This window comes from Pseudomonas kilonensis, assembly GCF_001269885.1.
Lineage (GTDB): Bacteria > Pseudomonadota > Gammaproteobacteria > Pseudomonadales > Pseudomonadaceae > Aquipseudomonas > Aquipseudomonas kilonensis.
This window is the reverse complement of sequence record NZ_LHVH01000024.1, coordinates 115,344-569,303: the sequence shown is the minus strand read 5'-3', so window position 1 is coordinate 569,303 and position 453,960 is coordinate 115,344. Positions and strand designations below refer to the sequence as shown.

The 453,960-nt window shown below is 61.1% G+C and carries 414 protein-coding genes, 1 tRNA gene and 8 pseudogenes (1 of these 423 cut by a window edge); 204 read left to right on the top strand and 219 right to left on the bottom strand.

The features are described from left to right. The 6 genes in view from AD662_RS18885 to AD662_RS18860 are tightly spaced (at most 20 nt apart) and all read right to left on the bottom strand, a layout consistent with a single transcriptional unit that may run on beyond the window. On the bottom strand, positions 1 to 1,219 hold the 5' portion of the coding sequence (locus AD662_RS18885; protein WP_053189404.1) for a GumC family protein. 374 nt of this gene lie to the left of the window's left edge; 1,219 of the gene's 1,593 nt are visible here — the first part of the coding sequence; the start codon lies at positions 1,217 to 1,219; the stop codon falls past the left edge of the window. 17 nt (positions 1,220 to 1,236) lie between these two features. Further along, on the bottom strand, positions 1,237 to 2,259 hold the full coding sequence (locus tag AD662_RS18880; RefSeq protein ID WP_018602644.1) for a polysaccharide biosynthesis/export family protein: 1,023 nt from the start codon (positions 2,257 to 2,259) through the stop codon (positions 1,237 to 1,239). 20 nt (positions 2,260 to 2,279) lie between these two features. After that, positions 2,280 to 2,924 carry a CpsD/CapB family tyrosine-protein kinase gene (locus AD662_RS18875; protein ID WP_014337506.1) on the bottom strand — a complete coding sequence of 215 codons (645 nt, stop codon included), beginning with the start codon at positions 2,922 to 2,924 and terminating at the stop codon, positions 2,280 to 2,282. Continuing rightward, positions 2,925 to 3,671, bottom strand: coding sequence for a sugar transferase (locus tag AD662_RS18870; RefSeq protein WP_053189402.1), 747 nt, complete (start codon positions 3,669 to 3,671; stop codon positions 2,925 to 2,927). Beyond that, positions 3,668 to 4,726: an NAD-dependent epimerase gene (locus AD662_RS18865; RefSeq protein ID WP_053189398.1), complete on the bottom strand. Its 1,059-nt coding sequence runs from the start codon at positions 4,724 to 4,726 to the stop codon at positions 3,668 to 3,670. The genes AD662_RS18870 and AD662_RS18865 overlap by 4 nt, the downstream gene beginning before the upstream one ends. Beyond that, positions 4,723 to 6,087: a UDP-glucose dehydrogenase family protein gene (locus AD662_RS18860; RefSeq protein ID WP_033062449.1), complete on the bottom strand. Its 1,365-nt coding sequence runs from the start codon at positions 6,085 to 6,087 to the stop codon at positions 4,723 to 4,725. Before AD662_RS18860 ends, AD662_RS18865 begins: the two co-directional genes overlap by 4 nt. Before the next feature lie 376 nt (positions 6,088 to 6,463). Between AD662_RS18860 and AD662_RS18855 the strand changes: the two genes are divergently transcribed. The 6 genes from AD662_RS18855 to AD662_RS29550 all read left to right on the top strand — a co-directional run bounded on the left by AD662_RS18855 (position 6,464) and on the right by AD662_RS29550 (position 13,921). Next, the gene (locus AD662_RS18855) at positions 6,464 to 8,161 is read left to right on the top strand and encodes a sulfatase-like hydrolase/transferase (protein ID WP_018602652.1); all 1,698 of its coding nucleotides are present in this window, start codon (positions 6,464 to 6,466) and stop codon (positions 8,159 to 8,161) included. 1,047 nt (positions 8,162 to 9,208) lie between these two features. Next, positions 9,209 to 9,877: an ABC transporter ATP-binding protein gene (locus tag AD662_RS18850; protein ID WP_046064579.1), complete on the top strand. Its 669-nt coding sequence runs from the start codon at positions 9,209 to 9,211 to the stop codon at positions 9,875 to 9,877. Then, positions 9,877 to 12,345, top strand: coding sequence for an ABC transporter permease (locus tag AD662_RS18845; protein ID WP_082308760.1), 2,469 nt, complete (start codon positions 9,877 to 9,879; stop codon positions 12,343 to 12,345). Before AD662_RS18850 ends, AD662_RS18845 begins: the two co-directional genes overlap by 1 nt. Then, on the top strand, positions 12,335 to 13,408 hold the full coding sequence (locus AD662_RS18840) for a lipocalin-like domain-containing protein (protein ID WP_053189394.1): 1,074 nt from the start codon (positions 12,335 to 12,337) through the stop codon (positions 13,406 to 13,408). The genes AD662_RS18845 and AD662_RS18840 overlap by 11 nt, the downstream gene beginning before the upstream one ends. Before the next feature lie 65 nt (positions 13,409 to 13,473). Next, positions 13,474 to 13,716, top strand: coding sequence for a hypothetical protein (locus AD662_RS18835; protein ID WP_053189393.1), 243 nt, complete (start codon positions 13,474 to 13,476; stop codon positions 13,714 to 13,716). A 31-nt stretch (positions 13,717 to 13,747) separates the two neighbouring features. Next, on the top strand, positions 13,748 to 13,921 hold the full coding sequence (locus AD662_RS29550; RefSeq protein WP_162843737.1) for a hypothetical protein: 174 nt from the start codon (positions 13,748 to 13,750) through the stop codon (positions 13,919 to 13,921). 514 nt (positions 13,922 to 14,435) lie between these two features. On the opposite strand, the gene AD662_RS18830 is transcribed toward AD662_RS29550, so the two are convergent. The 6 genes from AD662_RS18830 to AD662_RS18805 all read right to left on the bottom strand — a co-directional run bounded on the left by AD662_RS18830 (position 14,436) and on the right by AD662_RS18805 (position 21,580). Beyond that, positions 14,436 to 14,954, bottom strand: a complete 519-nt coding sequence (locus tag AD662_RS18830) for an Hcp family type VI secretion system effector (RefSeq protein ID WP_018608738.1) — start codon at positions 14,952 to 14,954, stop codon at positions 14,436 to 14,438. 298 nt (positions 14,955 to 15,252) lie between these two features. Next, positions 15,253 to 16,629 carry a 2-oxoadipate dioxygenase/decarboxylase HglS gene (gene hglS, locus AD662_RS18825; RefSeq protein ID WP_053189391.1) on the bottom strand — a complete coding sequence of 459 codons (1,377 nt, stop codon included), beginning with the start codon at positions 16,627 to 16,629 and terminating at the stop codon, positions 15,253 to 15,255. An 88-nt stretch (positions 16,630 to 16,717) separates the two neighbouring features. Continuing rightward, positions 16,718 to 17,938, bottom strand: a complete 1,221-nt coding sequence (glcF, locus tag AD662_RS18820; protein WP_053189389.1) for a glycolate oxidase subunit GlcF — start codon at positions 17,936 to 17,938, stop codon at positions 16,718 to 16,720. Position 17,939: 1 nt separating this feature from the next. Next, a complete protein-coding gene (gene glcE, locus AD662_RS18815; RefSeq protein ID WP_053189387.1) occupies positions 17,940 to 18,998 on the bottom strand; it encodes a glycolate oxidase subunit GlcE in 1,059 nt (352 codons plus the stop codon). Next, positions 18,998 to 20,497, bottom strand: coding sequence for a glycolate oxidase subunit GlcD (gene glcD / locus AD662_RS18810; RefSeq protein WP_053189386.1), 1,500 nt, complete (start codon positions 20,495 to 20,497; stop codon positions 18,998 to 19,000). Before glcD ends, glcE begins: the two co-directional genes overlap by 1 nt. A gap of 153 nt (positions 20,498 to 20,650) precedes the next feature. Further along, on the bottom strand, positions 20,651 to 21,580 hold the full coding sequence (locus tag AD662_RS18805; RefSeq protein ID WP_018607077.1) for an alpha/beta fold hydrolase: 930 nt from the start codon (positions 21,578 to 21,580) through the stop codon (positions 20,651 to 20,653). Positions 21,581 to 21,876: 296 nt separating this feature from the next. On the opposite strand from AD662_RS18805, the gene AD662_RS18800 reads away from it, so the two are divergent. Continuing rightward, a complete protein-coding gene (locus AD662_RS18800; RefSeq protein ID WP_053189384.1) occupies positions 21,877 to 22,962 on the top strand; it encodes a diguanylate cyclase in 1,086 nt (361 codons plus the stop codon). 85 nt (positions 22,963 to 23,047) lie between these two features. Continuing rightward, a complete protein-coding gene (locus AD662_RS18795; protein ID WP_053189382.1) occupies positions 23,048 to 24,286 on the top strand; it encodes a M20/M25/M40 family metallo-hydrolase in 1,239 nt (412 codons plus the stop codon). A gap of 196 nt (positions 24,287 to 24,482) precedes the next feature. Here the strand turns inward: AD662_RS18795 and AD662_RS18790 are convergent, their stop codons facing one another. The 3 genes from AD662_RS18790 to xthA form a co-directional block, all read right to left on the bottom strand. Continuing rightward, the gene (locus AD662_RS18790; protein ID WP_053189379.1) at positions 24,483 to 24,815 is read right to left on the bottom strand and encodes a DUF6124 family protein; all 333 of its coding nucleotides are present in this window, start codon (positions 24,813 to 24,815) and stop codon (positions 24,483 to 24,485) included. 489 nt (positions 24,816 to 25,304) lie between these two features. Next, the gene (locus AD662_RS18780; protein WP_053189376.1) at positions 25,305 to 26,639 is read right to left on the bottom strand and encodes a substrate-binding domain-containing protein; all 1,335 of its coding nucleotides are present in this window, start codon (positions 26,637 to 26,639) and stop codon (positions 25,305 to 25,307) included. Positions 26,640 to 26,870: 231 nt separating this feature from the next. Continuing rightward, a complete protein-coding gene (xthA, locus tag AD662_RS18775; protein WP_003203684.1) occupies positions 26,871 to 27,683 on the bottom strand; it encodes an exodeoxyribonuclease III in 813 nt (270 codons plus the stop codon). A 177-nt stretch (positions 27,684 to 27,860) separates the two neighbouring features. Between xthA and AD662_RS18770 the strand changes: the two genes are divergently transcribed. From AD662_RS18770 to AD662_RS18740, 7 genes are all read left to right on the top strand, one after another. Next, positions 27,861 to 28,511 (top strand): GNAT family N-acetyltransferase, encoded by a 651-nt coding sequence (locus tag AD662_RS18770; RefSeq protein WP_018607088.1) that lies wholly within the window; start codon positions 27,861 to 27,863, stop codon positions 28,509 to 28,511. 65 nt (positions 28,512 to 28,576) lie between these two features. Continuing rightward, positions 28,577 to 30,304: an autotransporter assembly complex protein TamA gene (locus tag AD662_RS18765; RefSeq protein ID WP_053189373.1), complete on the top strand. Its 1,728-nt coding sequence runs from the start codon at positions 28,577 to 28,579 to the stop codon at positions 30,302 to 30,304. Then, positions 30,301 to 33,987, top strand: coding sequence for a translocation/assembly module TamB domain-containing protein (locus AD662_RS18760; protein WP_053189371.1), 3,687 nt, complete (start codon positions 30,301 to 30,303; stop codon positions 33,985 to 33,987). Before AD662_RS18765 ends, AD662_RS18760 begins: the two co-directional genes overlap by 4 nt. Positions 33,988 to 34,226: 239 nt before the next feature. Further along, positions 34,227 to 34,700 carry a MarR family winged helix-turn-helix transcriptional regulator gene (locus AD662_RS18755; protein ID WP_018607095.1) on the top strand — a complete coding sequence of 158 codons (474 nt, stop codon included), beginning with the start codon at positions 34,227 to 34,229 and terminating at the stop codon, positions 34,698 to 34,700. Then, positions 34,697 to 36,166, top strand: a complete 1,470-nt coding sequence (locus tag AD662_RS18750) for an efflux transporter outer membrane subunit (protein ID WP_053189369.1) — start codon at positions 34,697 to 34,699, stop codon at positions 36,164 to 36,166. The genes AD662_RS18755 and AD662_RS18750 overlap by 4 nt, the downstream gene beginning before the upstream one ends. Before the next feature lie 15 nt (positions 36,167 to 36,181). Beyond that, positions 36,182 to 37,378, top strand: coding sequence for an HlyD/EmrA/EmrK family protein (locus AD662_RS18745; RefSeq protein ID WP_024617937.1), 1,197 nt, complete (start codon positions 36,182 to 36,184; stop codon positions 37,376 to 37,378). A gap of 243 nt (positions 37,379 to 37,621) precedes the next feature. After that, the gene (locus tag AD662_RS18740) at positions 37,622 to 39,151 is read left to right on the top strand and encodes a DHA2 family efflux MFS transporter permease subunit (RefSeq protein ID WP_053189367.1); all 1,530 of its coding nucleotides are present in this window, start codon (positions 37,622 to 37,624) and stop codon (positions 39,149 to 39,151) included. Positions 39,152 to 39,302: 151 nt separating this feature from the next. On the opposite strand, the gene AD662_RS18735 is transcribed toward AD662_RS18740, so the two are convergent. Both AD662_RS18735 and AD662_RS18730 read right to left on the bottom strand, forming a co-directional pair. Further along, on the bottom strand, positions 39,303 to 40,052 hold the full coding sequence (locus tag AD662_RS18735) for a UDP-2,3-diacylglucosamine diphosphatase (RefSeq protein ID WP_053189365.1): 750 nt from the start codon (positions 40,050 to 40,052) through the stop codon (positions 39,303 to 39,305). Continuing rightward, on the bottom strand, positions 40,049 to 40,552 hold the full coding sequence (locus AD662_RS18730; RefSeq protein ID WP_018608900.1) for a peptidylprolyl isomerase: 504 nt from the start codon (positions 40,550 to 40,552) through the stop codon (positions 40,049 to 40,051). Before AD662_RS18730 ends, AD662_RS18735 begins: the two co-directional genes overlap by 4 nt. A gap of 249 nt (positions 40,553 to 40,801) precedes the next feature. Here AD662_RS18730 and AD662_RS18725 point away from each other — a divergent pair, with 249 nt between their 5' ends. From AD662_RS18725 to AD662_RS18715, 3 genes are all read left to right on the top strand, one after another. Then, the gene (locus AD662_RS18725; RefSeq protein WP_018608902.1) at positions 40,802 to 42,499 is read left to right on the top strand and encodes a glutamine--tRNA ligase/YqeY domain fusion protein; all 1,698 of its coding nucleotides are present in this window, start codon (positions 40,802 to 40,804) and stop codon (positions 42,497 to 42,499) included. Between the two features lie 21 nt (positions 42,500 to 42,520). Beyond that, on the top strand, positions 42,521 to 43,903 hold the full coding sequence (cysS, locus tag AD662_RS18720; protein WP_018608904.1) for a cysteine--tRNA ligase: 1,383 nt from the start codon (positions 42,521 to 42,523) through the stop codon (positions 43,901 to 43,903). Positions 43,904 to 44,105: 202 nt separating this feature from the next. Continuing rightward, positions 44,106 to 44,561 carry a DUF2214 family protein gene (locus tag AD662_RS18715; RefSeq protein WP_018608906.1) on the top strand — a complete coding sequence of 152 codons (456 nt, stop codon included), beginning with the start codon at positions 44,106 to 44,108 and terminating at the stop codon, positions 44,559 to 44,561. 190 nt (positions 44,562 to 44,751) lie between these two features. Here the strand turns inward: AD662_RS18715 and csrA are convergent, their stop codons facing one another. Continuing rightward, the gene (gene csrA, locus AD662_RS18710; RefSeq protein ID WP_003179932.1) at positions 44,752 to 44,946 is read right to left on the bottom strand and encodes a carbon storage regulator CsrA; all 195 of its coding nucleotides are present in this window, start codon (positions 44,944 to 44,946) and stop codon (positions 44,752 to 44,754) included. Between the two features lie 247 nt (positions 44,947 to 45,193). Between csrA and AD662_RS18705 the strand changes: the two genes are divergently transcribed. After that, a complete protein-coding gene (locus AD662_RS18705) occupies positions 45,194 to 45,559 on the top strand; it encodes an SPOR domain-containing protein (protein ID WP_024617931.1) in 366 nt (121 codons plus the stop codon). Between the two features lie 157 nt (positions 45,560 to 45,716). Here the strand turns inward: AD662_RS18705 and AD662_RS18700 are convergent, their stop codons facing one another. After that, positions 45,717 to 46,406 (bottom strand): endonuclease, encoded by a 690-nt coding sequence (locus AD662_RS18700; RefSeq protein ID WP_053180560.1) that lies wholly within the window; start codon positions 46,404 to 46,406, stop codon positions 45,717 to 45,719. Positions 46,407 to 46,411: 5 nt separating this feature from the next. Then, positions 46,412 to 46,690, bottom strand: a complete 279-nt coding sequence (locus AD662_RS18695; protein WP_033033092.1) for a DUF1654 domain-containing protein — start codon at positions 46,688 to 46,690, stop codon at positions 46,412 to 46,414. 218 nt (positions 46,691 to 46,908) lie between these two features. Between AD662_RS18695 and AD662_RS18690 the strand changes: the two genes are divergently transcribed. The 8 genes from AD662_RS18690 to AD662_RS18655 all read left to right on the top strand — a co-directional run bounded on the left by AD662_RS18690 (position 46,909) and on the right by AD662_RS18655 (position 54,465). Then, complete coding sequence (locus AD662_RS18690; protein ID WP_018608922.1) at positions 46,909 to 47,355, top strand: hypothetical protein; 447 nt, start codon at positions 46,909 to 46,911, stop codon at positions 47,353 to 47,355. 146 nt (positions 47,356 to 47,501) lie between these two features. After that, positions 47,502 to 48,458 (top strand): sugar ABC transporter substrate-binding protein, encoded by a 957-nt coding sequence (locus AD662_RS18685; protein ID WP_018608925.1) that lies wholly within the window; start codon positions 47,502 to 47,504, stop codon positions 48,456 to 48,458. A gap of 58 nt (positions 48,459 to 48,516) precedes the next feature. Further along, positions 48,517 to 50,070, top strand: coding sequence for a sugar ABC transporter ATP-binding protein (locus AD662_RS18680; RefSeq protein WP_018608927.1), 1,554 nt, complete (start codon positions 48,517 to 48,519; stop codon positions 50,068 to 50,070). Next, complete coding sequence (locus AD662_RS18675; RefSeq protein ID WP_018608928.1) at positions 50,067 to 51,044, top strand: ABC transporter permease; 978 nt, start codon at positions 50,067 to 50,069, stop codon at positions 51,042 to 51,044. The genes AD662_RS18680 and AD662_RS18675 overlap by 4 nt, the downstream gene beginning before the upstream one ends. Before the next feature lie 3 nt (positions 51,045 to 51,047). Further along, positions 51,048 to 52,067 (top strand): LacI family DNA-binding transcriptional regulator, encoded by a 1,020-nt coding sequence (locus AD662_RS18670; protein WP_053189363.1) that lies wholly within the window; start codon positions 51,048 to 51,050, stop codon positions 52,065 to 52,067. Positions 52,068 to 52,090: 23 nt separating this feature from the next. Next, positions 52,091 to 53,005 (top strand): ribokinase, encoded by a 915-nt coding sequence (rbsK, locus tag AD662_RS18665; RefSeq protein WP_053189361.1) that lies wholly within the window; start codon positions 52,091 to 52,093, stop codon positions 53,003 to 53,005. Continuing rightward, positions 53,002 to 53,406 carry a D-ribose pyranase gene (rbsD, locus tag AD662_RS18660; protein WP_053180551.1) on the top strand — a complete coding sequence of 135 codons (405 nt, stop codon included), beginning with the start codon at positions 53,002 to 53,004 and terminating at the stop codon, positions 53,404 to 53,406. Before rbsK ends, rbsD begins: the two co-directional genes overlap by 4 nt. Positions 53,407 to 53,436: 30 nt before the next feature. Then, the gene (locus tag AD662_RS18655; protein WP_003203636.1) at positions 53,437 to 54,465 is read left to right on the top strand and encodes a nucleoside hydrolase; all 1,029 of its coding nucleotides are present in this window, start codon (positions 53,437 to 53,439) and stop codon (positions 54,463 to 54,465) included. A 47-nt stretch (positions 54,466 to 54,512) separates the two neighbouring features. Here the strand turns inward: AD662_RS18655 and AD662_RS18650 are convergent, their stop codons facing one another. Then, positions 54,513 to 54,710, bottom strand: a complete 198-nt coding sequence (locus AD662_RS18650; RefSeq protein ID WP_018608935.1) for a hypothetical protein — start codon at positions 54,708 to 54,710, stop codon at positions 54,513 to 54,515. A gap of 128 nt (positions 54,711 to 54,838) precedes the next feature. Between AD662_RS18650 and AD662_RS18645 the strand changes: the two genes are divergently transcribed. Both AD662_RS18645 and AD662_RS18640 read left to right on the top strand, forming a co-directional pair. After that, positions 54,839 to 55,144 carry a hypothetical protein gene (locus tag AD662_RS18645; protein ID WP_003203632.1) on the top strand — a complete coding sequence of 102 codons (306 nt, stop codon included), beginning with the start codon at positions 54,839 to 54,841 and terminating at the stop codon, positions 55,142 to 55,144. Positions 55,145 to 55,305: 161 nt separating this feature from the next. Continuing rightward, positions 55,306 to 55,620: an I78 family peptidase inhibitor gene (locus AD662_RS18640; RefSeq protein WP_003203630.1), complete on the top strand. Its 315-nt coding sequence runs from the start codon at positions 55,306 to 55,308 to the stop codon at positions 55,618 to 55,620. A gap of 67 nt (positions 55,621 to 55,687) precedes the next feature. On the opposite strand, the gene AD662_RS18635 is transcribed toward AD662_RS18640, so the two are convergent. Then, entirely contained in the window at positions 55,688 to 55,900 is a 213-nt protein-coding gene (locus tag AD662_RS18635; protein ID WP_007905882.1) for a cold-shock protein, read from the bottom strand. A gap of 289 nt (positions 55,901 to 56,189) precedes the next feature. Beyond that, the gene (locus tag AD662_RS18630) at positions 56,190 to 56,492 is read right to left on the bottom strand and encodes a hypothetical protein (protein ID WP_018608945.1); all 303 of its coding nucleotides are present in this window, start codon (positions 56,490 to 56,492) and stop codon (positions 56,190 to 56,192) included. A gap of 371 nt (positions 56,493 to 56,863) precedes the next feature. Between AD662_RS18630 and thrS the strand changes: the two genes are divergently transcribed. From thrS to AD662_RS18585, 9 genes are all read left to right on the top strand, one after another. Continuing rightward, positions 56,864 to 58,786: a threonine--tRNA ligase gene (gene thrS / locus AD662_RS18625; protein ID WP_014337550.1), complete on the top strand. Its 1,923-nt coding sequence runs from the start codon at positions 56,864 to 56,866 to the stop codon at positions 58,784 to 58,786. Further along, the gene (infC, locus tag AD662_RS18620; RefSeq protein ID WP_169432615.1) at positions 58,786 to 59,337 is read left to right on the top strand and encodes a translation initiation factor IF-3; all 552 of its coding nucleotides are present in this window, start codon (positions 58,786 to 58,788) and stop codon (positions 59,335 to 59,337) included. The genes thrS and infC overlap by 1 nt, the downstream gene beginning before the upstream one ends. A 60-nt stretch (positions 59,338 to 59,397) precedes the next feature. Then, positions 59,398 to 59,592, top strand: a complete 195-nt coding sequence (rpmI, locus tag AD662_RS18615; protein WP_002553160.1) for a 50S ribosomal protein L35 — start codon at positions 59,398 to 59,400, stop codon at positions 59,590 to 59,592. Between the two features lie 30 nt (positions 59,593 to 59,622). Next, entirely contained in the window at positions 59,623 to 59,979 is a 357-nt protein-coding gene (gene rplT / locus AD662_RS18610) for a 50S ribosomal protein L20 (protein WP_002553161.1), read from the top strand. A gap of 109 nt (positions 59,980 to 60,088) precedes the next feature. Then, on the top strand, positions 60,089 to 61,105 hold the full coding sequence (gene pheS, locus AD662_RS18605; RefSeq protein ID WP_003203624.1) for a phenylalanine--tRNA ligase subunit alpha: 1,017 nt from the start codon (positions 60,089 to 60,091) through the stop codon (positions 61,103 to 61,105). A 36-nt stretch (positions 61,106 to 61,141) separates the two neighbouring features. After that, positions 61,142 to 63,520, top strand: coding sequence for a phenylalanine--tRNA ligase subunit beta (gene pheT, locus AD662_RS18600; protein ID WP_053180549.1), 2,379 nt, complete (start codon positions 61,142 to 61,144; stop codon positions 63,518 to 63,520). Positions 63,521 to 63,523: 3 nt separating this feature from the next. Beyond that, complete coding sequence (ihfA, locus tag AD662_RS18595; protein ID WP_002553164.1) at positions 63,524 to 63,826, top strand: integration host factor subunit alpha; 303 nt, start codon at positions 63,524 to 63,526, stop codon at positions 63,824 to 63,826. Continuing rightward, the gene (locus AD662_RS18590; protein ID WP_003179985.1) at positions 63,807 to 64,163 is read left to right on the top strand and encodes a MerR family transcriptional regulator; all 357 of its coding nucleotides are present in this window, start codon (positions 63,807 to 63,809) and stop codon (positions 64,161 to 64,163) included. The genes ihfA and AD662_RS18590 overlap by 20 nt, the downstream gene beginning before the upstream one ends. 90 nt (positions 64,164 to 64,253) lie before the next feature. Further along, positions 64,254 to 64,330 (top strand) — tRNA-Pro (locus AD662_RS18585). 99 nt (positions 64,331 to 64,429) lie between these two features. On the opposite strand, the pseudogene AD662_RS18580 reads toward AD662_RS18585, so the two are convergent. Next, positions 64,430 to 64,678 (bottom strand): annotated as a pseudogene (locus AD662_RS18580) (tyrosine-type recombinase/integrase); the annotation flags it as partial. A gap of 173 nt (positions 64,679 to 64,851) precedes the next feature. Here AD662_RS18580 and AD662_RS18575 point away from each other — a divergent pair. Next, on the top strand, positions 64,852 to 65,370 hold the full coding sequence (locus AD662_RS18575; protein ID WP_053189359.1) for a DUF1993 domain-containing protein: 519 nt from the start codon (positions 64,852 to 64,854) through the stop codon (positions 65,368 to 65,370). A gap of 276 nt (positions 65,371 to 65,646) precedes the next feature. Here AD662_RS18575 and AD662_RS18570 read toward each other — a convergent pair whose 3' ends face one another. Beyond that, complete coding sequence (locus tag AD662_RS18570; RefSeq protein WP_018609127.1) at positions 65,647 to 66,609, bottom strand: GlxA family transcriptional regulator; 963 nt, start codon at positions 66,607 to 66,609, stop codon at positions 65,647 to 65,649. 95 nt (positions 66,610 to 66,704) lie between these two features. Between AD662_RS18570 and AD662_RS18565 the strand changes: the two genes are divergently transcribed. From AD662_RS18565 to arsJ, 7 genes are all read left to right on the top strand, one after another. Beyond that, entirely contained in the window at positions 66,705 to 67,148 is a 444-nt protein-coding gene (locus tag AD662_RS18565; protein ID WP_018609128.1) for a tautomerase family protein, read from the top strand. Positions 67,149 to 67,242: 94 nt separating this feature from the next. After that, entirely contained in the window at positions 67,243 to 67,590 is a 348-nt protein-coding gene (locus tag AD662_RS18560; protein WP_018609130.1) for an ArsR/SmtB family transcription factor, read from the top strand. Between the two features lie 38 nt (positions 67,591 to 67,628). Further along, the gene (locus tag AD662_RS18555) at positions 67,629 to 68,687 is read left to right on the top strand and encodes a flavin-containing monooxygenase (protein WP_024617914.1); all 1,059 of its coding nucleotides are present in this window, start codon (positions 67,629 to 67,631) and stop codon (positions 68,685 to 68,687) included. Positions 68,688 to 68,819: 132 nt separating this feature from the next. Further along, positions 68,820 to 69,191 carry a metalloregulator ArsR/SmtB family transcription factor gene (locus AD662_RS28720; protein ID WP_024617913.1) on the top strand — a complete coding sequence of 124 codons (372 nt, stop codon included), beginning with the start codon at positions 68,820 to 68,822 and terminating at the stop codon, positions 69,189 to 69,191. A 47-nt stretch (positions 69,192 to 69,238) separates the two neighbouring features. Next, positions 69,239 to 69,955 carry an arsenical resistance protein ArsH gene (gene arsH / locus AD662_RS18550; RefSeq protein ID WP_014337583.1) on the top strand — a complete coding sequence of 239 codons (717 nt, stop codon included), beginning with the start codon at positions 69,239 to 69,241 and terminating at the stop codon, positions 69,953 to 69,955. Between the two features lie 74 nt (positions 69,956 to 70,029). Then, positions 70,030 to 71,034 (top strand): ArsJ-associated glyceraldehyde-3-phosphate dehydrogenase, encoded by a 1,005-nt coding sequence (locus AD662_RS18545; protein ID WP_053189358.1) that lies wholly within the window; start codon positions 70,030 to 70,032, stop codon positions 71,032 to 71,034. Between the two features lie 9 nt (positions 71,035 to 71,043). Further along, positions 71,044 to 72,264 (top strand): organoarsenical effux MFS transporter ArsJ, encoded by a 1,221-nt coding sequence (gene arsJ, locus AD662_RS18540; protein WP_053189356.1) that lies wholly within the window; start codon positions 71,044 to 71,046, stop codon positions 72,262 to 72,264. A 99-nt stretch (positions 72,265 to 72,363) separates the two neighbouring features. On the opposite strand, the gene AD662_RS18535 is transcribed toward arsJ, so the two are convergent. Next, positions 72,364 to 73,803: a hypothetical protein gene (locus AD662_RS18535; RefSeq protein ID WP_018609142.1), complete on the bottom strand. Its 1,440-nt coding sequence runs from the start codon at positions 73,801 to 73,803 to the stop codon at positions 72,364 to 72,366. A gap of 423 nt (positions 73,804 to 74,226) precedes the next feature. Here AD662_RS18535 and AD662_RS18530 point away from each other — a divergent pair, with 423 nt between their 5' ends. Then, complete coding sequence (locus tag AD662_RS18530) at positions 74,227 to 75,267, top strand: zinc-dependent alcohol dehydrogenase family protein (RefSeq protein WP_053189353.1); 1,041 nt, start codon at positions 74,227 to 74,229, stop codon at positions 75,265 to 75,267. On the opposite strand, the gene AD662_RS18525 is transcribed toward AD662_RS18530, so the two are convergent. From AD662_RS18525 to AD662_RS30185, 5 genes and pseudogenes are all read right to left on the bottom strand, one after another. Continuing rightward, a complete protein-coding gene (locus AD662_RS18525; protein WP_053189352.1) occupies positions 75,264 to 77,285 on the bottom strand; it encodes a DKNYY domain-containing protein in 2,022 nt (673 codons plus the stop codon). The two genes, AD662_RS18530 and AD662_RS18525, sit on opposite strands and share 4 nt — an antisense overlap. A 209-nt stretch (positions 77,286 to 77,494) precedes the next feature. Further along, positions 77,495 to 77,581 (bottom strand): small membrane protein YohP, encoded by an 87-nt coding sequence (locus AD662_RS30250; protein ID WP_442087941.1) that lies wholly within the window; start codon positions 77,579 to 77,581, stop codon positions 77,495 to 77,497. A gap of 81 nt (positions 77,582 to 77,662) precedes the next feature. Next, positions 77,663 to 77,926 carry a hypothetical protein gene (locus AD662_RS18520; RefSeq protein WP_003203536.1) on the bottom strand — a complete coding sequence of 88 codons (264 nt, stop codon included), beginning with the start codon at positions 77,924 to 77,926 and terminating at the stop codon, positions 77,663 to 77,665. A gap of 680 nt (positions 77,927 to 78,606) precedes the next feature. Continuing rightward, positions 78,607 to 79,374 carry a methyl-accepting chemotaxis protein gene (locus AD662_RS30190; protein ID WP_371914652.1) on the bottom strand — a complete coding sequence of 256 codons (768 nt, stop codon included), beginning with the start codon at positions 79,372 to 79,374 and terminating at the stop codon, positions 78,607 to 78,609. 93 nt (positions 79,375 to 79,467) lie between these two features. Further along, positions 79,468 to 80,550: pseudogene (locus AD662_RS30185) on the bottom strand (HAMP domain-containing protein); the annotation flags it as partial. A gap of 293 nt (positions 80,551 to 80,843) precedes the next feature. On the opposite strand from AD662_RS30185, the gene AD662_RS18505 reads away from it, so the two are divergent. Continuing rightward, positions 80,844 to 81,887, top strand: a complete 1,044-nt coding sequence (locus AD662_RS18505; protein ID WP_018609153.1) for a GlxA family transcriptional regulator — start codon at positions 80,844 to 80,846, stop codon at positions 81,885 to 81,887. Between the two features lie 478 nt (positions 81,888 to 82,365). Here AD662_RS18505 and AD662_RS18495 read toward each other — a convergent pair whose 3' ends face one another. Then, positions 82,366 to 82,767 (bottom strand): hypothetical protein, encoded by a 402-nt coding sequence (locus tag AD662_RS18495; protein ID WP_053189347.1) that lies wholly within the window; start codon positions 82,765 to 82,767, stop codon positions 82,366 to 82,368. A 462-nt stretch (positions 82,768 to 83,229) separates the two neighbouring features. Further along, on the bottom strand, positions 83,230 to 83,952 hold the full coding sequence (locus tag AD662_RS18490) for a pirin family protein (protein ID WP_018609161.1): 723 nt from the start codon (positions 83,950 to 83,952) through the stop codon (positions 83,230 to 83,232). A gap of 332 nt (positions 83,953 to 84,284) precedes the next feature. Between AD662_RS18490 and AD662_RS18485 the strand changes: the two genes are divergently transcribed. Continuing rightward, positions 84,285 to 85,235 carry a GlxA family transcriptional regulator gene (locus tag AD662_RS18485; RefSeq protein ID WP_053180506.1) on the top strand — a complete coding sequence of 317 codons (951 nt, stop codon included), beginning with the start codon at positions 84,285 to 84,287 and terminating at the stop codon, positions 85,233 to 85,235. A 183-nt stretch (positions 85,236 to 85,418) separates the two neighbouring features. Next, positions 85,419 to 86,909: an ATP-binding protein gene (locus AD662_RS18480; RefSeq protein ID WP_053189345.1), complete on the top strand. Its 1,491-nt coding sequence runs from the start codon at positions 85,419 to 85,421 to the stop codon at positions 86,907 to 86,909. On the opposite strand, the gene AD662_RS18475 is transcribed toward AD662_RS18480, so the two are convergent. Continuing rightward, positions 86,871 to 89,660 (bottom strand): ATP-binding protein, encoded by a 2,790-nt coding sequence (locus AD662_RS18475; protein ID WP_053189343.1) that lies wholly within the window; start codon positions 89,658 to 89,660, stop codon positions 86,871 to 86,873. The genes AD662_RS18480 and AD662_RS18475 overlap by 39 nt on opposite strands. A gap of 371 nt (positions 89,661 to 90,031) precedes the next feature. Between AD662_RS18475 and AD662_RS18470 the strand changes: the two genes are divergently transcribed. The 7 genes from AD662_RS18470 (at position 90,032) to AD662_RS18440 (ending at position 96,823) form a co-directional block, all read left to right on the top strand. After that, positions 90,032 to 90,853: an alpha/beta fold hydrolase gene (locus AD662_RS18470; RefSeq protein WP_018609170.1), complete on the top strand. Its 822-nt coding sequence runs from the start codon at positions 90,032 to 90,034 to the stop codon at positions 90,851 to 90,853. Between the two features lie 130 nt (positions 90,854 to 90,983). Then, positions 90,984 to 91,937, top strand: a complete 954-nt coding sequence (locus AD662_RS18465; protein ID WP_018609171.1) for a LysR family transcriptional regulator — start codon at positions 90,984 to 90,986, stop codon at positions 91,935 to 91,937. Next, positions 91,934 to 92,347: a DoxX family protein gene (locus tag AD662_RS18460; RefSeq protein WP_053189341.1), complete on the top strand. Its 414-nt coding sequence runs from the start codon at positions 91,934 to 91,936 to the stop codon at positions 92,345 to 92,347. Before AD662_RS18465 ends, AD662_RS18460 begins: the two co-directional genes overlap by 4 nt. Continuing rightward, positions 92,340 to 92,966, top strand: coding sequence for an antibiotic biosynthesis monooxygenase (locus AD662_RS18455; RefSeq protein ID WP_053180498.1), 627 nt, complete (start codon positions 92,340 to 92,342; stop codon positions 92,964 to 92,966). The genes AD662_RS18460 and AD662_RS18455 overlap by 8 nt, the downstream gene beginning before the upstream one ends. A gap of 120 nt (positions 92,967 to 93,086) precedes the next feature. Then, a complete protein-coding gene (locus AD662_RS18450; RefSeq protein WP_053180496.1) occupies positions 93,087 to 94,925 on the top strand; it encodes an amidohydrolase in 1,839 nt (612 codons plus the stop codon). Between the two features lie 148 nt (positions 94,926 to 95,073). After that, on the top strand, positions 95,074 to 95,703 hold the full coding sequence (gene ycaC, locus AD662_RS18445; RefSeq protein ID WP_014337664.1) for an isochorismate family cysteine hydrolase YcaC: 630 nt from the start codon (positions 95,074 to 95,076) through the stop codon (positions 95,701 to 95,703). A gap of 241 nt (positions 95,704 to 95,944) precedes the next feature. Next, positions 95,945 to 96,823 carry a LysR family transcriptional regulator gene (locus tag AD662_RS18440; protein WP_053189339.1) on the top strand — a complete coding sequence of 293 codons (879 nt, stop codon included), beginning with the start codon at positions 95,945 to 95,947 and terminating at the stop codon, positions 96,821 to 96,823. Between the two features lie 56 nt (positions 96,824 to 96,879). Here the strand turns inward: AD662_RS18440 and AD662_RS18435 are convergent, their stop codons facing one another. Together AD662_RS18435 and AD662_RS18430 are read right to left on the bottom strand one after the other, a co-directional pair. Then, the gene (locus AD662_RS18435) at positions 96,880 to 97,356 is read right to left on the bottom strand and encodes a PA2171 family ribosome-binding persister protein (RefSeq protein WP_003203396.1); all 477 of its coding nucleotides are present in this window, start codon (positions 97,354 to 97,356) and stop codon (positions 96,880 to 96,882) included. Between the two features lie 197 nt (positions 97,357 to 97,553). Beyond that, positions 97,554 to 98,663: an NAD(P)/FAD-dependent oxidoreductase gene (locus AD662_RS18430; protein ID WP_053189337.1), complete on the bottom strand. Its 1,110-nt coding sequence runs from the start codon at positions 98,661 to 98,663 to the stop codon at positions 97,554 to 97,556. 360 nt (positions 98,664 to 99,023) lie between these two features. Here AD662_RS18430 and AD662_RS18425 point away from each other — a divergent pair, with 360 nt between their 5' ends. Beyond that, the gene (locus tag AD662_RS18425) at positions 99,024 to 99,491 is read left to right on the top strand and encodes a GNAT family N-acetyltransferase (protein ID WP_053189335.1); all 468 of its coding nucleotides are present in this window, start codon (positions 99,024 to 99,026) and stop codon (positions 99,489 to 99,491) included. A 136-nt stretch (positions 99,492 to 99,627) separates the two neighbouring features. Here AD662_RS18425 and nuoN read toward each other — a convergent pair whose 3' ends face one another. The 13 genes from nuoN to AD662_RS18360 all read right to left on the bottom strand — a co-directional run bounded on the left by nuoN (position 99,628) and on the right by AD662_RS18360 (position 114,568). After that, positions 99,628 to 101,091, bottom strand: coding sequence for an NADH-quinone oxidoreductase subunit NuoN (gene nuoN, locus AD662_RS18420; protein WP_024617386.1), 1,464 nt, complete (start codon positions 101,089 to 101,091; stop codon positions 99,628 to 99,630). A gap of 7 nt (positions 101,092 to 101,098) precedes the next feature. Then, on the bottom strand, positions 101,099 to 102,631 hold the full coding sequence (nuoM, locus tag AD662_RS18415) for an NADH-quinone oxidoreductase subunit M (protein ID WP_014337671.1): 1,533 nt from the start codon (positions 102,629 to 102,631) through the stop codon (positions 101,099 to 101,101). Positions 102,632 to 102,670: 39 nt separating this feature from the next. Continuing rightward, positions 102,671 to 104,524, bottom strand: coding sequence for an NADH-quinone oxidoreductase subunit L (gene nuoL, locus AD662_RS18410; RefSeq protein WP_024617388.1), 1,854 nt, complete (start codon positions 104,522 to 104,524; stop codon positions 102,671 to 102,673). Then, a complete protein-coding gene (gene nuoK / locus AD662_RS18405) occupies positions 104,521 to 104,829 on the bottom strand; it encodes an NADH-quinone oxidoreductase subunit NuoK (protein WP_003180046.1) in 309 nt (102 codons plus the stop codon). The genes nuoL and nuoK overlap by 4 nt, the downstream gene beginning before the upstream one ends. A gap of 4 nt (positions 104,830 to 104,833) precedes the next feature. Further along, positions 104,834 to 105,334, bottom strand: coding sequence for an NADH-quinone oxidoreductase subunit J (nuoJ, locus tag AD662_RS18400; RefSeq protein ID WP_003203382.1), 501 nt, complete (start codon positions 105,332 to 105,334; stop codon positions 104,834 to 104,836). 9 nt (positions 105,335 to 105,343) lie between these two features. Beyond that, positions 105,344 to 105,892, bottom strand: a complete 549-nt coding sequence (gene nuoI / locus AD662_RS18395) for an NADH-quinone oxidoreductase subunit NuoI (protein WP_003180051.1) — start codon at positions 105,890 to 105,892, stop codon at positions 105,344 to 105,346. A gap of 11 nt (positions 105,893 to 105,903) precedes the next feature. Beyond that, positions 105,904 to 106,911, bottom strand: coding sequence for an NADH-quinone oxidoreductase subunit NuoH (gene nuoH / locus AD662_RS18390; protein ID WP_014337673.1), 1,008 nt, complete (start codon positions 106,909 to 106,911; stop codon positions 105,904 to 105,906). Further along, positions 106,908 to 109,622, bottom strand: coding sequence for an NADH-quinone oxidoreductase subunit NuoG (gene nuoG, locus AD662_RS18385; protein ID WP_053189333.1), 2,715 nt, complete (start codon positions 109,620 to 109,622; stop codon positions 106,908 to 106,910). The genes nuoH and nuoG overlap by 4 nt, the downstream gene beginning before the upstream one ends. Positions 109,623 to 109,759: 137 nt before the next feature. Next, positions 109,760 to 111,115, bottom strand: coding sequence for an NADH-quinone oxidoreductase subunit NuoF (gene nuoF / locus AD662_RS18380; RefSeq protein WP_018609199.1), 1,356 nt, complete (start codon positions 111,113 to 111,115; stop codon positions 109,760 to 109,762). Then, positions 111,112 to 111,609, bottom strand: a complete 498-nt coding sequence (gene nuoE, locus AD662_RS18375; protein ID WP_018609201.1) for an NADH-quinone oxidoreductase subunit NuoE — start codon at positions 111,607 to 111,609, stop codon at positions 111,112 to 111,114. Before nuoE ends, nuoF begins: the two co-directional genes overlap by 4 nt. Before the next feature lie 2 nt (positions 111,610 to 111,611). Continuing rightward, positions 111,612 to 113,396 (bottom strand): NADH-quinone oxidoreductase subunit C/D, encoded by a 1,785-nt coding sequence (nuoC, locus tag AD662_RS18370; protein ID WP_018609203.1) that lies wholly within the window; start codon positions 113,394 to 113,396, stop codon positions 111,612 to 111,614. 73 nt (positions 113,397 to 113,469) lie between these two features. After that, a complete protein-coding gene (locus AD662_RS18365; RefSeq protein ID WP_013693708.1) occupies positions 113,470 to 114,144 on the bottom strand; it encodes a NuoB/complex I 20 kDa subunit family protein in 675 nt (224 codons plus the stop codon). Positions 114,145 to 114,154: 10 nt separating this feature from the next. After that, positions 114,155 to 114,568: an NADH-quinone oxidoreductase subunit A gene (locus AD662_RS18360; RefSeq protein ID WP_003203367.1), complete on the bottom strand. Its 414-nt coding sequence runs from the start codon at positions 114,566 to 114,568 to the stop codon at positions 114,155 to 114,157. A 799-nt stretch (positions 114,569 to 115,367) separates the two neighbouring features. Between AD662_RS18360 and AD662_RS30180 the strand changes: the two are divergent. Both AD662_RS30180 and AD662_RS30175 read left to right on the top strand, forming a co-directional pair. Beyond that, positions 115,368 to 116,405, top strand: a pseudogene (locus AD662_RS30180) (methyl-accepting chemotaxis protein); the annotation flags it as partial. Further along, on the top strand, positions 116,391 to 117,308 hold the full coding sequence (locus tag AD662_RS30175; protein ID WP_408003947.1) for a methyl-accepting chemotaxis protein: 918 nt from the start codon (positions 116,391 to 116,393) through the stop codon (positions 117,306 to 117,308). The pseudogene AD662_RS30180 and the gene AD662_RS30175, both read left to right, overlap by 15 nt. A gap of 112 nt (positions 117,309 to 117,420) precedes the next feature. On the opposite strand, the gene aceA is transcribed toward AD662_RS30175, so the two are convergent. The 9 genes from aceA to AD662_RS18305 all read right to left on the bottom strand — a co-directional run bounded on the left by aceA (position 117,421) and on the right by AD662_RS18305 (position 128,851). After that, the gene (gene aceA, locus AD662_RS18350) at positions 117,421 to 118,746 is read right to left on the bottom strand and encodes an isocitrate lyase (protein ID WP_018609214.1); all 1,326 of its coding nucleotides are present in this window, start codon (positions 118,744 to 118,746) and stop codon (positions 117,421 to 117,423) included. Positions 118,747 to 119,202: 456 nt separating this feature from the next. After that, positions 119,203 to 119,964, bottom strand: coding sequence for a secretin N-terminal domain-containing protein (locus tag AD662_RS18345; RefSeq protein ID WP_014337680.1), 762 nt, complete (start codon positions 119,962 to 119,964; stop codon positions 119,203 to 119,205). Between the two features lie 302 nt (positions 119,965 to 120,266). Then, a complete protein-coding gene (locus AD662_RS18340; RefSeq protein WP_018609216.1) occupies positions 120,267 to 120,692 on the bottom strand; it encodes a GNAT family N-acetyltransferase in 426 nt (141 codons plus the stop codon). Further along, positions 120,685 to 121,851 carry a ribosomal protein uL16 3-hydroxylase gene (locus tag AD662_RS18335; protein ID WP_014337681.1) on the bottom strand — a complete coding sequence of 389 codons (1,167 nt, stop codon included), beginning with the start codon at positions 121,849 to 121,851 and terminating at the stop codon, positions 120,685 to 120,687. The genes AD662_RS18340 and AD662_RS18335 overlap by 8 nt, the downstream gene beginning before the upstream one ends. 84 nt (positions 121,852 to 121,935) lie before the next feature. Next, positions 121,936 to 123,306, bottom strand: a complete 1,371-nt coding sequence (gene purB, locus AD662_RS18330) for an adenylosuccinate lyase (protein WP_053189330.1) — start codon at positions 123,304 to 123,306, stop codon at positions 121,936 to 121,938. Between the two features lie 322 nt (positions 123,307 to 123,628). Next, the gene (gene hflD / locus AD662_RS18325; protein ID WP_018609221.1) at positions 123,629 to 124,252 is read right to left on the bottom strand and encodes a high frequency lysogenization protein HflD; all 624 of its coding nucleotides are present in this window, start codon (positions 124,250 to 124,252) and stop codon (positions 123,629 to 123,631) included. Further along, entirely contained in the window at positions 124,249 to 125,373 is a 1,125-nt protein-coding gene (mnmA, locus tag AD662_RS18320) for a tRNA 2-thiouridine(34) synthase MnmA (RefSeq protein ID WP_018609223.1), read from the bottom strand. The genes hflD and mnmA overlap by 4 nt, the downstream gene beginning before the upstream one ends. Before the next feature lie 59 nt (positions 125,374 to 125,432). Continuing rightward, positions 125,433 to 125,879 carry an NUDIX hydrolase gene (locus AD662_RS18315; protein WP_018609225.1) on the bottom strand — a complete coding sequence of 149 codons (447 nt, stop codon included), beginning with the start codon at positions 125,877 to 125,879 and terminating at the stop codon, positions 125,433 to 125,435. Positions 125,880 to 126,625: 746 nt separating this feature from the next. Next, on the bottom strand, positions 126,626 to 128,851 hold the full coding sequence (locus tag AD662_RS18305) for an NADP-dependent isocitrate dehydrogenase (protein ID WP_018609229.1): 2,226 nt from the start codon (positions 128,849 to 128,851) through the stop codon (positions 126,626 to 126,628). Between the two features lie 482 nt (positions 128,852 to 129,333). Here AD662_RS18305 and icd point away from each other — a divergent pair, with 482 nt between their 5' ends. After that, on the top strand, positions 129,334 to 130,590 hold the full coding sequence (icd, locus tag AD662_RS18295) for an NADP-dependent isocitrate dehydrogenase (protein ID WP_018609234.1): 1,257 nt from the start codon (positions 129,334 to 129,336) through the stop codon (positions 130,588 to 130,590). 77 nt (positions 130,591 to 130,667) lie between these two features. On the opposite strand, the gene AD662_RS18290 is transcribed toward icd, so the two are convergent. Further along, a complete protein-coding gene (locus AD662_RS18290) occupies positions 130,668 to 130,937 on the bottom strand; it encodes a cold shock domain-containing protein (protein ID WP_018609236.1) in 270 nt (89 codons plus the stop codon). A 226-nt stretch (positions 130,938 to 131,163) separates the two neighbouring features. Here AD662_RS18290 and clpS point away from each other — a divergent pair, with 226 nt between their 5' ends. Both clpS and clpA read left to right on the top strand, forming a co-directional pair. Beyond that, entirely contained in the window at positions 131,164 to 131,526 is a 363-nt protein-coding gene (gene clpS / locus AD662_RS18285; RefSeq protein ID WP_003180089.1) for an ATP-dependent Clp protease adapter ClpS, read from the top strand. A 29-nt stretch (positions 131,527 to 131,555) separates the two neighbouring features. Further along, complete coding sequence (clpA, locus tag AD662_RS18280) at positions 131,556 to 133,826, top strand: ATP-dependent Clp protease ATP-binding subunit ClpA (protein WP_024616766.1); 2,271 nt, start codon at positions 131,556 to 131,558, stop codon at positions 133,824 to 133,826. Positions 133,827 to 134,845: 1,019 nt separating this feature from the next. On the opposite strand, the gene infA is transcribed toward clpA, so the two are convergent. The 4 genes from infA to trxB all read right to left on the bottom strand — a co-directional run bounded on the left by infA (position 134,846) and on the right by trxB (position 137,673). Continuing rightward, on the bottom strand, positions 134,846 to 135,064 hold the full coding sequence (infA, locus tag AD662_RS18275; protein ID WP_002553999.1) for a translation initiation factor IF-1: 219 nt from the start codon (positions 135,062 to 135,064) through the stop codon (positions 134,846 to 134,848). Between the two features lie 122 nt (positions 135,065 to 135,186). Next, positions 135,187 to 135,894: an arginyltransferase gene (locus AD662_RS18270; protein ID WP_014337689.1), complete on the bottom strand. Its 708-nt coding sequence runs from the start codon at positions 135,892 to 135,894 to the stop codon at positions 135,187 to 135,189. Positions 135,895 to 135,951: 57 nt separating this feature from the next. Next, positions 135,952 to 136,632 carry a leucyl/phenylalanyl-tRNA--protein transferase gene (gene aat / locus AD662_RS18265; protein ID WP_018608514.1) on the bottom strand — a complete coding sequence of 227 codons (681 nt, stop codon included), beginning with the start codon at positions 136,630 to 136,632 and terminating at the stop codon, positions 135,952 to 135,954. A gap of 81 nt (positions 136,633 to 136,713) precedes the next feature. Further along, a complete protein-coding gene (gene trxB / locus AD662_RS18260; protein WP_018608516.1) occupies positions 136,714 to 137,673 on the bottom strand; it encodes a thioredoxin-disulfide reductase in 960 nt (319 codons plus the stop codon). Between the two features lie 308 nt (positions 137,674 to 137,981). Here trxB and AD662_RS18255 point away from each other — a divergent pair, with 308 nt between their 5' ends. From AD662_RS18255 to cysG, 6 genes are all read left to right on the top strand, one after another. Further along, positions 137,982 to 140,387: a DNA translocase FtsK gene (locus AD662_RS18255; protein WP_018608518.1), complete on the top strand. Its 2,406-nt coding sequence runs from the start codon at positions 137,982 to 137,984 to the stop codon at positions 140,385 to 140,387. A 58-nt stretch (positions 140,388 to 140,445) separates the two neighbouring features. Continuing rightward, positions 140,446 to 141,069 (top strand): outer membrane lipoprotein periplasmic chaperone LolA, encoded by a 624-nt coding sequence (gene lolA, locus AD662_RS18250; RefSeq protein ID WP_003203330.1) that lies wholly within the window; start codon positions 140,446 to 140,448, stop codon positions 141,067 to 141,069. Between the two features lie 228 nt (positions 141,070 to 141,297). Continuing rightward, positions 141,298 to 142,623 carry a replication-associated recombination protein A gene (locus AD662_RS18245; protein WP_018608521.1) on the top strand — a complete coding sequence of 442 codons (1,326 nt, stop codon included), beginning with the start codon at positions 141,298 to 141,300 and terminating at the stop codon, positions 142,621 to 142,623. After that, a complete protein-coding gene (gene crcB / locus AD662_RS18240; RefSeq protein WP_018608522.1) occupies positions 142,620 to 142,994 on the top strand; it encodes a fluoride efflux transporter CrcB in 375 nt (124 codons plus the stop codon). Before AD662_RS18245 ends, crcB begins: the two co-directional genes overlap by 4 nt. Before the next feature lie 15 nt (positions 142,995 to 143,009). Then, a complete protein-coding gene (gene serS, locus AD662_RS18235; protein ID WP_018608524.1) occupies positions 143,010 to 144,290 on the top strand; it encodes a serine--tRNA ligase in 1,281 nt (426 codons plus the stop codon). Beyond that, positions 144,291 to 145,685, top strand: a complete 1,395-nt coding sequence (gene cysG, locus AD662_RS18230) for a siroheme synthase CysG (protein ID WP_053189328.1) — start codon at positions 144,291 to 144,293, stop codon at positions 145,683 to 145,685. It begins immediately after the preceding gene. A 137-nt stretch (positions 145,686 to 145,822) separates the two neighbouring features. Here the strand turns inward: cysG and AD662_RS18225 are convergent, their stop codons facing one another. From AD662_RS18225 to AD662_RS18190, 8 genes are all read right to left on the bottom strand, one after another. After that, positions 145,823 to 146,827 carry a glutathione S-transferase family protein gene (locus AD662_RS18225; RefSeq protein ID WP_018608528.1) on the bottom strand — a complete coding sequence of 335 codons (1,005 nt, stop codon included), beginning with the start codon at positions 146,825 to 146,827 and terminating at the stop codon, positions 145,823 to 145,825. Positions 146,828 to 146,915: 88 nt separating this feature from the next. Continuing rightward, positions 146,916 to 147,917 carry a glycosyl transferase family protein gene (locus tag AD662_RS18220; RefSeq protein WP_018608531.1) on the bottom strand — a complete coding sequence of 334 codons (1,002 nt, stop codon included), beginning with the start codon at positions 147,915 to 147,917 and terminating at the stop codon, positions 146,916 to 146,918. Next, positions 147,914 to 148,249 (bottom strand): TusE/DsrC/DsvC family sulfur relay protein, encoded by a 336-nt coding sequence (locus AD662_RS18215; protein ID WP_018608534.1) that lies wholly within the window; start codon positions 148,247 to 148,249, stop codon positions 147,914 to 147,916. Before AD662_RS18215 ends, AD662_RS18220 begins: the two co-directional genes overlap by 4 nt. Beyond that, complete coding sequence (tusB, locus tag AD662_RS18210; protein ID WP_003203312.1) at positions 148,246 to 148,539, bottom strand: sulfurtransferase complex subunit TusB; 294 nt, start codon at positions 148,537 to 148,539, stop codon at positions 148,246 to 148,248. Before tusB ends, AD662_RS18215 begins: the two co-directional genes overlap by 4 nt. Then, the gene (gene tusC / locus AD662_RS18205) at positions 148,539 to 148,901 is read right to left on the bottom strand and encodes a sulfurtransferase complex subunit TusC (protein ID WP_014337699.1); all 363 of its coding nucleotides are present in this window, start codon (positions 148,899 to 148,901) and stop codon (positions 148,539 to 148,541) included. The genes tusB and tusC overlap by 1 nt, the downstream gene beginning before the upstream one ends. Continuing rightward, positions 148,901 to 149,293, bottom strand: coding sequence for a sulfurtransferase complex subunit TusD (gene tusD / locus AD662_RS18200; RefSeq protein ID WP_013693700.1), 393 nt, complete (start codon positions 149,291 to 149,293; stop codon positions 148,901 to 148,903). Before tusD ends, tusC begins: the two co-directional genes overlap by 1 nt. A gap of 235 nt (positions 149,294 to 149,528) precedes the next feature. Further along, positions 149,529 to 149,864: a DUF6388 family protein gene (locus AD662_RS18195; RefSeq protein WP_053189325.1), complete on the bottom strand. Its 336-nt coding sequence runs from the start codon at positions 149,862 to 149,864 to the stop codon at positions 149,529 to 149,531. A gap of 2 nt (positions 149,865 to 149,866) precedes the next feature. After that, positions 149,867 to 150,127 (bottom strand): hypothetical protein, encoded by a 261-nt coding sequence (locus AD662_RS18190; RefSeq protein WP_014337702.1) that lies wholly within the window; start codon positions 150,125 to 150,127, stop codon positions 149,867 to 149,869. A gap of 142 nt (positions 150,128 to 150,269) precedes the next feature. On the opposite strand from AD662_RS18190, the gene AD662_RS18185 reads away from it, so the two are divergent. Further along, on the top strand, positions 150,270 to 150,620 hold the full coding sequence (locus tag AD662_RS18185) for a hypothetical protein (RefSeq protein WP_014337703.1): 351 nt from the start codon (positions 150,270 to 150,272) through the stop codon (positions 150,618 to 150,620). A 128-nt stretch (positions 150,621 to 150,748) separates the two neighbouring features. Here AD662_RS18185 and AD662_RS18180 read toward each other — a convergent pair whose 3' ends face one another. Further along, a complete protein-coding gene (locus AD662_RS18180; RefSeq protein ID WP_053189322.1) occupies positions 150,749 to 151,180 on the bottom strand; it encodes a GNAT family N-acetyltransferase in 432 nt (143 codons plus the stop codon). A gap of 298 nt (positions 151,181 to 151,478) precedes the next feature. Between AD662_RS18180 and ggt the strand changes: the two genes are divergently transcribed. Both ggt and AD662_RS18170 read left to right on the top strand, forming a co-directional pair. Continuing rightward, positions 151,479 to 153,206 carry a gamma-glutamyltransferase gene (gene ggt, locus AD662_RS18175; protein ID WP_018611585.1) on the top strand — a complete coding sequence of 576 codons (1,728 nt, stop codon included), beginning with the start codon at positions 151,479 to 151,481 and terminating at the stop codon, positions 153,204 to 153,206. Between the two features lie 40 nt (positions 153,207 to 153,246). After that, the gene (locus tag AD662_RS18170) at positions 153,247 to 153,780 is read left to right on the top strand and encodes a cysteine hydrolase family protein (RefSeq protein ID WP_018611588.1); all 534 of its coding nucleotides are present in this window, start codon (positions 153,247 to 153,249) and stop codon (positions 153,778 to 153,780) included. A 95-nt stretch (positions 153,781 to 153,875) separates the two neighbouring features. Here the strand turns inward: AD662_RS18170 and AD662_RS18165 are convergent, their stop codons facing one another. Both AD662_RS18165 and AD662_RS18160 read right to left on the bottom strand, forming a co-directional pair. Further along, positions 153,876 to 154,736, bottom strand: a complete 861-nt coding sequence (locus AD662_RS18165) for a CAP domain-containing protein (RefSeq protein ID WP_053189321.1) — start codon at positions 154,734 to 154,736, stop codon at positions 153,876 to 153,878. A 239-nt stretch (positions 154,737 to 154,975) separates the two neighbouring features. After that, complete coding sequence (locus AD662_RS18160; protein ID WP_053189319.1) at positions 154,976 to 155,941, bottom strand: EamA family transporter; 966 nt, start codon at positions 155,939 to 155,941, stop codon at positions 154,976 to 154,978. 1,354 nt (positions 155,942 to 157,295) lie between these two features. Here AD662_RS18160 and AD662_RS18155 point away from each other — a divergent pair. Then, positions 157,296 to 158,426 (top strand): sensor histidine kinase, encoded by a 1,131-nt coding sequence (locus tag AD662_RS18155; protein ID WP_018611597.1) that lies wholly within the window; start codon positions 157,296 to 157,298, stop codon positions 158,424 to 158,426. Positions 158,427 to 158,522: 96 nt separating this feature from the next. Further along, positions 158,523 to 159,614, top strand: a complete 1,092-nt coding sequence (locus AD662_RS18150; RefSeq protein WP_018611598.1) for an SMP-30/gluconolactonase/LRE family protein — start codon at positions 158,523 to 158,525, stop codon at positions 159,612 to 159,614. A 161-nt stretch (positions 159,615 to 159,775) separates the two neighbouring features. Here the strand turns inward: AD662_RS18150 and AD662_RS18145 are convergent, their stop codons facing one another. From AD662_RS18145 to AD662_RS18130, 4 genes are all read right to left on the bottom strand, one after another. Continuing rightward, entirely contained in the window at positions 159,776 to 160,162 is a 387-nt protein-coding gene (locus AD662_RS18145) for a DUF1850 domain-containing protein (protein WP_053177754.1), read from the bottom strand. After that, entirely contained in the window at positions 160,159 to 162,186 is a 2,028-nt protein-coding gene (locus AD662_RS18140; RefSeq protein ID WP_018611600.1) for a TRAP transporter permease, read from the bottom strand. The genes AD662_RS18145 and AD662_RS18140 overlap by 4 nt, the downstream gene beginning before the upstream one ends. A 79-nt stretch (positions 162,187 to 162,265) precedes the next feature. Next, positions 162,266 to 163,216: a TAXI family TRAP transporter solute-binding subunit gene (locus AD662_RS18135; RefSeq protein ID WP_053177752.1), complete on the bottom strand. Its 951-nt coding sequence runs from the start codon at positions 163,214 to 163,216 to the stop codon at positions 162,266 to 162,268. Between the two features lie 238 nt (positions 163,217 to 163,454). Continuing rightward, positions 163,455 to 164,453, bottom strand: a complete 999-nt coding sequence (locus AD662_RS18130) for a LacI family DNA-binding transcriptional regulator (RefSeq protein WP_018611602.1) — start codon at positions 164,451 to 164,453, stop codon at positions 163,455 to 163,457. A 167-nt stretch (positions 164,454 to 164,620) separates the two neighbouring features. On the opposite strand from AD662_RS18130, the gene AD662_RS18125 reads away from it, so the two are divergent. From AD662_RS18125 to AD662_RS18115, 3 genes are all read left to right on the top strand, one after another. Next, positions 164,621 to 165,796 carry a Gfo/Idh/MocA family protein gene (locus tag AD662_RS18125; RefSeq protein ID WP_053189317.1) on the top strand — a complete coding sequence of 392 codons (1,176 nt, stop codon included), beginning with the start codon at positions 164,621 to 164,623 and terminating at the stop codon, positions 165,794 to 165,796. Next, complete coding sequence (locus tag AD662_RS18120) at positions 165,793 to 166,872, top strand: sugar phosphate isomerase/epimerase family protein (protein ID WP_053189315.1); 1,080 nt, start codon at positions 165,793 to 165,795, stop codon at positions 166,870 to 166,872. Before AD662_RS18125 ends, AD662_RS18120 begins: the two co-directional genes overlap by 4 nt. Positions 166,873 to 167,081: 209 nt before the next feature. Then, complete coding sequence (locus AD662_RS18115) at positions 167,082 to 168,314, top strand: nucleoside permease (RefSeq protein ID WP_053177748.1); 1,233 nt, start codon at positions 167,082 to 167,084, stop codon at positions 168,312 to 168,314. Positions 168,315 to 168,332: 18 nt separating this feature from the next. On the opposite strand, the gene AD662_RS18110 is transcribed toward AD662_RS18115, so the two are convergent. Further along, positions 168,333 to 168,989 carry a polysaccharide lyase family 7 protein gene (locus tag AD662_RS18110; protein WP_053177746.1) on the bottom strand — a complete coding sequence of 219 codons (657 nt, stop codon included), beginning with the start codon at positions 168,987 to 168,989 and terminating at the stop codon, positions 168,333 to 168,335. Between the two features lie 246 nt (positions 168,990 to 169,235). Between AD662_RS18110 and AD662_RS18105 the strand changes: the two genes are divergently transcribed. Beyond that, positions 169,236 to 169,571 (top strand): hypothetical protein, encoded by a 336-nt coding sequence (locus tag AD662_RS18105; RefSeq protein WP_018611607.1) that lies wholly within the window; start codon positions 169,236 to 169,238, stop codon positions 169,569 to 169,571. Positions 169,572 to 169,737: 166 nt separating this feature from the next. On the opposite strand, the gene AD662_RS18100 is transcribed toward AD662_RS18105, so the two are convergent. The 4 genes from AD662_RS18100 to AD662_RS18085 all read right to left on the bottom strand — a co-directional run bounded on the left by AD662_RS18100 (position 169,738) and on the right by AD662_RS18085 (position 173,953). Beyond that, positions 169,738 to 171,501 (bottom strand): L-lactate permease, encoded by a 1,764-nt coding sequence (locus tag AD662_RS18100; protein ID WP_018611608.1) that lies wholly within the window; start codon positions 171,499 to 171,501, stop codon positions 169,738 to 169,740. A gap of 253 nt (positions 171,502 to 171,754) precedes the next feature. Continuing rightward, entirely contained in the window at positions 171,755 to 172,090 is a 336-nt protein-coding gene (locus AD662_RS18095; protein ID WP_053189313.1) for a DUF6124 family protein, read from the bottom strand. A 545-nt stretch (positions 172,091 to 172,635) separates the two neighbouring features. Next, positions 172,636 to 173,016, bottom strand: a complete 381-nt coding sequence (locus AD662_RS18090; protein ID WP_053189311.1) for a RidA family protein — start codon at positions 173,014 to 173,016, stop codon at positions 172,636 to 172,638. 133 nt (positions 173,017 to 173,149) lie between these two features. Then, the gene (locus AD662_RS18085; RefSeq protein ID WP_053189309.1) at positions 173,150 to 173,953 is read right to left on the bottom strand and encodes an MBL fold metallo-hydrolase; all 804 of its coding nucleotides are present in this window, start codon (positions 173,951 to 173,953) and stop codon (positions 173,150 to 173,152) included. A 91-nt stretch (positions 173,954 to 174,044) separates the two neighbouring features. Here AD662_RS18085 and AD662_RS18080 point away from each other — a divergent pair, with 91 nt between their 5' ends. Beyond that, positions 174,045 to 175,013 carry a GlxA family transcriptional regulator gene (locus AD662_RS18080; RefSeq protein ID WP_053189505.1) on the top strand — a complete coding sequence of 323 codons (969 nt, stop codon included), beginning with the start codon at positions 174,045 to 174,047 and terminating at the stop codon, positions 175,011 to 175,013. A 6-nt stretch (positions 175,014 to 175,019) separates the two neighbouring features. Here AD662_RS18080 and kefC read toward each other — a convergent pair whose 3' ends face one another. The 4 genes from kefC to AD662_RS18060 form a co-directional block, all read right to left on the bottom strand. Next, on the bottom strand, positions 175,020 to 176,846 hold the full coding sequence (gene kefC / locus AD662_RS18075) for a glutathione-regulated potassium-efflux system protein KefC (RefSeq protein WP_053177734.1): 1,827 nt from the start codon (positions 176,844 to 176,846) through the stop codon (positions 175,020 to 175,022). A 1-nt stretch (position 176,847) separates the two neighbouring features. Continuing rightward, positions 176,848 to 177,369 carry a glutathione-regulated potassium-efflux system oxidoreductase KefF gene (gene kefF, locus AD662_RS18070; RefSeq protein WP_053189307.1) on the bottom strand — a complete coding sequence of 174 codons (522 nt, stop codon included), beginning with the start codon at positions 177,367 to 177,369 and terminating at the stop codon, positions 176,848 to 176,850. A 177-nt stretch (positions 177,370 to 177,546) separates the two neighbouring features. Continuing rightward, positions 177,547 to 178,893 (bottom strand): ATP-binding protein, encoded by a 1,347-nt coding sequence (locus AD662_RS18065; RefSeq protein ID WP_053189305.1) that lies wholly within the window; start codon positions 178,891 to 178,893, stop codon positions 177,547 to 177,549. After that, positions 178,890 to 179,600, bottom strand: a complete 711-nt coding sequence (locus AD662_RS18060) for a response regulator (RefSeq protein ID WP_024617406.1) — start codon at positions 179,598 to 179,600, stop codon at positions 178,890 to 178,892. Before AD662_RS18060 ends, AD662_RS18065 begins: the two co-directional genes overlap by 4 nt. Positions 179,601 to 179,979: 379 nt before the next feature. Between AD662_RS18060 and AD662_RS18055 the strand changes: the two genes are divergently transcribed. From AD662_RS18055 to AD662_RS18040, 4 genes are all read left to right on the top strand, one after another. Beyond that, on the top strand, positions 179,980 to 180,768 hold the full coding sequence (locus AD662_RS18055) for an MlaA family lipoprotein (protein ID WP_053189303.1): 789 nt from the start codon (positions 179,980 to 179,982) through the stop codon (positions 180,766 to 180,768). Then, positions 180,761 to 180,997, top strand: coding sequence for a hypothetical protein (locus tag AD662_RS18050; protein ID WP_018611618.1), 237 nt, complete (start codon positions 180,761 to 180,763; stop codon positions 180,995 to 180,997). Before AD662_RS18055 ends, AD662_RS18050 begins: the two co-directional genes overlap by 8 nt. Positions 180,998 to 181,151: 154 nt before the next feature. Beyond that, the gene (locus tag AD662_RS18045; RefSeq protein ID WP_024617408.1) at positions 181,152 to 182,453 is read left to right on the top strand and encodes an Nramp family divalent metal transporter; all 1,302 of its coding nucleotides are present in this window, start codon (positions 181,152 to 181,154) and stop codon (positions 182,451 to 182,453) included. A 69-nt stretch (positions 182,454 to 182,522) separates the two neighbouring features. Continuing rightward, positions 182,523 to 183,002, top strand: coding sequence for a VOC family protein (locus tag AD662_RS18040; protein WP_053189301.1), 480 nt, complete (start codon positions 182,523 to 182,525; stop codon positions 183,000 to 183,002). A gap of 218 nt (positions 183,003 to 183,220) precedes the next feature. On the opposite strand, the gene AD662_RS18035 is transcribed toward AD662_RS18040, so the two are convergent. Beyond that, on the bottom strand, positions 183,221 to 183,622 hold the full coding sequence (locus AD662_RS18035) for a RidA family protein (RefSeq protein ID WP_053177725.1): 402 nt from the start codon (positions 183,620 to 183,622) through the stop codon (positions 183,221 to 183,223). Positions 183,623 to 183,754: 132 nt separating this feature from the next. Here AD662_RS18035 and AD662_RS18030 point away from each other — a divergent pair, with 132 nt between their 5' ends. From AD662_RS18030 to AD662_RS18015, 4 genes are all read left to right on the top strand, one after another. Beyond that, positions 183,755 to 184,684: a LysR family transcriptional regulator gene (locus AD662_RS18030; RefSeq protein WP_053177723.1), complete on the top strand. Its 930-nt coding sequence runs from the start codon at positions 183,755 to 183,757 to the stop codon at positions 184,682 to 184,684. Next, a complete protein-coding gene (locus AD662_RS18025; protein WP_053189299.1) occupies positions 184,681 to 185,418 on the top strand; it encodes a CPBP family intramembrane glutamic endopeptidase in 738 nt (245 codons plus the stop codon). The genes AD662_RS18030 and AD662_RS18025 overlap by 4 nt, the downstream gene beginning before the upstream one ends. Before the next feature lie 96 nt (positions 185,419 to 185,514). Beyond that, a complete protein-coding gene (locus AD662_RS18020) occupies positions 185,515 to 185,919 on the top strand; it encodes a hypothetical protein (protein WP_053189297.1) in 405 nt (134 codons plus the stop codon). 238 nt (positions 185,920 to 186,157) lie between these two features. Then, positions 186,158 to 186,550 carry a GFA family protein gene (locus AD662_RS18015; protein ID WP_014337739.1) on the top strand — a complete coding sequence of 131 codons (393 nt, stop codon included), beginning with the start codon at positions 186,158 to 186,160 and terminating at the stop codon, positions 186,548 to 186,550. A gap of 5 nt (positions 186,551 to 186,555) precedes the next feature. Here AD662_RS18015 and AD662_RS18010 read toward each other — a convergent pair whose 3' ends face one another. The 4 genes from AD662_RS18010 to AD662_RS17995 all read right to left on the bottom strand — a co-directional run bounded on the left by AD662_RS18010 (position 186,556) and on the right by AD662_RS17995 (position 191,141). Then, the gene (locus tag AD662_RS18010) at positions 186,556 to 188,004 is read right to left on the bottom strand and encodes an aldehyde dehydrogenase family protein (RefSeq protein ID WP_053189295.1); all 1,449 of its coding nucleotides are present in this window, start codon (positions 188,002 to 188,004) and stop codon (positions 186,556 to 186,558) included. A 204-nt stretch (positions 188,005 to 188,208) separates the two neighbouring features. Next, on the bottom strand, positions 188,209 to 189,390 hold the full coding sequence (locus tag AD662_RS18005; protein WP_053189293.1) for an NAD(P)/FAD-dependent oxidoreductase: 1,182 nt from the start codon (positions 189,388 to 189,390) through the stop codon (positions 188,209 to 188,211). A gap of 220 nt (positions 189,391 to 189,610) precedes the next feature. Beyond that, positions 189,611 to 190,015, bottom strand: coding sequence for a RidA family protein (locus tag AD662_RS18000; RefSeq protein WP_053189291.1), 405 nt, complete (start codon positions 190,013 to 190,015; stop codon positions 189,611 to 189,613). After that, on the bottom strand, positions 190,005 to 191,141 hold the full coding sequence (locus AD662_RS17995) for a DSD1 family PLP-dependent enzyme (protein ID WP_018601256.1): 1,137 nt from the start codon (positions 191,139 to 191,141) through the stop codon (positions 190,005 to 190,007). The genes AD662_RS18000 and AD662_RS17995 overlap by 11 nt, the downstream gene beginning before the upstream one ends. Before the next feature lie 95 nt (positions 191,142 to 191,236). Between AD662_RS17995 and AD662_RS17990 the strand changes: the two genes are divergently transcribed. From AD662_RS17990 to AD662_RS17930, 13 genes are all read left to right on the top strand, one after another. Then, complete coding sequence (locus tag AD662_RS17990) at positions 191,237 to 192,121, top strand: LysR family transcriptional regulator (RefSeq protein WP_018601253.1); 885 nt, start codon at positions 191,237 to 191,239, stop codon at positions 192,119 to 192,121. A gap of 722 nt (positions 192,122 to 192,843) precedes the next feature. Next, on the top strand, positions 192,844 to 193,512 hold the full coding sequence (locus tag AD662_RS17985) for a haloacid dehalogenase type II (RefSeq protein WP_003203206.1): 669 nt from the start codon (positions 192,844 to 192,846) through the stop codon (positions 193,510 to 193,512). A gap of 36 nt (positions 193,513 to 193,548) precedes the next feature. Beyond that, positions 193,549 to 194,823 carry an NAD(P)/FAD-dependent oxidoreductase gene (locus AD662_RS17980; protein WP_053189289.1) on the top strand — a complete coding sequence of 425 codons (1,275 nt, stop codon included), beginning with the start codon at positions 193,549 to 193,551 and terminating at the stop codon, positions 194,821 to 194,823. An 85-nt stretch (positions 194,824 to 194,908) separates the two neighbouring features. After that, positions 194,909 to 196,552, top strand: a complete 1,644-nt coding sequence (locus tag AD662_RS17975) for an ABC transporter substrate-binding protein (RefSeq protein WP_053189287.1) — start codon at positions 194,909 to 194,911, stop codon at positions 196,550 to 196,552. 43 nt (positions 196,553 to 196,595) lie between these two features. Further along, on the top strand, positions 196,596 to 197,552 hold the full coding sequence (locus tag AD662_RS17970; RefSeq protein ID WP_003203201.1) for an ABC transporter permease: 957 nt from the start codon (positions 196,596 to 196,598) through the stop codon (positions 197,550 to 197,552). Next, positions 197,549 to 198,424, top strand: coding sequence for an ABC transporter permease (locus AD662_RS17965; protein ID WP_053189285.1), 876 nt, complete (start codon positions 197,549 to 197,551; stop codon positions 198,422 to 198,424). The genes AD662_RS17970 and AD662_RS17965 overlap by 4 nt, the downstream gene beginning before the upstream one ends. A gap of 1 nt (position 198,425) precedes the next feature. Then, on the top strand, positions 198,426 to 200,270 hold the full coding sequence (locus AD662_RS17960; RefSeq protein WP_014337749.1) for an ABC transporter ATP-binding protein: 1,845 nt from the start codon (positions 198,426 to 198,428) through the stop codon (positions 200,268 to 200,270). Beyond that, a complete protein-coding gene (locus AD662_RS17955; protein ID WP_014337750.1) occupies positions 200,267 to 200,575 on the top strand; it encodes a (2Fe-2S)-binding protein in 309 nt (102 codons plus the stop codon). Before AD662_RS17960 ends, AD662_RS17955 begins: the two co-directional genes overlap by 4 nt. After that, positions 200,557 to 201,933, top strand: coding sequence for an FAD/NAD(P)-dependent oxidoreductase (locus AD662_RS17950; RefSeq protein WP_053189283.1), 1,377 nt, complete (start codon positions 200,557 to 200,559; stop codon positions 201,931 to 201,933). Before AD662_RS17955 ends, AD662_RS17950 begins: the two co-directional genes overlap by 19 nt. Then, complete coding sequence (locus AD662_RS17945) at positions 201,930 to 203,084, top strand: NAD(P)/FAD-dependent oxidoreductase (RefSeq protein WP_053189281.1); 1,155 nt, start codon at positions 201,930 to 201,932, stop codon at positions 203,082 to 203,084. The genes AD662_RS17950 and AD662_RS17945 overlap by 4 nt, the downstream gene beginning before the upstream one ends. Then, a complete protein-coding gene (gene argE / locus AD662_RS17940; protein ID WP_053177701.1) occupies positions 203,081 to 204,238 on the top strand; it encodes an acetylornithine deacetylase in 1,158 nt (385 codons plus the stop codon). The genes AD662_RS17945 and argE overlap by 4 nt, the downstream gene beginning before the upstream one ends. Positions 204,239 to 204,770: 532 nt before the next feature. Beyond that, a complete protein-coding gene (locus AD662_RS17935; protein ID WP_053189279.1) occupies positions 204,771 to 206,228 on the top strand; it encodes an NAD-dependent succinate-semialdehyde dehydrogenase in 1,458 nt (485 codons plus the stop codon). 40 nt (positions 206,229 to 206,268) lie between these two features. Then, a complete protein-coding gene (locus tag AD662_RS17930) occupies positions 206,269 to 207,348 on the top strand; it encodes a tartrate dehydrogenase (RefSeq protein WP_018601232.1) in 1,080 nt (359 codons plus the stop codon). Positions 207,349 to 207,754: 406 nt separating this feature from the next. Here AD662_RS17930 and AD662_RS17925 read toward each other — a convergent pair whose 3' ends face one another. The 3 genes from AD662_RS17925 to AD662_RS17915 form a co-directional block, all read right to left on the bottom strand. Beyond that, positions 207,755 to 208,462, bottom strand: coding sequence for a cupin domain-containing protein (locus AD662_RS17925; RefSeq protein WP_018601230.1), 708 nt, complete (start codon positions 208,460 to 208,462; stop codon positions 207,755 to 207,757). Between the two features lie 43 nt (positions 208,463 to 208,505). Beyond that, positions 208,506 to 209,363: a GNAT family N-acetyltransferase gene (locus tag AD662_RS17920; RefSeq protein ID WP_053189277.1), complete on the bottom strand. Its 858-nt coding sequence runs from the start codon at positions 209,361 to 209,363 to the stop codon at positions 208,506 to 208,508. Positions 209,364 to 209,706: 343 nt separating this feature from the next. After that, the gene (locus AD662_RS17915) at positions 209,707 to 210,633 is read right to left on the bottom strand and encodes a 2-hydroxyacid dehydrogenase (protein ID WP_053189275.1); all 927 of its coding nucleotides are present in this window, start codon (positions 210,631 to 210,633) and stop codon (positions 209,707 to 209,709) included. 288 nt (positions 210,634 to 210,921) lie between these two features. Between AD662_RS17915 and gabT the strand changes: the two genes are divergently transcribed. From gabT to AD662_RS17900, 3 genes are all read left to right on the top strand, one after another. Beyond that, positions 210,922 to 212,214: a 4-aminobutyrate--2-oxoglutarate transaminase gene (gabT, locus tag AD662_RS17910; protein WP_053189273.1), complete on the top strand. Its 1,293-nt coding sequence runs from the start codon at positions 210,922 to 210,924 to the stop codon at positions 212,212 to 212,214. 87 nt (positions 212,215 to 212,301) lie between these two features. Next, positions 212,302 to 212,958: an HAD family hydrolase gene (locus AD662_RS17905; protein ID WP_053189271.1), complete on the top strand. Its 657-nt coding sequence runs from the start codon at positions 212,302 to 212,304 to the stop codon at positions 212,956 to 212,958. Positions 212,959 to 213,003: 45 nt separating this feature from the next. Further along, a complete protein-coding gene (locus AD662_RS17900) occupies positions 213,004 to 213,492 on the top strand; it encodes an Lrp/AsnC family transcriptional regulator (protein ID WP_003203167.1) in 489 nt (162 codons plus the stop codon). Between the two features lie 264 nt (positions 213,493 to 213,756). On the opposite strand, the gene AD662_RS17895 is transcribed toward AD662_RS17900, so the two are convergent. From AD662_RS17895 to AD662_RS17885, 3 genes are all read right to left on the bottom strand, one after another. Further along, entirely contained in the window at positions 213,757 to 214,710 is a 954-nt protein-coding gene (locus AD662_RS17895; RefSeq protein WP_053189269.1) for an alpha/beta fold hydrolase, read from the bottom strand. Positions 214,711 to 215,009: 299 nt separating this feature from the next. Beyond that, positions 215,010 to 215,657, bottom strand: a complete 648-nt coding sequence (locus tag AD662_RS17890; RefSeq protein ID WP_053189267.1) for a VOC family protein — start codon at positions 215,655 to 215,657, stop codon at positions 215,010 to 215,012. A 352-nt stretch (positions 215,658 to 216,009) separates the two neighbouring features. Then, positions 216,010 to 216,810 carry a DUF6630 family protein gene (locus tag AD662_RS17885; protein WP_053189265.1) on the bottom strand — a complete coding sequence of 267 codons (801 nt, stop codon included), beginning with the start codon at positions 216,808 to 216,810 and terminating at the stop codon, positions 216,010 to 216,012. Positions 216,811 to 217,026: 216 nt separating this feature from the next. Between AD662_RS17885 and AD662_RS17880 the strand changes: the two genes are divergently transcribed. Next, on the top strand, positions 217,027 to 217,776 hold the full coding sequence (locus tag AD662_RS17880) for a substrate-binding periplasmic protein (RefSeq protein ID WP_053189263.1): 750 nt from the start codon (positions 217,027 to 217,029) through the stop codon (positions 217,774 to 217,776). 40 nt (positions 217,777 to 217,816) lie between these two features. On the opposite strand, the gene AD662_RS17875 is transcribed toward AD662_RS17880, so the two are convergent. Further along, the gene (locus AD662_RS17875) at positions 217,817 to 219,205 is read right to left on the bottom strand and encodes a surface-adhesin E family protein (protein ID WP_053189261.1); all 1,389 of its coding nucleotides are present in this window, start codon (positions 219,203 to 219,205) and stop codon (positions 217,817 to 217,819) included. A gap of 622 nt (positions 219,206 to 219,827) precedes the next feature. Here AD662_RS17875 and AD662_RS29350 point away from each other — a divergent pair. Next, entirely contained in the window at positions 219,828 to 221,060 is a 1,233-nt protein-coding gene (locus AD662_RS29350; protein ID WP_139213150.1) for a hypothetical protein, read from the top strand. Then, the gene (locus AD662_RS17870; RefSeq protein ID WP_139213149.1) at positions 221,053 to 222,096 is read left to right on the top strand and encodes a hypothetical protein; all 1,044 of its coding nucleotides are present in this window, start codon (positions 221,053 to 221,055) and stop codon (positions 222,094 to 222,096) included. Before AD662_RS29350 ends, AD662_RS17870 begins: the two co-directional genes overlap by 8 nt. Before the next feature lie 77 nt (positions 222,097 to 222,173). Here AD662_RS17870 and AD662_RS28690 read toward each other — a convergent pair. Continuing rightward, positions 222,174 to 222,497, bottom strand: a pseudogene (locus tag AD662_RS28690) (helix-turn-helix transcriptional regulator); the annotation flags it as partial. Between the two features lie 457 nt (positions 222,498 to 222,954). Beyond that, positions 222,955 to 224,415: a fatty acid desaturase gene (locus AD662_RS17860; protein ID WP_053189504.1), complete on the bottom strand. Its 1,461-nt coding sequence runs from the start codon at positions 224,413 to 224,415 to the stop codon at positions 222,955 to 222,957. A 171-nt stretch (positions 224,416 to 224,586) separates the two neighbouring features. On the opposite strand from AD662_RS17860, the gene AD662_RS17855 reads away from it, so the two are divergent. Together AD662_RS17855 and AD662_RS17850 are read left to right on the top strand one after the other, a co-directional pair. Continuing rightward, entirely contained in the window at positions 224,587 to 225,252 is a 666-nt protein-coding gene (locus tag AD662_RS17855; RefSeq protein ID WP_053189502.1) for a hypothetical protein, read from the top strand. Then, positions 225,246 to 226,361: a hypothetical protein gene (locus AD662_RS17850; protein ID WP_053189259.1), complete on the top strand. Its 1,116-nt coding sequence runs from the start codon at positions 225,246 to 225,248 to the stop codon at positions 226,359 to 226,361. The genes AD662_RS17855 and AD662_RS17850 overlap by 7 nt, the downstream gene beginning before the upstream one ends. Here the strand turns inward: AD662_RS17850 and AD662_RS17845 are convergent. After that, a complete protein-coding gene (locus AD662_RS17845) occupies positions 226,349 to 227,104 on the bottom strand; it encodes a lipase family protein (RefSeq protein WP_082308766.1) in 756 nt (251 codons plus the stop codon). The genes AD662_RS17850 and AD662_RS17845 overlap by 13 nt on opposite strands. A 167-nt stretch (positions 227,105 to 227,271) precedes the next feature. Then, positions 227,272 to 228,150 (bottom strand): metal-dependent hydrolase, encoded by an 879-nt coding sequence (locus AD662_RS17840; RefSeq protein ID WP_053189255.1) that lies wholly within the window; start codon positions 228,148 to 228,150, stop codon positions 227,272 to 227,274. A gap of 88 nt (positions 228,151 to 228,238) precedes the next feature. On the opposite strand from AD662_RS17840, the gene AD662_RS17835 reads away from it, so the two are divergent. The 4 genes from AD662_RS17835 to AD662_RS17820 are packed head-to-tail and all read left to right on the top strand — an operon-like array spanning position 228,239 to position 232,297. Further along, positions 228,239 to 229,168 carry a fatty acid desaturase family protein gene (locus tag AD662_RS17835; RefSeq protein WP_053189254.1) on the top strand — a complete coding sequence of 310 codons (930 nt, stop codon included), beginning with the start codon at positions 228,239 to 228,241 and terminating at the stop codon, positions 229,166 to 229,168. Continuing rightward, on the top strand, positions 229,168 to 230,769 hold the full coding sequence (locus AD662_RS17830; protein WP_053189252.1) for a GH3 family acyl-acid amido synthetase: 1,602 nt from the start codon (positions 229,168 to 229,170) through the stop codon (positions 230,767 to 230,769). The genes AD662_RS17835 and AD662_RS17830 overlap by 1 nt, the downstream gene beginning before the upstream one ends. Next, positions 230,754 to 231,839: an aromatic ring-hydroxylating oxygenase subunit alpha gene (locus tag AD662_RS17825; protein WP_074849723.1), complete on the top strand. Its 1,086-nt coding sequence runs from the start codon at positions 230,754 to 230,756 to the stop codon at positions 231,837 to 231,839. Before AD662_RS17830 ends, AD662_RS17825 begins: the two co-directional genes overlap by 16 nt. Before the next feature lie 53 nt (positions 231,840 to 231,892). After that, the gene (locus AD662_RS17820; protein ID WP_018601181.1) at positions 231,893 to 232,297 is read left to right on the top strand and encodes an acyl-CoA thioesterase; all 405 of its coding nucleotides are present in this window, start codon (positions 231,893 to 231,895) and stop codon (positions 232,295 to 232,297) included. A 108-nt stretch (positions 232,298 to 232,405) separates the two neighbouring features. Here the strand turns inward: AD662_RS17820 and AD662_RS17815 are convergent, their stop codons facing one another. Both AD662_RS17815 and AD662_RS17810 read right to left on the bottom strand, forming a co-directional pair. Further along, positions 232,406 to 234,574: a TonB-dependent siderophore receptor gene (locus AD662_RS17815; protein ID WP_053189251.1), complete on the bottom strand. Its 2,169-nt coding sequence runs from the start codon at positions 234,572 to 234,574 to the stop codon at positions 232,406 to 232,408. Positions 234,575 to 234,738: 164 nt separating this feature from the next. Beyond that, entirely contained in the window at positions 234,739 to 235,113 is a 375-nt protein-coding gene (locus AD662_RS17810; protein WP_053189250.1) for a tautomerase family protein, read from the bottom strand. 107 nt (positions 235,114 to 235,220) lie between these two features. Between AD662_RS17810 and AD662_RS17805 the strand changes: the two genes are divergently transcribed. Beyond that, complete coding sequence (locus tag AD662_RS17805) at positions 235,221 to 236,108, top strand: LysR substrate-binding domain-containing protein (protein WP_053189248.1); 888 nt, start codon at positions 235,221 to 235,223, stop codon at positions 236,106 to 236,108. 102 nt (positions 236,109 to 236,210) lie between these two features. On the opposite strand, the gene AD662_RS17800 is transcribed toward AD662_RS17805, so the two are convergent. Continuing rightward, positions 236,211 to 236,660, bottom strand: a complete 450-nt coding sequence (locus AD662_RS17800; protein ID WP_053189246.1) for a GNAT family acetyltransferase — start codon at positions 236,658 to 236,660, stop codon at positions 236,211 to 236,213. A gap of 20 nt (positions 236,661 to 236,680) precedes the next feature. On the opposite strand from AD662_RS17800, the gene AD662_RS17795 reads away from it, so the two are divergent. Both AD662_RS17795 and AD662_RS17790 read left to right on the top strand, forming a co-directional pair. Next, positions 236,681 to 237,076 (top strand): cupin domain-containing protein, encoded by a 396-nt coding sequence (locus tag AD662_RS17795; protein ID WP_235862415.1) that lies wholly within the window; start codon positions 236,681 to 236,683, stop codon positions 237,074 to 237,076. A 1,091-nt stretch (positions 237,077 to 238,167) separates the two neighbouring features. Then, the gene (locus AD662_RS17790; protein WP_053189244.1) at positions 238,168 to 239,220 is read left to right on the top strand and encodes a hypothetical protein; all 1,053 of its coding nucleotides are present in this window, start codon (positions 238,168 to 238,170) and stop codon (positions 239,218 to 239,220) included. 300 nt (positions 239,221 to 239,520) lie between these two features. Here AD662_RS17790 and AD662_RS17785 read toward each other — a convergent pair whose 3' ends face one another. Continuing rightward, positions 239,521 to 240,687 carry an MFS transporter gene (locus AD662_RS17785; protein WP_053189243.1) on the bottom strand — a complete coding sequence of 389 codons (1,167 nt, stop codon included), beginning with the start codon at positions 240,685 to 240,687 and terminating at the stop codon, positions 239,521 to 239,523. 94 nt (positions 240,688 to 240,781) lie between these two features. Between AD662_RS17785 and AD662_RS17780 the strand changes: the two genes are divergently transcribed. Further along, on the top strand, positions 240,782 to 241,675 hold the full coding sequence (locus AD662_RS17780; protein ID WP_018601169.1) for a LysR family transcriptional regulator: 894 nt from the start codon (positions 240,782 to 240,784) through the stop codon (positions 241,673 to 241,675). A 14-nt stretch (positions 241,676 to 241,689) separates the two neighbouring features. On the opposite strand, the gene AD662_RS17775 is transcribed toward AD662_RS17780, so the two are convergent. Together AD662_RS17775 and AD662_RS17770 are read right to left on the bottom strand one after the other, a co-directional pair. Beyond that, entirely contained in the window at positions 241,690 to 242,385 is a 696-nt protein-coding gene (locus AD662_RS17775; protein WP_053189242.1) for an HAD family hydrolase, read from the bottom strand. 85 nt (positions 242,386 to 242,470) lie between these two features. Continuing rightward, positions 242,471 to 243,232, bottom strand: a complete 762-nt coding sequence (locus AD662_RS17770) for an SDR family NAD(P)-dependent oxidoreductase (protein ID WP_074849721.1) — start codon at positions 243,230 to 243,232, stop codon at positions 242,471 to 242,473. 37 nt (positions 243,233 to 243,269) lie between these two features. Here AD662_RS17770 and AD662_RS28685 point away from each other — a divergent pair. Then, positions 243,270 to 243,676, top strand: a pseudogene (locus AD662_RS28685) (GNAT family N-acetyltransferase). Positions 243,677 to 243,766: 90 nt separating this feature from the next. Here the strand turns inward: AD662_RS28685 and AD662_RS17765 are convergent. Both AD662_RS17765 and AD662_RS17760 read right to left on the bottom strand, forming a co-directional pair. Continuing rightward, positions 243,767 to 245,350 carry a GMC family oxidoreductase gene (locus AD662_RS17765; RefSeq protein ID WP_053189239.1) on the bottom strand — a complete coding sequence of 528 codons (1,584 nt, stop codon included), beginning with the start codon at positions 245,348 to 245,350 and terminating at the stop codon, positions 243,767 to 243,769. Positions 245,351 to 245,414: 64 nt separating this feature from the next. Then, positions 245,415 to 246,188, bottom strand: a complete 774-nt coding sequence (locus tag AD662_RS17760) for an alpha/beta fold hydrolase (protein WP_053189237.1) — start codon at positions 246,186 to 246,188, stop codon at positions 245,415 to 245,417. Positions 246,189 to 246,276: 88 nt separating this feature from the next. Here AD662_RS17760 and AD662_RS17755 point away from each other — a divergent pair, with 88 nt between their 5' ends. Then, positions 246,277 to 247,716, top strand: a complete 1,440-nt coding sequence (locus AD662_RS17755; RefSeq protein ID WP_053189235.1) for an HD domain-containing phosphohydrolase — start codon at positions 246,277 to 246,279, stop codon at positions 247,714 to 247,716. A 23-nt stretch (positions 247,717 to 247,739) separates the two neighbouring features. Here AD662_RS17755 and AD662_RS17750 read toward each other — a convergent pair whose 3' ends face one another. Then, complete coding sequence (locus AD662_RS17750) at positions 247,740 to 248,657, bottom strand: LysR family transcriptional regulator (protein ID WP_053189233.1); 918 nt, start codon at positions 248,655 to 248,657, stop codon at positions 247,740 to 247,742. A 198-nt stretch (positions 248,658 to 248,855) separates the two neighbouring features. Here AD662_RS17750 and AD662_RS17745 point away from each other — a divergent pair. The 3 genes and pseudogenes from AD662_RS17745 to AD662_RS17735 all read left to right on the top strand — a co-directional run. Further along, a pseudogene (locus AD662_RS17745) lies at positions 248,856 to 249,110 on the top strand (response regulator transcription factor); the annotation flags it as partial. Positions 249,111 to 249,202: 92 nt separating this feature from the next. Next, positions 249,203 to 249,535 carry a nuclear transport factor 2 family protein gene (locus tag AD662_RS17740; RefSeq protein ID WP_018601152.1) on the top strand — a complete coding sequence of 111 codons (333 nt, stop codon included), beginning with the start codon at positions 249,203 to 249,205 and terminating at the stop codon, positions 249,533 to 249,535. Further along, entirely contained in the window at positions 249,529 to 250,305 is a 777-nt protein-coding gene (locus AD662_RS17735; RefSeq protein ID WP_018601150.1) for an SDR family oxidoreductase, read from the top strand. The genes AD662_RS17740 and AD662_RS17735 overlap by 7 nt, the downstream gene beginning before the upstream one ends. Before the next feature lie 165 nt (positions 250,306 to 250,470). Here the strand turns inward: AD662_RS17735 and AD662_RS17730 are convergent, their stop codons facing one another. The 3 genes from AD662_RS17730 to AD662_RS17720 all read right to left on the bottom strand — a co-directional run bounded on the left by AD662_RS17730 (position 250,471) and on the right by AD662_RS17720 (position 252,159). After that, positions 250,471 to 250,857: a hypothetical protein gene (locus AD662_RS17730; RefSeq protein ID WP_053189231.1), complete on the bottom strand. Its 387-nt coding sequence runs from the start codon at positions 250,855 to 250,857 to the stop codon at positions 250,471 to 250,473. 44 nt (positions 250,858 to 250,901) lie between these two features. Further along, the gene (locus tag AD662_RS17725) at positions 250,902 to 251,156 is read right to left on the bottom strand and encodes a hypothetical protein (protein WP_043042465.1); all 255 of its coding nucleotides are present in this window, start codon (positions 251,154 to 251,156) and stop codon (positions 250,902 to 250,904) included. Between the two features lie 85 nt (positions 251,157 to 251,241). Next, the gene (locus AD662_RS17720) at positions 251,242 to 252,159 is read right to left on the bottom strand and encodes a LysR family transcriptional regulator (RefSeq protein ID WP_053189229.1); all 918 of its coding nucleotides are present in this window, start codon (positions 252,157 to 252,159) and stop codon (positions 251,242 to 251,244) included. Positions 252,160 to 252,244: 85 nt separating this feature from the next. On the opposite strand from AD662_RS17720, the gene AD662_RS17715 reads away from it, so the two are divergent. From AD662_RS17715 to AD662_RS29345, 9 genes and pseudogenes are all read left to right on the top strand, one after another. After that, positions 252,245 to 253,036 carry an NAD(P)H-dependent oxidoreductase gene (locus AD662_RS17715; protein ID WP_053189227.1) on the top strand — a complete coding sequence of 264 codons (792 nt, stop codon included), beginning with the start codon at positions 252,245 to 252,247 and terminating at the stop codon, positions 253,034 to 253,036. Between the two features lie 128 nt (positions 253,037 to 253,164). Beyond that, a pseudogene (locus AD662_RS17710) lies at positions 253,165 to 253,618 on the top strand (helix-turn-helix domain-containing protein); the annotation flags it as partial. 275 nt (positions 253,619 to 253,893) lie between these two features. Continuing rightward, positions 253,894 to 255,861, top strand: coding sequence for an ATP-binding protein (locus AD662_RS17705; RefSeq protein ID WP_053189226.1), 1,968 nt, complete (start codon positions 253,894 to 253,896; stop codon positions 255,859 to 255,861). A 573-nt stretch (positions 255,862 to 256,434) separates the two neighbouring features. Continuing rightward, the gene (locus AD662_RS17700; RefSeq protein ID WP_053189224.1) at positions 256,435 to 256,890 is read left to right on the top strand and encodes a hypothetical protein; all 456 of its coding nucleotides are present in this window, start codon (positions 256,435 to 256,437) and stop codon (positions 256,888 to 256,890) included. Between the two features lie 97 nt (positions 256,891 to 256,987). Beyond that, positions 256,988 to 257,233 (top strand): hypothetical protein, encoded by a 246-nt coding sequence (locus tag AD662_RS17695; RefSeq protein ID WP_053189222.1) that lies wholly within the window; start codon positions 256,988 to 256,990, stop codon positions 257,231 to 257,233. Positions 257,234 to 257,322: 89 nt separating this feature from the next. After that, on the top strand, positions 257,323 to 258,987 hold the full coding sequence (locus AD662_RS28675) for an ATP-dependent nuclease (RefSeq protein WP_082308757.1): 1,665 nt from the start codon (positions 257,323 to 257,325) through the stop codon (positions 258,985 to 258,987). 965 nt (positions 258,988 to 259,952) lie between these two features. Continuing rightward, positions 259,953 to 260,921, top strand: coding sequence for a hypothetical protein (locus AD662_RS17680; RefSeq protein ID WP_053189217.1), 969 nt, complete (start codon positions 259,953 to 259,955; stop codon positions 260,919 to 260,921). Between the two features lies 1 nt (position 260,922). Then, entirely contained in the window at positions 260,923 to 261,468 is a 546-nt protein-coding gene (locus AD662_RS17675) for a hypothetical protein (RefSeq protein WP_053189215.1), read from the top strand. Between the two features lie 220 nt (positions 261,469 to 261,688). Continuing rightward, positions 261,689 to 261,850 (top strand): hypothetical protein, encoded by a 162-nt coding sequence (locus AD662_RS29345; RefSeq protein WP_156334919.1) that lies wholly within the window; start codon positions 261,689 to 261,691, stop codon positions 261,848 to 261,850. Between the two features lie 483 nt (positions 261,851 to 262,333). Here the strand turns inward: AD662_RS29345 and AD662_RS28670 are convergent, their stop codons facing one another. Beyond that, positions 262,334 to 262,543, bottom strand: a complete 210-nt coding sequence (locus AD662_RS28670; protein WP_235862414.1) for a hypothetical protein — start codon at positions 262,541 to 262,543, stop codon at positions 262,334 to 262,336. Between the two features lie 127 nt (positions 262,544 to 262,670). Then, positions 262,671 to 262,943 carry a hypothetical protein gene (locus AD662_RS17665; RefSeq protein WP_053189211.1) on the bottom strand — a complete coding sequence of 91 codons (273 nt, stop codon included), beginning with the start codon at positions 262,941 to 262,943 and terminating at the stop codon, positions 262,671 to 262,673. A gap of 446 nt (positions 262,944 to 263,389) precedes the next feature. Between AD662_RS17665 and AD662_RS17660 the strand changes: the two genes are divergently transcribed. Next, positions 263,390 to 264,061: a DUF2268 domain-containing putative Zn-dependent protease gene (locus AD662_RS17660; RefSeq protein ID WP_053189209.1), complete on the top strand. Its 672-nt coding sequence runs from the start codon at positions 263,390 to 263,392 to the stop codon at positions 264,059 to 264,061. On the opposite strand, the gene AD662_RS17655 is transcribed toward AD662_RS17660, so the two are convergent. Together AD662_RS17655 and AD662_RS17650 are read right to left on the bottom strand one after the other, a co-directional pair. Continuing rightward, on the bottom strand, positions 264,015 to 264,536 hold the full coding sequence (locus AD662_RS17655) for an HIT family protein (RefSeq protein ID WP_053189207.1): 522 nt from the start codon (positions 264,534 to 264,536) through the stop codon (positions 264,015 to 264,017). The genes AD662_RS17660 and AD662_RS17655 overlap by 47 nt on opposite strands. 114 nt (positions 264,537 to 264,650) lie before the next feature. Beyond that, positions 264,651 to 265,517 (bottom strand): LysR family transcriptional regulator, encoded by an 867-nt coding sequence (locus AD662_RS17650; RefSeq protein WP_053189205.1) that lies wholly within the window; start codon positions 265,515 to 265,517, stop codon positions 264,651 to 264,653. Positions 265,518 to 265,619: 102 nt separating this feature from the next. On the opposite strand from AD662_RS17650, the gene AD662_RS17645 reads away from it, so the two are divergent. The 3 genes from AD662_RS17645 to AD662_RS17635 all read left to right on the top strand — a co-directional run bounded on the left by AD662_RS17645 (position 265,620) and on the right by AD662_RS17635 (position 267,846). Then, the gene (locus AD662_RS17645) at positions 265,620 to 266,537 is read left to right on the top strand and encodes a DMT family transporter (protein ID WP_053189203.1); all 918 of its coding nucleotides are present in this window, start codon (positions 265,620 to 265,622) and stop codon (positions 266,535 to 266,537) included. Between the two features lie 380 nt (positions 266,538 to 266,917). Continuing rightward, on the top strand, positions 266,918 to 267,361 hold the full coding sequence (locus tag AD662_RS17640) for an antitoxin Xre/MbcA/ParS toxin-binding domain-containing protein (protein WP_053189498.1): 444 nt from the start codon (positions 266,918 to 266,920) through the stop codon (positions 267,359 to 267,361). Beyond that, positions 267,358 to 267,846: an RES family NAD+ phosphorylase gene (locus tag AD662_RS17635; protein WP_053189200.1), complete on the top strand. Its 489-nt coding sequence runs from the start codon at positions 267,358 to 267,360 to the stop codon at positions 267,844 to 267,846. Before AD662_RS17640 ends, AD662_RS17635 begins: the two co-directional genes overlap by 4 nt. Positions 267,847 to 268,268: 422 nt before the next feature. On the opposite strand, the gene AD662_RS17625 is transcribed toward AD662_RS17635, so the two are convergent. From AD662_RS17625 to AD662_RS17580, 10 genes and pseudogenes are all read right to left on the bottom strand, one after another. After that, a complete protein-coding gene (locus AD662_RS17625; protein WP_053189198.1) occupies positions 268,269 to 268,811 on the bottom strand; it encodes a hypothetical protein in 543 nt (180 codons plus the stop codon). A gap of 665 nt (positions 268,812 to 269,476) precedes the next feature. Next, positions 269,477 to 270,550: a protein-glutamate methylesterase/protein-glutamine glutaminase gene (locus tag AD662_RS17620; RefSeq protein WP_053189196.1), complete on the bottom strand. Its 1,074-nt coding sequence runs from the start codon at positions 270,548 to 270,550 to the stop codon at positions 269,477 to 269,479. A gap of 2 nt (positions 270,551 to 270,552) precedes the next feature. Beyond that, positions 270,553 to 271,050, bottom strand: a complete 498-nt coding sequence (gene cheD / locus AD662_RS17615; protein WP_053189194.1) for a chemoreceptor glutamine deamidase CheD — start codon at positions 271,048 to 271,050, stop codon at positions 270,553 to 270,555. Next, a complete protein-coding gene (locus AD662_RS17610; protein ID WP_053189193.1) occupies positions 271,047 to 271,883 on the bottom strand; it encodes a CheR family methyltransferase in 837 nt (278 codons plus the stop codon). Before AD662_RS17610 ends, cheD begins: the two co-directional genes overlap by 4 nt. Next, entirely contained in the window at positions 271,880 to 272,416 is a 537-nt protein-coding gene (locus AD662_RS17605; protein ID WP_018606024.1) for a chemotaxis protein CheW, read from the bottom strand. The genes AD662_RS17610 and AD662_RS17605 overlap by 4 nt, the downstream gene beginning before the upstream one ends. Before the next feature lie 39 nt (positions 272,417 to 272,455). Continuing rightward, positions 272,456 to 274,114 carry a methyl-accepting chemotaxis protein gene (locus AD662_RS17600; RefSeq protein ID WP_053189191.1) on the bottom strand — a complete coding sequence of 553 codons (1,659 nt, stop codon included), beginning with the start codon at positions 274,112 to 274,114 and terminating at the stop codon, positions 272,456 to 272,458. Positions 274,115 to 274,147: 33 nt separating this feature from the next. Next, positions 274,148 to 276,250, bottom strand: coding sequence for a chemotaxis protein CheA (locus tag AD662_RS17595; RefSeq protein ID WP_053189494.1), 2,103 nt, complete (start codon positions 276,248 to 276,250; stop codon positions 274,148 to 274,150). A gap of 39 nt (positions 276,251 to 276,289) precedes the next feature. Next, positions 276,290 to 276,574, bottom strand: a complete 285-nt coding sequence (locus AD662_RS17590; RefSeq protein ID WP_018606018.1) for an STAS domain-containing protein — start codon at positions 276,572 to 276,574, stop codon at positions 276,290 to 276,292. A gap of 15 nt (positions 276,575 to 276,589) precedes the next feature. After that, the gene (locus AD662_RS17585) at positions 276,590 to 276,958 is read right to left on the bottom strand and encodes a response regulator (protein ID WP_003203044.1); all 369 of its coding nucleotides are present in this window, start codon (positions 276,956 to 276,958) and stop codon (positions 276,590 to 276,592) included. A gap of 11 nt (positions 276,959 to 276,969) precedes the next feature. Beyond that, positions 276,970 to 277,911, bottom strand: a pseudogene (locus AD662_RS17580) (methyl-accepting chemotaxis protein); the annotation flags it as partial. 708 nt (positions 277,912 to 278,619) lie between these two features. On the opposite strand from AD662_RS17580, the gene AD662_RS17575 reads away from it, so the two are divergent. Together AD662_RS17575 and AD662_RS17570 are read left to right on the top strand one after the other, a co-directional pair. After that, entirely contained in the window at positions 278,620 to 279,966 is a 1,347-nt protein-coding gene (locus AD662_RS17575) for an MATE family efflux transporter (RefSeq protein ID WP_139213147.1), read from the top strand. A gap of 271 nt (positions 279,967 to 280,237) precedes the next feature. Further along, the gene (locus AD662_RS17570) at positions 280,238 to 280,897 is read left to right on the top strand and encodes an HAD family hydrolase (RefSeq protein ID WP_053189492.1); all 660 of its coding nucleotides are present in this window, start codon (positions 280,238 to 280,240) and stop codon (positions 280,895 to 280,897) included. A 255-nt stretch (positions 280,898 to 281,152) separates the two neighbouring features. Here the strand turns inward: AD662_RS17570 and ppnN are convergent, their stop codons facing one another. Next, complete coding sequence (gene ppnN / locus AD662_RS17565; protein WP_018606010.1) at positions 281,153 to 282,526, bottom strand: nucleotide 5'-monophosphate nucleosidase PpnN; 1,374 nt, start codon at positions 282,524 to 282,526, stop codon at positions 281,153 to 281,155. A 218-nt stretch (positions 282,527 to 282,744) separates the two neighbouring features. Here ppnN and AD662_RS17560 point away from each other — a divergent pair, with 218 nt between their 5' ends. After that, positions 282,745 to 283,278, top strand: a complete 534-nt coding sequence (locus AD662_RS17560; RefSeq protein WP_018606008.1) for a DUF3087 family protein — start codon at positions 282,745 to 282,747, stop codon at positions 283,276 to 283,278. Between the two features lie 15 nt (positions 283,279 to 283,293). On the opposite strand, the gene AD662_RS17555 is transcribed toward AD662_RS17560, so the two are convergent. From AD662_RS17555 to AD662_RS17530, 6 genes are all read right to left on the bottom strand, one after another. Further along, positions 283,294 to 283,857: an ATP-dependent Clp protease proteolytic subunit gene (locus AD662_RS17555; RefSeq protein ID WP_024619643.1), complete on the bottom strand. Its 564-nt coding sequence runs from the start codon at positions 283,855 to 283,857 to the stop codon at positions 283,294 to 283,296. 117 nt (positions 283,858 to 283,974) lie between these two features. Continuing rightward, positions 283,975 to 285,030, bottom strand: a complete 1,056-nt coding sequence (locus tag AD662_RS17550) for a DNA topoisomerase IB (protein ID WP_018606007.1) — start codon at positions 285,028 to 285,030, stop codon at positions 283,975 to 283,977. A 343-nt stretch (positions 285,031 to 285,373) separates the two neighbouring features. Continuing rightward, positions 285,374 to 286,453, bottom strand: coding sequence for a molybdenum ABC transporter ATP-binding protein (gene modC, locus AD662_RS17545; RefSeq protein WP_053189186.1), 1,080 nt, complete (start codon positions 286,451 to 286,453; stop codon positions 285,374 to 285,376). A gap of 3 nt (positions 286,454 to 286,456) precedes the next feature. Further along, positions 286,457 to 287,137, bottom strand: coding sequence for a molybdate ABC transporter permease subunit (gene modB / locus AD662_RS17540; RefSeq protein WP_053189184.1), 681 nt, complete (start codon positions 287,135 to 287,137; stop codon positions 286,457 to 286,459). After that, a complete protein-coding gene (gene modA, locus AD662_RS17535; RefSeq protein WP_053189181.1) occupies positions 287,138 to 287,890 on the bottom strand; it encodes a molybdate ABC transporter substrate-binding protein in 753 nt (250 codons plus the stop codon). It lies immediately after the preceding gene. A gap of 347 nt (positions 287,891 to 288,237) precedes the next feature. Then, positions 288,238 to 289,308, bottom strand: coding sequence for an NAD(P)H-dependent flavin oxidoreductase (locus AD662_RS17530; protein WP_053189179.1), 1,071 nt, complete (start codon positions 289,306 to 289,308; stop codon positions 288,238 to 288,240). A gap of 150 nt (positions 289,309 to 289,458) precedes the next feature. On the opposite strand from AD662_RS17530, the gene AD662_RS17525 reads away from it, so the two are divergent. Further along, positions 289,459 to 289,947, top strand: a complete 489-nt coding sequence (locus AD662_RS17525) for a GyrI-like domain-containing protein (protein ID WP_053189177.1) — start codon at positions 289,459 to 289,461, stop codon at positions 289,945 to 289,947. Here the strand turns inward: AD662_RS17525 and ada are convergent. From ada to AD662_RS17505, 5 genes are all read right to left on the bottom strand, one after another. After that, complete coding sequence (gene ada / locus AD662_RS17520; RefSeq protein WP_053180352.1) at positions 289,911 to 290,984, bottom strand: bifunctional DNA-binding transcriptional regulator/O6-methylguanine-DNA methyltransferase Ada; 1,074 nt, start codon at positions 290,982 to 290,984, stop codon at positions 289,911 to 289,913. The genes AD662_RS17525 and ada overlap by 37 nt on opposite strands. 87 nt (positions 290,985 to 291,071) lie before the next feature. Further along, on the bottom strand, positions 291,072 to 291,752 hold the full coding sequence (gene alkB / locus AD662_RS17515) for a DNA oxidative demethylase AlkB (protein ID WP_053180349.1): 681 nt from the start codon (positions 291,750 to 291,752) through the stop codon (positions 291,072 to 291,074). Beyond that, entirely contained in the window at positions 291,739 to 292,455 is a 717-nt protein-coding gene (locus tag AD662_RS17510; RefSeq protein WP_053189175.1) for a 2OG-Fe(II) oxygenase, read from the bottom strand. The genes alkB and AD662_RS17510 overlap by 14 nt, the downstream gene beginning before the upstream one ends. 270 nt (positions 292,456 to 292,725) lie before the next feature. Continuing rightward, a complete protein-coding gene (locus tag AD662_RS29540; RefSeq protein WP_018605991.1) occupies positions 292,726 to 292,896 on the bottom strand; it encodes a hypothetical protein in 171 nt (56 codons plus the stop codon). Positions 292,897 to 292,925: 29 nt separating this feature from the next. After that, the gene (locus AD662_RS17505; RefSeq protein ID WP_014337810.1) at positions 292,926 to 293,228 is read right to left on the bottom strand and encodes a DUF1883 domain-containing protein; all 303 of its coding nucleotides are present in this window, start codon (positions 293,226 to 293,228) and stop codon (positions 292,926 to 292,928) included. Between the two features lie 202 nt (positions 293,229 to 293,430). Here AD662_RS17505 and AD662_RS17500 point away from each other — a divergent pair, with 202 nt between their 5' ends. Together AD662_RS17500 and AD662_RS17495 are read left to right on the top strand one after the other, a co-directional pair. Then, positions 293,431 to 293,781 carry a hypothetical protein gene (locus tag AD662_RS17500; RefSeq protein ID WP_018605987.1) on the top strand — a complete coding sequence of 117 codons (351 nt, stop codon included), beginning with the start codon at positions 293,431 to 293,433 and terminating at the stop codon, positions 293,779 to 293,781. A gap of 110 nt (positions 293,782 to 293,891) precedes the next feature. Next, positions 293,892 to 294,122: a hypothetical protein gene (locus tag AD662_RS17495; RefSeq protein ID WP_018605985.1), complete on the top strand. Its 231-nt coding sequence runs from the start codon at positions 293,892 to 293,894 to the stop codon at positions 294,120 to 294,122. Here AD662_RS17495 and AD662_RS17490 read toward each other — a convergent pair whose 3' ends face one another. Together AD662_RS17490 and AD662_RS17485 are read right to left on the bottom strand one after the other, a co-directional pair. After that, positions 294,123 to 294,404: a hypothetical protein gene (locus AD662_RS17490; protein WP_014337812.1), complete on the bottom strand. Its 282-nt coding sequence runs from the start codon at positions 294,402 to 294,404 to the stop codon at positions 294,123 to 294,125. A gap of 115 nt (positions 294,405 to 294,519) precedes the next feature. Next, positions 294,520 to 294,735, bottom strand: coding sequence for a hypothetical protein (locus AD662_RS17485; protein WP_018605984.1), 216 nt, complete (start codon positions 294,733 to 294,735; stop codon positions 294,520 to 294,522). A gap of 234 nt (positions 294,736 to 294,969) precedes the next feature. On the opposite strand from AD662_RS17485, the gene galU reads away from it, so the two are divergent. The 4 genes from galU (at position 294,970) to ahpF (ending at position 300,070) form a co-directional block, all read left to right on the top strand. After that, complete coding sequence (gene galU, locus AD662_RS17480) at positions 294,970 to 295,809, top strand: UTP--glucose-1-phosphate uridylyltransferase GalU (RefSeq protein ID WP_003182953.1); 840 nt, start codon at positions 294,970 to 294,972, stop codon at positions 295,807 to 295,809. Between the two features lie 387 nt (positions 295,810 to 296,196). Further along, positions 296,197 to 297,552 carry a glutathione-disulfide reductase gene (gene gorA, locus AD662_RS17475; protein ID WP_018605982.1) on the top strand — a complete coding sequence of 452 codons (1,356 nt, stop codon included), beginning with the start codon at positions 296,197 to 296,199 and terminating at the stop codon, positions 297,550 to 297,552. A gap of 268 nt (positions 297,553 to 297,820) precedes the next feature. Further along, on the top strand, positions 297,821 to 298,384 hold the full coding sequence (gene ahpC, locus AD662_RS17470; protein ID WP_014337814.1) for an alkyl hydroperoxide reductase subunit C: 564 nt from the start codon (positions 297,821 to 297,823) through the stop codon (positions 298,382 to 298,384). Between the two features lie 123 nt (positions 298,385 to 298,507). Continuing rightward, positions 298,508 to 300,070, top strand: a complete 1,563-nt coding sequence (gene ahpF / locus AD662_RS17465; RefSeq protein WP_053189173.1) for an alkyl hydroperoxide reductase subunit F — start codon at positions 298,508 to 298,510, stop codon at positions 300,068 to 300,070. A gap of 243 nt (positions 300,071 to 300,313) precedes the next feature. Here the strand turns inward: ahpF and gloA are convergent, their stop codons facing one another. After that, positions 300,314 to 300,835 carry a lactoylglutathione lyase gene (gene gloA / locus AD662_RS17460; protein ID WP_018605977.1) on the bottom strand — a complete coding sequence of 174 codons (522 nt, stop codon included), beginning with the start codon at positions 300,833 to 300,835 and terminating at the stop codon, positions 300,314 to 300,316. Between the two features lie 195 nt (positions 300,836 to 301,030). Between gloA and AD662_RS17455 the strand changes: the two genes are divergently transcribed. Then, the gene (locus AD662_RS17455) at positions 301,031 to 301,558 is read left to right on the top strand and encodes a DUF4946 domain-containing protein (RefSeq protein WP_018605975.1); all 528 of its coding nucleotides are present in this window, start codon (positions 301,031 to 301,033) and stop codon (positions 301,556 to 301,558) included. 111 nt (positions 301,559 to 301,669) lie between these two features. Here AD662_RS17455 and AD662_RS17450 read toward each other — a convergent pair whose 3' ends face one another. The 3 genes from AD662_RS17450 to AD662_RS17440 form a co-directional block, all read right to left on the bottom strand. Continuing rightward, positions 301,670 to 302,035 carry a histone-like nucleoid-structuring protein, MvaT/MvaU family gene (locus AD662_RS17450; RefSeq protein ID WP_013693615.1) on the bottom strand — a complete coding sequence of 122 codons (366 nt, stop codon included), beginning with the start codon at positions 302,033 to 302,035 and terminating at the stop codon, positions 301,670 to 301,672. 211 nt (positions 302,036 to 302,246) lie between these two features. Further along, positions 302,247 to 303,791 (bottom strand): EAL domain-containing protein, encoded by a 1,545-nt coding sequence (locus tag AD662_RS17445; protein WP_053189171.1) that lies wholly within the window; start codon positions 303,789 to 303,791, stop codon positions 302,247 to 302,249. A 234-nt stretch (positions 303,792 to 304,025) separates the two neighbouring features. After that, on the bottom strand, positions 304,026 to 304,889 hold the full coding sequence (locus AD662_RS17440) for a LysR family transcriptional regulator (protein ID WP_053189169.1): 864 nt from the start codon (positions 304,887 to 304,889) through the stop codon (positions 304,026 to 304,028). 227 nt (positions 304,890 to 305,116) lie between these two features. Here AD662_RS17440 and AD662_RS17435 point away from each other — a divergent pair, with 227 nt between their 5' ends. Both AD662_RS17435 and hppD read left to right on the top strand, forming a co-directional pair. Next, entirely contained in the window at positions 305,117 to 306,061 is a 945-nt protein-coding gene (locus AD662_RS17435) for a DMT family transporter (protein WP_053189167.1), read from the top strand. Between the two features lie 248 nt (positions 306,062 to 306,309). Further along, positions 306,310 to 307,386: a 4-hydroxyphenylpyruvate dioxygenase gene (hppD, locus tag AD662_RS17430; RefSeq protein ID WP_018605953.1), complete on the top strand. Its 1,077-nt coding sequence runs from the start codon at positions 306,310 to 306,312 to the stop codon at positions 307,384 to 307,386. 177 nt (positions 307,387 to 307,563) lie between these two features. Here hppD and rarD read toward each other — a convergent pair whose 3' ends face one another. The 3 genes from rarD to AD662_RS17415 all read right to left on the bottom strand — a co-directional run bounded on the left by rarD (position 307,564) and on the right by AD662_RS17415 (position 311,190). After that, the gene (rarD, locus tag AD662_RS17425) at positions 307,564 to 308,448 is read right to left on the bottom strand and encodes an EamA family transporter RarD (protein WP_053189165.1); all 885 of its coding nucleotides are present in this window, start codon (positions 308,446 to 308,448) and stop codon (positions 307,564 to 307,566) included. 218 nt (positions 308,449 to 308,666) lie between these two features. Continuing rightward, entirely contained in the window at positions 308,667 to 309,686 is a 1,020-nt protein-coding gene (locus AD662_RS17420; RefSeq protein ID WP_053180325.1) for an aldo/keto reductase, read from the bottom strand. A 193-nt stretch (positions 309,687 to 309,879) separates the two neighbouring features. Further along, entirely contained in the window at positions 309,880 to 311,190 is a 1,311-nt protein-coding gene (locus AD662_RS17415; protein WP_018605945.1) for an MFS transporter, read from the bottom strand. A 181-nt stretch (positions 311,191 to 311,371) separates the two neighbouring features. Between AD662_RS17415 and AD662_RS17410 the strand changes: the two genes are divergently transcribed. The 5 genes from AD662_RS17410 (at position 311,372) to AD662_RS17390 (ending at position 317,431) form a co-directional block, all read left to right on the top strand. Beyond that, entirely contained in the window at positions 311,372 to 312,496 is a 1,125-nt protein-coding gene (locus tag AD662_RS17410; RefSeq protein ID WP_018605943.1) for a sugar diacid recognition domain-containing protein, read from the top strand. A gap of 304 nt (positions 312,497 to 312,800) precedes the next feature. After that, positions 312,801 to 313,937 carry a glycerate kinase gene (locus tag AD662_RS17405; RefSeq protein ID WP_053189163.1) on the top strand — a complete coding sequence of 379 codons (1,137 nt, stop codon included), beginning with the start codon at positions 312,801 to 312,803 and terminating at the stop codon, positions 313,935 to 313,937. A gap of 83 nt (positions 313,938 to 314,020) precedes the next feature. Then, positions 314,021 to 315,205 (top strand): pyridoxal phosphate-dependent aminotransferase, encoded by a 1,185-nt coding sequence (locus tag AD662_RS17400; RefSeq protein WP_018605901.1) that lies wholly within the window; start codon positions 314,021 to 314,023, stop codon positions 315,203 to 315,205. Between the two features lie 218 nt (positions 315,206 to 315,423). Continuing rightward, positions 315,424 to 316,125 carry a response regulator gene (locus tag AD662_RS17395; RefSeq protein ID WP_018605899.1) on the top strand — a complete coding sequence of 234 codons (702 nt, stop codon included), beginning with the start codon at positions 315,424 to 315,426 and terminating at the stop codon, positions 316,123 to 316,125. A gap of 4 nt (positions 316,126 to 316,129) precedes the next feature. Next, positions 316,130 to 317,431 carry an ATP-binding protein gene (locus AD662_RS17390; RefSeq protein WP_053189161.1) on the top strand — a complete coding sequence of 434 codons (1,302 nt, stop codon included), beginning with the start codon at positions 316,130 to 316,132 and terminating at the stop codon, positions 317,429 to 317,431. Between the two features lie 68 nt (positions 317,432 to 317,499). Here the strand turns inward: AD662_RS17390 and AD662_RS17385 are convergent, their stop codons facing one another. Both AD662_RS17385 and pncA read right to left on the bottom strand, forming a co-directional pair. Continuing rightward, positions 317,500 to 318,141, bottom strand: a complete 642-nt coding sequence (locus AD662_RS17385) for a DUF1345 domain-containing protein (protein ID WP_053189159.1) — start codon at positions 318,139 to 318,141, stop codon at positions 317,500 to 317,502. Between the two features lie 41 nt (positions 318,142 to 318,182). Next, positions 318,183 to 318,836: a bifunctional nicotinamidase/pyrazinamidase gene (gene pncA / locus AD662_RS17380; protein WP_053189157.1), complete on the bottom strand. Its 654-nt coding sequence runs from the start codon at positions 318,834 to 318,836 to the stop codon at positions 318,183 to 318,185. Positions 318,837 to 319,237: 401 nt separating this feature from the next. On the opposite strand from pncA, the gene AD662_RS17375 reads away from it, so the two are divergent. Continuing rightward, a complete protein-coding gene (locus tag AD662_RS17375) occupies positions 319,238 to 321,316 on the top strand; it encodes a putative bifunctional diguanylate cyclase/phosphodiesterase (protein ID WP_053189155.1) in 2,079 nt (692 codons plus the stop codon). Between the two features lie 6 nt (positions 321,317 to 321,322). Here AD662_RS17375 and AD662_RS17370 read toward each other — a convergent pair whose 3' ends face one another. Beyond that, a complete protein-coding gene (locus AD662_RS17370) occupies positions 321,323 to 322,423 on the bottom strand; it encodes a DNA alkylation repair protein (protein WP_053189153.1) in 1,101 nt (366 codons plus the stop codon). Between the two features lie 303 nt (positions 322,424 to 322,726). Here AD662_RS17370 and AD662_RS17365 point away from each other — a divergent pair, with 303 nt between their 5' ends. Beyond that, the gene (locus AD662_RS17365; RefSeq protein ID WP_053189151.1) at positions 322,727 to 323,035 is read left to right on the top strand and encodes an RcnB family protein; all 309 of its coding nucleotides are present in this window, start codon (positions 322,727 to 322,729) and stop codon (positions 323,033 to 323,035) included. On the opposite strand, the gene AD662_RS17360 is transcribed toward AD662_RS17365, so the two are convergent. Both AD662_RS17360 and AD662_RS17355 read right to left on the bottom strand, forming a co-directional pair. After that, positions 323,032 to 323,355, bottom strand: a complete 324-nt coding sequence (locus AD662_RS17360; protein ID WP_014337835.1) for a protealysin inhibitor emfourin — start codon at positions 323,353 to 323,355, stop codon at positions 323,032 to 323,034. The genes AD662_RS17365 and AD662_RS17360 overlap by 4 nt on opposite strands. Continuing rightward, positions 323,355 to 324,416 carry a M4 family metallopeptidase gene (locus tag AD662_RS17355; RefSeq protein ID WP_018605883.1) on the bottom strand — a complete coding sequence of 354 codons (1,062 nt, stop codon included), beginning with the start codon at positions 324,414 to 324,416 and terminating at the stop codon, positions 323,355 to 323,357. Before AD662_RS17355 ends, AD662_RS17360 begins: the two co-directional genes overlap by 1 nt. A gap of 146 nt (positions 324,417 to 324,562) precedes the next feature. On the opposite strand from AD662_RS17355, the gene AD662_RS17350 reads away from it, so the two are divergent. Continuing rightward, positions 324,563 to 324,904, top strand: a complete 342-nt coding sequence (locus AD662_RS17350) for an FKBP-type peptidyl-prolyl cis-trans isomerase (RefSeq protein WP_003202944.1) — start codon at positions 324,563 to 324,565, stop codon at positions 324,902 to 324,904. A 12-nt stretch (positions 324,905 to 324,916) separates the two neighbouring features. On the opposite strand, the gene AD662_RS17345 is transcribed toward AD662_RS17350, so the two are convergent. After that, complete coding sequence (locus AD662_RS17345) at positions 324,917 to 326,053, bottom strand: cytochrome P450 (protein WP_053189149.1); 1,137 nt, start codon at positions 326,051 to 326,053, stop codon at positions 324,917 to 324,919. A gap of 82 nt (positions 326,054 to 326,135) precedes the next feature. Between AD662_RS17345 and AD662_RS17340 the strand changes: the two genes are divergently transcribed. Beyond that, a complete protein-coding gene (locus AD662_RS17340; RefSeq protein ID WP_053189147.1) occupies positions 326,136 to 326,891 on the top strand; it encodes an ArsR/SmtB family transcription factor in 756 nt (251 codons plus the stop codon). Positions 326,892 to 327,099: 208 nt separating this feature from the next. Here AD662_RS17340 and AD662_RS17335 read toward each other — a convergent pair whose 3' ends face one another. Beyond that, positions 327,100 to 327,894, bottom strand: coding sequence for an AraC family transcriptional regulator (locus tag AD662_RS17335; protein WP_014337838.1), 795 nt, complete (start codon positions 327,892 to 327,894; stop codon positions 327,100 to 327,102). A gap of 109 nt (positions 327,895 to 328,003) precedes the next feature. Here AD662_RS17335 and AD662_RS17330 point away from each other — a divergent pair, with 109 nt between their 5' ends. Next, positions 328,004 to 328,933 (top strand): DMT family transporter, encoded by a 930-nt coding sequence (locus AD662_RS17330; RefSeq protein ID WP_018605874.1) that lies wholly within the window; start codon positions 328,004 to 328,006, stop codon positions 328,931 to 328,933. A gap of 215 nt (positions 328,934 to 329,148) precedes the next feature. Here the strand turns inward: AD662_RS17330 and AD662_RS17325 are convergent, their stop codons facing one another. The 5 genes from AD662_RS17325 to AD662_RS17305 all read right to left on the bottom strand — a co-directional run bounded on the left by AD662_RS17325 (position 329,149) and on the right by AD662_RS17305 (position 335,394). Next, complete coding sequence (locus tag AD662_RS17325; RefSeq protein ID WP_053189145.1) at positions 329,149 to 330,168, bottom strand: branched-chain amino acid aminotransferase; 1,020 nt, start codon at positions 330,166 to 330,168, stop codon at positions 329,149 to 329,151. 257 nt (positions 330,169 to 330,425) lie between these two features. After that, positions 330,426 to 331,808, bottom strand: coding sequence for a dihydrolipoyl dehydrogenase (gene lpdA, locus AD662_RS17320; protein ID WP_053189143.1), 1,383 nt, complete (start codon positions 331,806 to 331,808; stop codon positions 330,426 to 330,428). An 18-nt stretch (positions 331,809 to 331,826) separates the two neighbouring features. Further along, positions 331,827 to 333,098 (bottom strand): dihydrolipoamide acetyltransferase family protein, encoded by a 1,272-nt coding sequence (locus AD662_RS17315; protein ID WP_018605868.1) that lies wholly within the window; start codon positions 333,096 to 333,098, stop codon positions 331,827 to 331,829. After that, positions 333,099 to 334,157, bottom strand: a complete 1,059-nt coding sequence (locus AD662_RS17310) for an alpha-ketoacid dehydrogenase subunit beta (RefSeq protein ID WP_018605866.1) — start codon at positions 334,155 to 334,157, stop codon at positions 333,099 to 333,101. It lies immediately after the preceding gene. Position 334,158: 1 nt separating this feature from the next. Then, entirely contained in the window at positions 334,159 to 335,394 is a 1,236-nt protein-coding gene (locus tag AD662_RS17305) for a 3-methyl-2-oxobutanoate dehydrogenase (2-methylpropanoyl-transferring) subunit alpha (RefSeq protein WP_018605865.1), read from the bottom strand. A gap of 192 nt (positions 335,395 to 335,586) precedes the next feature. On the opposite strand from AD662_RS17305, the gene bkdR reads away from it, so the two are divergent. Then, positions 335,587 to 336,075 carry a Bkd operon transcriptional regulator BkdR gene (gene bkdR, locus AD662_RS17300; RefSeq protein WP_003202929.1) on the top strand — a complete coding sequence of 163 codons (489 nt, stop codon included), beginning with the start codon at positions 335,587 to 335,589 and terminating at the stop codon, positions 336,073 to 336,075. A gap of 227 nt (positions 336,076 to 336,302) precedes the next feature. Here bkdR and AD662_RS17295 read toward each other — a convergent pair whose 3' ends face one another. The 7 genes from AD662_RS17295 to AD662_RS17265 all read right to left on the bottom strand — a co-directional run bounded on the left by AD662_RS17295 (position 336,303) and on the right by AD662_RS17265 (position 343,542). Beyond that, positions 336,303 to 337,172, bottom strand: coding sequence for an aldose 1-epimerase (locus AD662_RS17295; protein WP_053189490.1), 870 nt, complete (start codon positions 337,170 to 337,172; stop codon positions 336,303 to 336,305). Positions 337,173 to 337,387: 215 nt separating this feature from the next. Beyond that, a complete protein-coding gene (locus tag AD662_RS17290; RefSeq protein WP_018605859.1) occupies positions 337,388 to 338,668 on the bottom strand; it encodes a TRAP transporter large permease in 1,281 nt (426 codons plus the stop codon). Beyond that, positions 338,668 to 339,195: a TRAP transporter small permease gene (locus AD662_RS17285; protein WP_018605857.1), complete on the bottom strand. Its 528-nt coding sequence runs from the start codon at positions 339,193 to 339,195 to the stop codon at positions 338,668 to 338,670. Before AD662_RS17285 ends, AD662_RS17290 begins: the two co-directional genes overlap by 1 nt. Before the next feature lie 77 nt (positions 339,196 to 339,272). Continuing rightward, positions 339,273 to 340,241, bottom strand: coding sequence for a TRAP transporter substrate-binding protein (locus tag AD662_RS17280; protein WP_018605855.1), 969 nt, complete (start codon positions 340,239 to 340,241; stop codon positions 339,273 to 339,275). Positions 340,242 to 340,297: 56 nt separating this feature from the next. Beyond that, on the bottom strand, positions 340,298 to 341,203 hold the full coding sequence (locus AD662_RS17275; RefSeq protein ID WP_053189141.1) for an SMP-30/gluconolactonase/LRE family protein: 906 nt from the start codon (positions 341,201 to 341,203) through the stop codon (positions 340,298 to 340,300). 42 nt (positions 341,204 to 341,245) lie between these two features. Next, entirely contained in the window at positions 341,246 to 342,067 is an 822-nt protein-coding gene (locus AD662_RS17270; RefSeq protein WP_053180299.1) for an NAD-dependent epimerase/dehydratase family protein, read from the bottom strand. A 173-nt stretch (positions 342,068 to 342,240) separates the two neighbouring features. Beyond that, positions 342,241 to 343,542 carry an OprD family porin gene (locus AD662_RS17265; protein WP_053189138.1) on the bottom strand — a complete coding sequence of 434 codons (1,302 nt, stop codon included), beginning with the start codon at positions 343,540 to 343,542 and terminating at the stop codon, positions 342,241 to 342,243. Positions 343,543 to 344,635: 1,093 nt separating this feature from the next. Between AD662_RS17265 and AD662_RS17260 the strand changes: the two genes are divergently transcribed. Then, on the top strand, positions 344,636 to 345,256 hold the full coding sequence (locus AD662_RS17260) for a TetR/AcrR family transcriptional regulator (protein ID WP_003202912.1): 621 nt from the start codon (positions 344,636 to 344,638) through the stop codon (positions 345,254 to 345,256). Between the two features lie 61 nt (positions 345,257 to 345,317). Here the strand turns inward: AD662_RS17260 and AD662_RS28660 are convergent, their stop codons facing one another. From AD662_RS28660 to hydA, 4 genes are all read right to left on the bottom strand, one after another. Continuing rightward, positions 345,318 to 346,391, bottom strand: a complete 1,074-nt coding sequence (locus AD662_RS28660) for an RHS repeat-associated core domain-containing protein (RefSeq protein WP_082308756.1) — start codon at positions 346,389 to 346,391, stop codon at positions 345,318 to 345,320. A 241-nt stretch (positions 346,392 to 346,632) separates the two neighbouring features. Then, entirely contained in the window at positions 346,633 to 347,907 is a 1,275-nt protein-coding gene (gene preA, locus AD662_RS17250; protein ID WP_053189133.1) for an NAD-dependent dihydropyrimidine dehydrogenase subunit PreA, read from the bottom strand. Then, complete coding sequence (locus tag AD662_RS17245; protein ID WP_053189131.1) at positions 347,908 to 349,275, bottom strand: NAD(P)-dependent oxidoreductase; 1,368 nt, start codon at positions 349,273 to 349,275, stop codon at positions 347,908 to 347,910. Positions 349,276 to 349,456: 181 nt separating this feature from the next. Beyond that, the gene (gene hydA, locus AD662_RS17240) at positions 349,457 to 350,896 is read right to left on the bottom strand and encodes a dihydropyrimidinase (RefSeq protein WP_053189129.1); all 1,440 of its coding nucleotides are present in this window, start codon (positions 350,894 to 350,896) and stop codon (positions 349,457 to 349,459) included. A gap of 613 nt (positions 350,897 to 351,509) precedes the next feature. On the opposite strand from hydA, the gene AD662_RS17235 reads away from it, so the two are divergent. The 4 genes from AD662_RS17235 to AD662_RS17220 all read left to right on the top strand — a co-directional run bounded on the left by AD662_RS17235 (position 351,510) and on the right by AD662_RS17220 (position 356,482). After that, complete coding sequence (locus tag AD662_RS17235; RefSeq protein WP_053189127.1) at positions 351,510 to 352,994, top strand: NCS1 family nucleobase:cation symporter-1; 1,485 nt, start codon at positions 351,510 to 351,512, stop codon at positions 352,992 to 352,994. Positions 352,995 to 353,144: 150 nt separating this feature from the next. Further along, positions 353,145 to 354,428 (top strand): Zn-dependent hydrolase, encoded by a 1,284-nt coding sequence (locus AD662_RS17230; RefSeq protein WP_018612803.1) that lies wholly within the window; start codon positions 353,145 to 353,147, stop codon positions 354,426 to 354,428. 84 nt (positions 354,429 to 354,512) lie between these two features. Beyond that, positions 354,513 to 355,997: a PAS domain S-box protein gene (locus tag AD662_RS17225; protein ID WP_053180284.1), complete on the top strand. Its 1,485-nt coding sequence runs from the start codon at positions 354,513 to 354,515 to the stop codon at positions 355,995 to 355,997. Between the two features lie 239 nt (positions 355,998 to 356,236). Beyond that, on the top strand, positions 356,237 to 356,482 hold the full coding sequence (locus AD662_RS17220; protein WP_053180283.1) for a DUF1652 domain-containing protein: 246 nt from the start codon (positions 356,237 to 356,239) through the stop codon (positions 356,480 to 356,482). 158 nt (positions 356,483 to 356,640) lie between these two features. Here the strand turns inward: AD662_RS17220 and AD662_RS17215 are convergent, their stop codons facing one another. Both AD662_RS17215 and AD662_RS17210 read right to left on the bottom strand, forming a co-directional pair. Further along, positions 356,641 to 358,026, bottom strand: coding sequence for a sensor histidine kinase (locus AD662_RS17215; protein WP_053189124.1), 1,386 nt, complete (start codon positions 358,024 to 358,026; stop codon positions 356,641 to 356,643). Further along, positions 358,004 to 358,687, bottom strand: a complete 684-nt coding sequence (locus tag AD662_RS17210; RefSeq protein ID WP_018612795.1) for a response regulator transcription factor — start codon at positions 358,685 to 358,687, stop codon at positions 358,004 to 358,006. Before AD662_RS17210 ends, AD662_RS17215 begins: the two co-directional genes overlap by 23 nt. Before the next feature lie 276 nt (positions 358,688 to 358,963). On the opposite strand from AD662_RS17210, the gene hcnA reads away from it, so the two are divergent. From hcnA to hcnC, 3 genes are read left to right on the top strand one after another with little or no spacing between them, the layout of a single operon-like run. Next, positions 358,964 to 359,290 (top strand): cyanide-forming glycine dehydrogenase subunit HcnA, encoded by a 327-nt coding sequence (gene hcnA / locus AD662_RS17205; RefSeq protein WP_018612793.1) that lies wholly within the window; start codon positions 358,964 to 358,966, stop codon positions 359,288 to 359,290. Next, positions 359,287 to 360,696, top strand: coding sequence for a cyanide-forming glycine dehydrogenase subunit HcnB (gene hcnB, locus AD662_RS17200; protein ID WP_053189121.1), 1,410 nt, complete (start codon positions 359,287 to 359,289; stop codon positions 360,694 to 360,696). Before hcnA ends, hcnB begins: the two co-directional genes overlap by 4 nt. Continuing rightward, the gene (hcnC, locus tag AD662_RS17195; RefSeq protein ID WP_018612789.1) at positions 360,689 to 361,948 is read left to right on the top strand and encodes a cyanide-forming glycine dehydrogenase subunit HcnC; all 1,260 of its coding nucleotides are present in this window, start codon (positions 360,689 to 360,691) and stop codon (positions 361,946 to 361,948) included. Before hcnB ends, hcnC begins: the two co-directional genes overlap by 8 nt. 200 nt (positions 361,949 to 362,148) lie before the next feature. Here the strand turns inward: hcnC and AD662_RS17190 are convergent, their stop codons facing one another. Beyond that, positions 362,149 to 362,760: a glutathione S-transferase gene (locus tag AD662_RS17190; protein ID WP_053189118.1), complete on the bottom strand. Its 612-nt coding sequence runs from the start codon at positions 362,758 to 362,760 to the stop codon at positions 362,149 to 362,151. Positions 362,761 to 362,790: 30 nt separating this feature from the next. Beyond that, positions 362,791 to 363,714: a MurR/RpiR family transcriptional regulator gene (locus AD662_RS17185; protein WP_014337867.1), complete on the bottom strand. Its 924-nt coding sequence runs from the start codon at positions 363,712 to 363,714 to the stop codon at positions 362,791 to 362,793. Between the two features lie 313 nt (positions 363,715 to 364,027). On the opposite strand from AD662_RS17185, the gene AD662_RS17180 reads away from it, so the two are divergent. The 14 genes from AD662_RS17180 to AD662_RS17120 all read left to right on the top strand — a co-directional run bounded on the left by AD662_RS17180 (position 364,028) and on the right by AD662_RS17120 (position 381,166). Further along, positions 364,028 to 365,965, top strand: a complete 1,938-nt coding sequence (locus AD662_RS17180) for a bifunctional 5-dehydro-2-deoxygluconokinase/5-dehydro-2-deoxyphosphogluconate aldolase (protein WP_018612785.1) — start codon at positions 364,028 to 364,030, stop codon at positions 365,963 to 365,965. 207 nt (positions 365,966 to 366,172) lie between these two features. Then, entirely contained in the window at positions 366,173 to 367,066 is an 894-nt protein-coding gene (gene iolE, locus AD662_RS17175; RefSeq protein WP_018612783.1) for a myo-inosose-2 dehydratase, read from the top strand. Continuing rightward, a complete protein-coding gene (gene iolB / locus AD662_RS17170; RefSeq protein ID WP_018612781.1) occupies positions 367,063 to 367,872 on the top strand; it encodes a 5-deoxy-glucuronate isomerase in 810 nt (269 codons plus the stop codon). Before iolE ends, iolB begins: the two co-directional genes overlap by 4 nt. Positions 367,873 to 367,902: 30 nt before the next feature. Beyond that, positions 367,903 to 369,405: a CoA-acylating methylmalonate-semialdehyde dehydrogenase gene (locus tag AD662_RS17165; RefSeq protein ID WP_018612779.1), complete on the top strand. Its 1,503-nt coding sequence runs from the start codon at positions 367,903 to 367,905 to the stop codon at positions 369,403 to 369,405. Positions 369,406 to 369,440: 35 nt separating this feature from the next. Continuing rightward, the gene (locus AD662_RS17160; RefSeq protein ID WP_053189116.1) at positions 369,441 to 370,262 is read left to right on the top strand and encodes a TIM barrel protein; all 822 of its coding nucleotides are present in this window, start codon (positions 369,441 to 369,443) and stop codon (positions 370,260 to 370,262) included. A 166-nt stretch (positions 370,263 to 370,428) separates the two neighbouring features. After that, a complete protein-coding gene (gene iolD / locus AD662_RS17155) occupies positions 370,429 to 372,360 on the top strand; it encodes a 3D-(3,5/4)-trihydroxycyclohexane-1,2-dione acylhydrolase (decyclizing) (protein WP_053189112.1) in 1,932 nt (643 codons plus the stop codon). 31 nt (positions 372,361 to 372,391) lie between these two features. After that, positions 372,392 to 373,402, top strand: a complete 1,011-nt coding sequence (gene iolG / locus AD662_RS17150) for a bifunctional inositol 2-dehydrogenase/D-chiro-inositol 1-dehydrogenase (protein WP_018612774.1) — start codon at positions 372,392 to 372,394, stop codon at positions 373,400 to 373,402. A 234-nt stretch (positions 373,403 to 373,636) separates the two neighbouring features. Then, positions 373,637 to 374,689, top strand: a complete 1,053-nt coding sequence (locus AD662_RS17145; RefSeq protein ID WP_053189109.1) for a Gfo/Idh/MocA family protein — start codon at positions 373,637 to 373,639, stop codon at positions 374,687 to 374,689. 142 nt (positions 374,690 to 374,831) lie between these two features. Next, a complete protein-coding gene (locus AD662_RS29535) occupies positions 374,832 to 374,984 on the top strand; it encodes a hypothetical protein (protein WP_162843736.1) in 153 nt (50 codons plus the stop codon). 51 nt (positions 374,985 to 375,035) lie between these two features. Continuing rightward, positions 375,036 to 375,962 (top strand): sugar ABC transporter substrate-binding protein, encoded by a 927-nt coding sequence (locus tag AD662_RS17140; protein ID WP_018612769.1) that lies wholly within the window; start codon positions 375,036 to 375,038, stop codon positions 375,960 to 375,962. 77 nt (positions 375,963 to 376,039) lie between these two features. Continuing rightward, positions 376,040 to 377,593 (top strand): sugar ABC transporter ATP-binding protein, encoded by a 1,554-nt coding sequence (locus tag AD662_RS17135; RefSeq protein WP_053189106.1) that lies wholly within the window; start codon positions 376,040 to 376,042, stop codon positions 377,591 to 377,593. 34 nt (positions 377,594 to 377,627) lie between these two features. Next, positions 377,628 to 378,650: an ABC transporter permease gene (locus tag AD662_RS17130; RefSeq protein ID WP_018612765.1), complete on the top strand. Its 1,023-nt coding sequence runs from the start codon at positions 377,628 to 377,630 to the stop codon at positions 378,648 to 378,650. Between the two features lie 327 nt (positions 378,651 to 378,977). Then, the gene (locus tag AD662_RS17125; protein ID WP_003180518.1) at positions 378,978 to 379,382 is read left to right on the top strand and encodes a TraR/DksA family transcriptional regulator; all 405 of its coding nucleotides are present in this window, start codon (positions 378,978 to 378,980) and stop codon (positions 379,380 to 379,382) included. 116 nt (positions 379,383 to 379,498) lie between these two features. Continuing rightward, positions 379,499 to 381,166 (top strand): methyl-accepting chemotaxis protein, encoded by a 1,668-nt coding sequence (locus tag AD662_RS17120; protein ID WP_408003941.1) that lies wholly within the window; start codon positions 379,499 to 379,501, stop codon positions 381,164 to 381,166. Between the two features lie 234 nt (positions 381,167 to 381,400). Here AD662_RS17120 and AD662_RS17115 read toward each other — a convergent pair whose 3' ends face one another. The 3 genes from AD662_RS17115 to AD662_RS30170 all read right to left on the bottom strand — a co-directional run bounded on the left by AD662_RS17115 (position 381,401) and on the right by AD662_RS30170 (position 382,329). Then, complete coding sequence (locus AD662_RS17115; protein ID WP_018612759.1) at positions 381,401 to 381,637, bottom strand: DUF2789 family protein; 237 nt, start codon at positions 381,635 to 381,637, stop codon at positions 381,401 to 381,403. An 87-nt stretch (positions 381,638 to 381,724) separates the two neighbouring features. Further along, complete coding sequence (locus AD662_RS17110) at positions 381,725 to 381,955, bottom strand: hypothetical protein (protein WP_003202853.1); 231 nt, start codon at positions 381,953 to 381,955, stop codon at positions 381,725 to 381,727. Positions 381,956 to 382,092: 137 nt separating this feature from the next. Continuing rightward, a complete protein-coding gene (locus AD662_RS30170; protein ID WP_024619513.1) occupies positions 382,093 to 382,329 on the bottom strand; it encodes a hypothetical protein in 237 nt (78 codons plus the stop codon). 428 nt (positions 382,330 to 382,757) lie between these two features. Here AD662_RS30170 and AD662_RS17105 point away from each other — a divergent pair, with 428 nt between their 5' ends. The 3 genes from AD662_RS17105 to AD662_RS17095 all read left to right on the top strand — a co-directional run bounded on the left by AD662_RS17105 (position 382,758) and on the right by AD662_RS17095 (position 384,915). Continuing rightward, on the top strand, positions 382,758 to 383,207 hold the full coding sequence (locus AD662_RS17105) for a hypothetical protein (RefSeq protein ID WP_003202850.1): 450 nt from the start codon (positions 382,758 to 382,760) through the stop codon (positions 383,205 to 383,207). A gap of 119 nt (positions 383,208 to 383,326) precedes the next feature. Further along, the gene (locus AD662_RS17100; RefSeq protein WP_053189099.1) at positions 383,327 to 384,337 is read left to right on the top strand and encodes an ABC transporter substrate-binding protein; all 1,011 of its coding nucleotides are present in this window, start codon (positions 383,327 to 383,329) and stop codon (positions 384,335 to 384,337) included. Between the two features lie 140 nt (positions 384,338 to 384,477). After that, positions 384,478 to 384,915: a DUF3995 domain-containing protein gene (locus AD662_RS17095; protein ID WP_018612752.1), complete on the top strand. Its 438-nt coding sequence runs from the start codon at positions 384,478 to 384,480 to the stop codon at positions 384,913 to 384,915. 177 nt (positions 384,916 to 385,092) lie between these two features. Here AD662_RS17095 and AD662_RS17090 read toward each other — a convergent pair whose 3' ends face one another. The 7 genes from AD662_RS17090 to AD662_RS17060 form a co-directional block, all read right to left on the bottom strand. Continuing rightward, positions 385,093 to 385,455 carry a Na+/H+ antiporter subunit G gene (locus tag AD662_RS17090; RefSeq protein ID WP_018612751.1) on the bottom strand — a complete coding sequence of 121 codons (363 nt, stop codon included), beginning with the start codon at positions 385,453 to 385,455 and terminating at the stop codon, positions 385,093 to 385,095. Beyond that, complete coding sequence (locus AD662_RS17085; RefSeq protein ID WP_018612749.1) at positions 385,452 to 385,730, bottom strand: K+/H+ antiporter subunit F; 279 nt, start codon at positions 385,728 to 385,730, stop codon at positions 385,452 to 385,454. The genes AD662_RS17090 and AD662_RS17085 overlap by 4 nt, the downstream gene beginning before the upstream one ends. Then, positions 385,727 to 386,215 carry a Na+/H+ antiporter subunit E gene (locus AD662_RS17080; RefSeq protein ID WP_018612748.1) on the bottom strand — a complete coding sequence of 163 codons (489 nt, stop codon included), beginning with the start codon at positions 386,213 to 386,215 and terminating at the stop codon, positions 385,727 to 385,729. Before AD662_RS17080 ends, AD662_RS17085 begins: the two co-directional genes overlap by 4 nt. Continuing rightward, the gene (locus AD662_RS17075) at positions 386,212 to 387,897 is read right to left on the bottom strand and encodes a monovalent cation/H+ antiporter subunit D (protein WP_053189096.1); all 1,686 of its coding nucleotides are present in this window, start codon (positions 387,895 to 387,897) and stop codon (positions 386,212 to 386,214) included. Before AD662_RS17075 ends, AD662_RS17080 begins: the two co-directional genes overlap by 4 nt. After that, complete coding sequence (locus tag AD662_RS17070) at positions 387,894 to 388,238, bottom strand: Na+/H+ antiporter subunit C (protein WP_003202835.1); 345 nt, start codon at positions 388,236 to 388,238, stop codon at positions 387,894 to 387,896. The genes AD662_RS17075 and AD662_RS17070 overlap by 4 nt, the downstream gene beginning before the upstream one ends. Continuing rightward, complete coding sequence (locus AD662_RS17065) at positions 388,238 to 391,162, bottom strand: monovalent cation/H+ antiporter subunit A (RefSeq protein ID WP_033062886.1); 2,925 nt, start codon at positions 391,160 to 391,162, stop codon at positions 388,238 to 388,240. The genes AD662_RS17070 and AD662_RS17065 overlap by 1 nt, the downstream gene beginning before the upstream one ends. Positions 391,163 to 391,458: 296 nt before the next feature. Then, positions 391,459 to 392,463 carry a DMT family transporter gene (locus AD662_RS17060; RefSeq protein ID WP_174553547.1) on the bottom strand — a complete coding sequence of 335 codons (1,005 nt, stop codon included), beginning with the start codon at positions 392,461 to 392,463 and terminating at the stop codon, positions 391,459 to 391,461. Between the two features lie 12 nt (positions 392,464 to 392,475). On the opposite strand from AD662_RS17060, the gene AD662_RS17055 reads away from it, so the two are divergent. Both AD662_RS17055 and AD662_RS17050 read left to right on the top strand, forming a co-directional pair. Further along, positions 392,476 to 393,039 (top strand): helix-turn-helix domain-containing protein, encoded by a 564-nt coding sequence (locus AD662_RS17055; protein WP_024619854.1) that lies wholly within the window; start codon positions 392,476 to 392,478, stop codon positions 393,037 to 393,039. Between the two features lie 15 nt (positions 393,040 to 393,054). After that, positions 393,055 to 394,497: an FAD/NAD(P)-binding protein gene (locus AD662_RS17050; protein WP_053189091.1), complete on the top strand. Its 1,443-nt coding sequence runs from the start codon at positions 393,055 to 393,057 to the stop codon at positions 394,495 to 394,497. Positions 394,498 to 394,678: 181 nt separating this feature from the next. Here the strand turns inward: AD662_RS17050 and AD662_RS17045 are convergent, their stop codons facing one another. The 3 genes from AD662_RS17045 to AD662_RS17035 form a co-directional block, all read right to left on the bottom strand. Next, positions 394,679 to 395,794 carry a Gfo/Idh/MocA family protein gene (locus tag AD662_RS17045; RefSeq protein WP_053189088.1) on the bottom strand — a complete coding sequence of 372 codons (1,116 nt, stop codon included), beginning with the start codon at positions 395,792 to 395,794 and terminating at the stop codon, positions 394,679 to 394,681. 234 nt (positions 395,795 to 396,028) lie between these two features. Next, entirely contained in the window at positions 396,029 to 396,796 is a 768-nt protein-coding gene (locus tag AD662_RS17040) for an SDR family oxidoreductase (protein ID WP_018612731.1), read from the bottom strand. A 24-nt stretch (positions 396,797 to 396,820) separates the two neighbouring features. Next, positions 396,821 to 397,888, bottom strand: a complete 1,068-nt coding sequence (locus AD662_RS17035; protein ID WP_053189085.1) for a phosphotransferase family protein — start codon at positions 397,886 to 397,888, stop codon at positions 396,821 to 396,823. Positions 397,889 to 398,086: 198 nt separating this feature from the next. Here AD662_RS17035 and AD662_RS17030 point away from each other — a divergent pair, with 198 nt between their 5' ends. Then, positions 398,087 to 398,482, top strand: a complete 396-nt coding sequence (locus AD662_RS17030) for a DUF4280 domain-containing protein (protein WP_003202818.1) — start codon at positions 398,087 to 398,089, stop codon at positions 398,480 to 398,482. 195 nt (positions 398,483 to 398,677) lie between these two features. Here AD662_RS17030 and AD662_RS17025 read toward each other — a convergent pair whose 3' ends face one another. From AD662_RS17025 to tssB, 10 genes are all read right to left on the bottom strand, one after another. Then, positions 398,678 to 399,220, bottom strand: a complete 543-nt coding sequence (locus AD662_RS17025) for a toxin-antitoxin system YwqK family antitoxin (protein ID WP_053189083.1) — start codon at positions 399,218 to 399,220, stop codon at positions 398,678 to 398,680. Positions 399,221 to 399,233: 13 nt separating this feature from the next. Next, complete coding sequence (locus tag AD662_RS17020) at positions 399,234 to 401,243, bottom strand: type VI secretion system Vgr family protein (RefSeq protein ID WP_053189080.1); 2,010 nt, start codon at positions 401,241 to 401,243, stop codon at positions 399,234 to 399,236. An 18-nt stretch (positions 401,244 to 401,261) separates the two neighbouring features. Then, a complete protein-coding gene (locus AD662_RS17015) occupies positions 401,262 to 401,705 on the bottom strand; it encodes a hypothetical protein (RefSeq protein WP_053189077.1) in 444 nt (147 codons plus the stop codon). A 55-nt stretch (positions 401,706 to 401,760) separates the two neighbouring features. Further along, positions 401,761 to 404,304: a type VI secretion system ATPase TssH gene (tssH, locus tag AD662_RS17010; RefSeq protein ID WP_053189074.1), complete on the bottom strand. Its 2,544-nt coding sequence runs from the start codon at positions 404,302 to 404,304 to the stop codon at positions 401,761 to 401,763. 1 nt (position 404,305) lies between these two features. Next, positions 404,306 to 405,331 (bottom strand): type VI secretion system baseplate subunit TssG, encoded by a 1,026-nt coding sequence (gene tssG, locus AD662_RS17005; protein WP_024617955.1) that lies wholly within the window; start codon positions 405,329 to 405,331, stop codon positions 404,306 to 404,308. Then, positions 405,295 to 407,085 carry a type VI secretion system baseplate subunit TssF gene (gene tssF / locus AD662_RS17000; RefSeq protein WP_053189071.1) on the bottom strand — a complete coding sequence of 597 codons (1,791 nt, stop codon included), beginning with the start codon at positions 407,083 to 407,085 and terminating at the stop codon, positions 405,295 to 405,297. Before tssF ends, tssG begins: the two co-directional genes overlap by 37 nt. Continuing rightward, on the bottom strand, positions 407,069 to 407,512 hold the full coding sequence (tssE, locus tag AD662_RS16995; RefSeq protein ID WP_053180243.1) for a type VI secretion system baseplate subunit TssE: 444 nt from the start codon (positions 407,510 to 407,512) through the stop codon (positions 407,069 to 407,071). Before tssE ends, tssF begins: the two co-directional genes overlap by 17 nt. Positions 407,513 to 407,525: 13 nt before the next feature. Beyond that, positions 407,526 to 408,023, bottom strand: a complete 498-nt coding sequence (locus AD662_RS16990) for an Hcp family type VI secretion system effector (protein ID WP_024617958.1) — start codon at positions 408,021 to 408,023, stop codon at positions 407,526 to 407,528. 231 nt (positions 408,024 to 408,254) lie between these two features. Next, positions 408,255 to 409,736, bottom strand: a complete 1,482-nt coding sequence (tssC, locus tag AD662_RS16985) for a type VI secretion system contractile sheath large subunit (protein ID WP_018605729.1) — start codon at positions 409,734 to 409,736, stop codon at positions 408,255 to 408,257. Positions 409,737 to 409,766: 30 nt separating this feature from the next. Then, the gene (gene tssB, locus AD662_RS16980) at positions 409,767 to 410,327 is read right to left on the bottom strand and encodes a type VI secretion system contractile sheath small subunit (protein WP_018605731.1); all 561 of its coding nucleotides are present in this window, start codon (positions 410,325 to 410,327) and stop codon (positions 409,767 to 409,769) included. Between the two features lie 224 nt (positions 410,328 to 410,551). Between tssB and AD662_RS16975 the strand changes: the two genes are divergently transcribed. Genes AD662_RS16975 through tssA form a run of 5 tightly spaced genes read left to right on the top strand, consistent with a single transcriptional unit; the run spans position 410,552 to position 418,076 of the window. Continuing rightward, on the top strand, positions 410,552 to 411,013 hold the full coding sequence (locus AD662_RS16975; RefSeq protein ID WP_053189068.1) for a hypothetical protein: 462 nt from the start codon (positions 410,552 to 410,554) through the stop codon (positions 411,011 to 411,013). Positions 411,014 to 411,064: 51 nt separating this feature from the next. Beyond that, entirely contained in the window at positions 411,065 to 412,396 is a 1,332-nt protein-coding gene (gene tssK / locus AD662_RS16970; RefSeq protein ID WP_053189065.1) for a type VI secretion system baseplate subunit TssK, read from the top strand. An 18-nt stretch (positions 412,397 to 412,414) separates the two neighbouring features. Next, positions 412,415 to 413,176, top strand: a complete 762-nt coding sequence (locus tag AD662_RS16965; RefSeq protein ID WP_018605737.1) for a DotU family type IV/VI secretion system protein — start codon at positions 412,415 to 412,417, stop codon at positions 413,174 to 413,176. After that, positions 413,173 to 416,997: a type VI secretion system protein gene (locus AD662_RS16960; protein WP_053189060.1), complete on the top strand. Its 3,825-nt coding sequence runs from the start codon at positions 413,173 to 413,175 to the stop codon at positions 416,995 to 416,997. The genes AD662_RS16965 and AD662_RS16960 overlap by 4 nt, the downstream gene beginning before the upstream one ends. Next, positions 416,994 to 418,076 (top strand): type VI secretion system protein TssA, encoded by a 1,083-nt coding sequence (gene tssA, locus AD662_RS16955; RefSeq protein ID WP_053189058.1) that lies wholly within the window; start codon positions 416,994 to 416,996, stop codon positions 418,074 to 418,076. Before AD662_RS16960 ends, tssA begins: the two co-directional genes overlap by 4 nt. Here tssA and AD662_RS16950 read toward each other — a convergent pair. Then, a complete protein-coding gene (locus tag AD662_RS16950) occupies positions 418,073 to 419,026 on the bottom strand; it encodes a 2-hydroxyacid dehydrogenase (protein WP_018605745.1) in 954 nt (317 codons plus the stop codon). The two genes, tssA and AD662_RS16950, sit on opposite strands and share 4 nt — an antisense overlap. A 1,362-nt stretch (positions 419,027 to 420,388) precedes the next feature. On the opposite strand from AD662_RS16950, the gene AD662_RS16945 reads away from it, so the two are divergent. Both AD662_RS16945 and AD662_RS29340 read left to right on the top strand, forming a co-directional pair. After that, positions 420,389 to 421,669: a serine/threonine transporter gene (locus tag AD662_RS16945; protein ID WP_018605749.1), complete on the top strand. Its 1,281-nt coding sequence runs from the start codon at positions 420,389 to 420,391 to the stop codon at positions 421,667 to 421,669. 137 nt (positions 421,670 to 421,806) lie between these two features. Beyond that, on the top strand, positions 421,807 to 421,995 hold the full coding sequence (locus AD662_RS29340) for a nucleoid-structuring protein H-NS (RefSeq protein WP_156334916.1): 189 nt from the start codon (positions 421,807 to 421,809) through the stop codon (positions 421,993 to 421,995). A 556-nt stretch (positions 421,996 to 422,551) separates the two neighbouring features. Here AD662_RS29340 and acnB read toward each other — a convergent pair. After that, the gene (acnB, locus tag AD662_RS16935; RefSeq protein ID WP_018605753.1) at positions 422,552 to 425,161 is read right to left on the bottom strand and encodes a bifunctional aconitate hydratase 2/2-methylisocitrate dehydratase; all 2,610 of its coding nucleotides are present in this window, start codon (positions 425,159 to 425,161) and stop codon (positions 422,552 to 422,554) included. A 408-nt stretch (positions 425,162 to 425,569) separates the two neighbouring features. Here acnB and AD662_RS16930 point away from each other — a divergent pair, with 408 nt between their 5' ends. Further along, entirely contained in the window at positions 425,570 to 426,040 is a 471-nt protein-coding gene (locus tag AD662_RS16930) for a DUF1289 domain-containing protein (protein ID WP_018605754.1), read from the top strand. Positions 426,041 to 426,207: 167 nt separating this feature from the next. On the opposite strand, the gene AD662_RS16925 is transcribed toward AD662_RS16930, so the two are convergent. Further along, the gene (locus AD662_RS16925; RefSeq protein ID WP_053189052.1) at positions 426,208 to 427,071 is read right to left on the bottom strand and encodes a universal stress protein; all 864 of its coding nucleotides are present in this window, start codon (positions 427,069 to 427,071) and stop codon (positions 426,208 to 426,210) included. A gap of 178 nt (positions 427,072 to 427,249) precedes the next feature. On the opposite strand from AD662_RS16925, the gene AD662_RS16920 reads away from it, so the two are divergent. The 3 genes from AD662_RS16920 to AD662_RS16910 all read left to right on the top strand — a co-directional run bounded on the left by AD662_RS16920 (position 427,250) and on the right by AD662_RS16910 (position 429,993). After that, positions 427,250 to 427,858 (top strand): MiaE family protein, encoded by a 609-nt coding sequence (locus tag AD662_RS16920; RefSeq protein WP_018605756.1) that lies wholly within the window; start codon positions 427,250 to 427,252, stop codon positions 427,856 to 427,858. A gap of 140 nt (positions 427,859 to 427,998) precedes the next feature. Beyond that, the gene (locus AD662_RS16915; protein ID WP_024619205.1) at positions 427,999 to 428,706 is read left to right on the top strand and encodes a winged helix-turn-helix domain-containing protein; all 708 of its coding nucleotides are present in this window, start codon (positions 427,999 to 428,001) and stop codon (positions 428,704 to 428,706) included. Next, on the top strand, positions 428,707 to 429,993 hold the full coding sequence (locus tag AD662_RS16910; RefSeq protein WP_018605758.1) for an ATP-binding protein: 1,287 nt from the start codon (positions 428,707 to 428,709) through the stop codon (positions 429,991 to 429,993). It abuts the gene before it with no gap. Positions 429,994 to 430,023: 30 nt separating this feature from the next. Here the strand turns inward: AD662_RS16910 and AD662_RS16905 are convergent, their stop codons facing one another. The 4 genes from AD662_RS16905 to AD662_RS16890 all read right to left on the bottom strand — a co-directional run bounded on the left by AD662_RS16905 (position 430,024) and on the right by AD662_RS16890 (position 433,324). After that, positions 430,024 to 430,812 (bottom strand): MipA/OmpV family protein, encoded by a 789-nt coding sequence (locus AD662_RS16905; protein WP_053189049.1) that lies wholly within the window; start codon positions 430,810 to 430,812, stop codon positions 430,024 to 430,026. Between the two features lie 101 nt (positions 430,813 to 430,913). After that, positions 430,914 to 431,402, bottom strand: coding sequence for a GFA family protein (locus tag AD662_RS16900; RefSeq protein WP_053189046.1), 489 nt, complete (start codon positions 431,400 to 431,402; stop codon positions 430,914 to 430,916). Positions 431,403 to 431,603: 201 nt separating this feature from the next. After that, positions 431,604 to 432,218 (bottom strand): DNA-3-methyladenine glycosylase family protein, encoded by a 615-nt coding sequence (locus AD662_RS16895; protein WP_053189044.1) that lies wholly within the window; start codon positions 432,216 to 432,218, stop codon positions 431,604 to 431,606. A gap of 23 nt (positions 432,219 to 432,241) precedes the next feature. Beyond that, on the bottom strand, positions 432,242 to 433,324 hold the full coding sequence (locus AD662_RS16890; RefSeq protein WP_053189041.1) for a bifunctional transcriptional activator/DNA repair enzyme AdaA: 1,083 nt from the start codon (positions 433,322 to 433,324) through the stop codon (positions 432,242 to 432,244). 145 nt (positions 433,325 to 433,469) lie between these two features. Here AD662_RS16890 and AD662_RS29960 point away from each other — a divergent pair, with 145 nt between their 5' ends. Further along, positions 433,470 to 433,958: a hypothetical protein gene (locus tag AD662_RS29960; RefSeq protein ID WP_018605763.1), complete on the top strand. Its 489-nt coding sequence runs from the start codon at positions 433,470 to 433,472 to the stop codon at positions 433,956 to 433,958. Positions 433,959 to 434,028: 70 nt separating this feature from the next. Here AD662_RS29960 and AD662_RS16880 read toward each other — a convergent pair whose 3' ends face one another. Further along, positions 434,029 to 435,483, bottom strand: coding sequence for a TrkH family potassium uptake protein (locus AD662_RS16880; protein WP_053189038.1), 1,455 nt, complete (start codon positions 435,481 to 435,483; stop codon positions 434,029 to 434,031). Positions 435,484 to 435,657: 174 nt separating this feature from the next. Here AD662_RS16880 and AD662_RS16875 point away from each other — a divergent pair, with 174 nt between their 5' ends. Next, entirely contained in the window at positions 435,658 to 436,245 is a 588-nt protein-coding gene (locus tag AD662_RS16875; RefSeq protein ID WP_053189035.1) for a LysE family translocator, read from the top strand. A gap of 204 nt (positions 436,246 to 436,449) precedes the next feature. Here the strand turns inward: AD662_RS16875 and AD662_RS16870 are convergent, their stop codons facing one another. Continuing rightward, complete coding sequence (locus AD662_RS16870) at positions 436,450 to 437,274, bottom strand: helix-turn-helix transcriptional regulator (protein WP_053180223.1); 825 nt, start codon at positions 437,272 to 437,274, stop codon at positions 436,450 to 436,452. 138 nt (positions 437,275 to 437,412) lie between these two features. Between AD662_RS16870 and AD662_RS16865 the strand changes: the two genes are divergently transcribed. Continuing rightward, entirely contained in the window at positions 437,413 to 438,375 is a 963-nt protein-coding gene (locus AD662_RS16865; RefSeq protein WP_053189032.1) for a GGDEF domain-containing protein, read from the top strand. 195 nt (positions 438,376 to 438,570) lie between these two features. Here AD662_RS16865 and fabI read toward each other — a convergent pair whose 3' ends face one another. The 8 genes from fabI to gloB all read right to left on the bottom strand — a co-directional run bounded on the left by fabI (position 438,571) and on the right by gloB (position 449,348). Continuing rightward, a complete protein-coding gene (fabI, locus tag AD662_RS16860) occupies positions 438,571 to 439,365 on the bottom strand; it encodes an enoyl-ACP reductase FabI (RefSeq protein WP_014339032.1) in 795 nt (264 codons plus the stop codon). 19 nt (positions 439,366 to 439,384) lie between these two features. Further along, on the bottom strand, positions 439,385 to 440,995 hold the full coding sequence (locus tag AD662_RS16855) for an ABC transporter ATP-binding protein (RefSeq protein WP_014339033.1): 1,611 nt from the start codon (positions 440,993 to 440,995) through the stop codon (positions 439,385 to 439,387). A 1-nt stretch (position 440,996) separates the two neighbouring features. After that, on the bottom strand, positions 440,997 to 442,016 hold the full coding sequence (locus tag AD662_RS16850; protein WP_053189029.1) for an ABC transporter permease: 1,020 nt from the start codon (positions 442,014 to 442,016) through the stop codon (positions 440,997 to 440,999). A 1-nt stretch (position 442,017) separates the two neighbouring features. Further along, on the bottom strand, positions 442,018 to 443,091 hold the full coding sequence (locus AD662_RS16845; RefSeq protein ID WP_018605768.1) for a microcin C ABC transporter permease YejB: 1,074 nt from the start codon (positions 443,089 to 443,091) through the stop codon (positions 442,018 to 442,020). Positions 443,092 to 443,095: 4 nt separating this feature from the next. Then, positions 443,096 to 444,949 (bottom strand): extracellular solute-binding protein, encoded by a 1,854-nt coding sequence (locus tag AD662_RS16840; RefSeq protein ID WP_018605770.1) that lies wholly within the window; start codon positions 444,947 to 444,949, stop codon positions 443,096 to 443,098. Continuing rightward, positions 444,946 to 446,778, bottom strand: a complete 1,833-nt coding sequence (locus AD662_RS16835; RefSeq protein ID WP_053189026.1) for an extracellular solute-binding protein — start codon at positions 446,776 to 446,778, stop codon at positions 444,946 to 444,948. The genes AD662_RS16840 and AD662_RS16835 overlap by 4 nt, the downstream gene beginning before the upstream one ends. A 254-nt stretch (positions 446,779 to 447,032) precedes the next feature. Next, positions 447,033 to 448,481, bottom strand: a complete 1,449-nt coding sequence (locus tag AD662_RS16830) for a transglycosylase SLT domain-containing protein (protein ID WP_053189022.1) — start codon at positions 448,479 to 448,481, stop codon at positions 447,033 to 447,035. A gap of 99 nt (positions 448,482 to 448,580) precedes the next feature. Further along, positions 448,581 to 449,348: a hydroxyacylglutathione hydrolase gene (gloB, locus tag AD662_RS16825; RefSeq protein ID WP_053180213.1), complete on the bottom strand. Its 768-nt coding sequence runs from the start codon at positions 449,346 to 449,348 to the stop codon at positions 448,581 to 448,583. Between the two features lie 65 nt (positions 449,349 to 449,413). Here gloB and AD662_RS16820 point away from each other — a divergent pair, with 65 nt between their 5' ends. From AD662_RS16820 to AD662_RS16805, 4 genes are all read left to right on the top strand, one after another. Next, complete coding sequence (locus tag AD662_RS16820) at positions 449,414 to 450,172, top strand: class I SAM-dependent methyltransferase (protein ID WP_018605776.1); 759 nt, start codon at positions 449,414 to 449,416, stop codon at positions 450,170 to 450,172. An 89-nt stretch (positions 450,173 to 450,261) separates the two neighbouring features. Further along, on the top strand, positions 450,262 to 450,714 hold the full coding sequence (gene rnhA / locus AD662_RS16815) for a ribonuclease HI (protein ID WP_003180633.1): 453 nt from the start codon (positions 450,262 to 450,264) through the stop codon (positions 450,712 to 450,714). Positions 450,715 to 450,955: 241 nt separating this feature from the next. Further along, positions 450,956 to 451,717 (top strand): DNA polymerase III subunit epsilon, encoded by a 762-nt coding sequence (gene dnaQ / locus AD662_RS16810; RefSeq protein WP_018605790.1) that lies wholly within the window; start codon positions 450,956 to 450,958, stop codon positions 451,715 to 451,717. 301 nt (positions 451,718 to 452,018) lie between these two features. Beyond that, positions 452,019 to 452,633 (top strand): GNAT family N-acetyltransferase, encoded by a 615-nt coding sequence (locus AD662_RS16805; protein ID WP_018605792.1) that lies wholly within the window; start codon positions 452,019 to 452,021, stop codon positions 452,631 to 452,633. On the opposite strand, the gene AD662_RS16800 is transcribed toward AD662_RS16805, so the two are convergent. Then, on the bottom strand, positions 452,599 to 453,492 hold the full coding sequence (locus tag AD662_RS16800) for a LysR family transcriptional regulator (RefSeq protein WP_018605793.1): 894 nt from the start codon (positions 453,490 to 453,492) through the stop codon (positions 452,599 to 452,601). The two genes, AD662_RS16805 and AD662_RS16800, sit on opposite strands and share 35 nt — an antisense overlap. Positions 453,493 to 453,579: 87 nt before the next feature. Continuing rightward, a complete protein-coding gene (locus AD662_RS16795; protein ID WP_014339045.1) occupies positions 453,580 to 453,813 on the bottom strand; it encodes a hypothetical protein in 234 nt (77 codons plus the stop codon). Between the last annotated feature and the right edge of the window lie 147 nt (positions 453,814 to 453,960).

Genomic DNA, 453,960 nt, shown 5'->3' with positions numbered 1-453,960 from the left:
TCTGCCGCAGCTTGCTTTGGGTTTCCTGCAACTGGTGGATGCGCCCCTTGAAGGTGGCGATACGCTCGATCTTCTGATTGATCACCGAACTGACCACCGCCAGGTCGGTGGTGCGCTCCTGGATGCGGTTGTTCACCACTTTCAGGAACTGCTGGCGTGTGCGGATGATCTGCTCCCGGGCCAGCAGCATCGGTTCGCTGCCGGGCTGGAAGATCGCCAGGTCATTCATGTAGCGGCTGACCTGGCTGGTCAGTTGCTCGCCCAGTTGCCTGATTTCCCGGTCTTCGAAGGCAATGTTGTCCACGGTGGTGGTGAAGGTGAACGGGAAGGTGTAGTCGTTGAACCGCGAGCTGTTCGCTGCGGCGAGACTGGTCTTGAGGTAATCGAGCCAGCGTTGGCTTTGCAGCAGGCGATCCTGGTACAGGTTCAGGGCCTGTTCTTCGGTGTTGATGGCGTTCAGGCGGAAAGTGATTTCTTCCTTGGGGTCGGATGAACCGATGTTTTCCAGCAGCCCCAGGCGGGTGCCTTCCAGGCCGTCGAGACGGGTCTGGTATTGGGCTTTCTTCTGCTCATAGAACGTCTGCGGCATTTCGATCGATTGCAGGTCCTGGCGGCTGCTGAGGTAGTTCTGCAGCAGTTGCGCCACGAACCGGGTGCCTTGGGCCGGGTCGCCGAAACTGTAGACGATGGAGATGACGTTGGAGCCGGGCAGGGTCTCGATCTTCAGGTTTTCGATGGCCTCTTCGGTCAGCGTATCGAGCACGGTGTCGCGCACCGGATCGACCTCTAGCCCCAGGCCATCGCGCAGCGGGTTGATGACGTACTCGCGCAGCGGTCGGGTGATGTAGAGCTTGAGCGGTTCGCTCACCCATTTGTTGAAAATGCCGGGGCTTGGGGTGTATTCGCCCTGGTCGCGCAGGGTGCTGATGGTCTGCCGGATCAACGCCGGCGAGCGCAGGATATTGCTCTCGGTTTCCATGTCCGCCAGGGACGGCGGGATGAAGGTCGCGTTCTCTTGGTTCAGCGACGTGGTGGCGTCGCCCTGGGAGAGTTTTTTCGACTGGACGATCACCTGGGCGGTGATATCGAAGCTCTGCTTGAGCATCAACGGCAGCACCAGGGCGATCACGGCGAAGATCAGGAAAACGCGCTTCACCCACTGCTTGTTGGCGAAGAAGATCCTGAAAAACTCATGCAAATAATTTTCCTTGGGGTTCATGATCGGTCACCTGAGTTTCAGTTGTCGCTGCCTTTGTTGTCGACGCGGTAGCCGAAGCCGAACCCGACGCCCTGGAACAGCACTACGTCGGCCAGTTGCCTGGCCGTTTCGCCGGCTTTGGCCAGTCCGGTCTTGGGCACGTACAACATGTCCTCCGGCTGCAGGTAGGCGATCTGCGAGGCGTCGCCGCTCAAGGCCTTTTCCACGTCGTAGTGACGGGCTTCGACCTGGTTGCCGTTGCGGCGCATGATCATCACCGAGTCGAGCCGGGCCTTGACGTTCGTGCCACGGGCCAGGGTCAGGGCTTCGAGAACCGAGATCGGCCGGCGGATCGCATAGGCGCCGGGTTGGGCCACTTCACCGAGTACATAGATCTCGTTGCCGGCGGTGGACTTGAGCAGCACATCCACGGTCATGTGGCCGGGCAGTTGGGCGTAGCGCTCGTTGAGGAGGGTCTCCAGCTGGGTGACGGTCATGCCTTGCAACGGCACCGAGCCAATTTCCGGGAAGCTGGCGTAGCCATCCCGGCCCACGATGATTTCCCGACTCATGCCCGTGGCCGGGTGGGTCAGGGTGTTGCGCAGGTTCGCCTCGCCGGAGAGCGGGCTGGTCACCAGGACGGTCAATTGGTTGCGATTGGGTTGGAACAGCATCTTCTGGTCATAGGCACGCTGCACCGCCAGGCGCGCCTCGTCGGTGGTCAACCCGGCGACTTTCACCGAGGTGTTGGCCCCAGGCAGTTCGATACGGCCGTCGGGCATCACCTGTTGCGTGCCATTGAGCTGGCTGGCGGCGGTGAAGTTCAGGGCAACCTGGTCGCCCGGTTGCACTCGATATGCCTGGGAGGAGGTCGTGCCGATGTGGAAGATCACATCCAGTACATCCTGGGGCCGCAAGGTCTGTTCGACCTTGGGCATGTCGGTGGCCTGGGCATTGGCCGGCGCAGCCGTGAGGATCTGCACCGGCATCGAGCGGGTATCACTGGTACTGGAGCAACCGGCAAGCGGCAGCAACAGCAGGACAAGCATTCTGGCGTTCATCTCGTCATCCTTTTGCAGGCTTACAGGTTGTTGTAGAGCCACTTGGGCATGTAGTACTTGCGGCGGTTGAACACGCTGCCCACCACCTTCGCGCCGGCCTGGGACAGGCGTTGGCGAGCGGCCTGGGCCACTTCCCAGCGGGTGTCTTCACCGCGCACCACCAGCACCACGCCGTCTACCTGGGTGCTGAGTACCAGCGTGTCGCTGGCCGAATACACTGCGTCGGCGTCGATCACCACAAAGCGGTACTGCGCCGCCAGTTGCCTGAACAGTGGGCGCAGTCGCTCGGGGCTCAGGTGCTCGGCATTGCGGCCCAGGCGCCCGTGGGGCAGCACGTCGAAGGGCAGGCTGGACGCTTGCACCACGCAGTCCTGCAACAAGGGCGGGGCGAGGCTGTTGAACAACAGGTCGGTGAAACCGCGCTCCTTGTGCAACGACAGCTGCTGGCTGAGGTTGCGCGGTGACTGGCTGGCATCCACCAGCAGCACGCGACCGTTGCTCATCTGCGCCAGTTGAGCGGCCAGCGCCATCGCGCTGGTGCTGGTGCCGGTGCCGGTGTTGGCGGCCGTCAAGAGCAGGATCCGCAGGGAAGGGTCGAGCACGGTCGAGGTCAGGTTGGTCTCGCTCGGGCTTGCTATGGTCAGGATATTGGTTGAACCGTCCATTTAACTCGCTCCGTGGCCGCTGAAAACTTTGAAGGGGGTAATCATCAGGATCTTCAAATCCAGCCACAGGCTCTGTTCAGCGATATAGCTGAGGTCCAATTCCACGCGCTGGTCGAAGTCGATATTGCTGCGCCCGGAGATCTGCCAAAGGCCGGTCATGCCGGGGTAGATGCTCAGGCGCACAAGATGGTTGTCCTTGTAGCGATAGGCGTTGAACGAGGTCGGCCGCGGGCCCACCAGGCGCATGTCGCCGGTCACTACATTGATCAGGTTCGGCAGTTCATCGAGGCTGCTTCGTCGCAGGAACCGGCCGATGGGCGTGATGCGCGGATCGTTGTCGATCTTGAAGTCGATGGCTTCGGCGCCGTGTTTGTTGAGGTGGCGCAGCGACTCCTTGAGAGCCTCGGCGTCGGCAACCATGGTGCGGAACTTGTACATGCCGAAGACCCGACCGCGATACCCGGTGCGCTTTTGCACGAACAACACGGGACCGGGGCTGGAGAACTTCACCAGCAGCGCCAGGCCCAGCAGCAGCGGGCAGAACACCAGCAGGATCGCCAGTGCGCCGAGGCAGGCCACTACGCGGTTGGTGCGCGAGACCGTCCAGGGCCGGCCGCTGTCGCGACCGGTCAACCAACCACGGCCCTGGCGGTGGATGGCCGCGTCCAGGCGCCTGCGGTGCTCCGGATCGACGCGCTTGTCGCGTCCCGGGGCGTTGATCTCGATGACTTGCTCATGTCGGGTCATAGACTCCTCCGCTGAACTTCAGCCGCGAACGGCGTATGGGCGATGGGTACTGCGTAGTAATCGAGGAACCACTGGATGAAACGACCCAGGCCGTCGTCCAGTTCGATACACGGCTTGAAGCCGGTGGCCCGTGCCAGGTCGCTGGCATCGGCGCAGGTGTTGAGCACATCCCCCGCTTGCAGGGGCAGCAATTCGATACGGGCGGTTCGTCCCAGGTGTTTTTCCAGCAGCGCGACATAGCTGCGCAGCGCCACCGGGTGCTGCCCGCCGATGTTGTAGATCTGCCAGGGCGCGCGGCTGGTGGCCGGGTCCGGTTGTTCGTGATCCAACAGTGGCGTGACCTGGGGCGCACGTTCGATCAGGCGGGCGATGCTTTCGACGATGTCGTCGATGTAGGTGAAATCGCGTTGGTGTTCGCCGTGGTTGAACAGCTGCAGCACGTGGTCTTCGGCGATGGCGCGGGCAAACTGGATCGGCGACATGTCCGGCCGGCCCCAAGGGCCGTACACCGTGAAGAAGCGCAGGCCGGTGCAGGGAATGCCGAACAGGTGGCTGTAGCTGTGGGCCATCAGTTCGTTGGCTTTTTTGCTGGCCGCGTACAGCGACAGCGGATGGTCGACGTTGTCCTGCACCGAATAAGGCGTGCGCGAGTTGGCGCCGTATACCGAACTTGAGGAGGCGTAGATCAGGTGCTTGACCGGATAGCGGCGGCAGTTTTCCAGGATGTTCAGGAACCCGGTGATGTTGCTGTCGACATAGGCCTGCGGGTTCTCCAGGGAGTAGCGCACGCCGGCCTGGGCCGCGAGGTGAATCACGACGTCCGGGCGCCGGGCCTGGAACAGTTCATCGATGGCCGGCGCGTCGGCCAGATCGATCCGCGCCAGGGGAAAATCGCCGGCCTGGTCGTTTACCCAGGTCACGCGGTCGTGCTTGAGCTGCGGGTCGTAGTAGTCGTTGAAATTGTCCAGCCCGCACACCCGATGGCCGTCGCGCAGCAGTCGCAGCACGACGTGGGCGCCGATGAAGCCGGCTGCGCCGGTGACCAGGATGTTCACGCTTGTGGCCCTGGTGTCGGAGTACCGGGCACGGTGTGGCGCAGCCCGATACCGCGATACAGCAACCCGGCGGCGGCCAGGTGTTCGGGGTTGTACAGGTTGCGGCCATCGATGATCACCCGGGCGCGCAACTTGCTGGCCAGCAGGTCGAAGTCCACCACGCGAAAATTCTTCCACTCGGTGCAGATCACCAGGGCGTCGGCATCCTCCAGAGTGTCGTCGCGGGTGGCGCAGAGGTTCAGGTCCTTGCGATAGCCGTAGAGGCGCCGGCATTCGGACATGGCTTCCGGGTCATAGGCATGGACTCGGGCGCCTTCGCGCCACAGCGCTTCCATCAGGTAGCGGCTGGGGGCTTCACGCATGTCATCGGTGTTGGGTTTGAACGCCAGGCCCCAGATGGCAATCGACTTGCCGGCCAGGCCCTCCTGGAACTGTTTCGCCAGTTTCTCGAAGAGGATGTGCCGCTGGCTGTCGTTGACGTCGGTGACGCTGCGCAGCAGGCGCAGTGGCATGCCGCTTTGCTCGGCGGTGTGCAGCAGGGCCCGCAGGTCCTTGGGGAAGCACGAGCCGCCGAAACCGCAGCCGGGGTAGATGAAGTGATAACCGATGCGTGGGTCCGAGCCGATGCCTTTGCGCACCGCTTCGATGTCGGCGCCCAGCCGTTCGGTGAGGTTGGCCAGTTCGTTCATGAAGCTGATGCGGGTGGCGAGCATGGCATTGGCGGCGTACTTGGTCAGTTCGGCGCTGCGGTTGTCCATGAACATCAGTTTTTCGTGGTTGCGGCAAAAGGGCGCGTAGAGCTCCGTCATCTGGTCGCGGGCCAGCGGGTCGGCGGTGCCGACGATGATCCGGTCGGGGCGCATGCAATCGGCCAGCGCACTGCCTTCCTTGAGAAACTCGGGGTTGGACACCACGCGCACGTTCAGCTGTTTCAGGCCTCGCCGCGCCAGTGCCTGGCGAGCGCATTCGGCCACTTTGTCGGCGGTGCCCACCGGCACCGTGGACTTGATGACCAGGGTGCGGTCGCTGTCCATGAAGTCGGCGATTTGCTGGGTGACGGCCAGCACATGGCTCAGGTCGGCCGAGCCGTCTTCATCGGCGGGGGTGCCGACGGCGATGAAAATCAGCTCGCCATGATTGACCGCGTCGCTGGCCTGGGAACTGAACGACAAGCGTCCGGCTTTGATGTTGTCTTCGAGCAAGCTGGACAACCCCGGCTCGCTGATGGTGGGTACGGCTTGTTGCAGTTGCTGGATTTTTTTCGGGTCGATGTCGATGCACAAAACGCGGTGTCCGACGTCGGCCATTGCGGCCGCCTGGATTAGCCCGACATACCCCGTACCAAATACGCTCACGTCCATTTTTGGCGCGCCTCGCAGACCGAATGATGTAACTCGGATGAAACTGTTTAGAGGGGTATAGCGCAGCTTCAGAAAAGCGTGTCAGCAAAATGACAGTTGTCAGTGTTGGCAATTCAAGTGAAGTCGGGCCTTTTGATATCAAGTCCTTGACTGTCTTAATAAAGTGGCTGTTTTATTGGGCTTTACGGGAATTTGACAAAGCGATAAACGGTAGTAATCCATAGATTTTTACATTTTGTGACGGCATTTCGTGTCATTTTTGGGGTAACTTTTTTTTGACGCATGGTTCGGGTGAAGCATTTCTTGCGCTTTGAACATCGGCTGCTAACGTGCAGGAACGAAGCGCTTTCGACAGTGCGATCCGGTCGAGGAAAACATGGCCCGTTACCTCAAGGAACTGCTGCTGGTTCTGTACCTGCTCAAGGGATACGACTATTACCTCGACCGTCTCGACGCGTTGGGCTTGGGCTTGGCAACCTTGCTGTTCGGCACCATGTTTGTGCTGTTGGTGCTGGCGCTGTGGATGAGCGCCTACATACGCCAGACCTTGGTGAGGCATGTGTTTGCCTTGGCGATGTTTTTTTCAGCGGTGTTTTTCGAGGTGTACACCCGGGTCACGGACAGTTACCTGACCTATAGCCAGTTCGTTTCGCTGGTGTACTCGGGAGGATTTATCCAGGAGGCGGCCTATCAGTACCGCGAGGTGATTATCAGCGCGGTGATCAGCGGCTTGCTGCTGTTGTTCGGCATCGCGCTCAAGCCTCAAAGGTCGCTGCGGTTGCCCGGCTACCTGCCCATGGCGGCGCCCGTGTTGGGCGTGTTGTTGCTCAGTGGCGTGTTGTTCGTGCGGGCAGGCGAGGGTGCACGCGGCCTGCCGGTGATGTACACGCCCTTGGCCTATTTGAATCTGTTTGCCTACGAGTCCTTGCACAACACCGTCGGCCCCCGGGAGCCGGTCACCCTGGTACGACGATCGTCTATGATCGAGCAGGATATCGTGCTGATCATCGATGAAAGCATTGGCGGCAATTACCTGGATATCAACACGCCGTTCGGCGTGCACACCGGCCTGAAGACGCCGCCCGAGGGCGTGGATGTCTTCAATTTCGGCTATGCGGCCTCCATCGCCAATTGCAGCGCCGACACCAACGTCACCCTGCGCTACGGCGGCACGCGCACCGACTACGTGCGCATCAACAGCACCCGACCGTCGATCTGGCAGTATGCCAAGAAGGCCGGTTTGCGTACCGTCTACATCGACGCCCAGCGCACCGGCGGCTACCTGCAGAACCTGATGACCGAACTGGAAAAACAGGACATCGACGAATTCGTCCAATTCGACCAGGCCAGCGTGCGCGACCGTGACATGGCGGCGGCGGCGAAGTTGATCGAGCTGTTGGGCGACAACCAGGCCGAGCTGGTGGTGGTCAACAAAGTGGGGGCGCATTTCCCGGTACACGACAAATACCCCGACGACTTCATGAACTACCGCCCAGCCTTGCCGCGAGGGCAGTTCCAGGACGTGGTCGACACCGGCAGCCGCGACGGCTTCAATGGCCAGAAAGATGATTGGCTGTTGTACCGCAACGCCTACCAGAACACCTTGCTGTGGAACGTCGGCGAGTTCTTCAAGCGAATCTTCCAGCAGGCTGATTTGAGCCATGCGGTGTTGATCTATACCTCCGACCACGGCCAGGACTTGCACGAGCGCGGCAACCCCGGGCTCAACACCCATTGCGGCGGTGACCCGGTGGCGGAGGAGGGGTTGGTGCCGTTGGTGGTGATCCAGGGCGCGCAGTTGCATGCCCTGGACTGGCGCCGAGCCTGGGCACAGAACAAAGATCGCTCCAGCCACTACAACATCTTCCCGACGCTGTTGCAGTTGATGGGGTACGAGCCGGCCGGGGTTGAATCGGCCTATGGGAAATCCCTGAGCCAACCAACCGATGATGATTTCACTTTCAACTATCGCTTTAATGCGCGGTTGGGGGCGAAACCGGCTTGGAAACACATCGACTTGGGCGACATCGTGACACCGCAGTCCGGCCAGGTTGAGATGGCGGAGGGGCATTGACTGGTGCTGAGCTCTTGTTGATTGAGTACATATCCATTGCTGCGGTAACGGCCACTTAGGGTTTCGCCCTTACGGCGACTCACTTTTTTTCAGACGCCAAAAAAAGTAAGCAAAAAAGGCTTGCCCCACCACTTGGCACCTCGCCTAGGCTCGGTGTGCCCGAACGAAGGCATTGCTCCGTGGGCCGCCGCGAAGGGCCATCCATGGCCCAGCGCGGCTAACCCGGCATCCATGCCGGGTTGCCCACTGCGCAATGCCTGCGTTCGGCCAGCGTGGTTAACGGGGCGCCGAAATCAACGTCCACCGCGAGGCGGCCTGGTAGCCGACCTGGCTCTCCTGGTCGTACACCCGTCAAATCTGTGGGAGCAAAGCTTGCTCGCGATAGCGGTGGCTCAGTCACATGGATGTTGGGCTTGCTGGCCTCATCGCGAGCAAGCTTTGCTCCCACAGGGGACTGGGTGCACATGGATTTTGTGCCTGCTTGATCCAGTGTGGGAGCGGGCTTGCTCGCGAAGGCGGCTCCATTGCCAATGAAGAGGTTGAATGTGCCGGCCTCATCGCGAGCAAGCCCGCTCCCATAGGAGAAACGCGGTCCCACCAAGAACCAGGTCGGCTATAAGGCCGCCTCGCGGTGGACGTTGATCTCGGCGCCCCGTTAACCACGCTGGCCGAACGCAGGCATTGTGCAGTGGGCATCCCGGCATGGATGCCGGGATAGCCGCGCTGGGCCATGGATGGCCCTTCGCGGCGGGCCCACGGAGCAATGCCGGAGTGAGGGCATGCCGAGCCTAGGCGAGGCACCGAGTGGTGGGGCAGAAGCGCTTTGGTTACTTTCGACTGGGCCGGCTTCCGCGCTTTTCGAAAGTGACCCGCCGTCAGGGCGGAACCATAAGTCGCCGTTACCGCAGCAACGGATATACACCCCCACCCGACGAGCAAATACCAAGGCTCGCCAGCGGCATGGGGGACGCACAGCAGTATTGGCCGATGGGGCCAGCCCCTCAACTCCGCTATCCTGACCCCCACGTTCATCCATCGAGCCTTTTCATGCTTGAAGTCCGCGATGTTTTCAAAAGCTACCCCACGCCCCAAGGCCCATTACCGGTGCTGCAAGGCATCGACCTGACGCTGATGCCCGGCAGCAGCCTGGCGCTGATGGGAGAGTCAGGCAGCGGCAAGAGCACCCTGCTGCACCTGGTCGCCGGGCTGGACAAGGTCGATCGCGGCAGCATTCGCAGTGGCGAGTATCGGCTCGATGGCATGAGTGAAAGCCAGTTGGCGAATTGGCGACGCACGGAAATCGGCCTGGTGTTCCAGCAGTTCAACCTCATCAGCAGCTTGTCGGTGGAGGACAACCTGGCGTTCCAGGCGCGTCTGTGCGGCCGTTATGACGCAGCGTGGCAAGCCCATCTGGTGCAGCGGCTCGGGCTTTCAGCGCTGCTGCGGCGTTATCCCGAGCAACTGTCCGGCGGCCAGCAACAGCGGGTGGCGCTGGGGCGGGCGTTGGCCTCGCGACCGCCCTTGTTGCTGGCCGATGAACCCACCGGCAGCCTCGACGAAGCCACCAGCGACGAAGTCCTGCAACTGCTGCTGGAACTGCTGGAGGGCAGCCCCACCAGCCTGCTGATGGTGACCCACAGTCCACGGGTGGCGGCTCGCCTGGCCCAGCGCGTGGTGTTGCACGGCGGGCAGTTGGCGCAGGTGGCCCAGGGGTGATGATTTTTCGCCAGACCCTCAAGGCCCTGCTCAGCCATTGGCGCCAGCACCCGGTGCAATTCTTCAGCGTGCTGACTGGCCTGTGGTTGGCCACCAGCCTGCTCACCGGCGTGCAAGCGCTGAACAGTCAGGCCCGGGACAGCTACGCCCGGGCCAGCCAATTGATCGGCGGCGAACCCCAGGCCAGCCTCAGTGCACCCGGTGGCGGCACCTTCCCCCAGCAATGGTTTGTCGAGCTGCGGCGTCAGGGCTGGCCAGTGTCGCCAGTGTTGCAGGCTCGAGTGCTGCTCAAGGACCACGAGGATCAGCGCCTGCAACTGATGGGCATCGACCCGGTGTCGTTGCCGCCCGGTGCCGCGCTGGCGGGGCAGGCGCGGGAGATGACCGAGGTGGTGGCGTTCTTTACCGACCCCGGCCGTACCTGGATCGCCCCGCAAACCTTGCAAGCCCTGGGGCTGACCGAGGGTGACCGACCCCAGAGCGTCGATGGACAATCCCTGCCACCGCTGCATGCCCAGGAGGACATGGCGCCGGGCGTGCTGTTGATGGACATCGGTTTTGCCCAACAGGTACTCGGGTTGCCGGAGCAACTGTCTCGACTGTTGTTGCCTGCCACGTTCAGCGCCGCATTACCGCAAGCGTTCAACGGTCGCCTGCAACTCAAGCACGCTGATGAAGAAAACAACCTGTCGCGCCTGACCGAAAGTTTTCACCTGAACCTCGATGCCTTGGGGTTTTTATCCTTTGTGGTGGGTCTGTTCATCGTTCACGCGGCCATCGGCCTGGCCCTGGAACAACGCCGCAGTCTGTTGCGGACCCTGCGCGCCTGTGGCGTCAGTGCACGGGTGCTGGTCACCAGCCTGACCATCGAACTGGGCGCGTTGGCCTTGCTGGGCGGGATCGCCGGGGTGCTCAGCGGCTATTGGCTGGCGAGCGTGTTGTTGCCCGATGTCGCGGCGAGCCTGCGGGGTTTGTACGGCGCCGAAGTGGCCGGGCACTTGAACCTCAGCCCGTGGTGGTGGTTCAGCGGTGTCGGCCTGAGCCTGCTCGGTGCACTGCTGGCCGGCGCTGACAGTCTGCTGCGCGCGGCGCGCCTGCCCTTGCTGGCGCTGGCCAACCCCCAGGCCTGGCATCAGGCCCATGCCCGCTGGCTGCGACGCCAGGGGTGGGTGGCGACAGTGGCGGTGTTGATTGGCGCATCGGCGTTGATCTGGGGCGACAGCCTGGCCAGCGGTTTTGTCCTGATGACGGCCTTGTTGCTGGGCGCGGCGCTGGCCTTGCCGGTGTTGCTCAACAGTGCGCTGAAGCGGTTGTTGAGCCGCAGCCGCTCGGTGCTCGGGCAGTGGTTTCTTGCCGATTGCCGCCAGCAATTGCCGACACTGAGCCTGGCGTTGATGGCCTTGTTGCTGGCGCTGGCGGCGAACATCGGCGCTGGCAGCATGACCGCCGGTTTTCGCCAGACGTTCAGCAATTGGCTCGAGCAACGGTTGACCGCCGAGTTGTACATCAACCCGCAAACCCCGGCCCAGGCAAACGAACTGCACACCTGGCTCAAGCAGCAACCGGCGATCACTGCCGTCGTTCCCCTCTGGCAAGTGTCGGTCCCGTTGCAGGGCTGGCCGACGGACATCCACGGCATCATCGATCACCCCCACTATCGACAGCATTGGCCGCTGCTGGAATCGGCCGGCGACAAGCCGTGGGAGCAACTGGCCGCCGCCGACACCCTCATGCTCAGCGAACAACTGGCACGGCGTCTCAAGGTGAGTATCGGTGATCAGTTGACCCTGCCGACACCTCAGGGGCCATGGGCACTGCGCATCGTGGGCATCTACGCCGACTACGGCAATCCCAAGGGCCATGTGCTGGTCAATGCCGACCACTTGCTGGCGCACTGGCCGAACCTGACGCCGAACCGTTTCAACCTGCGCATCGAACCGTCCGCGATCCCGGCGCTACTGACAGCGTTGCAAGGCCGGTTCAGCCTGGATGACAGCCGCATCGTCGACCAGGCCCGGCTCAAGGGCTGGTCGACCCAGGTGTTCGAACGCACCTTCGCCGCCACCGCCGCCCTCAACAGCCTGACCCTGGCGGTGGCCGGCGTGGCGTTGTTCATCAGCCTGCTGACCCAGAGCCAGAGTCGCCTCGGTCAGTTGGCGCCGCTGTGGGCGCTGGGGGTGACGCGTCGGCAGTTGATGCTGCTCAACCTCGGCCAGACCTGGCTGCTGGCGTTGCTGACATTGGTCCTGGCGTTGCCGCTGGGCATCGCCCTGGCCTGGTGCCTGGACACGGTGATCAACGTGCAGGCCTTCGGTTGGCGCCTGCCGTTGCGGGTGTTCCCGTTGCAACTGGTGCAGTTGCTGGCCCTGGCGATGCTCGCCACGCTACTGGCATCGGCCTGGCCGCTGTATGCGCTGTACCGCACGCAGCCGGCGGATTTGCTGAGGACCTTTGCCCATGAAGATTAGAGTCGGCGTGTTGTTGCTGCTGGCGTTGCTCAGCGGTTGTGATGACTCCGCGCCAGCGCAAAAAGGCTTTGCCGGCCTCGGCGACCAGGCTGTCGCGTTCACGCCGGTTGTGCCTGGGCGGGTGTTCAGTTTCCCCGCCGACCATGGCCTTCATGACGGTTTTCGCATCGAGTGGTGGTACGTCACCGCCAATCTCCAGGACGCCCAGGGGCATGAGTTCGGCGTGCAATGGACGTTGTTTCGCAGCGCCTTGAATGCCGCGCCCCAGGCCGGTGGCTGGCGCAACCAGACCATCTGGCTCGGCCACGCGGCGGTCACCTCCGCCACCGTGCACCATGCCGCCGAGCGTTATGCCCGAGGCGGGGTGGGGCAGGCCGGGGTGCAGGCGCTGCCCTTCAAAGCCTGGATCGACGATTGGCAATTCGGTACCCAGGCTTCAGGGGCCGAGCCGTTGGCGGACATGCAATTGAAGGCGCGCGACCCACGCTTCAGCTATGCATTGCGGCTGACGTCGAGCCGGCCGCTGGTGTTGCAGGGCGAGCAAGGTTTCAGCCAGAAATCCGAACAGGGGCAGGCGTCGTACTACTACAGCCAGCCGTTCTTCCAGGCCAGCGGTGAATTGGAAATCGATGGCCAGCGTTACACGGTCAGCGGCCCGGCCTGGCTCGACCGCGAATGGAGCAGCCAGCCCCTGACCGCAAACCAGACCGGCTGGGACTGGTTTTCCCTGCACCTGGACAACGGCGAGCACCTGATGCTCTACCGCATGCGCCATAAGGAGGGCGCGCCGTATCTCACCGGCACCTGGATCGACGCCCAGGGCCAAGCGCAAACCCTGCACGCCGGGGAAATCAGCCTGGTGCCCCAGGACACCGCCAAGGTCGCCGGGCGCTCGATGCCGATAGGCTGGGCGATCAAGATCCCCAGCAAACAACTCGACATCACCCTCCACGCGCTCAATCCCAATGCCTGGATGAACCTGCGCATCCCCTATTGGGAAGGACCGGTGCGACTGCGTGGCAGCCAGGGCGGCACCGGTTACCTGGAAATGACCGGCTACTGAGAATCGCCGGAACTCCCCGCGAACGTCGACCCTCATAGTTTATGAACGTCTCGCAGGAGCCCGTCATGAGCGATGACCTCAAACTTGCGTCGCTGGCCGATTGGCAGCGATTGTTCGACGACCAGGCCTACTGGCAGCAGTCCCCCGATGCCCACTTCACCGAGCTGATGCGGGTGGCCAATGACCTGTTCGGCCAGGGCGCCATCGACCTGGCGCAGTGGCAGGCCTTGAAGACCAGGGCCGAGCAACTGCACCAGCGCTCTCCAGATGCCAACGTCGCTGAAGAAGTCGCCGACCCTGACGCCTGACCTCAGGCCTGAAAGATTCAAGGAGTTCGCCATGCAGCAACGCCCCGACCAAACCCGGCAAAACCCCGACGCCCCGGCATTGCCTGGTGAAGTGGAACGCGATAATGACGCCTTGCGGTCCAATGACCCGGCCAAGCGCAAACAACAGCACGGCGACCCTGAGGCAGGGGATACCGATGCACAGAAAACCGGTCGGCGTGGCTGAGGTTTGTCACGTCGACCGGCATTAAAAACAGTTTTTTAATGACTGTTTAATTTTCCTGCATGGATAACTTTTTTGTATTTGTCCATGTTTTGTATAAGTGTTTACGCCGCTAGCGCAGGAGTTGCCATCCAAACACTGTTGGCTGGGAGCTTGCCCGCTGGATGCGAAGAAGATATGTGTACGCTGCGTAGGAGCTGTCGAGTGCAACGAGGCTGCGATCTTGCCCCAGGCACTTGAGTCCCAAGCGAAAGATCAAAAGATCGCAGGCTTCGCCAGCTCCTACAGAAATATGAAAGGCTTCAATGTTAAACAATTATTTAAACAGGCTCGCGGACATATTCTGAAAGTTCCATTATTATTATTCGCGTTCGCCCAGTGTCAGGCTCTTTACCAGTGCATGGATTGCCGAGGCCATCGCACTGGGCGAACACCACCCTGAATCAACAACTATCGATTATTTTCAACTGCACATCGACCCGCAGAATTGGCCGATGCGTGAGTGGTTACCTCCGATTCAACCAGCGGCCGGCGAGCGCCAGTCATCGGAGCCCGAGGTGCCGCTGACTTCGTGGGTCCAAGTGATTTTGCGGTATGTGAAGTGCACGTCCTCCAGATGGGTGAAGTGTGAATTTTCTGGGTTCTGGCAGTTGAGCATGTAGTCCTTGATATCGACGATGATCGCGTCCTCCAACGTGGTGGTGTAGTAGTGCTCTTGGCTGCCTGCGGCCGAAGTGCGGTACCACTGGATCTTGACTTCCTTCAGCCGTTCGCCGCTCGTTAGGGCGACCTGAAGCAGTGGCGAAGCTTTGTCGAATACCTTGGTGATGATCAGGGGTTTGTGTATGCGCTGACCGGTTGGCTGGCCGGACTGCGGATCGCGAGGGATGGTCACTTGGTGCTCGAAAGCCTGCACCATGACCTGATCTTCATGACCCTCTTGGTAGGTGTTGCCCACTGAATCGGCGGTAAACGCACCGGCGGTGATCAGACCTTGTTTGGTGCCCTCAACGGACATGTACGCGGGAGTTGCCAATGGATGCTCTCCTTCCTGGATAACGATAGGACCTGGGACGGGAGTCGCCCCGAGGTGGCCTCACGGATATCAAGAGCTATGCCATCTTTTAAAAACCTATATATATCAATAGGTTGATCTTATATCGGGAAGCGTCTCCCTGCAGGCAAGCGAGAAAGCGCTCAAAGGCTTGCCCGGCCCATTGCAGCGCCTCGCGACCCGATCAGACACCGCGATACCCGGGTCGGCAGGCCAAGAAAGGCGCGCCGCGCGCACGCCTATCAGGCAGTTTTTTGCCGTTTTGTCCTTCGGCTTATTCCTACACGCCCAATGCAGCCCTGCACTCATCGATGGAGCGCTGTTGTGTCTGGGCGTATAAACCCAGCTCATCAATGGTCGCTCGCCCCAGCGCCTCTTCGAAGGCCTGACGGTTGGACTGGCCGGCAAAATGACTCTGGGCGGCATCGCCGAGGTTCGACTGGAAAATACCGGCGGCACTGACGGGCAGGAAGTCCTCGTACATCAAGGGTTCGGCGTGCAGGTATTGCTGCTCGAGCAAGTGCTCCAAGGAGGCCGCTTGTGCAAGGGTGCCCTTGGCGGCGAGGCCCTCGGGCGTGACGAAATAGCGGAAATACGCCAATGCCTGTCGGCGCAGTTCGTCGTGGTTGTCAGGGAATTCGACAAAGTGTTCGGCCATCAGTTGGTTGTAGCGTTCGGCGTTGGCTTCGTTGGGAAACGCCCCCAGCGCATCGCGCGCGGCGTTCAGCAATCGATCGTAGAGCGCGCGGCCCTTGGGCGTGAGGGCCGCGCCACGTTGCTCGATTTCACCGAAGCGGGCGCTGTGGCTGCCTTGGGTCTGGGTCTGGTCGGTGAAGGCGACGGGTTCGTCGAGTGCCTTGAAACTGGTCTGGCGCAGCAGGATCGGGCATTGGCGACGGGGTGGGCCTTCGATCACGGCCTTGGGGGTAATGCCGTGCACGGGCATACGGGCCTGGACGATGTCGATGTCCAGGGTACGCGGTGTCAGGTGATTGATGTGCGGGCCCTTGAACGCCACCACATCGGCGATCAGGCGATGTTGGGCGCTCAGTTGCCGGTACTGTTCGGCGGTGACGGTGGCGCTGTGGTGCCAGCGAAAGGTTTCCAGAGCCTGTAGGACGAAGTCCTCAGCCTGGGATTCGCTCAGGCCACCCTGGTGTTCGGCCAGCTCAATGAGCTCAAGGGCCCTGGGGGTGAAGATCTGCCGTTTGGCCAACACCGACTCGGCAAAGGCCCGAAGCTCGGCGTTCTCGATCAGTTCCAGGCGCAGCAGCGAGGTAAACACCCGGAACGGACTGACCTGCAACGCGCTTTCGTGCACGGCGCGGAAGGCGGTGGAATGCACCGGCACCCCGGCAGGCGTGAGGTCGTAGTAGCCCACCGGCTGCATGCCCATGACCGCGAACAGGCGCCCCAGGGTCGCCAGCTCGGCGGCGGTGCCGACGCGGATCGCGCCGTGGCGTTCCAGGTCCAGGCGCTCGAGTTCGCCGGTGCTGCGCAGGTGTGCGGCCAGGACCGGGTCTTCGGCCAGCACTTGGGCGTTGGTGTGTTCCACCAGCTTCATCAGCGCGCCATACAGCGGCACCTCGTCGCGGTACATGTCGGACATCGCTCTGGAGAAGCGTTGGCGGATCAGGTCGGGGCTGACGAAGCTCATCGTAAGAATTCCTGGCGAGGGCTGTGGGAAAGTTGGACGAAAGATCGCAGCCTTCGCCGGCCCCGGCAAACGAAGAATCTTCAGGACTTCATTCTGCCAGGGACTGATCCACCAGCTCGATCCAGTGCCGCACGGGCGTGCGACCGGCGCCGTCGAGGTGGTTCTGGCAGCCGACGTTGGCGGTGACGATCAGCTCCGGCTGGCCGCTTTCCAGCGCATTGAGGCGGTTGTCGCGCAATTGCCGCGCCAGGGCGGGCTGGGTCAGCGAATAGGTGCCGGCCGAGCCGCAACACAAATGGCCGTCGGGCACCTCGGTGAGGTTGAAACCCAGTCGCGTCAGCAGCGCCTCGATGCTGCCGCCGAGTTTCTGCGCGTGCTGCAAGGTGCAGGGGCAATGCACGGCAATGCGCTGGTTCCTGGCCGCGCAGATCTGTTCCAGCGGTTCCTTGCCGAGCACTTGCACCAGGTCCAATGCCCGTTCGCTTACTTGTCTGGCCTTGGCGGCATAGCTGGGGTCATGTTCCAGCAGGTGCCCGTAGTCCTTGATGAACGCGCCGCAGCCGCTGGCCGTCTGGACAATGGCTTCAGCACCGTTTTCCAAGTGCGGCCACCAGGCGTCGATGTTCTGTCGGGCGCGGTCCAAGCCGGTGGCCTGGGCGTCGAGGTGATAATCCAGCGCGCCGCAGCAGCCGGCCTGCGCACAAGGGATCACGCTAACGCCGAGTCGATCCAGCACCCGCGCTGCCGAGGCATTGGTGTTGGGCGACAGGCCCGGTTGCACGCAACCTTCGAGCATCAACACCGTACGCCGATGCCGCAGAGGCGGGCGCTCGCCGTGAGGCGGGGAAGGGCGCGGCAACTTCGCGGTCAGGTTCGTCGGCAGCAGCGCACGGAACACTGTCCCAAGGCGCAGCAAGGCCTTGAACCGCTCGGGGCTGGCGGCCAGGCTGCGCAGCCCCAGGCGCAGCGCGCGTTGGCCGGTGGCGCGCGGTACAGCGTGATCGACCACCTCCCGGCCGATGTCCAGCAGGTTGTGGTAATCCACGCCGGACGGGCAGGTGGTTTCGCAGTTGCGACACGACAGGCAGCGATCCAGGTGCAGTTGGGTGCTGGCCGTCGCCGGCTGGCCTTCGAGCACCTGCTTGATCAGGTAGATGCGTCCGCGCGGGCCGTCCAGTTCATCGCCGAGCAATTGGTAAGTGGGGCAGGTGGCATTGCAGAAACCGCAATGCACGCAACTGCGCAGGATCCGTTCGGCTTCGTCGGCGCGGGGCAGATTTTTGCTTTCCTCACTAAACCGAGTCTGCACGCTAGAACTCCGGATACATCCGACCAGGATTGAACAGCCCCAAGGGATCGAGCTGGGCCTTGAGTTGCCGGTGATAGCGCAGTAGCGCCGGGGCCAGTGGCTGGAACGGTGTGTCGCTGGCCCCCTGACGATAGCAGGTGGCATGGCCGCCGACTTCATGGGCCAGGGCTTGCACCGTGTCGGCCTCGGTTTTCAACCAGCGTTGGGCGCCGGCCCAGTCGATCAACTGCGCGCCGGGCAGGGTGAGCGGCCCGGTATGGTTGGGCAACGACAGACGCCACAGGGGCAAGCCTTCATCGAAGAAGGCCAACTGATGTTCATTGAGTGCCGTCCAGTATTGATCGTCGATCACCTCGCCACCGAAACGCTGATGAGCGGCACTGACCGAGCCTTCGCCACCCTCCAGGCGCAGGTGCAGGCAGTCGCCGTCATGGCTGGCGGCGCTGATGGGCAGCGGCTGACGACCCCATTCGGCGAGTTTTTCCAGGGCCTCGGCGCTGTCCAGTTCCAGGCGGATACTCAGGCTGTGACGGGGTTTGGGCAGGACCTTCAAGGAGACTTCGGTGATCACCCCCAGGCAACCGAAACTGCCGGCCAACAGGCGCGAGAGGTCGTAGCCGGCGACGTTTTTCATCACCTCGCCGCCGAAACGCAGCAACGTGCCGTGGCCACTGATCAGGCGCGTGCCCAGGACAAAGTCACGCACCGAACCGGCCCATGGACGACGCGGCCCCGACAGCCCGGCGGCGACCATGCCGCCGACCGTGGCGTCGTCGCCAAATGTTGGCGGTTCGCAGGGCAGCCGCTGGCCGGCGGCGTCGAGGGCGGCAAGCAGTTCCCGCAGCGGGGTGCCGGCCCGGGCCGTGATGACCAGTTCGGTGGGGTCGTAGTGGACGATGCCACGATGGACGCGGGTGTCCAGCACTTCGCCGGCCACTTCGCGCCCCAGGAAGGCCTTGCTGTTCGAACCCTGGATACGCAGCGGCGTGGCGTTGGCCCGGGCGCGATTGACCTGTTCGAGCAGCAGGTCGCTGGCGTCCTGGTCGGCTTCGCGGCTCATCAGAAACGCTCCAGTTCGGGAAACGGCAGTTGCCCGCCATGGATGTGCATGGCACCGAATTCAGCGCAGCGGTGCAGGGTCGGGATGTTCTTGCCGGGGTTGAGCAGGCCTTGGGGATCGAACGCTGCTTTTACCGCGTGGAACAGGTTCAGTTCGTCGCTGTTGAATTGCGTGCACATCTGATTGATTTTTTCCCGGCCCACACCGTGTTCGCCAGTGATGCTGCCGCCCACCTGGACACACAGTTCGAGGATTTTCCCGCCCAGGGTTTCGGCGCGCTCCAGTTCGCCGGGCTGGTTGGCATCGAACAGGATCAGCGGGTGCATGTTGCCGTCACCGGCGTGAAAGACGTTGGCGACGCGCAGGCCATGTTCGGCACCGAGGCTGGCGATGCGCTGCAGCACCTCGGGCAAGGCGCGTCGCGGGATGGTGCCGTCCATGCAGTAATAATCCGGCGCCAGGCGACCCACCGCCGGGAAGGCGTTCTTGCGCCCGGCCCAGAAGCGCAGCCGTTCGGCCTCGTCCCGCGCCTGGCGCACCTCGGTGGCACCGGCCTGCTCCAACACCTGGCGGACCCGTTCGCAATCGTCATGGACATCGGCCTCGACCCCGTCCAGTTCACACAGCAGGATCGCTTCGGCTTCCACGGGATAGCCGGCGTGGATGAAGTCCTCGGCGGCGCGGATCGCCAGGTTGTCCATCATTTCCAGGCCGCCGGGGATGATCCCGGCGGCGATGATGTCGGCCACCGCTCGCCCGGCCTTGTCCACCGAATCGAAACTGGCCAGCAGCACCTTGGCGACCTGGGGCCGGGGCAGCAGTTTGACCGTCACTTCGGTGATCACCCCCAGCAAACCTTCGGAACCGGTGAACAGTGCCAGCAGGTCCAGGCCCGGCGAATCCAGGGCTTCGCTGCCCAGGGTCAGGCGTTCGCCTTCAATGGTGAGGATTTCCAGTTTCAACAGGTTGTGCACCGTCAGGCCGTACTTGAGGCAGTGCACGCCGCCGGCGTTTTCCGCGACATTGCCACCGATGGAACAGGCGATCTGCGACGAGGGATCCGGTGCGTAATACAGCCCGAACGGTGCCGCCGCCTGGGAGATCGCCAGGTTGCGTACACCGGGCTGAAGCCGCGCGGTGCGGGCGTCGGGGTCGATGTGCAGGATCTGGTTGAACCGCGCCATCACCAGTAACACGCCACTTTCCAGGGGTAGGGCGCCGCCGGACAGACCGGTCCCGGCGCCCCTGGCGACCACGGGCACATTCAGCCCATGGCAGAGCGTGAGCAGCGCCTGCACCTGCTCGACTCGCCTGGGCAATACCACCAGCAGGGGCGTGGTGCGGTAGGCCGACAGGCCATCGCATTCATAGGGCTTGAGGTCTTCCTCGCGGTGCAGGATCTCCAGGTCTGGAATCTGTGTCTGCAAGGTGTGAAGCAGGGCTTGTTTGTCCACCTTGGGCAAGGGGCCGTCGAGGTGTTCGTCGTAGAGGATGTTCATGAAGTCGATACCTCTGATTCGGCTCGAATTCCTGTGGGAGCGAGCTTGCTCGCGATGGCGGTGGATCAGCTTGCATCCACGTTGAATGTGTCACCGCTATCGCGAGCAAGCTCGCTCCCACATAGGGTTCATTTTGTTATTTTTGCATCGCAGTCACTGCCCCAACCCCTTGAGAAACTCCCGGTACAGCGCCGCGGTTTTCCCCGGTCGTTCGACCATGGGCATGTGGCCGATACCGTCCCAGATTTCCACCCGCAAATCGGCGATGCCCTTGCTCCACACCGGCACGCTGCTGACGTCGATCAGCCGGTCCTTGCGTCCCCAGAGTAGCAGCGACGGGGCGCTGATGTCGGCCAGGCGCGGTTCCATCGGCGGGCTGGCGCGAAAATCGACGAAGATCTCCGCCAGTTCATCGCGGCGCCGTTCGTAACGTTCGGCCATTGCCGCCAGCACCACGCTGGGCACCCAGGGCGGGGAGGCCATGGTCATTGCGTAGAACGGCGCGAAATCGTCCCGCGAGTCGACGAGGAACGGGTTATGCCCGGCGGCCAGGTGGCGTTCCATGTCGCTGGCTTCGGGGGCAGTGACGCCGGCCGGATCGATCAGCGCCAGGGTCAGCACGCGCTCGGGCGACGTGGCCGCCAGCCATGCGGCGAGGTAACCGCCCATGGAATTGCCGATCACGTGGACCTTGTCCAGGCCACAGGCGTCGAGCAATTCGATCACCCGCCGGGCCTGGGTCGGGATGTCATAGCCGCCGCCGGCCTTGAAGCCGGTTTCGCCATGGCCGGCCAGATCGGGCACCACCACCCGGTAGTCGCCGACAAAATGCCGGGCAAAGCGCAGCCAGAGATTCTTGTCGGCGCTGTAGCCATGCAGCATCAGGATGCTGCCGGACGCTTCATAGGGCCCACCTTGCCAGGTCGATACGGTCATCTCGCTGATGGGGACGGTGATCTTGTGCAACCGGTAGAGACGTGCCTCCAGCGCCATGCCCATGTCGTACAGCACATGGCCGATGCCTGGATACGTCAACCAGCTCCAGGCGATAAACACGGCAAGGACTACCCACAACACCAGCATGTTTTGCTCTCCATGGGTCAGGACAGAATGTGATCGGCCAGTCTGAGCCGACGGGTCAGATACCGTTAAGTGAAGCTGAAACCCGAGCACATCGCGATGACATGGCGCATTTGCTTTGCTACTTGCTATGACAGCCGCCGGATGACTCATGTATAGCCAAAATCCGCAGCAGGGCCCGACATTTGAAGGAGAATAAATACCCCTTCATTCAATGGTGGCTATTTGATGCTGCCCTGATAGACTCCAAGCTACCCCCCGTCCCAATGACTTGGGAAACCCGCGGTGCAGAGGTTCTTATGCAAAAAACGGGAAAAAAGGGACGGACGCTGGCCAGGAGGCTTTATATATCGCGCATTCTGGGCCTGACGCTGGGGTTGCTGTTGGTGAGTGTTGCCGTCTTTCCCCTCGAACCGGCGCCGTGGGTCTGGGGGTTCATGCTGTTCAACGGCCTGCTCTGGCCACATTTGGCCTACTGGTGGGGCCGGCATTGTTCGAGGCCGTACTACGTCGAACACCTCAATTTACTGATCGATGCGGTGCTCGGTGGCTTCTGGGTCGTGGCGATGCAGTTCAACCCGCTGCCCACGGCCGTCACGCTGGCGATGATGGCGATGAACAACGTTGCCATCGGCGGCCTGCGTTTCCTGCTTATCGGGGTGCTGGCCCAAGTGACGGGCATCATCGTGGGTGTGCTGATCTTTCCGCTGACCAGCGTGCCCATGACCAGCCCGGCGCAGATCTATGCGTGTTTGCCGTTGCTGTGCCTGTACCCAATGGCGCTGGGTTGGTTCTGCTATCGCCAGGCCTACATCCTGGGCCGGCAAAAGCGCGAGTTGTTGGCCCTGAGTCGCACCGACAGCCTGACCGGCTTGCTTAACCATGGCGCCTGGAAAGATCGCCTCAACGAGGAGTTCCAGCGCTGCCAGCGTCACCCGAATGACGGGGCAGGGCGCGGCGCGATTGCGCTGATCGACATCGATCACTTCAAGGCCATCAATGACACCTATGGCCATGTCGCCGGCGACATCGTGTTGCGCCAGCTTGGCAAGATGCTCAAGCAGAACCTGCGCGCCGCCGATGTGGTCGGGCGTTATGGCGGGGACGAGTTCTGTGTGATTCTGCCGGACCTGACGCTTCACAATGCCGTGCAGGCCATGGACGGGTTGCGCGAGCGTTTTGCGACGCTCAGCTATGAACAGAACCCGGCGCTGAAGGTGAGCCTGAGCATTGGCCTGGCGGCCTTCAACCCGGCTTATGGCGATGCGACCCATTGGCTCAATGATGCCGACCAGGCGCTTTACGAGGCCAAGACCGGCGGGCGCAACCGGGTCACGTGTTACCGGCATCGGCAGGTGTTGGAGGCCTCGGTCATTTCCCCTTGAGGTGGCCACCTGCGGTCTAGAGCCTTGGCCCATTGTCGGGTAGGGTGCCTATGGCACTCTTTCGATACGGAACAAGGATGAAATCATGATGATGACCGCTCTTCGCTCCCGTCTGGCCGTCAGTCTTGGCCTGAGCCTGGCCCTCGGCGCCTTCGCCCCCGTTGCTCTCGCGCAGCCCCATCAACAAGTCCTGAACGACGCCGAACAGTACAAGGGCGAGGCCCTGAAACTGCTCGAACGGTTGGTGAATATCGACTCTGGCTCAGGCTATGTGCCGGGGCTGACCCAGGTCGGTGATATTGCGATCGATGAATTGACGAAGTTGGGCGCCACCATCGAAAAGGTGCCTAACTCGGACGGCACCCAGCACATCCTGGCGACCCTCAAGGGCACCGGCAAGGCAAGAATCCTGCTGATGGCCCACATGGACACGGTGTTCAAGGAAGGCTCGGCCGCCGAGCGTCCCTTCCACATCAAGGATGGCCGGGCCTATGGGCCGGGGGTGATGGATGACAAGGGCGGCATCGTTGCCGGGATCTACGCTTTGAAAGTCCTCAAGAACCTCGACTTCAAGAATTACGCGCAAATCACCTTCCTGCTCGACGCCAGCGAAGAAACCGGTTCGGACGCCGCCACCGACCTGATCAAGAAAACCGCCAAGGCCCATGACGTGACCCTCAACCTCGAGCCGGGTCGCCCGGCCGATGGTTTGGTGGTGTGGCGCAAGGGCAGTGCCACGGCGCTGGTGGAGGTCAAGGGCAAGGCGTCCCACGCCGGTGTCGCGCCGGAACTGGGGCGCAATGCGGCGATGGAAGCCGCGCACCAGATTCTGCAACTGGGCAAGCTCGGCGACGCGGAAAAGAAAACCACCATCAACTTCACGGTGATCAAGGCCGGCGACCGGACCAACGTGATCCCCGACCAGGCGAGCGCCAAGGCGGATGTGCGGGCGGCGGTGCCGGAAGAGTTCGACCGCATCGAAAAAGACCTGGCCCGGGTGTCACAGGACAAGTTGATCGCCGACACCGAAGTCACCACCAGCCTCAAGCGCGGCCTGCCACCGATGCCGCAGACGGCGGAGTCGGACCGGTTGATGGCCATGGCCCAAGGCATCTATGGCGAACTGGGGCGCAAACTGACGGAAGAAGGCAGCGGTGGAGCGGCGGATGCCAGCCTGTCGGCCGGGGTCGGTACGCCGACGTTGGATGGTTTCGGCATTGTCGGTGGCAACATCCATACGCCGGAGGAATACGCTGAGGTTGAGAGTGTGGTGCCAAGGATCTATCTGCTGTCGCGGATGATCATGGAGCTGGCGGGGCGCTAACGCGCTGCCCGTTCTTTAAGGATCGAATGTGGGAGCAAGGCTTGCCCGCGATGAAGACGACGCGGTCTCCTGGGGAACCGAGGAGCCTGCATCGCGAGCAAGCTTTGCTCCCACAATGAATCCCCTCGCCACAAAGCAGGGTTCGCGTTGGCCTCTGGAGATGTTCTTAAGAGGCCAGTTCCATGTGGTGAGTCGGCTAGCGGGCTTCGACGTTGTCCAACGCTCGGTTTGCCAGCTGTCCACTCAATTCGATCAATTGCTGGATGCCCAGGGCAATATGGCGCCTTGAGCCTTCCAGATCGAAGGCCAGGTCGCTGAGCATGGCGTTGGCCGAGGCCAGGTTTTCGCTGAGGTTGGCGAGCAGGGTTTCGGTGTCTACACCATGGGCGACGGTGAACAGTTGGCCTGTATCAGCCTCGGGTTTGCTGGGTTTGGGCTTGAGGTAGTAGTCGAGGGCGCGGTCGGCGGCTTTGTCGAACGCTTTTGATGATGGATCAGTATCCGGTGGGTTCGGTGTTGGCTTGAACATGGATTGAAACTCCTTGGTAATTGGAGCCGCAACCTTTTGCTACCAAACATTAGGTGGCGGCTATACGCAGGTTGGTAGACCGGGTACCAAGGCAAACCCAGCGCGCCCAAGGGCGCCCCGCGCACAGCCGCCATAATAAATATGCCGGAGCCGTGCGCCTTAGTTTTACCCGGGCTACCAAACCCGATCGCTGATTCGTCAGCGACCCGGAAACGATAAAGCCCTGGCCCCAAGGCACACAAGCCGGCGGATTCTGGCGTAGTTGTAGGCAATGGCGCAAGGTGAGGCCGTTTGGTCTTACGCCGAGATTAATGCGATAAACATCCAGGCTTTTGTGGCGAGGGAATTCAGCGAAACGTCGCACCGCCCCGCTGTGGGAGCAAGGCTTGCCCGCGATGAAGATGACGCGGTCTCCTGGGGAACCGAGGTGCCTGCATCGCGAGCAAGCTTTGCTCCCACAGGGATTTGTGTTGCGCCGTTTGACCAGGTTCAGTAAACCCAAACCTCAACTCGCCGATTCCTGACCCGCCCTTCATCCTCACTGTTGGCCGCCACCGGCATCAATGCACCGAACCCCCGTACCTCTCGCAGTGCCACACCGTATTTGACCAGTTCACGCCGCACCGCCATGGCCCGCAGTTTGGACAGAAGGTCGGCCCGCGCCGGGTCGTCCTTGGCGTCGCCAAAACCCACCAGCGTCACGCGTCGATCGGTTTTGCCATGCTGCTTTATATAGTCGAGCACGCGGCCCAGGTCTTGATGGGCCTTGTTGTCCAGGCTGGCGCTGCCTTCTTCGAAGCGGAAGTTCACGGTCAAGCGTTGGGCGTGGCGGCTCAGGGCCTGGTAACCCTCGGGCATCAACGCATTCGGTGTGACGGCCATGGCCTGGACGGTCTGGGCGATAAACCCGTTGGCGGCGACGATGGCCTGGCCTTTGTCGCTTTGGGTGAACGCCACCAGCGCCTCGGCCCACGGATTGGTTCCCCAGGGTGGCAAGTAGAAGAACAGGCGCCGGGAAAGCGGGTAGTCCTCGGTGGCGATCAGGTGGTTGAGCGGCAGCATGGGTTGCGAAGCGCCGTCGACAATCGCCAGTGCCTTGGCCTGGCGCACATAGGGCAAACCGATGAAGCCGATGCCTTGCGGGTCCTGGCTGACAGCGTCGGACAACTGTTCGCTGGATTCGAAGCGCCGTGCTGAAGGATCCAGCCGTTTGCCCTGTCGGCCGAGGACCAGTTCCTTGAAGGTATCGTAGGTGCCGGACTGTTCATCGCGGGCATACAGATGAATCGGCCCACCGACGCCGCCCACGGCCTCCCAGGTTTTCACCTCGCCACTGAATATCCGCGCCAGTTGCACGGTATCGAGCTGACGCAACGGGTTCTGCGGATGAAGAATAATCGCCAGGCCATCAATGGCGATGACCTGCTCGGCGGTGGGACTTTTCAGGTCGCCCAGGGACGACAGTTCCTTCAGCTCGCTGTCCTTGATCGGTCGCGAAGAGGCGGCCAGGTCGGCGTTGCCCTGCTTGAGGGCGGCGAAGCCGGTGCTGGAGCCGTGGGCCGCGATGTCCACTTCCACCCGCCGGCCGTCGACGGTCTGGCCGACGATGCGCTGTTCGTTGTCGTGACCGGTGATTTCGCTGCTGACCCTGAGCAGCCCCTGATCTTCCATCAACCCCCTGACCAGGGCCGGCCCGAGCGCCGCGCCGATGGTGTTGGAACCTTGGAGGCGCAGGGCCAGGCCCTGTTCGGGAATGGGCAAACTGCCGGCCGATGCCATGAACGGCAGCCAGAGGCCGATGAAAAAGACAACGCGCAGCCGCATGCCGACACCTGCTGAACCCGAGGAAGTGCCGGAAGATTAAGTCAGTCAGGTTACTGAAAGGTGACAGGGTTGCGACTTGTCAGGCGCGGCAGGGCAATGGGGTCGCAGAATCAGAAAGTTTCTGTGGGAGCAAAGCTTGCTCGCGATGCAGGCGGCACGGTTCAACTGAAAGGCCGTGTCATCGTTCATCGCGAGCAAGCTTTGCTCCCACAGGGGTTTTGTGTGCGCCAGTCAGCTCAACTGCAGCCAGATCGGCGCATGGTCCGACGGTTTTTCCATGCCCCGCAGTTCGTAGTCCACGCCGGCGTCCTTGACCCGTGGCAGCAGGCCATGGGAGGTGAGGATCAGGTCGATACGCAGGCCGCGCTTGGGCTCGTCCTCGAAACCGCGGCTGCGGTAGTCGAACCAGCTGAAGCGGTCGGTGACGTCCGGGTTCAGGTGACGGAAGCTGTCCACCAGGCCCCAGTTCTTCAGGCGGGCCATCCATTCGCGTTCTTCCGGCAGGAAGCTGCATTTGCCGGTTTTTAGCCAGCGCTTCATGTTGTCCGGACCGATGCCGATGTCGCAGTCTTCCGGAGAAATGTTCACGTCGCCCATTACCACCACCGGCTGGTCGTTGCTGAAGCGGCTTTCCAGCAATTGCTGCAAATCGCTGTAGAAACGTTCCTTGGCCGGGAATTTGGTCGGGTGGTCGCGGCTTTCACCTTGTGGGAAATAACCGTTCATGATGGTCACCGGCACGCCGTTGGCATCGGCGAAGGTGCCCCAGATGAAGCGCCGCTGGGCGTCCTCGTCGTCGCCCTCGAAGCCCTTGTACAGGCTCAGTGGCGCCTGGCGCGAGAGCAGGGCGACGCCGTAATGGCCCTTTTGCCCGTGGTAATGCACGTGGTAGCCCAGGGCCTGCACCTCGGCCAGGGGAAATTGTTCGTCGTGGACCTTGGTTTCCTGCAGCCCGATCACGTCCGGCTGGTGCTTCTCGATCAGCGCCGCCAACTGATGGGGGCGGGCGCGCAGCCCGTTGATGTTGAAGGAGACGATCTTCATGGTCGGCTGTCCTGGCAAAACTGCGATGCTAGCTGACATGTCGGAACACGGCCAGCGTGGCAGTAGGACAAATGCACTGCTAATGTCCTTTGCATGTAGGAACGATCACGACCCTATCGGGTTCGTACTCAATAAGAGCAGGGCCTCACCGAGCCTCGCCCCAGGAGATCCAACGCCATGCCCGAGACTGCAACCGCCATCGCCGACATCCATATGCTCGACAGCGGTTATTCCCGTGAAGCCCGTTCGTTGCTGTACCAGGCCTATCGCCACGAGCCGACCTTCAGCTACCTGTTCGAATCCGAGCGTCCCGGTTATGAACAGCGGGTACGGGCCACGGTGCGTGAGCTGGTCAAGCAGCATTTTCTCCAGGATTTGCCGGCCATCGGCTTGCTGGTCAATGACCGCCTGATCGGCATCGCCCTGATCGCTCCGCCGCAGCGGCGCCTGGGCATCACCGAAAGCTGGGCCTGGCGCCTGCGCATGGTCTTGAGCACCGGTTTTCGTTGCACCCGGCGCTACCTGGAATACCACGCGGCAGTGCTGGCCTGCCTGCCGTCGGATGCGGTCCATGTATTGCCGCTGCTGGGGGTACACCCACAGTTTCAGGGCAAGCATTTCGGCGAACAGTTGCTTGAGGCGGTGCATAACTGGTGCGCGGCGGACGAGCATTCCCAAGGCGTGGTGCTGGACACCGGCAACCCGCGTTACCTTGAGTTTTATAAACGCCAGGGTTACGAGGAAATCGGCGAAGTGGCGGTAGGACCGATCCGCGAGCATGTGTTCTTCCACGCCAACCCGCAGGTTCTGCAAAGCGCAACGGCATAATCGGTCGAACTTTTGCGAAATGTCCGGCTCTATCAGGCACCTACGCTCGTGATAGCATCCGCGCCATGAACCTCTCAGGAAGAATGACCAGTGGCGCGCTCTTGCTGTCCCTCAGCTGCGCGGCGCTGGCAAACAGTGAATTGGAAGTACGGGTCAAGCCGTCCAACGATGAACTCAAGGCCAACGTAGAAGGTTACATCGGCGGTGTGGGTGATCGTGACGAGGAGGCCTTGCTGCGCTTCAGCCGTGGCGCCGAGGAGCAGGCGCGCAAGGCAGCCCAGGCGCTGGGCTACTACCAGCCGCAGATCGACAGTGAGGTCAAGGGCGGCAAGGACTCACGCCTGGTGCTGACCATCGACCCCGGCGAGCCTGTGCATTTGCGCAACGTCACCGTGCGCATCGACGGCCCCGCAGCATCGCTCAAAGCCTTTCGCGTACCCAGCAACGCCGCCCTCAAGCCCGGCGCGGTGCTCAACCATGGCCGTTACGAAGACGCCAAGCGGATCATCCAGAACCAGGCCTCGCGCTATGGTTTTTTCAGCGGGCGCTTCACCCGGCAGAAGCTGTCGGTTGACCCCCAGGCGGGCATCGCCGACATCGAACTGATTTACGACAGCGGCCCGCGCTATGCCTTGGGCCCGGTGAGTTTTGAGGGCAACACGCCGTTCGACGAAGATCTGTTGCAGCGCATGGTGCCGTTCAAGGCCGGCACGGCGTACGACTCCGAACTCATTGCAGAGCTCAATCAGGCCCTGCAATCGAGCGGCTATTTCGAAGGCGTGCGCGTGGATGCCGCGCCCACCGCCGCCACCGATAACGTGATCCCGGTGGCGGTCAAGCTCGAAACGCGCAAGCCGCGCACCATGGGTCTGGGCCTGGGGTTTTCCACCGACGTCGGGCCCAGGGCCAAAGCCAACTGGACGCGCCACTGGGTCAACCCCCAGGGCCACAGCTATGGCTGGGAAGCGGAAGTGTCGGCGCCCCGGCAGAACGTCGGCCTGTGGTACGACGTGCCACTGGACCCGCCGCTGACCGACAAGATGCGTTACGCCGGCGGTTATCAATATGAAGAACTGGCCGGCACCGACAGCCTCAGCAAGCTGCTCACGGTAGGGCCGGAATGGCACAGCAAGTTGCCCAGCGGCTGGCAGCGGGTGGTGTCGCTCAAATGGCAGCGCGAGGAGTACCGCCTCGGCGACGATGCGGGCCTGAGTACGCTGCTGATGCCGGGCGTGAGCTATTCCTACCTGCGCAGCGACAACCGCATCGATCCGCACAACGGCTACCGTTTGCAGTTCGACACCAAGGTCGCCAAGGAAGGGCTGGCTTCGGACAACAACCTTTTATACGGCACCGCCATGGTCAAGGGCCTGACCACGGTGTTCGACAAGCATCGCTTGCTGGCGCGGGCGCAGATCGGTGGCAGCGCCACCAATGGCTACAAATCCATCCCGCCGTCCCTGCGCTTTTTTGCCGGTGGCGACCAGAGCGTGCGGGGCTATGACTACCAGAGCCTGTCACCGGAGAACGCCGAGGGCGACCGTATCGGTGGTCGTTACATGGTCGCCGGCAGCCTCGAATATCAATATTCCATCGCGGAAAAATGGCGGGTGGCGACGTTCATCGACCAGGGCAACTCGTTTAACAGCCTCGAATTGCCGAGCCTCAAGACCGGCGTGGGCGTCGGCGTGCGCTGGGTGTCGCCGGTGGGCCCGATCCGCCTCGACCTGGCCCATGCGATGGACGACGACGGTGGCATCCGCTTGCACTTTTCCATGGGGCCTGAGCTGTGATGCGTGCTTTGAAGATAACGCTGCTGGCGCTCGCCGGGGTGCTGGTGGCGGTCGTGCTGGCCTTGAGCGTTGTGCTGGGCACGGCATTCGGCAGCCGCTGGGCCCTCGGCCTGGTGCCGGGGCTGACCGTGGAGAATTTTCAGGGCCGGCTGGGTGGGCAGTGGAGCGCCGATCACCTGCTGTGGCAGCAGGACGCCAGTCGGGTGGAGGTGGATCGGCTGATATTCGCCTGGTCGCCGCTGTGCCTGGCACGCATGACCCTGTGCATCGAACAGCTCAAGGCCGACCAGGTCGCCTTGCAATTGCCAGCCTCTGCCGATGAGCCGAGCAGCGGCCCGATCAGCTTGCCGGACCTGGACTTGCCGCTCGCCATCGAACTGGGCGATGTGCAGGTCGGCAGCCTGTCGTTCAACGGCAGCGAGCAGCTCAAGGGCCTGCAATTGGTTGCCCATTGGACCGCCGAGGGCATGCGGATCGATTCGGTGCAATTGCAGCGCGATGAGCTGAGCCTGAAACTCTCCGGCCTGCTGAAACCGGGCGGCGACTGGCCGTTGAACGCCGAGGGCCGGTTGACCTTGCCGGCGCCGGGCGCCACGCCCTGGGCGCTGGACCTGAAAGTCGACGGCAACCTGCTCAAGACCCTCAACCTCAAGGCTGACAGCAGCGGTTACCTGCAAGGCCAGTTGAGCGGTGAACTGCAACCGCTCGCGGACAACCTGCCCGCCAAGGTGCACATCAGCGCCGACGGCTTCAAGGCCAGTGCCGATCTGCCCGACACGTTGTTGCTCAATCAGCTGGAATTGACCGGCGAAGGCGATCTGAAAAACGGCTATCAACTGCTCGGCAAGGCGACGCTGCCCGCCGAAAAAGGGCCGGTGGCGTTGTTGCTGCAAGGCACGGTGGACGCCAATGGCGCGCAGATCGCCGGCCTGGATCTGGATGCTGGCGAGCAGCAAAGCCTGAAGCTCAGCGGCCAATTGGACTGGCGCGAAGGCCTGCGCGCCGAGGCGAAAGTCGCCTGGCTGGATTTCCCCTGGCATCGCCTCTATCCGCTGATCGACGAGCCGCAGGTGACGCTGCGCCGCTTCGACGGCGAAGTCTCCTACACCGATGGCCAATACCTGGGCAACTTCCAGGCTGCGCTGGACGGACCCGCCGGGGCCTTCAGCCTGGGCAGCCCGTTCAGCGGCGACCTGACGCAAATCCACTTGCCGCAGCTCGAGCTCGCGGCGGGACAGGGCAAGGCCGAAGGGCACCTGAGCCTGCAATTTGCCGAGGGCATTGCCTGGGACACGGCGCTGCAACTGTCGGCCATCAACCCGGCGTATTGGCTTGGCGAGTTGCCTGGGACCCTGGCCGGGCCGTTGCGCAGCAAAGGGATGATGAAGAACGACCGCCTCGATCTCGACGCGGACCTGGACCTCAAGGGCAAACTGCGTGGCCAGCCAGCGCTGTTCCAGGCCAAGGCCAGCGGCGCCGGCGAGCAGTGGAAGCTCAGCGCGCTGGACATTCGCCTGGGGGATAACCGCATCAACGGCAGTGCCAGCCTGCAAGAGAAGCTGACCGGCCAGATCGACATCAAGCTCGCACGCCTGGCTCAGCTCTGGCCGCAATTGCGCGGCCAAGTCGTCGGCCGTGTCGACGTGGCCGGCACGCTCAAGGCCCCCCAAGGCAAGCTCGGCCTGCAAGGCACGCAACTGGCCTTCCAGGACAACCGCCTGCAAAGCCTGAACCTGGACGCAACCCTCGACAGCACCCAGCGCGGCAAGCTCGACCTCAAGGCCAGCGGCATCCGCGTCGGCGAAACGTCACTGGGCGTGCTGACGGTCAGCGGCCAGGGTGATATCAAACAGCAGAAGCTCAACCTGGACCTGCAAGGGCCGCAGCTCGACACGACCCTGGCCCTCGATGGCGCGCTCGACCAGGGCAATTGGCGTGGGCGCCTGGCCAGCGGTGACGTGCAGGCCGGCGGTCAAGCCTGGCGTCTGCAAGCTCCGGCGAAACTGGAGCGCCTGGCCGATGGCACGCTCAACGTCGGCGCGCATTGCTGGCGTTCCGGTGAGGCCAGCCTGTGCGGTGAAGACCAGCGACTGATGCCGGAGCCGAAGCTGCGCTATCACCTCAAGCAATTCCCCATCGAAAGCCTGGCCCAGTGGATGCCCAAGGATTTTGCCTGGCAGGGCCGGCTCAACGCGGACCTGCAACTGGACCTGCCGGCCAGCGGTCCGAATGGCCGGGTCCTGGTGGACGCCAGCGGCGGTACTTTACGGATTCGGGACAAAGAGGGCGATAAGGCGCAATGGCTGGACTTCCCGTACCAGACCCTGACGCTCAAGAGCCGCCTGACCCCCAAGCGCATCGACACCGACCTGAATTTCGTCGGCGCCAGGCTCGGCGAACTGATGCTCCAGGCACAAATCAACCCCATACCGGCCAGCAAACCCATCAGCGGCTCGTTCCGCCTGACAGGCCTGGACTTGTCCGTGGCCCGGCCATTCGTACCAATGGTGGAAACCCTCACCGGTCACCTGAACGGCAGCGGGACCTTGTCCGGTGGTTTGCTCGCGCCCCAGGTCAACGGCAACCTGCTGCTCAGCGATGGCGAAGTGTCTGGTCCGGAACTGCCGGTCAGCCTCGAAGCCTTGCAGATGCGGGCAATGATTACCGGCGAAGCGCTGCAGCTCAATGGCAATTGGAAAAGTGGCAAGAGCGGGCAGGGCAGCTTGAACGGCAACATCGGCTGGGGCGACGCCCTGACCATGAACCTGGCCCTCAAGGGCTCGCAATTGCCGGTCACCGTCGAGCCTTATGCGGTGCTCGACGTGGCGCCTGACCTCAACATCACCATGCAGGGTGAGCGGCTTTCCATTGCCGGCAAGGTCCTGGTACCCAAAGGCGAGATCACCATTCGCGAACTGCCGCCGTCCACCGTCAAGGTCTCGGATGACACGGTGATCGTCGGCCACCAGACCGAAGAGGGCAAGGCGCCGCTGGCCATGGCGATGGACATCGACGTGATCGTCGGCCAGGACAAACTCGCGTTCTCGGGTTTCGGCCTGACCGCCAACGTGCAGGGCCAGGTTCACATCGGCGACAACATGGACACCCGCGGCGAGCTCTGGCTCAACGACGGTCGTTATCGGGCCTACGGGCAACGGCTGACGGTGCGACGGGCGCGGCTGCTGTTTGCCGGGCCCATCGACCAGCCCTACCTGGACATCGAAGCGATCCGCCAGACCGACGACGTGATCGCCGGCATCCGCTTGAGCGGCAGCGCCGAGCAACCGGCCACGCAAATCTTCTCGGAACCGGCCATGAGCCAGGAGCAGGCATTGTCCTACCTGGTGCTGGGCCGGCCGCTGAGCACCACCGGCGAGGACAACAACATGCTCGCCCAGGCGGCGCTGGGCCTGGGGTTGATGGGTAGCTCGGGGGTGACCACCAGCCTGGCCAATAACCTGGGGATCGAGGACTTCCAGCTCGACACCCAGGGCAGCGGCAATGCCACCAGCGTGGTCGCCAGCGGCAACCTGTCGGAAAAACTCAGCCTGCGCTACGGCGTTGGTGTGTTCGAACCGGCCAACACCATCGCCCTGCGCTACAAGCTCAGCAAGAAGGTCTACCTCGAGGCCGCGAGCGGCGTCGCCAGCTCGTTGGACATCTTCTACAAGCGCGATTTCTAACCCTTCCCCCAACCCCCTGTGGGAGCTGAGCTTTTGTGGGAGCAAGGCTTGCCCGCGATATAGGCAACTCGGTCTATCAGTCAAACCGAGGTGATGCTATCGCGGGCAAGCCTTGCTCCCACAGGACCAGCTCCCACACACTTTATGTGAATAGCAAGCTAACTATTTGATTGACATTCGCTGCCTAAGCAGTAATATCTCGACATACATTCACTGCCTAGGCAGCAAACGGTGGTCAGATGAAGCATTTCACCCCAGACAACTTTCACAACTGCCATCTCGGCATGCTGCTCGGCCGTACCGCGCTGCTCAAGGACCGGATCATCGACACCCACATGGAACCCGTCGGCATCACCGCCGCGCAGTTCAAGGTGTTGATCATCATGGCCCAGTACGGCATCGAGACGCCGGCCGAGCTGTGTCGCTACCTGTCCCTGGACAGCGGCTCGATGACGCGGATGCTCGATCGCCTGGAGCAGAAAGGTTTCCTGGCCCGTGAACGCTCCGCCCAGGACCGCCGGCAAGTGCGCCTGGTGCTGACCGAAGCCGGCCAGGCCCTCGCCGATCGCCTGCCGTTTATCGGCGCCGAGGCCATGAACCAGTTGGCCTGCGCCATCAGCCCCGAGGAGCTGCAAACCCTCGAACAGATTCTCAAGAAAATTCTGCTCGCCGCCGGTGATCCCATCGCCGTGTCGCGAATGGGGGGAAAATGAAGCGTAAAACCTTGCGTACCCGATTAAGCCTGGTGGTCTTGGCCATGAGCCTGGCGGGCTGTGCCAGCTACAGCGGCCTGAAGACCGAAGGCGTGAGCCTCGAGGCCCAGAGCCTCAAGGCCGGGCAATCCCTGAACGGTGTCACGCTGTCTCCGGCCGCGTGGCCAAAAAGCGATTGGTGGAAAAGCCTTGGCGACCCGCAACTCGACGGCCTGATCCGTGAAGCCCTGCGCGATAGCCCGGACATGCAGATCGCCAGTGCCCGGGTGCATCAGGCCAGTGCCGCCGCCTACGCCGCCAACGCGGCGCGCCTGCCGACCCTGGATGCCAGCGGCGGCGCCAGCCGTTCGCGCCTGTCCCGTGACCAGGACCCGCAAGGGCAGGGCGGGGCGTACAGCACCTTGCGCACGTTAGGTGTGGACTTCAATTACAACTTCGACCTCTGGGGTGGCCAGCGTGCCGCCTGGGAAGCCGCCCTCGGCCAGGCCCGCGCCGCCGAGATCGATCGCCAGGCCGCGCAACTGACCCTGGCCGCCGACGTGGCCCGGGCCTACAGCGACCTGGGCCAGGCCCACATTATTCATGACCTGGCCGCCGAGGACCTCAAGCGCACCCGGCAGATGCTCGACCTGGGCAAGCGCCGCCTCACTGCCGGGATCGACAGCGAATATCAATTCCAGCAGACCGAAAGCCTGGAAGCCAGCGCCGATGCAACCCTGATCGACGCGGAGAAACGCCTGCAAAGCGCCAAGATCGCCCTGGCGGTGCTGCTGGGCAAAGGCCCGGACCGCGGCAATGAAATCGCCCGGCCCAACGTGCTGCAAGCCAGCGCGGTCGCCTTGCCGTCGAACCTGCCGGCCGAGTTGCTGGGGCGGCGTCCGGACCTGGTCGCGGCACGTTGGCGGGTCGAGGCGGCGAGCAAGGATATCGAGGCCGGCAAGACCAACTTCTACCCCAATCTCAACTTGAGCGCAGCCGCCGGAACCCGGTCGTTGCTGGGCGATGCGATGTTCGGTTCGGCCAGCCGCTTCTTCAATGTGGGGCCGACGGTGTCGCTGCCGATCTTCGATGGCGGCCGCTTGCGGGCGGACCTGGATGCCCGGGACGCCGATTACGACCTGGCGGTGGCGCAGTACAACAAGAGCCTGGTCACGGCCCTTGGGGATGTCAGCGACACCATCAACCAATTGCGTGACATCGCTCGCCAGATCGGCGCCCAGCAACATGCCACCGATATCGCACAGAGCTCCTACGACACGGTGGTCCAGCGCTACGGCTCGGGCATCGGTAATTACCTGGACGTGTTGAGCATCGAGCAGCAATTGCTCCAGGCCCAGCGCCAACTGGCGAACCTGAATGCCGACCAGATCGATTTGTCGATCCAACTGATGCAGGCCCTGGGCGGCGGTTTCGACGCCCAGACCCTGGCAGCGGCCACCCCGGCCGCTACCACGCCAAATAACTGATTCGAGGTACTTGTCATGGCGACTGCCGAAACGACTCAATCCGAACATGCGCAAGACAGCCACCCACGCAAGCGCAAGGTCATGCTGCTGACACTGACGCTGCTGGTCATTCTTTCGGGCCTGGGCGTCTGGGCCTGGTACGAACTGTATGGTCGCTGGAGCGAAAGCACCGACGATGCCTATGTGAACGGCAACGTAGTGGAAATCACGCCGCTGGTCACCGGCACCGTGGTGAGCATCGGGGCCGACGACGGCGACCTGGTGCGTGAAGGCCAGGTGCTGGTGCAGTTCGACCCGAACGACGCCGAAGTCGGGCTGCAAAGTGCCCAGGCCAACCTGGCCCGGACCGTGCGCCAGGTGCGTGGTTTGTACAGCAATGTCGATGGCATGCGGGCGCAGGTCAATGCGCAAGAGGCCGAAGTGCAGAAGGCCCAGGAAAACTACAGCCGACGCAAGAACCTGGCGGCCGGCGGGGCGATTTCCAAGGAGGAACTGTCTCACGCCCGCGATGACCTGACCTCGGCGCAGAACGCCTTGGCCAATGCCCGGCAACAGCTCAAGACCACCAGCGCCTTGGTGGACGATACCGTGGTGTCGTCCCATCCCGACGTGCAGTCCGCCGCCGCGCAACTGCGCCAGGCCTTCCTGGCCAACGCCCGCAGTACCTTGATCGCACCGGTCACCGGTTATGTCGCCAAGCGCACCGTGCAACTCGGCCAGCGGGTGCAGCCGGGCACGGCGTTGATGGCGGTGATCCCGCTGGATCAGCTGTGGATCGACGCCAACTTCAAGGAAACCCAACTGCGCGACATGCGCATCGGCCAGCCGGTGGACATCGAAGCCGACCTGTACGGCAGCGATGTGAAGTACAGCGGCACCATCGACAGCCTCGGCGCCGGGACCGGCAGCGCGTTTGCCTTGCTGCCGGCGCAGAACGCCACCGGTAACTGGATCAAGATCGTCCAGCGGGTGCCGGTGCGCATTCACATCAATGCCCAGGAGCTGGCCAAGCATCCGCTGCGCATTGGCCTGTCGACCCTGGTCAACGTCGACCTGCACGACCAGAGCGGCCCGGTACTGGCCCAGCAGCCACCGCAGAAAGCCTCGTTCAGTACCCAGGTCTACGACCGGCAGTTGGCCGATGCCGACGCGATGATCGCCCGCCTGATCCATGACAACAGCGCGGTGGCCAGCAAGACCGCGCAGCGCTGATCGCAATTGCAGGCCAGCCTCTGAAATCTGTGGGAGCAAGGCTGTGTGGGAGCAAGACCCTGTGGGAGCAAGGCTTGCCCGCGAAACAGTCACCTTGATTTCTGAAAGACCGCATCGCCTGTTTCGCGAGCAAGCTTTGCTCCCACACAGCCTTGCTCCCACAGGGTTTAAGGATCTTGCACCCACAGGGGTTGGGTCTTGTCCCAAGGGATTTCGCCACCTTCGCTTCATAGGATTCTCGCAATGAGCAATAACGCGTCTTTCACGCCGCCCAGCCTGTTGCTCAGCACCATCGGGCTGTCGCTGGCGACGTTCATGCAGGTGCTCGACACCACCATTGCCAACGTCGCCTTGCCGACCATTTCCGGCAACCTGGGCGTGAGCTCGGAGCAGGGCACTTGGGTGATTACCTCGTTCGCGGTGAGCAACGCCATCGCCTTGCCGCTCACCGGCTGGTTGAGCCGGCGGTTTGGCGAGGTGAAGCTGTTTTTGTGGGCGACGATGCTGTTCGTGCTCGCGTCGTTCTTGTGCGGTATTTCCACCTCGATGCCGGAGCTGATTGGCTTTCGCGTACTTCAAGGGCTGGTGGCCGGGCCGTTGTATCCGATGACCCAGACCTTGCTGATAGCCGTGTACCCGCCGGCCAGGCGCGGCATGGCCCTGGCGTTGCTGGCGATGGTCACGGTGGTGGCGCCGATTGCCGGGCCGATCCTCGGTGGCTGGATCACCGACAGCTATAGCTGGCCGTGGATTTTCTTCATCAACGTACCCATCGGCGTCTTCGCGGCGATGGTCGTGCAACAGCAGCTCAAGGCGCGACCGGTGGTCACCAGCCATCAACCAATGGACTACGTGGGGTTGATCACGCTGATCATCGGCGTCGGCGCGCTCCAGGTGATTCTCGACAAAGGCAACGACCTGGACTGGTTCGAATCGAATTTCATCATTAGCGGTGCGCTGATTTCGATCATTGCCCTGGCGGTGTTCGTGATCTGGGAAATGACCGACCGCCACCCGGTGGTCAATCTCCGCCTGTTCGCCTATCGCAACTTTCGCATCGGTACCATTGTGTTGGTGGGGGGCTATGCCGGGTTCTTCGGCATCAACCTGATCCTGCCGCAGTGGTTGCAGACCCAGATGGGCTACACCGCGACCTGGGCCGGGCTGGCGGTGGCGCCCATCGGCATCCTGCCGGTGCTGATGTCACCCTTCGTCGGCAAGTACGCCCACCGGTTCGACCTGCGTGTGTTGGCCGGGCTGGCGTTCCTGGCCATGGGCCTGAGCTGCTTCATGCGCGCCGGGTTTACCAATGAGGTGGATTTCCAGCACATTGCGATGGTGCAGTTGTTCATGGGCATCGGCGTGGCGCTGTTCTTCATGCCGACCCTGAGCATTCTGATGTCGGACCTGCCGCCGCACCAGATTGCCGACGGCGCGGGGCTGGCGACGTTCCTGCGGACCCTGGGCGGCAGCTTTGCCGCGTCCCTGACCACCTGGATCTGGATCCGCCGGGCCGACCAGCATCACGCCTACCTGAGCGAAAGCATCAGCACTTTCGAGCCGGCCACCCGCGAAGCACTCAACCAACTCGGTGGCGCGAGTGCCCCGGCTTATGCCCGGCTTGAGCAGGTCCTCAACAGCCAGGCATACATGCTCTCCACCGTGGATTACTTCACGCTGCTGGGGTGGGCGTTCATGGGGTTGATCGTGCTGGTGTGGCTGGCGAAGCCGCCGTTTGCGGCGAAGGCGGGGCCTGCATCGGCGGGGCACTGATCCACACACAACACCCTGCGGGAGCGTACCTGTGGGAGCAAGGCTTGCCCGCGATGCAGGCGACATGGTTCAACTGCAAGACCGTGTCATCGTTCATCGCGAGCAAGCTTTGCTCCCACAGGCTCGCGCCCACAAAGGAGATCTGCGGGCTTTAGGTGCTTGGCAACGCCAACTGCGCATTACCGAACCCAAATGGCGCCAACGCAAACCCTTGTTCATCCACCTGCAACGCCCAGCCTTGCTTGTCCCAATCCCCCAGCACGATGCGCCGGGCGGCGTGTTCGCCCAGTTGCAGCTTGTGGATGGCGGGGCGGTGGGTGTGGCCGTGGATCAAGGTCTTCACGCCGTATTGCTGCATGATCCGCGGGATCTCTTCGGGCGTGACGTCGACGATGTCATTGGCTTTCATGCGTGTCTGCGTGCGGCTTTCGTTGCGCAGTTTGCGCGCCAGTTTCTGCCGGCTGCCCAGCGGCAGGTGCCGCAGGACGAACAGCGTGACCGGGTTGCGCAGCCAGCGCCGCAGCTTCATGTAGCCTTCGTCGCGGGTGCAGAGACTGTCGCCGTGCATCAGCAGCACCGGCTCGCCATTGAACTGCACGACACTCGGGTCCTTGAGCAGGGTGCAGCCGGCCGCCTTGCAAAAGGCCTGCCCCAGCATGAAGTCGCGATTGCCGTGCATCAGGAAGATGGCCGTGCCGCTGTCGCTCAAGTCGCGCAGGGCCTGGCAGATGGAACGCTGGAACGGCGTCATGGCATCGTCGCCGATCCAGGCTTCGAAAAAGTCGCCCAGAATGTACAACGCTTGCGCCGAGCGGGCGCGTGTGGCGAGTAAATCCAGAAACGCCCGGCTGATGTCCGGGCGCTCCTCTTCCAGATGCAAGTCTGAAATCAGCAATATCACTCAACGATCTCGGCTTTCTCGATGATCACGTCTTCTGCCGGGACGTCCTGGTGGCCGGCCTTGGACGTGGTGGAAACGCCTTTGATCTTGTCGACTACGTCGGTGCCTTCGATCACTTCACCGAACACCGCATAGCCCCAGCCCTGGGTGGTTTTGCCGCTGTGGTTCAGGAAGCTGTTGTCCGCCACGTTGATGAAGAACTGCGCGGAGGCCGAATGCGGCTCCATGGTACGGGCCATGGCAACGCTGTACTTTTTGTTCGGCAGGCCGTTGTCAGCTTCGTTCTGGATGCTTGGGCGCTTGTCTTTCTTTTCCTTCATGCCTGGCTCGAAACCGCCGCCCTGGATCATGAAGTTGCCGATGACGCGGTGGAACACGGTGTTTTCGTAGTGGCCGGCGTTGACGTATTCGATGAAGTTGGCCACGGTCAGCGGCGCCTTCTCGGCGTTCAGTTGCAGAACGATGTCACCGTGGTTGGTGGTCAGTTTGACTTTGCTCATGATCGGTACTCTTTCAAGGAATTCGTGGGTTTCGGGGCTTCACTGCCCGCAACCGGTCTGGCTGTAATCGGCCAGGCAGGGCAGTTTAGCGTGCCGGGCACGAATTTCGAGGCTGTTTTTCATCTGGTCGTCGATTAAATTCAATCGTTTGCCGGCCTGGCCTGTCAGGTGCTTGACAGCATCGGCTATGATACGGGCTTTGATTTATCAGGCCGTACCCGGCCGCGCACTTGTCTGTTCAAGGATCCTATGAGCAAGCCCACTGTCGACCCTACCTCGAATTCCAAGACCGGCCCGGCCGTGCCGGTCAACTTCCTGCGCCCGATCATCCAGGCGGACCTGGACTCGGGTAAGCACACACAGATCGTCACTCGCTTCCCGCCAGAACCCAACGGCTACCTGCACATCGGCCATGCCAAGTCGATCTGCGTGAATTTCGGCCTGGCCCAGGAGTTCGGTGGCGTCACGCACCTGCGTTTCGACGACACCAACCCGGCCAAGGAAGACCAGGAATACATCGACGCGATCGAAAGCGACGTCAAGTGGCTGGGTTTCCAATGGTCCGGTGAGGTGCGCTACGCCTCGCAATATTTCGACCAGTTGCACGACTGGGCCGTGGAACTGATCAAGGCCGGCAACGCCTACGTGTGCGACCTGACCCCCGAGCAGGCCAAGGAATACCGTGGCAGCCTGACCGAGCCGGGCAAGAACAGCCCGTTCCGTGACCGCAGCGTGGAAGAGAACCTGGACCTGTTCGCCCGCATGCGCGCCGGTGAGTTCCCGGACGGCGCTCGGGTGCTGCGCGCCAAGATCGACATGGCTTCGCCGAACATGAACCTGCGCGACCCGATCATGTACCGCATCCGTCATGCCCATCACCACCAGACCGGCGACAAATGGTGCATCTACCCCAACTATGACTTCACCCACGGTCAGTCGGACGCCATCGAAGGCATTACCCACTCGATCTGCACCCTGGAATTCGAAAGCCATCGTCCGTTGTACGAATGGTTCCTCGAGCACCTGCCGGTGCCGGCCAACCCGCGCCAGTACGAATTCAGCCGCCTGAACCTGAACTACACCATCACCAGCAAGCGCAAGCTCAAGCAACTGGTGGACGAGAAGCACGTCAACGGCTGGGATGACCCGCGCATGTCGACGCTGTCGGGCTTCCGTCGTCGTGGCTACACGCCCAAGTCGATCCGCAATTTCTGCGAAATGGTCGGCACCAACCGTTCCGACGGCGTGGTGGACTTCGGCATGCTGGAATTCAGCATCCGTGACGACCTCGACCACAGCGCCCCGCGCGCCATGTGCGTGCTGCGTCCGCTGAAAGTGGTGATCACCAACTACCCGGAAGGCCAGGTCGAGAACCTCGAGCTGCCGCGCCACCCGAAAGAAGACATGGGCGTGCGCGTCCTGCCGTTTGCCCGGGAAATCTACATCGACCGTGATGACTTCATGGAAGAGCCGCCAAAAGGCTACAAGCGCCTGGAGCCTACCGGCGAAGTGCGCCTGCGTGGCAGCTACGTGATCCGCGCCGACGAGGCCATCAAGGACGCCGACGGCAACATCGTCGAACTGCGTTGCTCGTACGATCCCGACACCCTGGGCAAGAATCCGGAAGGTCGCAAGGTCAAGGGCGTGATCCACTGGGTGCCGGCCGCCGCCAGCGTCGAGTGCGAAGTGCGCCTGTACGATCGCCTGTTCCGTTCGCCGAACCCGGAAAAGGCCGAAGACAGCGCCAGCTTCCTGGACAACATCAACCCTGACTCCCTGCAAGTACTCACTGGTTGTCGTGCCGAGCCTTCGCTGGGCAACGCACAGCCGGAAGACCGTTTCCAGTTCGAGCGCGAAGGTTACTTCTGCGCGGATATCAAGGACTCGAAACCCGGTGCTCCGGTATTCAACCGTACCGTGACCTTGCGCGATTCCTGGGGTCAGTGATCAAGTCTTAAGGGAAACCCTGTGCTTACGATCTACAACACGCTCACCAAGAGCAAAGAAGTCTTCAAGCCGCTGGATGGCAACAAGGTCCGCATGTACGTCTGCGGCATGACCGTGTACGACTACTGCCACATTGGTCATGGCCGCAGCATGGTCGCCTTCGACCTGGTGACCCGCTGGCTGCGGTTCAGCGGTTATGACCTGACCTACGTGCGCAACATCACCGACATCGAAGACAAGATCATCAACCGTGCCCGCGAAAACGGCGAGCCTTACGATGCGCTGACCGAGCGCATGATCAAGGCCATGCACGAGGATGAGGCGCGCCTCAATATCCGCAAGCCGGACCTGGAACCTCGTGCCACGGACCACATCCCTGGCATGCTGAGCATGATCCAGACCTTGATCGACAAGGGCTACGCCTACGCACCGGGCAATGGCGACGTGTACTACCGCGTCGCCAAGTTCATGGGCTACGGCAAGCTGTCGCGCAAGAAGATCGAAGACCTGCGCATCGGCGCGCGTATCGAAGTCGACGAGTCGAAAGAAGACCCGCTGGACTTCGTGCTGTGGAAGGGCGCCAAGCCGGGTGAGCCGAGCTGGGCGTCGCCGTGGGGCGCCGGGCGTCCGGGCTGGCACATCGAATGCTCGGTGATGTCCACCTGCTGCCTGGGCGAGACCTTCGACATTCATGGCGGCGGCAGCGACCTGGAGTTCCCGCACCACGAAAACGAAATCGCCCAGAGCGAAGCGGCCACCGGCAAGACCTACGCCAACGCGTGGATGCATTGCGGCATGATCCGGATCAATGGCGAGAAGATGTCCAAGTCCTTGAACAACTTCTTCACCATCCGCGACGTGCTCGACAAGTACCACCCGGAAGTCGTGCGTTACCTGCTGGTGTCGAGCCACTACCGCAGCGCTATCAACTACTCGGAAGACAACCTCAAGGACGCCAAGGGTGCCCTGGAGCGTTTCTATCACGCGTTGAAGGGCCTGCCGAACGTGCCGGCCGCTGGTGGCGAAGCGTTCGTGGCGCGTTTCACCGAAGTGATGAACGACGACTTCGGCACGCCGGAAGCGTGCGCGGTGCTGTTCGAAATGGTGCGTGAGATCAACCGCCTGCGTGAGAGTGATCTCAATGCAGCGGCCGGTCTGGCGGCTCGCCTGAAAGAACTGGCCAGCGTACTGGGTGTGTTGCAGCTCGAAGCCGATGACTTCCTGCAGGCCGGTGCCGAAGGCCGGGTGGACGCCGCCGAAGTCGAGACGTTGATCCAGGCGCGCCTGACTGCGCGCGCCAACAAGGATTGGGCCGAATCCGACCGTATCCGCGACCAGCTCACCGCCATGGGCGTGGTGCTGGAGGATGGGAAGGGCGGCACGACCTGGCGTCTGGCGGACTAAGATCTTTTAGCGTTCGCAATACCCCCTGTGGGAGCGGGCTTGCTCGCGAATGCGGTGTATCAGTTAGTGATTTGTTGACTGACACACCGCATTCGCGAGCAAGCCCGCTCCCACAGTTTTTTGCATGCCAACCCTGGCAATCATTCTTTTATGAGCTAGTACTGTCAGGTCGATTCGACGTTCTCTCTGGCAGGGTTCTTCCATGTTGGCTCATTGGTCTCTCGCGGCAATTCATCTGCTGGCCTTCGCCCTCGGGTTCTGGGCGGTGCTGACGCGCGGCACGGCACTGCGACGACTGGCGAGCGGTGTGGATGCGGTTCGGAGTGTCTTGGTTGCTGACAACCTGTGGGGCCTGTCGGCGCTGGTGTTGTTGGTGACGGGGGGGATGCGGGCGTTTGGCGGGTACGAAAAAGGCACGGATTATTACCTGCACCAACCGCTGTTTCACCTGAAGATGACTTTGTTCCTGCTGATCCTGTTGCTTGAGATCGCGCCAATGATCGCCCTGATCAAATGGCGGATGGCCCTGGGCAAAGGGGCTGCGATCGATCCTTCGAAAGCCGGCCGGTTTGCACGGATCAGCCACATTGAAGCTTTGTTGCTGATCTTGATGGTGATCGCCGCCACGGGCATGGCGCGCGGCGTGAGCCTGGGTTGACCGACCGCGAACGCCTGCTTCGTCATCATTAAAACGAAACGTCTGACAGCCATGCTAAGCGCCATGTCATTAGTATCGGTTCAACGGGCTGGACGAAAAAAGGCGGGGGCAGGGTGAGGTACGGTCGACCAGAATCTTTAGCCAGCCATTGCGACGATGCAAACGGGCTGGCTACGGACTGCAGCAAGGCTCAGGGAGTTTGCGGCTTGTCGGGGGCAGTGAGGCCCGCCTGAATACGCTGGTAAATCTCTTCGCGATGCACCGCAACGTTTTTCGGGGCGTTGATGCCGATCCGGACCTGTTGGCCGCTTACGCCCAGAATGGTGATCGTGATGTCGTCACCAATGTTTATGCTTTCACCGACTTTGCGGGTGAGTATCAGCATGGTGTTCTCCTTGATTGCTTTATAGGGCACCTGATTCAGACAGTGCAGATGTCGGTACTGCTTATAGATTAGTGCTAAGTGTCACAATGTGGGTGCCTCTTTCTGACGTGCAGATGCTGCATTAATTCCCAGGGTGCGACTATACAGAGACGCCGGGCAGGATTCTCGTGTTTTGAGCATTGTTTGCGGCGATCTTGACGGTCACGGGTGCTAAAATCCGTGCCTCATGTCTTCCGGGGGAAACGTTGTGCGCAAATTGGCTTGGGTTATCGCGGTATTGGTGCTGGCAGGATGCGGTGAAGGGCGTGACATCGAAGCACCGAAGCCCAAACCCGTAGCGACCTCCGCACCGGCCGCCGCTGCCGCCCCGCAGTGGGCCGTCGAGGTTCGCGGCGAGACGCCGCAAGCAGTCAGCGACCTGACCGGTTGGCTCATCGAACACAGCTTCATGTCGAACGTGGTGCGGGAAAACGGCCAGGTGCGCGTCCTGGTCGGCCCTTTCAGTTCCAAGGCCGAGGCCGAAGCCAAGCAGGAACAGGTGACGGCTGCCCTGGTCCGGGCGAAAAAACGCAACATCGAGACGTTGGTGGTGGATTACCCGACGGCCCAGTAATCGGGCAGCACAAACAAGTCAGCCAAACCACAAAGCCTGTGGGAGCGAGCTTGCTCGCGATAGCGGTGGATCAGCCAATGTCGATGTTGACTGACATGCCCCTATCGCGAGCAAGCTCGCTCCCACAGTGGGTTTTGTGCTGTTCACGAATGCGAGGTCAGCCGCAGGCCTTCAAATTCACCGGCCCCACGAACTCGTTCCCACGGCCCATGACGCATGCCACGCTCTGGTTGCGCTGACGCTCCCAGCTTTCGACCGGGTAGGTCTTGTCCCAGGCTTCATACAGGCGCCGGTCCTGTTTCGAGAGGCGCAGGCCATATTGCTTGCTCATGTAGAAATAGGTCCGGGCGATCATCCCTCGGATAGAAGGGCGGGGCATGACCTTCTTGGCCTTGAAATCCACTTGGGTCAGGCATGAGCCGTACTGACCCTTCTGCACCGGCAACCAGCCGAAACTGAAATTGCTGCGATCACCGTTCACTTCCCCGATGCTCGGCACCAGGTTGTGCAGGTCGGCCTCGGCCCGTTGATAGACCGGGTCATAGCGGGTGCAGTTCTTGCGACCACCTTGTTGCCAGCATTGTCGCTGATGGCCGATCTGCCACGCCGGGACAATATGTTCCCATTCAATGCGGGCGGCGCGGCTGGCATTCTTGCGCGGTACATAACCGCAGGCGGCCAGGTTCACGCGATTGCCGGTGTATTTGCAGCCACAGTAGAACTCGGTGGATTGCGGTGCGTAGAGTTTCCAGGCGACTTTCTTGGCTTCGTTGAAGGTGCGCGGCGCACCGGCCTGTGCGCCCATGGCGATAAACACAAGCAAAAAAGCTAAACAGCGAACACTCATCAGACTCAATCTTCCTTCGGCACAACCCAGAAAACCTGCACACCACCATCGTCGCGATAGGCGAGGGTTACGTTGTCGTTCTCGTCGATTTCTTCCAGCAGGCGCTCCCACTCATCCACCGGCTCGTCGGGAAGACGGAAGATCAGGGCTGCCTTGGCTTTTTGCGCGGTGGGGGCGTTGATGATTTTCGAGACCCGCAGGCCGAGTCGTGTATAGGAATCTAAGGGGGTAGTTGCAGCGGAGGGCGGGGCCACAGGATTATCCTTATTAAGCTGTACGTGCATACAGTATTTAACCGTAGGCGTTTACGCAACTACTTAAAATTCAAGAAAATCGTCTGACAGCGCTTTTTTCGTTTTGGTGTAGGAGAAAGGAATTTTTTATTGTCTGGAATAAACGGGTGGCTCAACCGCTCTGGCCTGTGGCGGATTTGCGCGAGCGCTAAAGAAATTGCCTCGGCGGGCGATGTCCTGCGTAGGAATCCCATCCATGGAGTTTTGTCATGTCGTTTTCTATCGGCTTTCCCAATGCGGCGGCCGTGACCATTGGCGGTCAGTCCGCAGCCACCCTGAAGGCCTTGAACGAGGCGAGTACCGAGGCCGCCGATGAGGCCCTTGGCGAGACGCCAACGCCCGGCCAGGTCCGTACGGGTACGGGCGCTGAAGCGACCGATCAGGCGCAAGAGAGCGGCAGCACCCAGAGCATTGCCGTCCAGATTTTGCTCAAGCGGATGCAAGAGCTTCAGCAACAGCTCAGGGAGCAGCAGCAACAACTGGCCGCCGCACAGGCGCAGACCTATCCAACCCCGGAAGCCAAGACCTCGGCGGTCATGGCGATTCAGGGACAGGTCGCCGACACCAGTGGTGCGTTGCTGGAGGTCACCGGCCGTTTGGTCACGGAGCTGGCAAAGGGCGCCAGTTCGGGTACGGTGGTCAATACGACGGCCTGAGCTTGGACGTTGAGCCGCGACGTTGCGGATCAAACCGCAACGTTGACAAATCCCCGAAGCCTTACCATAGTTCACTTCACGCAAACGTTTGCGCGGCGTTCCGTGCATTGATTTGCTCACAATAATCATAAGATCGGAGTGAACCCATGAAGTTGCCATTCGCTGGACGCCTTCTCGCTGTTGCCATGCTCGCGGCCGCATCCGCTGCGCTGCCTATCTCCTCGGCATTCGCCCAGACCACAGAAAAACCCAAGGTCGCCCTGGTCATGAAATCCCTGGCCAACGAGTTCTTCCTGACCATGGAAGACGGCGCCAAGGCGTATCAGAAGGAACACTCCGCCGATTTCGATCTGATCTCCAACGGGATCAAGGATGAAACCGACACCGCCAACCAGATCCGCATCGTCGAGCAGATGATCGTGTCCAAGGTCGATGCCCTGATCATCGCGCCAGCGGACTCCAAGGCCATGGTGCCGGTGATCAAGAAAGCCGTCGACGCTGGCATCACCGTGATCAACATCGATAACCAGCTCGATCCGGCCGTGGTCAAAAGCAAGAACATCAACGTGCCGTTCGTAGGCCCGGACAACCGCAAGGGTGCGCGCCTGGTGGGCGAGTACCTGGCCAAGCAACTCAAGGCCGGTGACGAAGTCGGCATCATCGAAGGCGTGTCCACCACCACCAATGCCCAGGCACGCACTGCGGGCTTCAAGGATGCGATGGAAGCGGCACAGGTCAAGGTCGTTTCCCTGCAATCGGGCGACTGGGAAATCAACAAGGGCAACCAGGTTGCCGCGTCGATGCTCAGCGAATACCCGAACATCAAGGCACTGCTGGCCGGTAACGACAGCATGGCGGTCGGCGCTGTGTCGGCCGTGCGCGCGGCGGGCAAGGCGGGCAAGGTGCAGGTGGTCGGCTACGACAACATCAATGCCATCAAGCCGATGCTCAAGGACGGTCGTGTCCTGGCGACGGCCGACCAGTTCGCCGCCAAGCAAGCGGTCTTCGGCATCGAGACGGCCTTGAAGATGCTCAAGGGCGAAAAAGTCGACAGCGGCACCCACGGCGTTATCGAAACTCCGGTCGAGCTGGTGACCAAGTAGTTATCCTGGCGACACAACGGTGCTCGCCCCTCCGGGCGAGCGCATTGGAGAGTTTGTTATGTCCGTTCGCGACCCGAACGCTGTCCTGTGCGTCAGCGGTATCGGCAAGACCTATGCCCAACCGGTACTGACCGACATCAACCTGACGTTGATGCGCGGTGAAGTGCTGGCGCTGACCGGCGAAAATGGCGCCGGCAAAAGCACCTTGTCCAAGATCATCGGCGGGCTGGTGACGCCGACGACCGGGCAGATGCAATTTCAAGGTCAGGATTATCGCCCTGGCAGCCGGACCCAGGCTGAAGAGCTGGGCGTGCGCATGGTGATGCAGGAACTCAACCTGCTGCCAACCCTTTCCGTGGCCGAAAACCTGTTTCTCGACAACCTGCCCAGCCACGGCGGCTGGATCAGTCGCAAGCAATTGCGCAAGGCGGCCATCGAGGCCATGGCCCAGGTGGGGCTCGATGCAATCGATCCCGACACGCTGGTTGGCGAGCTGGGGATCGGTCACCAGCAGATGGTCGAGATCGCCCGCAACCTGATTGGCGATTGCCATGTGCTGATTCTCGATGAGCCGACCGCCATGCTCACGGCCCGCGAAGTCGAAATGCTCTTTGAGCAGATCACCCGCTTGCAGGCCCGCGGCGTGTCGATCATCTACATTTCCCATCGCCTCGAAGAACTGGCGCGGGTCGCCCAGCGCATTGCCGTGCTGCGTGATGGCAACCTGGTCTGCGTCGAGCCGATGGCCAACTACGACAGCGAGCAACTGGTGACCCTGATGGTTGGCCGGGAGCTGGGCGAGCATATCGACCTGGGCCCACGCCAGATCGGCGCGCCGGCGCTGACCGTTAAAGGCCTGACACGCTCCGACAAGGTCCGCGACGTGTCCTTTGAAGTGCGCAGTGGCGAGATCTTCGGCATCTCCGGTCTGATCGGGGCAGGGCGCACCGAACTGTTGCGGCTGATCTTCGGTGCCGATACCGCTGACAGTGGCACGGTGGCGCTGGGTTCGCCGGCCCAGGTCGTGAGCATTCGCTCCCCGTCCGATGCGGTGGCCCATGGCATTGCGTTGATCACCGAAGACCGCAAGGGTGAAGGCCTGCTGCTGACCCAATCCATCGCCGCCAACATTGCCCTGGGCAACATGCCGGAGATTTCCCGCGCCGGCCTGGTCAATGGCAGCGCCGAACTGGCCTTGGCGCAGCGGCAGGTCGACGCCATGCGTATCCGCAGTTCCAGCCCGACCCAGTTGGTGTCCGAGTTGTCGGGCGGCAACCAGCAGAAAGTGGTGATCGGGCGTTGGCTCGAACGCGATTGCGCGGTCATGCTGTTCGACGAACCGACCCGTGGCATCGACGTCGGCGCCAAATTCGACATCTATGCGCTGCTCGGCGAGCTGACTCGCCAGGGCAAGGCGCTGGTCGTGGTGTCCAGTGACCTGCGGGAGCTGATGTTGATCTGTGACCGGATCGGCGTGCTGTCCGCCGGACGCTTGATCGACACCTTCGAGCGCGACAGCTGGACCCAGGATGACTTGCTTGCCGCCGCATTCGCCGGCTACCAGAAACGTGATGCGTTGCTCAACGAAGCAGCGCCTAGGGATTTTTCATGAAAACCGCATCTGCCGTCGGCAAATCGAGTGGCAATTTCTATGGCCTCGGGACCTACCTGGGCCTGGCTGGCGCGCTGCTGGCCATGATCGCGCTGTTCTCGGCCCTGAGCAGCCATTTTTTGTCCTATGACACCTTCAGCACCTTGGCCAACCAGATTCCGGACCTCATGGTGCTGGCGGTCGGCATGACGTTCATCCTGATCATTGGTGGCATCGACCTGTCGGTGGGGTCGGTGCTGGCGCTGGCCGCATCGACGGTCAGCGTGGCCGTGCTTGGCTGGGGCTGGAGCGTCTGGCCATCGGCCTTGCTCGGCATGGCCGTGGCGGCGCTGGCGGGTACGGTCACTGGTTCGATTACCGTGGCGTGGCGGATTCCATCGTTCATCGTCTCCCTCGGCGTACTGGAGATGGCCCGGGGCCTGGCGTACCAGATGACCGGCTCGCGGACTGCCTACATCGGCGACTCGTTCGCCTGGTTGTCCAACCCCATCGCCTTTGGTATCTCGCCTTCGTTCATCATCGCCTTGCTGGTGATCTTCATTGCCCAGGCGGTGCTGACCCGTACGGTGTTCGGCCGCTACCTGATCGGCATCGGCACCAATGAAGAGGCCGTGCGCCTGGCGGGTATCAATCCCAAGCCTTACAAGATCCTGGTGTTCAGCCTGATGGGCTTGCTGGCCGGTGTGGCCGCGCTGTTCCAGATTTCGCGTCTGGAGGCGGCGGATCCGAACGCCGGTTCGGGGCTTGAGCTGCAAGTCATCGCTGCCGTGGTCATCGGTGGCACCAGCCTGATGGGTGGCCGCGGTTCGGTCATCAGCACCTTCTTTGGCGTGCTGATTATCTCCGTGCTGGCGGCGGGCCTGGCGCAAATCGGCGCCACTGAGCCGACCAAACGCATCATTACTGGCGCGGTGATCGTGGTGGCGGTCGTGCTCGATACCTATCGCAGCCAGCGCGCCAGTCGGCGGGGCTGAACCATGGCGACGATCAAGGATGTAGCAGCGCTCGCTGGAATTTCCTACACCACCGTGTCCCACGTGGTGAACAAGACGCGGCCGGTCAGCGAGGAAGTGCGACTCAAGGTCGAAGCGGCCATCGAACGCCTGGACTACGTGCCCAGCGCCGTGGCCCGCTCGCTCAAGGCCAAGACCACGGCGACCATCGGCCTGCTGGTGCCCAACAGCCTCAACCCTTACTTTGCCGAGTTGGCCCGGGGCATCGAGGATTATTGTGAGCGCAACGGCTACTGCGTGATCCTGTGCAACTCCGACGACAACCCGGACAAGCAACGCAGCTACCTGCGGGTGCTGTTGGAAAAACGCATCGATGGCCTGATTTTCGCGTCCGCCGGCGGCGATGTCGGCCTGGCCGAGGGGCTGGCCAACGTGCGCACGCCCATGGTGATCGTCGACCGCGGGCTCGATGGCGTCGACGCAGACCTGGTGCGTATCGATCATGAATACGGCGCCTACCTGGCGACCCGGCACCTGCTGGAGCTGGGCCATCGCGATATCGCCTTTATCGGTGGCCCGGCCAATACCAGCGTGGCGCAAATGCGTCTGGCCGGATACTGCCGTGCGCTGAAAGAGGCTGGGATCGAGCTGCCCGTCGGGCGCATGCTCGAGAGCGATTTCACCAGTACCGGTGGCTACCGCGCCGCCGCGCAACTGCTTGAACAGCAGCCGCCAAGCGCGATTTTTGCGGCCAACGACATGATCGGTATCGGTGTGTTGCGCGCCGCCGCTGAACGCAACGTGCGCGTGCCCAGCGAACTGTCGGTCATCGGTTTCGATGACATCCAGATGAGCCGTTATGTCTACCCGGCGTTGACCACGGTCGGGCAGTCGATCCTGCAGCTCGGCGAGATGGCGGCCGAAGTGCTGCTGCTGCGTATCGCGACACCGAGCCTTGCCACCGACCAGCGGATTGTGACGCCGAGTATTGTCCTGCGGGAGTCGACTGCGCCGCTGTCCGGTACATTCGCCCAATACCGCTGAACCGAATTGATGAGTAGTGATGTATGCCAGCAAAAGTAGTGGTAATAGGCAGCCTGAACATGGACCTGGTGACCCGGGCGCCGCGTCTGCCGCGCGGTGGTGAAACACTGATCGGCGAGTCGTTCGCAACCATCCCGGGCGGCAAGGGTGCCAACCAGGCGGTGGCCGCCGCGCGCCTGGGGGCGCAGGTATCGATGGTCGGTTGCGTGGGCAATGATGCCTACGGCGAACAATTGCGTGGCGGGCTGTTGGCCGAGGGCATCGACTGCCAGGCGGTCAGCGTGGTGGAGGGGGCCAGCGGCGTGGCGCTGATCGTCGTCGACGACAACAGCCAGAATGCGATCGTTATCGTTGCCGGTGCCAACGGCGCGCTCACCGCCGAGGTCCTGGACCGTGTCGATGAAGTGCTGCAAGGCGCTGATGTCATCATCTGCCAGCTCGAAGTGCCGGATGCCACTGTCGGCCACGCCCTCAAGCGCGCTCGTGAGTTGGGCAAAATCGTCATCCTCAACCCGGCGCCAGCCTCCCGGACGTTGCCGGCCGACTGGTACGCCTGCATCGACTACCTGATTCCCAATGAAAGCGAAGCAGCGGTCTTGAGCGGGCTGGCGGTGGATTCCCTGGAAAGCGCCGAAGCCGCCGCGGCGCATCTGATCGCCGCCGGCTCTGGCAAGGTGATCGTGACCCTGGGTGCCCAGGGGCTGGTGTTCGCCAACGGTGCCCGCTTCGAGCACTTCCCGGCCCCGCGGGTCAAGGCCGTGGACACCACGGCGGCCGGAGACACCTTTGTCGGCGGTTTCGCGGCAGCCCTGGCGAGCGGCAAAAGCGAGGTCGACGCGATTCGTTTCGGCCAGGCCGCCGCCGCGCTGTCGGTCACCCGCGCGGGCGCGCAGCCTTCAATCCCCACGTTGCTGGAAGTACAGGCTTTCAAATCATGAAAAAGACACCGTTGTTGAATGTGGCACTGTCACGACTGATCGCTTCCCTGGGCCATGGCGACAAGGTGGTCATCGGTGATGCCGGCCTGCCCGTGCCGCCTCAGGTCGAATTGATCGACCTGGCCCTGACCCATGGCATTCCTGACTTCGTCAGTACCTTGAAGGTGGTGCTCAGCGAAATGCAGGTGGAAAGCCATGTCCTGGCCGAGGAGATCCTCGATAAACAACCGTCGGCGCTGACGACCCTGGAGGCGCTGCATGCCGAGGGTGCGCTGGGCGAGCGGGCGCTGGTCAGCCATGAACAATTCAAGGTCATCAGCCGACAGGCGCGGGCGATCATTCGCACAGGCGAGTGCTCTCCGTACTGCAATATCGTGCTGGTCGCTGGAGTGACGTTCTAACCCTGTTCAACCTTGCACAAGGAGTGCGCCATGCACCGCTATGCTCAGAAAATGCATCAACTGATCCGGAGTCTGCTGCTTTTGTCATTGATCACCGCAACGAGCGCCCAGGCGGCGGAAAAGATCGACCTGATCATCGACACCGATCCAGGGGCCGATGACGTGGTGGCGCTGTTGTTCGCCCTGGCGTCGCCCGAGGAGCTGCATATCCGCGCGCTGACCACCGTTGCCGGCAATGTGCGCCTGGACAAGACCTCGCGCAACGCTCGCCTGGCGCGAGAATGGGCGGGGCGCGAAGATGTGCCCGTGTATGCCGGGGCGCCGAAACCGTTGATGCGCACGCCGATCTACGCGGAAAACATCCATGGCAAGGAAGGCCTGTCGGGTGTCACCGTGCATGAGCCGAAGAAAGGGCTGGCCGAAGGCAATGCCGTCAACTACCTGATCGACACCCTCAAGGCGGCCAAGCCCCACAGCATCACCATTGCCATGCTTGGCCCGCAGACCAACCTGGCCCTGGCGCTGGTGCAGGAGCCCGACATCGTGCAGGGCATCAAGGAAGTGGTGATCATGGGCGGTGCGCATTTCAACGGCGGCAATATCACGCCGGTGGCGGAATTCAATCTGTTCGCCGACCCGCAGGCGGCCGAGGTGGTGGCCAAGAGCGGCGTGAAGCTGACGTACCTGCCGCTGGACGTGACCCACAAGATCCTCACCAGCGAAGCGCGCCTGAAGCAGATCGCGGCGCTGAACAACAATGCCAGCAAGCTGGTGGGCGATATCCTCAACGAATACGTCAAGGGCGACATGGAGCACTACGGCATGACGGGCGGGCCGGTGCATGACGCGACGGTGATTGCCTACCTGCTCAAGCCGCAGTTGTTCACTGGCCGTTCGGTCAATGTCGTGGTGGACAGTCGCGAGGGCCCGACGTTCGGGCAGACCATCGTCGACTGGTACGATGGCCTGAAAGCGCCGAAGAACGCGTTCTGGGTGGAAAACGGTGATGCCCAGGGCTTCTTCGACCTGCTGACCGAGCGCCTGGCGCGCCTCAAGTAACCTGCCTGGCTGTGCGCCCGCAGGTTGGGCCTGCGGGTGCGTGAGCATCAGTCCACGGTGTCGACGACGCTCGGGTAGCGTTCGAATGCCTGCTGGATGAAGTTGCGGGCGACCTCCGTCCCCAGTTCCCTCACCAGCAATTCTATGCCGATGATTGCCAATTCCTCGGGGCTGCTCGGGCTATAGGAGCTATGGCCCTCCGACCATTTGGCATTGATGGTGGCTTCGATGCTGACGGTGCTCATGGTAGGGCTCGCGAGTTGGAGGGCTGTAAGTGGAGTTAAGCATTTTTGCCCCCGGTTTGGCACTGCGACTTAGGCATTGGAGGAGGGCTGTGCGACACTCTTTTTTTTGTTTTTAAAGGAGCCCCGCCGTGCAGATCGATTTGAACGCTCCGGATGGCCTGACCCTAGAGGCGGTTCGTCAATTGCTGGCCTCGGCCAGTGATGACGAGCATACCCAGCTGCGCGTGACCAAGGGCGGTATCGCCTATTTGTCCTCGGGTGTGGTCGGTGGCGCTGACATCGATGGTTTGCTGTTTCGGCTCGAGACCTGGGCCAAGGGCTCGGGATACGTCGGACGGGTCGCTGCCAGCGACGAGGTCTGGGTCATGCAGATCTACAATGCGCTGAAGGATAACTGGCCCAATCCCCCGTTCGATTACATCGACGTTTATTGAGCGGTGTTCATATCCAGTCACGATTCATGTCTGAACAGCAGTGGCGGCTCAGGCAAACTGCCGGTTTCCGGATGAGCCAGGCCGACGGCTGTGGTGTTGAAACCAAGCGCCGTTTGGGTTGTCGCACGCTCTCTGTTTACCTATAGAAAAAAGGAGGCTTCATGCCTTGGAAGCTCGCGTCATTGAGTACTCTGTTGGCCGCCGTGGTCTTGAGCGGTTGCAGCAGCACCTCGGAATCGACCCCCGAACCCGTGGCGACCGAGACCGGTCACAGCCGCTGCGAAGCAAAGGGCGCCGAGTTCGCCATTGGCAAGCAGGCCTCGCCACAATTGCTGGAGCAGGCCCGTACCCGAGCCGGCGCTCAGATTGCCCGGATCCTCAAGCCCAACGACATGGTGACGCTTGAGTACCGCTCCGATCGCCTGAACCTCAATACCGATGCCAACCTGGTGGTCAACCGGGTGAACTGCGGCTGATTGCCGGTTTTCAATCGCCCATAAAAAACCCCGTCACATGGACGGGGTTTTTTAGTACGCGGAGAAATTACTCAGCGCGAACCTGTGCAGCTTGCATACCCTTTTGGCCTTTCTCAGCCACGAAGGAAACGGTCTGGCCTTCTTTCAGGCTTTTGAAACCGTCGCTTTCGATAGCTTTGAAGTGTACGAACAGGTCGTCACCGCCACCTTGAGGAGTGATGAAGCCGAAGCCTTTTTCATCGTTGAACCATTTAACGGTGCCGGTTTGGCGATTAGACATGGTGTATCTCCAAGAAACATATATTTTCAGTGTACTGTGCTGCTCAGGCCAACTGGGCACACCCGGGTATCATAGTCGAAATGTTCGATTTGGGACCCCCCCAGACGCGCTGTTTGCCAATCAGTCGTGTTTACTTTACTGCCTTTACCCGCTGAAAGGCCCGGTTTTAAAGGCTTTCAGCCGAAAGTAAAGACGATAAAAAAAGCTGTAAAACCTGAATAAATCGTTCAAAAAAGCCTGAAATCAGTGTTTTTCAACCCTGCCGGGCCCGCTCAGGAAGCCTGCTTTCTCACTTTTTCGTCTTGTTGTCGGCCTTGCATTTTGCGATCTGGCCCAGTGCCTTTTGTTGCAGCTCCGGGGTGGCCTTGTTGTCCATCAAGGCCTGGATGTCCGAGGCGGGATAGGACTTGATCGCATCGGCGCCACAGGCGCAATGAGCCTTGGCAGCGGCCGGGCCGATCTGGGGCGTTGCCGCCTCCGTGCATTGGGCCATGTATTTTTCGCGCTCGCCTTTGGGCCAGTCGGCATGGGCGGTCAGTGGAAGCAGCAGGGCGAGGGGGGCGACTACTGCAAACAGGGTATTGAGACGCATGCGAAGATGCTCCTTTCGGGTCGATGTCTTGATATCTGAGGCGTTGCGCTCGGTTCAGTTCAGCACTCTGGCATAAAAACCCTGGATTTACGCCTGCTTCAATTCGAGCGCGGCGATGACCGTTCATCTGTGCTAGCATGCCGGGCTCGGGTATTTCCAGGCTGCGGATGACAACTCGTCCCGGCGGCAAATGTTCGAAATAACCCTGATTTGAATCCCAGTCACTCTGGTTCGGTTTTCCCGGTTGGCCGCAAGGCTCCTGCCGCTGTAAGGCAGGCGTTCGTCATTGAATGGCCTGGACTGGATCTTGTACTGGCTCATCCCAACCCACGTGACCTTTGGTAGGGGTCACCACTAGGAGAGGAGGCGCCATGCCAACTATTACTCTTCCCGACGGCAGTCAACGTTCATTCGATCACCCGGTTTCCGTAGCCGAGGTCGCCGCATCCATCGGTGCGGGCCTGGCCAAGGCCACCCTGGCCGGCAAGGTCAACGGCAAGCTGGTCGACGCCAGTGACGTCATCGACAGCGACGCCACGCTGCAAATCATCACGCCAAAGGATGAAGAGGGGCTGGAGATCATTCGCCACTCTTGCGCGCACCTGGTCGGCCATGCGGTCAAGCAGCTGTACCCGAGCGCGAAGATGGTCATCGGTCCGGTCATCGACGAAGGCTTCTATTACGACATCGCCTTCGAGCGTCCTTTCACGCCGGACGACATGGCGGCCATCGAACAGCGCATGCAGCAGCTGATCGAGAAAGATTACGACGTCATCAAGAAAGTCACCCCGCGCGCCGAAGTCATCGAAGTCTTCAAGGCCCGTGGCGAGGACTACAAGCTGCGTCTGGTGGAAGACATGCCGGACGAGCAGGCCATGGGCCTGTACTACCACGAAGAATACGTCGACATGTGCCGTGGCCCGCACGTGCCGAACACGCGCTTCCTGAAATCCTTCAAGCTGACCAAGCTGTCCGGCGCCTACTGGCGTGGCGATGCGAAGAACGAGCAGTTGCAGCGCGTCTATGGCACTGCCTGGGCGGACAAGAAGCAACTGGCGGCCTACATCCAGCGCATCGAAGAAGCCGAGAAGCGCGATCACCGCAAGATCGGCAAGCGCCTGGGCCTGTTCCATACCCAGGAAGAGTCCCCTGGCATGGTGTTCTGGCACCCGAACGGCTGGACCCTGTACCAGGTGCTCGAGCAGTACATGCGCCAGGTTCAGCGTGAGAACGGCTATCTGGAAATCAAGACGCCGCAAGTGGTGGACCGCAGCCTGTGGGAGAAATCCGGGCACTGGGCCAACTACGCCGACAACATGTTCACCACCCAGTCGGAAAACCGCGACTACGCCATCAAGCCGATGAACTGCCCATGCCACGTGCAGGTGTTCAACCAGGGCTTGAAGAGCTACCGCGAACTGCCGATGCGCCTGGCCGAGTTCGGTGCCTGCCACCGCAACGAGCCGTCGGGTGCGCTGCACGGCATCATGCGCGTGCGTGCATTCACTCAGGACGATGCACACATCTTCTGCACCGAAGAGCAGATGCAGGCCGAATCCGCCGCCTTCATCAAACTGACCATGGACGTCTATCGTGACTTCGGCTTCACCGAAGTCGAGATGAAGCTGTCCACTCGTCCGGAAAAACGCGTTGGCTCCGACGAGCTGTGGGATCGCGCCGAAGCGGCCCTGGCCGCCGCCCTTGATAGCGCGGGCCTTGCGTACGACCTGCAGCCGGGCGAGGGGGCCTTCTACGGTCCGAAGATCGAATTCTCGCTGAAAGATTGCCTCGGTCGTGTGTGGCAGTGTGGTACCTTGCAGCTCGATTTCAACCTGCCGATCCGTCTGGGCGCTGAATATGTGTCCGAAGACAACAGTCGCAAGCACCCGGTCATGCTTCACCGCGCGATCCTCGGTTCGTTCGAGCGTTTCGTCGGGATTCTGATCGAACACTACGAGGGTGCGTTCCCTGCGTGGCTGGCGCCGACCCAGGCAGTGATCATGAATATCACTGATAAACAGGCAGATTTTGCCGCCGAAGTCGAAAAAACTCTCAATCAAAGCGGATTTCGTGCCAAGTCCGACTTGAGAAATGAAAAGATCGGCTTTAAAATCCGCGAGCATACTTTGCTCAAGGTTCCCTTTCTCTTGGTTATCGGAGATCGGGAGGTCGAGATGCAGACTGTCGCTGTGCGTACTCGTGAAGGTGCTGACCTGGGCTCGATGCCCGTCGCCGAATTCGCTGAGTTTCTCGCGCAAGCGGTTTCCCGGCGTGGTCGCCCAGATTTGGAGTAATTATTATTAAGCGTGAAATGAGACAAGATAAACGAGCTGCACCGAAAGCCCCGATCAACGAGAATATCTCGGCACGCGAGGTTCGGTTAATTGGCGCTGACGGCGAGCAGATTGGCATCGTCTCGATTGATGAAGCGCTTCGTATTGCTGAAGAAGCCAAGCTTGATCTGGTAGAAATTTCCGCAGACGCAGTCCCACCGGTTTGCCGGGTGATGGACTACGGCAAGTCGATCTTCGAGAAGAAGAAGCAGATTGCCGCGGCGAAGAAAAACCAGAAGCAGATTCAGGTAAAAGAAATCAAGTTTCGTCCAGGGACGGAGGAAGGGGATTACCAGGTAAAACTGCGCAACCTGGTACGTTTCCTGAGTGATGGGGACAGGGCCAAGGTATCCTTGCGATTCCGCGGCCGTGAGATGGCCCACCAGGAGCTGGGGATGGAACTCCTCAAGCGGGTTGAACAAGACCTGCTCGAGTACGGTTCGGTCGAACAGCATCCTAAGATGGAAGGACGCCAGCTGATCATGGTCATCGCCCCGAAAAAGAAGAAGTAATCACCAGGGCACGGCAGGCCTTGCGATTATGTTTATCAACTGAATGCGGAGTATCCGAACATGCCAAAGATGAAGACTAAAAGTGGTGCTGCTAAGCGGTTTCTGAAAACTGCTAACGGTATCAAGCACAAGCACGCTTTCAAGAGCCACATCCTGACCAAAATGTCGACCAAGCGTAAGCGTCAACTGCGCGGTAGCAGCTTGCTGCATCCGTCTGACGTGGCAAAAGTCGAGCGCATGCTGCGCCTTCGTTAATTTTTGGATCAAGAATAGAGGAAGTAACTCATGGCTCGTGTAAAGCGTGGCGTCATTGCCCGTAAGCGTCACAAAAAAATTCTGAAACTTGCTAAAGGCTACTACGGCGCGCGTTCCCGCGTATTCCGTGTTGCCAAGCAAGCGGTAATCAAGGCAGGCCAATACGCCTACCGTGACCGTCGTCAGAAAAAACGTCAGTTCCGCGCTCTGTGGATCGCTCGTATCAATGCTGGTGCTCGTGTTAACGGTCTGTCCTACAGCCGTTTCATCGCTGGCCTGAAAAAAGCGTCCATCGAGATCGACCGTAAGGTTCTGGCTGATCTGGCAGTGAACGAAAAAGCGGCGTTTGCTGCGATTGTCGAGAAAGCTAAAGCCACCTTGGCTTAAGTACCCCCGGCAGTCACCGGGGCCTACATCTGTGGGCCCAGGTGTCAAACGTCATAAATAGGGGAAGAGCCTTAAAGCTCTTCCCCTATTTCGTATCTGGAGTCTGTACATGGAAAACCTGGACGCGCTGGTCGCTCAAGCACTAGAGGCTGTGCAAAGCGCTGAAGATATCAATGCCCTGGAGCAAATCCGGGTTCACTACCTTGGCAAGAAGGGCGAGTTGACTCAGGTGATGAAGACCCTGGGGAACCTGCCAGCCGAAGAGCGTCCGCAGGTCGGTGCGCTGATCAACGTTGCCAAGGAGCGTGTCACAGAGGTCCTCAATGCGCGCAAGGCGTTGTTCGAGGAGGCGGATCTGGCTGCCAAGCTCGCCGCCGAGTCCATCGACGTGACCCTGCCTGGCCGTGGCCAGACTTCCGGTGGCCTGCATCCGGTGACCCGGACGCTGGAACGCATCGAGCAGTTCTTCACCCACATCGGCTACGGCATTGCCGAAGGCCCTGAGGTCGAAGACGACTACCACAACTTCGAAGCGCTCAACATCCCAGGCCATCACCCGGCCCGGTCGATGCATGACACCTTCTATTTCAACGCGAACATGCTGTTGCGCACCCATACCTCGCCGGTACAGGTCCGCACCATGGAATCGCAACAGCCGCCGATCCGCATCGTCTGCCCAGGCCGTGTGTACCGCAGCGACTCCGATATCACCCACTCGCCGATGTTCCACCAGGTCGAAGGCCTGCTGGTTGATCGCGACATCAATTTCGCCGACCTGAAAGGCACGATCGAAGAGTTCCTGCGGGTGTTCTTCGAAAAAGAACTGGCCGTGCGTTTCCGCCCTTCGTACTTCCCGTTCACCGAGCCGTCGGCTGAAGTCGACATGGAATGCGTGATGTGCAGCGGCAAAGGCTGCCGCGTCTGCAAGCAGACTGGCTGGCTGGAAGTCATGGGCTGCGGCATGGTTCACCCGAACGTGCTGCGTATGTCCGGGATCGATCCGGAAGAGTTCTCCGGCTTTGCTTTCGGCATGGGCGTCGAGCGCCTGGCCATGCTGCGTTACGGTGTGAATGACTTGCGCCTGTTCTTCGACAACGACTTGCGATTCCTTGCGCAATTTCGCTAGGTCGCTAGTCCGTAACGAATCTATTAGGAGAGCAGGATGAAATTCAGTGAACAATGGCTGCGCGGCTGGGTAAGCCCGCAGGTAAGTCGGGACGAGCTGGTTGCTCGCCTGTCGATGGCCGGCCTTGAGGTCGATAGCGTCACGCCGGCCGCCGGTGATTTCAGCGGTGTGGTCGTGGGCGAGGTGCTGGGCACCGAGCAGCACCCAGACGCTGACAAACTGCGGGTTTGCCAGGTCAGCAATGGCGCGCAAACCTTCCAGGTCGTCTGCGGCGCGCCCAACGTGCGCCCGGGTCTGAAGATTCCGTTCGCCATGATCGGTGCCGAACTGCCGGGCGACTTCAAGATCAAGAAAGCCAAGCTGCGCGGCGTCGAGTCCAACGGCATGCTGTGCTCCCAGGCCGAACTGCAGATTGGCGAAGGCAACGATGGCCTGATGGAACTCCCGGCAGATGCGCCGGTGGGCCAGGACATCCGTGAATACCTGGGCCTGGACGATGCGAGCATCGAGGTCGACCTGACGCCGAACCGTGGCGATTGCCTGTCCCTGGCCGGCCTGGCCCGTGAAGTCGGCGCGCTGTATGCCGCTCCCGTGACGCGTCCTGTGGTTGCGAGCGTGCCGGCCGTGCACGACGAAGTGCGTTCGATTGAAGTCCTCGCGCCGGCCGCGTGCCCGCGTTACCTGGGCCGTGTGATCCGTAACGTCGATCTGTCCAAGCCGACGCCGCTGTGGATGGTCGAGCGCCTGCGTCGCGCCGACGTGCGCAGCATCGACGCCGCTGTCGACATCACCAACTATGTGATGCTGGAGCTGGGTCAGCCGCTGCATGCGTTCGATCTCGCCGAAATCAACGGTGGCATCCGCGTGCGCATGGCCGAAGAGGGTGAGAAGCTGGTGCTGCTCGACGGCCAGGAAGTGACCCTGCGCAGCGACACCCTGGTGATTGCCGACCACGCCCGCGCCCTGGCGATTGCCGGCGTGATGGGCGGCGAGCACAGTGGCGTCTCCGCCACGACCCGCGATGTATTCCTGGAAAGTGCGTTCTTCGACCAGATCGCCGTCGCTGGCAAGGCCCGTTCCTATGGCCTGCACACCGACGCCTCGCACCGTTACGAGCGTGGTGTGGACTGGCAACTGGCCCGTGAAGCCATGGAGCGCGCCACAGGCCTGCTGCTGGACATCACCGGTGGCGAAGCCGGCCCGATCATCGAGACCGTCAGCGAACAGCACCTGCCCAAGATTGCCCCGGTCACCTTGCGTGCCCAGCGCATCACCCAGATGCTGGGCATGGAAATGGACCCGGTCGAAGTCGAACGCCTGCTCAGCGCCCTGGGCCTGAACATCAGCGCCGATGGGGCAGGGCAGTGGCACGTCGAAGTGCCAAGCCATCGCTTCGATATCAGCCTGGAAGTCGACCTGATCGAAGAGCTGGCCCGCTTGTACGGCTACAACCGCCTGCCGGTTCGCTACCCGCAAGCACGCCTGGCCCCACAGGCCAAGGCTGAAGCCCGCAGCGACCTGCCAGAACTGCGCCGCTTGCTGGTGGCCCGTGGGTATCAGGAAGCGATCACCTACAGCTTCATCGATCCACGCCAGTTCGAGCTGTTCAATCCGGGTGTCGAGCCACTGTTGCTGGCCAACCCGATCTCCAACGACATGGCAGCCATGCGTTCGTCCCTGTGGCCAGGCCTGGTCAAGTCGCTCCAGCACAACCTGAACCGCCAGCAGGATCGCGTGCGTCTGTTCGAAAGCGGCCTGCGTTTTGTCGGTCAGTTGGAAGGCTTGAAGCAAGAGCCGATGCTGGCCGGTGTCGTCTGTGGCAGCCGCCTGCCGGAAGGCTGGGCGCAAGGTCGCGATGTCGTCGATTTCTTCGACGTCAAGGCTGACGTCGAAGCGGTGCTGGGCTTCGCCGGCGCGCTCGACGCATTCACTTTCGTTCCGGGCAAGCACCCGGCGCTGCACCCGGGGCAGACCGCGCGCATCGAGCGAGACGGGCGTGAAGTCGGCTATGTCGGTGCCATTCACCCAGAACTGTCGAAAACCCTGGGCCTTGATCGTCCGGTCTTCGTTTTCGAGCTGGTTCTGGCCGAAGTGGCACTGGGGAAAATGCCGAAATTCCAGGAGTTATCGCGCTTTCCTGAAGTGCGTCGTGACCTTGCGTTGCTGGCCGACCGTGACGTTGCTTCCAGTGCTGTATTGGAGGTAATTCGTGAAAATGCAGGCGAATGGCTGACGGACCTCAGGCTATTTGACGTGTATCAGGGTAAAGGCATTGATCCGCATAGAAAAAGCCTTGCAGTTGGCTTGACCTGGCAGCATCCATCGCGCACTCTTAATGACGATGAGGTGAATACCGCAACGCAGAATATCCTCACCTCGCTCGAAACCAGGTTGAACGCCACGTTAAGGAAGTGACGTATGGGGGCTCTGACGAAAGCTGAGATGGCGGAACGTCTGTATGAGGAGCTGGGCCTGAATAAACGGGAGGCCAAAGAATTGGTCGAACTGTTTTTCGAAGAAATCAGGCACGCTCTGGAAGACAACGAACAGGTCAAATTGTCCGGTTTCGGCAATTTTGACCTGCGGGACAAACGCCAGCGGCCTGGCCGCAATCCGAAAACGGGAGAAGAAATCCCGATCACGGCTCGCCGTGTGGTCACCTTTCGTCCAGGGCAGAAGTTGAAGGCCCGAGTTGAGGCTTATGCTGGAACCAAGTCATAACGACGAACTACCCGTCATCCCGGGCAAACGCTACTTCACCATTGGTGAAGTCAGCGAGCTGTGTGCGGTAAAACCACACGTGCTGCGCTATTGGGAGCAGGAGTTTCCTCAACTCAACCCGGTCAAGCGCCGCGGAAACCGTCGGTATTATCAGCGCCAAGACGTGCTGATGATCCGGCAGATCCGCGCGCTGCTGTACGATCAGGGGTTCACCATCGGCGGAGCGCGCTTGCGCCTCTCCGGTGATGAGGCCAAAGACGATACAACCCAGTACAAACAGATGATCCGCCAGATGATCGCCGAGCTCGAAGATGTACTGGTGGTGCTCAAGAAATAAATTTCTGCTTTTAAATACTTCCAGTTTTCAAAAGCTTGCGATATATTCCTGAGCGTTCCGTTGAGAAGCGGAACAAGATTCACGCCTAGTCGGGGCGTAGCGCAGTCCGGTAGCGCACTAGCATGGGGTGCTAGGGGTCGAGTGTTCGAATCACTCCGTCCCGACCATATTTTTCAATGACTTAGGCCAATGTTCACAGCATTGGCCTTTTTCATGTGCGTGATTTTTGTGTGACTCCTAGATTTTTCACGCCTGCTTCCTCTTCAAAGCACGACCAATCTCTCATCACCGTTTTTCACACCCGACCGCTCGTTCCTGCCGCCGAAGTCTGACGGAATCAGGAACACGCTGGTGCCAAGTCCCGGCACCGGAATCTCCCAATCCCATCTCAACTTGCAGACTTCTTGCTCGCGGCAACCTGTGTTCACCTTGAACAAGTCCATTGTCTGCAGGTGCGCCGGCAATTCCCCGAAGAGGATCGATTGCTCTTCCCACGTCATTGGGTAGGGCTCGCGAACCTTTCCGCTGGTCGCCGTTGGGCGCGGAGGAGAGTGCATTCGGGTGGTGTCGGGGAAGAGGGCGCTGCTGTTGGCGGATGAAGTGCAGCAATCTGCTAGCATTCAGCCCGCTGGACGGAAGAAAGGCCGGTCGCTTGTGCCCGCTTTGAATGACTACTTAGGGAAAAGATATGTCGCTCTACTCAGTTACCATCCCCTGTTTCGCACAGATGCTGCGATCTCTATCGTCTCTTTTGTCTAAGGGCGAGACTGGCGCTCGTGAACGCGGCTATGACTCGCAGATTCTGCTTGAAGCTCGGCTTGCACCGGATATGCACAATCTAGCCCGACAAGTTCAGTATGCTTGTACTCAGGCGCAGGAGGCGGTCCTGCGGCTTACACAGCAGCCGTTGCAATCGCTCGCTCCCCCTGAAAACTTGGCTGCAGCGAAGGCACTGATCGAGCGTACTCTGGCGGTTCTTGCTTCGGTGGACCGTGCCCAGGTGGATGAAGGTGCAGAGCGACAAATCGCTATCGCGCTACCAAATGGCATAACGTTCGATATGACCGGCAGTGAATACGCGGTGAACTGGGTCACGCCACAGTTCTATTTTCATCTAGTCACGGCATACAACATCCTTCGTCATAACGGCGTACCTCTCGGGAAAGCTGATTACGTACAGCACATATTCGCTTACCAGCGCCAGTAATTGGCTCTTGGTAAGCACTTGTAGGCATTCGATTGCAGCGAGCGCCAATAAAAACGGCCATTCTTACGGCCGGGCACGGCTGGTATGGAAAGCTCGTATTCCCAGAAGACATTGAGATCAGTTTGGACTAGGGCTCGTCATCAGACTGTGCGGTTGCTCTCGCTCTTCAGCGGCGCGCAGGCTGGCGGTTGCGGTGTGGAAGCAGGAAAGTCCAGCTCCAGCACGTTGGTCAGAGGCTCGCGGAGGTAGATGCGCTTCGTGCGGTACTCATTTGAGCTACTGGCGCAGTTGTCTTGGGGATGCGTTCAACAGGCGGCGCATAAGTCGCCGTAGGGCCGTGGCATCCTGGTATCCCACCTGCTCGGCGATAGATTCAACGGAGTGTCTGCTGGTTTCCAGTAGCACGCGGGCCCTGTTCAGCTGCACACGCTGGATCAAATATTGGGTTGAAAGGCCGGTTGCTTTTCGAAGGTGCCGGGACAGCGTTCGCTCAGACATGCCGACGTACGCTGCAAGGCTCGGAACGCTGGGAGGGTGGGGCAGGCAGGCTTCTATGTAAGCGGTGAGGTTGGCGACCAGTGTATTGCCCCGGGCCATGATCGCTGGGTTGATGAATGGGGATTGCAACTGTCGGCCGTCGAGTAGAAGAGCCTTGCCCACATAGTCGGCGAGCGTCGGCGACAGGCGTCTGCGCAGCAGGTGCAACATCAGGTCAGTTTGCGCGAAGGCTGCGCCGGCGGTCGTCAAGGGTGGGTCGCAAAGCACCATGACGTTGGGGTCGACGATGCAGTCAGGCGCAATGCTCGACAGCCAAGGGGCGAGCCACCAGGAGGTCGTTACCTTTCGACCGTCCAGCAATCCTGCGGCATGCAGGAGAAAGACAGCCGAGCACGAGGCGGCAATCTCCTTGCCTTCATTCACATGTGCCCTCAGCGCTGGCAGTGTCTGCAGTACCCAGTCTTGCTCAAGACGCTGCAGCAGCGCGTCGAGGTCGCTGATGCCAAGGCCCGGAATGACCCAGCAGGAGTTGTCCTCGACGTCTGTCGTCAGTTCGTCGACCAACAGTTGCATGCCTTGCCCTAGCGTAATCAGCCCTGGCTGCGGCCCGCAAACTCGCCAGCGTGGCACGGCAAGGCCTTGGCGCTGCGCAAGTGTCGCGGCGGTGCCGAGGATGTCCAGGGTGGCCGCGACGCTTGAGGCGAACGACTCGGGAAAGACTAGAACAGTGAAATCGTACATTGTCCGATTATGCCCGAAAGAAGACGAATCGGTCGCTTATGGCGTGGAGAGATAACTGGCCCAATGGCGCTTCCAGTTAACAGTGAGGTTTCGCCATGCCAAACATCTTGATCAAGGTGCCTACGGGCGCTTTCAATCAGCCACAGCGCCAACAACTGCTTCGAAGCGTGAGCGACGTGGCAATGCTTAATGAACACATGGGCGATGCTCCTCAGCAGCGTGCTTTGTGCTGGGTGCTCATTGAGGAAATTCAGGCCGATGAATGGCTGTGCGGAGGCGTTGCTCCTCATGCCAGGGCCGTTCCATGCATTGTCATCGTCAAGGTGCCTGCCGGCGTTCTTGATGCGCCGATGCGCCAGCGCTACGTGCGTGAATTGCATTGCGCAATACAATCGAGCCTGACAACGGAGGATCAGCGCCAGTTGCTGACCTCAATACAGATCCAGGATGTGGTCGATGGTACTTGGGGGGCGAACGGTGATATTTGGCATCTGGCCGACTTCACCCGTGCAGCCGGGTACGGACATCTCGCGCCCTAGGCTGTAGGCCTTCCAGAAAGCGCACTGCCTGGGGGGAGGGCATGTCATTGCAGAGTATTGACGCGTGCATAAGCATGCACATATAGTCGGTTGCATGACTGATCGAATCCTTCACCGAACCCGCGCAATTGACGCCGCCATCGAGTCGCTCGATGGCGCTTTCTTCAAGGCACTTTGCGAGCCTTCGCGTGTCGCTGTGCTCAAGCGTGTGATGCAACTGGGGCGCGCCGATATCGCCGAAATTGCCCAAGGATTACCCCAGGAACGTTCAGTTGTTTCCCGACATCTGCAAGTGCTGTTAGAGGCAGGTATCGTCCGCGGCACCAAGGTCAGCAGGCAGATGTTCTACGAGGTGGATGGTCCGGCGGTGGTGGCCCGCCTCGAAGCCATTCTTGAGCATATGAAAAGCCTGGCCCCGTTCTGTTGCCCAGGTACGTCCTGATATTTTTTTTGCCTTGTAGTGTGCATGAGTGTGCATATATGAATGTAACGAATGAAGTCCTGGATGTCATCGTGATTGGCGCGGGCCAGGCAGGATTAGCGTGCGGTTGGCACTTACAGCAGCACAACCTCAGGTTCCTGATTCTGGATGCTGAGCGATCTCCGGGAGGGAATTGGCGCAATTACTACGACAGTTTGAAGCTTTTTTCTCCAGCGGCTTACTCGTCATTACCGGGCATGCGCTTCCCGGCGGAACCTGGTCATTACCCGCTTCGTGATGAGGTCGTGCGCTATCTGGAAGACTATGCAAAGGCATTCAAATTGCCAATTCGTCAGTACACCCGCGTACAGCATGTACGCAGAGAGCGCGGGCTGTTTCAGCTTCAAACGGACGATGGGGAAAACTTTTGCTCCAAGGCGCTGATCGTCTGCACGGGAGGATTCAATCAGCCTTTCATTCCCGATATTCAAGGGCTTCAGGGCTTTCTTGGGCGCAGTTTGCACAGCGCGGAATATCGAAATGCCGATGGCTTTGGTGGGCAGCGAGTGGTTGTGGTCGGTGCTGCAAACTCGGCTGTTCAAATTGCTTATGAACTGGCCCATGTGAGCAACGTCGTGCTGGCAAGCAGGGAGCCCATTCGGTTTTTTCCGCAAAAGATACTCGGCCTGGATTTTCACACGTGGTTGAAGTGGTCAGGGTTGGAAAAGACCCGTTGGTTGAGTGATCAAAGTACGCCGGTGCTTGATGACGGCATCTATCGTCGAGCCCTCAAGCAAAGGCTTTTCGAGCGTAAGCCGATGTTCGAGGCGATAACCCCAACCGGCGTGATCTGGTCTGATGGGCAGCACACTGAGGTTGATAGTTTGGTGTTTGCTACAGGATTTCGCCCGAACCTGAAATTTTTGAGCGGGTTGGAATGCCCAAGCGATGAATATTGGGCTCATCGTAACGGGCAGGCGAAGCACCTGCCTGGGCTGTATTTTGTCGGTCTGCCGAAACAACGGAATTTTGCTTCAGCGACACTCAGGGGTGTCGGCCAGGATGCGGCCTACATCATGCCCAGCTTGATGCGATTTGTTCGCGATGTGCCTGTTTAGCAGGCAGCTTTCGAGTTTTCCGATGGGAGGGGTTTATCTATTATTCGCAAAACCATATATTCGAAAAACCGTATATGAATCGAGGCTTCACAATGGCCAGCAAAGCGCGTGTCCTGTTCGCTGAGAATCGATATGGCTGACCATCTGACACCCGTCACTGTTTTCAAATGCCTGGCTGATGACACTCGCGTGCGCACCATGCTGCTCATCACTCGTGAAGGAGAGCTTTGTGTTTGCGAGCTGACCTGCGCGTTGAACCAGAGTCAGCCAAAGGTCTCCAGGCACCTGGCGCAGTTGCGTACTTGCGGCCTGTTGTCGGACCGTCGGCAAGGCCAATGGGTGTATTACCGACTGCACCCGAATCTCCCCGATTGGGTTCATCACGTGCTGACCACGACGCTGGAAAGCAACAAGCACTGGTTAAGCCCTGATGCCAAACGCCTGGATGGAATGGGTGATCGCCCTGTGCGTGCAGCCGTTTGCTGCGAAAGCCAGACCGCCTGATTACGCCTTCGACGACGCCTTCGGAATAATTGCGCAGGACAAAGACGATGTTTGATGACCCTATTCCCCAGCTCGATACTGAGCTGGTTGATCTCCCCTCGGCGGACAAACTCGGTATCGAAGAGACCTCCATCCACAAGCCGCGCATTTTGCTGCTGTACGGATCCACCCGTGAGCGTTCCTTCAGTCGTCTGCTGGTGGAGGAGGCTGCTCGGTTGCTGGAGCACCTCGGCGCCGAGACGCGGATTTTCAATCCGTCAGGTTTGCCACTGCCCGATGACGCGCCCGACGATCATCCGCGTGTGAAAGAACTGCGCGACTTGGTGTTGTGGTCCGAGGGACAGGTCTGGTGCTCTCCGGAGCGCCACGGAAACATGAGCGCAGTGTTCAAAGCGCAGATTGATTGGGTGCCACTTGCAATGGGCGCGGTACGTCCGACCCAGGGCAAGACCCTTGCCGTCATGCAGGTGTGCGGCGGTTCGCAGTCGTTCAACGTGGTCAACCAACTGCGGGTACTGGGACGTTGGATGCGCATGTTCACCATTCCCAACCAGTCTTCCGTGCCGAAGGCCTACATGGAGTTCGACGATAACGGTCGGATGAAACCTTCGCCGTTCTACGACCGTGTCGTGGATGTGATGGAGGAGTTGGTGAAGTTCACGCTGCTGCTTCGCGACCGTCAGGACTATCTGGTTGATCGTTATTCCGAGCGCAAGGAATCGGCGCAAGAACTCATGAAACGTGTCAATCAGCGTTCTATCTGACCCCATATCGCATACATCGGCCCGTTCGACACCCAGTCGAACGCCCACTCACAACAGATACAGAGCACAACAACATGACTATCAAAGTTGGCATCAATGGTTTTGGTCGTATCGGTCGCCTCGCTCTGCGGGCTGCCTGGAGTTGGCCTGAGTTCGAATTCGTGCAGATCAACGATCCAGCGGGTGACGCGGCCACTCATGCTCACCTGATCAACTTCGACTCGGTGCATGGCCGTTGGAACAACGAAGCCCGCGCCGAAGGCGACAGCGTCGTCATCGACAATAAGCGGATCAAAGTCACGGCCAACAAGGCGATCGTCGACACAGATTGGTCGGGCTGCGATCTGGTGATTGAAGCCAGCGGCAAGATGAAAACCGTCGCAGTGCTGCAGGCTTACCTGGCCCAGGGGGTCAAGCGTGTGGTGGTGTGCGCTCCGGTGAAGGAAAAAGGTGCGTTGAACGTCGTCATGGGCGTCAACCAGCACCTGTTCGACCCGGCGCAGCACCGTATCGTCACCGCTGCCTCGTGCACCACTAATTGCCTGGCCCCCGTCGTGAAAGTCATCCATGAAAAGCTGGGCATTCGCCACGGTTCGATCACCACCATTCACGACCTGACCAACACCCAGAGCATTCTCGATCAGCCACACAAGGATCTGCGTCGTGCGCGTGCCAGCGGCATGAGCCTGATTCCAACCAGTACCGGCTCGGCCACCGCCATTGCCGAAATCTTCCCGGAGCTGCGTGGGCGCCTCAATGGTCACGCCGTACGTGTGCCGCTGGCCAATGCGTCGCTGACTGATTGTGTCTTTGAAGTCGAACGGGCCACCACCGTCGAAGAGGTCAATCAGTTGCTCAAGGACGCTGCCGAGAATGAGCTCAAAGACATCCTCGGTTTTGAGGAGCGCCCGCTGGTGTCCATCGACTACCGTACCGACCCGCGTTCATCGATCATCGATGCGCTGTCGACCATGGTCATCAACGGCACCCAGGTCAAACTTTACGCCTGGTATGACAACGAGTGGGGCTATGCCAACCGCACGGTCGAACTGGCCAGAATGGTCGGTCTGGCAGTCTGAGGAGCGGCCATGAAAGCGTTGTCAGCCCTTGCGCCGTCAGTGCGGCAGTACCTGCTCGTGACGGGTAACTACTGGGCCTTCACCCTCACCGACGGCGCTTTGCGCATGTTGGTGGTGCTGCACTTTCACGCGTTGGGCTACAGCCCGCTGCAAATCGCGGCGTTGTTTTTGTTCTACGAACTCTTTGGCGTGATCACCAACCTGGTGGGTGGTTACCTCGGCGCCCGGCTGGGCCTGAACCGAACCATGAACATCGGGCTGGGCCTCCAGGTGGCGGCGCTGTTGATGCTGACAGTGCCGGTCGCTTGGCTGACCATCCCTTGGGTGATGGGGGCTCAGGCGTTGTCCGGGATCGCCAAGGACCTGAACAAGATGAGCGCCAAAAGCTCCATCAAACTTCTGGTCCCCGATGGGCAACAGGGCAAACTCTACCAATGGGTGGCGATCCTCACTGGCTCAAAGAACGCGCTCAAGGGTGTCGGCTTCTTTCTTGGCGGAGCTTTGCTGGCATTGCTCGGTTTCAAAGGCGCGTTGCTGGCCATGGCAGGTGGCCTGACGCTGATTTGGATCAGTAGCTTGATCCTGTTGAAGAAGGACCTGGGCAAGGCCAAAGCCAAGCCCAGGTTTCGTGACATCCTGTCCAAGAGCCGGGCGATCAACATCCTTTCGGCGGCGCGGATGTTCCTGTTCGGCGCCCGCGATGTCTGGTTCGTGGTGGCCTTGCCGGTGTACCTGAGCAGCGTGTTCGGCTGGGATTTCTGGAAGGTTGGTGGCTTCCTGGCTGCCTGGGTGATTGGCTACGGCATCGTCCAGTCCTTCGCGCCCAACATCACTGGAAAGAAACGAGGTCACGTGCCGGACGGTCGAGCGGCGTTTTTGTGGGCGCTGCTACTGGCGGGTTTGCCCGCGGCCATTGCGCTGGGGCTGAAGACCGGGCTGTCGCAACAGGTCGTGCTGTTGGGTGGATTGATGGTTTTTGGGGCGTTGTTCGCCGTGAACTCGTCGCTGCACAGCTACCTGATCGTGTCCTACGCCAAGGAAGACGGCGTGTCGTTGGATGTGGGGTTCTATTACATGTCGAACGCCATGGGGCGCCTGATCGGCACCGTGCTCTCCGGTTGGATTTACCAGGTGTTTGGATTGGGCGCATGCCTTTGGCTATCAAGCGCATTCGTGTTGCTGGCCGCCTTGATTTCCATCGCTTTACCCAGGCATGCCGAGGCGAGTTGAAGCCGCTAGGCAGGACGGCGTTGGCCCCCTCAGATACGCCTTGGCGTAGAAGGCGCTATCCACTTTTATCTTGAAGGCCGAGTCGACTGTCTTTTGCTTTCAACGCACCAGTGCCGAAGGGTTTTCCTGCAGCAGCACCGAGTTGTGCAGGGTAGCGAGCGCTTCCTTCAATAGGGATTGATCCTGCGCATCCTGGGACTTCTTGCTTTGCTTGGCGGCGTATTCCAGCAATACCAAGTGACTGCGGCTGGCTGAAGCTTGTTTCGGCACCACCGTCTCTTCAATCATTTTGCCCATGACGTACTTCTGTGTCCGTGTGTCCTGGCTGGCGCTTTGCGTGACGGAGGCTTTGCTCAGTCGGCCGTCCTTGTAGGCGAGGCTGGCCGAACTGCGGGCCTCGTCATGCACTTGTACGTAGAGATAGTTCTGCGAGTCGGTCGTTTTGCCTATCGCAGGTGCTTTCCCGCCCTTCAGGCTCTTGTGATAGCTGGCCGATAAACTCGATTGCTGGACTTGATCGACGCTGCGATTGCTCATTATGGAACCTGCAACGACAGTTTTCTGCGACAGGGTATAAGCAAAGCTATCGACTTCTGACGGGCGCATCGGGTTGGACGCGTTGTTGGTTTGTTTGATGGACGCCTCGAAGTCTGCCAGCCCAGTCAGCAGGCCTTTGTCCGTCGCGTTACGGGTCAGTGACTGTGACGGGGTAACGCCCTGTGGATAGTGGCTGTTCATGGCGCTGAAGGCGTCCTTGAACATCTCCATCAGGGCAACCTTGGCGCTGCCACGCTCCTGCACTCGCTCAAACTGGGCGAGGTAGCTGTTCAGTGCGTTGGCCTGTTGCTTGGCATCGCCCAGGATTGCGCTGTTCTTCAGATCCACGCTCAGGTTCAATTCGCCATCCGGACCACTCATTTGCGTGGTGCGCCTCTGACTGTCGGCGCGGTAGGCAAGGATCAGGTCCTCACCGTCCACGCCCTTGAGCTTGGCGTTCAGATCAATGGATGCCAATACGCTGGAGTCGAACTGCGTCAGCTTGCCCAGGTCGAGCTTGGGAGGCTCGGCGGTCAACCCGTCGACAGCGGCCTGGAAGGCGCTGCCAAGCACACCAATCGCCTTGAGTTCATCCTCGCTCAGCGGGCCCCCGTCCACCGTGGCCTGAACGCCAAGTCCATCGTCCTGGCTGGTCAGGCTGAAGGTAACCGTCTTGCCACTGGCGGTCTTGATGCTGAGGGTGATCAGGTTGTCGGCTTTATTGTGCAGCAGCGCCTGTTCGGATTTTATCTCGGCGGCGTTGTGAGCCCTGTCCGTGGTGGTATGGAGCACTGACTGGGAAATGCTCGAACCACTCTTGGCGAACTGCTCCACCAAGGCTGCGCCCAGGCCGTGGAAACGGTTGGCTATCGACAGCGATCTGGGGTTGGTCCCCATGACGCGAGTGACGGCATCCTGACTGGTCTTTTCCCAGACACGAACAATCTCCTGGCCGGGCAGTTGCCCGAGTCGGGAATAGGTCTGTGATTCGACATCGGCCACGGGGTTGCCCAGGCTGACCGTTGCCGATGGTCGAGCCGGCAAGACATCAGCACTCTCTATCACTGTTGCAGGCGATGCCGCGACGGCAGAGCGAGTCGGGATCTGGATGGGAATGGCAGGGCTGATCGGGGATAGGGTAGTCATGACAGTCCGTGTCGACAGAGCAGGGTTATGCTCAATGTAGTGAATACACCGCCCGATTGAAAGCGTGGGCGCTGAAATAAGTGGCATAGAGCCATGATGTTTTGGCCCGTTAGCGAATACCGGAATGGCCCAGCTCAATCTGAAAAAGATTGGGTTTTTCATGGGAGTGTCAGGCAGGGGGCGGATCAGTGCTGCGTGATCAATCCATCTGATAGTAGATTGAGCCCAAGCCGCTTATCGGTTTCAGGCATAGCGCTTTTCCAAAGTAGAGGGATCCTCATGAAAGCCGTAGTTTACGAAGCCTTTTCCCAACCCCCGCGTTTGATGACCGTCGAAGACCCGACCCCCGAGCGTCACGGTGTGGTGGTTCAGGTCCTTGGCACGGGCGTCTGCCGAAGCGACTGGCATGGCTGGAAAGGTCATGATCCTGATATTCAGCTGCCCCATGTGCCCGGTCACGAATTGGCAGGGATCGTGGCTGAGGTCGGTAAAGATGTCACAAGATGGAAAGTGGGCGATCGCATTACCGTCCCTTTTGTCGGTGGCTGTGGGGCGTGCCCGGAATGCAATAGCGGCAACCAGCAGGTGTGCCACAGCCAGTTTCAGCCGGGCTTCACCCATTGGGGGTCTTTCGCCGAGTATGTGGGGATTCACAAGGCGGATTTGAACCTGGTTGCGCTGCCGGAGAGCATGGACTTCGCCACGGCGGCGAGCCTGGGTTGTCGCTTCGTCACCTCGTTTCGCGCGGTTGTCGATCAAGGCAAGGTTACGGCGGGCCAGTGGGTGGCGGTTCATGGTTGTGGCGGTGTGGGGTTGTCCGCGGTGATGATCGCCCACGCTATCGGGGCGAACGTCATCGCCATCGATATCTGCGACGATAAGCTCAAGCTTGCCCAGTCGCTCGGCGCCGTTGCGACGGTCAACGCAAGCCGGGTGCCGGATGTGACCGAGGCGGTGCTCGAGATGACGAAGGGTGGCGCTCACGTTTCGCTGGATGCCCTGGGTCATCCAACGACCTGCTTCAACTCCATCAATAATCTGAGACGGCGTGGCAGGCATGTCCAGGTCGGGTTGATGCTGGCGGACCAGAGTACGCCGGCGATTCCGATGGGCAAAGTCATTGCCTACGAGCTGGAGATCTGTGGCAGCCATGGCATGCAGGCTCACCGTTACGGCGCGATGATGGAGATGATCACGTCCGGCAAGCTGGCGCCTGAAAAACTGGTCGGCAAGACCATCAGCCTCGAACAATCCATTGATGCGCTCATGAACATGGATCGGTTTGACACGGCAGGCGTTACGGTCGTGACGCAGTTCTAGGCGTTCGCCGCCGGCTGGCCGAGGGATTCCCGATAATGCGCTTCGTCGACCTCGGTCAGGGTTGCATAGCCGTCGTAGTGATAGATTCGATGTTGGTCTCGGGCGTAGCGGTCGTTCAGGAATTGGAGGGTAGCCAGGTCGATCCGCTTGGCGCTCAGCGGGCGTCGGTGGCAGAACAACTTGCGCGTGCCCAGTTGCAGGAAATCGGGATGGGGCACGCGGACCTCCTCAGGATCGAACGCCACCTCCAGCGGCTTGCCTTCCGAGAGAATCAGGCTAGGGCTGATGGCATAGGTGCCGAGAATGCGGGTATCCGAGGGATGTAGCCGCTTTTTCGCCTCGCCGTAGTAATACACCGCATCCCGATCCTTGGCCCAACCATGCCCGCAGGACTCGAACGTGGCCGCTTGCGCCTTACGAATCGGTTCCGGGAGGTGGTAAAAAATCCGGTGACAGAACACGGTCTTACCGTCAGTCAGGTAGGGCGCACCCAGTGAGCGGAAATGCTCCGCGGGTTCCTGGGAAAACCGTTCGGGTACCTCGGTTTCGGCGTTATGAAACGGGATCAGATACAAGCCCTGGGCGTCGCCGCACAGGTGTGTGTCCAGCAGTTTGAAAGTCGCCGCGTCCAGCCCGTTGATCACGCGTCCATGGAAATACACCTGGTCGCCCAGTTCGAAACCGAGACCGATGGCCTGTAACGGCTGCGTTTCCGTGTGCGGTTGCGCGGCTTCAGGCAATGCCTGCAAACGGTGCCACCAATAACCCTCCAACTGCGGATGGGCTTCGAAGTAAGGAGCCCACGCTTCTTGCATGGCCGCATCAATGATGCCGCCAGAGCCCAGCGGGCCGTGCTTGTCACCTACCAGCACGGGGGCGTAATCCTGGTCATTGCGACAGAGCTGGGTCACTACGAAGCTTTCTACGTCGACATCAAGGCGTTTCTGGCGCCTGTAGACGTGCCGGTGATCACGGTAATAGTCGAACCCCAAGTGGCGAAAACTCGGACCATGGGCATCACGCAAGCGGGTCCCGGCGGCGTAGACGAACGTGTCGTCCACGGCAAAATAGTCATCCTCGTATTCGCTGGCGCTGACCACGCGGCCGCACTCATCAAACACTGGCTGCGAGCATTTGAGCAGGTGGAAATCGCCAACGTAGCGAATGCTCTTGCCTGTCAGGTAATAGGCGCGGTGTCGGTCTTTGGCGTAGCGTTCGTTAAGCACGGTGAAGGTCGCCAAGTCGGCACTGTCGATGCGGTAGAAGTATTCATAGGAAATGCTCGAACCTTGCTGCGCTTGCACGATGATCGACTGCCCATCGGTGCCCCAGCGATGGGCGAGCATCTGGAAGTCGTACGGGTTTGCGATCGGCAGCGGCGTGCCGTCCTTCTGGTGCAGGGGCTTGAAGCCCTTGTAGACCTGACCGTCGATCACTCGATAGGACGGGTGGTTGCAATACCGCACCCGCACCGTGGCGCTGGCGATAAAATGCCCCTGCAAAAAGATATTCACCCCGTCGCTGAACAGGGCGGACGCTGAAGTCACCGAGGCTGGTGACGCTGGCAACAGGGCCAGGCTGTCGGGTCGTGCCTCGGGAATTCGGCTGATCGCGTAGTCGCCGAACCAATAGGCGCCGGTTGCGTCACGCCAGTACTGGTGGCCGAGGCTTTCCAGGCCCATGCCGAACCGAAACGGCAGGGCCTGCAGCGCGTGGTAGCCATGGCGCTCCCGGTAGACTGGAAGCAGGTAGTAATCGCGCAGCGCGTCGCGCAAGATCCACGGGTTGCGTCGATGTCGCCAAACCGGCTGATCGGCAAGCAAGGGCGAGGGCGGATAGTGCCCAGCGCTGGCACATTGAGCCAACTCGCCGGGTGGTGCACCTTCGGGGTTGAGCATGATGTACACATCAGGTACTTGCCCGTCGCCCAGCAGCACGCCGTCGACGAAGGCGAAACCTTGATGCCATTCAAGCTGCAGCGGCTCCCAGTCAGCAATAGCCGTCTCTATGTCAGTCATGTTATTGCGTCTTGAACGTCTGATGGTTGGCCAAGGATTACAAGTTTTGCCGCGAGCTCGACGTCGAGCCTGTAGCAGCCGTGTAGGAGCTGACGAGTGCAACGAGGCTGCGATCTTTCCCCAGACACTTGAATCCCAAGCGAAAGATCAAAAGATCGCAGGCTTCGCCAGCTCCTACAGAGCCAAACCAAAGACCGCCGCCGCCACGCTCAAAAAATGAACTTGAACAGCGCAATCACCACGATCAGGCCAATCAGGAAAATGATACCTACGGTACCGCCAAGGAATTTCAACATAAAAACGCTCTCATCGGATGGGCTTAATCGTCTAGACCGCTACCGATAACGCGCGTTTCGTTGAATATTCATGCGTGGTGATCAATGAACCGCAAAGGACCTTGGCACCGGCACATGCTCGAATTTTGAAATGGTCTTGATCCAGTAGCGGCGATAGTCCGTCTGGTCCGGCGCCAGCGGTTTGTGGCTGGACCATGGATGTTTCTCCTTCAGGCTGGCGCGGTACGCTTCCCATTCTTTCTGCTCGGCCACTTCCCGGGCTTTGCTCCGGTCGTCGAACCAGCCCAGGACGTAAGCTTCGCCCTGGTCCGTGCCGTGCGCTATCAGCAAATAAATCTCTGTCATGACTGACCTACCGTTCTGTCCTGCGCCCCAGTCGCGGGGTCTTATCCTGGGTATCGGCCGTTATCCTCTGTTTTTGAGATTTATTGATCTGGCCGAGGTCGACCCCGTCGCATCCCTGGGTGGTGCTCAGGTAGCACTTGTCGGAATAGACGCTGCCCACGTCCCAGAACACCGAGGTGCGCAGCACTTCGTCTTCGGATTTGGTGCTGCATGGGCGGCAAATGACGCGAAGCTGAGTGCCAGGCACGCTGGCAGGGATTTGGTCAGGCTCATTGAAGTGGCTCTATTCTTGGAATTGTGAGCGGGGGAATGTCCCCTGGCACTTCGACTTTAAGTCCCGGTGGTGGGTGATGCTTGAGCGCAACGGCCAGAGTTGACTGGGAGCGCCATGAACCGGGAGAAACGCGAGCTACCAGACACCTGGACGGTGGTGGGGGCGTGTCTGGTGATTGCAGGTGGCATGTACGCAATCAAAGCGAAAGGGTAGTGGTCTGGCAGATACCCAGCGATCTGGCTACTGGTTCCTGGCCAAAGCCGCCTGTTTTCCATCGAACGCATATTCCTGTGGGAGCGGGCTTGCTCGCGAAGAGGCCGGCACATCCAGCATATTCATTGGCTGTGACACCGCATTCCCGAGCAAGCTCGCTCCCACATTTGATCTTCAGTGGAGTAAGCCCGGTTTAGAACTTGAAGCGCCCCACCAAGCCCTTGAGCTGCCCGGAAATATCCGTCAGACGCCCCGAACCGGTCTGCGCCGAGTGGGCGAATTCCTCGACCAACTGGGCATCGGCATGGATCTGCGCGATGTGCCGGTTGATGTCTTCGGCTACCTGGTGCTGCTCCTCTGCCGCTGTGGCGATCTGCGTGTTCTGGTCGCGAATCGAGTCCACCGAGTTACGGATCTTGTCGAAGCTGTCGCGGGCCTGTTGGATGCGTTCCACGCTGGTTTGCGACACCTGCAGGCTGCTTTGCATCTGCTGGGTGACTTCCTGGGTGCGCCGAGCAAGGTTGCCCAGCAGGCTGTCGATCTCGCCGGTGGAATCGGCGGTACGCCGGGCCAGCGCTCGGACCTCATCGGCGACTACGGCAAAGCCGCGTCCCTGATCACCGGCGCGCGCGGCCTCGATGGCGGCGTTGAGGGCCAACAGGTTGGTCTGCTCGGCGATCGAGCGAATGGTGTCGAGGATGGTGTTGATGTTCTTGCTGTCTTGTTCCAGCGCCTGCATGGTCTGGGTCGACTTTTGCAGGTCGTCGCTCAGTTTCATCACACTGCCGGTGGCTTCGCCGATGTGATGCTGGCCGTCGTGCACGTCGCGATAGCCTTCGTCCGCACTGGAGGCGGCCTGGCTGCAAGAGCGGGCCACTTCGTTGGCGGTGGCGACCATTTCGTTGAACGCGGTGCTTACCAGCTCCACGGCCTGGCGCTGGCGCCCGGCAGCGTCGTTCATGTTCTGGGCCACGTGGCTGGTATCGGCTGCGGCAGTTTGCAGGTCGGAAGAGGCGCTGCCGATGCGCTGCATCAGTTGTGCGATCATGCCCAGGAACTGGTTGAACCAGCCGGCCAAGGTGGCCGTTTCGTCCTTGCCTTGCACGGAAAGTTTGCGGGTGAGGTCACCTTCACCTTCGGCGATTTCCTGCAGGCCGTTGGCAACACCGCGAATCGGCCGCACGATGACGCTGGCGAAACTGGCGCCCACCACAGCGAACACCACGGCCAGCACGGCAGCAATGGCGGCGATCAGCCAAGTCAGGCTCGAAGCCTCGGCCATCACTTCATCGCGTTTGATCAGGCCGATGAAGCGCCAGCCCAACCCTTTGGAGCTGACCACGTTGGCCATGTAGGGCACGCCGTCGATTTCGATCTGGGTCACGCCATCGCTGCTCTTGGCCAGCGCGGCATAGTTGGGGCCCAGGTCGGCCAGCGGCTTGAAGTTGTGCTTGGCATCGGCGGCGTCCACCAGGACGTTGCCGTTGGCTTCGACCAGCATCAGGTAGCCGCTTTCGCCCAGCTTGATGTTCTTGACCAGTTCGGTCAGTTGCTTGAGCGATACGTCCAGGCAAACAACACCCACCAATTTACCGCTGGCGTCAGCGACAGTTTGTACGGTGCCGATTAGCGACACATCATCCGGCGCCCAGTAATAGGCGTCTGTGCGCACAGTCGTGCCCGGTGCGGCCATGGCGGCCTTGTACCATGGACGCACGCGCGGATCGTACTTGGCCATTTTGGGATCGTCCGGCCAGCTCGCGTAGCCGCCGTCATCCATGCCCACGGAAAGATAGGCGGTGGTCGGGTGGCTCTTGGCGAATCTTTCGAAGATTTCCAGAAGCTGTTGATTGATCTCAGGGAAGGGGGCTTGTGCGGCGTCGGCGCTGGAATAGTTTTTCAAGCCCTTGGCGGCGATGACCCGCGGATCCCTGGCGAAGAGTTCGACGTTCTGGCTGATGCCATCGAAGAACTGCTTCATGCCGTTGTCGATCTGACGGATTTCACGGCCGCTGCTGTCCAGGAAGTTGGCTTTTGCGGCGTCGCGCAGGTTCAGCACGACAAGCACCGCCACCAGGATAACCGGAAGGCAGGCAATGGCCGCGAACGCCCATGTCAGCTTCTGTTTGATATTCATGACTTCTCCCGCGGAATATTTTAAGTGTTGGAACGGCGGAAACAGCAGTGGTTGGCGTTGCGAGTCTCTGGAAGGGAAAAGCGCCCATGCCTACTGTCAGTGTATCGACCAAAGTCGTAGGCACTTGAGGCTTTCCATCATGGCGCGGACCGATCGGTAGACGGCGCAGGCGCGACTGCAGCCGGCTTGATTAGCCTGGAAGATAGCGTGGTTTGCCCTGCGCCTTCGCCCTGCGGCTCAAGGCACCTACGTACAGCCAATCCTCATCGTCTTTGATGTATTAACGAGGCCCTATGCCAAGCGCATTCGAGAGCGTACTCAAAAACAAGAACATGGCTTATCGGCCACTCGGATCGGCACCCGCCAGTCAGGCGCCGATCCGCGTTGCGTTTGTATTGATGGACAACTTCTCGATGATGTCTTTCACCGGTGCGGTGGACGCGCTGGTGACGGCCAACCTGATGAGCGACATGCCCCTCTATGAAGTGCTGACGGTGGGGGTTTCAGGAGGGCAGGTGACGAGCGACCTGGGCATTGTCATCTCGACGGACATCGAACTGGCGCAGATGCCGGAAAACCAGGACGTGCTGATTGTCGCCGGGGGCTTTCGCGTGAAGTTGCAAGGCCACCCCTTGCTGCGGCGCAAGCTACGCGCCAATGCGGCGTGCGGGGCGATCCTGGGCGGGTTGTGGAACGGTGCTTTCTTTGTGGCCGATGCCAATCTGCTGGACGGTTTCGAATGCGCTGTCCACCCGGAAAGCCGCGCCATGATGGTGGAGGTGTTTCCCCACGTGAAAGTGTCCAGCCGGGCCTATGTGGTTGACCGGGAGCGAGTCAGTTGCGCGGGCGCCAATAGCTCGCTGCGCATGATGCTCCAGTTGATTCGCCAGACGGGCGGGGCGGCACTGGTGGGCGCCATCGAGGAAATTCTTCGCTGTGACGAGTCAGGCGATGATGCTTCGGATTTGCCGCCGGTCTTCGTCGAGACGGACCCGACGTTGCCGGAAAGCCTCAAGCTGGCGTTGGAGCTGATGTGGCAAAACGTAGAAGAGCCGTTGACCATCGATGAGCTGGCGGCGTGCGTGAAGATTTCCAAGCGGCAGTTGGAGCGGCGGTTCTGTAGTTTTCTCGGTGCGACCCCCACCCGCTACTACCTGGAGCTGCGCTTGACGCGTGCCCGCCAGCTCATCCAGCAAACCAATCGATCCGTGACCGAAATCGCCGTGGCGACAGGTTTCGTCAGCTCCCCGCACTTCCAGCGGCGTTTCCGGGAATTTTTCGGCGTTCCACCGGGCAGTTATCGTTCCAAGCTTGAGCGAAAACACGCGCTGCGGTGAGGCCTGGAGGTTACGCGTTTTTCCGTGCGGCGAGCGGCTCGATCTCTCGATCAGGTCGCTCGGACCTTCTGGATCATGTACAGAACAATACAACCTGTGGCACACATCCAAATGATCGACCCGGTCGCAGCCATGATCAGTAGGAGGTCTGAGTCTTGCTCGATCATGTCTGGAACGGCATACGCGAACCAAAGCAGTGAGACAACAGCGTAGGCCAACAGCGACATCAGCAGTTCGAATATCTTTTTTGCGTGCATGAATCTTCCCCACCCGCCAAAAGTAGGCAGGCGCTTCAGGTTATCGGGTCAGGTTGCCTTTTTTCCGTCTGTGCAGAAATAAAGGGTCTTGCAGTAGTTGCTGGCGAGTGGTTGCAAGGCCTCGCCATCAAATACGAAGACATCCATGTCAGAGCGTTTTGCTCTAGTAGTGGTTTTCGCACGGGGGCGAAAGACGACGCCGCAGACTAGCGATGTCGGGATCAGCTCTTGTCGTCTGGTTGTTCTTCGGCAGGCAGTTCATCGGACTGCGAGGCGGTCAAGGTGGAGCCGTTGCAGAGCACTTTCCCTACTTCATCGGCCACCGTGCCCTCGACGATTCGTCCCTGCATTTCGTCAAACTGAACGTTTTCCAGGGCCTCAACGCTGTTGTACATGCCCGTGTGACGGACATTGTGGTTGGCGCAGTCGAGCTCCAATTTCGTATAGCTGGTGAAATAGGCCCCCGCTCTTCGTACAGTGGCATGAATGGCAGGGCCGCTTTCATCAAACGAGACGATGGAATATTCGGCATCCGAATCGTCGTAGTTATATTTGATTTTCTGAACGTCCGCTGTGGCGCTGCACGCTACGAAAAATACGGCGATCGATATAACCGTTTTCATGCTTTCTTCCATGAAATAAAGCTGAAGCTAAGGGGTGGAGTGGCAAAGTGAAATCATTTTGCTCGGCTTGTAACATTGAGTCAACAATCCAACGGGCACGGCTTGGTAACAGTTCGTCAGAAAGCCCGATTGCCAGCGGAACTTTATAGAGGATCAGGGTTCATGCGCAACAGGCGCGAGTGGGTAAACGTTTTCCTCGACACCGCTGGGCTGCGCCTCAGAGAGTGAAGCTTGAATTCGCCGGATTGCCGGGTTTTTTTTAGATTTTTCACCTGAAACCCACGGCTGGTATTGAACAGCGCCGAATAGGTAAATACTTCTGCGCGGGAAAACGAATGAGAACTTGTGGGAGCGGGCTGGCTCGCGAAAGGGCCGGCATAGCCAACAGCGTCGTCGACTGATACACCGCTTTCGCGAGCCAGCCCGCTCCCACAGTTTCATTGGAGGTCACAGGCACTGCTGTCAGGGCATCTGCGGCAGCTCCTGCGGCCGCAGATCGAACACCAGCACCTCGGCATCCTGGCCGTTACTGAAGGTCAGGACCTGCTCCTCGCGCACTCGCACGCCATCACCTTCCTGTAACGGCACGCCGTTGAGCTCGACAGCGCCTCGGGCCACGTGCACGTAGGCATAGCGATCCGCGGCCAGGGTCAGGGTGGCGCTTTGCTCGCCGTCGAACAGCCCAGCGTAGACCCGGGCGTCCTGGCGCACCTGCAGCGAGCCGGCGGCGCCGTCCGGGGAAATGATCAGTTGCAGGCGACCGCGTTTTTGTTCGGCGCTGAAGTGTTCCTGTTGATAGCGCGGGGTGGCGCCGCTGACGTTGGGCACGATCCAGATCTGCAGGAAGTGCACCGACTCGTCCGCGCTATGGTTGAACTCGCTGTGGGCCACGCCGCTGCCGGCACTCATCAACTGCACGTCACCCGGGCGAATGACCGAGCCTGTGCCCAGGGTGTCCTTATGTTCCAGCGCCCCTTCGAGCACATAGGAAAAGATCTCCATGTCCCGGTGGGGATGCTGGCCGAAACCCTTGGCCGCGGCGACCCGGTCGTCGTTGATGACCAGCAGGTCGGAGAAGCCCTGTTCGTTGAGGTCGCGGTAGCTGGCGAACGAGAAGGTGTGGAACGAGGTCAGCCAGCCGTGGCGGGCAATGCCGCGGTCCGAAGCTTTGCGAAGGGTCAGCATGATCAATTCTCCTGATGTCTGTGGGCGACGGCTGGGCCGTTCGCCGGGTTCAGAAGAAGGTTAATGGTTATCCATATGTTCAATAAGCAGGTGAAAAACGAAAGACTGTCCGCTTTAGGTGGACAATAGAGAGCCCTACCGGCAGATGCTTCGCTTCGACATACTGCTGATCGTTAGCCTGACGATGAACCTGTGGGAGCGGGCTTGCTCGCGAAAGCGGCGTAACAAGCAATATTCTCATCGACTGACACACTGCTTTCGCGAGCAAGCCCGCTCCCACATGGGATCATCTGCTGCCTGCCGTTTCCCTGGATTTTTTGGCGTCTTTCCCGATGAAAACCGTTGCAATGGTGCTGTTCCCGGATTTCTTGCTGCTCGACATGGCCGGGCCCCTTGAGGTGTTTTCCATCGCCAATCGTTACCTCGCAGGGGATCTGCGTTATCAACTGCTGACCCTGGGGACCGAGCGCGGGGCGTTGCGGGCGTCCAATGGCGTGGCGGTGCAGGCCGATATCCATATCGACCAGGCATGGGCGGCCTATGACGTGTTGCTGGTACCGGGCGGGCCGGGGGCCTATAACGACCAGCATCCGGGGCTGCACACCTGGTTGCGGGCGGCGGCGCAACGGGCTACGCGCTACGGCTCCATCTGCACCGGGGCCTTTGTGCTCGGTGAGGCGGGCTTGCTCGACGGTTATCGCGTCACCACTCACTGGCATTACACCGAACGCCTGATCCAACGTTTCCCCAAGGCCCTGGTGGAAACCGACAAGATCTTCCTGCAGGACCGGCGCCTGATCACCTCCGGTGGTGTCACCGCCGGGATCGACCTGGCGCTGTCCATCGTCGCTCAGGACCACGGCCGTAAAGTCGCGTTGGACGTGGCGAAGGTGTTGCTGGTGGTGATGAAACGCCAGGGCGGACAGGCGCAGTTCAGCCCCTCGGTGGTGGCGGTGTCGACGCAGGAATCGGCCATTACCCGGGTGCAGAATCATGTGATGGAACATCTGGAAGAACCCTTCACCATCGAGCGCATGGCCGCGTTGGCCGCCATGAGTTCGCGGCATTTCGCCCGGGTCTTCGCCCGTGAAGTGAAGATGACGCCCATGGAGTTCCTGCAAGGCGCGCGCATCGATCGGGCGCGTCAGTTGCTGGAAACCACCGACCTGCCGCTCAAGACCGTGGCGTTTCGCAGTGGCTTCGGCAGTGTGCGGCATATGCGATTTTTGTTCAGTGAGAAGCTCGGCCTGACCCCGGTGCAGTATCGCCAGCAGTTCAGTTGAGCCATCGGTGTCCGTCCAGGGCACCGTGATGTCCGTGGCGCTCCCTGTGCCAGCATTGTCCTGAAGCCTGTGCCTGCCAAGATAACGACGAACCCTTTGGAAAGGATGCGCAGGAGCCAGGGCAGACGTGTTCGGTGATCCGCACGCTGACGCCCGCACCGGTTATCCGGCGCTGGATCGCCCATGAACAGTTTCGTCAAACCCGATAGCGAGCCGGCGGTGGGCTTCGGTCCGTTTGCCTTCTGCCGGCAGCAGCGGCTGGTCACCCGTGACGGCCAGCCCCTCGCGCTGGGCGGCCGTGCCCTGGATGTCCTGCAGGTGCTGGTGGAGCACGCCGGCCACTACGTCAGCAAGCAAACACTTATCGCCCACGTCTGGCCGGACAGCGTCGTGGAGGCCATCAACCTGCGGGTGCACATCGCGGCGCTGCGGCGGGCCTTCGGTGACGGGCGCGATGGCGCTCGCTATATCCTCAATCATCCTCGGCAAGGCTATTGCCTTGCGGTGCCCCTGGCGGTGCAAGAGCGCGTTGGGTCACCTTTCAGTCCCCAAACCGAACGGCACAACCTGCCCATGCGCTTGAGCCCGGTGGTGGGTCGCGACCACGTCCTGGGGCGGTTACTGGTGCAAGTGCCCCGTCAGTCACTGACCACAGTGACCGGCCCCGGCGGGGTCGGCAAGACCACCGTGGTGGTGCGGGTGGCGGAGCTGCTGCTCGAACACTTTGAGGACGGTGCCTGGTTCGTTGACCTGGCGGCCGTCAGCGATCCCTCACAAGTGGTGGCGCAAGTGGCCGGTGTGCTGGGCGTGGAGCAGGGGGCTTTGGGCCGCGTCCTCGAACCCTGTCGGATGTTGCTGGTGCTCGACGGCTGCGAGCACATGCTCGATGCCTGTCGGGAACTGGTCCAGACACTGGCTGCGGCGGCGCCCGGGGTGTCGCTGCTGCTCAGCAGTCGCGAACCCTTGGACTTGCCGGACGAAAGGATTGTGTCACTGCCGGGCCTGGCCGTGACGTCGCCCCTGGAACCTGCGCACCAGATCGAGGCATGCCCAGCGGTGCAGTTGCTGATCGAGCGGGTGGGCGCCCGACAACAGGGATTCAAACCGGGTGGCCGCGACTGGCCGACCCTTGCACAGATCTGCCAGCGCCTGGACGGATTGCCGCTGGCGTTGGAATTGGCGGCGGCCCAGGTCGATGCGTTGGGGGTGGCCGGGGTCCTGGAACAACTGGATCACGGTTTATCACTCTTGAGCCACGGACGGCGTACGGCGGTGGCCCGGCATCGCAGCCTGGAGGCGGTGCTGGACTCGAGTTTCGAGCGGTTGAGCGCTGACGAACAAACCGCATTCCAGCGCCTGGCGGTGTTCGAAGGGCCGTTTACGCTCAAGGCGGCGCTGGCCGTGATCAGTTGCGCTGAACTGAGTGTCGGACAATTGCCTCCGCTGCTGTCGCGGCTGGCGAGCGTGTCGCTGCTGATGGTCGAGCCGCGTGCCGAAGGGGTTCGCTTCTACCTGCTCCACACCACTCGCACCTATGCCATGGACAAACTGCGGCGCAGTGGTCAGTGGCCTGTGTTTCATCGGCGTTACGTGCTGCAAGGTGCTTGGGGAGTCCGGCGTTCACGGCCGCAATCGTCAAGTCAACGCCTGGAGCAACGCGCCGGCTTCCAATAGGTCGGGGGTCTCGAAACCTTCGGTGAAGCGTCGATAGACGGGGCCGAGCAGTGCCTGCGCGGCATGCGCTTGCCCTTGGCGCTGCCACAAACGGGCCAGGGACGTGGCGCTGCGCAGTTCCCAGGCCAGGGCCTGGTGACGACGGGCGATGCCCAGGGCGGCCAGCAGTTGCGCTTCGGCTGCTTCTTCAAGAGACGGTTCGTTGCGGGCCAGCAAGGTCTCGGCATCGGCCCGCAGGATCTCCGCCGAACACCAGCCCGCGGCGCCACTGCGCGCCCGATCGATTTGCGCCGGGCTGACGACGTCGCTGCGCAGGGTGACGGCGATGTCCTGGATCAAGCCGTTTGTCGGGCGCGTTGCCAAGGGCTGGCCATCGAATGCGTCGTCGTAATGGCAGGCCCAGTTATGGAACAGCATCACCGAATGTTTCTTGGCTTGCTGCTTCAGCAGGTCGAGCCTTTCTCGGGCGGTCGGATGATCGCCGGTGTAGTGGGCGATCACGCAACCGGCCAGCGCCAAGGTGTAGCAGATCGAAATGCCGTGGTTGATCTGCACGGCGATCTGCAGCGCCAGGTTGGCGGTGCGCCGGGCTTTCTCGGCAAAACCTTGCAGCCAGAGGATGCGCGCCAGAACCGTCAGCGCGGCCACGCTCTGATCGTATTGCACGCCGAAGCCGTGGCTGAAGCGGCTGAGGTGACCGCTCTGGGCCAGGCGCTGGATCACCTGTTCGGCTTCGCGCCGCGCCGCGCCCTGGTCGCCGGTGAAATGCAACGCCAGCACCCGCAGGCGTTGGGTGCTCAAGGACAGGGTCGGGTCGCCCTGCAAGCCCAATCGGTCGAAATCCCGGCTGTGTGCCAGGGCCTGTTGGTAGTCACCGCAACTGAGGTCGACGGTCATTTGCCCGGACACGGCCCGCAGCTCGCCGGCCAGGTCCTGGCATTGCCGGGCCAGTTGCCGGGCCGTGGCGAAGGCGCGAACAGTGGCCGGCGTGCCGCCCTCGGTGTGGTAGTTGAAACTGGCGTGGGCCAGTTCCAGGGCCAGGGTCAAGCGCGGGCATGGCGCGGGGCTGGCCCGCAACAATTGCAGCGCTTTGTTGACGTAGAGGCCGTGTTCCTTGAGCAGCGACAGCTCCTGCCAGAGGGGCAGGGTACGGGCGGTCAGGCGAATCGCGACGGCGTGTGAACCCAGTGGGCCCAAGCCTCGGTCGAGCGCCGCGCGGATGTCGTCGCGATAGTCGGCGTAGCGGGCGATCCACAGTCGGGTGGGGGTGTTTTCCCAATCGCTTTCCGCTTGCCCCATGAGCGCCAGGCAGCGCTCGGCGTGGCGTTCCTGGCTGGTCGCCAGTTCCCCGGCCTCGGCCAGTTGCTCCAAGGCATAGCGGCGGGTGGTGTCCAGCAGGCGATAACGCACCTCTTCATCGCCGATCTCTACATTGAGCAACGATTTGGCGACCAACTGGCTGACCGACACCAGCACCTGCTGGGGCGCGACATGCTGGCCGACGATCACCGCGGCGGCCGAGGCCAGGTTGAAACTGCCCATGAACACCGCCAGTCGCCGCAGGCAGGTCTGCTCGCAGGCCGTGAGCAAGGCGAAGCTCCAGTCCAGCGTGGCGCGCAGGGTTTGCTGGCGCGGTGCGGCGTCGGTGTCGTTGTGAAGCAGGGCGACGTTGTCTTGCAGTTGCCGGTGAAGTTCCTCCAGGGTGAAGCGGCCGAGTTGTCCAGCGGCCAGTTCGATGGCCAGGGGAATGCCATCCAGCCGCTGGCAGATGTCGATCACCAACGGCACCTCGCGATCGGTCAGTGCGAAGTCGTCACGGCTGGCCATCGCCCGTTCGGCAAACAGTTGCAACGCCGGGTATTGCAGGGCGGGATAGCCCTCGATGGGCATCTCCCGAGGCGGGAACGCCAGGGCGTCCAGGCGTTGCACGTGTTCGCCTTCGGCGCGCAGGCCTTCGCGACTGGTGGCCAGGATGTGCAGGTGAGGGGCGCCGCGTAGCAGGGTTTCGCTGAGCTGGGCGATGGCGTCGATCAGGTGCTCGCAGTTGTCGATCACCAGCAGCAGATGCCGCTCCCTGAGCTGCCGGGCGATGGCGTCCAGTGGATCGCCGTCCTGCAGTGGCAGGTCGAGCAATGCGCAGAGGTTGGGGGCGATCATGGCCGCATCGTTGAGCGACGCCAGGTCCAGCAGATGGGTGCCGTCACGGTAATGGCCGATCAGCCGTTCCGCGACCCGCAGGGCAACGGTGGTCTTGCCGATGCCGCCGGTGCCGACCAGGGTAATGAAGCGTTTTCGCGGTAGCTGGGTCACCAGGTTTTCCACCAGGGCCTGGCGTCCGATCAGGCGCGTGCGCTGCAGCGGCAGGTTGCGCGTCAAAGATGGATGAGGGATGTGTGCCCATTGGTCGAGCGGTTCGAATGACAGCGGCGCGACAAAACTGTAGCCGCGCTGCGCCACGGTGACGATGTAGCGCTGCCCGGCCTGGCCATCCCCGAGGGCCTTGCGCAGTGCCGCGACGTGCACGCGCAGGTTGGTGTCTTCCACCACGCTCCTGGGCCAGACCCGGGCGATCAGTTGCTGCTTGCTCACCACCTCGCCAGCCTGTTCGAGCAACACCAGCAGAATCTCCACGGCCCGCCTGCCCAGGCGCAACGGTTGCCCACCCTCGAGCACCAGGCGCTGGCGAGGATGGACCCGGTAAGGACCGAAATGCACCGTCTGTTCGACGGGCAGGCTGAGGAATTGGCTCATGTTGCTCTCAATGTTCTGGTCCCGGTGCCTGGGCTTTACCCGAGCATATTCCTCAGGTTTGGCGTCAAGCGCAACGGTGCAGATCCCTCACACCTCCCTGACAGACACCGCGTTCCTGTGGCGAGGGGATTTATCCCCGCTGGGCTGCGTAGCAGCCCCAGAAGCCCCATCTGCAATAAGCCTGACACACCTAAATGTCAGTCCTTGGGACTGCTTCGCAGTCCAGCGGGGATAAATCCCCTCGCCACAAAAGCAATCTCCGCTGGTTTTTTTAACACCGCCGTTCCGAAAAAATTAACAACGTTTAACTCACGCAGGTGCCCCCCATGGCCGGACCATAAAGCGATCCACCCACCTCAAGGAGTCATGTCATGAGCACCTTCATTACCCGCGATGGCACCGAGATTTACTACAAGGACTGGGGCAGTGGTCAACCGGTGGTCTTCAGCCACGGCTGGCCGTTGAACTCGGACAGTTGGGAGGCGCAAATGATGTTCCTGGCGTCCAATGGCTACCGGGTGATCGCCCATGACCGCCGTGGGCACGGGCGCTCCAGCCAGCCCTGGGACGGCAACGACATGGACACCTACGCCGATGACCTGGCCGAGCTGATCGAGCGGCTGGACTTGAAGGACGCGGTGTTGCTCGGCTTCTCCACTGGCGGTGGCGAAGTGGCGCGCTACATCGGCCGCCATGGTGCTGCCCGTGTCGCCAAGCTCGGCCTGATTTCGGCGGTGACGCCGCTGATGCTCAAGACCCCGGCCAACCCCGGCGGTCTGCCTGTGGAAGTGTTCGACGGTTTCCGCCAGGCCTCCCTGGCCGACCGTTCTCAGCTATACAAAGATGTGGCCAGCGCGTTTTTCGGAGCCAACCGTCCGGGCGCCAAAGTCTCCCAAGGCATGATCGACTGGTTCTGGATGCAGGGCATGCTCGCCGGCCACAAGAACACCTATGACTGCATCAAGGCGTTCTCGGAGACCGATCTTTCCGAAGACCTGCGCAACATCGACGTGCCGACCCTGGTGGTCCATGGCGATGACGACCAGATGGTCCCCATCGAAGCTGCCGGCATTGCCGCCGCCAAGTTGCTCAAGCACTCGCAGCTGCTGATCTACCCCGGCGCGCCCCACGGCCTGACCGACACCCACAAGGACCGCCTGAACGCGGACCTGCTGGCGTTCATCCAGGGTTGACGCAAGCAAGCTAAGACCTGTGGGAGCGAGCCTGCTCGCGAAGGCGTCAGGACAGTAGATATGAATGCAAGCTGACCCACCGCCATCGCGAGCAGGCTCGCTCCCACAGTTAAAACGGGACCTCACACCCATGAACCGCAATGATTTACGCCGTCTCGACATGAACCTGCTGGTGATCTTCGAGGCGCTGATGTTCGAGAAAAACCTGACCCGCGTCGCCGAAAAGCTGTTCATGGGCCAGCCGGCGGTGAGCGCGGCGCTGGGGCGGCTGCGGGATCTGTTCGATGATCCGTTGCTGATCCGCCACGGTCGCGGCATGGAGCCGACGCCGCGGGCCCTGGCGATCCTGCAAGAGCTGCAACCGGCCATGGACACCATCTCTGGCGCGGTCAGCCGGGCCAAGGCGTTCGATCCGTCCACCAGTTGCGACGTGTTTCGCATCGGTCTGTCCGACGATGCCGAATTCGGCCTGTTTCCTCCATTGCTGAGCCAACTGCGCGAAGAAGCGCCGGGGATCATCGTGGTGGTGCGCCGGGCCAACTTCCTGCTGATGTCGTCGCTGCTGGCCAGCGGTGAAATCAGCGTCGGTGTCAGCTACACCACCGATCTGCCGGCCAATGCCAAGCGCAAGAAACTGCGGGACATTCCTTGCAAGGTCTTGCGTGGCGACAAGCGCCCGGGGCCGCTGACCCTGGATGAATACTGTTCGCGGCCCCACGCCATGGTCTCGTTCTCGGGCGACCTGAGCGGCAACATCGACCTGGACCTGGCCCGCATCGGCCGGACCCGCAAAGTGGTGCTGGCGGTGCCGCAATTCAGTGGGCTGCGGGCCTTGCTGGCCGGCACCGAGCTGATCGCCACCGTGCCCGACTATGCCGCCTGCGCGCTGGTGGAAGGCTGCGCGCTGCGTGCCGAGGACCCGCCGTTCGAGATCAATGCCGCTGAACTGTCGATGGTCTGGAGCGGGGTGCATGACAACGACCCGGCCGAGCGCTGGCTGCGCTCGCGCATTGCCAGCCACATGTCCCAACCATTGCCGGCCGCTGCCGCTGCCTCGGCCGCCCCGGACGGAGCCCACCGATGAACCTGACCGATGAGCGCCCGTTGCAGGACCTGGGCTTGTTGTTCCTGCGCCTGAGCGGCGGGCTGTTCCTGCTGTGGGTCCATGGGCTGCCGAAGCTGTTGCACTACAGCGTCGAGCTGACCCGCATTGAAGACCCGTTTCACTTGGGCGCGGCGCCGACCCTGATCCTGGCGATTTTCGCCGAGGTGCTGTGTCCACTGCTGATCATGGCCGGTGTGCTGGTGCGCCTGGCGTGCCTGCCGATCCTGTTCCTGCTGGCGGTGGCGCTGCTGCTGGTGCACCCGCAGTGGAGCCTGGAAGAAGGCCAGTTTGGCTGGTTGCTGCTGATTGTATTTACCAGCGTGTTCATTGCCGGCCCTGGACGCCTGGCGCTGAACACGCGTTTTGATGGAGTGCTTCGCCATGTCTGAATCCCGAACTCTGGAATCCACCGCAAGCCCGGCAGTGCCCGGTTTCGATGAAATCGTCACCTTGGTGGTCAAGCACCGGATCAAGGTTGGACAGAACGATGCCTACGAGGCCTGGTTGCGGCGCATCGTGACTGTGGCCGGTCAGTGGCCGGGGCACTTGGGCGTCGATGTGGTCCGGGGCAAGCAGGATGGGTTGTCGCTGTTTACCTGCGTGCTGCGTTTTCGCTCCACCGAGGCCATGCAGCGCTGGCTGGACTCCGCCGAGCGGCGTGAATTAGTGGCCGAGGCCGCGCCACTGTTGGCCGACGGCGATCAGATTGAGGTCGGTTCCCATAAGGAATTCTGGTTCGCCCCGCTGGCCGATGCCGCCACGCCACCGCCGCGCTGGAAACAATCGGTGGTGACGCTATTGGTCATCCTGCCGCACACCTTGCTGGTGCCGTTGCTCTGGGGCCCGTTGCTGCAACTCAACGCGTTTCTGTCCAACTACGTGGTCGCCACGTTCCTGATCACCGTGACCATCGTGCTTTCGGTGGTGTACGTGTGCATGCCGCTGGCGACCCGTCTGTTCGCGCCGTGGCTGGAAGCGTCCAAGGCCCATGAACACCTGGAGCCCTAAGCAGCGCCGAACTTTTGTGACAAGCACTGTTGTGGCGAGGGGATTTATCCCCGTGGGATCGCGAAGCGATCCCTCTAAATGTCGCCGCCTATCGATTCATTTATCGTCAAAGGAAATCCCATGAACGCCGATCTGATTCTGTTCAATGGCCAGTTCCATACCGTCGACCGCGAGAAACCGCGCGCCAGTGCGGTTGCCATCAGCCAGGGCCGCTTCGTTGCCGTGGGCACCGACGCCGAGGCTATGGCCTTGCGCGGCAGCGGCACCCAGCTCATCGACCTCAAGGGCCGCACGGTCATTCCTGGGCTCAACGACTCGCACTTGCACCTGATCCGCGGCGGCCTGAACTACAACCTGGAGCTGCGCTGGGAAGGCGTGCCGTCCCTGGCCGATGCCTTGCGCATGCTCAAGGACCAGGCCGACCGCACGCCAACACCGCAATGGGTACGCGTGGTGGGCGGCTGGAACGAATTCCAGTTCGCCGAAAAACGCATGCCGACCCTGGAAGAGCTAAACCAGGCCGCTCCCGATACGCCGGTGTTCGTGCTGCACCTGTATGACCGTGCCTTGCTCAACCGGGCCGCGTTGCGGGTGGCCGGCTACACCCGTGACACGCCGAACCCGCCGGGCGGCGAGATCGTGCGTGACAGCAAGGGCGAGCCCACCGGCATGCTGGTGGCGCGGCCCAACGCGATGATTCTTTACTCGACGCTGGCCAAGGGACCGAAGCTGCCGCTGGAATATCAGGTCAACTCCACCCGCCAATTCATGCGTGAACTCAATCGCCTGGGCCTGACCAGTGCCATCGATGCCGGCGGCGGCTTCCAGAATTACCCGGACGACTACGCAGTGATCGAGCAGTTGGCCCGCGAGCAGCAGTTGACGGTGCGCATCGCCTACAACCTGTTCACCCAGAAACCCAAGGAAGAACTCAGCGACTTCAAGAACTGGACCGGCAGCGTCAAGTTGCACCAGGGCGATGATTTCCTGCGGCACAACGGCGCCGGGGAAATGCTGGTGTTCTCGGCAGCGGATTTCGAGGACTTCCTCGAGCCGCGTCCGGATCTGCCGCCCGGCATGGAGCAAGACCTGGAGCCGGTGGTCCGGCACCTGGTGGAACAGCGCTGGCCGTTCCGCCTGCATGCCACCTACGACGAATCCATCAGCCGCATGCTCGATGTGTTCGAAAAGGTCAACCGCGACATTCCGTTCAACGGCCTGCCCTGGTTTTTCGATCACGCCGAGACCATCACGCCGAAGAACATCGAGCGCGTACGGGCGTTGGGCGGCGGGATTGCGATCCAGGATCGCATGGCCTTCCAGGGTGAATACTTCGTCGACCGCTACGGCGCCAAGGCCGCCGAAGCCACGCCGCCGATCAAGCGCATGTTGGCCGAAGGCGTGCCGGTGGGCGCCGGCACCGACGCCACCCGCGTCTCCAGCTACAACCCGTGGACCTCGTTGTACTGGATGGTCAGCGGTCGCACCGTCGGCGGCCTTTCGTTGCACGAAGAGGGCCTGCCGCGCCTGACTGCGTTGGAACTGTTTACCCACGGCAGTGCCTGGTTCTCGTCGGAGCAGGGCAAGAAAGGCCAGATCAAGGTTGGCCAACTGGCGGACCTGGCGGCCCTGAGCGCGGATTTCTTCAGCGTCGAGGAAGAAGCCATCAAGTGGATCGAGTCGGTGCTGACCGTGGTCGACGGCAAGGTGGTGTATGCCGCCGGCGACTTCGAAAAACTCGGGCCGGCCAGCGTCCCGGTGCTGCCCGACTGGTCGCCGGTGGTCAAGGTCCCGGGCCACTGGCGCCCGACGTCACCGTTGCAGGCTCAGGTCCACCAGTGCAGCGGTCCGTGCACGGTGCATTCCCACAGCCATGAACGGGCACGATTGTCGAACGTCCCGGTCAGCGATTTCCAAGGCTTCTGGGGCGCGTTTGGCTGTTCCTGCTTTGCCTTTTGACTGAGTACAAACACCTATCCCCTGTGGGAGCGGGCTTGCTCGCGAAAGCGGTGTGTCAGCTTGCAAGGTTGTCGGATGTGACGACGCCTTCGCGAGCAAGCCCGCTCCCACATTGGGTTCATAGCATCCATCCCAAAGGAGTCATCCCATGAGCAACGTTCCCGCCTACAACCGTCTGAACAAAGACGACGCGGTCGTCCTGCTGGTCGATCACCAGACCGGCCTGATTTCCCTGGTCCAGGACTTCTCGCCCAACGAGTTCAAGAACAACGTGCTGGCCTTGGCCGACCTGGCGAAGTTCTTTGAACTGCCGACCATCCTGACCACCAGCTTCGAACAAGGCCCTAACGGCCCGATCGTGCCGGAGCTCAAGGAAATGTTCCCGGACGCGCCGTACATCCCGCGTCCAGGCCAGATCAATGCCTGGGACAACGAAGATTTCGTCAAGGCGATCAAGGCCACCGGCCGCAAGCAACTGATCATCGCTGGCGTGGTCACCGACGTCTGCGTGGCGTTCCCGACCCTGTCGGCGCTGGCTGAAGGTTTTGACGTGTTCGTGGTGACCGACGCCTCGGGTACGTTCAACGAAACCGTGCAACAGGCCGCCTGGGTACGCATGACCGCTGCCGGCGCGCAGATGATGAACTGGTTTTCGGTGGCCTGTGAGCTGCATCGCGACTGGCGCAACGACATCGAAGGCCTGGGCAACCTGCTGTCCCAGCGCATTCCGAACTACCGCAACCTGATGAACAGCTACTCGGCGCTGACGGCCAAGTAAGCGGTCCATGCTGAATGACGCCCGCCTTGTGCGGGCGTTTTTTTGTTTGGCATTAGCGCCTCGCAAATTGTGCCGATGCTATCGCGAGCAAGCTTTGCTCCCACAGGTTTCCCCACAGATCCAATGTGGGAGCAAAGCTTGCTCGCGATGACGGTGGCACATCCCCACAGCTAGGCAATCAGACTCACCAAGACCACAATGCCCAGCCAATCCCCCCTGACTGTCCACCCCAGGAATGACAATGAACCCCTTCGAAGAAATGCGCATCTTTGCCCAGGTCATGGAGTCGGGCAGTTTCACCGCGGCGGCGGAAAAACTGGGGCTGTCCAAGCAGTTCGTCAGCCGCAAGCTGATGGAACTGGAACAACGCCTGGGTGTGCGTCTGCTCAATCGCTCGACCCGGCGGCTGGACGTCACGCCCCTGGGCCAGCGCTATTACGAAGCGGCGCTGCGCCTGCTCAATGACGTTGAACAGGTGGAGCAGGGCATCAGCGGCCAGACTAGCGAGCCTCGCGGCACCCTTCGCCTCAGTGCGCCGCTGTCCTTCGCGGTGGCGCACCTGGGCAGCCTGCTGCCGCTGTTCCTGCAGCGCTATCCGGGCGTGAGCGTCGAGGTGGACCTGAGCGACCGCTCGGTGGATCTGCTGGGGGAGGGCTATGACCTGGCACTGCGCATCGGCGTGCTGGAGGATTCGACGCTGATTGCCCGGCGCATCGCGACCATCGAGCGGGTGTACTGCGCCAGCCCCACCTACCTGGCGCAAAGAGGCACACCCGCGCGGCCTGAAGACCTGCGCAATCACGACTGCTTGCCCTATGGTCACAGCCGTCAGGTGCAGTGGCGTTTTGCGGGGACTGGCAAACCGTTGACCCTGGAGGTCACGGGACGCATGCGCGCCAATAATGGGGATTTGCTCAGGGACGCGGCCATCGCCGGGATGGGCATCACCTATCTACCCGCTTTCATCCTCGGCGATGCCTTGAAGGATGGGCGGCTGATCAAGGTCCTGGAAGGCTTCGAGACCGAACCGTTGGCGCTGTCGGCGGTGTATCCCCAGCATCGACAAAGTGCACGCCCAGTGCAGGCGTTGGTGGAATTCTTGCGCGAACAAATGCAATAAAGCGCCGCAACGCATTCAGCCGTCACATGACGGCTGAAGCATCTACGGCGCTTTGATCAGGCGGCGAGGTTGGCGCTGCTCAGTTCTTTTTTGTACTGCGCTTTCATGGTTTCCATGTCTGCACCCAAGGCATCGAGTTTGGCCTTGCCCAGCAGTTTTTTCGCGTGGGGGAACATTTCCTTTTCTTCTTCCTCGATGTGGTGCTCAAGCAGTTCCTTGACCACTTTCACCCGACCGGCGAATTCCGGCTGGGTGGGATCGGTGGCTTTCAGGTCCGGCAGCACCAGCGAGTCGACGGTACGGTGTTCTTCCTTGGCCTCGTAATACATTTCGGCCTCGTCCTTGCCACCGGCCTGCTTGAAAGCCGGATAAAGAATTTCTTCTTCGAGGCGGGTGTGGATGGAAATTTCCATTTCCAGTTTCGCCAACAGGTCGGTACGTTTTTTCACCGCGCGTTCGGTCGACTCGCTCAGTTGAGTCAGGATGGCTTTGACGCGTTCGTGGTCGGCTTTCAACAGATCGATGGCATTCATAGGTAGCTCCTCGGCAATACACGGATGCGGGCAGGCTTCGAGCGCCAACGCCGCGTAGGAGCTGAATTGCATCAGCTGTGCCAGCCGAGGATCGATTTAAAACCCTTTAAAAACAATAAGTTGAAAGGATAATAATTTCCGGGGTCGTGCAAGCTGCATGAGCGGGGTGCAAAACGCGTTGCACTTTGCGCTGGTGGCTAGACATGTTCGATCCGTTGTCGGACCCGGCTGGCGAGTGCCAGGCAGGACGTCAGCCCGGGCGACTCGATCCCGAGCAGGTTGATCAACCCTGGCACCCGGTGTTCGGCCTCGCTGCTGATGACAAAGTCGCGGGTCGGTTCGCCGGGCGCGGAGATCTTCGGGCGGATGCCGCTGTAGGCCGGTTGCAGGCTCTGGTCCGGCAGGCCCGGCCAATAACTGCGGATCGCCGGGTAAAACGCTTCGGCCCGGGCCGGATCCACTCGGTAGTCCTCGCCCTCGACCCATTCGGTGTCCGGCCCGAAACGCGCCTGGCCGGCCAGGTCCAGCGTCATGTGGATGCCCAGGCCGGCGGCTTCCGGGGCGGGATAGACCAAGTGCCGGAACGGTGCCCGCCCGGTGAGGCTGAAGTAGTTGCCCTTGCACAAAAAGTCCTCGGGCACCGATTGCAACTCCAGGCCTTCGATGCGGCGGGCGAGGGCGGGTGCCTGGAGGCCGGCGGCGTTGATCAGCAGGCGACAGGACAGGGTCATCTGCGCCGTGCCGCCCAACTCCAGCATGAACCCCCCGGTGATGACGCGAGCACCCAGCAAAGGCGTGTGGAAAGCAATGTCCGCCCCGGCCGCTTCGGCGTCACCCAGCAAGGCCAGCATCAGAGCGTGGGAATCGACGATACCGGTGGAAGGCGAATACAGCGCGGCGACACAGGACAGGGCCGGTTCCAAAGCCTGCGCCTGTTCTTGGTCGAGCAGGCGCAGGTCGTCCACGCCGTTCATCAAGCCCCGCTCAAGCAATGTCTCGAGTCCGGCCACCTGCGCCTGATCCGTGGCAACGATCAACTTGCCGAGCCGGCGGGTGGCGACGCCGTGGCTTTCGCAATAGTCATACAGCCGTCGCCGGCCTTCGACGCACAACTGCGCCTTGAGACTGCCCGGTGGGTAATAGATGCCCGCGTGGATGACTTCGGAGTTGCGCGAACTGATGCCCATGCCGATGGCTTCGGCGGCTTCGATCAGCAGCACTTCATGACCGGCACGGGCCATTTCCCGTGCCACGGCGAGCCCGACGACCCCCGCGCCTACGACGACGCACTCGATATCGACATTCAATGTTGTTTCTCCTTCACGGCTTGCAGGTTGCGGGTTGAGGATAGCCCTGCTTGGGTAGTGGGTGTGGCGTGGACTCGATGTATGCTCCCGGTACTCAAAAGCTTGCAGGGACATGCGCACGACACCTGGCCAAAAGCGCACGTTCCGCAAAGCCGCTTCGAGATTGACTTGCCTGGCCATCCTCAGCACTATCTGCCCATGATTTACACACGCCGAATGAACATGATGTGTTCCTCCATGACCGCTTCTGGCGGGCCATGAGGTCATGCGTGCATAGAATTTGACGTGTTACCCCAAGCCCCGCCAGAGATGGACGGGGCTTTTTAGTTCTCCGTCCGAACATGGCTGACGGAGAGTGAAATGTTCGAGATTAGACGAGCCAGACACAGCGATTCCCAGACGGCATTCGACATTCGCCGTCTAGCGATCCAGCACCAATGCATCGGCGCCTATACCGAGACGCAGCTATTGGCGTGGACGGCGGGTGCGGCCGAGGATGGCTATCACACACTGATGGAGAAGCACTTCTATCTGGGCTGTATAGACGCAGAGCCAGTGGCGACAGGCATGCTTGATCTGGAGAACAGCGAAATTGGCGCGATCTTTGTGCATCCTGATTTTATGCAACGGGGTATCGGCAGGAGAATCCTGGATCATCTCGAATGCCTCGCGCGAGGGTTGGGCCTGGAAGAAGTCAAGCTTGATGCGACTTTGAATGCGGCGGACTTTTACCGACGCTGCGGTTTTGTGGGTGAGGTACCTGCGATCTACCATTCCCCTTCGGGGCTTCAACTGGCGTGTGTTCCCATGGTTAAGGGGCTTTTATAGGAAGGTTTGATTGATCGCATAAGAACTGGAGCAAGAAAGGCTGCGATCACGGGTTTCTGAAAATCCATCATCCCCCAAACGCAGAAACGGCACCCAAAGGTGCCGTTTCTGTTTTCTACGAGCTACCGCTACGCGATCAGCCCGTCAAACCAGCCTGCTGAACCAGGGTCAGCAACGGCTGCGGGTACACACCAAGGAAGAACGCCAGTGCGGCGATGGCCAGCAGCATCACGCCGCCTGCCTTCTGTTCCCAGTGCAACTCGGCGTCGTGGCGACGCAGGTTCGGTTCCATCAGGTACAGGGTGACCATGACGCGCAGGTAGTAGAACACGCCGATGGCACTGCCCAGCACCAGGGAGCCGACCAGCCACCATTGGTGAGCCTCGACGCCGGTGGCGATGATGTAGAACTTGCCGATGAAGCCGGCGGTCAGCGGGATGCCGGCCAGGGACAGCATCATCACGGTCAGCACGGCGGTCAGGTACGGACGGCGCCAGAACAGGCCGCGGTATTCGTACAGGGCATCGGCGTCGCGGCCGTTGTACGGCGAGGACATCAGGGTGATCACGCCAAACGCGCCGAGGCTGGTGATCACGTAGGTGACCAGGTACACGCCGATGGCTTCCACGGCCAGGCCCTTGCTGGCGATCAGGGCGATCAGCAGGTAGCCGAAGTGGGCGATGGACGAGTAACCCAGCAGACGCTTGAGGTTGCTTTGCGTCAGTGCCAGCAGGTTACCGAACAGGATCGACGCGATGGCGATGATGGTCAGCACGTCGCTCAGCACACCGCTGCTGGCCACGGGCGAGATCTGGAACAGACGCACCATGACCGCGAACACCGCCACTTTCGACGCGGTGGCCAGGAACGCCGCCACTGGCGCCGGGGCGCCTTCGTAGACGTCCGGGGTCCAGAGGTGGAACGGTACCAGCGACAGCTTGAACGCCAGGCCGATCAGCATCATGCCCAGGCCCAGTTGCGCGATCGGGCTAGGCAGGCCGGTGGCCGCCAGGGCCTGGCCGATGCCAACGAAGCTCAGGGTGCCGGCTTCGGCGTAGAGCAGGGCCATGCCGAACAACAGGAACGCGGAACCGGCCGCCGACAGCACCATGTACTTGATGCCGGCTTCCAGGGAACGCTTGTTGAAGAAGGCGTAGGCCACCAGGCCGTAGACCGGTACCGAGAGCAGTTCCAGGCCGATGAACAGGCTGGCCAGGTGCTGCGCGCTGACCAGGACCAGGCCACCGGCGGCGGCCATCAGGATCAGCAGGTACAGTTCTTCGCGGTTGCCCGGGTAACCCGAACCGCCATCGCCGAGGTAGGCGTGGGCGAGGGTGACGCAGGCCAGGGTGGCGACCAGGATCAACGCCATGTAGAGGCAGGCGAAGCTGTCGATCTGTATCAGCGGGGTGACCGCCAGGGGCGCGACTTTCAGGGCCGGCAGGATCGACAGCAGGGCCAGGTTCAGCCCCGCCACCGACAGCAGGAAGGTCTGTGAGTGATTGCGCCGCCAGGCGATCGCCAGCATCACCACGATGATCGTGGCGCTGGTGATCAACAGCGGCGCAAGCGCGATAAAGTGTTGAATCGTGAATTCCATAGCGCTCTTACCGGGCCGAAGCGAGTTGAGAGAAGGCGGTGCCGAGCCACTGCTGCACGCCATGCATCGTGGCGGCAGAGGTGTCGAGGAACGGTTGCGGGAAAACGCCGAGGTAAACCAGCAGCACCGCAAGGCCGAGCACCATGATCAGTTCGCGACCGTCCATGCCACGCAGCACTTCGTCCGACTTGGTCGGGCCGAAGTAGGCACGGTGGATCATGATCAGCGAGTAGACCGAACCGAACACCAGGCCGGAAGTGGCGATGGCGGTGATCCACGGAGCGCTGGCGAACGTGCCGATCAGGATCAGGAACTCGCCGACGAAGTTGCCAGTGCCCGGCAGGCCCAGGGAAGCGGCTGCGAAGAACAGGCTGATGGCCGGCAGGTAGGCGATGCGCGACCAGATGCCGCCCATCTCACGCATATCCCGGGTGTGCAGGCGCTCGTACAACTGGCCGCTGAGGATAAACAGCGCTGCCGCCGACAGGCCGTGAGCCAGCATCTGGATCACCGCGCCTTGCAGGGCGAGCTGGCTGCCGGAGTAGATCCCGATCAGCACGAAGCCCATGTGCGAAACGCTGGAGAACGCGATCAGGCGCTTGATGTCGGTCTGGGCGAACGCCAGGAACGCACCGTAGAAAATCCCGATCAGGCCCAGGGTCATGGCGATCGGCGCGAACTCGGCCGAAGCGTTGGGGAACAGCGGCAGGGCAAAGCGCAGCAGGCCGTAGGCCGCGGTCTTGAGCAAGATACCCGCCAGGTCCACGGAACCTGCGGTCGGCGCCTGGGCGTGAGCGTCGGGCAGCCAGGAGTGGAACGGCACCACCGGCAGCTTCACCGCGAAGGCGATGAAGAAGCCGAGCATCAGCACGTACTCGGTGGTCTTGGACATCTGCACTTTCAACAGGTCGGCGTAGTTGAAGGTAATCACGCCAGTGTTGTTGAAGTTGACCAGCACCAGGCCAAGGATCGCCACCAACATGATCAGGCCGGAAGCCTGGGTGAAGATGAAGAACTTGGTCGCCGCGTAGATCCGGGTTTTCTTGCCGTCCGAAGAACTGTGACCCCAGAGCGCGATGAGGAAGTACATCGGCACCAGCATCATTTCCCAGAAGAAGAAGAACATGAACAGGTCCAGCGCCAGGAACACGCCGATGACGCCGCCCAGGATCCACATCAGGTTCAGGTGGAAGAAACCCACATGACGCTGGATCTCTTTCCAGGAGCAGAGTACCGAGAGGATACCCAGCAGGCCGGTCAGCAGGATCATCAGCAGCGACAGGCCGTCGAGGGCCAGGTGCACGCTGATGCCGAAGCGCGCGATCCAGACGTGCTTGAATTCAAGCGCCCAGGTCGGATCGGCGCCAGGAGCCGGAGCAAATGAATAGTCGCCGGTCGCCCACAGCCAGAGGCCGAGCGCGAGTTCCAGGGACATGGTCAGCAGCGCAATCCAGCGCGGGAGCGTGGAGCTGGAGCGCTCCGCGATCCAGCACAGCAGGCCGCCGATGAAGGGGATCAGGATTAGCCAGGGCAGAATCATGACGGGCTCGTTTCCTTTCGCAAGTTCGCAAGGTTCATATCAGACCGCTACCAGCACGATGGCGCCGATAACCAACACGGCGCCAGCCGCCATGGAAGCCGCATACCAACGCAGTTGACCGGTCTCGGTACGGCTCAGGGCAGTGTGGCCGCCCTTGGCCATGCGCGGGATCAGGCCAATGGTCTGGTCGAGCGGGTCTTTGCGCAGAATGTGGCTGATCGCAAGGTATGGCTTGACGAACAGTTTGTCGTAGATCCAGTCGAAGCCCCAGGCGGCGAACCACCAGGCCGAAAGGAATCGCCCGATGCCGCTGTTGGCGATCGCCGTGACGAAACGACGCTTGCCCAGGAACAGCAGGGCGGCCAGCAGGATACCCGCCAGGGCGATGGCGCCCGAGGCGATTTCCAGGCTGTGCTTGGCTTCGCCGCCGGCATGGCCGACGCTTTGCGGCAGCACATCGGCCAGCGGTGGGGTGATCATGGCGCCGACGAAGGTCGACAGCACGATCAGCACCGACAGTGGCAGCCAGTGGGCAATGCCATGGCCGGCATGGGCTTCGGTCTTGGCTTCACCATGGAACGCGATGAAGATCAGGCGGAAGGTGTACAGCGAGGTCATGAACGCACCCACCAGGCCGGCATAGAGCAGCGCCTGGTTACCGCTGGCGAACGCTTCCCAGAGGATCTCGTCCTTGGAGTAGAAACCGGCGGTGACCAGTGGCAGGGCCGCCAGGGCCGCGCCGCCGACGATGAAGCTGGTGTAGGCCAACGGCAGTTTCTTCCACAGGCCGCCCATCTTGAAGATGTTCTGCTCGTGGTGGCAGGCAACGATCACCGCACCGGAAGCAAGGAACAGCAGCGCCTTGAAGAAGGCGTGGGTCATCAGGTGGAAGATCGCGCCTTCCCAGGCACCAACGCCCAGGGCCAGGAACATGTAGCCGATCTGGCTCATGGTCGAGTAGGCGAGGATGCGCTTGATGTCGGTCTGTACCAGGGCGGCAAAACCGGCCAGTACCAGGGTCACGCCGCCGACGATGCCGACCAGGTGCAGGATGTCCGGCGCCAGGGCGAACAGGCCGTGGGTACGGGCGATCAGGTAGACACCGGCGGTCACCATGGTTGCGGCGTGGATCAGTGCCGAGACCGGGGTAGGGCCGGCCATCGCGTCCGCCAACCAGGTTTGCAGCGGCAGTTGCGCGGATTTACCGACGGCGCCGCCCAGCAGCATCAGGGTCGCCAGGACGATCCAGAAGTCACCGACCTTGAAGTGCTCGGGTGCCTTGACCAGCAGTTCCTGGATATTCAGCGTGCCCAATTGTTGGAACAGGATGAACAGGCCGATGGCCATGAACACGTCGCCGATCCGGGTGACGATGAACGCCTTGAGTGCGGCATTCCCGTTGTTGCGGTTGCTGTAGTAGAAACCGATCAACAGGTACGAGCACAGGCCCACGCCTTCCCAGCCGAAGTACAGGAACAACAGGTTATCGCCGAGCACCAGGAACAGCATGCTGGCGATGAACAGGTTGGTGTAGGCGAAGAAGCGCGAATAACCGGCTTCACCGCGCATGTACCAGGAGGCGAACAGGTGGATCAGGAAACCCACCCCGACCACCACGCCGAGCATGGTCACCGACAGGCCGTCCAGGTAGAGGGCGAAGTTCGGTGTGAAGCCTTCAACGGCCATCCACTGCCACAGCACCTGCACGTACCTGCCACCTTCCGGTGGGGCGACGTTGAATTGCCAGATCACGTAGGCCGTGACGATGGCAGACAGACCGATGGAACCCACGCCAACCAGTGCTGAAAGGTTTTCCGACCAGCGTCCACGAGAGAACGACAGCAGCAGGAAACCAATGAGGGGGAATACGAAAGTCAGAAAGAGTAGGTTCATCCGCGCATCTCGCTGGCAGCGTCGATATCGAGAGTGTGGAAGCGGCGATACAGCTGCAACAGGATCGCCAGGCCGATACTGGCCTCGGCGGCTGCCAGGCTGATCACCAGGATGAACATGATCTGTCCATCCGGCTGCGCCCAGCGAGCGCCCGCGACGATGAAAGCCAGGGCGGAGGCATTCATCATGACCTCCAGGCTCATCAGCACGAACAGAATGTTGCGGCGGACCATCAGGCCAACCAGACCGAGGCAGAACAGGATGCCGGCAACCGCCAGACCATGCTCGAGAGGGATAGCAGGCATGTGATTACTCCTTCGCCTCGTTACGGCCCAAATGGAACGCCGTGACGGCTGCGGCAAGCAGCAGCATCGAGGCGAGTTCGACCACCAGCAGGTACGGACCGAACAGGCTGATGCCCACGGCCTTGGCGTCTACGGTGGTGTGGCCGATGGCCTGGCCGCTCTGGTGAGCGAACAGCACATACAGCAGTTCACCCAGCAGCAGGGCGGACAGGATCACCGGTCCCGCCCAGATGCCGGGCTTGAGCCAGGAGCGTTCCTGCTGGACCGCGGCCGGACCGAGGTTGAGCATCATCACCACGAACACGAACAGCACCATGATGGCGCCGGCGTAGGCGATCACTTCCAGGGCACCGGCGAACGGTGCACCGAGGGCGAAGAAGGTCATGGCCACGGCGATCAGCGAAATGATCAGGTAGAGCAGGGCGTGCACAGGGTTGGTGTTGGTGACCACACGAAGCGTGGACACCACCGCGATACCCGATGCGAAATAGAAAGCGAATTCCATCTTTCTTCCTTAAGGCAGCAAGCTCTTCACGTTGATCGGTTCGGCTTCGTTCTGCGCGGCGCCTTTTGGCTTACCGGCAATGGCCATACCTGCAACACGATAGAAGTTGTAATCAGGGTTTTTACCGGGACCGGAAATCAGCAGATCTTCTTTCTCGTACACCAGGTCCTGACGTTTGAACTCGGCCATTTCGAAATCCGGCGTGAGCTGGATCGCGGTGGTCGGGCAGGCTTCCTCGCAGAGGCCGCAGAAAATGCAGCGCGAGAAGTTGATGCGGAAGAAGTCCGGGTACCAGCGACCGTCTTCGGTTTCAGCTTTCTGCAGCGAGATGCAACCCACCGGGCACGCCACGGCGCACAGGTTGCAGGCCACGCAGCGCTCTTCGCCGTCGGGGTCGCGGGTCAGGACGATGCGGCCACGATAGCGTGGTGCCAGGTAGACCGGCTCTTCCGGGTATTGCAGGGTGTCACGCTTGCGAAAGCCATGGCCGAAGATCATGACCAGGCTTCGCAGTTGGGTACCAGTACCCTTAACGATGTCGCCAATATATTTGAACATGGGTCAAATCCTCACTGAACCGCGGCCGCAGGCGCGTTCATCAAAACGATCGCAGCGGTCACCAGCATGTTGATCAGGGTCAGCGGCAGGCAGAATTTCCAGCTGAAGTCCATCACCTGGTCGTAGCGTGGGCGCGGGATCGAGGCGCGCAGCAGGACGAACAGCATGATGAAGAACGCGGTCTTCAGGGCGAACCAGACGAAGGACAGTTGCGGCAGGATGCCGAACGGACCGTGCCAGCCACCGAAGAACAGCGTTACCAGCAGCGCCGAGATCAGGATGATGCCGATGTATTCACCGACGAAGAACATGCCCCATTTCATGCCGGCATATTCGATGTGGTAACCGTCTGCCAGTTCCTGCTCCGCTTCCGGCTGGTCGAAGGGGTGACGGTGAGTCACGGCCACGCCCGCGATGAAGAAGGTACAGAAACCGAAGAACTGCGGAATGATGAACCACAGGTTCTGGGCCTGGTACTCGACGATGTCGCGCATGTTGAACGAGCCGGCCTGGATCACGATGCCCATGAGCGCCAGGCCCATGAACACTTCGTAGGACACGGTCTGGGCCGAGGCCCGCAGGCTGCCCAGCAGGGCGAACTTGTTGTTGCTCGACCAGCCGGCGAACAGCACCGCATACACCGACAGACCAGCCATGGCGAAGAAGAACAGCAGGCCGATGTTCAGGTCCGCCACGCCCCAGGTCGGGGTGATCGGGATGATCGCGAAGGCGATCAGCAAGGCGCTCATGGCCACGACCGGTGCCAGGGTGAAGATCACCTTGTCGGCAAACGGCGGCGTCCAGTCTTCCTTGAAGAACATCTTGATCATGTCGGCGGCGATCTGGAACATCCCGTACGGGCCAACGCGGTTCGGACCGTAGCGGTCCTGCCACCAGCCCAGCAGGCGACGTTCGACGAAGCTCAACAGTGCGCCTGCGACCACCACGGCCAGCAGGATCACGATGGCCTTGAGGACCGTCAGGATCACAGCGATCACTTCAGGGGTGAACCAGCTCATTGCGCTGCCTCCTGCAGACCGTCGACGGTTTTGCCGAAAATCGCTGGCGGGATGCCTGCCAGGCCGGCCGGCAGGGCCACCAGGCCGGCGCCCAGTTCTTCATTGATGCGCAGCGGCAGACGCAAGGTCTGGCCGGCCACGTTCAGGCTCAGCAGGGCACCGTCGTTGACGCCCAGGCGGTCGGCTTCGGACTTGGCCAGCGACACGTAAGCGGCCGGGATGCGTTCCTGCACCGGAGCGGCCTTGGAAGAGTTTTCTTCGCTGCCGAACAGGTGATGGAACGGCACGACCTGCCAGGTGCCCGGTGCCGGATTGAAGGCGCGCGGCACGCTGGCGAACCAGCTCAGGCCATCGCCTTGGCTTTCGATCAGGCGGGTGCCCGGGTCGCCTGCACGCAGGTGACCACCGACTTCGTCCTGGAACTTGTTCCAGGCTTGCGGCGAGTTCCAGCCCGGCGACCAGGCGAATGGCACCTGGGAACGCGGTTCGGTCGAGCCCGAGTAGCCTTCCATGGAGAACGAGAACGCGGTGTCGTTGTCCTGGGAGGTGCGCGGTTCGTGAACGCTGATGTCGGCGCGCATGGCGGTGCGACCGGAGTAGCGCAGCGGTTCGCGCGCCAGCTTCAGGCCTTTGATGCGGAACGAGGCGGACGGTGCGGCGTCGACGATGGCGGCCAGTTGCTGGCTGCTCGAAGCGACGGCGGCGGTAACGTGGTCCAGTTGCGTCCAGTCGATCGGCTGGTCCAGCAGGGTGGCGCGCAGGGCGTGCAGCCAGCGCCAGCCTTCATGGACCAGGATGCTGGCGTCCAGGTAAGTCGGGTCGAAGACCTGGAAGAAGCGCTGGGCGCGACCTTCCTGGCTGACCAGCGTACCGTCGCCTTCGGCGAAGCTCGCCGCCGGCAGCACCAGGTGGGCGCGGTCGGTGGTGGCGGTTTTCTGATGGTCGGCGACGATCACAACCTTGGCTGCGTTCAACGCGGCATCGACCTTGGCCTTGTCAGTGCGGGTGAACAGATCGTTCTCCAGCACCACGATGGCGTCGGCGCTGCCGTCGATCACCGCTTGCAGGGCGGCGTCCACCGATTCGCCACCGAGCATGGCCAAGCCGAGGCTGTTGGCTTCCGGGACGATCAGGCTGATGGAGCCGTTCTTCTCGCGCAGCTTCAAGGCCTTGGCGATGTTGGCCGCGGCTTCGATCAACGCCTTGGAACCCAGGGAGGTGCCGGCGATGATCAGTGGACGCTTGGCCGCCAGCAGGGCGTCGGCGATGCGTTGGGCCAGGGCGGCCGCTTCGCTGTCCAGGCCGTCGACGGCCGGGGCGCTGGCGTCCAGGGCGTGGGCCACGGCGAAACCGATGCGGGCCAGATCGTCCGGAGCTGCGTGGACGCATTCTTCGGCCACGTCGTCGAGCTTGGTTTCAGCGAGGCTGGCGATGAACAGCGGGTTCAGCGCGTGCTGGCCGATGTTTTTCACTGCGGCGTCGAGCCACGGCTGCACGCGCATGGCGTCGGCCATGTCTTCGGCCTTGCCCTTGACCGACTGGCGCAGGGCCAGGGCCATGCGGGCGGCGGTCTGGGTCAGGTCTTCGCCAAGGACGAATACCGCGTCGTGGTCTTCGATGTCGCGCATGTTCGGCACGGGCAGCGGGCTGTCCTTGAGCACTTGCAGCACCAGGCGGATGCGTTCCAGCTCACCGGCTTCGATGCCACTGTAGAAGTGCTCGGCGCCGACCAGTTCACGCAGCGCATAGTTGCTTTCCAGGCTGGCCCGTGGCGAACCGATGCCGACGATGTTGCGACCGCGCAGCAGCTCGGCGGCCTTGTCCAGCGCTTGGTCCAGGCTCAGCTTGGCGCCACCCGCCAGCTGCGGCTGGCGTGGACGATCCTTGCGGTTGACGTAGCCATAGCCGAAGCGGCCACGGTCACACAGGAAGTACTGGTTCACCGAACCGTTGAAGCGGTTTTCGATGCGACGCAGTTCACCGTAGCGCTCGCCCGGGGAGATGTTGCAACCGCTGGAGCAGCCATGGCAGATGCTCGGCGAGAACTGCATGTCCCACTTGCGGTTGTAGCGCTCGGAGTGAGTCTTGTCGGTGAACACACCGGTCGGGCAGACCTCGGTGAGGTTGCCGGAGAACTCGCTTTCCAGGGTGCCGTCTTCAACGCGACCGAAGTACACGTTGTCGTGGGCGCCGAATACGCCCAGGTCGGTGCCGCCGGCGTAGTCCTTGTAGAAACGCACGCAGCGATAGCAGGCGATGCAGCGGTTCATCTCGTGGGAAATGAACGGGCCCAGTTGCTGGTTCTGGTGGGTGCGCTTGGTGAAGCGATAACGGCGCTCGTTGTGGCCGGTCATCACGGTCATGTCTTGCAGGTGGCAGTGGCCGCCTTCCTCACAGACCGGGCAGTCGTGAGGGTGGTTGGTCATCAGCCATTCGACGACGCTGGCGCGAAACACTTTCGCTTCTTCGTCGTCGATGGAGATCCAGCTGCCGTCGGTGGCAGGGGTCATGCAGGACATGACGATCCGACCACGCTTGTCGTTTTCGTCGGTGTACTGCTTGACCGCACACTGGCGACAAGCGCCAACGCTGCCAAGGGCGGGGTGCCAGCAGAAATAAGGAATGTCGAGGCCCAGCGACAGACATGCCTGTAACAGGTTGTCTGCGCCATCGACTTCGAGCTCTTTGCCGTCTACGTGGATAGTGGCCATGGTTCAAAGTTCTTCGTTGGCCCGGTGTCAGCGGGCGTGGCTAATGGAATCTTGTTATTCGCGTGAATCAACACAGCCGTTTACGGCGTCATCACACGAGAAGACGAAGGGCACGGACCCTTCGTCTTTTTAAGCGTTTACGCGCCGACTACGATCGGCTTTGCCAGAGGCGGGACGACGGCGCTGGTGGGCGCGATGCCGGCTTCGAACTCTGGACGGAAGTATTTGATCGCGCTGCCCAACGGCTCCACGGCACCCGGTGCGTGAGCACAGAAGGTCTTGCCTGGGCCGAGGAAACCCACCAGACCCAGCAGGGTCTCGATGTCGCCGGCCTGGCCTTCGCCGTTCTCAAGGGCTCGCAGCAGCTTGACGCTCCACGGCAGGCCATCGCGGCAAGGGGTGCAGAAACCGCACGACTCGCGGGAGAAGAACTCTTCCATGTTGCGCAGCAGCGACACCATGTTGACGCTGTCGTCCACCGCCATTGCCAGGCCGGTACCCATGCGGGTGCCGACCTTGGCGATGCCGCCGGCGTACATTTGGGCGTCCAGGTGTTCCGGCAACAGGAACCCGGTACCGGCGCCGCCAGGCTGCCAGCACTTGAGCGTGTAGCCGTCGCGCATGCCGCCGGCGTAGTCTTCGAACAGCTCGCGGCCGGTGACGCCGAACGGCAGTTCCCACAGGCCAGGGTTCTTGACCTTGCCGGAGAAGCCCATGAGCTTGGTGCCCATGTCTTCGCTGCCGTCACGGGCCAGGGATTTGTACCAGTCCACGCCGTCGGCGATGATCGCCGGCACGTTGCACAGGGTCTCGACGTTGTTCACGCAGGTCGGCTTGCCCCACACGCCTACGGCGGCAGGGAAGGGCGGCTTGGAACGTGGGTTGGCGCGACGGCCTTCCAGGGAGTTGATCAGTGCGGTTTCTTCACCGCAGATGTAGCGCCCGGCACCGGTGTGGACGAACAGCTCGAAATCAAAACCGCTGCCCAGGATGTTCTTGCCCAAGAGGCCTGCGGCCTTGGCTTCTTCCACGGCACGGTTCAGGTGCTTGGCGGCGGTGGTGTACTCGCCGCGCAGGAAGATATAGCCACGGTAGGTTTTCAGCGCGCGGGCGCTGATCAGCATGCCTTCGATCAGCAGATGGGGCAGTTGCTCCATCAGCATGCGGTCTTTCCAGGTGTTGGGCTCCATTTCATCCGCGTTGCACAGCAGGTAGCGGATGTTGATGGACTCGTCCTTGGGCATCAGGCCCCACTTCACACCCGTGGGAAAGCCCGCGCCGCCACGGCCCTTGAGGCCGGCGTCTTTCACGGTCTGGACGATGTCGTCCTGGGCCATGTCGCTGAACGCCTTGCGCGCGGCGGCGTAGCCATTCTTGGCCTGGTATTCGTCCAGCCATACCGCTTCGCCGTCGTCACGCAGACGCCAGGTCAGGGGATGGGTTTCGGCCGAACGCTGGATGCGGTTGGCAGGCCCGAAGGAAGTCAGGGTCATACGTAGCCCTCCAGCAGTTTGGCGACGCCGTCAGGCTGGACGTCACCGAAGGTGTCGTCGTCGATCATCAGCGCCGGTGCCTTGTCGCAGTTACCCAGGCAGCACACTGGCAGCAGGGTGAAGCGCCCGTCGGCGGTGGTCTGGCCCAGGCCGATGCCCAGCTTGCCCTGGATCTCGCTGACCACCGATTCGTGGCCACCGATGTAGCAGACCATGCTGTCGCAGACACGAATGATGTGACGGCCTACGGGCTGGCGGAAAATCTGGCTGTAGAAGGTGGCAACGCCTTCGACGTCGCTGGCCGGGATGCCGAGGATCTCGCCGATGGCGTAGAGCGCGCCGTCGGGCACCCAGCCACGTTCCTTCTGGACGATCTTCAGGGCTTCGATCGACGCCGCGCGCGGGTCTTCGTAGTGATGCAGCTCGTGCTCGATGGCCGAGCGCTCGGTTTCGCTCAGGGCGAAACGGTCAGTCTGGATAAGCGTGCTGTTCATGCTTAGCGGTCCACGTCGGCCATAACGAAATCGATACTACCCAGGTACGCAATCATGTCCGCGACCATGCTGCCTTTGATCACCGAAGGGATCTGTTGCAGGTGTGGGAAGCTTGGGGTGCGAATCCGGGTGCGGTAGCTCATGGTGCCGCCATCGCTCGTCAGGTAATAACTGTTGATGCCCTTGGTCGCTTCGATCATCTGGAAGGATTCGTTGGCCGGCATGACCGGGCCCCACGAAACCTGCAGGAAGTGCGTGATCAGGGTCTCGATGTGTTGCAGCGTGCGCTCTTTGGGCGGCGGCGTGGTCAGCGGGTGATCCGCCTTGTACGGGCCTTCCGGCATGTTGCGCATGCATTGGTCGATGATCTTGATGCTCTGGCGCATTTCCTCGACGCGAACCATGCAGCGGTCGTAGGCATCGCCATTGGCCGCCAGCGGTACTTCGAATTCGAAGTTCTCGTAGCCGGAGTAGGGGCGTGCCTTGCGCAGGTCGAAGTCGCAACCGGTGGAACGCAGGCCGGCACCGGTGACGCCCCATTCCAGGGCCTCTTTGGTGTTGTAGGCGGCGACCCCGATGGTACGACCCTTGAGGATGCTGTTCTGCAGGGCGGCCTTGGTGTATTCGTCCAGGCGCTTGGGCATCCACTCGACGAAATCCTTGACCAGCTTTTCCCAGCCGCGTGGCAGGTCGTGGGCAACGCCACCGATGCGGTACCAGGCCGGGTGCAGGCGGAAACCGGTGATGGCTTCGATCACCGTGTAGGCCTTCTGGCGGTCGGTGAAGGTGAAGAACACCGGCGTCATGGCGCCCACGTCCTGGATATAGGTACCCAGGAACAGCAGGTGACTGGTGATACGGAAGAACTCGGCCATCATGATGCGGATGACGTCGACCTTCTCCGGTACCTTGATCCCGGCCAGTTTCTCGACCGAAAGCACGTACGGCAGGTTGTTCATCACGCCGCCGAGGTAATCGATGCGGTCGGTGTACGGGATGAAGCTGTGCCAGGACTGGCGCTCGGCCATTTTCTCGGCACCACGGTGGTGGTAGCCGATGTCAGGCACGCAGTCGACGATCTCTTCGCCGTCCAGCTGCAGGATGATGCGGAACGCACCGTGGGCCGAAGGGTGGTTCGGACCCAGGTTGAGGAACATGTAGTCCTCGTTGGCGCCCGAACGCTTCATGCCCCAGTCTTCAGGCTTGAAGCGCGCGGCTTCTTCCTCGAGCTGTTGCTTGGCCAGGGACAGGCTGAACGGGTCGAACTCGGTGGCGCGGGCCGGGAAGTCCTTGCGCAGCGGGTGACCTTCCCAGGTCGGCGGCATCATGATGCGGGTCAGGTGCGGGTGGCCGGGGAAGTCGATCCCGTACATGTCCCACACTTCACGCTCGTACCAGTTGGCGTTCGGCCAGATGCCGGTCACGGTCGGCACGCTAAGGTCGCTCTCGGACAAGGCGACCTTGATCATTACGTCACTATTACGCTCGATCGACATCAGGTGATAGAACACGGTGAAGTCGACGCCGTCGGGCAGCCCTTGACGCTTGGTGCGCAGGCGCTCGTCCACGCCGTGCAGGTCATAGAGCATGACGTACGGCTTGGGCAGGTTGCGCAGGAACGTCAGGACTTCGACGAGTTTGGCGCGGGCAACCCAAAGCACCGGCATGCCGGTGCGGGTCGGCTGGGCGGTGAACGCCTCGGGGCCAAAACGGTTGTTCAGTTCGACGACCACATCCTGGTCGTCTGCCTTGTAAGGCGGGATGTACAGAGCACTGCCTGTAGTCATGGTTATTTATCGCTTTCGGTCAACGTAAAGAATGAAGCCAGGTTCTCGTTTCTTTTAGAGGAACAGAGCTGGATCAGACTTCGTCGGGGCTGCGCAGGTTGGTGACTGCGATACGCTGTTCGCGGCGCTGTTCCTTTTGCGATGGCATGTCGGCGCGATAGACGCCTTGATCGCCAACGACCCAGGACAGTGGGCGACGCTCCTGGCCAATCGACTCCTGCAACAGCATCAGGCCTTGCAGGAAAGCTTCAGGGCGAGGCGGGCAGCCGGGCACGTAGACGTCCACGGGCAGGAACTTGTCCACCCCTTGAACGACGGAGTAGATGTCGTACATGCCACCGGAGTTGGCGCACGAACCCATGGAGATGACCCACTTGGGCTCGAGCATTTGCTCGTAGAGACGCTGGATGATCGGCGCCATCTTGATGAAGCAGGTACCGGCGATAACCATGAAATCCGCCTGGCGTGGCGATGCCCGGATCACCTCGGCGCCAAAGCGCGCGATGTCGTGGGGCGCCGTGAAGGCGGTGGTCATTTCCACGTAGCAGCACGAAAGACCGAAGTTGTACGGCCACAGGGAGTTCTTGCGACCCCAGTTGACCGTGCTGTTCAGCACGTCTTCGAGCTTGCCCATGAAGATGTTTTTGTGGACTTGATCTTCTAACGGATCGGCGACGGTTTCCCGTTCGCCAATCGGATACTGCTCGTTAGGAGCATCGGGGTCGATCCTGGTGAGATTGTATTGCATTGCCAAAGCCTCATTGTTTCAGCTTCGCTTGCCGCTTGCGCCGAGCTTCCGGAGCCCAATCAAGCGCCCCCACCCGGTAAAGGTAGACAAGACCTGCCAACAGAATTGCTATGAAAACGAGAGCTTCGACGAATCCGGTCCAGCCGCTTTCGCGGACGGACACAGACCATGCAAAGAGAAAGAGGGCTTCGATATCGAAGATCACGAAGAGCATCGCGACCAGATAGAATTTGGCTGAGAGCCGCAAGCGGGCGCCACCGGTAGGTAGCATGCCGGACTCGAACGGTTCATTTTTGCTGCGGCCCCAGGCTTTTGACCCAAGCAGGCTCGACACACCGAGCATGAAAGCACACAGGCCAACAACGCCCAGAAGGAAAATGGCAAAGCCCCAATTGTGGGCCATGAGTCCTGTCGCTTCGGACATGCTGGAAATCCTTAACAGAGAGCAAAGGTCTCTGAGCTTGAATGAAATAACGCAGTGACGATATGTCGCAGCAATCAATCGCGGTGATTTTATGGCTAAACACCGGGCAAGTAAAATTCCTATAGCGAAATTATTTATTGGAATAAGGACATAGCGCACCTCCAGGACCCTGCGGCCCAGACCTGGTGGGCGTTGGCCGGCTATTCATCAATAATATTTCGTGCGGAATGTAACAATGATAACGACTTCCAAATGATAATTATTATTATCTGTAGCGGCCTTTCTGCGGTGCACTTAGTATTGTGCCTGAGAGACTGTCTTACATCGCCGCTACTGCAATTGTCAGCGCCGCACGTTTTACTCCTTTTCGGACTGCCCAATACTGCGTTCGATCAATTTTTCTAGCCGTGCGCCGACGTTTTGTGGGGGAGGGGGTTGGTGAGGGTTGGATCTGCGTGGGGGACTGCTCCTGTGGGAGCCAGGCTTGCTCGCGATGCCGGCAACGCGGTCCCGAGGCAGACAGCGTAATCGTTCATCGCGGGCGAGCCTGACTCCCACAGATGCAGGCTTGCTCTTACAGCGTAGGTTGCTTCAAAGAAAACGGGTGAAAAAACCAGGCTCGTGCCGATTTTTGCTCGTCAGCCCCCCCCCCGCTTAATCGATACATCGCGACTTCCCTTGAAGGAATGATGTCAAATGGCTATCTTTGTGCCTCATTCATCTAATCATCTATATCAATACTTGATTAGGCTGACGCCCCTTCTTAGATAGCCGCGCCAGGTTTCATCGTTCGCGGCGGATGACCATAAGGAATGCCATGAACTCTTGGATCGCGAATATGAGCGTTATGCTCAAGCTGGCTTTGGGCTTTGCCGTTGTGCTGCTTCTGACCGCTATCCTCGCCGCGACCGGCTGGGTCAGCTTGGGCAAAATGATCCAGCGTACTGATCGAATGGCCAGCATTGCTGAACTCGGCGATCGTCTTGATCACCTGCGCAGGGCTCGCTTGCAATATCAGTTGGACCGGGGAGATGAACAAAAGGGTGCGTTGATCCAGGCGTCGCTGGAGCAGTTTGTCGCCAAGCAGAAAAGCCTCGCAAACGAGTTGAGAAAACCTGAAAACCTGAAAAAACTTGCGCTGATCGAGCAGGCCAGCACGCAGTATCAAGTGGCACTGAATACGATGCGCGAGGCTTATCGCAATGACGCCGCCATGCGCAAGGAAATGGGCGTCAATGCGGTCAAGGGTGCCGCGCTGATTGCCAAGGTCATCAATGACGTTGAAGCAATGCCTGCCTCGGATGAGCGCCGTTTCGAGCTGTACAGGATCATCCTCAAGGCAAAAGAGGACGTGGCACTGGTGCGTTATGAAGTGCGTGGCTATACCGGCAACCCCAACAGCGCCACCGAGCTCGCCGCCACCCGCCAGCTCGAAAATGCGCTCAAGGGCATCGAAACCCTCAACAGCGCTTTCGGTCCGACCTATGCCGACACCATCAAGCAGCTGGAAGCCGCGCTGATCGCTTACCGCCGTTCGGTGCTGGACTTCACTGCCAGCAATCAGGCCATTGGCAAGGCCGTGCAGGACACTGTCGATTTGGGTGAAACCATCACTCGTCTGTCTGACGAAATGTATGCCAGCCAACTGGTCTCCCGCGACGAAGACAGCGCCCAGGCTCGCATCCTGCAACTGAGCTGTACTGCCTTGGCGATGTTGCTGGGGATTTTTGCCGCCCTGATCATCACCCGCCAGATTACGCGACCGTTGCAGGACACATTGGCTGTGGTCGATCGCATTGCAGCGGGCGACCTTACGCAACACATGACCGTGACCCGTCGTGACGAACTGGGTGTCTTGCAGCAGGGTATTGAGCGCATGGGCACCACCTTGCGCGACCTGATCGGTGGCATCCGCGATGGCGTCACCCAAATCGCCAGTGCCGCCGAAGAGCTATCGGCTGTCACCGAGCAGACCAGTGCCGGGGTCAACAGTCAGAAGACCGAGACCGATCAGGTGGCTACCGCCATGCACGAAATGTCGGTCACCGTGCATGAAGTCGCGCGTAATGCCGAACAAGCTCGCGCAGCTGCATCAGAGGCCGATGCCCACGCCCGTATTGGCGACCAGGTGGTCGCGCAGGCCATCGTTCAGATTGAGCGCTTGGCCGGCGAAGTCGGGCGCTCCGTCGAAGCCATGAACGAGCTGGAACAGGAAAGCGGGCGCATCGGCAAGATCATGGACGTGATCCGGGCGGTGGCTGAACAGACCAACTTGCTGGCCCTTAACGCCGCCATCGAGGCCGCTCGCGCAGGTGACGCCGGGCGCGGTTTTGCCGTGGTCGCCGATGAAGTACGTGGATTGGCCCAGCGTACCCAGCATTCCACCGAAGAGATTGAAAGCCTGGTGGCGGGCTTGCAGAACGGCACGCGCCAGGTGTCGAGCATCATGCGAAACAGCCGCGAACTGACCGACAGCAGCGTGGAATTGGCAGGTAAAGCCGGCACCTCCCTGAGCAACATCACCCAGGCGGTTTCTGGCATCCAGGCCATGAACCAACAGATTGCCGCCGCCGCGGTGCAACAAAGCTCGGTGGCCGAGGAAATCAGCCGCAGTATCCTGAGCGTGCGCGATGTATCCGAACAGACCGCCTCCGCCAGCGAAGAAACCGCAGCCTCCAGCATCGAGTTGGCGCGCCTGGGTAACCAGTTGCAGCAGATGGTCAGTCACTTCAAGGTGTGAAAAGCGGAGCGGGGAAAACCGGCAAAAAAAAGCCCCGAACCAGTCGGGGCGTCAGATCATCGGCTTTGCGGTTAGCTTTTACTCGGTCCGCAAGGGCCGTTTACGGCGTGTATCAGTGGAACTGTTCTTCTTCGGTGGAGCCGGTCAGTGCGGTCACCGACGAAGTGCCGCCCTGGATCACGGTGGTCATGTCGTCGAAGTAGCCGGTGCCCACTTCCTGCTGGTGAGCCACGAAGGTGTAGCCCTTGGCGGCGTCAGCGAACTCTTGCTCTTGCAGCTTCACGTAGGCGGTCATGTCGTTGCGGGCGTAGTCGTGCGCCAGGTTGAACATGCTGTGCCACATGTTGTGAATGCCGGCCAGGGTGATGAACTGGTGCTTGTAGCCCATGGCGGACAGTTCGCGCTGGAACTTGGCGATGGTCGCGTCGTCCAGGTTTTTCTTCCAGTTGAAGGAAGGTGAGCAGTTGTACGACAGCAGTTGGTCCGGGTATTCCTTCTTGATCGCTTCGGCGAAGCGACGTGCCTCGTCCAGGTCTGGCTTGGCGGTTTCGCACCAGATCAGGTCGGCGTACGGCGCGTAGGCCAGGCCACGGGAGATAGCCTGGTCGAGACCGGCGCGCACCTTGTAGAAACCTTCCTGGGTGCGGGTACCGGTCACGAACGGTTGGTCGTACGGGTCGCAGTCGGAGGTCAGCAGGTCGGCGGCGTTGGCGTCGGTACGGGCCAGGATGATGGTCGGTACACCGGCAACGTCGGCAGCCAGGCGGGCAGCGGTCAGCTTCTGCACGGCTTCCTGGGTTGGAACCAGTACCTTGCCGCCCATGTGGCCGCATTTCTTCACCGAAGCCAATTGGTCTTCGAAGTGAACGCCGGCGGCGCCTGCCTCGATCATGCTCTTCATCAGCTCGTAGGCGTTCAGGACACCACCGAAACCGGCTTCAGCGTCAGCCACGATCGGCGCGAAGTAGTCGATGTAGCCTTCGTCGCCCGGGTTCTTGCCGGCTTTCCACTGGATCTGGTCGGCGCGACGGAACGAGTTGTTGATGCGCTTGACCACGGTTGGAACCGAATCCACCGGGTACAGCGACTGGTCGGGGTACATCGACTCGGCGGAGTTGTTGTCCGCGGCCACTTGCCAGCCCGACAGGTAGATCGCCTGGATGCCGGCCTTGACTTGCTGCACAGCCTGGCCGCCGGTCAGGGCACCCATGCAGTTGACGAAATCTTTCTCGGGACGGAAGGCTGGCTTGGCGCCCTGGGTCACCAGGTTCCAAAGCTTCTCGGCGCCCAGTTTCGCAAAGGTGTGCTCAGGTTGAACCGAGCCACGCAGACGGACGACGTCAGCAGCGGAATAATTGCGCTTCACGCCTTTCCAGCGCGGGTTTTCAGCCCAGTCTTTTTCAAGGGCTGCAATTTGCTGTTCGCGTGTCAGTGCCATGGAGATAAACCTCGTCGCATAGGTCTTGGTGGAAAATTCCTTGCTCCTGCCGACCAGGGATTGGCGTACAAGTCGGTTCAGGCGGGGAGGCGACGGGATGAACGATGGGCTCGAGGGGAAAGTGAGCAGGTAGGGGCGAACTGCGGGCGCATTCGGGCGTCGTGGGCCTCCATACGAACTCAGAGTGATGCCGGGTTACCTAGTTACGCTTCCGTCCCTCGGGACAACTTCGTTCCAGTCGCAACCTCGTCAAACACACCTTGTGGGCGGTACAGACACGAATCGGCTCGCAGGGTAGTTGCAAGCGTCGACCCGAAGGCCCTTGCCAGGGCCCCTGATTAGCGGGAGCGAGGCCATCATGCCTTTGGTTTTTTGGCTCGTCAAACGTTTTGTAGTGCTTTTTTTGTGGCACTACATCTTTGGTCTAATACGACTCATCAGTCAGTTTTTGGTGCTTCAGTTCAGGGTATCGACCTTGACCCGCAAAATCATGTCGTCGCGGCCCTGGGTAGAGTAGCTGCGGGTCAGGCCCTGCTTGTCGGCTTGAGTCTGGCGATTGACGCCGGCCAGGGTGATCCATTCACCCAGGCGGCCACTGACGGTTGTGTCGGTACTCTGAACGTTCACTACATCGGGACGCTCCTGACTCATACGGTCACGGTTGGTACTGATACTGAGGTGAACGGTCTCACCGGTGACGCTCGCCGTGACATAAAAACCCTGGGTGACGTTGCGGTATTCGGTCTGGCTTTGCAGGCGGCCGTAGTTGTCGGTCTGGCTGCTGGTGAAGGGCACGCTCTGGCCGACCTGGATCAGCGCCGGCTGGCCTTCGCTGGCTTGCACCTGCTGCACGCCGCCGTCACGGCTGGCGGTGCTGCGGTTGATGATGCGGGTCTGGCTGGGCGCGGCACCGTTGATCGAGTAACCCTGGTCGCCCTGCAGGTTGTTTTCGTTGGTATCGACCGTAATCAGCAGGCGCTTGGGCGCGGTGTCCAATTGCGCGAGGAATTGCCGAAGTTCTTCGATCTTGCCCGGCTCGGCGTTGACGATCAGTTGGTTGCCGTAGGCGCTGACCTGGCCGTCCTTGCCGATGAAATTCTGCGCCACCGGCAGCAGGTCGGCGCTGGTGCGGTAGTTCAGCGGCACGACTTGCGTATCGGCCATGGCTGACAGGCTGCTACCAAGCAGCAGGAGGGTCAGCAGGGTGCGTAGAAGCATGTCCATTTCTCCGTGAGACAAAGGCCTGATATTGCCAGTTTGTCGGCCCCGGGTGGCGCAAGTTGAATGTTAGACGGCAAAACGCCCCGGCATCGGTGGATGGCGGGGCGTTTTGTGGTGTTGCAGGATGTTGTTGCATGATGCTTTTTTGTGGCGAGGGGATTTATCCCCGCTGGGGCGCGAAGCGGCCCCACACGGTGCTGATGTCTTGCGGTGTCAGGTTGATCAAGGGGGCTGCTACGCAGCCCAGCGGGGATAAATCCCCTCGCCACAGGGTATTGTGTTGCTGCTTCCAGCGGTGTTCAGGCCGAATGACGGACCATGTCCACATGAGGAATCCCGGCTTCCAGGAACTCCTCGCTGACCACCGCAAACCCCAACCGCTCATAGAACGGCGTGGCATGCACCTGGGCGCTGAGCATCTGTTGCTGGAGCCCACGTTTCTCGGCTTCGGCGATCACGGCATGCATCAGCGCATCGCCCACCTTCAGGCCGCGCCAGTCCTTGAGGACCGAGACACGGCCGATATGGCCGTCGGTCAACAGGCGGGCGGTGCCGATGGGAAAGTCACCTTCAAACGCCAGAAAATGCACCGCGCTCTGGTCGTCGGCATCCCATTCCAGCTCAGGTGGAACGGACTGCTCGGCAATGAACACGGTCTCACGAATGCGCCGGATCTCGGCGTTATCCTTTTGCCAGTCTGCGACACGAACGTGAATTTTATTCATCGGCGAACCCCAGGCTGCCTTGCTTGACCAGCTCGCAGACCAGGCCGCGACCGTCTTCGTCGGCCAGCCACGGACCGAGGTTCTCGATGTGCAGGGCGTCGGCGGCGCAGATCATTTTCAGCAACTCGCGCAGCTTGCCCGGCAGGTAACGGCTCTGGCCGCTGGCGAACAGCAGCAGGTCGTCATCGACTTCCGACCAGGCCAGGCGCGCGCTCGGGTTGCGAATGATCACGGCGCCTTGTTCCAGGCTGGCCAGCAGGTCGTCTTCTTCCAGTTCCGGGCCCACCACCAGTTCCGGGTAGCGCGGCTCGGTCATGAACTGGCCGAACCAGGTCAGCAGCAGGCGCTCGTCGCTCATGTGCTCGGCCAGCAAGCCCTTGAGGCGGTCGAGGGCGTCCTGCTGGATCTGGTGCGGGTCGGCTACAGGGCGCGCGTCGGCGTCGGTGTAGCGTTCTTCGTCCGGCAGGAACTGGCTGAGGAAGTCGGTGAAGTGGGTCAGGACTTCAGCGGCGCTCGGCGCACGGAAACCCACCGAGTAGGTCATGCAGTCGTCCACGGCCACGCCACAGTGGGCCAGGCGCGGCGGCAGGTAGAGCATGTCGCCCGGTTCCAGGGTCCACTCGTCGGTGGCTTCGAATTCGGCGAGGATGCGCAGGTCGGCGTGCTGCAGCAGCGGGCTTTCGGAGTCGCACATCTGGCCGATTTTCCAGTTGCGCTGGCCATGGCCCTGCAGCAGGAACACGTCGTAGTTATCGAAATGCGGACCCACGCTGCCACCCGGGGCGGCGAAGCTGATCATCACATCGTCGATGCGCCAGCTCGGCAGGAAGCGGAAGTTCTCCAGCAGCTCGCTGACTTCCGGTACGAACTGATCGACCGCCTGCACCAGCAGGGTCCACTCGCGCTCTGGCAGCTTGCTGAATTCGTCTTCGGCGAACGGGCCGCGACGCAATTCCCAGGGGCGCTCGCCGTGCTCGATCACCAGGCGCGATTCGACTTCTTCTTCCAGGGCCAGGCCGGCCAGTTCGTCGGCATCGATCGGGTTCTGGAAGTCAGGAATCGCCTGACGGATCAGCAGGGGCTTTTTCTGCCAGTAGTCACGCAGGAACTCCCGTGCCGTGATGCCGCCCAGGAGTTGCAGAGGAATATCAGGATTCATGTGTAACCTATTGAAAAAATATACTTTTCAGACGCGAATAAAAACGCCCGGCGCGGCCGGGCGTCTCAAAGGTAAAGCCGTGGCTCAGATGCGCTTGGCTTGTGCCGCTGCGTTGCCAATGTAACTGGCCGGCGTGAGCTTTTTCAGCTCGGCGCGGGCCGCGGCAGGCATGTCCAGGCCATCGATGAAAGTCTGCAACGCTTCAGGGCTGATGCCCTTGCCACGGGTCAGTTCTTTCAGCTTTTCATACGGGTTTTCGATGTTGTAGCGACGCATCACGGTCTGGATCGGCTCGGCCAGGACTTCCCAGCAGGCGTCCAGGTCGGCGGCGATCTTCTGCTCGTTCAGTTCCAGCTTGCTGATGCCCTTGAGGCTGGCTTCGTAGGCAATGACGCTGTGGGCAAAACCCACGCCCAGGTTGCGCAGCACGGTGGAGTCGGTCAGGTCGCGCTGCCAGCGGGAGATCGGCAGTTTGCTCGCCAGGTGCTGGAACAGCGCGTTGGCGATGCCCAGGTTGCCTTCGGAGTTTTCGAAGTCGATCGGGTTGACCTTGTGCGGCATGGTCGAGGAGCCGATTTCGCCAGCGATGGTGCGCTGCTTGAAGTAACCCAGGGAAATGTAGCCCCAGATGTCACGGTCGAAGTCGATCAGGATGGTGTTGAAGCGCGCGATCGCATCGAACAGCTCGGCGATGTAGTCATGCGGTTCGATCTGGGTGGTGTAGGGGTTGAAGCTCAGGCCCAGCTCGTCTTCGATGAAGGCGCGGGCGTTGGCTTCCCAGTCGATGTCCGGGTAGGCCGACAGGTGGGCGTTGTAGTTGCCCACGGCGCCGTTGATCTTGCCCAGCAGCGGCACGGCGGCCACTTGGGCGATCTGGCGCTCCAGGCGGTAGACCACGTTCGCCAGCTCCTTGCCCAGGGTGGTCGGCGAAGCCGGTTGACCGTGGGTGCGCGACAGCATCGGCACGTCGGCGAAGCGAATCGCCAGCTCGCGGATGGCCTGGGCGGTCTGGCGCATCAGTGGCAGCATCACCTCATCGCGGCCTTCGCGCAGCATCAGGGCGTGGGACAGGTTGTTGATGTCCTCGCTGGTGCAGGCGAAGTGGATGAACTCGCTGACATTGGCCAGTTCCGGCAGCTTGGCCGCCTGCTCCTTGAGCAGGTACTCGATGGCCTTGACGTCGTGGTTGGTGGTGCGCTCGATCTCTTTGACGCGCTCGGCGTGCTCCAGCGCGAAGTTGTCCGCCAGGGTGTTGAGCACCGCGTTGGCTTCGGCGGAGAACGCCGGGACTTCAGGGATGGCAGGGTGGGCGGCCAAGCGCTGGAGCCAGCGCACTTCAACCAGGACGCGGGCACGGATCAGGCCGTACTCGCTGAAAATCGGGCGCAGGGCCTGGGTTTTGCCGGCGTAGCGGCCGTCAACAGGGGAAACCGCAGTGAGCGAAGAGAGCTGCATGGGGTGTTCTCGGACAGTCGGGCAACGAAATGGGGCGCGTATCATACATGAAAACAATCGCCGGTCCGTCGCCAACTGACCGGCGTATTACGCGTAACGAGATAAAACTTTTAATACCTGTGGCGAGGGAGCTTGCTCCCGCTGGGCCTGTAGGAGCTGTGTAGGAGCTGTCGAGTGCAACGAGGCTGCGATCTTTCCCCAGACGCTTGAATCTCAAGTGAAGGATCAAAAGATCAAAAGATCGCAGCCTCGCTTCGCTCGACAGCTCCTACAGGCCCAGTGGGGGCAAGCTCCCTTGCTACAAAAAAACGGTCGAGGCGACTTATTCGTTGCGCATCAACGGGTAAAGCTCTTTCAGCAATTTGCGCCGGCTGATCACCAGTTGCCAGCGATGGCCGCCCAACTGCCGCCACAGCCGTGCCGAACGAATCCCGGCCAGCAACAGGGCGCGGATCTTCGAGGCGTTGCTCGGTTGCTGCAGGTTGCGCATGTCGCCGTGCACCTGGATGCGCTGGCGCAAGGTGCTCAGGGTGTCCTGGTACAGCGCGCCGCAGGCCGCGACGACGTTTTCGTGGGACGGGCCGAAGTGCTCCACCTGGGACTGGATTTGCGGCAAGCGTTTGCCGATGGTTTCCAGCAGGTCGTCACGCTTGGCCAGTTGACGCTCAAGGCCCAGCATCGACAGGGCGTAGCGCAGCGGTTCGCGTTGCAGGGCGCTGGGATCGCGCTCCAGGGCGCCGATCAGCGCACGATAGCCTTCGCGCAGGTTCAAGTCGTCGCCGCCGTAGACTTCCAGGGTGTCCTTGGGGTCGCGAACCAGCAGGCTGCCGAGCATGCAGGCCACGCCCGCTTCGGTGGCCTGGCCGGTCTTGGCGATCCTGTCCACCAGCACGGCGGCGAGAAACACACCGCCCAATGCCGTCAGTTGTTCCTGGATGGGGCTCATGCCTTGCTGCTCCAGGGTTCCGCGACTTCGATCACGCCGCCGCCCAGGCATATTTCGCCGTCATAGAACACCACGGACTGGCCGGGCGTGACTGCCCGCTGCGGGTCATCGAAGGTGGCGCGGTAGCCCGTGGCGGTTTTTTCCAGGGTGCAGGGCTGGTCGCTCTGGCGGTAGCGAACCTTGGCCGTCAGGCGACGTGGTTCGCTGAGGTCGATCGGGTTGACCCAATAGATGTCGGAGGCGAGCAGGGCGCGGGAAAACAACCATGGGTGGTCGTTGCCCTGGCCGACGATCAGCTCGTTGTGCTCCAGGTCCTTGACCAGCACGTACCACGGCTCTTCCCCGGCGTCTTTCAGGCCGCCGATGCCCAGGCCCTGGCGCTGGCCGATGGTGTGGTACATCAGGCCATGGTGGCGGCCGATGACTTCGCCTTCGGTGGTCTTGATCTCGCCCGGCTGGGCCGGCAGGTATTGCTTGAGGAAGTCGCTGAAACGGCGCTCACCAATAAAGCAGATCCCGGTGGAGTCTTTTTTCTTGGCGGTGGCGAGCTGGTGTTTTTCGGCGATCGCACGCACTTCGGGCTTTTCCAGTTCACCTACCGGGAACAGGGTCTTGGCGATCTGCTCGCCGCCGACGGCGTGCAGGAAGTAGCTCTGGTCCTTGTTCGGGTCCAGGCCCTTGAGCAGTTCGGTGCGGCCGTCGATGTCGCGGCGGCGCACGTAGTGGCCGGTGGCGATCAGGTCGGCGCCGAGCATCATGGCGTAGTCGAGGAACGCCTTGAACTTGATTTCGCGGTTGCAGAGGATGTCCGGGTTCGGCGTGCGGCCGGCCTTGTATTCGGCCAGGAAGTGCTCGAACACGTTGTCCCAGTACTCGGCGGCGAAGTTGGCGGTGTGCAGCTTGATGCCGATCTTGTCGCACACGGCCTGGGCGTCCGCCAGGTCGTCCATGGCGGTGCAGTATTCGGTGCCGTCGTCTTCTTCCCAGTTCTTCATGAACAGGCCTTCCACCTCATAACCCTGCTCGATCAGCAGTAGGGCGGAAACGGAAGAGTCCACGCCGCCGGACATGCCGACAATGACGCGTTGCTTGGGAGTGTTCGAAGAGGCTGGATCACGCATAGGAATTCAATGAGTGTCTTGAAAAAGGACGCGATTCTATCAGGCCCGGGCGCGCAAGGCTAAAGAGAAGGACGGATAAGCTCCAGGCTATGGCGATGGCCGGCCAGATAATCGTCGATGCAACGGATGATCAGCTCGCTGCGCCAGTGTTCGCGCTGTTCGAGCAGTTCGTCGCGGGTGAGCCATTTGGCGCCGAGGATGCCGTCGTCCAGTTGGTACTCGGGGTGGTGTTTCAAGGCCTTGGCGGCGAAACAGACTCGCTGGTAGGTCACGCCGTTGCTCGGGGCGGTGTAGAGGTAGATGCCGGTGACGCTGGTGGGTTCGACGTCCCAGCCGGTTTCTTCGAGGGTTTCGCGTACGGCGGCTTCGATGAGGGTTTCGTTGGGATCCAGGTGGCCGGCGGGCTGGTTGAGTACTGCGCGTCCGGCCTTGGATTCTTCCACCATCAGGAAGCGGCCGTTGTCTTCGACGATGGTGGCGACGGTGATGTGGGGGTGCCAGTTCATAAGGTTCCTTCATTGCTCAGATTGGGGGGGATCGAGTGCATATCCGTTTTTGTAGTAACGGCCGCTTAGGGTTCCGCCCTGACGGCGGGTCACTTTTGGAAAGAGCGCCAAAAGTAACCAAAAACGCTCTGCCCCACCACTCGGTGCCTCGCCTAGGCTCGGCATGCCCTCACTCCGGCATTGTTCCGTGGGCCCGCCGCGAAGGGCCATCCATGGCCCAGCGCGGCTATCCCGGCATCCATGCCGGGATGCCCACTGCACAATGCCTGCGTTCGGCCAGCGTGGTTAACGGGGCGCCCCAGATCAACGTCCACCGCGAGGCGGCCTAGTAGCCGACCTGGTTCTCCCGGTCGTACACCCATCAGATCTGTGGGAGCAAAGCTTGCTCGCGAGGCAGCCTAACAGCCGACCTGGTTCTCCCGGTCGTACACCCATCAGATCTGTGGGAGCAAAGCTTGCTCGCGAGGCAGCCTAACAGCCGACCTGGTTCTCCCGGTCGTACACCCGTCAGATCTGTGGGAGCAAAGCTTGCTCGCGAGGCGGCCTAACGGCCGGCCTGTTTCTGCCGGTTGTACTTCAATCCAACTGTGGGAGCGAGCTTGCTCGCGATAGCGGTGTGTCAGTCAATATTTGAATTGAATGATGAATTGCAATCGCGAGCAAGCTCGCTCCCACAGGGGTGGGTTCCAAATGCCAGAAACACAAACCCCGGCACGAGGCCGGGGTTCGTGGTACTGCCTACAACCTTACACCAGCGCAGCAATCGCCGCGTTGAAGGTGTTGCTCGGGCGCATGGCCTTGCTGGTCAGCTCCGGGTTGGCGAAGTAGTAGCCGCCGATGTCCACGGGCTTGCCTTGGACGGCATTGAGCTCGGCAACGATTTTTTCTTCGTTGTCGGTCAATGTCTTGGCCAGGGAAGCGAACTGGGCCTTGAGGGCTGCGTCGTCGTCCTGGGCGGCCAGTGCCTGGGCCCAGAACAGGGTCAGGTAGAAGTGGCTGCCGCGGTTGTCGATGCCGCCGACCTTGCGCGAAGGCGATTTGTTGCGGTCCAGGAACTCACCGGTAGCCTGGTCCAGGGTCTTGGCCAGCACCAGTGCTTTCGGGTTGTTGTAGGTCACGCCCAGGTGCTCGAGGGATGCGGCCAGGGCCAGGAACTCGCCCAGGGAATCCCAGCGCAGGAAGTTTTCTTCCAGCAACTGCTGCACGTGCTTGGGGGCCGAGCCGCCAGCGCCGGTTTCGAACAGGCCACCGCCGTTCATCAGCGGCACGATCGACAGCATTTTGGCGCTGGTGCCCAGTTCCATGATCGGGAACAGGTCGGTCAGGTAGTCGCGCAGTACGTTGCCGGTCACCGAGATGGTGTCCTTGCCTTCGCGGGTGCGGGCCAGGGTGAACTTCATCGCGTCGACCGGCGACATGATGCGGATGTCCAGGCCGGCAGTGTCGTAGTCCTTCAGGTAAGTCTGGACTTTCTCGATCACGACGCCGTCATGGGCGCGCATCGGGTCCAGCCAGAAGATCGCCGGGGTGCTGCTGGCGCGGGCGCGGTTGACGGCCAGTTTGACCCAGTCCTGGATCGGCGCGTCTTTGGTCTGGCACATGCGGAAGATGTCGCCAGCTTCGACGCTCTGCTCCAGCAGGGTGCGGCCGTTGCTGTCCGAAACACGGACCACGCCGTCGACCTTGATCTGGAAGGTCTTGTCGTGGGAGCCGTACTCTTCGGCTTTCTTGGCCATCAGGCCAACGTTCGGCACGCTGCCCATGGTGGTTGGGTCGAAGGCGCCGTGTTGCTTGCAGTCTTCGATCACCGCCTGGTAGATGGTGGCGTAGCAGCGATCCGGGATCACGGCCTTGGTGTCGTGCAGCTGGCCGTCGGTGCCCCACATCTTGCCGGAGTCACGGATCATGGCTGGCATCGAGGCGTCGACGATGACGTCGCTCGGCACGTGCAGGTTGGTGATGCCTTTGTCGGAGTTGACCATCGCCAGGGATGGGCGCGCTGCGTAGACCGCCTGGATGTCGGCTTCGATCTGCGCCTGCTGCTCGGCCGGCAGGGCCTTGATGCGGGCGTACAGGTCGCCGATGCCGTTGTTCAGGTTGAAGCCGATCTGCTCCAGCACTTGTGCGTGCTTGGCCAGGGCGTCTTTATAGAACTCGGCAACGATCTGGCCGAACATGATCGGGTCGGAGACCTTCATCATGGTGGCCTTGAGGTGAACCGACAGCAGGACGCCTTTTTGCTTGGCGTCTTCGATTTCAGCGGCGATGAAGTCACGCAGGGCGTTTTTGCTCATCACGGCGCAGTCGAGGATCTCACCGGCTTGTACGGTGGTTTTTTCCTTCAGGACAGTGGCAGTGCCGTCCTGGGCGATCAGCTCGATTTTCACGCTGCCGGCGGCGTCGATCAGGGCGGCTTTTTCGCTGCCGTAGAAATCGCCGGTGCTCATGTGGGCTACATGGGACTTGGAGTCGGCTGCCCAGGCGCCCATTTTGTGCGGGTGCTTGCGGGCGTAGTTCTTGACCGACAGCGGCGCGCGACGATCGGAGTTGCCTTCGCGCAGGACCGGGTTCACGGCGCTGCCCTTGATCTTGTCGTAGCGGGCGCGGGCGTCTTTCTCGGCGTCGCTGCTCACGGTTTCCGGGTAGTCCGGCAGTGCGTAGCCCTGGGCCTGCAATTCCTTGATCGCGGCCTGCAGTTGCGGCACCGAGGCGCTGATGTTCGGCAGCTTGATGATGTTGGCTTCAGGCGTAACGGCCAGGTCGCCCAGTTCGGCGAGGTGGTCGGCTACGGCTTTGTCACCCAGTTGCTCGGGGAAGCTGGCCAGGATGCGCCCTGCGAGGGAGATATCGCGGGTTTCCACGGCGATATCGGCCGAAGCGGTAAAGGCTTCGACGATCGGCAGCAGCGAATAGGTGGCGAGGGCGGGCGCTTCGTCGGTGAAGGTATAGATGATCTTCGAGCGGGTGGGCATATTCGGATTAACTCTCTTCTTTGCTAAAGCATGCGCAGAAACTCGAGGGGCGCCGGGTAAGCGCGTTCGTTCAAAGTCATCCGTGAACCGAATGTCGAGGTTTCTTCGCGGTGATGTTGGGTGCATCAGTCGAGCGTCAAGCGGTTGGGCCGCGGTAACGGTCCGGCTTTTAAACTGACGGAAAGTCCTGTGATAGAGCGCTCAGCCAGTGTGACCCTGTGGTCAGCGGCGGCATTATACATAGGTAGCTGGCAATCTGCCGATGGTTCATAGACTTCCGTACACGTCCATTGGTCTAAACGTCGCAGTACCCAAGGCGCGGACTATGCTCATGTTTGGCGCTTTTCCCTTGGTTTTCAGGGTTGTACACCGCGAACTGCAACGCTTTACCCCGGATGAGCCTAACGTAGGGTTTGCGCGCCGATTCAAGTGGGGTACGCTCGAACGCAGCCAGATGTTCAATCCAAGCAATGGAGTTCAGCATGGGGTATCAAAAGATTCAGGTTCCAGCCGTCGGTGACAAAATCACCGTCAATGCAGACCATTCTCTTAATGTTCCCGACAACCCGATCATCCCCTTCATCGAAGGCGACGGCATTGGCGTCGATATCAGTCCGGTCATGATCAAGGTTGTGGACGCTGCGGTTCAGAAGGCCTATGGCGGCAAGCGCAAGATTTCCTGGATGGAAGTCTATGCCGGTGAGAAAGCGACTCAAGTCTACGATCAGGACACCTGGCTGCCCCAGGAAACCCTGGACGCGGTCAAGGATTACGTGGTTTCCATCAAGGGCCCACTGACCACGCCGGTGGGCGGTGGTATCCGTTCGTTGAACGTGGCCCTGCGCCAGCAGCTCGACCTGTACGTGTGCCTGCGTCCGGTGCGCTGGTTCGAAGGCGTGCCAAGCCCGGTCAAGAAGCCTGGCGACGTGGACATGACGATCTTTCGCGAGAACTCCGAGGACATCTACGCTGGCATCGAGTGGAAGGCCGGTTCGGCCGAAGCCACCAAGGTCATCAAGTTCCTGAAAGAAGAAATGGGCGTGACCAAGATCCGTTTCGACGAGGATTGCGGCATCGGCGTCAAGCCGGTTTCCAAGCAGGGCACCCAGCGCTTGGCTCGCAAGGCCTTGCAATATGTTGTCGACAACGACCGCGATTCGCTGACCATCGTGCATAAAGGCAACATCATGAAGTTCACCGAAGGTGCCTTCAAGGAATGGGCCTACGAAGTGGCAGCCGAGGAGTTCGGCGCGACCCTGCTCGACGGCGGGCCGTGGATGCAGTTCAAGAACCCGAAGACCGGCAAGAATGTCGTCGTCAAGGACGCCATCGCCGATGCGATGTTGCAGCAGATCCTGCTGCGTCCGGCTGAATATGACGTGATCGCCACCCTGAACCTGAACGGTGACTACCTGTCCGACGCCCTGGCGGCGGAAGTGGGCGGTATCGGTATTGCGCCGGGCGCCAACCTGTCCGACACCGTGGCAATGTTCGAAGCCACTCACGGTACCGCGCCCAAGTATGCCGGCAAGGACCAGGTCAACCCGGGCTCGCTGATCCTGTCGGCGGAAATGATGCTGCGTCACATGGGTTGGACCGAAGCGGCCGACCTGATCATCAAAGGCACCAACGGCGCGATTTCGGCCAAGACTGTGACCTATGACTTCGAACGTCTGATGGAGGGCGCCAAGCTGGTGTCGTCCTCGGGCTTCGGTGATGCCCTGATCTCGCACATGTAAGCGAATCGGCGCTCAGCGCGAATGCCCGGCTCGAGTGATCGAGTCGGGCATTTTCATTTGTCCGGTGCGGCGGCCGGTCAATGGGTCTCGGTGACCCTGACATTGACAGGGGCGGGCACATCTTCGGCGGTGACAAGCCTGATGTTGACCGCGTGCAGGCCCTTGGGTCCCTGGATGACGTCGAACGTCACAGGCTGTCCGGCCTTCAGGGTTTTATAGCCTTCCATGTTGATGGCCGAGTAATGGGCGAAAAGGTCTTCATCGTCCCTGCCGGCCGCGATAATGAAACCGTAGCCCTTGGCATTGTTGAACCATTTCACCTTGCCATTCATCTTGACGACCGACATAAGCCATTTCCCTCTGCAACGCACTCCATCACTGGAGTATCATCCAGTCCATCCGCAGGCTAATCTTGAAGTAAGGATAGATTCCACGGACCTTTTTAACCCACGATGGGCTCTATTGGTTGTAACACCGTTTTGCCGATAGTCAAGGTGGCCGGGTGGTCGTGGTTGAAATCACCCACAAGCGCCCCCATCACTGTATTCGCCAACTAAACGAACCTTTCTTTCCATGCATGCAGTCAGCCAGATTCGACTAACATTCAATCAGGATCGCCCGGATCTACACGACGACGATTCCGCAGGCATTGCTGTTCAGGAAGCAAAGCCCGCATTACAGGCGCCACCGATGTACAAGGTGGTTTTGTTCAACGATGACTACACACCGATGGATTTCGTCGTCGAAGTGCTCGAGGTGTTTTTTAACCTGAATCGGGAGCTGGCGACCAAGGTCATGCTGGCCGTCCATACAGAGGGACGGGCAGTATGTGGAGTGTTTACCCGCGACATCGCCGAGACTAAGGCCATGCAGGTCAACCAGTACGCCCGGGAAAGCCAGCATCCGCTACTCTGTGAAATCGAGAAGGACGGTTAACGCCGACCACTTGGGTATGAGGTGAAGCTATGTTAAACCGCGAGCTCGAAGTCACCCTCAATCTTGCCTTCAAGGAGGCTCGTTCGAAGCGTCATGAATTCATGACCGTCGAACACCTGCTGCTGGCCCTATTGGATAACGAGGCTGCCGCCACCGTTTTGCGTGCCTGCGGCGCGAACCTCGACAAACTCAAGCATGATCTGCAGGAGTTCATCGACTCCACCACGCCACTGATCCCCGTGCATGACGAGGATCGCGAAACCCAGCCAACCCTGGGCTTCCAGCGTGTCCTGCAGCGTGCTGTCTTCCATGTACAGAGCTCGGGCAAACGTGAAGTCACCGGCGCCAACGTGCTGGTTGCCATCTTCAGCGAGCAGGAAAGCCAGGCGGTGTTCCTGCTCAAGCAGCAGAGCGTTGCGCGTATCGATGTCGTCAACTACATCGCCCATGGCATCTCCAAGGTGCCGGGGCATGGCGATCATTCCGAGGGTGAGCAGGATATGCAGGACGACGAGGGCGGTGAGTCTTCTTCTTCAGGCAACCCATTGGATGCCTATGCCAGCAACCTGAACGAACTGGCACGCCAGGGGCGCATTGACCCGCTGGTCGGGCGCGAAGCGGAAGTCGAGCGTGTTGCCCAGATCCTGGCTCGGCGTCGCAAGAACAACCCATTGCTGGTGGGCGAGGCGGGTGTGGGCAAGACCGCAATCGCCGAAGGCCTGGCCAAGCGCATCGTCGACAACCAGGTGCCGGACCTGCTGGCCAACAGCGTGGTGTATTCCCTCGACCTGGGTGCCTTGCTGGCCGGTACCAAGTACCGCGGCGATTTCGAGAAACGCTTCAAGGCGTTGCTCGGCGAGTTGAAAAAACGTCCGCAAGCGATCCTGTTCATCGACGAAATCCACACCATTATTGGTGCCGGTGCAGCGTCGGGTGGGGTCATGGATGCGTCGAACCTGCTCAAGCCGTTGCTGTCGTCGGGTGATATCCGTTGCATCGGCTCGACCACGTTCCAGGAATTCCGCGGGATCTTCGAGAAAGACCGTGCCTTGGCCCGGCGTTTCCAGAAGGTCGATGTGTCGGAGCCTTCGGTGGAAGACACCATTGGCATCCTGCGCGGCCTGAAAGGGCGTTTCGAGCTGCACCACAACATCGAGTACAGCGATGAAGCCCTGCGCGCGGCGGCTGAGCTGGCTTCGCGTTACATCAACGACCGGCACATGCCGGACAAGGCCATCGACGTCATCGACGAGGCGGGTGCCTACCAGCGCCTGCAGCCGGTGGAGAAACGCGTCAAGCGCATCGAAGTCCCTCAGGTCGAGGACATCGTGGCGAAAATCGCGCGGATTCCGCCTAAACACGTCACCAGTTCCGACAAGGAGTTGCTGCGTAACCTGGAGCGTGACCTGAAGCTGACGGTGTTCGGCCAGGATGCGGCCATCGACTCGCTGTCGACCGCCATCAAGCTGTCCCGCGCCGGTCTCAAGTCGCCGGACAAGCCTGTGGGTTCGTTCCTGTTCGCCGGTCCTACCGGTGTCGGCAAGACCGAGGCCGCGCGGCAACTGGCCAAGGCAATGGGTATCGAGCTGGTTCGCTTCGACATGTCCGAGTACATGGAGCGCCACACCGTATCGCGTCTGATCGGTGCGCCTCCAGGCTATGTCGGTTTCGACCAGGGCGGCCTGCTGACCGAAGCCATCACCAAGCAACCGCACTGCGTATTGCTTCTCGACGAGATCGAGAAGGCGCATCCGGAAGTCTTCAACCTGCTCCTGCAGGTCATGGACCACGGTACGCTCACCGATAACAACGGGCGCAAGGCGGACTTCCGCAACGTGATCGTCATCATGACCACGAACGCTGGTGCCGAAACCGCAGCTCGCGCTTCGATCGGTTTCACCCATCAGGACCACTCGTCCGATGCGATGGAAGTGATCAAGAAGAGCTTCACGCCTGAATTCCGCAACCGCCTGGACACCATTATCCAGTTTGGTCGCCTCAGTCATGAAGTCATCAAGAGCGTGGTGGACAAGTTCCTTACCGAACTTCAGGCGCAGCTCGAAGACAAGCGTGTATTGCTGGAAGTCACCGATGCGGCCCGCAGTTGGCTGGCAGAAGGTGGTTACGATGTGACGATGGGGGCGCGGCCGATGGCTCGCTTGATCCAGGACAAGATCAAGCGTCCGCTGGCCGAGGAAATCCTCTTTGGCGAACTGGCCGAGCATGGCGGTGTGGTGCACATCGACATCAAGGACGGCGAACTGACCTTCGACTTCGAAACCACGGCCGAAATGGCCTGACCGTTCGTTGCAACACAGCAAAAGGCGCCGAAAGGCGCCTTTTTGCTATCCAGCCCCATACCACCCCCCTGTGGGAGCCGAGCTTGCTCGCGATGGCGGCGGCACATTCGGCATCGATGCAAGCTGACCCACCGCTATCGCGAGCAGGCTCGCTCCCACAGTTTGTCTGGGGCTAGGCACAAGATGAGTTTCACCGCCAATCCCCTGTGGGAGCCGAGCTTGCTCGCGATGGCGGCGGCACATTCGGCATCGATGCAAGCTGACCCACCGCTATCGCGAGCAGGCTCGCTCCCACAGTTTGTCTGGGGCTAGGCACAAGATGAGTTTCACCGCCAATCCCTGTGGGAGCCGAGCTTGCTCGCGATGGCGGCGGCACATTCGGCATCGATGCGCGCTGACCCACCGCTATCGCGAGCAGGCTCGCTCCCACAGTTTGTCTGGGGCAAGGCATAAGATGAGTTTCACCGCCAACCCCCTGTGGGAGCCGAGCAAGCTCGCGATGGCGGCGGCACATTCGGCATCGATGCGCGCTGACCCACCGCTATCGCGAGCAGGCTCGCTCCCACAGTTTGTCTGGGGCTAGGCACAAGATGAGTTTCACCGCCAATCCCCTGTGGGAGCCGAGCTTGCTCGCGATGGCGGCGGCACATTCGGCATCGATGCAGGCTGGGCCACCGCTATCGCGAGCAGGCTCGCTCCCACAGTTTGTCTGGGGCAAGGCATAAGATGAGTTTCACCGCCAATCCCCTGTGGGAGCCGAGCTTGCTCGCGATGGCGGCGGCACATTCGGCATCGATGCAAGCTGACCCACCGCTATCGCGAGCAAGCCCGCTCCCACAGTTTGTCTGGGGCAAGACACAAGATGAGTTTCGCCGCCAATCCCCTGTGGGAGCCGAGCTTGCTCGCGATGGCTGCGGCACATTCGACATTGATGCAAGCTGACCCGCCGCTATCGTGAGCAAGCTTGGCTCCCACAAACAAAAACGCCCGGCATCAGCCGGGCGTTTTGTATTGACTTGTTAGCGAGCGCGGTAAGTGATGCGCCCTTTGCTCAAGTCATAGGGCGTCAGCTCGACGCGCACTTTGTCACCGGTAAGAATACGAATGTAGTTCTTGCGCATCTTGCCGGAGATATGCGCGGTTACGACGTGCCCATTTTCCAACTCCACACGAAACATGGTGTTGGGCAGGGTGTCGACGACAGTGCCTTCCATTTCGAAGCTGTCTTCTTTCGACATGCAGTAAAGCCCTCGGTATCCAGTGAATGGCCCGGTGCAACTGCGCCAGGCAAAAGCGGCGTGCATTGTGCCCGAAAAAGGGGGTTCAAGCCAAGGGGTTCTAGCTTTTAAGCCGAAGGGGTTTAACTCAGGACAACCCACCGCTGGTTAATCAGCAGTTCAATGGGGCGATATTGGGTCTTGTAGTTCATTTTCTTGCAGTTCTTGATCCAGTAGCCCAGGTACACCGCTTCCAGTCCCAGGCGCCGGGCTTCGTTGATTTGCCAGAGGATGGCAAAGCGCCCCAGGCTGCGCCGCTCTTCGTCCGGCTCGTAGAAGGTGTACACCGCTGAAAGCCCATTGGGCAGCAGGTCCGTGACGGCGATGGCGACCAGGCGTCCGTCCAGTCGAAACTCGTAGAAGCGAGAAAACGGCAGGTCACGCACCAGGAAGGTCGAGAACTGATCCCGACTGGGCGGGTACATGTCGCCATCGGCATGGCGTTGTTCGATGTAGCGCTGGTACAGGTCGAAATATTCTTCGGTGAACTGCGGCTTGGCCGGGCGGACCTGCAGGTCGGCGTTGCGCTTGAAAATGCGTTTTTGCTGACGATTGGGCAAAAATTGCGCCACGGGGATGCGCGCCGGGACGCAGGCGTTGCAGTGCTGGCAATGGGGCCGGTAGAGGTGATCGCCGCTACGACGAAAGCCCATTTCCGACAGGTCTGCGTAGACATGCACATCCATGGGCTGGCTAGGGTCGAGGAACAGCGTCGTGGCCTGTTCCTCCGGCAGGTAACTGCAAGAGTGGGGCTGAGTGGCATAGAACTTCAAACGCGCCAACTCGGTCATGATCGACCCTCGGGATAAGCTTTGAATTTAATTGTAAGCCAGGAGCGCGAATGTCGCTCAGCAAACCCATGTCGCATGGTTGGGTTGGTCCAGATGCGCCTTTAGATAACCCGCAAACTCACTGCGTGGGATCGACCGTGCGCCCAGGCTGTGCAGGTGTTCGGTGGGCATCTGGCAGTCGATCAGCACGAAACCGGCGACCTTGAGGTGTTGGACCAGCCTCGCGAAGCCGAATTTCGACGCATTGTCGGCCCGGCTGAACATGGACTCGCCAAAAAACAGCTGGCCCATGGCCAAGCCATACAGGCCGCCCACCAACGCCCCTTGGTCCCACACTTCCACCGAATGGGCGAAACCGCGTCGGTGCAGTTCCAGATAAGCGGTTTGCATGGCGTCGGTGATCCAGGTGCCCTCGGCATAGTCCCGCGGCGCGGCGCAGGCCTGGATAACCGCCGCAAAATCCCGATCGAACGTTACTTTATAGCGCTGCTTGCGCAGCAGTTTGCCCAGGCTGCGGGAGATGTGCAGTTCGTCGGGAAACAGCACCGTGCGCGGGTCCGGCGACCACCAGAGGATCGGCTGCCCCTCGGAAAACCAGGGGAAGCAGCCGTGGCGATAGGCCTGGATCAGCCTGTCGGCGGATAGATCGCCACCGGCGGCCAATAACCCGTTGGGATCGCGCATGGCTTTTGCCAGTGGCGGGAACTCGAAGGTGTTGCGTTGTAACCAGGTCAGCATGGGTATCCGGTTTAGTAGAAGGGGAGGGCGGCAGGTGGCGGGCCTCGTCCATCGGCGAACGCCCGCCTGGAAGGTTAACCGTCAAACGGCCGGGATGTCATCGAGATACTTCTCTGCGTCGAGTGCGGCCATGCAGCCGGCGCCGGCGGAGGTAATCGCCTGGCGATAGACGTGGTCGGCCACATCGCCGGCGGCGAACACGCCTTCGATATCGGTCGCGGTGGCGTTGCCTTCGCTGCCGCCGCGCACGATCAGGTAGCCGTCACGCATCTTCAATTGGCCCTGGAACAGCTCGGTATTGGGTTTATGGCCGATGGCAATGAACACGCCGGCCAGGGACAGGGTGCTGGTTTCGCCGGTCTCGCTGTGGCGCAGGCGCGCGCCAGTCACGCCGCTGGCGTCGCCCAGGACTTCATCCAGGTTCTGGTTCCAGTGCAACTTGATATTGCCGCTGGCGGCCTTTTCGAAGAGTTTGTCCTGCAGGATCTTCTCTGAACGCAGCTTGTCGCGACGGTGGATCAGGTGCACTTCCCTGGCGATGTTCGACAGGTACAGGGCTTCCTCGACCGCGGTATTGCCGCCGCCGACCACGGCCACCACCTGGTTGCGATAGAAAAAGCCATCGCAGGTCGCACACGCGGAAACCCCTTTGCCGGCGAAGCTTTCTTCCGAGGGCAGCCCCAGGTATTGGGCCGAGGCGCCGGTGGCAATGATCAGTGCATCGCAGGTGTAGGTGCCGCTGTCGCCGATCAATTCGAATGGGCGCTGTTGCAACTTGGCGGTGTGGACATGGTCGTAGACGATCTGCGTGTCGAAGCGCTCGGCGTGCCGTTGCATGCGTTCCATCAGTACCGGGCCCGTCAGGCCTTCGACATCGCCGGGCCAGTTATCGACTTCCACCGTGGTGGTGAGCTGGCCACCGGCCTGCAGGCCGGTAATGACAACGGGTTTGAGGTTGGCGCGGGCAGCATAGACGGCCGCGCTGTACCCCGCAGGGCCGGAACCGAGAATGATCAGGCGTGAATGCTTCACTTCGCTCATAAAAAACACCTCATAAGCCTTTGTCACAAAAGAGAATGCATGGTCCAATTGGCGCGTGTACACCCTGTATCCGGCTATGCTGTCAGGCAATGCCTTGGCGCGGACAAACCCGTACAATGCTTGAGTTTTGAACGCAGGATGGGCTAAAGATCAAAATCTTCGGCAACACCTGCGGTTTTCTGGATGCACCTCACAGTGGTAAAAGTAGTACCGGTTGTGCACATTCACTTTTTTACCTGCTCGTCATGGGCAGTTTTTTATAGTCATTCAACAGATGGACGCGCCGTTGGCGCAGGAAAAGAAGCGTTTTGAAGAAATCCACCGCAGCACCCAAACCAGTCGTTCCGCTCTGGCGCCAGCAATTGCACTACCGGCTCAAGGAAGGTGCGTTGATCGCCATCGGTGCCCTGTGCCTGTTCCTGATGATGGCCCTGCTGACCTACGGCAAGGACGATCCGGGCTGGAGCCATAACAGCAAGATCGACGACGTGCAGAATTTCGGCGGTCCGGCCGGTTCCTACAGCGCCGACATCCTGTTCATGGTGCTGGGCTATTTCGCCTACATCTTCCCGCTGCTGCTGGCGATCAAGGCCTACCAGATCTTCCGCCAGCGCCACGAGCCGTGGCAGTGGAGCGGCTGGTTGTTCTCCTGGCGCCTGATCGGCCTGGTGTTCCTGGTGTTGTCGGGCGCCGCGCTGGCCCATATCCATTTCCATGCGCCCACCGGCTTGCCGGCCGGGGCGGGCGGTGCGCTAGGTGAAAGCCTCGGCGACCTGGCCCGGAACGCCCTGAACATCCAGGGCAGCACGCTGCTGTTCATCGCCCTGTTCCTGTTCGGCCTGACGGTATTCACCGACCTGTCCTGGTTCAAGGTCATGGACGTCACCGGCAAGATCACCCTCGACCTGATCGAACTGATCCAGGGCGCCATGAACCGCTGGTGGGCGGCGCGCAACGAGCGCAAGCAACTGGTGGCGCAACTGCGTGAAGTCGACGACCGCGTCCACGACGTGGTGGCCCCGACAACGCCGGACAAGCGCGAGCAGGCCAAGGTCAAGGAGCGCCTGATCGAGCGTGAGCAGGCGCTGAGCAAGCACATGTCCGATCGCGAGAAACAGGTGCCGCCGGTCATCACCATGGCCCCGGCCAAGCCGCCCGAGCAAAGCAAGCGCGTCCAGAAAGAGAAACAGGCGCCGCTGTTCGTCGACAGCGCGGTGGAAGGCACCTTGCCGCCGATTTCGATCCTGGACCCGGCCGAGAAGAAACAGCTCAACTATTCGCCCGAATCCCTGGCGGCCGTCGGCCATTTGCTGGAGATCAAGCTCAAGGAGTTCGGGGTCGAGGTCTCGGTGGACTCGATCCACCCGGGCCCGGTCATCACCCGCTACGAAATCCAGCCGGCCGCTGGCGTGAAGGTCAGCCGCATCTCCAACCTCGCGAAGGACCTGGCGCGTTCCCTGGCCGTGACCAGCGTGCGGGTGGTGGAAGTGATTCCCGGCAAGACCACCGTGGGCATCGAGATTCCCAACGAAGACCGGCAGATCGTGCGCTTCTCCGAAGTGCTGTCGACGCCTGAGTACGACAACCACAAGTCGCCGGTCACCCTGGCCCTGGGCCACGACATCGGTGGCAAGCCGGTCATCACTGACCTGGCGAAAATGCCCCACCTGCTGGTTGCCGGTACCACCGGTTCCGGTAAGTCGGTGGGTGTGAACGCGATGATCCTGTCGATTCTGTTCAAGTCCGGCCCGGAAGACGCCAAGCTGATCATGATCGACCCGAAAATGCTCGAACTGTCCATCTACGAGGGCATTCCACACCTGCTGTGCCCGGTGGTCACCGACATGAAGGACGCCGCCAACGCCTTGCGCTGGAGCGTCGCCGAGATGGAACGCCGCTACAAGCTGATGGCGAAGATGGGCGTGCGCAACCTGTCGGGCTTCAACGCCAAGGTCAAGGAAGCCGAAGAAGCCGGTACGCCGTTGACTGACCCCTTGTATCACCGCGAAAGCATTCACGACGAAGCGCCGCTGCTGCACAAGCTGCCGACCATCGTGGTGGTGGTGGACGAATTCGCCGACATGATGATGATCGTCGGCAAGAAGGTCGAAGAGCTGATCGCCCGTATCGCCCAGAAGGCCCGTGCGGCCGGTATCCACCTGATCCTCGCCACACAGCGGCCGTCGGTGGACGTGATCACCGGCCTGATCAAGGCCAACATCCCGACCCGCATGGCGTTCCAGGTGTCGAGCAAGATCGACTCGCGGACCATCATCGACCAGGGCGGCGCCGAGCAACTGCTTGGCCACGGTGACATGCTCTACATGCCACCGGGCACCAGCCTGCCGATTCGGGTGCATGGCGCGTTCGTCTCCGACGACGAAGTGCACCGCGTGGTGGAGGCCTGGAAACTGCGTGGCGCTCCTGAATACAACGACGACATCCTCAACGGTGTCGAAGAAGCCGGCAGCGGTTTCGAGGGTAGCAGTGGCGGCGGTGACGACGATGCTGAAACCGATGCACTCTACGACGAAGCGGTGCAGTTCGTCCTGGAGAGCCGCCGGGCCTCGATTTCTGCTGTCCAGCGCAAGCTGAAGATTGGCTACAACCGCGCCGCCCGCATGATCGAAGCCATGGAAATGGCTGGGGTGGTGACGGCCATGAACACCAACGGCTCGCGTGAAGTGCTGGCGCCGGGCCCGATGCGCGACTAACGACCCGGGCGGCCAACTGACACGCCGCTCGAACCCCCACGACTTCATGAGGACTCCCATGCGCCTGATTCGCATGTTGCTGTTGCCCGTACTGGCCTTGTCTACTTTGTCGGCCCACGCCGGCGAAAAGGACGTGGCTCGCCTGACCCAATTGCTGGGAGGCTCCCAGACCCTGACGGCGCGTTTCTCCCAGTTGACCCTCGATGGCAGTGGTACCCAGTTGCAGGAAACCGCTGGCGACATGGCCCTGCAGCGTCCAGGCCTGTTCTACTGGCACACCGATGCGCCAGCCGAGCAACTGATGGTCTCCGACGGCAAGAAAGTTTCCCTGTGGGACCCGGACCTGGAACAGGTCACCATCAAGACCCTCGACCAGCGCCTGACCCAGACGCCGGCGCTGCTGCTCTCCGGTGACATTTCCGAGATCAGCCAGAGCTTCGAGATCACCTCCAAGGAGGCCGGTGGCGTGATTGACTTCACCCTCAAGCCCAAGACCAAGGACAGCCTGTTCGACAGCCTGCGCCTGTCGTTCCGCAACGGCCTGGTCAACGACATGCAACTGATCGACAGTGTCGGCCAGCGCACCAATATCCTGTTCACCGGGGTCAAGGCCAACGAGCCGATCGCCGCGTCCAAGTTCAAGTTCGACATCCCCAAGGGTGCGGACGTGATCCAGGAATAAACCCAAAGCTCCTGTGGGAAATGACCTGTAGGAATGGTCTGTGGAAATTGGTCTGTGGAAATTGGTCTGTGGGAGCAAGGCTTGCCCGCGATTGCATCACCTCGGTCTACCAGATACACCGAGGTGTCTGTATCGCGGGCAAGCCTTGCTCCCACAGGTCTGCTCCCATAGATCTGCTTCTGCAGAGAGAATCGGCACCAGGATTCAGTGGAGGTTGCATAAGTAGTGATGGACCTGTTTCGAATCGCCCCGATTGCCCAGCCATTGGCCGCCCGCCTGCGCGCGACCAACCTGGATGAGTACGTCGGCCAGGAACATGTGCTCGCCCGCGGCAAGCCTCTGCGCGAGGCCTTGGAGCAGGGTGCGTTGCACTCGATGATCTTCTGGGGCCCGCCGGGCGTGGGCAAGACCACCCTGGCGCGACTGCTGGCGGAAGTCTCGGATGCCCACTTCGAAACGGTGTCGGCGGTACTGGCCGGGGTCAAGGAGATCCGCCAGGCGGTGGAAGTGGCCAAGCAGCAGGCCGGGCAATACGGCAAGCGCACGATCCTGTTCGTCGACGAAGTGCACCGCTTCAACAAGTCCCAGCAGGACGCGTTCCTGCCCTACGTAGAAGACGGCACGCTGATTTTCATCGGCGCGACCACCGAAAACCCCTCGTTCGAACTCAACAACGCTTTGCTGTCGCGGGCGCGGGTCTATGTGCTCAAGAGCCTCGATGAGGCGGCGATGCGCAAGCTGGTGCATCGCGCGCTGACCGAGGAGCGCGGCCTGGGCAAGCGGCATTTGAGCCTTAGCGATGAAGGCTTCCAGATCCTGTTTTCAGCCGCCGATGGCGACGGCCGGCGCCTGCTCAACCTGTTGGAAAACGCCTCGGACCTGGCCGAAGACGACAGCGAGATTGGCGTCGAGCTGCTGCAAAGCCTGCTGGGTGATACCCGTCGGCGCTTCGACAAGGGTGGCGAAGCGTTCTACGACCAGATTTCGGCGCTGCACAAATCCATACGCGGTTCCAACCCCGACGCAGCCTTGTACTGGTTTGCACGCATGATCGACGGCGGCTGCGATCCGCTGTACCTGGCGCGGCGCGTGGTGCGCATGGCCAGCGAAGACATCGGCAATGCCGACCCGCGGGCCCTGAGCCTGTGCCTGGCGGCCTGGGACGTGCAGGAGCGCCTTGGCAGCCCGGAAGGCGAGCTTGCCGTGGCCCAGGCGATCACTTATCTGGCCTGCGCGCCGAAGAGCAACGCCGTGTACATGGGCTTCAAGGCGGCGATGCGCAGCGCTACCGAGCACGGTTCCCTCGAGGTGCCGCTGCACCTGCGCAACGCGCCGACCAAGCTCATGAAGCAGTTGGGTTATGGCGAAGAATACCGGTATGCCCATGACGAGCCGGACGCTTATGCTGCCGGCGAAGACTATTTTCCCGATGAGCTCGAACCCCAGCGCTTCTACCAGCCAGTGCCTCGGGGCCTCGAACTGAAGATCGGCGAGAAGCTCAACCACCTGGCGCAGCTAGATCGCCTGAGCCCACGGCAGCGGAGAAAACCGTGATCCCCTTGATATTGGCAGTTTCTGCTGGCGGCGTCGCCGGCACATTGTTGCGTTTCGCCACGGGCAACTGGATCAACGCAAATTGGCCCCGGCACTTCTATACCGCGACGCTGGCCGTTAATATCGTGGGCTGTCTGCTGATCGGCGTTCTTTACGGTCTGTTTTTGATTCGCCCGGAAGTGCCCATCGAGGTGCGTGCCGGGCTGATGGTTGGCTTTCTCGGCGGCCTGACGACTTTTTCATCCTTTTCACTGGATACGGTGCGCCTGCTGGAAAGCGGGCAGGTGCCGCTGGCCTTGGGCTATGCGGCCATCAGCGTATTCGGCGGGCTGCTCGCCACGTGGGCTGGCCTGTCCTTGACCAAACTTTGATAACGAGAGACCGACATGCTCGATTCCAAACTGTTACGTAGCAACCTCCAGGACGTAGCGGACCGCCTGGCTTCCCGTGGCTTTGCCCTGGACGTCGCGCGCATCGAAGCGCTGGAAGAACAGCGCAAGACCGTCCAGACCCGCACCGAAGCCCTGCAGGCTGAACGTAACGCGCGCTCCAAGTCCATCGGCCAGGCCAAGCAGCGCGGTGAAGACATCGCGCCGTTGATGGCCGATGTCGAGCGCATGGCGGGCGAATTGAGCGCGGGCAAGGTCGAGCTGGACGCGATCCAGACCGAGCTGGATTCGATCCTGCTGGGCATCCCGAACCTGCCTCACGAATCGGTGCCGGTCGGTGAAGACGAAGAGGGCAACGTCGAAGTGCGCCGTTGGGGCGCGCCGAAAGCCTTCGATTTCCCGGTGCAGGACCACGTGGCCCTGGGCGAGAAATTCGGCTGGCTCGACTTCGAAACCGCCGCCAAGCTGTCGGGCGCCCGTTTTGCCTTGCTGCGCGGGCCGATTGCCCGTCTGCACCGCGCCCTGGCGCAGTTCATGATCAACCTGCACGTCACCGAGCACGGCTACGAAGAAGCCTACACGCCGTACCTGGTCCAGGCCCCGGCGCTGCAAGGCACCGGCCAGTTGCCGAAGTTCGAGGAAGACCTGTTCAAGATCAGCCGTGAAGGCGAGGCCGACCTGTACCTGATCCCGACGGCCGAAGTGTCGCTGACCAACATCGTGGCCGGCGAAATCGTCGACGCCAAGCAACTGCCGATCAAGTTCGTCGCCCACACGCCGTGCTTCCGCAGTGAAGCCGGGGCGTCGGGCCGTGACACCCGTGGCATGATCCGCCAGCATCAGTTCGACAAGGTCGAGATGGTGCAGATCGTCGAGCCTTCGAAGTCCATGGAAGCGCTGGAAAGCCTGACCGCCAATGCCGAGAAGGTCCTGCAACTGCTGGAACTGCCGTATCGCACCCTGGCGCTGTGCACCGGTGACATGGGCTTCAGTGCGGTCAAGACCTACGACCTGGAAGTCTGGATCCCGAGCCAGGACAAGTACCGCGAGATTTCCTCGTGCTCCAACTGCGGCGACTTCCAGGCCCGCCGCATGCAGGCGCGTTTCCGCAATCCGGAAACCGGCAAGCCGGAACTGGTCCACACCCTCAATGGCTCCGGCCTGGCGGTGGGTCGTACCCTGGTGGCCGTGCTGGAAAACTACCAGCAGGCTGACGGTTCGATCCGTGTGCCTGAAGTGTTGAAGCCCTACATGGGCGGCATCGAGGTCATCGGCTAAATGGACTATTTGCCACTGTTCCACAACCTGCGCGGCAGCCGCGTGCTGGTGGTCGGCGGTGGGGAGATTGCCTTGCGCAAGTCCCGCCTGCTGGCCGATGCCGGCGCGTTGCTGCGGGTGGTCGCACCCGACATCGAACCGCAGTTGCGGGAACTGGTCAGTGGCAGCGGCGGTGAATGCATTCTGCGTGGTTACGTCGAGGCTGACCTGGACGGCTGTGGTTTGGTCATCGCCGCCACCGACGACGAACCGCTCAATGCCCAGGTCTCGGCCGATGCGCATAAGCGTTGCGTGCCGGTCAACGTGGTGGACGCGCCGGCCCTGTGCAGCGTGATCTTCCCAGCGATTGTCGACCGTTCACCCTTGGTGATCGCGGTGTCCAGCGGCGGCGACGCGCCGGTGCTGGCGCGGCTGATCCGGGCCAAGCTGGAAACCTGGATTCCGTCGACCTACGGGCAACTGGCCGGGCTGGCGGCGCGTTTTCGCAGCCAGGTCAAAGGCTTGTTTCCCGATGTGCAGCAACGACGGGCGTTCTGGGAAGACGTGTTCCAGGGCCCTATCGCCGACCGGCAACTGGCCGGGCAGGGCGCTGAAGCCGAGCGTCTGCTGCGGGAAAAAATCGATGGCCAGGCGCCGAACGCGCCGGGCGAAGTTTATCTGGTGGGGGCCGGGCCGGGCGATCCGGACCTGTTGACCTTCCGCGCCTTGCGCTTGATGCAGCAGGCGGACGTGGTGCTGTACGACCGCCTGGTGGCGCCGGCGATCCTGGAGCTGTGCCGGCGCGACGCCGAGCGCATCTACGTCGGTAAGCGCCGTTCCGAACACGCCGTGCCCCAGGACCAGATCAACCAGCAATTGGTGGACCTGGCCCGCCAGGGCAAGCGCGTGGTGCGGTTGAAGGGTGGTGATCCGTTCATCTTCGGGCGCGGTGGCGAGGAGATCGAAGAACTGGCGGCCCATGGCATCCCGTTCCAGGTCGTCCCGGGCATCACCGCGGCCAGTGGTTGCGCGGCCTACGCCGGGATCCCGCTGACCCATCGCGACTACGCCCAATCGGTGCGTTTCATCACCGGCCATCTCAAGGACGGCACCAGCGACTTGCCATGGGCCGACCTGGTGTCGCCGGCGCAGACGCTGGTGTTCTACATGGGCTTGGTCGGCCTGCCGATGATCTGCAGCGAGCTGATCAAGCATGGCCGTGCGGCGGATACGCCAGCGGCGTTGATCCAGCAGGGCACGACGTCCAACCAACGGGTCTTTACCGGCACTTTGGCGGACTTGCCACGGCTGGTGGCCGAGCACGAAGTGCATGCGCCGACCCTGGTGATTGTTGGGGAAGTGGTGCAGTTGCGCGAGAAGCTGGCGTGGTTTGAAGGGGCTCAAGGCCAGGTCTGAAGACCGCGTCGCCCCCTTCGCGAGCAAGCCCGCTCCCACATTTTATCGCGTTCAGCCGAAGAATAAGGCCTACGCCGATCCAATGTGGGAGCGGGCTTGCTCGCGAAGAGGCCCTCAATTGCAACAAAGATCCAGGATCAATCCCCAGCCCCGCGCCAAACCCCTTTCCCACTCAACCTTCCCCGATCATGGGCGACCGTAAAGCCCTGCTTCGGCCCCTTGGGCACGATCCCATTGGGGTTGATGGTCTTGTGGCTGCCGTAGTAATGGCCCTGGATGTGGGCGAAATCCACGGTCTCGGCAATGCCTGGCCACTGGTACAACTCCCGCAGCCAGTTCGACAGGTTCGGATAATCGGCGATGCGCCGCAGGTTGCATTTGAAGTGGCCGAAGTACACCGCGTCGAAGCGGATGATCGTAGTGAATAGGCGAATATCCGCCTCGGTCAGGTATTCGCCAGCCAGGTAACGGCGGGTTCCCAGCAACGCCTCCAGCCCATCCAGCTCGGCAAATAGCCGGTCGAAGGCTTCTTCATAGGCCGCTTGGGTCGTGGCGAATCCGGCACGGTACACACCGTTGTTCACCGCCGGGTAGATCCGCTCGTTCAAGGCGTCGATATCGCGACGCAGGTGTTCGGGATACAGGTCCAGGTCGTTGCCGGTCAAGCCGTCGAAGGCACTGTTGAACATGCGGATGATTTCCGCCGATTCATTGTTGACGATGCGTTGTTGGCGTTTGTCCCACAGCACCGGCACGGTGACGCGGCCGGTGTAGTCCGCTGTGTCGGCGGTGTAGCGCTGATGCAGGAAGCTCAGGTTGTCGAGTTTGTCGCCAGTGGAGCCATGGGCCTTGTCGAAGGTCCAGCCGTTTTCCAGCATCAGGTAGCTGACCACCGACACATCGATCAAGTCTTCCAGGCCCTTGAGCTTGCGCAAGATCAGCGTGCGGTGCGCCCAGGGGCAGGCCAGGGAGACATACAAATGGTAGCGCCCGGCCTCGGCGGCAAAACCGCTGTCGCCCGAGGGGCCGGCGCTGCCGTCGGCGGTGACCCAGTGACGGCGTTGCGCCTGCTCGCGCTGGAAGGTGCCGTCCTTGCTTTCATACCACTGGTCCTGCCAGCGGCCCTCGACCAACAAACCCATCTGGATGTCCTCGCTCAATAAATATTGGAGACGAGTCTATGCCCATAGGTTCGAACTAAAAGCGCAAAGGTTGGGCGCTAATGATCGGTTAAATCGAACGATCCCGGGCATCCCAATACTGCCGGGCTTTGTCGAACGCGTCTTCGCGAGCCAGGCCCAGGCCACGCAAGGCCAGGGCCATGGTGGCGATCAGTGCCAGTTGCGGGTAGCTGTCTTCGACGTCACCGCGCCAGATCGCCTTCAAGTGCTCGGGATCGAGGTTTTCCGGTTTGACGTGGCGCTGCTCGGCCAGTCGCGGCCATTCTTCGTCCCAGCTGACGCCGCCGGTGGTGCCGTACAGGTGGCTGTCGGCGTCCGGGTTGATTTCGATCTCGCCGCCGTCGCCCTTGATGACGATGGCGGTATCACCGAGCAAACCGCTGGCATCGCGGTGCACGGCCTGATAGCCCGGGTGGAAGATGCTTTGCAAGCCGCAACGGGCGGCCAGCGGGTTGAGGATGCGTGCCAGGGAGTGGATCGGCGAGCGCAGGCCCAGGGTGTTGCGCAGGTCGATCATCCGCTGCATCTGCGGTGCCCAGTCCACCAGCGGCATGAAGGCCAGGCCGCCGTTGTCCAGCGCGCTGCCGACCTGCTGCCAATCCCGGCACAGCGGGATCTGCAACAAGCCCAGCAATTGTTCGGTGTAGAGCCGGCCTGCCGTATGAGCGCCGCCGCCGTGCATGAAGATCCGCACGCCGTTCTCCCCCAGGCACTTGGCCGCCAGCAGGTACCACGGCAAATGGCGTTTCTTGCCGGCGTAGGTCGGCCAGTCGAGGTCCACCGCCAATGCCGGGACCACCAGGCGTTCACGCAGGGCCTCGGTGAAACCGGCCATCTCCTCGGCGCTTTCTTCCTTGTGTCGCAGCAGCATCAGGAAGGCGCCCAGCTGGGTGTCCTCGACCTTTTCGTCGAGCACCAGGCCCATGGCCTCGCGAGCTTCTTCGCGGGTCAGGTTGCGGGCACCGCGCTTGCCTTTGCCCAGGGCGCGCACGAACTGGGCGAACGGGTGTTCGGCCGGGGTCTCAAGGGTCAGTGCTGGAAAGTCGGTCATAAGCAATTCGTCGGTTTGGGCAGGCCCGCCAGCTTGGCGGCGAGTTTGGCGGGAGTGCCTTTGAACAATCGGTTCAGGTGCAGGCTGTTGCCTTTGTCCACGCCCAGTTTCAGGGCCGTGTACTTGATCAGCGGCCGGGTCGCGGGGGAGAGCTGGAATTCGTTGTAGAAGCCGCGCAGCAGTTCGAGGATTTCCCAGTGTTCGGGGCTCAACTCGATGTCCTCAGCGGTGGCCAGGGCCGTGGCGACCTCGGCCGACCAGTCGTCCAGGTCGGCCAGGTAGCCGTCCTTGTCCAGCGCGATGGCGCGGTTGCCCACGTTCAGCGTGTTCATAGCCAGGTGTTGACCTTGTCGTGCTCGATCGACAGCTCGACGAAACCTGAATAGTTGATGGCTTCGGCCCAGTCTGGTGTGTCCAGGGCGCGGGCCTGGAGGTCTTCGGCGAGCACGAACAGGTTTACGCCAGCGGCCTGCAGCACTTCAAACGGTGGGCTGCCCGGTTGCAACGCGTACGTCGCGTCGCCGCACAGCAGCAGCGCATCCTGATTGCCCAGTACCCGCAGGCAACTGGCGAGGCGGTTATCGCCGAAGGGCGAATGAGACAACACATGCAAAGTCGACATCAGAGGGTGATCACCTGGTCGTAACGGTCAATGAGCGCGGCGATTTGCGGCGCGGTCAGTGCTTTCACGTCGCCCAGCGCCAGGGTATCGGTGGCGATACCCCGTTCGGCGGCGCTGTCGGCGCAGAGGAACAGGTCCTCGACGCCGAACATCGGCAACGCCTGCAGGTTGGCGCTCAGGTCCTTTTGCTGGACCGCCTTGGCGTTTTGGCCGGCCGTGAGCTGGAACACGCCGTCATCGAGAAACAGCAGGCCGATAGGCAGGTCGAACGCACCGCCGGCCAGGACGATGTCCAGCGCTTCACGGGCGCCGGGGCCGGACCATGGGGCCTGGCGGCTGATGAGCAATAAAGACTTGGCCATCACGCGCCTCCAAAGCAGATCAAACGGTCAGCGTCCTGGATCGCATCGTGCAACTGGCCCAGCCCGGACAAGGCCCAGGGCGCCTCGACACTGGCCGCCGAACGCTGGTAGCGCTGGGCCTCTTCCTCGTTCAACACCCCACGGCGCAACGCCGCCGCGATGCAGACCACGCCGTCGAGCTGGTTGTCGCTGACAAAGGTTCGCCACTGCTGGGGCAGGTCTTGTTCATCCTGAGGCGTGACGACACTGGCGCAGGCGTTATAGACGCCGTCCTGATAGAAAAACAGCCGCACGATCTCATGCCCGCCCGCCAGCGCCGCCTGGGCAAACAGCAAGGCACGGCGCGAGGAGGGCGCATGGGCGGCGGAAAACAGCGCGATGGCGAACTTCATGACAGACCCGATCAGCAAAACTGCGGCCATGATAATGCTTTATGGGCGGTGGGGCGATTGTGAGGCTTCAATACAGGATCTGGATCAGGCTCATTGTGGCGAGGGGATTTATCCCCGCTGGGCTGCGAAGCAGCCCCTCTTCCAGTCATTGCGGTCTGTCTGATACATCGCGTTGGCAGATCCAGGGGCTGCTTCAGCCCAGCGGGGATAAATCCCCTCGCCACAGGGAAAGTGCTCAGTCCCGGGGTTTGAGGCCATGCAACTCGCAATACTCCGCCCATTCCATCCCGGCCATTTCCGCCACTTCCCTGTGCACCTCCAGGCGCTGGGCCTGGTATTCCTGGGGTGAGGCGGCGGTCAGTTGCAGGGTCAGTTCCCAGGCAAACAGGCCCAGGCGCTCGGCCTCGGCTTCGAAGGCTTCATGCAACCGCTCGGCGCGGTACTGCGCGGCGGTCTCGCCCTTGGCCTGGGCCAGCAGCGGGTTGAGGTGGTCCAACTCGATGCGCAGCTCGGGCCGCTCATCGAGAAATATTTCCAGGGCCCGTTCATATTGTTGTTCGGTTGCCGCCATGGTCACTCCTTGGGGGATGCAGACTGCTTCTTGCTGGCCTTGGCCGCAGCCGCCAGGCATTCGAGGGCGAATTGTTCGGTGTAGGTCATCTGGATCGGCGTGGTTTCGCCCTTGACGGTGCGTTCGCCGTCGAGGATGTAGCGAATCCGCTTGTCGGTGACGCCGATGCGCTTGGCGATCCAGGACGGTGTCTGGCCGATCTGGCTGATCAGTTTGTCGGCGTATTCGGCGGTGGGTTTGTAGAATTCGGCGTTGGGGGTCATGGGGTGTTCCGCGTGGCTGGTGGCAATGGCGCGACAGGGTGCGCGAATCGCAGGGCGATGTCCCGTGTAAATTTCAGTAAAGCAGCACGAAGGCCCGGGTCGCAGTGCTACAGTCCGTTTTTTTTCTCGATGAGTGAACGCAATGCGAATGTTGACGGTGGCCCTGGCCGCAACCTTGCTGGCCGGCTGTGCGGGTTCGGCGATGAACGAGGCCCGGACCCAGGCCCCTTACAAGACCCTGACCTCGGACAAACCCGAACAGATCGTGGCCCAGTGCGTGCAGTTCTCCTGGCAGGACGAAGCGGTGTTCGGTGTCGATGCTGGCGCCTACCTGCAACCGGGCAAGAAGGGTGGCTCGACGGTCTACACCCGCTCTGCCGAATCGTTTGTCGATTTGCATGCCGGTGCGACGGGCACCGAGTTGAGTTATTACGCCAAGCATGACGACTTCGTGGCCAAGCGCCGGTTGGCGGCGTTGGCGACGTGTCTTTAAGCAACTCGAATTGAAAACCGGATTGAGTGTGGGAGCGGGCTTGCTCGCGAAAGCGGTCAATCATTCAACATTGTTGTCGACTGATTCTCCGCCTTCGCGAGCAAGCCCGCTCCCACAGGATCAGTACTTCAATTGGTCTGAGTCAGGCGCTTCTGGAAGAAGAAGTGCTGGTGGCCTGGCGGGTAGTCGTCGATCTGGCCGATTTCCGTGAAGCCGTGTTTGCGGTAGAACTCCGGTGCCTGGAAGTCGAAGGTGTCCAGCCAGATGCCTACGCAGTTTTTCTCCCGGGCCAGTTCTTCGGCCATCTGCATCAGGGTCGAGCCGGTGCCCTGGCCCCGGGCCTGTTCCGGCACCACCAGCAGCTCGATATACAGCCAGCGGAAAAACACTCGGCCGTAGAGTCCCCCGACAATTTCGTCCTGTTCGTCCCGCACCAGCCACGCGACCAGTTCTGGCACCGTCCCGCCGGTCTTGGCCGTGTTATAGGCGCGCAGCGGGGCGATGATGGCTTGGCGTTCCTGGTCGGTGGGCGTATCCGTGCGTTCGATTCGCAGCGTCATCGGCGATGTCCTTATGCAGTCAAGATGAACCGCAGGAGCCTATCCCAAAGGCTGCCGTGGCGTCACCCGGTTGACTTGAAATGGGCGAATTACCCAAACCCAGCCATACTGAAATGTCCTGAAACAGCCACTCGTCAAAAAATGTGGGAGCAAGGCTTGCCCGCGATGCAAACACCTCGGCGTGACTGAAAAACCGAGGCGATGCCATCGCGGGCAAGCCTTGCTCCCACAGGTGATGCAGGACACTTGTGCTCTTGATGCGATCCCCCGACTTTTTAAAACAAGAAGAGGCCGACTCATGAAGTTCGAATCCTTTGCCCGGACCCTCGTTGCCACCACCCTGACCCTCAGCTGTTTGTATGCCCAAGCCGCCTCGCAGGCGCCAGTGGCTGCCGAGAACGGCATGGTGGTCACCGCCCAGCACCTGGCGACCCACGTGGGTGTCGATGTGCTCAAGAACGGCGGCAATGCCGTGGATGCGGCGGTGGCGGTGGGGTATGCCCTGGCGGTGGTGTATCCGGCGGCGGGTAACCTGGGCGGGGGTGGGTTCATGACCCTGCAACTGGCCGATGGCCGCAAGACGTTCCTGGATTTCCGTGAAAAGGCCCCCCTGGCCGCCACCGCCAACATGTACCTGGACAAGGACGGCAACGTCGTGCCCGAACTCAGCACCCGCGGGCACCTGGCAGTGGGTGTGCCCGGCACCGTGTCCGGCATGGAACTGGCGTTGAGCAAATACGGCAGCAAACCCCGGGCGGAACTGATCGCTCCGGCGATCAAGTTCGCCGACGAAGGCTTCACCCTGGAGCAGGGCGATGTCGATCTGCTGGAAACTGCCACCGATGTGTTCAAGAAGGACATACGCGACTCCGGAGCGATCTTCCTGCACAACGGCGAGCCCATGCAGGTCGGCCAGAAGCTGGTGCAAAAAGACCTCGCCAAGACCCTGCGGGAAATCTCCGCCAAGGGCGCCGACGGCTTCTACAAGGGCTGGGTCGCCGATGCCCTGGTCACCTCCAGCCAGGCCAACAAAGGCATCATCACCCAGGCCGACCTGGACAAGTACAAGACCCGCGAACTGGCTCCGGTGGAGTGCGACTACCGCGGCTACCACATCATCTCGGCGCCGCCGCCCAGTTCCGGTGGCGTGGTGCTGTGCCAGATCATGAACATCCTCGACGGTTATCCGATGAAGGACCTGGGGTTCCATTCGGCCCAGGGCATGCACTATCAGATCGAAGCCATGCGCCACGCCTACGTGGACCGCAACAGCTACCTGGGTGACCCGGACTTCGTGAAGAACCCCATCGACCATCTGCTGGATAAAAACTACGCCGCCAAGCTGCGGGCCGCGATCGAGCCGCAACAGGCCGGCGACTCGCAGAAAATCAAGCCCGGCGTGGCGCCCCATGAGGGCAGCAACACCACCCATTACTCCATCGTCGATAAGTGGGGCAATGCCGTTTCGGTCACCTACACCCTGAACGACTGGTTCGGTGCCGGTGTCATGGCGAGCAAGACCGGGGTGATTCTCAACGATGAAATGGATGACTTCACCGCCAAGGTCGGCGTGCCCAACATGTATGGCCTGGTGCAGGGCGAAGCCAACGCCATCGCGCCGGGCAAGGCGCCGCTGTCATCCATGAGCCCGACCATTGTCACCAAGGACGGCAAGACGGTCATGGTGGTGGGCACCCCGGGCGGCAGCCGGATCATCACCGCGACATTGCTGACCATTCTCAACGTGATCGACTACGGCATGAACCTCCAGGAGGCGGTCGATGCGCCGCGTTTCCACCAGCAATGGATGCCGGAGGAAACCAACCTGGAGACCTTTGCGGCCAGCCCGGATACCCGGAAACTGCTGGAGAGCTGGGGGCACAAGTTCGCCGGCCCGCAGGACCCCAACCACATTGCCGCGATCCTGGTCGGTGCGCCGTCGTTGGGTGGCAAGCCGGTGGGCAAGAACCGTTTCTATGGCGCCAACGACCCCCGTCGCAACACCGGGTTGTCGCTGGGGTATTGAGTCATCGCACGGCTCCGATATTGCTTGAAGAGGGAAGGTCATGAACACCGCATTGCTGATCATCGATGTCCAGAACGCGCTGTGCTCAGGCGAAGAGGAATGCTTCGACAGCCAGCGCATCATCCGGACCATCAACGAGCTGGCGGCCAAAACCCGAGCCCTCGGCTTGACGGTGATCCTGATCCAGCACGAAGAGTTGGAAGGTTCGTTGACGTATGGTTCTGCCGCCTGGCAACTGGCCGACGACCTGTTGACCGCTGCCGATGACCTGCGGGTGCGCAAGACCACCCCCGATGCCTTCTACCAGACCGACCTGCAACCGTTGTTGCAGGCCCGAGGCATCGACCGCCTGGTGATCTGCGGGCTGCAAACCGACTATTGCGTCAACGCCACCGTGCGCCAGGCCCATGCCCTGGGGTACGACGTGGTTCTGGCGGCCGATGCCCACTCCACGGTGGACAACGGCAGCATGGCCGCCGAGCAGATCATTGCCAATCACAACAACCGATTGGGGCGGCTGAGCAGTGCGGTGTCGCGGATCGATGTGGTGGCGGCTGCTGACATTCGCCTCTGACCCGAAACCAATGGTTAAACCTGTGTCGAGGGGATGTCTCTGTGGCGAGGGGATAAATCCCCTCGCCACAATGGTGTATGCAAGTCGGGATCACATCACGGTGCGCCAAGCACCATCGTCCAGTACACCCCCGCATCACTGCGCGAATCGCTGGCGGAAGCTGCGCCCATCTGGGTGAACATCGGGTTCATCAGGTTGGCGCAGTGCCCTGGGCTGGCCAGCCAATCGTGCATGGCCTGGCTCGGTGAGCGTTGTCCGGCGGCGATGTTCTCGCCCAGTTTACGTCCGCGAAAGCCGGCGCGCTTGGCGCGATCGGAAGAGGAGCGACCGTCCGGGTCGCGATGGGCGAAATAATTCTCGCGGGCCATCGACCGGCTGTGGCCTTGGGCGGCGGTTCCCAGCGCGGCGTTCCAGCTCAGCGGCCGGGCCGCCGCGAAGCGCTGGCGCCCGCACATCCGTGGCTTGGCCCTGGCGGCATTGACCTGGGCCAGCAGCGACTTGTCCGCCGCACCCGCGTCGCTCATCCGTGTGCCACCCATGGGCTGCGCCAGCACCACGCGCCATTCATCACCGACCCGATTGACGCCGATGTCGGCGTACTGGTTGTCCAGCAGCGCTGCGCAATGTTCATCGGCCAACATGTCGAAGGCTTCTTCGGCGTCCCGCGCATCGGTCAAGCGAATGCTGCGCACGGCCCGGGCTTGATAGCCGGCGTCTTTCAAGGTGTCCCGCAGGCCACCGCGAAAGCCGATCGGCAAGCCCAGGCTTGAACGCAGCACCAGCGGCGGCGTGGCACGTACTGTGCGCCATTCACAACGGCGCGACTGGCTACGGAAATCGTTGATGGCCTCCACCAGCTGCCTTTCGCCGCGGGCATGGGCGGGGCTGGCGAATAGAGGAAACAGGGCAAGCAAGCACAGCGAAACGAAACGGCAAGAGCGAACAGGGTGGCGCATGGGGCGAACGGCTCAAGAGGGGGAGTTGCCATAGCGCCAGGCTTGGCGCCGATCAGCTGGAAAACCCGCCGCTGCAGATCGGCGGGGGTTTCACGGCTGGGGTAGGACTGTCGGTTTTGGAACAAGTTTCAGGAAGGCGAAGACTATCTGTGGGCTGGCACAACACTATTGTGGCGAGGGGATTTATCCCCGCTGGGGCGCGAAGCGGCCCTAAAACCTGACATCTCGGTGTGTCAGGTTCATGAAGTCGGCTGAACTTGGGGCTGCTTGACCCGCTCAACCTTGCGATAGGTCAGCAGCACGATGCCCGTCACCACAATCGCGCCACCCATCACCTGGCCCGGGTTGAGCATCTGGTCCAGCACCAGCCAGCCGATCAGCAGCGTGGCCAGCGGTTCGATGTTCATCACCGGGGCGTTGCGCGGCATGTCCAGTCGGGGCACGGAAATGAACAGCACGGTAAACCCGGTGCCATAGAGCACCACCAGGGTCGCCAGGGCGAACCAGCCGGTGTTGCTGGCTGGCAGGTCGAAACCGCCGGGCAGGGCGCCTGTCAGGCCAGCGAGGTTGACGCTGCTGAAGACGATGAAGATCGTCAGCAGGCTGCGGACCGAGCCGCGCACCTGGGACAACTTGTGATCGGTGATCCACAGTGCGCAGGCAAAGGCGCAAGCCGCGCAAAAGGCCAGACCCACCCCCAGCAGCCATTGCGGGCCGACACCTTGCCCAGACGAGAACCGCGACGGCACTTCCAGCACGAACACCAGGCCCACCAGGATCATGCCCATCAACGCAGCCGTGCGCGCCGTCGGGCGTGGTCCGCCCAGGGCCCAGGTCAGCAAGGCCAGCAGTATCGGAAACACGTTGCCCACCAGCAGCGCCAACGCCACTGGCACCCGGGCCACGGCGGAGTACAGGCACAGGCTCTGGGCGCCGATCAACAGCCCCAGCGTCAATTGCCAACGCCACGCACCGGGCGGCAGGCGCAGGCTTTGTCGTTGCCAGAGCACCATCGCGGCCAGCACCAGCAGCGTCCCGCCCGAGCGCAGCAGGATCGCCAGCAGCACACCGGCACCGTCATCGAACGCGGCCCGCGCGGCGACGTGGTTGCCGGCGAAGGCACAGCCCATGCACAGCAGGACGAGCACCGCGAGGTGGCGGGGTAACGGCGTGGGGGTGTCAGGTGCAGCGATGGGGCGGGTCATGGCAGGTGTCTCGAAGGCGGCCGCCAAGGCAAAAGGCCCAGGATCGGCTGTTTTGGTTATAGGTTGTCGTATGACTGTAAGGTTTTTACCTCGTGGGGTGCAAGGGACAAGGTGCGCAGACCTGTGGGTTCTGGTGCATGGGTGCGGTTGCCTCGGTACTTACTTGCTTTGGTGTGTATATCCGTTATTTCGGTAACGGCGGCTGGCTGTTCCGCTCTTACAGCGGGTCACTTTCGAAAAGCGCGAAAGTAACCAAAGCGCTCATGCCCCACCACTCGGCACCTCGCCTAGGCTCGGTGTGCCCTCACTCCGGCATTGCTCCGTGGGCCGCCGCGAAGGGCCATCCATGGCCCAGCGCGGCTACCTCGGCATCCATGCCGAGGTGCCCACTGCGCAATACCTGCGTTCGGCCAGCGTGGTTAACGGGGCGCCGAGATCAACGTCCACCGCGAGGCGGCCTAACGGCCGGCCTGGTTCTCGGTGGAGACCGCGTTTCCCCTGTGGGAGCGGGCTTGCTCGCGAAGGCGGTGGGTCGGTTTGTGGTGATGTTGGATGTGCCGGCCTCATCGCGAGCCAGCTCGCTCCCACAGGTGATTCTGGGTGTCCATGAGTCTTGTGTTCACCGCAGGCCATTGTGGGAGCGGGCTTGCTCGCGAAGGCGGTGGGTCGGTTTGTGGTGATGTTGGATGTGCCGGCCTCATCGCGAGCAAGCTCGCACACAGGTGATTCTGGGTGTCCATGAGTCTTGTGTTCACCGCAGGTCATTGTGGGAGCGAGCCTGCTCGCGATGGCGGTGTCACAGTCGATGAAGAGGTTGGATGTGCCGGCCTCATCGCGAGCAAGCTCGCACAGGTGATTCTGGGTGTCCATGAGTCTTGTGTTCACCGCAGGCCAATGAGGGAGCGAGCTTGCTCGCGATGGCGGTGGTTCAGCTACATAGATGTTGGACGTGTCGCGCTCTTGCTTTGCTTTGCTTTGGATTTTGATCTCGACGCCCCGTCAAACCACGCTGGCCGAACGCAGGCATTGCGCAGTGGGCATCCCGGCATGGATGCCGGGATAGCCGCGCGGGGCCATGGATGGCCCTTCGCGGCGGCCCACGGAGCAATGCCGGAGTGAGGGCACACCGAGCCTAGGCGAGGTGCCGAGTGGTGGGGCAGAAGCGTTTTGCTTACTTTTGCGCTTCTCAAAAGTGAGCCGCTGTAAGAGCGGAACCGCCAGCCGCCGTTACCGAAATAACGGATATACACACCAAATAAAAATGAACAGCATTACCCACATTGTGCGGTGCTTTGCTGTACAACAATCAGGCCGCTGTGTCGTCTACAGCATCGCCCTACTTGCGGAAAAACCCATGCGCCTGGCCGATTTCATCCTCGACAATATCGAGCCGATTCTTCAGGCGTGGGAAGACTTCGCCAAAACCATAACCCCTGCGTCCCTAGGCATGGACTCCGTGGCCCTGCGCGACCATGCCGAGCAGATGCTGCGCACCATCGCCGCTGACCTGCGCACCTCGCAAACGCGCAAGGAGGCAATTGCCAAGTCCCACGGGGAGGCTCCGCCGGCGGATGCCGAAACCGCCGCCGAAACCCATGCGGTCATCCGCCAGTCCTCGGGTTTTACCGTGGAGCAAATGGTTTCCGAATACCGGGCCCTGCGCACCAGCGTGCTCATGCTCTGGATGCCGCACACGCAGTTGGATCACAAGCAGGTCATGGACGATCTGATTCGATTCAACGAGGCCGTGGACCAGGCCTTGGCCGAGTCCGTCGTCAGTTACTCGGGGGCGGTGGATGCGTCGCGCAATATCTTTCTCGGGATTCTCGGGCATGACCTGCGCAGCCCCTTGGGCGCGATCCTGCTGAGTTCCGAAGTGCTGCTGCGGGCGGGGGACCTGCCCGCCAAAGCCACCAAGATCACGTCGCGCATCTACACCAGCGTCAAGCGGGCCAACAAGATCGTCGGCGATCTGCTGGATTTCACCCGTACCCAACTGGGTTCGGGTATTCCGGTGCAGCGCTTCAATGGCGATCTGGTGGCCGCCTGCGAAGGCATGGTGGAGGAGGCGCGGGCCTATCACCCGGAAAGCAAAATCCTCTTTGAAACGACCGGTGCCGTGGAGGGGCTGTTCGATCCGGCCCGCATGGAGCAGGTGTTCGCCAACCTGATTGGTAATGCCGTCCAGCATGGCGCCGAAGGCACGCCGGTGACTGTTTCGTTGAGCGTTGAAGAGGACATGGCCGTGATCGCGATCAACAACCAGGGCAAGCCCATCGAGAAAGAGGCCATTGCCAACATCTTCAACCCAATGGTCCGAAATCTGCGCAGCGGTGAAGCGCAGTACGGTTCCACGGCCGGGCTCGGACTGGGTCTGCACATCGCCTCGGCGATCGTATCGGCCCATCAGGGCACCATCGAGGTTCACTCGAAGGCGCGAGTCGGCACGACTTTTACCGTTCGTATACCGCTGCACCCGGACTGATCAATTGTCCGGACGAGCCGTCTCACATACTTGTACGATGTCTTATCACAGAGTAAAACTGTCGTCCCGTCCAATAATAATTAACGGAGACGCACGATGGATGCTTCGCAATCTGCAACCGCCGCCGATCAGGGCCGCCGGGTTTTCCTGAAAAAATCCCTGGTGGTCTCGGCCGCTGCCGCTGCCCTTGGCAACCTGCCGGGTCTTGCCCAGGCCGAACCCTTGAGCCAGCGTTACCCGGACCCGCTGATCAATATCCTTGACCCCAGCTTCATGGACTTGCGCATCTTCAACGCCAGCGTGGAGAAGCTCGCCACGGGCCTGCGTTGGGCGGAAGGGCCGGTGTGGGTCGGTGACGGTCGTTACCTGCTGGTCAGTGACATTCCCAACAACCGTATCGTGCGCTGGGATGAAATCACCGGCAGCCTGTCGGTGTACCGCGAAAATTCCAATTTCTCCAACGGCATGTGCCGCGATCGCCAGGGCCGGTTGCTGGTGTGCGAAGGCTCCACCACCGCCAGTGAAGGCCGACGCATCACCCGCACCGAGCACAACGGCACCCTCACCGTGCTGGCGGACAGTTTCGAGGGCAAGCCTTTCAACTCGCCCAATGACATCGTGTGCAAGCGCGATGGTTCGGTCTGGTTCACCGACCCACCGTTCCAGACCGGCAACAACTACGAAGGGCACAAAGTGACGCCTGTCCAGCCCCACGCGGTGTATCGCATCGACGGTGAAAACGGCAAGGTCACTCGGGTGATCGATGACCTGGCGGGGCCGAACGGGCTGTGTTTTTCTCCGGACGAAAAAACTCTCTACGTGGTCGAAGGCCGGGCCAAGCCCAACCGCTTGATCTGGGCGATCACGGTCAAGGATGACGGCACGCTGGGCGAGCGGCGCAAGCACATCGAAGGCCTGGATTACGCGGCGATCGATGGGATCAAATGCGATGAAAGCGGCAACCTCTGGTGCGGTTGGGGTGGCAATGGCGACCCCAAGGCCGACCTGGAAAAACTCGATGGCGTGCGGGTGTTCAACCCTGAAGGCAAGGCCATCGGGCACATCTCCCTGCCGGAGCGCTGCCCCAACGTCTGCTTCGGCGGCCGGGAAGGCAATCGGTTGTTCATGGCCGGCAGCCACTCGTTGTATTCGCTGTTCGTGAATACACGGGGGGCGACGTTTGCCTGAGTGAACGGTTCTCCATTGTGGCGAGGATACTGTGGGAGCAAAGCTCGCTCGCGATACAGGCGATGCGGTCTTTCAGAAATCGAGTCGCCTGTATCGCGGGCAAGCCTTGCTCCCACGGCCTAGTCACAAGGGTGTGTTCAGTGGGGTATCCTCTGATGGGTTCAGGATTGTTCGCAACTCCACAGCTCCACGGTCGGCTGGCCCTCTGTCGGCGGCCCCAGCCAATGGCTCATCGCCCGACAACCGCCATCGAAACACAACTGATAATCGCCAGCCTGCGGCGTGCGCCCCAGTTTCAGCGGTTGCAGGGGCGGCACCTGGCGTTGATAGTGCCAGCTGCCATTTTCCAGCCGGGCATTGTCGGGAATCTCCATGCCCGCGCCATTGCCCTTGACCCTGGCTTCACCCAGCACCAGGCCCTGTTCGCTGACGCGATAGTCTTCCTCCCAGCGGATCTTTTCGATGGTGTGGTTCCATGCCAGCGTGAAGTCGGCAACGGGAAGCTGGGCCCAGACCACGCCGGACAGGCCCAGGCACAAACCGATCACGCCAAGGCCCGCCCGGCACGTCGCGAGCGCCAGACGTGCTGGAAAATCAGCAACCCACCCAGTACGAAGCCAATCTCGTCGGTCAATGGCAGGGCTACCACCAGCAACGCGCCAGCGGCAAAGCACAGCAGGCGTTCCCAAATCGGCATTTTCTGTTGCAGGTAACCGGTGGATGCCATCCCCCAAAGCCCGACGGCCAACAACGTCTTGATCAGCATGTACGCGGTCATCCACAGGTTGTCGCCCTGGAGCATCAGTGCCGGGTTATAGACCGTCATGAACGGAATGACGAAGCCGGCGAGGGCGATGCGTACCGCCCAGAAGCTGATCTTCAGGCCACTTTCCCGGGCAATGGGCGCTGCGGCGAAACACGCCAGTGCCACTGGTGGCGTCAGGTCGGCGAGGATGCCGAAATAGAACACGAACATGTGCGACACGATCAGCGGCACGCCCAGTTCCAGCAGGGCCGGTGCGGCGATGGAGCTGGTGATGATGTAGTTGGGAATGGTCGGGATGCCCATGCCCAGTACCAGGCAGGTGAGCATGGTAAGGATCAGTGACAGCAACAGGTTGTCCCGGCCGATGGCGAGGATGTAGCCGGCAAAAGTGGAGGCCACGCCGGTCAGCGAGACCACCGCGATGATGCTGCCCACCAAGGCGCAGGCGATCCCCACCGGAACGGCGTGACGCGCGCCATCCACCAGGGCATGCAGGCAGATGACGAGGGTTTCCCGCGTGCCTTGCATGAACCAGCAGGCCACCACCAACACGCCGATCACCGCAAACACGACACCGATGCCCAGTCGGAAAAAACCGACGCACAGCAGCCCCAGCGCGATCCAGAAGGCACAGCGCAACGCGTAGTTCGAGACCTTGAGAATGATCGCCGAGCCGAGAATCACGATGGCCGTCAGCGCCAGGCCGACCATGCCGGAAAACAGCGGTGTGCGTCCGGAAAACAACAGGTAGACCAACACCCCGAGCGGGATCAGCAGGAACCAGCTCTCCTTGACCGCACCCCAGGCGCTGGGGCACTGGTCCTTGGGCAAGCCCTTGAGGTCGGAGCGCTTGGCTTCCAGGTGAACCATCCAGAACACCGAGCCGAAGTACAGGCACGCGGGTATCAATGCGGCCTTGGCGATTTCAACGAACGGCACATTGATGGTTTCGGCCATGATGAACGCTACCGCGCCCATCACTGGCGGCATGATCTGGCTGCCCATGCTGGACGTGGCTTCCACACCGCCGGCAAACGCCGCCTTGTAGCCGAAGCGCTTCATCAACGGGATGGTGAATTGCCCGGTGGTGACCACGTTGGCGATGCCCGAGCCGGTGATGGTGCCCATCAGCGCCGATGACACCACGGCTACTTTCGCCGGCCCGCCCAGTTTGTGGCCGAACAGGCCCATGGCGAAATCGGTGAACAGCTTGATCATGCCGGCCTTTTCCAGGAAGGCGCCGAACAGGATGAACAGGAAGATATACGTGGCCGACACGTAGGTGGGTGTGCCATACAGCCCTTCGGTGCCGAACGACAGTTGGTTGATGATTTGATCGACGCCATAGCCGCGATGGGCCAAGTCGCCTGGCAGATATTCGCCGAACAGGCCATAGGCCAGGAATACGCCGCAAATGATCGGCAGGGCGATGCCCATCACCCGTCGTGCGGCTTCGAACACCAGCACAATCAGGATCACGCCGATGATCATGTCGGCGGTGGTCAGGTCGCCAGAGCGCTGGATCAGGTCGGCCTCGAACACCCACTGATAGACGGCCGTCGCCACGCCCCCCAGGCTCAAGACCCAGGCCAAGGGTTGCCAGGGTCGCTGCTTGCCATAGGCCGGGTAGCTGAGGAACACCACCCACAGCAGGAAGCCGACATGCACCGCCCGCAGCACGATGCTGGAAACCGGAGAAAACGCGGCGGTGACGATCTGAAACACTGAAAACAACAAGGCCACGTAAAACAGTGTCTTGGGCCAGTCCCGCGGGTCCGTGGCGATGCCGTGCTGGTCTTCACTCATGAGGTGCCTGCCTTCTGTTCACATCCAAGGGGCGAAAACACGACGGCCAACGACGGCGAGCGCCGTTGACCGTATCGGGCTACAGCGCGCCCACTTCCTTGTAGTAGCGCTCGGCGCCGGGGTGGAGCGCGATTGGCAGGTTTTTCGCGGCGTTCTTCAGGGTGATGTCCTTGGCCGCCGAATGGGAGGTGCCCAGGCGGGTGAGGTTCTCGAACAGCAGCTTGGTCATTTGGTAGGCCACCTCATCCGGGACATCTTCGCGGGTGACCAGGATGTTGGTGATGGCCACGGTGGGTACGGCGTCGGTCTGGCCGTCGTAGGTATTGGCCGGGATCATTGCGTTCTGGTACGCCGGGTTGGCGATTTTCTCCACCACATCGGTGGGCACCGATACGTAGTTCAACGCCATGGTCGAGGCCAGGTCGCGAATGGCCGCCATGCCCAGGCCTGAGGATTGAAGCGTGGCGTCCAGTTGGCGGTTCTTGATCAAGTCCACCGATTCGGCGAACGGCAAGTACTGGACCTTCATGTCCTGGTAGGTCAGCCCCGCAGCCTTGAAGATGGCCCGGGCATTGAGTTCGGTGCCGGACTTCGCCGCGCCAACGGAAACGGTCTTGCCCTTGAGGTCGGCCAGGGTCTTGATGCCGGACTCCTGGCTGGCGACGATCTGGATGTAATTGGGGTAGGCGCCGGCGATGGCACGCAGCTTGGTCAGCGGCGCCTTGAAACCGGCGTCTTCCACGCCGTTCTTGGCGTCCGCCACCGAGTCGCCCAGGGCCAGGGCCAGCTCCCCGCGCCCGGCTTGCAGCAGGTTCAGGTTTTCCACCGAGGCCTTGGTGGCTTGCACCGATGTCTTGGCGTCCTGGATGCCGTTGCTGTAGATCTGTGAAAGCCCCACCCCGATAGGGTAATAAACGCCGCTGGTGCCTCCCGTCAGGATGTTGATATACACCGGGGCAGCCTGGGCCGCGGTGGTAACCGCCAAGGCGGCCGCGGCGGCCAGGAGGGTGAAGCGCTTGTTGACTCGCATGGGGGGACCTCTCCGTCTTGTTATGGCTTTATGCAGAGTTCTTCCACTGTAGTTCAAACGCGGGTGATGGCGAGTAAAGCCGTGGTCAGGAGGTTTTGTGGCGAGGGGATTTATCCCCGCTGGGCCGCGAAGCGGCCCCATTAATGAACAACCCAATCAAATTGACACACCGGAGCATCAGGTTTCAGGTCCGCTTCGCGGCCCAACGGGGATAAATCCCCTCGCCACAGGTTCCTGGTTATGCAAGGGGCGCCGTACTGCCACGCACCGTCAACTCAAACGGCAACACCACATGCCGCTCGGCAATCGGCTTTTTCTCGATCAAGGCAATCAGCATCTCCACCGCTTTTTGCCCAAACGCTTCGGCAGGCTGCGAAATGGTGGTCAGGGGCGGGTCGCAATAGGCGGCGAACGGGATGTCGTCAAAACCCACCAGGGAAATATCCTCGGGCACCCGCAGGCCCATCTGCTTGATGCGCCTGAGCGCGCCGATGGCCATCTCGTCGTTTTCACAGAACAGCGCGCTGGGACGGTCGGCTTGCTCCAGCATCGCGCCGGCGCCATCGTCGCCGGCCTTCAAGGTGAAGTCGCCATGGCAGATCAGGCTTGGGTCGACGGCGATACCGGCCTGGTTCAGGGCATCCTGGTAGCCGGCCACGCGGTCCAGGGTCAACGGGCTGCTGCGTGGCCCCTTGATGATGCCGATGCGGCGATGGCCGAGGCCGATCAGATGCTCGGTCATGGCCTGGGCGGCGGCGCGGTTGTCGAGGCTGATGGTCGGGTAGGGGGCGTGCTTGACCACTTCGCAGGCGTTGACCAGCGGCAGGCTTTCAGCGCCTGCGGGCATCGATTCGAAAGGATCGCTGGCGCGCAACTGGATCACCCCGTCGGCCTGGTGGGCGTAGACCAGGGCGGCGAATTCCCGCTCGATCTGCGCGCGGCCCTGGGTGTCGCACAGCAGCAATCGATAACCCGCTGCCTGCGCGGCTTGCTGCGCGCCGCTGATCACCCGGGCGAAAAACGTATTGGCGATGGCCGGCACCAGGATCACCAGGTTGCCGGTGCGCCGGGAGCGAAATTGCACCGCCATCAGGTTGGGCCGATAGCCGGCCTGTTCCACTGCCGCGTTGACCTTGTCCCGCGTCTCGGGAAGCACCCGTTCGGGCGATTTCAGGGTTCTGGACACCGTGGCCACCGAAACACCGGCCAGCCGGGCCACTTCACGAATGTTGGACAAAATCACCTCAGGGGGCAGGGGCTACGGTTGGGGAGCTTACCGCAGGTTGGGCGCCTCACAAATGTTCATGCATGGCCTCATCGGGTTTGACACGCAGGAAAACTGAGCCTAGATTTCCGCCATGATGTAACCGGTTACATCATCATCCTGACAGGAAGAGAATCGCGATGAATCCTGTAGCACCGAAAATAAGAATGGGCTTCGTCGGCGGTGGAGAGGGCGCCTTCATCGGCCAGGCCCATCGTCAGGCCGCGGGTCTGGACGGTGGTTTCGAACTGGTCTGTGGCGCCTTCAGCCGCGACCCGCACAACACTCGGCAGACCGGCGCGGCCCTGGGCCTGGCCGGGTCCCGTTGCTACCACGACTGGCAGCAGATGCTCGACAGCGAAGCGCTGCTGCCGCTTGATCAGCGTATGGAATTGCTGGTGATCGTCACGCCCAATCATCTTCATGCACCCATTGCCAGCCAGGCCTTGAAAGCCGGGTTCCATGTGTTCAGCGAGAAACCCGCCGCGCTCGACCTCAATGAGTTGCTGGCCCTCAGGGAAGTGCTGCAAGGCAGCCGTTGCCTCTACGGCCTGGCCCACACCTACCTGGGTTATCCCATGGTGTGGCAGGCCCGGGACATGGTGCGCTCGGGCGTGATCGGCCAGGTGCGCAAAGTACTGGTCGAGTACCCCCAAGGCTGGCTCAGCCAGGATGTCGCCGCCCAGGGCAATAAACAGGCCGAGTGGCGCGACGACCCCGGCCAGTCCGGCCTGGGCGGTTGCATCGGCGACATTGGCACCCACGCGTTTTCCCTGGCCGAGTTCGTCGCGGACCAGCCTATCCAACAGCTATGCGCCGCCTTGGGTACGCACATCCCGGGCCGGCAATTGGATGACGACGCCGCGATGCTGTTCAAGATGGCGGGCGGTGCCAGCGGCGTGTTGATCGCGAGCCAGGTCTGCACCGGCGAAGAGAACCCGCTGAAGATTCGCGTCTACGGTGACAAGGGCGCCTTGGAGTGGCGCCAGGAAGAGCCGGCGAGCCTGATCCATCGCGCCTTTGACCAACCCCTGCGGATCCTGCGCAGTGGTGTCGGCCAGCCGTGGCTGTGCGCGGCGGCGACCCGGCGCATGCGCCTGCCGGCTGGGCATCCCGAAGGCTACCTGGAGGCCATGGCCAACCTCTACGGCGATTTCGCCCAGGCCATTCGCAGCCATGTCGAAGGCCCTGACGCCCCAGGCGTGCCCGGCATCGAGACCGGCTTGCGGGGCATGGCATTCATCGAGGCCGTCCTCCTCAACCACCGTGGCGACGCGAAGTGGACCACCGTGCAAACCGGAGCATCCCTGCTGTGAATACCCTCGACACACCACCGAGCGGCCTGCGCGGCCCAGGCATTTTCCTGGCGCAGTTCATGTCCGCCGAAGCACCGTTCGACACCCTGGCCAACATCGCCCAGTGGGCGGCTTCGCAAGGCTACAAAGCCATTCAACTGCCAACATCGGGCACGCAATACATAGACCTGGCTAGGGCCGCCGAGAGCCAGGATTATTGCGATGAACTCAAGGCCACTTGTGCCCAGGCCGGTGTCGAGATCAGCGAGTTATCGACGCACCTGCAAGGCCAGTTGGTGGCGGTACACCCGGCGTTCGACGCGCTGTTCGACGACTTCGCCCCGGTCCATCTGCGCGGCCAGCCCCAGGCGCGGACCGAATGGGCGATCGAGCAACTCAAGCTGGCCGCCCGCGCCAGCCAGCGGCTGGGTCTCAAGGCCCATGCGACGTTTTCCGGCGCGCTGCTGTGGCCGTATCTCTACCCGTGGCCGCAGCGCCCGGCGGGCCTGGTGGAGCAAGGTTTCGCCGAGCTGGCCCGGCGCTGGTTGCCGATTCTTGACTGCTTCGATGCAGCGGGTGTGGACCTGTGCTACGAAATCCACCCCGGCGAAGACCTCCACGATGGGGCCTCGTTCGAACAGTTCCTGGAGGCGGTCGATCATCACCCACGGGCGGCGATTCTCTACGACCCCAGCCATCTGCTGCTGCAACAGATGGACTACCTGGGCTTCATCGACCGCTACCACGCGCGCATTCGCATGTTTCACGTCAAGGACGCCGAGTTCCGCCCCGATGCCCGCTCCGGGGTGTACGGCGGTTACCAGGGCTGGGTCGATCGGCCCGGGCGGTTCCGTTCGTTGGGCGATGGCCAGATCGATTTCAAATCGATCTTCAGCAAGCTGACCCAATACGATTTCAGCGGTTGGGCGGTTTTGGAATGGGAGTGCTGCCTGAAGGATTCGCAACAGGGTGCGGCGGAAGGGGCGGCGTTCATCCAGCGGCACATGATCAGCAAGACTGGCAAGGCGTTCGATGACTTCGCCAGTGTCACGGCGGATGAAGACTCCAATCGGCGGTTGTTGGGCCTGTTGAGGTAGCCGGCTCAACCCAAAAACCTGTGGCCAAAACCCAATGGCAAGGAAACCCATTGTGGGAGCAAGGCTTGCCCGCGATGAACGAAAACGCGGTTCAAGGGTTAGACCGCGGCGTGGCCATCGCGGGCAAGCCTTGCTCCCACAGTTGAGGTCCTTTTGTAACAAAAGCGGTGAGTTTTTTTCACAAGAACAACAATAAAACGGTGACTGTCATGACCACGATGAACGCACGCCTCAGCGTGATGATGTTCCTGCAATTCTTTATCTGGGGTGGCTGGTTCGTCACCCTGGGGACTTTTCTTTCCAGCACGCTGGGCGCCAGCGGCGGGCAGATCGGCATGGCGTTTTCCACGCAATCGTGGGGGGCGATCATTGCGCCGTTTGTCGTTGGCCTGATCGCCGACCGCTACTTCAATGCCGAACGGATCCTGGCAGTGTTGCACCTGCTCGGCGCGGTGTTGCTGTATCAGCTGTATTCGGCGGCGGATTTCAGCGTGTTCTACCCGTACGTGCTGGCGTACATGGTGGTCTACATGCCGACGCTGGCCCTGGTCAATTCCGTGGCGTTCCGGCAAATGCGCGACCCGGCGCTGGAGTTCTCGCGCATCCGGGTGTGGGGCACCATTGGCTGGATCGTCGCTGGCGTGGTGATCAGTTTTGTGTTCGCCTGGGATTCGCGCGAAGCGATCTCGGCAGGCGGTTTGCGCAATACCTTCCTGATGGCGGCCGTCGCGTCCCTGGTCCTGGGGCTCTACAGCTTTACGCTGCCGGCCACGGCACCGCTCAAGGAGCAGGCCGGCACAGGTGGTGTAAGGCAACTGCTGGGGCTGGACGCGTTGGGTCTGTTGAAGGATCGCAGCTACCTGGTGTTCTTCATCGCCTCGATCCTGATCTGCATTCCCTTGGCGTTCTATTACCAGAATGCCAACCCGTTCCTGGCCGAAACCGGGATGACCAACCCCACGGCGAAGATGGCCATCGGGCAGGTGTCCGAAGTGTTGTTCATGCTGCTGTTGCCGCTGTTCATCCAGCGCTTCGGCATCAAGCTGGCGCTGTTGGTGGGCATGTTGGCGTGGGCGCTGCGCTATGTGTTGTTCGCCTACGGCAATAACGGCGACCTGGCGTTCATGCTGTTCACCGGCATTGCCTTGCACGGTATCTGCTACGACTTCTTTTTTGTCTCGGGGCAGATCTACACCGACGCCAAGGCACCGGAACGCTTTCGCAGCTCGGCCCAGGGCCTGATTACCCTGGCGACCTACGGTGTGGGCATGCTGATCGGCTTCTGGGTGGCGGGGCAGGTGACCGATCACTTTGTCGTGGCCGGCGGTCATGACTGGCAGAGCATCTGGCTGTTCCCGGCCGGATTCGCGCTGCTGGTGTTGGTCTGCTTCCTGTTTACCTTCCGTGGCCAGCAGGCGCTTGTTGCGCCGTCAAAGGCCTGAAGCAGGGCTGGGCGTCAGTCATTTGTGACTGACGCTCAGTTTGGTGTAGGTCACTTTCCCGCCTTCATTGGAATAGCCTTTGTTGTCCAAGGTGTAGACGCCGGCCTTGAAATAGAAATCGTAGCCTTGCCAGGACTTGTCCAGCTTCACCTGTTTGCCACCGTTGCCGATCAGCACCGAGAGCTGGCCTTGCTTGTCCATTTGCAGCGTGTACGAGAAGGATTTGTTCAAGGGTACCTTGGGCACGGTGTAGATCACCGGGCTCTTTTTGTCCTTGGGCTTGACTCGATATTCCACGTCGATATTGCCGGTGCCCTTTTCGTAGCGGTACACCAGTTTCAACAAGGGTGTCGGCGCATCCTTGGCGTGAATCTGCGCCACCACCACGCGGCCTTCGGAAGGCACCTGGTTCACCGACAGCTCGCCCTTGAGGGTGTTGGTGCCGCTGTTGTAGCGCCAGTTGCGCAACTTGCCGTCTTTGCCGGTTTCCCGCAGTTCCGAGCGCGGGTACTCGCTTTTACCGGTATGGGAGCCCGTGACCGGCGCCCAGAAGACGATCCGCTGGCCGTTGTTGTCGAAATACTTGTTTTTCAGGGTCGGCATGGCTTTGGTCGCCACGACCTGCGCCGGCGTTTGCACGGGCAGGGTAATGTTCCAGACAGTCAGGTCAATCATGATAAAACCCTCCAACGGGGCCGGCCGTTACCTATCGGCCGTCAAGGCAAGAACTGCCTTCCGTGGCGCAGTTTTCATGTTATCGACGAAGGCCTGCTTCGCTGGAGATGCAACTGACGGATGGCTCTGCGATGAGCCTTCCAGGCGCTGAATTGGGCGGATTATCGTGTGTCAATTTGTTGCTGATCGGTTAGAGTACGCGCCGCCCGAGAGACGGATCCCGGGCGTTTTCTCATGGAGTATTCAATGAACCACATCAGCAAAGTTGTCGCCTGCGCACTGTTCGGCCTGGCCCTGGCGGGTTGCACCGGTACCGCGATGAAAACCCAGCAATACGACAGCAGCCAATACACCGTTGTCGGCCACAGTGAAGCCAAGGCCACCGGCCTGCTGCTGTTTGGCCTGATCCCGATCCGCCAGAACAACCGTTTCGTGCGTGCCCAGACCGCAGCGATCAAGGCCAAGGGCGGCGACGCCATGATCAACACCCAAGTCCAGGAAAACTGGTTCTGGGCTTGGGTCCTGACCGGCTACACCACCTCGGTGTCCGGTGATGTGGTCAAGCTGAAAAGCGTTCAGTAAACGTGCTTTCAAGGTAGGTGCGCCAATCTGTTTTGAAGGCGTTCACCTGTGGCGAGGGAGCTTGCTCCCGCTGGGGCGCGCAGCGGCCCCGTTTTTTGCGGTTGCTGCGCAACCGAGCGGGAGCAAGCTCCCTCGCCACAAAAGCACATCCTCACGTCCCTATCTATCAATGTCCGCCGACGACCATATGCGTGAACGGCGCCACATACGCCTGCAACGTCACCAGCCCGCCCACCAGAATCGCCAGCACCACCGAGTGGAAAAACACGTAGCGCAGGATCTCGCCTTCGTGACCGTACCAACGGGTCGCGGTGGAGGCGACCACGATCGACTGGGCGTCGACCATCTTGCCCATGACCCCGCCGGAACTGTTGGCCGCCGCCATCAGCACAGGGCTGAGCCCCAACTGCTCCGCTGTCACCCGTTGCAAGCCGCCGAACAGCACGTTGGAGGCCGTGTCCGAGCCGGTCAGGGCCACGCCGAGCCAGCCCAGCAGGGTGCCGAACATGGGGTAGAAAATGCCCGTGGCGGCGAAGGCCAGGCCCATGGTCGCGTCCAGGCCTGAGTAGCGCGTGAGAAACCCCAGGGCCAACATCGCCACGATGGTGATCAGCGAGTAGCGCACCACCCAGAGCGTTCGCAGGTAGTGATGCAGCAGTTGCGGGATGGAATAGCCCATCAGCAAGCCACCGAGAATCGCCGCCAGGAAGATGCCGCTGCCGGTGGCGGTGAACCAGTTGAACTTGTAGACCGCTTCCTCGGTTTTAGGCTGGGGCACCACGGGCGGGACTTTTTCGATCTGCTGGTGGATGGTGCCGAAGGTCAGCAAGGGCGAGAAGATCGGGTTGGCCTCGCGCATCGGTTTGCCCTGGGGGTCGAGCTTGGCCGATTGGGTCTGCGGGTCGATGGCCGGGCGGGTGTCGAAAATGTTCTTGAAGCCCTGGGTGCCCCAGGCGAACACGAATACCGTGAGGATGATCCATGGCATCCAGGCCCGTAGCACGGCGGGGCGGTTGTCGCTGGCGAAAGCGCCGCTTGCGACCGGTTGCTGTTGCTCGCTCGCTTCGATTTTCGAGTCATCGTGCCGGCCCGACAGCGCCGCCGAAGTGTGCACCGTGGCCGGCTTCCAGACTTTGAGGAACCCGGCGAGGCAAGCCATGGAGATCAGCGCGGCAATCACGTCCACCAGCATTGGCCCATGGTAGTTCGACACCAGGAACTGCGGGATGGCGAAGCTGACACCGGCCACCAGGATGGCCGGCCAGACCTCCAGCATCTTGCGCCACCCGGCGAAGGCCCAGATCAACCAGAACGGCACCAGCACCGAAAAAAACGGCAACTGCCGCCCGACCATCATCGACAGCTCCATCTCATCCAGCCCGGTGACTTTGGCCAGGGTGATGATGGGCGTGCCCAGGGCACCGAACGCCACGGGCGCGGTGTTGGCGATCAGCGCCAGGCCCGAGGCGGCCAGGGGCGAAAACCCGAGCCCGATCAGGATCGCGCCGGTCACCGCCACTGGCGTGCCGAAGCCCGCCGCGCCTTCGAAGAACGCACCGAAGCAAAAGGCGATCAGCAGCAATTGCAGGCGTCGGTCATCGGTGATGCGCGCGAGGGAGTCCTGCAGGACCTTGAATGAGCCGTTCTCGGTGGTCAGCCGGTGCAGGAAAATGATGTTGAGGACAATCCAGCCAATGGGCAGCAACCCGTTGGCGGCGCCATAAAGCGCCGCAGACCCGGCCATGCCGGCGGGCATGCCGAAGGCGAAAATCGCAATGAGCAACGCCGAGGCCAGGGCATACAGCGCCGCCAGATGCGCCTTGACATGAAAGAACGCGAGGGACGCCAGCATCACCACCACCGGAACCGCCGCCAGGAGCGTCGACAGCACCGTATTACCGAAGGGATCGTAGACTTGTTGCCAGACCATGTTCCACCTCTGCTTTTTATTGTTGGAAGTGCAGGCCCCGGGGGGATTGGCAAAGAAGTATAGGCGGGGATTGGGGGAGCGGATTGTCCAGGGAATAGCCAGGCATACTCCAGTCGATCGTCCCCACGCTCCGCGTGGGAATGCCGCCAGGGACGCTCCGCGTTCCGCTTCTGGGATGTGACGCAGAGCGTCACGGGATGCATTCCCACGCAGAGCGTGGGAACGATCAAATACAGGCCTTTTGTGATGAGGGCTAGCGTGCTTCGACGTTATCCAGCGCGCGGTTCGCCAGCAATGCGCCCAGCTCGATCAGTTGCTGGATACCCAGGATAATGTGGCGCCTGGGACCTTCCTGGTCGAACGCCAGGTCACTGACCATGGCATTGGCCGAGGCCAGGGTTTCGCTGAGGTTGGCGAGCAGGGTTTCGGTGTCGACGCCATGGGCGACGGTGAAGAGCTGGCCTGGATCGGCCTCGGGTTTGTTGGGTTTGGGCTTGAGGTAGTGATCGAGGATGCGGTCGGCGGCTTTGTCGAACGCTTTTGAGTTGGCTGGATCGGTGTCCGGTGGGTTGGGTGTTGGTTTGAACATGGTTGAATCTCCAAATCGAAAAATGGAGCCATCACTCTCGCTACCAAACGAAGGGTGGCGGCCATACGCGGGTTGGTAGACCGGTGACTTGGAGAACCGGCGCGTCCGAAGACGCCCTGCGCATGACCGCCATAAAACAGTTCCGAAATGGACTGTATGACAAGGGCTATGCGACAAGTCAAAAGCCGGGCTACCAAACCCGATCGCTGATTCAATCAGCGACCCGGAAACGATAGAGCCCTGGCCCAAGGCGCACAAGCCGGCGGATTCTGGCGCAGTTGTAGGCAACGGCGCAAGACAACGTAGCCCGATCCCGAATGCTCCTACATCTGGATAAACACAAGCCTGTTTGCACTGGAAATAGGGTTAAGAACACACCTTGTGGCGAGGGGATTTATCCCCGCTGGGCTGCGAAGCAGCCCCAAAAAAGGCAGGTAGTGATCAAGCTGACACACCGAGTTGGCAGACATTGGGACTGCTGCGCAGTCCAGCGGGGATAAATCCCCTCGCCACAAAGGAGTCGTACCTGTTGGAGCTTGGTCAGTTCAACCCTTCGCCGCCATCGCCGTCACTTCCACCTTCATCCCTTCAACCGCCAGCGCGGCCACGCCCACGGCGGCGCGAACCGGCCAAGGCTTGGCGAAGAAACGTTTGTAGACCTCGTTGAAAGCGGCGCGGTCAGCCATGTCGGTCAGGTAGATGGTCAGGTGCAGGACCCGGTCCATGGAGCTGCCGGCGCCTTCCAGGGCGGTCTTGAGGGCTTGCAGCGTGCATTCGCTCTGCAGCGTGATGTCACCCAGTTCCAGGCTGCCGTCGGCGCGGGTGGGGATCTGCGTGGAAACCAGCAGGCCGCCGAAGCCGGCGACGTCGGAGGAAATGGAGTCCGCATCCGGATCTGGAATAAACGTAATGTCTGGGTTGCTCATGCAAAGCCTCATGCTGGAAAAGAAAAAGGACCGCCGCAGTTTACCGTCCATTGTTGCGGCGTTCCTGCATTCCTTTGGGAGCGCGCTTGCTCACGATGGCGTCAGGCAGCCAGGGCTTGCCCTGGCTCGGGCGTCATACTCGGGCTGGCCGAGGAATGCTCGCCCGAAAGACCAACGTCTCGCCATCTTCCGGTATCAACAACCGGCCTGCGACACCGGCCTTCACGGCGGCTGCGGCAAGGGCTTTGCGTGTCGTCGGGCAGTGGTTGATCGCTTCCAGGTGATTGGCCACCACGGTCCCGCGAGCCAAACGGGTGAATTCCAGCGTCTCGTCGATGCCCATGATGATGTCGCCGCCGAGATCGAACCGTGCCCCGCCTGCCGGAACCACGCTGACCTGTGGCTGGTGTCGCAAGACGAATTCGCACACGGTGGGGGTGAGCACGGTATCGCCGGTGAGGTAGACGCTCGGTTCGCCGGGCAGCTCGATCAGGTAGCCGACGCCATGCTCCATCAACTTGCCCACCAGGCCCAGCCCGTGGGTGCACCGGACGGTGCGAATAGTGCCGCCCAGGAATGGGCTGGGTTGGTCATGGGCCTGGGCGAGCGCCTGGACATTCAAGCCACGCTTGTTGAGATAGGGCGCGTCATGGGGTGTGCAGATGACCGGGATCTGTTTTTCCCTCAGCCACTGCTTGGCTGCGCGATCCAGATGGTCGAAGTGGCCTTTCTGGCAGTGGGTGATCAAGCAATGGGTGACGGTCTCGAGGGCCTGCGCTGTCGAGGCCGGAAGCGCCACCAGCGGATTGCGTTGCGTGGCACCAAACAGGCGAAGCGGCGGCAGCGTGCCCTGGCCAGCCAGCATCGGGTCGACGAGCACGCGATACGGGCCGAATTCAAGAATGATCGTGGCGTTACGGATCTGCTGGATGTTCATGGGGCGTTCCTGTTGAGCGAGCGCTTCATGGTGCCGACTCGGTCCGGTGTGCATAATGGCCGGATCTGACATCTTTGATTCGTTTCAGGCCATGACCAACAAACTTCGCATCGGTTTGCTCCTGTTTCCCGGCTGCATGCCCGCCGGCCTGTTCGCGTTCGCCGATCTGCTGCATGCCGCCAACCGCAGAAGAGGGCGGGCGCTGTTCGAGGCCCGCTACATCGCGTTGCAGGCCGGGCCGGTGGTGTGTGCCCATGGCGTGACCCTGCAGGCGGAAGCGGCGTTGGGCAGCGCCGGGTTGGACGCCGTCCTGGTTCCCGGTTTCTGGGCCGAGTCGGCCGAGCAGGTGAATGCGCTGCTGGCTGAACAGACAATCCTCGTGAGCGCGCTGTCCAAGCATGCCCGATCGCTTCAGCTCTGGTCCTATTGCACCGGTGTCTGCCTGCTGGCCGCCGCCGGCCGATTGGACGGGCAGGGCGCGACGGTGACTTGGTGGCTGGCGCAGGCGATGCAGCAGCAGTATCGAAACGTCCATTGGCAAAGCGAGCAGAACTGCGTGTTCAACGAGCGCACGGCGACCGCGTCTGGGGTGAACGGCTACCTGCCCATCGCCGAAAAACTCATCGAACGCAGCGTCAGCAGCGACGTACTGCGCGATATCACGCGGCTCATGGTGCTGCCGCGCCCGGCCATTCCCCATGCGGCGTTCCAGGGCACCGCGCTGATCGAGCAACCCAGCGGATGGTTGCGGCAGTTGCATGGGTTGATCGAACAGATGCCGGCCGAGCGGATCACCGTCCAGGCCCTGGCAAGCGAGCTGGCGGTGTCCGAGCGCACCTTGGCGCGCAAGGTCAGCCGTGAAACGGGTCAGACCGTCGCGGCCTACGCCCGGCGCATCAAGTTGAGCCAGGTCAGCGAACGCCTGACGTTGACGACGCTGCCCCTCGCCAGCATCGGCGCCGAGCTGGGTTTCAGCAGCAGCTCCAACTTGCAGCGCATGTTCAAGGCGCTGACCGGGCTGACGCCGGTGGCGTACCGGCGCAAGTTCGGGCGTGTGTGACGCGGGTCAACTCGGCGTCTTGTCGGTTTCATTGCGATGGTGTTCCTGCCAGTTGTCGACGGGGCGGGCACGGTCTTCGTTGAACATGTCCGTGAGCAGCGCATTGGCGCGCCGGTAGGCATCGTGGCGGAACTTGAGGTCATCTTCCGGCTGGGCGACGATTTCCTCCAGCATCTTGAGGTTCAGCCGGCGGAACTGGTCTGCCCGCTCGCGCGCTTCGTAAGCCCCCACGCCCATGTGCTCCAGCGCACTGCGACCCAATGACAGCGCACTCTCGAAGGTTTCCCGCTCAGCCGCCTCCACGCCCATCTGCCGAAGGGTGATCAGGTGCCCCATGTCCCGCGCCCGCACGATCAACTGCAACGCGGGGAAGTGCTCCTGGGCCAGCCGGGTCAGCGTCAGGTTGTCTTCCCGATCGTCGATCGCATTGATCAGCACCACCGCTTGGGCCGCGCCGGCTGCGTGCAGCAGATCGAGGCGCGTGGCATCGCCATAAAAGACTTTCACGCCGAATTTGCGCAGCGTCTCGATGTTGTCAGGGTCGTGATCCAATACCACCACCTCGACGCCGCAAGACATCAACAGACGTCCGGCGATCTGCCCGAAACGCCCGAACCCGGCGATGATCACCCGTGGATTCTGCTGGTCGACGAGGTCGGATTCGCGTTTGTTTTTCTTGGCAACGGACTCGAACCGATCCAGCAACACGATCAGCAAAGGCGTCAGGCACATGGACAAGGCCACCGCCAGGGTCAGGCTCTTGCCCCATTGATCGGTCAAGATGCCGGCCACGGTCGCCGCACCAAACACCACGAAGGCGAACTCGCTGCCCTGGCCCAGCAACACCGCCTGCCAGGAGCGCTGGCCGGCGGGGACGTTGAGGAACCGGCCCGCCATCTTGATCACCAGCAGCTTGATCAGGATGAAACCCAGGGTCAGGGTGACGACTTTCAGTGGTGCGTTGATCAGGGTGCCGAAATCGATCGACATGCCGACACCGATGAAGAACAGACCCAACAGTAGGCCTTTGAACGGTTCAATGTCGCTTTCCAGGGCATGGCGGTATTCAGAGCTGGCGAGCAGCACCCCGGCGAGGAACGCGCCCATGGCCATCGACAAACCGGCCTCTTCCAGCAGAAAGCCGAAGCCGAACACCAGGAAAAGTGCGACGGCACTGAAAATCTCGCGCAAGCCTGAGCGTGCCGCGAAGCGCAGCAGCGGTCGCGTCACGTAGCGTCCCAACAGCACGACGATGGCGATGGCGGCGACGATTTTGCCAATCGATAACAACAGCGCCGTGCCCGAAGGCGTGTCGCCGTGGGACGACAACAACGGAATCATCGCCACCAGCGGAATCGCCGCGATGTCCTGGAACAGCAGCACGGCAAAGCTGCTGCGGCCGACGGCGGTGGCGGTCAGGTTGCGTTCGCTCATGGCCTGCATGGCGATGGCCGTGGAGGACAGGCTCAGGGTCAGGCCGACCAGCAGCGCTGCCGTCCAGTTCAGGCCAAGGGCCGTGCAGAACAAGCCAATGGCAGCGCCACAGGCGAGCATCTGCAGGGCGCCACCACCGAACACCATCTTGCGCAGGGCCCAGAGCCGTTTGGGGTCCAGCTCAAGGCCGATGATGAACAGCATCAGCACCACGCCGATTTCAGCAAATTCCAGAATGGCCTTTACGTCGGTAATCAGCTTCAGCCCCCATGGGCCGATGATGCACCCGGCTAGCAGGTAACCCAATACCGGACCCAGGCCAAACCGAACGGCAATCGGTACGATCAGCGTCGCCGAGGCCAGGTAGATCAGCATTTCAATCAGGCTGTGCGTCTCCATTTCAATCTTCCTTCCAGGCGGCCAGGCGAGCGCCATAGTGTTCGATTTGTGCGTGTTGGGCCTCAGGGTCGGCGGCATAGGCGCCATGCACGACCACCGGTTCCAGCCAGCGCATGCCGCAGTAAATGGCCGTGGCGTGGAGAGGTTGGGCCAGCGCCGCAAAATTGGGGTAGTCGGCGATCGCAAAATGCGCCTGATCGCCGCCCGTGGTGACGGCCCACAGCAGGCGCTTGTTCTTGAGGGCTGTGGCACCTTTACCGTAGGCCCAGCCGTGGGTGAACACCTTATCGATCCACAATTTCAGCAGGGGCGGTGTGCTGTACCAGTACATCGGGTGCTGGAGGACGACAAGTTCTGCTTGTTCCACCGCTCGCTGTTCCGCCTCGACGTCGATATCGAAGTTGGGGTAAAGCGCGTAGAGCGAACGTATGACCACGTCCGGGTTGGTCGACACTCGCTTGAGCATCTGCTGGTTGACCCGCGATTTGTCGGGGTAGGGGTGTGCATAAATGATAAGAATCATCGGTGAATTCCTTGGTTTGGCTCCGTCGATTCTTGTTTTTCGTGAGCGCGAGCGGTGGCTTGGAGCGGGGCGATACAAACAAGAGCGCCTTCCCGGAACAGGGTCCAGGCCGGAAAAACCGGACATCCTACCGAGGAAGGCGCTGATTGTTTAGAGCTGATCGATACCATCGAGGCTTCAGTCAAGCGGCAGCGAGACCCTGGCCTCCAACCCGCCAGCCCGTCGATTCCTCAGGGTCAGCGTCCCGCCATGCTCCAGCACCGTCGCCCGGGCCGCCGACAGGCCCAGCCCGACGCCGCCGGTGTGCTTGTTGCGCGAGCCTTCGATGCGAAAGAACGGCGTGAAGACCTGCTCAAGGTGTTGGGCGGCGATGCCGGGTCCGCGGTCCAGAATGCAAATGTCCACACGATTGGCGTCGGCCTCGAGTCGAACCGTCGGTGCGCCGCCATATTTGATTGCGTTGTCGATCAGGTTGACCAAGGCGCGCTTGATGCCGATGGGGCGGCCGACATACACGAAGCGTTGGGCACCTTCAAACGCGACCTCGGTACCGGCGTCCTTGAGGTCATCGACGATGGTGTGCAGCAACTCGGCCAGGTCGAACGCGGTGGCATGTTCCAGCCGGGCATCGTCGCGGAAGAATTCCAGGGCTGAATTGACCATCGCCTGCATCTCGTCCACGTCCCGGAACAAGCGCGATTGTTGTTCGGCATCCTCGATGAACTCCCCGCGCAAGCGCATGCGGGTCAACGGCGCGCGCAAGTCATGGGAGATGGCGGCGAGCATCTGCGTGCGGTCCTGTAGAAAATGCTTGAGCTGGGCCTGCATGGCATTGAAAGCGAGGATCGCCTGGCGGATTTCATGGGGGCCGATGACCGGAATCGGTGGCGCCTGGTGGTCGACGCCGAAGCGCCGGGCGCCTTCGGCAAAACGTTCCAGCGGGGCGGCCAGGTGCCGGGTGGCGATCAGCGCGACGATCAACGTCGAGAGCAGGATCAGGGCGATGATGATCCCGTTGCGCGCCCATTCCTCCAGCCCCCAACTGCGCGAGGGCACAGAGAAGATCACCCACGAATGGTCGGCTAACTCGATGATCACCGCGTAGCGTGCGTCGGGTTGATCGGCCGGCCAGTCGCCCGGTTCGTAGGCTTCGATCCTGGCGTCCGGCCGGCTCAATTGCTGGCGCAGCAACACCGAGCCCTCAATGAACTCCGGGTCGTCGATCACTGGCAACCGCGCCTCTTCACGTCGCTGTAACCATTGTGCGTTGAATGCCTGGTCGCTGGCGGCCTTGGCAATCGCGGGGCGTTGTTCGGGGGCGACGGAGTCAATGATGCGGGTGATGGCGGTGGCCTTTTCCATCAGGCCGGTTTCCATCAGGGGAGGGCGCGCCCAGGCACCGGCCAGCAGGCTGAACAGCTCATTGAGGGCCAACAAGGTCAGCATGGCGATCATGGTGGTCAGGGCGATCCAGCGCGCTACGGTGTCCCGTGGGCGCTGAGCGCGCGAGCGCGAGGGTTTCATCGCTTCACCACGTGGGGGCTGAACAGGTAGCCGCTGTTGCGCACGGTACGGATCATCGACGTACCCGTGATGTCGGTCTCCAACTTGCGCCGCAGGCGGCTGACCTGGACATCGATGCTGCGGTCAAATGCCTCGAAGGTTTCACCGCGCGCCAGGTCCAGCAACTGCTGGCGGGTCAGCACCCGGCGCGAGTGTTCGGCGAACACCAGCAGCAATTCGAACTCTCCGGCGGACAGCGGGATCATGACCTTGTCCGGTGAGCGCAGTTCGCGCCGGGTGACGTCCAGCTGCCAGTTTTCGAACTCCAGGATCGGTCGGGAGGAGTCCTTCAGCGTGTCCCTGGCTTCACCGGTGCGCCGCAGCACGGCACGCACCCGGGCCAACAGCTCCCGGGCGTCGAACGGCTTGGTCAGGTAATCGTCCGCCCCCAGCTCCAGGCCGACGACGCGGTCACTCAATTCGCCCATGGCGGTGAGCATGATGATGCCGACCGTGTGCTCGGCCCGCAGTCGTTGGCAGAGCACCAGGCCGTTGTCGCCCGGCAGCATGACGTCGAGGATGATCAGGTCCGGCACCCGCCGCTGTACCGCCTGCCACAACGCGTTGCCGTCGGCGGCCACATCCACGCTGTAGCCATGTTGTTCGAGGAACTTGCGCAAGAGGGCGAGGACTTCGAGGTCATCGTCCACCAGTAGTAAATGGCTCACGGTGGGCACGCAGGGTAATGAATACAGGGGGAATACTAGGGTCAATCCAGGGCCTGCGTCATATATTTCAATCCGGCAATAAAGTTGCGCTCGGGCAATATTCTGGAAATCTGCGGGCAAAAAAACGGCGGCAGGATGGCCCTCGATGTCAGTCAGTTAAAAACGAGTCAGCCCTGCACAAAACCTGTGGCGAGGGGATTTCTGTGGGAGCAAGGCTTGCTCGCGAAACAGGCGCCTCGATATTTGAAAGTCCGCGTCGCCTGCATCGCGGGCAAGCCTTGCTCCCACAGTAAGCGTCCTCCTCTTCACAAGAGCTGTGTCCGGCACCGTTTCTTTAGCTGATCGGTATCGCCTCCATTCCTCGCCGAGATCACCCTGTATGCCGATCACCCAGCCCGCTCCGTTGTTTGTTCGTTCCACCGTCGTGGTTGTACTGGCGGCACTCGCCAGCGGTTGCTCCAGCACACCGGCAGCAACGCCGGGGTCGTGTGAAAGCGCGACCTATACCGTTCATGATCCCGCAGAACCGGTCAACCGCGGCATCTTCGCCTTCAACCGAACCGTGGATGACTACGCGCTGGCCCCCGTTGCCCGTGGTTACCTCAAGCTGCCGGAGATGTTCCAGGCCGGCGTCCACAACTTCGTGGCGAACTTCGGCGAGCCCAAGGTGTTCATCAACGACCTGCTGCAAGGCAACGCACAACGCTCGGTCAACACACTGGGGCGGTTCGTCATCAACACCACCGCGGGCATCGTCGGGCTGATCGACGTGTCGGGCAAGCTGGGCATCGAGCATCACGAGGCCGATTTTGGCCAGACCTTCGGCGTCTGGAATGTCGCCCCCGGCCCCATCGTGGAACTGCCACTGCTGGGCAGCGCCAACCTGCGGGACGCGACGGGCAAAGTGCTGAGTTTTGCCGTCGATCCGTTCGGCGACAACAGCAGCACCGTCGACATCCTGGGTACGATCAACACCGTCGGCGGCGTTGTCGATGGCCGCGCCGAGGCATTGCCGCTGACCAACCAGTTGCAGACCCAAGCGGATTACTACGCGGCGCTACGCGATGCAACGGCGCAGCAGCGTGCCGATTTTGTCGCGCAAGGGAAGTTGGGGGCGGTGGTGCAGGACGACCCGCAATGCCAGGATGGAGCCGCTGCTGATGAGTAGCGAGGTGTTGGTCCTGCATCGGCGAATGCGCGCGCTCGATCCGGATGTGCTGCATTGCCGTGAGGTTGAACTGCGTTTGGCCGAGGATGGCCGCCACGTGCTGCTCAACCGTTATGTCGAGTTGTATCGCCATGAACAGGTCAGTTGGTGCGCCATCCAGCAGCATCGGGTGCCGTTGGCGCGGATGGTGCGCTGGCTGGTCGATAACGGCGAGCAGGTGAGGGATTAGTGGCAATTTGCTCCTGAATACAGCGGTATCTCGGGAGCGGATAGCCTTGAAACATTTTTACATAATTGCGCATTAATTATGGTTGTACGACGTCGTATCTAATATGTTCGACTGTGGCCGTTTCTCACAAAAAAAATAAACGGAGATTCCATCCATGACGAGCATTCCTTCCGCTGAAGGCCAGGCTGCGGCGTCCACGCAAGGCCGTTTCGTACGCCTGCTCAAGCTTCTCGGTCCCGGCATCATCGCGGTCCTTTCCTGGCTGGGTGCCGGCGACTTGATCACTTCATCCGTGGCCGGCGCGAATTATGGCTACGCGATGATGTGGGTGCTGGCGGTCTCTCTGCTGCTGCGCTACCTGATCGTCAACATCATCGCGCGCTTCCAGCTCTGCAATAACCAGGGCATGACCATCCTGCAAGGTTATGCCCAGCTCAATCCGTTTTTCGCCTGGTTCCTGCTGGTGTATGCGTTGCTCATGGGGCACCTGATGAACGCCTACATGATCAAGGGGGCTGGCGAAGCCCTGGCCATGTTGCTCAAGGTCGACTATCCACTGCTGTGTTCGGTGGCAGTGGTGTTGGCGGTGTGGATGCTCGTCGGGCGCAATATCTATTCGATGATCGAAGGCGTGATGAAAGGGCTGCTGGCGATCATGACGCTGGCGTTCCTGGCCCTGGCGGTGATGTCCGGCCCGGATGTCGCCGGCATCGTCAGAGGCACCATCGGCTTCAGTATCCCGCCCGATGAAGGGGTGCATGGCGCGCTGCTGGTGGCCGTCTCGGTAATCGGTGCGGTGGCCGGCTCGATCGCCAACTTCGTTCATCCGTATGTCATGCGCCAGAAGGGCTGGGTGGGGCCAGAACACAAGCGTATCCAGCGTAACGACCTGCTGTTTGCGGTGTTTGTCGGGATCATCATCAACCTGGCCATCTGGATCGTCGGTGCGGAAATCCTGCGACCCAACGGTATCGAGGTCAAAACCCTGGGCGATTTGGGCAAGGCCCTGGAAATATTCTTCGGTTCGATCGGTTGGTACGTGTTCTTCATCGGTGTGTTCGCCACGCTGTTCGCCAGCATCTCCGGCAAGACCACGGCGTTCCCGATGCTCATCACCGACGCCTTCCAGCATGTACGGCCCGGGCGCCGGGAGCGTTACGGCAAAGAGTTCCACCGTGACCCGATGCACAAATGGTTCATGCTGTTCATCCTCGTGACGCCACTGATCTGGTCGCTCCCCGGCATGCCGGACTTCGTCACGTTGACCATCGGCGTCAATGCGCTGAACATCATCGGCTTGCCGGTGATTTCCCTGGGCCTGCTGATCATGTCCAACCAGAAGTCCCTGCTGGGCAAGGAATACCGCAACAACCTGTTCGAAAACATCGCACTGATGTTTGCCACAGGCCTGGCGTTGTGGGTTGCGTTCCAGTTGGGGGTTGATCTGTTTACCTGAGGGCCGGCCATCTGCAACGTTCGGGGGGGCTGCTAGACTTTATCGTCCAGTCCCTTTCGGAGAACCGGAATGAATAATAAAAACAGGATCTGCCTCTGGTACGACGGCAACGCCCAGGCAGCGGCAGAATTCTACGCAAAAACCTTTCCCGACAGTGCGGTGAACGCCCTTTATCATGCCCCGAGCGATTATCCGTCGGGCAAGGAGGGCGATGTGATTACGGTGGATTTCACGGTGATCGGCATCCCTTGCATCGGCCTCAACGGCGGGCCGGTGTTCAAGCACAACGAGGCCTTTTCATTCCAGATTACAACTGAAGACCAGGCCGAAACGGACCGCTTGTGGAACGCGATCATCGACAACGACGGCCAGGCGAGCGCCTGCGGCTGGTGCAAGGACAAGTGGGGCTTGTCATGGCAGATCAGCCCTCGTGTGTTGCTTGAAGCGATCGCCAGTCCCGACAAAGCCGCCGCCAAGCGTGCCTTCGAGGCCATGATGACAATGACCAAGATCGACATTGCCGCGATTGAAGCGGCGGTGAAAGGCTAGCCGGCGAATCATCACCATCATTTTCTTGTGGGAGCGGGCTTGCTCGCGAAGGCGGTGGGTCAGTCAACCTCAATGCTGATTGATCCGACGCCTTCGCGAGCAAGCCCGCTCCCACAGTTGTTTTGTGGTGTCTTCGATTGCTCGGCCTGTCCACATCCCCTTGTGGGAGCGAGCCTGCTCGCGATGACGGCGGCACAGCCAACACCATGCAAGCTGACCTACAGGGTGGCCTCAGGCACCCTGGCAATCACCTTGATCTCGAACTGAAACCCATACAGCCACGTCACGCCCACCGCCGTCAGCGTCGGATGCGGTGCGTTGCCCCAGAACTCGGGCACGACGCTCCAGACCCGTTCGAAGATCGATTCGGGATCGACCATGAACACCGTGACGTCCACCACATCATCAAAGCTGCAATCGGCCGCGGCGAGTATCGCCTTCAGGTTGTTGAATGCCAGCCGAACCTGAGCTTCCAGGTCGGGCTCTGGCGAACCGTTTTCGGTGCTACCAACCTGTCCCGAGACGAACAGAAAACCATTGGAACGAATCGCCGGCGAATAGCGATTGCGCTCATAAAGTGCCTGGCGTCCGGGCGGGAAAACCACATCGCGCTGTGTCATCAATACCTCCATCAAAGAGTGGGTTCCAAACGATGAACTCACTCTAGGGGCTTGTGTCCAGGCGATAAACGAGCAACCTTGGCGATCACTGTTTGTAAAATCCAAACAATCGGATCGATACCCGAGGCACAAATGGATCGTTTTGATGCGATGCAAGCGTTCGTTCGAGTCGTGGAGGCGGGCAGCTTCACCAAGGCGGCTGAAACCCTGCACATGAGCAAGACCACCGTGACCCAACTGGTGCAGCAGCTCGAAGCACGGTTGCGGGTCAAACTGCTCAACCGCACCACGCGCAAGGTCAACGTCACCGCCGACGGCGCGGCTTATTACGAGCGGGTGATCCGGCTGCTGGCCGACATGGACGATGCCGAGACCAGCGTGTCCGGTGCCCAGGCGTTACCTCGCGGGCGCCTGCGGGTGGACGTGCCGAGTCCGCTGGCGACAATGATCCTGATACCAGCCTTGCCGGCGTTCTACGCGCGATACCCGGACATCCAGATCGACATGGGCGTCAGTGATCGCATCGTCGACATGCTCGATGAAAACGTCGATTGCGTGGTGCGCGGCGGTGAGTTGAGGGATCAGTCGCTGGTCGCCCGACGCGTTGGCGATCTCGCCCTCGGCGTTTTCGCCGCGCCGAGTTACCTGGCACGGTTTGGCCTGCCCGCGCACCCGCGTGAACTGGAGGATTCGCACCATCGCACCGTGGGTTTCCTGTGGGCACGCACCGGCAAATCCTTGCCCTACGCCATGCGCCGTGACGGTGAGCTGCTTCACGTCAAAGGACGCTACGCACTGGCCATCGACGACGGCAACGCCTACCTCGCGGCCGGTTTGGCAGGGTTGGGCGTGCTCTGGCTGCCCAGGTACATGTCCAGGCCTCATGAAGCGCAGGGCGGGTTGGTGCCGCTGTTCGAAGACTGGCACCTCGAGCCGATGCCGCTGTATGTGGCCTATCCCCCGAACCGGCACATCAGCGCCAAGTTGCGGGTGTTTATCGATTGGGTCGTGGAACTGATGGCGCAACATGCGCCGGTTGACGCCAAGGGAAGAGCGCGATGATCGCCGAAGGACTCGTTGTTCTGCTGGACTACACCCTGTATCTGCTGCCGGGCCTGGCGCTCTTCGGCCTCTGGTTCGCGTTGACGCCCAAGACCCAGACAGCGTTGCGTATCGTGATTGTGCTATTGGCATTCGTGTTGATGCGCGACGCGATGACGCCCTTGGGCATGTGGTCCCTGAACGGCGATCTGCAGATTGGTTTTCTGGCCAACCCGTTCGTGCTGGTGATGTTGGGTGTTTCGTCGCTGCTGTTGGTCGCGTTGAGCGCGCGCCTGTTGCCGGACTTGTGGCAACTGGTCGTTCTATTCAAAGGCAATCGACTGGCGGGCCTGGCCATGGGCGTCGCCGTGGGCTGCCTGATCGGTTTGCCGCTGCGGATTTATCAAGGGGCTGAAACGGCGATTCCAGGTTATTGGCCCTGGCTACTCGGCATGGCGGTGCTGGCCTACGGGGCCAATGCCCTGGAAGAAGTGCTGTTTCGTGGTTTCTTGCAGGGTTACCTCGAACTGCATGTCAGCGCCCTGCGAGCAGCGCTGATCAGTGCCGTGGCGTTTTCTGCGCTGCATGCTTTTCTCGCCTTGAGCGTTACCCAACTCGGTTGGACGGTTTTGCTTTTTACGCTGATTGAAGGCCTGGCTTGCGGGCTCGTTCGTATGCGCTACGGCGTCGTGGCATCGACCGCTACCCATGGGACGGCGATATTGCTGATTGCGGTGCCGATGGTGGGACACTAGCGTTGCGCTTGAGCGCTTGACCTCTTTCACCTACTCACTTAGTTTGCCGCCGTCATTGGAAGGCAGCGGATTTTTTGCGCTGCGAGAGGAGTATGCATGGACGCGTTGATGATGGAGCTAAAGAAGTTTCTCGAGAGCTTGATTGGTGAAATTTATCTTGGTTTGCTGTTGGTAAGCTTGTTGGTGATTTTAATTGCCATGAAAGTAAAACCCTCTAAAGTCGCTTCGTTGTTTGTATGGGGCTTTAGTATTCCGCTTGCCTTTTTTTGTTATGTTGTTTGGATTTATGCAAGTGGACCTGAAAGCTGGAACTGGGTGATATTCCTTTTTGAATTGCTGGCGCTTTCGCAAATCGGCTGGTTAGGCGGGGCATTGGTGCTTGTCGGGGTGTTGATCAAAGCAAATGCTTTGAAGAAAGTTGGGGTGTGGCTGTCCATTGGCTCGGTTGCTTTTCATGGTCTTTTTCTAATTCTTATGTACATCTCTGGATCTGGCTCTTAAAGGTCTCGTGGTGTGATTTGTCTTGGATGTCTGGGTTTTTATGGGCTGTTTGTGCTTTCGCCGGCTTGGACTTATTTGTTATCCAGACCGGGTGTTTATTCGATTCTTAAATAAGAAGTGGCTTGAAAATGGAGAGGCGATCTCCCGGTGGTCGTGTAGCTGCTATGTTCATAACCACTGATAACGGCCCTCTGCGAGGGCACTTGGACGGTTTAAACGTTTGTGGAGGAGACTCACCATGGACCGATTCACCGGCGGATGCCTGTGCGGCAACGTTCGTATCCAAGCCTCGGGGCGTCCGTATCGCGTAGGCCTCTGCCACTGCCTCGACTGTCGCAAGCATCACGGCGCGCTCTTCTACGCTGCCGCCGTGTTTCCCCAGGATGCCGTGACGATCGAAGGTGAAACACGGGACTACGCCGGACGCTTTTTCTGTCCCCGCTGCGGTTCGTCGCTGTTCGCCCGCTCGGGTGACGAAATAGAAGTGCACCTCGGCACGCTGGACGCCCCCGATCAACTGATGCCCACCTACGAAAGCTGGACCGTGCGCCGTGAGGCCTGGCTGCCGGCGTTTCCGTTCACCCGACACTACGAACATGATCGCGAGGGGACGGGGCGGGCTGAGGAGTAGGGCGGTCATTCGAAGCCCACAATCGCCTTGATCTCCAGATACTCCTCAAACCCGTGAACCCCATACTCACGGCCATTGCCCGAACGCTTGTAGCCACCGAACGGTGCCATAGGGTTCCACGCCGGGTAGTTCAACAGCACTTGCCCTGCGCGGATACGCGACGCAACGGCGCGCGCAAGCTCAAGGTCCTGGCCCTGGACGTGCGCGCCCAGCCCATAGACGGTGTCGTTGGCGATGGCGACGGCTTCATCCACCGTGTCATAGGCAATGATGCACAGCACCGGGCCGAAGATTTCTTCCTGGGCGATGCGCATGGCGCTGTCGACTTGCGAGAAAACCGTGGGGCGGGTGTAGAAGCCTTGTTCAAAACCCTCCGGGCGCCCTGGGCCACCGCAGACAAGCTTGGCCCCTTCATTCATGCCCACTTCGATCATGGCTTGCACGCGATTGAACTGGGCCTCGTTGGCGATGGGGCCGAGGATCGTTTCTTCCGATTGTGGAACACCGACGATGATCGCGTTGGCGGTGGCGGCGGCCAACGCCTCGACTTCCGCCAGGCGATTCCTTGGCACGATCATTCGGGTCGGTGCGCTGCACGATTGGCCGACGTTGCGAAATGCCGACATCACGCCCGGCGGCACGGCCTTGGCGAAGTCGGCGTCGGGCAACAGTACATTCGGGGACTTGCCGCCCAACTCTTGGGTAACGCGCTTGACCGTAGGGGCGGCCGCCTGGGCCACCAGTGCGCCGGCGCGGTTCGAGCCGGTGATGGAGATCAGGTCGATGTCGGGATGCGCCGCCATGGCCGCGCCGACCTCGGCACCGCTGCCGTTCACCAGGTTGAAGACGCCGGCAGGCAGGCCTGCGTCATGCACCAATTGCGCGAAGAGAAGGGCGCTCAGGGGCGACAGTTCGCTGGGTTTCAACACCACCGTGCAACCGGCGGCAATCGCTGGGGCGACTTTGGCGGTGATTTGGTACAGCGGCCAGTTCCACGGCGTAATGAGGCCGCAGACGCCGATGGGTTCGCGTTGAATGGCCGTGCCATGCTCAATTTTCTGGAAGGTGTAAGTGGATAGCACATCGCGGGCCACCCGAACGTGTTCGGCGGCCAGCGGCACTTGCATGGCCCGTGCGAAGCCGATGGCCGCGCCCATTTCCAGCGAGAGCGCCTGGGCCAGTTCTTCTTTGCGTTCAAGGATCAGCCCATGGATCTTTCCCAGGATCGCCACGCGCGCTTGCACCGAAGTGGCGGACCAGTCGGGAAATGCTGCGCGAGCCGCCGCGACGGCGCGGTCAACGTCTTCGCCGGACCCTCGGGCGACCTCGGCAATGACTTGCTCGGTGGCGGGATTGACCACGGGCAGCGTGGCCGGGTATGCCGGAGACTGCCAGTCACCATTGATATAAAACTGCTGGGACGTGGGCGGGGTGTTCAAAAAGGGGGTGGTCATCCAACGGGCTCCCATAGAGCGGTGATAGCACTGCCGGCGACAGATCCTGAGGCCGTTTTCTTCTCGATAAACTAACAAAGCGGCCGGGATGGGATATGCCGTTCTCAAGCCTGGCAAAGAAGAATCTGCTGTATCTGCGGGGTTAACTTGGCAAAAAAAGTGGCAGCATCCGTCCGAGGCAAAAAGGGCGTCCAGTCGCTTGTGTCATATGAGTCTGCCGGTGCCAGGCGTGCTCATCTGAGGCATTGTCAGGGCGGTCGGTTCGGTAAACCTGCGAATATCAAAAGGGCTGATCAGGGTGCGGGTGCTGCCGGTGCTGATCAGCTCGGCCATGACGTCGCCGACGCCCGGGCCGAGCTGGAAGCCATGCCCGCAGAACCCAAAGGCATAGAACAATCCCTTGACCTTGCCGCTTGGCCCCATGATCGGCAGCGAGTCTGGCGTATAGCTTTCGATGCCGCTCCACACCCGGATAATGTTGAGATTCGCCACCCCGGGCAGCAGGCGGCTCATCTGCTGCATCTGGTTGAGCAGGCTCTCGGGCTTGAAGTAGGCGCGACGGTTGATCATGTCCGGTTTGCAGCGGTTGCCGCCGCCGATGATGAGGTTGCCTCGGGGGATCTGCCGGAAATAAATCACCTCTTCCTTTATCTTGGTGAACACGCCGATCACGGTCGGCAAGGCATAGGGCACCGGTTCGGTGACCGACATCTGTGGGCCATTGGCTTCCAACGGCACCGCTTCGTCGAATTGTTCGGCCAGCTTCGCCCCCCAGGCGCCCGCCGTGATCAGCAGTTGCTCAGCGATGAATAGCTGGCCGTCGGTGGTGGTCACGTGGAATTGGTCATTCACCTTTTGTACCGCGGCGACCTCTGTTCGCTCGCGGATGCTGGCCCCGGCCCGTGTCGCCGCGCGGGCAAATGCCGGGGCTGCCAGGCGCGGGTTGGCGTGGCCGTCGTGAGGGGCGTACGAGCCGCCCTTGACCTGCGCGCCGAGGAACGGGAAGCGCGCGTGCAACGCCTTGCCGGTGATGATCTGCAAGTCCAGCTCACGGGCTTCGGGGGCGGCGGCGTAGGCTTCAAGCTCGGCGATTTCGTCCTCGCGATAACAGACGCGCATATGGCCGCTGGGGATGAATTCCAGGTCATCGCCAATCAACTCGGGGAGCCGTTTCCACAACCCGTACGAGCGATTCGACAGTTCCAGTTGACCGAGGAATCGCCCTTGGCGGCGCACGTTGCCGAAATTCACCCCACTGGCGTATTGGCCGATCAGGTCGCGTTCCAACAGGGTCACCGAGTGCCCACGCTGGCGCAGGAAAAACGCCGACGCCGACCCCATGATGCCGCCGCCGATAATCAAGACGTCGCTTTTTTGTGCCTTCATGATGTTCCCTCGAAAATCCTCGACAGCGATTCAATAGCAATACAAGACCTGACCAAACCCCAACCCCAACCCCAGCCCCCCTGTGGCGAGGGGATTTATCCCCGCTGGGCTGCGCAGCAGCCCCAAGCCAGGCGACTCGGCGTGCCAGGAAGATTGAGTTCACTGTTTTAAGGCTGCTGCGCAGCCCCGCGGGGATAAATCCCCTCGCCACAGGTTCATCTCATGCCGTTGGGAAGGGGCGCGCACGGGCCAGCGCTTCGATTTCGATCAGGTACCCATGGTGCAAGGCCGGGACGGGCACCACCGCGCGCGCAGGCCGGTGTTCGCCGAGATAGCGGGCGTAGATCCGGTCGAAAGCCGGCCAGTGTTCGATGCCGGCGACATAGACCGTCACTTTCAGCAGGTCGCTGGGGCTGCAACCTGCCGCGCCGAGAATCGCCATCAGGTTGTCCAGGGCGATGATGGCTTGCACTTCGAACGGTTGGTCGACGCTGTGGCTGCCATCGGCGCGCACTGGCAGTTGTCCGGACACGTACAAGACGCCCTGGTGCAAAACCGCTTGAGCGTAATGTCCGCCCGCAGCGGCCGCCTGGGTTGTGTGAATCAACTCGATTTCACCAGCCATGCAGACGACTCCAGGTGTGCACCGCGCCCGAGGCATCGCAGGCGTGGTAATCAGGGAATTGCGCACCGGTGGCGCAGGCGTGGTTGGGCAGGATGCGCAGGCGACTGCCGATGGGAAACCGCTCGGTGATATCGATGTCCCCGGGGCTGGAAAGGGTGACGATGCCGTGTTCCTGGTTGGCGCTGGTGAGCAGCGCGCCCTCGATCCAGTCACCGGCTTCGCTGCACACCTGCCCATAGCCGAAATCCGTTTGCTGGCGCTGCGTACCTCGATCACGACTCATGGCCATCCAGCCGGCATCGGTGATGATCCAGCCTTTGTCCGGCTGGTGACCGATGACCGTGGTTAGCACGCTCAAGGCCAGCTCGTCCGCCTGGCAAACACCGATGTTGTGCATCACCAGGTCGAAGAACACATAGACGCCGGCGCGCACTTCAGTGACGCCTTCCAGGCTTTGCGCCGAAAGTGCCGTGGGTGTGGAGCCGATGCTGACCTCGGGGCAGGCCAGCCCGGCTGCACGGATGCGTTGGGCGGCGCTGACGCAGAGGTGGCGTTCTTGTTCGGCCAAGGCTTGCAGCGCTTGGGGGGTGTCGAGCTCGTAGCTGGACCCGGCGTGGGTCATGACGCCGCACAACTGCATGCCGCCTTCGCTGAGTTGCCGGGCGATGTCGACAAGTGCATCGTCTTCAACGCGCACGCCGGACCGATGGCCATCGCAATCGATCTCGATCCAGACCTCGAAACGTTCGTCGTGCTGCCTGCCGAAATCGACGATGGCCTGCGTCGCCGCCAGGCTGTCGGTCAAGATGCTCAAGCGGCAGCCCTTACGCCGCAGCGTCAGGGCCTGGGCCAGTTTGCCGGGCGCCATGGACACGGCATAAAAGATGTCGTGGATGCCGGCGGCGAAGCAATGCTCGGCTTCCTTGAGGGTCGACACGGTGATGGCGCTGGCGCCTGCTGCAAGCTGCGCCTGAACCACCGGCAGGCATTTGCTGGTCTTGATGTGCGGGCGCAAACGCACGCCCAAGGCGTCCATGCGGTGTTGCATGCGTTGGATATTGCGCTGCATTCGCGGCACGTCGATGAGCGCGACCGGGGTATCGAGGGAAGCAATTGAGACTGGCATGAACGAGGCTCGCGGGTAAAAGACAGGCTCGACTCTACTCAGTCATCGTAAAGCCGTGGTTCAATGCGCTGTCATCAATCATTAAGTTGAACTGAATGATCAGCCTCGAAGACCTGCGCATGGCCGTGACGCTGGCACGCTGCGAATCGTTGAGCGCCGCTGCCAGGGCCCTCAATGTCTCGCCGCCAGCGCTGTCCATGCGCTTGCGCAAACTGGAGACACTCCTGGGCCTGACCTTGGCCAATCGCGACGCCCGGCGGCTGAGCCTGACCGCCGACGGCGAGCGTTTCTCGCGCCAGAGTGCGCTGTTGCTGGAACAGCTGGAAGCGCTTCCCGAATCGTTCAGGCAGCAAGACGATCAACTGGCTGGCACCCTCAGGCTGGCGGCACCGTTCGGCTATGGACGCCAACGCCTCGCGCCGCTGCTGGCCCGTTTTGCCAGGTTGCATCCGCAGCTGTGCCTGCATCTGGATCTACGGGAAACGCCCTGGCCTGACCGTCATGACAGCGATGCGGTGATTCACATCGGTCACCTGAGCGACAGCCAATGGGTCGCCCGACCCCTCACGCAAAATGACCGTTGGCTGTGCGCGAGTCCCGCTTACCTGGAGCAGAACGGCACACCGCTAGTGCCGGAGCAACTCGCCGAGCACCGCTGCATCTGTATTCGTGAAAACGATGAAGATGTCACCCTGTGGCACCTGCGCAATGCGCACGGGCGCAAGACCCTGCGGATCAAGCCTGCCTTGTTGAGCAACGATGGCAGCGTGGCCCGACGCTGGGCCGAACAGGGCCTGGGGCTGGTGCTGCGTTCGCAATGGGACGTCAGCAAAGCCATCACCGACGGCCGCCTGGTACGGGTGCTCGCCGATTGGCAATTCGACAGCGCCCCCATCAACCTGCTGGTGCCCTCGCGCAAACTGCGCAGCGCGCGGGTGCAGGCGTTGGTGAGCTTCCTGGAGGCCGAACTGAAGGTCTGAATAGGGCACTGTTCCTACTGAACCACCGCCATCGCGAGCAGGCTCGCTCCCACAGTGGATCGGCGGCGTTCCTCGAACCTGTGTCCACCACCCCCCCTGTGGGAGCGAGCCTGCTCGCGAAGACGCCAGCCCATTCACCACACCTGCAAGCAGACCCACCGCTTTCGCGAGCAGGCTCGCTCCCACAAAGGATCGGCGGCGGTCCTTGAACCTGTGTCCACCACCAACCCCCTGTGGGAGCGAGCTTGCTCGCGATGACGGCAGCCCATTCACCACACCTGCAAGCAGACCCACCGCTTTCGCGAGCAAGCCCGCTCCCACAAAGGATCGGCGGCGGTCCTTGAACCTGTGTCCACCACCATCCCTCCTGTGGGAGCGAGCCTGCTCGCGATGACGGCAGCCCATTCACCGCGGATGCTGAAGCTGCTGCGCCAAGCGTAGATTCTGCCGAAAACAACGCTTTGCAGAGTCGTTTAGCGCACCATAACTGTCCGCAAACCCAAAGAAACACGGCGCGACGCCCACGCCTGGAGCATCCCGCAAAGTCTGCTGAGCGAGCCCCGCAAAACGGTGGTTTGTACCAAGCGGCCGGTATTTTTAACGATTTATCCACGGTCTCATGGTGTTGTAATGAAAACGTGATGCAGCGTTGCACCGATGCCTCACGAAAGGCGCCATCGTTCGCCTCGTCGAGCCTTCAACAACAATCCAGGACCGCACTCATGAGCTTTCTTCGACCCAAGTACATCACCTTCGACTGCTACGGCACGTTGACCAATTTCCAGATGGGCACCATGACCCGCGAGCTGTTCGCCGACCGTGTCGATGCCGGGCAGATGGACCAGTTCGTCAAGGATTTCTCCGCTTATCGCCTGGACCAGGTGATGGGGGACTGGCGGCCCTATGATGAAATCATCAAGACCTCCCTGATGCGGGTCTGCAAGCGTTGGGGCGTCGAATATCGTGGCGAAGGCCAGCTCTATTACGACGCCGTGCCAACCTGGGGCCCTCACGCCGATGTACCGGCGGGCCTGTCGAAAATCGCCGACAAGATCCCCCTGGTGATTTTTTCCAACGCGATGGACGAGCAGATCATGTCCAACGTCGACAAGCTCGGCGCACCTTTCCATAAAGTCTTCACGGCCCAGCAGGCCCAGGCCTACAAGCCGCGCCTGGCCGCCTTCGAATTCATGCTCGATAACCTTGGCTGCGGACCGGAAGACGTCCTGCATGTGTCGTCGAGCTTCCGCTACGACCTGATGTCGGCCCACGACATGAAGATCAAGCACAAAGCCTTCGTCGCCCGCGGTCATGAACACCCGGCCAACGCAGCCTTTGGCTACCACCAGATCCCGGACATCGGCGGGTTGCCCGCTCTGGTCGGGCTCTGAGTCTCGACGCACGCTTGAAGGCGAAAGGGGTTAGACATGGGCAGTGAGTCCTATTGGCTCGACACCGCACCGGCGTTCACCGGTGCTCAGCTCGGCGGATTGCCCGGGCAGGTCGATGTCGCCATCGTCGGTGGCGGCTTCACCGGTCTGGCGGCGGCGCGGGCCCTGGCCTTGAAGGGGGCCAGCGTGGCGGTGCTGGAAGCGGGCAGGGTGATTGGCGAGGCGTCAGGGCGCAACGGCGGGCATTGCAGTACCGGCGTGGCCCAGGATTACGCGGCACTCACCGCCAGCCTCGGTTCCGACAAGGCTCGGGCGTATTACCAAGCCTATGAAAGCGCCGTGCAGAGCGTCGTGACGCTGGTGGAGCAAGAGCAGATTGCTTGCGACCTCAAGCGCAACGGCAAGCTCAAGCTGGCTGCCAAGCCGATGCACTACGAAGGGTTGGCGCGCACCTGTGAATTGATCCGCAAGGAAGTCGATGCCGAGGTCGAGTTGCTCTCGGCCCAGGAGACGCGGGCGGAAGTCAATTCGGCGCAGTTTCACGGCGGCCTGTTGCAGCGCAATGGCGTGCAGATGCATGTCGGGCGTTTCGGCGTCGGCCTGGCGCAAGCGGCCGCCCGTCACGGTGCGTTGATCTTCCAGGGCGTGGCGGTGCAGGACTGGAAGGCCAGTGCCGGCGGCTATCGAGTCAACACCAGCAAAGGGGCGCTGCAAGCCTCGCAGATCCTGCTGGCGACCGGTACCTGTCAGCAGGGTGGTTTGGGCTGGTATCGGCGGCGGATCGTGCCGGTGGGCAGCTTCGTGATCGCCACCGAGGTCCTGCCCCAGGCGCTGATCGACAGCTTGCTGCCGGCCCGGCGTTCCTATGTCACCAGCCGCATGATCGGTAACTACTTTCGCCTGACCCCGGACAACCGCCTGCTGTTTGGCGGCCGTGCGCGGTTCGCCATGTCCGACAGCGTGTCCGACGCCAAGAGCGGCAAGGTGCTGCAAGGGGCGATGGTGCAGATGTTCCCGCAGTTGGCGAACACTCGGATCGACTATTGCTGGGGCGGCCTGGTGGACATGACCTCCGATCGCCTGCCCCGGGCCGGCCAGCATGGCGGGGTTTACCACTCCATGGGCTACAGCGGCCACGGCGTGCAGATGTCGGTGCACATGGGGCAGGTCATGGCCGAGGTCATGGCCGGCAGGGTCGAGGCCAACCCTTGGCGCGAACTGGACTGGCCGGCCATTCCCGGGCACTTCGGCAAGCCTTGGTTTTTGCCGCTGGTCGGCGCGTATTACCGCTTGCAGGACTACCTGCACTGAGTTTCACCGCGTTGTTTGGCGTTTCAACCACGTTGCGTTAATGCACGTAATCGAGCCCTATCATTTTCCGAAAGGTAGAACTGACATGAGTGACACTAAAAACGGCATCAAAGACCAGTTGATCACCGGTACAGAAAGTCTGCGTGTTTTCGAAGGGCTCAACCGCGGCATGTCGCGCCGCCATGCATTGCAGATGCTCGGACTGGCCGGTGTGGCCGCAGCGGGTGCCGGCAGCCTGTTCGGCACCGCCGGCAAGCTGCTTGCCGATGAGCAGGCAAGCCCCGGCAAAGGCAAGCCCGGCGGGCGTATCCGGGTCGCCGGTATCTCCAGTTCCACCGCCGATACCCTGGACCCGGCCAAAGGCTCATCGTCCACGGACTACGTGCGTCACTACATGTTCTACAACGGCCTGACGCGTTTCGACAGCCACATGGTGCCGCAACTGGAACTGGCCGAACGTATTGACACCACCGACGCCACGCTCTGGGTGATTACCCTGCGCAAGGAAGTGACCTTCCACAACGGCAAGGGCCTCACCGCCGCCGACGTGGTGTTTTCCCTGATGCGTCACAAAGACCCGATCACCGGTTCCAAGGTCTTGCCGCTGGCCGAGCAGTTTGCCGAGGTCAAGGCCACCGGCACCCATGAAGTGCAGATACGCCTGAGCGGCCCGAATGCCGAGCTGCCGTCGATCCTGGCCATTTCCCACCTGTTGATCGTCCCCGAGGGCACCAGCGACTTCAACCAGGGCATCGGCACCGGCCCGTTCAAGGTCAAGGAGTTCAAGCCTGGTGTGCGTTCCATCGGTGCGCGCAATACCAACTACTGGAAGCCTGGCCTGCCGTACCTGGACGAGATCGAATTCATCGGCATCGGTGACGAGCCGTCACGGGTCAACGCGTTGCTGTCGGGCGACGTGCAGATCATCAATGAGGTCAACCCGCGCTCGACCACGCGCATCAAGGACAGCACCACCCATCGCGTGGTGGACTCGCCGTCGGGTAACTACACCGACCTGATCATTCGCCAGGACCAGCTGCCCGGCCAGAGCCCGGAGTTCACCGAGGCGATGAAACTGCTGCTGGACCGCGAACAGGTCAAGTCGGCGATCTTCCGGGGTTTCGCCAGGGTCGGCAACGACCACCCGATTGCGCCCGGCGCCCGTTTCTACAACGCCGACCTGCCGCAACGGACCTACGATCCGGAGAAGGCCCGTTTCCTGCTGAAGAAGGCCGGCATGGAAAGCATCAGCATGCCGGTGATGTGCTCGCCAGCCGCCACCGGTTCGGTCGACGTTGCCGTGCTGCTGCAGCAATCGGCCAAGGAGGCCGGGCTCAAGCTCAACGTCAACCGCCTGCCGAGCGACGGCTACTGGTCCAACCACTGGGCCAAGCACCCGCTGAGCTTCGGCAACATCAACCCGCGTCCTAACGCCGACATGCTGTTCTCGCAGTTCTTCCAGTCGACGGCGCCGTGGAACGAATCCGGCTGGAAAAACCCGCAGTTCGACCAGTTGCTGATCCAGGCTCGCGGTGAAACCGATGAAGCCAAGCGCGGCAAGATGTACGCGGATATGCAGACCCTGGTGCATAACCACAGCGGCATCGGCATCCCGGTATTCATCAGCAACATCGATGGCGTCGACCAACGCGTCAAAGGTTATGGCACCAACCCGCTGGGCGGTTTCATGGGCTATATGTTCGCCGAGCAAGTCTGGCTTGACGCTTGATGCGTGTGGTCTGGCGGCGTGACATGGCACAAGGGGTAGGGCGATGAATAGCAACACACTTTGGTTGATCGGCCGGCGCCTCGGCGCTGCGGTCGTGACCCTGTTGATCGTATCGATGGTGGTGTTCGCCATTACGGCGGTGTTGCCGGGAGACGCGGCGCAACAGTCCCTTGGACAGTTCGCCACGCCTGAGCAAGTGGCGGCCCTGCGGGTGAAGATGGGCCTGGACCAACCGGGTGTGTTGCGCTACCTGCACTGGTTGATGAGCCTGCTCAGCGGTGACATGGGCGTGTCGATCTCCAACGCCACGCCGGTCAGCGAGTTGATGGCTGGCCGGGTCCCCAACACCCTGATGCTGGCGGCGGCCACGGCGCTGGTGTCGGTGCCGGTGGCGTTGATCCTGGGCATCGGCTCGGCGATGGGGCGAGGGGGACGCATCGACGGCTTCCTGAGCTTCTTCACCCTGACGATGGTGGCGGTACCGGAGTTCCTGGTTGCCACCCTTGCGGTGCTGATTTTCGCGGTAAACCTGGGCTGGCTTTCGGCGCTGTCCTATTCCAGCGAGATCACTTCGCCGCTGCAATTCATGCGCACCTATGCCTTGCCGGTGATGACCCTGTGCTGCGTCATCGTCGCGCAAATGGCGCGCATGACCCGGGCAGCGGTGATCGATCAACTCGACAGCCCCTACGTGGAAATGGCCCGTCTCAAGGGCGTGAGCCCGGTGCGGGTGGTGCTGCGCCATGCCTTGCCCAATGCCATCGGGCCGATTGCCAATGCCATCGCCCTGAGCCTGTCCTATCTGTTGGGTGGGGTGGTGATCGTCGAGACGATCTTCAACTATCCCGGCATCGCCAGCCTGATGGTCGATGCCGTGACCAACCGCGACATGGCGCTGGTCCAGGCCTGCACCATGCTGTTTTGTACGGCGTACCTGGTGTTGGTGCTGGTGGCTGACCTGTGCGCGATCCTGTCCAATCCGAGGCTGAGAAACCAATGAACAATCTCATTGTGAAATCCCCGCCTGCGGCGCCCGAACTGGCCTTGGGCAAGGTGTCGCGCAAAACCCCCTGGCTCGGCCTGATCGGCGCCGCGATGTGCGTGATCTGGTTGCTGGTGGCGATCTTCGGGCCATGGCTGGCACCCCACCCGGTGGGGGAAGTGGTCTCCGATAACGTCTTCGACAACTTCAGCGCCACGTATCCATTGGGCACCGATTATTTGGGCCGCGACATGCTCAGCCGCATTCTCGTGGGGGCGCGCTTCACGGTGGGCCTGGCGTTGGTGGCGGCAGTACTGGCCAGTGGGCTGGGCACCAGTTGCGCGCTGCTGTCGGTGGTTTCGCCGAAGTGGCTGGATGAACTGATCAGCCGCCTGATGGACGCCTTCATTTCGATCCCGAGCAAGATGCTCGCGCTGATCATGGTCTCGGCGTTCGGCTCGTCGGTGACCCTGTTGATTTGCACGGCGGTGCTCAGCTTTACCCCGGGGGCGTTTCGTATCGCCCGCAGCATGGCGGTGAACATCGAGGCCCTGGAATACGTGCAAGTGGCCCGCACCCGTGGCGAACGCCGGCTGTACATCGCCTGTGTGGAAATCCTGCCGAACATGCTCAACCCGGTGCTGACCGACCTGGGCTTGCGTTTCGGTTTCATCGTCCTGCTGCTCAGCGGCATGAGCTTCCTCGGCCTGGGCGTGCAGCCGCCGGATGCCGACCTGGGCTCGCTGGTGCGGGAAAACATCGGCGGCCTCAACCAGGGCGCGCCGGCCATTGTGATTCCGGCCCTGGCCATCGGCACCCTGACCATTGGCGTCAATCTGTTTATCGACCGCTTGTCTTCGCGGCGCAACCGACGTACGGGAGGCCATTGATATGAGCCAATTGATCCGAGTCGAGAACCTGCGCGTGGTCGCCTGTGGCGAGCGCAGCGAGGTGGAGATCGTCAAGGGCGTGAGTTTCTCCCTGGAGAAAGGTGAAGTGCTGGCGCTGATCGGCGAGTCCGGTTCGGGCAAGACCACCATCGCCCTGGCACTGCTCGGTTATGCCCGGCGCGGTTGCCGCCTGGCCGGTGGCGTGGTGCAGATTGGCGAGCACGACATGCTCGCCTTGAGTGAGCGCGAGCTGCAAGGCCTGCGCGGCAATCGGGTGTCGTACATCGCCCAAAGCGCCGCGGCGGCGTTCAACCCGGCCAAGAAACTCATCGACCAAGTGGTGGAAGGGGCGTTGATCCATGGCCTGGGCAGCCGGGCCGTGCTCGAAGCCAAGGCCATCGAACTGTTCCGCGACCTGGCGCTGCCCAACCCCGAATGCATCGGTCAACGCTATCCCCATCAAGTGTCCGGTGGGCAACTGCAGCGGGTGATGGCGGCCATGGCGCTGATCAGCGATCCACTGCTGGTGGTGCTCGATGAGCCGACCACGGCCCTCGATGTGACCACCCAGATCGACGTGCTGCGCGCCTTCAAGCGGGTGGTGCGGGAACGTGGCGCGACGGCGGTCTACGTGTCCCACGACCTGGCCGTCGTGGCGCAGATGGCCGACCAGATCGTGGTGCTCAACGGCGGGCAGATCTTCGAACAGAGCGCCACCGCGCCGCTGCTCAAGGGCCCGGCTCACGCCTACACCCGCAGCCTGCTGGCGGCGGCACGGCCAGACACGACGATTCGCCCGCCGTGCGGCGTGGCCGAAGACACGCCGCTGTTGACCATCAAGGGCTTGACCGCCGGCTACGGCAACAAGAACCAGCACGGCATGCCGGCGATCCGGGTGCTCGAAGACATCGACCTGACCGTGCGCAGGGGCCAGGCCATCGGGGTGATCGGTGAGTCAGGCTCGGGCAAATCCACCTTGGCGCGGGTGGTGGCCGGGCTGTTGACCCCGGCCCTGGGCGGGCTGACGTTTGACGGCCAGCCACTGGGTGGCAGCCTGTCCGAACGCACGGACGAACAGTTCCGACGCATCCAGATGGTGTTCCAGAATGCCGACACCGCGCTCAACCCGATGCACAGCATCAGCACCATCCTGAGCCGGCCGTTGAAGATGTATTTCGGCCTCAAGGGCGCGGCGCTGCGTGAGCGTATCGGCGAATTGCTCGACCTGGTGCGTCTGCCACGGGACATGGCCGAGCGCCGCCCGAGCGAACTCTCCGGCGGACAGAAACAGCGGGTCAACCTGGCCCGGGCGCTGGCGGCCAAGCCGGACCTGATCCTGTGCGATGAAGTGACCTCGGCGCTGGACACGGTGGTCGGCGCGGCGATCCTTGAACTGCTGCGCGACCTGCGCCAGCAGCTGGGGGTGTCCTACCTGTTCATCAGCCATGACATCTCCACGGTGCGGGCGCTGTGCGACGACATCGTGGTGATGTACAGCGGCCACAAGGTTCAAGAGGGCAGCCGGCAATCGTTCGCCCAGGCGCCGTTCCATCCCTACACCGACCTGTTGATCCACTCGGTGCCGGAGTTACGCCAGGGCTGGCTGGAAAGTTGTGGCACCACGACGTGCGGCACGCTGCCGGCGTTGGGCGCGCGCGCCGAGGTGCCGCAGCTGTGCACCTTCCTCAATCGCTGCCCGGTGCGGGTCGATGGCCTGTGCAACCACACCGCGCCGCCCCGGCGGATCATCGACGGCGGCAGCGAGGTGCTCTGTCATCACGACAGTGCCGAGCTGCTCAAGCGCCAACAGGATTCAAACAGCATGATCGTGGGAGCCTACGCATGAGCGCACGTTTCGTGAGGTTGGCCGAACAGGGCCGGCCCGTCGTCAAATTGAAAGTGGATGGCGTCCCGGTCGAGGCGTTGCAGGGCGACACGCTGATGGTCGCATTGCTGACCCACGGCCCGGCGTTGCGCCAGTCGGAATTCGATCCGGGTAGCCGGGCCGGTTTCTGCCTGATGGGCGCCTGCCAGGATTGCTGGGTCTGGACCCGCAGCGGCGAACGCCTGCGAGCTTGCTCCAATGAAGTACGCGAAGGGCTGGACATCATTACTCAACAACCGGAGGCGATATGGCCGCTGCGCGGATAGTCATTGTAGGCGCTGGACCGGCGGGTATCCGTTGCGCGCAGACCCTGGTCGCAGCGGGCTTCAAGCCGATCCTGCTCGACGAGAACCGTCGCGATGGCGGGCAGATCTACCGGCGCCAGCCCGAAGGGTTCACCCGCACCTACGTCACGCTGTATGGCACCGAAGCGGACAAGGCCCGTGACCTGCACGAAAGTTTCGATCGCTTGCGCCCACAGATCGACTACCGTCCGGACACCCTGGTGTGGAACCTGACACCCGGGCAATTGTGCTGCGTCAGCCAGGGCCAGCACACGACGGTGGATTACGACGCGCTGATCCTCTGCACCGGCGCCACCGACCGCCTGATGCCCATCGAGGGCTGGCAGTTGGGCGGCACCTACAGCCTCGGCGGCGCGCAGATCGCCTTGAAGGCCCAGGCGGTTTCCATCGGCCACCGCGTGGTGTTCATGGGCAGCGGGCCGTTGCTGTATCTGGTTGCCAGTCAATACCTCAAGGCCGGCGCCAATGTCGCGGCGGTGCTGGACACATCGCCGCTGGGCCAGCGCATCAAGGCCTTGCCTAAACTCATGGCGCGCCCGGGTTTGCTGTTCACCGGCATGAAATTGTTGGCGCAGCTGTATCGGGCGAAAATTGCTGTGCACCTGGGTATTTCGCCGCTGCAAATTCTGGGAGAAGCGAGCACCGGTGTCAGTGGCGTGCGAGTTCGTACCGCCAGTGGGGAAACCTTGACGGTGGCCTGCGACGCGGTGGCGCTGGGTTATCACTTGCGCCCGGAAACCCAACTGGCTGACCTCGCGGGCTGCCGCTTGCGCTTTGACGAGGCCTCCAGCCAATGGCTGCTGGACACGGACGAAGAGGGACGGACCTCGGTCAGCGGTGTCTACGCCGCCGGTGATGGTTCGAAGATCCGTGGCGCCGATGCCGCCGAGCACGCCGGGCGCCTGGTCGCCCTGGCATTGTTGAGCGATCTGCAGCAGCCGGTAGACGCCGCACTCGTCGCCGAACAGCGCCAGGCGCTCAAGGTGATGGACGCGTTTCGCCTCGGCCTGGCCCAGGCGTTTCCCTGGCCGGCGGCACAAGCCAAGGCCTTGCCGGACGAGGCCATCGTCTGCCGCTGCGAGATGATCAGCGCCGGCGAACTGCGTCGCACGGTCAGCGAAAAGGGTGCCTGCGAAGTCAACCGGGCCAAGGCGTTCAGCCGGGTTGGCATGGGCCGCTGCCAGGGCCGTTACTGTTCCCAGGCCGGGGCCGAAGTGATTGCTGCAGCAGCGGGTGTCCAGGTGCAGGAGGTGGGGCGCCAGCGTGGTCAGGCTCCCGTGAAACCACTTTCGATGCTCACTCGGGAGGTGACGCCATGACGGAAAATAAAGCCGATGTGGTGATTGTCGGCGGCGGCCTGATGGGCTCGGCGGCAGCGTTTTTCCTGCGCCAACGGGGGCAGTCGGTGATCCTGCTGGAGCGTGACCAGATCGGCCAGTATGCCAGCGGCGTCAACTTCGGCAACGTGCGTCGCCAGGGGCGTTTTCTCGGGCAACTGGAACTGGCCAACCGCTCGTGGGCACTGTGGAAACGCCTGCCGGAGCTGATCGACGACGACCTGGAGTTCATCGCCAGCGGGCACATGCGCGTGTGTTATCGCGAGGATGAAATACCCGAGCTTGAGGCTTACGCAGCGGCACCGGAAGCGGCGCAGTTGGACTTGCAGATCTATCGCGGCAGCGAGCTGCATGCGCGTTTTCCGTTTCTGGGCAAGGACGTCAAGGGTGGCTCCTATGCGCCGCACGACGGTCACGCCAACCCGCGTCTGGCAGCCCCGGCGTTCGCCCGGGCGGCGCGGCGGCTCGGGGCACGCATCGAGGAACGCACCGAGGTGGCCGAGGTGCAGAAGGTCGGTGACGGGTTCAGCATCAGCACCACCGATGGTCGCCAGTTCAGCGCCGCGCAACTGTTGATTACCGCAGGCGCTTGGGGCCAGAAACTCTCGGCGCAGTTCGGCGAGCCGGTGCCGCTGGAGACCAATGGCCCGCAGATGGCCGTCACCGAACCGGTGCCGTATGCCTTGCCGACGGTGATCGGCGTGTACACCAAGATTCCTGAAGAAGTGATCTATTTCCGCCAGATTCCCCGGGGCAATATCATCATCGGCGGCGGCTATCGCAGCAAGCCGGACATGCTCAACCGCCGGGCCTATGTCGAGCCGCGCAGCATCCTCAACCAACTGGACCAGATGCGTCGGCTGCTGCCGGGCGTCGGCAATCTCAACATCATCCGCGTGTGGAGCGGCATCGAAGGCTACCTGCCCGATTCCCTGCCGGTGATGGGGCCCAGCGCCAACGTTGATGGCTTGTACTATGCGTTCGGCTTCAGCGGTCATGGCTTCCAGCTCGGTCCGGGCGTTGGCGATGTCATGGCTGAACTGATCAGCACCGGCAGCACTCGAACCTTCATCGAGCCGTTTTCCATCCGCCGGTTCGCCCTTTGTGCCGAGCAACGGAGCAAGGCCTCATGAAACCCCGCGTGCTAGCCATTTTCGAACGCCTGCTGGCGTTTGAAACGGTCTCTTCAGAATCGAACCTGGCCCTGATCGAGTACGTGCGCGAGCTGTTGCTGAGCAAGGGCATCGAGTCGCTGATCGTCAAGGATGAGAGCGGCAAGAAGGCCAACCTGTTCGCCAGCACCGGCCCGAGTGAGTTGCCCGGGGTCCTGCTGTCCGGCCACACCGACGTGGTGCCGGCGGCAGGGCAGGCCTGGACCGTTCCGGCGTTCCAGGCGACCGTGCGCGATGGGCGGGTCTACGGGCGTGGCAGTTGTGACATGAAAGGTTTCATTGCGCTGGCCATCGACGCCATGCTCGATGCCGCCGACCATTCGTTGAACCGGCCATTGCAACTGGCGCTTTCCCACGACGAAGAGATCGGTTGCGTGGGGGTGCGGCGCTTGCTCGACGTGCTGCACCTGGCGCCGGTGCGACCGTTCCTATGCGTGATCGGCGAGCCGACCAACATGCAGTTCGTGCTCGGCCACAAGGGCAAGGGTTCCTATCGCACCTACTGTCGCGGCCTGGAGGCGCACTCATCGCTGGCACCGCGCTCGGTCAATGCGATTCACGTGGCCTGCGATTTCATCGCGGCGTTGCGCCAGAGCCAGCAGCAATTGCAGGAGCAAGGCGCCCAGGATGCGGATTACGACGTGCCCTACAGCACCGTGCATGTCGGGCAGATTGTCGGCGGCAAGGCACTGAACATCGTGCCGAACCTGTGCACCCTGGATTTCGAAGTGCGCAATTTGCCGGACGACGATCTGGACCTGTTCCTGGAGCAACTGCGCGAGCGCGCCGAGGTGATCGTTCGTGAAGCCAAGAAACTCTCCAGCGTCGCGGACATCGAGATCGAAACCCTCAACGTCTATCCGGGCCTCGACACTCATCCGAGCGTCGAAGCCGTGCGCTTCCTGAAAAACTTCGCCACCCCGGACACCGGCACCACCAAGGTCTCCTTCGGCACCGAGGGCGGCCTGTTCAAGCAGCGCCTGGACGTACCCGTGGTGGTCTGCGGCCCAGGCTCCATCGAACAGGCGCACAAGCCCGACGAGTTCATCGAGATCAGCCAGATGGAGGCAGGGGAGCGGTTTCTGGAAGGGTTGCTCGGCTCCCTGAAAATCTAAGCCCTGCACAAAACAAAAGGTGGGAGCACACCTATGGGAACACACCTGTAGGAGCATACCTGTGGGAACACACCTGTGGGAGCACACCTATGGGAACACACCTGTAGGAGCATACCTGTGGGAACACACCTGTGGGAGCACACCTATGGGAACACACCTGTGGGAGCACACCTATGGGAACACACCTGTGGGAGCACACCTATGGGAACACACCTGTGGGAGCACACCTGTAGGAGCACATCTATGGGAACACACCTGTGGGAGCAAAGCTTGCTCGCGATGAACGATGACACGGTCTTGATCGATGTCGCCTGATCCACCGCCATCGCGAGCAAGCTTTGCTCCCACAGTGTTCAATGTTCAATGTTCATGTTCATGTTCATGTTCAGTGTTCGGTGTTTAGCCTGGGGCTCGGTAGAGCCTGCCGTCCCACCTCGAAACTTCAGCATCCAACACTGCCCAAACCCCGCTTTCAGCATCCTGCCCCGTGGCATCTCCTTAGACTGGAATCACCTCGGAACAGGACGCGACCATGCTCAAGAATCGATTGAAAGACCCCAGCCTGTTGGCAGAACTCGCTTACGTCGACGGTCAATGGCTCGGCGCCGACAACGCCGCCACCCTTGACGTCATTGACCCGGCCACCGGCCAGGTGCTCGCCCGTGTACCCGCGATGCAAGGCGTGGAAACCCGGCACGCCATCGAGGCCGCCGAGCGCGCCTGGCCAGCGTGGCGCGCGCGTCCAGCGGCCGAAAGGGCAGCGCTGTTGGAACGCTGGTATCAGGCCATGATGGACAACCTCGACGACCTCGCGCTGATCATGACCTGTGAACAGGGCAAGCCGTTGAACGAGGCCAAAGGCGAAATCCGCTACGGGGCCGGTTTCGCCAAATGGTTTGCCGAAGAGGCCCGGCGGGTCTATGGCGAAACCATACCGGCCCCCAGCGGCGACCGACGCCTGCTCACGCTCAAGCAGCCGGTGGGTGTCTGTGCAGCCATCACTCCATGGAATTTCCCCAATGCGATGATCACCCGCAAGTGCGCACCGGCCCTGGCGGCGGGCTGCCCGGTCATCGTCAAACCCTCGGACCTGACCCCCTTGTCGGCCCTGGCCCTGGCGGTGCTGGCCGAGCGGGTCGGGATTCCGGCCGGGGTGTTCAACGTCGTGACGGGTATGCCCGCCGGTATCGGCGAAGAACTGACCGGTAACCCGACGGTGCGCAAGATTTCCTTTACCGGCTCCACGGCGGTCGGGCGCCTGCTGATGCGCCAGAGCGCCGAGCACATCAAGCGCTTGAGCCTGGAGCTGGGCGGCAACGCGCCGTTCATCGTGTTTGACGATGCGGACCTGGAACAGGCCGTCGCCGGCATCATGCTCAGCAAGTTTCGCAACGCCGGCCAGACCTGCGTCTGCGCCAACCGCATCCTGGTGCAGGACGGTATCTACGAACGCTTCGCCGCGCGCCTGGTGGAGGAGGTGGGCAAGCTCAAGGTCGGCAATGGGCTGGAGGCTGACGTGATGATCGGCCCGCTGATCAACCTCGCGGCGGTGAACAAAGTCGCCCGGCACATCGACGATGCGTTGAGCCAGGGCGCGCGCCTGCTGTGTGGCGGTGTTCCCGAGGGCGACAGTCAGTTTGTCCAGCCAACGGTACTGGGCGAGGCCCATGCCGGGATGTTGCTGGCCAACGAAGAAACCTTCGGCCCGGTGGCGCCGCTGATGCGCTTTACTACTGAAGAGCAGGCCCTGGCCCTGGCCAATGCCACGCCGTATGGCCTGGGCGCTTACTACTTCACCCAGGACCTGCGCCGCTCATGGCGTTTCGGCGAGGCGCTGGAGTTCGGCATGGTCGGGCTCAATACCGGGCTTATCTCCATGGAAGTCGCGCCCTTCGGCGGCATCAAGCAGTCGGGCCAGGGGCGCGAAGGCAGCAAGTACGGCCTGGACGAATACCTTGAAGTCAAAGCCTTCCACATCGGTGGGCTGTGATGCGACCGTCATTTGAACCGACACCCGGGAGCCATGATTGATGAGCAAACCATTTCGAATCGCTGCCATTGCCGGCGATGGCATTGGTAAGGAAGTCCTGCCTGAAGGACTGCGGGTACTGGAGCAGGCCGCGAAAAAGTGGCAGTTGTCGCTGGACGTCGAAGTGCTCGATTGGGCCCATTGCGATTACTACCTGGAGCACGGGCAGATGATGCCCGCCGACTGGTTCGAACAACTCAAGGGCTTCGACGCGATCTACTTCGGCGCCGTGGGTTGGCCGGACAAAGTGCCGGACCATATTTCCCTGTGGGGCTCGTTGCTCAAGTTCCGTCGCGACTTTGACCAGTACGTGAACATCCGCCCGGTGCGGCTGTTTCCGGGGGTGCCGTGTCCGTTGGCCGGGCGCAAGGCGGGGGACATCGACTTCGTGGTGATCCGCGAGAACACTGAGGGCGAATACTCTTCCATCGGCGGCAAGATGTTCGAAGGCACCGAGCATGAGTTCGTGCTGCAGGAGTCGGTGTTCACCCGGCGCGGGGTCGACCGGATCCTCAAGTTCGCTTTCGACCTGGCCCAGACCCGACCGCGCAAACGCTTGACCGCGGCCACCAAGTCCAACGGCATTTCCATCAGCATGCCGTATTGGGACGAGCGCACGGCATTGATGGCCGAGCAGTACCCGGACGTGAAGTGGGACAAGCAACACATCGACATCCTGTGCGCTCGCTTCGTTTTGCAGCCCGACCGGTTTGATGTGGTGGTGGCGTCGAACCTGTTCGGCGACATCCTCTCCGACCTGGGCCCGGCCTGCGCCGGTACCATCGGTATCGCACCGTCGGCCAACCTCGATCCGGAGCGCCGCTTCCCATCGCTGTTCGAACCGGTGCATGGCTCAGCGCCCGATATCTATGGGCAGAACATCGCCAACCCGATCGCGATGATCTGGTCCGGCGCCTTGATGCTCGACTTCCTGGGTAACGGCGATGAACGCTACCGCGCGGCCCACGATGGGATTCTCAAGGCCATCGAACAAGTCATCGCCGAAGGCCCCATCACCCCCGACCTGGGTGGGCAAGGCTCGACCCAGGATGTTGGCCAGGCCATCGCCGCCGCGCTCTGAGGCTTGATCCAACCTGCGACACCTTTTGCCCGCTCACACTGCGGGCTTTTTTTGCTGATCCGACGCTACCCGCCAAACCCCCTTGTGGGAGCAAAGCTTGCTCGCGAAAGCGGTGGATCAGCTTGCGATGATGTTGGCTGTGCCGCCGCCATCGCGAGCAAGCCCGCTCCCACACTGGGTTCTCGGTTGGCCGCAGGCTTCACATCCAGCCCCAATCCCCTGTGGGAGCGGGCTTGCTCGCGAAAGCGGTGGATCAGCGAGTGGTGATGTTGGATGTGCCGCCGTCTTCGCGAGCAGGCTCGCTCCCACACTGGGTTCTCGGTTGGCCGCAGACTTCACATCCACCGTCAATCCCCTGTGGGAGCAAAGCTTGCTCGCGATAGCGGTGGAGCTGCCATACACCGGATTACTTGACGACGTACACCTTGCGCACATAAACGCTGCTTTTCCAGGCACACGGCGCATTCAGCGGGACGAATACGGTATCGCCGGTGTTGACCGTCAAGTCGCTGCCATCGGCTGCCTGCAAGGTGACGCTGCCTTCGAGCAGGTGCATCAGCTCATGCAGTTTGTGCGGTCGTGACTTGCGAGTGTAGGGCGTCGAGTCCCAGATACCGATCCGCAGGTTGCTCGCTTGCTCGACAAACAAATTGTGCGAGCGACATTGCGGCGGCGGGCTGAGCAGGATCTCGTCATCCGGGGCAGCAGAAGGCGAAAGCAGGGTGTGGGCGGGGAGTGCCGTTAGCCCGGGAAGGTGCGTTTCGATGCGCTGGGTATCGGCACAGAAGGCCCAGAGCGAGCCAGGTTGCGCCTCGACCTCAAGCGCCGTCCCCCGACCGATCACCGCGCTTTCACCTGGCTTGAGCTGCAACGTCTGCCCCTGGCTGCGCAGCGTCACTGCGCCGGCATGCACCACGAGCGTCTCACTGAAGGGGTATTCATCGACGCTGAACAGTCCGCTCGCCCGGACCACGCCGGCAGCCATGCCATCCGCCCCGGCATAGGCGATGAGGCGGTCGAACGGATCCTTGGCGCCCAGCGAACCCGGGGTGAACGGGGTTGAGGCAAGACGGCCATCGGCGTGTGCCAACAGCACTGCAGTGGGTTCGAGCATGAAGAAGATTCTCCAGGGAAGCGTTGAGGGGAGTGCGGGGGTTTCAGCCAATGGCCTGGGTCACCGGCGCAAATTGCCGAACCGCGCCGGTCGCTTGCGGGGGCGTGCCCCGTGCCATTTGGGCGACGGTGTCGACCTGCTTGAGCCCGGCCTCTTCCAGCCAAGGGGCCAGGCCGCTGTTTGAAGGGGTGTCGATGCGAACGAATGCGTCTGGCACGTGGGCCAGCAGCACGGCGATCAAGTGCCGGGCCTGTTCCAGGGTCTGGGCGATGACCGGGCCAATGCAGCGCCCACGGCCATAGGGGCGCAGCAGGGCGAAGGCGCACAAGTGACCGTCGCGCTCGATACCCACTGAATGTTCAACGACCTCGAACAGATCATTGAGCACAGCGCTCCGCTCCAGGCCGCTCCCGGCATTGGCCAGTTTGATCAGCTCGGCGTGATCGGCCTCGCCCAGCTCGCGGCAGTGCTCGCCGGCGGCCAGTTCTTGCAGGGCCGGCACCAGCGCTTGCCCTTGATGCTGCTGGATATGCCCAAAATCAACGAACCCCTGGCTGGCATACAGCGGGGCACCGGCCAGCGTCGCATTGAGCACGGCGGTCCGCGAGCCGCAAGCCTCGATCGCCAGTTCCATCAGTTTGCGACCGATCCCCTGGCCCTGATACTCATCGTCGACAATCACCAGGCCGATGGTGGCGTAGTCCCCTTGGGCGCAGCTGAACGCCGTTCCAATCAAACGACCCTGGTCTTCCACGACAAACCCCTGGGCGACGCGTTGCAACATCGCCCAGTCTTCCAGGCGATGGGGCCATTTCAACTGCACGGACAAGGCATGGGCCGCCGGCACGTCGGTGGCGGTCATGGCGCGATAGAAGTAAGTAGGGCGTTGCGAAATGGACATGGCAGATCACCATAAAATAAGGGACGAAAGCGGATGGATGTGTGCGCTGCAAGCCTTTGTATCTCACCTGCCACCAGGTCTGGCAAGGGCGGCACATCGATTCGGTATCTTGCGTAAGCAACGGCCCTGCCGGCCACATTTCTTGCTCAAATCAGACGCTTGGCCAGCAGTAAATACCGAGTCGGATTTCATGGCTCAGCGCCAAGATGTAGCTGCCTGCAGGCGCCGTGTAGGAGCTGCCGAGTGCAACGAGGCTGCGATCTTTTCCCTGGCAGTTGAGTCCTGAGGGAACGACCGACAGATCAATAGATCGCAGCCTTCGGCAGCTCCTACAGGGCTCCGGTCAATAGCTGCGCTCACAATCCACCAGGCCCAGCATCGATTCACCCCGTTGATGCCGGCGGATGTTCTCCAGCAACACGCCAAAGGCACTTTCAGGCTGAGTCATCGCCGCGATGTGCGGCGTCAACAGTATCTGTGGATGGTGCCAGAAGGGGTGATCCATCGGCGCCGGTTCCTGCTCCAGCACGTCCAGCACCGCGGCGCTGAGCTGGCCGTCGGCAAGGGCTTCAAGCAGGTCCGCTTCCACCAGGTGCCCACCTCGGCCCATGTTGACCAACGCTGCGCCCTTGGGCAGGTGTTGGAACAGCTGGCGGTTGAGGATCCCTCGGGTCTGCTCGGTCAACGGCAGGACGCACAGCACTATGTCGCATTGACCGAGAAAGGCCGGCAGTTGCTCGTCGCCAGCAAAGCACGCGACCCCCTCAATGTGATGCTCGCTGCGGGCCCAGCCCGACAAGGCAAAACCAAAGGTCTTCAAGCTGGCGAGTATCTGCCGTGCCTGCAAACCCAGACCCATGACGCCCACCCGGCGTTGCCCGGCGGGCACCAGCCGGTGCGCTTGCCAGCAGCGTTCGGCCTGTTGCTGGCGATAGCGCAACATGTCCCGGTGCAGGCTGAGCACGGCGAAACTGGCGTACTCGCACATGCCCTGGCTGATGCCGGGGTCGAGCAAGCGCACCACTGGCAGCGTCGTTGGCAAGCGGCCAAGGTCGAGTTGATCCACGCCGGCCGACAAGGCGAACAGCACCTGCAGATTCGGCAACAGCGTTTCGACGTCGTCCGGCGCCTGCCAGGCCGCCAGGTACTGGATATCCCGCGGGTCGCCGATGTCTGGCCAGGCGCGCCATTCAATGTCCGGCGCGTGTTCGGCGAACAGGCGCCGCCAGTGTTCGCCGCGTACCGGGTCAGCTTTATAGAGCAGGGCCATGGGTCACTTCTCGCCTGAAATCAAGGAGCCCCTAGCATGCCTCAACGCCAGAGCAGGATCTGTTGAAAGGGCCGGCGTAGCAGCATCGCACTGCGTTGCAAGGTGCCTCTTGCGGCAGATTCCATGGGGCTGGAATGCCTCTGGAGGATTCTGCTGTTTGCCGGGGTGTAAACAGTCGATCCGAATTTCTCAACGACCAAGTTCGGCTTAGACAATCGCGTCGAACGCTTAACCTGTGAACACACCGCAGCCGCTTCCTGGGTGCGAGGCTCACGATGGGAAATGCCAATGAACAGTAAAGTCGAAGAAACCCCAAGTTTGCTCCGTCAGCGTGATCAATTCGTGCCACGTGGCCTGGTCACCGCGCACCCGCTGGTGATCGATCGGGCCCAGGGCTCGGAATTATGGGACGTGGACGGCAAGCGTTACCTGGACTTCGTCGGCGGCATCGGTGTGTTGAACATCGGCCACAATCACCCCAAGGTCGTCGCGGCCGTGCAGGCCCAGTTGCAGAAGATCTCCCATGCCTGCTTCCAGGTCGTGGCCTACAAGCCTTACCTGGACCTGGCCCAGCGTCTGTGTGAAATGATCGGCGGCCAGCACGCCTATAAAGCGGCATTTTTCACCTCGGGTGCCGAAGCGGTGGAAAACGCCGTGAAGATCGCCCGGGCCCACACCAACCGCTCGGCCGTGATTGCCTTTCGCGGCGGGTTCCATGGCCGGACCTTGCTCGGCACCACGCTGACCGGCATGAGCCAGCCGTACAAACAGAACTTCGGCCCGTTCGCCCCGGAGGTCTTCCACACGCCGTATCCGAATGCCTATCGCGGCGTCACCAGCGCCATGGCGCTCCAGGCACTGGACGAGCTGCTGGCCACCCAAGTGGCACCTGAGCGGGTCGCGGCGATCATCATCGAGCCGGTGCAGGGCGATGGCGGTTTCCTGTCGGCCCCCGCCGAGTTTTTGCAGGGCCTGCGCGCATTGACGCAAAAGCATGGCATTGTGTTGATTCTCGATGAAATCCAGACCGGTTTCGGTCGCACCGGTAAATGGTTCGGTTTCCAGCACGCCGGTATCCAGCCGGACCTGGTCACGGTCGCCAAGAGCCTCGCCGGTGGCTTGCCGTTGTCAGGTGTGGTCGGCAAGGCCGAGATCATGGACGCTCCGCTGCCGGGTGGCCTGGGCGGTACGTACGGCGGTAATGCGCTGTCGTGCGCGGCGGCGCTGGCGGTGATCGAGGCGTACGAGCAAGAACAGCTGCTGGCCCGTGGTGAAGTCCTGGGTGAGCGCTTGCGCCAGGGCCTGCTGCACCTGCAAACCCGTTACCCGCAGATCGGCGATGTGCGCGGCAGCGGCTTCATGCTGGCGATCGAACTGATCAAGCATGACGACGCGCGCACCCCGGACGCCGACCTGAACCAACGCCTGATCGACGAAGCCCGGGCCGGCGGTTTGCTGGTGATCAAGTGCGGGGTGTACCGCAACGTCTTGCGCTTCCTGGCGCCGCTGGTGACCAGCGAAGCGCAGATCGACGAAGCGTTGCAGATTCTCGACGACGCCTTGGCACGCGTCCTCGGCTGATGCCTGCGTTCATGACGTTTGCCTGGGCAAGCGTCAGTGGCGATTAATGGAGCGTTGATCGATGGGACATCATCGGAGGCTTTACAGATGAGGCTGACTGAATATCGGGCGTTGTTGATCGATTGCGATGAGGTCCTGGTGGATCGGGACTCCGGCGTCTGGGCGGCGTTGCAACCGTTGCTGGAAAACCATGGCGAGCCGTTGGACAAAGCACAGGTGCTCGCCGATTTTGACGAAGTGCTGCAAGCCTTGTACCCGCGTTTCGGCGAATTGGGCTTCAGCGGCTTGCTGTGTTTCGCCCACCGTCAATTGGCCGAGCGCTGGAAGCTCAAGGTCAGTTGGGAGGAGGGCATGAGCTTCGCCCGCTCGGCTGCCGGTTGGACGCTGTTCGAGGATGCGCCGGGTGCGATGCTCTACCTGCGCAAGTTCTATCGGTTGTTGGTGCAGGGGGATCGCGATGCCGAGGACCGGGGCGTGTTGTGCGAGCGCCTGGGCATCGAGCCTGATGATTTTATTTCGCTGGCGAGCGACCCGTTGCAGGATCACGATTGGCTGGCGGCCAATGGCCTGAGCGCCGAGACGATTCTCCAGGTGACCCGCCCCGGCGCCCGCCCACGGTCGGTCGGGGCTGTCTGCCTGATCTGCCGCAACGCCGACATGTCTCCCGCGCCCTGTGCGGCGGACTACTGTATCAACAGCATGGCTGATCTGGTCGCTCAGCATCAGCTGTCCTTACGACGCTGATTTTGTTAGAAGATTGTCTTACAAACGGCAGGCAAGAGGTATGCGATGGAAGGTTTAGCGAAACTGGACCGGATCGACATCAGCATTTTGGTAGAGCTTCAAAAAGATGGCCGCATGACCAACGTCAGCCTGGCCGATGCCGTGGGCTTGTCCGCCAGCCCATGCCTGCAACGGGTCAAACGACTGGAGTCGTTGGGGTACATTTCCAGCTACAAGGCCCATTTGAACCTGGCCAAGATTACCGACTCGGTGACGGTCTTCACCGAAGTCACCCTCAGCGACCACAAGCGTGAGGACTTCGCCAAGTTCGAATCCAACATCCGCCTGGTGGATGAAGTGCTCGAATGCCACCTCATCAGCGGCGGCTACGACTACCTGGTGCGCTTCATGACCCGCAGCATCCAGGACTATCAGGACGTGATGGAAAGCCTGCTGGACAAGAACATCGGCATCTCCAAGTACTTCAGCTACATCGTCATCAAGTCACCGGTGCGCAAGGATGAGATTCCATTGCGTAAGTTGTTGCGGCATTGAAGCCGAGACCCACCCTAAAACAACTGTGGGAGCGAGCTTGCTCGCGAAGGCGTCGGCCGATTCAGCACTGATACAAGCAGGCCCACCGCTTTCGCGAGCAGGCTCGCTCCCACAATGTTATGCCCGGTGTCCGCAAAGCCTGAATCCACCCCAAACCCCTTGTGGGAGCGAGCCTGCTCGCGAAGGCGTCGGCCCATTCAGCATTGAGGCAAGCTGACCCACCGCCATCGCGAGCAAGCCCGCTCCCACAAGGGATCTGGGCTTTTATTCCTTGAGGAAGGTCAGCAGATCCTGATTGAGGCGATCCTTGTGCGTCTCGGTCAAGCCGTGCGGCGCACCAGGGTAGACGATCAGTCGAGCGCCCTTGATCAGCGCTGCCGAGGCCCGGCCTGAAGCGTCGATAGGCACGATCTGGTCGTCATCGCCATGGATCACCAGCGTCGGCACATCAAACTTCTTCAAATCGCCGCGGAAGTCGGTCGCCGAGAATGCCGCGATCGAGTCATAGGTATTCTTGCTGCCACCCTGCATGCCCTGCACCCAGAACGACTGGATCAGCCCTTGGGATGGCTTGGCGCCCTTGCGGTTGTAGCCGTAGAACGGGCCCGAGGCAATGTCCAGGTACAGCTGCGAGCGGTTCTCCAGGGACGCCTTGCGCAGGCCATCGAACACCTCGATAGGCAAACCACCGGGGTTGGTGTCTGTCTTGAGCATCAACGGCGGAACAGAGGACACCAGCACGGCTTTCTTCACTCGAGCGGTGCCGTGACGGCCGATGTAGCGAGCCACTTCACCGCCCCCCGTCGAGAAGCCCACCAGCGTGACATCCTTCAGGTCCAGCGCTTCAATCACCGCCGCCAGGTCATCGGCGTAGTGATCCATGTCGTTGCCTTCCCACGGCTGGCTGGAGCGACCGTGGCCGCGACGGTCATGAGCCACCACGCGATAACCCTTCGAAGCGAGGAACATCATCTGGCCTTCCCAGCTGTCGGAGTCCAGTGGCCAGCCGTGGCTGAAGGTCACGACCTGACCATCGCGCGGGCCCCAGTCCTTGTAATACAGCTGCACGCCATCCTGGGTGGTGATGTAGCTGGCGGACTGGACCACGCTGCCGACAGCAGACGCGCTGGCAGCGGCCTGGACCGGCGACGCGGCCTCGGCGCTGAGGGTGGCCAATGCCAGGGTCGCGACAGCCATGGTGCGGTTGAAGGTGTTCATCGTTTCTCTCTCCATAAGGTCGGTTTGATCTGCAGCGATCGTCATCGATCGCGTTGGTGGGCAGATTAGAGAGAGAGGCCGAGGACGAGAACGACGCTGGTATCGATAGCAACTATGGGAAAATCGGATAGCTGCGTTTCGCTTCGGTTACGTGTGAATGGTCGGCGCGGGTTATGGTGACCTTGTGGCGAGGGGATTTATCCCCGCTGGGTTGCGCAGCAACCCCAAAATTTAAGGGGACTGCTACGCAGCCCAACGGGGATAAATCCCCTCGCCACAATTGGCTGTTCTGTACAGACTCACACGTGTAAAAGCGGCAGTGTCTTCAGCCCATTTGGCGTTTGAACATGCGCAACCAGGTAGGGCGCCGAAGGCGCTTGCAGTGCGTGAAGATGAACCGGACCAGAAAAATTCATGGCCGTCAGGATCGCTTTGATTTTTTCCGGATCCGTATGAAAGACATCCAGTGCCAATAGCGCGCAACCCTTGTCCTGGAGCGTGTCCGCCGGATGAAGCCCAGGCGCCCATTGAATGAGGGTGGGGACTGATCCATCCATGGGAAGGCTTCCATCAGCCGGTATGGTTATTTGCCAGCTCAATGTTCCTCTCGTCATGGGTTCGACATCCCCGACAAGGCCAGGGCAGGCATCACGAGCGGTGTGGATATCATCAGTGCGTGCTACCCAAGTCGCCAGGTGTGCCGGCGAATGGGGGGGCAATTGATCAAGGCCGAACCAGCGTGCCCGGTCCGGACGTATGGCGGACGGGTCCACGGCAATCACTTCGAGGTAGAGCCCGGGGCCAAGGTGCAGCAGTCTGTTATGGGTGCCCATGCGTGAATGGACGCCGCCCGGTTGAAGGTCGACGCCCAGCGCGTCAGTCACGAACGCGCAGCCGGTGTCGAGGTCCGTTGCCACGATGACGAGGTGATCAATAGTGGTTTTCATGTGTTCATCCGTCCGTGGGTTGGGAAGTATCTGTCGCCATCAACCAAAAGAAGGCATCGGTCCCAGCGAGTGCAAGATCCACATGACCGCCGCCACTGCTGCCAGCACTGCGACCACAATGCCGATCAGCACCCATTTCAGGATTTTCTGCCCTTTCGACGGCTGGGACCTTGGCGCGTGTGCCTCTACCGTGTGCCGAAATTCCCCGGCGCATCGCGGGCAAGCAGCGGTGTCGTAAGGGAGGAGGGACCCGCATTGCTCACAGTTTGTCATGTCGTCACTTCGAGGCTCAAAGGAGGGGTAGCCCTTATGGGCTGGTAAAAGCGGACCGAAAGCGCGTGGCGTCGGTCGCTTAATATTTGTAGACGATGCCCAGCCTGCCCATGATCTCCAGGGCGTTGATCAGGCCCAGACCGTTCATGGGCAGGCAGGCGAAGGCCTGGTATTCATCGAAGTGCGTGCCGATGGCCAACAACTTCAAATCATGGGCCTCCAACTGGGCGTTGAAGTACTGCAGCAGTGCGCGTTCCCAATCGTTGGCGCGGTTGATGGCATCGATGGCTTTACGCTCAGGCGCAGGGATTTCAATGCCCAACTGCCGCAGCGGGGCGAGGGCATTGACGGCATCGATCCCGTAGGACGACCACTCCTTCCATTCGAACCCCGCCAACTGATTGGCCTCGGTGAGCGCTGACTCGACCTGCGTCCAAGCCCAATCCCACTGCCCGGTAGGCGCCGGCATGTTTTGAATGAGCGCCTGCGCGCGCGCCTCGTCGAACAAACAATCAAACAGATCGGCCAGGGTATCGGCCAAATCGGGCTGCGGCCCTTGCCCCTGGGTGTCCAGGTCGTGGCTCAAACGCTGCCACAGACTGCCCAGCTCGGCCCAATCCTCATCGTCCATGTCGTCATCGATCACCTGGGCCTTATGGCCGCGCAGGTAGTTATCCAGCCGCGTCTTGCGCACCCGTACGCAGCCCTCGGCGAGATCGACCTCGTAGCTGCGGTAATCCAGGTAGTTGGTCTGGAACACGATGCGGTCAGCAAATACCTCGTGGGCGAGGCTTTCCTCAGCGTCGAAATACGCCGCGCCTTCGAAATCGCCATGGGCGGTGATGATGCGTTGAAACGACAGTGGGTCGATCGGATTCATGTGGGCTGGATCACAGGGAGAAGGGCGAAAGGGAAGCGCCGCGTACGCTGGCCGATATCCGGATCGCGCTGATCGTACACCAAGGCCTGGGGGTTGCTAAGGGGCGGAATGTGGACTGCGTCAACAGTTGGGCGTGTGTTTGGGTCTATGCTTACCTTGCCCCCTTGAATCAGGCCCGTCCATGCACAAACACCGAACAACCCACCGGGAGAACCTGTGAGACATTCGACACCGGCTGCAGCGCTGCTCTGCCTATTGCTCGGCACGGTTGATGCCGGGGCCGAGGAGTATCAAGTCGTCACCGAAGAGTGGGCACCGTACAACTACCAGGAAAACAACCAGCTCACCGGCATGATCACCGAGATCGTCCGGGCCATCATGGCGCTGACCGGGAATGACTTCGAGGTGCTGTTGCAGCCGAGTATGCGAGCGAGCCAGATGCTGAGGAACCGGCCCAAGACCATCATGTACTCCATGTTTCGCACGCCGGAGCGCGAGCCGTTGTACAAATGGGTCGGCCCGATCGTGGAAGAGTCCATCCACCCCTATCAACTGGCCAATACGCCCCCACTGGACACCTTGGAACAACTCCTGAACGCCCCCCAGATCACTACGCGCCACGCCGGCCTGGTGCCCCAGAGGCTGCAGTCGCTGGGCTTCAACAACCTGGACAAAAGCGCCACCGAGAGCAAGCTGCTCTACCGCATGCTGCTCGCCGGGCGCACCAACATCATCATCGGCGACACCGACGCGGGCGTGGCCTATTACAGCCGTCAGTTGAGCATCGCGCCGGGCACCTTGCGACGGATCCCTATCGAGCTGTATCGCTCATCGCTGTACATCGCCTTCAGCCCTGACAGTGACGATGAAGTGGTGGAGGCGTGGGCCAGTGCGTTGGAGAAGTTGCGGCGTTCAGGGGAATTGGAGCGGATTCAGCGGCGGTATGAGGGGGCGGTTGGGCGGTGAGCGCGCGGAACCGGCGAAAGCCGGTCCCGCAGACCTTCACTCACTTCACGCTCTGCACATGCATGTCGATGGATACCGAGTCATTTTTGTCAGTACTGGCGTGATAGAAGAACCCATAGTCAACCAAGTAGTAATAGTGCTTCAGCGGCACGACTGTTGAGCTTGGGCGCTGTTCACGGCAGCTCAACGCCTTGGCGTTACCGCTCAAGGCTGGGTTCAGTCGTTTGGCTGGCCCTTCACTGTCGACGGTGCAGTCGAAGGTTTTCGGTTCCTTGCCCACGGTGCCGATCAGATTGCTGGTGAGGCTGCCCTGGCGGGTGAAGCCCAGTTGACCGCCCACAGGCATACGCTGCCAATCGCCACGGAAACTCAGGCTGTCGACCACCTCGGTGTTCTCGGAGTGCGTGGCCTGCTCTGTGCCTGATAGCCTGATCAGGCCGCGCCAGTTGATCTGGCGGCCATTGAGGTTTTCGCTTTTGTGAACAATGCGCAGCTGCCCGGTCACAGGGTCAGTGGACAGAAAATACTCAGTACGCTCCGGCCAACTCTCTTGGGAATGACTGGCGGTGCCTGACAACTCAATGTAAGTCAGCGTCTTGGCCGGGGCCGGCATGTGCAGTTGCTCAATGCTCCTCAACACTCCGGGGTTGATGTCGGGCAGGGCATCCGCCGCGATCGGTGCTTTGGTACGTGACTTGAACGTCGGCAGAGTGGCGATGGTCGTCGGCGCGTTGCACACGAGTTCAAACACCTTCAACTGATCCTGGTCGGCTGATGTCATCGCCTTGGCCTCGGGAAACATCTCGATTTTCCCGTCAGTGACCTCGTTATTGGCATTGAGGTAATAACGGGCCAACAGCGTGACGTTTCGCGCTGCGCAGTCCAGCGTGTACTGCTCGCGGGTCTGCGTGAAAGGAGAGTTACTCAGCGGGTTCAGGCGGGTCTGTGGCTCGTCGTACGCCATCCAGAATTGCACCTGTTTACCGCTTTTGCGCACGCTGCTGTTATCCAGCAACAGCCACCGTTCAGCGTCCCCCTTCATCACCTGGCGCCAATCCGGAGCGGGGAGATTTTTACACGCTTGGGTGAACTCCCGGTTGTTCATCAGCGTGGCGTGATAACGCTCGGGCAACGCTGTTGGCGGGGCATAGCGGCCGCTATTGTTGGCGTAGGAGCGGCGGAGCATGAACGAGTAAACCAGGTTGACCTGGGGCCTGGAGCAGGCCGCCGAAAACTGAACCGTTTGCCAGAAGGGTAAGTTCGGTTCGCGGGGGGCGAACACCTGGAAGTTGATGACGTCGCCTTCGCGCATCAGGCTGTTGGGCGTCAACGGCTGAGCGAGCAGGGTGGCTTGCTTATCCGCTGGTGGCTGTTGGCTGGCGCAGGCGGTTAGCAGTACTGAGGCGATGAGAAGAGTAGGGCGTTGCACAGATGTCTCCGGTAAGTCCATTGAGGGAGGCAGGGTGGTGCGATGTCTTGGGGCGGGTAAGGATAGAGGGAGTGGTGGAGTTTGTCGCGGGGATGTTATTTGGATCGCTGTACAACGCGGGGCTTAGAAACGAAAACGGTTTTACTTTTTCCTCAAATTCCGACGATTCAATTTCGGATATACAAAATCGAAGTAACTGTTTATTCGTCTTGCATAAAATCTCATAACGAACGATGGCGAAGCGCTATTGACTTTGGCTAAATTGAAGCTTGAATAAAGTAAGCGCATTCATAAGGGGAGGTGGTTATGAGGGACATAATGTTCCTTTGAAAAGAGAGGTGGCAATTGGCAAAGGTCTGGAGTTCAGATGGCTGTGCGGCACGATGAAACGATGCTGTTTTATTGGCTGATCTGAAAGTCTCAGGAGAGAGAAATATGTCTCGCGCGTCTGCATATTAGGGTATGTGTCGGTCAAGAGCGCGACTCTCAGAAAATCGCAGTCATCTGCTCACCTATACAGAAGATGGGGAAATGAGCTGGTAGCTCATCTACACCCTCAGCCCTCGGCACATGATGGACAGGTTAGAATAAAAATAGACAAGTTTCTTCAGGGAGAAGTGATATGAACCATATTTCACTCATTGTGCTTGTATTGTTTGTTGCAGGTTGTACTGCGGGGTCTGGGTTTTCTGAGCGTGACAGAAATGTAATAAATACCCCCGACTATTTTGATAATAGAGTATTTTATGTATCGCCAAATAAGGAGAATGATGTTTATAAGCTTTCGCGTTCGGATACATTAAGTCCAGATGAATCCTCCGATATAAGTCATGGCAGCCCAATATCCGTAATTTTGGATAGCGTCACATTGCCGCGTGCGGATAGCTCCCGGACGATGGATATTGCTATCGTGATAGAGGTTGGGGCGTCGGATAATGGAACTAGCACCCCAATTGTCGCTTGGTACCAGAGAGGTGTTAATCCGGACCAAGCGCTAAATTTTTCAAATTTATTACTGTATTTTGAACCGCGCTGGGATGCTCGAATAGCGCCTCTGTTTCACATTAGAGTTATAGATGTATACGCTGAAAAAAATCAGGAGGCCCGAGATGCATTGGCCCAAGTTAGCCAGATCTCCCAATCGTTAAGTCCAATAGCGTCAGGAGTGAATCAAGCTGCCTTTAGCTTGGGTGTAAAAGCAGCGGGGTTGATTCTTTCGAATCGAGATAACAGACAGCTTCTTGACTATACAGTGCAGTTTTACTCTTCCGAGACTATCAATAACTCATACGGCTCAGACCTTACGCCGCTGAGGAGAGGGCGCTTTATTCTTCTAAGTAGGCCTATAGATAAAATTAGCACGAGTTCGTATTGGAATACGTTCAGTGGAACCTTTGATCCTGCTTCAAAAAATGTCATTTCCCAAGGTCAAGTTGTAGCCTCTCCAACCGTCACTGTTACCGTTTCAACCGCGCAAACAATTGTCCCGGTATTGGTGTCGTCTCGATCTTTATATCTACAGTCGTTGCTAAGTGATTCCCAGCAAAAAAATGCGGCAAGCATTGAGAGCGCAGCTGCGTCAGTTCTTGGGGCCGCAAAAACATATTCGAGTATAGATCGTCTTAGGCGGCTGCGTACTAAAAGAAGCTTGGAGCAAGTAATCGCGTTAGAAAGAGATCAGGCTGCTGCTACAAAAGTTAGTGATGATGACAAGGCTATGATTAGAGCAACATTGAGCGAGTTAACCGGTTGTCATCTTGATTCTTCCGATAAGGTCACTCTGTGGGCGGACGCCAACCCAGAGCCTGAGTTCGAGGAAAGAAAATTTAGATTGAAAGGGGGTGTTTGTGGATAAAATGTTAGTTGTCGTTCTCGTTTTTACTTTGGGTCTTGGCCCCTACGCACGGGGGGCTGAAGTTACTGGGTGGGTTACTGTTTACCCTTCTTACAAATCCCTCAAGCCACCGGAAAGAGCTTCCGAAAATAGTGCTGTGATTATTTTAAGTGAAAACACTCCGTCCGGTGGCTTAGGGATGTCTGAAGTGACTACTAAAAAAAATGGCGAATTTTCCTGGGAGGCGCCGAATACTTTGTCGACTGAACTGTCCCTTATGGCAAGGCATCGGGAGAAACCAAACAGCTATGAAATGAGGTCTTCATATAAATTTGAGTTGGTCGATAAGGGCGTGAGTCTCAATGAGATTGCCCTTGTAGAAACCAATCGATTAGCATCGGATCAATATTCAATAGCCAATAAGAAGTTGAGCGATCTCGCCGCTCAATACCCTTGCTTAACACATGGCAAAAGTCACGCAGCAATAGAAACCTGCTGGAGGCGAGATCCTGCGGCGTTCGAGGGAGCATATCCCCAAGCGCGTAAGATTCTGGCCGAACTTGAAAAAATCAAAATTAAAGATAATTACAGATATGTGTTTTCTGAAAAAATACACCTCATGACGTTGCTGACAATGTACTGCGCACAAAGTAAATTTTCTGAATTTGATCAGGGCTGGATAGATCAAGAAGATCATGCGAGAGAATTGAGGGAGCAAGTGTTTTCCCTGTATGAGTGCGCCAAAGGAAAGGGGGTGGAAGTCGAAAGCCTTTCATATCGAGAGGTTAGAAATTATATAGCAAGTCGAACTGGCGAGCGGAGCAGTGACGCTGTCAGGGGGTTGCTAAGGGTATGGCTTGATACTTATTACTCTGAAGCGAATACTACAGAAGCGGCAAAAGTTGCGGATTTCATAAGGCTAAACCAGTATGTAACAGAGTGGGAAGGGTTTGTTACTTTGTTGCATGGCGTCGCACGCGGACCGTTTCTTCATTCCGCAACAACGCTTACTCCTCAAAGTGTAGACGACGCAAAACGTGAGCTCATGAGCCTGTAGCTAACTTCAGCCAGACGTATGGGCAGGCGCAACCCGTGCGTGAAGAAGGGGGGGGATCGGGGGGCAGGCCATGGTTATCAAATTATGGTCTGGTCCCGATTTTCCTGCGGGGATATGGAGCTGCTCTCTCTGTATTCACGAGGCGAACAGGTCATGATGCGCTTGAAAGCGTGGCTAAAAGCACTGTCGGAGTCATAGCCCAGCTTTTGTGCTATGGACGAAATGGTGGTGTGGTTTGTTTTCAACAATCTCGTAGCTAATTGCATGCGCCAGCGCAAGACGTACTCTAAAGGGGTGACACCAGATTTTTGCTTGAATCGCAAAGCGAAGGTCGAGCGAGAAACACCCGCGATTTTGGCAAGGTTCTCGACCGTCCAAGAACGCGCCGGATCGGCATGCAAAATCAGGGTCAGGCCACGGTTATCAAATTGTGGTTTGCCCCTGAGGGGAGGCTTTCTACCGCTCCTGATAGTACTGCGCCCTACGCCTGGCCTCTTCCCGCTCCATTTCTTCATAATGCTTGCGCTCGTCCCGCTCCCTCTCCTCATGGCGCTCGCGGTGTTTCCTGTCTTCTGCTCTATTCATTTCCCGCTGGTGTTCCCAGTGGCGCCTGTTTGCCTCTCGATAGTCCTGGTTCCGATCACCGGCAAATGCACCGGCTGAGGTGAAGCCAATCCAGGTGAGTACAAACATGGCAGCCATTCTCATGTGAGGGTGTCTCCGGGGTGGATGTGTGCAGGTGGTGCCATTGGTGGCTTGCGGTAGACCATGAGAAGGGGCGCAAGTGCTGATCAGGCTGCTGTTGCACCGCTATGTTCGCGTGGGAAGTCCGAAGCGCGACGCCGAAAGAGGGTTGAATCAGCTTTTTTGCTTCGACCCAGACCAGAGCAGGGAAAGCAGCGTACGCGAGTCCATTAAACGCTCGTCGGTCCTCAGCAGGCTTGGAAGCACATGCCATGGATGGTTGGCGCTGCGATGATGATGCAGATGCAGATTGATGTGATAAGGCCAAATGAAAAACCTTCCGACACATCCCACTTTCCATGCGTAAGTCCATTGCTGCCAGCCTGGGGTTACATCAGGCCCGCCACTGTGTTCGGCGATGCTACGAATTTTCTGTAGTAGCGTTCCCAAAGTGGCAAGTGGCAAAAACCATAACAGCACGATAAGCATCATGGTCTGGGCGCTGGTTTGCCAGGTGATGAACGACAAGAGGGCGAGCCAGATAATGCCCGCAGCGGCGATCGGCCGGGTCATCTTCGGTGATGCCCCGCCTGCCTCTCTGTAGGCGCGCAGATTGCGCAGCGTATTGATGATGAACAGATCCCCCAGCAATTGCCTGAGCAATAATTTCCCGGACAGTGGTCGGAAGTTCCACGGCTGCTGGTGATAAAGAAAGCGCCGCTCCGGATCTTTCGTTGATCCCGTGTGCTGATGATGCTCGAGGTGCAGTGGCCGATAGAACTCAATGGGCACCGTACCCGGAACACCGATGGCCACGTTGATCAAAAAGTCATTGATACCGCGATGACGCGTCAGGTGATAGTGAGTCGCGTCGTGGTACAGAATGAACAGTGCATGTTGGCGCGCGGCAATGATGACAAACGCCAGGCAATAGAAACGCCAGTCCGCGGCATACAGCGCAATGCGCAACGTCACGATGATGCACAACCATTCAAGCAGGATGGCCGCCAGGGTGCGCAAATCCACCTTGAGGCGACTCAGCGTGATGGTTGTCAAACCCGCTGCCCCGCCAATGATTGCTCCATAGACCGCATCGAGCAGCACATGCTGGCCTGTCGTCAACACAGTGATTACCAGCATCAGGCTCCACAGCGCGAAGGTCCATACCTGGCGGACACGCAGATAACCCAGCACAACGCTGATAGCCACCGGCAATGCCACATGTCCACTGGGTGACGCCGCCAGCGGTGAGTCGACGCTGTAGAACCACGTTAGCCACTGCGACGGGCTATCCGGGCGCTCAATAAGGGTTGGCCAGAACAGGTGGCTCACCAAGCAGGTTCCAGAGGCCAGGGCCCCGGCAAAAAAAACCGGTAACAGCCAGTCGCGGCGACGCCCTAGAAACACGAGCGCGGGCATGATCAATAGATAGCTAAGGTACAAGGGGAGTGTGTAGGGCAGTTGCGCAATGTGCGCATCGATACCGCCGGGCTGAATAACCCGTACCGGCCCCATCGGGAAGTGCGTGACGAGAAAATACAGGACCCCCGTCACAACGGTGTAGGCCAGCAGCCAACTGACGGGGCGGGTCACCCGTAAGGCATTGACAGGATGGTGTGCGACAGTGGATGACATGATCAAGGCGCCTGGGTAAACGAGGAGGGCGATGAATGGAAGTCTACGTTGCATTGGCCGATTGATCTGGCCAATATCCGTCCCCCCTTGCTTGCGATGCTGAAGGTCTCCATGAGTTTGAGTGCAACCTCCGTTGAATGCGCCCATCTGCATCTGAATGATATTGATCGGATGTTCGAGATCTATTCTGCGTCCTACGACGACACCTCGCGAGCAAGGTTTGATCAGGACTTCAAGGAAAAAACCCACTGCATCGTATTACGGGATGCGGGTGAAGTAATCGTCGGATTCACCACGCTCAAACTTTATGAAAAAACCTGGTCTGGCAAACCGATCAGGGTGATTTTTTCGGGCGATACCATCATTGATCGTGAACACTGGGGGAGCCAGCAACTGGCCTTCGCCTGGATGCGACTGGCGGGGGAAATCTGGCAGGAGCAGTCTGAAATCCCTCTCTATTGGTTTCTGATCTGCAAGGGTCACCGAACGTACCGTTATTTAGGCGCCATGGCGTTGAACTATTCACCCCGAGTCGGGGCAATGACGGATTCTGGCGTCCAGGCGCTGATGGACCACTTGGCGATCGATCGTTTTGGTGAGGCCTATGATCCGAAAACGGGTGTCCTGTCCTTCAAGGTTCCACAAGGTCGGCTGAGCACGGAATTGGCACGTGTTCCTGCGCCTCACCTGCGTCTGGCAAACGTCTTGTATTTTCTGGAAAGAAATCCTTTTTACGCATCGGGGGATGAGTTGGTCTGTTTGTGCGAGCTGCACCCCAATAATTTACGGCCGATGGTGCTGCGCTTGTTTGCTGCCGCTCAACCATCGCCATGCTGATCCGCCAGGCAAGCGCCGCGGACAACCTGAAATTACTCGACTTTCAGGCGCAGCGGGCGATGCAGGGTGGCTTGCCGATGCGGTTTGACCGTGGGCCGGACTATTTCGCGCTGCATCGTTGTCACGCCACGGATCATCGAACCTGGATAGCCCAAAGCGAGGTGGGCGAACTGAAAGGCATCGCCAGCCTGGTGGTCCGCGATGGCTACCTTAATGGCGGTATCGAGCCGGTGGCCTATCTGGGGGATCTGCGGCTGGTGCCCGACAGGCGCTTGTCAAAGTCGTGGATGGCCGAGGTCAAAGTGCGGCTCGAAGCGTTGGCCCAGGAAACCGGTGCGCAGCACGCTTATTGCTGTGTCATTCGTGGCAATAGGCTTGCGGCTCACTCGCTTCTGGGAGGACGGCGAGCCAATCCGCTGATGCTTTCGCACTGGCGTGGCTATAGCAATGTCTCCGTATATGCTCAGCGGGGATGGAGCCGCGCGCCAAGAACGCTGGAAAACGTGCGCATCGTTCGAGCCCAGCCGGCCCATGCGGATGCACTGCGGGCATTTCTCGACAGCGAGTCGGCAGGCCAGCCCTTTGGTTGCGTCTTTAGTGAAGCGCAGTTTTCGCGACGCCTGGACACCTGGCCGGACTTCGGTATCGAGTCATTTCTCCTGGCCTTGGACGCCCGTAACAATGTGCTCGGTTGTGTGGCCCCTTGGGACGCCGGGCGTATCAAGCGGGTGGTGCTGGAAAAGCTGCCCTTGTCACACCAGGCGCTTCGCCTGGCTTTCAATGCTTGTGCGCCAGTCTTGGGGCGCCCTGCAATCGCTGCACCTGGCGAGGCGCTGCAGGACATCTACCTGACTCATCTACAGGTGCGGCAGCGAGACCCGCACATTTTCGCTGCGCTGCTGGATGCCGCTTGGGTGCGCGTTCGCGGTCAGTACGCGTTGATGCAAATGTGCTTGTATGACAATGACCCGCTTTGGGCCGCCATGAACCGTTATCGTAGCGTCACCCTTCCCATGGACCTGTATACGGCGCCCTGCGTCGGCAGTGCGCCAGCGTTGGCGCCGATGGAGGCGGCGCGTATTCCGGGGTTTGAGATCTATCTCGTCTGATTGCCCCGGCCGGGCTTGGTCTCGTGCAAGACGTTCAACAGCGCCAACCAGAAACGGGTCGCGTCAAATCCACCGCCGCCCAAAACAGGTTGGCCGTGATCGAGGTGCGGCAGGCAAATCTGCGGCATGCCCTCGAGTCGCTGATGGTCGAGGTAAAACTGACCGTCATGCGCCCAGCCGGGTCGCCGTGCATTGAGGCGTGCGTGATGCGTGTCAAAACCAGAGCTGGGCGCGCAACTCCAACTGACGACATGCGCGCAATGCAGGTCCGTGGCCAGATGATTGAGCATGTGAGCAATGTGCGGGTCGCGCAGACGGCTGATGTCTCGTGTGCCATCGGCCGCCCACGGCATTTTTGCAAACACTCGACGAAGGCGATCCAGAGGATATCGTTGGGCCGGTTGCCACGTGCTGCAACCCAGCACCTCATCCATGACCGTCGACGGACCTGCCGGTGGTTGCACCAACGCCACGCCGTCGCACGCCTCACTCAAGACGCTGTTCTGTCGGAGGGCTGCCAGTGCATCGAGCCCCCCCTTACTGTGCGCCAACACAACAAATCGCTGGCCTGGCTTGAGTTCGGCAGTCAGTACCTTGTCGATAGACGTTCCTTGAGCCATCACCCCACGCGAAGAGCGCACGGGCATGCGCAGAACCTGATAGTTCGAGCGCCGTAACGTCTGGGCGCAATCTTGAAAACAACGTGGCAACCATTCGGAAAACAGCCCGGCAACCAGCACCACCAACGTACTTCGAGGAAGACGTGGCACGGGGGCATGCCAGCACGCGATAAATTGCTCTGTCCAATCAAGGTGTGCAGCAGGCCTCGCCCATTGCGTTGCTGGAAAGTGAAGTGGCCAATCGTCAAAGCCTTCTGGTATCCAGGTTTTTTTTCCCGGCACGGGTGGCCTCATGGCTTGGGCTCAGCGAATTCATCCAGTCTTCGGCGGGCCGCTTCCAAGGCTTCACTGTTGTCGAGCTTATCGGGGTGAAAACCAGGAATGAACCACGCCAGCCAGCTCGGAAATGCACGGGTCAGCGGGCCAGGATTCACAAACAACCACCATTGCAAGCGCGCCCACCCTCGCCAGTTACGGCGTTGCCCATCAGTCCCCGCAAGTTGGTAAATGAAATACAGCACATCGACGGCGAAGTACGCGGTCATTATCAGCATGACCCCGCATCGCATCAGGTAGCGCCAAAGTGGATTGCGCACAACCCGGCACAACACGTCGTAGGCGACGGCCTTGTGTTCGGTTTCTTCTATGGCATGCCAACGCCAGAGCATGGCCATCCTCGAATCGGCACCGTTGAGAACAGCGGGATTGCGCAAAAGCTGATCAGAGAGAATGGCCGTGAAATGCTCCAGGCTGGCGGTCATGGCCAGACGAGTCGCTGGCGTAAATCGATTGCCAACCTCTTGTCGGCGCAGCAGCAGTTGTTCCAGTGCCTCAACAGGCGCGCCTTGTGCCGCGAGTAGCTGGTTATACAGCCTGTGCTCACGAATATGCGCCGCCTCCTGATAAACAAACGCTTCAACCGCGTTGCACAGCGAACGATCGGTTTCTATCTCGGTACGAAAGTGCGTGACGCTATCAATGAACAGCTTTTCGCCGAGTGGAAACATGATCGACAGGCCATCAAAAAAACGCGTGACGTGAGGCCAGTCACGATACCAATAACGGGGAATTCGCTCATCGAGAGCAAAGCGTACGTTGCGGCGGAGAATTTTTGCGGCAGGTGGTTTTGCCGCCGAGCACCAGGACAAGAGGCCTTTGAGATACGACATATCGACGGGTGCGGCCCTGAAAAACTATAGGCTATCTCTTTTGTCACTGATCGTGTAAACGGATATCCGACTTTCCATGGGACCTCTTATGCGCAGTTCTGGTGACATTTCACCCTCTAGTCGTTACGACGTGGCCAATCTGTGTGTACTGATGCTGCAGACATTGGTTTGGGGGGCGACGCTGACCTGGTTGTCACACACGGATGCGGGTTGGCCCAAGTGGCTTGTGCTGATACCTTTTTGCCTGGTCATGCAAGGCGTCTTTTCGATGATGCACGAGGCCTTTCATGGGCTGGCCCATAGTCAAAAAAAGCTGAATTATTTCGTCATGTGGTGGGCTTCAACCCTGTTTGGTGCATCGGCTACGCTCATCCATATCAACCATCTGGGGCATCACACGCGTAATCGCACCCGAGCAGAACTGGCTGATTTCGCCAGCGCAGACGAGTCGTTGCTGCGCAAACGAGTCGAATACTATTTCGCGATTCTGGGGGGGATCTGGTTCGCAGCGTTTATCGGCAGTCTTTTGTTGCCGCTACTGCCGGCACGTATCACGGACAGGTGGTCGCAAACCGCAGAGGTCAATACGTATGCGGCCGCCTTCAAGGACTTTTCAAAAAGCGATTTCAGCCGTATCCGGCTGGAAGTGATCGCCAGTGTCGCGGTGTGGTTATCGGCCGGGACAGTGTTGGGATGGAAGTGGCCTGTCGTCCTGGTGACCTACATCGCTTTTGCTTTTTCCTGGTCTTCGCTGCAGTGGGTCTACCACATGCGCACACCCTTGGACGTGGTGGAGGGGGCCTACAACATGAGGGCGCCGCGCCTGGTCCGCTGGGCATTTTTGAACTTCAACTACAACCTCACCCATCATCGTCAATCACAACTGCATTGGCAGCAGATGCACCGGGCCTCGAACCTGAAGGAAACCCGACCATTGTGGTTTGGCTGGCTAACGGTTTTCTTGCCGCCCCAGCGTTTACCGGATGACGTGACGCAACTCGACAAGACCTACTTTTGATGAGTGCCAACAATGGCGTCAGACGCGCGCTGTGGAAACGTTTCATAGACAGTGCCCAGCCCACGCTTGATCGGTGGCACGAGCAACTTGAGCAACCAGAACTGACGCAAGAACGCCTGTTGCAGCGATTGCTAAAGGCCAACAGTGATTGTGCGTTCGGGCGTGCCCACCACTTTGCGCGTATCGCTGATTCAATGCAGTTTCGCGACAACGTCCCGATTCACGCTTACGCGCAACTGCATCCCTGGATACAGCGAGCTCAACAGGAATCGGAACCGATTTTGACATCCCGCCCGCCACTGTTCTTTGAGCGTACAAGCGGTAGCAGTGCGCTGCACAAAGCGATTCCTTATACACGCGACTTTCTCTCTGAAATGCACAGCGCTTTAGGCGTCTGGCTTGCGGATATGCACCGTCAAGTCCCCGGGATCAGCCATGGCTCAGGCTACTGGTCAATGTCACCTCCCTTGCAAGTGCCGGTGACGGGCCCCAATGGTATTGCCGTTGGTTCAGCCAGTGACCTGGAGTACTTGAGCGGCAGCAACATTGCCGGGTTGGCCGGTACTTTGTTGATTCCGGAGTTTGCCGGCGATCTGTCCAACTGGCGTAGACAGACCCTCCTGGCGTTGGTGGCGGACGCTGATTTGAGTTTTATCAGTGTCTGGAGCCCTACGTTCTTGACCAGTCTGTTACAGCCAATTTTCGATGGCGAAAGCGCTGAGCATGAGCAGACATTTGCGTGGCTGGACAATGCGCTTCCCACCGCCCGCAGGTCTGCGTTGCGCCGAGCGCGATCCCAAGGTGTCTGCACCGAGTTATGGCCACGGCTGGCAGCCGTCAGTTGCTGGATGGATGGCCCCAGCCGCCATTACTACAGGCAATTGGCGGCACGCTTCCCTCAGGCGCAATGGTTACCCAAAGGTCTTTTTGCCACCGAAGGTGTGGTGAGCGTGCCATTTGGTGACGGGCCGGGGTGTCCCTTGGCGATTGGCAGCCATTATCTCGAGTTTCTCTGCGAAGACGGTTCGCTACGCAATGCCCACTCCCTGCGCATGGGCGAAAGCGCGCAAGTGCTGCTGACAACCGGTGGCGGTTTGTATCGCTACGCGTTGGGGGACCGGGTCCGAGTCGTCGGCATGTTGGGGGCTACGCCGCGTGTGGAGTTTGTGGGGAGGACTACGGTGACCAGTGATCTGGTCGGAGAAAAGCTTGATGAGCACATCGTGCAGAACATATTTGACCGTTGCATCACCACGACAGGGGCTGCTTGCCTGATCCCCAATGCTTCGGCCATGCCACCGCATTACCTCGCGCTGGTGGCGACACCTGAAGACCTGGATGCAGGCGCACTGGCGCTGGCGGTCGAGTCGGAGCTGTCCAACGCCTTTCATTACAACCAGGCACGCAGGCTTGGGCAGTTGGGGCCTCTTCGGGTTCGCCTGCTCAAAGGCAGCGCTGATCTGCTGGCTCAAGTACTGCAACAGGCGGCGGAGTTAAGCGGTATCCGCGCCGGTGACGTCAAACCTCGCCCTCTTATCAATCGGCTCGAGACAGCCGAGGCCATTCTCGCGCTAACGGAAAGCTCATGTCGGCATCTTTAAATACCACCTTCGAGACGCCTTGCGATGGAACCCTCGAACAATGGTATGTGGCTTGCGCGCAGAAAGAGCTGCGCAAGAACACACCTTACCGGGCCAAAATCCTCGGACTGAACCTGGTGCTTTTTCGTCAGGGTGATGGGCAGGTAGCGGCGTTGCTGGACCAATGCGTGCATCGGGGAACCCGATTGTCCGCCGGCAAGATTTCCGATAATTGCCTCGTCTGTCCCTACCATGGCTGGCGCTACGATGCCCAAGGGCACGTGGTTCATATCCCCAGTGTCGGCGATAAACAGTGCTCATCGCCATCAGGCGAGTATCGGTACAAACAGCGTCATTTTGCCGTGCAGGAACTTGATGGCTTGATCTGGGTATACACCGGTGCAGGTGACCCGCAGGCCAAGCCTGTGTTCAGGCTGCCGGCTTACGCTGACCAGCGCTGGCAGAGCTATTTCATGATCAACACCTTTGAGGCAGACGTAGGCAGCCTGGTACAGAACTTCATGGACGTGCCGCATACCGTATTCGTGCACGAGGGCATCTTCAGATCCAGCACCGGTCGTTCGATGGACGCCACGCTCGCGTGTAAAGCGCGGAGCATTGAAGTGACCTATCACGATGACGGGGACAAGATTGGTGTCATGAACTGGCTGAGTAATCCCGACGGCGAACCGCTGGTTCACACAGATCGTTTTTTTGCGCCCAACGTCACGCGCTGCGACTACCAGTGGGGCGAGCGTTCGGCTTTTTTGATCATCAGTCAAATCACGCCAATCGATTCACGTCAGTCGCGCGTCTATACCTACATCGCCTACCGCTTCCGCCTACCCCGTTGGGTACTGCGGATGTTGCGTCCGTTCATCCATCTGTACACCCGCATCGTCATTCGCCAAGACGTGAAGATCATTCAAGCACACCGCCAAGGCCTTGATAATGCACCGGACTTCAAGCCGTCCAATGTGCAAGCGGATGCCATACATGTCGGTGTCGAGCAGCTACTGGCGGCGGTCAGGCTAGGCGAGGATTTGCCACCGGCACAGCGTCGTGAGAGCCGGATACGCTTTGAGCTTTGATGGCGGCGACAAAAATACCTACCAAGGCTCGAATAACTAAAGGGAAGAGACCAATGCCTCATGCGGTTTTCGTCAGTAGAACGATTTTATTTGGCGACTGTGATCCGGCAGGCGTGGTGTACACGCCGCGATTTTCGTATTTTTCAGTAGAGGCTATCTACGTAGCACTTGATAAGTGGCTGGGCACGCCCGGGCTTAGAACACTCATGGGCTTTGAAATACTGCCGCCAGTACGCGCCATGTCCATGGAGTTTCTGGTGCCTTTGACGTGGGATGATGAGTTATCTATCAAAGTCAGTGTGGCGAAGGTGGGTGTTCATTCATTCACGTTTCTGGTCGAAGGGTTTGTTGTTGATGGGCCCTTATCTTTTGTGGCAAATGTCACTCATGTATGTGTCTCGCCGGAAACCAAAGAGGTGGTCGCCGTTCCAGCACAACTGAGAGCGCTTCTTTCATAGCCCGCTGGAAAGACCTTCGTCCGGACAGAGAAAGAGACGATTTCAGGTGCTGGGTCTGGCCCTGAAACAGGCATGAACCTGATTCAGGACCAGACAAATCCGCTCTTCTTAGAAACTGTACTTGGCGGTCAGCAGCATATTGCGTGGGCTGCCGTAGGAGTCACCGCCGTAGCTCACGGAGTTGGCGATGGTCGAGTAGTACTGGCGGTCGAAGATGTTGTTGGCGTTGACCTGCAAGTCCAGGTTTTGGCTGACCCGGTAGCCGGCCATCAGGTCGGTGATCGCGTAGCTGCCCTGTTCGAGGCGGTACTTGCTGCCATCAGCCAGCGGGATGTCGTTGTACAGGCGGCTCTGCCAGGAGACGTTACCGCCCACACGCAGTTTTTCCAGCGGGCCCTGGAAGTGGTAGCTGGTGGTCAGCTTGAACAGATGCTCCGGTGTGTCGGTGTCGAACTGCTTGTTTACGTTCTGCGGGTTGGCGGCATCCTTGATGGTGTGTGTTCGCGCGTAGGTATAGCCACCGCCGACTTGCCAGTTTTCGGTCAAGGCGCCTTGCAGTTCGAAGTCGATACCCTGGCTGCGAATCTCGCCGGAAGCTTCATAGCAGGTCGCTTGTGGGCAGTTTGCCGTAAACAGTTGCACGGCGCGGTTCTCCTGGTCGACGCGAAACAGCGCCACGCTCGCATTCAGCGCGCCATCAAAATATTCGCCCTTGATGCCGACCTCGTAGTTCTTGCCAACGATCGGCTTGACCGGGCTGCCAGAAGTATCCTTGGAGCTTTGCGGCGTGAAGATATCGCTGTAGCTGACGTAGACCGAGTGGTGGTCGTCCAGGTCGTAGATCAAGCCGGCGTAACGGGTGAGGTTACGGGTGACCTTGTAGTCGGTGTCGCCATCGCGGTTATCGTAGTCGTACCAGTCCAGGCGTCCGCCGAGGATCAACTTCAACGGGTCGGCCAGGCTCAGGCGTGTGGTGAGGTAGACGCCGTCCTGGGTGGTCACTTCGCGCTGGTTGTTGGTGTGGACGAAGTTCGGTTTACCCCCATTGATCGGCCAGTTCATGTCGTACGGGCTGTAGTTGTGGGTGGTCATGTCGTAGATGCGCTTGCTGGCGCCCACCACCAGTTCATGGCTGCGCCCGAACGCCTCGAAGGGCCCACTGGCAAAGGCGTCTACGCCGGCCTGGTTTTCATCGAAGTCGGCCTGGTAAACCGTGCGGGCCAGTGTGTTGTTGACCCAGCGTGATTGGTAAGAGCCGGAGAACAACGCGTTCTGTTCGGAGTAATTGGCGTTGACCTGAAGGTTCCAGTCGTTGGCCAGGCGATGACGGACTTCGGCGAATACGGTGTTGATCTCCTGATCCTTGTTCTCCCAATCCGTGCCCGGATTGTAGGAGCGCGGCAGGTCCAGATGATGGCCGTCCTGGCCGATCATCGAAGAGCCCCAGAAGTAATTGGTCTTGTCCTTCTGGTGGGAAAACCCCAGGGTCAGGGTGGTGTCTTCGTTCAAGTCCGCTTCGGTGACCGCATAGAACAGGCCATGATCCTCCTCGACATTGTCGATGAAGCTGTTGGCGTCCTGGTAAGAGGTCACGACCCGGCCGCGCAGCGTGCCACTGTCGTTGAGCGGGCTGGAGGCATCGACCTCGCCACGGTAATCGTCCCAGCTGCCGGCAGCACCGGTCAGGGTGAGTTTCTGCTCGGCCAATGGCCGCTTGCGGATCAGGTTGATGGCGGCCGAAGGGTTGCCTGCCCCCGTCACCAGGCCGGTGGCACCGCGCACCACCTCGACCCGATCGAACATCGCCAAGTTAGGCTGGGAACCGACGTTAACGCCGTCGTAGCCACTCGGGATGCCGTCATACATCAGGTTGTCGATTTCAAAACCGCGGGCCTTGTAGGTCTGCCGGCCAGGACCGGAGGAAAAGTCCAGGAACAAACCGGGCGTCGCCTTGACCACGTCGTTGATGTCGGTCATCGCCTGGTCATCCATGCGCTGGCGCGTAATGACGGTGACGGCTTGCGGGGTTTCACGCATCGTCAGCGGGAGTTTGGTCGCGGTCGACATCGCGCCGGTGGTGTAGGACTCGGTGCCTTCCGTGGTGCTCCCCAGTTGGCCACTGCCGGAGACCTCGGTTGCGTCTAGTTCCAGGGTGACGGGTGGGGTGGGGCTGTTGTCGTCGGCGTAGGCGGGGGCCATGGAGATCATGCAGATAGCCATGGCCAGAAGATTGCGGGCAGGGTTGAAGTGACGCGGTGGGGTGGCACAAGTCGACATGAACAATCATTAGATGCTAATGCTTGTGAGAGTGATTCGCATTAAGTATCACAGGATTCATCTGAGTGATAAAGTTTGTTGCGGTTGGAGGAGACGATGCGCAGGGTGCACCGCCACCGTACAGCCGTCCACGATGGCCGTCGTACCCAGCACAAACCTGAAGGCTAGTTGCCCCGGCCACCACCAAACGACCATTCATCGCTGGCCGTAGTGGTGATCACCACCATTACATCTTCCGCGTTGAGACCTGGCGCCCGCCCCAATTTCTCGACCAGGTCGCGGTAGAAACGCTGTTTCGTCTCGACGCTTCGAGGGCGGCCAGCGGTAATCGTGATCAGCACAAAGTCATGGCTACGCGGTCCACCCAGGTAGTCGGGATCAAATATCAACTCGCCCACTTCATGTTGGTGGATGACCTGGAAGCGATCGGTCTTCGGCACCTCGAAGCTATCAACCAAGGCATCGTGCAGCCCTTGGGACAATGCTTGTAGATACTCGGCCGACTTCCCCCGGTGCAGTGAAATACGTGAAAACGGCATAACAGTTACCCCCATGGCTAAAGCGACAGGGGGAAAACTATCAAGTCGCGATAGTTCCGAATATCAGATTTAATTGGGTAGATCATCCCAAATTAGTGGACCATTCAATGCGCCGTCCGACCTTCGATCTTGATGTATTGCGTACTTTCGTCACCGGCGTGGAGTTCAACAGCTTTGCCAAAGCGGCGGATCGTCTCGGTCGATCGACTTCTGCCGTGAGCGCTCAATTGAAGAAGCTTGAGGAGCAGATCGGTACTCCGGTGCTGGCCAAATCCGGTCGAGGGTTAGTCTTGACGCCCGTAGGTGAATCACTGCTCAGTCATGCCCGTCGGTTACTGGAACTGAACGACGGCATTTTCCAGGCCCTGCATGAAAGCCAAGCCGCGGGGACAATTCGCCTTGGGCTTCAAGAAGACTTTGGGGAACATTTACTGAGCGAGATCCTTCGACGCTTCGTCCAGACGTACCCGATGGTGATTCTCGAGGTCAGGATCGCGCGCAACGCCGAACTGCTTGCGTTGGTCGAAAGTGCTGCTCTGGACTTGGCCCTGACATGGGACACAGGGCATACGTCGCCCTATGCCACGCGGCTGGGCGAAACACAGATGCACTGGATCGGGGCCCGTGACATGCCGTCACTGACCCGCCTTGCTGACTCACCGCTGCCATTGATCATGTTCGACGCGCCTTGCGTATTGCGTAGCGCTGCCACACAGGCACTGGATGCCGCGCAAATTCCCTGGCGAATCGCCCTGACCAGCCCCAGCGTCGCGAGTATCTGGGCGGCCGTCGCCGCCGGCTTGGGCTTGACGCTGCGAACTCGCATTGGGCTGCCGAGTCATCTCGCCGTCGTTTCCGGCTTGCCGGCCGTACCAAGCCTTGGCTATGTGCTTCACAGCAGTGGAGAAGACCCGACGCCCGCCATCCAGCAACTGGCCGCGTTGATCAAAACGAGCCTGCAAGAGCACACGTTCGGTTTTGCGGTTGCGCAGTAGTTGGAGGTGTCAGATTGAGGACCTGATACACAGGTCAAAAGTAGTGATCGACGCGAAGTGGGTATAGCGGGAATGCACTCTGAACCCCTGGCGGAGACTCCCTCAGGACTGTCCGCCAGGCATCACGATATTCGATTCGATTTTCTTCCCCATGCTGATGCGTGGTTCGACCGAGTAGCCCAGCGACTCATAGAACGTTTTGACGTGCTCATTTGCGCTGACAATTTGCAGGTTGATCTTCATGCACCCTCGGGCAGTCAACGCGCCCTCTGCATGACGGACCAGGTTTGCCCCTAAGCCTTTTCTACGATGCGCAGGATGCACCGCCACCGAGTAAAGCCATCCCCGATGGCCGTCGTACCCAGCCAGAACAGTGCCAACAACTTCATCTCCAGCCAGAGCAACAAAAAAGAGGCCATCGGATACGGCCAGCTTCTTGTCGATAGCCAGGCTGGGGGTGTTATGGGCGGTTTCGTAACCGAATACGGTTTCCCATAGTTGCATGACGGAAAGCCGGTGGTGTTCGTTTGAATAATGGGCAATGGCATCCATGGCGCAGCTCCCGAATTGAAGTGGCTGACGCTATCTCCCCGTCGGGGGGGCTGTCCATTGTCTTTTTTCGGCGGAACAACGAACAGGTGGCGCCTGAGACGAAAGGGGTGACGGTGACGTTACTCTCAACGATTGATCTGGGGCCTGAGATCGAGGGTATGGCAGGGCGCCAACTCAGGATGCGCAGGGTGACCCTCGAGCCTGGAGGCGTCTTCGGGCCGATCCACAACCATGTAGACAGACCAGGCACCGTCTACATTCTGCAAGGCACGATCACCGACCATCGAAATGGCGTCGCCACGGATTACGGGCCGGGAGTGGGCTGGTCCGAGGACAGGAACACCACGCACTGGCTTGAGAATAGAGGCACGATTGCGGCGGTGGAGATCTCGGTGGATATTGTCAGGCAAGGGTAAGTTCGTTGACTTTACTTGAGTCGGAAAGGGGGCGGATCATTTGTTTTTTTGCTTTAAATGAATCTGTCCGTTTTTTTCATTGCTTGCGGATCTTTGTAACTTGACGGACTGCCGCTGACATAGGTGTAGAGCCTATCCTCAGGTTTATCGTCGCATCCGTGCGGACTCCATCAAGGCATTTGCAGCGCTCTGCCGAATAAACCTGCAAAGTTTTTCCACTGCTGCATTATTAATGCATGTATTGGAATTTAATATAATTCTATTCAGGTCATCATCTGAGGCAGTTGCATCGATATGTCGTATCGCCCAGTCTTGAAAGTCAGGGTGTGTTTTTGCCAGTGCCACAAATGTACCGAGCTGATCCCATCTTTGGGCGAAGAGGTTCGTCACGGCTTCAGAGTAGCCCTCGCCAAGCTCACCATCATCACAAGAGGCGAAGACTCTCTGATGCTTAAAAAGGGATGACCAATCTCCACGCGCATCAACTAGCAAAGACCCAGCTCGGCTACTCATATCGGGAGGGCAGTTTCCGTACGCCGAAGCCTGAGAGAATGACGCACATCCCAAGCCAAGTCCGAACAACAAGGCCAAGAAGGTCAGAGCGCGAGTACATACAAATCTGATGAGTATCATGATTGTCACCCTATCGATCACACTACTGTTGCGTCACAAACTGAGGAGCGTTGACGTTATAGCTAAAAGGCGACAGGTTTATTTTATGGAGGCGAAAGTAAATTTGTCTCTTTTTCACACGTTTCTCACGCTACTGAGGCGGCGACGGGAAGGCATTCATTCTTCTTGATCTGGTTTGCGAGCTGCGTCGAGCAGCTGGATTCCTAGAGACCATATGGTGCCTCAAAACCTGGTCAAATGCCCCATGGCCGAATCATTCTCAAAATGTGTTTTCACACAGCCTGGATCGATTGCGGACTGATCAAATAAGGGCAGACGTGTCGCGATTCGGGTCCGAGCGCAGATCTGCTTGAGCCCTTAGCTGTACTTGTACTTTTACCACGCTGGATTGCGCGCCCGAGGCCGAGTAGCCTACCGCTATTTCAAGAAACCCCTTTACCCCCAGCATTGGAAGCCTCATGGCCCTGCACGACGCAATCGCCCTTGAAATCCACGCCGGCGCGCTCCCGCTACACTTCCGTGCCGCAGACCTTAAAACAACTGAGCGCAGGGTCTACCTTAGCCCCACCGATGCCAACGAACGTTATCGCGTCGGTCTGGACTTCTTCGCCGCCAGCACTATCAGTTCGCAGCTGGCGAACCTATGCGAGCACACTGGTTACTGGGCCCGCAATGGCCAAGTGGCGCGTTACCGGCGGGTAGCCGAGGGGATGTATGAGTTACTTGGCCTGGACGAGGCGCAGGAGCTGGCGACGGAAGTCGAGTCGGCTGCCGAGATGCCGGTGCCCCTGGGTTTCCAGAGCTTGAGCCCTTGGGAAGCGCGCTTTGCCTTTTACCTTGAACATGAGCCCTTTCAAATCTACGATCGTCGCCGCCGAAACGTGTACCCAGCCCAGGCGGTTCAAGGATTGGATGCACGATTGAGTAGCTACTTCTGGCCCTCGCCGGGGGTAAGCTTTGTAGCCACCGAGCAAGTGTTGCAGGGGTTTATTGAGCAGGCACGGGTGCTCAGCCTTAACCTTGCTGATAATGCCGACGCGGTGTTGGCGTTATTCGCGTCCATCTGCCAGTGGGGCGGAGTGCGCCTGCCCACGCAGGATGCCGACGCGGTGGTCGCCAACCTGCAACGCGCTGCTAACCGCAACGCTCAGCAACCAGCGGCAATGAACAGTGCATGGACGAAGCTGTATGCCATGTTTTACCCCGATGACTTTGTGATTTACGACTCGCGTGTAGCCACCGCATTGGTGGCTATTGCCGAGGCCGTGCTCAATGATGCCGAGCTGGGTTGCTTCAAGACGCAGTATCCCAACCTAGGTCTGATCGCTGGTCGTGGCGGTAGCCGGCCACGAGCGACCCGCGCTGTATGGCGCAATGCATACCTGTCATGGGCGGCTCAACTCGATGCAAACCGTCTTGTCGCGGCCATCGTGCCGGCGCTTAATGCTCAGTCGGGCTTGGCGTACAGCGCCCGCCAATTGGAAGCGGTGTTGTTTATGGAGGGATATTGAGCGGCCTTACTCTGTTGGCTATGCCTATTTTGAAGAGTAACGCCACACCCTCGCGTGCCGATTGACCGCCGCGAGTCGAGAGCAGGCTGCAGTGATCTGCGACGTTTGATCAAGCCTGAACATCGCTATGCGGGTACAGAGAGTTCGCCATCATCAGCCCTTGACCAAACCAACGCAGTGAAAGAAGCCAAGCAACGAAGACGGGCAACTCTTGGAGCGAAGGGGACGGATTTATAAAATGGATCACCTTTTTTTGGGGTAGCGACCTCAATGGTGACTAACAGTCCCCCCATACCATCCTCACACCACCGCAGCCGCAATCGCTCTGGAACGCCAGGCAAAAGCCAACACCATCAGCAGCCCCAACCCCGCCATTGCCGCCCCGGCCAGGGAAATCGCCGGATACCCCAACCCCGCATTGATCACCGCTCCCCCGAGCGCCGCACCAATCGCGTTGCCGAGGTTGAAGGCGCCGATGTTCACCGCCGAGGCCAGGTTGGGCGCGTCCTTGGCAGCCTCCATGACGCGCATCTGCAGCGGCGGCACCAGGGCGAAGCTGGCGATACCCCATATCAGGATGGCAACGGCGGCCGGCAGCGGCCAACGCATCAGTGCGGTGAACGCCAGCAAGACAAGAATCAGCACGCTCAGCGAAATGATCAGGGTGCGGTCTATCGAGCGGTCGGCAGCTTTGCCGCCCCACATGTTGCCCAGCGTCAACCCCACACCGAACAACACCAGCATGGCCGTGATGTAGGCGGTGGACGCGTGGGTCTCGCTGCTGAGGATCGGCGCGATGTAGGTGAAGACGGTAAACATGGCACCCGAGCCGACGACGGTCAGGGCCAACGCCCCCAGCACCGGACCCCGGCCCAGTACCCGAATTTCAGCCAGCACACCGGCGCCTTGCGGCGCCGGCAGGTTGGGCAGGGCGAACCACAACGCGGCCATGGTCGCCACGCCGAGGCCGGTAATACCCCAGAAAGCGGTGCGCCAGCCGAACAGTTCACCAAACCAGGCGGCCAGCGGCACGCCGCCTATGGTCGCCAGGGTCAGGCCCATGAACATGGCCGCGACCGCCCCGGCACGCTTCTCTGGGGCGACCACGCTGGCGGCGACGATCGAGCCAACGCCAAAGAACGCACCGTGGTTCAGTGAGGTCACCACCCTGGCGACCATGAGGCTGTAGTAATCGGTCGCCAAGGCTGACATCAGATTACCCAGGGTGAAAATCGCCATGAGCCCGATCAGCAGATAGCGCCGGGGAATCCTGCCGGTGGTCAGGGTCATCAGCGGCGCGCCAAGCAGCACGCCCAGGGCGTAAGCACTGACCAACAGACCCGCAGCGGGAATGGAAACGCCGAGATCCGCAGCGATGCCCGGCAACATGCCCATGGGGGCGAATTCGGTAACGCCGATGCCAAAGGCACCAATGGCGAGTGCGACAAGTGGTGGATTGATACGCATGGAAGGCTCCTTATCTATGCCGCCAATGCTACGATCCAAACTTTCCAGGCGGTAGATAGCCTTTTTGGCAATCACCTTTGCGTAAGAGGCACAAATGGACTTCAACGGCAGGTCAGGTGAAATGAGCGTGTTCGCCACCGTGGCGCAAGAAGGCAGCCTTTCAGCCGCCGCGCGTGCATTGGGGCTGACACCCTCGGCGGTCAGTCGGATCATCGCGCGTACCGAACAACGCCTTGGCACCCGCCTGTTGCTGCGCACCACCCGAGCGATCACCTTCACCGCCGAGGGCGAGGCGTTCCTGCGCGGTGCCCGGCGTATCCTGGCCGACATGGCCGAGGTCGAAGAAGCCATCGCCGACCAGGGCGTACCCAGGGGCCGCTTGCGGGTCAGCGCGGCCCTTGGCCATGGGCGGCTGGCCATCGTTCCCTTGGTGGCAGCCTTCAGCGCCCGTTACCCGAACATCGTCGTCGACCTCACCCTCGGCGACGAAGTGGTCGACATCCTCGGCGGCCAGGCCGACGTGGCGGTACGCTTTGGCCATCTGCCCGACAGCCCGCTGACCGCGCGCAGGATCGGCGACACCGGCCAGGTAGTGGTGGCATCGCCCAACTATCTGCAGCGCCACGGCACCCCCCAGGAACCGGAAGACCTGCTCCGGCACAACTGCCTACGCTTCAACTTCCGACGTGCCGAACCCAACTGGCCGTTCATCCGCGACGGACGAGAGTTTTCCCTGAAGGTCAGCGGCAACATCGAATGCAGCAGCGGTGAAGCACTGGCACAATTTGCGCGAGTCGGGGCCGGCATTGCGCGTATCGGCGAGTTCACCGTGAGCGAGGACCTAAAGCGCGGCGATCTGGTACGGCTGCTGGAAGAGTGGAACCCTGGTGATCGGGAGCCCATTCATGCGGTGTTCGTAGGTGGCTCGGCAATGCCGGCGCGGGTGCGGTTGTTTGTGGATTTTTTGCTGGAGCATCACCGGATGTAAGCGGTGGACCGCTGCTAGGTTGCAAGCATGTCCAGGAGTCCTTCCAATGTTTTAATGGAACGCTCCGCTGGCGTTATGCTCGCTGGCCACGGATGGAATCCACTCAACCAGACGGCAAGCATTCCGGCGGCTGTAGCACCCAGGTAATCGTTCTGTGGGTGATCACCCACAAACCAGCAATGTTCAGGACGAACGCCCAACGCCTGTGCTCCCAGATGGAATATCTCGGACCTCGGTTTCGCAATGCCACACGCCTCAGAGCAAATCATCGTTTCAATGGTTTCGCCGAAAGGCAGTGCCGCCAAAGTCTGCCGTCGCGAATGCTCGGCGCCGTTGGAGATGACGCCCATGGCAATACCCTTGCGATGAAGCGCTTGAACCATCGCGCTAGCGCCTGGCATTTCAACCGCAGCGCTCGGGAAGTGATCCATCCAGTGTGTAATTAATCGCTTGGGATCGACTGGCCCAGTCCACTTCAGCTCCTGGGCTAACGTGTACCCAACCGCCTCACGGATGGAAGAATATTCCGATTCCGGTCGCAGATATCCACCGTTGTCGATGCGCCCGATCAGATGAGAGATCTGACGGGTGTCTGCCTCAGCGATTTCAATCTTGAACTCATGCAGAAACCGCTCAGCGTAGCGGTCAATGCTGAGCGCGCGATGGGTGAGCGTGTTGTCCAGATCGAACAGAATAGCTTTCGGTGCCAAGTTCCCTCCCAGCGATCACGATGCATTAGCTAACTTGATTACAGAGTGACTCGTCTTCTCACCTGCTACACCGGAGCACGCTAGCCTAGGTCAGATTCAACCCGCCGTCTGAGAGGAGTATCTCGCCGGTCAAGTAGTCCGACTCGACCAGCATGACAACAGCTTTTGCGATGTCGTCTGGGCTCGCGGCCCTGCGCATAGGTGCGCGAGTTCGCCACAACTCTTGGGCACCTGTCCATTCTGCGGTCAGAGGCGTGTCGACCAAGCCAGGCGCCACAGCGTTTACGCGAATTTCTGGCCCCAGCGATACCGCGAGCAAGCGGGTCATGTGATTAAGCGCAGCTTTGCTTACTGCATAGGGAATCGATGCGCCCTTAGGACGGATACCGGCATGGGAACTGATGTTTACGACGCAACCTGCTCGACGGTAACGGGCGGCATCGCGCAATGCCGACTCGGCCAATGCGACCAGGTGGAACGGCGCCACGACATTAACCTCGTTAAGCTCGTGCCACACCGTCGAGTTGGCCGAGGCAAGGTCGCTGTGCGGAATGACTCTGCTAATACCTGCGTTATTGACCAATACGTCGAGCTGCCCCCACGCGGCGATCGCCTCGTTAATAAGCCTGACCCTGTCAGCTTCTAAAGCAAGATCAGCTTGCACGTAAATAGCCTGCTTCATTTCGGCAACCATAGCGCGTCCTGTATCTGCAGAATTTCGCGAATGGAGCACCACGGCATAGCCTGCCCGGCTTAGTACACGTGCAATGGCTGCGCCGATACCGGAAGTGGATCCTGTCACCAACGCGACGCGTAATACGTTATCGATTGTCGGATTGGGTTTCATATGGATATCTCGAATGGGTTGCCTGTAGAAATCCAGAATTTCGGAAAATGCGACTGAAGCAGAACGACTAGGAATTTTGACCCCGTTGCTGGCCCATAACCTGGCCAACGGTGGAGACGACGCCCGTGAAACATTTGCTCTGTTGCTACGAGACCCCGACAGTAACGAAGTCATTGGTGGACTGTATGGCAAGGTCTCTTATCGATGGCTGCTCATCGATCTTATCAGCGTTCCCGAGTCGATGCGTGGTCAGGGTATCGGAGAACGACTAATGCGTATGGCTGAAGAAGTTGCGCAGAAAAACATTGCATTGGTATCTGGCTGGAGACCTTCAGCTTTCAGGCCCCCGAGTTTTATCGAAAACTGGGTTACTCCGAATTCGGACGCCTGGCAGACTATCCACCGGGGCATACCCGGCTCTACTTCCAGAAGTCGTTGTGCTGACCGCGTTTTGGATCTTGGGCCGATAACTGTGCTTCGTAGCGGCAGCAATCGGCCAATTTCTGCCAGCGGGCATGGGTTGTATCAGTATTCTTATGAATTACCGGTCAGCGCTGTGGCCGCAGCCGTCACACCATGCGCAGCGAGGACAAGATCTGCTGCTCGTTCGGCGATGACGACGCACGGCGCCATCGTGTTGCCAACGGTAATTCGCGGTATGATCGAGGCATCAGCGATGCGCAGTTTATCGATGCCATACACACGCAGTTGATGGTCGACCACCGACATCGTATCTCGGCCCATTTTCGCGGTGCAGGATTGGTGCCAGTAAGTCACGGCAGAGTTGCGGATGAACTGCTCCATAGCGCGATGTTCTTTCGGCCCTGGCACGACTTCGCGTTTGACCAGCCCGTTGAAGGCTTCGCTGTTACCGAGCGCCCTGCACAGGTCGATCGACGCATAAGCCGCTGTCATATCCTCGGGCGCGCTCAACGAGTTCGGCTCAATGAGTGGGGCATCCAGTGGCCCGGCACCCGACAGGCGTAAGCGTCCTCGACTGGCAGGCCTGGCCAGCCCAGCGAACATTGTCCAGCCATGTTGTGGCGGCTCAATCGCGACCTCAGGCGGAGAGGGTACCGCAAATGCCAGCTGACACTGCAATAGGTCCGGGACCTCCAGGCGACTGTCGCTTTTCCAGTACAAGGTGGTTTCGCACCCGCCGCTACCGACTGCCTGGGGTTGCAGGTACTCCCACGTACAGCCAAAGGCGAGATGGTCCTGAAGATTCTGGCCCACGCCGGGAAGGTGATTGGTCGGTGCGATGCCGTGGTTTCGCAGTTCCTCTTCCGGGCCGATTCCCGATTGCATGAGCACCTTGGGCGTCTGCACCGCGCCCATGGACAGGATGACCTCGGCTGCGGCATAGAAGCACTGCCGTTCGCCTGCGATCACCGCTTCGACACCGATAACCCGTGTACCGATAAGCAATACGCGGGTCACCAATGCCCCTGTCAGAACCGTCAAGTTCGGATAGTGCAACCGTGGCCGGATGTAGGAGTCGTAAACGGATTCGCGCTTGCCCTGGTTAATGCGCAGGTCGGTAATAGCGATCCCGCCCGGGCCTTCCATCATCTCGCCATTGGGACTGTCGAATCTGGGGATACCCAGACGGCTGGCTGCCTCCAGCGTTGCCCACGCGAGGGGTTGAGGCATGGCCGGCTGTTCGACATGCACGGGGCCACCTGAACCACGCCGAGTGGTATCAGGGCTGCCTTGCCAGTTCTCGATCCTGCGGTAGTAATTGAGTACCGAATCGTAGCCCCAGGCCGGGTCGCCGGACTCTGCCGCGAAATGGTCCCAATCGGAGCGGTGCCCGCGCGACCAGACCATCACATTGATGCTGGAGCCACCGCCGAGTCCCTTACCCATGCTCAGGGATAGCCGTCGACCATTGAGGTGTGGATTGGGTTGCCCCTCGAATGCCCAGTCGCGCTTTGAACCGAGGTTCATCGGCCATTGCGCCGGTTCGGCAACCTCGGGGCCCGAGTACCCCTCGCCAGCTTCAATCAGCAAGACGCGTGCGCTTTTCTGATCGGCAAGACGGGCTGCGACCACGCAGCCCGCCGTACCTGCACCGCACACAATGAAATCATAGTGTTGATCACGCAGATGATTCATGCGGAGGCTCCGTATCGATGCAGCGATTGAGTTTGCGGTTACCAGTGGCGTCATTTCCCTGCGATCATTGTTCGCCAACGCTGTGCACTGCCTTAAGAATCACTGCGGCGACCTCGGCCGGCTGTGACTGCTGGGGAACATGGCTGGTGTGCACCTCTGCAAGGGTGGCACCGATACGCTTGGCGGCAGAGCGCTGGACGTCGGGGTGGATCATCCGGTCTTCTGTAGCAAGCAGATACCAGGACGGTTTGGCCTTCCAGGACGACACGGTCGTTTTATCTTCGAAGGCAGATGCCTTGATGGGACCTTGCGTGGCGGTCATGACGGCGGTCTGCGCTGCCGGGAGATCCTGGGCGAAGTCCTTGGCCATGCCTTCCGGCGTCAAATAGAGGAAACCGTTGCCGTCTGCCTTGATCTGACTGATGCCAGGGGGCGTGGGCGCACCTTTACCTTGTTCGCCGCTGGTTTGCCCGGCCTCTGGCGCGAAGGCGGCGACATACACCAGCGCGCTGACCTTCGGGTCGCTACCGGCCTCGGTAATCACAGTGCCGCCCCAAGAGTGCCCGACTAGAATCACCTTGCCCTGCTGGTTGCTCAACGCGCGGCGCGTAGCGGCAACATCGTCGGCAAGCGAGGTGAGCGGGTTTTGCACAACCGTAACGGCCACCCCTTGGGCTTGGAGCAGTGGCACCACTTTGGCCCAATCGGAGCCGTCGGCGAACGCGCCGTGTACGATCACCACGGAGGGCGTTGTATCCTGCGCGTGACTGGCGCTTGCGATGAAGGTACCGGCTAGGGCAAAGGCGACGGTAGCGATTTTCGAATTGAATGTTTTCATTGGATGAGCTCCTGTTCGGGAGCTCAAATTCTGCTGACTAGCCTGCGTTGTGGGCATCGGTCAATTATCCGACCCCGGAATATTTTTCATGGATAGTGTGTTGCAACTGGATATCTCCCTGGGCGGGGCACTGGCGACGATCGCCCAGGTCGGTGACCTCAGCATGGGACAACCACTCGGTCATTCCCGGCGTGTTGCCGCACTGGCGCGGATGCTGGCGCAGGCCCAGCATGGCGACGGTGAGCACCTGAGGGTAGCGGAACAGGTTGCCTTGCTGCGCTGGTCCGGTTGCACCGCCAATGCCGAAGGCTTTGCTGATCTGCTGGGCGACGACGTCGATGGTCGCCGCGCGATGCTCGATTTGACGCTGGGCAATGAGCAAATGAACGCGGTGCATCAGGCAACCCCGCTTGCCGTCGTGCACTGTGAGGTGTCTGGAGCAATCGCCAAAACCCTCCAGCTCGGTGCCGCCGTCGAGGCGGGCTTGTGTCGCGTGTTCGAAACCTACGACGGCACTGGCCGGCCGCTGGGCCTGACCCATGAGCACATTCCGGAGGTCGCCTATCAAGTAGTACTTGCAGGTGATCTGGATATTCTCAGTCGTGCACACGGCCTGGACGCGGCGCTACGCTGGATCAGAGAGCAGTCGGATCGGCGCTATCCCGCGTCGCTAGTATCGTTGCTTCTGGGGAACGCAAAGGACTGGCTGGCGGATTTGGAAACGCTGTCGAAAACGGTTGACCACGCGCATGAGCAGCGTTGCGTCTCACTGACGTTGGTGGGAGACATAATCGACTTGAAGCTCCCGTGGTTGGCAGGGCATTCGCGGCAGGTAGCGCATGTCGCCGTGGAAGCTGCGCGCCTGTGGGGGCTGCGTGAGCCCACTTTGACAGAAATTGGTAAGTCCGCGCTCATCTACGGTCTCGGCCGGGCAGCCGTTTCGAACCACCTTTGGAATACCGCAGGGACGCTGCCATACGGCGCTGCAGAGCGGGTGCGCCTTGTCCCTTACTGGACGCAACAGGCGCTTAGACCTATCACTGAACTGGCCGTGCCCGCAGAGATTGCAGCCCATGCCTATGAACGGCTCAACGGCAGTGGCTATTTTCGAGGCGTGGCGGGTGATGCGCTGTGTGCCGAGCATCGCCTGTTCGCCACATCGGTAGCCTGGGTCGCGCTAAGGGAAGCCAGACCATGGCGATCGGCCCACGGCGAAACGGATGCAGCCAGGCTACTCAAACAGGATGCTGGCAGTGGCTTGTTCGACAACGATGTTTGCGAAGCAGTCATTGCCGCCGCAGGTGGCGAGCGTCGGATGCGTCAACCGAAGGCTTCGGTACTCACGACTCGCGAGTGCCGCATCCTGCTGGAGATCAGCCGTGGCGCCAGCAACAAGCAGGTGGCGCGGCTGCTGGACATCAGTCCGAGCACGGTTCGCACGCACATGGAAAGCATCTTTCGCAAACTGGAATGCTCGACCCGGGCAGCCGCTACCTTGAAGGGACTGACATTGGGATTGATTGCCTGAGCCAGGTCCGGGTCAAGCCTGAATCATGCGAGCCCATCCTGATCGGCTTGACTGGCACGTGCCAGCTCGATGAATGCCTTGGCTGCCGCGCAGGGGTTGCGGCGGTTCGGGTAGTACAGGCACAGCTTGTCTCTGGGCGGTGTCCAGTCTTCGAGAGTCCGCACGAACTGTCCGGCGCGGATTTCGTCGTGAACGTCCTGCTCCATGAAAAAGCCGAGCCCCATGCCTTCCTGCACCGCCACCTTGACCACGCTGGATTCATCCAGCGTAAGCGGCCCGCTCACATCGAGACGAGTCACTTCTGCGTCCCGCTCGAAATGCCACGGGAAAATCGCCCCATTCGGTAGTCGAACGCGGATGCATCGATGCTGGAGCAGCTCGGATGGCGTTCGCGGTTTGCCGTGTTTTTCGAAGTACGCCGGCGAGCCGACCACAGCGTACCGTTGCGGCTGGCCGAGAGGGATCACAATCATGTCGTTCGGAACGAGGCTTGCTGAACGCACGCCGAAATCGAAGCCGTCAGCAACGATATCCACCAGACGGCCTTCGGTTACGAGGTCGATGTGTACTTTCGGATGATGCTGCAGGAACTCCATCACCAGTGGCAGGAGCGCCGATCGGGCAGCGCTGGCGAACGCATTGATACGCAGCGTGCCCGAGGGGCCGACGTTATGCGATCGCACTGCATCGAGTGCAGCACGCAAATCCTGCAAGGCTGGCCCCACCTGTTCCAGAAATATCCTGCCCGCTTCGGTGATGGCCACGCTACGGGTAGTGCGATTGAACAGCCGCGATTCGAGGCGGGCTTCCAGTTGGGCAATGGTGTTGCTCAATGCGGTGGTGGAGACGTCGAGATCGATAGCGGCTTGCCGAAACGAACCCCTGCGTGCGACCGCTATAACAGCGTCCAGCTCACTGAGGCCTAAACGATCTTGTGACATGGATTGTCCTGATTTTCGGGATTGGTCATAAGGGTTTGTCCCAGTTAACAAACTATCCGTCAAGCAGCAAGATCTCTCCAGGAAATCTATCCAGGAGATCAGCAAATGAGCCTTCAGCGTGTCAGCGTTGTTGAGACGTACTTTGACATCGGCAGTGGAAGCGATTGGGGTGCTGCTGAATGCTCGCCACCTCAAGCATGTGATGCATTGCTGAGGCTGGCCGCACACGGCGAGCGCCAGACCCAGCAGCTTGGTGGGCTATTACTCACTGGGCGAGAGTGTCGCATCCTCAGGGCGATCAGCGTTGGCGCCAACAACAAGCAAGTGGCGAGGTTGCTGGAAATAAGTCCGAGCACCGTTCGCACGCACGTGGAAAGCATCTTCCGAAAGTTGGAATGCTCGACTCGAGCGGCCGCCACCTTCAAGGCAGCGAAACTGGGGTTGATCTCCTGATGCCCGGCCCGGATGGATGCCTCATTGCATCAGGCTCGCGTACAAAAGTGCACAAGATCGCTTCATACAACCAGATTCTGGAGAGCGAAAACATGACCCTTCAGCTTCCCGACGTCGTGCAGGCGTACTTTGCGGTCACCAATGGTGGCGATGCAGCGCAACTTGCGAGCTGCTTCCGCTCGGACGCCACGGTTTCGGATGAGAGAAAAACATACGAAGGAACAGCTGCCATCGAAGCCTGGCAACAGGAGGCACGTAGAGCCTTCATCTATCAGGTCCAACCACTGCATGCCCTGCAAGGGCAGGGCAGACTGACTGTCATTGCGCACCTTGTTGGGAGTTTCCCCGGTAGCCCGGTTCAACTGAGTCACGTCTTCACGCTGGAGGGCGGTCGAATCCGTTCCCTGGAGATCACGCCATGCTGAATCTAGGTTTGACTGGCAAGCGGGTCCTCGTCACCGGTGGCACCAAAGGCATCGGCAAGGCTGTCGTCGAGTTGTTACTGGCCGAGGGCGCGAAGGTCATTACCTCGGCCAGGCAGGTGGACGTTGAAATGCCGGGCGCTATTCTGATTGCGGCTGATCTTTCGACCCGGGAAGGTTGTGACGTGCTGATCGCCGCGATCCAACAGCGGCTGGGTGGCGTGGACATAATGATCCATGTCCTGGGTGGTTCGTCGGCACCCGGCGGCGGTTTTGCTGCACTGGACGAGGAACAGTGGCAACGAGAGCTCAGCCTGAACCTGTTGCCGGCGGTGCGCCTCGACCGCGCCTTGCTCCCGGGTATGCTGGAGCGCAAGGAAGGGGTCGTCATCCACGTCACCTCCATCCAGAGTCGGCTGCCACTGCCGCAAGCGACAACAGCTTATGCGGCGGCCAAGGCCGCGCTTTCGACGTACAGCAAAAGTTTATCGAAAGAGGTTTCGCCCAGAGGCATCCGCGTGGTTCGGGTTTCGCCGGGCTGGGTTGAAACCGAAGCGTCGGTCGCATTAGCCGAGCGACTCGCGCAGGAGGCAGGTACTGACTATCAAGGTGGTAAAGAGATCATCATGAAAGCACTTGGGGGTATCCCGCTCGGCCGTCCATCGACGCCTTCCGAAGTTGCTGACCTGATCGGTTTCCTGGCTTCGCCGCGAGCGGCATCTATCACGGGAAGTGAGTTTGTGATCGACGGCGGAACAGTACCAACGGTTTAGCCGTCTGTTTGCAGGAAGGCGCAAAATGCTGCCCCAGCGGCCATCGTTTGGCCGCTTCTGGCCGAAAGCAACCCGTTACTCCGGGCGTAGCTGACTTCCAGTTCGCAAGATGACCTGGCCGGATGTCTTCTCGGGTGCCGTCGAGAATGAGTCCGCGGCAGTAGGTCATCGATGGCTCGCAGGCGCGTTGGTCGTGTGTACCTTGGCAAGGCGCAAGCGCCAGTCGCCGCCATGCCGAAGGCGGCATTCTTCTTCGGAGTCGAAACTGACGCAGCGGGCCATGTGGGGGACGTGTACGCCGGCGTCGTTCAGGGCGGCGGTGGTCAGCTCACGCATGCGTTTGTCTGCCCCCGTTGAGAGGGCGTGTTCCTGGCTGGCGCGGCTGTCGAAGATCCAGATCACGCGCAGGCTTTGGGGAAAGGCGCGATAGTCGACCGTGTGGGTCAGCCAGGCGAAGCCCGGGATTTCAGTTTTGGCGGTTTCACAGGCTTCGGTCAGGGTGGCGATGAGACGACGCTCAATACGGGCGTCGTCTCGTGAGGTGGAAGGCATAAAAGGCTCCAGGCGGGGTGTTCAATGGCTGAGGTGTCAGCCCCTCAACGTGGGCTTTGTTGAATCGAGAGGCGTAACCGTTGCCACTCATTCCAGCAATCCTCGGCAACGATATCCGCATAGCCCCGTTCTTGTTCCATCGCCAGCGCGGTGGCAAAGGTGACTGCAATGCAGGTGGCCTGGTCTCGGATGTTGCAGACTTCGAGTTCGGTGAGTGGGGTGCCTTTTTTTGACTCGGCTGCTGTGAGTACAGCTGCAAGGGCGGGTACGAAAACCAGGCATAGGGGATCGGAGGACATTAGCTTCTTCCTTGGAGTGAATTGGAGATTATTAACGGGACACGGGGCAGGGGGGGCGTCGTCATCGTTTCATGGTCCGGTCCATTTATTTCTGCGTGCCGGTTGTTTCCAACGTCGAAGCGATAAGGTCGCGCAGCCATATATGGGCAGGATCGCGATGCAGTCGCTCGGGCCATAACATCAGCATTTCAAACCCGGGAATGGCGAGCGGAGGTGCCTGGACGTGAAGCGCAGGCTCATGTTTCACCAGCCTTTGCGGCACCACCGCAACCAAATCGCTGTGCACCAATGCTGAGACCAGCGAGTTGAAATTGGACACGGACAATACCACTCGCCGTTCCAGACCTTCAGCTGCCAGCGCGTGGTCGGTACTGCCAACGAAGCCGGCGCCATCAGGTGACATGACGGCGTGTTCAAGCGCGCAGAACGCTTTGAGCGACAGCTTGGTTGCCAGCGCGGGATGGCCGCGCCGCGCCGCCAGCACATAGCGTTCGTGAATCAAGGAGCGTTGACGCAACTTGGGCGGCGCTTCATCGCGGGTGTGCAGCGCCAGATCGATAAGGCCGTTTTCCAGATCCTTGGCATAGTCGACAGTCGGTTTATTCATAAGCGCCAACCGCGTGTACGGGGCCAGGTGCCTGAGCCGCGAGAGCGACGGCCAGATCAAGGCAGTCGTCGCATAATCACTGGCAGCGATCTTCCACGTTTGATGGGACCGTCCGGGTTCAAAAGCGGCAACAGGACTCAGTGCGCTTTCCAGCGCGGCCAACGCGTCACGCAGGGGGCCCTGCAATTCGCGAGCTCGCTCGGTGGGCGACATCCCTCGGGGGCCAGGCAGCAAAAGCGGATCATCAAGAAGATCCCTCAGCCTGCCCAGTTGCAGGCTGACGGTCGGTTGCGCGAGATTGAGCAAGCGTGCTGCCCGCGTCACATTTTGCTCGGCCAGCAAGGCATCCAATGTGACCAGCAAATTAAGATCCAGACGGCGCAAGCTATTGTGCATGCCAATACCATGTGTTTCGGGAATTCATTTCTATCATAGCGGATGCATGCTTACGCTGAGGGACACATTCAACGTGGAGCCCCTCATGAAAATACTGCTGATCTACGCCCACCCCGAACCTCGTTCGCTCAATGGCGCGCTCAAGGATTTTGCGATCACTCATCTGGAAACAGCAGGCCACGAGGTCGAAGTCTCAGATCTCTACGGCATGCGCTGGAAAGCATCCCTCGATCCGGACGACGCCCCAGGTTATGACGCAGAAACGCCTTTCAACCCGGCGCTTGAATCCCAGCGTGTATTTGCCGCTGACAGCCAACCGGCGGACATCCAGGCAGAGCAGGCCAAATTGCTCTGGGCCGATGCCGTCATCTTTCAATTTCCGCTGTGGTGGTTCTCGATGCCCGCGATTCTCAAGGGCTGGATCGAACGCGTCTACGCCTACGGGTTTGCCTATGGTGTCGGCGAACATAGCGAAAACCACTGGGGCGATCGCTACGGCGAAGGCAGCATGACAGGCAAGCGCGCCATGTTGGTGGTCACGATGGGCGGTTGGGAATCCCACTACAGTGGCCGAGGGGTGAACGGCGCGTTGGATGACCTGCTATTTCCTATCCAGCATGGGGTGCTTTTCTATCCTGGCTTCACGGTCATGCCGGCCTTCCCAATCTACAAGACCAGCAAGATGGACGCCGCCCGGTTCCAATCCATTTGCACGGCCTATGCCGCTCGCTTGGATACGCTCTTCAGCGATCAACCCTTGCCATTTCGTCGCCAGAATCACGGCGATTACGAAATCCCGGCGTTGACGCTTAAATCGCATCTTGCGGCTGGGCGTTGCGATCTTGGTATTCATGTCAGTGACGGTGAGAGGGTTTGAGGTAAAACGTGCAATGGAGGCTTGAGCCCAAGGGCGTTGGTAGTCGGGTCGTGCGCCTCGGGATTGATCATTTTTGGAGGTCGGTAATGACGGGCCCGGCGATGCTCAGGGCGAACCCTTCTCCAAAGACCCTGGCTCCCGTCTATGAGCGAGAGATTATCTTCCGTGTACCCAAGGCCCCCATGACCGGATGTTGCGAGACATCGCCGCGCCGGATACCGCGATGGCCCGAATCAACCTGGCAATCCAATGAATCCGTCGCGACTTCGCCGAGCCCATTGGTGTTGAGTGATTGGCGCTATGCGCTTCAATGAGCCTCTCGGCAGTTCATTGTTACTTCAAGGCTGTCACCAGCCTGAGCCCCTTGCTGTACCAGAAGCGGGTTCGCCTGCTTCAGGCCAGAACCCTGATGGTGGTGAATGCCAAAAGCGTCATGGCGGCTGCTTTCGAAGTGGGCTACGAGAGCGCTACGCAATTCAGCCGGGATTATGCGCGGTTCCGCCCTGACAGGATGCCGGGAGGATACTCGGCAGTATGAAAGCGGTTAGAGGCCAGTCGGTTGATGGGTTGATGGGGGGATAGGTGGTTTTCTTGATCGGCGGCTTTCGGCCGATTCTGTTGAAAAAGTCGGCCATGGTTTCCCACGGCTGTCTGTCCACCGACTGCTTTTGGATGGTGTCTAGGAAATCAGCAGCGATTCATGATCGGCTCTATCGATGGCATTTACTCAATAAAATTATTCAATAGTTGATTCTCCAGTCCACTGGTAACGTCCTGATAATGAAAAATCATTCAGGACTCCCGTGTTGGGTGGTCTGACACCGAAGCCGATCAAACGCCGATCTAAAGGTACTGTAATGAAGCTAGAGTCATGGGATCCGCTCACCAGCGGTCAAGATGTAGATGCAGAGATTTTGTTTGCTGCGAAGAAGCGTGAAATCAAGAACATCTTGAAGTCCTACGTTGGTATGTATGACTCTTTCTCCGAACTCATTCAAAATGCTATGGATGCTGTGGATCGCCGTGCAACTGAACTTGAGGAGCCAGACTACATTCCAAAGCTTTGGTTAACTATAAACCTTGAAGAAAACTCTTTTTCCATAACTGACAATGGCATTGGGTTCAACGAAAAAGAATTTAAAGCATTCCTCGCTCCAAATATCTCCTTTAAAAACGGCGGGCAAACGAGGGGTAACAAAGGAGTTGGAGCTACCTACATAGGCTATGGCTTCGACTACCTACAATTTGGCACAAAAGTACCAGGGCACACGTTTCACGGGGAGCTTTTGAAAGGCCGCGACTGGGTTGAAGACTTTCACGGTATTGTGACGCGACCCATGGTTACATCCTCGGATATTGCTGACCCAGCGTTCGCGGAAATATCAAGAGGATCGACTTTTAAAATAAAATTCGGCGGAAACAGCACTCGACCAAAAGACCTGTCCTGGTACTCCGCCACCACTGCCGAGCAATGGCTATACCTACTACTTATCAAAACACCACTCGGCGCAATAACATTTGCATCAGAAAGTTCAAAAATTAAATTCCAGCTTACAGTTGTAAGCAAACAAGGTGCCATTTCAACTCTTTCCGAACAAAGCTGCAGCTATATTTACCCACACTTGAAATTAAGTGCAAGCGTCAACCTCAAAGACGTAATGACAATTCAGAAAAAGCTTCAGTCCCAAGGAAAGGATTCATCCGACCTTCCGATGAAATATCTGAAGGCTAACGGAATATATGAGTTTTTTAGCACTGAAGATTTGCTTTCTTTGTTATCACCCAACGACAAGTTTGACACGCTAATCAGCCAGTACCAGATATCAGCATACGGTTACTTTGCTTACTCTACGTCTATTTGGGATCAATTTAATGACGAGCTTGCGAAGTTAAGAAAGCTGTATAGGGTCCTGAAAGGTGGTCTTCAGCTCGCTAACAACCAGATGATACAGGGTGAATTGATCACGATACCTCTGACATCTAATATCGGCCACCAAAACCAGTGCCACGTCATTGTCCACTTCGTGGATGCAGATCCAGATTTAGGACGCAAAGGGTTTCAACCTGAATTGAAAGAAGCTGCAGAACAGCTTTCAGTGGAGATCGTGAAGCGTTTTCAGAAATGGCGACGCCTGCTAAGAACGGATACAGGTGCCAAGAACGACATAACTAGGGAGGGCTCTCTTCATGATTGGGTACGAGCGCAAGAAGCCCATGAAATTGAACGACCACTGAGCCTCACCAACAAGAACTTCTTTGCGCCAACCAATGAGATCTCAATAACATCCGAACCTGTCTCAGAGCAGGATGTGATTGTGCTTTTCAATCAGTTAGTTGCTGGCGGAGTTATCCGAGGCATCAAGTTATTAGCCACCAGTCAAACGCAGCAGTATGATGGGGTTTTTAAATTTATCATTAGAGACCCTCTCTCTAATCATGAATATGATAAAGAAAACAATCCGCTGGGAGTTCAACAGCTTCAGTACAGCAAAGAATACACCAGTCCTCCAAAAATTCTTGAGTATAAATTCAATATTGATGCGCTAATCCGAGAGTTTGAGTCCGAGTACAAAAGCGAAAAAGAAATCCACCTTGCCATCGCATGGGAATTAGGCTCAGAATGCCAGCGTAATTATGATGTCGTTTCGCTTTTAGATCTGGATAATCTACACTTGCGCGACTATCACGGTATTACTCATATTTTAAACTCCGCAACAACTAAGTTTTACGTCATCGCTCTTAAAGAGCTAATCGATTACCTAAACTCAGTGGAAGGAGTTCAGGAATATCACCGCAAGACATATAGCGGCGAGCTGTTCGACTGATCTGCCAACGTGAATAGCTTGGAATTGCTGCCAGATATCAACTCTGCTGATCTGTCAGCATCCCAGGCTGATAACGGTCACGAACGGCAGCTATTGGCCGGTTGCTGTCCTTTGCGACAGGCAGCAATCGGCCAAAAGCAGTCGTTCGTGAGCGACCGTATCCAGATAGATGCATCTTTCGCAAAAGACCGCTAAATCGGCCAGGAGCGGTGGTTCACTCACGAGTTGCTCGCGCTCGACACGATTTATGTATTGGGCAATTAAAAACCTAACCTATTTTTTCGCACATCCCTTATGTTCTATCAACTGTTGGGTAATTGTTCGTGAACGCCGCGAAATCACTGGTGGGCTCCTCCCATAGTGGCAGGCACTCGCTTGCTGCAAAAAGCCTTGGCTGCAACTAGCTATGTCGAGATCGTTCAGACCATTCTTGAGCACGCCTGCTTGGATCACAGCAAACCTTACCCAGCTGTGGATATGCAGGAAGTCCGACGTGCATTTGAACTTGCGCCGGCATAGTGATATCGACGACTCTCTCTTACGTTTGAACGTTATGAATAAAAGAAAGCGACTATGAGTGCAAATAGGACAGAGCTGGAACAGGTGGCCCTTGCCTGCCGCAATGGGCTTATGAGCCTTGTTGATGCAAAGGGCTCAACCTTCAATGGCTTCCCGTCAGGCGCGTGCGGGGTTGCTTCCGACATCGTGGGGCGAGTGGTTTGGGAAACGCTTCAATATGAAGGTGAGTACGTTTGCGGTCGGCACCACCCGCAGATGAAAAGCGAAGCGTTGCACGCATGGTTTGAGGTCGGTGATTTCATCATCGATGTCACCTATGACCAGTTTCAAGCTACAGGGCTATACGGCTGGGTTTTCGACCGTAACGATGGATGGCACGCGCTATTCCCATCGCAGGAGCGACGTAAGGGATTTTACGCTCCCTCCCAGTGGCCTGCTTACCCGTTTGATGGATACAAGGCAGCCCAAGAAGAGGTCAAGAAAATAGGCCTGCTAAGTAAGCCGGTTTAAAAGGGAGAATTCCCGCGCAGTTATACTAAAGCCCGCCGTAAAACGGGCCAAAACTAGATAGGGGGCTTCGCCCCCCCCCATGTAAAAGGATGTTTGTATGTCGCTAGAGTCTGAAACTCCATTTGAGGCCGCGAAGCACCAGGTTGCACGTATCGGAGTTAGTAGTATTGATGTTGAAAGCGTCGATGCATTTTATGCAACTGCGGATGGCTATATTCAAGCGTTGCGAGACTTTGACCTCATCACTGAAGTTCAATTGGACCAGCTTCACGCTGAGATGCGAGAGGTCCGAATTGACGCTGTTGAGAGGATTGAAAAAAAGCTTAAAGCACGCCGCCGATAACACCATGGCTCCCTGATTTATGTAGGAAAATCGAAGCTGCTGTATTGTCCGGTTTGTCACGTTAATTTCAAGGATAGGCTAGGTAAATTGTGACTATTGATATTAGTTTTTGGGTTCGGAATTATAGAGGTTTTAAAGAGGGCGGGGCTGGCTTTTTGGTGATCAAGCCAGTTAATGTGATAGTTGGTAAGAATAATATAGGCAAGTCAAGCCTTATTGCTGCTGTGGATCATATGTTTAGGGAGCATGGAGCCGAAGATGAAATTGGTGGAAGTATTGAATTTGGAGCGGTATTAGCCGAGGCCGAATTGCAGCCATATTTTAGTAACAATACGGCAGGTGGAGACTTACCTAACAATCACTGGCGGGGGCATGGTCAGAATTTTATAGATAAGCGTGTTGTATGGAGGGAACTGGGAAAAGACGTAGAAGTGCTCAGCGTTGAGGGGTACGAAGCAAGTTTATTACCAGGTGAAAGATCACGGATTGGCAAGGTTGTAGCAGCGAGTAAACGTAGGAATTTTCGACACGTTAGGCTTGATGCAGATAGGGATCTTGTCAAGGAACCGTATACACATGAGTTTACACTGAAAAGTAATGGTGAGGGCGCCACAAATATTATCCAGAGTTATATAAATAGCTCTAATCTTGATAGGGATCTGATTCAAGTTAGACTACTTACCGCGTTGAATGTAATTTTTACGCCTGATGCTGTATTTTCAGAGATGGTCGTGCAGCATCATTTTGATACTGACACATGGGAAATTTATCTTGGTGAGGAAGGTAAGGGCCTTGTCCCACTTTCAGCATCGGGCAGCGGACTGAAGACTGTTATATTAACATTACTTAACCTCCTGGTGCGCCCGGATTTTGAGAAAAAAGACATTGCAAATTATATCTTCTCATTTGAAGAGTTGGAGAATAATTTGCATCCTTCGCTACAAAGAAACTTGTTTTCGTTTCTACTAGATTATGCGCAATCGAAGGGTTGTCATATTTTTTTGACTACGCACTCGCAGGTAGCAATTGACCTTTTTCATGGTGAAAATGATGCGCAGATTCTCCATGTAAAAAAGCAGAATGGCGACGTTCTTGGTCTGATTTTGGATGACTTAAATCGCGGATATTCCATTCTAGATGATTTAGGTGCCAAAGCCAGTGACATACTCCAGGCAAATGGCATCATCTGGGTAGAAGGACCATCAGATAGAATTTATTTGAATAAATTTATTGATTTGTGGGGTGAGGGGGCTTACAAGGAGGGGCACCATTATCAGTTTATTTACTATGGCGGTAGTGTGTTAGCTCATATAGATGCTAGTACTCCAGAGGCGGATTTGCAGGAGGCGGTGAGTGCTATAAAAATAAATAGAAACTTTATATTTGCGTGCGACAGTGATAGAAAAAATAAAAATGGTAAATTGAAGAGTAGAGTAACAGAGCTTCTTTTAAATGTTGCTAGTGAACGTGGGTATGTATGGGTTACCAGATGTCGAGAAATTGAAAATTATATTCCCAAGGAATCTTTTGAGTTGGTTTATGGGAAGTCTGGCTTGCCTCAAATTGGCGAGTATGAGTACGTGCAGGATTATCTAAGGGGTAATAATTTTTCACGCGCCGCTGAATTCACAGATAAACATCATAAGGCGGTAAAATTTAGTGAGGCTTTCTCCAAGGAGAATCTGTCATTTAGGCCGGAGTTGGCTACGGAAATGACGGCAATAATCAATCGCTTAATGATCTGGAATAGTTGAATTAATTCTTAATATTTGGACATATTGGCCGCTATGAAATCAGACCAGTCCCTCTGGACCGCGCTGGAAAGTGATCTTTACCCAATCTAGCTAACAGGGGACAGTGACCGCTTTGCCAATACAGCTACGAGCCCTAGGAATGAGGATGTACAGGGGGCGCATTGTGTCCCCTATACCGGTGACTGAAACCCCTTGGTCTCGTAAGGGAGGCGGAGTCGTTTTTGGCCGATTGCAGGCCTTGGCGATAGGTAGCAATAGGCCGGAAGCGGACATTCGAGCCCCCACACCCAGCCCGGACGTGTCTGAAATGGTTCCGCTCGAGATGATGACTGTCCACAGCGCGCGAGTCGTCAACCTAGGCTCAAGTACAGCCGGCGCCGGCGGTGAATATCGTCGGGAGCAGATATCGAGTAGGGCGGGCTTCGAGGTTGCGGGGGATCTTGGCGCCGCGGCTCTAGCCGGGTTTGGCCTGTCCTTCTCTCGCAGGAATGAGGGTTAGGCGGATCTCAGAGGATTGGAGCTGTCTGCCAGGTTGGGTATGACCCAAGAGCAGCAATCACGCTCTGGAGCAAAATGGCGGCCGTAGGGAAACGCAATGGATTGCCCCAGTTCCTCAGTTCCCCCCTTCAGAGAGGCACAGAGTAAGCGAATCCAAGAGGCCTTACCGAAATGATCCCTCCGGTACGCTGCGGCGAGACTTTCTGCCATGCGGGGGCAAATGTACACCCCCGCACCTACCTCCTGAAGTTTGAGGCTAGGCCATAAGCCAGGCCTCGTCGTTTTCGCCGGGATGTGCTTTTTGCCTCTTCGCACCATGCCCCCCTCATTTGCTTTTTCCATAGGCGTGGTCTTTTCTCTTCTACAGAGTGGCAGATTGCCATTCTGCCAGCACTCCAAGGATGGCGTGACAAACCGCCTTGGTAACGAACCGGCCAGCATGGGGCTGGTATATGGAGGTGGTCCACATGAAAAACATTAGGTTGTTTCTCGCTCTGCTGCTCGCAACGGTTGTTACCGGGTGTGGGTATAACGTCAAAGCCATCAATAGCTTTAAGGACAGTTCGACTAGCTTTGCTAAAAGTTATGGTGATCTAGTTGCTAAGACGGATGAGTACTGCAAAGAAGGCATGCGGTATCACTACTATGCCGACGATCAGTACACCGGTGAGGATGGCGTAAAAGCACAGGTCGCTCGCTGCGATAAGTACAGCGAGGGCCTCAAAAGCGTACTCATAAGTAAGACGATAGTGAGCGGTTACGCGGAAGCGCTAGCTCTCACTGTCGGGATAGACCCTGCCTACCTTGACAGTGAGTTATCCAAGATGGGCGAAGTAGTGAAAAAGCTACAAGGCCGGGACGGGACGGTTCTTTTCAATGAGGCGGAAGTGAACCTCACCACGTTGCTCGCGCAGAACCTCGCACAAATCTACCTCAACCACAAAGTGAAAGAGAAGACGCTAAGCATCATTCGGGAGAACAAATCCCTCATAGCCCGTCACATAGCAATCATGACAAAGTTTGCTGACGATTTTTATGACAAGGAGCACAAGTTCCTCGATGGCGCTTACCAGGGGGTAGAGTCAGAGTTAGTGTTTGCTGCAGTGACACATAGCCCTACCGCCAAACTAACCAGCTGTACCCAGAAACCAGGCAAGCCAGTTACCTGCGCTGATGAAAAATTACCGTTGGCCTACCTGGTGCCGCACCGCTTATTGCTGCATGACATCGTAGAGAAACGGAAAGGACTGAAATCAGGTGAAGGTGCAATAAAGGAATTGAAGACTGCTGGCTCAGCTCTACTCGTTGCAAATGAAGAGTTGGCCGATAAGTTCGAAGAACTGGACAAAGACGCGACTCTTCAGAGTGTAGAAGAGTTCGCCACTAAGGCGAAGGCACTTGCTGATGCTGTCGAAAAGGTAAAAGGAGAAGAATGAGATGGCTAGTCAAACAATGGTTAAGGAGATGCAGCAAGCTCAGTCGAATCTTGCTGACACCTGCCTAGAACAGATTGCCGATATCAATGTGGCCCTTCGCACCCAGCCAGAGGGTGCAGAAAAGGACTCGTTGAGGGAAAAGCGGCGCCAGTTGATTGAAGAGTTTCGGCAGTTCCAAGAAGACAAAATTGTCATTATTGGCGCGAAGAATGCCGAAGACCTCGAGACGATCAATGCTGTCAGTAAAGACGTCCAGGAGTTCATTCGACACACCAAGAAGGTGATCAAGACTATTAAAGTCGTGACAGCTCTCATCGTCTTCATTGGTGCCTGTATGGCAAAGAACCCGAAGACGATCGCTGATGCTGCTGCAGCTCTCTACAAAGCAATCAATGAGAAGATCGATGCCGAAGCGAAGAAAGGAGCCAATGCGGCAGTAACGATGAACCCGATCAAGCCTCCCGCACACATCGAATCTCTACTTGTTTCGCTCAAAAAACCAAGTGCCAAGGCCAAAGCAAAAGTAGCACCCAAGAGGAAACAATAGTCCACGTGGCCACCTTCCAAACCAGTCCCCGCCTTGGCGGGGATTTTTCTTTCTGAACACTTTGAGCGGCGCCTCCGCAGCTGCTGTAGGCGCAGATCTGCGGTGGCAGGATTTCCTTGCATGGCTTTGGCTCGCTGATCTGTTCGAGGCGCGCGAGAATGCGGCCTAGTATGCACTAAGTACAGCCTGGTCTTGATTTTCTCCTAGAGCAGAGCAGCCCATGAACACTGAAACCTTGAGCGAGGATTCAACCGACAGAGCGACGGTCAACATCAAGCGCACTACCGTGACCGCTTTTCTCGTCATGATAATCATCGGGCTGGCTGCACTAACGACCATTATTTCAAACTTCGACGTTAAAGCTTCTATATCTGAGCTTTGATTTCCTGGGTAATCTCTGCAGCGTGGTGATCGATCTACCTCCGATCATCAAGTCTGCATCCCTCAAACGCGGAGATCGAAGCATCCACCCGATCGATCAAATCCGGCTTGGCACTATCTAGTCCTATTTTCAGCCGGGCTACAGCCGTATCAATTTCCCCAGCAGTCCGTTCAGACCTTTTCGGTTCAGGGTGTCAGGTTAGACCCGCACAGGGTTCAAGTAGGGGCAGCGCCTGCAGCGGGCCTGCTCGAAGGGCCGCTATTGGCCGAAAGCTGACCTTGTCGAACGTCTGTATATAGCCATTCTCATTCGCTCATAGGTGGTCAAATCTGATGCAAATGACAGGTAAGGTCGAATGTATGCCGTGGGATTTGTTCGTGCAGGTCTCATCTACCAAGGGAAAAAAGGGGCGGATTTATTTGCTCGAAAATAGTACATCCCTTATTTGGTCCAGATTTCAGCACCTTATAGAGGTTTTCGCGATTAACCCCGACCTCTTTGGTGACTTAAAGTTTTTTCGACTTCGGCCAAAGCATGAATAAAACTTTCCGTATCATCGGCTTTCATACATTCAGCCAAATAAGCTGCTATAGCTTCCGGGGGATCGAGAAAGCGCGAAGCCTCATAACGAGTCGTACTCGTAGTGTTGAGGTTTAGGACCGGCATATCCTCAGGGTTGAACTTATCGTTCATGTCATTTACCTCTCCGGGTATCAAGGATCGCTGCGTCTCTCTTTATACCTCGCTTTTGATCTGTTTTATCGCTTCCGCTGACCGAGCTGAATGCGGAAAAGGGCGCTTTTATACGCCCTAAACTCCATCAGTTTTCAACCTGCGCCTGAAGCCGCCGACCAATCACCTCCAGCAAATCACACCCATCGCGTAACGGAATCACCAAAAGCTGTGCAAAGTCTGAAAGCACCACCGTATCGCTGGTAATTTCAGAGCGAAACGCGATGTTCTCCAGTACCTGGGTCACCACACGGATGCGGTAATCAGCGGTTGCATGCAGGACATCCAGCGGGGCTTGAGTATCAATGAGGAGGGAAGCAGGGGTGCAGTCGATGCCGGTGATGGGGACATATCTTTCCATGTTCAAAACTCCGATCTAATGAGGTTTTAGCCACTCAATCGTCGCCAAACAATTGGGTGGCAGTTGTACGCAGGTTGGCGAACCGGGATCGGAAACCGGCAGACCCGAAGGCCTCCCACGCACAACTGCCGTAACGGGCAGCCGTGCAAGTGTGCCAAAGCCTCCGCAAAAAACGCAGTACTTTTGCACTCGATCCTCAGGTCGCCAAACCTGATCGCCATTCTGCGGCGATGGGAATGACTATAGATTTCACCAGGTTTGACGGGCAAGGCACCTGTTTCCGAGAGTCTTGTAGGAATCGAGACAGTTTTTTGCCAGAGATAACCGGGCAGACAGAGGCGCAGTCAAACCTGATCGACACTGGACAGTTGCCCGGCGGGGATCTACCGTCGTGAGCGGCCTGGAGTCATCGAGCCAGGTGCTTTGATTAATAAAGGAGAAGGGACATGGAGCAATGGACGCTGCACTGGCTGGAGGCCTCGGGGAGTTTTGCCGAGTTTCGCCGTGAGCTGGTTGATGAGTTTGACGCCGCTTACGAGGCTATTGCTCGCCTAATGCCCCCGCCGCGACTCGATGTCCTGATTCAGAGGCTACCGGGCGAAACCATTCCGGAAATGGGCCTGGTAGGACGGGCGTATCGCAGCTCCATGTTTACCATGACCCTTGATCCCGACAATCCGAATTTCTTTTCCAGCCTACGCACCGGGGCACTGCGTCGCCATGTTGTTCATGAGGTTCACCATTGCCTGCGCATGGGCGGTCCTGGTTATGGTTGGACGTTAGGCGAGGCGTTGGTCAGCGAAGGGCTTGCCGGTCAGTTTGTTCGTCATGTGCTTGGTACTGATCCGGAGCCTTGGGAGCATGCCATCGCATCTGCCGATCTATTGCGCTCACCGGTTGGGCTGCAAATTCTCGAATCACGATATTACGATCACAACGAGTGGTTCTTTGGTTTTGGCGACAAACCCAAATGGCTCGGTTACTCGTTGGGCTATCAAATGGTCGGACGTTGGCTTGCGTCGAGGGGCGAAACTGATATTTCGACCTGGGTCAACGCACCTGCAGCAGGCATTATGGCCAACGCGCTGGAGGAGGGTTTGGTATTGGCTGAGTCCTGAACGCTTGCCGCAACCGTTCAATTACCTGGCTGATAGAGGGCCCTTGGATCGCTGGCGGCGTGGGGCTCTCACCGAATTCACGCCAGATGAACAATGTCAGCTCCGCGCCATCGGTTAATGTCTGGGCGTTCTCTTGAGTGCCAAAGGTTTCCAGCAACCTGTACCGCGCATCTTTCCAGAACAGTGCCTCGACCCAGTCGTACACCGGGATGAAATGGAAGTGGATGGGGTAGCGGGGATCGTGGCCGAAGCGGCTGATGTAAAGCCATTTGGGGTTCAGTTGTGTTTCAACGACGCTCTGGATGTTTGCCATCAGGCCGCCCAGCTCTGCGAGTGCGGGTTTGGGCAGTTGCGCCAGTGAATTTACGTGATGCTTGGAGCCGAGCATGAGGTAGCCGGGCAGGGCGGATGCCAGGTGGTGGTTGACTATCCAGTGGGTGGTTTCGTGGAGGATGAAGTGGGGGAGTAATTCCAAAGCGGACTCCTTGTTAATGATTGGAATCTTCGTTTATCAGGATGATCGGTATTGGGGCTGCTTCACGCAGTCCAGCGGGGATAAATCCCCTCGCCACAGGGGAGAGTGTTGCAATTAGTCTTCGAACTCCGTTTGCAGCATGGTCAAAAACGCTTCCCTGGCGGGATGTCGGCCGGCGTTTTCGTGCCAGTAGAAAAGGTTATCGATGCCCGTCAACTCAGGAAATTCATACCCCGTCCAACCCGCGCCCTGGCGATATTGCTCATAGATCCCTCGGGGCACCAGCGAGACGCCGGCACCGGCGCTGACACAGCCAACGATGGCGCCATAACTGGCGATGCTGGTGATCGGTTGCACTTGGTCATGACGCAGCAGCCACTGTTCCAGCGCCAAGCGGTACGGACAGCCCGTGGGCCACATGAAGATTGCCTTGCCTTGCAGATCGGCGGCGCTGCGCAGCGGGCCATGGGATTCGGAGGCGATGAGCACCAGGTCTTCGCGGTACATCACCGCTCGCTTGAGTCCAGGCCGTTCGATGTCCACCGCTACGATCACGCCATCGAGCCGGTGATGTTGGATATCGTCCAGCAACTGCGCCCAGGTGCCGGTGCTCAGTTCCAGTGACACTTGCGGATACTGCGCGTGGTATTTGGCGAGCAACTGAGGCAGGCGCCCGGTGGCGCTGGACTCGATGGCGCCTATGCGCAGTGGGCCACTCGGTGCGCGGCTGGGGGCGACGGCGCGGCGGGCTTCTTCCGTCAGGCTCAGTATTTTTGTCGCGTACTCCAGAAACACTTCGCCCGCCGGGCTGACCCGCAGCCCGCGACCTTCGCGAAAAAACAGCGGCGTGCCGAGTTCTCGTTCCAGGGACTTGAGGCGTGCGGTGATGTTGGACGGCACGCAGTGCAGCACTTCGGCGGCGCGGGCGATGCTGCCGGTGTCGCAGACCGTCTTGAGCATGCGCAGTTGGGACAGTTCCATAGCTCACCAAAAGTGAATGATTGGCTGAGTTTAAGTCACTTGTGCTGAGGTTGGGTGGTTTCGATACTTCGAGGCAAATCGGTCAGTGAGCAGGAACTTTAGATGGAAACGCGTTTTGCGCTGGTTGAAGGTTCCTCCGGCAAAACCGGTGCGAAAGTCATTCTGGCGACGCTGTTGGTGATCGTTTGCTGGGCCTATTCGCCGATTGGTATTCGCATTGGCTTGCAGGCTTATGAGCCGGGTCAGTTGGCGTTGATGCGGTTTCTCATCGCTTCAGTGTTCATGGCCCTTGTGGCGATGGTGAAGGGTATTTCCTGGCCGCGTCTCAGGGATTTGCCGTTGCTGGCGGTGTTGGGTTTCTTTGCTGTCAGCCTGCACCACATCGCCCTCAATTATGGCCAGCGGGGCGTCAGCGCCGGGGCGGCCAGTGTGCTGGCCCAGTCCACGCCGTTGTTCAGCACGCTGCTGACGCATTTTGTCTTCAAGGACAGGGTCAGTGGTTGGCAGTGGGGTTGCGTGCTATGCGGCTTGCTTGGCGCTGGCGTGGTGGTCGCGGGGGATCGTGGCTTGGGTGACATGGACGCCCATGGGCTATTGATCCTGTTGGCGGCGCTGTCCTGGAGTTTGTATTTCGCTTTGCAGAAGCGCCATGCCCATCGTTATGACGGTTTGACCCTGGTTTGCTACACCGTTTGGTCGGGCACGATTCTGTTGTTCATTTTTACGCCGGGGATGTTGAGCGCGGCGCGGCAGGCTTCGGCTTCGGTGAATCTGGCGGTGTTGGTTCTCGGTATTTTTCCCAGCGCGTTGGCGTACCTTGCTTGGGCTTACGTGCTGGCGCACAGCAAGGTGAGCCGCGCTTCCATGGCGCTTTACCTGATACCGCCCACGGCGATGTTGATGGCTTCTTTGGTGTTGGCTGAGCGACCGTCAGCGATGGTTATTGTTGGGGCGGTGATTGTGTTGGTGAGCGTGCTGGCGTTGAGGCTTGAGCCGGGGAGTGGGGCGAAAATCGGTTGATTCTGTTGTGGGTGTAGGCAATGAGGTTGGATGTTGTCGCCACACGGAGTGCCATGGAACACCGTCCTACAGACAGGCGATCGCTTTGGGATAAATCACAGAAGTCTCTGACAACTTTTTAGGGTTGGCCTTCGGAAGTACCGCACTTACGATCTGGCGTTGTCTCGGTGCTCCGTGTGGCATCCGGCACGCTCAGTTTTGTTTTATATCGTGAGGACAGATCGATGCCTGAAACCCTATACGTCAAGGCCAACGAACTGAGTTGCCGCTATCGCGACATTTGGCGCTATGATTGCGTCAAATGTCGTACGGAGGTCAATGTTATGTCCCTAGCGAAGCAAGCAGACAAGCCGGCTGTGAAATCCGCCGGAAAAACTGGTATGGAGGCAAGGGTAACCAGAAAGCCTACGGAGGTGCTGTTGCATGGCCGTAAAGGTGATGAGCGTTTGCTGATTATCCGGTATGCGCAGGAAGGCTTTTACCTGAGCGACGTCAAGGACATGCTTTCTACGTCCACTCTGTACATGGAGCAGGATCTGGTTCAACGCATTACCGGGAGATCCGTCAGGACCGTCCAGCGTCTGGCGAAGGAGACCAAGCCAATACGCCTGAACCAGCAGCAGAGTACGGTTGCCTTTCAGTATGCTCAGACCCTGGAGCACGCCACCAACGTCTTTGGCAGCCAGCAACTGGCTGAGGACTGGTTGAAGAAACCCTGCAAGTACCTGGACGGTTACGTGCCATTGGAGCTGATCGACAACTCGCTGGGCTTCCAGGTGGTGGAGGATTACCTGACCCGGATTGAACATGGGGTTTATCAATGAATCCTTTGCCCTGGGACGGACGATGGCACGCTTGGCGCCTTGACCGGGAGGTCTACAAGGATACATGGGACAGCGGCATCGGGGCGCAACGAACCGGTGGCCGTTGGAATCCGCCCGGACGGCGGGTTATCTATGCTTCGGCTGACCCGTCTACGGCCATTTTGGAAGTAGCGGCCCACTTGGGATTCGACGCGTTGGACAGGGTGCCTTACTTACTGACATGTTTTGAGGTGCTGGATCCGGCGCTTATCAAAGTGATTCAGGTCGAAGACGTGCCAAACCCCAACTGGCTGATTCCGGCTCGACCGTCGCCCAATCAGCAGCAGTTTGCTGACGAGCTGCTGGCGCAGCATCCCTTTGTACTGATTCCTTCGGCGGTGACTCGGCACTCCTGGAATCTACTGGTGAGCTGCGATTTGGCGGCGGATCAGTTCAGGCTTGTCTCGCAGGAAAGGTTTGGCCTGGATACGCGATTGGTTAAGTGAACGTAAGGCTGCGTCTCAAGCCTACAACTTCTTCCATCCACGTCCATCGTTCGTGCGGTAGGTTCCCCCAGTGGCGCAGCATCCACCGGCTCCAAATGCCATACGCCCAAGCTCAACCGTGACACTCTCCTTTCCCTTGCTCAGCGACTGCCGATCGCAACTGGTGAAAAAAGGGTAGGGCTCCGTTTCCAGCACCACGGTCCAGGTCATGTCTTTCGCTGACTGGTCTTCGATCTTGTAAACCGCACAATCGTGAACAACCAGGTGAGCAAACTGCCCTGCAAGCAGTCCCTTGAAAACGAGCTCAGGTGGCGCGGCGAGCAGGGCGGTTTTTAGCGGGTCTGGCTCTGAGCCGTACTCGCAAGCCGCTAGCGTGCACATGGCGAGAACCAGGCACGTTTGCCAGACACGCTGCGGCACTATTATTTCTTGACCGAGTAATCCTGCCCCCACATCCGTACCGAACTGACCGCTTCGTTCATGCCTTCAAACACAAACTTCTGGCGCACGGCGGTCTTCGCCGGAATGGTGACTTCATCCGGGTTGTCCAGGCCGGTGAGGCGGTTGGAGTAACCCGCCTGGTCGATGGCCAGCAGTACGCCGGTCTGGCCGAGGTTGACCACGCGCAGTTGGGTGTCGGTGCTGTTCTTGAAGCCGAGGGTGATGCTGACGTTGTCGTCGCCGGGTTCGAGCTTCAGCACTTCAACGGCGATGCGATCTTTCATTTGTTCGCCGGAGGAAATGATCGCGGCACCGTCGGTGCCTTGGGCCGATTCGCGGCCATCGAGCACGCCTTCACTGACACCGCCCAGCAGGTTCTTGCCGGCGGTAATGAAGGTTGAAACGGCTGCCTTGGTCGAGTCCTTGATGAGGCTGCCGTCGGTTGGCTCGCCTTCGGCAAAGCACAGGGAGCTGAGCAGGAGGCTGGAGACGAAGAGGGTGGAGCGTGACGGCAGAAAAGTCATACCTGGATCCTTGAGGGTGGCCTGCGACATCGCCTGTCAGAAGGGCGAGCGGCAATGATAGCCGTGATCGAGGACCGTTAGCGATTTACCTCGTTGAGTTTTTCCGGTCTTGCGCTGTTCCTGGTCGCGGCCGGGCCCAGGTTGTTGCATTGGGCGAGTCCTGTGGGGGGCTGGGGTGTTTTCGTCTGATCCGTATTTTCCGGCGTCAGGTGCCTCTGTCATGAACCCAGGCCCAGCCCCAGAATAACCACGCGGTGGGCTTATCAGACGGCCCGTGTGCTGCATTTTTTGGGTCCAGGAGTGCTCATGGCGAAGATGGCGATTTTTTTGGGTGGGTTTTTGGCGCTGACCCTTTTGATTGGCGTGCTGGCGACGATTTCGCCCGTGTAGGCAAGCTGCTGAAGACCTGTGGCGCGACAAGCCCACATGGGCCCGGTGTGGTTTTGATGGCTTTTGTGGCGAGGGAGCTTGCTCCCGCTGGGCTCTGTAGGAGCTGGCGAAGGCTCGGGCCGCGTTCGGACGATCTTTTGATCTTTCGCTTGGGATTCAAGTGTCTGGGGAAAGATCGCAGCCTCGTTGCACTCGACAGCTCCTACACAGCTCCTACACAGCTTCTACAGGCGCAGCCCAGCGGGAGCAAGCTCCCTCGCCACGGGCGGTTTTTGTTACCGATGCAAAATCACCTGCGCAATCTCCTGCAACCCCATCACCCGTTGTGCGGCGTTGAGTTTGATTGCTTCCTTGGGCATGCCGAAGACCACGCAGCTGGCTTCGTCCTGGGCCACGGTGGTGCTGCCGGCGTCGAGCATTTCCTTCAGGCCGCGGGCGCCGTCGTCGCCCATGCCGGTCATGATGATGCCGGTGGCGTTGCGGCCGGCGAATTTGGCCACGGAGCGGAACAGCACATCCACCGACGGGCGGTGGCGGTTGACCAGTGGGCCGTCCACCACCTGCACGTGATAGAACGCGCCGCTGCGGGTCACCATCATGTGCTTGCCGCCCGGTGCGATGAGCGCCAGGCCCGGGTGGATGCGGTCGTTGTTGCGGGCCTCGCGCACTTCGATCTGGCACAGGCTGTTGAGCCGGGCGGCGAACGAGGCGGTGAATTTTTCCGGCATGTGCTGGACGATGATGATACCCGGGCACACCCGCGGCAGGGCGGTGAGCACCGCTTCCAGGGCCTGGGTGCCGCCGGTGGAGGTGCCCAGGGCGACGATGCGTTCGGTGGTCTGCGCCATGGCGTGGCCGTTGGCGGCGGGCAGCATGGCGTCGGCGGTGAGTTTGGTCGCGGGCGTCAGCGCGATCGGGGCAGGGCGCTTGCCCAGGTTGCGCACGTTGACCTGGGCGGCGGCGCGGATCGCCGACACCAGTTCCGGCGCCGACTCCAACAGAAAATTCTTCAGGCCGGTGGTGGGCTTGGTGATGATTTCCACCGCGCCAGCGGCCATCGCCTGCAAGGTGGTTTCCGCGCCCCGGGGTGTCAGGGACGAGCAGATCACCACCGGTGTGGGGCGCTCGCTCATGATTTTTTTCAGGAAGGTGATGCCGTCCATGCGCGGCATTTCCACGTCCAGCACGATCACGTCGGGCCATTCCTTGGCCAGTTTGTCCATGGCGAAAATCGGGTCGGACGCCGCGCCCATGACGTGGATGTCCGGTGTGTCGCTGAGGATCGCCAACAACACCTGGCGAACCACGGCAGAGTCATCCACCAGCAGTACATTGATCTTTTTTGACATAGTCAGTGCCGGGTCCTTATAGGTTGGTGCCTGACCCACACATCGCCGCTGCAAAGGTCGAAGATGATGCTGCGGTGGCCAGTGCTGCCCATGTCCTGGGCGATCAGGTCGAGGCGATAGAGGGCGGCTATTTCCAGCGCGGCGTTGACGTTCAGCCGCGCCACATCGCCGTAGGGCACGTGGCGTTGCAGCTCGGGGAACATCTCGCCACCGCCGAACAGCTTGAGCTGGTAATCCTCGGGTTCGGTGTGGTGGGCCCGGGCCTGGTGGATGAACAGTTCGATGGCTTCGTCGGCGTAGAGGCCGTTCAGTGCGGTGGAGCAGCGCACCCGACTGGGCAGCATGAAGTGGCACATGCCGCCGATCTTGCGTTCCGGATGCCACAGGGTGATCGCCACGCAAGAACCGAGGATCGTGCGCAGGCGGGTCGGGCAGGTGGCGAAACGAAACTCCCCGGGTGCCAGGTACACCTCGGCCACTTCCCTGATAGCGGCGTTCATGGTTTGCGGTAAATCGAGGGCGCCACCAGTTTCAACGCATCGGACACACCGTTGAGACTTTCCGAGTGGCTGACGATGAAATAGCCGCCGGGCTTGAGCCGGGGGAGCAAGCGGGCAACCACTTTGCTTTTGGTGGGCTGGTCGAAATAGATCATGACGTTGCGCAGGAAGATCACGTCGAACTCCCCCAGCTCCGGCAGGGTGTCGTTGAGGTTGACCTGGATGAAATTGACCCGGTTGCGCAATGCCCGGTCGATGAGGAACGTGCCTTGCTGGCTGCCGGTGCCCTTGAGGCAATATTTCACCAGCAGCGGCTGGGGCAGGGTGCGGGCGCGCTCCATCGGATAATGCCCGGCGCGCGCCTTGGCCAGCACCTGGCTGCTGATGTCCGAACCGATGACTTCCCAGGGCGTGGTGCCCAGCCCTTCGGCCAGGGTCATGGCCAGGCTGTAGGGTTCTTCCCCCGATGAACTGGCCGCGCTCCACAAGCGAAAGGTCTTGCCCGGTGTCGCGTGGGGCAGCACGTGTTGGCGCAGGAAATCGAAATGCTTGGGTTCGCGGAAAAAATAGGTCTCGTTGGTGGTGAGCAGGTCCAGCGCTACCTGCAACTCATCGGTGCGCTGGCCGTTCATGATCAGCTTGAAATACTCGCCATAGCTGTCCAGCCCATAGTGCTTGAGGCGCTTGAATAAACGCCCGGCCACCAGGGCTTTCTTGGCCTCGGACAGGCTGATGCCGGCGGCCTGGTACAGCCAGGACTGGAACTGGCCGAACTCTCGGTCAGTGAGCGCCTGGGTGTTCAGCGTGCGTTCCTTGCAGGTATCGGCGTTCACGGGGCATCCACTTCCAGCGCGCTTGGGCTGGCTTCGGCGAGTTGGGACATTTCGTCGATGGACAGCACGCGGTCCACCTCCAGCACGATGACGAACTTGCCATCGACCTTGGCCATGCCACTGATGAAATCGGCACGGATCTTCGCACCGAAGCTCGGTGGTGGTTCGATCTGCGAGGCCGGGATTTCCAGCACCGCCGACACCGTGTCCACCAGCAGGCCAATGTCCTGGGCCTGGCCGTCGGCGCTGGCCGCCTCGATGATCACCACGCAGCTGCGGCGGCTGATCGCCGAATTCGGTCGGCCGAAACGGGCCGACAGATCGACTACCGGCACGACCGCGCCCCGCAGGTTGATCACCCCGCGCACGAAGGTCGGCATCATCGGCACCACGGTCAGGTTGCCGTATTCGATGATTTCCTTGATGCACAGGATGCCGATGGCAAACATCTCCGTGCCGAGCATGAACGTCAGGTATTGCGCTTCTTCCTCGACCGCGAGGGCGGTTTGACGTGTGGTCGCGATGGCGCCCATTGCTTTTTCTCCTTTAAGCAAGCCAGTGGAACCGGGCCATCAGAACCGGGTGAATTCCGATTCGTCCGGGGCGCTGGCCATGGTGTAGGCAAACGCTTTAGGCATGACCGGTGCCGGTGCCCGGGCCGGTTTTCGGCTGGACGGACCTGGGGTGTTATCGACCCTGGCAACTTGCACGGCAGATTTGGGCGGCGTGTCCAGGGTGAAGAAACTCATGGCCTGTTGCAGCTGCTCGGCCTGGCTGCTCATTTCCTCGGCGGTGGCGGCCAGTTCTTCGCTGCTGGAGGCGTTTTGCTGGGTCACCTGGTTGAGCTGGGTCATGGCGGTGTTGATCTGCGCCACGCCGGCGGCCTGTTCTTCGGAGGCGGCGCTGATTTCCTGCACCAGGTCCGAAGTCTTGTTGATCGACGGGACCATCTCGTTGAGCAGGCTCCCGGCCTTTTCCGCCATGTCGACGCTGCTGGACGACAGCTCGCCGATTTCCTGGGCGGCCACCTGGCTGCGTTCGGCCAGTTTGCGCACTTCGGCGGCGACCACCGCGAAGCCTTTGCCGTGTTCACCGGCGCGGGCGGCTTCGATGGCAGCGTTGAGTGCCAGCAGGTTGGTCTGGTAGGCGATGTCGTCGATGATGCTGATGCGCTGGGCGATTTTCTTCATCGCCACCACGGTCTGCTGCACCGATTCGCCGCCGTCGGTGGCTTCCTTGGCGGCCTTGCTGGCCATGCCGTCGGTGACCTTGGCGTTCTCGGTGTTCTGGTTGATGCTGGCGCTCATCTGCTCGATGGAGGCACTGGTTTCCTCGACGCTGGCCGCCTGCTCGCTGGTGGCCTGGCTCATCGATTGCGCGGTGGCGCTGACTTCTTCGGAGGCGCTGGCCAGGTTGTCCGCCGCGTTGCGCACTTCACCGATGATGTGCGAGAGCTTGCCGACCATGTTCTGCATGGCGTTGAGCACCATGCCGGTTTCATCCTTGGAGCCACCTTCGATTTTCGCGTTCAGGTTGCCTTCGGCCAATTGTTCGGCGACGGCGGCGGCCTGTTTCAATGGGCGGGAGATGATGCGCGAGATGAACAGCGCCAGGCCCAGGCCCACCAGCAGGGCGGCAACCAGCACGGCGATGATCGACAGGCGTGCGTTTTCATACAGCTGGGTGCCGTGTGCACTGGCGACATCAGCGCCAGCCGCGTTGAGTTCGACCAGTTTTTGCAGGTCGCCGGTCACCAGGTCGAACCGATGCTTGGACTCGCCCTTGAGCATCGCATTGGCCTGCTCGGTCAGGTTCTGCCGGGACAATGCGAGCAGATCTTTGCTGATCGCCAGATAGGCGGCCCAGTCGTTGCGGGTGGTGTCGAATAGCTGACGATCTTCAGCGCTGGAGAGCAGTTTTTCGTAAGTGGCCAGGCGTGTTTCGAAGGCCTTCTTGGCTTCCTCGGCCTCCTGCTCGAGGGTGACGCGCTCTTGCTCGGAGTCGGCGACAATATGGCGGTTTTCCTTGAGGCGATAGCTCGCCGCATAGAAGCGCATACCCGAGGCTGCGCGCATGGACGGCATCCAGTTTTCACGGATGTCGAGGGCGGTGTGGTTCACCTGGCCCAGTTGAATGATCGAGAACACCCCCATGACGGCGGTCAGCGCCAGCACCACAAGAAATGAAGTGATCAGTTTGGTGGCGATTCTAAGATCGTAGAACCATTTCATTGGGAAGTACCTCTCCATGGAATTGCTAAAGCGTCAGCGAGCGTTGGCTTGTTGTAATTGAGTCGGTGTGTAACGGTTTTCCACTTGGGCGATCTGGGTGAGCAGCGCCGGCACGTCGAGAATCAACGCCACGGCGCCACTGCCCAGGATGGTCGAGCCACTGATGCCGCGAAGGGCGCCAAACAGCTTGCCCAGCGGCTTGATCACGGTCTGGAATTCACCCAGCAAGTCATCCACCACCAACCCGGCCTTGAGTTCGGCGTAGCGCACCACCACCACGTTCTGCCGGCGCGCGGCCGGGCCTTCGTGGCTGAAGTGATCGCGCAGGTAGACCAGCGGCAGCACCTCGCCGCGCAGGTCGAGGTAGCCTTGTTCGCGGCTGGCGAACCCGTCGTCTTCGCTCAGCTCGATGCATTCCTGGACCATGTCCAGCGGAATGACATAAGTCGACTGACCGATGCCCACCAAGAAACCATTGATGATCGCCAGGGTCAGCGGCAGGCGGATGCGCACCACGGTGCCCTTGCCGGGCTGGCTGTCCAGGTCGACGGTGCCGCGCAGCAGGGTGATGTTGCGCTTGACCACGTCCATGCCCACGCCACGCCCGGAAAGGTTGGTCACGGCCTGGGCGGTGGAGAAACCGGGTTCGAAGATCAGGTTGTAGATTTCCTGGTCGGTCGGGCTCGCGCCGGGTGTCACCAGGCCACGTTCCTGGGCTTTTTCCAGGATCCGGTCGCGGTTCAGGCCGGCGCCGTCGTCGGCGATCTCCAGCACAATGCTGCCCGAGTCGTGATAGGCGTTGAGGTGCAGGTGCCCCTTGGCCGGTTTGCCGGCCGCCAACCGGGCCTCGGCGGTTTCAATGCCGTGGTCCATGGCGTTGCGCAGCAAGTGCATGAGCGGGTCGCCGATTTTTTCCACCACGGTCTTGTCCAGCTCGGTCTCTGCGCCGCTGATGATCAGGTCGATGTCCTTGCCCAGTTCCTGGCTGACATCGCGCACCACCCGACGGAAGCGGTTGAAGGTTTCGCCGATGGGGATCATGCGCAGGCGCAGGGCACCGTCGAGGATTTCCTCCACCAGTGACGACACCGTCGAGGTGGATTCCTGCAACGGATCGTTGTTGCAGGTGCGGGCCAGCAGGCTGGTGCCGGCGCTGGCGATGACCAGTTCGCCCACCAGGTTGATCAGTTCGTCGAGCTTGTCGGCATTGACTCGCACATAGGTGCCGTCCTTGGCCTTGCTGTCGCTGGTCACCGCCTGTTTGTCGCTGGCGATCTGGGCGGGCATGCGCGGCGTCTTGCGCTGGTCGGACAACAACTCGCCGGTGGCGACCAACGCGGTGCTTTCCTCGGCCGGTTCCGGCGACGTGGTCACCAGGCCGGTGTTGGCCGGGGGCGCGATGTCGTCATCCAGGGCCACGATCTCGATCACGCAGTCTTCGCGGACGAAATCGAACACTTCGTTGATCGCCCCGTGGCTGGCGGTCGAGCGAAACTCGATGTCGAAGCCCAGGTAGCAGGATTCGGCGTCCCAGGCGTCGGCGGCGGGCAGGGCGTCGGTCAGGGTGGTGAGGTCGACGATGTCACCCAGGGTTTGCAGATAACGCAGGAACGACAGCGGGTCCATGCCGTTGCGGAACACGTCCTGGCCGAAGCGCAGGGAAATGTGCCAGAGGCGCGTTTCGCCGGGCTCGCGGGTGTTGGTTTCAGGGGCTGGCGTCGGGGTCGCAGCGGGCGAGGGCGCCTGGTACTCCTGCAGGATCTGGCACAGTTCCACTTCCCGTTGCAGGGCCGGTGGCGTCAGCGCTCCGCCCTGGTTGGCGGCCACGTTGATCAGTTCCAGCATGTGATCGCTGGACTTGAGCAGCACCGCGATCAGGCCGGCGTCCACTTCGACGCTGCCGTTGCGCAGGCGGTCGAGCACGTCTTCGACGATGTGGGTGAAGCTGACGATCGGTTCCAGGCCGAACAGCCCGGCCGAGCCCTTGATCGTGTGCGCCGCCCGGAAGATCGCGCCAATGGCGTCATCGTCACCGGGGTCGGTTTCCAGTTGCAGCAGCGACTCTTCCATCGCCTCCAACTGTTCCCGTGCCTCGACGATGAAGGTCTGTTGTGCCTGATCGAGATTGATGCTCACGCTCATATCCTTTGTCGTGTCCGACGTATTGCAACGGCCCTAGGCAACCAGGTTGCACAGGGCAAGTGTTTCCGTAACGGCTTTGCTTTGGCCGGTCAATGTCAGTTGGGTGCCGGCCCTGGCGGCCTCGCGCTGTACCATCAGCAGCAGTTGCAGGCCGGCGCCGTCCATTTCGGTGATCTGCGACAGATCAAGGGCCATCCGCGGTGTTGCGCCCAGGTGCGGCAACCATTGCGCGGCCAGGTCGGCGGCGGTGTAGATCGTCAGCTCGCCGTCGATGTGCACCTGGGCGGTGTCATCGTGTGTCTCGTATTGCAACGGCATGGGAGCCTCCGGCTATCAAGGAAGAATCAGCTTGGATACCGCCGCCAGCATCTGTGCTGGCTGGAATGGCTTGACCACCCAGGCCTTGGCTCCGGCGGCCTGGCCTTCCTGTTTCTTCGATTCCTGGGATTCGGTGGTGAGCATGATGATCGGCGTGAACTTGTAGCTGGCCAGCTTCTTGACCTCCTTGACGAAGGTGATGCCGTCCATGTTGGGCATGTTCACGTCACTGATGATCAGGTGCACTTTCTGGCCATTGAGCTTGCCCAGTGCGTCCTTGCCATCGCTGGCTTCGATCACGTCATAGCCGGCACTTTTCAGCGCGATGCCGACCACCTGCCGAACGCTCGCGGAGTCGTCGACAACCAATACACTTTTAGCCATGAACGGCGCTCCTAAAAGAAGGTAATTTCCTGTGAAGTCTGTTGCGCGCTCGAGTCGCCGTGGTGATTGCGGCGTTGCTCGTCGGTGGCGTAAGTGGTTTCCATGCGCGCCAGCCATTGGCGGGCGTCGATGGAAACGGCCTGTTCGGGCGACTGACCGGCCTGCTGCAGGTGCACATGCAGGTCCTCGATGTTGTCGCGCACGTGGCTGAGGATCTGGCTGACCCGATCCTGGAATTGCAGGCTGACCAGCACCTCGGTGAGTTCATCGCGGATGCCGAAGCTTTCCCGCTGCAGCATGTCGGCTGAGTCGGCCAAGCGGCCGGTGACACTCTTGAAGCGCTCCAGCACCTGCTCGATGCTTTGCTCGGAGGCAGTGACCGAATGGCTGTCCTGGTCCGCGCCGCTGGACGCGGCATGCACCAGTTGGGTGATGGCGCTGTTGATGATGTCGACCTTGGCCGACATCTGCTGGCCGGTCTCGCTGGACTTGCTCGAGAGACTGCGCACGGCGTCGGCCACCACGGCAAACCCACGCCCGGCTTCGCCGGCACGGGCGGCTTCGATGGCGGCGTTGAGGGCCAGCAGGTTGGTCTGCGCGGCAATCGCCGCGACGTCGGCGGCCATGGTCCGCAGCTCGCCGGTATAGGCCGTCAGGTTACGCACCTGGGCCAGGGTTTCGTCGCGGCTGGCCTGGGTGGCCTTCAGCGAATCGATGACCTTGACCAGTTCACCTTCGCTCTGGGCTAACACCTGCACGGCGCCGCCGCTGCTTTTGCCGGCCAGTTCACCGGCGGCCAGTTGCGAGGCTTGCACGGTGTCTTCCAGGCGCGAGGAAATGCCGGTGAAGCGGTTGGTCAGCGAGACGATTGCGGTTTCGGTCTGCTGCCGGGAGCTTTCGACTTGCTTGGCCCAGATCGGCATGGCACCGAGAATGACTTCGTTGAGTTGCTTGCGGGTGTTATGGGCCGGGTGCTCGGTGGCTTGCTGGTCGTGGCGGGCCATGGCGGCGGCGAGGGCGCTGTCGAACTGCTGGCGTTGCGAACGCGCCCCCCATACGCCAGCACCGACGCCAACGGCCAAAAGGGCAATGCCCAGAATGATGTTCTGTACACTTGGACCGTTGAGCAGCACGACGCCAACGGCTGCAACAAAAGCGACGAGCACTGTGTTCCAGAGGATGCGCGGTGGTTGGGCGAAGGAATGACCGTGTGGGTACGACGTCATGGTTCGGTCCTTGAACAGAGTTTCTAACAGGTTATTTGCGAATAACTGGTTATCTGCGACCTCTACTCGGACTTTAAGACCGGCTGTCCGATGCCGGTATTGCTGTAGGCATTGGCCTACACGGTGCGTGGCACTGTGCTACTTCAGACTAGACGCAGTCTGTGAAATGTCGAATGCACCCGACGAAGGTATAAGCCGCAACATAGAACCCCTGTGGCGAGGGGATTTATCCCCGCTGGGCTGCGAAGCGGCCCCAAGATCGGTGCATATAATCGGCCTATGGAGCGAGGTGTGGGCTTTTAGGGCCGCTTCGCAGCCCAGCGGGGATAAATCCCCTCGCCACAAGAGCGAACCGCGCTGAATCTTCTGAAACAGATGATTGGATTGCGCTAAATTACCGGCACCCGGATTTTCGAACCTGCCATCAGAGCCCCCATGCCCACCCAGCCCCTCTGGAAAACCTATCTCCTGTTCCTGGCCCCCATGGTCCTGTCCAACTTCCTGCAGTCCATGTCTGGCACGCTCAACAGCATCTACATCGGCCAGATGCTCGGCACCCAGGCCTTGGCGGCGGTGTCGGGCATGTTTCCCATCGTGTTTTTCTTTATCGCATTGGTGATCGGCCTCGGCGCGGGGGCGGGGGTATTGATCGGACAGGCCTACGGCGCCGGAGAAACCGGCACGGTGAAGGCGATTGCCGGTTCGACGTTGTTGTTGGGGGCCATCATCGGGCTGACGGCGGCGGTGCTTGGCAGTGTCTTTGCGCGTCAGGCGTTGCAGGGGCTTGGCACGCCGGCCGATGTGCTGGAGGACGCCGTTTCCTATGCCCGGGTCATGATGTGGATCCTGCCAATGTTGCTGGTATTTGTGCTGTTTACCCAACTGCTGCGCGGGGTGAGCGATACGGTGTCGCCGATGTTGGCGCTGCTGGTGTCCACCAGTGTCGGGCTGCTGCTCACGCCCGCGTTGATCCGTGGCTGGTTGGGGTTGCCGCAGATGGGCATCCAGAGCGCGGCATGGGCGGGGCTGGTGGGGACGACGTCAGCGATGCTGATGCTGGCGTGGCGCCTGAGCCGCCGCGAGCATGCCCTGGCGCCGGACCGTGCATTGTTCGCGGCGATGCGCCTGGACAAGGACATCCTCGGCAAAGTGCTGCGCATCGGCTTGCCCACGGGGTTGCAGATGGTGGTGATCTCGTTGTCCGAGTTAGTCATCCTGACGCTGGTCAATAGCCACGGTTCCCAGGCCACGGCGGCCTACGGCGCGGTGACGCAGATCGTCAACTACGTGCAGTTTCCGGCGCTGTCGATTGCCATCACCGCCTCGATCCTCGGTGCCCAGGCCATCGGTGCCGGACGCCTGGAGCGCCTGGGGCCGATCCTGCGCACGGGGTTGTTGATCAACCTCTGGCTTACCGGTGGGCTGGTGGTCCTGGGCTATCTGTTGTCCCACTGGCTACTGGGGCTGTTCATCACCGACCCGGCGGCACGGGTCCAGGCCGAGCACCTGCTGCACATCATGCTCTGGAGCCTGCTGGTGTTCGGCTTCCAGGCGATCATCGGCGGCATCATGCGCGCCAGCGGCACGGTGCTGGTGCCGGTCGCCATCTCGATCTTCTGCATCGTCGCCGTGCAAGTGCCAGCGGCGTATCTGCTGGACGCTCACTTCGGGCTGCAAGGGGTGTGGATGGCGTTCCCGGTGGCCTACTTGAGCATGCTGCTGTTGCAGACGCTGTACTACAAGTTGGTGTGGCAGCATCAGCCGATCGAGCGCCTCGTTTAGATTGTCGCTTTGTGACACAACACCATTTCCTGGGTGTGCGCCTGTGGGAGCAAAGCTTGCTGTGGGAGCAAGGCTTGCCCGCGATAAAGTTGATGCGGTCTCTCAGAAACCGAGGTGTCTGCATCGCGAGCAAGCTTTGCTCCCACAGGCTGACCCACAGGCTGACCCACAGGCTGACCCACAGGCTGACCCACAGGCTCGCTCCCACAGGGGATTGGGGCCTGGCGATGTTACAGTGGCCGTCATCCGCCACGCCGCCACCGAGGATCCGATGCCTGCCAGTCCCCCCAACCCCATTGCCTACCGCGCCTTCCTGTTCGACATGGACGGCACATTGCTCAATTCCATCGCCGCCGCCGAGCGGATCTGGACGCGCTGGGCCCTGCGCCACGGCGTTGACGTGGCGACGTTCCTGCCGACGATCCATGGCGTGCGCGCCATCGACACCATCGCTCGCCAGCACCTGCCAGGGGTGGATGCCCAGGCCGAAGCCGAGCAGATTACCCGCGAGGAAATCGAAGATGTCGAAGGGGTGGTGCAGGTGCCCGGTGCGCAGGCCTTTCTGAACAGCCTGCCGCCAGAGCGCTGGGCGATTGTGACTTCGGCGCCCATGGCATTGGCCTTGCGTCGTATGGAAGCGGCGGGGATCCCGCGTCCCGGGGTGATGGTCACGGCCGAAGACGTCAGCGACGGCAAGCCCAACCCCGCCTGCTATCGCCTGGCCGCCGAGCGCCTGCAAGTGACGCCGCAGGAGTGCCTGGTCTTTGAAGACGCCGAGGCGGGCATCCGGGCAGGCGAGGCCGCCGAGGCGGATGTGCTGGTGGTAACGGCGACGCATACGCACCCGGTGGTCACCCTTCATCCGCAGATCAAGGATTACCTTGGGCTAGGCATTGAAGTGGATGAAGCCGGCCTGATGCGGATTCAGTAACCACACGATCCCCTAATCACAATCCCCTGTAGGAGCGCGCCTGTGGGAGCACGCCTGTGGGAGCACCCCTGTGGGAGCAAAGCTTGCTCGCGATAGCGTCGTCACAGACAACACCTCTGTTGGCTTTAAAACCGCTATCGCGAGCAAGCTTTGCTCCCACATTGGATCTGCGGTGGTCTTCGATTTTTCGGCCACTAAAGATCCCCTGTGGGAGCAAGCTTTGCACCCACATTGGATCAGTGGTCCTCAGATAGGTCAGGTCACCACGCGATAGCACGGCACATACGCCGCGCCGCCCGGCAGTTTCATGCGGTGCTGGGCGACGAAGGCCTGGAGCAGGCGGTCGAGGGGTTCCATGATGGCGGCGTCGCCGTGGATCTCGTATGGGCCGTGCTCTTCGATCAGGCGGATGCCCTTGTCCTTGACGTTACCGGCCACGATCCCCGAGAACGCCCGGCGCAGGTTGGCGGCCAGTTCGTGGGCGGGCAGGTCGCGGCTCAGGCCCAGGCTGGCCATGTTGGCGTGGGTCGGGTCGAACGGGCGCTGGAAGCCCTCGTCGATCTTCAGCAGCCAGTTGAAGTGGAAGGCGTCGTTGCGCTCGCGGCGGAACTGCTTGACCTCCTTGAGCCCCTGGGTCATCTGCCGCGCCACTTCGGCCGGGTCGTCGATGATGATCTGATAGTGCTGTTGCGCCGCCGGGCCCAGGGTTGCGCCGACAAACGCATGCAACTGGTCAAGGTACGGCGCGGCGCTTTTCGGCCCGGTGAGGACCACCGGGAACGGCAGGTCCTGGTTGGCCGGGTGCATCAGGATGCCCAGCAGGTAGAGGAACTCTTCCGCCGTACCGGCGCCGCCCGGGAAGATGATGATGCCGTGACCGACACGCACGAAGGCTTCCAGGCGTTTCTCGATGTCCGGCAGGATCACCAGCTCATTGACGATCGGGTTCGGCGCCTCGGCGGCGATGATGCCCGGCTCCGTCAGGCCCAGGTAGCGACCGCCATGGATGCGCTGCTTGGCGTGGGCGATGGTGGCGCCTTTCATCGGGCCTTTCATCACGCCCGGGCCGCAACCGGTGCAGATGTCCAGGCTGCGCAGGCCCAGTTCGTGGCCGACTTTCTTGGTGTATTTGTATTCTTCGGTGTTGATCGAGTGACCGCCCCAGCACACGACGATTTTCGGCTCCACGCCAGGGCGCAGGGTGCGGGCGTTGCGCAGCAGGTGGAACACGTAGTCGCTGATGCCCTGGGACGAGCTGAGGTCGATGCGCTGGCTGTCCAGCTCGTTCTCGGTGTAGACGATGTCGCGCAGGGCACTGAAGAGCATTTCCCGGGTGCTGGCGATCATTTCGCCGTCGACGAAGGCATCGGCCGGCGCGTTCAGCAGCTCCAGGCGCACGCCGCGGTCCTGCTGGTGAATACGGATCTCGAAGTCCTTGTAGGCTTCCAGGATGGTCTTGGCGTTATCAACATGGGCGCCGGTGTTGAGGATGGCCAGGGCGCACTGGCGGAAGAGGGTATAGATGCTGCCGGAACCGGCTTCGCTCAGTTGCTGGACTTCGCGCTGGGACAAGGTCTCCAGGCTGCCCTTGGGGCTTACCGAGGCGTTGATTACATGTCTTTGAGTCATTCAGCTTTCCTTGAAAACGATGCCATGCACACAACGACGGCATCTTGAAAAAAAACGTCCACGCAGAAAGATCGCACGATCCTTGCGCTATCGCCATGGACTTTGATCCGGACCCGGCGAGTCGGTGGCGCTACAAAATGAGCCCCAGCATAGCTAATTCGAGCGGGCAGGCGATAATGCGTGACTCTTTTGATGCCGTACAAGGAAATTGCGCCGCGATGTTCGAGATCAAACCGTGGGATGGCGACACCTACCGCAAGCAGACCCGCCGCAGCACCCTGATCATCGCGGTGGTGTTCCTGGCCCTGGCGATGTTGCTGTCCAGCCTGGCCGTGATGCTGCTGGGGACGCCTGGAGGCGATAACTTTCGTTTCAATCTCGGCGGGGTGATTGTCGCGGTGTTGGCGATGGCTGTGCTGATGCGCCAGTATTTCTGGTCGCAGCCGTGGATGGCTGCCGCCGTGTACGGCTGGCAGCTCAAGCGCAGCCTGATGAAAATCACCAACGTGATGCACCAGGTGACAGCCGGTGTGCAGGCCCAGGACCCCACCGCCATGAAGCTGCTGCGCTTCTATCACCTGGGGTTGGCCCAGATGCATCAGCTGGACGCCAACTCCAGCGCCCAGGGCTCCCTGGCGCGAGAGGCCGACGCGCACCTGGCGAAGATGCAGGCACTGGGCCTGGACACCGAACAGTCGCGCCTGGAGCCGAGCTGGATCGAGACGGTGAAGCAGGCCTACAGCGCGGGCTGATCGGGGGCCGCACTTCTAATCCTCGCCGCCGCTGACTTTCCAATGCTTGGCATCCGCGGGGAAAATCACTTGCTCGACCCGATGGGCAATGCCGAAAGCCAGGGAGTTTTCCGCCGGAATCACTCGCTCTTCGGCGCACAGGCATTTGAAGATATCCAGCTGCGTCGCCGCGCCGGCAGTTTCCTTGACGTAGATTTCCACGTAGCGCGCCACGTCGTTGTCCAGGCTGGACAGGTACTCGCGCAAGCGTGAATGGTCCACGGATTTCTGGCCGAAGTACCAGTTCATCGGATGAATCAGGAACCGCGAATGCGGGGTGGTGGTGCGGTCGCTGGCGGCCAGGTACATGACGATGCCCATCGACTCGATGTTGCCGGCGTTCACCGCACGTACCGGTACCGGCAGGGACTTGATGAAGGTGTAGAGGGTGAAACCGAAGTTGGTACTGCCGCCGACTGTGGAGAGATTGAGCATCAGCGAGTCGGCGCCTTTCTCAATGGCCTCCAGGCAGTTATCGCGAAAGCGTTCCGTGGTGCCCTGATCGATCTGGCAATGAAAATGGACAATGTGTTCGGACATCTGAAACTCCTGTCGATTTCACCCTTTTGAAAACCTGCGCAGTGGTCGTGCCGTAAAGTTGGGAGTCCGGTGCTTTGCGGATGTTCCGCCTTCCTGGCTCGCTGCGGGTGAATCGCGTTAAACCGATTGCTCCTGTTCGCACGCCTCGGCGGCTAATGTCATGCGCTGCAAGAAGAGCGTCAGTCCGGCTTCTTCTTCGCTGAGGCCTTTGCGGGCTCGGGGTTTGGGCAATGCGTTCAGGGCGCCGAGCAGAAAACCTTCCACCACTGCAGGGTGGATGTAGCATTTACGACAGACGGTGGGCGTGTTGCCCAACTGGCGGGCGACGTGCCTGACCATCTCGGCGACGTGTCTTTTGGCCTCGCTCTCGGTTTCCCAGCGCAGCGTCCGCAACCCGGCCAGAGCGGCTGCGCTGCCGGCCCAGGTGCGGTAGTCCTTGGCGGTGAAGTCGGCGCCGGTGAGGGTCTTGAGGTAGGCGTTGATGTCCGAAGAACTGATGGCGTGGCGCTCGCCGTCTTCGTCCAGGTACTGGAACAGGTTCTGTCCGGGGATCTCCTGGCAGCGCTTGATGATCCGCGCCAGGCGCCGGTCCTTCACGGTGATCTGGTGCTCGATGCCGCTCTTGCCGCGGAACTGGAAGGCAATGGCGCTGCCGTTGACCTCGACATGTTTGTCGCGCAGGGTCGTCAGGCCGTAGGAGCGATTGTCCCGGGCGTATTGACTGTTGCCGACGCGGATCAGGGTCACGTCCAGCAGGGTGATGACGGTGGCCATGACTTTGTCGCGGCTGAAGCCGGGCGTGGCGAGGATGGCTTCCAGGCGCTTGCGCAAGCGCGGCAGGGCCCGTCCGAATTCCAGCATCCGCGAATACTTGTCCGCATCGCGCACCTCACGCCAGCGCGCATGGTAGCGGTACTGCTTGCGCCCGCGAGCATCGCGCCCGGTGGCCTGGAGATGGCCGCGCGGGTCGGTGCAGATCCAGACATCGGTGTAGGCCGGCGGCACCGCCAGGGCATTGATGCGCTGGATCTCGGCTGCGTCGGTGATGCGCTGGCCCTGCGGGTCGAAATAACAGAATTGGCCCCGCTGCTTTTTGCGGGTGATGCCCGGGGCCGTGTCATCGACATAATGCAGGTCGGCCGGCAGTGCATCCGGCGGCAGGGTGTCGGGCATGAAAAGAGTCCTTGGCAACGAATCCGGTGGCCTGTGAATTCATTGACCGCAGGCTGTTCGGGTCGTGCCAAGATTCTGATGCTGCCGCCGAACCTGTGGGAGCAAACCAGCAAGAGCAAACCTGTGGGAGCAAACCAGCAGGAGCAAACCAGCAGGAGCAAACCAGCAGGAGCAAACCTGTGGGAGCAAACCTGAGGGAACAAACCTGTGGGAGCAAGGCTTGCCCGCGATAGCATCACCTCAGTCTATCAGCTACACCGAGGTGCTTGCATCGCGGGCAAGCCTTGCTCCCACAGCTCCCACAGCTCCCAAGCTCCCACAGTGTGATCCGCTGGTATGGACCCTACGCCAACACCGCCACCGCCTTGATCTGCGCCCACAACACCTGCCCCGGATGCAGTTTCAACTGATCGCGCGAATAGCGGGTGATGCGCGCCAGCAGCGGGGTGCCGGCGGCTTCCAGGCGGATCAGCACATGGGCGGCGTTGTCGGCGGCCTGTTCGCTGACCACGGTGACCGGCAGGCGATTGAGGATGCTGGTCTGGGCATCGTTCGCCAGGCTGAGGCTGACGTCCCGGGCCTGGACCTTGAAACGCAGCGGCTGGCCGAGGGCCAGGGCGGTGTGGGCCACGCGTACGTTCAGTTGGCTGTCGGGCAGATTCAGGGTCAGCAATTGATAAGCCGGGTCATAACCACTGACCTTGCCCTCGATCACCACTCCAGCGTCATCCCCCAGGGCCAAGGGCAGGTCGAGCCGGGCCAGGGTTTCGCCGATCGGCCCACTGGCCAGCGCGCGGCCGCCGTCGAGCAGCACGATGTGATCGGCCAGGCGCGCCACTTCGTCCTGGGAATGGCTGACATACAGCACCGGAATGTCCAGTTCATCGTGGAGCCGTTGCAGGTACGGCAGGATTTCGTTTTTGCGCCGGCTATCGAGGGCCGCCAGCGGCTCATCCATCAGCAGCAGTTGCGGGCTGGTGAGCAAGGCGCGGGCGATGCCCGCCCGCTGGCGTTCGCCGCCGGACAGGTTGTGCGGCTGCCGATCGAGCAAGTGCCCGATGCCCAGCAGTTCGGTCGCCTGTTGCATGTCCACCCGCCGTTGTGCCGGCGCGATGCGCTTGAGGCCGAACGCCAGGTTGGCCCGTACCGACAAATGGGCGAACAGGCTCGCCTCCTGGAACACATACCCCACCGACCGTTTATGGGGCGGCACGAACACACCGTGCTCGCTGTCTTGCCAGACTTGGCCATTGACCTCGATAAACCCCCGGGCCGGCCGCTCCAACCCGGCAATGCAGCGCAGGCAGGTGGTTTTGCCGGAACCGGAAGGCCCGTACAAGGCGGTCACGCCACGGCCGGGCAATTGCACATCCAGGTCCAGGGAAAAAGCCCCGTGGTCGAGCTGAAAACGCGCGTGAATCATCGATCAGCTCCAACCTGCACGGGTGCGGCGGCTGGAATACAGCGCCAGCAGCACCAGGAATGAAAACACCAGCATCGCCGCGGCCAGCCAATGGGCCTGGGCGTATTCCAAGGCTTCGACATGGTCGTAGATCTGCACCGACACCACCCGGGTTTTCTCCGGAATGTTGCCGCCAATCATCAGCACCACGCCGAATTCGCCGACGGTGTGGGCAAAGCCGAGAATCGCCGCAGTGATAAAACCGGGGCGGGCCAGGGGCAGGATGACGCTGAAAAACGTATCCCAGGGCCCGGCCCGCAGGGTGGCGGCGACTTCCAGCGGGCGACTGCCGATGGCGGCAAAGGCGTTCTGCAACGGCTGCACCACAAACGGCATGGAATAGATCACCGAGCCGATCACCAGCCCGGTGAAGCTGAAGGTGAGGGTGCCCAACCCGAGGGCTTGGGTGACCTGGCCGATCCAGCCGTTCGGCCCCAACGCCAGCAACAGGTAGAAGCCAATCACCGTGGGCGGCAGCACCAGCGGCAACGCGACCACCGCACCCACCGGCCCGCGCAGCCAGGAGCGGGTGCGCGACAGCCACAATGCGATGGGCGTGCCGATGAGCAGCAGGATCACCGTGGTCAATGACGCCAGTTTCAGGGTCAGCCAGATGGCGGCATAGTCGGCGCTGGTCAGGGGCATTTAGCGTTGGTAACCGTAGGTTTGGATGATGGCGGCGGCTTTCGGGCCCTTGAGGTAATCCACCAGGGCCACGGCAGCGGGATTGTCCCGGCCTTTGTTGAGGATCACCGCGTCCTGTTTGATCGGGTCGTGCAGTTCGGCCGGGACGATCCATGCCGAGCCGCCCGTCACTTTGCCGTCCTTGTACACCTGGGACAAGGCGACGAAGCCGAGTTCGGCATTACCGGTGGAGACAAACTGATAGGCCTGGGTGATGTTCTGGCCTTCGACGAGCTTGCTTTTCACCTGCGCGCTCAAGCCGAGCTTGTCCAGCACCTGGGTCGCGGCCAGGCCGTAGGGTGCGGCTTTCGGGTTGGCGATGGACAGGTGCTGGAAGTCGTTGTGCTTGAGCACTTGGCCCTGGCTGTCGACATAACCCTCTTTGGCCGACCACAGCGCCAGGGTGCCGACTGCGTAGGTGAAACGCGAGCCCTTGACGGTGTCGCCTTCGCTTTCGAGCCGGGCCGGGGTGGTGTCGTCGGCGGCGAGGAAGACTTCGAATGGCGCGCCGTTCTTGATCTGGGTGTAGAACTGCCCGGTGGCGCCGTAAGCCGTTATCAGTTTATGCCCGGTGTCTTTTTCGAAGTCGGCGGCGATGGCTTGGATCGGCGCGGTGAAATTGGCAGCGACCGCCATCTGCACCTCAGCGGCCTGGACGGCGCCAACGGTGAAGAGCGTGGTCAGCAGCAACGGCGCGAAGCGGGTGGGGCGCATAGGTGAGGCTCCGTAGGGTCAGGTTCGCTATATACCAGAATATATAGCGAATGACCGACAAACGGAACGCGGCATTTTGCCTGGGGAGTGAGGGTGCAGGGGCTGGCCCCATCGCGAGCAAGCTCGCTCCCACACGGGACCTGAGGTGGCAGCAAGATTCATGTTCACCACAGAACCCTGTGGGAGCCAAGCTTGCTCGCGATGACGGTGGGTCAGCTTGCATCCATTTTGAATGTGCTACTGCTATCGCGAGCAAGCTCGGCTCCCACACGGGACCTGAGGTGGCAGCAAGATTCATGTTCACCACAGAACCCTGTGGGAGCGAGCTTGCTCGCGATGACGTTCGATCAGGCATTCGCCCTGTGGAGTTGGGCCAATGCCTCTTCAGCCAACCGCCGCGTCAGCTCGGCCGTCGACAGCTCGCGGCCCAGGGGGAAGGCCTGGCCGGCCCAGAGGTTGCTGAAGTCTGCTTCGCCCTTGGCGCGCAAGGGCATCAACGCACCGCCGGCCAGCGGGAAGGCCGGGGCCAGCGGGCTCATCGGGCCTACTTCGCGCATCACCCGGTTGACGATGCCTCGGGCCGGGCGACCAGTGAACAGGTTGGTGACAGCGGTCTGGCTTTCCTTGGCCGTGCGCAACGCGCGGTGATGGGAAGCGCTGATCTTCGCCTCGGGCGTGAACAGGTAGGCGCTGCCCAATTGCACCGCCGAAGCACCCAGGGCGAATGCCGCGACGATTCCCCGCGCATCGCCAATGCCGCCAGCAGCGATCACCGGCACCTTCACCGCATCCACTACCTGCGGCAGCAAGGCAAACAGCCCGACTTGGGTGTTGAGGTCGTCGCTGAGGAACATCCCGCGATGACCTCCGGCTTCATAGCCCATGGCAATGATCGCGTCGCAACCATGCTGTTCCAGCCAGACGGCCTCCTCGACGGTGGTGGCCGAGGAAAGGATTTTCGCGCCAGTGGCCTTCACCCGATCCAGCAAGGATTTTTCCGGCAGGCCGAAATGAAAACTGACCACTTTCGGACGCATCTCTTCCAGCACCCGGCAGGCGGCATCATCGAAGGGCGTGCGGTTGGACACCGGGGTCGGCGCGTCGAAGTCGACGCCCAGTTCCTGGTAATACGGCTTGAGCCGTTGCTTCCAGGCCGCGGCCCTTTGTTCGTCGAAGGCCGGCGGCTGGTGACAGAAAAAATTTACATTGAACGGCTTGTCGGTCTGCTCGCCGATGGTCGTCAGCGCCTGGCGCAGTTGTTCGACATCAAGCATCGCCGCCGGCATCGAACCCAGCCCGCCGGCATTGCACGTCGCGATCACCATGGCCGGCCCGGTCACCCCGGCCAGCGGCCCCTGGATGATGGGCAGCTCGATACCGAGCAGGTCAAGAATGCGGGTGTCTGGCCACTGGCTCATGTGCGGGGTCTCCGAGGGCAGAAGGAAACAGCGTTTTTAGCAGGTGTGGGGCGGCGAGGGCCAGTCGAGTTTTTCAATCCCGCGTTCGCCGCTTGATCCCGACGCCGTGAGGGTTACCATGCGGGCTTCATACATCAAGGAGCCCAACCCATGGACGTGAAACTCAAGACCGTCGAACCCTTCACCGTGGCCGGTTTGCAGGTGCGTACCCGCAACACCGACGAGCAGCAGCCCGACACCGCCCGAATCGGCCCGATGTGGCAGCAGTTCTTCAACGAAGGGCTGTTCGACACGATTCCGGCCCGGCAGTCGGAGTCGTTCGTCTACGGGGTGTATTCCAATTACGAGTCCGACGCCACCGGCCACTTCGATGTGACGGCCGGGGTGCAGGTGGATGCGACCAGCGCAGGCTATCCCGCCGTGGACATCGAGGGCGGGGACTACCTGGTGTTTGCGGCCAAGGGGCCGATGCCCGACTGCGTGATCCAGACCTGGGGCCTGATCTGGGCGTACTTCGCGGATAACCCGCAGACATTGCGCCGTTTCACCACCGATTTCGAGGTCTACAGCGGCCCCGACTCGGTGGCGATCTACATTGGCATTCAATCCCCGGACGAGCGTTCCAGCGCCAACAACTGACGCTTGCGCTCCACGCCCCAGCGATAGCCCGACAGGTTGCCGTCGCTGCGTACCACCCGGTGGCAAGGGATCGCCACCGCCAGGCTGTTGGCGCCGCAGGCCTGGGCCACGGCGCGCACGGCCTTGGGCATGCCGATGCGCTGGGCAATCTCGGCGTAGCTGGCGGTGCTGCCTGCGGGAATGTCCCGCAACGCTTGCCAGACCCGCTCCTGGAAGGCGGTGCCGCGCAGGTCCAAGGGCAGGTCCAGGCCCAGGGCCGGCGCTTCGATGAAGCCAACCACCTGGGCGATCAATTGCTCGAACTCGCGGTCGGCACCGATCAGGTTGGCCCGGCGGAATTTGTCTTGCAGGTCGCGCACCAACGCGTCCGGGTCGTCCCCCAGCAGAATCGCGCACACGCCACGCTCGCTTTGCGCCACCAGGATTGCCCCGAGGGCGCATTGGCCGACGGCGAAACGGATGTCGGTGTTCTGCCCGGCGGCGCGATAGTCGGCGGGTTTCATGCCCAACACCTTGTCGGCAGCCTCATAAAAGCGGCTGTTGGAGTTGAAACCGGCGTCGTACAGCGCCTCGGTGATCGTGCCGCCATCGGCCAGGCGTTCGCGTACCTTGCGTGAGCGGTGGGCGGCGGCATAACCCTTGGGGGTCAGGCCGGTGACGGCCTTGAAGACCCGATGAAAATGGAAGGGGCTCAAGCCCGCGCTGTCTGCCAGCTCATTCAGGCCTGGCAGTTCCTCGGCCGCCTCGATCTGCCGGCAAGCGGCGGCAACCCGTGCCGCTTGTTGGGCGGCGATCTGGGTCTGGTCCCGGGCCACGCGCTTGCTGGGCCGATAACCGGCTGCCTGGGCCTGTTCCGGCGTGTCGAAGAACTCGACGTTGCGCGGGTTGGGCAGGCGCGACAGGCTGCTGGGGTGGCAATAGATGCCGGTGGTTTTCACGCCATAGACGAAGGTGCCGTCGGCGCGCGGATCGCGGGCGAGCACGGCGGCCCAGCGAGGATCCAGTTCAGGGGCGAGAGTGTTCGAAGTGCTGTTCATGGTCGTTATTCCATTGGCCCGTTTTGGCTACATTAGCGAGCCTGCGAGATGGCAACACTCCGGGTCTTGCGGTTGAATTCTGCACCTTCATCCGGCGGTGCGAAACGTCAGGTTGATCCGCTGGGCGCCCAGGCGCGGGTGCTGGCCTTCCTTGAGCGGCAACACGCCGTGGTACCGCAACCGGTCCACGCCGCCCCAGACCACGATGTCGCCATGGAACAACGGGATGCGCAGGCTTTTGTCGCTGCGCTCGAAGCCGCCGAACTGGAACACCGCCGGCAGGCCCAAGGACATCGAGACGATGGGCGCGGCGAAAGAGCGCTCGTTCTTGTCCTGGTGCAGCGACATCCGCGCGCCGGGCACGTAGCGGTTGATCAGGCAGGCGTCGGGCTCGAAATGCTCGAAGTGCGCCTGCCGGGCGGCGGCCTGGGCCAGTTCGCGAAACACCGTCGGCATGTCGGGCCAGGGGTGGCCGGTCTGCGGGTCATGGGCAGTGTAGCGATAGCCGCTGCGGTCGGTGGTCCAGCCCAGCGCACCGCAACTGCTCAAGGCCACCGACATGGTAAAGCCGCCGGGCGTGACCATCTGCCGGAACGGCGCCGCCTGCAAGACGCTGTCCAGCGCCGGCAGCAAGCGCTCGAGCCAGGGCAGGGCGAACCCGCGCAGCACGTACGCTTGCTGGCCGATCTGCTCGACCTGGCCGGGCGGGGTGGGCGCCTGGTCGGCGAACAGGTCCAATGTGAGCGGTGTGTCATTACTGCGCATCATGAAAAATGATTCCCAAGGTGTGCCGCCTGCCGCTGTGCACGCAACTGACGCCATGACGCATGTTCACCCGATAATACCCGCGAACGCCTTTGACGGGCCGCTGGTGCACGGCAAACACCACGGCATCGCCCTGTTTCAGATCGATGACCTGGGGCCGTGACTGCATGCGCGGGCGCTGCTCGGTGAGGACAAATTCGCCGCCGGTAAAATCCCGGCCCGGTTCCGACAGCAGGATCGCCACCTGCAATGGGAACACCTGCTCGCCGTACAGATCCTGGTGCAAACAGTTGTAGTCCTGTGGACCGTATTGCAGCAATAACGGCGTAGGGCGCTGTTGCCCGGCGGCGTGACAGCGCTGGATGAACTCGGCGTGTGCGTGGGGGTAGCGTACCTCCAGGCCCATGCATTCATTCCAGCGGTTCGCCAGCGGCACCAGCTTTGGGTACAACGACTGACGCAGCTGTTGGATGAGGTCGGGCAGCGGATAGCGAAAATACTGATACTCGCCGCGCCCGAACCCATGGCGGGCCATGATCACCCGCGAACGAAAAAGCCCGGGTTTGGCGTACAGACCACTCAGCAGCCGGCATTGTGTTGTTGGCAGCAGGTTGCGAATGACTGCACAGCCGTCCTGGTCGAGACTGTTCTCCAAGGTGGGCCAGTCCAGGTCGTGTATGCATTGGATTAGCGAGGGTAGGGACATGATGACAATCCTTGGTAGAAAGGACTGGTCAGTCTGGGGAGTGCTTTGACGGCTGGCACTCCGGATCTTGCGGTGTGTCAACGGCCGAGCGCTCACCTATCCTGAGCTGACACACCCGTCACCCTGTGGCGAGAGGATTATCTGTGGGAGCAAGGCTTGCCCGCGATGAAGGCAACGCGTTCTGTCGGGGTGAACGAGGCGCCTTCATCGCGGGCAAGCCTTGCTCCCACAATGGGGATGACCCTCGCACAAAAACAGTTTGATGAGCTGTTACAGCGCTTTGCTGACCTTGACGTCGCTGATCACATCGTCGGTCTGGCCATGCAGCTTTTGCAATGCGGCCCTGGCTTCTTCCTCGGTGCCGGTTTCCAGTTGCGCGAATTCGAAGCGGCGTTCGTCGTTGAGCTTGTACTTGATGACGTATTTGGTCGTCTGGGCCACGGTTTTGCCTGTCTTGAATAAGGGGCGATTCAGCTCAGTTTCGAGCTGGAACGCCGGATGATTTTGATCTTGTGGGTCAGGGTCGGCTTGCGCGTGACGCTGATTGCACGGTGGCTGACGGTGTCGATGGTGATGTTCCAGAAACCGGTGCTAGGGGCAGTGATCCGGGCCGGGAAGGTGTCGAACGCGCCGCCGTGATACGTGTGCCGGCCGCCGTTCTTGAAGCTGCGGAAGTTGGCGTCGTTCATCAAACGGATGTTACACATTTGGGAGCATTCGATGACGACGATGTCGTCTTCGTTCAGGTGCTCGCGCTGGTGAATGAATTTCATGGGCGCCTCCAGAAGGGCTTTTTCTACAAAATCAAAACGATAGCAAGGGGCAATGATGCGCAGTTTATCAGCCCCGAGTGTTAATATCCGGCCCGCGCTCCAGGCTTTGTTCATTTATCGCAGGAAGCGGGAAAAAAAAGCGGTGCGGCACCGGAGAAAAACGGCGTCTGCACTGTCGGAGGATCTTTATTGGAGGAATCATATGAAGCGCAGCGTGTGGGTGTTGGCATTGGCCATGAGTGGATGTGCATCGGTATCGGACATCAACCAGACGCCCCCCACCATGAGCGTCATCTCCGGAAAGAAGCCTCACGAATATGCCAAGTGTGTGTCCGACAAGCTGGCCAGCAGCCGTGGCTCGCTGCAAATGGAGCCGCACAAGAACGGCGTACGACTGATCGTCCCGGGCAAACTGTCGACCCTGCCGGCGGCGGTGTTCGACATTGACGAGCGCTCCAGTGGCAGCAGCATCAAGCTGCACGAAAGCCTGTCCAACGTACCGGTGCGCCCGGGCGATGTGCAGGATGCGGCCAACGCCTGCATTTCCGGCTGATCACACTCAGCGCCTGACGAGCGGGCCGGGCATCGGATAAACTGCTGCCCCTCGACAAAAAATGCCGCCACGGTTCACGTTGGCGGCATTGTCATTTATGGAGTCAGTCGATGAAACGCGAGCAGGTGCGCGAGCGCCATGCAGAAGGTCTTATCTGTGCCACCCATGTGATTCAGAACCCGGCGAGCCCGGGCGAATGGATTGTGTTCTTCAAGAAAAGCGCCGGGCGCAGTTTTTTCCTGGTGGATGACCTGGACGAAGTCGAGTCCTTCGCCCGTCTCGATGAACTGATCGAAACCTTGCGCGGGCTGGGCATCAAGTTCGCCGAGATCCACATTTGACTACTTGCACACCACCACGACGCTGCGGCTGGTGAAATTGCCGACGTCGACGCCCAGGGTCTTCTCGCTTTCCTTGGCCTGGGGTGTGCCGTCGGTGCCGACGATGCGATAGCCAGTACCGGCACAGGACGCGTCAGCCTTTTCGTAGCACGTCGCCCAGGAGTTGGCCTCGCCCGAGCAGTCGATGGCCAGGCCTTGCTCGCCGTTGTTCAGGTAGGTTTTTTCGGCCGAGGCACAGCCCGCCAGGGCCAGGACTGTAAACAGCGCCAGAAGTGTCTTCATGGGATCGTCATCGAGAAGGGAAGGGCAACGGCGAGGTTATAGCGAATGGCCATTGCGGTACAGCTAAACAAGCCTCGTTCAATGCCCGGGTGGCATTTACTAGAGGCTTGGGGGGTTATTTCTTGCGGCGGGGGCTGCGGGCGGGGGCGGTGTCGCGTTCTTTCGCCGCCGGAGCCGCGCGTTCGTCCTGGAATACCGCAGCCACTTCCACTGCCATGGCCTTGCTAGGCAAGGGACCGGCGACTTGCTCGCCGTGGTAGTTGATAATCCACCACTGGCCGTCCTTGCCCTGGCTGACCGAATAACCGTTTGCGTTTCTTGTTGCCGACATCTAGCTGCCTCATTGGCGTGATCAAGGACGACATGATACGTCAAATGCTCGCAAACAGCGCCTACTGGCGTACAGTGGGTCCGCTGCAGCCATCGAAACGAAAGGCGATTGAACTATCCGCCGTTTTTTATTTCTCTATGATGGCACCGGTTGGCCAGTGCGGGCATTGTAAGGTGCCCGTCGCCTGATTAGACTGCGCCGAAACTCGTACACACCGCCTTTTCAAGGACTTATATGATCAAGAAATGCTTGTTCCCAGCAGCCGGTTACGGTACTCGCTTCCTGCCAGCGACTAAAGCCATGCCCAAAGAAATGCTGCCGGTGGTGAACAAGCCACTGATCCAGTACGGCGTCGAAGAAGCCCTCGATGCGGGCCTGACGGAAATCTCCATCGTCACCGGCCGCGGCAAACGCGCCCTGGAAGACCATTTCGACATCAGCTACGAGCTGGAAAACCAGATCAAGGGCACCGACAAGGAAAAATACCTGGTCGGCATCCGCAAGCTGCTGGATGAGTGCTCGTTCTCCTACACCCGCCAGACCGAAATGAAAGGCCTGGGCCACGCGATCCTGACCGGCCGCCCACTGATCGGTGACGAACCGTTCGCCGTGGTCCTGGCGGACGACCTGTGCGTCAACCTCGAAGGCGACGGCGTCCTGACCCAGATGGTCAAGCTGTACAAGCAGTTCCGCTGCTCCATCGTGGCGATCCAGGAAGTCGATCCGCAGGAAACCAACAAGTACGGCGTGATTGCCGGCGAAATGATCCGCGACGACATCTACCGCGTTCACAGCATGGTTGAAAAACCAAAACCTGAAGACGCGCCGTCGAACCTGGCGATCATCGGTCGCTACATCCTGACCCCGGACATCTTCGACCTGATCGAACAGACCGAGCCAGGCAAGGGCGGCGAAATCCAGATCACCGACGCCCTGATGAAACAGGCCCAGAACGGCTGCGTCATGGCTTACAAGTTCAAAGGCAAGCGTTTCGACTGCGGTGGCGCCGAAGGCTACATCGACGCGACCAACTTCTGCTTCGAGAACTTCTACAAGACGGGCAAGGCTTACTGATAGCCTGCGCCACGCCTTGAAAAACGCCCCGACTGGTTCGGGGCGTTTTTTTATCTGGAAAACCCTCCAGCAGTTTCACTCAGTGCGAAAAACACACAGAACCCTGTGGCGAGGGGATTTATCCCCGCTGGGCTGCGCAGCAGCCCTAAAGCCTGCAACTGCGGTGTATCAGGCTGATTGCATCTGGATTTTGGGGCTGCTGTGCAGCCCAACGGGGATAAATCCCCTCGCCACAGGAATGAGGTAGGCCTTAGGTAATCATTACGCTACAGGAGGGCACTCGCGCCTGGCCACCTGGCTTTTCCATTTTCCACCCCCATAACCATCGCAACGCTGCCTCAGGTGAAAACAGCAGGTATGCTGATGACCTGCCGAAGGAGATAGAGAATGGCCTACGATTTTGACTTGTATGTGGTTGGCGCCGGTTCCGGTGGTGTGCGGGCTGCGCGGTTTGCCGCCGGTTTCGGCGCCAAGGTGGCCGTGGCGGAAAGCCGTTACCTGGGCGGGACCTGCGTGAACGTGGGCTGCGTGCCGAAAAAACTGCTGGTCTACGGCGCGCATTACGCCGAGGACTTCGAGCAGGCGTCGGCCTATGGCTGGACGGCGGGCGAGGCGAGTTTCGACTGGGCCACGCTGATCGCCAACAAGGACCGGGAAATCAATCGCCTCAACGGGATTTATCGCAACCTGCTGGTCAACAGCGGCGTTGTGCTGCACGAAGGTCATGCCAGGCTGACCGGGCCCAACGAGGTCGAGATCAATGGCCAGCGCCACACCGCCAGGCACATCCTGATCGCCACAGGCGGTTGGCCGGTGATCCCGGACATTCCGGGGCGCGAGCACGCCATCAGCTCCAACGAGGCGTTCTTTCTCAAGGAACTGCCCAAGCGCGTCATCGTGGTGGGCGGTGGCTACATTGCGGTGGAGTTCGCCGGGATCTTCCACGGCATGGGTGCGCAGACGTCCTTGCTCTATCGCGGTGAGCTGTTCCTGCGCGGCTTTGACGGCGCGGTGCGCAAGCACCTGGCAGAAGAGCTGACCCGTCGTGGCCTGGACCTGCAATTCAACGCTGACATCAAGTCCATCGAAAAACTGGACGATGGCAGCCTGAGGGTCGAGCTCAAGGATGGCAAAACGTTGCTCACCGATTGCGTGTTCTACGCCACCGGTCGGCGGCCGATGCTCGACAACCTGGGCCTGGAAACCACCGGTGTCACGCTGGATGAGAAGGGCTTTGTCCAGGTCAACGAAAAATACGAGACCGCTGAACCGTCGATCCTCGCCATTGGCGACGTGATCGGTCGCGTCCAGCTCACCCCCGTTGCCCTGGCCGAAGGCATGGCGGTGGCGCGACGTCTGTTCAAGCCCGAGCAGTATCGCCTGGTGGATTACCGGATGATTCCCACCGCCGTGTTCAGCCTGCCGAACATCGGCACCGTTGGCCTGACCGAAGAGCAGGCCAGGGAGGAGGGGCATGAGGTCGAGATTTTCGAAAGCCGCTTCCGGCCGATGAAACTGAGCTTGACCGAATGCCAGGAGCGCACCCTGATGAAACTGGTGGTGGATGCCCGGACCGACAAGGTGTTGGGATGCCACATGGTCGGGCCGGATGCCGGTGAAATCGTCCAGGGGCTGGCCATTGCCCTCAAGGCCGGCGCCACCAAGCGCGACTTCGACGAAACCATCGGCGTGCACCCGACGGCTGCCGAAGAGTTCGTGACGATGCGTACGCCCGTCGCCTGAAGCGACCCGTAAGAGCTGCGTAAGAGCTGTGTAGGAGCTGTCGAGTGCAACGAGGCTGCGATCTTTCCCCAGACACTTGCATCTAAAGCGAAAGATCAAAGGATCAAAAGAGATCGCAGGCTTCGCCAGCTCCTACAGATTTTTTCTATCTATATAGATTCCTGATAGCCAAAACCAATCATTCACATCAGGTTTGCCAATGAGCCAGCCTGGGGATGAGTGGTTAAGATCCTCTCCATCAACTTCCAACCCTGATGGAGAAACATCGATGCCTATCATCAACAGCCAAGTTAAACCGTTCAACGCTACCGCTTTCAAAAACGGCGAATTCGTCGAAGTATCGGACGCTAACCTGAAAGGCAAATGGTCTGTCGTGTTCTTCTACCCGGCTGACTTCACCTTCGTTTGCCCAACCGAGCTGGAAGACCTGGCCGACAACTACGCCGAGTTCCAGAAGCTGGGCGTCGAGATCTACAGCGTCTCCACCGACACTCACTTCGCCCACGCTGCCTGGCACAACACTTCGCCAGCCATCGGCAAGATCCAGTACACCATGATCGGCGACCCGACCCACGTCATCTCGCGCAACTTCGACGTGCTGATCGAAGAAGTCGGCCTGGCTGACCGCGGCACTTTCGTGATCAACCCACAAGGCCAGATCAAGATCGTTGAAATCAACGACGGCGGCGTAGGCCGTGACGCTTCCGAGCTGCTGCGCAAGATCAAGGCCGCTCAGTACGTTGCCGCTCACCCGGGCGAAGTCTGCCCAGCCAAGTGGAAAGAAGGCGAGGCCACCCTGGCTCCGTCCCTGGACCTGGTCGGCAAGATCTAAGTCTGTGAGTCATCCGAGGGCGATCCGCTCTTAATCAAGTAAGCCGCTTCGCCCCACAAAACGCCCGGGCGAGATTCGCTCGGGCGTTGTTTTTTCTGAATTCAAAAAATGGAAATCGCCCGTATGTTGGACGCCAATCTTAAAGCTCAGTTGAAGTCATACCTGGAACGGGTCACCCAGCCGATCGAGATCGTCGCCTCCCTCGACGACGGTGCGAAATCCCAGGAAATGCTCGCGTTACTCCAAGACGTTGCCAGTCTTTCCCACCAGATTACCTTGCTCGACAACGGCAGCGATGCGCGCAAGCCTTCGTTTTCGTTGAATCGCCCGGGAGCCGATATCAGCCTGCGTTTTGCCGGCATTCCCATGGGGCACGAATTCACTTCGCTGGTGTTGGCCTTGCTGCAAGTGGGCGGTCACCCTTCGAAGGCCAGTGTCGACGTCATCGAACAGGTCCGCTCCCTCAAGGGCGAGTTCAACTTCGAGACCTATTTCTCGCTGTCGTGCCAGAACTGCCCGGACGTGGTCCAGGCGCTGAACCTGATGGCGGTGCTGAACCCGAACATTCGCCACGTCGCCATCGACGGCGCGCTGTTCCAGGCTGAAGTCGATGAACGCCAGATCATGGCCGTGCCGAGTGTGTACCTCAACGGTGTGAACTTCGGCCAGGGCCGCATGGGCCTGGAAGAGATTCTCGCCAAGATCGACACCAGTGGTATCGAACGCCAGGCCGAGAAAATCAGCGCCAAGGATGCCTTTGATGTGCTGGTGGTCGGCGGTGGCCCGGCCGGTGCTTCGGCGGCGATCTACGCGGCCCGTAAAGGCATCCGCACTGGCGTGGCGGCCGAACGTTTCGGCGGCCAGGTGCTCGACACCATGGCCATCGAGAACTTCATCTCGGTCCAGGAAACCGAAGGGCCGAAACTGGCCGTCGCCCTGGAAGAACACGTCAAGCAGTACGACGTGGACATCATGAACCTGCAACGTGCCGACGGCCTGGTGCCAGGCAAGGACGGCGGGCTGCATGAAGTCAAGTTCGCCAGCGGTGCGAGCCTCAAGGCCAAGACCGTGATCCTGGCGACCGGTGCCCGCTGGCGCGAGATGAACGTGCCGGGCGAGCAGCAGTATCGCAACAAGGGCGTGGCGTACTGCCCGCACTGCGACGGTCCGCTGTTCAAAGGCAAGCGCGTGGCGGTGATCGGCGGTGGTAACTCCGGCGTCGAGGCGGCTATCGACCTGGCCGGTATCGTGGCCCACGTCACGTTGCTGGAGTTCGATGTGCAATTGCGTGCCGACGCGGTATTGCAGCGCAAACTGCACAGCCTGCCGAACGTGACGGTGATTACCAACGCCCAGACCACCGAAGTGACTGGAGACGGTCAGAAGGTCAATGGCTTGCGCTACAAGGACCGTCCGAGCGGTGACGTGCGGGATGTGGCGTTGGAGGGGATCTTCGTGCAGATCGGCCTGTTGCCCAACACCGATTGGCTCAAAGGCACCGTCGAGCTGTCGCCGCGGGGTGAGATTATCGTCGATGCCCGAGGTGAAACCTCGATCCCTGGGGTGTTCGCCGCCGGTGACGTGACCACCGTGCCGTACAAGCAGATCGTGATTGCCGTGGGCGAGGGCGCCAAGGCTTCGCTGAGTGCCTTCGACCACCTGATCCGTACCTCTGCGCCGGCCTGAAAAGTCGATAGCTGAAAAAGCAAAACCCCATGAGCCTGGCTCATGGGGTTTTTATGTTTGCGCATTGTCTGTGGGGCAGGCGTTGTGTTCACCCTGTTATATCGAGTTGCCTCCTTCGCGAGCAAGCCCGCTCCCACATTGGACCGTGTGGGAGCGGGCTTGCTCGCGAAGAGGCCCTCAAATCCAGCATCACTGTCGACAGGCAAACCGCTATCGCGCTGTCACAATGGACGGTGGAGAGTTTTACAGCGGCGCAGGCTGGATGATTTCAACCCAGTAGCCATCCGGGTCCTTGATGAAGGCCAGGCTTTTCATGCGGCCGTCGTTCAGGCGTTTCTGGAAATCGCAGCCCAGTGCCTCGAAGCGCTCGCAGGCGGCGACGACGTCCGGTACCGAGATGCAGATATGGCCGAAGCCGCGTGGGTCGGTGTTGCCGTTATGGTAGGCGAAGGCCGGATCGCTTTCGGTGCTGTGGTTGTGGGTCAGTTCCAGGATGCCAGGGATCGACTTCATCCATTCGGTCCGCGCCGCCGCGTCCGCCGGGATCTGGCTCTTGTCCACCAGTGCCAGGAAATACAGGCTGAACTCGGCTTCCGGGAAGTCGCGTTTCTCCACCAGCGAGAAACCCAGCACGCGGGTGTAGAAGTCCAGGGACCGGGTGATGTCCTTGACCCGCAGCATGGTGTGGTTGAAGACGAACTGGGTCGTGGCGGCATCAGGTTGTGCGGTGACGCCAGGGAAAGTATTGAGTTCGTGCAGGCTCATGGGCCCTCCGGAAAATAAGTGGGGCAAACGGCGTCGCAAGCGTGGTTGCGACGGTTCCTGGGCTTGCGTCAGACGGCTTCCTTGCAGGTGCGAGCATGATACGCAAGGGGCGCGGTGTCGCCAAACCGCGTGTGGCTATTGCCTGCTTCTGCCTCGGGCTTCAGACTTTACGATTCGCCCTTGAGTGCCAACGCAATGATTCGACCGTTCCTTTCGCTGTTTGTCCTGCTGTTTGCCTGCATTGCGAGTGTCGGCGGCGTCCAGGCGGACGAACCGCAGATCGCCTGGCCCCAAGGCTGGGTTGTCGAGCCACTGCCCGCCGACGCCGCGGCGCCGGGCCCCTTGCGACAACGTGCAACCAAGAGCGATTCGGCAGGCAATGCGGTGATGGTCATGGAATTGACCACGACCACCGTAGAACCCGATCACCAGGTCAACTTGCAAGGCGTGTTGCTGGAAATGCGCAAATCGATCCAGAAGGATTTTTTCCAGGGCGGTTACCAAAGTGTGTGCAATAAGATCCATGCTTCCATGTTGGGCGGCGTAACTGCATTGGAAACCACTTGCACGATCACGCAAAACGGACGACATGTATTGTCTCAGGCACTCGTCGCGGCACTAAATGAGGGCAAGGCTTATGTGCTGTCCTATGCAGGGCAGGCGCAGGTGTTTGTTGAAAGCCAGGATGAAATACAGTCGGTGCGAAACAGTTTGAAACTATAACGCCGTCAGCGTAATACGCTCGGGGTTTAATCCAAAAGTTTAGCCCATAAAAAAGCCCTGAGTGTATTCAGGGCTTTTTTTTGCATCATGGGGGCTGTCAACCACGCACTGTCAACCACGCAACCAGGAATCGACGGTAGCTGCACCGTACTGTTCTTTCCAGGCTTTGAGGCCGCGGTGATTGCCGCCCTTGGTCTCGATCAACTCGCCGGTGTGCGGGTTCTGGTAAACCTTTACCACTCGCGCACGGCGGGTCTTGATGGGTTTGCTCGATTGCAGGCTCGCCTTGGACGGGTTCGGGTCGAGGATCGCGACGATGTCGCGCAGGCTCTTGCCGTAGGTTTTCATCAGTCCCTGGAGCTTTTCCTCGAATTCGATTTCCTTCTTGAGCCCGGCATCGTTCTTCAGTGATTCCAACTGCTTGAGCTGTTCTTGAAGGGCCTTTTCGGCTGCACGAAATTCAGCGAGTCTGGACAAAATCGTTACTCCATTCAAAATATTTGGCTGATACCAACCGCAAACAAAGCTATAAGCCGAGCGCCTTGGTGTTAATGACTCTCCTGCTATCTGGCACAGGTAGAAAAATTGTAGTAGTTAATCTGGAAAGTGTAAATCGTAACTTTTTCGTTATGTAACAACAGCAAAATTTTTTATCAGTTGGGCATCGTCGTCAATAGATCGGCGGCGGTTAACTGCCATTAAGGTCGGTCAAGGTCTCAATGAACGCCTGCCCGCTAATCGGTCGACCAAATAGATAACCCTGTAGAAAGTTCACCCCATGGGCGCTCAGGTAGTCGCTTTGCTCGACGGTTTCGACGCCCTCGGCCACCATGTCCAGGCCCAGCTTGCCCGACAGTTCGATGATGCTGTCGAGCAGGTGCCGTGACAGCGTATCGGCACCGATCCTCGCGACAAAACTCTGGTCGATCTTCAAGAAGTCCACGTTGAACTGGCGCACGTACGCCAAGCTGGAATGACCCGTGCCGAAATCGTCGAGGGCGATCTTGACGCCCAATTCCCGCAGCTGGTCGAACAGTTGCCGGGTAACGGGCGTAGGTTCGATCAACTCGCGCTCGGTCAACTCCAGCGCCAGGGCAATCGTACCGGGCGCGAAGGCGGCGAGAAATTCGCGACAATCGTCCACCAGCGCCAGATCCTGGCAGTGGCGGGCGGTGATGTTGATGCCAACATGAAACGGCGCTTCGAGTTGAGGCGCCAGCGGTGCCAGCAGGTGCATGGTTTGCTGCATCAGCGCCCGGGTCATCGGTACGATCAGGCCGCTGTGTTCGGCGAATGGAATGAACAGGTCGGGGTGAACGAGGCCTTCCTTGGGGTGGTTCCAGCGCATCAGCACTTCGACGCCGGCCCAGCGTTTGCTGTCGCTGTGCACGATCGGTTGCAGATAGGGCACGAACTCGCCGGCTTCCAGGGCCCGTTGCAGTTCACGACTGGGCGAGGAGGCGCGTTTTTGCAGCCAGTGCCCGAGGATCCCGGCCACGACGCCGAAGAACATCAGCAAGCTGAACAGCGGCGGATATTCCCTGGCCATGTAGCGCCAGGTCTCGCCCTCGTCGAAGCCGGCTTCTACATTGAAGGCATAGCGCGATGACCCCAGTTCATTCTGGGCGACCGGCAGCCCGGGCATGGGCGCTGGCCGGACCTTGCCGTCCGCCGCCAGCCAGTTCGTCCCGACTTGCAGCCTTAGCCGGGTCTGGCGGCCGATCAAGTGCAAGACGTTCGTCAGGTGGTACCCGTTAAGCGTGGCCAAGGCGCCTTGATGGCCCTCGTTGAGCCGGTAAATCAGCAGCGCGGTGTCCGGCGTGACCGGGTTGCCGCCCATGAGCCACAAGCTGCCTTGATGGTAGTCGCTCGGGTTGACGCGTTCCTCGAAGGCACCGAACAGCGAGCTGCAATAGAGGTTGTTGTCCCAGATAAGGTTGGTCGAACGGACAAAGGGCCGGCGCGTCACTTGTTCGCGTAAGGCCAGCTTCACCGCTTCGCAGGGCTGGCCGGCCAGAGGCAATAGTTCACGGGCCGCCAAGGCGGTGTTGTCGAGCATCAGCTCGATCTGCCTGACCAGTTCCTCGGCGGTTTGCCGGGTGTGTTGCGCCAGCGTCCGTTCGGCCTGCATGTACAAAATGGCCAGCCCTGACAGCATCGGTACCAGGCCGCACAGCAGGGTGACGAGATAGCGACGGGGCCGGGTGTGCGAGCGGGTGGCGGTCAAGGGCATCGGCACAACCTGAGAAGAAAAGGGGTGAGGGTGAATCGTCGGATGCCGACCATGATAGATGGCTTGCCGGGTGCTTGCTGACCGCAGCATGACTGTGGAGCGAGGTCTGTGGGAGCAAGGCTTGCCCGCGATGAACGATCATGCGGTCCACCTGGAGAACCGAGGTGCCTTCATCGCGAGCAAGCTTTGCTCCCACAGGTTCAATGCCAGGCTCCCCCAGGTTTGATGCCGGGCTCATGACTGCCGGGCCAGCTCGATAAACGCCAGGGTGGCGGGCGAGGCCTGGCGGCTGTCCAGGACTGCCAGGCCAATCTGCCGTGGCACTCGCGGCGACAAGGGGCGTGCGACGAAACCCAGGCTTTCGCCCTCCGGCAACGAGCCTTCGGACACCACGCTCACCGCCTCACCGCGCCTGACGATATCCAGGGTGCTGAGCAATTGCGAACAACGGAAACGCACGTTCGGGGTCAGCCGGGCGGCATTGAACAGGCGCGAAACCAGCTCCGATGATCCCGCCTCGGTGTGCACGAAGGGTTCGTTGCACAGGTCCTTGAGGCTCAGGCTGGCCTGGGCGGCGAGGGGATGGTGAGTGGGCAGCAGGGCGACCATCTGATCTTCCATCAGCATGAACGTATCGAAACGCTCCTCGGGCAGCACCACGAAGCCGACGTCGATCCGCCGTTCGTCCAGCCACTGGAGGACCTGCCTGTCGGGTCCTTCGTCGATGTGCACTTCGATGCCGGGATGCAAGTCTCGATAGCGCCGCAGGATACCGGGCAACAGTTTCATCGATGACGTTGGCCCGAACGAGCCGATGCGCAAGGTGCCGCGGCGCATACCCCGGGCATCGGCGGCTTCCTGGCGCAAGGTGTTGGCCAGCCCGAGCATGGCCCGGGCCCGCAGCAGCAATTGCTGACCAATGTCGCTGAGTTCCACCTGGGATTGATGACGCCTGAGCAATTCCACACCCAATTCTTGTTCCAGGGACTTGATGGCGTGGGATACCGCTGACTGGCCGATGCCCAATCGTGTGGCCGCCGCCGTGAACCCCCGCAGCTCGGCGACCAGGGAGAAGATTTCGAGTTGGGTGAGGGTCATGAGGGATTACTCATTTTACGATGATCAGGCATGAGGCAAATAATGAGGTATCCAACACCTTGTGGCGAGGGGATTTCACTGTGGGAGCAAAGCTTGCTCGCGATGAACGATGACTCGGTTTGCCTGCTGAATCGCGCCGCCTTCATCGCGAGCAAGCTTTGCTCCCACAATTAATCCCCCTCGCCACAGGTTTTGCGTTGTTCTCATTAGCGTGCCGTGGTGCAACCATGAAAACCCTCGAACAAACCCTCCCAACCCCGTCAGACCTGCCGGTCTACCTGAAGCTCGCCATGGTCACCATGATCTGGGGCGGGACCTTCGTGGCCGGCCGGATCCTTGCCGATGCCCTGGCGCCGATGTTTGCCGCCAGCCTGCGGTTCCTGTTGGCGAGTATCGCGCTGCTGGCGTTTCTCGCCCTGGCCGGGATCCCGCTGGTCAGGCCCAGTGTGAAGCAGGGGCTGCAGTTGGCTGCGCTGGGGTTCTTCGGCATCTTTTTCTACAACCTGTGCTTCTTCTATGGCTTGCAGTACATCAATGCGTCGCGGGCCTCGCTGATCGTGGCCTTGAACCCGGCGGTGATCGGGCTGGCGTCCTGGTGGTTGTTCAAGGAGCGGCTGAGCCGCTTGAAAGTGGCGGGCATCGTGCTCTGCATCGGTGGGGCGGGGCTGGTGATCGTCAGTCGTGATCCGTCCTTGTTGCAAGGCGCAGAGCAGGGTTGGATCGGCGACCTGCTGATTTTTGGCTGCGTGCTGGGCTGGGGCATCTATTCGCTGTTTTCGAAAAAACTCAACGACTGCCTCGGCCCCTTGCAGACCGTGACCTGGTCGATTCTGCTGGGCACGCTGATGCTGTGGCTGGCCTGCGCGGCGGCGGGAGAAGTCCGCGTTGAAGCCCTGCGCGGTCTGGACGTGGAGCAATGGCTGAGCCTGTTGTACCTCGGCGTGCTGGGCTCGGCACTGGCCTATATCGCCTGGTACGACGGCATTCGTCGGATTGGCGCGACCCGCTCCGGCGTATTCATCGCGCTCAACCCGCTGACGGCGGTACTGCTGGGGGCGCTGCTGCTGGACGAACGGCTCACGGCCCTGATGTGTGTCGGCGGGGGCGTGATCCTGGTGGGGATTTTCCTGTGCAACAAACCCCTTGCGCGGTCGAAGGAAAAGGCGATTTGATACAGAAGGCGGACAAACCTGGTTACGCTGTGTAGAATCGATTTACGCATATAAGAATAACGTCTTCTGGCAGCAGAAGCCTCGCCCGCAAGAGCCTTGGGTCGACAATGAAGATACTTGGGTTTCAACTGATCTATGGCGATTTCCTCGCCCGCAGCGTTCGTGGCATTTCCTGCGCGCCGCCCCGTGTCCTCAGCATCGCCAGCAACTAACGTTTTTTGTTAATTGAGCAATGATGAGGCGCCGACATGGCAGATCTATACGAAAACCCCATGGGCCTGATGGGCTTCGAATTCATCGAATTCGCATCCCCGACCCCCAACACCCTGGAGCCGATCTTCGAGATCATGGGCTTCACCAAAGTGGCCACCCACCGCTCCAAAAACGTGCACCTGTATCGCCAGGGCGCGATCAACCTGATCCTCAACAACGAACCCCACAGCGTGGCCTCGTACTTTGCCGCCGAGCACGGTCCTTCGGTGTGCGGCATGGCGTTCCGGGTCAAGGATTCGCAACAGGCCTACAAGCGTGCCCTGGAACTCGGTGCCCAGCCGATCCACATCGAGACCGGCCCGATGGAGCTGAACCTGCCGGCGATCAAAGGCATCGGCGGCGCGCCGCTGTACCTGATCGACCGTTTTGGCGAAGGCAGCTCGATCTATGACATCGACTTCGTGTTCATCGAGGGCGTGGACCGCAACCCGGTGGGCGCGGGCTTGAAAATCATCGACCACCTGACCCACAACGTCTATCGCGGGCGCATGGCCTACTGGGCCGGCTTCTACGAGAAACTGTTCAACTTCCGCGAGATCCGCTACTTCGACATCAAGGGCGAATACACCGGCCTGACCTCCAAGGCCATGACCGCCCCGGATGGCATGATCCGTATCCCGTTGAACGAAGAGTCGTCCAAGGGCGCCGGGCAGATCGAAGAGTTCCTGATGCAGTTCAACGGCGAAGGCATCCAGCACGTGGCCTTCCTCACCGACGACCTGATCAAGACCTGGGATCACCTGAAAAGCATCGGCATGCGCTTCATGACCGCGCCGCCGGACACCTACTACGAAATGCTCGAAGGCCGCCTGCCGAACCACGGCGAACCGGTCGATGAACTGCAATCGCGGGGCATTCTGCTGGACGGTGCTTCCGAGCAGGGCGACAAGCGCCTGCTGCTGCAGATTTTCTCGGAAACCCTGATGGGGCCGGTGTTCTTCGAATTCATCCAGCGCAAGGGCGACGATGGTTTCGGCGAAGGCAACTTCAAGGCGCTGTTCGAGTCCATCGAGCGCGACCAGGTGCGTCGTGGTGTGCTGGCGACCGAGTAAGGCCAGAGCCATGAAAAAGCCCGCCCGGCAGTGATGTCGGGCGGGCTTTTTTTGTTGCCGATGCAGTCCCGAATGTGGGAGCGGGCTTGCTCGCGAAAGCGGTGTATCAGTCGATATAAATGGCGCCTGACACGCCGCTTTCGCGAGCAAGCCCGCTCCCACAGGTTCGATGTAGGCTCAGGCCCTGCGCTGCTGTCGCACCAAGTGCTTGAACCCTTCGAACACCAACACGGCCACCGCCATCCAGATGGGGATGTAGGTCAGCCATTCACCGGCCTTGATGCTTTCGCCCAACAGCAGCGCAACGCCCAGCAGCAGCACCGGTTCGACATAACTCAACAGCCCGAACAGGCTGAACGGCAGCAATCGACTGGCGACGATGTAGGACACCAGCGCGCTGGCGCTGATGACCCCGAGCACCGGGATCAGCAGCGACAGCCACGGGTATTGATCGAACACGTCGAAACCCTGTTCGCCGCTTTGCACGAACCACAGCGCAATGGGGAGCATCAGGGTCATGTCCAGCCAGAGGCCGCCCAGGTTGTCGGTCTTGATGCGTTTGCGCAGGATGAAATAGATCGGGTAGCCAATCACCACCAGCAAGGTTGCCCAGGAAAAACCACCCACCTGGTACAACTCGTTGAACACGCCAAGGGTGGCGAAGAACACGGCGACTTTCTGCAGGTAGGAAAGGCGTTCGCCATAGACAATGCGCCCGGTCAGGACCATCGACAGCGGCAGCAGGAAGTACCCCAGCGACACGTCCAGGCTGTAGCCATTGAGCGGCGCCCACATGAACAGCCACAGTTGCGCGCCCATCAATGCCGACGAGGCGATCGCCGCGATCAACAGCCGTGGCGTGGCGATCAGGCGTTGGATCAGCGCCGTGACCAGGTGCCAGTCCCGCGTCACCAGCAGGAAGGCGGTCATGCACGGCATCGTCAGCAGCATGCGCCAGCCGAAGATCTCCACGCCGGTCAGCGGTGAGAGCAACGAGGTGTAGTAGTACATGACGGCGAACAGCGCGGAGGCCGAGACCGATAGAACGATGCCTTTGGACACGGTGATTCTCTTGAGGGCGATCAATCAACACCTTACCTGTGGCAGGGTTGTTGGTTGTGGGAGCGAGTCATGTGGGAACAAGGCCTGCGGTAGCAAAACCTGTGGGAGCAAGGCCTGCGGTAGCAAAACCTGTGGGAGCAAGGCTTGCCCGCGATAGTCACGCCGCGGTTCAACAGGTGAGCCGCATTATCGTTCATCGCGGGCAAGCCTTGCTCCCACTAAGCCTTGCTCCCCACAGGTACCCGCCCCGGCACGAAATGGCTCACATCGTTGAACCCCGGCGTCGAAGCATGCCCCGGCGTCACCAGCGAATCGATGAACGCTTCATCTTCCGCGCTGATCTTCACCGATTGCGCCTTGGTGTACGAATCCCACTGCTCCTCGGTGCGCGGCCCGACGATGGCCGAGGTCACGGCGCTGTTGTTCAGCACCCAGGCGATGGCGAACTCGACGATGCCCACGCCACGGCCCTGGGTGTATTGCAGGATCTGCTGGGCAATGCGCAGGGACTCGACCCGCCACTCGGTTTCCAGGATGCGTTTGTCCTGGCGTCCGGCACGGCTGTTGGCGTCCGGCGCCACGTCTGGCGCGTACTTGCCGCTGAGCACGCCTCGGGCCAGGGGGCTGAACGGCACCACGCCGAGGCCGTAGTTCTGCGCCGCGGTGATCTGCTCGGTTTCCGCCTGGCGGTTGACGATGTTGTACAGCGGTTGGCTGATTACCGGGCGGTCGATGCCCAGGCTGTCGGCGATGCGGATCACCTCGGCAATGCGCCAGCCACGGTAGTTCGACAGGCCCCAGTAGCGGATCTTGCCCTGGCGAATCAAATCGCCGATGGCCGACACAGTAACGTGCAGCGGGGTGTTGTGGTCTTCACGGTGCAGGTAATAGATGTCCAGGTAATCGGTGCCCAGGCGCGTCAGGCTCGCCTCGATACCATTGAAGATGTGCTTGCGGCTCAGGCCGCTGCGGTTGGGCATGCCGTCCGGCGGGCCGAAGCCGACCTTGGTGGCCAGCACCCATTCCTGGCGGTGACGGGCGATCGCCTCGCCGACGATCTCCTCGGAACGGCCGTTGGTGTAGACGTCCGCGGTGTCGATGAAATTGATGCCCTGGTCCCAGGCCTTGTCGATGATCCGCAGCGAATCCTCGGTGCTGGTCTGTTCGCCGAACATCATCGTGCCCAGGGTCAGCGTCGAGACTTGCAACCCGGAATGGCCTAGCGTGCGGTAGCTCATGACAAGATCCTTTTATCCATGGGGAAAGGCTCAATCAAATACCAGAACCGTCGCGTGGATCAAATAGAATTCTCAAACGCCCCCAAATCAACTGTGGGAGCGGGCTTGCTCGCGAAGGCGTCGTGTCAGTCGCCATTGATATTGACTGATACACCGCTTTCGCGAGCAAGCCCGCTCCCACAAGGGATTGGTGTCAGGCCCGTAGGGTGCGGGTCATGCGCAACGCCAGCAGGCTGCCGCAGACAATCACGCCCGCCAACAGGTACAGCGCCGCGTCGGTCGAGCCGGTGGCGTCCTTGACCCAACCCACCAGGTACGGGCTCAGGAACCCCGCCATCTGCCCCATGGAGTTGATCAACGCCAACCCACCGGCCGCCGCGCCAGCGCTGAGCATTGCGGTGGGCACCGGCCAGAACATCGGCAGGCCGGTGAGGGCGCCCATGGTGGCGATGGACAGGCCGATGATGGCGATGGCCGGGGTGGTGGCGAAGTTGACGGCGATCAGCAGCCCGACGGCGCCCATCAGCATCGGCACCACCAGATGCCAGCGGCGCTCCTTGTGCAGGTCCGCCGAGCGGCCCACCAGCAACATGAACACCGCCGCCAACAGGTAAGGGATCGCACTCAGCCAACCGATCACCAGGTTGTCGCCAAAACCCAGGCTCTTGATGATCGACGGCAGCCAGAAGTTGATCGCGTACACGCCGCTCTGGATGCAGAAGTACACCAGGCCGAAGGCCCAGATCACCGGGTTCTTGAACACCGCCAACAGCGAGTCGGTGGCGGTCTTTGGTTTGTTGGCCAGGTCTTCGGCGTGGTCGGCGGTGAGCACGTCGCGCTCCTGGTCGGTCAGCCATTTGGCGTTGGCGAAGGTGTCGCTGAGCAGGAAGAACGCCAGCGCCCCGAGGATCACCGTCGGAATGCCTTGCAGCAGGAACATCCACTGCCAACCCGCCAGGCCGCCCTGGCCGGCCGCGAAGTGGTTGAGGATCCACCCGGAAAACGGGCTGCCCAGCAGGCCGGACACCGGGATGGCCGACATGAACAACGCCATGATCCGGCCCCGTCGGAACGTCGGGAACCATTGCGAGAGATAAAGCACCACGCCAGGGAAGAACCCGGCCTCGGCGGCGCCGGTGAACAGCCGCAAGGTATAGAACTCGGTGGGGGTGGTGACGAACAGCAGGCACGTCGACAGGGTGCCCCAGGTGATCATCATCAGCGCGATCCAGCGCCGCGGACCGAACTTGGTCAGGGCCAGGTTGCTCGGCACGCCGCACAGCACGTAGCCGATGAAGAAGATCCCGGCACCGAGGCCGTACACGGTTTCGCTGAATTTCAAAGCGTCGAGCATCTGCAACTTGGCGAAGCCAACGTTGACCCGGTCGAGGTAGTTGAACAGGTAGCAGATGAAAATGAACGGGATCAGGCGCAGGGTGATGCGCTTGTAGACGGTGTTTTTTTCGTCGGGGGTAGCCAGGAGGGCTGTTGCGCTCTGGGACATGGCGGGTCTCTCTTTATTATGATTTTGGCGAGCCAAGGGGTAACGTTGACCGCCCCTTGAGTCTCGGCCAGCCCAGGGGGCCGTGTCTTTGTGCCCGAGCACAGGGTTTGAATGCAGACCCTGTGCGCCTGACCAAACCCATGCCTACAACAATCCACGCCGCCTGCAAGGAACACCGCCCATGTTCGAACTCGATCACGATCTGGCGCAGGACATCGTCGACCGGGCGATGGCGATCCTGCCGTACAACGTCAATGTCATGGACAACCAGGGCCTGATCCTCGGCAGCGGCGAGCGCGAGCGGGTCAATACCCGTCACGAGGGCGCGCAACTGGTTTTGGCCAATGGCCGGGTGGTGGAAATCGACGAGCACACCGCGATGCACCTCAAGGGCGTGCAGCCGGGGATCAACCTGCCGCTGATGCTCGATCAACGACTGATCGGCGTCCTGGGCATCACCGGCGAGCCTGCGCAACTGCGTACCTACGCCGAGCTGGTGCGCATGACTGCCGAGATGCTGGTGGGCCAGCGCAACCAGCAGGCCGAGCAGCAATGGCGCCGGCAGCGCTGCGATGACTTGCTGGCGTTGCTGCTGGGCGATGCCGGGGATTCGCCACGGCTGTTGGACGAAGCCCGGCAAATGGGCCTCAAACCGCAATTGTCGCGGGTGCCGTATCTGTTCGAACTGGGCCTGGAACATGGGCCCGGGCAGACCGTCGAGACGTTGAGCGCGTGGTTGATGTCGCGCTACCCGGACAGTTGGTGCCTGACCTCGTCCAAATCTTCCTTATTGTGGTGTCGGCCGGTCACCGCCTCGGTGGAGAACGAACGGCTGCTGGGCAAGCTCGATGGGCTGGGCTGGAACATCCTGCGGATCGCGGTGGGCGGCCAGGCTGAAGGGTTGGCGGGCTTGCGGCGTTGCTATCGGCGGGTGGCTGATCTGCTGGCCTATGGGCGTGATGTGTTGCCGCAATCGCGCTTGCTGGCGCTCAACCGTTATCGCCTGCCGGTGCTGCTCTGGCGCCATCGCAGCGACGACGCCCTGGACGAATTGCTGACCCCGTTGCGCAAGGTCATCGCCAAGGACAGCAACGGCCAGTTGCTCGCCACCCTGCGCAGTTGGTGCGAACACGACGGCCAGAGCCAGGCCTGCGCCGACGCCCTGGGCATCCACCGCAACAGCCTGCGCTACCGCATGGAGCGCATCGCCGAACTCAGCGGCGTGGACCCGTTGCGCCTGGACGGGATGCTGGCGTTGTACCTGGGGGTGCAACTATTGCCCCAGACCGAGAGCACACCGATATAAAACTGTGGGAGCGGGCTTGCTCGCGAAGGCGTCGTGTCAGCAGCCTTGAAGTCGACTGATGCACCACCTTCGCGAGCAAGCCCGCTCCCACAATAGGTCTGTGTTGTATGCAGATCCTGAGTTCACGCAGGCCTGTGTGGGAGCGAGCCTGCTCGCGATGAGGCCGGCAGCTTCAACCTGAATCTTCCTGGAAAACCGGTATTTGTGAATTTGAACAATAATGCCCAGTGCCTTTTGTGCAGCGGACCGGCGTCACGGCTGCGGTCAACTGGCAGCATGCTGTGCATCGGAACCGGAGAATAATATGAAAATAGTCATCGCCCCCGACTCGTTCAAGGACAGCCTCAGCGCCCAGGGCGTCGCCGATGCCATCGCCCAGGGGCTGGCCGAGGTCTGGCCGGATGCGCAGTTGGTCAAATGCCCGATGGCCGACGGCGGGGAGGGGACGGTGGAGTCGGTGTTGGCGGCCTGTCACGGTGAGTGGCGCCGCACCCGGGTCCGCGGTCCGTTGGGTGTCGCCGTCGAGGCGCGCTGGGGCTGGTTGGCCGAGAGCCGCACCGCGATCATCGAAATGGCCGAGGCCAGTGGCTTGCAACGGGTGCCACCGGAGCAACGCGACGCCTGTTCCAGCAGCACCTATGGCACTGGCGAGCTGATTCGCGCTGCCCTCGATGAGGGCGCCGGCCGGGTGATCCTGGCGATCGGCGGCAGTGCCACCAACGACGCCGGTGCCGGGGCGATGCAGGCCCTGGGCGTGGTGTTACTGGATGACCAGGGCCAACCCCTTCCTCCCGGTGGCCTGGCCTTGGCGAACCTGTCGCACATCGACCTGAGCGACCTCGACTCGCGCCTGGCCCAGGTCAGCTTCGAGATTGCCGCCGATGTCGATAACCCGTTGTGCGGTCCCCATGGCGCGTCCGTGGTTTTCGGTCCGCAGAAGGGCGCCACTGCCCAGCAAGTGCAGGCGCTGGACCGGGCCTTGGGGCATTTCGCCGAACACTGCGCACGGGCGTTGAACAAGGATGTGCGCGACGAGCCGGGCAGCGGCGCCGCCGGTGGCCTGGGGTTTGCGGCCAAGGCGTTCCTGGGCGCGCAGTTTCGTACCGGCGTGGACGTCGTCGCCCAGTTGACCGGGCTGGCCGAGGCGGTCAACGGCGCCGACCTGGTGATTACCGGCGAAGGCCGTTTCGACGCCCAGACCCTGCGCGGCAAGACCCCCTTCGGCGTGGCCCGCATCGCCCGCCAGCACGGTGTACCGGTGGTGGTCATTGCCGGCACGCTGGGGGAGGGTTACCAGGCGCTGTATGAACACGGCATCGACGCCGCCTTCGCCCTGGCCAGCGGGCCGATGACCTTGCAGCAAGCCTGCGCCGACGCCTCGCGCCTGCTGAGCGAGCGCGCCCGGGACGTTGCACGGCTTTGGCGGGTGGCGGCCCGATAGCACCTGTGGGAGCAACCTTTGCTCACACAGGATTGAATTTGAGATAGGGTTGAGGCTGGATATCGCGCAATCAGGAGAGATACATGCGCTTCTCAGCTTTAACCCAACGCATCACCGGCGATGGTGCCGCCGCCTGGCAGATTCACGACCGGGCGCTGGCCATGCGCGAACAGGGCATGGATGTGTTGTTGCTGTCAGTAGGTGATCCGGACTTCGACACCCCGCGCGCCATTGTCGACGCCGCCGTGGGCAGCCTGCGGGCCGGTGAGACCCATTATTCGGACATCCGCGGCTTGCACACCTTGCGGACCAGCATTGCCCGGCGTCATCGCCTGCGTTGCGGCCAGCCTGCGGGGGCCGAACAGGTCGTCGTACTGCCGGGGGCGCAGTGCGCGGTGTATGCGGTCGCGCAATGCCTGCTCAACCCTGGCGACGAAGTCATCGTCGCCGAGCCGATGTATGTCACCTATGAGGCGGTGTTCGGCGCCTGCGGGGCGAAAGTGGTGCCGGTGGCGGTCCGCCCGGAGAACGGTTTTCGGGTCGAGCCTGCGGACGTTGCCCGTCTTGTGACCCCGCGTACCCGGGCGATGCTGCTCAACAGCCCGAACAACCCGTCCGGCGCCAGCCTGCCGATGTCCACCTGGCAGGCATTGGCCCGGTTGTGCATCGAACATGACCTGTGGCTGATCAGTGACGAGGTCTACAGCGACTTGCTCTACGACGGCGAACACATCAGCCCGGCCAGCCTGCCGGGCATGGCCGAGCGCACCGCGACGATCAACAGCCTGTCCAAATCCCACGCCATGACCGGCTGGCGCATTGGCTGGGTCATCGGCCCTGAATCCCTCGCCGACCATCTGGCGAACCTGTCCTTGTGCATGTTGTTTGGCCTGCCGGATTTCGTGCAACGGGCCGCCCAAGTAGCGCTGGAGCAGGAGTTGCCGGAAGTGGCGCAGATGCACGAGGAATATCGCCAGCGCCGGGACCTGGTCTGCGCCATGCTCGACGACAGCCCAGGCCTCAAGCCGGTGCGGCCCGATGGCGGCATGTTCGTGATGGTCGACGTGCGCCGTACCGGCCTCGATGCCCAGGCATTTGCCGAGCGACTACTGGACGACTACGGCGTCTCAGTGTTGGCCGGCGAGGCGTTCGGGCCCAGTGCGGCAGGGCATATCCGTCTCGGGCTGGTGGTCGATCAGGTGAAGCTGACGGATGCGTGCCAACGGATCGCCTCGTGTGCGGCGCAGCTGCTGCGGGCCCAGCGGTAACGTTTTGTAGTGGCTGTGTGAAATTGTGTAAGGGTTTTGCTCGTCGATGAGCGAGGGCGTATATCCTTGGCAGCTTGAGATTTTCTGCGCCTGTGGCATCGCCCTCGCGAGCAAGCTCGCTCCCACATTGAGTCTTTAGTGCGACTCAGGCCCCTGTGGGAGCGAGCTTGCTCGCGATGAGGCCCAACCAGGCGCCACAGCACTTTCTGGAAACACCCATGCCCAACATCCTCCTGGTCGAAGACGACACCGCACTCTCCGAACTGATCGCCAGTTACCTGGAGCGCAACGGCTATCAGGTCAGCGTGCTCAGCCGTGGCGATCACGTGCGTGAACGGGCGCGTGTCGATCCGCCGGACCTGGTGATTCTCGACCTGATGCTGCCGGGGCTGGACGGCTTGCAAGTCTGCCGCCTGCTGCGGGCCGACTCGGCGACCTTGCCGATCCTGATGCTCACCGCCCGGGACGACAGCCACGACCAGGTCCTGGGCCTGGAAATGGGCGCCGATGACTACGTCACCAAACCTTGCGAGCCCCGGGTATTGCTGGCGCGGGTGCGTACCTTGTTGCGCCGCAGCAGCCTCACCGAGCCGCAGACGGTCAACGACCGCATCCTCATGGGCAACCTCTGCATCGACCTGTCCGAGCGCACCGTAACCTGGCGCGGGCAAGCGGTGGAGCTGTCCAGCGGCGAATACAACCTGCTGGTGGTGCTGGCCCGGCATTCCGGCGAAGTGCTGAGCCGCGACCAGATCCTGCAGCGCCTGCGCGGCATCGAGTTCAACGGCACCGACCGTTCGGTGGACGTGGCGATTTCCAAGTTGCGGCGCAAGTTCGACGACAACGCCGACGAAGCCCGCAAGATCAAGACGGTGTGGGGCAAGGGTTATCTGTTCAGTCGTTCCGAGTGGGAATGCTGAGCCGATGTGGAAGCTGCTGATCCGCCTTTACCTGGTCACCATCGTGTCCTACAGCGCGGCGATCTACCTGATGCCGGAACTGGTGATCCGCCTGTTCCAAGACCGTTTCATGACCTACAACCTCGATTATTCCCGTGGCCTGCAAACCTTGATGGTCAAGCAGTTCCGCGCCGTGCCCAGCGAGCAGTGGCCGGCGCTGGCGGCGCAGATGGACAAGGAGTTCGAGCCGCTGCGCATCGAGCTGGCGGCGGTCGATGACGGCGGCTTCAGTGCCGAAGAGCAGGCGCGTCTCAAGCGCGGCGAGAACGTGGTGCGTATCGGTGACTGGGCCTGGCGCACCTTGGCGGCGGCGCCGCTGGACGGGCACACGGCGGTGAAGATGGTCGTGCCGCCGGACCCGGCCGACGTCAGCTGGTTGTACTGGAGCATCAACGTGTTGATCGGCGCGACCATGTTGGCCTGCCTGTTGCTCTGGTTGCGGCCTCACTGGCGTGACCTGGAACGCCTCAGGCGCACCGCCGAGCGTTTTGGCAAAGGTCATCTGGGTGAGCGTACGCACATTGCCTCCAGTTCGAACATCGGCAGCCTGGCCCATGTGTTCGACACGATGGCGGGGGACATCGAGAACCTGCTCAACCAACAGCGGGACCTGCTCAACGCCGTGTCCCACGAACTGCGCACGCCACTGACCCGGCTCGACTTCGGCCTGGCCCTGGCGCTGTCCGATGACCTGCCGGCGGCCAGTCGCGAGCGCCTGCAAGGGTTGGTGGCGCACATTCGCGAGCTGGATGAGTTGGTGCTGGAACTGCTGTCCTACAGCCGTTTGCAGAACCTGCAACACTTGCCCGATCGGGTTGAAGTGGCGTTGGACGAGTTCATCGACAGTATCCTGGGTAGCGTCGACGAAGACCTGGCGGCGCCAGACGTGGTGATCGACGTGCTGTTGCATGGGGCGCTGGAGCGTTTCGTGCTGGACCCACGCCTGACCGCCCGGGCGTTGCAGAACCTGCTGCGCAATGCCATGCGTTATTGCGAAAAGCGCATCCAGGTCGGTGTGCGGGTGGGTGATCAAGGCTGTGAGATCTGGGTCGACGACGATGGCATCGGCATTCCCGACAGCGAACGCGAACGCGTGTTCGAGCCGTTCTACCGCCTGGACCGCAGCCGCGACCGCGCCACCGGCGGTTTCGGCCTCGGCCTGGCCATCAGCCGCCGCGCCCTGGAAGCCCAGGGCGGCACACTGACCGCCGAAGCCTCGCCACTGGGTGGCGCGCGCTTCAGGCTGTGGCTGCCAACACCCGCTTGAGCCTCGGTGCGATCTCTGTGGCGAGGGGATTTATCCCCGCTGGGGCACGAAGTGGCCCCCAACTTTCCTCACCCAAACAACCCCGCCGCAATATTGATCGAAAACCCCAGGATCGCCGTGTTGAACACAAACCCGATCAACGATTGCGCCAGGACGATCTTGCGCAGTTGCCGTGTGGCGACGCCCACGTCCGAGGTCTGCACCGCCACGCCGATGGTGAAAGAGAAATACAGGAAATCCCAATAGTTGGGCGTGGTCAGCCCTTCGGCAAACCGCAACGCCGGCTCCTTGCCTTCCCAGGTGTAATACAACCGCGCGTAGTGCACGCTGAAGATCACCCCGATCAGCAACCAGGAACCGATCACGGTCATTGCCGTAAAGCCGTAGTGCAACAGCTTGCCGGCCGCGTGCAGGTCGCGGCTGCCGGCCAGTTCGAGGGTGATGGTTGCCAGGCTGGCCAGCGCTGCGATGCAGACCACCAGCAGGACCAGCCCGGCATTTTCATCTTCGATTTCGGCGATGCGCCGGACGTCGGGCGCCTTGGCCCGCACGGTCAGCCAGGACATCAGCACCAGATAGGTCCAGACGCCGGTATTCCAGCCGATCAGGATCTTGCTGATGATCGAGTCCACGGGAACCAGGATACCCACCGCCAGGCCAAGGACCGTGGCGCTGGACAGACGCGGGTGGGTGCGGGCGAGGAAGGGCATGGAGACTCACTGTCCAGAGGGGAGGCGGCTAGTATGAGCGATCAAGCGAAGGGGCGACCGTCTATCGCGCTGGACTCGATCAATTGCACGCCTGCTTCCTGCATCCGTCGGATTGCCGCCTCCATCGAGCCGTCGATATCGATGCCCCGGCAGGCATCCAGTATCACCACCGCATTGAACCCCGCCAACCGGGCATCCAGCGCCGAGAACATCACGCAGAAATCCAGGGCCAGTCCCACCAGGTACACCGTGTCGATGCCGCGCTCCTTGAGATAGCCGGTCAAACCGGTGGGGGTCTGGTGGTCCGCTTCCATGAAGGCTGAATAGCTGTCGATGTCCGGGTTGCAGCCCTTGCGAATGATCAGCTTGGCATGGGCGAGGTCGAGTGCCGGGTGCAGCGCGGCGCCGTTGCTGCCCTGTATGCAGTGGTCGGGCCAGAGTTTCTGCTCGCCATAGGGTAATTGGACGATGTCGAACGGTTGCTTGCCCGGGTGGCTGGACGCAAACGAGGCGTGCCCGGCCGGGTGCCAGTCCTGCGCAAGGACGACGTGCCTGAATGAATGGCCGAGCTGGTTGATCAGCGGCACGATCTCATCGCCCCCCGGTACCGCCAGTTGGCCGCCGGGGATGAAGTCGTTCTGTACATCGATTACTACCAGCGCGGTGGTCAAAGCCCGGTTGGCGGGAACGCCCATGAATGAATCCTCCTTGAAGTGGTTTTTCGATAATAGCTGAATGGCGTGGGCCAGGTGTTTGTCCGCAAGCGCTCACAAGGTCTTGTGTTGGTCGCGTGCTTCATGACGACACAGATTCCTGTGGGAGCGGGCTTGCTCGCGAAGGCGTCGTGACATTCAACTTTAATGTAAGCTGGCCCACCGCTTTCGCGAGCAAGCCCGCTCCCACAAGGGGAATTCGTACTTGCCTGAAAAATAGCTGTGAGTTCTGAAAAATCGACGATGTGTCTTTCGTCGAAAATATCCCAGCGTTGATGGCTTTTTGGTATTTGCTTCGTGCGTCCCTGTCACGATTCAGTACAATCGCCGGCCTTCAACCGGGCATGGAAGCAGTCCGGTTCTCCAGTTACGAGAAAAAAACCATGCTCATCGGCAGTTATTCCCCCGCCCTTGTTTCGATTTCCTTGTTTGTTGCCGTGCTGGCGTCCTACACCGCGCTGGACCTGGCCGGGCGGATCGCGACCGCCCAGGGGCGTGCCACGCATTTATGGATGACCGGGGGCGCGCTGGCGATGGGGGTGGGCATCTGGTCCATGCACTTCATCGGCATGCTCGCGTTCAGCTTGCCGGTGGAGCTTGGCTACGACATATCGATCACCGCGCTGTCGCTGCTGGTCGCGATTCTTTCCAGCGGTTTTGCCCTGTGGCTGGTCAGCCAGCCACGATTGCCGGCGTGGCAACTGGCCTTCGGTGCGCTGATCATGGGGGCCGGGATCAGCACCATGCACTACACCGGCATGGCCGCGCTGCGAATGCAGCCAGGCATCGACTATGATCCGACGCTGTTCGGGGCTTCGCTGGTGATTGCCGTCGGCGCTTCGGCGGCGGCGTTGTGGATTGCCTTTCGCCTGCGCCAGAACACCCCCCATGTGCGTCTGGCTCGCGCAGGTGCAGCGGTGGTCATGGGCATGGCCATCGTCGGCATGCACTACACCGGCATGGCCGGCGCGCGGTTCAGCGACGGCAGCTTTTGTGGCTCCCTGGACGGCTTGAGCGGCAAGGGCCTGGACAATCTGGTGTTGATCACCACCCTGGCGGTGCTGGCCATCGCCTTGCTGACGTCGATTCTCGATGCGCGCCTGGAAGCCCGCACTGCGGAGCTGGCGCAATCGCTGACCCTGGCCAACCGGGAACTGACCCAGTTGGCCCTGCACGACCCCCTCACCGGACTGCCCAACCGGGTATTGCTGGCTGATCGTATCGATCAGGCCATGCACCGTGTGCAAGGGCAGGGTGGCTGCTTCGCCCTGATGTTCATCGACCTGGATGGTTTCAAGCCGGTCAACGACGCCTTTGGTCACCACATGGGCGATTTGTTGCTGCGGGACGTGGCCCTGCGCCTGCGCGAAGACCTGCGCAGCCAGGACACCCTGGCGCGGATCGGCGGTGATGAGTTCGTGCTGTTGGTGCAACTGACTGAACCGGACGATGCCTTGCAACTGGCGGCACGTCAGGTCGGCTTGATCGCACGCACGTTCCGGGTGGCTGAGCATGACTTGCAGATCTCCGCCAGCGTCGGCATCGCCGTTTACCCTGGCAACGGCCAGAGCGCCGACGAACTGTTGATGAACGCCGACGCGGCGATGTACCACGCCAAGGGCGCCGGCAAAAACGGCTACAGCTTCTTCGACGCCTCGATGAACAGCAACGCCCGCAAGCAATTGCAGTTGTTGCAAGACTTGCGCCTGGCCCTTGAGCAGCGGCAGTTCAGCCTGTATTACCAGCCCAAGTTCGACGCGACCAACGGCCGGCCGGTCGGGGCCGAGGCCTTGTTGCGCTGGACCCATCCGACCCAGGGCCTGTTGATGCCTGACACCTTCATCGACCTGGCGGAAAAGACCGGGTTGATCATCCCCATCGGCGAATGGGTGCTGAACGAGGCCTGTCGGCAGATGCGCGAATGGTACGTGCTCGGTTATACCGACTGGCGCATTGCGGTGAACCTGTCGGCGTTGCAGTTCTGCCATACCGGTTTGGTACAGAGCGTGGCCAAGGCCTTGGAAACGCATCAGCTGCCGGCCAACAGCCTGACCCTGGAAATCACCGAAACCACCGCCATGAGCGATGCGGACGCGAGCATGACGGTGCTGCAACAGCTCTCGGACATGGGCGTGGACCTGTCCATCGACGACTTCGGCACCGGCTACTCGAGCCTGATGTACCTCAAGCGCCTGCCGGCCAACGAGCTGAAGATCGATCGCGGCTTCGTGCGTGACCTGGAACACGACAGCGATGACGCGGCGATCGTCTCGGCCATCGTCGCCCTCGGCCAGGCCCTGGGCCTGCGGATCGTCGCCGAAGGCGTGGAGACCGATGTGCAACAAGACTTCCTGACCCAGTTGGGCTGCGATTCGCTGCAGGGCTATCTGCTGGGTCATCCGCTGCCGGCCGAGCGGTTCATCCACGACATTCGCCAGGCGCAACGGATAGCGGCGGGCTGAGCCACTTCAAGGCACGATATCGAACGCCGTGCTGCCCAGCCGCTCGCCGTTGATCAGCAGGTGCACGGCATGCCGGCCCGCGTAATGTTTGCGGGTGGTCAACTCGCGAATGTGCTGGGAGCGACTGAGGTTGACGCAACCCTGGGCGGGCAGGTCGAAGGTCTTGAGCTTGAAGACTTTGGCCGAGGTGCCGCCCGAGGCTTTCACGTAGTCGACGGCATAGTCGATCACCAGGCGTTGGCTCTGCCCAAGGGTTGATTGCACCGTGAAGGACAGGGTGACCTGTTCCCCCAGGCGAATCACCGCAGGCGTCACCTGCAAATCCAGCACCTGGACCTGTGCCTTGCCGCCGACCCCGATGACACCCAACGCCCTGGGGTTGCCTTGTTTGATCAGGCTGCGCAGCGCATGCCGGGCGATCCACGCCGTGTGGCGGTCCTGCAGCGGCCAGCCTTCGATCTGGTCCAGCACCCAGTCGGGATGCTGCTTGGTGACGTCGTTGAGGTGGTTGGCCACGGATTTGCGCACATACAGGCTATCGTCGGCCTTGAGCGTGTCGAGGATCGCGGCGGCGAGGTCGGGGTTGGCCTGGATCGGCTCCAGGTGAAACGACCACGGCAAGCGCGGCCGGCTGCCTTCGCTGGCCAGGCGGCGTACGTGCTCGTTGGCGTCCAGCGCCCAGTCGTGCATGACCTTGAGGGTGCGTTCCAGGTCGTCGCGCAGGAAGTGCCGCACGGCGAACTCCGAGGAGCCGAACCGGGTGAAATACTTGAGCGCGTCCAGCGACACGTCGAAGCGATGTCGGCCATAAGACGCCACGTAGTGTGGCAGGAACATGCTGACGAACATGCTGTTCAGGCGCGGGGCCAGGGCCCGCAGCACTTCCAGCGACGCTTCGTAATCGAGGGGCAGCACCGCATGCAGGCACTCACTGACCCGGGCCATGCGCTGCATCACCGACAACTCGGCGAGCCCGTCGTTGGCCATGTGCAAAAACGCCGGGGCATCGAACGCTGGGTAAACCGCGCGCATTTCGCCAGCGATGTGCTCCAGGCGGGCGTTGTTGAAGATTTCCTTGAGGGCAGGGGAAGAGGCGGTGGTGCTCATGATGGGTCCGTCCGGCGGGTGTTGGGCCAAGGCTTGCCACTATGCCATGCCAGGCACAACCCGTGGCGAGGGAGCTTGCTCCCGCTCGGCTCTGTAGGCGCTGTCGAGTGCAACGAGGCTGCGATCTTTCCCCAGACACTTGAGTCTCAAGCGAAAGATCAAAAGATCAAAAGATCGCAGGCTTCGCCAGCTCCTACAGGGTTCAGCGGGAGCAAGCAGGGGGTACAGTTTCCAGAAATTAAGGAATGATTCGCCGCCCGCGAAGTCCCAGATTCAGTCCCTCGAATAACTGGAGTTTTTTCTATGCGCAAACCATCCCTGATCGCCAGCCTGGTCCTGATCGCCGGCCTTGGAGCCCTTGGGCCTGTTGCGCAAGCGGTCGAGAAAACCGGGGAGGCCCTGGAGCATTCGCCAAGCAATGGCCGCAGGCTGGTGGCGAACGACCGGGTACCGGCGGACTACCAGCGCGCAGACAGGGCCATGAAAGACTGGAAACAGAAGAAACTCGAGCAACCGACAAACGAGCAGCAATGGGTGCAGATCGACGACAAGTACTTGCTGGTCGAAACCGTGTCCGGCGCCATCGTCAAGATCGTGCCGGCCACACGTTAGAGCACTTCGCCTTTGTCCCACAGGTGAACCAGCTCGCCGGGTGCCCGGTCCTCGGGCACCTGCAGCACCATCTCGTCGTCCTGGTCGTTGGCGCGATAGTGCACCTCGATCTGGAAAAAACGCTGGTCGCCGCGCCCGGGCGTGGAGGAGGTCAGCGGCAGGCAGCCCTCCAGGACCGAGCAGATGCGGGTGCGCTGGTCGAGGTCGCACTGGGCGAACTCGATTTCCCGTGGTCGGGTCAGCGCATGGATGGCGGCGACGCCACCCTGGCGCGACAGCCGTATCACCGCCTTGTCGTCGAGGTCTGGAAGGGTTTTCATCAGCTCTCCTGTGTCAGGTCGACGCCGACCTGGGCCCAGCCGTTCTGCACCGCTTGCACTTCCCGCGTGCCGAAGCGCTGGCGGGCGTGCTCGACGGTCAGGCGGGCGAAGGCGCTGAAGGACGCGTCATTGGCCAATCTTCGGTCGCACAAGGTTTCATACCAGATCCGGCCGGCCTTTTCCCAGGCAAATCCGCCCAGCGTGGTCGCCACCAGATAAAAGGCCCGGTTGGGGATGCCGGAGTTGATGTGCACGCCGCCGTTGTCTTCACGGGTAATGACGAATTCGCGCATGTGCGAAGGTTGCGGGTCCTTGCCCAGCAACGGGTCATCGTAGGCGCTGCCGGGGTTGGACATGCTGCGCAGGCCGTCGCCGTTGATCTTGTCGGTGAGCAGGTCGGCGCCGATCAGCCAGTCGGCCTGGTCGGCGGTCTGTTCAAGTACGAACTGCTTGACCAGCACACCGAACACATCGGAGATGGACTCGTTCAGCGCACCGGATTGGTTGGCGTAGATCAAGCCGGCCTCGCTTTCGGTGACACCATGGGCCAGCTCGTGGGCCACCACGTCCAGGGAGCGAGTGAAGCGCTGGAAGATTTCGCCATCGCCGTCGCCGAACACCATTTGCGCGCCGTTCCAGAAGGCGTTTTCATAGCCCTGGCCATAATGCACGCTGCCCACCAGGGCGAAGCCTTTGTTGTCGATGGAGTCGCGCCCCAGGACCTTCCAGAAAAAATCATAGGTGGCGCCGAGGGCGTCGTAGGCTTCGTCCACGGCTGGGTCGCCACTGGCCCGCTGGCCTTCCAGGCGGACCGGCTGGCCGGGCAGTTCCATGCTGTTCTGGGCGTCATGCACGCTGCGTTGCGGCTGTCCGGCCTTGCCGGGCTTGGGCCGGTTCGCGGCGGCGGGAAGGTTGCCGGGCGGCCCGGGGTTGTGTCGCAGGCTGCGCACGTGGGTCAAGGTGCCGAGGGCGCTGGAGCGTTGCTGTTCGGAGCCGTGGGCGATGATGCGATTGAGGATGTACGGCGGAATGAAACCGTGGAGCGGACGAGAGTCGAACATCAGAAAATCCTTATCTGAAATGCAGGGACGATACCCATGTGAACCGAAGAGGCCGTCGCGGTTCCCTGCCGCATGGCATACAACGTTTGCCATGCGCCCGGATTTCTGCGAAAACCCCGCGCCTGGATCACACGAGGGATACCGCCATGAATGAAGAGCTGCAAATCATCGACCTGGAACAGGGCGACGGCAAAAGCGTAGTCAAAGGTGCGCTGATCACCACCCAATACCGCGGCACCCTCGAAGACGGCACCGAATTCGATTCGTCCTACAGTCGCGGCAAACCCTTCCAATGCGTGATCGGCACCGGTCGCGTCATCAAGGGCTGGGATCTGGGCCTGATGGGCATGCAAGTCGGTGGCAAGCGCAAGTTGTGGGTGCCGGCCCACCTGGCCTACGGTGAGCGGTCCATGGGGGCCCACATCAAGCCCAACGCCAACCTGATCTTTGAAATCGAGTTGCTGGAAGTCCTGACGCGGGATGATTGATGGCTGAGCGTGTCATGGCCTGTCGGTACGTGACCGCTCGCTGAACAGCGGGATGCGGCCGTTGACGGAGGGGCGATAGCACCAGGTCAACTGATCCAGGAGCGGTTCGCGCTCCAGAATCGCCGTCAGCGTGGCGCAGGCGATGTCCATGGCCAGGGTTTGGCCTGGGCATTCATGGCGCCCGCTGCCGAAGCTGAAGCTGCGGCGGTTCGGGCGGTCGAGCAGCAGAGTGTCTGATTGCGGGTTGAGTTGCGGGTCGCGGTTGGCTGAGGCCAGCAGCACCAGGAGCACCTCCCCGGGGTTCAGCGCAGTGCCGAGGATTTCGCAGGGCGCGGCGATGAAGCGGCGAGTGTTTTGCACCGGCGGGTCGAAACGTTGGACTTCGGCCAGCAATGAGCCGATCTGTGTGGGGGCCTCCCGCAGCGTCCGGCGCAACGCTGGATCGCCGATCAGCGCCAGCAACGTGTTGCCGATCAGGCCTGCGGTGGCTTCATAGGTTTGCGAGAGCAACCCGATCAGGTTGGCGATTTTACTGTCTGGATCAGCGCCCTCGAAGCCTTGACCAATGCCCAGCAGCAAAGGGCTGTCCTGTGCCTCGATCCGCTCCTGGATTAAACCGGTCAGTTGCTCGCTGGCTCGGTGCGCCAAGTCCAGTTGTGGTGCTTGGCTCAAGGGCGACAGACCGGCGACGAAGTCTGCGGTCAATTCGCTGACCCGGTGACAGTCCGTCGGATTGAAACCCAGCAACGCCGCGACCACGCTGGCCGGCCCGATGAATTGGGCCTGGTGCAGGCCTTCGGCGCCCTCTTGGAGAAAGCGGGCCCTGACCAGTGCCTCGACCTGCCGGGGATCGATGCCCTGCAACCGCGGCGCAATCGCCGCCCTCGGGCAACGCTGCCGTTCCCCTTCGTTCATGCGCATCAGGTGGCCGAACACCCGTCCGGCCGCCCCTTCGGCGATGGCCTTTGGCACGGGCTCGTGGGTCGGGCGCACATGGCAATCGGGATGGTGCAGCACCGCGCAAACGGCCTCGGCGCTGCTGGCGATCCACAGGTTCAGCCCGGGATCGAACGCCAGCCCGCCGGCAGCGCGCAGGGCGGCGTAAAAAGGGTAAGGGTCGGAATGTGTCGCGGCGGTGATCGGGTCCATGAAGCGCGGCCTTGTTCGTGATGGAGAAAGTGTTGCTACTATCTCCAGTCGATGCATGGCTTGATTCGTCGGGGAGCGAAATATGAACGCAGAGCACCATGACCTGGGCGTGTCCCAAGTGGCGGCGGCCATTGCCGAACCGGCGCGCACCCGGATGCTGTGCGCGTTGATGGACGGCCATGCCCGCACCAGCACCGAATTGGCGAGCATCGCCGAGGTCAGCGCCTCGACCGCCAGCGCCCATTTGGCGAAACTCAAGCAGATGGCCTTGGTGCGCTTGCATGTCCAGGGCCGTCATCGTTATTACAGCCTGGCCGACCCGCGCGTCGCCCAGGCTCTGGAGGCGCTGATGGTGATCGGCCAGAGCGCCGCACCGACCTTCACCCCGCGCACACCGGATCGCCTGCAATTTGCTCGCACCTGCTACGACCACATGGCCGGCACTCTGGCGGTGCGCCTGCATGACCGGATGATCGAGGCTGGATGGTTGATAGAGGTGGAAGGCGATGGCTATCGGCTGAGTGAGTCCGGGGCGGCGGTGTTCGAGGGCTTGGGCATCGATGTCCAGCACCTTGCCACGCAACGCCGCCGATTCGCCTGTCCCTGCCTGGACTGGAGCATGCGCCGCCCGCACCTGGGCGGTGCCTTGGGCGCGGCGTTGCTGCAAGTGGCGATCAAGCGCAAATGGGTGATCCAGGACCTGGACAGCCGGGCGCTGGGGGTGACGGCCAGTGGCCGCCGGGAGATGGCGGGGCGGTTTGGGGTCAGTGCCGAAATCGATGTCAAACCCACCGCCGTCATCGCGAGCAAGCTCGCTCCCACAGTGGGCCTGCGCTGACCCCATGATTGATGGCTACCGACAGACCCTGTGGGAGCGGGCTTGCTCGCGAAGGGGCCGTCACATCCCACATCCCTGCAAGCTGACCCACCGCCTTCGCGAGCAAGCCCGCTCCCACAATGGAGCTGTGGTGAACACAAAGCTCATGAACACCCAAAATCCCTGTGGGAGCGAGCCTGCTCGCGATGACGATTCCAGCATCGCCTCATCATCCAGCCATATGTCGGCGCCGATACTCATCCGGCGTGGTGCCCATCATTTTGCGAAACATGCTGATGAACGCCGAGGCGCTGCTGTAGCCCAGGTCCAGGCCGATGGTTTCCACGCTCTGGCCGCGTTCGAGCAGGGCCAGGGCCTCGATGACTTTCAGGCGCTGGCGCCATTCCACCAATGACATGCCCAGGTCCCGCTGGGCCCGGCGCATCAGTGTGCGCTCGGTGGTGTTGGCGGCGCGGGCCAGTTGTGGCAAGGAACGCGGGTCGCTGGGGTTCGCCTCCAAGGCTCGCAGCACGGGGCCCAGCAGGGGATCATCCGAGGAGGGCAGATAGCTGCCAACATGGGGTGCCTGCGCCAGCTTGTCCACCAGCACCTGCAGCAAACGCTGCTGCTCGGGCGTCTGTGGCTGGCTCGGTGGGTCGCTGCGCAGTTCTTCCAGCAGGGCGCGGATCAGCGGGCTCAAGGTCAGCGCGCAGGGTACGGCGGGCAACGCGTCGCACAGTTCGGCCGCCAGGTACAACGAACAATGGCAGGCCTCATGCCGATTGAAGCCAACGTGTTCCATGTCCGGCGGCAGCCAGATGCCGTACTGCGGTGGCGCCAGGTAATGGTGCTGGGCGATCTCGATTTCCATCACGCCACTGTAGGAGTAGACGAACTCACCCCAGGCATGCCGGTGCCGGGGGTAAGTGGCATGGGCCGGCATGCAGGCACTGCGAAAGAAAATCGGCGAGGGCAGGGCCGCTTCGAACGGAGGTATCTTCAGATGTTGGGCTGGAGGCTGCATATCGACCGCAATGGCGGATTACCGAGATGGCTTGTCGGGTAATCACTATATCCAGCAAAGGTGTCAGGCAGACAATCCTTTCATCTCTTTCTGCCCAAGGACCGTTCCCATGACCACCCGCCGCGCCCTGGATGGCCAGGTCTGCGCCCTGATGACCGGCCTCTGTGCCATTTGGGGTTTCCAGCAAGTCGCGATCAAGGCCGGCGCCGCCGACATGGCGCCGATGCTGCAACTGGGCGTGCGCTCGGCCATCGCTGCGGTACTGGTCTGGTTGTTGGTGCTGGTGCGCGGTGAACGCCTGTCCCTGGCCGATGGCAGTTGGCGCCCGGGCATGCTGGTGGGGCTGTTGTTTGCCTTGGAGTTCGTGATGGTGGGCGAAGGCCTGCGGCATACGACGGCTTCGCACATGGTGATTTTCCTCTACACCGCACCAATGTTCGCCGCCCTCGGCTTGCACTGGAAACTGCCGAGCGAACGCCTCAAGCCGGCGCAATGGCTGGGCATCGCCGTTGCCTTCGGCGGGATCGTGGTGGCTTTCAGCGGCGGCTCGGGCGCGGCGAGCGGCAGTTCGTTGCTCGGTGACGGCATGGGCTTGCTGGCTGGTGCGCTGTGGGGCGCAACCACGGTGACGGTACGCTGTTCGCGGTTGACGAATCTGCCGGCCAGCCAGACGCTGCTTTACCAATTGGTTGGCGCCGGGGTGTTGCTCATCGGAATGTCGATAGCGCTGGGGCAAACGACGATCAACCCCACGCCACAACTCATTGCCAGCATGGCGTTCCAGGTGTTGCTGGTGTCCTTCGCCAGCTTCCTGATCTGGTTCTCGCTGCTGCGCCACTACCTCGCTTCGCAACTGGGGGTGCTGTCGTTCATGACGCCGCTGTTTGGCATCGGTTTTGGCGTCTGGTTGCTGGATGAGCCGCTGGAGCCGAACTTCATCGTTGGCGCGGCTTTGGTGCTGGGCGGGATCTTGCTGGTCAGCGGTTACGGATGGTTTCGCCAGCGTTGGGGGCGATGGCCGGTTTTGCGTCGGGGGTAACTGAACTCAGGTATAAAAAAGCCCACCCCTGAAGCAGGGGTGGGCTTTTTACTGAGGTCGCGCAATCTCTGTGGCGAGGGGATTTATCCCCGCTCGAGTGCGAAGCGCTCGCAAGGTTTTTGTGGCTCACCCAAGTACTTGGGGGTTGCTTCGCAACCCAGCGGGGATAAATCCCCTCGCCACAAAAAAGCCCTCAAGTGCCTAGGGGGCTTGGATCAAACCTTGACGATCCAACCCGCTGGCGCTTCCACGTCGCCGGTCTGCACGCCGGTCAGCTCTTTGTAGAGCTTCTGGGTGATCGGGCCGACTTCGGTTTCGCTGTGGAACACGTGCAGCTTGTCCTCGTAGCTGATGCCGCCAATCGGGGTGATCACCGCAGCGGTACCGCAGGCGCCGGCTTCCTTGAAGTCCGACAGCTTGTCGATGAACACGTCACCTTCGATCACTTCCAGGCCCAGGCGCGATTTGGCCAGTTCGATCAGCGACAGGCGAGTGATGCCCGGCAGGACCGAAGGGGATTTCGGGGTGACGAATTTGTTGTCGTGGGTGATGCCGAAGAAGTTGGCCGAGCCGACTTCCTCGATTTTCGAGTGGGTCATCGGGTCCAGGTAGATGCAGTCGGCGAAACCGGCCTTCTTGGCCTGGGAGCCGGGCATCAGGCTGGCGGCGTAGTTGCCACCGACCTTGGCCGCGCCGGTGCCTTGTGGGGCGGCGCGGTCGAAGCTGGAGATCAGGAAGTTGTGCGGGGTCAGGCCGCCCTTGAAGTAGGCGCCGACCGGGATGCAGAAAATCGAGAAGATGAACTCGGGTGCGGAGCGCACGCCGATGTTGTCACCCACGCCGATCACGAACGGGCGCAGGTACAGCGCGCCGCCGGTGCCGTAAGGCGGGATGAAGCGCTCGTTGGCGCGGACCACTTGCTTGCAGGCCTCGACGAACTGCTCGGTGTCGACGTGCGGCATCAGCAGGCGGGCGCAGCTGCGTTGCATGCGGGCGGCGTTCTGGTCCGGGCGGAACAGGTTGATCGAACCGTCCTTGCAGCGATAGGCCTTCATGCCTTCGAAGCACTGCTGACCGTAGTGCAGGGCGGTGGAGCCCTCGCTGATGTGCAGCACGTTGTCTTCGGTCAGGGTGCCCGCGTCCCAGGCGCCATCGCGCCAGTGCGACAGGTAGCGCTTGTCGGTCTTGATGTAGTCAAAGCCCAGTTTGTCCCAATTGATGCTCTCGTTACCCATGACACCCTCTTATTTCTTAACAACCGTCGAAACGGTTCAAGGCTTCTGACGTTTTTTGGATGGGGACAACAATACTTCATTCCGGGGCTGTTTCGCAGCCTGTTACATGAATCCTGTAGTTGAAAAACAGCCCTGCAGTCGTTGTGGGGATTGTGGGAGCAAGGCTTGCCCGCGATACAGCCGACGCGGTCCTTGGTGAACCGAGGCGCCTGCATCGCGAGCAAGCTTTGCTCCCACAAGTTACTCACCCACAGCTTTTACAGATGCAACGCATGCCCCAACGCCCGCAACGCCGCTTCCTGCACGGCCTCGCCCAGCGTCGGGTGGGCATGGATGGTGCCGGCGATGTCCTCCAGGCGCGCGCCCATTTCCAGGGATTGGCCGAACGCGGTGGACAGCTCCGACACGCCGACGCCGACCGCTTGCCAGCCAACGATCAGGTGATTGTCCCGGCGCGCCACGACCCGGACGAAACCGCTTTTCGATTCCAGGGTCATGGCCCGGCCGTTGGCCGCGAACGGGAAGCTCGACACCATGCAATCGAGCCCGGCCGCCTTGGCCTCGTCCGGCGTCTTGCCGACCACCACCAGTTCCGGGTCGGTGAAGCACACCGCCGCGATGGCCGTTGGGTTGAACTCCCGATGCTGGCCGGCGATCAGCTCGGCGACCATTTCACCCTGGGCCATGGCCCGGTGGGCGAGCATGGGTTCACCGCTCAGGTCGCCGATGGCCCAGACGTTGCGCATGCTGGTCTGGCAACGGCTGTCGATTTTCAGCGCCGAACCGTTCATCGCCAAGCCCAGCGCTTCGAGGTTCCAGCCCTGGGTGTTGGGTTTGCGCCCAACGGCCACCAGCACCCGGTCGGTGTCCAGGTTCAGCGTCTCGCCATTGGGATCACGCACTTGCAAGGTGCTGGCCTGGGCATCGAAACCTTCGACGCTGTGCTTGAGGTACAGCTTCACGCCCAACTGCTTGAGCGCCTCGTGCACTGGCTGGGTCAGCTCGCCGTCATAGGCTGGCAGGATCCGTTCCTGGGCCTCGACCACGCTGACCTCGGCGCCGAGCTTGCGGTAGGCAATGCCCAGTTCCAGGCCGATATAGCCACCGCCGACCACCACCAGGTGCTTGGGCACCGAGGTGGGGGCGAGGGCTTCGGTGGAGGAAATGATTGGCCCGCCAATCGGCAGCATCGGCAAGTTGACGCTTTTCGAACCGGTGGCCAGCAGCAGGTGTTCGCACTGGATGCGCGTGTCACCGACCTCGACCGTCTTGCCATCGATCACCTTGGCCCAGCCGTGAATGACCTGGACCTTGTGCTTTTTCAACAGCGCCGCGACGCCGGTGGTCAGGCGATCGACGATGCCGTCCTTCCATTCCACGCTCTTGCCGATGTCCAGCGTTGGCGCCGCTACCGTGATACCCAAGGCCGAACCCTGGCTGTGGTGCCGGGTCTGGTGGAACTGCTCGGCCACATGGATCAACGCCTTGGACGGGATACAGCCGATATTCAGGCAGGTCCCGCCCAACGCCTGGCCTTCCACCAGGATGGTCGAGATGCCCAGTTGCCCGGCACGGATCGCCGCCACATAGCCGCCGGGGCCGCCGCCGATGATCAGCAGCGTCGTGTTCAAAGTTTGCATCGCCTGCTCCATTGATGATTAGTCCACAAACAAAGTGGCGGGTTGTTCGAGCAGACCACGCAGGGCCTGGATGAATTGCGCCGCGTCCATGCCGTCGACTACCCGGTGATCGAAGGAGCTGGAGAGGTTCATCATCTTGCGGATCACGATCTGGCCCTTGATCACCACAGGCCGCTCGACGATTTTGTTCACGCCGACAATCGCCACTTCCGGCAGGTTCAGCACCGGCGTGCTGACGATGCCGCCGAGCGCACCGAGGCTGGTCAGGGTGATGGTCGAACCGGACAGCTCATCGCGGCTGGCCTTGCCCGTGCGGGCCGCCGTGGCCAAGCGGGAGATTTCCGTCGCGCTGTCCCACAGGCTACGGGCTTCGGCGTGACGCACCACCGGCACCATCAGGCCAACATCGCTCTGGGTGGCGACGCCCACATGCACCGCACCTGAGCGGTGAATGACCTGGGCTTCGTCGTCGTAGCGGGCGTTCATCTGTGGGAAATCGCGCAGGGCCACGACCAACGCGCGGACCAGGAACGGCAGCAAGGTCAGCTTGCCGCGACTGGCGCCGTGTTTTTCATTCAAGTGAACCCGCAGCTCTTCCAGGGCGGTAACGTCGATTTCCTCGACGTAGCTGAAATGGGCGGCGCGCTGGGTCGCTTCCTGCATGCGCTGGGCGATCTTGCGACGCATGCCGATCACCGGGATCTGCTGCTCGTCGTGGCGCTCGGCATAACCTGAACCGCCCTTGGCCTGGGTCGACGGACCCTGGGCCAGATAAGCCTCGAGGTCTTCGTGCAGGACTCGCCCGGCGGGGCCGCTGCCCTGGACCAGGCGCAATTGAATGCCCAGGTCCAGCGCGTGTTTGCGCACGGCCGGCGACGCCAGTGGACGCTCGTCGGGGTCGCGGGCCACAGGCGCTTGCGGGGCGCAGCGGGGCGCGGCGGTTTTTTCCAGCACCGGCTCAGGTGTCGCCACGGGTGCCGGCTTCGGTGCTTGCGCAGCCGGCGCTGGCGTTGGCGCTTGTTGGGCCGATTCTTTCAGGTTACCCGCACCTTCGACTTCAATGCGGATCAGTTCGCTGCCCACCGCCATGACTTCACCGGGCTCGCCACCCAGGGCGATGACCCGGCCATGCACTGGCGAGGGGATGTCGACCATGGCCTTGTCGGTCATGACATCGGCCAGCACCTGGTCTTCGACCACCATGTCGCCGACCTTGACGTGCCACACCGACAGTTCAACTTCCGCGATGCCTTCGCCGATGTCCGGCATCTTGATAACGTGCGTGCCCATTCAGACCTCCATGACCCGTTTCAACGCCGCGCCCACACGGGACGGCCCTGGGAAATACGCCCACTCCTGCGCGTGCGGGTAGGGGGTGTCCCAACCGGTGACACGCTCGATAGGCGCTTCCAGGTGGTGGAAGCAGTGTTCTTGCACCAACGACACCAGCTCGGCGCCGAAACCGCAGGTGCGGGTGGCCTCGTGGACCACCACACAGCGGCCGGTTTTCTTCACGGATTTGACGATGGTCTCAAGGTCCAGCGGCCAGAGGCTGCGCAGGTCGATGACTTCGGCGTCGATACCGGTCTCTTCGGCAGCCACTTGGGAGACATAGACCGTGGTGCCGTAGGTGAGAACAGTCACGTCCTTGCCCGGACGGGTAATGGCGGCGACGTCCAGCGGCACGGTGTAGTAACCGTCCGGCACCTGCGCCGAGGGGTGTTTCGACCACGGCGTTACCGGGCGGTCGTGGTGGCCGTCGAACGGGCCGTTATACAGGCGCTTGGGTTCGAGGAAGATCACCGGGTCATCGTTTTCGATGGAGGCGATCAGCAAGCCCTTGGCGTCGTAGGGGTTGGACGGCATGACGGTGCGCAGGCCGCAGACCTGGGTGAACATCGCTTCGATGCTCTGGCTGTGGGTCTGGCCACCATAGATGCCGCCGCCGCAGGGCATGCGCAGGGTCATCGGTGCGGTGAACTCGCCGGCCGAGCGATAGCGCAGGCGCGCTGCTTCGGAGATGATCTGGTCCGACGCCGGGTAGACGTAGTCGGCGAACTGGATCTCGGCCACCGGACGCAGGCCGTAGGCGCCCATGCCCACCGCCACGCCGACGATGCCGCTTTCGGAAATCGGTGCGTCGAACACCCGCGAGGTGCCGTACTTGTTCTGCAGGCCTTCGGTGCAGCGGAACACACCGCCGAAGTAACCCACGTCCTGGCCGAACACCACGACGTTGTCGTCGCGCTCGAGCATCACGTCCATGGCCGAGCGCAGGGCCTGGATCATGGTCATGGTGGTAGTGGTCATGGCGGTGTCCAACGCAATATTGTTGTTGTGATCGTTCATGTCAGATCCCCAACTGCTGACGCTGGCGCTTCAAGTGCTCCGGCATCTCTTTGTAGACGTCTTCGAACATGGTCGCGGCGCTTGGAATCTGCCCGCCGGCGAGGGTGCCGTACTGCTCGGCTTCCTTCTGCGCGGCGATCACCTCGGCTTCGAGTTCGGCGGTAACTGCCGCATGTTCCTCTTCGGACCACTGGCCGATCTTCACCATGTGCTGCTTGAGGCGCGCAATCGGATCGCCCAGCGGAAAGTGGCTCCAGTCGTCGGCGGGGCGGTACTTCGAAGGGTCGTCCGACGTGGAGTGCGGGCCGGCGCGGTAGGTGACCCATTCGATCAGTGCCGGGCCGAGGTTGCGGCGGGCACGTTCGGCGGCCCAGCGCGAGGCGGCGTAGACCGCCATGAAATCGTTGCCATCCACGCGCAGGGAGGCAATGCCGCAACCGACGCCGCGTCCGGCGAAGGTCGTGGCTTCGCCGCCGGCAATGGCCTGGAAGGTGGAGATCGCCCACTGGTTGTTGACCACGTTGAGGATCACCGGCGCCCGGTAGACGTGGGCAAAGGTGAGGGCGGTGTGGAAGTCCGATTCGGCGGTGGCGCCGTCACCGATCCAGGCCGAGGCGATCTTGGTATCGCCCTTGATCGCCGAAGCCATGCCCCAGCCCACGCCTTGGACGAACTGCGTGGCGAGGTTGCCGGAAATGGTGAAGAAACCCGCGTCCTTGACCGAGTACATGATCGGCAACTGACGGCCCTTGAGCGGATCGCGCTCGTTGGACAGCAGTTGGCAGATCATGCCCACCAGCGGCACCTCGCGGGCCATCAGGATGCTTTGCTGGCGATAGGTGGGGAAGCACATGTCGTCGATATTCAACGCCAGGGCCTGGCCGCTGCCGATGGCTTCTTCGCCGAGGCTTTGCATGTAGAACGACATTTTTTTCTGCCGTTGGGCAACGACCATGCGGTTGTCGTAGATGCGCGTCTTGAGCATGGCGCGCATGCCTTTGCGCAGGATTTCGAGCGGCACGTCTTCGGCCCATGGACCGTGGGCATTGCCCTGGTCATCGAGCACGCGGATCAGGCTGCGAGCCAGGTCGGCGGTGTCGGACGGTTCGACGTCGATGGAAGGTTTGCGCACCGTGCCGGCATCGGACAGATGCAGGTAGGAGAAGTCGGTCTTGCAGCCGGGACGGCCCGAGGGTTCGGGAACGTGCAGGCGCAGTGGTTCATACGCTGGGTTCATGGCTTTCTACGCTCGATCTTGTGAATTTCTTGTAGTGGGCGCGCTAGCTGACGAATTTCCCCGGGTACGGGAAATTGTCCTACAACAATCATAGGCTCGACGAAGAAGAATATTTTTCTCTGTTGGCTTGCTGTTCAGATCATTTGCAGATAAAAAATCTGCACAACGATAAAAAACAGGATTATTTGTCTCATGCGTAAATTGGATCGCACCGACATCGGCATTCTGAACAGCCTTCAGGAAAACGCCCGCATCACCAACGCCGATCTCGCCCGTTCGGTCAACCTGTCGCCGACTCCGTGCTTCAACCGCGTCCGGGCCATGGAGGAGCTGGGAGTGATCCGCGAGCAGGTCACGCTGTTGGATGCCGACCTGCTGGGATTGCACGTCAATGTGTTCATCCATGTCAGCCTGGAGAAGCAGGTGGAAGAGGCGCTGCAGCACTTCGAGGAGGCGATCTCCGATCGGCCGGAGGTGATGGAGTGCTACCTGATGGCCGGCGATCCGGATTACCTGATCCGCGTGCTGGTGCCGACCATCCAGTCGCTGGAGCGGTTCATGATGGATTTTTTGACCAAGGTCCCGGGCGTGGCGAACATCCGCTCCAGCTTTGCCCTCAAGCAGGTGCGCTACAAGACCGCACTGCCGTTGCCGGCCAATGGGTTGACCCTGGGCACCTGACCCTCTGCTCGCGAAGGCATCGGCACTTCAACATTGATGCCAGCAGACCCACCGCTATCGCGAGCAAGCTTTGCTCCCACAGTGGACCTGCGTTTGGCCGCGGATTTATTGGCAACCCAAAAACTCTGTGGGAGCAAAGCTTGCTCGCGATGCAGGCACCTCGGTTTCCCAGGAGGACCGCGTCCATTTCATCGCGGGCAAGCCTTGCTCCCACAGGGAAGTGGGCCTTAGAGCAACCGACACTGCATCGAAAACCCCAGCGCCACCGACTGCCCTTGCTCCAGCAAACGCAACCCTGGCCGCCCCGGCAGGTGATGGGCGTTGACCGGATGACTGACCGGTTCGATGCAGAAAAAATCCAGGTCCACGGGGCAGTACAGCAGGAAATAGTCGCTGCCACTGGCGCGGCATTCCAGCTCATAACCCAGGTCCGGTTGCTGGATCAGACAGTGTCCGTCCCAACCACCGAAGCCGTTGTCGACCAGCGTGTCTGGCAGTAAACGGGCGTGCTGGAAATCCCACTCTGCGGGGATGTCCCTCAGTTCCGTTGGCAGTTTCGATGCGTCGCACAGCCAGACTTCGCTGGCGCGGGTTTGCAGGCGAGTACTGGCGGTGCGCGGAAAATACGGGTGCAAACCCAACCCGTGCCACGCGGCCTGTTCGGCCATGTGGGTGACGTGGATGGCGATTTGTAGCTGACCACCGCTCAGACGGATCCGCAGGCTGGCGCGGTAGGAAAAGGGGTATTGGCTGTCGAGTTGTAACAAGGCTTCCTGGCCGCTGTGTTCGGTCACTTGCCACGGTTGTTGCCAGGCACTGCCATGGATCGGGAACGGGTCGTTGGGGCTGTTGGCTTCCAGGGCCAGCCAGCCGCCGGGACAATCGAAACCGCCGTTGGCGATCCGGTTTGACCACGGAATCAACGGGAAGCAGCCGAGTTTGCCCGGCAGGCCGTTTTCCACGGCTTGCGGCGCGGGCGGGCGTAGCAGGGGAGCACCGGTGCTGCGCACTGTCCATTCAACGAGACTGGCGCCCAGGTGCGGGGCGAGGGTGAGGCGGGTGAGTTCGTCTTCGAGATGGAGAAGAGGCGGCGTCATGTTGGCCTTGTTCTGCAAGGTTGAAAAAACTGATGTGGGAAAAGCCGGATTCTTGTGTGCGAACCCTGTTGTGGCGAGGGGATGTAGAGAAACGTCGCACCGCACTGTGGGAGCAAAGCTTGCTCGCGATGCAGACTCCTCGGTTCCCAGGGAGACTGCATCATCTTCATCGCGGGCAAGCCTTGCTCCCACAAGGGGTTGTTGTCGTTTGTTCGTTACAACACCAAGTGCGGCAACCACAGCGAAATGGCGGGAATGTAGGTCACGAGCATCAGCACCACGAACAGCATGGCGTAGAACGGCAGCAGCGCCTTGACGGTGCTTTCGATGCTGACCTTGCCGATGGCGGAACCGACGAACAACACCGCGCCCACCGGTGGCGTGATCAACCCGATACCCAGGTTCACCAGCATGATCATGCCAAACTGCACCGGGTCCACGCCGATGCCGACGATCACCGGCATCAGGATAGGTGTCAGGATCAGGATCAATGGCGCCATGTCCATCACGGTACCCAACAGCAGCAACATCACGTTGATGCACATCAGGATCACGTAGCGGTTGTCCGACAGTGTCAGGAACGCGGTGGTGATCTTCGCCGGGATCTCCATCAGCGTCATGATGTAGCCGAAGCTGGCGGCGAAGCCGATCAGGATCATCACGATGGAGATGGTGCGTACCGTACGGTGCATCAGTTTCGGCAACTCACTCCACTTGTAGTCCCTATAGATGCACATGGTCACGAAGAACGCCCACACCACGGCAATGGCGGCCGATTCGGTGGCGGTGAAAACACCCGAGAGAATGCCGCCAAGGATGATGAACAAGGTCATCATGCCCCACATGGCTTCCCGGCAGATCTTCAATGCTTGCTTGAGGGGAATCACTTCGCCCTTGGGGTAATTGCGCTTTTTCGCGAAGACCAGGCACAGCGCCATCAGGCACAGGTTCATCATGATGCCGGGGACGATGCCGGCCATGAACAGCGAACCGATGGAGACGGTGCCGCCAGCGGCGAGCGAATACAGCACCGCGTTGTGGCTGGGCGGTGTCAGCAACGCTTGCACCGAACCACTGACGGTGACGGCGGTGGCGTAATCACGCGGATAGCCCTGGCGTGTCATTTCCGGGATCAGCACCGAGCCGACCGAGGCGGTATCGGCCACCGAGGAGCCGGAGATCGCGCCAAAGAAACTCGAAGCCACGAGGTTGACCAAGGACAGGCCACCGCGCACGAACCCCACCAGCACACTGGCGAATGCCACCAGTCGGCGGGACATGCCGCCTTCGGCCATGATCGCACCGGCCAGGACGAAGAACGGAATGGCCAGCAACGAGAATTTGTTCACCCCGCCCGTGACCTGGATCATCATGGCCTGGAACGGAATATCGATCCACCACGCCCCGATCAGGGCGGCAGCGCCCAGCGCGTAGGCGACCGGCATGCCGATCAGGATCAACAACAAAAAACTGCCCAGCAGAATCAGCGCGTCCATTAAGCGGCACCTTCGTTTTCTTCAACAAGGTCGAACTGCACGACCCGACGCTTGCTTTGATCACCCAGCAAGAGTTTTTCCAGGACAAAAATCAGGGTCAGGAAACCACCGACCGGGATCGGCATGTAGGTGATGCCGACGCGCAGGGTGGGGATGGCGCTCATGAATTGATTCCAGGTGGTCATGCACAGCTTGGTGCCCCAGATGGTCATGAAAATGCACACCGCCGCCATCAAGAGCTGGGTGAAAACCGAGGCCAAGGTTTGCCAGTGCGGTGGCAGGCGACTGGTGACCATGTCCACGGCCATGTGCGAGCCGGAGCGGTAACTGGCGGCGGCGCCGATGAAGGTGAACACGATCATCAGCAAAATAGCGGTGGGTTCCGGCCAGCTTGAGCCGGTACCGAGTACGTAGCGGGCAAACACGCCCCAGGGAATCATCAGCGCCACGGCGAGGACAGAGAGTCCGGCCACCCAGATGCAAGTCATGTAGATCGTGTCGTTGATACGCAGCAGCAAATTCTTCATCGGGTTCCACCGTAACCGGGCGCGCCTTTTAACCGCGGGCGCGCCCAGCCTTTTTCATGAGTACAGATTGAGGGACCTTACTTGACGGCTTCGATACGCTTGATCAGGTCCGCATACGGCGCGCCGTATTTGGCCCGGACCGGAGCGGTGGCGTCATAGAAAGGTTTCTTGTCGACGGTGATGAATTCGACGCCGGCGGCCTTGAGTTTTTCTTCACTGGCGGCGGACTTCTTGTCCCACAGATCGCGTTCTTCAGCCTGGGCTGCCTTGGCGGCTTTTTTCACCATGTCCTGCTGTTCTGGCGTGAGCTTGTTCCAGGTGATTTTCGACATCACGATCGGTTCAGGCAGGATCAGGTGGCCGGTCAGGCTGTAGAACTTGGCGTTCTGGTAGTGGTTGTGTTCGAGCAGCGTCGGTGGGTTGTTTTCCGCGCCGTCGATCACGCCGGTCTGCAAGGCACTGAAGATTTCGCCGGTGTCCATCGCGATGCCATTGGCGCCCATGGCGTTCATCATCTCGATGAACATTGGGTTGCCTTGCACGCGGATTTTCATGCCCTTGAGGTCTTCGAGCTTGCGCACCGGTTTCTTGGTGTAGATGTTGCGCGTGCCGCCGTCCATCCAGGCCAGGGCCACCAGGCCGAATTCGGAGTTGGTGATCCGGTCGAGAATCGCATCGCCGACTTCACCGTCGATGACGGCGCGCATGTGGGCCTGGTCGCGGAAGATGAATGGCATGTTGAAGACGTTCACGTCCGGCACGACGGGGCCAACGATCCCCAGGCTGACGCGAGACATCTGGATCGCGCCGGCTTGCATCTGCTCGATGACTTCTTTTTCAGAGCCCAGCACGCCGCCTGGGAAATACTTGAATTTCAGCTCGCCGTTGCTCTCTTTTTCCAGAGTCTTACCCATGGACTCCTCGGCGACCACGGTCGGGTAGCCCTTGGGGTGGATGTCGGCGATCTTGATGTCCAGGGCGTGTGCCGCCTGGGCCAGGAAGGCCAGGGGCAGGGCTGCGATCAGAAGCGTGCGTTTGAAATTCATGGTCAATCTCCAGTGTTGTTGTTTTTATGTCTATCGATGTGAAGCGGCAAAGCAGATCAGGTCGCGGAGTGTTGCCGTCCTCCGAAAGCAGGTTCGGCCAGGCCCTTGACGCCGGGGTTCAGCGCGAACACGCCACCGGCCAGGGACTGCGGATCGTTGTCGTCGCCCGGACGAATCGAGGTCACGAAAAGGGTGTCCAGCTGGCTACCGCCAAAGGCGCACATGGTCGGTTTTTTCACCGGCACTTGCAGCGAACGGTCGAGACGTCCGTCCGGGGTGAAACGGTGAATCAGCCCAGCATCGTTGGCGCAGATCCAATAGCAACCGTCGGCATCCACCGCGGCGCCGTCCGGGCGCCCGGCCAGGGGCATCATGTCGACGAACAGGCGCCGGTTGGACGGGGTGCCGCTGTCGATGTCGTAGTCGAAGGCCCAGATCTGCTGGCTCAACGGGTGCGAGTCGGAGAGGTACATCGTCCGGCCGTCCGGGCTGAAGCCCAGGCCGTTGGGCACGATGAAACCGCTCAGTTGCGCCTCGACCGGGCTGCGCTGCCCGGCCTCATAACGGTACATCCGGCCCTCGTCGACGTTGGCGCCCATGTTCAGCACCATGCTGCCGGCCCAGAAGCGGCCCTGGCGGTCGCAGCGGCCGTCGTTGAGGCGCATGTCGGTGCGGCTGTGCTCGACGCTCGCACACAGTTCGCTGTCGAGGCTGCCATCGTCATGGGGGTGCAGGCGAAAGAAACCGCTTTCCATGCCCGCTACCCAGCCACCGTCCTGGTGGCGGGCAATGCAGGCGAGCATTTCGGGGGCTTCCCAGCCCTGGACTTTTCCGCTGCTGGCATTCCAGCGTTGCAGGCCGCCGCTGGGGATGTTCACCCAGTACAGGGCGTTTTCCTCGGGGACCCACACCGGGCTTTCCCCGACGGCGTTACGTGCATCGACAATCAATTCGGCTTGCATGGTGATTCCTTTGTGCGTGCGTATCCCATGAAAAACAGCGAATCAGTTGTCGAACGGGCCGGCCGCCACAAAGGCGCCGCCCTGGTAAACCATGGCCGGGTCATCGGCGGCCGGCATCGGCTGCGCTTCGACCTTGGCGCGGAATATTTCCGAGGTGTCCTTGGGCTGGTAACCCAGGTGCGCGGCGTGGCTGTTGTCCCACCAGACGTCGCGGTTGGCGGACATGCCGTAGACCACGGTGTGACCGACCTTTGGCGTGTAGAGCGAGCATTCGATCAGTTGGGTGAGGTCGTCGAAGCTCAGCCAGGTGCTCATCATCCGGCGGTTCTGCGGTTCGGGGAACGACGAGCCGATGCGGATGCTCACGGTCTCGATGCCGTAGCGATCGAAGTAGAAGTTGGCGACATCTTCGCCGTAGGACTTGGACAGGCCGTAGTAGCCATCCGGGCGGCGAGGGCTGAGGGCGTCGATAGTCTGGTCCTGTTTGTAGAAGCCTATGACGTGGTTGGAACTGGCGAAGATCACCCGCTTGACGCCGTGTTTGCGCGCGGCTTCATAGATGTGGAACACGCCGCTGATGTTGGCGCCGAGGATCTCTTCGAACGGACGCTCCACCGAAACACCGCCGAAGTGCAGGATGGCATCGACGCCTTCGACCAGTTGGTGCACGGCCTGCTTGTCCGACAGGTCGCACGGTACCACTTCTTCGCTTTCGTCGATGGCCGGGGCCATGTTGGCGATGTCCGACAGGCGAATCTGGCGGGCGAAAGGCTTGAGGCGCTCGCGCAAGACTTTGCCAAGGCCGCCAGCGGCACCGGTCAATAGGAGGCGATTGAAGGGGTGGCGAATCTGTGTCGTGGTCATGGCATTACCTGAGCAAACAATGAGAGGTACAGTTGTTATAAGTTGTCGTACGACCGAGAGGGAATATCCTTATCCTTCCTCTACCTTGTCAACGTTTGATCGACGAACCGCTCTGGATCGGCGTCCCTGCCGCAGGTTGCCATGGGATGCGCTCATGGCGATGGGTCCTGTTGTTACAGAAGCGAGATCGGATAGCTGATGAAAATACGGTTCTCGTCGAACTCGTTGGTGCTGTAGTCGCGACGAATCGATGCGTTACGCCATTTCACGTTGAGGCTCTTGAGCGCGCCGCTCTGCACGGTGTAGGCCAGTTCGGTTTCACGGCCCCATTCCTTGCCATCGTCGACCGTGGCGGTGTGCACGTTGTCACCGCTGATGTAACGGTTCATCAGGGTCAGGCCCGGTACGCCGACGGCGGCGAAGTTGAAGTCGTGGCGCAACTGCCAGGATTTTTCCTTGGCGTTGTCATAGCTGGAGTTGTAACTGTCGTTGGCCAGGGTGCCGCCGCTGGTGCCGTTGACGCGCATCCAGGCATCGTCACCACCGACTTTCTGCAGGCCGACGTAGAAGGTGTTGCCGCCGTATTTGGCCGAGAGCAGGGCGAAGGCGGTTTTGTTGTCCAGGTCGCCGGCCAACGCACTGCCGTTTTCCTTGCCGGTGAAGTAACCGAGGTTGGCGCCCAGGGTCCAGTCGCCGATGGGCTGGCTATGGGTCAGGTTGAAATATTGCTGCTGGTAGATGTCGGACAGCTCCGAGTACCAGACGCCGACCTGGGTGCGCTTTTCGTTGAAGGCGTATTCACCGCCGCCGAAGTTGAAACGGTCGGAGGTGAACGCGCCGCGCCCGTTCATGGACATGTCTTCCATGCTCGCGTCGTTGCGCGGGCTGTTGCCACGGAACTGGCCGCCGTAGAGGCTCAGGCCGTTGATTTCGGTGGATGTCACCTGGCCGCCGCGGAAGGTTTGCGGCAGGGAGCGGCCGTCGTCGGAGCGCAGGATCGGCAGTACCGGCATCCATTCACCGACCTTCAGTTCGGTCTTCGATACCTTGGCCTTGAGGGCGATGCCGAGGCGACCGAAGTCATCGGCCGGACGACCGTCATCGTGCACCGGCAGCAGTTGCGTACCGGCCGTGCCGCGGCCGCCGTCGAGCTTGACCGAGTACATCCCCAGGATGTCCACACCGAAACCGACTGTGCCTTGGGTGAAACCGGACTTGGCGTCGAGGATGAAACTCTGGGTCCATTCCTCGGCTTTGCCCTGGGCGGCGTTGTCGTTGACGAAGTTGCGATTGAAGTAGGCGTTGCGCAGGTTCAGCGTGGCCTTGGCGTCATCGACGAAGCCTGCGGCGCTGGCGGTCGTTGGCAGAAACGCGGCGAGGCTGCTGCAACCGAGCAATAGCAGTGTGGGGCTGGCGTTGAGAAGGGTACGGCGGTTTGGACGGTTGTCGGGCGAAAAACGGACACGTGTGCTCACTATGACGCTCCCTTACTTTTTTGTTGTTTTTATTTGTCATACGTCGTCGTACAACATGAGGGGATTATTTGGAAGCGGCTCCTCGTTGTCAACTGGCCATTATCGGAATTATCCAACTCGGGGGTGCTTCAAAATGCGGCGCTGCAATAGCTGGCGCTGGCCGAGGTCAAGATCGCAGGCCGTGGCACCGGGCACATCCGGGGCTTGAGAATAGCGAGGAGGGCGCTTGGTTGTGCGATGACTGGTCTAAGACATTAGTCGAATGTCCCCGATCGGAAGGCTTGTGATCGTTCCTACGCTCTGCGTGGGAATGCATCCGGTGACGCTCTGCGTCACCTTCCAGAAGCGGAACGCGGAGCGTCCCTGGCGGCATTCCCACGCGGAGCGTGAGGAACGATCTTCACAGCCCCCGCACGCTGATCGTTCCCACGCTCTGCGTGGGCATGCATCCCGTGACGCTCTGCGTCACCCTCCAGAGGCGGAACGCGGAGCGTCCCTGGCGGCGTTCCCACGCGGAGCGTGAGGAACGATCTTCACAGCCCCCGCACGCTGATCGTTCCCACGCTCTGCGTGGGCATGCATCCCGTGACGCTCTGCGTCACCTTCCAGAGGCGGAACGCGGAGCGTCCCTGGCGGCGTTCCCACGCGGAGCGTGAGGAACGATCTTCACAGCCCCCGCACGCTGATCGTTCCCACGCTCTGCGTGGGCATGCATCCCGTGACGCTCTGCGTCACCGTCCAGAAGCGGAACGCGGAGCGTCCCTGGCGGCATTCCCACGCGGAGCGTGAGGAACGACCTTCACAGCCCGCGACCTGATCGTTCCCACGCTCTGCGTGGGCATGCATCCCGTGACGCTCCGCGTCACTGCCAGAAGCGGAACGCGGAGCGTCCCTGGCGGCATTCCCACGCAGGAGCGTGGGAACGATCAACTGACGCGGTTTTCCTGGGATACCGCGCCAGCCGGTTTACGACTGCTGCGCAGCCGAGCGGGAGCAAGCTCCCTCGCCACAAAAGCCTTCCCACAGGGATCCCCAGTGTTTTCAAAGTTGGGTGAATGCTAGTCTTGACCAACGCTGTTGCCAGGGAGCCCTCATGGGCAATCACAAGATCGAGATTCGTCGCAGTAACGTCGAGAAAATCCTGTTGGCCGCCGAGAAGGTCTTTGCCGAGAAAGGCTTCGGCAGCACCGCCATGGCCGACATCGCCGCCGAAGTGCAATTGCCCCGTTCCAACCTGCATTACTACTTCAGCACCAAGAGCGAGCTGTACAGCGCCGTGCTGTTCGACCTGCTGGAGGTCTGGAAACAGGACGCCTTGTGCTTCGAAATGTTCGACGACCCGCGGGTGGTACTCAGCAGCTACATCCGCGCCAAGATGAACCACTCCCGCAGCCGGCCCTACGGCTCCAAGGTCTGGGCCAACGAAATCATCCACGGCGCCCCGACGCTGGGCCAGGCGCTGGACGCCAGCCTCTATGACTGGGCCAAGATGAAAGAAGCGAAAATCCGCCAGTGGGTGGAGGACAAACGCATCCTCCCGGTGGAGCCTTCAAGCCTGCTCTACATGATCTGGGCCTCGACCCAGCACTACGCCGACTTCGACCACCAGATCAATATCCTCAACGACCACCAGCCGCTGTCGGACATGCAGTTCGAACGGGCGGTGCAGACGGTGACCAGTGTGATATTGCGGGGGATTGGGTTGGAGCCATAACTTGCGCGCCAGGATTGGTAGGCGCGCTAGTGTATGAAGTAATGGTGAGTTGTTATTCGTGCTATTGTCTGCGAGTTTGTTTTATTGTTTCTTCAAGTATAGAGAGATTGCTGATCTTGAGGGTGATTCGAGTGTTTTGGTATCTCGATAATGCGTCGCGATACTGCTTGTAGTATTCATTAGTTCCAAGTTCAGCTATTAGATGATCTTTTTCTTGTTTAAAACTACTATAATGCGAACTGGCTGTTTCAAAGTTTGCCCGCAACGTGCTGTTTTCTTTTATTTTAAAGTTTGGATTTTTTTGTACGTGAGCGTCGTAGGCGCGTGCCTTCTCCCTGCGTGTTGTTTGTGCTTGAGCTTCTGCTTTTGTGCTCCTAACTTTTATGTTGCTGGAGGCTCTCTCGAAGGGTATTGGCTTGGGAGTGGCGGGTACGGTGGGGGCTGATGTACTTACGCTAGGTCGGAGTAGTGAAGCTATTGCCTGGCCAGTTGCTGTCTGATGTTTGGCTCGGGAAATAGCTTTAGATGAGAGATTCAGCGCCTTTGGTTGTTCCCATGGCCTAAATATTTTATTTTTCATTGGGATGTCCCAAAGTCGGAGAGGAATATTCCCACTCGGATCATACCGATTAACCGGATCCCCCCCGCAATACGCATACGCATTAATCCCCCCATCCCCAAAAGGACTCAACTCATCCGGGCTATTAAACCGCATCAACACCGGATTAAAAGCCCGATTACCCTGTCCCAGTAAGTAATGCCCGGTAAACGGATCCGGACGTTCACCATTGAACCCGAGCAAACTACTCAAACCACTTTCCGTAGACCGATGCCCATAGGCGGTATAAGCCATCGGCTGGGTATCAGTGCCAGCCAGCGTCTGCAAAACCGAGCGCTGCTGGTCCGTTGCCAGCAGCGTCGTCTCGGTGACATTGGCGTTGGTAATACGTTGCGCCAGGGGCTGGGTTTCGTGGCGAAGGAGGGTGAGTTCCACCTGGCCTTCGATCTCGTTGACCAACTCGTCGTTCTGGTAGAAGCGCTGTGTGTCCAGGTGCTCCGCAGGCTTCAAGCCTGTCAGGCGGTCCAGGGGGTCGTATTGGTAGCGGCACAGTATCTTCATCGCTGACGTCGACATGGGCTTGGCTCTTGTTGATGGGCTTGGCTGGGTCAGGCTCGGGTATTTTTCGGGGGGTGTCTACTAGCAGAACTGTTAGTCCGAGGGGGGCGCCTTGAGGTTTGTGGTGAAGCGGATTGCCTCATCGCGAGCAGGCTCGCTCCCACAGGGGATCGGTTGTGAACACAAAATTTGTGTTCGCCACAAATCCAATGTGGGAGCGAGCCTGCTCGCGATGGCGCCAGTCCAGACACCGCAGCCCTCAAGCCGTTACATGGTAGGGATTCCTCGGATCATGATTCCAATCCAGAAACGGCTTGCCGGTGTCCACCGTCACCATCTCGATGCAGTCCTGCACCGGGCAGGTGATCTGGCACAGGTTGCAGCCCACGCACTCTTCATCGATCACTTCATATTTGTGCGTGCCGTCAGCCTGCTTGAGGCTGGCGATGGCCTGGTGTGAGGTGTCTTCGCAGGCGATGTGGCAGCGCCCGCAACCGATGCACGCCTCTTGATCGATCTTGGCGATGACCTGGTAGTTGATGTCCAGGTACTTCCAGTCGGTGGTGTTGCCCACCGCGCGACCGGAAAACGCCTGGAGGTTGGCATGTCCGTGATCGTCCATCCAGCGCGACAGGCCGTCCTTCATCTCTTCGACGATGCGAAAACCATGCAGCATCGCTGCCGTGCAGACCTGCACCGCGCCGCTGCCCAGGGCGATGAATTCGGCGGCGTCGCGCCAACTGCCGATGCCGCCGATGCCGCAGATCGGCAGGCCTTGGGTCTGCGGGTCGCGGGCGATTTCGGCGACCATGTTCAGCGCGATCGGCTTGACCGCCGAGCCACAGTACCCGCCGTGGGTGCTCTGGCTACCGACGCTGGGCAGGGCGACCATGCGGTCCAGGTCGACGCTGGTGATGGAGTTGATGGTGTTGATCAACGACACCGCATCCGCACCGCCGCGATGGGCCGCGCGGGCGGCGACGCGGATGTCGGTGATGTTCGGCGTGAGCTTGACGATCACCGGCAGCGAACAATAGGTCTTGCACCAGCGGGTCACTTGCTCGACGTACTCCGGCACCTGGCCGACCGCCGCGCCCATGCCCCGTTCCGGCATGCCGTGGGGGCAGCCGAAGTTCAGTTCGATGCCGTCGGCGCCAGTGGCTTCCACCAGGGGCAGGATGTTCTTCCAGGACTCCTCAACGCAGGGCACCATCAGCGACACGATCAACGCCCGGTCCGGCCAGTCCTTTTTCACCTGGGTGATTTCCCGCAGGTTGATCTCCAGGGAGCGGTCGGTGATCAGCTCGATGTTGTTGATGCCCAGCACCTCGCGATTGGCCCCGTAGTGGGCCGAGTAGCGCGATGACACGTTCACCGCCGCAGGGTCCTCACCGAGGGTTTTCCAGACCACGCCACCCCAGCCGGCCTCGAAGGCACGGACCACGTTGTAGGCTTTGTCGGTGGGCGGCGCGGAGGCCAGCCAGAACGGGTTGGGCGCTTTGATGCCGGCGAAGACAATCGACAGATCGGCCATTTACGCAGCCTCCACGTTGAGCATCAGTTGAGCGTTGATCGCCTCGGCGGCGAGCTTGCCGTGTTGCACGGCCTGCACGGTGAGGTCCTGGTCCAGGCTGGTGCAGTCGCCGCCGGCGTAGACCCCGGGAATGCTGGTGTGCAGGTGTTCGTCCACCAAGATCCGCCCGTCCTGGCGCTTGAGTTCCCGGGCCAGCGGATCCACCAGCGCGTTGTCGTCGAAGGCTTGGCCGATGGCTTTGAAAATGGCGTCGGCGGGCAGGTCGAAGGTGTCGGTGCCGATGACCAGCCGGCCGTTCTCCAGATGCGTGCGAGAGAAGCGCATGCCGCGCACCTGCCCGGCGTCATCGAGCAACACCTGTTGCGGTTGGGCCCAGGTCAGCAGGCGTACCTGATTGGCCTTGGCGATGTCTTGCTCGTGCAAGGTGGCGCCCATGTCTTCAAGGCCGCGACGGTAGACCAGGTTGACGTCCCGGGCGCCGAGGCGAGCCATTTGCACGGCCATGTCGATGGCGGTGTTGCCAGCGCCGAGGACGATGCAACGCTCGGCCAGGGGCAACTGGCTGAGGTCGTCGGCCTGGCGCAATTCGCGGATGTATTCGGTGGCGGCCAGCAGCCCTGGCGCTTGTTCGTCACTCAGGCCCAGTTGTTTGCTGGCGGCCAAACCGAGGCCGAGAAACACTGCGTCGAACTGCTGGTGCAGGTCGCTCAGGCTCAGGTTCTCGCCGAGTTTCTGGCCGTGGCGGATTTCGATGCCGCCGATTTCCAACAGGAAGTCCAGCTCACGTTGGGCGTAATCGTCCACCAGTTTGTACTTGGCGATCCCGTATTCGTTGAGGCCGCCAGCTTTCTCCCGGGCTTCGAATATCACCACCTCATGGCCGTGCATTGCGCTGCGATGCGCACACGACAAGCCTGCCGGCCCGGCCCCGACCACGGCGATGCGCTTGCCGGTGGCGGCGGCACGCTGGAAGGGGTGTTCGCTGAAGTGGGCGTTGTCCACGGCATAGCGCTGCAACGAGCCGATCAATACGGGGGCGCATTCATGGGCGTTGTTGCGCACACAGGCTTGCTGGCACAGGACCTCGGTGGGGCAGACCCGGGCGCAACTGCCGCCGAGGATGTTGGCCGAAAGAATCTTCTGCGCCGCGCCTTGGACGTTGTCCTGATGGATGTTGCGGATGAACGAGGGAATGTCGATTTCGCTTGGACAGGCGTTCACACACGGCGCGTCGTAGCAGTACAGGCACCGGGACGCTTCCAGGTGGGCCTGGCGCGCGTTGAGTGGCGGCGCCAGGTCGCTGAAGCGGGCGGCGAGGGTGGCCGGGTCTTCCTGGGAATGGGGGAGGTGACTCAAGGGCTGGATCATGGAGTGGGCCTCACGGTGTTTGAGGTGCTGCCTCTGGTGGGCAGTGGTTTTTTCGGTGTCTGGACTGATGCCTTCGCGAGTAGGCTCGCTCCCACACTGGATCTTGGGTGGGCGCGAAATCTGTGTGAGCAGCAGATCCCTGTGGGAGCGAGCCTGCTCGCGAAGGCCGAAGGCCTGGATTTCAGCGTTTCACAGCCGTTGGCTTATTCAACTCCGCCCGCTTGCTCAGCAAATCGAACACCGCCGGATACGCCGGCCGTTCGATGTAGCGCCCGGCGCTGCGTTCGGCGCGCAGGTCGCCATCGGCCCAGACCAGCCGGCCCTGGCTGATGGTATGGCTGGGCACGCCGTGCACGGTCTTGCCTTCGAAGATGTTGAAGTCCACTTGCTGATGGTGGGTCTTGGCGGAAATCGTGCGGCTGCCTTGCGGGTCCCAAAGCACCAGGTCGGCATCGGCGCCGACGCGGATCGCCCCCTTGCGTGGGTAGAGGTTGAAGATTTTCGCGGTGTTGGTGGAGGTGAGGGCGACGAAGTCCTGCATCGACAATTTGCCGCTGTTGACCCCTTCTTCCCAGAGCACCGCCATGCGGTCTTCGATACCGGCGGTGCCGTTGGGGATCTTGCTGAAGTCGTCACGGCCGGCGGCTTTCTGTTCGGCGCAGAAGCAGCAGTGGTCGGTGGCGGTGGTGTGCAGGTTGCCGGACTGCAAGCCGTGCCAAAGTGCCTCTTGATGCCCGCGTGGGCGGAACGGCGGGCTCATCACGTAGCCGGCGGCGGTCTGCCAGTCCGGGTCGCGATAGACGCTGTCGTCCAGCAGCAAGTGGCCGGCCAGTACTTCACCGTAGACCGGTTGGCCCTTGCTGCGGGCGTAGGTGATTTCATCCAGTGCTTCCTTGGTGGACACGTGCACCAGGTACAGCGGTGTACCCAGGGTTTCGGCGATGCGGATGGCGCGGCTCGCGGCTTCACCTTCCACTTGCGAGGGGCGCGATAACGGATGGGCTTCGGGCCCGGTGATGCCCTGGGCCAGCAACTTGCGTTGCAGGTGATAGACCAGTTCGCCGTTCTCGGCGTGCACGGTGGGCACCGCGCCCAGTTCCAGGCAGCGCTCGAAGCTCGCCACCAAGGTGTCGTCGGCGGCCATGATTGCGTTCTTGTAAGCCATGAAGTGCTTGAAGCTGTTCACGCCGTGATGGCTGACCAGCTCGGCCATTTCTTCGCGGACCTGCTCGCTCCACCAGGTGATTGCCACGTGAAAACCGTAGTCGCTGGCGCTTTTCTCGGCCCAGCCACGCCATTGATGAAAGGCTTCCATCAGCGACTGCTGAGGGTTGGGAATCACGAAGTCGATGATCGAGGTGGTGCCGCCGGCGAGGCCTGCCGCCGTGCCGCTGAAGAAGTCTTCACTGGCGACCGTGCCCATGAACGGCAACTGCATGTGCGTATGGGGGTCGATGCCGCCGGGCATCAGGTATTGGCCGCTGCCATCGAGCACTTCGACGCCGGCCGGAACATCCAGGTTTTCACCAATGGCCTTGATCACACCGTCGGCACACAACACATCGGCGCGATAACTTTCATCATGGGTAATAACGGTGGCACCACGGATCAACAGAGACATTCCGAGTTCCTCGCAGGCATGACCGACTGTTGCCGGTTCTTTATGTTTTATCGATCACGGTTGTTAAGTGACGATGTCATGCAGATTTATATTCTTGTCACGACTGTCAGGATTAGACGCTAGCTGGAGTTATTGAAATGAGCAAGATAATTTTTTATAAGCTTATGCTATTGTTAACTTATTGAAATTAAAGGGTTAAATAATAAAATCACCAAAATGGTGAGCATGCTCACCATTTTGACGCACTTGACAGGATCGTTATTTGAGCGAGATTTGTCATGGTAAATCAGCGGCTTGAAAGCGCTTGAAGTGCGGTCCAGACACCTCGCCTTGATTCGGGGTGCACCACTTTGAATCTCCAACTCGACAGGACGTACAGGTCATCTAGCCTCAAGTTGATAAGCACGAGGTGAAGCAGGGCGGTTAATTGGCTTTAAATCTTTAGATATCAAATGTTTGAGAAGGTTATATCGATCATCTGGTCAGCTCGGTGCGTTATTCGGCACGGTTATTGAGTGCCGTCGTGGTCTGGCGGGGTGGTCGGTAGCACGCGTGCAAGTACTCCGGCCATCGCCAGTCGATGAGCAAAAATAATGAAAACAGTGGAGCGGACATGACCAGATCAACAGTGACTGAGCGCGACGGGTTGTTCGAGCTTGAAGCCGGCAACGACGTCCTCGACAGCCCCCGTTATAACCACGACATCGCGCCGACCAAGGTGCACGAGCGAACCTGGAACAAATGGCACATCACCGCCTTGTGGGTGGGCATGGCGATCTGCGTGCCGACCTACACCCTCGGCGGCGTGCTCACCGCCTATTTCGGCTTGACGGTAGGCGAGGCGCTGCTGGCGATCCTGTTTGCCAACATCATCGTGCTGATCCCCCTGACCCTGAATGCCTTCGCCGGGACCAAGTACGGCATTCCGTTTCCGGTGCTGTTGCGCTCGTCCTTTGGCGTCATCGGCTCCAACGTGCCGTGCCTGATCCGCGCGCTGGTGGCGTGCGGCTGGTTCGGCATCCAGACCATGTTCGGCGGGCTGGCGATCCACCTGTTTCTCGGCTCGGTGTTCGACGGCTGGAAGAGCCTGGGGGGCACCGGCGAAGTGATCGGCTTCATGGTGTTCTGGGTCATCAACCTATGGGTGGTGCTGCGCGGTGCCGAGTCGATCAAGTGGCTGGAAACCTTGTCTGCGCCGCTGCTGGTACTGGTGGGCGTCGGGCTGTTGGTGTGGGCGTTGCCCAACGTTTCGTTGACTGAACTGATGGCGGTCCCGGCCAAGCGGCCCGAAGGCGCCGGGGTGACGAGCTATTTCCTCGCCGGGCTGACGGCGATGGTCGGTTTCTGGGCCACCCTGTCGTTGAACATTCCGGACTTCAGCCGTTATGCCAAGAGCCAGAAAGACCAGATCGTCGGGCAGATCATTGGCCTGCCATTGACCATGTTCCTGTTCGCCTCCCTCGGCGTGGTCATGACCGCAGCCTCGGAAAAGCTGGTGGGGGTGACCGTCTCCGACCCGGTGACCTTGATCGGGCACATCCAGAGCCCTGTTTGGGTGGCCCTGGCGATGGTGCTGATCATTGTCGCCACGCTCTCGACCAACACCGCCGCCAACATCGTCTCGCCCACCAACGACTTCCAGAACCTGGCACCCAAGCTGATCGGCCGCACCAAGGCGGTGATGCTCACCGGGCTGGTGGGGCTGGCGCTGATGGCCCACGAGCTGCTGAAAAAACTCGGCCTGATCGTGTCCGAGGTTAGCCTGGAGTCGGTCTATTCCAATTGGCTGCTGGGTTATTCGAGCCTGTTGGGGCCGATTGCCGGGATCATGGTGGTGGACTATTTCCTGATCAAGAAACAGCAACTGGACCTGGCCGGGTTGTACCGCGACGACGTTTACCCAGCGTGGAACTGGAACGGCTTCATCGCCTTTGGCGTGCCGGTGGTGCTGACGCTGCTGTCCCTGGGCAGCGATGCGTTCAGTTGGTTCTACAGCTACGGCTGGTTCACCGGCTCGGCGCTGGGTGGGGTGATTTATTACGGGTTGTGCAGTATGCAGGGAGCCAGCCCGGCTGTCGCCAAGTCACCGCTGCAATAACAGATGAATGCGGTTCCTGTGGGAGCGGGCTTGCTCGCGAATGCGGTGGGTCAATCAACATCACTGCTGGCTGATACACCGCCTTCGCGAGCAAGCCCGCTCCCACACTGGACCGCGTCGAAATGAGATAACTGCCTGAAGGAGATCCCCATGAACGCAGCCATCGACGTTCTGCAATCCACCCATCAGCACATCAACCGCGACCGCCTGTGGCAATCGCTCATGGACCTGGCCCAGCTCGGTGCCACGGTCAAGGGCGGTGTGTGCCGGCTGGCCCTGACCGACCTCGACCGCCAGGCCCGCGACCTGTTCGTGCAATGGACCCAGGCGGCGGGCTGCACCGTCAGCATCGATGCGGTGGGCAATATCTTCGCCCGTCGCCCGGGGCGCAATCCGAACCTGCCGCCGGTAATGACCGGCAGCCACATCGACACCCAGCCCACCGGTGGCAAGTTCGACGGCTGCTTTGGCGTGCTTTCCGGGCTGGAGGTGCTGCGCACCCTCAATGACCTGAACATCGAAACCGAAGCACCGCTGGAAGTGGTGGTGTGGACTAACGAAGAGGGCTCGCGTTTCGCTCCGTGCATGATGGGCTCCGGCGTGTTCGCCGAGAAATTCACCCTCGAAGAAACCCTCGCCAAGGTCGACGCCGAAGGCATCAGCGTGGGCCAGGCGCTCAATGCCATCGGCTATGCTGGCTCGCGTCCGGTCAGTGGGCATCCGGTTGGGGCGTATTTCGAGGCGCACATCGAGCAGGGGCCGATCCTCGAAGACGAGGGCACGACCATCGGCGTGGTGATGGGCGCCCTGGGGCAGAAGTGGTTCGACCTGACCTTGCGCGGCGTCGAAGCTCACGCCGGCCCGACCCCGATGCACCTGCGCAAGGACGCCCTGGTGGGCGCCTCGATCATCGTCGGCGCCGTCAACCGTGCCGCCCTCGGTCATCAACCCCATGCCTGCGGCACGGTCGGTTGCCTGCAAGCCTATCCGGGATCGCGCAATGTCATCCCCGGCGAAGTGCGCATGACCCTGGATTTTCGTCACCTGGAACCGGCGCGGCTGGATTCGATGATCGCCGAGGTCAAGCAGGTGATCGAAGACACCTGCCGGCAGCACGGCCTGACCTTCGATTTGAAACCCACGGCCGACTTCCCGCCGCTGTATTTCGACAAGGGCTGCGTCGACGCCGTACGCGGCGCTGCCCAGGGGCTGGGCCTGTCCAACCTGGACATCGTCAGCGGTGCCGGCCATGACGCGATCTTCCTCGCCGAACTGGGCCCGGCCGGGATGATTTTCGTACCCTGCGAAGGCGGCATCAGCCACAACGAAATCGAAAACGCCGCCCCTGACGACCTCGCCGCCGGCTGCGCGGTGCTGCTGCGAGCGATGCTGGCCGCCTCACAGGCGATTGCCGAGGGGCGCATGGCGGCTTGAAGGGCCGATGCACTATTGCAAACCCATGTGGTCGTAACCTTCAACGCATCCATGCTTGAAACCTACTGACCACATGGAGACCCAATGAATCAGCAAGTCCCGACCACCGATACCAACCGTCGTCAATTGCTGCAGATCATTGCCGGGCTGTCCGACGGGGTGATGTTGATCGAGGTCGACCAGACCATTGCCTGGGCCAACGCGGCGGCCTTGACGATGCACGGGGTCGAGGACCTCAGTGAGCTGGGCACCACGGCCAGGCAATACGCCCGGCGTTTCAATCTGCGTTATCGCAACAATCACCCGCTGAGCGACGACAACTACCCCATCGCCCGGGTTGCCCGTGGTGATGAGTTCAGCGATGTGCTGGTGGAAGTCACGCCCCAGGCCGACCCGGATCGCACCTGGGTCCATCGCATCCGCAGCATGGTGCTGGCCGACCGCAACGGCGAGCCGGAACTGCTCGTGCTGATCCTCAGCGATGCCACCGAATGGGCCAGCGCCGAGCAGCGTTTCGAAAAAACCTTCGGGGCCAACCCGGCGCCGGCGGTGATCTGTCGCCTCAGTGACCTGCGTTACATCAAGGTCAATCCGGGGTTCCTGGAGATGACCGGCTACAGCCGCGAGCAGGTGATCGGGCGTTCGGTGTACGAGCTTGATGTGCTTGAAGCCGCCGAAAGGCGCGACCTGGCCATCGAACGCCTGGGGCAGGGCGCGACCATTCCGCAAATGCAGGCCGAGTTGAAATTGCCCGATGGCACCATCAAGCAGGTCATCGTCGCCGGCCAGCCCCTGGACCTGCATGACGAAGACTGCATGCTGTTTTCCTTCATGGACATGGAGCCGCGACGCAAGGCAGAAACGGCGCTGCGCCAGAGCGAGGAGCGCTTTGCCAAGTCGTTCCGCCTGTCGCCCGTACCGACCCTGGTGTGCAGCGCCGAACAGCAGTTGCTGGAAATCAACGAAGCGTTTCTCCAGACCACCGGTTACGCCAGCGAAGAGCTGCTGGGTAAAACCGTGGAGGAAATCGGCTTTCTCGACAAGAACGCCAGCGCCGCGCTGTTCGCCCGGCTGGAAAAGGCCGCCGCGGTCTCGAGTATCGACGTCAAGGTGCACAAGAAGGGCGGCGAGCTCATCGACTGTGAGGTGGCCGCTGATACGGTGTTGATCCAGGACAAGCCCTGCTATCTGCTGGTGCTGATGAACATCACCGAGCGCAAGCGCTCGGAGCTGGAGCTGGTGGCGGCTATCGAAGAGGTGATGAAAGACGCGTCCTGGTTCAGCCGGACCCTGATTGAAAAATTGGCTAACGTGAAGAGCATCAACGCCCAGGTGCCCAGCGTGTCATTCACCGAGCTGACGGCCCGGGAGCGCGACGTGCTGGGGCTGATCTGCGAAGGCCTGGCAGACAAGGAAATCGCCGCGCGCCTGAAGCTGGCGCCCAACACCGTGCGCAATCACGTGGCGACGCTGTATTCGAAACTGGATGTCCATAGCCGCAGCGAGGCGATTGTCTGGGCGCGGGAGCGGGGTTTGTTCGCTAACGAATGGCGAATGAAGGCACCATGATAGCCAGTGCAAATGCACCGGGCAGGCTGGTGCAAATTCGGGTTTTGCAGAGGGGGGCGGTTCCTTAGGCTGTCAGTGTGCGACATCGTCTGTGATGTCGCGTCCACACGAAACAGTCAAGGAATACGCCACAATGTGCAGCGAACCAACCCAGTATGAGCGCGACAGGATGCCTATGCGGACCAGGAGGTCGGCGCTGTCCACCGTTCATTTGCGCCCCCGGGGCTGAGGTGCATCGCATGACCCATCTGGCCCCCTTACGCACCCGCCTGGAAGAAAGCTTTACGCCGCTGGCTTGTGAATGCAGCCTCAATGGTGACGGCACCCTCACTGTGCGCCTGTATCACCGTGAAAGCGGTGAGGTGGACCTGGTGGTGAGTGGCATGAGTGTCGACAGCGTCCGCTCGGAAGAGAGCATCGCCAAGTTGATCGACGAGCTGCGCTATGAGCTGGAAAACATTCCGCTGCATCGCAGTGAGTCCTGATCGAGCAGTGAGCAGAATCCATTGTGGCGAGGGGATTTATCCCCGCTGGACTGCGAAGCAGGCCCAATCAGTTATAACGACTGGCGTCTGCTTCGCAGCCGAGCGGGGATAAATCCCCTCGCCACAAGTATGTGTTTGCACCTCATGCCCTGCAGTGTTTACAACAACGTCGCCCGGCAATCGAGCACCAACCGCGCGCCGCCGTGTTCGCTGCTGCCCACCTCCAGCGTGAACCCATGCAGATTGACGATCGCCGCGACGATCGACAGGCCCAGGCCGAATCCGCCGTGCTGGCTGCTGCCCTCGGCGCGGTAGAAGCGGCGAAACACGGCCTTGCGCTCCGCCTCGGGGATGCCCGGGCCCGAATCGAGCACTTCGATGCGGGTGCTGTCGCCCTGATCGACCCCACGCAGGATCACGGTGCCTCCCGGCGGGGTGAACTTGATGGAGTTGCTCAGCAGGTTCGACACGGCCTCGAACAATAATGCCCGGTCGCCGTTGAGCAGGGGCAGCGCATCAGGCACTTCGAGGGTGAAGCTCAGTTCGCCTTCCTCGGCCAGCGGCAGGTAAAAGTCATGCAGCTCCTGCAATAACTGCAACGGGTCGAGGCGCACGAAGCCCGAGCGCCGCTGCTGGTCTTCCAGCTCGGAAATCCGCAACAAGCCACGAAACCGCGCCATCAGCGTGTCGGTCTCGGCGATCACCTGGTCCATTTGCAAGGCCTCGGGCGAGCCGTCCGGCGCTTGCTGCTGGATGCGATAAAGTTGGGCACGCAGACGCGTCAATGGGGTGCGCAGGTCATGGGCGATGTTGTCGCACACGCCCTTGACCTCATTCATCAAGCGTTCGATGCGCTCGAGCATGGCGTTGACGATCGCCGCGAGCATGTCCAGTTCATCACGTCGGCTCGACAGCGGCAGGCGATGGGTCAGGTCGCCGGCGACGATGGCTTCGGCACTGGCCTGCAGTTTGCGAATCCGCCGCAACGGTCGCCGGCGCAGCAGATGCCAGCCAGCGATGCCCGGCAGGATCGTCAGCGATACTCCCCAGAACAGCGCGTGCAAGATGATCCGCGTCACCGCGAACAGCGAGCCGTTGTCCCGGGCCAGGACCAGCCAGCGACCGTCCTGGGTCCGGGTCGCCACCGCGTCGCAGCTGTCGGAAGGCACGCCCGGTTCATCGGAATCGACGCAGCCGCCGAGCATGTGGATCTTGCCGTCCAGCGGCAGGTCAGCGGGAACGCGCTGGATCGGCCCGCTCAGATGGCGCAATTGCGGATCGAACAGGCCGTAGGCATCGACGCCGCGTTCGTCCAGCGTCAGGCTGGCCATGAGCGCGTCTTCCAGTTGATTGCCATGGATGCGGGCGAACAGGTGCTGGCGTTGCATCAAGGAGTGCTTGGCCAGGTTGTCGAGGTAGCCGAATACTTCGTAATACATGACCCCCATCAGAATCGCGCTCCAGATCACGAACAGCGAGCTGTACAGCGCCAGCAGACGGCTGCTGGAGGAGCGCCAGCCCTTAGCGGGGTTCAGCAATGACATAGCCGGAGCCCCGTACCGTGCGAATCAGCGGTTCCAGGCCCGGCGGGTCGATTTTCTTGCGCAGGCGGCCGATGTGGACATCGATCAGGTTGGTGCCGGGGTCGAAGTGATAGCCCCAGACTTCCTCGAAAATCATCATGCGCGAAAGAATCTGCCCACTGTTGCGCATCAGGAACTCCAGCAGCTTGTACTCGGTGGGCAGCAGGCTGAGCAGTTGGCCGTTGCGGCTGGCTTCGCGGCTGATCAGGTTCAGCTCCAGGTCGGCTACCCGCAGCACGGTTTCCGGCTCGCGGGTACCGTTGTTGCGTCGCAGCAGCACTTCGACCCGGGCGGCCATTTCGTCGGTGGCGAACGGCTTGGTCAGGTAGTCGTCGCCGCCGGCCCGCAGGCCACGCACACGCTCATCCACATCGGAAAGGGCGCTGATCATCAGGATCGGTGTGGCCACGCCCATGGTGCGCAGCGTGGTGACGATCACCAGGCCGTCGAGCTCGGGCAGCATGCGGTCGAGCGTGATCAGGTCGTAGTCGCCGCTGACCGCCCGTTCCAGGCCTTCGCGGCCGTTGTCGACCCAATCGACGTCCAGGCCGTTGCGGGTCAGCTCGGCGACGATTTCACGGGCGGTCACGGCGTCGTCTTCGATGGTCAGGATGCGGTTCATGGGCGGTACCGTGTTGGGAAGTTGGTGCTATTGCGCAGCATTCTGCCAAAGAATACCTGTCGGCTTTCTGAAAAAAAGTTCATGAGCCGACGAGCCGATTCGCTGGCCTGGATCAACACTTGGTCACAAATAATCCCTAACATAATTTTCTTGCGCACTATCATGTGGCGTCTGTTGCCCTGCTTTGGCGCACCGCCGCTGCCGGGTACTGATGCGAACCGGTGATGGTGTGCCGCAAGGAGCCGAGCCCCCACAGAATCTTCAAGGAAGAGCCGTATGATGCAACCTTCAGACCTTCTACGCCGAAAATTCGATATCCAGCCGCTGGCACAGGCCGATATGACGGTGCGCCTGGACGGGCAGGCTGTCAGTGCTGCCCACGGTGAAACCGTCCTCACCGTCATCCAGTCCCTGGGGCAACGCCAGGTGGCCCGCAACGACCACGACCAGATCAGCGGCGCCTACTGCGGCATGGGCGTGTGCCAATGCTGCCTGGTCAGGATCGACGGCCGCCACAAGCGCCGCGCCTGCCAGACCCTGGTACGCCCCGGCATGCAGATCGAAACCCGGGTCAACCGCATCACCGAAACGGAGGCGCCATGAGCCTCGATCCGGTGATTGTCGGCGGTGGGCCGGCGGGCATGGCCGCGGCCATTGAACTGGCCTCCCACGGCGTGCGCTGCACCTTGCTCGAAGAAGCGCCGCGCCTGGGTGGCGTGGTGTATCGCGGACCGTTACGCGATGGCGTGCGCCTGGATTACCTGGGCCCGCGCTACAGCGACGCCCTGGAGAAACTCCACGGTGAATTCCAGCAACACGCCGGCCTGATCGACGTGCGATTGAGCAGCCGGGTCATCGGTGCCGAAGGCTTCCGGGCGCTGATGCTGCTGGATGCCGACGAGCGCCTGGGCGAGGTCGCCTATTCCCATCTGGTCCTGGCGGCCGGTTGTCACGAACGCAGCGTGCCGTTTCCTGGCTGGACCCTGCCGGGCGTGATGATGCTCGGCGGCCTGCAATTGCAGATCAAGAGCGGTGTGGTCAAGCCGCCGAGCCCGGTGGTGATCGCTGGCACCGGTCCGTTGCTGCCACTGGTGGCTTGCCAACTGCACGCATCGGGCGTGGCGGTGGCGGGGGTGTATGAGGCCTGTGCGTTCGGCCGGATCGCCAAGGAAAGCCTGGCGTTGCTGAACAAGCCGCAACTGTTCCTCGACGGCCTGAGCATGCTGGCTTACCTCAAGCTCAAGCGCATTCCCGTGCGTTATGGCTGGGGCGTGGTGCAGGCTGACGGCGAGGGTGAGTTGAGCGTCGTTACCGTCGCGCCTTATTCCACGACCTGGGAACCCGACCTCAAACGCGCGGAACAGGTGCCGGCCCAGACGCTGGCGGTCGGCTACGGGTTTATCCCGCGGACTCAATTGAGCCAGCAGATGGGCCTGGAGCACGGTTTCAGCGACGACGGTTATTTGCGGGCCGTGTCCGATGCCTGGCAACAAAGCAGCGAAGCGCACATTCACCTGGCCGGCGACATGGGCGGGATTCGCGGCGGTGAAGCGGCCATGCTGAGTGGACGCATCGCGGCGCTGTCGATCCTGATGCAACGCAACGTGCTCGATCCGTCCACGGCCCTGGCGCACCGCGAACGCTACCAGGCGCAACTGGAGCGGATCATTCGCTTTCGCGCCGCCGTGGATCGCTACACCCAGCGTGGCGCCGGGCAAACCGCGTTGCCGGCCGCCGATACGGTGATCTGCCGCTGCGAGCACGCCACCCGCGCCGACATCGACCGGGCGCTGGAGCAAGGCGTGCAAGACATGGCCAGCCTGAAGATGCGCACCCGCGTGAGCATGGGCGATTGCCAGGGGCGGATGTGCGTCGGCTACTGCAGCGACCGCTTGCGCGAAGCCACCGGGCGTGCCGACGTGGGCTGGCTGCGACCGCGTTTCCCCATCGATCCGATTCCCTTTTCAGCGTTCCAGAATGTCGGCATGGAGGCCGTTTCCCATGATTAAGGATTATGACGTGGTCATCGCCGGTGGCGGTGTGATCGGGGCCTCCTGTGCCTATCAACTGTCCAAGCGCAAACACCTGAAGATCGCCCTGATCGACGCCAAGCGCCCCGGCAACGCGACCCGTGCCTCGGCAGGCGGACTGTGGGCCATTGGTGAGTCGGTGGGCCTGGGTTGCGGGGTGATTTTCTTTCGCATGATGTCGGCCAACCGCAAGCGCCAGACCCAGGGCGCCGCCGTGGCGGTGGATGCCAGTACGCCGCACATCCTGCCCCAGTCGTTCTTTGATTTCGCCTTGCAGTCCAACGCGATGTATCCGCAGTTGCACCGCGAATTGATCGACAACCACGGCATGGATTTCAAGTTCGAGGAGACCGGGCTCAAGTTCGTGATCTACGACGACGAAGACCGTTTGTACGCCGAGCACATCGTCGCCTGCATTCCTCACCTGGCGGACCAGGTGCGCTGGCTGGACCAGGCGGCCCTGCGTGAGGCGGAGCCGAGTGTCAGCCATGAAGCCCTGGGGGCGCTGGAGTTTCTCTGCGATCACCAGGTCAGTCCGTTCCGCCTGGCCGATGCCTACACCGAAGGCGCCCGGCAGAACGGTGTCGACCTGTTCTTCAACACCAGCGTGACCGAGGTGCTGCGCAGCGGCACGCGGGTGACAGGCGTGAAAACCGCCGAGGCGGGGACGTTCAACTGCCGGACCCTGATCAACGCGGCCGGTGCCTGGGCGGCGGACCTGAGTGAGCAGGCCACTGGCGTGCGGATTCCGGTCAAACCGGTCAAGGGGCAGATCCTGTTGACCGAGCGCATGCCGAAAATCCTCAACGGCTGCCTGACCACCAGCGACTGCTACGTGGCGCAGAAAGACAACGGTGAGATCCTCATTGGCAGCACCACCGAAGACAAAGGCTTCGACGTGACCACGACCTATCCCGAGATCGAAGGGCTGGTGCAAGGCGCGGTGCGCTGTATTCCGCAGTTGGTCGACATCAACCTGAAACGAACCTGGGCCGGCCTGCGCCCGGGGTCACCTGATGAATTGCCGATCCTGGGGCCGATGCGCGGGGTGGAAGGCTATCTCAATGCCTGCGGGCATTTCCGCACCGGCATCCTGACCTCGGCCATCACCGGGGTGCTGCTGGACAAGCTGGTGAACAACGAACCCTTGCCGCTGGACATCACCCCCTTCCTGGAAGATCGCTTCGAGGTGGCGCCGACAGTAAAGCCCCAGGAAATGGAACTGGCCTGAAGAAACTCGGTGAGGAACAAAAATCTCGCAGTCACCCGAAAACAAACTGTGTGCGCCTGTGGGGAGCCTGTGGGAGCAAAGCTTGCTCGCGATAGCGCTGGATCATCCAGCAACAATGTTGACTGGTATACCGCTATCGCGAGCAAGCTTTGCTCCCACAGGTACTCTGATTACCCCCAGGCTTTTTTGTTCACAGCCGGTTATTCCATCGGCGTACTGACAAACGCCTCCAACCCTTCGGCATAGGCGGTGAATGCGCTGATCAACGGGAAAGCCTTGCCTTGCACCTGGTCTGGCACCACCAGGTTGGTGAAGCTCCAGGCCACTGCCACGGTGATGCCGGCCTGATCGAGGGTGCCATCGGTGGTCAGTGGCTGTTTCACCAGTTCCTGTTCGAGCATGTCATAAGCCGCCGCCAGTTGGCCTTCCACGCGTTCAACCCAGGGGGCGTGCTGGATCTCCGTTGGCCGCAGGTTGCGTTCGTAGTAGATCTGCACCGACTTCTCGCACGCCGCCAGGGCCAATCCAATCAGGCGCAGTGCGCGCAGCCGTTGGCCAATGTCGGTCGGCATCAAGCTTTTCCCCGGGGCGGCCAAGGCCTCCAGGTAGTCGATGATCAACGTGGAATCCATCAGCACGTTGCCGTCGTCCAGTACCAGGGTCGGGGCCTTGACCACCGGGTTGATGCGCTGGAACTGTTCGAAATGCCTGAACACCGAAACGGAATCGTGCTCCAGGGCAACCCCCAGGCACTTGGCGGAAATGGCGACGCGTCTTACATAGGGCGAGTCCAGCATGCCGATCAGTTTCATGACTTCTCCTTGAGTAATCCTTTGCGGGCGTTAATCCTCGAACCCGACCTGTTCATGGATTTCATCGACCTTGAGTTCCAGTCGGTAAGCCACGGCGATGAACAACGCCTGGCACAGGCACAACGTGGCACTCAGGGAGCGGAAGGCGAACGAACTGCCTTCGTTGACCAGCAACACCGCGTTGGCCCGTTTGGCCAGGGGCGACAGGTTACTGTCGGTGATGATCAGGGTCTTGGCCTGGTGGTGCTGGGCAATGCGCAGGCAGTGCTGGGTTTCCTTGCCATAGGGCGTGAAGCTGATGGCGATGACCAGGTCGTTGGCGCGCACGCTGCGCATCTGCTCGCGGTAACTGCCCCCCAGGCCGGACACCAGGTGAATGCGTTTATTGGTGTGTTGCAGGTTGTAGACCAGGTAATCGGCGACCGCGAACGAGCGGCGCACACCCACCACGTAGATGTTGTCGGCGTTGACCACCAGGTCCACGGCCTTTTCGAACGCCTGGTCGTCCAGCTCCAACCCCAGTCGCTCGATGCCCGACAGGGTCGCGTTGACGCACTCGCGGGCCAGGTCGCCGCCGCTGGCCTTCTGCGACTTGTTGGCGATCATGCTGCGGATGCGCTGCTGGTAGTTCTGCACCGGCGTGGTCTTGTGGGTGTAGGCCTCGCGGAACAACGCCTGCATTTCGCTGAACCCGCTGAAGCCGAAGCGCTGGGAAAACCTGACGATGGCCGAGGGGTGCACTTCGCATTCCCGGGCGATGTCGCTGATGCGGTCGACCATGATCCGGTCGCTCTGCTGGCTCATGTAGCTGGCGATGCGTTTGAGCTGGCGCGGCAGGCTTTCGTATTCATCGGTGATCAGTTGCAGCAGGCGCTCGGCATTGATCGGTGGGCTCGAGAGGGCGGGTTCGGACGCGCTCTCGGACGGCGCCGGCAGATCATCAGGGCGGGTCATAGAAAATCCTTCTGGCTTGTTCTTATAGGGCGGCCCGAAAAAAGGCCGGCCCTCGACAATAGGTTGGCTGGTCGCAGTCTACAGCGTAGGCGCAGGGAAAATCATGGGCGGACAAATGTTGCAGCATCTGCTGAAACGATGCACTGCGCCTGGCTCGCTTTGCTCATAGCGTATTGGAAAAAATATTCCACGTAAAAAATTTATAGAATAATTATTGATTATTGCGCGCCGCTCGTTTTAGTCTGCATTCACCAACAGCGCTGGCGTCGATTTTGGCGACAAGCGCAGGCTGATAAAAATAACAGGAGCCAGCATGGGCCAGACTCGTTTTGCCAGTGGGCGTCAATTGGATGTGATCTGCCTGGGACGCCTGGGCGTCGACCTTTACGCGCAGCAAGTCGGCGCGCGCCTGGAAGATGTCGCAAGCTTCGCCAAGTACCTGGGCGGTTCGTCGGCCAACATCGCTTTCGGCACGGCACGCCTGGGGCTCCGGTCGGCGATGCTGAGCCGGGTAGGGGACGACCACATGGGCCGCTTCCTGGTGGAATCCCTGGCACGTGAAGGCTGCGATGTCAGTGGCATCAAGGTCGATTCCGAACGCCTGACGGCCATGGTCCTGCTGGGGATCAAGGACCGGGAAACCTTTCCCCTGGTGTTCTACCGGGAAAACTGCGCCGACATGGCGTTGCGCGCCGAAGACATCGACGAAGCCTTCATTGCCTCCAGCAAGGCGCTGCTGATCACCGGCACGCATTTCTCTACCGATGGCGTCTACAAGGCCAGTACCCAGGCGCTGGATTACGCTGAGAAACACAACGTCAAATGCGTGTTGGACATCGATTATCGACCAGTGCTCTGGGGGCTGGCGGGCAAGGCCGATGGGGAAACCCGTTTTGTGGCCGACCAGAAGGTCAGCCAGCATGTGCAAGGCATCCTGCCGCGTTTCGACCTGATCGTTGGCACCGAAGAAGAATTCCTCATCGCTGGCGGCAGCGAAGATCTGCTGACCGCGCTGCGCACCGTGCGCTCGCTGACGGCGGCGACCCTGGTGGTCAAGCTTGGCCCGCAAGGTTGCACGGTGATTCATGGCGCCATTCCCGCCCGCCTTGAAGACGGCGCCCTTTACCCTGGTGTCCGGGTCGAGGTCTTGAATGTACTGGGCGCCGGTGATGCATTCATGTCGGGGTTCCTCGCCGGCTGGCTGCAGGACGCCAGCGATGAGCGCTGCTGTCAGTTGGCCAATGCCTGCGGCGGCCTGGTGGTGTCGCGTCATGCCTGTGCCCCGGCGATGCCGACCCGGGCCGAGCTCGACTATTTATTCAAGAGCCCGGTGCCGATTACCCGTCCGGACCAGGATGCCGTGCTGCAACGACTGCATCAGGTCAGCGTGCCCCGCAAGACCTGGAAACAACTGTTCATCTTTGCGTTCGACCATCGCTGGCAACTGGTGGAACTGGCGCAGAAGGGCGGCCGCGACCTGAGCTGCATTGGTGACCTCAAGCAATTGTTCATCCAGGCGGTGGAGCGGGTCGAAGCCGACCTGCAACGCCAAGGCGTCGAGGCCGACGTCGGTCTGCTGGCTGACCAGCGCTTCGGCCAGGACTCGCTGAACGCTGCCACCGGACGTGGCTGGTGGGTGGCGCGGCCGGTGGAAGTGCAGGGCTCGCGGCCACTGGCGTTCGAACACGGGCGCTCCATTGGCAGCAATCTGATCGCCTGGCCACAGGAACAGATCATCAAGTGCCTGGTGCAATTTCACCCTGACGACGAACCACTGCTGCGCCTGGAGCAGGAAGCGCAATTGATGGGCTTGTACAAGGCGTCCCAGGTCAGCGGCCATGAATTGCTGCTGGAAGTCATTCCGCCCAAGGATCATCCGTCACCCCACCCGGACGTGCTCTATCGCGCCCTCAAGCGCCTCTACAACCTGGGTATTTTCCCGGCGTGGTGGAAGATCGAGGCCCAGAGCGCGGAGGAATGGAAACAGCTCGATGAGCTGATCCAGCACCGCGACCCGTATTGCCGTGGCGTGGTCCTGCTGGGCCTCAACGCCCCGGCCGCCGCCCTGGCCGAAGGCTTCCGCCAGGCCAGCCAGAGCACCACCTGCCGCGGTTTTGCCGTGGGCCGCACGATCTTCCAGGAACCGAGCCGGGCCTGGCTGGCTGGGGAAATCGATGATGAAACGCTGATCCGGCAGGTGCAGGGCAGGTTTGTGGAATTGATCGAGGCGTGGCGCAGTGCCCGTGCTTGATGGATGTTGCGCCGGCTCTTGTGGCGAGGGGATTTATCCCCGCTGGGCTGCGAAGCGGCCCCTTAAAGGTTTAATTCAATTTGCCTGACACACCGAGCTGCTGGGTTTGGGGCTGCTTCGCAGCCCAGCGGGGATAAATCCCCTCGCCACAATAAGTATTCCAAACGGTTTTCGATATTCAGTTTGAAAACAATAAAAGGTGCAGCCATGCCCGCTATTCGAATTGGCATCAACCCGATTTCCTGGAGCAACGATGACTTGCCGTCGTTGGGCGGCGAGACGCCGTTGAGCACGGCGCTGAGCGAGGGCAAGGAAATCGGCTACGAAGGTTTTGAACTCAACGGCAAATTCCCCAAGGACGCCAAGGGTGTCGGCGATGTGCTGCGTCCTTATGACCTGGCGCTGGTCTCCGGCTGGTATTCCAGCCGCCTGGCCCGGCGTTCGGCGGCTGAGGAAATCGACGCCATCGCCAGCCACGTCGAGCTGCTGGCACAGAACGGCGCCAACGTGCTGGTCTATGGTGAAGTCGCCGATTCCATTCAAGGCCAACGCATTTCACTGATCGAGCGGCCGCGTTTCCATACGGATGAAGCCTGGCAAGCCTACGCCGACAAGCTCACCGAGCTGGCGCGCTTCACCTTGTCCCGGGGCGTGCGCCTGGCCTATCACCACCACATGGGCGCCTATGTCGAGTCACCCGCGGACATCGACAAGCTGATGGCCCTGACCGGCAGCGAAGTGGGCCTGCTGTTCGACTCGGGCCACTGCTACATGGGCGGTGGCGAACCGTTGCAGGTGCTGCGCAAGCACATCGAGCGAGTCTGCCATGTGCACTTCAAGGACGTGCGCAAACCGGTGGTGCAACTGGCGCGCAATAACCTGTGGAGTTTTCCCGACTGCATCATCAACGGCACCTTCACCGTGCCGGGGGACGGCGACATCGACTTCGCCGCGTTGCTCGACGTGCTTCTGGCCGCCGATTACCAAGGCTGGCTGGTGGTGGAAGCCGAGCAGGACCCTGCCGTAGCACCGAGTTATGCCTACGCCAAGAAGGGCTACGACACCCTGCGTGCCTTGCTGCAAGAAAGGAGCCCGTCATGAGCCTGTTGATCAAGAGCCATGCCAGCGGCCGGACCATGGTCCAGTTGCCGGCAGGTGAGCTGGAATACGTCGGGTTCGCCGCCTACCGCCTGAGCCTCGGTGAAACCCTACCGGTGGCCGCCGGTGACAAGGAATTGTGCCTGGTGCTGCTCAGCGGCCGTATCAGCCTCAAGGGCGAAGCGCCGGGGCAGGGCGCTTTCCATTGGGACAACCTCGGTGATCGCCAGTCGGTGTTCGAGGACAAGTCACCCTATGCCGCTTACCTGCCGCCCGGCAGTCAGGCCCAGGTCACCGCGTTGAGCGATGTGCAGATTGCCGTGTGCGCCGCGCCGGGTTCTGCGCAAAACAGTTATGCCCCACGGCTGATCCGCCCGGACAGCATGAAGCGCAGCGTGCGCGGCAAGGGCGCCAACACCCGCTATGTCTGCGACATCCTGCCCGACAGCGAACCGGCCCATTCGCTGCTGGTGGTGGAAGTGCGCACACCGTCGGGGCACTCCTCGAGCTACCCGCCGCACAAGCACGACACCGACGACCTGCCGCACCAGAGCTTCCTGGAAGAAACCTATTACCACCAGGTCAACCCGTCCCAAGGCTTCGTGTTCCAGAGGGTCTACACCGACGACCGCAGCATCGACCAGGCCATGGCCGTGGAGAACAGCGACCTGGTGGTGGTGCCCAAGGGCTATCACCCGGTCAGCGTGCCCTACGGTTACGAGTCGTATTACCTGAACGTCATGGCCGGCCCGAAGCGGGTCTGGCAGTTCCATAACGATCCGCAGCACAGCTGGCTGCTGGACCTCTGATTTCCAACATTCGCACGGAGAACAAGAACAATGAGTGACGCCCCGGTAGTAGGCCATTACCTCAACGGCCACGTGCAGGACCGCGACAGCACGCGTTTCAGCAATGTCTTCAACCCGGCCACCGGTGCGGTGCAGGCCCGGGTGGCCCTGGCCGAGCCGGGCACCGTCGACGCGGCAGTGGCCTCGGCGCTGGCGGCGTTCCCGGCCTGGTCCGAGCAGTCGTCATTGCGCCGTTCGCGGGTGATGTTCAAGTTCAAGGAACTGCTGGACCGGCACCACGACGAACTGGCGCAGATCATCAGCCGTGAACACGGCAAGGTGCTGTCCGACGCCCACGGCGAAGTCACCCGCGGCATCGAGATCGTCGAGTACGCCTGCGGTGCGCCGAACCTGCTCAAGACCGATTTCAGCGACAACATCGGCGGCGGCATCGACAACTGGAATCTGCGCCAGCCCCTGGGCGTTTGCGCCGGGGTCACGCCGTTCAATTTCCCGGTGATGGTGCCGTTGTGGATGATTCCCCTGGCGCTGGTTGCCGGCAACTGCTTCATCCTCAAGCCTTCGGAGCGCGATCCCTCCGCCAGCCTGCTGATGGCCCGGTTGCTGACCGAAGCCGGCTTGCCGGACGGAGTGTTCAACGTGGTCCAGGGCGACAAGGTGGCGGTGGATGCGCTGTTGCAGCACCCGGACATCGAAGCGATTTCCTTTGTCGGCTCCACGCCGATTGCCGAGTACATCCACCAGCAGGGCACGGCACACGGCAAGCGCGTGCAGGCCCTGGGCGGGGCCAAGAACCACATGATCGTCATGCCTGACGCCGACCTCGACCAGGCGGCGGATGCCCTGATCGGCGCCGCCTACGGTTCGGCCGGCGAGCGCTGCATGGCGATTTCCATCGCTGTGGCAGTGGGCGACGTGGGCGATGAATTGATTGCCAAGCTGTTACCCCGCATCGACCAACTGAAGATCGGCAACGGCCAGCAGCCCGGCACCGACATGGGGCCGCTGGTCACCGCCGAGCACAAGGCCAAGGTCGAAGGTTTCATCGACGCCGGCGTGGCCGAGGGCGCTCGGCTGATCGTCGATGGCCGTGGTTTCAAGGTGCCCGGGGCCGAGCAGGGCTTCTTTGTCGGCGCGACGCTGTTCGACCAGGTCACCGCCGAGATGAGCATCTACCAGCAGGAGATCTTCGGCCCGGTGCTGGGGATTGTTCGCGTACCGGATTTCGCCACGGCGGTGGCGCTGATCAACGCCCATGAGTTCGGCAACGGCGTGTCGTGCTTCACCCGTGACGGCGGCATTGCCCGGGCGTTCGCCCGCAATATCAAGGTTGGCATGGTCGGCATCAATGTACCGATTCCGGTGCCCATGGCCTGGCATTCCTTTGGCGGCTGGAAGCGTTCGTTGTTCGGCGATCACCATGCCTACGGCGAAGAAGGCCTGCGCTTCTACAGTCGCTACAAAAGCGTGATGCAGCGCTGGCCCGACAGCATCGCCAAGGGGCCTGAATTCAGCATGCCGACTGCCCAATAACTCATTTTTGAATGACTGCCGGAGGGAGAACAACAATGAACAAGCCCCTGCGTTTTGCCTTGAACCGAATGGTTGCGCCACGCCTGTCACTGCCCGCTTTCATCGACCTGGCCCTGGCGTTGAAAACCGACGCCATCGAGATCCGCAACGATCTGAAGGGCGTCGAGATCGAAGACGGTATGCCGCCGGCCCGGGTGCGCGAGTTGTGCGAGGCGCGCGGCATCAAGGTGCTGTCGATCAACGCCCTGTATCCTTTTGACGTGTGGAACGAAGAGCGTCGTGCCCAGGCCGTGCGGTTGGCCGATTACGCCCGCGAATGCGGCGCCGAGGGCCTGGTGATGTGCCCGCTCAACGACCGCGCCGACCCGCGCAGCGAGGCTGAACGCGCGGCTGGGCTGCGTACAGCCCTCAGTGAACTGGCGCCGATCCTGCGCGCCTTTGGCATCTACGGGTTCATCGAGCCCCTGGGTTTCGAAGAGTGCTCGTTGCGCCGCAAGCGCACGGCGGTGGAAGCGATCAAGAGCATTGGCGGGCTGGATGTGTTCCGCCTGGTGCATGACACCTTTCACCATCATTTGGCCGGTGAACAGGAGTTCTTTCCCGAGCTGACCGGGCTGGTGCACATCTCCGGTGTCGAGGATGCCCAGGCGCCGCTGGCGACGATCCGTGACGGCCACCGGGTGCTGGTGGGCGCGGCCGACATCCTCGGCAACGCTGCGCAGATCGAGGCGCTGCGGGCCGGTGGCTACGAGGGCTACCTGTCCTTCGAGCCGTTCGCCGAGAGCGTCCATGACCTGGCCGACATCCGCCAGGCGTTGGGGGCGAGCATGAACCACTTGCAGAGCTCACAGGCATGACCCCGTTATCGACCTGATGAAGATCCCCTTGTGGGAGCGGGCTTGCTCGCGAAGGCGGCAGTACATCCAACATTGATGTCGACTGACATGCCGCTTTCGCGAGCAAGCCCGCTCCCACAGGGGATTGAGCAAACCGCCAAATTTGCATTCCAGACAAGGTGCAAGCATGACCACAACACGACTGACCATGGCCCAGGCCCTGGTGAAATTCCTCGATAACCAGTACATCGAAGTCGATGGCGTCCAGAGCAAGTTCGTCGCCGGGGTGTTTACCATTTTCGGCCACGGCAACGTGCTGGGCCTGGGCCAGGCGCTGGAGCAGGACAGCGGCGACCTGGTGGTTCATCAGGGCCGCAACGAGCAGGGCATGGCCCATGCCGCCATCGGGTTTGCCAAGCAGCATCTGCGGCGCAAGATCTACGCCTGCAGCTCGTCGGTCGGCCCCGGTGCGGCGAACATGCTGACCGCCGCCGCCACCGCGACGGCCAATCGCATTCCGTTGCTGCTGTTGCCCGGCGATGTCTACGCCAGTCGCCAGCCAGATCCGGTGCTGCAGCAGATCGAACAGTTCCACGACCTGAGTATCAGCACCAACGATGCCTTCAAGGCCGTGAGCAAATACTGGGATCGCATCAACCGCCCCGAGCAATTGATGACCGCCGCGATCCATGCGATGCGCGTACTGACCGATCCGGCCGAAACCGGCGCGGTGACCCTGGCCTTGCCCCAGGACGTGCAGGCCGAAGCCTACGATTACCCGGATTACTTCCTGCAAAAACGTGTGCACCGCATCGACCGCCGCCCGGCCACCGAAGCGATGCTCAGCGATGCCCTGGCGCTGCTCAAGGGCAAGCGCCAGCCGTTGATCATCTGTGGCGGCGGTGTGCGCTACTCCGGCGCCAACGCCGCGTTGCAGGCCTTTGCCGAGCGCTTCGACATTCCGTTCGCCGAGACCCAGGCCGGCAAGAGCGCGGTGGTCTCCAGTCACCCGCTGAACGTCGGTGGCATCGGTGAAACCGGTTGCCTGGCGGCGAACCTGCTGGCCAAGAAAGCCGACTTGATCATCGGCATCGGCACCCGCTACAGCGATTTCACCACCGCGTCGAAATGGCTGTTCCAGCACCCGGATGTGCAGTTCCTCAATCTCAACATCAGCCCGTGCGATGCCTTGAAACTCGACGGCGTGCAACTGCTGGCGGACGCCCGTTCGGGGCTGGAAGCGCTGTCCGCCGCGATGGGCGACTATCGCGCCGAATGGGGCGGACAGATCGCCGATGCCAAGGCCCAGCTCGACGCCGAAGTGGACCGGATCTATCAGGCAGATTTCCAGACCGAGGATTTTGTCCCGGAAATCAACGATCACATGGACCCGGCGGTGTTTCGCGAATTCATCGAACTCACCGGTTCCTGCCTGACCCAGAGCCGCGTGCTCGGCACCCTCAACCAGACCCTGGCGGATGACGCCATCATCGTCGCCGCCGCCGGTAGCCTGCCCGGCGATTTGCAGCGCAGTTGGCGCAGCAAGGGCGTGAATACCTATCACGTCGAGTACGGTTATTCGTGCATGGGCTATGAGGTGAATGCGGCGCTGGGGGTGAAACTCGCCGAGCCCGACAAAGAGGTCTACGCCCTGGTGGGTGACGGCTCCTACATGATGCTGCACTCGGAATTGGCGACCTCGATCCAGGAACGCCGCAAGATCAATGTGGTGCTGCTGGACAACATGACCTTCGGGTGCATCAACAACCTGCAAATGGAACACGGCATGGACAGCTTCGGCACCGAGTTCCGCTTCCGCAACCCGGACACCGGCAAGCTCGACGGCGGTTTTGTGCCGGTGGACTTCGCCATGAGCGCCGCGGCCTACGGTTGCAAGACCTACAAGGTCAAGACCCTCGACGAACTGCATGCGGCCCTGGCCGATGCGCGGCGCCAGAGCGTCTCGACGCTGATCGACATCAAGGTCCTGCCCAAGACCATGATCCACAAATACCTGTCGTGGTGGCGGGTTGGCGTGGCGCAAGTCTCCACCAGCGCCCGCACCGATGCGGTCGCCAAGACCCTCAATGAACGACTGGCCAAGGCCCGTCAATACTGATTGCCCCAACCCTACGAAAGGAGTTCTCTACATGTCTTTGAAGCTGGGCGTCATCGGCACCGGGGCCATCGGCCAGGACCATATCCGTCGTTGCAGCCAGACCTTGCTCAACAGCCAGGTGGTGGCGGTGACCGACATCAACCTGCAACAAGCGGCCAAGGTCGTTGCCGATCTGAAGTTGACCGCCGAGGTCTACCCCGACGGTCATGCATTGATCAAGGCGCCGGACGTGGAAGCGATCCTCGTCACCTCCTGGGGCCCGAGCCACGAAGAATTCGTGCTGGCGGCGATTGCGGCGGGCAAACCGGTGTTCTGTGAAAAGCCCCTGGCGGTCACGGCCGAAGGCTGCCGCAAGATCGTCGAGGCCGAAGTGGCCCACGGCAAGCGCCTGGTGCAGGTTGGCTTCATGCGCCCGTACGATGAAGGTTATCGGGCACTGAAAGCGGTGATCGACAGCGGCCAGATCGGCGAACCGCTGATGCTGCATTGCGCCCACCGCAACCCGAGCGTGGGCGAAAACTACAAGACCGACATGGCGATCACCGACACCTTGATCCATGAGCTGGATGTGTTGCGCTGGCTGCTGGCCGATGACTATGTGTCGGTGCAGGTGGTGTTTCCGCGCAAGACCAGCAAGGCCCTGGCCCACTTGCGCGATCCGCAGATCGTCCTGCTGGAAACCGCCCGGGGCACGCGCATCGATGTGGAAGTGTTCGTCAACTGCCAGTACGGCTACGACATCCAGTGCGAAGTGGTGGGGGAGACCGGCATCGCCAAGCTCCCGGAACCGTCCCAGGTGCAACTGCGCAGTGGCGCCAAGTTGTCCAATGCGATCCTGATGGACTGGAAGGACCGTTTCATCGCAGCCTACGACGTCGAATTGCAGGCCTTCATCGACGGCGTGCGCGCCGGGCAGGTGGGCGGGCCGTCGGCCTGGGATGGTTTTGCCGCAGCGGTGGCGGCGGATGCCTGTGTGGCAGCGCAGCAGAGTGGGCAGATCGTCAAGGTCGACCTGCCCGAGCGCCCGCGTTTCTACGGCTGACCACATTTCTCCTTTTGGGATGCGGTCAAATTGTGGGAGCGAGCCTGCTCGCTCCCACAGGGGATCTGTTGTGAGCAGAGTTCCCGCAGTTACCCGAGAACAAACTGTGGGAGCTGAGCTTGCTCGCGATGGCGGTGGATCAGCTTGCATTGATGCTGAATGTGCCGCCGCCATCGCGAGCAAGCTCAGCTCCCACAGGGATTGCACTCATTCAGTGATCAACAAGGAGTTTTCATGCGAATCGGACTAGTGGGCTACGGCAAGGGTGGGCGGTTCTTTCACGCGCCGCTGATCAGCAGTCTGCCCGGGGCTACGTTCGTCGGCGTGGTGACCCGGTCCGCTGAACGGCGCCAGCAACTGGCGAGTGATTATCCGCACGTCCAAGCCTTTGACTCCCTCGAACAACTGGTCGCAGCGGGCGTTGATGCGGTGGTGGTGTCCACACCGCTGGACGGTCGCCCGGCCATTGTGCTGCAAGCCATCGAACTCGGCGTGACGGTGGTCAGCGACAAGCCTTTTGCCTGGGATGCAGCCCAGGCCGAGGCGCTGGTGCTGGCCGCCGAACGCCGCAACGTGCCACTGAGCGTGTACCAGAACCGCCGCTGGGATTCGGATTTCCTGACCCTGCGCAAGCTGCTGGCGTCCGGCGCCCTGGGGCAGGTCATTCGTTTTGAATCCAGCGTCGAGCGCTATTCGCCGACCTCGGTCGGCAAAGGCAGCGGTGGCGGGTTCCTGCGCGACTTGGGCAGCCACCTGGTGGACCAGGCGCTGCAACTGTTCGGACCGGTGGCGCGGGTCTACGCCGAGCTGGACTACCGCCAGCCCGACCAGGTGTTCGACAACGGCTTCTTCCTGTCCTTGACCCATGCCTGCGGCGTGATTTCCCACTTGAGCGGCAACTGTGTGCAGAGCGCAGCGCGCCCGCGCTTTCGGGTCAACGGCACCCAGGGCTGCTATACCGTCGAAGGCTTGGACGGGCAAGAGGCCCAGGCATTGGCGGGCTTGAGCCCGGCGACCGAGGGCGAACGCTGGGGCGCTGAAGAACATCGGCGCTGGGGCTGGTTCGAACACGGCACCGAGCGCGAGCGGGTGACCTCGGAGCGTGGCTGCTGGCTGGCGTTCTACCAACAGCTGCAAACCGCATTGCAGGGCGCTGGCCCGCTGCCGGTGGAGGCCCGTGATGCACTGGCGACCACGCGCATCCTTGATGCTGCCCGGCAGAGTGCCGAGCAGGGCGAAGTGGTGCGGTTGTCCACGCCTGTCGGCCATGGAATAAAAAACGAATAAAATTCTAAAATGAGTTGATATGGAAAATATTTTCCAATAAAGTCGATTCCAGGTTACCGACAATCCTGTCTGTCTCCCGCCAAGCCAGCCTTGAACGGACGATAGACGAAACAAAAACAAGAAACACAGCTAGGTACCGTCGATGAAAACCTTCAGCCGCTCTGCGTTTCACCTGTCACATCTGCTGCGCCTGTCCGCAGTCCTTCCCCTGTTCGAATTCCTGTGTATCCAGCGTAACGGCGCCATGGTGTGTTGCATGCCCGGCGCGCCCATCGTGCGCTTGCCCCGTTCCTGATCCGTCACGCCTTATCCATAAAACCAACAAAAAAGTGGAGAAAGACCGTTCATGAAGACCAAGACCCGTATCGCCTCGCTGGCCCTGTCGTTGATGCTCACCAGCGGCGCTGCCCTGGCGGACCTGAAGATCGGCGTCAGCATGTCCCAGTTCGATGACACCTGGTTGACGTACCTGCGCGAATCCATGGACAAGAAAGCCAAGTCCCTGCCGGACGGCGTCACCCTGCAGTTCGAAGACGCGCGCAGTGACGTGGTCAAGCAGCTGAGCCAGGTGGAAAGCTTCATCAGCCAGAAGGTCGACGCGCTCATCGTCAACCCGGTGGACACCGCCGCGACCCAGCGCATCACCAAGGCCGCCGTGGCCGCCGGTATCCCACTGGTGTACGTCAACCGCCGCCCGGACGATCCGAAGTTGCCAGAAGGCGTGGTCACCGTGGCCTCCGATGACCTGGAAGCCGGGCGCATGCAGATGCAATACCTGGCCGACAAGATGGGCGGCAAGGGCGACATCGTGATCCTGCTGGGCGACCTGGCCAACAACTCCACCGCCAACCGCACCAAGGGCGTCAAGGAGGTGCTGGCCAAATACCCCAACATCAAGATCGAGCAGGAACAGACCGGTACCTGGTCCCGGGACAAGGGCATGACCCTGGTCAACGACTGGCTGACCCAGGGTCGCGATTTCAATGCCGTGGTGTCCAACAACGACGAGATGGCCATCGGCGCCGCCATGGCCCTCAAGCAAGCGGGCACCAAGAAGGGCAGCGTATTGATTGCCGGGGTCGATGGCACACCGGACGGCTTGAACGCGATCAAGAAAGGCGACATGGCGGTCTCGGTGTTCCAGGACGCCAAGGGCCAGGCCGATGGATCGATCGATACAGCCGTGAAAATGGTCAAGAAACAACCGGTCGAACAGTCCGTCTGGGTGCCGTATCGCCTGATCACGCCGGAAAACGTCGATCAGTTCAAGTGACGTTTGACGCACCGGTCCCACCACAACAATAAACAGGCAAGGTTGCAACGCCGATCTTGCCGAGGGAGTACCTGATCATGTTCGCTTCAGCGACTGCTTCGAGCGCCCCGGCGATGACTTTCCGGCCGGACGTAATACCTGATGAACCGTATCTGCTGGAAGTCGTCAATGTCAGCAAAGGCTTTCCCGGCGTGGTGGCCCTGTCCGATGTACAACTGCGGGTACGCCCCGGTTCCGTACTGGCCCTGATGGGCGAGAACGGTGCGGGCAAATCCACCTTGATGAAAATCATCGCCGGTATCTACCAGCCGGACGCTGGCGAACTGCGCCTGCGCGGCAAGCCGGTGACGTTCGACACGCCGCTGGCGGCCTTGCAGGCCGGCATCGCGATGATCCATCAGGAACTGAACCTGATGCCCCACATGAGCATCGCCGAGAACATCTGGATCGGCCGCGAGCAGCTCAACGGCCTGCACATGGTCGACCATGGCGAAATGCATCGCTGCACCGCCCGGCTGTTGGAGCGCCTGCGCATCAACCTCGACCCTGAGGAGCAAGTGGGCAACCTGAGCATTGCCGAGCGGCAGATGGTGGAGATTGCCAAGGCCGTGTCCTACGACTCCGACATCCTGATCATGGACGAGCCGACCTCGGCCATTACCGAGACCGAAGTCGCCCACCTGTTCTCGATCATTGCCGACCTCAAGTCCCAGGGTAAGGGCATCATCTACATCACCCACAAGATGAACGAAGTGTTCGCCATCGCTGATGAAGTGGCGGTGTTTCGCGACGGCGCCTACATCGGCCTGCAACGGGCCGACAGCATGGATGGCGACAGCCTGATTTCGATGATGGTCGGGCGCGAACTGAGCCAGTTGTTCCCGGTGCGCGAGCAACCCATCGGCGAATTGGTGCTGTCGGTGCGCGACCTGAGCCTGGACGGCATCTTCAAAGGCGTGTCCTTCGACCTGCGTGCCGGGGAGATCCTGGGCATCGCCGGGTTGATGGGCTCGGGCCGGACCAACGTGGCCGAGGCGATTTTCGGCGTGACCCCAAGCACCGGCGGCGAAATCCTGCTGGACGGCCAACCGGTGCGCATCAGCGACCCGCACATGGCCATCGAGAAAGGCTTCGCGCTGTTGACCGAGGACCGCAAGCTCAGTGGCCTGTTCCCGTGCCTGTCGGTGCTGGAAAACATGGAGATGGCCGTGCTGCCCCATTACGTGGGCAACGGCTTCATCCAGCAGAAAGCCCTGCGCGCCTTGTGTGAGGACATGTGCAAGAAACTGCGGGTCAAGACCCCGTCGCTGGAGCAGTGCATCGACACGTTGTCTGGCGGCAACCAGCAGAAAGCGCTGCTGGCCCGCTGGCTGATGACCAACCCGCGGATCCTGATCCTCGACGAGCCGACCCGTGGCATCGACGTCGGCGCCAAGGCCGAGATCTACCGACTGATTGCCTTCCTCGCCAGCGAAGGCATGGCGGTTATCATGATTTCCTCGGAGCTGCCGGAAGTACTGGGCATGAGCGACCGGGTCATGGTGATGCACGAAGGCGACCTGATGGGCACCCTCGACCGCAGCGAAGCGACCCAGGAACGAGTCATGCAATTGGCTTCAGGCCTGTCCTGATGCCCGTCAGTCCAGATAAAAAAGGTGAATGGTTATGAACGCGATACTGGAAAACAAACCCGCGGCCGCACCGGCCAGGGCGCGCCGGCGACTGCCGACGGAACTGAGTATCTTCCTGGTGCTGATCGGCATCGGCCTGGTCTTCGAAATGTTCGGCTGGATCATGCGCGACCAGAGTTTCCTGATGAACTCCCAGCGCCTGGTGCTGATGATCCTGCAAGTGTCGATCATCGGTCTGCTGGCCATCGGCGTGACCCAGGTGATCATCACCACCGGTATCGACCTGTCGTCCGGCTCGGTGCTGGCGCTGTCGGCGATGATTGCCGCCAGCCTGGCCCAGACTTCTGACTTCGCCCGGGCGGTGTTTCCCTCCTTGACGGACTTGCCGGTGTGGATACCGGTGGTGGCGGGGCTCGGGGTAGGGCTGCTGGCCGGGGCGATCAACGGCAGCATCATCGCCATGACCGGTATTCCGCCGTTCATTGCCACCCTCGGCATGATGGTCTCGGCCCGTGGCCTGGCGCGCTACTACACCGAAGGCCAACCGGTGAGCATGCTGTCCGATTCCTATACCGCCATTGGGCATGGCGCGATGCCGGTGATCATCTTCCTGGTGGTAGCAGTGATCTTCCACATCGCCCTGCGCTACACCAAGTATGGCAAGTACACCTATGCCATCGGCGGCAACATGCAGGCGGCGCGTACCTCGGGCATCAACGTCAAGCGCCACCTGGTGATCGTCTACAGCATTGCCGGGTTGCTGGCCGGGTTGGCCGGCGTGGTGGCCTCGGCGCGGGCGGCGACCGGGCAGGCGGGCATGGGCATGTCCTATGAACTGGACGCGATTGCCGCGGCCGTGATCGGCGGCACCAGCCTGGCAGGCGGGGTGGGGCGCATTACCGGCACCGTGATCGGCGCGCTGATCCTTGGGGTGATGGCCAGCGGCTTTACCTTCGTCGGGGTCGATGCCTACATCCAGGACATCATCAAGGGGCTGATCATCGTGGTGGCGGTGGTCATCGACCAGTACCGCAACAAGCGCAAACTCAAGCGCTGATACCCGGGAAGTTGCGACAAAGCGCCACGCCTGACCCGCGTGGCGTTGCCATTTGTCTTCTTAATACAGCTATTGCACCGAATTTCTTGTTATAAACGCACTCCGATGACTGCCAAAAGCCTGTCAGAGAACATTTGAAGGGGTTGTCGGACATTTTCCCTATGTTTTCAGTTGCTGAGGCCTCGACTCGGCCTTAGACTGCCGCCCCTCGTAAATTGAGTGCCGGGTGGCGCTTGGAATAGACGGCGCCTTCCTGATGAGCGTGGCAGCTGCGCTGCGGGACGCTCCATAATTCGCCTTAATGCACGTTTTTTTATAGAGATATCAATGACAAAGGAAAAGTTGCTGGCCATGCCGGCGGATGACTACATGAATGCCGAGCAGCTGGCTTTCTTCACCAAGCTGTTGCAGAACATGAAGGTCGAAACCCACGAGCGCATCGAACAGAACCGAATCGCCATTGAGAGCCTGGACACCCCGGCTGACCCGGCGGACGCTGCTTCCGTAGAAGAAGAGCGTACCTGGCTGGTCAATGCCATCGATCGCGACCAGCGCATGCTGCCTCAGTTGGAGCAAGCCCTGGACCGCATCAACGACGACAGCTTCGGCTGGTGCGACGACAGTGGCGAGGCTATTGGCCTCAAGCGCCTGCTGATCAGCCCGACCACCAAATACTGCATCGAAGCCCAGGAACGTCACGAACAGATCGACAAGCACCAGCGTCAGGCCTGATTCGCGTTTTCCAACAAAAGATCGCGACCTTTTGACGAAGGCCGCGATCTTTTGCTTTCGCCCGTGCTCGTTCGTCTACTCCCGTTGATCTGCTGCAAGAACGCGACTAATGGACCATGGATAATGGCTCGGTAGTGGCGTTTAATGCGCTCATAACAACGAGAGTGTGGGTGACGAACATGGCGACAGACGGAACGCTGGCGGGTGCGGTGCCGGCCTCGGTACCTGAGACAAAAAGCGCGGCGCGCTGGCTGACGCCGACCTTGCAGAGTCTCGCCCTGGCCTTGCTGCTGTGTGGCATGGCCCTGGGCGGCTGGTCGCTGTACCTGGGCCTGCCGCTGGTCATGCTCATCGTCTGGTTACCGCGCCTGCGTTCGCGCGTGGCCGCGGCGCCCGCACCCGCGACCGACACACTGGCCGAGCTGACCCGCGACCTGTCCTACACCACCAGCCATAATGCGCTGTCAGCGGCCGGTGTCGCCTATTCGGTCAAGCAACTGGCCGGCAAGGTCCAGTCCCAACTCGATGCGGCGGCGCAGATCGTCAGCAATGCCGAATCGATGATCGCCACCGAACAGGCCACTTCGCAACTCAGCCAGCAGGCCCTGAGCGCCGCCAGCGAGGCCCATCGCAGCAGTGTGGCCGGGCGCAGCGAGCTGGTGGAGTCCATCAGCCGCATGCACCAGCTCAGCCAGCGCGCAAACGACAGCCGTGAGTTGATCGAAGCCCTGAGCGTACGCAGCGATGAAATCCAGCGGGTCAGCCTGGTGATCCAGTCGATCGCCAGCCAGACCAACCTGCTGGCGCTGAACGCGGCCATCGAGGCGGCACGGGCCGGTGAGCATGGCCGTGGGTTCGCGGTGGTGGCCGATGAAGTCCGTGGCCTGGCCGGGCGTACCGCGGCAGCGACCGGCGAGGTCGGGGTGATGGTGGCCGACATCCAGCAGCGCACCGCCCAGGTGGTGGAGCAGATCCGTCAACTGGCCGCTGACCTGGACATTGGCGTGCAGCAGGTCGAGCACACCGGCCAGCATCTGGAAAACATCGCCCGGCTCGCCGCCGGCGTCGAAACCCAGGTCAGCGCCATCGCCGAAGGCACCGACACCAATCGCGAACAACTCGACAGCCTGTTCCACGCCATCGAGCAGATGCGCGGCGACCTGTCCATCAGCGACCAGCAGACCCAGCGCCTGGCCGAAGCGGCGGTGCAAATGGAAGGCCAGGCCGAAACCATCAGCGAACGCCTGGCCGAGGTGGGCCTCGACGATTATCACCAACGGGTCTACGACCTGGCGCGCGAAGGGGCGAGCCAGATCGCCGCGCAGTTCGAGGTCGATATCGACCAGGGCCGTGTCAGCCTGGAGGACCTGTTCGACCGCAACTACCAGCCGATCCCCAATACCCAGCCAGCCAAATTCCAGACCCGCTTCGACCGTTACACCGACCAGGTACTGCCGGCGATCCAAGAGCCCTTGCTTGCTCGGCATGAGGGCCTGGTGTTTGCGATTGCCTGCACCCAGCAGGGCTACGTGCCGACCCATAACAAGGTCTTCAGCCAGCCGCTGACCGGCGATCCCCAGGTGGACACGCTGAATAACCGTACCAAGCGCAAATTCTCCGACCGCACCGGGATCCGCTGCGGCAGCCACCAGCAGCCAGTGCTGCTCCAGACCTACACCCGAGACACGGGTGAGTTGATGCACGATCTTTCCGTACCGATCATGCTCAAGGGGCGTCACTGGGGTGGTTTGCGCCTGGGCTACAAACCCGAGAAGCCGCGCTAGGCTTCAATAGCACCGAGTGGCTGTGGGAGCAAGGCTTGCCCGCGATGCGCCACCGCTGTGGCTGTGGGAGCAAGGCTTGCCCGCGATGCGCCACCGCTGTGGTTGTGGGAGCAAAGCTTGCTCGCGATGCAAGCGCCTCGGTTTCCTGGAAAACCGCGTCGTCTTCATCGCGAGCAAGCTTTGCTCCCACAGGTAAATCCCCCTCGCCACAAAAAGCGCTGGTGGCTCTTGAGGCTATTTGCCACCGTGCAGACGCACGTTCAGCTGATCCACCAGCACCGCTTCTTCGCCGTCGGCGAGCAGCCATTCCCGGAGCAGGTCTTTCTGCTGGTTCGACCAGAAATCGGCCTCCACCAGCTTGATCTCCGGGGCCAGCGGGTGGGCGATGATGAAGTCGTCAATGGCCTTGTCGTCGGAGGGCAGGCCCAGTTGGTCGAACAGGGTCTTGAGTTCGTGGGAAGGTTGTTCCATGGGAGTCTCCTTTGGTCGGGGCGCCGTCGTGGCGCCTCGGTGCTTCCCTTTATCTGAGGCAAGCGCTCATCAGGAGTTCGATCGGGCTCAGGCTTTCAAGGCCCCTTCATCCACGGCGGCCTTCAACGCCTTGGCCGCTTCCCTGGCGGCCTCGGCAGCGATCTCCGCGGTCTTGAACCAGCGATCCTTCTCCACCTGGTGGCAACTGACGGTGGTCAAGGGTGGCTTGGCGCGCATAACGATGACGGCCTGGAACTCGCCTTCGACTTCTCTGGCTTCGCCCCGGATAAAAAATTCGCCGATATCAAATTCCGTCACGTCGCGCCTTCTCCTCGAAGTCATACTCATGCTATGGGTGCGCAATCCGTCGATGGGCGACGGCTTCGCTGGGCGGGCAGTATGGCAGCAGTTGCCCGTCGGCGGCTGAGTTAAGTCATGGACGGGCATATATAGGCTCAGGCGCTGCGTTCGAGACGCCTGGCCAGGTAGCAGGCTTCGTTATGGTCGGTTCGGAAACCTCTTACTCGTCCAGTCGATGTTTCCTCAATGTGAAAAAAACACTTGCCGGCCAAAACGACCCGATAACGTGGTTGAATCAACGAAATGGGCAAGCAATCGACCCCGTCAAAGGTGTCATCTGTGTCGACGATGCAAGGGGCGACGGGGTGGGGCAGGGTTGTAAAAGTGGCCATGTGAATTCCTTTTCTATGGTTTACCGACGAATTGTCGGGTACTTCGAGTAGTCTCCACGCTGTCGGCTGCTCTAGAATCGGCAGTGTCGTGTGGACGGTTGCGCCTATCTAAAGCAATTTTTTTTGGGCTCGATGTCAGAAAAATGCTTTTTTAAGTGAGAAATTTCCCTAAAGTTAGTAGTCCCATCTTTTCCGATGCTCAGAGTGGCTTTTTCCTTCAGCCTCTGGCGACCCCCCGGGAAAGACGGCGAGAGCGGCAACCTTTAGTCTGCTCTCGGCCCGGGACAGGGCGCTCCGTTCACTTCGAATTTCAGTTACAGGTCCATTACGACACTACAGTCGGTACGGGTTCTCGTGGTCCGTCCTTTGTGCAGGACGGGCCTTTTTCAAATGATGGGGATGTTTCCTTGGCAGTAAGTAATCTCGACATGCATGCGTTATTCGTACTTGGTGACCTGCGGGCAAAACTGGTCAAACTCTTCCAGTCACGTTTCGTCTACATCACCGAGCAGACCGCCGAAGGTATCTATGTCGCCGAAATCGACACCGAGTCGGCCCTGGTGGTCGATGACAAGCCCAGGCTGGAGCTCAAGGTCGGTGATCATTTTCGCGCGGCGGTATTGCCCAGCCGCGAAGGTGGCAAGTTTGAAATCCGCTTTCGCGAAATCAAGCTGACGGTCTATGGCCTTGGCGATTACGCTTTCGTCACGACCCCCGGTGGTCAGGCAATCCTGTTCAAGGAAGGCCACAGCGTGGTGACCGTGTTTGCGGCCAACGAACAGTTGCAGGAAGGCTTGACCAAGACCTTGAAGGCGGTCACCGCCAAGGCCGCCAAGTGGCGCAAGGGCGAACTGGTGACCTTCAAGGCCAGCGAGTGACCGTTTCGCAAGATCTCGCTGGAACCTCGGCTACAGTCAATTGACTGAACTATTCAGGGCTTGCGTTCGGTTGCGCAGGGCCGTTCAGCTATTGCTGTATCTGGCATGAGGTGCAAAGCATGAAACGAGTTCGACAGTGGCTGGCTGCCTGGGCCACCTTCGCGGTGTTGGTTTCACCCCTTCCGACGTCGGCCGCCACAGCGCCGATCCACTTTGCCGACTTGAACTGGGAAAGTGGCAGCCTGATCACCGATATCCTGCGGATCATCGTCGAAAAAGGCTACGGGTTGCAGACCGACACATTGCCGGGCACCACCATTACCCTGGAAACCGCCCTGGCCAATAACGACATCCAGGTGATCGGCGAGGAATGGGCCGGCCGCAGCCCGGTGTGGGTCAAGGCCGAGGCCGAAGGCAAGGTGATCGCCCTGGGCGATACGGTCAAAGGCGCGACGGAAGGTTGGTGGGTGCCCGAATACGTCATCAAGGGCGACCCAGCCAAGGGCATCAAACCCTTGGCGCCGGATTTGCGCAGTGTCGAAGACCTGGCGCGCTACAAGCATGTGTTCAAGGACCCGGAGAGCCCCGACAAGGGGCGCTTCCTCAACAGCCCCATTGGCTGGACCTCCGAGGTGGTCAACAAACAGAAGCTCAAGGCGTATGGCCTGTCTGACAGCTACGTGAATTTTCGCAGCGGTTCGGGGGCGGCGCTGGATGCGGAAATCAGCTCGACGATCCGCCGGGGCAAGCCGATCCTGTTTTATTACTGGTCGCCCACGCCACTGCTCGGGCGCTTCAAGCTGGTGCAGTTGCAAGAGCCGCCGTTCGATGCCGAGGCCTGGAAAACCCTGACCGACGCCGATAACCCCAACCCGAAGCCGACCCGCTCACTGGCCTCGAAACTGTCGATTGGCGTCTCTGCGCCGTTCCAGAAGCAATACCCGGAGATTGCCGAGTTCTTCAGCAAGGTCGACTTGCCCATCGAACCGTTGAACAAGGCTCTGGCCGACATGAGCGAGAAGCGCATCCCACCTCGTGAAGCCGCCGAGGCGTTCCTCAAGGCGCATCCACAGGTCTGGCAGGCCTGGCTGCCCAAGGAGGTGGCGGACAAGGTGTCTGCCGGTCTCTAGGGCGTTCTCGCGTGCCAGCAGGTTGAACGCTTGATCCTGGGCAATGAATCATTCGCTGGGAACTGGCAATCTGCGCCCGTCCAGCGAAATGCCAAATTCGAGCTAGGATGATTGTTCAACCCTTTTCAGGAGGCTGGCGAATGACGCTTTTATTGGCTCGGTCGCTGGTCGCAGTGTTTGCGACCATCAGCTTGATTCATATGTATTGGGCCCTGGGTGGGCGGTGGGCGGCCAAGGCTGTGGTGCCTCAGGTACCGGTGAAGCAGGGGGAGGCGCTGCGACCGGCGTTCGATCCCTCGGGCTGGCTGACCTTGCTGGTGGCCCTGGCGCTGCTGATGGTGGCGCTGCTGGTGTGCCTGCGGGTCGGCCTGCTGGCGCAGCCGGTCACTCATCGGGCGTTGCAGTGGCTGATCAGCGCGATTGCCTTGCTGATGTTCGCCCGGGCCATTGGCGAGTCGAACCTGGTGGGCTTCTTCAAGGAGGTCAAGGACTCGACATTCGCCAGGCTCGACACCTGGGTCTACTCGCCGTTGTGCGTGGTGCTTGGGGCCGGGTTGCTGGCGGTGGCGTGGGCTTGAGTCACTCCGTCACCCGGCCTGTGGCGAGGGGATTTATCCCCGCTGGGCTGCGTAGCAGCCCCAAAAAGGCAGAGCACAACTAGCTAGACACACCGAGGTGACTGCACTTAGGGCTGCTGCGCAGCCCAGCGGGGATAAATCCCCTCGCCACAAAGGGTGTTTGCCTTAAGGTAGCGGTCAGCCGTCGTGCCCGGTCCTGCGACTGCTCACTTCCGCCGGCACATCATCCCCGGCCATGCGCTTGCGGAACAACGCCGCCCGGGCCAGGAGCAGGGTGGTCACCGGGACGGTGATGGACAGCAGGATCGGGATCAGCCAGGCGTGCAACACCGGCGCGGACTTGAGCGCCGAAAAATACACGATCGAAGCCAGTGCCACGCACCAGGCGCCCAGTGTGGATGCCAGGGCCGGTGGGTGCATGCGCTGGAAATAGTCCTTCAAGCGCACCAGGCCGATCGCTCCGGCCAGGGCGAAGAGGCTGCCGAGCACCAGCAGGATCGCCACCGGGATTTCGACCCACATCGACAGTTCGCCGGTCATTCGATCACCTCGCCACGCAACAGGAACTTGGCCAGGGCAAACGAGCCGACAAAGCCGAACAGGGCGATCAGCAGCGCCGCCTCGAAATAGGTGTCACTGGCATAACGGATGCCCAGCACCAGCATCATCAGCATCGCCACGATGTACAGATAGTCCAGGGCCAATACCCGATCCTGCGCCGAAGGGCCCTTGAACAGTCGCCACAGGGTCAACACCATCGCCAGGGAGAGCAGGAACAGGCTCAACAGGATCGCATTGGACAGCAGGGGGCTCATTGGAAAATCTCCATCAACGGGCGCTCGTACGTAGCCTTGAAATGCGCGATGAAAGACGCCTCGTCTTCCAGATCGAACACGTGCATCAACAGGATGCTGCGGTCCAGGGCCAGTTCCGACCAGACTGTCCCCGGGATCACCGTGGTGATCATCGACAACGCGGCCAGGCCGTTGGCGTCGTGCAGGTCCAGCGGCACTTTGATGAACCGCGAGCGAGGCGGGCGGCGTCCGGCGTTCAGCACCCCCCAGGCCACCGCCACGTTGGACACCAGCACATCACGGCCCACCAGCAGGAACAAGCGCAACACCACCCACGGCCGGCGGATACGGATGGGCCGTGGGCGCAACGGGCGCATCATCAACGGCGCCAGGAAGCCCAGCGCTGCGCCCAGCAGCAGATGCCCGGCGCTGACGGACAGGTTCAACACCAGCCACAGCAACCACAGCGCCAGGGACAACCACGGGGCGGGCAACAGGCGCTTCATGGCTGCACCTCCCGCAATGCGGTGCGGGTCTCGGGGTTGGGCACGGCGCGGGTGGCGAGTACCGACATCACATAATGTTCCGGATTGTTCAGCGTATCGGCGGCGGATTGGGTGTAGCGCAGCAACGGTTCGGCCTTGAAGGTCAGGGCGATGCCCAGGCCCAGCAGCACGACGATCGGCAGGCATTCGAACGGCCGCAGCAACGGTGACGGGCGTTCCTGGGGCGTCCAGAAACGTTGGATGCCCAGGCGTGAAAAGGCAATCAGCGAGGCCAGCCCCGAGAGGATCAGCAAGGCCAACAGGCCCCACGCCTGGTTTGATACCGACTCCCCGCCGCTGGCTCCGAAGCCTTGGGGATTGAGCAAGGCGCTCAGCAGGCTCAGCTTGCCGATGAACCCCGACAGCGGCGGCATGCCGATAATCAACAGCGCACAGAAGATAAAGCTCAAGCCAAGGAAGGCCATGGTCCAGGGAATCACCTGCCCGACCACGGCTTTCTGCTCGTCGTCGAGGTTGATGCCCTTGGGCGGTTGCAGGGATTCCAGCGGTCGCGGCAAGGTGTCGAAGTCGTCGTCCAGGGACAGTTCATTGGCCGAGCGCGAGCGTTCGATCAGCTCGGCCAGCAAGAACAGCGCGCAAAGCGCCAGGGTCGAGCTCACCAGGTAAAACAGCGCCGCCCCCACCAGGTTCGGTTGGGCGAAGCCGATGGCCGACAACAGGATCCCGGCCGAGACCAGGATGCTCAGGCTCGCCATGCGCTCCAGCCGTTGGGCCGCGAGAATGGCAATGGCGGCGCAGGCGATGGTCGCCATGCCGCCATAGACCAGCCAGTCGGCGCCGAAATACGCCGAGGCGCCGGCCTGGCCGGAGAACAGCAACGTCCACAGGCGCAGGATCGTGTAGACGCCAACCTTGGTCATGATCGCAAACAGCGCCGCCACCGGTGCGCTGGCGGCGCTATAGGCTGGCACCAGCCAGAAGTTCAGCGGCCACATCCCGGCCTTGGCCAGGAACGCCACCGCAAGGATGCCGGCCCCGGCGTGCAGCAAGCCGCGGTCGGCCTCTGGCACCAGCGGGATTTTCAGGGCCAGGTCGGCCATGTTTAACGTGCCGGTGACGCCATAGATCAGCGCGGCGCCGATCAGGAACAACGACGAGGCCAGCAGATTGATGGAAATGTAATGCAGGCCTGACGACACCCGCGCCCGGCCCGATCCGTGCAGCATCAGGCCGTAGGAAGCCGCCAGCAGCACTTCGAAGAACACGAACAGGTTGAACAGGTCCGCCGTCAGGAAGGCCCCGTAGAGGCCCATCAGCTGGATCTGGAACAGCGCATGGAAACTCGCCCCGGCGCCGTCCCAGCGGGCCATGGCGAAGAGCAGGGCGCTGACGCCGATGATGCCGGTCAGTACCAGCATCAGCGCCGACAGGCGATCGACCACCAGGACAATGCCGAACGGCGCCTGCCAGTTGCCGGGCAGGTACACGCCAATGGACGCGGGCAGGGCCTGGTCCTGGGTCCAGTTCAGCAACAGCACCGCGATGCCCAGGCCCAGCAGGCTGGAAAGCAGATTGATCCGTGCCTTGAGCGGGCGGTGTTTCTCGCCCAGCATCAGCATCAACGCGGCGGTCAGCAGCGGCAGCAGGATAGGCGCGGCGATCAGATGAGGCGTCAACATCATTCCTTGGGCTCCCGGCCGTCCACGTGGTCGGTGCCGGTCAGGCCCCGGGACGCCAGCAGCACCACCAGGAACAGCGCAGTCATGGCGAAGCTGATCACGATGGCCGTCAGCACCAGCGCCTGGGGCAGCGGGTCGGTGTAGTGCAGCAGGTCCTGGGGCACGCCGTCCTTGATGATCGGTTCCTTGCCGATGAACAGGCTGCCCATGCTGAAGATGAACAGGTTGACGCCGTAGGACAGCAGGCACAGGCCCATGACCACCTGGAAGGTCCGTGGCCGCAACACCAGCCAGACACCGGAGGCGGCCAGTACGCCGATTGCGATTGCGATGACTTCTTCCATCAGGCGGTGGCTCCTTTGACGGCGGCGACGGGTTTGGCTTGCAGGCCCGGCTTATGGGCCCGTACCGACTGGTGAGCCAGGGCGGTGAGGATCAACAGGGTGGAACCGACCACCACGGCGTACACACCGATGTCGAAGAACAGCGCGCTGGCCAGATGGATATCCCCCAGCAGCGGCAATTCGAAATGCCAGGTGTGGGTGGTCAGGAACGGATAACCCACGGCCATCGATCCCAGGCCGGTGGCGGTGGCGAACAACAGCCCGGTGCCCATCCAGCGCAGCGGCCGCAGGCTCATTTGCGCCTCGACCCACTGGGTGCCGGCGACCATGTATTGCAGGATGAACGCCACGGACATCACCAGCCCGGCCACGAAGCCGCCACCGGGTTGATTGTGGCCGCGCATGAACAGGTAGAACGACACCACCAGGGCGATCGGTAGCAGCAGGCGCACCAGCACCGACGGCACCATCATGAAGCCCAATGCGGTATCGCTGGCATGGCGCGGGTTGACCAGATCGGTGACCACGTCCGGCGCCAGCAGGCGCTGTTGCGCTGGCAACTGCATGCTTTCCTTCGGTGGGCGGAAACGCCGCAGCAGGGCGAACACCGCCAGGGCCACCGCCACCAGCACGGTGATTTCCCCGAGGGTGTCGAAGCCCCGGAAGTCCACCAACATCACGTTCACCACATTGCTGCCGCCGCCTTCGGGCAGAGCACGGCTCAAGTAGAACGAAGAGATGTCGTTAGGCGTCTGGCGCGTGAGCATCGCATAGGACAACAGCGCCATACCGCCGCCGACGGCGATGGACAGCAGCAAGTCCCGCAGGCGTCGGATACGCGCGCGCCGCTCGCTGTTGGGCAGCGGCGAGACGTCCTCGATCCGCCGTGGCAGCCAGCGCAGGCCCAGCAGGATCAGCACGGTGGTAACCACTTCCACCACCAGTTGCGTCAAGGCCAGGTCGGGGGCGGAGAACCAGACGAAGGTCACGCAGGTCATCAGGCCGCAGACGCTGACCATGGTCAGGGCCGCGAGCCGGTGATACTTGGCCTGCCAGGCCGCGCCCAGGGCACAGGCGATCGCCAGCAGCCACAGGGTGACGAAGACGATGGAACCGGGGATCTTCGGCCGGTCGCCCCAGACGAGCGTGCTGTGCAGCATCGGGATCAGCCCGGCCAATACCGCCGCCAGCACCAGGAAAAAAAGTTGGGCTTGCAGGCGCCGGGTACTGATCTTGCGCTCCAACCGCCGACCCTGGCGCATCATCAGCACCAGGCAGCGCTCGAACAAGCGCTTGCCACTGAGCCGGCCAATGAACGGCGGGTGCTTGATGTGCCCTTGCCGGAGCTGTTTGCGCAGCAGCAGGTACAGGACGATGCCGCCGGACATGGCCACCAGGCTCATGATCATCGGTGCGTTCAGGCCGTGCCAGATCGCCAGGCTGTATTCAGGCAGTGTGCCGCCCACCACCGGCAACGCGGCGGCCGCGAGCAACGAGCCGACCACCTGGGCCGGAAAGATCCCCACCAACAGGCAGGTGAACACCAACAGTTCCACCGGCGCGCGCATCCAGCGCGGTGGTTCGTGAGGGGTATGGGGCAGGTCGGTGGCGGTGGGGCCGAAGAACACATCCACGGTGAACCGCAAGGAGTAGGCGACGCTGAAGGTCCCGGCGATGGTAGCGATGATCGGCAGCGCCAGTTCGACCCAGGCCGTGGCGGAAATGAACACGGTCTCGGCGAAGAACATTTCCTTGGACAGGAAACCGTTGAGCAACGGCACCCCGGCCATCGCCGCGCTGGCGACCATGGCCAGGGTCGCGGTGAACGGAATCAGCCGCACCAGGCCGCTGAGCTTGCGAATGTCGCGGGTGCCGCTTTCGTGGTCGATGATCCCGGCGGCCATGAACAGCGACGCTTTGAACGTGGCGTGGTTGAGGATATGAAACACCGCCGCCACGGCCGCCAGCGGACTGTTCAGGCCCAGCAGCAGGGTGATCAGCCCGAGGTGGCTGATGGTGGAGTAGGCCAGCAGGCCCTTGAGGTCGTTCTGGAACATCGCGCAGTAGGCGCCCAGCAGCAACGTACAGGCTCCCGCGCCGCCGACGATGTAGAACCACTCTTCGCTGCCCGACAGCGACGGCCATAACCGCGCCAACAGGAACACCCCGGCCTTGACCATGGTGGCCGAGTGCAGATACGCCGACACCGGCGTGGGGGCGGCCATGGCATGGGGCAGCCAGAAGTGGAACGGAAACTGGGCGCTTTTGCTCAAGGCGCCGATCAGGATCAGCGGCAACAGGATGGGGTAGAGGGCATGGGCACGGATCAGGTCGCCGGCGGCCAGGACCTTGTCCAGCTCATAGCTGCCCACCACATGGCCGAGCAGCATCACCCCGGCCAATAGGCAAAGCCCGCCAGCCCCGGTCACCATCAACGCCATGTAGGCACCGCGTCGAGCGTCGGCGCGGTGGTGCCAATAGCCGATCAGCAGGAACGAGAACAGGCTGGTCAGTTCCCAGAAAAATACCATCTGGATCAGGTTGCCGGAGATCACCAACCCGAGCATGGCGCCCATGAACGCGAGGAAAAATGCGAAGAAGCGCGGCACCGGATCATCCGGCGACATGTAGTAGCGAGCGTACAGCGACACCAGCGTGCCGATGCCCAGCACCAGCAACGAAAACAGCCAGGCGAAGCCGTCCAGGCGTAATACGAAATCCAGGCCCAGGCTGGGCAACCAGGTGTAGTGCTCACGGATCACGCCGCCGTCGGCGATCTGCGGATACAGCAAGGCCACCTGAACCGTGCCGGCCAGGGCGACGAGGCCGGCCAGCAGTGATTCGGCGTTACGGGCGTTATGCGGCAGCAGCGCCGCGACACAGCTGCCGATGAAGGGCAAAAGCAATAGAACTATCAGTGACATAGGCTTCTATTCGGCGGGAGGTTGTGAGGGATCATACGTGGCGTATTCCCGATCACCAACCGCGAGGGTGTCGCAGAATCCTACAAGAGAGGTGGAGTTTTCTTACTTTGCGCCCTACACATCACCCGTGGCGAGGGAGCTTGCTCCCGTTGGGCTTGTGTAGGAGCTGCCGAAGGCTGCGATCTTTTGATCTTGGTCTTTCGCTTGGGATTCAAGTGTCTGGGGAAAGATCGCAGCCTCGTTGCACTCGTCAGCTCCTACACAGCTCCTGCACGGCTTCTAAGCTTCTACCGGCCTCACTGCTCCTGCTCAAGCTCCTCATCCACCTCGACAACACCTTTTCCGCGGGTCTTCAGCTCACTGACAATCACCGCTGCCACGATCAGTGCCGCGCCGAACAAGGCAATCGCCGGCAACCGCTCGCCCGCCAGGCGCCCGGCGATGCCGGCCCACACCGGCTCACCGGCATAGATCAGCGTGGCGCGGGTCGGCGAGACGCTTTTCTGTGCCCAGTTCATCGCCACCTGGATCGCTGCGCTGGCGGCGCCCAGGCCGACGGCGCTGACCAGCAGCAACATGGAAAAATCCGGGATCTTTTCCTGGGTCGGCACCACCATCAGGAAGGCCAGCACCGCGGTGCTTGCCAGTTGCACCACGGTCACCCGGCGCACATCGACCTGGCCGGCATAAGCGCTGATCAGGATGATTTCGGCGGCAATCGCGATGGCGCTGATCAACGTGGCGATTTCACCGGGGCTGAAGTTCAGCGAGGCCCCGGCCGGGCCCGACACCAGCATCAGCCCGGTGAACGCCAGCATGATGCCGAGGCTGGGCATCAAGCCCGGTCGACGGCCCAGCACCAGCCATTGCAACAAGGGCACGAATGGCACGTAAAGCGCGGTAATGAACGCCGATTGGCTACTGGGGATGGTTTGCAGGCCGACGGTCTGCAGGCCGTAGCCGAGCATGATCGCCACACCGATGAAGCACCCGGCCTTGAGTTCGAAGAGGGTCAGGTCCCGCAGATGCCGCCAGGAAAACAGCGCGACAAACGCGGCCGCGGCGGCAAATCGCAGGCCGACGAAAAACATCGGCCCACTGACCGTCATGGCGTGTTGCACCAGCAGGAAAGTCCCACCCCAGATCATGGTAATCAGCACCAGCACGCATTCGGCCTTGCTGAACCTTGAGAAACGGGAGGAAGCTTGCGGGGAGTTCACCGATGCCATGACCTTGCGCGCCACTTGAGGCGGACGCACAATGCGTCCGAAGTTGGGCAGTATAATGCGCAACCCAGCCATGTGAGCAATATAGTGCACAAAGAATCCGGCCAGCGGGCCTCCGTCCTGCAACACGTCAGCCAGAACGTCCGTCGTCTGCGGCATGCCGCCGAGCTCAGCCAGACGGCGTTGGCCGAGTTGTCGGGGGTCAGCCGGCGGATGCTGGTGGCCATTGAGGCTGGGGAAAAGAACGTCAGCCTGACCACCCTGGACCGGGTCGCCGAAGCCCTGGACGTGGCCTTCAGCGACTTGATCCAGGCCCCCGAAGCCCGCGACTCGAGTCGCATCAACGAGCTGGCCTGGGCCGGCACCATCGCTGGCAGCAAAGCCGTGTTGCTCGCCAAGGCCACCGCCAGCCGTGAAGTCGAACTTTGGGAATGGCGCTTGGAGCCCGGCGAGCATTACCCTTCAGAGCCCGACGCCGACGGTTGGAGTGAGCAGATCTATGTCTTCGAGGGGTGCCTGACCCTGCTGTTGGGCAACGAGGAGCGCCGCATAGGCGCCGGTGAGTTCTTCATGTTCGCCAGCAACCAGCCCCATGCCTATCGCAACGATGGCCCGGTGGCGGCGAGATTCGTACGCAACGTGGTGATTTGATTCCTGGAGAGCGATATGGAAACAGCGCTGGAGCGACATGAGCAGGGCATCACCCGGGAGGCCGATATCCTGATTATCGGTGGCGGCCTGAGCGGTGCCATGTTGGCCGCGCAGCTGCTGCGCCTGCCGGGCCGGCGCGAGGTACTGATCGTCGAGCCGCGCAGCGAACTGGGCCGGGGCGAGGCCTACAGTGCCGTGGAGCTGGGGCACACCTTGAACGGCAACGCGGCGCGGATGAGCGTCGACCCGGACAACGCCGATGACCTGACCCAATGGCTCACCGCGTTCATCGAAGCCGGCGGCTGGCCCGAGTCGGATCAGCAGCACGTGCCGATCAGCGAGTTGTTCCCGCCCCGGGGAATGTTTGGCCTCTATGTGCAACAACGGCTGGCCGAGGCTCGCGAGATAGGCGCGCAAAACGGTTCGACCGCCGAGCACGTGCGCGGGGAGGCCGTGGACCTGCGGGTTGCTGACGATGCCGTAATGCTGACGCTGGATGACGGCCAGGTCTTGCGCGGCCGTTTCGCGGTACTGGCCACCGGCATGTTCCCGGCGGCGCGAACCCCGCAAACCGAATCCAGCGGCTTGAATGCCGCGGCCCTGGACCCTTGGGATGTGGCTGCAATGCGCCAGCTCGATCCGCAGTCCACGGTGCTGATCATCGGCTCGGGGTTGACCATGGTTGATGCCGTCGTGTCCCTGGAGCAGGCCGGGCACCGTGGGCCGATCGAAGTGTTTTCCCGCCATGGTTTGTTGCCCCATGTGCGCCGCCAGCCCCCCGCCTGGGTGGATTTCCTCGCCGACGATCACAGCCTGCGGTCGCCACGCCAGTTGATGCGGGCCCTGCGCGAGCAATGCCGTCAGGCCCAGGCCCAAGGCATCGATTGGCAGGCCCCGTTGGACACGGTGCGCGCGCACATCGGGCGGTTGTGGAACCAGGCCAGCGATGTGCAGCGCCGGCAGTTCGTGCGGCATGTGCGGCCGTGGTGGGAGAGTCATCATCATCGCTCGCCGCCGTTGAGCGCGGAGCTGGTGGCGCGTCTGCACGAAGAAGGGCGGTTGCGGATCCGGGCGGCGTCGTTCAAGGGGCTGGCGTCCTCTGCCGAGGGCACGCTGGGTATTACCATCCGCCGCCGGGGCGAGACCGGGCTGACGGTGGTGCAGGGCGCGGCGCTGATCAACTCCAGTGGCATCGAATATGACTGGCGCCGGGTTGCACGACCGTTGCCGCAACAGTTGCTGGCCCGGGGGCTGATCCAGCCCGGGCCGCTGGCCCTGGGCATCGCCGCGCGTGCTGACGGTGCGGTGCTGGACGCCCGAGGCGAGCCTGCCGAGCGCCTGTTCGCCATGGGCCCGCCGTTGCGGGGGATGTGGTGGGAAAGTACTGCTGTGACTGATGTGGCGAGCCAGGCTAAGGCGCTGGCGGTGTGGCTGGTTGAACTGCAAACCCAAGATTGAAATTGAACCCCCTGTGGCGAGGGGATTTATCCCCGCTGCGTGGGAGCAAAGCTTGCTCGCGATGCAGGCGCCTCGGTTCCCAGGGAGACCGCGTCATCTTCATCGCGGGCAAGCCTTGCTCCCACAGATGGGGATAAATCCCCTTTCTACAGGGATTCACAAAATGGGCATAAATGAGCGCTTATAGCTTGCTGACCTTGACCCAACGCTCCTCCCGCGCCGCCACACGAATCGCCGCCGCCAACCGCTCCACTTCCCAGGCCTCTTCGAAGTCGGTCCCGCTGCCGCCTTCGCCTGCGAGGGTCATCACCAGTTCCTGGACTTCCAGGGTCTTCAATTCGTTGTACCCCAACTGGTGACCGGCGGCTGGGCTGAACGCGGCATAACCGGGCAAATCCGGGCCGGCCAGCAGGCGCTGGAAACCTGCCTGGCCGACGCGACACAGGCGCAGTTCATTGAGCCGTTCCTGATCGAACGCCAGGGTGCCGAGGGTGCCGCTGATCTCGAAACTCAGGTGGTTCTTGTAGCCGTGCTTGAGCCAACTGCTGCTCACCGTGCCCCGGGCGCCGTTGGCGAAACGCAGCAGCGCGTGGACCTGGTCATCGACCGCAATGGCGCGTTGTTCGGCATTGCCCACGCTGGCAGGGCGTTGGCTGTGCACGGTCTGGCTGTCGGCGCACACCGCTTCGACATCGCCCAACAAGTGCCGGGCCATGGCCAGCAAGTGGCTGCCCAGGTCCGCCAGTGCGCCGCCGGCGTGGGCCGCTTCGCAGCGCCATGACCACGGCGAGGCGGGGTCGGCCATGAAGTCTTCGCTGAACTCGCCCTGGAAACTGATGATCCGCCCCAGGTCGCCGCGCTGGATCAGCTCCCGCGCCCGTTGGATGATCGGGTTGTGCTGGTAGTTGTAGCCGACCCGCGTCACCACCCCGGCTGCCTTGGCCGCCTGGCGCATCTGCTCGGCCTGTTCCAGGGACACCGCCAGGGGCTTTTCACAATAGACCGGCTTGCCCGCCGCCAACGCGGCCATGGCCATGGGGAAGTGCAGGTGGTTGGGCGTGGTGATGGCGACCAGGTTGACCTTCGGGTCGTCGATCAGTTGTTGCCAGTCGCTGTGGGCCGTCTCGAACCCCCAGCTGTGGGCGCATTGCCGGGCACGCTGCGGATCGGCGTCGGCCAGAGCCGCCAGTTTCAGGTTCAGGGGGAGGTCGAACACCGCCTTGGCATTGTGGAACGCCAAGGCATGGGCACGGCCCATGAAGCCGGTGCCAATCAGACCGATGCCGAGTTCACGCATGAGAAAGAGCCCTTTGAATTGTTATTTTCAGGAGGGCTATTTATGGAATAAATATTCGTTAATTGCAAATACTGGAATAAATATTCATTTCCGTGACTGCTGAGGATCCCCCTGTGGGAGCGGGCTTGCTCGCGAATACGGTGGATCAGTTAATGCAACTGTGACTGACGCACCGCATTCGCGAGCAAGCCCGCTCCCACAGGGGATTTCACAGGTCTGCCATGGAGCCTGTTGTCAGGACAGGAACCCGCCATCCACATTCAACGCCACACCCGTGGTGTAGCTCGACGCATCGCTGGCCAGGTACAGCACCGCGCCGGCCATTTCGCTTGGGTCGGCCACGCGCTTGAGGGGGATCTGCGCCAGGGCGGTCTTCAGGATGGCGTCGTTCTTGACCAGTGCCGAGGCGAACTTGGTGTCGGTCAGGCCTGGCAACAAGGCGTTGCAGCGGATGCCAAATTGCGCGCATTCCTTGGCGAAGACCTTGGTCATGTTGATCACCGCAGCCTTGGTCACCGAGTAGATGCCCTGGAAGATCCCCGGCGAGATGCCGTTGATCGACGCCACGTTGATGATGCTGCCGCCGCCGTTCTCGCGCATCAGCTTGCCGGCTTCCACCGACATGAAGAAGTAGCCGCGGATGTTCACATCCACGGTTTTCTGGAACGCACCCAGGTCGGTGTCCAGGACGTTGCAGAATTGCGGGTTGGTGGCGGCGTTGTTGACCAGGATGTCCAGGCGCCCGAACTGTTCGCGGATACCGGCGAATACCTGGCTGATCTGCTCCATTTCACCGATGTGGCAGGCGACGGCGGTGGCCTTGCCGCCAGCGGCGATGATGGCGTCGGCCACGTGCTGGCAACCGTCGAGCTTGCGGCTGGAAACGATCACATGGGCGCCTTGCTGGGCCAGCAGTTTGGCGATGGCCTCGCCGATGCCGCGGCTGGCGCCGGAAACGAAGGCGATTTTACCGTCGAGGTCGAACAACTGGGTCTTGGACATGCTGTTTCCTTGTTATAGGTGCGCTCAGAGCGTGGATTTGTCGATGACCTGCAGGCTCATCTGCTCCAGCAGTGTGTTCATCTGAACGAACTGCGCGAAGCGTTTGTCCTGGGTCTGGCCGTGGAAGAAGCGGTAGTAGATCTGCTGGACGATGCCGGCCAGGCGGAACAGGCCGTAGGTGTAATAGAAGTCGAAGTTGTCGATGCGGATCCCGGCGCGCTCGGCGTAGTAATCGACGAACTCGCGGCGGGTCAGCATGCCGGGGGCATGGCTTGGCTGGCGGCGCATCAGTTGGACGGGGGCCGGGTCTGCGGCTTCGATCCAGTAGGCGAGGCTGTTGCCCAGATCCATCAACGGATCGCCGATCGTGGTCAGTTCCCAGTCCAGCACGCCGATGATCTGCATCGGGTTCTCTGGGTCGAGGATCACGTTGTCGAAGCGGTAGTCGTTGTGGACGATGCTCGAAGTGGGATGGTCGGCCGGCATCTTGTCGTTGAGCCAGGCCTTGACCGCTTCCCACTTCGGCGCATCGGGCGTCAGGGCTTTTTCGTAACGGTCGCTCCAGCCGCGGATCTGCCGGGCCACGTAGCCTTCGGGCTTGCCCAGGTCGGCCAGGCCGCAAGCGTTGTAGTCGACACGGTGCAGCTCGACGAGCCGGTCGATGAAACTCTTGCACAGCGCTTCAGTGCGGGCGGCGTCGAAACCCAGTTCCGGCGGCAGGTCGGAGCGCAGGATGATGCCCTTGACCCGTTCCATCACATAGAACTCGGCGCCCATCACTGACTCGTCGGTGCAGTGCACGTAGGCTTTGGGGCAGTACGGGAAACCGTCGCGCAATTGATTGAGGATGCGGAACTCACGGCCCATGTCGTGGGCGGACTTGGCCTTGTGGCCGAACGGCGGCCGGCGCAGGACGAATTCCTGCTCGGGGTATTCCAGCAGGTAGGTCAGGTTCGACGCGCCACCGGGAAACTGGCTGATCTGCGGCACGCCGGTCAGGCCGGGAATGTGGGCCTTGAGGTACGGGTCGATCAGGTTGGCATCGAGTTCTTCACCGTCGCGCACGCGGGTGGACTGATCAGTAAACGCCATGCTTATCCCTTCTGCTTATTTTGGAGGCCATCGATCATTGGCTAATCTAATGGCGCGTGGGAGGCGTCACAAGCACGCCAGGGTCTTATAGGTTAGCGTGTTGCCGGATAATCAGCGGGCTTGATGCATGGCGGCGTGCGCGTTGGGTAGGGGCGAGCTAAGGTTTCCGGATCTGTCGCTTTCAAAGGAGCAACCGCGATGGGATGCCCGCAAGTCTGTGGCACCGCGACCTTGCAATGCAGCTTCGGCGCTGCCCCGGCGGTGCTCAATGTGCTGCCGGTCAATCGCCTGCTGACCGGCGGGATGCCGGCGGCGAATATCATGGATCACATCCCGCTGGTGAACATCACCACGTTTGGCATGTGCATGAGCCTGGCGAACCCGACCGTGGCCGCCGCCACCGCGGCGGCACTCGGCGTGTTGACCCCCATGCCCTGCATCCCGGCCACCGCCGCCCCCTGGATCCCCGGCGGCGCCCCGACCCTGTTGCTGGGCAACATGCCGGCCATCGATGCCAACAGCACCTTGATGTGCACCTGGGCCGGGGTGATCAAGATCGTCGTGCCGGGGCAGGTGCAGATGCTCATCCCCTGATGGTTGCGCGGTGGACGCAGGCTAGCTGCCCACCTCCAATCCCCTGTGGGAGCGGGCTTGCTCGCGAAGAGGGTGGCACATTCAGTATTGATGTCGACTGTTAGGCCGCCTTCGCGAGCAAGCCCGCTCCCACACTGGGTCTTCAGTGGCCTCAAGTTTTGTGCTTGCCCTAAATCTCTTGTGGGAGTGGTGTGTTCAGGCCTGCGCTGGATCATTCCAGCGCCTGAACCACCAGCGCACTCGGGAGATCGGTTTGCCTTCGGCGTCCAGTGGCCGGCCGTCTTCGGCGTAGGCCTGGGGTGGTTCCAGCAGTTGGCCGTTGAGGTAGCGGGCTTCGACCGCCGGGTTGCCGTTGGGGTGCAGGCGGCGATAGCGGCCGTCGCGCACGCCGTCGCGATAGACCTCGGCTTCGGCCAGTTGCCCGTCGGGGAAGTAGTTGTTCGCCTCACCGTGCAGCAACCCGCGGCGGTACGTGGCCTGGCGTTGCAACCCGCCTTCGGCTGCATAGAAGCTCGCCACACCTTGCAGTTTGCCTTTCACGAACGGCAATACCGCCGAGACCTTGCCATTGGGGTGATACAGGGTGCTGGTGCCTTGCAGTTCACCTTGGCTGTAGTTGAGTTTTGCTTGCGGGCGTTGGGCTTCTTCGATTTGCAGCGGGCCGTCGAGCTGACCATCGACCAGTTGCCCGCTCAGTTGGCTGTCACCACGCTCCAGGTCGAGTTTTTTCGAGGCCATCGGTGCGCTCCTGTCAGTTGACCTTCACCAGGCCGCCCTTGATGGTCAGCATGCCGCCGCCGTCCACGGTCTGTTCGGCCGCCGCCTTGTTCACCAGGCTGATGCCAGCGTCGTTGGTCAGGGTGGTGCCGGCCTTGTTTTCCAGCGAGGTACCGGCCTGGTTGCTCAGGGCCGTGCCGGCTTTCTGGCTGATGGACGTGCTGGCCTGGGCGGCCAGGTCGGCGCCGCTCTTGATCGCGAAGCTGCCGCCGCTTTGCAGGGTCAGGGTGCCGCTGACTTTGATGGTCAGGTTGCCGTCCACCGTCAGGCTGTAGTTGCCGGTGACCTTATGATCGTAATTGCCGCCGGTGCTGTGGCTCTGGTCCGAGCCCACGGTGACGGTGCGGGTGTCCTTCACATCGAGGCTGTCGCTGCCGGTCTGGATGGTCACGCTGCGCTTGCCTTTCTCCAGGGTCACGGTTTCGTCGCCGTCCTTTACCGTGCGGGTGCGGGCGTTCTGCACCGTGAGGGTTTCGTCGTGGCCGACGGTGGCGGTGGTGTCGTTGAGCACGTTGATGTTGAAGTCTTTCTGGGCCTGGAGAAACACTTCTTCGGCGTCCTTCTTGTCTTCGAAGCGCAACTCGTTGAAACCACCACCGCCCTTGGACGAATTGGTCTTGATCCCGGATTGGGTCTGGTTCGCCGGCAGCGCGTAGGGCAGGGCATTGTCGCCGTTGTAGACGCAGCCGGTGACCAAGGGGCGGTCCGGGTCGCCGTCGATGAAGGTCACGATGACTTCCTGGCCGATGCGCGGCACGAACTGCATGCCAAAGCCTTTGCCGCTCCAGGGCAAGACCACGCGAACCCAGCAGGATGAGGTCTCGTCGTTCTTGCCGGTGCGGTCCCAGGGGAATTGCAACTTGATCCGGCCGTATTCATCGGTCCAGATCTCTTCGCCGGCCTTGCCCACCACCAGCGCCGTCTGGGTGTGCATGCGGGGTTTTGGCGTGAGGCGGGCCGGTCGATAGACCGTGGCCTTGGGGATCGCTTCGAAGCGGTTGCGATAGCTGTCATGGCTGGCTTCATGGCTGACCGCCGTCACGACCCAATCGATATTCAGCGTCGAGTCTTCATGGCCGGCGAGGGTGAACCAATACCCCGGCACCAGCCAGCGGCAGTCGCTTTCGCCGACGAAGCGTTTCTCCTGGCTGCGCAGGCCATCCACCCGCTGTTTGGTCAGCGCATCGCCCTGGGCCTTGGCGGTATAGCTGCCTGGATGTTCGTACACCGAGCTCGGCCCGGCCACAGCTTCGGCCTGGCTGTAGAGCGATGTTGTCGGCGTGGTGAATTCATAGTCGGTCGCCTGGTAAACCCCGGCCACCGCTTGCAGGCACACTTGTCCGGAGCGGATGCCGTGCAGTTCTCGTTCGCCCATTTTCTGCCCGAGATAATTCACCGTCGGCCCGTTGGGGATGGGCGCGAAGGCGTCGTTGCTGTCGGCCAGTACCAGCGTGTGCTTACCGTCTTCATGACTGAAGAACCAGAAAATCCCGTCTTCTTCCAGCAGGCGCGAGACGAAGGCCAGGTCGGTTTCGCCGTATTGCACGCAGTACTCGCGGGGTGTGTAGCTGCCGCTGAGCTTGAGCTGGAAGTCGGTGAAGCCGTGGCCCTTGAAAATCGTCGTGACGATGTCCGAGGTGGCGAGGTTCTGGAACACACGGTTGTTGCTGGCCAGGCTCAGCCACCAGAGCCACGGCCGGAGCAAAAGCTGATAGCGCTCGGCGGTGGCGTCGGCCGGCAGTTGGCGGATCTCGGCCACCAGCCAATCCAGCGGACGCAGCAAGGCATCCTTGTGCAGCGTGGCGGTCACGTGGCTGGCGACGGCCGTCGTGAGGTCCAGCGAGGCGCCATCGTTGATGCCGTTGAGGATGTGCGAGCCCAAGCCGTTGAGGCGTTCTTCGCCGGACAGCGATTCAGGGTACAGCGCCGACAGCGAGGTGGCGGTGAGGGAGAGGGTGGTGTTGCTGTCGGTGGAGCGGGGCATTAATCATCCTCGGCACGCTCAAATATCGTCAGGAAATCCTTCGACTGGGCCTGCCCATAAACATGACTCCACCGGGAAAGGCACATTGTCCAATTGATTGGTATTGACCCCGATACGTTGGGCACAGATTTTTTCAGGCTCGCCAACTTTTTTGATCCTGATGGATCCGTTATTGACATAGTCATCCACTGATTTCATCTGTTTTGGTTTTATCCATGTGATGTTGAAATACAAAACATAGACTTCTGAAAGTTTGCTAATACCGAGTTTTTCTTTTTTCTTTCGTATTTCAGACGGCGGTATGGTGGTCAAATAAAAGCCTTCCTCATGCTGTTTAGTGAACCATGCCCACTTTTGAGGTTGATTCATCGTGCATTTCCACTCCTGAACGGCGGGGACGCCGATTTGATTGCCAGTTATGGATTTGGCCGCCGACTGGGTGGTGTAGTGATAGAACTTCATAACGTGCTCCGGTCCAACTCAGAAAGTCTTAACAGGCTATGAACAACGACGGAGGTTATTCCAACACCCACTCCGCCAACTTCCCCGTCACCTGCGTCATCAACACATTCTCGACATCCCGTGCCCCCGCCGCGCTGCACTTGGCCAACACAGCCTTGACGATCCCCGCATCGAACTCGAACTGCTTGCCGGTCGCGGCCTTGTAGCGCCCGCGCAATTTCTCCAACTTCGCCAACACAATCCCTTCCAGCGTCGCTTCATCCAGCGGCCGATAAGCCACCACCGTCATACGCGCCAAAAATGCCGGCCGGAATGCTTGCAGCAGCACTTTGTGCAAGGCTTCGTTGAAGGCGTCGCTGCCCAGTTGCGCGGTCGGCGTGTCCAGCAGCAGTTCGGCGCCGACGTTGCTGGTGGCGAGCATCACGGTGTTCTTGAAGTCCACCACCAGGCCGGTGCCATCTTCCATCAGGCCTTTGTCGAAGACGTTGTAGAAGGCTTCGAGCACATCCGGGTGGGCCTTTTCGATTTCATCCAGCAGCACCACCGAATAGGGTTTGCGCCGCACCGCTTCGGTGAGCACGCCGCCGCTGCCGTAGCCGACGTAGCCGGGCGGGGCGCCTTTGAGTTGGCTGACGGTGTGGGCTTCCTGGTACTCCGAGAGGTTGATGCTGATCAGGTTGCGCTCACCGCCGTACAAGGCGTCGGCCAGGGCATAGGCGGTTTCGGTCTTGCCCACGCCGGTGGGGCCCACCAGCAGGAACACCCCGACCGGTTTCTGTGGGTCGGTGAGGCCGGCGCGGTAGGCTTGCAGGCGTTGGGCGATGGTGTTCAACGCGGTGCTCTGGCCCATGACCCGCTGGCCCATGCGCTGGCCTAGGGTGCGCACGGCGTGGGCTTCGTCGGCGAGCATCTTGCCCACCGGGATGCCGGTCCAGCCGGCAATCACGGCGGCGACGGTCTTGCTGTCCACCTGTTCGGGCACCAGCGGATCGTCCTGGCGAATGGCATCCAGGCCCGCCTCCAGGCGCAGCAGTTCGGCGGCCAGGTGGTCGATGCGGTTATCGATCTCGGTGTCGGCTTTTTCACTGTCGGCGCGTTCGCTCAGGGCAAGCAGTTCGCGCCGAGTGTCGAGCAGTTCGCGCACGGCTTCGCGCTCTTCGCCCCAGCGGGTTTCCAGTTCGCTGATGGCTTGCACGTTGCTGGTCGATTCGCCTTCGAGCAGGGTGATGCGTTCACGGTGATCGAGCCCGGTCGCCTGTTCCCGGCGCAGGCGTTCGACCTCGTCCTTGAGGCTGTGCTGCCGATGGCGCAGGCTTTCCAGCGGTGGCGGCACGTCGTGCTGGCCGAGGGCGACCCGGGCGCAGGCGGTGTCGAGCACGCTGATGGCTTTGTCCGGCAACTGTCGCCCGGAGATGTAGCGGTGGGACAGCTTCACCGCCTCGTGGATGGCCGCGTCCAGCACCTGCACGCCGTGGTGCTGTTCCAGTTTGCTTGCCACGCCGCGGAGCATTTCCACGGCGGTCAGTTCGTCCGGTTCTTCGACCTGCACCAGTTGGAAGCGGCGGGCCAGGGCCGGGTCTTTCTCGAAATATTTTTTGTATTCCAGCCAGGTGGTGGCGGCCAGGGTGCGCAGTTCGCCCCGGGCCAGGGCCGGCTTGAGCAGGTTGGCCGCGTCGCTGCCGCCCTCTGCGCCGCCGGCGCCGATCAGCGTATGGGCTTCGTCGATGAACAGGATGATCGGCTTTTCGGCACGGCGTACCGCGTCGATCACGCCTTTGAGGCGCTGTTCGAATTCACCTTTGACACCGGCACCGGCCTGCAACAGACCCAGGTCGAGGACACGCAGGGTGACTTCCTGCAACGACGGCGGCACATCCCCGGCGGCGATACGCAGGGCCAGGCCTTCCACCACCGCAGTCTTGCCGACGCCCGGTGCGCCGACCAGGATCGGGTTGTTCTGCCGGCGCCGGAGCAGGATGTCGATGCACTGGCGGATCTCGCCGTCGCGGCCGACGATGGGGTCGATGCGCCCGGCCCGGGCGTCGGCGGTCAGGTCCTGGGTGTACTGGTCCAGGACAGGGTCCTGTTTCTGGGAAGGCTCGCCGGGTTTGGCCGGGCGCACGCCAGCGACATGCTCACGGGAGCTTTCGGTCCATTCCAATAGGTGGGCGCGCAGGGCGTCGCGGGGAATGCGCAGCAACGACGAGGCGCTGTTGAGCAGCAGGCTGCGGCGCTCATCACGGTCCAGCAGCGCCAGCAGCAACAGCCCGGAGCGGATGCTGTCCAGGCCCAGCACGCTGGCCTGGACCACGGCGTCTTCCAACAGGCCGATGGTTTGCGCCGACAGGGCGGGGGTGCGGGTGCTGCCGGATTTGAACAGGTCCAGGGCCTTGTTGGTTTCCGCGGCCACCGCGTCACGCTCCAGACCGAAACGTGGCAGCAGGCAGGCAAAGTCGCCGCCCTCGATGTCGAGCAATTCCAGCAGCAGGTGTTCGATTTCCACGTAATGATGGCTGCGCTGCATGCAACGTTGCGCGGCCCGTTCCAGGGCGCGGCGGTTGTCCGGGTTGAGGCGTCCGATCAGGCTGGCCAGTTCCATTTCAGGCAATCTCCGGCTGACGAAGGCGGGTTTCGATCCGTTGCACGGCGAGGGTTGGCTGGCGTTGCAGGCCACCGTTCCAGTTCAGCCGTGGCGCTGCCTGGCGGTCCAGTTGCAGCGGGCCGGCGCCGCGGATCAGCAACACCAGGGTGCAATCCAGGTCGGGGCCGAAGTACAGGGCGTAGAGGCTGGCGAGCAGCGGATGGGCTTCGCCGTTGGGCAGCAGTCCGCTGGCCTGGCCCGTGGTCAGCGGGCCGAGGGTCAGGCGCACGCCGGCATGTTCGTCCCAGACGTGGGTGCCGGCCACCGCGTTGCGGCCCAGGCACAGGTTGCGCCCGCCCGGTTGCAAGCGGCTGCGGCTGGCCGGCGGGATTTCACGCCAGCCACCTTCGTAAGCCGTCAGCTCCACGGGCAGCCCGAACTGTTCACGGACAATCGCCGCGAACCCGTCCAGGGAGCGCCGGCCATCGGCGTACAGCGCGGTGCAGGCCAGTACTGCCGAGTCGGGTGCGGCCTGGCGCTCCTGCAAGGCCTTGGGCAGCAGGCCGGTCAACGCCCGCAGTTGCGCGTGTACGGCGGACGATCCCGGGGCAGTGAAACCCAAGGCGATGCGATGTTTGCGCATCACCTTGTAAAGCAGGCTGAGCAGGCGATGCTGGAACAGGTCGAGGAATTCCGCCGGGGCATGATCCTTCGCCCGTGCCCGTTGTTGCAGCCATTCCTGGTAGGCGTAGGGCAACGGGCCGTCGGGGCCGCCGAGGCCGAAGATCGGCGTGGTCAGGGTTGGCGGCAGGCCGGGTTCCTGGCCCAGGCTTTCCACTTCGCTGGCGGCGAACAGCGGCGTCAAGGGCCCGCGCAGGCGCAAGGCTTCGGCGTGCGGCGCGGTGCCGCTGCCCAAGGGCTCGGCCTGGGGATGTTCACGTTCGAGCAACAGCAAGGCCTGGAGCCATTCGAAGCGTTGCGGGTCGCGTCGCAGGCGCTGGCTCAGGTTCAGAGCACCAGGGGTTTGCCGGCTTGGGGTTGCCATGTCTTCACCTCCTTGTCGGACTGGACCAGCACGGTGCGCACGAAGCGATTGGCGGTGGCATAAAGGGAAAAGAACTGCGCCAGCACCCCGGAGAACAGCACGGCGCTGCTACCGACGAAGTGTTGCGGATCCAGTTGCAGGCGCACCTCCAGGCCGTTGCGCCAGCCGCGCCAGGCGTCTTCGCCGACATGGGCGATGACCCGGTCACAGCCCAGTCCCGATACCCCTTCGATCTGGCGATGGGCGCTGGCCTCGTCCCGCAGGTTGTGCAATTGGAGAATCTCGCGCAATGCGTCCAATGCCTGGGGGCCTTCGACCAGCGACAAATGGTTGAGGGTCAATTGCGACACCAGCCGCCAGCGCGATTCGCCGTCCAGGCGCGGCAGGCTTTGCGGGCTGGGTGGGTTGCGCAGGCGCGCCCAGGCCACCGGCCCTGGGCGCTCGAAACCCAGTGGGGTGCCGGCCGGCAGGCTTTGGGCCAGGTGGCGGTTGGTGCACAGCAGTTCGGCGGTGAGGCTGTAGTCGCGGGTTTCGGCCAGCGGGTCGAACTGGGTGTCCACCAGGCTGACCATCAAGTCGGTGCCCAATCGGTTCGGGCTCATGCCACTGACCCGTCGTGCATGCCAATAACAGGTTTGGTCGTTGCCATGCTGGCTGCCGTAATAGGCCGGCACTTTGCGCACGCCCTGGCTGGACATGGCGCGCATGCCACGGATGCTGTGGATCTCGACGCTGTTTTCCCGATGACTGTCGGCCACCAACCGGTACTCGCTGCGGGTGCCATCCGGGCGCAGCGGCTCGGAAGTCCTGGGAAACAGGTTGATCGCCGGCGTGCAGCCCAGGGCGATGTCGCTGGCCTGGAGCGGCAGGCGGCTGGTGGGAGGGCGGTCGAAAACGATGTACAGGTACAACGACGGGCCGTCGCTGGTGGCACCGGCCAGTGGCAGGTCGAAGAAGCCGAATTTATCCGGGAAGGCAAAGTACTCGGCCAGCAGGCGCATGCCGGGGTGCACGCCGTCTTCATCCGGCAGCAAGACCTGGTCACTGGCGAAGCCGACGATCTGTGGCAGGCCTGTCAGCGACTCCGGCGCGCTGCCCGGCGCACCGGCCAGGACCTCGATGGCGTGCGCGGCCAGCAAATCGTACAGCCCGGCGTTGATGATCGGTGACGCCGCCAGGTGTACCCGCAGCGAGTCGATTCCCAGCGTCGACCACTGGCTTTCGCCCAGGCATCGCAACTCCAGGCGCAAGGCCGAGCGGGCCCGGACCACTCCGGTCAGCGCCTGGGTTTCGTCGCTGCCCAGCAGCAATGCCTCGCTGATTTCCACCGGCCACAAATGCACAGCGGCGGTGGTCCGAAAATGAATGCTCTGGCCTGTGTCCGTGGTGACGAACAACGGTGTGTCGCGGGGCAGCGGGTAGCCCTCGTTCAAGTTGCCTTTGCTGGGGTCGGGCTCGAACTGCACGATGGCGCACGACGGCAAGGGTCGCATGGCCAACGGGTAAAGCTGTTCGAGCAGGGCATCGCTGAATTCGGCGTAGTCGTCGTCCAGCCGGCGTTGCAAGCGGGCGGCCAACAGTGCGAAACCTTCCAGCAGGCGCTCGACATGCGGATCGGGGCATTCGCCGGGGGACAACTCCAGGCGCCGGGCGACCTTGGGGTAGCGCTCGGCGAACAGGCTCCCGGCATGCCGCAACCAGGTCAGTTCGCGTTGGTAATAGTCCAACAGTTGCGGGTCAATCGAGTCGCTCATGTCGTACCTCAAGGCCGTCGCCGGCGTGCTCGATGACAAAGGCCACGGGCCAGGCATGCAGGTCGCCGCGCAGCTCGCCCAGCAGCCGTATGCACAGTTGCTGCGGATGGCCCGGCACCGGGCAGACCTCGACCTCGCCCAGGCGCAGGCGAGGTTCGAAGTGGGTGATGGCCTGGCGGATTTCCCGGGTCAGTTGGCGCCGGTCATCGCTGCGCTGCTGTTGCAGCGCGGTCCAGTCGGCGATGCCGTAGTCCAGGATGCTTGGCGGTTCGGTCAGCGCCCGTGGGCCGCGTCGGGTATTGAACAGGCGCGACAGTTCGGCATGCACCGAGTCTTGCAACGCCTGTCGGTCGAACACCCGCCCGGTATCGTTCGCCGGGCTGGCCAGGCGTTCGAACAGGGGCGGGCGCAGCCCGAAGCCAGCCATGGGTGCGGTTTCCTTACTTGGTCATTTTGTTGGCGGCCAGGTCCCAGGTCGTGCCCGCCGTGCCTTCCTTGGTGCCGTCGTCTTTCTGCGCAGTGAGCTCCCATTTGATCTTGGTAAAGTTCAGCGACAGGGTTTCCACCGGTTTGCCGCCGGTGCCGCCGCTGACACTGACGTTGGACAGCACGACGTTGGTCAGGGTGTAGATGATGAACGGCATGAGTTTGCCGCTGCCCTCGGCGGCGTTGCGGCCAATGGTGATGACGGCTTGCGGGATCGGCTTGCCGGCGCAGCAATATTCGTTGAGCGAGGGGGTGGAGCTGTCGACGAATTTGGTCAGGGTGAATTCGCCGATGTGCGGCCGGCCGGAAGTACGCTCCGAGTTGCTGACGTCGTTGGTGACCTGCATTGCCACGTTATGGCTGTAGGACATGACCTCGATCTTGTCCGTGAAACCCTCCAGCAGGCTGTCGCCCTTGATGTCGCCGCCGAGGTCGAGAATGATTGCATCCATTGTGTGGAACTCCTGAAGAAGACGAAATGGGCGGTACCCAATACCGATCCGTTAAAGACGAACGCCGAACCTGTGGCGAGGGGATTTATCCCCGCTGGGGCGCGAAGCGGCCCTAAATCTGATCACCCGGTGTGTCAGGCAGATTGAGTGGATCGCTTAGAGGGCTGCTGCGCAGCCCAGCGGGGATAAATCCCCTCGCCACAACAAGCTCCTCGCCACAGGTTTCAACCGTCAGGCAGCTACCGGCGGCGGCAGGGTCGCCACCAGGCGGATCGAGGCGGTCAGTTCCTCCAGCTGGAAGTGCGGCCGCAGGAACACCGTGGCCTTGTAGGCGCCTGGCTTGCCTGCCACTTCCGTCACGTCCACTCGCGCTTCGCGCAGCGGGTACTGCGCCTTGATTTCTTGCGGCGCGTTGTCGTTGATCAGCACGTAGTCGGCGATCCAGTTGTTGAGGTAGGTCTGCACGTTGTCGCGGGTCATGAAACTGCCGACCTTGTCACGCATGATCACCTTCAGGTAATGGGCGAAACGCGAGGCCGCGAGTACATACGGCAACATCGCCGAGATCCGCGCGTTGGCGTTGGCCTCGTTGGTGTTGTAGAGCTTGGCCTTGTTGGTGGTCTGGCCGCCGAAGAACACCGCCACGTCGCTGTTTTTCTTGTGGCACAGGGAGATGAAGCCCAGGTCGTTGAGTTCTTTTTCGCGGCGGTCGGTAATCGCCACTTCGGTCGGGCATTTGAGCGACAGATCCCCGGAACTGGTGCGGAACGTATGGGCCGGCAGGCCTTCGACCGCGCCACCGCCCTCGGCCCCGCGAATGGCTGCGCACCAGCCATATTTGGCGAAGGCTTCGGTGATGCGTTGTGCCAGGGTCCAGGCGGCGTTGCCCCACAGGTATTTGCTGTGGTCGGTGCCATTGACGTCTTCAACGTAGTTGATGCCTTCCACCGGCAGCGTGTCCGGGCCGTACGGCAGGCGCAGCAGGAAGTGCGGCAGCACCAGGGACACGTAGCGCGAGTCTTCGCTTTCACGGAAGGCGCGCCACTTGATCAGCTCCTGGCTCTCGAAAATCTTCGACAGGTCCCTGGGGATCGCCAGTTCGGTGAAGCTGGTCATGTCGAACAACCGCGGGCTGGCGGCGGCAATGAACGGGGCGTGCGCGGCGGCGGCGACGTTCGAGAGTTTTTCCAGCAGGCCGATGTCCTGCGGATGCCGGCCAAAGGTGTAGTCACCCACCAGCAGGCTGAACGGGTGCCCGCCGAAGGTGCCGTATTCTTCCTCGTAGATTTTCTTGAACAGCGCGCTCTGGTCGAATTCGACGGCTTTTTCCAGATCGTTCTGCAGTTCTTTCTGGGTGACGTTGAGCAGGCGCAATTTGAGCCGGGTGCTGGTCTCGGTGTTCTGCACCAGCAGGTGCAGGCCGCGCCAGGAGGCTTCGAGTCTCTGCAGGTCAGGGTGGTGCAGCACTTCGTTGAGCTGGGCGCTGATCAGTTGGTCGATCTGGCTGATGCGGTCGTTGATCATCGCCACGGTGTCCTTGTCGATGGCCATGCCTTCGTCGAGGACCTGGGTGGCGAATTCGGCCAGCATGTCGCGGGCGTAGTCTTGCTGGCTGTCGTCGTGGGCCATGCGGCCTTCGGCGATGATCTTGTCCAGCAGGGACAGGGTCTGGGTCGTGCTCTCGCTGGTTTGAGCGCTGGATGAAGCAGGCATGGCGTTATCTCCCTTGAATGATGCGCGCGATCAGGCCTGTGGTTCGGCCGGGGCAGGGTCATCGTTGGCGGCCACGGTCGGCAGCTCTGGCGGTACGTCCTGGGGCCGGGCCGACTTGATCTCCTGCAGGCCTTCTGTGTTGGCGATCACGTCGCGCAGCAGCTTGTCCAGGTCGTCGTTGCCATCGAGTTTGGTCAACAGGTCCCGCAGGCGTTGGCGCGCTTCGAACAACCGGCGCAGCGGCGTGACCTGCTCCACGACCTTGACCGGGTCGAAGTCGTCGATATGACGGAAGTTGAGTTCGATGTTGAGCTTGCTGTCGTCGCCGCTGAGGGTGTTGTTCACCTGGAGCGTGGCGCGGGGGGAGATGGAGGCGAGCACCTCGTTGAAATTATCCCGATCGATTTCAGTAAAGCGCCGCTCATTGAGCTTGGGCAGCGGGTCCAGTGGCTTGCCCGAGAGGTCGGCCAGAATGCCGACAACCAGTGGCAATTCTTTTTTCTCGATGGCGTTGCCGATTTCCACGTCATAGGTGATCTGGACGCGGGGAGGACGGACTCTGTCGAGCTTGTGCTGGGTACTTTCTGCCATGGCGGCCGACTCCGATGCATGTGCGGGCGCAATGCATCGGGAGTCCCGCTCATCGCATTCCCTTGCTGATCCACAGGTTGCAAATGGACGGCAGAAAACCTGTCATTCCCTTGACGAACCTGGCGCATTCGACCGTGTGGGTCGAACTACCCAAGACGCTAGAACAGGTCTATAAAAAAGCAAGCAAAAACAATTTTGGACCGCTGAGAAAAGGAAGATTCATTTTGCGTGGGTTTTTTTTCGGATTTTTTTTGAGCCTGGCGCTCACCGGTTGCTCGCTTTTTGCGCCCAGTGTCGACCTGGACAGCCTGACCCTGGACGTCGCCCCCCGGGCCAATGACGACACACCGATCGCGGTGGATTTCATCGCGGTGAACGACCCGGACCTGCTCAAGCAGCTGTCGGGCATCACCGCCAGCCAGTGGTTCGCCGAGCGCGAACAGTTCCAGCGCGACTATCGTCAACTCATGTCGGTGTGGGGGCTGGAGCTGGTTCCGGGGCAATTCATCGACCGCCAACCCTTCCCGTTGGAGGGCCGGCGCGCCGCTGGACTTTTGGTCTTCGCCAGCTATAACACTCCCGGAGCCCACCGGCTTCGGCTGGACGATCAGCGCCAGGCCTGGCTGAAGTTCGACAGTCGCGAGATGACCCTCGTGAATGATGGGGCTGATGACAGCCAGCCTTGAGTGACCGCGGGCCGCCATGCGCGGCGACATTGGGATGTCGAAGGGAGTCGTATGAGTCTGTTACCTGACGCGGTGTGCTGGCATGAGGGCATGCAATTGCTGCCCCAGCATTTTCAATTGCAAGGGCTGCGTGCCGAGGCCCTGGCTGCGTATTTTGCCGGGGCCTGCAACCCTTGGTTCTGGGGTGTCAGCCAGCTGGAAGTCGATCCTTCAGCCCTCAGCGCCGGCCTGGTGCGGCTGCTGCAACTGCAAGGCACCTTGCCGGACGGCTTGCCGGTCAACCTGCAGGCCGGCGTCGGGCCGACCTTGGAGCTGGACATCGGTGAGGCGATCGACAAGACCGACGACGCCACCGTGACTGTGTACCTGGCCGTCAGCCCGCTGTGGCGCGCCGGGCAATTGGTGCCGCTCAAGGGGCGCCTGCAATCGGTGGTCGGCGAGGCGTTGCCGGACCTCACCAGCGGTGCATTTCCCGAGTCGATCACCGTCTGGCGACCCAACCCGAGGCTGTGCACGCAACTGAGCAAGGCCGATTCGATCTGCCTGCCGCTGTTGCGCATCCGCAAGGAGGGCGGTGGCTTCTGGCGCGTGCCCTACACCCCGCCGACGCCGATCCTGTTGCCGGAGTCGGCCCTCGGTCGACGGGTCGCCGGAGTGTGCGCCCGGGCTCGGGAAAAATGCATGTTTCTCGCTGGTCGCTTGCGTCAGGCCCAGGCGGCCGGCAACCAGGACGATGCCATGGAGATCCGTCGGCAATTGACCGCCTTGTGGGCGCGCTTGCCGGAAGTCGAAGGCGCGCTGAATACCCGGGTGGCAACGCCCCAGGCGCTCTACGGTTTGCTGCTGGGGCTGGCCGGGAGCTGGTCGGCCCTCGATCCGCTGGCGGGCGTCCCGGCCTTCGCACCGTTGGATTTCCTCGAATTGCAGCGCGGCTATGAACCGTTGCTCGACTGGCTGGAAACCACCCTGGAACTGGTTCGTGCCGGCTATCGCAGCCTGGCCTTCGAACGCAATGAGCAGGTCTTCTCGATCCAGTTGCCTGACGACCAACCGGAGCAACGCCTGGTGATCGGCCTGCGCATGCCCAACGGCGCCAGCGAGCAGGCGGCGGGCGAGTGGTTGCGCGGGGCGATCATCGCGTCGGCGCGGCACATCCCGCTGCTCAGCCGACAACGCATGAGCGGTCTGCCCCACCAGGCCATGAGCCGCAACGAACAGGTGGCCTACAGCGTGGGCGAGGACACCCGTTTGTTTGTGGTGGCCGCCAGCGGGCAATGGTTCGACGCGCAATTGCCGCTGCACATCGTGGCGCCGGCATCGGCCCAGGCCAGCAGCCCGTGGCAAGTGGTGTTGTTCGTGGCGCAAGCCAGTGAAAGTGCCTGATCGCAAAAGGGGAGTCGTATGCCTGATGGAAGTGGCGGGGCGGTTCGGAGTCTGCATGAGGCGCCGCTGAGCAGCGCTTTTCGCCAGGCCTGGTTGAAGTGGTCCCAGGAGTGGCAAGACTTGCCCAAGGACAGCGACCCTGCGGTATTGGTCAATCGGGTGGTGGAGTTTTCCGGGCGCAGCGCCCAGCGTCTGTGGCGGGTGGCCTTCGCCACCGTCGGCGATGCCGCCACCGAGCAGGTCAAGTCGCTGGTCTATGCCTTCGTGGCTCTGGTGGACGAAACCTTGCTGTTCAGCCCCTGGCCCGGACAACTGGCGTGGCAGCAGCACCCCCTCGAGTCACGCATGTATGCCAGCCGCCAGGCCGGCGAGCGCTTGCCGGCGGCGATCAAGAAACTGCTGGACGAGCAGATGCCCGGCACCCGGGACCTGGCGAATGTCTATCTGCAATGCCTGATCCTCGGGTTCCAGGGGCGATTGCGTGGCGAGCCGGGCCAGGTCCAGCATGCAAAGTGGCGCGTGGCGCTGTTCACCTTCGCCTGGCAACACGACCCTGATTACGTCGACGTCAGCCAGCGCCTGGCGCTGTCTTCGGCGACGCCGCCAGTGCGCATGCCAGTGCAGCAATCGCTGCCGGACGGCTTTCGCCTGGGGCTGGCGATCCTGGCGATGGTGTTGCTGCTGACCGGCTTGGGGCAGGTGTTCTGGCGTGACATCCGTTCGGAACTCGAGCCGGTGCTGCAACTGAATGAGTCGGTGGTTCAGGAGCAGGACTCATGAGCACCCTGAGCATCGTTGCCCTGGTGGTGCTCGCCATCGTCATGGTGCTGTTGATCGCGGCCCTGATCTGGTGGCTGCGGACCCAGGGCGGGGCGGCGATCCGCAGTTTCTATGGGGCGGTGCGCCGCATGGAGCAGGAGCAGGGCACCCGGGACCGCTATCAGATGCCTTGGCTGATGATGCTCGGCAACGAAACCGACGGCGCCCAATTGTGCGCCCAATGGCGCTTGCAACCGACCGACAAGGCGGCCTGGTTCGGGCGCTGGTTTTCCGATGCCGAGGGCTCGGTGCTGGTGGTGCCCCAGGCGTTGTTCCTGCCCGATGACGGCATGAATCGGCAACGGGGCAACTGGTGGCGCCTGCTGGGGCTGATGTTGCGCTTGCGCAGCAAGCGGCCATTGGATGCGGTGATCTGGACCGTACCTTTGAGCACCCTTGACGACATCGAGCACACCACCGAGCTGAGCCTCAAGGTCCGGCGTGTCTTTATCGACCTGTTGCAACGGTTCGGCCTCAGCCTGCCGGTGTACGTGGTGATCACCGGGATGGAAGAACTGCCCGGGGTCCAGGAACTGGTCAGTGCGCTGCCCGCCGAGGCGCGTGAGTCGATGCTGGGTTGGTCCTCGCCCTATTTGCCGGATGCGGCCTGGCAGTCGCAGTGGAGTGACCAGGCCCTGGACCAGGTCAACGCGGCGCTGTCGCAGTCGATCATCGAGATCGGTGCGCTGTCGGGGCAATTGAGCACCGATCTTTATGGGTTGCCGGAACGTTTCGAAGGTTTGCGGCGGGCCTTGCAGATCCTGCTGGAGCCGGTGTTCCAGGGCAACGCCCAAGGTGAAGCACCGCGTTTTCGCGGGGTGTACTTCACCGCCAGCCAGGCACCGGCCGTCAGCAGCGACGGTTTGACCGCTTCCGATAGTGCCCAGCGGCAAACCGTGTTCGCCCGGCAATTGTGGTCGCGACGGCTGATGGCCGAACGTGGCCTGGCCCAGCCTGTGCCACGGCTGTTGCGCCTGCGCCAGCGCGGGCATCGGCTGGCCGGAGCGGTGGCGTTGGTGGTGGGCCTGGTCTGGCTGGGAGGCATGGTCTGGGTCTGGCACGATTCGGTGGAGCAAGCCGAGGGGCTGTCGCGGTTGATCCTCAGCGCCCATAAGAACCATCTCGTGGTCGACCCTGACGAACCGCAACTGGAACCGACCCGGCACAATGTGCAGAACTACTGGAACGTGTTGGAAAAGGCCCCGAGCTGGCGCTTCGTCTCAGTGGTGTTTCCTACTTCGTGGTTCTCTTCCGTGGACACGCAACTGGAGAATGGGTTGCGCCTGACGGCTCGGCACCATTGGATATTGCCCTTGCGGGACCTGCTCAATTCCGACCTGGAACAGCTCAAATCCATCCGCAACACCGAGCGGCGGGGCAATGTGGAGAACGAAGACCCGGCGCAGTGGCAGAGTTATGTGAAGGCCAAGGAACTGGTGGAGCTCGCGGTACGCCTTGAGCAGCACAACCAGATGTTCAGTCAGGTGGTGAACGATCCCAAGGCACCGCTGGACGAACTGGTGCAACTGAGCAACACCGCCTTGTCCCTGGGTCTCAACACCGGCACCTTGAGCCGGCCACGGTTCTACAACCGGGTGCTGTTCGATGCCCAGAACAGCGATTTGAAAGGGCTGGACCTGAACGCCGCGCGCCCGGTGATCGCCGATAACTTCACCGGCCTGATGCAGCGCTGGCTGGACCATTACTTCCTGGCGGACAACTTTGTGCGCCAGGCCGGTTACCTCAAGCTGCACCTGCAACGGCTGGAGGCCGGCAGTGGCAATTCGTTGAGCGAACTCGAAGACCTGATGGCGCTGATCGACGATTTGCAGACCCTGGTCAGCCTGACCAACTCGGCCTGGGGCCGGGGCAAGGGCCAGGACCTGGTGCCCGGTTACAGCCAGATGCTGGACAAGGTCAGCCACAGCACGTTGTTGGGGCCGGATATCGAGCAGGACCTGGAGAGCCAGGCGGCGAAGTTGCAGCAGAGCTTTCGTGACCAGTGGATCGTCCAGACCGGCTCCGGGGACAATCTGCTAGTGCAACAGGGCAGTGGCCTGCTGGTTTTGCAAGACCATGTCACGGCGCTGGACGGTGCGGTGCAGGCGCTGTTCAAGCGTGATTTCGTGGCGCTGGCCATGCAGAAGGATCCGTCGGGCAACACCTCCGATTCGATGGGCCAGGGCGATGGCAGCGATGATTTCAGCGTCGCGCTGAACTACTTCACCAGCTACAAGAGCTATGCCAATGAAGAAATGCCGCGCATTCCGCCGGATTACCGTGATGCGCTGATGCAGGCCGCTGAAGGCGCCGCGGCCCGGGCCATGTGGTTGAGCCTGGATGAAAGCGACGAGGCGCTGCCCGGCATGGGCTTCAATGTGCAAACGACCCAGGCCGTTGCGCTGCAGAAAGCCTTCATGGACGTGCACCGTGGCGACCTGGCGATGCGTTTCCAACGTCTGCTCAATCGCCGGGCATTGGCGCAGCTCAAGAGTGGCCTGGACGAAATCGATGCCCAGCCGCTGTTCAGCCAGCGGGCCGATGTCCAGCGCTGGGACGGCTCGAAGAACTTCGGCTTGCAGCTCTACGGTGCCAGCGATCCACAAGACCTGAAGCTGAACCTGGCCCAGCAATTCGGCGCGATGCTGCAGATCGCCGAGCAGCGAATGCCCGCGCTGGAATGGTTGATCGTCCAGCAGGACAACCTGTCGGCCCTGGAACACGACCAGGTGGCACGCTTCATGGCCCTCAACGATGAATTGCTCAAGTACAAGAACCAGAACCCGGCCAGCTCGGCGGCCCAACTGGAACAATTGGTGAGCCGGGACTTTATCGCCATGGACACCACCTCCTGCGCGCAAATCTTGCAGACCGCCAGCTTGCCCGGCGGGCGCGGCGACCTGGCGCTGCGCACGGTCGCGTTGCAGCAGGGCGCCCTGCAACGGTGCCTGTACCTGCAACAGAACCAGGCCGCGGCCGCCTGGAATGACCTGGCCAACTATTTCAATCAATACCTGGCCGGGCGCTTTCCGTTTTCCCAGGACGTGCGGGCCAGCGATGCCGACCCGGCGCGGGTCCAGCATTTACTGGAGCTGATCGACACGCGCCTGCCCCTGGCCCAGGCCGGGCTGACGTTGAGCCAGACGCCAGAGCGGCTGGCAGCCGAGGATTTCCTCAACCGTTTGAAACAGGCCGGTACCTGGCTCGGGCCGCTGTTCGTGCGCGACAAGAGTGGCATCCTGGGGGTGGAAATGGACGTGCGCTGGCGCACCGATCGCGATGAAGAACGCGGCGCCGACCAGGTGATCGCCTGGAGCCTGGACGCCGGCAACCAACAGATCAGCTACCCCGGCGGCGGCCAGCCGAACCTGCGTTGGATGGTCGGCCAGCCCGTGCGCCTGACCTTGCGCTGGGCCCGCAACGGCTACCAGCGTCCGGCCAACGACCCGCTGCAACCGAACCTGGTGGTGCGCGACCTGGAGGCCGGTTGGGAATACCAGGGACCCTGGTCGTTGCTGCGCCTGATGCGCTCGCAGGTGGCGAGTCAGCGCCAGCCGAATGTCGACTACACCGATTTCCCCCTGGCCCTGCAACTGCCGGTGACCGCCCAGACCCAGGCCCGCACGGCGCAGCAAACGTTGATGTTCATGCGCCTGTCGTTGATGAGCCAGGGCTCCAAGCTGCCTTTGTCGATCCCGCCGCTGCCGACGCGGGCGCCCCGTTCACCTTTCATGGCGACCGCATCGAGCCCCGCCATTGCCACTCGTGAGGAGGGCCTGTGAGCTTGCCGATATCGCCTTTGCCTGAGTTGGTCAGCCAGTTGCTCGAGCCGATCAGTGCCGAATCGCCCTGTGGCCCGGACCTGCGCTACGAACCGGAATATGACCAGTTGCGCGAATTGCGCCGGGAGGACGACACCAGCCTGCCCACCGGTGTGTGGCAGTCTTCGATCAAGCGCGCCCTGTGGCCGGACCTGGAACGGCTCGCGACCACGTTGCTGCTGGAGCGCAGCAAGGACCTGATGATCAGTGCCTGGCTGGGGGAGGCCTGGCTGCATATGGCTGGGCTGGAAGGGTTGCCGGGCAGCCTGGCGCTGGTGGCTGGACTGTGTGAGCGCTATCCGGAGCAGTTGCACCCCCAGGCCGAGGAAGGCGACCAGTCATGGCGGGTGATCCCGCTGGAGTGGTTGGCCCGTCGCTACAGCGAAGTGCTGCTGACGCGGGTGCCGTTGTTCGACGGCCGGGAACAGGCCTTCGCCGCTTTCTGCCTGGACGACTGGCAACGCTTGCAGCGCCAGCAAGTGTTGGTCAACGACAGCAAGAACGCCAAGGCCTCGGCCGAAGCGGCGCGCAACGATCAAAAGAAGCTCAGCGAACTGATTCGCAACACACCCTTGTCGTTCTGGTTGCATCGCCAGGGCAGCCTGATGTTGAGCCTGCAACACCTGCAACGGCTCGAAGCCTGGAGCGACGCTTACCTGGGCAACCTGGCCCCGGGCTACAAATCCCTGCAGGACGTGATGCAGGCCTTGTTGGCACTGGTAGAGGAGTTCATCGCGATGCACCCACAGCAACCCACCGTCGCGCCGGTGCAAACGTCCCCGGCGTCCACGACGTCGACGTCCCAGCCGCAGGCGGCACCTGCCCAGGTCTTCCAGGAACCGGCCAATCGTGAAGAGGCCTACCGACAATTACTGGTCATCGCCGGTTACCTGGCCCGCACCGAACCCCACAGCCCGGTGCCCTACCTGATCCGACGCGGCGTGGAGTGGGGCAACAAGCCGTTGAGCGAGTTGCTGGGGGAACTGATCAGTGCCGATGCCGAATCCCGGCGCTTGTGGACGTTATTGGGCGTTCTCTAACGCTCCTCGTCGGACCACGGCACTGGCGTCAACACCGGTTTGCCGGAAAAGAACGCGGTCAGGTTCTGGCCCACCAGCTCTACCATTGCGCGGGTCGCTTCCGGTGACAGGCCGGCCACGTGGGGGGTGAGGACGACGTTGGGCAGGTTTTTCAGCGCCTGCGGCACCTCGGGCTCGTGATCGAACACATCCAGGGCCGCTCCGGCGATTCGCCGGTGCTCCAGGGCGCTGATCAGATCGGCGGTGGCAACCACGCTGGCCCTGGCGACGTTCACCAGAAACCCTTTTGGGCCGAGCGCATCGAGGGTCTGTTTGTTGATCAATTGCCGGGTATCCAGGCCGCCTGGCGTGGCGACGATCAGGAAGTCCGAAACCCGCGCCAGTTCCGTGGGAGTGGCGCAGAAGGTGTAGGGCACGTCATTGCGCACCCGCCGATTGTGATAGCTGATACTCATGTCAAAGCCCAGGGCGGCCCGTTTGGCGATCGCCATGCCCACCGCGCCAAGGCCCAACACGCCCAGCCGCTTACCCGCCAGGGAAGGGCGCGCAACCCTTGGCCATTCGCCCCGCCGCAGGGCGGCATCGGAGTGGGGTATGTCGCGCACCAACGCCAGCAACAGCGCCATGGCATGGTCGGCCACCGACGACGCGTTGACCCCGGCGCCGTTGGTGACCACGATGCCCCGATGGCGCGCGGCCTGCAGGTCTACTTGTTCGTAACCGGCACCGATCACGCAGATGATTTTCAGATTGGGCAGGGCGGCGATCTCTTCCTCCGTCAGGCCCAGGGGGCCGCGGGTCAGCACTGCGCTGAAGCGTTCACCGTGTTCGAAAATCGCCGTTTTGCGTTCGGCAGGCGTGGGCGCCAATTCCAGGTGGTAACCCTGCTTCTCGAGAATCGGCAGGCATTCATTGACGGTTTCAACCAGTACCAGAACGGTTGCGGTCATGCTGGGCTCCTGTGGGCGCTGGGGCGATTTCAAGTATTCAACCTGATTGTAGGAGCCGGGGGCAGGGGGGCTTGGCTTTTTATGTGCATTTCGGATTTTGTTGACTGGCTGGGTACATATCCATTGCTGCGGTCACGGCTGCTTAGGGTTTCGCCCTGACGGCGACTCACTTTTGAGAAGCCCGGAAGCCGGCCCAGTCAAAAGTAAGCAAAACGCTTCTGCCCCACCACTCGGTGCCTCGCTTAGGCTCGGCATGCCCTCACTCCGGCATTGCTCCGTGGGCCGCCGCGAAGGGCCATCCATGGCCCAGCGCGGCTAACCCGGCATCCATGCCGGGTTGCCCACTGCGCAATGCCTGCGTTCGGCCATCGTGGTTAACGGGGCGCCCGAGATCAACGTCCACGCCGAGGCGGCCTAGTAGCCGACCTGGTTCTCCCGGTCGTACACCCATCAGATCTGTTTGATCAGGACCTGTGGGAGCAAAGCTTGCTCGCGAGGCGGCCTGACAGCCGGCCTGGCTCTCCTGGTCGTACACCCATCAGCTCTGTTTGAGCAGGACCTGTGGGAGCAAAGCTTGCTCGCGAGGCGGCCTGACAGCCGGCCTGGCTCTCCTGGTCGTACACCCATCAGATCTGCTTGAGCAGGACCTGTGGGAGCAAAGCTTGCTCGCGAGGCGGCCTGACAGCCGACCTGGCTCTCCCAGTCGCACACCCATCAGCTCTGTTTGAGCAGAACCTGTGGGAGCAAAGCTTGCTCGCGAGGCGGCCTGACAGCCGACTTGGCTCTCCCGGTCGTACACCCATCAGCTCTGTTTGAGCAGGACCTGTGGGAGCAAAGCTTGCTCGCGAGGCGGCCTGACAGCCGGCCTGGCTCTCCTGGTCGTACACCCATCAGATCTGCTTGAGCAAGACCTGTGGGAGCAAAGCTTGCTCGCGAGGCGGCCTGACAGCCGGCCTGGCTCTCCTGGTCGTACACCCATCGGATCTGCTTGAGCAAGACCTGTGGGAGCAAAGCTTGCTCGCGAGGCGGCCTGACGGCCGGCCTGGCTCTCCCGGTCGTACACCCATCAGATCTGTTTGATCAGGACCTGTGGGAGCAAAGCTTGCTCGCGAAGGCGGCGGTACATTCAGTGCTGGTGCAAGCTGACCCACCGCTATCGCGAGCAAGCTCGCTCCCACAGGGAGTGTAGGGATAATTCTATGGCAGCGATCTGATATGCATAACCGCTCCTCAGCTAAGCCTTTGCTTCTGCTCACTAATCCCGGACAATCGCGCCCCTGTTTCGGCCAGGGCGCTGCCTGTCGGGTTTTTCCGACTCGTCCCGGCCGGGTGCATGTGACCGGAATACGGAGATCCGCCCGGATGAATGATCAGGCCAATAGCGTCGAAGAGCGCTTTGAAACGACAGTCCCAGCCACCCTCAGCCAGTGGAGTCGCCAGGACACCACGTGGATGCTGGGCCTGTTTGGCACCGCCATCGGTGCAGGTACTCTGTTTTTACCCATCAATGCGGGCCTGGGCGGCTTCTGGCCGTTGCTGATCCTGGCGGTGCTGGCGTTCCCCATGACGTTCTATGCCCACCGGGGCCTGACCCGTTTTGTGTTGTCCGGTCGCGACGGCGCGGACATCACCGAAGTGGTGGAGGAACATTTCGGCCTCAAGGCCGGTGCGCTGATCACGCTGTTGTACTTCTTTGCCATTTTCCCGATCCTGCTGATCTACAGCGTGGCGTTGACCAACACCGTGGGCAGTTTCCTGGAGCATCAGTTGCATATCCAGCCGCCTCCTCGGGCTGTGTTGTCATTGGTGCTGATCCTCGGCCTGCTGGCGGTGGTCCGCTGCGGCGAGCAGGCGATCGTCAAGGCCATGAGCCTGATGGTCTACCCGTTCATCGTTGCACTGCTGTTCCTGGCGGTGTTCCTGATTCCCCACTGGAGCGGCGGCATCCTGACCACCGCGTCCACGCCGCCGGAACCTTCGGCGCTGCTGCATACCTTGTGGCTGGCGATCCCGGTGATGGTGTTCTCGTTCAACCACTCGCCGATCATCTCGGCCTTTGCGGTGGACCAGAAACGGCGCTACGGCGGCAACGCCGAGGAGCGCAGTTCGCAGATCCTGTCGCGCGCCCATGTGCTGATGGTGGTGATGGTGCTGTTCTTCGTGTTCAGTTGCGTGCTGACCCTGACCCCGGCGCAACTGGCCGAAGCCAAGGCGCAGAACCTGTCGATCCTGTCGTACCTGGCTAACCACTTCAGCAACCCGACTATCGCCTTTGCCGCGCCGTTGATTGCGTTTGTCGCCATCTCCAAGTCGTTCCTGGGGCACTACATCGGCGCCAGCGAAGGCCTCAAGGGCTTGATCGTCAAGAGCGGCCGCCGCCCGGCGCCCAAGACCCTGGACCGCCTCACCGCTGCGTTCATGCTGGTGGTGTGCTGGATCGTCGCGACCCTCAACCCGAGCATCCTGGGCATGATCGAGACCTTGGGGGGGCCGGTTATCGCGGCCATCCTGTTCCTGATGCCGATGTATGCCATTCGCAAAGTTCCGGCCATGGCCCGTTATCGTGGCCAGGCTTCGAATGTCTTCGTTACGTTGGTGGGTTTGGTGGCGATTACGGCGTTGGTTTATTCCCTCTTGGCGTAGGCCTTTTGTGGGGGGGCGGGATTTTTGAGGTTGGTGTGTATATCCGTTTCTGCGGTAACGGCTGCTTAGGGTTCCGCCCTGACGGCGGGTCACTTTCGAAAAGCGCGAAAGTAACCAAAGCGCTTCTGCCCCACCACTTGGCACCTCGCCTAGGCTCGGTGTGCCCTCACTCCGGCATTGCTCCGTGGGCCCGCCGCGAAGGGCCATCCATGGCCCAGCGCGGCTATCCCGGCATCCATGCCGGGATGCCCACTCCACAATGCCTGCGTTCGGCCAGCGTGGTTAACGGGGCGCCCGAGATCAACGTCCACCGCGAGGCGGCCTAACGGCCGACCTGGTTCTTGGTGGGACCGCGTTTCTCCTGTGGGAGCGGGCTTGCTCGCGAAGGCGGTGTGTCAGTTTGCGGTGATGTTGGATGTGCCGGCCTCATCGCGAGCAAGCTCGCGATAGCGGAGGCTCAGCCACATAGATGCTGGCATGTATCCCGCTCTTGCTCTTGCTCTTGCTTTGGATCTTGATCTTGATCTCGACGCCCCGTTAAACCACGCTGGCCGAACGCAGGCATTGCGCAGTGGGCACCTCGGCATGGATGCCGAGGTAGCCGCGCTGGGCCATGGATGGCCCTTCGCGGCGGCCCACGGAGCAATGCCGGAGTGAGGGCACACCGAGCCTAAGCGAGGTGCCGAGTGGTGGGGCAAAGCGCTTTTGGTTACTTTTGGCGCTCTTCCAAAAGTGACCCGCTGTAAGAGCGGAACCCTAAGCCGCCGTTACCGCAGCAACGGATATGTCCCCAAAAAAAGGCACTTCCCCTCAAATAGACAGGCATAAAAAAACGCCGCCCCTAGCAAGAAGGGCGGCGTTTTTAGTCGGGCGTCTTAAGCTTTAGGCTTGAACGACCGGGATGTTGGCGTTTGCAGCCGCTTCACGGAACTCGGCGATCTGGTCGAAGCTCAGGTAGCGGTACACGTCCGCTGCCATGCTGTCGATCTTGCCAGCGTATTCCATGTACTCCTCGACGGTCGGCAGGCGACCCAGGATCGAAGCAACGGACGCCAGTTCGGCCGAAGCCAGGTAGACGTTCGCGCCGTCACCCAGACGGTTCGGGAAGTTGCGGGTCGAAGTCGACACCACGGTGGCGTTCGGCTCGACGCGTGCCTGGTTACCCATGCACAGCGAGCAGCCTGGCATTTCCATCCGTGCACCGGCCTTGCCGTAGATGCCGTAGTAGCCTTCTTCGGTGAGCTGGTGAGCGTCCATCTTGGTCGGCGGCGACAGCCACAGACGGGTTGGCAACTGGCCCTTGACCTGCTCCAGCAGCTTGCCGGCAGCGCGGAAGTGACCGATGTTGGTCATGCACGAACCGATGAACACTTCGTCGATCTTCTCGCCAGCAACGCTGGACAGCAGACGGGCGTCGTCCGGATCGTTTGGCGCGCAGAGCACAGGCTCGCTGATGTCGGCCAGGTCGATTTCGATGACTTCGGCGTATTCGGCGTCGGCATCGGCTTCCATCAGTTGCGGGTTGGCGATCCAGGCTTCCATCGCTTGGGCGCGACGTTCCAGGGTACGGGCATCACCGTAGCCTTCGCCGATCATCCAGCGCAGCAGGGTGACGTTGGATTGCAGGTACTCGGTGATCGACTCTTTCGACAGCTTGATGGTGCAACCGGCAGCCGAACGTTCGGCCGAGGCGTCGGACAATTCGAAAGCCTGCTCCAGGGTCAAGCCTTCCAGGCCTTCGATTTCCAGGATGCGGCCGGAGAAGGCGTTTTTCTTGCCTTTCTTCTCGACGGTCAACAGACCGTTCTGGATGGCGAAGTACGGGATGGCATGAACCAGGTCACGCAGGGTGATGCCAGGTTTCATTTTGCCTTTGAAGCGCACCAGGATCGATTCCGGCATGTCCAGCGGCATGACGCCGGTAGCAGCGGCGAACGCGACCAGGCCGGAACCGGCCGGGAACGAGATGCCCATCGGGAAGCGGGTGTGCGAGTCACCACCGGTACCCACGGTGTCTGGCAGCAGCATGCGGTTCAGCCACGAGTGGATGATGCCGTCGCCCGGACGCAGGGAAACGCCGCCGCGGGTCATGATGAAGTCAGGCAGGGTGTGGTGGGTGGTCACGTCGATCGGCTTTGGATAGGCCGCGGTGTGGCAGAAGGACTGCATCACCAGGTCAGCCGAGAAGCCCAGGCATGCCAGGTCTTTCAGTTCGTCACGGGTCATCGGACCTGTGGTGTCCTGGGAGCCCACGGTGGTCATTTTCGGTTCGCAGTAGGTGCCAGGACGCACGCCTTGGCCTTCTGCCAGACCGCAAGCCTTGCCGACCATCTTCTGCGCCAGGGTGAAACCCTTGGTGCTTTCAGCGGGTGCTTCAGGCTTCTTGAACAGGTCGAACGCTGGCAGGCCCAGCTCGGCACGAGCCTTCTCGGTCAGGCCACGGCCAATGATCAGCGGAATACGGCCGCCGGCACGGACTTCGTCCAACAGGACCGGGGTCTTCATTTCGAAGGTGGTCAGGACTTCATCGGTACCGTGCTTGCAGACTTTGCCGGCATGCGGGTACAGGTCGATCACGTCGCCCATGTTCATGTTCGAAACGTCGAACTCGATAGGCAGTGCGCCGGCATCTTCCATGGTGTTGTAGAAGATCGGAGCGATCTTGCTGCCGAAGCAGAAACCACCGGCGCGCTTGTTCGGAACGAAAGGAACGTCGTCGCCGAAGAACCACAGCACCGAGTTGGTCGCCGATTTACGCGAGGACCCGGTACCGACCACGTCACCGACGTAGGCGATCGGGAAACCCTGGCCGCGCATTTCTTCGATCTGCTTCATCGGGCCGGTCTTGCCTTGCTCGTCCGGAACGATGCCGTCACGGGCCATTTTCAGCATGGCCAGGGCGTGCAGCGGGATGTCCGGGCGGGACCAGGCGTCCGGGGCAGGGGACAGGTCGTCGGTGTTGGTTTCGCCGGTGACCTTGAATACGCGCAGGCTGATCTTGTCGGCCAGCACAGGGCGGTTCTTGAACCACTCGCCGTCGGCCCAGGATTGCAGCACGCCCTGGGCGTGAACGTTGCCGTTCTTGGCTTTTTCAGCCACGTCGTGGAAGGCATCGAACATCAGCAGGGTGTGCTTGAGTTCCTTGGCAGCTACCGGCGCCAGTTCGGCGTCGTCCAGCAGTTCCACCAGGGTCACGATGTTGTAGCCGCCCTGCATGGTGCCGAGCAGTTCAACAGCGCGCTTCTTGTCCAGCAGAGGGGATTGGGCCTGGCCCTTGGCCAGGGCGGACAGGAAACCGGCCTTGACGTAGGCGGCTTCGTCGACTCCAGGCGGAACGCGATTGGTGATCAGGTCAACGAGGAAAGCTTCTTCGCCAGCCGGAGGATTTTTCAGCAGCTCGATCAGGCCTGCGGTTTGTTCGGCGTTAAGCGGCTGGGGAACGATACCCAGGGCTGCGCGCTCTTCGATATGTTTGCGGTAGGCTTCAAGCACAGTTATTACCCTCATCAGTGGTCCCAAATGGGTGTCCGGGACGCTCATCCAGGAACCCACGGTACTCATGCGCGTCGGCGGCTTTTTGAGCCACCACGCCAGAGTTTCCGCACGTTCCTCACAGAAGCTGCTTTCAAAGTTTTACGCCTGCAGAACGGGGAGCTGATGAGGGTTGGCGTTGGGCTTTCCCCGCTGGAAAGACCCTTCGCCAACACCGCTCTGAAGGAACGACTGTGCTCGTGACGCTTTGAAAACAGCTTCTAACGGACATTGGCGCCTTAAAAGGCTGGCTGATTCTACGGGAAAAAAAAATTAAAGGTAAGTTGGGCCTGGAAGTTTGAGGGGTGATCAATCTTAGACAAAGGGCTAACATGCCGGCCTGTCCTGCTTTTGCGTGTGCGTTTCCTTATGCCCAACCAGCTCATCAAGACCCCCTGCGTCGGCCTTTGCTCCACTGTCTACGGTGACCTGGTGTGCCGCGGCTGCAAGCGGTTCCACCATGAAGTGATTCACTGGAACGGCTACAACGAGGACGAAAAGCGCGCGGTGTGGATGCGGCTCGAGCAGTTGTTGGTGCAGGTGATGGTGGCCAAACTGGAGGTTTTCGACCCGGTATTGCTGCGCCAGCAACTGGAGTCGCGCAAGATCCGCTTTGTGCCGCACCAGTCGCAATATTGCTGGGCCTATCAACTGATTGCCCGCGGCGCGCGGGTGATCAACAACCTGGAAGCCTACGGCATGGTGTTGATGCCGGAGTTTCGCGACTGGGATCTGCCGGATCTGCGCGATGCCATTGATCGGGAGTTTTTCCTTCTGTCCGAAGCTCATTACCAGCGCTATATCGCGCCGGGGTTCCTGAAGGATGCGTTCGGCGGCTGAAAGAGAGAGCTTTTGTGGCGAGGGGATTTAGCGAAACGTCACACCGCCCCACTGTGGGAGCAAAGCTTGCTCGCGATGCAGGCGCCTCGGTTCCAGAGAGACCGCGTCGTTTTTATCGCGGGCAAGCCTTGCTCCCACAGATAAATCCCTCGCCACAGCTTGGTATGTCAATCCTTGACCGCCAACTCCACCAGATGGTCCTCGACCTCCTGCGGCTTGAGCACCAGCACATCGCTTTCCAGCGTATCGAGCACAGCCTCGGCGGTGTTGCCGATCAGTACCCCGGACAACCCCGAGCGGGCCACGGTGCCGATCACCGTCACCGCCGCCTGCAGCTTGCGCGCCATGTACGGAATCAAGACGTCCGCGGGACCTTCTTCGATGTGCAGGTGTTGGTCATCGACGTCGAATTCGGCCTGGAACGCCCGGCATTGTTCGCGATAACGGGCTTCGATGGTCTCCTTGAGCTGGAACGTCGGGTCGGCGGACGAGAGCATCGGTGAGGGGTGGGCGCTGATCACATGCAGGTGCGCCTTGGCGAGGAGGGCGATGTCATAGCCATGGTCGATGATGGTGGTGTGCAGGTGGCGATGCTCGCCGTCGGCATTGCCTACGTCGACTGCCGCCAGGATCACCTTGTCTTTCCAGGAGCCGGCGGTTTTCACCAGCAGCACCGGGGTTGGGCAATGGCGTAGCAGCTTCCAGTCCGCCGGGGTCAGCAGGGCTTTTTTCAACGGGCTGTCGGGGAAGTGCTGCTTGATCACCAGCCCGCAACCTTCAGCCTGCTGCACGTCGATGATGGTTTCGTAGAGGCTTTCGTTCCAGGCCTGCTCGGTGGTGACGCTGTAGCCGTCGGCCAGCAGTGCGGCCTTGAGCACGCCGAGCAGGCCAGCATGGTCATGCTTCTTGTCGCACACCAGCAGGTGCAGGTGGGCCTGGGTCACTCCGGCGATCAGTTTGGCGCGCTTGAGCGCCAGGCTTTCCGCATGTTCGGGCTCAATGACCACCAGGATGCTGCGAATGGCTTGCATGATCGGCGTTCTCCTGCAATAAAAAGGCTGGCGTTGCTCAACTATAGTTGTTGTGGAGCAGTCTAGTCGCTGTGGGTGAGTCGTCGACTTGATGCATATCAACGGCGGTAGCTGGTGGTCTGGGGGCAGGCCGGTATAATCGGCGCCCTTCGCTCGACTACCTTTTCCCGTGAGCCCCATGAATCTTCCCGAAATTCACGAATTCCTTGGTTGCCGCACCCCCGATGCCTGGGTCCAGGCCGCGCTGGCCGACCAGGAAACGTTACTGATCGACCACAAGAACTGCGAATTCAAGGCGGCCAGCACCGCCCTGAGCCTGATCGCCAAGTACCATTCCCACGTCGACCTGATCAATCTGATGTCGCGCCTGGCTCGGGAAGAGCTGGTGCATCACGAGCAGGTCATGCGCTTGATGAAAAAGCGCAAGATCGGCTTGCGCCAGCTCTCCGCCGGGCGTTATGCCTCGGGGCTGCGCAAGGTGGTACGCAGTCACGAACCGGTCAAGCTGGTGGATACCCTGGTGGTGGGTGCCTTCATCGAGGCCCGCAGTTGCGAGCGTTTCGAGGCCTTGGTGCCACATCTGGATGAAGAGCTGGGCAAGTTCTATTTCGGCTTGCTGAAAAGCGAAGCCCGGCATTTCCAGGGGTACCTGAAACTGGCTTACCAGTACGGCGACGCCAAGGACATTGCCCAGGTCATCGACAAGGTCCGTGAGGCCGAGCGGGAGCTGATCGAATCAGCGGACGTGGAGTTTCGTTTTCACAGTGGTGTGCCGATGGCGGCCTGAATTGTTAAAAACTCTTAAAAACATGAAACTTCGTTGAGAACCGGCCCATGAGGCCGGTTTTTGCTGTCTGCATTACCCGTCCCGTGGGCGGTTGGCGCCATAATGCGGCCACTTCAATTATGGGTTGGCGGGCGGTTGTTATGGATAACCTGGGTTCGGGCAAAGTGTTGCTGGTGGAGGATGACGAAAGGCTCGCCGGACTGATCGCGCACTTTCTCTCTCAACATGGCTTCGAGGTGCGTATCGAGCACCGAGGCGACCTGGCGCTGGCGGCGTTTCTGGCATTCGAGCCCAAAGTGGTGGTGCTCGACTTGATGCTGCCGGGGCAGAGTGGGTTGCAGGTGTGCCGCGGGATTCGCAACGTTGCTGACACCCCGATCGTGATCCTGACGGCCAAGGAAGATGACGTGGACCATATCCTCGGCCTGGAATCCGGTGCCGACGACTACGTGATCAAACCCATCAAGCCTGCGGTACTCCTGGCCCGCCTGCGGGCGCTGCAACGTCGGCAATTGCCAGATACCACCGTGCGCGGTGCCCTTGAATTCGGACGATTGTCCCTCGACCGCAGCAGTCGGGAGGTGCGACTGGCCGGTGACTTGGTCGAGCTGACCACCATGGAGTTCGAGCTGTTGTGGCTGCTGGCAAGCGCGGCAGGCAAGATCCTGTCGCGCGATGACATTCTCAACCGCATGCGTGGCATTGCCTTCGATGGTCTCAACCGTGGCGTCGATGTCTATGTCAGCAAGCTGCGGGCCAAGCTCAACGACAATCCCCGGGAGCCGATGCGGATCAAAACCGTCTGGGGCAAGGGTTACCTGTTCAATCCGTTTGGGTGGGAGCTGTAGATGCTGCGGTTATTCCTGGGATTGTTCCTGGTCATGACGATTGGCTTGGTGCTGGCGTTGCAAACGGTTGATCGCACCTTCGCAGCGCTTCTTGACGGTGAGATGCAGCATTACAACCAAGAGGCGGTTCGTGGTCAGGCCTGGTCATTGGTCGAGCAACTGCGTGGCCTGGACGGTTCGGCCCGGGAGCGACAATTGGAAACCGTGCGGCCTCACTACGGCTTGGGCCTGGCCTTGGTCGAGCGCGATCAGGTGGCCTTGACCCCTCAGGAGCAAGCCGAGTTGGCCCAGGGGCGTGTGGTGATGCGTGAGCAGTACACACAGTTCATCTCGCGCATTGACGACGGTTCGCAGTTGCTGAGCATCAAGCTGCCGGCAGAGCCGAGCCTGATGACGTTCTATCTCGCCGTGGCCTACCTGATGATCGCGATCATGATCGGTTTCGTGCTGTTTTTCTGGGTGCGACCTCACTGGCGCGACCTGGAGAAGCTGCGCCTGGCGGCCGAGCGCTTTGGCGGCAACGATCTGTCGGTGCGTATTCAGCTGTCCAAGCGTTCGAACATTCGCGACCTGGCCGAGCATTTCAATTTGATGGCGGCGCGCATCGAGGGCCTGATCGCCAATCAACGCGAGCTCACCAATGCGGTGTCCCATGAGCTGCGCACGCCCATTGCACGCTTGTCGTTTGAACTGGATCAACTCAAGCAGCAGCCCGATCCGAGCCAGAACTGCGAATTGATTGCCGACATGTACGCCGATCTCGGCGAGCTGGAAGAAATGGTCTCCGAGTTGCTGACTTACGCCAGCCTTGAACAGGGCGCCACGGTGATTGTCCGGGAGGACATCCGCGCTCGCGATTGGCTCGACAGCGTGGTGGGCAGTGTGGCGCTGGAGGCGGAGGCCGCCGGGGTACAGCTATTGATTTGCGAGTGTCCGGTCGAGGTGGTCCGTATCGAGCCACGTTTCATGGCTCGCGCGGTGATCAATTTGCTGCGCAATGCCATTCGCTACGCTGATGAGCGAGTGCAGGTGTCATTGACGCGTGCGGGTGATCATTATGAAGTGCGGGTCAACGACGACGGGCCGGGTGTGCCGCTGGACGGTCGGGAGAAGATCTTCGAGCCGTTCGCGCGCCTGGACGCCAGCCGCGACCGTCGCACCGGGGGGTTTGGCCTGGGCCTGGCGCTGGTGCGACGAGTATCGCAATCTCACCGCGGGCACGTGGAAGTGGCGGACTCGCCCTGGGGCGGAGCATCGTTTCGCATGACCTGGTCGCACCTCGATTAGATCGGGCGCATTCGCGAGGGAGCCTTCTCTTCAGAAGGCATAAGCCACTTGTCCGACCAACGACGCTTGCATCCGTCGAGCCACAATCGGGCTGCGAGCTGCGTCGCCGGCCAGGTACTGCACGGCCAGCACCGTCGATACGCTCCACTGTTCGTTGAACGGCAATGACCAGGTCAAATCCGCCCCGCGACTCACCCGCCCGCCATGGGTGTCGTGGGCCCGGAACTGACTGCGCGAAGCCTGGGCGGCGCTGACGCCATACCAGGTGCGGACATAGTCGCCGTCGCCGAACTGACTGTTGAGGCTGCCCATGAGCTTGCCATGGCTTCCCTCGTAAAACGGCATGCTGATGCTCAGTTTCAGCCGGTTCCAGGCGGAGCCGGTATCACGGTTGTCGTCATTTTCTTCCAGCGCATGTTCGAAGCTGGCCTCAAGGACGATAGGCCCCATTTGATAGGTCCCATCCAGCCCCAGCACCGGCCTGGACTTGATCGAGCCCATGCCGTTGAGTTCATCCGAGCCTTTGAACCCGCTCTTGCGATCCTTGCGCACATCGCTGGCACCGATGTACACGCGCAAACCGAAGTCTTCTTCGTCAAACACCCAGCCCACGCCCTTGTCGGTATCGAGAAAAATGCCATAGGGGCTGACGATCTTCGCGCCCAACAGTGGCGCCACGACGCGTTCGTCACTGCCACTGTAACGGGGCACGCTGGCGGCGCCGGCCCGCAAGCTGTAACGCCAGTCTTCGGCTTGCGATGAGTCGCAGAGCAGAAGCAGGCCAGATGAAGTCAACGACAGACACAGCGAACGAAACATGGGAGCACCCGGATGGAAGTTGGATGCGCCCATGCTAGGCAGTTGCCGGCGGGCAATCTTTGACAGTTTTGTCGGGAAATTGTCAAAGAGTGTGAAGCGACCTAACGACTCAAACCCAGGCGTTCATGCCACTGGGCAATGGATTCCTCGGGATAGACCTCGAACGGCTGGTCGCCGGGATGCGCCTCGACTTCCACCCACGGTGCCTTGGAACCGAGCATCAGGTGGGTGTGCTCCGGCGGTACCGGCAGCGGTGTGTCGATGGCCGAGGCAAAGGGGTGAATCAGTTCCGGCCATTCGGGACTGAACAGCCATAGTCCTGAACCGCACAGGGCACAGAAGTGCCGTTCGGCGCTGCTGCGATGGGCGCGCTTATCGCCTTCGTCCTTGAGCCGCGCATGATAGATCGAGATGTGCTTGCGACCGTGAACCTTCAGGCTTCGGGCATCGCCTCCCAGGTTGATCGCAAAACCGCCGCCGCCCTGGGTCTTGCGACAGATCGAGCAGTAGCAGCGCTGGTAAGGGTAGGGGTGGGCACTGTCGAGGGTGAACGACACCACGCCGCAGTGGCAGGATCCTTCTAGTTGCATGGGGAACCTCCAGTGGGATTGGAAATGACTCAGTACAGCCTAGACAGTTTGTGTCTTGACAGTTGAATTGAAGGTGACCATGCGACCGCCTTCGCGAGCAAGCCCGCTCCCACAGGGAATCTGTGTCGGTCATAGATCTTCTGCCCGCTCTCAGTCAGTGTGGGAGCGGGCTTGCTCGCGAAGGCGTCGGTACAGGCAACATCACTTGGGCACCCGCCACAAATACCACGCCGCCACCGTCCGATAAGGGCTCCAGGCCAGGCCGATTTCCACCATCTGCTTGCGGCTGGGCTGTTGCGCCAAGCCCTTGAGCCGTCGATAGCCTTCGCGTACGCCAAAGTCATCGGCCGGCAGGATGTCTGGCCGCTCCAGGCTGTAGATCAACAGCATCTCCACGGTCCAGCGTCCGACGCCACGCAAGCTGATCAGGCGCTCGATCAACGCTTCGTCCTCCATCGCCCGTGCTGTGGCGTAATCCGGCACGATTGCGTCCAGCGTCGCCTGGGCGATGCCTTGGATAGTCGCGATCTTGCTGGCGGAAAATCCGCAGCTGCGCAGTTGCGCAAAGTCCGTTGCCAGTATCTGCTCAGGCCTGGGAAACGAGCCCGGCGTGAACAACGCCAGCAGCCGACCGAGGATGGCATCGCCTGCCTTGGCGTGCAGTTGCTGGTAGGCAATCGCCCGCACCAAGGCTTCATAGGGATCGCGGGCCGGCTTGGGCTGCAGCAGGCAAGGGCCGATCGTCTCGACGTGACGTCGCCAGTCTTCATCGAGGCTTGCCAGCAAGGCGCTGGCGTCGTGGTAGGGCACAGGCATCAGGGGTTCGTTCTCCGGAGCGTTCAAAACGCCAGGGGCAGCGACACCTGCACGGCGGCTTTTTCCAGCCGCAGCAGAAACGCCTTGCGTGGTTGTCCGCCACCATAGCCGGTCAACGAGCCATCCGCGCCGATCACCCGGTGGCAGGGAATGACAATGGCCAGGCGATTCTGCCCGTTGGCCAGGCCCACGGCGCGGCTGGCGCCAGGGCTGCCGAGGGCTGTGGCGACGCCGCCATAGCTGCGGGTTTCGCCGTAGGGGATCTTTTGCAGTTCAGCCCAGACCCGCCCGGCGAAGGCGCTGCCGGGCATGTGCAACGGGACGTTGAAGGTCGTGAGCTTGCCGGCGAAATACTCGGCCAGTTCGGTTTCGATTTGCTGCAAATGAGCGTTGTGGCCCGGCGCAACCGTGTAGCCGTAGCGTTGCTGCAGCTCGTCCAGCTCCTTGGTCAGGGCCGGGCGGTCAAGGAACTCCAGCAGCACCAGGCCCCGGCGCTCGGCCATGGCCAGCATCGGCCCCAATGGGGTAGTCAGGCGGGTGAACAGCAAGGGCTCGCTGAGGGCCGCACGACCCGGGGTGATGTGGAAGGATTTCACGAAGGCGTCACGAAACCCGCTCAACGATTCATAGCCGGAATCGAACGCGGCATTATCGATGGACGTGCCGTCCTTGATGCCGCCCAAGGCAATGCCCAGGCGGCGGGTGCGCAGGTAGGCGTGAAAGGTCATGCCGAAGTGTTGCTTGAACCAGCGCCGCAATTTCAGCGGTTCTATGCCTTGCTCCAGTAGCAGGGCGTCGGTCCAGCGCAGGTCGGGTTCGGCGTCCACGGCTTTGAGCAGGGTCTGGATCCAGTCGGGTGCGATGGCGGCGGCGTCCAGCGGTTTGCAGCGCAGGCAGGCCCGGTAGCCGGCCGACATGGCTTCGTCGGCATGGGCGAAGAACTCCACGTTCTCCGGCTTCGGCTTGCGCGCGGTGCAACTGGGGCGGCAGAAAATGCCGGTGGTCTTGACCGCAGTGAAGAACACCCCCTCGTAGGCGGTGTCTCGTTCGAGCATGGCGCGGACCATCTCGGCATGGGGCGGGAGCAGCGAGTCGTGTAGGTTCATGGGGCTGAGCATAGAACCGTGCCCGGAACGACTCCACCGAAAAATCGACAGGGAATTTCCGCGCACTTGGTCGGATGCTCACGAACAAAAGTGGAACCTTTGAGTCTTAAAGGTTCAACCGTTGTTTTTGTCTTTCGGAGACATCATGTCCAAACATAAGAAATCCCTCATTGCCGTTGCTGTCTGTGCCTTGGCCTTGGGTGCCTCGGCCTTGCTGCCTGCCGACCTGTCGCCTATCGGTTCGAGCTATGCCGCAGGCAATGGCGGCGGCGGTGGTGGCGGTGGTGGCAATGGTGGGGGTGGCGGTCACGGTGGAGGAAACGGCGGCGGCCATGGTGGTGGCATCGGCGGAGGCCAGGGCAATGGCAAGTCCAGTGACTCCAGCGGCCTTGGCAAGGGACTGGCCAGCGACCATGTCGGCACCCGCACCCGCGATCATGGCCTGAGCGGCAAGCACACCGGCACCACCCGCACCGATCGCACCAGCAAGTCCTCGCTGACTTCGACCATCGCCAAGGACCGTGATACACGCGGCCTGACCAAGGCGTCGGCGATTTCCACCGCTACGCCAGGTACCCACAACACCAAGGGCCTGACCAACGCGACCAGTTCTTCGATCAAGAACGACCGCTGATCGCTTGAAAAAAAAGCCGCGACGCCTGTTCAGGGCATCGCGGCTTTTTTTGTTCTTGTGCCCGAAGTCTTCAATACTTCCAGAACACCGGCGTGAACAACACCAGTACCGTCAGGATTTCCAGTCGACCCAGCAGCATGCCAACGGTCAGCAGCCATTTGGCCGAATCCGGCAGCGTCGAGAAGTTGCCCGCCGGCCCGATGATCGTACCCAGTCCGGGACCGACGTTGCACACGGCGGTGGCCGCGCCGGTCAGGGCGGTTGTCCAGTCCAGGCCGATCAGCGCCAGCCCCAGGGCGATAGCGCCGATGGTGATGGTGAAGAAAAACGAAAACGTCAGCAGCGAGCGGACGATCTCTTCGTCGATGGGGTGGTTGTTGTATTTTTTTCGGATCACCGCCCGAGGGTGGATCAGTTGTTTCAGGCTGCCCATCAGCAGCGCCCCGGCGACTTGGAAGCGAAAGATTTTCAACCCGCCGGCCGTGGATCCCGAACAGCCGCCAACGAACGTCAAGTAAAAGAACAGCAACAGGGCGAAACTGCCCCACAACGTGTAGTCACCCAGCGCCACGCCGGTGGTCGTGACGACAGAGGTAACGTTGACGGCCACGATGCGGACCGCGTCCCACCACTCATGGTCGCTGTTCAGGCTCAGCCAGGTACCTACCACGAGCCAGGTAATGACCAGAAATCCGATGAAGCCCCGAACTTGCTGATCCTTGAGCAACGCGCGCCTGTTTCCCCGCAGTGTCGCTACATACAGCGTAAAGGGTAGCGATCCGGCCATCATGACAACGACTGATACCCAATGAATAGCCGGTTGAGGCCAGTGCGCCAGGGACGCATCGGAGGTTGAGAAGCCCCCGGTGGAAATCAACGACATTGCGTGGTTGATCGCCTCGAAGGGCGTCATGCCGGCCAACCACAAGGCCAGGGTGGCAAGGGCGGTCAATCCGATATAGATCCACAGGATGTAGTTCGCCGCGACATGGGAGCGCGGCGTGACTTTTTCCGACCAATCCGATGATTCGGTCTGGAACAGCCGCATACCGCCGACCCGCAGCAGCGGCAGGATCGCCACGGCCATACCGATAAAGCCGATCCCGCCGAGCCAATGCAGCATCGAGCGCCAGATCAGCAGGCCGGGAGACGCTGTGTCCAGCCCGGTCAGGATGGTCGAGCCCGTGGTGGTGATACCGGACATGGTCTCGAAAAACGCATCGGTATAGCTGATGTCCTGGATGAACACCATCGGCAGGGCGGCGAACGCGCACACGATAACCCAGCTGGCGGTGGTCAGCAGATACATTTCCCTGGGGCGCATCTGGACATGTTCGGGTCGTCCACGGGCGACCAGCGCGATACCACAGACGAAGGTAATCAGGCTCGACCAGAGAAACGCCGACAAGTCATCGTTGCGCTCGTAGAGCATCAGCGTGAGCAGCGGAATCGCCATGCTGATCGCCAGGGTAATCAGGAAAATGCCGAGGATGAAACCGATGAGACGCAGAACCGCAATGGACATGAATAACGCCTGATTCAATGAGCCGCACAGTATCGATTTGGTGAATCGACTGGCGCGTAAAGTTTGCGTAAAAAAATGAGCGGTCGCGCTCGTCGACAAGGCAGTTTTCTTCAATACCACCGGAGCCGGGCCCATTACCTTGGGGGCTCTTTCCTGGAATGAAGAAGATAAGTGATGAGCTTGATACTTTCCATGGCCACTTTTGCTTTGGTGGCTTCCATTACACCCGGCCCGGTCAATATCGTCGCCCTCAGCTCTGGGGCCCGGTACGGGTTTCGTGCCGCCCTGCGCCATGTGGCCGGCGCCACCCTCGGGTTTGTCTTGCTGCTGGTGCTGATGGGGCTGGGGTTGCATGAAGTGTTGCAGCGCTGGCCTGGTCTCACACGAGTGGTGCAACTGGGCGGCGTGGCGTTCCTGTTGTTCATGGCCTGGAAACTGGCGATGGACAGCGGGCACCTGGGCGGCGAAGACGAGGGGCGGGCGCCTTCGATGTTCTATGGCGCGCTGATGCAATGGCTCAATCCCAAGGCGTGGCTGGCCTGCGTGGCGGGGATGGGGGCATTCGTGGCCGATGGCGAGGCGCGGCTGGTGTGGCAGTTTGCGGCGATCTACCTGGTGATCTGCTACGTCTCGGTGGGCTGCTGGGCCTATGCCGGGAGTTTTCTGCGCACCTGGCTGGGTAATCCGGCGACCATGCGCCTGTTCAATCGGGCGATGGCGGTGTTGTTGGTGGCCAGTGCGGTGTATCTGTTGTTGCCGTGAGCCAACCCGTCCTTGCGGTTGGAACGCTGTTGTGGCGAGGGGATTTAGCGAAACGTCGCACCGCCCCGCTGGGCTGCGCAGCAGCCCCTGGATCTATCTGATGCACCGAGTTGTCAGGTTTTAGGGTCGCTTCGCGCCCCAGCGGGGATAAATCCCCTCGCCACAACAGCGGGATAACTCCCCCTAGCCACAACAGCGAGGTGGTCAGCCGCGATATTGCCCGGGCGTAGCCGCCAGGTGTTGCTTGAATGCGCGCTGGAAATGCGCCTGGTCGGCAAACCCGCTGTCCAGCGCCACGTCGGCGATCAGCTTGCCTTCGCGTAATTGGTGCCGGGCAAACTGGATCCGGCGGTTGACCAGGAAGGCGTGGGGCGTCATCCCGTAATGGCGCTTGAAGGCTCGGCTCAGGTAGGACGGCGACAGTTGCGCGGCGGTGCAGATGTCTTCGAGCTTCAAGGCTTCGCTGCAATGGTCGTGGATGAATTGCGCCGCCCTCATCAGCCCCGGATGGCTGCCACGATCCGGGCGACCGGCAGGGTTGAGCCGCTGTTGCAGGTCGATGAAAAACGCCTCGGCGGCGGCGTGTTTGTGGGCGGTGTCGAGTTGCGCGTCCACCAATTGCTCATACAGCTTCCCCAGCGCGGCAAACAGTTCCACGTCGCGGCTGTGCGTGGTGGCGAAGCCCTGGAAATCCAGGTTTTCGTCAAAGCCGATACGGCGCTGCAAGTCTCTGAGCCACTGGGTGTCGACGTACAGCATCACGTAGGACCACGGCTGATCGTCGATCGGGTTGCACGCGTGGACGTCGCCGGGGTTCATCAGCACCACCGTGCCGCTCTCCACCTGGAAGTTCGAGCGTTCGTGAAGGTAGGTGCTGCGCCCGGCGGTGATCGCGCCGATGGAAAAGTGGTCATGGGAATGGCGCGAGTAGCAGACCTTGCGCCCGTCGCCGATGGCCCGGGCTTCGATGAAGGGCAGGGCCGCGTCGCGCCAGAAGCGTGGGGCGTCGTCATGGGGGGCGTGCTTCATCGGTCAGCGTCCTCGTCTTGAACCTTGAGTGGCAGTGTATTAGCCCTGGCCGGCAAATGCCCGTGGGATTTAGCCGTTCGGTTTGAACGGCATTGGTCCTGGGCTAGACTTCATGAAGTCCTGCCAATGGAGTTTCCGATGCTTGTGCCACGCAAACCGGACGACGAAGCCGATCGCCTCAAGAATCTGCACTCGCTCAAGCTGCTGGATACCGCACCCGAAGAGCGGTTTGACCGCCTGACCCGCCTTGCCCGACGCCTGTTTGACGTGCCCATCGCCCTGGTGTCCCTGGTGGACGCCAACCGGCAATGGTTCAAGTCCAGCGCCGGCCTGGAAGCCAGCGAAACCCCGCGGGACGTTTCGTTTTGTGGGCATGCGATTTTGCAGGATCAGATCCTGGAGATCTGCGACGCGGAACAGGACGAGCGCTTCCACGACAACCCGTTGGTCACGGACAAGCCAGGCATTCGCTTCTACGCCGGGTATCCGCTGGGGCTCGAGGACGGCAGCAAGCTCGGCACGTTGTGCCTGCTCGACACCCGGCCGCGCAAGCTCAATGACGAAGAGCGCGAGCTGCTGCGCGACCTGGCGCGCATGGCCGAGCAGGAAATGGTCGCGGTGCAGATGGCGAGCATGGACGAGCTGACGCTGTTGTCCAATCGGCGCGGCTTCAAGACGTTGGCCCAGCATGCCTTGAATGTATGTGATCGCTTGTCGCGGCCGGCGACGTTGCTGTTCTTCGACCTCAACGACTTCAAGCCGATCAACGACCGTTATGGGCATGCCGAGGGTGACAGCGCGCTGAAAACCTTCGCCGATGTGCTGCGTATCGCCTTTCGCGAAAGTGACGTGATCGGGCGCTTGGGCGGTGATGAGTTCGTGGCACTGCTCACCGGTTCTTCCCATGTCGAGACAGCGGCGATCATGGTGCGGCTCAAGGAAATCCTTGATGAGCGCAATGCGATGTTGCAGCGTGGCTATGACATTCGTTTCAGTGTCGGCCAGATCGAGTACGACGCCCAGCGCCATCAGTCGATCGACACGCTACTGGCGGACGCGGATGCGGCGATGTACACGCAGAAACAGGCGTTACGCAGCTAACATAGACTGATCAGGCCACCGCCTATCCCTGTGGGAGCGAGCCTGCTCGCGATGACCGAGTCACACTCAATATTTATGTCAACTGACCCACCGCAATCGCGAGCAGGCTCGCTCCCACAAGGGATTTGTAGTGGGCATAAAAAAACGCCGCTTGGCCTTTCCAGGGCAAGCGGCGTTTTTGCTGCAACGTGAAGATTACTCTTCGATGTTGCCCATGGCGGTGGTGTTGAAGCCGCCGTCCACGTACATGATTTCACCGCTGATGCCCGATGCCAGGTCCGAGCACAGGAAGGCGCCGGCGTTGCCGACTTCTTCGATGGTGACGTTGCGACGCAGCGGGGTTTGCGCTTCGTTGGCGGCCAGCATCTTGCGGAAGTTCTTGATGCCGGAAGCGGCGAGGGTGCGGATCGGGCCTGCCGATACGCAGTTGACGCGGGTGCCGTCCGGGCCCAGGGAGCCGGCCAGGTAACGGACGCCGGCTTCCAGGGAAGCCTTGGCCATGCCCATGACGTTGTAGTTCGGCATGGTGCGCTCGGCGCCCAGGTACGACAGGGTCAGCAGGCTGCCGTTGCGGCCTTTCATCATTTCGCGACCGGCCTTGGCCAGGGCCACGAAGCTGTAGGCGCTGATGTCGTGGGCAATGCGGAAACCTTCACGGGTGGTGGCTTCGGTGAAGTCGCCGTCCAGTTGGTCGCCCGGGGCGAAGCCCACGGAGTGCACGATGCAGTCCAGGCCGTCCCACTTCTTGCTCAGTTGTTCGAAGACCTTGGCGATTTCTTCATCGCTGGCCACGTCGCACGGGAAGCACAGCTCAGGGCTCGAACCCCAGCCCTGTGCGAACTCTTCGACACGACCCTTGAGTTTGTCGTTCTGATAAGTGAAGGCAAGCTCAGCGCCCTCGCGATGCATGGCGGCGGCGATGCCGGATGCGATGGACAGCTTGCTGGCGACACCGACGATCAGTACGCGCTTACCGGCGAGAAAACCCATGTGTTGCTCCTCTTTCAGGTTATTCGGCAGTTGTTGGGGCCAGGAAGGCGGCCTCCAGCAACTGCTGTGTATAGGGGTGCTGCGGCGCGGCGAATATGCTGCGGGCATCACCTTGTTCGACCACTTGGCCATGCTTGACCACCATCAACTGGTGGCTCAGCGCTTTGACGACAGCCAGGTCATGGCTGATAAACAGGTACGTCAGGTTGTACTTGGTTTGCAACGACCGCAACAGCTCCACCACTTGGCGTTGCACGGTACGGTCCAGGGCCGACGTCGGTTCATCCAGCAGAATCAACGCCGGCTTGAGCACCAGGGCCCGGGCAATGGCGATACGCTGCCGTTGCCCTCCGGAAAATTCATGGGGGTAGCGGTTCCGGGTTTCCGGGTCCAGGCCTACCTCCTTCAATGCCGCAATTATCGCTTGTTCCTGTTCGGCTTCGGTGCCGATCTTGTGGATCCGCAGGCCTTCGCCGACGATCTGGCTTACACACATCCGTGGGCTCAGGCTGCCAAACGGGTCCTGAAACACCACTTGCATCTCCCGGCGTAGCGGCCGGACTTGTTGCTGCGTCAGGCTGTCCAGCTGCTTGCCTTCGAAGCGGATCCCGCCCTGGCTGCCGATCAACCGCAGGATTGCCAGCCCCAGGGTGGATTTGCCGGAACCGCTTTCGCCGACGATGCCCAGGGTCTGGCCCTGGGGCAGGCTGAAGCGGATACCGTCCACGGCCTTGATGTAGTCTACCGTGCGCTTGAACAGGCCTTTCTTGATCGGGAACCAGACTTTCAGGTCCTCGACCTGCAACAACGGCGGGCCGACAACGTTGTTCGCCGGGGTGCCGCTGGGCTCGGCGCCCAGCAGCTCCCGAGTGTACGGATGCTGCGGTGCGCGGAACAACTCTTCGCACGATGCCTGTTCGACGATGCAACCGCGCTGCATGACACATACGCGATGCGCAATTCTTCGCACAAGGTTCAAATCGTGGCTGATCAGCAGCAGCGACATGCCCAATCGCGCCTGCAATTCCTTGAGCAGTTGGAGGATTTTCAGCTGGACGGTGACATCCAGCGCGGTGGTCGGCTCGTCGGCGATCAGCAGTTCCGGCTCGTTGGCCAGGGCCATGGCGATCATCACCCGCTGGCGCTGGCCGCCGGACAGCTCGTGGGGCAGGGCCTTGAGGCGCTTGTGGGGCTCGGGGATGCCGACCAGTTCCAGCAACTCGAGGGTGCGGCGGGTCGCGACCTTGCCGCTCAGGCCCTTGTGGATGCCGAGCACTTCATTGATCTGTTTTTCAATGGAGTGCAGCGGGTTGAGGGAGGTCATCGGCTCCTGGAAGATCATCGCGATCCGATTGCCACGGATATGCCGGATGGTTTTTTCCTTCAAACCCAGCAAATTCTGGCCGGCGTACTGGATAGTGCCGGTGGGGTGATGGGCCAGCGGGTAGGGCAGCAACCGCAGGATCGAGTGGGCGGTGACCGATTTGCCCGAGCCGCTTTCACCCACCAGGGCCAGGGTTTCGCCGCGCTTGATATCGAAGCTGACGCCCTCGACCACACGCTGGCGGCGCTCGCCGACAATGAACTCCACCGCCAGGTCGCGCACTTCGATCAGATTATCCTGGTTCATATTACTTCCTCGGATCGAAGGCATCGCGAGCGGACTCGCCGATGAACACCAACAGGCTCAGCATCACGGCCAGCACGGCGAACGCGCTGATGCCCAGCCACGGCGCCTGGAGGTTGGATTTGCCCTGGGCCACCAGCTCACCCAGCGACGGCGCGCCCGGCGGCAGGCCAAAGCCGAGGAAATCCAGGGCGGTGAGGGTGCCGATGGCGCCGGTGAGGATGAACGGCATGAACGTCATGGTCGAGACCATGGCGTTGGGCAGGATGTGGCGGAACATGATCGCGCCGTTCTGCATGCCCAGGGCCCGGGCGGCGCGCACGTATTCCAGGTTGCGCCCGCGCAGGAACTCGGCACGGACCACGTCTACCAGGCTCATCCAGGAAAACAGCAGCATGATGCCCAGCAGCCACCAGAAGTTGGGCTGCACGAAACTGGCCAGGATGATCAGCAAGTACAGCACCGGCAACCCCGACCAGATTTCCAGGAAACGTTGGCCGGCCAGGTCCACCCAGCCGCCATAGAAGCCCTGCAGGGCGCCAGCGATCACGCCGATGATCGAGCTGAGCACGGTCAGCGTCAGGGCAAACAGTACCGAGATACGGAAGCCATAGATGACCCGGGCCAGGACATCGCGACCCTGGTCATCAGTGCCCAGCCAGTTCACCGAAGAGGGCGGCGCCGGGGCCGGGACCTTCAGGTCGTAGTTGATGCTCTGGTAGCTGAACGGAATCGGTGCCCACAGCACCCAGGCGTCCTTGGTCGCCAGCAGTTCGCGGATGTAGGGGCTCTTGTAGTTGGCTTCCAGCGGGAACTCGCCGCCGAACGTGGTTTCCGGGTAGCGCTTGAGCGCCGGGAAGAACCAGCCGTCGTCGTAATGCACCACCAGCGGCTTGTCGTTGGCGATCAACTCGGCGCCCAGGCTCAGTCCGAACAGGATCAGGAACAGCCACAGTGACCACCAGCCACGCTTGTTGGCCTTGAACAGTTCGAAGCGGCGGCGATTGAGAGGGGACAGGTTCATCTCAATGCTCCCGGCTTTCGAAGTCGATGCGCGGATCGACAAAGGTGTAGGTCAAGTCGCCGATCAGTTTCACCACCAGCCCCAGCAAGGTGAAGATGAACAGGGTGCCGAACACCACCGGATAGTCGCGGTTGATCGCCGCTTCGAAACTCATCAGGCCCAGGCCGTCGAGGGAGAAGATCACTTCCACCAGCAGGGAGCCGGTAAAGAAGATCCCGATGAAGGCCGAAGGGAAGCCGGCGATCACCAGCAGCATGGCGTTGCGGAATACGTGGCCGTAGAGCACCCGATGGCGGGTCAGGCCCTTGGCCTTGGCGGTGACCACGTATTGCTTGTTGATTTCGTCGAGGAAGCTGTTCTTGGTTAGCAGGGTCATGGTCGCGAAGTTGCCGATCACCAGGGCGGTCACGGGCAAGGCCAGGTGCCAGAAGTAATCGAGGATCTTGCCGCCCATGCTCAATTCGTCGAAGTTGTTGGAGGTCAGCCCGCGCAAGGGGAACCAGTCGAAATAGCTGCCGCCGGCAAACACCACGATCAGCAGGATGGCGAACAGGAACGACGGGATCGCGTAGCCGACGATGATGGCCGAGCTCGTCCAGACATCGAAATGGCTGCCGTGGCGCGTGGCCTTGGCGATCCCCAGCGGGATCGACACCAGGTACATGATCAGCGTGCTCCACAACCCGAGGGAGATGGACACCGGCATCTTCTCCTTGATCAGGTCGATGACCTTGGCATCGCGGAAAAAACTGTCACCGAAGTCCAGGTGGGCGTAGTTCTTGATCATGATCCACAGGCGTTCGGGCGCCGACTTGTCGAAGCCGTACATGTGCTCGATTTCCTTGACCAGCGCCGGGTCCAGGCCCTGGGCACCGCGGTACGAGGAGCCGGCCACCGCCACTTCGGCACCGCCGCCGGCAATGCGGCTGGTGGCGCCTTCGAAGCCCTCGAGCTTGGCGATCATCTGTTCCACCGGCCCGCCGGGCGCGGCCTGGATGATGACGAAGTTGATCAGCAGAATGCCGAACAGGGTCGGGATGATCAGCAGCAGTCGCCGAAAAATATAAGCCAGCATCTTGTTACTCCACGCTCGCAGGGGCGGCGATTTGCTGCTCGATGACCTGCTTCTCTACTTCATCGGCCGGCTTGACCTCCGGCTTGACCCACCAGGTGGTGGTGCCGATGTCATAGGTTGGCGTGATTTTCGGATGACCGATGTGATTCCAGTAGGCCACGCGCCAGGTCTTGATGTGCCAGTTGGGAATCACGTAGTAGCCCCACTGCAAAACCCGGTCCAGTGCTCGGGCGTGGGCCACCAGGCTCTTGCGCGAATCGGCGTTGATCAGTTGTTCCACCAGTTGGTCCACGGCCGGATCCTTCAGGCCCATGGTGTTGCGGCTGCCGGGCTTGTCGGCGGCGGCCGACATCCAGAACTCGCGCTGTTCGTTACCCGGCGAGCTGGATTGCGGGAAGCTGCCCACCACCAGGTCGAAGTCTCGGGAGCGTACGCGGTTGACGAACTGGGAGACGTCGACTCGGCGGATGATCAGCTCGATGCCCAGGTCGCTCAGGTTGCGCTTGAACGGCAGCAGTATCCGTTCGAACTCGGTCTGGGCCAGCAGGAACTCCAGCACCACCGGTTTGCCCTGGGCATCGACCATCTTGTCGTCGACGATGCGCCAGCCGGCTTCCTGCAGCAATTGGTAGGCCTTGCGCTGCTGGTCGCGGATCATGCCGCTGCCGTCGCACATTGAAGGCTGGAAGGCGTCGGTGAAGACTTGCTCGGGAATCTTGCCGCGCAGGGGCTCGAGAATCTTCAGTTCGTCTTCGCCGGGCAGGCCGGTGGCGGCCATGTCCGAATTCTCGAAGTAGCTGCGGGTGCGAGCGTAGGCGCCGTTGAACAGTTGTTTGTTGGTCCACTCGAAATCGAGGAGCAGGCTCAAGGCCTTGCGTACCCGGACATCCTGGAAGATCGGCCGGCGCAGGTTGTAGATAAAGCCCTGCATGCCGGTGGGGTTGCCGTTGGGGATCTGTTCCTTGATCAGCCGGCCCTCGGTCACGGCTGGGATGTTGTAGGCATTGGCCCAGTTCTTGGCGGTCATCTCCAACCAGAAATCGAATTGACCGGCCTTGAGCGCTTCGACCGCGACGGTGTTGTCGCGGTAGTAGTCGGTGACCAGTACGTCGAAATTGTAGAAGCCGCGATTGACCGCCAGGTCTTTGCCCCAATAGTCCTTCACCCGCTCATAGCGGATCGAGCGACCGGCCTTCACTTCGGCAACCTTGTAGGGGCCGCTGCCCAGGGGGATTTCCAGGTTGCCCTTGCTGAAGTCGCGCTCGGCCCACCAGTGCTTCGGCAATACCGGCAGTTGGCCGAGGATCAACGGCAGTTCGCGATTGTTGGTGTGCTTGAACTTGAACAGGACCTTGAGTGGGTCTTCGGCAATGACGTCGGCAACATCGTTGTAATAGCCGCGAAACATCGGCGCGCCGTCCCTGGTCAGGGTCTGGAAGCTGAAGACCACGTCTTCTGCCCGTACCGGGTGGCCGTCGTTGAAGCGGGCTTCGGGGCGTAGGTAGAAGCGCACCCAGGCATTGTCCGGGGCTTTCTCGATTTTTTCGGCGATCAGGCCATATTCGGTGAAAGGTTCGTCCAGGCCCTGCTTGGCCAGGGTGTCGTAGATCAGGCCGATGTCATCGGCCGGCACGCCTTTGCTGATGAATGGGTTGAGGCTGTCGAAACCCCCAAAGCCGCCCTGGCGGAAGATGCCGCCCTTGGGCGCATCCGGGTTGACGTAGTCGAAATGCTTGAAGTTCGCCGGGTATTTCGGCGGCTCGTTGTACAAGGTCAAGGCGTGCTGTGGCGCGGCGCAGGCCAACCCGGCGAATAACAGGCTGCTGGCCTGCAGAAGCAGGGCACGTAGAGGCTTCATTGATCTTTCTCCGAAGATTTCAGCCACCATGCGCTCAGGCCCAGGGTGTAGGGCGGCGTGGTGACGAAGGCGAACCGGTTGCGGTACGCCAGGCGATGATAATTGAGATACCAGTTGGGAATGCAGTAATGCTGCCACAACAGCACGCGATCCAGGGCTTTGCCGGCGGCGACCTGTTCGTCGCGGGTCTGGGCGGCGAGCAATTTTTCCAGCAGGTGGTCGACCACCGGGTTGGCGATCCCCGCGTAGTTCTTGCTGCCCTTGACCCCGACCTGGCTGGAGTGGAAGTACTGCCATTGCTCAAGGCCCGGGCTGAGGGTCTGGCCCAAGGTCAGCAGGATCATGTCGAAATCGAACTGGTCCAGGCGCTGTTTGTACTGGGCGCGATCCACTGTGCGCAACCGGGCCTGGATGCCGATGCTGGCGAGGTTTTCGACGTAGGGCTGCAGGATGCGCTCAAGGTTCGGGTTCACCAGCAGGATTTCGAAACTCAGGGGCTGGCTGTCGGCATTGAGCAGGCGCTGGCCGCTAAGGCTCCAGCCGGCTTCCTTCAAGAGACCCAGGGCCTTGCGCAAGGTTTCCCGGGGGATGCCGCGCCCGTCGGTCTTGGGCAAACTGAAGGGCTCGGTGAGCAGTGTGGGCGGCAATTGTTCCCGATACGGCTTGAGCAACAGCCATTCATGGCCCACCGGCAGGCCGGTGGCGGAGAATTCGCTGTTGGGGTAGTAACTGAGGGTGCGCTTGTAGGCGCCGCTGAACAGGGTGCGGTTGGTCCACTCGAAATCGAACATCAGCCCCAAGGCTTCACGTACCTTGACCTCGGCAAACGTGCTGCGCCGGGTGTTCATGAACAGGCCCTGGGTCTGGGTCGGGATCTGGTGGGGGATTTGCGCCTTGATGACATCGCCCCGGTTGACCGCCGGGAATTGATAGCCGTTGGCCCAGTTCTTGGCCTGGTGTTCGATGTAGATATCGAACTCGCCAGCCTTGAAGGCTTCGAAGGCGACTTCGCTGTCACGGTAGAACTCCACGTCCATGCGGTCGTAGTTGTATTTGCCGCGATTGACCGGCAGGTCCTTGCCCCAGTAGTTCTTGACCCGCTCGAACACCAGTTGGCGGCCTGGTTGCACTTTGATGATGCGATACGGCCCGCTGCCCAGGGGCGGTTCGAAGGTCGTCGCCTTGAAATCGCGGTCTTTCCAGTAATGCTGGGGCAACACCGGCAGTTCACCCAGGCGCAGGATCAGCAGCGGATTGCCCGCACGCTTGAAGACAAAGCGGATTTTCAGCGGGTTGAGAATGTCGACCCGCAGCACTTCCTGCAGGTTGGTGCGGTACTGCGGGTGGCCGTCCTTGAGCAGCGTCCTGTAGGAGAACGCCACGTCATAGGCGGTGATGGGCACGCCATCGTGAAACCGCGCTTCGGGGCGCAGGTTGAAAACCACCCAGCTGCGGTCTTCGCTGTATTCCACCGACTGGGCGATCAGGCCATAGCTCGACGTCGGTTCGTCACCAGACGGTGCGTACTGGCCAGTGCCGACCATCAATGGTTCGTTCAGCTCATTGATGCCGTACTGCAGGAAGTTGGGCGTGGAAACCGGGCTGCTGCCCTTGAACGTGTAGGGGTTGAGCGTATCGAAGGTGCCGAATGCCATGACCCGCAAGACTCCGCCCTTGGGCGCTTGCGGGTTGACCCAGTCGAAGTGGGTGAATCTGGCCGGGTACTTGAGCGTGCCGAACTGCGCATAGCCATGGCTTTCGCTGATGGCTGCGCTGGCGGGAGAGCTCAAGGCCAGGCTGATCAGGAGCAGGAGGAGGGGACGTATCAAGTATGAGATCCGATCCAGGCGGCTTGGGCTTTTATGGCCTGTACAGTAACAGCTTGTATCGGCAGGAAAAAGGCGGGGTTTAGAGGGGATGCCAGTCAGCTAAGCGGATACCTGTGGGAGCAAGGCTTGCCCGCGATGAACGATATCGCGGTTCAACTGTTAAACCGCGGTGCGGCCATCGCGGGCAAGCCTTGCTCCCACATGCCTTGCCCCCACAGATGGGGCCCCTCACCACACAAAGCTCCCCGGTCATCTCAGTGCGGGGAATAGACCGTCAGCATCTGCCCAGGCTTGAGTGCCTTGCCCATCCGCGGGTTCCAGCGCTTGAGGTGCTGCATTTCCACGTTGAAGCGTTTGGCGACGACGTACAGCGAATCACCTTGCTTGACCTTGTACTGGGTCTGCTTCTTCGGGTCCTTGCTATTGGCGGCCACCACGGTGCTGATGCGCTTGCCGGTGGTCTTGCTGGCCTTGGCATCCTGCATCACCAGGGTCTGGCCGACCTTGAGCTTGTTGCCGCTGAGTTTGTTCCAGCGTTGCAGGTCCTTGGTCTGGACGTTGTTGGCCTTGGCGATCTGGGCCAGGTTGTCACCGCGCTTGACGCGGTAGGTGCGCTTCGCACCTGCCACGTCGCTGTCATCGGCCGATTCGAAGACCGGTTTGAGCGAGCGCTGGCTGATCAGCTCTTCCGGGCGCATGGTCGACAGGCTGGCGGTCAGCAATTGAGCCTTGGAGGTGGGTACCAGCAGGTGCTGCGGGCCGTCGATGGTGGTGCGCTGCTTGAAGGCCGGGTTGAGCTGGAACAGCTCGTCTTCATCGATGTTGGCCACCGCCGCGACCTTGGACAGGTCCATGCGCTGGTTGATCTCGACGACCTGGAAATAGGGTTCGTTGGCGATCGGGTTGAGGTTCACGCCATAGGCATCGGGCGAGAGCACCACCTGGGACAGCGCCAGCAGCTTCGGCACATAGGCCTGGGTCTCGCTGGGCAGCGGCAGGTTCCAGTAGTCGGTGGGCAGGCCAAGCTTCTCGTTGCGCTCGATGGCGCGACTGACCGTGCCTTCGCCGGCATTGTAGGCCGCCAGCGCCAGCAACCAGTCGCCGTTGAACATGTCGTGCAGGCGCGTCAGGTAGTCCATGGCGGCCGTGGTGGAAGCGGTGATGTCGCGACGCCCGTCATAGAAGCGGGTCTGGCGCAGGTTGAAGTAACGCCCCGTGGACGGGATGAATTGCCACAGGCCCACCGCGTTGGCCCGGGAATAGGCCATGGGGTTGTAGGCACTCTCGATCACCGGCAGTAGCGCCAGCTCCAGCGGCATGTTGCGCTCTTCGAGGCGTTCGACGATGTAATGGATGTACAGGCTGCCGCGCTCACCGGCGTTCTCCAGGAAGGAGGGGTTGCTGGCGAACCACAGGCGCTGTTGCTCGATACGCGGGTTGACGCCGGCTGTTTCCTGCAGCTGGAAGCCCTGGCGCATGCGTTCCCAGACGTCCTGGGGTACTTGGGGGCTGGGTTTCTCGGTGAGCCATACCGGCTTCTGTTTGGCGCGAGCGGCGATATTCGGGGTGTGCGCCGCGTCGGTCTGCGGCGGCTGGCTCGTGCTCTGGCAGCCCGCCAAGGTGGCGGACACAGCCACCGCGATGGCTTGAGCCAAGCGGGTCAATGTGTCTGACTGGACGGACCTGCGTATAGATGACGACATTGGCTGGAAGTAAGTTCCGGGCAAAAATGTCGGCCGATTCTAGGAAGCGCACCCCAACAGGTCAACCTTTCAGAATTTTTGTATCAATCGATAGCTGCCTTAGAACGTATCTTTCCAAGCCCTCAAGGCCGCAAAAACCTCACTCGGCGTCTGGTTTCGCTGGCCGTTCCGTTCGTCCGCTTTTTGTTTAACGGATGTTTCAGTCGTGCGCAGGAACGGATTGGTGAGTTTTTCCAGGGCCAGGGTCGAGGGCAGCGTCATGATGCCTTCGCTGCGTTGCCGGCTGACTTTTTCCAGGCGGGCGACGATGTCCGGGTTGCCGGGCTCCACGGCGGCCGCGAACTTCAGGTTGCTGAGGGTATATTCGTGGGTGCAGTAGACCAGCGTATCTTCAGGCAGGGCGGCGAGGCGACTGAGCGAGTGGTGCATTTGCGCAGGCGTGCCTTCGAAGAGCCGACCGCAACCGGCGGCGAACAGGGTATCGCCACAGAACAGCAGGCCGTGGTGGTAGTAGGCGATGTGCCCCAGGGTATGGCCCGGCACGGCGTAGACATCGAAGTCCCAGCCGAGCACGCTGACCTGGTCGTTGTCATGCAGGGCCTGGTCCCGCGCCGGGATGTTTTCGCTGGCCGGGCCGTAAACGGTGGCGTTCGTCGCATTCTTCAGCGCCTGGACGCCGCCGACATGATCATGGTGATGATGGGTGATCAAGATATCGCTCAGGACCCAGCCCGGATGGGCCTCGAGCCAGGCCTGCACCGGTGCGGCGTCACCCGGGTCGACCACGGCGCAGCGCTGGGTGGCGTGGTCCTGTAACAACCAGATGTAGTTATCGGTGAATGCGGGCAGGGCACTGATCTGTATCATCGTGGAATTCGCCAAGCGGAAAACAAAGGCGCATCTTAGAACTTCCTGACGCGTTGGAGAATGCAATGACCGATGAAGCGTTCGCTCAGGCTGATCCTGACTGGCTGGCGTTGATCAGCGCCGCCCGTGAATGGCTGTCCGGCCCTGTCGGGCAATTTTTGCTGGATGAAGAACGGCGCATGCTCGAAGACGAGTTGGGCCGGTTCTTCGGCGGCTACCTGGTGCACTACGGGCCCTCGGCGCAAACCCCGCCGTCGGCACCGCAAGTCCAGCGCAACGTACGCCTGGGGGCGCCGTTGCCCGGGGTGGAAATCGTCTGCGAGGAGCAGGCCTGGCCGTTGAGCGAACATGCCGCCGATGTGGTGGTCATGCAGCACGGCCTGGATTTCTGCCTGTCACCTCACGGTTTGTTGCGTGAAGCCGCCAGCAGCGTGCGCCCCGGCGGGCATCTGTTGATCATCGGCATCAACCCCTGGAGCACTTGGGGGTTGCGTCATGTGTTTGCCCACGACGCCTTGCGCCAGGCCCGCTGCATCTCGGCGTCGAGGGTCGGTGACTGGCTCAACCTGCTGGGTTTTGCGCTGGAGAAACGCCGCTTCGGGTGCTATCGTCCGCCGCTTGCGTCGCCCAAGTGGCAGGCGCGCCTGGCCGGCTGGGAGCGCAAGGCCGGTGACTGGCAGCTGTCCGGCGGCGGTTTCTACCTGCTGGTGGCGCGCAAGATCGCGGTCGGACTGCGCCCGGTGCGTCAGGTGCGACGCGAGCCGATGGGCAAGTTGATTCCCTTGCCAATGGCCAAGGTCAATCGTCGCCACATCGAGCCGTAACCTTTTTCGAGGGTTCTTGCCGGTAATGGGCTGCGGGTGTTGTCGGGCCCGATCGGCGGGCCTTTGCATTTTTTCCTGGATAGATTGGCATGAGCGATAGCGTAGAACTCTTCACTGATGGCGCCTGCAAGGGCAACCCCGGTCCGGGCGGCTGGGGCGCGTTGCTGGTGTGCAAGGGCGTGGAGAAGGAACTCTGGGGCGGCGAAGCCAATACCACCAACAATCGCATGGAGCTGATGGGCGCCATCCGAGGCCTGGAAGAGCTCAAGCGGTCCTGCGATGTGTTGTTGGTGACCGACTCGCAGTACGTCATGAAAGGCATCAACGAGTGGATGGCCAACTGGAAGAAGCGCGGCTGGAAGACGGCGGCAAAGGAACCGGTGAAAAACGCCGACCTCTGGAAGCTGCTGGATGAACAGGTCAACCGCCACAACGTCACCTGGAAATGGGTGCGCGGCCACATCGGCCACCACGGCAACGAACGGGCCGACCAGTTGGCCAATCGTGGGGTCGATGAGGTGCGGGGCTACAAGCAGGCTTGATTCTCGGTTGCGCCCCTGTGGCCAGGGCGCTTGTGTGGGAGCAAAGCTTGCTCGCGACACAGGCGCCCTGGTTTTCCTGAAAGACCGCATGATCTTCATCGCGAGCAAGCTTGGCTCCCACAGTGTTTGCTCTCGTTCATCACTTGCTTGCAAGAGCCTGGCTCCCAGGTAAATCCCCTTGCGACAAGAGCGTGTTAACATCCGCGCTTTTGCAAGACTGCCCGCTGAGAGCTGAACACTGATGGCCAACAGATCTGTAGTACTGGATACCGAAACCACCGGCATGCCGGTGACCGATGGTCACCGGATTATTGAAATCGGTTGTGTCGAGCTGATCGGCCGGCGCCTGACCGGTCGCCATTTCCATGTGTACCTGCAACCGGACCGCGAAAGCGACGAGGGCGCCATTGGCGTCCACGGCATCACCAACGAATTCCTGGTGGGCAAGCCGCGTTTCGCCGAAGTGGCCGATGAGTTCTTCGAATTCATCCAGGGCGCGCAGTTGATCATCCACAACGCGGCGTTCGACGTCGGGTTCATCAACAACGAATTCGCCCTGATGGGCCAGCACGACCGGGCCGACATTACCCAGCATTGCACCATTCTCGATACCCTGATGATGGCCCGGGAACGCCACCCTGGGCAGCGCAATAGCCTCGATGCCTTGTGCAAGCGCTACGGCGTCGACAACTCCGGCCGTGAACTGCACGGCGCCTTGCTCGACTCCGAGATCCTGGCCGACGTCTACCTGACTATGACCGGCGGCCAGACCAGCCTGTCCCTGGCCGGCAACGCCTCGGACGGCAACGGTACTGGCGAAGGCTCCGGCAACCAGGCCTCGGAGATTCGCCGTTTGCCCGCTGAGCGCCAGCCATCGCGGATTATCCGCGCCAGCGAAAGCGACCTGGCCGAACATGCCGCGCGTCTGGAAGCCATCGCCAAGTCCGCAGGTGCTCCGGCATTGTGGACGCAGTTGGCCGAGGCGCAGGCTGCAACGCACTGATGAAACCCTGTTAGGCCATGTCGTTCCGTAGGAGCTGCCGAGCGGAGCGAGGCTGCGATCTTTCCCCTGGCAGTTGAGTCTCGCGTGAAAGATCAAAAGATCGCAGGCTTCGCCAGCTCCTACAGGGACCATCGCGAGCAAGGTTATCCATCGTTCATTTCTCGCCACAATCGCCACGACCTTCTACCCTGAGGTAACGGGCAGGCTACGGATCCCGCTTGATGTGTGAAGATTTGAAAGGCAAGGGCAATGGATGGCACCACGCCGTTGGTTGTCTCAAGGAATGAGGACCTTCCCCAGTATGCAACCGGTCATGAATCCCAAGCACCCCGGGTTGTCGGTGCGCGTCGTCGATGACGGCTTTGCCGCCTATATCTGGGGCAGTGACTTCAGCTTCGAAGTCAACGACTACGGGACGGCGCAGATCGGCCGGCCCGTCAGCCAGTGGGCGGTGACACCTATTGTTCCCTATCGCAAGTGCTATGGCATCGATCCCGAGGAGTTCAGTAGCTTCCGCGATGCCCCGGACAGCGAGATCTTCATGGCTTATCTCGATGATCAGCCCGTGGGGCATCTGGTGGTCAGTACCAACTGGAACGGCTATGCCCACATCGACGAGTTGGCGGTACACGCCCCAGCCCGTCGCCACGGAGTAGCCAAGGCATTGCTCGATGTCGCCCAGTTCTGGAGCCGCAAGAAAAAACTGCCGGGCATCATGCTCGAGACCCAGAACAACAATCTGGGCGCCTGCCGACTCTATGAGCGTTGCGGTTACGTGCTCGGCGGTATCGATCACCTGCGCTATCGCGGCATTGACCGGCATACCGCCGAAGTGGCGCTGTTCTGGTACCGGCTGTTCGACGATCCGCTGGGCATGTCGATCAGTGGTTCAACAACGCCTCGGCTTGTTCCGTAACCCGTTCCAGCAGCGACTGGAGGGTGGGTGAGGGCGGCGTGCCGTTCAGGCTCAGGGCATAGAGGCCAATCGCAATGGCCGGCGATACCGGGCAGACGTCCAGGCCACTGCCCTTGGCACCCGAGGCGGTGAACGGGTCGACGATGGCCAGGCCCTCGCCGGCCTCGACCATGGCGCGCATCATCTGATGGGTCTGGACGCGGATCTGGATCATCGGCGCCGGACGCAGCGCCGCCAATTTATGCTCGAACGCAGGGCTCAACGGGTCATGGCCATCCAGGCCTACCAACGGCTGGCCCGCCAGGTCCTGGAGCGAAATGTACTTTTGTCGGGGTTGCAGCCAGCCGTGAGGTGCCAGCAATTGCAGTTTGCCCTGGGCGATCATCTGGCAATGGATGTCGGGGTGTTCAGGATCGTGCAGGCTCAGGCCCAGGTCGCTTTCACGCAACAGCAGGCTGTGGACGATGTCGCGGGTCGGTTGGCTGAGCAGGGTGCAAGGCGCATCCGGATGGCGGCGACGCAAGGCGGCGATGCTCTGGGGCAACAACTGCTGGGCCAGTGGCGGGGTGCAGATAATGCGCAAGGGTGGTGCCTGATAGTGTTTCAGGCTGCTGGCCAGGCGCTGCACCGGTTCGAGGGTGTCGTACACCCGCGTGATGCCGTCGCGCAGTTCAAGGGTTTCCCGGGTGGCCTGCAGGCGTCCGCGCACGCTGGCAAACAGCATGAAGCCCAGCTGGGCCTCGGCATCGCGCAGGATCGCCTCGACCTCTGTCACCGGCAGTTGCAGCCATTCGGCCGCCGTGCCGAGGTGACCGGTCTGCAGCAGCGCCTGGATCACTTCGATGTGGCGTAAACGCATGCAAGAAGTCCATGTTCGGCGGGTGAGCCATTGAGTGGCTGAATCCTAACCCAAGTCCGGGCATGACTTCTGCTAATAACCAACAGGTTATAGCGCTATTTGTGTTTCGGGTTCGCGCGTCAACTTGATGCCGGTCTGCACCAATTCAAACTCGTCCTCGTTGAGTTTCTTGACTCGATCACCGATCGCCAGCTTGTAAGTGGTGACAGGCTCCTTGCCGTTTCCGTCGGGTGACGGGGTCGATTCCTGGAACTCATGCACCGAATAGACGCGACCTTCGGCGTCCCGCGCATGAAATTGTCCGACAAGTACTGCTGCCATTGCTTAGAACCTCTGGAAATAAATCACTCGATTTGCGGTTCTGTAGACCCTGGTCAAGCGTGGTAAGTTTTCCTACATGAAAAAAATAGTCCAGCCGACAGGTTTTCGTCGCTCCACTGGTCCAATTGTCACCCCGATCATCTATAA

Excerpts from the sequence above, each read along its gene's own strand:
- tusB (WP_003203312.1), bottom strand. The coding sequence starts at position 148,539 with ATGTCGACTTTGCATGTGTTGTCTCATTCGCCCTTCGGCGATAACCGC.
- AD662_RS28720 (WP_024617913.1), top strand. The coding sequence starts at position 68,820 with ATGGCTGACCATCTGACACCCGTCACTGTTTTCAAATGCCTGGCTGAT.
- AD662_RS18030 (WP_053177723.1), top strand. The coding sequence starts at position 183,755 with ATGGATCGTTTTGATGCGATGCAAGCGTTCGTTCGAGTCGTGGAGGCG.
- iolG (WP_018612774.1), top strand. The coding sequence starts at position 372,392 with ATGTCTTTGAAGCTGGGCGTCATCGGCACCGGGGCCATCGGCCAGGAC.
- AD662_RS18440 (WP_053189339.1), top strand. The coding sequence starts at position 95,945 with ATGAACCCCTTCGAAGAAATGCGCATCTTTGCCCAGGTCATGGAGTCG.
- ihfA (WP_002553164.1), top strand. The coding sequence starts at position 63,524 with ATGGGGGCTCTGACGAAAGCTGAGATGGCGGAACGTCTGTATGAGGAG.
- AD662_RS18635 (WP_007905882.1), bottom strand. The coding sequence starts at position 55,900 with ATGTCTAATCGCCAAACCGGCACCGTTAAATGGTTCAACGATGAAAAA.
- AD662_RS18470 (WP_018609170.1), top strand. The coding sequence starts at position 90,032 with ATGAGCACCTTCATTACCCGCGATGGCACCGAGATTTACTACAAGGAC.
- AD662_RS30170 (WP_024619513.1), bottom strand. The coding sequence starts at position 382,329 with ATGGCCACTTTTACAACCCTGCCCCACCCCGTCGCCCCTTGCATCGTC.
- AD662_RS17395 (WP_018605899.1), top strand. The coding sequence starts at position 315,424 with ATGCCCAACATCCTCCTGGTCGAAGACGACACCGCACTCTCCGAACTG.
- nuoJ (WP_003203382.1), bottom strand. The coding sequence starts at position 105,334 with ATGGAATTCGCTTTCTATTTCGCATCGGGTATCGCGGTGGTGTCCACG.
- AD662_RS17015 (WP_053189077.1), bottom strand. The coding sequence starts at position 401,705 with ATGAAGTTCTATCACTACACCACCCAGTCGGCGGCCAAATCCATAACT.
- dnaQ (WP_018605790.1), top strand. The coding sequence starts at position 450,956 with ATGGCCAACAGATCTGTAGTACTGGATACCGAAACCACCGGCATGCCG.
- AD662_RS18875 (WP_014337506.1), bottom strand. The coding sequence starts at position 2,924 with ATGGACGGTTCAACCAATATCCTGACCATAGCAAGCCCGAGCGAGACC.
- AD662_RS17305 (WP_018605865.1), bottom strand. The coding sequence starts at position 335,394 with ATGAACCCAGCGTATGAACCACTGCGCCTGCACGTTCCCGAACCCTCG.
- AD662_RS17680 (WP_053189217.1), top strand. The coding sequence starts at position 259,953 with ATGAAAAACATTAGGTTGTTTCTCGCTCTGCTGCTCGCAACGGTTGTT.
- AD662_RS18480 (WP_053189345.1), top strand. The coding sequence starts at position 85,419 with ATGAACAGTTTCGTCAAACCCGATAGCGAGCCGGCGGTGGGCTTCGGT.
- AD662_RS16805 (WP_018605792.1), top strand. The coding sequence starts at position 452,019 with ATGCAACCGGTCATGAATCCCAAGCACCCCGGGTTGTCGGTGCGCGTC.
- iolB (WP_018612781.1), top strand. The coding sequence starts at position 367,063 with ATGAGCCTGTTGATCAAGAGCCATGCCAGCGGCCGGACCATGGTCCAG.
- AD662_RS17590 (WP_018606018.1), bottom strand. The coding sequence starts at position 276,574 with ATGCCGTTGCAATACGAGACACACGATGACACCGCCCAGGTGCACATC.
- AD662_RS17025 (WP_053189083.1), bottom strand. The coding sequence starts at position 399,220 with ATGGCCTCGAAAAAACTCGACCTGGAGCGTGGTGACAGCCAACTGAGC.
- AD662_RS17180 (WP_018612785.1), top strand. The coding sequence starts at position 364,028 with ATGGGCCAGACTCGTTTTGCCAGTGGGCGTCAATTGGATGTGATCTGC.
- AD662_RS18840 (WP_053189394.1), top strand. The coding sequence starts at position 12,335 with ATGAAGATTAGAGTCGGCGTGTTGTTGCTGCTGGCGTTGCTCAGCGGT.
- AD662_RS17665 (WP_053189211.1), bottom strand. The coding sequence starts at position 262,943 with ATGGAAAGATATGTCCCCATCACCGGCATCGACTGCACCCCTGCTTCC.
- AD662_RS17760 (WP_053189237.1), bottom strand. The coding sequence starts at position 246,188 with ATGAAAACATTCAATTCGAAAATCGCTACCGTCGCCTTTGCCCTAGCC.
- AD662_RS18590 (WP_003179985.1), top strand. The coding sequence starts at position 63,807 with ATGCTGGAACCAAGTCATAACGACGAACTACCCGTCATCCCGGGCAAA.
- bkdR (WP_003202929.1), top strand. The coding sequence starts at position 335,587 with ATGCGTAAATTGGATCGCACCGACATCGGCATTCTGAACAGCCTTCAG.
- modB (WP_053189184.1), bottom strand. The coding sequence starts at position 287,137 with ATGCCCCTGACCAGCGCCGACTATGCCGCCATCTGGCTGACCCTGAAA.
- AD662_RS16865 (WP_053189032.1), top strand. The coding sequence starts at position 437,413 with ATGCTTGTGCCACGCAAACCGGACGACGAAGCCGATCGCCTCAAGAAT.
- AD662_RS17930 (WP_018601232.1), top strand. The coding sequence starts at position 206,269 with ATGAGCAAACCATTTCGAATCGCTGCCATTGCCGGCGATGGCATTGGT.
- AD662_RS16830 (WP_053189022.1), bottom strand. The coding sequence starts at position 448,481 with ATGTCGTCATCTATACGCAGGTCCGTCCAGTCAGACACATTGACCCGC.
- AD662_RS17700 (WP_053189224.1), top strand. The coding sequence starts at position 256,435 with ATGAGTGCAAATAGGACAGAGCTGGAACAGGTGGCCCTTGCCTGCCGC.
- AD662_RS17260 (WP_003202912.1), top strand. The coding sequence starts at position 344,636 with ATGGGCAATCACAAGATCGAGATTCGTCGCAGTAACGTCGAGAAAATC.
- nuoL (WP_024617388.1), bottom strand. The coding sequence starts at position 104,524 with ATGAACCTACTCTTTCTGACTTTCGTATTCCCCCTCATTGGTTTCCTG.
- AD662_RS18335 (WP_014337681.1), bottom strand. The coding sequence starts at position 121,851 with ATGAATCCTGATATTCCTCTGCAACTCCTGGGCGGCATCACGGCACGG.
- AD662_RS18165 (WP_053189321.1), bottom strand. The coding sequence starts at position 154,736 with ATGCGCCACCCTGTTCGCTCTTGCCGTTTCGTTTCGCTGTGCTTGCTT.
- AD662_RS17835 (WP_053189254.1), top strand. The coding sequence starts at position 228,239 with ATGCGCAGTTCTGGTGACATTTCACCCTCTAGTCGTTACGACGTGGCC.
- AD662_RS18745 (WP_024617937.1), top strand. The coding sequence starts at position 36,182 with ATGGCGACTGCCGAAACGACTCAATCCGAACATGCGCAAGACAGCCAC.
- hcnC (WP_018612789.1), top strand. The coding sequence starts at position 360,689 with ATGATTAAGGATTATGACGTGGTCATCGCCGGTGGCGGTGTGATCGGG.
- AD662_RS18750 (WP_053189369.1), top strand. The coding sequence starts at position 34,697 with ATGAAGCGTAAAACCTTGCGTACCCGATTAAGCCTGGTGGTCTTGGCC.
- AD662_RS18455 (WP_053180498.1), top strand. The coding sequence starts at position 92,340 with ATGTCTGAATCCCGAACTCTGGAATCCACCGCAAGCCCGGCAGTGCCC.
- galU (WP_003182953.1), top strand. The coding sequence starts at position 294,970 with ATGATCAAGAAATGCTTGTTCCCAGCAGCCGGTTACGGTACTCGCTTC.
- AD662_RS17890 (WP_053189267.1), bottom strand. The coding sequence starts at position 215,657 with ATGAAAACCACTATTGATCACCTCGTCATCGTGGCAACGGACCTCGAC.
- AD662_RS17030 (WP_003202818.1), top strand. The coding sequence starts at position 398,087 with ATGGGATGCCCGCAAGTCTGTGGCACCGCGACCTTGCAATGCAGCTTC.
- nuoI (WP_003180051.1), bottom strand. The coding sequence starts at position 105,892 with ATGTTCAAATATATTGGCGACATCGTTAAGGGTACTGGTACCCAACTG.
- aceA (WP_018609214.1), bottom strand. The coding sequence starts at position 118,746 with ATGGCACTGACACGCGAACAGCAAATTGCAGCCCTTGAAAAAGACTGG.
- icd (WP_018609234.1), top strand. The coding sequence starts at position 129,334 with ATGGGGTATCAAAAGATTCAGGTTCCAGCCGTCGGTGACAAAATCACC.
- AD662_RS16930 (WP_018605754.1), top strand. The coding sequence starts at position 425,570 with ATGCCCAACCAGCTCATCAAGACCCCCTGCGTCGGCCTTTGCTCCACT.
- nuoM (WP_014337671.1), bottom strand. The coding sequence starts at position 102,631 with ATGATTCTGCCCTGGCTAATCCTGATCCCCTTCATCGGCGGCCTGCTG.
- AD662_RS17785 (WP_053189243.1), bottom strand. The coding sequence starts at position 240,687 with ATGCGTATCAATCCACCACTTGTCGCACTCGCCATTGGTGCCTTTGGC.
- AD662_RS18790 (WP_053189379.1), bottom strand. The coding sequence starts at position 24,815 with ATGTTCAAGCCAACACCGAACCCACCGGATACTGATCCATCATCAAAA.
- AD662_RS17160 (WP_053189116.1), top strand. The coding sequence starts at position 369,441 with ATGAACAAGCCCCTGCGTTTTGCCTTGAACCGAATGGTTGCGCCACGC.
- AD662_RS17860 (WP_053189504.1), bottom strand. The coding sequence starts at position 224,415 with ATGTCATCCACTGTCGCACACCATCCTGTCAATGCCTTACGGGTGACC.
- AD662_RS18695 (WP_033033092.1), bottom strand. The coding sequence starts at position 46,690 with ATGCACGTACAGCTTAATAAGGATAATCCTGTGGCCCCGCCCTCCGCT.
- thrS (WP_014337550.1), top strand. The coding sequence starts at position 56,864 with ATGCCAACTATTACTCTTCCCGACGGCAGTCAACGTTCATTCGATCAC.
- xthA (WP_003203684.1), bottom strand. The coding sequence starts at position 27,683 with ATGAAGATCGTCTCCTTCAACATCAACGGGCTGCGCGCCCGCCCCCAT.
- cheD (WP_053189194.1), bottom strand. The coding sequence starts at position 271,050 with ATGAACGCCGCTATCAGGGAAGTGGCCGAGGTGTACCTGGCACCCGGG.
- AD662_RS18290 (WP_018609236.1), bottom strand. The coding sequence starts at position 130,937 with ATGTCGGTCGTCAAGATGAATGGCAAGGTGAAATGGTTCAACAATGCC.
- AD662_RS17965 (WP_053189285.1), top strand. The coding sequence starts at position 197,549 with ATGAACAATCTCATTGTGAAATCCCCGCCTGCGGCGCCCGAACTGGCC.
- AD662_RS17675 (WP_053189215.1), top strand. The coding sequence starts at position 260,923 with ATGGCTAGTCAAACAATGGTTAAGGAGATGCAGCAAGCTCAGTCGAAT.
- AD662_RS17550 (WP_018606007.1), bottom strand. The coding sequence starts at position 285,030 with ATGCCCGACACCCTGCCGCCGGATGCACTGCCGGCCGACCTGCATTAT.
- AD662_RS17275 (WP_053189141.1), bottom strand. The coding sequence starts at position 341,203 with ATGCAAGCCGAATTGATTGTCGATGCACGTAACGCCGTCGGGGAAAGC.
- AD662_RS17145 (WP_053189109.1), top strand. The coding sequence starts at position 373,637 with ATGCGAATCGGACTAGTGGGCTACGGCAAGGGTGGGCGGTTCTTTCAC.
- AD662_RS29960 (WP_018605763.1), top strand. The coding sequence starts at position 433,470 with ATGTCCAAACATAAGAAATCCCTCATTGCCGTTGCTGTCTGTGCCTTG.
- AD662_RS17400 (WP_018605901.1), top strand. The coding sequence starts at position 314,021 with ATGCGCTTCTCAGCTTTAACCCAACGCATCACCGGCGATGGTGCCGCC.
- AD662_RS18700 (WP_053180560.1), bottom strand. The coding sequence starts at position 46,406 with ATGAGTGTTCGCTGTTTAGCTTTTTTGCTTGTGTTTATCGCCATGGGC.
- AD662_RS16800 (WP_018605793.1), bottom strand. The coding sequence starts at position 453,492 with ATGCGTTTACGCCACATCGAAGTGATCCAGGCGCTGCTGCAGACCGGT.
- AD662_RS18460 (WP_053189341.1), top strand. The coding sequence starts at position 91,934 with ATGAACCTGACCGATGAGCGCCCGTTGCAGGACCTGGGCTTGTTGTTC.
- glcD (WP_053189386.1), bottom strand. The coding sequence starts at position 20,497 with ATGAACATCCTCTACGACGAACACCTCGACGGCCCCTTGCCCAAGGTG.
- AD662_RS18680 (WP_018608927.1), top strand. The coding sequence starts at position 48,517 with ATGTCCGTTCGCGACCCGAACGCTGTCCTGTGCGTCAGCGGTATCGGC.
- AD662_RS16990 (WP_024617958.1), bottom strand. The coding sequence starts at position 408,023 with ATGGATGCAATCATTCTCGACCTCGGCGGCGACATCAAGGGCGACAGC.
- AD662_RS17620 (WP_053189196.1), bottom strand. The coding sequence starts at position 270,550 with ATGTCAAAAAAGATCAATGTACTGCTGGTGGATGACTCTGCCGTGGTT.
- AD662_RS18860 (WP_033062449.1), bottom strand. The coding sequence starts at position 6,087 with ATGGACGTGAGCGTATTTGGTACGGGGTATGTCGGGCTAATCCAGGCG.
- AD662_RS18155 (WP_018611597.1), top strand. The coding sequence starts at position 157,296 with ATGCGCCTGGCCGATTTCATCCTCGACAATATCGAGCCGATTCTTCAG.
- AD662_RS17385 (WP_053189159.1), bottom strand. The coding sequence starts at position 318,141 with ATGCCCTTCCTCGCCCGCACCCACCCGCGTCTGTCCAGCGCCACGGTC.
- gabT (WP_053189273.1), top strand. The coding sequence starts at position 210,922 with ATGAACAGTAAAGTCGAAGAAACCCCAAGTTTGCTCCGTCAGCGTGAT.
- AD662_RS17140 (WP_018612769.1), top strand. The coding sequence starts at position 375,036 with ATGAAGACCAAGACCCGTATCGCCTCGCTGGCCCTGTCGTTGATGCTC.
- gloA (WP_018605977.1), bottom strand. The coding sequence starts at position 300,835 with ATGAGCCTGCACGAACTCAATACTTTCCCTGGCGTCACCGCACAACCT.
- AD662_RS18270 (WP_014337689.1), bottom strand. The coding sequence starts at position 135,894 with ATGACCGAGTTGGCGCGTTTGAAGTTCTATGCCACTCAGCCCCACTCT.
- AD662_RS18140 (WP_018611600.1), bottom strand. The coding sequence starts at position 162,186 with ATGAGTGAAGACCAGCACGGCATCGCCACGGACCCGCGGGACTGGCCC.
- AD662_RS17530 (WP_053189179.1), bottom strand. The coding sequence starts at position 289,308 with ATGAGCCAGTGGCCAGACACCCGCATTCTTGACCTGCTCGGTATCGAG.
- AD662_RS17350 (WP_003202944.1), top strand. The coding sequence starts at position 324,563 with ATGAATGAAGAGCTGCAAATCATCGACCTGGAACAGGGCGACGGCAAA.
- AD662_RS17490 (WP_014337812.1), bottom strand. The coding sequence starts at position 294,404 with ATGAAGACACTTCTGGCGCTGTTTACAGTCCTGGCCCTGGCGGGCTGT.
- AD662_RS18180 (WP_053189322.1), bottom strand. The coding sequence starts at position 151,180 with ATGACGCTGCGAATCGAACGCACGGATACGCCCACCGACCAGGAACGC.
- AD662_RS17585 (WP_003203044.1), bottom strand. The coding sequence starts at position 276,958 with ATGGCTAAAAGTGTATTGGTTGTCGACGACTCCGCGAGCGTTCGGCAG.
- AD662_RS17390 (WP_053189161.1), top strand. The coding sequence starts at position 316,130 with ATGTGGAAGCTGCTGATCCGCCTTTACCTGGTCACCATCGTGTCCTAC.
- AD662_RS18855 (WP_018602652.1), top strand. The coding sequence starts at position 6,464 with ATGGCCCGTTACCTCAAGGAACTGCTGCTGGTTCTGTACCTGCTCAAG.
- hydA (WP_053189129.1), bottom strand. The coding sequence starts at position 350,896 with ATGTCTCTGTTGATCCGTGGTGCCACCGTTATTACCCATGATGAAAGT.
- AD662_RS17830 (WP_053189252.1), top strand. The coding sequence starts at position 229,168 with ATGAGTGCCAACAATGGCGTCAGACGCGCGCTGTGGAAACGTTTCATA.
- AD662_RS17225 (WP_053180284.1), top strand. The coding sequence starts at position 354,513 with ATGAATCAGCAAGTCCCGACCACCGATACCAACCGTCGTCAATTGCTG.
- AD662_RS17735 (WP_018601150.1), top strand. The coding sequence starts at position 249,529 with ATGCTGAATCTAGGTTTGACTGGCAAGCGGGTCCTCGTCACCGGTGGC.
- AD662_RS17085 (WP_018612749.1), bottom strand. The coding sequence starts at position 385,730 with ATGAGCCCCCTGCTGTCCAATGCGATCCTGTTGAGCCTGTTCCTGCTC.
- AD662_RS18215 (WP_018608534.1), bottom strand. The coding sequence starts at position 148,249 with ATGAACACGCTGAACGTGGGCAACCGCGCCATCGCGCTGGACAAGGAC.
- AD662_RS17975 (WP_053189287.1), top strand. The coding sequence starts at position 194,909 with ATGAGTGACACTAAAAACGGCATCAAAGACCAGTTGATCACCGGTACA.
- pheT (WP_053180549.1), top strand. The coding sequence starts at position 61,142 with ATGAAATTCAGTGAACAATGGCTGCGCGGCTGGGTAAGCCCGCAGGTA.
- AD662_RS18050 (WP_018611618.1), top strand. The coding sequence starts at position 180,761 with ATGAGTAGCGAGGTGTTGGTCCTGCATCGGCGAATGCGCGCGCTCGAT.
- AD662_RS17355 (WP_018605883.1), bottom strand. The coding sequence starts at position 324,416 with ATGTTCGACTCTCGTCCGCTCCACGGTTTCATTCCGCCGTACATCCTC.
- glcE (WP_053189387.1), bottom strand. The coding sequence starts at position 18,998 with ATGAGCCGCGAAGCCGACCAGGACGCCAGCGACCTGCTGCTCGAACAG.
- AD662_RS16850 (WP_053189029.1), bottom strand. The coding sequence starts at position 442,016 with ATGAACCTGTCCCCTCTCAATCGCCGCCGCTTCGAACTGTTCAAGGCC.
- AD662_RS18740 (WP_053189367.1), top strand. The coding sequence starts at position 37,622 with ATGAGCAATAACGCGTCTTTCACGCCGCCCAGCCTGTTGCTCAGCACC.
- AD662_RS17635 (WP_053189200.1), top strand. The coding sequence starts at position 267,358 with ATGAATCCTTTGCCCTGGGACGGACGATGGCACGCTTGGCGCCTTGAC.
- AD662_RS17740 (WP_018601152.1), top strand. The coding sequence starts at position 249,203 with ATGACCCTTCAGCTTCCCGACGTCGTGCAGGCGTACTTTGCGGTCACC.
- AD662_RS16895 (WP_053189044.1), bottom strand. The coding sequence starts at position 432,218 with ATGCCTGTGCCCTACCACGACGCCAGCGCCTTGCTGGCAAGCCTCGAT.
- AD662_RS17270 (WP_053180299.1), bottom strand. The coding sequence starts at position 342,067 with ATGACCACGACACAGATTCGCCACCCCTTCAATCGCCTCCTATTGACC.
- AD662_RS17705 (WP_053189226.1), top strand. The coding sequence starts at position 253,894 with ATGAAGCTAGAGTCATGGGATCCGCTCACCAGCGGTCAAGATGTAGAT.
- AD662_RS18020 (WP_053189297.1), top strand. The coding sequence starts at position 185,515 with ATGGACGCGTTGATGATGGAGCTAAAGAAGTTTCTCGAGAGCTTGATT.
- AD662_RS18505 (WP_018609153.1), top strand. The coding sequence starts at position 80,844 with ATGCCAAGCGCATTCGAGAGCGTACTCAAAAACAAGAACATGGCTTAT.
- AD662_RS17230 (WP_018612803.1), top strand. The coding sequence starts at position 353,145 with ATGAACGCAGCCATCGACGTTCTGCAATCCACCCATCAGCACATCAAC.
- AD662_RS16965 (WP_018605737.1), top strand. The coding sequence starts at position 412,415 with ATGCCTGATGGAAGTGGCGGGGCGGTTCGGAGTCTGCATGAGGCGCCG.
- AD662_RS17500 (WP_018605987.1), top strand. The coding sequence starts at position 293,431 with ATGAAGCGCAGCGTGTGGGTGTTGGCATTGGCCATGAGTGGATGTGCA.
- AD662_RS18005 (WP_053189293.1), bottom strand. The coding sequence starts at position 189,390 with ATGAAGGCACAAAAAAGCGACGTCTTGATTATCGGCGGCGGCATCATG.
- alkB (WP_053180349.1), bottom strand. The coding sequence starts at position 291,752 with ATGATGCGCAGTAATGACACACCGCTCACATTGGACCTGTTCGCCGAC.
- AD662_RS17720 (WP_053189229.1), bottom strand. The coding sequence starts at position 252,159 with ATGCACAATAGCTTGCGCCGTCTGGATCTTAATTTGCTGGTCACATTG.
- AD662_RS18185 (WP_014337703.1), top strand. The coding sequence starts at position 150,270 with ATGCGAATGTTGACGGTGGCCCTGGCCGCAACCTTGCTGGCCGGCTGT.
- AD662_RS17920 (WP_053189277.1), bottom strand. The coding sequence starts at position 209,363 with ATGTCCATTTCGCAACGCCCTACTTACTTCTATCGCGCCATGACCGCC.
- ahpC (WP_014337814.1), top strand. The coding sequence starts at position 297,821 with ATGCCTATCATCAACAGCCAAGTTAAACCGTTCAACGCTACCGCTTTC.
- AD662_RS18095 (WP_053189313.1), bottom strand. The coding sequence starts at position 172,090 with ATGTTCAAACCAACACCCAACCCACCGGACACCGATCCAGCCAACTCA.
- AD662_RS18065 (WP_053189305.1), bottom strand. The coding sequence starts at position 178,893 with ATGAAACCCTCGCGCTCGCGCGCTCAGCGCCCACGGGACACCGTAGCG.
- AD662_RS28670 (WP_235862414.1), bottom strand. The coding sequence starts at position 262,543 with ATGAACGATAAGTTCAACCCTGAGGATATGCCGGTCCTAAACCTCAAC.
- AD662_RS16855 (WP_014339033.1), bottom strand. The coding sequence starts at position 440,995 with ATGAACCAGGATAATCTGATCGAAGTGCGCGACCTGGCGGTGGAGTTC.
- AD662_RS17345 (WP_053189149.1), bottom strand. The coding sequence starts at position 326,053 with ATGGACCCGATCACCGCCGCGACACATTCCGACCCTTACCCTTTTTAC.
- tusC (WP_014337699.1), bottom strand. The coding sequence starts at position 148,901 with ATGGCCAAGTCTTTATTGCTCATCAGCCGCCAGGCCCCATGGTCCGGC.
- AD662_RS17090 (WP_018612751.1), bottom strand. The coding sequence starts at position 385,455 with ATGACCGGCGAACTGTCGATGTGGGTCGAAATCCCGGTGGCGATCCTG.
- gorA (WP_018605982.1), top strand. The coding sequence starts at position 296,197 with ATGGCCTACGATTTTGACTTGTATGTGGTTGGCGCCGGTTCCGGTGGT.
- tssE (WP_053180243.1), bottom strand. The coding sequence starts at position 407,512 with ATGGCTGGCTTCGGGCTGCGCCCGCCCCTGTTCGAACGCCTGGCCAGC.
- AD662_RS17040 (WP_018612731.1), bottom strand. The coding sequence starts at position 396,796 with ATGTCCAAGACCCAGTTGTTCGACCTCGACGGTAAAATCGCCTTCGTT.
- arsJ (WP_053189356.1), top strand. The coding sequence starts at position 71,044 with ATGAAAGCGTTGTCAGCCCTTGCGCCGTCAGTGCGGCAGTACCTGCTC.
- AD662_RS16845 (WP_018605768.1), bottom strand. The coding sequence starts at position 443,091 with ATGCTGGCTTATATTTTTCGGCGACTGCTGCTGATCATCCCGACCCTG.
- AD662_RS16920 (WP_018605756.1), top strand. The coding sequence starts at position 427,250 with ATGAATCTTCCCGAAATTCACGAATTCCTTGGTTGCCGCACCCCCGAT.
- AD662_RS17825 (WP_074849723.1), top strand. The coding sequence starts at position 230,754 with ATGTCGGCATCTTTAAATACCACCTTCGAGACGCCTTGCGATGGAACC.
- AD662_RS18125 (WP_053189317.1), top strand. The coding sequence starts at position 164,621 with ATGAATCCTGTAGCACCGAAAATAAGAATGGGCTTCGTCGGCGGTGGA.
- AD662_RS18670 (WP_053189363.1), top strand. The coding sequence starts at position 51,048 with ATGGCGACGATCAAGGATGTAGCAGCGCTCGCTGGAATTTCCTACACC.
- tssK (WP_053189065.1), top strand. The coding sequence starts at position 411,065 with ATGAGTCTGTTACCTGACGCGGTGTGCTGGCATGAGGGCATGCAATTG.
- AD662_RS18835 (WP_053189393.1), top strand. The coding sequence starts at position 13,474 with ATGAGCGATGACCTCAAACTTGCGTCGCTGGCCGATTGGCAGCGATTG.
- clpA (WP_024616766.1), top strand. The coding sequence starts at position 131,556 with ATGTTAAACCGCGAGCTCGAAGTCACCCTCAATCTTGCCTTCAAGGAG.
- AD662_RS17115 (WP_018612759.1), bottom strand. The coding sequence starts at position 381,637 with ATGGAACAACCTTCCCACGAACTCAAGACCCTGTTCGACCAACTGGGC.
- argE (WP_053177701.1), top strand. The coding sequence starts at position 203,081 with ATGAAACCCCGCGTGCTAGCCATTTTCGAACGCCTGCTGGCGTTTGAA.
- AD662_RS17365 (WP_053189151.1), top strand. The coding sequence starts at position 322,727 with ATGCGCAAACCATCCCTGATCGCCAGCCTGGTCCTGATCGCCGGCCTT.
- nuoN (WP_024617386.1), bottom strand. The coding sequence starts at position 101,091 with ATGGAATTCACGATTCAACACTTTATCGCGCTTGCGCCGCTGTTGATC.
- pheS (WP_003203624.1), top strand. The coding sequence starts at position 60,089 with ATGGAAAACCTGGACGCGCTGGTCGCTCAAGCACTAGAGGCTGTGCAA.
- tssF (WP_053189071.1), bottom strand. The coding sequence starts at position 407,085 with ATGAGCGACTCGATTGACCCGCAACTGTTGGACTATTACCAACGCGAA.
- AD662_RS17310 (WP_018605866.1), bottom strand. The coding sequence starts at position 334,157 with ATGAACGATCACAACAACAATATTGCGTTGGACACCGCCATGACCACT.
- AD662_RS17050 (WP_053189091.1), top strand. The coding sequence starts at position 393,055 with ATGGAAACAGCGCTGGAGCGACATGAGCAGGGCATCACCCGGGAGGCC.
- AD662_RS18080 (WP_053189505.1), top strand. The coding sequence starts at position 174,045 with ATGACCAACAAACTTCGCATCGGTTTGCTCCTGTTTCCCGGCTGCATG.
- AD662_RS17730 (WP_053189231.1), bottom strand. The coding sequence starts at position 250,857 with ATGCCTTCCACCTCACGAGACGACGCCCGTATTGAGCGTCGTCTCATC.
- AD662_RS17105 (WP_003202850.1), top strand. The coding sequence starts at position 382,758 with ATGCATGCGTTATTCGTACTTGGTGACCTGCGGGCAAAACTGGTCAAA.
- AD662_RS17935 (WP_053189279.1), top strand. The coding sequence starts at position 204,771 with ATGCTCAAGAATCGATTGAAAGACCCCAGCCTGTTGGCAGAACTCGCT.
- AD662_RS17020 (WP_053189080.1), bottom strand. The coding sequence starts at position 401,243 with ATGCCCCGCTCCACCGACAGCAACACCACCCTCTCCCTCACCGCCACC.
- AD662_RS17750 (WP_053189233.1), bottom strand. The coding sequence starts at position 248,657 with ATGTCACAAGATCGTTTAGGCCTCAGTGAGCTGGACGCTGTTATAGCG.
- AD662_RS17165 (WP_018612779.1), top strand. The coding sequence starts at position 367,903 with ATGAGTGACGCCCCGGTAGTAGGCCATTACCTCAACGGCCACGTGCAG.
- AD662_RS18630 (WP_018608945.1), bottom strand. The coding sequence starts at position 56,492 with ATGCGTCTCAATACCCTGTTTGCAGTAGTCGCCCCCCTCGCCCTGCTG.
- AD662_RS18565 (WP_018609128.1), top strand. The coding sequence starts at position 66,705 with ATGCCAAACATCTTGATCAAGGTGCCTACGGGCGCTTTCAATCAGCCA.
- AD662_RS17120 (WP_408003941.1), top strand. The coding sequence starts at position 379,499 with ATGGATAATGGCTCGGTAGTGGCGTTTAATGCGCTCATAACAACGAGA.
- AD662_RS18725 (WP_018608902.1), top strand. The coding sequence starts at position 40,802 with ATGAGCAAGCCCACTGTCGACCCTACCTCGAATTCCAAGACCGGCCCG.
- AD662_RS29345 (WP_156334919.1), top strand. The coding sequence starts at position 261,689 with ATGAACACTGAAACCTTGAGCGAGGATTCAACCGACAGAGCGACGGTC.
- AD662_RS30175 (WP_408003947.1), top strand. The coding sequence starts at position 116,391 with ATGACCGTGACCCGTCGTGACGAACTGGGTGTCTTGCAGCAGGGTATT.
- AD662_RS18555 (WP_024617914.1), top strand. The coding sequence starts at position 67,629 with ATGAATGTAACGAATGAAGTCCTGGATGTCATCGTGATTGGCGCGGGC.
- tusD (WP_013693700.1), bottom strand. The coding sequence starts at position 149,293 with ATGAAGTTCGCCATCGCGCTGTTTTCCGCCGCCCATGCGCCCTCCTCG.
- kefF (WP_053189307.1), bottom strand. The coding sequence starts at position 177,369 with ATGATTCTTATCATTTATGCACACCCCTACCCCGACAAATCGCGGGTC.
- serS (WP_018608524.1), top strand. The coding sequence starts at position 143,010 with ATGCTCGATTCCAAACTGTTACGTAGCAACCTCCAGGACGTAGCGGAC.
- AD662_RS17955 (WP_014337750.1), top strand. The coding sequence starts at position 200,267 with ATGAGCGCACGTTTCGTGAGGTTGGCCGAACAGGGCCGGCCCGTCGTC.
- rbsD (WP_053180551.1), top strand. The coding sequence starts at position 53,002 with ATGAAAAAGACACCGTTGTTGAATGTGGCACTGTCACGACTGATCGCT.
- AD662_RS17190 (WP_053189118.1), bottom strand. The coding sequence starts at position 362,760 with ATGAAACTGATCGGCATGCTGGACTCGCCCTATGTAAGACGCGTCGCC.
- AD662_RS17960 (WP_014337749.1), top strand. The coding sequence starts at position 198,426 with ATGAGCCAATTGATCCGAGTCGAGAACCTGCGCGTGGTCGCCTGTGGC.
- AD662_RS18085 (WP_053189309.1), bottom strand. The coding sequence starts at position 173,953 with ATGAACATCCAGCAGATCCGTAACGCCACGATCATTCTTGAATTCGGC.
- hcnB (WP_053189121.1), top strand. The coding sequence starts at position 359,287 with ATGAGCCTCGATCCGGTGATTGTCGGCGGTGGGCCGGCGGGCATGGCC.
- AD662_RS18685 (WP_018608925.1), top strand. The coding sequence starts at position 47,502 with ATGAAGTTGCCATTCGCTGGACGCCTTCTCGCTGTTGCCATGCTCGCG.
- AD662_RS17375 (WP_053189155.1), top strand. The coding sequence starts at position 319,238 with ATGCTCATCGGCAGTTATTCCCCCGCCCTTGTTTCGATTTCCTTGTTT.
- AD662_RS18345 (WP_014337680.1), bottom strand. The coding sequence starts at position 119,964 with ATGCTTCTACGCACCCTGCTGACCCTCCTGCTGCTTGGTAGCAGCCTG.
- AD662_RS17360 (WP_014337835.1), bottom strand. The coding sequence starts at position 323,355 with ATGAAAACCCTTCCAGACCTCGACGACAAGGCGGTGATACGGCTGTCG.
- AD662_RS17335 (WP_014337838.1), bottom strand. The coding sequence starts at position 327,894 with ATGCAGCCTCCAGCCCAACATCTGAAGATACCTCCGTTCGAAGCGGCC.
- nuoF (WP_018609199.1), bottom strand. The coding sequence starts at position 111,115 with ATGACCCTGACTTCCTTCGGGCCTGCCAACCGCATCCAGCGTTCGGCC.
- AD662_RS18485 (WP_053180506.1), top strand. The coding sequence starts at position 84,285 with ATGAAAACCGTTGCAATGGTGCTGTTCCCGGATTTCTTGCTGCTCGAC.
- AD662_RS18000 (WP_053189291.1), bottom strand. The coding sequence starts at position 190,015 with ATGGCTGGTGAAATCGAGTTGATTCACACAACCCAGGCGGCCGCTGCG.
- fabI (WP_014339032.1), bottom strand. The coding sequence starts at position 439,365 with ATGGGTTTTCTCGCCGGTAAGCGCGTACTGATCGTCGGTGTCGCCAGC.
- AD662_RS18135 (WP_053177752.1), bottom strand. The coding sequence starts at position 163,216 with ATGCGAGTCAACAAGCGCTTCACCCTCCTGGCCGCCGCGGCCGCCTTG.
- AD662_RS18780 (WP_053189376.1), bottom strand. The coding sequence starts at position 26,639 with ATGCGGCTGCGCGTTGTCTTTTTCATCGGCCTCTGGCTGCCGTTCATG.
- AD662_RS18220 (WP_018608531.1), bottom strand. The coding sequence starts at position 147,917 with ATGACCGACTTTCCAGCACTGACCCTTGAGACCCCGGCCGAACACCCG.
- AD662_RS18055 (WP_053189303.1), top strand. The coding sequence starts at position 179,980 with ATGCCGATCACCCAGCCCGCTCCGTTGTTTGTTCGTTCCACCGTCGTG.
- AD662_RS17810 (WP_053189250.1), bottom strand. The coding sequence starts at position 235,113 with ATGCCGTTTTCACGTATTTCACTGCACCGGGGGAAGTCGGCCGAGTAT.
- iolE (WP_018612783.1), top strand. The coding sequence starts at position 366,173 with ATGCCCGCTATTCGAATTGGCATCAACCCGATTTCCTGGAGCAACGAT.
- AD662_RS17815 (WP_053189251.1), bottom strand. The coding sequence starts at position 234,574 with ATGTCGACTTGTGCCACCCCACCGCGTCACTTCAACCCTGCCCGCAAT.
- AD662_RS17525 (WP_053189177.1), top strand. The coding sequence starts at position 289,459 with ATGGACGTGAAACTCAAGACCGTCGAACCCTTCACCGTGGCCGGTTTG.
- AD662_RS17290 (WP_018605859.1), bottom strand. The coding sequence starts at position 338,668 with ATGGACGCGCTGATTCTGCTGGGCAGTTTTTTGTTGTTGATCCTGATC.
- AD662_RS18770 (WP_018607088.1), top strand. The coding sequence starts at position 27,861 with ATGCCCGAGACTGCAACCGCCATCGCCGACATCCATATGCTCGACAGC.
- AD662_RS18765 (WP_053189373.1), top strand. The coding sequence starts at position 28,577 with ATGAACCTCTCAGGAAGAATGACCAGTGGCGCGCTCTTGCTGTCCCTC.
- AD662_RS18010 (WP_053189295.1), bottom strand. The coding sequence starts at position 188,004 with ATGACCACCCCCTTTTTGAACACCCCGCCCACGTCCCAGCAGTTTTAT.
- lolA (WP_003203330.1), top strand. The coding sequence starts at position 140,446 with ATGCGCCTGATTCGCATGTTGCTGTTGCCCGTACTGGCCTTGTCTACT.
- AD662_RS18870 (WP_053189402.1), bottom strand. The coding sequence starts at position 3,671 with ATGACCCGACATGAGCAAGTCATCGAGATCAACGCCCCGGGACGCGAC.
- AD662_RS17330 (WP_018605874.1), top strand. The coding sequence starts at position 328,004 with ATGACCACCCGCCGCGCCCTGGATGGCCAGGTCTGCGCCCTGATGACC.
- AD662_RS17820 (WP_018601181.1), top strand. The coding sequence starts at position 231,893 with ATGCCTCATGCGGTTTTCGTCAGTAGAACGATTTTATTTGGCGACTGT.
- preA (WP_053189133.1), bottom strand. The coding sequence starts at position 347,907 with ATGGCCGATCTGTCGATTGTCTTCGCCGGCATCAAAGCGCCCAACCCG.
- AD662_RS17455 (WP_018605975.1), top strand. The coding sequence starts at position 301,031 with ATGATTCGACCGTTCCTTTCGCTGTTTGTCCTGCTGTTTGCCTGCATT.
- AD662_RS17245 (WP_053189131.1), bottom strand. The coding sequence starts at position 349,275 with ATGATCCAGCCCTTGAGTCACCTCCCCCATTCCCAGGAAGACCCGGCC.
- AD662_RS18435 (WP_003203396.1), bottom strand. The coding sequence starts at position 97,356 with ATGAATGCCATCGATCTGTTGAAAGCCGACCACGAACGCGTCAAAGCC.
- AD662_RS17495 (WP_018605985.1), top strand. The coding sequence starts at position 293,892 with ATGAAACGCGAGCAGGTGCGCGAGCGCCATGCAGAAGGTCTTATCTGT.
- AD662_RS17715 (WP_053189227.1), top strand. The coding sequence starts at position 252,245 with ATGAAAATACTGCTGATCTACGCCCACCCCGAACCTCGTTCGCTCAAT.
- AD662_RS18035 (WP_053177725.1), bottom strand. The coding sequence starts at position 183,622 with ATGACACAGCGCGATGTGGTTTTCCCGCCCGGACGCCAGGCACTTTAT.
- AD662_RS17985 (WP_003203206.1), top strand. The coding sequence starts at position 192,844 with ATGAGCTTTCTTCGACCCAAGTACATCACCTTCGACTGCTACGGCACG.
- aat (WP_018608514.1), bottom strand. The coding sequence starts at position 136,632 with ATGCTGACCTGGTTACAACGCAACACCTTCGAGTTCCCGCCACTGGCA.
- AD662_RS17840 (WP_053189255.1), bottom strand. The coding sequence starts at position 228,150 with ATGTCGTATCTCAAAGGCCTCTTGTCCTGGTGCTCGGCGGCAAAACCA.
- AD662_RS17420 (WP_053180325.1), bottom strand. The coding sequence starts at position 309,686 with ATGAGCTACCGCACGCTAGGCCATTCCGGGTTGCAAGTCTCGACGCTG.
- AD662_RS17445 (WP_053189171.1), bottom strand. The coding sequence starts at position 303,791 with ATGCCCTTGACCGCCACCCGCTCGCACACCCGGCCCCGTCGCTATCTC.
- AD662_RS18880 (WP_018602644.1), bottom strand. The coding sequence starts at position 2,259 with ATGAACGCCAGAATGCTTGTCCTGCTGTTGCTGCCGCTTGCCGGTTGC.
- tssH (WP_053189074.1), bottom strand. The coding sequence starts at position 404,304 with ATGGAACTGGCCAGCCTGATCGGACGCCTCAACCCGGACAACCGCCGC.
- AD662_RS17370 (WP_053189153.1), bottom strand. The coding sequence starts at position 322,423 with ATGAGCACCACCGCCTCTTCCCCTGCCCTCAAGGAAATCTTCAACAAC.
- nuoE (WP_018609201.1), bottom strand. The coding sequence starts at position 111,609 with ATGAACAGCACGCTTATCCAGACTGACCGTTTCGCCCTGAGCGAAACC.
- AD662_RS17340 (WP_053189147.1), top strand. The coding sequence starts at position 326,136 with ATGAACGCAGAGCACCATGACCTGGGCGTGTCCCAAGTGGCGGCGGCC.
- AD662_RS18800 (WP_053189384.1), top strand. The coding sequence starts at position 21,877 with ATGCAAAAAACGGGAAAAAAGGGACGGACGCTGGCCAGGAGGCTTTAT.
- AD662_RS17325 (WP_053189145.1), bottom strand. The coding sequence starts at position 330,168 with ATGGGTAACGAGAGCATCAATTGGGACAAACTGGGCTTTGACTACATC.
- AD662_RS18475 (WP_053189343.1), bottom strand. The coding sequence starts at position 89,660 with ATGAGCCAATTCCTCAGCCTGCCCGTCGAACAGACGGTGCATTTCGGT.
- rpmI (WP_002553160.1), top strand. The coding sequence starts at position 59,398 with ATGCCAAAGATGAAGACTAAAAGTGGTGCTGCTAAGCGGTTTCTGAAA.
- AD662_RS18025 (WP_053189299.1), top strand. The coding sequence starts at position 184,681 with ATGATCGCCGAAGGACTCGTTGTTCTGCTGGACTACACCCTGTATCTG.
- AD662_RS18365 (WP_013693708.1), bottom strand. The coding sequence starts at position 114,144 with ATGCAATACAATCTCACCAGGATCGACCCCGATGCTCCTAACGAGCAG.
- ada (WP_053180352.1), bottom strand. The coding sequence starts at position 290,984 with ATGAACAGCACTTCGAACACTCTCGCCCCTGAACTGGATCCTCGCTGG.
- AD662_RS18160 (WP_053189319.1), bottom strand. The coding sequence starts at position 155,941 with ATGACCCGCCCCATCGCTGCACCTGACACCCCCACGCCGTTACCCCGC.
- AD662_RS16880 (WP_053189038.1), bottom strand. The coding sequence starts at position 435,483 with ATGTCCATTGCGGTTCTGCGTCTCATCGGTTTCATCCTCGGCATTTTC.
- AD662_RS30190 (WP_371914652.1), bottom strand. The coding sequence starts at position 79,374 with ATGAACGACGCTGCCGGGCGCCAGCGCCAGGCCGTGGAGCTGGTAAGC.
- AD662_RS17725 (WP_043042465.1), bottom strand. The coding sequence starts at position 251,156 with ATGTCCTCCGATCCCCTATGCCTGGTTTTCGTACCCGCCCTTGCAGCT.
- AD662_RS18110 (WP_053177746.1), bottom strand. The coding sequence starts at position 168,989 with ATGATTGACCTGACTGTCTGGAACATTACCCTGCCCGTGCAAACGCCG.
- nuoC (WP_018609203.1), bottom strand. The coding sequence starts at position 113,396 with ATGACTACAGGCAGTGCTCTGTACATCCCGCCTTACAAGGCAGACGAC.
- AD662_RS16875 (WP_053189035.1), top strand. The coding sequence starts at position 435,658 with ATGAGCTTGATACTTTCCATGGCCACTTTTGCTTTGGTGGCTTCCATT.
- AD662_RS16910 (WP_018605758.1), top strand. The coding sequence starts at position 428,707 with ATGCTGCGGTTATTCCTGGGATTGTTCCTGGTCATGACGATTGGCTTG.
- AD662_RS17410 (WP_018605943.1), top strand. The coding sequence starts at position 311,372 with ATGTTCGAACTCGATCACGATCTGGCGCAGGACATCGTCGACCGGGCG.
- AD662_RS17295 (WP_053189490.1), bottom strand. The coding sequence starts at position 337,172 with ATGACGCCGCCTCTTCTCCATCTCGAAGACGAACTCACCCGCCTCACC.
- AD662_RS16900 (WP_053189046.1), bottom strand. The coding sequence starts at position 431,402 with ATGCAACTAGAAGGATCCTGCCACTGCGGCGTGGTGTCGTTCACCCTC.
- AD662_RS29535 (WP_162843736.1), top strand. The coding sequence starts at position 374,832 with ATGAAAACCTTCAGCCGCTCTGCGTTTCACCTGTCACATCTGCTGCGC.
- AD662_RS18640 (WP_003203630.1), top strand. The coding sequence starts at position 55,306 with ATGCCTTGGAAGCTCGCGTCATTGAGTACTCTGTTGGCCGCCGTGGTC.
- AD662_RS18115 (WP_053177748.1), top strand. The coding sequence starts at position 167,082 with ATGACCACGATGAACGCACGCCTCAGCGTGATGATGTTCCTGCAATTC.
- AD662_RS18015 (WP_014337739.1), top strand. The coding sequence starts at position 186,158 with ATGGACCGATTCACCGGCGGATGCCTGTGCGGCAACGTTCGTATCCAA.
- nuoG (WP_053189333.1), bottom strand. The coding sequence starts at position 109,622 with ATGGCCACTATCCACGTAGACGGCAAAGAGCTCGAAGTCGATGGCGCA.
- AD662_RS18100 (WP_018611608.1), bottom strand. The coding sequence starts at position 171,501 with ATGGTCTGGCAACAAGTCTACGATCCCTTCGGTAATACGGTGCTGTCG.
- ppnN (WP_018606010.1), bottom strand. The coding sequence starts at position 282,526 with ATGACTCAAAGACATGTAATCAACGCCTCGGTAAGCCCCAAGGGCAGC.
- AD662_RS17895 (WP_053189269.1), bottom strand. The coding sequence starts at position 214,710 with ATGAACACCTTCAACCGCACCATGGCTGTCGCGACCCTGGCATTGGCC.
- rplT (WP_002553161.1), top strand. The coding sequence starts at position 59,623 with ATGGCTCGTGTAAAGCGTGGCGTCATTGCCCGTAAGCGTCACAAAAAA.
- AD662_RS17415 (WP_018605945.1), bottom strand. The coding sequence starts at position 311,190 with ATGTCCCAGAGCGCAACAGCCCTCCTGGCTACCCCCGACGAAAAAAAC.
- AD662_RS17060 (WP_174553547.1), bottom strand. The coding sequence starts at position 392,463 with ATGGCTGGGTTGCGCATTATACTGCCCAACTTCGGACGCATTGTGCGT.
- AD662_RS17640 (WP_053189498.1), top strand. The coding sequence starts at position 266,918 with ATGGAGGCAAGGGTAACCAGAAAGCCTACGGAGGTGCTGTTGCATGGC.
- AD662_RS18090 (WP_053189311.1), bottom strand. The coding sequence starts at position 173,016 with ATGAGCAACCCAGACATTACGTTTATTCCAGATCCGGATGCGGACTCC.
- AD662_RS17900 (WP_003203167.1), top strand. The coding sequence starts at position 213,004 with ATGGAAGGTTTAGCGAAACTGGACCGGATCGACATCAGCATTTTGGTA.
- AD662_RS17995 (WP_018601256.1), bottom strand. The coding sequence starts at position 191,141 with ATGCCAGTCTCAATTGCTTCCCTCGATACCCCGGTCGCGCTCATCGAC.
- AD662_RS18105 (WP_018611607.1), top strand. The coding sequence starts at position 169,236 with ATGAACCACATCAGCAAAGTTGTCGCCTGCGCACTGTTCGGCCTGGCC.
- AD662_RS16890 (WP_053189041.1), bottom strand. The coding sequence starts at position 433,324 with ATGAACCTACACGACTCGCTGCTCCCGCCCCATGCCGAGATGGTCCGC.
- kefC (WP_053177734.1), bottom strand. The coding sequence starts at position 176,846 with ATGGAGACGCACAGCCTGATTGAAATGCTGATCTACCTGGCCTCGGCG.
- AD662_RS18530 (WP_053189353.1), top strand. The coding sequence starts at position 74,227 with ATGAAAGCCGTAGTTTACGAAGCCTTTTCCCAACCCCCGCGTTTGATG.
- AD662_RS17645 (WP_053189203.1), top strand. The coding sequence starts at position 265,620 with ATGGAAACGCGTTTTGCGCTGGTTGAAGGTTCCTCCGGCAAAACCGGT.
- AD662_RS18560 (WP_018609130.1), top strand. The coding sequence starts at position 67,243 with ATGACTGATCGAATCCTTCACCGAACCCGCGCAATTGACGCCGCCATC.
- AD662_RS16840 (WP_018605770.1), bottom strand. The coding sequence starts at position 444,949 with ATGAAGCCTCTACGTGCCCTGCTTCTGCAGGCCAGCAGCCTGTTATTC.
- trxB (WP_018608516.1), bottom strand. The coding sequence starts at position 137,673 with ATGAGCGAAGTGAAGCATTCACGCCTGATCATTCTCGGTTCCGGCCCT.
- AD662_RS17945 (WP_053189281.1), top strand. The coding sequence starts at position 201,930 with ATGACGGAAAATAAAGCCGATGTGGTGATTGTCGGCGGCGGCCTGATG.
- AD662_RS18675 (WP_018608928.1), top strand. The coding sequence starts at position 50,067 with ATGAAAACCGCATCTGCCGTCGGCAAATCGAGTGGCAATTTCTATGGC.
- AD662_RS17770 (WP_074849721.1), bottom strand. The coding sequence starts at position 243,232 with ATGAAACCCAATCCGACAATCGATAACGTATTACGCGTCGCGTTGGTG.
- AD662_RS17755 (WP_053189235.1), top strand. The coding sequence starts at position 246,277 with ATGGATAGTGTGTTGCAACTGGATATCTCCCTGGGCGGGGCACTGGCG.
- tssG (WP_024617955.1), bottom strand. The coding sequence starts at position 405,331 with ATGGCAACCCCAAGCCGGCAAACCCCTGGTGCTCTGAACCTGAGCCAG.
- AD662_RS16795 (WP_014339045.1), bottom strand. The coding sequence starts at position 453,813 with ATGGCAGCAGTACTTGTCGGACAATTTCATGCGCGGGACGCCGAAGGT.
- AD662_RS18525 (WP_053189352.1), bottom strand. The coding sequence starts at position 77,285 with ATGACTGACATAGAGACGGCTATTGCTGACTGGGAGCCGCTGCAGCTT.
- AD662_RS17070 (WP_003202835.1), bottom strand. The coding sequence starts at position 388,238 with ATGGAAGAAGTCATCGCAATCGCAATCGGCGTACTGGCCGCCTCCGGT.
- AD662_RS18575 (WP_053189359.1), top strand. The coding sequence starts at position 64,852 with ATGTCGCTCTACTCAGTTACCATCCCCTGTTTCGCACAGATGCTGCGA.
- AD662_RS18305 (WP_018609229.1), bottom strand. The coding sequence starts at position 128,851 with ATGCCCACCCGCTCGAAGATCATCTATACCTTCACCGACGAAGCGCCC.
- AD662_RS18245 (WP_018608521.1), top strand. The coding sequence starts at position 141,298 with ATGGACCTGTTTCGAATCGCCCCGATTGCCCAGCCATTGGCCGCCCGC.
- AD662_RS18730 (WP_018608900.1), bottom strand. The coding sequence starts at position 40,552 with ATGAGCAAAGTCAAACTGACCACCAACCACGGTGACATCGTTCTGCAA.
- hflD (WP_018609221.1), bottom strand. The coding sequence starts at position 124,252 with ATGAGCCCCATCCAGGAACAACTGACGGCATTGGGCGGTGTGTTTCTC.
- AD662_RS16950 (WP_018605745.1), bottom strand. The coding sequence starts at position 419,026 with ATGACCGCAACCGTTCTGGTACTGGTTGAAACCGTCAATGAATGCCTG.
- hcnA (WP_018612793.1), top strand. The coding sequence starts at position 358,964 with ATGATGCAACCTTCAGACCTTCTACGCCGAAAATTCGATATCCAGCCG.
- rbsK (WP_053189361.1), top strand. The coding sequence starts at position 52,091 with ATGCCAGCAAAAGTAGTGGTAATAGGCAGCCTGAACATGGACCTGGTG.
- AD662_RS18425 (WP_053189335.1), top strand. The coding sequence starts at position 99,024 with ATGTTCGAGATTAGACGAGCCAGACACAGCGATTCCCAGACGGCATTC.
- AD662_RS17135 (WP_053189106.1), top strand. The coding sequence starts at position 376,040 with ATGTTCGCTTCAGCGACTGCTTCGAGCGCCCCGGCGATGACTTTCCGG.
- AD662_RS17780 (WP_018601169.1), top strand. The coding sequence starts at position 240,782 with ATGGACTTCAACGGCAGGTCAGGTGAAATGAGCGTGTTCGCCACCGTG.
- nuoH (WP_014337673.1), bottom strand. The coding sequence starts at position 106,911 with ATGAGCTGGTTCACCCCTGAAGTGATCGCTGTGATCCTGACGGTCCTC.
- AD662_RS18495 (WP_053189347.1), bottom strand. The coding sequence starts at position 82,767 with ATGAAAACGGTTATATCGATCGCCGTATTTTTCGTAGCGTGCAGCGCC.
- AD662_RS29350 (WP_139213150.1), top strand. The coding sequence starts at position 219,828 with ATGAACCATATTTCACTCATTGTGCTTGTATTGTTTGTTGCAGGTTGT.
- AD662_RS28660 (WP_082308756.1), bottom strand. The coding sequence starts at position 346,391 with ATGTCGACGTCAGCGATGAAGATACTGTGCCGCTACCAATACGACCCC.
- AD662_RS16820 (WP_018605776.1), top strand. The coding sequence starts at position 449,414 with ATGACCGATGAAGCGTTCGCTCAGGCTGATCCTGACTGGCTGGCGTTG.
- AD662_RS18490 (WP_018609161.1), bottom strand. The coding sequence starts at position 83,952 with ATGCTGACCCTTCGCAAAGCTTCGGACCGCGGCATTGCCCGCCACGGC.
- AD662_RS17905 (WP_053189271.1), top strand. The coding sequence starts at position 212,302 with ATGAGGCTGACTGAATATCGGGCGTTGTTGATCGATTGCGATGAGGTC.
- hppD (WP_018605953.1), top strand. The coding sequence starts at position 306,310 with ATGGCAGATCTATACGAAAACCCCATGGGCCTGATGGGCTTCGAATTC.
- AD662_RS16915 (WP_024619205.1), top strand. The coding sequence starts at position 427,999 with ATGGATAACCTGGGTTCGGGCAAAGTGTTGCTGGTGGAGGATGACGAA.
- AD662_RS17405 (WP_053189163.1), top strand. The coding sequence starts at position 312,801 with ATGAAAATAGTCATCGCCCCCGACTCGTTCAAGGACAGCCTCAGCGCC.
- AD662_RS17560 (WP_018606008.1), top strand. The coding sequence starts at position 282,745 with ATGTTCGAGATCAAACCGTGGGATGGCGACACCTACCGCAAGCAGACC.
- AD662_RS18340 (WP_018609216.1), bottom strand. The coding sequence starts at position 120,692 with ATGAATAAAATTCACGTTCGTGTCGCAGACTGGCAAAAGGATAACGCC.
- AD662_RS18545 (WP_053189358.1), top strand. The coding sequence starts at position 70,030 with ATGACTATCAAAGTTGGCATCAATGGTTTTGGTCGTATCGGTCGCCTC.
- AD662_RS18170 (WP_018611588.1), top strand. The coding sequence starts at position 153,247 with ATGAACACCGCATTGCTGATCATCGATGTCCAGAACGCGCTGTGCTCA.
- tssC (WP_018605729.1), bottom strand. The coding sequence starts at position 409,736 with ATGCCTGCTTCATCCAGCGCTCAAACCAGCGAGAGCACGACCCAGACC.
- AD662_RS17660 (WP_053189209.1), top strand. The coding sequence starts at position 263,390 with ATGGAGCAATGGACGCTGCACTGGCTGGAGGCCTCGGGGAGTTTTGCC.
- AD662_RS17130 (WP_018612765.1), top strand. The coding sequence starts at position 377,628 with ATGAACGCGATACTGGAAAACAAACCCGCGGCCGCACCGGCCAGGGCG.
- AD662_RS18715 (WP_018608906.1), top strand. The coding sequence starts at position 44,106 with ATGTTGGCTCATTGGTCTCTCGCGGCAATTCATCTGCTGGCCTTCGCC.
- AD662_RS18755 (WP_018607095.1), top strand. The coding sequence starts at position 34,227 with ATGAAGCATTTCACCCCAGACAACTTTCACAACTGCCATCTCGGCATG.
- AD662_RS17570 (WP_053189492.1), top strand. The coding sequence starts at position 280,238 with ATGCCTGCCAGTCCCCCCAACCCCATTGCCTACCGCGCCTTCCTGTTC.
- AD662_RS17125 (WP_003180518.1), top strand. The coding sequence starts at position 378,978 with ATGACAAAGGAAAAGTTGCTGGCCATGCCGGCGGATGACTACATGAAT.
- AD662_RS18650 (WP_018608935.1), bottom strand. The coding sequence starts at position 54,710 with ATGAGCACCGTCAGCATCGAAGCCACCATCAATGCCAAATGGTCGGAG.
- AD662_RS17435 (WP_053189167.1), top strand. The coding sequence starts at position 305,117 with ATGAAAACCCTCGAACAAACCCTCCCAACCCCGTCAGACCTGCCGGTC.
- AD662_RS18520 (WP_003203536.1), bottom strand. The coding sequence starts at position 77,926 with ATGACAGAGATTTATTTGCTGATAGCGCACGGCACGGACCAGGGCGAA.
- AD662_RS18805 (WP_018607077.1), bottom strand. The coding sequence starts at position 21,580 with ATGCTGGTGTTGTGGGTAGTCCTTGCCGTGTTTATCGCCTGGAGCTGG.
- AD662_RS17790 (WP_053189244.1), top strand. The coding sequence starts at position 238,168 with ATGGCCCTGCACGACGCAATCGCCCTTGAAATCCACGCCGGCGCGCTC.
- nuoK (WP_003180046.1), bottom strand. The coding sequence starts at position 104,829 with ATGCCTGCTATCCCTCTCGAGCATGGTCTGGCGGTTGCCGGCATCCTG.
- lpdA (WP_053189143.1), bottom strand. The coding sequence starts at position 331,808 with ATGCAAACTTTGAACACGACGCTGCTGATCATCGGCGGCGGCCCCGGC.
- AD662_RS17095 (WP_018612752.1), top strand. The coding sequence starts at position 384,478 with ATGACGCTTTTATTGGCTCGGTCGCTGGTCGCAGTGTTTGCGACCATC.
- AD662_RS17885 (WP_053189265.1), bottom strand. The coding sequence starts at position 216,810 with ATGAATCCGATCGACCCACTGTCGTTTCAACGCATCATCACCGCCCAT.
- AD662_RS17285 (WP_018605857.1), bottom strand. The coding sequence starts at position 339,195 with ATGAAGAATTTGCTGCTGCGTATCAACGACACGATCTACATGACTTGC.
- AD662_RS18655 (WP_003203636.1), top strand. The coding sequence starts at position 53,437 with ATGCACCGCTATGCTCAGAAAATGCATCAACTGATCCGGAGTCTGCTG.
- iolD (WP_053189112.1), top strand. The coding sequence starts at position 370,429 with ATGACCACAACACGACTGACCATGGCCCAGGCCCTGGTGAAATTCCTC.
- AD662_RS17220 (WP_053180283.1), top strand. The coding sequence starts at position 356,237 with ATGACCCATCTGGCCCCCTTACGCACCCGCCTGGAAGAAAGCTTTACG.
- AD662_RS17485 (WP_018605984.1), bottom strand. The coding sequence starts at position 294,735 with ATGTCGGCAACAAGAAACGCAAACGGTTATTCGGTCAGCCAGGGCAAG.
- AD662_RS17800 (WP_053189246.1), bottom strand. The coding sequence starts at position 236,660 with ATGGATGCCATTGCCCATTATTCAAACGAACACCACCGGCTTTCCGTC.
- AD662_RS18045 (WP_024617408.1), top strand. The coding sequence starts at position 181,152 with ATGACGAGCATTCCTTCCGCTGAAGGCCAGGCTGCGGCGTCCACGCAA.
- AD662_RS16870 (WP_053180223.1), bottom strand. The coding sequence starts at position 437,274 with ATGAAGCACGCCCCCCATGACGACGCCCCACGCTTCTGGCGCGACGCG.
- AD662_RS18040 (WP_053189301.1), top strand. The coding sequence starts at position 182,523 with ATGAATAATAAAAACAGGATCTGCCTCTGGTACGACGGCAACGCCCAG.
- AD662_RS18225 (WP_018608528.1), bottom strand. The coding sequence starts at position 146,827 with ATGGGTTTGTTGGTCGAGGGCCGCTGGCAGGACCAGTGGTATGAAAGC.
- tssB (WP_018605731.1), bottom strand. The coding sequence starts at position 410,327 with ATGGCAGAAAGTACCCAGCACAAGCTCGACAGAGTCCGTCCTCCCCGC.
- AD662_RS17650 (WP_053189205.1), bottom strand. The coding sequence starts at position 265,517 with ATGGAACTGTCCCAACTGCGCATGCTCAAGACGGTCTGCGACACCGGC.
- AD662_RS18795 (WP_053189382.1), top strand. The coding sequence starts at position 23,048 with ATGATGATGACCGCTCTTCGCTCCCGTCTGGCCGTCAGTCTTGGCCTG.
- AD662_RS17210 (WP_018612795.1), bottom strand. The coding sequence starts at position 358,687 with ATGAACCGCATCCTGACCATCGAAGACGACGCCGTGACCGCCCGTGAA.
- AD662_RS30250 (WP_442087941.1), bottom strand. The coding sequence starts at position 77,581 with ATGTTGAAATTCCTTGGCGGTACCGTAGGTATCATTTTCCTGATTGGC.
- pncA (WP_053189157.1), bottom strand. The coding sequence starts at position 318,836 with ATGGGCGTTCCCGCCAACCGGGCTTTGACCACCGCGCTGGTAGTAATC.
- AD662_RS18195 (WP_053189325.1), bottom strand. The coding sequence starts at position 149,864 with ATGGCGGCAACCGAACAACAATATGAACGGGCCCTGGAAATATTTCTC.
- AD662_RS17600 (WP_053189191.1), bottom strand. The coding sequence starts at position 274,114 with ATGAAATGGTTCTACGATCTTAGAATCGCCACCAAACTGATCACTTCA.
- AD662_RS18570 (WP_018609127.1), bottom strand. The coding sequence starts at position 66,609 with ATGTACGATTTCACTGTTCTAGTCTTTCCCGAGTCGTTCGCCTCAAGC.
- modC (WP_053189186.1), bottom strand. The coding sequence starts at position 286,453 with ATGATTCACGCGCGTTTTCAGCTCGACCACGGGGCTTTTTCCCTGGAC.
- AD662_RS17850 (WP_053189259.1), top strand. The coding sequence starts at position 225,246 with ATGCTGATCCGCCAGGCAAGCGCCGCGGACAACCTGAAATTACTCGAC.
- AD662_RS17065 (WP_033062886.1), bottom strand. The coding sequence starts at position 391,162 with ATGTCACTGATAGTTCTATTGCTTTTGCCCTTCATCGGCAGCTGTGTC.
- arsH (WP_014337583.1), top strand. The coding sequence starts at position 69,239 with ATGTTTGATGACCCTATTCCCCAGCTCGATACTGAGCTGGTTGATCTC.
- AD662_RS17185 (WP_014337867.1), bottom strand. The coding sequence starts at position 363,714 with ATGACCCGCCCTGATGATCTGCCGGCGCCGTCCGAGAGCGCGTCCGAA.
- AD662_RS16945 (WP_018605749.1), top strand. The coding sequence starts at position 420,389 with ATGAATGATCAGGCCAATAGCGTCGAAGAGCGCTTTGAAACGACAGTC.
- AD662_RS29550 (WP_162843737.1), top strand. The coding sequence starts at position 13,748 with ATGCAGCAACGCCCCGACCAAACCCGGCAAAACCCCGACGCCCCGGCA.
- AD662_RS16905 (WP_053189049.1), bottom strand. The coding sequence starts at position 430,812 with ATGTTTCGTTCGCTGTGTCTGTCGTTGACTTCATCTGGCCTGCTTCTG.
- infA (WP_002553999.1), bottom strand. The coding sequence starts at position 135,064 with ATGTCGAAAGAAGACAGCTTCGAAATGGAAGGCACTGTCGTCGACACC.
- AD662_RS17440 (WP_053189169.1), bottom strand. The coding sequence starts at position 304,889 with ATGACCCTCACCCAACTCGAAATCTTCTCCCTGGTCGCCGAGCTGCGG.
- AD662_RS17925 (WP_018601230.1), bottom strand. The coding sequence starts at position 208,462 with ATGCTCGAACCCACTGCAGTGCTGTTGGCACACGCCGATGGCCGTCTT.
- AD662_RS17075 (WP_053189096.1), bottom strand. The coding sequence starts at position 387,897 with ATGATGTTGACGCCTCATCTGATCGCCGCGCCTATCCTGCTGCCGCTG.
- AD662_RS17625 (WP_053189198.1), bottom strand. The coding sequence starts at position 268,811 with ATGACTTTTCTGCCGTCACGCTCCACCCTCTTCGTCTCCAGCCTCCTG.
- AD662_RS17555 (WP_024619643.1), bottom strand. The coding sequence starts at position 283,857 with ATGTCCGAACACATTGTCCATTTTCATTGCCAGATCGATCAGGGCACC.
- gloB (WP_053180213.1), bottom strand. The coding sequence starts at position 449,348 with ATGATACAGATCAGTGCCCTGCCCGCATTCACCGATAACTACATCTGG.
- rnhA (WP_003180633.1), top strand. The coding sequence starts at position 450,262 with ATGAGCGATAGCGTAGAACTCTTCACTGATGGCGCCTGCAAGGGCAAC.
- AD662_RS17510 (WP_053189175.1), bottom strand. The coding sequence starts at position 292,455 with ATGTCCCTACCCTCGCTAATCCAATGCATACACGACCTGGACTGGCCC.
- AD662_RS17765 (WP_053189239.1), bottom strand. The coding sequence starts at position 245,350 with ATGAATCATCTGCGTGATCAACACTATGATTTCATTGTGTGCGGTGCA.
- AD662_RS18450 (WP_053180496.1), top strand. The coding sequence starts at position 93,087 with ATGAACGCCGATCTGATTCTGTTCAATGGCCAGTTCCATACCGTCGAC.
- AD662_RS18465 (WP_018609171.1), top strand. The coding sequence starts at position 90,984 with ATGAACCGCAATGATTTACGCCGTCTCGACATGAACCTGCTGGTGATC.
- ahpF (WP_053189173.1), top strand. The coding sequence starts at position 298,508 with ATGTTGGACGCCAATCTTAAAGCTCAGTTGAAGTCATACCTGGAACGG.
- modA (WP_053189181.1), bottom strand. The coding sequence starts at position 287,890 with ATGCGCCCCACCCGCTTCGCGCCGTTGCTGCTGACCACGCTCTTCACC.
- AD662_RS17855 (WP_053189502.1), top strand. The coding sequence starts at position 224,587 with ATGTTCGAGATCTATTCTGCGTCCTACGACGACACCTCGCGAGCAAGG.
- AD662_RS17280 (WP_018605855.1), bottom strand. The coding sequence starts at position 340,241 with ATGAATTTCAAACGCACGCTTCTGATCGCAGCCCTGCCCCTGGCCTTC.
- AD662_RS17235 (WP_053189127.1), top strand. The coding sequence starts at position 351,510 with ATGACCAGATCAACAGTGACTGAGCGCGACGGGTTGTTCGAGCTTGAA.
- AD662_RS17505 (WP_014337810.1), bottom strand. The coding sequence starts at position 293,228 with ATGAAATTCATTCACCAGCGCGAGCACCTGAACGAAGACGACATCGTC.
- hglS (WP_053189391.1), bottom strand. The coding sequence starts at position 16,629 with ATGAGCTTCGTCAGCCCCGACCTGATCCGCCAACGCTTCTCCAGAGCG.
- AD662_RS18150 (WP_018611598.1), top strand. The coding sequence starts at position 158,523 with ATGGATGCTTCGCAATCTGCAACCGCCGCCGATCAGGGCCGCCGGGTT.
- AD662_RS17990 (WP_018601253.1), top strand. The coding sequence starts at position 191,237 with ATGATCAGCCTCGAAGACCTGCGCATGGCCGTGACGCTGGCACGCTGC.
- cysG (WP_053189328.1), top strand. The coding sequence starts at position 144,291 with ATGGACTATTTGCCACTGTTCCACAACCTGCGCGGCAGCCGCGTGCTG.
- mnmA (WP_018609223.1), bottom strand. The coding sequence starts at position 125,373 with ATGCGTGATCCAGCCTCTTCGAACACTCCCAAGCAACGCGTCATTGTC.
- AD662_RS18845 (WP_082308760.1), top strand. The coding sequence starts at position 9,877 with ATGATTTTTCGCCAGACCCTCAAGGCCCTGCTCAGCCATTGGCGCCAG.
- AD662_RS17045 (WP_053189088.1), bottom strand. The coding sequence starts at position 395,794 with ATGCGTGAACTCGGCATCGGTCTGATTGGCACCGGCTTCATGGGCCGT.
- AD662_RS17605 (WP_018606024.1), bottom strand. The coding sequence starts at position 272,416 with ATGGGCGCCATCGCGACCACACGTCAAACCGCCCTCGCGGTCGAGGAA.
- AD662_RS17215 (WP_053189124.1), bottom strand. The coding sequence starts at position 358,026 with ATGTCATTGCTGAACCCCGCTAAGGGCTGGCGCTCCTCCAGCAGCCGT.
- AD662_RS17950 (WP_053189283.1), top strand. The coding sequence starts at position 200,557 with ATGGCCGCTGCGCGGATAGTCATTGTAGGCGCTGGACCGGCGGGTATC.
- AD662_RS17575 (WP_139213147.1), top strand. The coding sequence starts at position 278,620 with ATGCCCACCCAGCCCCTCTGGAAAACCTATCTCCTGTTCCTGGCCCCC.
- AD662_RS18850 (WP_046064579.1), top strand. The coding sequence starts at position 9,209 with ATGCTTGAAGTCCGCGATGTTTTCAAAAGCTACCCCACGCCCCAAGGC.
- AD662_RS16960 (WP_053189060.1), top strand. The coding sequence starts at position 413,173 with ATGAGCACCCTGAGCATCGTTGCCCTGGTGGTGCTCGCCATCGTCATG.
- AD662_RS18690 (WP_018608922.1), top strand. The coding sequence starts at position 46,909 with ATGTCGTTTTCTATCGGCTTTCCCAATGCGGCGGCCGTGACCATTGGC.
- AD662_RS18315 (WP_018609225.1), bottom strand. The coding sequence starts at position 125,879 with ATGAACTGGCACCCCCACATCACCGTCGCCACCATCGTCGAAGACAAC.
- AD662_RS17980 (WP_053189289.1), top strand. The coding sequence starts at position 193,549 with ATGGGCAGTGAGTCCTATTGGCTCGACACCGCACCGGCGTTCACCGGT.
- AD662_RS17970 (WP_003203201.1), top strand. The coding sequence starts at position 196,596 with ATGAATAGCAACACACTTTGGTTGATCGGCCGGCGCCTCGGCGCTGCG.
- AD662_RS18360 (WP_003203367.1), bottom strand. The coding sequence starts at position 114,568 with ATGTCCGAAGCGACAGGACTCATGGCCCACAATTGGGGCTTTGCCATT.
- AD662_RS17315 (WP_018605868.1), bottom strand. The coding sequence starts at position 333,098 with ATGGGCACGCACGTTATCAAGATGCCGGACATCGGCGAAGGCATCGCG.
- clpS (WP_003180089.1), top strand. The coding sequence starts at position 131,164 with ATGCATGCAGTCAGCCAGATTCGACTAACATTCAATCAGGATCGCCCG.
- purB (WP_053189330.1), bottom strand. The coding sequence starts at position 123,306 with ATGCAGCTCTCTTCGCTCACTGCGGTTTCCCCTGTTGACGGCCGCTAC.
- AD662_RS17035 (WP_053189085.1), bottom strand. The coding sequence starts at position 397,888 with ATGGCGTTTACTGATCAGTCCACCCGCGTGCGCGACGGTGAAGAACTC.
- AD662_RS17805 (WP_053189248.1), top strand. The coding sequence starts at position 235,221 with ATGCGCCGTCCGACCTTCGATCTTGATGTATTGCGTACTTTCGTCACC.
- AD662_RS17695 (WP_053189222.1), top strand. The coding sequence starts at position 256,988 with ATGTCGCTAGAGTCTGAAACTCCATTTGAGGCCGCGAAGCACCAGGTT.
- AD662_RS17100 (WP_053189099.1), top strand. The coding sequence starts at position 383,327 with ATGAAACGAGTTCGACAGTGGCTGGCTGCCTGGGCCACCTTCGCGGTG.
- ggt (WP_018611585.1), top strand. The coding sequence starts at position 151,479 with ATGAAGTTCGAATCCTTTGCCCGGACCCTCGTTGCCACCACCCTGACC.
- AD662_RS18190 (WP_014337702.1), bottom strand. The coding sequence starts at position 150,127 with ATGACCCCCAACGCCGAATTCTACAAACCCACCGCCGAATACGCCGAC.
- AD662_RS17915 (WP_053189275.1), bottom strand. The coding sequence starts at position 210,633 with ATGGCCCTGCTCTATAAAGCTGACCCGGTACGCGGCGAACACTGGCGG.
- csrA (WP_003179932.1), bottom strand. The coding sequence starts at position 44,946 with ATGCTGATACTCACCCGCAAAGTCGGTGAAAGCATAAACATTGGTGAC.
- AD662_RS17080 (WP_018612748.1), bottom strand. The coding sequence starts at position 386,215 with ATGAAGCGCCTGTTGCCCGCCCCGTGGTTGTCCCTGGCGCTGTGGTTG.
- ycaC (WP_014337664.1), top strand. The coding sequence starts at position 95,074 with ATGAGCAACGTTCCCGCCTACAACCGTCTGAACAAAGACGACGCGGTC.
- AD662_RS16925 (WP_053189052.1), bottom strand. The coding sequence starts at position 427,071 with ATGCAAGCCATTCGCAGCATCCTGGTGGTCATTGAGCCCGAACATGCG.